The organism is Roseicyclus sp. (assembly GCF_018402035.1).
GTDB lineage: Bacteria > Pseudomonadota > Alphaproteobacteria > Rhodobacterales > Rhodobacteraceae > Roseicyclus.
The window spans coordinates 454,882-817,707 of the sequence record NZ_JAGYJN010000001.1; the positions used below are offsets into that span (position 1 = coordinate 454,882).

Consider the following 362,826-nt stretch of genomic DNA (forward strand, 5'->3'; position numbering starts at 1 on the left):
CTTCGCCGCCCCCAAAAGCATCGCCGTATGCCCGTCATGACCACAAGCATGCATCTTGCCCGGCGTTTTCGAGGCATAGTCAGCCCCCGTTTCCTCAAGGATCGGCAGCGCGTCCATATCGGCGCGCAATCCCACGACCGGCCCCGCGCCTTGGCCATTGATGATCGCCACAATCCCGCTTTGCGCGATGCCCGTGTGGATCTCATCCACCCCAATCTCCGCCAGCCGCGCGGCCACGAAAGCCGCCGTCTCAAAGCACTCAAAGGCCAGTTCGGGATGGGCGTGCAGATGCCTGCGCCATGCGGTCATCTCGGGCGCAAGCCCTGCGATACGATTGATAATGGGCATGGCTGGACTCCTTGGAACGCTTTAGGTCTAACGCAGAGCTGACCCAATCGCCATGGTTTCGCAATGGACGCTCTTTCCCGCCTTCCACCCATCGACCGACTGCGCGCCATCATGGCGCGGCTGCGCGACCCTGTGACGGGCTGCCCTTGGGATGTCGCACAGGATTTCGCCACCATCGCCCCCTACACCATCGAAGAGGCCTATGAGGTCGCCGATGCGATCGAGCGCCAAGCTTGGGATGAGTTGAAGGGCGAATTGGGCGATCTGTTGTTTCAATCCGTCTTTCACGCCCGTATGGCCGAAGAGGCGGGGCTGTTCGACCTCGACGATGTCGCAACCGCCATCGCCGACAAGATGATCGCGCGCCACCCCCATGTCTTCGGCGATGAAAGCAACGCCAAATCCGCCGATCAACAGGTTGCTGATTGGGAAAAGCTCAAGGCAGCCGAGCGCGCGGCCAAGGCCAAGGGCGGTGTGCTGGATGATGTTGCTTTGGGCCTGCCTGCCCTCATGCGCGCTGAAAAACTGCAAAAGCGCGCCGCGCGCGTGGGCTTTGACTGGCCCGATATCGCCATGGTCATCGACAAGATCGCCGAAGAGGCGCGCGAATTGGCCGAGGCGCGCGCAACCCTGCCGCAAGACAAGATCGCCGAGGAGATGGGCGATCTGTTGTTCGTCATGGCCAATCTCGCCCGCCATCTCAAGGTCGATCCCGAAGATGCGCTGCGCCGCGCCAATGCGAAATTCACCCGCCGTTTCGCCTTTATCGAGGCCGAACTCACCAAGCGGGGCAAGCGACCCGATGACAGCGATCTGGCCGAAATGGACGCGCTGTGGGACAGCGCCAAGCGCGAAGGGCTTTAGCGCACTTGCCCTTGCCCGTGAAACCGGGCATCGCGTGAGTATGCCCAAGGACACACAGGCAAGATGACACAGACCGCCACGGCCAGCCCCCCGGAACCAACCAACCAACCGCTGCGCGCGGCCTTGTGGATGATTGGGGCCATCGTGGCGTTTTCGGCGATGGCGGTGGCCGGGCGTGCGGCCTCGCTCGAGCTTGATACATTCGAGATGATGACCTACCGCTCGATGATCGGGGTCGTGATCGTGCTCGTGGTGGCGCGCGTTGCGGGCACTTTGGGCCAAGTGACACGCCGAAATATGGGCCTGCATCTGGCGCGCAACCTGTTTCATTTTACCGGCCAAAACCTGTGGTTTTACGCCATCACCGTGGCCCCCTTGGCCTTGGTCTTTGCGCTGGAATTCACCTCGCCGCTTTGGACCATGGCCTTTGCCGCGCTGTTTCTGGGCGAGCGGCTGACCCTGTGGAAGGTGATCGCAGGGCTTGTGGGGTTTTTGGGCGTGCTGGCCGTGGTGCAACCCGGCGTGCAACCCATCTCGGCGGGCATGATCACGGCAGCCATCGGCGCGGTGTTCTTCGCAGGCACCGCAATCCTGACCAAGCGGCTGACGCGGACCGAGACGATCACCTGCATCTTGTTTTGGCTGACCACGATGCAGCTGGTCATTGGCCTGATCGCCTGCCTATGGGACGGGGACATGGCCATCCCCTCGGCGGCAATGCTGCCTTGGATCGTGGTGATCGGGCTTGGCGGGCTGACCGCGCATTTTTGCCTGACCACCGCGCTGTCCATCGCGCCTGCCTCGGTTGTCATGCCGATGGATTTTGCCCGCCTGCCGGTGATCGCGGTGGTGGGCATCGTGCTTTACGCCGAGCCGTTAGAATGGGGTGTCTTGTTTGGGGCAGCGATGATTTTCGCGGCAAACTACATCAATATCCTGACCAGCCAGCGCAAAACGGCCTGACTTGGCCTGACTTGGCATGCTTGGGCGTATCGGGCCCTGTTTGGCCTGTGTAGCAAAACCGTCACATTCCCTTTCCTGCACTGAATAACACGGCGCCTTGACGTAGCGGCAGAATTTACCTTTCGCCCCTTTTTAATCTTTAGTTCGTTTTTATCATCTTTTGTTGTGTTTTTGGGGAGAGAGACATGAACCGCATCGCAGTCGCCTCGGCGGCATTCTTGGCATCGACCGCTGTCGCACAGGCTGACATTAGCCGCACAGATCAATCCATGCGCCTGATGTTCGAGAATGTTGGACCGAGCGGCAATTACGTCGAGCTTTCCTTCGGAAACGTGCGGCCCGAAGCAGGTGCCACGGGGATCGAGAACCCCCTGCGGGATTACCAGTTGCCCGGCTTTGGCTTCCTGCACCGCTTTGACGAGACACTTGCCATCGGTTTGATCTATGACACGCCCTATGGCGCGGCTGTCCGCTACGCGCCTGCACCCGGCATCTTCAACGGCGGTGGTGCGACAGTCGAAACCGATGCGCTGACCTTGATCGGTCGCTACAATTTCAATGCAAATGTAAGCGCACATGTCGGTATTCGCGCCTTGCGCAGCGAAGGCGTGATCAACACCTTCTTCGCAAATGACCCGAATGTGACGAATATCCCGTTGAACATGGCACCAGCCTTGCCAGGTAACCTGACCGGAAGCAGTGATACGGGCTATGGTTACCTGATCGGGGCGGCCTATGAGATCCCCGAGATCGCGTTGCGCATGGCCTTGACATATCACAGCCCGATCTCGCTGTCCTTCGCCGCGACAGAGGCGACCGCGGCAGCCTTTGCCGCGCCGGCCAGCCGCCCCTTCGAGCTTGAGTTCCCCGAGGCGGTCAATCTGGAATTTCAGTCGGGCGTTGCAGCAGATACGCTGGTCTTTGGTTCGGTGCGTTACCAGATGTGGAAGGGTTTCAACCTGACCGTTCCAAATTCTGTCGTGCCGGGTCAGACCAACGCGCGCTATGTGAACTTCACCTCTGACTCCACAACCTACAACATCGGGGTTGGCCGCCGCATCAATGAAAACTGGTCGGCGTCAGTGTCGTATACGCATCGTACCGCTGGCACCAAGCCCAGCGACACCTCGCTTGCGCCGACCACCGGCCTCGATAGCTTGGCACTTGGCGGTCAGTACACAAAAGACGCGATGACCATTTCGGGCGGTCTGACCTATGGCATTCCGGGCGATCAGAACGTGTTGAACCCCCGCGCACCGGGTGGCCAAGTCAGCTTTGACGACAACAGCGTCGTCGGTCTTGGCCTGCGGATCGGTTTCCGTTTCTAATCGGCTTGAAAGCACGAACCACCCCCGCGCCGACCCGCGCGGGGGTTTTCTTTTGGGAAATGGCACCCTTTACGCCCCGCGTCCCTTTCCTTATATCTTCACTCAGGAATTCCGCGGAAGGCACGATCCCATGTCAGAGCATGACCCGCTGCTTGAGGGCACACCGCTTATCAAGCCATCCAGCACCGAGCACCCGCTCTACGACCGCGTGGTCGAGGCGTGCCGCAGTGTCTATGACCCTGAAATCCCGGTGAATATCTTCGATCTTGGGCTGGTCTATACCATCGATATCAACCCCGAAAACGAAGTGCGCGTGACCATGACCTTGACCGCACCGGGTTGCCCCGTGGCGGGCGAGATGCCCGGTTGGGTCGCCGATGCGGTCGAACCGCTCGAAGGGGTCAAGCATGTCGATGTGGAACTGACATGGGATCCGCCTTGGGGCATGGATATGATGTCGGACGAGGCGCGGCTGGAACTGGGCTTTATGTGATGGCCCATCGCGCGCGCCCCCTTGAGCCAAAGCGCGACACCGCCTATCTTTCCCCTATCGCAGCAGCGACAAGGAGCTGACGCCATGTTCGGCATCCCCGGCAAACAAGCGATCTCGATCACACCGGCAGCGGCGGCGCAGATCCAGCGCCTGATGACCCGCGAGGGCCACCAAGGCCTGCGCATCGGCATCAAGAAAGGTGGCTGTGCGGGCATGGAATACACGATGGATTACGTCAGCGAGATCAACCCGCATGACGAGATCGTCGAGCAAGACGGCGCGCGGGTGATGATCGCGCCCACAGCCCAGATGTTCCTTTTCGGCACCGAGATCGATTATGAGACCAGCCTGCTTGAGGCGGGCTTCAAATTCCGCAATCCCAATGTGGCCGATGCCTGTGGTTGCGGCGAGTCGATCAAGTTCAAGGATGTGGCCGAGCTTGCGGGTGCACAAAACGTCACTGAGCGTTAATCGGCTCAAGCAAAGACCGCGCCCCGCGCCGCAGATCGCCAAGAAAGCCGTCAATGCCCCGTAAGATCGCCGCCGGAAACTGGAAGATGCATGGCGATGGCGCAAGCTTGGCCGAAATTGACGCGCTTCTGCAGGCGCATCCTGCCCCCGGCGTCGAGATTGTCATCTGCCCGCCCGCGACGCTGATCTATCGCATGGCCAACCATATCGGCGCGCGCCCGATTGCGGTGGGCGGTCAATTTTGCCACGCCGCCACAAAGGGCGCGCATACCGGCGATATCGCCGCCTCCATGCTGGTCGAGGCAGGGGCAACCCATGTCATCTTGGGCCATTCCGAGCGCCGCGCGGATCACGGCGAAAGCGATGCGATCATCCGCGCACAGGTCGCGACCGCGCTGGCAGCCGGGCTGAGCGTCATCCTCTGTGTGGGCGAGACCGAGGCCCAGTATAAGGCGGGCCAAACCCAAAGCATCGTCGCCACCCAGCTGGCCAATGCCCTGCCCCAGACCGATACGCCCGCGCGTCTCATCATCGCCTATGAGCCCGTTTGGGCCATCGGCACGGGGCTGGTGCCACAAGACCATGAAATCGCGGCGGTGCATGCAGCGATCCGAGAAATCTTATACAACAACTTTGGCGCAGAAGGCACGGCGATGTCGATCCTTTACGGCGGCTCGGTCAAGCCCGAGAATGCCGCCGCGATCTTTGCCATCGCAAATGTCGATGGCGCCTTGGTCGGCGGTGCCTCGCTGAGCGCGGCGGCTTTTTCGCCGATCATCAGCGCGCTTGCGCGTGCTTGACCTTAGGGGGCAGCCCGCAGGTAGCGGGTCAGCGTCAAGCGGATAAGCCCTTCATCCTCCTCACCGAATTGGCGCAGGGCCACGATGTAGCGCCCCGCTTGCACCGGCAAGGCATGCTGGGCATTCACGCTACCATTGGCGTCGTCATTGCCACCCACCCATGTACCGTCCGCATCAAAGACATCCAGCATCGGATCGCCATCGCCAACCGCATCGGCGGTGATCAAGATCAACCCCTCGGTCGGGCTGTCGAAAACGAACCATTGCGCTTGATCGCCCGGCACATGCCAATCCAGCGTCATGGTCGTGGACAATGGCCCCAAATCCTCGACCGGCCATGACCCATCAAGGGGCGGCGCCACTTCGGCGCTTGCATAGGCCAAAACGGCGGCCTCTTGCAGATCGCGGGATGAAACAGTCACCCGGATCGGCGAAGTGCGGTCGGACAAGGCCCGCATGCCGATGCAATACTCCCCCGCGGCCAAGGGGCGCAGAACATCAATCCGGCTGTTCAGGCCAACCGCATCGTCATTCTCGGCCAGAACCATGCCCGAAGCATCGAAAAGATAGATGTAAGGATCGGCCAACTCATTGGTGGCCCGGATCGACAGCGCTTGTGGCGCTGCAAGGCTGAAACGATAGTAAGGCACCGCATCGACGCTATTGGCCATGCTTACGCCTTTGGCGAGGTCCGCATCAATCGGCCCCGCGCCAAGCCTCACCGCAGGGGTTTCGGGCAGGCAGGGATCGATCCCCACAAAAGGCGCGCCACCCTGCCAATCGCCAAAACCGCCCGCTAACCCGGCGGTGAGTGCGGGCATATCAAGGCGGCTGACGCGCAGATCGGCACTGACCGCCGCGCCACCAAACCCCATCACGGCCAAGCAATAGCTTCCCGCCTCAAGCGCAAGTTCAGCGCGGCTCGACACCCCACCGCCGCTGTCATCATCAACGACAACAAGCCGCCCATCGGCATCGAACAACTCGATGATCGTGTCGCCACCTGCTGCCGTTGGCGCGGCCTCCACCCGTATATCCATCGCGGTGCCAAGCGAAAACAGCCCGACCGCGCGCGCGCCCGCCTGCGAGATAACCGCCAAATCCAAGGGCCCCTGCGCACTTGCGATATCCGCGCTTGCCTGCCCCTGCCCCATCCACTGCCCTGTATCGCCAAGCCCGGCACATAGGCCGCTTTGCGCCAACGCGGGCGCGCCAAAGACAAGACAGGATATCGCGGTGAGGGCATAGGCGGGTCGAAGATGGCACATAACAAACTCCAATTACCAAGGGACGCTGCCGCCCTTTATACCTTCATCGTAGCCGTAGCCGCCCGTGCAAGAAAGTCGAAATCCATCGCAAGGCTTGGCATGATCGCTTCACCCTCTGGTCAGCGCGGCCGCGTCGTCGCATATACTGGCACCCATGAGCATGGACCAAGGCGCGCGCGATATCACGATCCCCGCAGGGCCCGCGCGGTCAAGCGCCCGGCAGCTCGGCCCGCTGATCGGCGGCGCGCTGGCGCTGATCTGTCTGGCTGCGCTCTTTGCCTATCCACGGCTTGAACGCGCCTATGCCATTGCCATCGGCGACCGCGACCGCGCCACGCTGGACCTCGCGGTGCAAAACCTGCGCGGCGCGCTGGACAAGGCCGAGGTGCTGCCCGCGCTTTTGGCCGAACGCGCCAGCATCGCGCGGCTTTTGCGCGACCCCGACAATTCCGGGCTTTTGCCCTTCGTCAATGAACAACTCCGCCAGACGGCGTTGTCGCTGGATGTCTCGGATGTCTATGTGATGGACGCCACCGGGCTGACCATCGCGGCCTCATCTTATCGAACGGATCGCTCATTCGTCGGGCGCAACTTTGCCTATCGCCCCTATTTCACCGAGGCGATCGCGGGTGGGATCGGGCGGTTTCACGCCCTTGGCACCACATCGGGCGAGCGGGGCTATTTCTTTGCCGCCCCCGTGATTGACGGCACCGAGAAGACCGGCGTTGTTGCGGTCAAGATCACGCTCGATGATTTCGAAGCAACCTGGGCCGAAGGTGCCACGACGGTCATCGTGCAAGACATGGCCAATGTGATCTTTCTATCAGACAGGCAAAATTGGCATTTCCGCACTTTCGGCCCGATGCCCGAGGCGGCGCTGGAAAGCATCGTGACCACGCGCCAATACCCCGTCGCCGCCTTGCGCAACCTGCCCGCGCGCCGCGAGCGATTAGCCAATTCCGGTTACGAAACTGTGACCTTTGCCATGGCCGATGGGGGCAGCTCTTATATTATGCAAACCGGGCTGATCGCCGCCGCCGGATGGCGCGTGTCGATCCTGTCGCCGCTTGCGCCTGCACAGTTGCAAGCCGCCAATACGCTGACGATCGCGCTCTTGGTGGCGCTGTTTCTCTTGCTGATTGCCACTGCGATCTGGCAGCGGCGCATCCAACTCGAGGATCGGCTGGCCGCACGCGAAGATGCGCGCGCACGGCTCGAGGCGCGGGTGCGCGAACGCACTGCCGAGCTTGACGAGACCAATACGCTTTTGCGTGAACAGATCGAAGAGCGCGTGCGCGCCGAGGCGCAGCTGCGCCGCACACAGGCCGAACTGGTGCAGGCAGGCAAGCTTGCCGGTTTGGGCCAGATGTCGGCCGCACTCAGCCATGAGTTCAACCAACCCCTCGCCGCCGTCAAAGCCTATGCCGAGAATGCCGCCACCTTTCTCGACCGTGGCCGCGAGGGTGAGGCGCGCGAGAATATCCGCCTGATCTCGGCGATGACGGACCGGATGGCCGCGATCTCCAAGCATTTGCGCAATTTTGCCCGCCGCCCACAAGACAAGACCGGCCCTGTTCTGGTCCACGCGGTCGTCGACGATGCGCTGGCCTTGATGGCGCCACGCCTTGCGGCGGCAAAGGCGGTGCTGACCAACACACTGCCCGATCATGATCTTTGGGTGATCGGTGGGCGGGTCCGGCTGCAACAGGTGATCGTCAACCTGATTAGCAATGCGCTTGATGCGATGGAGGGGGTGGCGCGCCCCGTGATCGCCCTGTCCTTGGCGGTGACGGATGGGCGCGTCAAATTGATGGTGCGCGATATCGGCCCGGGGCTCAGCGATGAGGCGCTGGCGCAAGCTTTTGATCCCTTCTTCACCACCAAGCCACCCGGTCAAGGTTTGGGCCTTGGGCTGTCAATCTCCTATAATATCGTGCGCGATTTCAACGGGCGTTTGACGGCCGCCAACCATCCCGAGGGTGGCGCGCTTTTCACCGTTGAGCTTGACCTAAGCGCAGCGCCAGACAAGATCGCCGCCCAATGAGTGCCCAATGAGTGCCATGCCCCCCATCCTTTTCGTCGATGACGAAGCGCCGCTGCGCCATGCCGCTGCCCAAGCCTTGATGCTGGCCGACCATCAGGTGATCGCCTGCGCCGATGCGGCCAGCGCGCTGGCCCAGCTTGGGCGGGATTTCCCCGGCGTTTTGGTCACCGATATCCGCATGCCCGGCATGGATGGGCTGAGCTTGATGGCCGAGGCGCTCAAGATCGATGCCGAATTGCCCGTGATCTTGGTCACCGGACATGGCGATGTCGATCTGGCGGTCCAATCGATGCGCGACGGGGCTTATGATTTCCTTGAAAAACCCTATGCGCCCGCCCGGCTTGTCCAAGCGGTCGGGCGCGCCTTGGAAAAGCGGCGACTAACCTTGGAAAACCGCCGCCTGCGCGCCGTGGCGGGGCCTGATCTTGGGGGCGATCTTGTCGCCACGCGGCTTTTGGGGCGCTCGGCGGTGATGACGCGGCTGCGCGCCAGCTTGCGCGGCGTGGCCGCGACCGAGGCCGATGTGCTGATCGAGGGGGCCACCGGCACCGGCAAGACCATCATGGCACAGACCCTCCATGATATCAGCGCGCGCGCCACCCGCCCCTTTGTCGGGGTCAATTGCGCGGCCTTGCCCACCGCGCTGATCGAAAGCGAGCTTTTCGGCCATGAGGCAGGCGCATTCCCCGGTGCCACGCGCCCGCGCTATGGCAAATTCGAGCATGCGCGCGGCGGCACCTTGTTTCTTGATGAGATCGATAGCCTGCCCCTGACACTGCAAGGCAAGCTGTTGCATGCGATTGAGCATCGCGTGATCACGCGGCTTGGCTCAAACGACCCCATCGCGCTCGACCTGCGGATCGTTGCGTCCAGCAAGGGCGATCTGGTCGCCGCGGTGCGCGCGGGGCAGTTTCGGGGCGATCTGCTCTATCGGCTCAACGTCGTCACATTGCGCCTGCCGACCTTGGCCGAACGGCGCGACGATATCCCGATGCTGTTTTCCGCCCTTCTGACGGCAATCGCCACACGCGAAGGGCGCAGCCCGCCCGATGTGCCCGGTGCGCTGCTCTCGGCGCTGACCATGCGCGATTGGCCCGGCAATGTGCGCGAGTTGCGCAATGCCGCTGAACGGATGGCCCTTGGCCTTGACCCTGATTTCGCGCGCGCCGAGGCGCAGGGCGATGACAGCTTGGCCGCACAGGTCGCCGCCCATGAGCGCCGCGTGATCGCCGCCGCACTCGTGGCCAACGGCGGCAGTATCAAGGCGACCTATGCCGCACTCCGCCTGAGCCGGAAAGCGCTCTACGAAAAGATGCAGCGCCATGGACTAAGCCGTGATGATTTCCGCGTTGACGGGGCCACTATCGGCGACGCGCGGCCCGATGTGTCGAAAACGTAACATCGTAGCGCCGGATTGGGGTCGCTTTCGACCCACGACACATCGAAAACCCAAGGCTTTCTTGCAAGCCGGACATGCAGCCCTTGCATAGCGGGGATGCGCGCGCCACATCTGCGATCAGGCGGCCCGGCGGGGATCTGGGCGCTTGATCTATTCACAAGGGAGAGAAACATGACGTTCACCCGTCTCGCCGCCTTCGCGGCGACCACAGCACTCACCACTACGGCTGCTTTCGCAGGTGGCCATATCGACCGCACCGGCTGGCCGGCAAGCTTCACCGTCGGCACCGGCTCGCAGGGCGGCGCCTTCTTCGTTTACGGCTCGGGTTGGGCTGGTCTTGCTGCTGAGCAACTCGGCCTTTCGGGCAGCGGTGAAGTCACCGGCGGCCCGATGCAGAATATGGCGCTGGTGCATACCGGCGAATTGCCGCTCGGCATGACCACCATGGGCCCTGCCGCCGAGTCGCTTGCGGGCAACAACCCGATCGCGCCCGGCCTGCAAATGACCAATGCCTGCGCGATGTTCCCGATGTATCAGACGCCCTTCAGCGTCACGACGCTGGCCTCCTCGGGCATCACCTCGATCGCTGATATCCCGGCGGGCGCGCGTATCGGTTTCGGCCCCGCAGGCTCGACCTCGGATACCTACTTCCCGGCGATACTTGAAGGCCTTGGCTTGACCTTCGAGCGTCTGAACGGTGGTTGGGATGACCTTGGCGGCCAGCTTCAGGATGGCCTGCTCGATGTGATCGCCTTCGCCGCTGGCGTTCCGATCCCGACCGTTGCGCAACTGGAAGTGCAGACCGAGATCAACATCTTGGGCTTCACCGACGAACAGCGTGCGGCCATCACCGCAGCCTTCCCGGTGTCGAATTTCGACATCGCGCCTGAAACCTACACCACCCTGACCGAGCCCGCACCGGCTGTGGCCATGTGGAACTTCGCCATCGCAAATTGCGACCTGCCCGAAAGCTTCGTGCATGCCATCGTCGATGTCGTGATGTCGGACAATGCGCGTATGGTCGGCATCCACTCTGCCGCCCGTGAAACCCTGCCCGAGCATTGGGACAAGAACACCGCGATGATGTGGCACCCCGGTGCGGCCCGCTGGTTCACCGAAAACGCCGGTGCGACCATTCCCGCCGACAAGATCCACGGCATGTAATTTCCGCTAGTGACGAAAACCGGGGCCGCGCCTGTCAATCGGGCGCGGCCCCTCTCACAACAGACCGCATAATGGCGCAAGCACGGCCATGGGGGGACGACAGCCATGACAACCGAACAGACAACACGCTCAGCCGATGCAAATGATGACCAGACAGATGGTCCGATCAGCGTCGAGGGTGTCGATGACGACTTGGTCGAAGCAAACCGCAGGCTGTTTTCCGGATGGGCCTATATGGCGGTTGCGACTGTCGCGATCGTCTATGCCGCCTTTCACATGCTGGCCCTCAATGGCGTGTCGATCCGCAACCTGACCGGGCTGGATATTCCGTTTCTGCCAAGGTTTCCGATGGAAACCTGGAGCTTTCGGATTATCCACATCGCGGGCGCGCTGGGGCTTGGGTTTTTACTCTTTTCTGCCTATTCCTTCACCGACAAGACGACATCAGCCCGCGATACCCGGCTGATCAGCCTGCTGGCGCTATTGCTGGCTATCCCTGCGCTGATCGCAGGGGCGACGGCCATCGGCTTTGATCAAACCATCGCCTCGGGGACTTTGCCGCAAATGGGCGGGCGTACGACATGGGTCGCGTTCCCAGGGACCGAGATTTACAATACGGAACTTTATTGGTTCGGCATCCCGCTGTTGATTGCCACCTTTGGCGCGATCATGACGGGCTGGTTTGAGCGGCGTGCGCGCAGCAGTTTCACCGCCTCCGACATCGTGCTGGCGCTCTGTGGCGTGGTGGTTGCGATCTACTTGATCGCGATCTATGGCACGGCGGCGCGCAATTCCGTGGGCACGCCTTTTGTGCCGATCGGCGTGGCCTTTGCCGCGACCGCAGGATCAGCGCTGATCTTAGAGCTCACACGGCGCGTGGCGGGGATGGCGCTGGTCGTGATTACCGGCATCTTCCTGCTCTACACCTTTACTGCGCATCTTTTGCCCGGCCTTTTGGCCGTTGACCGCGCCTATAGCTGGCAGCGTTTCTTTGGGCATGTCTATTCGGATGCGGGCATCCTTGGACCGACGACGGCGGTATCCTCGACCTATATCATCTTGTTCATCATCTTCGCGGCCTTCTTGCAGGCGTCGAAGGTGGGCGAATATTTTGTCAATTTCGCCTTTGCCGCAGCGGGCCGCTCGCGCGGGGGGCCAGCCAAGGTGGCGATCTTTGGCTCGGGCCTGATGGGCATGATCAACGGCACAAGCGCTGGCAATGTGGTGGCGACAGGCTCGCTGACCATCCCGCTGATGAAAAAGGTAGGATACGACAAAAAGACATCCGGCGCGATCGAGGCGGCCGCTTCGACAGGTGGCCAGATCATGCCGCCGATCATGGGCGCTGGTGCCTTCATCATGGCCGAGGTGACCGGCATCCCCTATCAAGATATTGCCATCGCAGCCATCATCCCCGCCTTTCTCTACTTTGCCTCGGTGTATTTCATGGTGGATTTCGACGCCGCCAAACTGGGTATGCGCGGCATGCGCGAGGATGAGCTGCCGAAATTCAGCCGCATGATCCGGCAGGTCTATCTGTTCATCCCGATCATCATCCTGATCGCCGCCCTCTTTATGGGCTATTCAGTGATCCGCGCGGGCACATTGGCCACGGTGGCGGCTGCGATGGTCAGTTGGCTGACGCCTTACCGCATGAATATCCGCGCGATCCTCAAGGCGTTTGAACTGGCGGGCATCATGTCGATCCAGATCATCGCGGTTTGTGCTTGTGCGGGCATTATCGTGGCGGTGATTTCGCTGACCGGGGTGGGCGCGCGCTTTTCCAACGTGCTTTTGGACATGGCGGGGGTCAGCCAGCTTTTGGCGCTGTTCTTTGCGATGTGTATCGCGATCTTGTTGGGAATGGGCATGCCCACGACGGCCGCCTATGCGGTGGCGGCAGCAGTGGTTGCACCGGGCCTTGTGCAGCTTGGCATCCCGGTCCTGACTGCGCATTTCTTTGTCTTCTACTTCGCTGTCGTCTCGGCCATTACGCCACCCGTGGCCTTGGCCAGTTACGCGGCGGCTGGCATATCGGGCGCCAATCCGATGGAGACATCCGTCGCCTCATTCCGCATCGGCATCGCGGCTTTCATCGTGCCCTTCATGTTCTTCTACAATTCGGCACTTTTGATGGATGGCACGGTGGTTGAGATCATTCGCGCCACGATCACTGCGACCTTCGGGGTGTTCTTGCTCTCTGCCGGGGTTCAGGGCTGGTTCATGGGCGGGCGCTCGGTCTGGTACATCCGCTTGGGCTTGATCTTAGCTGCACTCTTCTTGATCGAAGGTGGCGTTTTGACTGATTTGATTGGTCTGGGTGCGGCATGCGGGCTTTTCTTGATCCAACGCCTCATCAAACCCCGCGAGAACGCCGCCATCCCGGTGCGCGGCGCAGACTAACAGGGCCAAACAACCGCGCCGCCCCGCAGATCGCTGGGCGGCGCAAGGTTGCACCTTCACCTTTCCAAAAATACGCCTGCAAGCCGCTGGCAAAGCACGTGATCGCCTGCCATCTTGTCACCCATGCAGCGGCTTTCCCAATCCCCGACCGATCCCGGCTTTGTCCAAGACCCCTACCCGTTTTATGCAAGGGCGCGGGCGGCGGGCGATCTGGTTTGGTGGGATGATTACGCCATGCCCATGGCCACCACCCACCGGGCGGTCAACACCATCCTGCGCGACCGCCGCTTTGGGCGCGCGCCGATTGCGCCGATAGAATTTCCTGCCCATCTCGCCCCCTTCTACGCGGTCGAGGCCCATTCGATGCTTGAGCTAGAGCCGCCACGCCATACGCGATTGCGGGGTCTGGTGCTGCGCGCCTTTACCTCGCGGCGGATTGCGGCCCTTGGCCCCGAGATTGCGGCGCTGGCCCATGATCTGGCCACGGCCCTGCCGCAGGGTGAGGCATGCGACCTGCTTGATGCTTACTGCCGCCCGATCCCGGTGATCATCATCGCCCGGCTGTTAGGCGTGCCCGAGGCGATGGCCCCCGCGCTGCTGCGCTGGTCAGGCGCGATGGTGCAGATGTATCAAGCAGGCCGCACAAAGCACCAAGAGGAGGAGGCCGCAACAGCGGCCGAAGACTTCGCCACCTTCCTGCGCGGCTATGTGGCCGCGCGGCGCAGCGAGCCGCGCGACGATCTGATCAGCGCGCTCATCGCAGCCGAGGATGATGGCACCACGCTTTCAACCGACGAGTTGATCTCGACCTGTATCTTGCTGCTCAACGCAGGCCATGAGGCGACGGTCCATAGCCTTGGCAACGGTGTTAAACTCTGCCTCGAGACGGGCGCGCGCCCCAACGCCGACCCCGCCCCCTTGGTCGAGGAGATCCTGCGCTACGATCCGCCGCTGCATATGTTCACGCGCTATGCCTATGCGGATATGACGCTTTTCGATCATGACATAAAGCGGGGCGACCAAGTCGGGCTTTTGCTGGCATCGGCCAATCGCTGTGGCGCGGCCTATGCGCAAGCGGATCACTTCCTGCCAAACCGCAGCGACGGGCCGGTCAACCAAGCCTTTGGCGCGGGGCTGCATTTTTGCGTCGGCGCGGCGCTGGCGCGGCTGGAACTCCAGATCGCCCTCCCGATCCTGTTCGACCGCCACCCGCAGCTTCGCCTCGCCGCGCCGCCGCAATACGCCGATATCTACCACTTCCACGGGCTCGCCGCGCTGCAGGTCACGGCCTAAGCAGGCTCAATCCTCGTCGTCTTCTTCCATCTGGGCGATCCGCGCGCCCGATTTCGAAGTGGTCACAACGCCAAGCGATTTCAGTTTCCGATGCAGCGCCGAGCGTTCCATACCCACGAAACTCGCCGTGCGGCTGATGTTGCCGCCGAAACGGTTGATCTGCGCCATGAGATATTGGCGTTCGAACAATTCGCGCGCCTCGCGCAGCGGCAAAGTGGTCAGGCGCGCCGACAGCCCCATCCCGTCATCGGCGGCACCCGCGCCCGCATCGCCCTGACCGGGCAGATCGGCGGCTTGAATCGGGCCGGTGTCATCGCCCAAGATCAGCACCCGCTCGATCATGTTGCGCAGTTGGCGCACATTGCCCGGCCAGCGCATGGTTTGCAAAAGCGTCACCGCATCATCGCCCAACTCACGCACGGCCAAGCCCTGTTCGCGGTTGAACTCGGCGATGAAATGACGGGCCAATTCCGGGATATCGTCGCGCCGATCCTCAAGGCTTGGCACCTCGATCGGGACGACGTTCAGCCGGTGGTACAGCTCTTCGCGGAACCGCCCCTCGGCGATCTCGGCCACAAGATCGCGCGAGGTGGAGGAGATGACGCGCAGATCGACCCGCACCTTGGCCGTGCCGCCCACCCGGCTGAAACTTTGATCGACCAATACGCGCAAGATCTTGGACTGGGTGCCAAGCGGCATATCGGCGACCTCGTCGAAATAGATCACCCCGCCATGGGCCTGTTCCAAAAGCCCCTGCTCGGTGCCGCGCTCGGCGCTTTCGCGACCGAAAAGCTTGACCTCCATCTCCTCGGGTTGGATCGCGGCGGATGAGGCGACGACAAAGGGCGCATCGGCGCGGTTGGAATTGGCATGCACATAGCGCGCGACCATTTCCTTGCCCGCACCCGGCCCGCCCGTCAGCATGACGCGCCCGTTGGATTTCGTTACCTTGTCGAGCTGCGATTTCAGTGCGCGAAAGGCCGCCCCACTGCCGACCATCTCGGCCGAAGGCCCATCTTGGCGGCGCAGCGAGGCATTCTCGCGCCTGAGCTTCGATGCCTCCATCGCGCGGCGGATAACGACCAAAAGCTGGTCGATATTGAAGGGTTTCTCGATGAAATCATAAGCGCCTTGCTTGATCGCGGCGACCGCGATCTCGATATTGCCATGACCCGAGATGATCACCACCGGCACTTCGGGGTTGTCGCGTTTGACATGGGACAGGATATCAATCCCATCCATGTTGCTGTCCTTGAGCCAGATATCGAGGATCATCAGCCCGGGGGCCGCGCGGTTCAATTCGGCCATGCATTCATCCGAATTCCCGGCCATGCGGGTGCTATAGCCCTCATCGCGCAGGATGTCGCAGATCAACTCGCGGATATCGCGTTCGTCATCAACGACCAGAATATCACTCATACCAAGTCTCCGTTGTGCAAGATGGGCAATGTGATGCGGGCCGCAGCGCCCACATGGGCATTGGGGCCAAAGGGTTCAGCATCGATCAGATCGAGCGTGCCGGCATGTTCCTCGACGATCTTCTTGACGATGGGCAGGCCAAGCCCCGTGCCTTTGTCGCGGGTCGTGACATAAGGTTCGAACAGCTTGGCGCGATCAGCAGGCAGGCCGATCCCGTTATCGGCAATCGTGATCACGGCCATGCCATCGGCCAGCGCAAGGCTGATGCGCAACTGCGGCTCATAGCCCTGTGGCGCGCCTTTTTCTTGAAGCGTTTCAATTGCTTCCCCGCCGTTCTTGATCAAGTTTGTAAGCGCTTGACCGATCATCGTGGCGTCAATCTCGGCCATCACTGGCGTCTCGGGGATATCGGTGACGAACCGCACGCCGGGCTGGCCCGCGCGCTGCAAAGTCACCGCCTCCCGCGTGAGGCGGGCCAGATCCTCGGCCTTGGTCTGGGGTTCGGGCATGCGGGCGAATTTTGAAAACTCATCGACGATCCGGCGCAGGTCGTTGGTCTGGCGCACGATGATCTCGGTCATTTCTTCAAGGCGCAGCTTATCCTCGCCCTCTAGATCGCGGGCATAGCGGCGCTTGATCCGCTCGGCTGACAATTGGATCGGCGTCAGCGGATTCTTGATCTCATGGGCGATGCGGCGCGCGACATCACCCCATGCCGCCATGCGCTGCGCGCTGACCAGCTGGGTGACATCGTCAAAGGCCACAACGTAACCCTCGAGCGCCTCATCGACATTGCGTCGGGTCGACATGCGCACAAGCAGGCTTTCTTGCTTGCCGCCGCGTGTCAATTTGATCTCTTCTTGCACGCTTTCGGCGGTGGATTTCTGTAACCGCTCGAAAAGGGCCGCAAACTCCGGCACCGCCGCCGAAAGGCTCAGCCCGTGATCGCGCTGATCGACCAGTTGCAACAGCCGGAGCGCCGAGCGGTTCATGAAATCGATCCGCCCCCCTTCGGTCAGGCCGATGACACCCGCTGTCACCGAGCTGAGCACCGAATCAAACAGCCGCCGCCGCGCCTCGGTCGCGTCGTTTTGCTCAACCATCGCGTCGCGCTGCCCTTTAAGTTGGCGGGTCATCTGGTTAAACAACTGGCCCAGCATCGCGATCTCATCATCGCCGCCATCGTCTGGCACGCGCACATCCAGATCGCCTTGGCCCACGCGCTGCGCGGCCCCCGCCAATTGGCCCACGGGGCGCGACAGGCGTTCGGCAAACCACAGGCCAAGCCAGATCGCGGCCAGCACCATGATGATCGCAAAGCCCAGATAAAGCAGGCCAAACTCGAACAGCACCCGGCCACGCTCGGATTCAAGCTGGCGGTAAAGCCGCACGGTCTGTTGGGTTTCATCCAGCAGCGCAAGAATTTCGCCATCCACCTCGCGGCTGACGTAAAGATAGCGGTCAGGATAAGCATCAAGGCGGTAGAGCGCGCGAAACTCGTTTTGTGTGCGATCCTCGATCAGCACCAACTCGCCACCTTCGGCGCGCGCGATATCGGCCGGATCGGGGCGTTCGAAATCAAACAGATAGCTCGATTCGCCCCGCGCGCGGATGTCGCCCAGCCCGTCGATGACAAAAGCCTCTTCCAAGCCGCGCTGGATGCGGCTTTGGCCTTGGCTCAAGACTTGACGCAGATCGCCATCGGTCTGCAAAAGCGCGGCGCGCCGGTTGAGGTTCAAGAAATTGGCCAGCGCCAGCGTGTCGGTCGCCAAATCATCGCGATGCTCTTGGCTATAGGCGACGGCTGCATCGACCGAATTGCCCAAGGCGCGCGAGACGCGGTCCGAAAACCACCCCTCTAGCCCCATGTTCACGGTGATCGTGGCAAACACGGCCACAAGGATCGTCGGCACCAGCGCCACGATGGTGAACACGCCCGTCAGCCGCAGATGCAACCGCGAGCCCGCCGAGCGCGCGCGCCGCGAGGCCAAGATCCGCGCCACCTCGCGCATCACCAGCGCTGCGACCAAAAGGATATAGATCAGATCGGCCAGCAAGATCAGCCGCAGACCCGGCGCATCGGCCAAATCCGACAAAGGCCCAAGCACAAGGAAGGTGAGGAACGCCAGCAATGGCCCAAGCAGCACCAAACCCAAGGTGGCCGCGCTTCGCACGTTCGGGTTGTTCTTGAACCGCCATAACCGGTCCATCACACCGCCGGCCTGCCTGTCCGCGGTCTTGTCCAAGTGCTACTCCCCCAACAGTGCGCAGCGCTTTTTGGGATGTCTCCCATCGGCCACGCGACTGTTGCGGTTTTACATCAACTTGCGGCGGCGAGTCACGCGGATATCAAGCTCGGTGATCTTTTTTCGCAAGGTATTGCGGTTGATGCCCAGCAGATCAGCACATTTTGCTTGGTTGCCGCCGGTGGCATCCAGCGCGATTTCGATCAGCGGTGCCTCGACCTCGCGCAAAATGCGGGTGTGAAGGCCGGGTGGCGGCAAAACACCGCCATGCAGATCGAAGTAGCGGCGCAGATGTTTGGCCACCGAGGCCGACAGCTTGTCGCCATCGCCCATGCCCATCAGCGGCTCGACCGCTGGTTGGTTGCCCAAAACGATCTCGACCTCGGTCTTGGTGATCTCTTCGGATTGGCTGGTGACGGTCAGCCGCTTGATGGTGTTTTCAAGCTGGCGCACATTGCCCGGCCATGAATAGGCGCGGACCAGCTCCATCGCATCGCCCGAAAACCGGCGTAGCGCCATGCCGTCGCGCTCAACCCGGGCAAGAAAATGTGCGGCCAGTAGCGGGATATCATCGACCCTTTCGCGCAAGGCAGGCACCGACAAGGTCACGCCGCCCAAGCGGTAGAACAGATCTTGGCGAAAGCGGCCCGCCTCCATCTTTTCCATCAGGTCGCGCTGCGATGTGGCCATCGCGCGGGGGGCCGCATCGCCGAACGCATCAAGCATGCGCACGATCTTAGCCTGTGCCTCTTCGGTCAGATCGCTGACCTCATCGAAAAGAATCGATCCACCACGTGCGCGCGACAAGACCGCCGATGGGCCATCCATCCCCTCCAGATCAGCGCCCGAGGCGACGACAAAAGGCAACGTGCGCCGGTCCGAGAAATCATGGATCGCGCGTGCGATCAGCGATTTTCCCGTGCCACTTTCACCGGTGATCAGCACTGGCAGATCGGTGTTCATCACGCGCGCGACCAGCCGGTAAAGCGCCTGCATCGCCGCCGTGCGACCCACCAGCGGCAGATCCTCGCGCGCCGACAGCATCGCGGGGCTTGGCCCCTCGTCCATCGCGCGGGTGGGTTTGGTGCGCCGCTTCAGATCAAGCGCGCGCGCCGCCCGTTTCATCAGATCGGGCAGATCGAAGGGCTTGGGCAGGTAATCATAGGCGTCCTTCTCGGTCGCTTGGATCGCCGTCATGATCGTGTTTTGCGCCGAGATGATAATCACCGGCAGGCCGGGCCGCTTTTCGGTGATTTGCGGCAAAGTCTCTAGCCCATTGCCATCAGGCATCATCACATCCGAGATGACCAGATCGCCTTTGCCCTCTTCGACCCAGCGCATCAGCGTCATCAGGCTGGAGGTGGCGTGCACCTTACAGCCCGCGCGCGTCAATGCCTGCGTGAGAACGGTACGGATGGTGCGATCATCATCGGCGACTAGTACGGTTCCGTCCATGGCTCAGTTCTCTTTGCTAAACGGGAAGATATGTGGCGCGTTTTGGGTCATTGGGCCTCTTTCGGCGCGATGGGCAGCGAGAGGCGAAACACCGTGCGCCCCGGCACGCTATCGACCGCGATCCAGCCGTCATGGTCCGAAATGATCTTGCTGACCAAGGCAAGGCCAAGGCCCGTGCCATTCTCACGGCCCGAGACGAAGGGTTCGAACAGATCCTCGGCGATATCGGGGGCGATGCCGGGGCCGTCATCGATCACCTCGATCTGCAAGGGCACGGCCGCACCTGACCCGTCGCGGCGGCGCACCTTGAGGCTGAGTTCATAAAATGTCCGCAGCCGGATGGTGCCGCCTGCGCGCCCCGCTTCGGCCGCGTTCTTGATCAGGTTCAAAAACACCTGCTGCAACTGGTCGGGATCGGCCCAAGTGGGCGGCAGCGAGGGGTCATACTCATCCTCGATCCGCATATGGGCGGCAAAGCCGATGGCGGCCGATTTGCGCGCCCGATCAAGGATGTCGTGGATATTGATCGCGCGCCTGTCGGGGGGGCGCACATTGCCGAATTCTTCGACTTGGCTCAAAAGCTTGAGGATGCGGCGGGTCTCTTCGACGATCAGATCGGTCAATTCGCGATCCTCGCCCGATGCATTCATCGCGATCAACTGCGCCGCCCCGGTAATGCCCGCCAGCGGGTTCTTGATCTCATGGGCGAGCATTTCTGCCATGCCGATGGCCGATTTCGCGGCTGTCTTGGACGACATCGCCCGGTCAAGCCGCCCGGCCAATTCGCGGTTCTCCAAGAGCACCAGCACATGATCAGGCTTGTCGGCCAAAGGCGCGACCTGCACATCGCAAGAGACGGGCTTGCGGCTGCCCGTGCCGACATCGACGGCATTGACGAACAAAGGGGCGCTGGCCTCGCGCACGCGGGCAAAGGCCTCTTCCAGCGGTGCATCGACAAAAATCTTGTCCCAGACGGGATAACCCTCAAGCGCCTTTTTCGACGCATTGAGAAAGAGTTCAGCGGCAGGGTTCACGTCGAGGATGCAATTGCCGGCATCACAAATCACCGCCGGGATCGGCAGCGAGGCCCAAAGGCTTGTGGTCACTTTCGTCATGCCGCCGCCCTTTCCGGCGCATGGGCCAAGGCGTCGGGCAAATGCGCCAGCACCATATCCGGGCTTTTGGCGGTCAGAACGGCGCGGCGCAGATCAGCAGGTGTCAGCGCTTCATCCATATACCAGCCCAGATGCTTGCGCGCGACGCGCAGGCCCAGATCGCGGCCATAAAAGCCCAAGATCGCGGTGTAATGCGCCCCGATCATCTCGCACAGCGCCGCCCCTTGCGGGATCTGCGGCGCGGGCGTGCCGTAAAGTGCGGCGGCGATCTGGGCCAAGACCCACGGGCGACCCTGCGCACCGCGCCCCACCATCACGCCTTGCGCACCTGATTGCGCCAGCGCAAGGCGCGCGCTTGGCGCATCGATGATATCGCCATTGGCGATGACGGGGATCGTGACCGCGTCGCTGACCGCGCGGATCGCGGCCCAATCGGCCTGACCCTTGTAGAACTGACAGCGCGTGCGCCCGTGAATGGTGATCATCTGCACCCCTGCGCTTTCGGCGCGCGCAGCGATTTGGGGCGCGTTTCGCATCGCATCATCCCAGCCGAGCCTTGTCTTGAGCGTGACCGGCACCTTGACCGCCCCCACCACCGCCGCGATCAAGGACAGCGCATGGTCAGGATCGCGCATCAGCGCCGAGCCGGAATAGCCATTCGTCACCTTCTTGGCCGGACAGCCCATGTTGATATCGATGATGGCGGCACCTTGCGCCTCGGCAATGCGGGCGGCCTCGGCCATCCAATGGGCCTCGCGGCCAGCGATCTGCACCGCGGTGCGGCCCGCGTCATAGCCAAGCTCGGCGCGCGCGCGCACCGAAGGCTTGGCCATCACCATCTCTGCGCTTGCCACCATCTCGGATACCACGAGGCCCGCCCCAAAGCGCGCCACAAGATCACGAAAGGGCCGGTCCGTGATGCCCGCCATCGGCGCCAGCAAGACCGGCGGCGTAAGGGGCACATTCGCCAATTGAAAAGTCACGTGCTCAATCCTTGTGCACTCAGCCTTTGGGGTTAGGCCGATCCCCCCCGAAATTCAAAAGAAACTCTTGTAACATAACGTGGGGCGCGACGCCTAGCTGAAGCGAATGATTAAATTTTCATCGTTTAGATTAATTTTTATGCATTTACTGTGTACCGTTGTGCCGCGCGCGTCCAGAGAATATCACCCAAGCATGGTTGATCGGCTCGCATACCCACGCCCAAAGATCGCCGCGCTGATCGTCGCGGCGGGCAAAGGTGTGCGCGCGGGCGGCGGGGTGGCCAAGCAATGGCGTAAGATCGGCACCAAAACCATCGCGCAGCACACGCTTGATGCCTTTGACGCGCATCCCTTGGTCGACATGATCATGCTGGTGGTGGCCCCTGACAGCGACCCGGCCCTTTGGCCGCGCACCACGCGCAGCGATCTGGCGATTGCCAAAGGGGGGGCCACGCGCGCCGCCTCGGTCCTTGCGGGCCTTCACGCGCTGGAGGGTCAGGCCGATCTGGTCTTGATCCATGATGTGGCCCGCCCCGGCATTCCCGCCCATGTGATCGACGCGGTCATCACGGCGCTGTCCCGCCATCAGGGTGCGGCCCCTGCCCTGCCTGTCACCGATGCGCTCTGGCGCGGTGATGATCTGGTCACAGGCACGGTTGATCGTGAGGGGCTTTGGCGGGCGCAAACACCGCAGGGCTTTCACCTGAACGCGATCTTGGCCGCGCACCGCGCCCATAGTGGCGAGGCCGCCGATGATGTCGCGGTCGCGCGCGCCGCCGGGATTGATGTCGCCATCGTGCCGGGTGACGCCGCGAATATGAAGATCACAGGCCCCGGCGATTTCGCCCGCGCGGCCAAGATATTGGAGACAGGCCAGATGGATATCCGCACCGGGAACGGCTTTGATGTGCATGCTTTTGGGCCGGGCGATCATGTCATGCTCTGCGGTGTGGCCATTCCGCATGAGCGCGGGCTATTGGGCCATTCCGATGCCGATGTGGGGCTTCATACCGTCACCGATGCGATCTATGGCGCGCTGGCCATGGGCGATATCGGCACGCATTTCCCCCCCTCTGACCCGCAGTGGAAGGGGGCGGAAAGCCATATCTTCCTGACCCATGCGGTGGATATGGCCGCAAGCCAAGGCTTCACCATCACCCATGCGGACCTGACCCTGATCTGCGAGCGACCCAAGATCGGCCCGCATGCAGCCGCCATGCGCGCACGCCTTTCGGAGCTTTTGCGCATCGAGATCACCCGCGTCTCGGTCAAGGCGACGACGACCGAGCAGCTTGGCTTTACCGGGCGCGAGGAAGGTATCGCCGCCATGGCAACCGTCACGCTGGTGCGGCCATGATGCGCACCATCGCCACGCTTGGCCCCATCGGCCATCTGCGCCCCGGCCCCGGCACATGGGGCAGTGCGGCGGCGATCTTGCTGGCATGGGCAATCCATGCGCTTGGCGGTTTCGGGCTCTTTTTCGCAGCCACGCTTGCGGTGACGGGTTTGGGCTGGTGGGCCGTGTCCGAGGCGACGCGCGGCCAAGCCGACAAAGACCCGTCTGAGATCGTGATCGACGAGGTGGCGGGCCAATGGATCGCGCTTTGGCCCGTCTCATTGGGTGCGCAGATGGCGGGAACGGATTTCTGGGCGCTGTGGCCGGGCATTGTGACGGCCTTTATCGCCTTTCGCCTGTTCGATATCCTCAAGCCCGGCCCGGTCGGTTGGGCGGATCGGCAAGAGGGTGCCTTTGGCGTCATGGCCGATGATGTGATCGCGGGTTGGCTGGCGGCGATGGTGGTGGCGGTCTTGGCCGTGATCGCGCATCTGCCGATGGGCGGGTCATGACCGCCGCCGATGTGCTTTCTGCGCTGCGCCATCGCGGTTGGCGTCTGGCCACGGCCGAAAGCTGCACCGGCGGGCTGATCGCCGCCGCGCTGACCGAGGTGGCCGGTGCATCGGATGTGTTTGACCGTGGTTTTGTGACCTATTCCAACGCGGCCAAGATCGACATGCTGGGCGTGCGGGCGGCCACGCTCGCCGCCCATGGCGCGGTCTCTGAGGCCGTCGCCGCTGAAATGGCCGCAGGTGCGCTTGCGCGCGCGGATGCCCAGATCGCGATGTCCGTGACCGGCATCGCTGGCCCCGGCGGGTCGGACCACAAGCCCGAGGGGCGGGTGTGTTTCGGGCTGGCCTATGGCGACGCGGTGCTGACCGAGACGCGCGAGTTCGGCGCATTGGGGCGCAGCAATGTGCGCGCGGCTGCGGTTACGCATGGCTTGGCGATGCTGATGGCTGCGTGTTTCGCGCGGCCGTGATCGGCGCTTCACGTTTCGCCCAAATCAGATGCAACTACACCCGTTGACCGCCTAACTTTCAGGCGCTTTATGAATTGCCCAGTTTCTTTGCACCCTTTCGCCCGGTTGCCGCTTTTTCTTGCAAGCAAGACGCGCTTTGCAGCGCGCGAACACAGGGACATCTTGCGGAAGGGACAATCCGAGATGAACGGAGCGGATACAGCATGGATCATCGTCGCCACGGCGCTGGTCCTATTCATGACATTGCCGGGGCTGGCACTGTTTTACGGCGGGCTGGTGCGGGCGCGCAACGTGCTGAGCGTGTTTCTACACTGCTACGCGATTGCCTGCGTGATGAGCATTCTTTGGCTGGCCTTGGGCTATTCCATCGCCTTTGGCCCCGGCGAAAGCGGGCTTTGGGGTGGGCTTGATCGCGCCTTCCTGAACGGGGTCACGACAGATAGCCTGTCGGGCAGCCTGCCCGAGGTGTTGTTTTTCGCCTTTCAGATGACCTTTGCCATCATCACGCCTGCGCTGATCGTGGGCGCATATGTGGAACGTGTGGGCTTTGGCTTTGTATTATTGTTCTCAGCGCTTTGGATGCTGATCTGCTACGCCCCTGTGGTGCATTGGATCTGGGGCGGCGGCATCTTGGCCGATGGCGGTATCTTGGGCGAGACCGGCGTGCGCGATTTCGCGGGCGGCATCGTGGTGCATGAAACCGCAGGTCTGGCCGCGCTCGTTTTGGCGGTTTTCCTTGGTGCCCGGCGCAACCAGACGACACCGCCGCATAACCCCGGCATGGTGATGATCGGGGCGGCGATGCTGTGGGTCGGCTGGTTCGGCTTTAACGGCGGCAGCCAGTTGGCCGCCGATGGCGGGGCCGCCATGGCGATCACGGTCACGCATATCTCGGCTGCTGCCGCATCGCTCAGCTGGGGTCTGTGGGAGCAGGTGAAATACGGCAAGGTCAGCCTTGTGGGCGTTGTCACCGGCACCATCGCGGGGCTTGCCTCGATCACGCCTGCCTCGGGCTTTGTCGGCCCGGTCGCGGCGCTGATCATCGGCGGGATCGCGGGCATCTTGTGCCAGGAAGCGGTGGGGCTGATCCGCAACAAGCTGCGCATTGATGACACGCTCGATGTCTTTGCCGTGCATGGCGTGGGCGGCATTTTCGGCACCATCATGATCGCCGTTTTCGGCCAAGGTGCATGGGTCGCGCAACTAGGCGGGCTGGCCATCGTGGGGCTTTACACGGTCATCGTCACCGTCGTTTTGATCAAGCTGGTCGGCGCCATCACACCGCTGCGCGTGGATGAAGAGACCGAGCAAGGCGGGCTTGATCTGGCCGTGCATGGCGAGCGGGCCTACGACATCTCGTCCTGAGGGCGACCCCATCGCGCGACATGATCGCCGCCCCACCTTTCGGTGTGGGCGGCGATCTTTTGACACCGCCTGCGCAACGCGATAGGGTTCGGCGTAAGATGGCGGCAGGTCATATCGCGAGCTGAGAACAGGCAAGTCAATGACCGAGTTACCCGAGTATTATTTCCGTGTGCGTGAAACCGGTGCCGTGGTGTTCCACATCTCGACCAATAACAAGCACCGCCGCATCGAGATGGACGAGATCGCCACCGTCAATATCCGCAACGGCAATATCCGCCCCCATGGTGAGCGGGTGCTCAACGCCGATGAAACTTCCATCATCACGGAATGGATCGCGGCGCGGCGCGCGGTGCTGGCAGAGCGCGATATCGACGATATCCACCGCGCGGTCGATTACCTCAACCTGACAACACAATGGGCGCAATCGCGCGCAACGGCTGCCGATCTTGAGGAGGTGACGGATCGCTTGCTCTTAGCGATGCATGATCTGCGCAGTGTCTTGGTGCGCAAAAAGACCGAGCGGATCATGAACGACGATGCCACCCCGATGATCGAAGAAAGCCAAGCCTGAGATGGCGGGACTATTGAACAAAGCCGATCTTTTGGCTGCAATGGCCGCCCATGTGCGCCATGTCGGTTTGGCCGGTGCCAGCCTGCGGCCCTTGGCGCGCGCGGCGGGCACCTCTGATCGGATGCTGATCTATCACTTTGGCAACAAGGCCAATCTGATCGAGGCGCTGCTTGCACGTTTGGCCGATGAGATGCTGGGGGCAATGAACGCGATCTTGCCCGACGCACCCGCGGCCAGTGAAGCGGATCTGATCGGCGAGATCATCGCGCTTTACCGCACGCCGACCTTTCAACCCTATCGTCGCATCTGGTTTGACATCTTGTCGGCCACGATGGGCGACAAACCCGTGCATGGCGCGGTGGCACATCGCATCTTGGTGGGTCAGGTGGCATGGATCGCCGCCCGACTGCCTGTTGGCACGCAAAACCCGACCGCGCAGGCCAAAGCGATGCTGGCCGTGATCCAAGGCGCGTTGGTGCTTGATCTGGTGGGGATGCACCGTGCCGCCAATCTTGGGATTGATCTGGCCTATCCGCCACGCTGAAACCGGCTGAGGATCGACATATTCTTGCGCGGTCCCTGCACCTGCCAGCTTTGGGTCCAAAGGGGCCATTGGCTGAAATCGTAACGCACATCATAAATATCGGGGTCGCAGTAATGGCGGTCCGACAGATGGTCGGGGCCAAGCCTGTGAAAGGGTCGCCCATCGTCGAAGAAAACGACAAGCCCTTCCCCGTCAGCCTGCCAAAGATAGCGGCGATGCGCCTGCATCGGGGGGGCATCGGCGTAGTGCAAAAGGCCGCTCTCTTCTTGGCGCAGGCCATCTGTCCTCAGGCCACCAGTGGCACTGGCCGACAAAGCGCCCCTCGCGCCCGCCCAGATGGTCGATGATCCGGCGTGTGAGCATCCACTGCCCGGCCAGATCGGCCAAAGTGATCATCCCATCCGTCATCTTGCGCCACAGCTTGCCTTGTTCCCGCACCTTATGCCGCCTATGAGAGCGCCACGCATGCAAGAAAGGCAAGGTCACGCCCATGATCCCCCGTTATTCCCGCCCCGAAATGGTCGCCCTCTGGGAGCCCGCCACCAAGTTCCGCATCTGGTTCGAGATCGAGGCCCATGCCTGTGACGCGATGGCAGAGCTGGGCGTGATCCCCAAGGCCAATGCCGAGGCTGTTTGGAAAGCACGCGATGTGGAATTCAACGTGGCGCGTATCGACGAGATCGAGGCGGTCACAAAGCATGATGTCATCGCCTTTCTGACCCATCTGGCCGAGATCGTGGGGGCCGATGAGGCGCGGTTTGTCCATCAGGGCATGACGTCTTCGGATGTGCTGGATACGACCTTCAATATCCAGCTTGCGCGGGCGAGCGATCTGCTCCTCGCTGATCTCGATCAGCTCCTCGCCGCCCTCAAGCGGCGCGCGATGGAACATAAGATGACCATGCGCATCGGGCGCAGCCATGGCATCCATGCCGAACCCGTGACCATGGGGCTGACCTTCGCCCGTTTCTATGCCGAGATGGCGCGCAATCGGAACCGTCTGGAAAAGGCCCGCTGGGAGATTGCCACAGGTGCGATTTCAGGCGCTGTCGGCACATTTGCCAATATCGATCCGCGCGTCGAGGCCCATGTTTGCGACAAGCTGGGCCTGCGCCCCGAGCCCATTTCAACGCAGGTGATCCCGCGCGACCGGCACGCGATGTTCTTTGCCACGCTGGGCGTCATCGCCAGTTCCATCGAGAATATCGCGATCGAGATCCGCCATATGCAGCGCACCGAGGTGTTGGAGGCCGAGGAGTTCTTTTCCGCCGGTCAAAAGGGCTCGTCCGCGATGCCGCATAAGCGCAACCCCGTTCTGACCGAGAACCTGACGGGGCTGGCGCGCATGGTGCGCGCGGCCGTGGTGCCCGCGATGGAGAATGTGGCGCTGTGGCATGAGCGCGATATCTCGCACAGTTCGGTTGAGCGAATGATCGGCCCTGATGCCACGATCACGCTCGATTTCGCGCTCGCGCGTCTGACAAGCGTGATCGACAAGCTGGTGATCTATCCCGACAACATGCTTGCCAATATGAACAAGTTCCGCGGGCTGGTGCATTCGCAGCGCGTGCTTTTGGCGCTGACGCAAGCCGGTGTCAGCCGCGAGGACAGCTATCGCCTTGTGCAGCGCAACGCGATGAAGGTCTGGGAGGAAGGCCGCGATTTCCAAACCGAGCTTTTGGCTGACCCGGAAGTGACCGCCGCACTCAGCCCCGCGCAGATCGCCGAGAAATTCGATCTGGCCTATCACACCAAGCATGTGGACACGATCTTTGCCCGGGTTTTCAGCGAAAACTGAACAAACGACGCCTTGCAGGGTCTTGTTTTCATGCAGCAATAAAAGAACTTTTGGCATTACGGCCAAGGTCATTGTTTTTCGACCGCGCCGTGCTACCATTTCAATTGCAACCATGACGACCAGACCGCAGCAGAAACGGGAGACGTGACATGCGTATCAAGACCCTCCTGGCCGCCTTTGTCCTGATGGCCGTGCCGGGCTTTGCCTATGCCGAATGTTCTTGGGGACGCGCTCATGAAGTGACCATGAGCTGTTCCGAAGGCACGACTTGGGATGCCGCGTCCCAAAGCTGCGTGACCTCAGCGACAAGCTGAGCGCAAACGCCGCCAGACCAGCAGCATCAGCGCGCGCCGGCTTTGCCCGGCGCGCGTTCTGCTTTGTAGGGTTTCACGAAAGCGTCACTTGCCACCCCGATCGCGCGACCCACTTTCCCCGTTCATCATTGCAAAAGAGGCGAGGGAACATGCGCGGGTTTTATGTCGGGGCTGTGATGCTTTTGGGCGTGGCCAATATGGCGGCCGCCGTGGGGATGGACGATGACGCGCCCCCGACGCCGACGCAGACAACGACCATCTGCCCCGATGGGCAGGTCTGGGATATCGATGCGGCCGAATGTGTGCCGATTGATGAGACGGGCCTTGTCACTGATCCGGCCAGCTTGATCGGTGTCGCACGCGAACTGGCCTATGCCGGGCGCCATAGCGATGCGCTGGCGCTTTTGGCACGCGCACCTGACCAAGATGACACGATGGTGCAAACATATTTGGGCTATTCGCTGCGCAGCATGGGCGACATGGCGCGCGGGCTTGATCATTACGGGCGCGCCTTGGCGCTTGATCCTGACAATCTCTTGGCGCGATCCTATCTGGGCATGGCGCATCTGACCCGCGGCAAACCCGAAGAGGCCGCCGTGCAACTGGCCGAGATCCGGGCGCGCGGCGGTGCGGGGCGTTGGCCAGAGCGCGCCTTGGCCGCGGCCATCGCGCAGGGCGCGACCACGGGCTATGATTATTGAGCAGGGCTTTGTGACCGCGGCAATTCGCAACAAATCCGCGACGTATCGCGCCCTTCCGTCAGCGCGCCGTTAACACCCCTACCTGATCCTCGCCCTTGGGTGTGTAACAAGGGAACGGGTGGGGTATGAGCCTGCATCATGATTGGGATATCGCGGCCGAGGCATCGATGCGGGTGGTCACCCCCCCTGCCCGGCTGAGTGCAAAGCAAAAGGCCGCCGTGATCGTGCGGTTGTTGTTGACGCAGAACCTTTCGCCGGGGATTGCGCGGTTGCACCCGCAACTTCAGGCCGATCTGGCCCGCACCATGGCACAGCTTGGCCCGGTCAACCGCGCAACCCTTGCGCAGGTGGTGCAAGACTTTACCGCCGAACTCGATGCGATGGCGCTGATCGCCCCACATGGGCTGTCGGCGGCGCTATCGCTGTTGGAGCCGCATCTCTCCCCGCAAGCGCGCGACGGCCTGCGCGCCGAGGCTGAGGCGGGTGATCAGACCGACCCTTGGGCGCGGCTAAACACGGTCGAGGTTGCGCGGCTGGCCCCGCTCCTGATGTCCGAAAGCGCCGAGGTGGGGGCGATCTTGCTGTCCAAGCTTGGCGTGGCCAAGGCGGCGGGGCTATTGGCCGAGCTGCCCGCCGACCGCGCCGAGATGATCGCCCATGCCATGGCGCTGACAGCCACGGTGACACCCGCCATGGTGGCGCGGATCGGTGATCACCTGCTTGGGCAATTGCGCGCAGCACCCCAAAGCTCGTTTCGTGCAAGCCCCGTTGACCGGGTCGGCGCGATCCTCAATGCCGTCAATGCAGGTCTGCGCGACACGCTTTTGGGCGGGCTGGAGATGCGCGATGCGCAATTCGCCACTGAGGTGCGGCGCGCGATCTTTACCTTTCAGCATATCCCCAAGCGGGTCGAACCCGCCGATGTGCCCAAGATCTTGCGCCGGGTCGATGGCAACACCGTCACGCGCGCCATCGCCGCAGGGATGGAATCGGCCAAGATCACGGTTGAATTCTTGCTGGAGAACATGTCGCGCCGCTTGGCCGAACAGATCCGTGGCGAGGCCGAGAATATGGGCAAGATCCGCCCTGATGAGGGTGAGGCCGCGATGGGGGCCATCGTCTTTGCCATCCGCAACCTCGAGGAAGAGGGGGAGATACGCCTGATCCCGCCCGAGGATTGAGGCGTTCAGCCTGCGTTTGACCCGTAAAGCGCCTGCGCGCGCGCCTCAAACGCGCGCACGATCCGCTGCATCGCCTCTTGAAAAAACAGCCCCGCCGCCCCTTGCAAGATCTTGTTGCGAAACTCGAAATCCACGGCAAAGCGCACATCGCAGCCCGGCCCACCATCGGCGGGGGGCGCGAATTCCCAATTCGAAATCATGTGCTTGAAGGGGCCATCGACATATTCGGTATCGATGCGGCGCGGCCCTTCCCACAAGGTGACGCGGCTTAAGAACCGCTCGCGGAACATTTTGAAACCAACGACCAGATCGGCCAGCATCACCGCGTGATCGCCCTCGGGCGTGACCGAGCGCACGCGCGCGGCACTGATCCAGGGGATGAATTGCGGGTAATGCGCGACATCGGCCACCAGCGCATACATCTGGTCAGGGCTATAGGGCAGCCTGCGGGTTTCGGAATGGGTCGGCATGTGCGCCTTTCGCCTTTCGCCTGAACCCTCCATGTCCTAAAATGGGCGCCGGAAATCAAGGGGTTCAGGCCGGGATGGCCGGGGGGCATTATGGCGCAGTCGTCAAGCGGGCCAAACACCACACCGCGCTATGAGGTGGTGCAGATGATTTCGGCCAAATCCATCGCCGCAAGGATCGAGGATCTGGCCCGCGAGATCGAGGCGGTGTTTTCCGGCACCGACAAGCTTGTTGTGGTGGGCTTGCTACGCGGCAGCTTCGTTTTCATCGCCGATCTGGTGCGCGAGCTGAACCTGCCCGTCGAGGTCGATTTTCTTGAAGCGTCAAGCTATGGCAATGCCATGCAATCAAGCCGCGAGGTGCGCATCCTCAAGGATCTGCGCGGCGAAATCGCAGGGCGCGATGTGCTGGTGGTCGAGGATATCGTCGATACGGGCCACACGCTTCATCATGTGATCAACCTGTTGAAATCAAAAGGGCCTGCGCGGATGAAGACCATCGCGCTCTTGGATAAGCCGACCCGGCGCGAGGTTGAGATCCGCGCCGATTGGACGGGCTTTGAGATCCCCGATGAATTCGTCGTGGGCTACGGCATCGACTATGCGCAGCGCAACCGCAACCTGCCCTATATCGGCAAGGTCCGGATGTTGGATGATCACGCCTGATGCCCCCATTCTTGATCCGGATGTTGCTCTGGGTGCGTAACCCGCCATCGCGCAATCAGCAGATCGCGATTGCCGTGATCTGCGGTATTGGTCTGTCGATGGCGGCAGTTGAGTATTTTCTCGGCTGGCCCGCATGGCTACGCGCCGAGCGGGTGCCGCATGGGCCACGGTTGATCCTGCCCTGACATATGCCGCCCTGTGCGGTTTTTCTGACCCGCCCCTGCGCTTGGTAACAAAAGCATCATTTGACCCTTGGGCCAATGAGCCTAGCCTATAGGGTGACGACCCGCTCCGTGAACCCTTGAGAGAGTATCGCATATGAACACCCGTAGCATGATCGCCGCCATCGCCGCCGTGGCTGGCATTGCCATCACCACCACCGCAACCTTTGCGCAAGATGTGCCCGCCGCCGTGGGCGCGCGTCAGGGCCAGTTCAAGCTTATGGCGCTGAATGTCGGCGTTTTGGGCAATATGGCACGCGGCAACACCGCCTATGACGCAACGCAAGCCTCGGCTGCGGCGGCCAATCTGGTTGCCATCTCGATGCTGGACCAATCCTTTCACTGGCCCGAAGGCACCGATGAGATGAGCATCGAGGGCACCCGCGCCCTGCCTGCGATCTGGGAAAACCTGCCCGATGTCGTGATGAAGTGGCAGGCCTTTGGCGCGGCCGCCACGGGTCTTGCAGCCGAGGCGGGCAATGGGCTTGACGCGATGCGCACGGCCCTTGGCCCGGTGGGCGGCACCTGTGGCGCGTGCCACGATGCCTACCGCGCGCCGCAGTAAGTCTTGGCGCGATCAGGGCGCGCGCTTTTGCGCCCTGATCCGCACCGCAAGATGCGCCTTATCCTGATCTCATTGGCCGCCATGGGCGCGATCGCCATTGGCGGGGCATGGCTTGCCACACAGCCCGCGACGCTATCACAAGGCGCATTGGCGGGGCTGACGGGCGATCCCGTGGCGGGTGAGGCCGTGTTTTGGGCGGCTGGCTGCGCCTCGTGCCATGCGGGTGCAGATGCGAGGGGTGAGGCACGGCTGATCTTGGCGGGTGGACAGCGCTTTGCCTCGGATTTCGGGACATTCGTCGCCCCCAATATCTCCATGCATCCCGAGCAGGGCATTGGGCGTTGGACGCAAGCTGAGTTCATCACCGCCCTACAGCATGGCACCAGCCCCGATGGGCGGCATTATTACCCGGCCTTTCCCTATACCGCTTATCGCTTGGCCAAGGCGCAAGATCTGGTCGATCTTTGGGCGTTCTGGCAAGGGCTCCCGTCATCTGACACCCCCAGCCTGCCGCATGAGATCGGCTTTCCCTTCAACATCCGGCGCGCGGTCGGCGCGTGGAACCTTTTGAACCTGCAAGATGATTTCGTAATCACCGGCGATCTGACCGAAGCGCAAGCGCGTGGCCGCTATCTGGCCGAGGCGCTCGCGCATTGCGCCGAATGTCACACGCCGCGCAACGCTTTGGGCGGGCTTGATCGGAACCGCATGGATGGCGGGGGCGCCCAACCCATCCGGCACGGGCGTGATACCGGCCCTGACGCCGGACAAGCTGACATGGTCGCAGGCCGAGATCGCGGCCTATCTCAACGACGGCTTCACCCCCGATTTCGACAGCGCGGGCGGGCATATGGTGTCGGTCATCGCCAACATGGCGATGCTGCCCGAGGCCGACAGGCTGGCCATCGCCGCCTATCTCAAGGCACTGCCGCCGGTGGTGGAGTAACCCCTACCCTCGCCCCAGCTTGGCCAGCCGCGCATCGCGCAGCCGCGCGAAATCATCGCCTGCGTGATAAGATGACCGGGTGAGCGGCGTGGCGGACACCATCAAGAAGCCCTTGCCATAGGCGGCTTTTTCATAGGCCGCAAATTCATCAGGATGCACGAAGCGGTCGATGGCGTGGTGTTTCGGCGTGGGTTGCAGATATTGCCCGATGGTCAGGAAATCGACATCGGCCGCGCGCATGTCATCCATCACTTGCAAGACGGATTGGCGATCCTCGCCCAAGCCCACCATGATGCCCGATTTGGTGAACATGCCCGGATCAAGCTCTTTCACGCGCTGCAACAGGCGCAAGGAGTGGAAATAGCGCGCGCCGGGGCGCACCTCGGGGTATAAGCCCGGCACGGTTTCAAGGTTGTGATTGAAGACATCGGGGCGTGCTTCGACCACGGTTTCCAGAACGCTTGGCGCGCATTTCAGGAAATCGGGGGTCAAGATCTCGATCGTGGTCTCGGGGGCGCGTTTGCGGATCGCGCGGATAGTCATCGCGAAATGCTCGGCCCCGCCATCATCCAGATCATCGCGGTCCACCGATGTGATCACCACATGGCTCAGCCCAAGCTTGGCCACCGCGTCACCCACACGCCCCGGCTCGAACAGGTCGAGCGCCTTGGGCTTGCCGGTGGCGACATTGCAAAAGGTGCAGCCGCGCGTGCAGATCTCGCCCATGATCATCATGGTGGCGTGGCCTTGGCTCCAGCATTCACCGACGTTGGGACAGCCCGCCTCTTCGCAGACTGTCACCAGCTTGTTCTCGCGGATGATCCGGCTTGTGTCCTGATAGCCCTTGCCGCTAGGGGCCTTGACCCTGATCCAATCGGGTTTCTTGGGCTGGGCATTGTCGGGACGATGCGCCTTTTCGGGGTGGCGCTGGTCGGGGATCTTCAGATCGCGCATTGGGTGGGCCTCGTTCCTCCGGATGGGGCTTGTTTACCCCATCCGGACCCTTTGCACATGACATTTTTCGACAAGCCGATTTGCGCCGGGCGCAAGTCATTCGCGCAGCGCCGGGACAAAGCCGTGGCGCTCCGCGTAATGGGCCAGCAAGCGTTGCAGGCCGATTTTCAGAACGATCTTGCCCGAGCGCGCCGACCAGCCAAGCCGTTTCTCGGCCGATTCGAGCCCTTCGAGAAAGCAACAGACGCGCAAGACAACATCGGCCAATCCCGGCCCCAGATCGTCAAGCGCGTCCGAGACGCGCGCGCGTGCGGCGCGCGGCCCCTCGGCCAGACCGCTATCGTTGAGAAAGCCGCCACGGTCGCCCCCGGTCAGGAAACGGTCCCAATTCTGGCCAACGCGCGGGCCCATCTGGGCGCGCTCGAAATCCTCGCGCAGCTTTTCGCCGGCCTGCACCAGCGCGGGGCTGAGGAATGGCTGCCCATCGGGGCCCTTGCGCCGCCCCAATATCGCAAGCGGTGATTCGGCAAGGTTGACGCGTAGCTTGCGGCTTTTGCCGCCTTCGGTCACGCGGGCCACGCCCCAAACCGCATGTTGGGCCTGAAAGGGGGTCGCGGCCTCGGCAAAGCCAAGGGCGGCTTGGCGGCGGCGACGATCCTCGTCAAGCAAGCGGCGCAGCGCGGCCTTGCCTGCGGCGGTGATGGTATAACGCGCGATGCGGCCCGCCTTGAGACAGGAAATCCAATCCTTCACCAAAAAGGCTTGTGCCACGCTGCGATCCACCACGGCGGTGCGGGTTTGTTCGCCATCCGGGCCGGGGCGCAGCACCACGGCACGATCAAGGTCTTGCGCCACGGCAAGCACGGCGTCGGTTTCACATAGACGCCGCAAGATGCGGCGCGCCTCGCGGGCGATGGTTCCTTCATCGCCTTGGGGCGATCTGAAAGGGGCGGTCATGGTCGTTGGCTCCTCTGCATGGGTCTGGGTCTGGTGCAGTTGCGCCACCTCTGCGCCAAGCAAACGCAGAGCTTCGTCGAAAAGCGGATCGTCTCGACGGTCTTCGATACGACGGATCCGGCGGCAAATCGTTGAGGGAGCCTCGCCCGTCACACGCGCGATCTCGCGCAGCGATTGACCGGCGGCGGTATGGGCAAGGTATTGGCGTGTGGGTTCAGATAGCCAATCAGCAAGATGCAGCACAGCGCAGCAGTGATCAGGCAAAATTCGGCCGGTTCCGGCAATCGCCGAAGTCATAACACACCCCTACTCGTTACAAGGCAACGTCGGAAGGATTTGGGCGAATTGATTACTGAATGGTTAAATTCTGTGGATAATCGCGAATTTGTTGCCAAATCGTAAACGGATAGCAGCCAGCGCGCGGTGGATAAGCCTGTGAGCAACACCATGCGCGCCGGGGTCAGCATGGTCTTTGGGTTTTTGCTCCCAAGGAGGCTGACACGTGACCGAATTGACCAAGACACTCGCCGCCATGCTGCGCCCGCGCCTGTTGATCACAGCGGCGCGCATGGCGGCGCTGACGCATGATGCGCAACGCCGCGCCAAGCGCCGCCCTGTTGCCGTCTTGCTGGCAGAAGAAGACAAGCTCAACACCGCGCGCCTTGGCGATGGCTTGGGCTATTCCCCCAGCCGCCATGTCGCGGTGATGAGCGCGCTGTTATGCGCGGCCCGCAATCAAGCAGGCGCGCGCTAGCCCTTACATGAAGGCGTCAGGCATCGAGGCTTTCTTTTGGGCCATATAGGCCTTGAGCGCTTCGTCGATGGCGGGATCAAGATAGGGCTGCTGGTAGTCGCCCAGCATCTTGTCAAGCTTGACGGCGGCCAGCGCCTCGGTCGAGCGGCCCCCCTCTTCGGACCATGTCTCGTAGGGTTTGTAGTCCAGCACGCCGGTACGCCAAAAGGCAGCCGCATAGTTTTCTTGCGTATGCGCGCAGCCCAAGTAATGCCCGCCCGGCCCCACCTCGCGGATGGCACCCATGGCTTGGGCATTCTCGTCATAGGCCACGCCTTCGGCCAGCTTGTGCAAAATGCCAAGCTGGTCGGCATCCATGACGAATTTCTCGGGGCTGGCGACAAGCCCGCCTTCAAGCCAGCCACAGGCATGCAGCATGAAATTCACACCCGACAAAAGCGCCGAGTTCAGCGAATTGGCGGTTTCATAAGCCGCCTGCGCATCGGGCAGCTTCGAGCCGGTGAACGACCCGCCCGAGCGATAGGGCAGGTTCAGACGCCGCGCGAGTTGGCCCGCGCCATAGGTGATCTGGCTGGCCTCAGGCGTGCCAAAGGTGGGCGCGCCGGAATTCATGTCGATCGAGGTGACGAAGGCCCCGAAAATCACCGGTGAGCCCGCGCGCACAAGCTGGCTATAAGCCACGCCTGCCAGCACTTCGGCCAGCACTTGCGTCAGCGTGCCCGTGACAGACACGGGCGCCATCGCACCGCCCACGATAAAGGGCGAGATGATGCTGGCTTGGCCTGCCGCGGCATAAACCTCGAGCGCGCCCATCATGGTGGCGTCAAAGGTCAAGGGCGAGTTGATATTGATCAGCGAGGTCATGACGCAGTTCTGATCAACGACATCAGACCCGAACAAAATGCGCGACATCTCGACCGAATCGGCCGCACGCACGGGTTCAGTGACCGAGCCCATATAGGGTTTGTCGCTCAGCGACATATGCGCATAAAGCATGTCGAGATGGCGCTTGTTGACCGGGATATCGGTCGGCTCGCAAATCGTGCCGCCCGAATGATGCAGCCATTTCGACATATAGCCCAGTTTCACGAACATCTCGAAATCGGCCATGGTGGCGTAGCGTCGACCACCCTCGCGGTCGCGCACAAAGGGGGGGCCATAGACCGGTGCTAAGACCAGCGTGTTGCCGCCAATCTCGACATTGCGCGCGGGGTTGCGCGCGATCTGGGTGAACCGCGACGGGGCTGTCGCGATCAATTTGCGCGCAAGCCCACGGGGGATATGCACCCGCTCGCCGCGCACATCGGCACCTGCCGCGCGCCAGCGATCAAGCGCTGCGGGGTTCTCGACGAAATTGACGCCGATCTCTTCTAGGATGGTTTCGGCATTATATTCGATGATCTCGATCGCCTCGGCGTTCAGGATCTCAAAATTGGGGATATTGCGCTCGATAAAGCGCGCGGTCTCGAAGCTGACCGCCGAACGCGAGGCGCGCCGCGCCGCGCCGCCACCACCGCGTACCCGCCGTGCCGCTGTCTGTTCTTCTACCGACATATCCCAAAGTCCCCCTCATGAGGTGATGATGCGCTCTCCTACCGCGATGCGCGCGCGGCGAGGGCGGATTGCGGCACCTCGCGCGGGAAAGCGACATGGGGGCTGCATCCCGCCCCCCGGTGGGCTTGCAAGGATCGCCGCCGGGGCATAATGCACTGCCCATGAGCACGCATGCCGCCCCCGCCCCGCACGACCATGACCGCCTGCTGATCATCGATTTCGGCAGCCAGGTGACGCAACTGATCGCCCGCCGCCTGCGCGAGCTCAAGGTCTATTGCGAAATCCACCCCTATCAAAACGTCACCGACGCCTTTCTGGACGATTTCGCGCCCAAGGCGGTGATCTTTTCGGGCGGCCCAGATAGCGTCACGCGCGATGGCTCACCGCGCCCGCCTGCCTCGGTCTATGCGCGCGGCCTGCCCATTTTGGGCATCTGCTATGGCCAGCAGGTGATGATGCAAGATCTGGGCGGCAAGGTTGAGGCAGGCGAACATGCCACCGCCGAGTTTGGCCGCGCCTTTGTCACGCCAGCGGGTGACACGGCGGATTTCCTCAAGGGCTGGTTTACGGACGGCGGGCGCGAGCAGGTCTGGATGAGCCATGGCGACCATGTCTCGGCCATTGCACCCGGTTTTGAGGTCTTTGGGACATCGCCCGGCGCGCCCTTTGCCATCACCGCCGATCTCGCGCGCCGCTTTTTCGCCGTGCAGTTCCACCCCGAGGTGCATCACACCCCCAATGGCGCAAAGCTTTACGAGAACTTCGTGCGTATGGCGGGGTTCAAGGGCGATTGGACCATGGGCGCCTACCGCGAAGAGGCGATTGCGCGCATCCGCGAACAGGTGGGCGATGCGCGTGTCATCTGTGGCCTGTCGGGCGGGGTCGATTCATCGGTCGCGGCCGTGTTGATTCATGAGGCGATTGGCGATCAGCTGACCTGCGTCTTTGTCGATCACGGGCTGTTGCGCCAAGACGAGGCCGAACAGGTCGTCACCATGTTCCGCGATCACTACAACATGCCGCTGATCCATGCCGAAGAAAGCGAACGGTTCTTGAGCGCGCTTGAGGGTGTTTCCGACCCAGAGGTCAAGCGTAAAACCATCGGTAAGCTTTTCATCGATGTGTTCCAGCATTACGCGGATGGAATCGAGGGGGCGGCGTTTTTGGCGCAAGGCACGCTTTACCCCGATGTCATCGAGTCCGTCAGCTTTTCGGGCGGGCCATCGGTTACGATCAAATCGCACCATAATGTCGGCGGCCTACCTGAAAAGATGGGGCTAAAGCTGGTCGAGCCGCTGCGCGAACTCTTCAAGGACGAGGTGCGCGCGCTTGGCCGTGAGCTTGGCCTGCCCGATCAATTCATTGGCCGCCACCCCTTCCCCGGCCCCGGCCTTGCCATCCGCTGCCCCGGCGAGATCACGCGCGAGAAACTCGATATCTTGCGCAAGGCTGATGCGGTGTTCATCGACCAGATCCGCCGCCACGGGCTATATGATGAGATCTGGCAAGCTTTCGTCGCGATCTTGCCCGTGCGCACGGTGGGCGTGATGGGCGATGGGCGGACCTATGATTTCGCCTGCGCGCTGCGCGCGGTCACATCGGTCGATGGGATGACTGCGGATTACTACCCGTTCAGCCATGAGTTCTTGGGCGAAACCGCCACGCGGATCATCAACGAGGTCAAGGGGATCAACCGCGTGACCTATGACATCACCTCGAAGCCCCCCGGGACGATCGAGTGGGAATAGCGCAAATCGGTCGATTGATCCGTGCGGGCCTGCTGCTATGGGCGGCGGGGCTTGTCGCGATCTTGCTTTGGACCTTTCTTTGGCCGATGGATCGCCCCCTGCCCCAAGGGGATGCGATTATCTGCTTGGGGGCTGGTGTCGATACCGCCGGGCGGATCGATCAGGCCAGCACCAAGCGCGCGGAGGCTTGCGCGGAACTGGCGCGTGCGGGTGCCGCGCCCATCGTGGTGTTCTCCGGCGGGCCAAGGCGGGCTGGCCTGCCCACGGCGGCGGTCGGCATGGCCGATGTCGCAAATGCGGCCGGCATGGGCGGGGCCTTGGTTCTACTGGAAGATGCCTCTTACTCGACGCTGCACAATGCGCTTTATAGCCTTGAGATGGTCGCGCCCACAGCGCGGTTGATCCTTGTGACCGAGGCGTTTCATCTGCCCCGCTCTTGGGCATCCTTCAGGGTAATGGGCGCAAGCGATCTGGTGCTTTACCCCTCTGAACGGCTGCGCCGCAGCGCGCGTGGCTATGGATGGGGGATGATCTTGCGCGAAAGCCTTGCGATCTGGTTCAACATCGCACGCTACAGCGCGTGGCGCATCGGCGGCGCTTTGGGTATCGACGCGACCACGCGTGCGACTTGGCTGCATTAAAGAAAAAACGCCTTAGCGGTAGGCGTGAAGCCGCCCCTCGGTGCTGACGACAAGCAGCGTGTCGCCCACAACGATGGGATGGGAAGCCGCACCGCCGCGCAGATCGAGCGTGCCGACCATCTCGCCGCTTTCGGGTGCAAACATCCGGATCAGCCCATCGCCCGAGGCGATGATCAGCCGCCCACCGGCCAAGATCGGGCCGTAATGGGTGAACACGGCCTTGCGGCGGCGTTCGCGATTGGCCTCGAACAGCGGCAATTCCGTGCCCCAGATCCGTGCGCCAGTGCCCGCATCAAGGCGGATCAGCTCATTGCGGTCCGAGACGAAAAAGACGCTGTCGCCCGCGGCCAGAACGGGAGAATAAGCCCCCTCTCGCGCCTGCCACAGCCGCGCGCCTGTGCGCGCATTCATCGCCACGACCCGCCCCGATTGGTTGCCCGCATAAACCGTGCCGCCCACGACCACGGGATCGGCGGTGATATCGTTCAGCGTGGCATAGGCCGTTCCCAGACGCCCACCCGCAACAAAGGAGGACCAGAGCGTCACGCCCGTCGCCGGAAAGCTCGCCACGATCTCGCCCGAAGGAAAAGGCAGAAAGACCCGGCCATCGGCCACGGCGGGGGCAGCGCCGCCCACCAGCACCGAGGGCGCATCGGTCGAGGGGATAGTCCACCGCAGCCGCCCATCAGCGGCGGAAATCGCCCAAGCCTCAGAGTTGCGGCCCACGACATAGATCACATCATCTGCGATGATCGGCGCGCCCAAGACGGTGCCAAGGCGTTGACGCCATTGGATCGCGCCGTTGCTGGCATCGACCGACAAGACCTCGCCATAAGGGGTGGTCACGACAAGCTGCCCGCCCGCCAACGCCAGACCACCGCCCGAGGCGTTCCCGCCACGGTCAAAATCGGGCACCAAGCTGATGGTCCAGAGCGCGCCACCCGTTGCCAAATCGGTGGCTTGCACCTGCCCGCCCGCGTCAATGGTGAAAACCGCGCTTGCATTGGCCACGGGATCGGTCGCGATGCGGTTGCGGCGCGTGTTGCCTTGCCCGATATCGGCGGTCCAAACCGCCACCGGCGAGGCCGACAATGCGGCATGGGGCAAGCGGTTGGCCGCGTCAAAGCCACGGCTGGGCCAAGCATCAAGACGGCTGGCCACGGGAAGCGTTATGGGACGGGACACATCGGCCATCGCGACATCAGAGGCGGCGGCGCGGCCATCTTCGCCCGGAACGCTTGCAGCCAAGGGGGTGCGCGTGTCGAAGCGTTCGCCCGGCAAGACCCGCTCACGCTCGCAGCCTGCGACGATCACCATCGCACAAAGACCAAGCGCCAAGCCGATTTTGCGTTCCATTCCCGCTTTGCCCTTCGGTCCGGTCATACCCCCGGCCTTCCTGTTATGCCGCCCTTGCGCGGCGGTCGTCACGGTTGCGCGCTGGGCGCGGTATCGATCAGGCTTGCGCCCGCCTCAATGGCCACAATCAACTGCGCGGCGCGTTCTTGCAAGCCCGGCGTCGCGGCGGCGTTGCGCGCGATTAGCTGAAGCCGCTCGACTGCTGCCGCTGTATCACCGCCGCGCAGATCGAGAAGTGCCAGCTGTTCCTCGGCCAACATTGCATAAGGTGCGCCGGGTGCAGCCAGCACATCAAAGATCATCCGTGCGGCGGTCGGCTCTGAGGGCGCCAGTAATTCAGCCTTGAGCACGGCCAGATCGCGGTAGCGCCGGGGTAAATTGCCCGCCTCGGCGGCGGCGCGCAGACCTGCGGCCACATCGGCTGCATCGGCGGCACCCGGCGCGGTTTCTGCGGCGGCCAAAAGGGCCAGCAAGATCTGTGCTTCAGCATTGTCGGCTGCGATGGCCGAGAGCGCGGCCACACGCGCGCGCGCATCACTACCATCAAGCGCCACCAACAGCGCATCGCCAAAGGCTTGCGCTTTGGCGCGCTCTTGCGCGCGGGAATACTCGAACCAAGCAGCCGTTGCGACGATGCCGATCACCACCAGAACCGCAAGCCAGCCCCAACGGCGAAACAGCGCGAAAAGCCGATCGCGGCGGACCTCTTCGGTCACCTCATCGATGAAACTGTCGGTATTCGACATTTGCCCCCGCGCCCCCGGTCACTGCACTGCGTGCTGCGTCTTAGCCCGACGGCCCCCATGGCCGCAAGACCTGCAGCGCCTTGGCCACAGCGGGATTTCTAAACAGTACGGTTCAGTCTTGCGCGGCGGTGCAGAAAAAACTAATCTGAACCGGTCGGTTTAGCGTATCTTAGCTAGTCGTCAAAACGCTTAGCCGCACCGCGATAGGCAGAGCCCGCGATACGGCCCACGGCAAAAAGGGTTAGCATGCGCATCTTTCCGATCATCACCGCGACACTTGTTTGTATCGCGATCTTCTTTGCCGTTTTTCAACGCGAGACTTTGGTGAACCTCGCCGCTCGCTTTGGCCCGCAAGACACCATCCCGACCGAGGACCAAGGTGGCGTCGTTGTGCAAGAGACAGCGCAAGCTGATGCAGCCGATACGCGGGTACATGTCTTGGTGCGCCGCTCGACCGCGCAGATTACCGAGAATGCCGTGCCTTTGCGTGGCCGGACCGAGGCGATGCGCGCCGTAACGGTGGCCGCCGAAACGGCGGGGCGGATCATCTCGACCCCGATCCGCGCCGGTGCCTATGTCGAAACGGGTACGGTCTTGTGCCAGATCGACCCCGGCACACGGCTGACCGCGCGCGAGGAGGCTTTGGCCGCCCTTGAATCCGCCCGCGCCCGCCTGCCCGAGGCCGAGGCGCAATTGGCCGGTGCGCGCGCGCAACTGACCGCAGCCGAGATCGACGCCAATGCCGCCTCACAACTCAGCGCATCCGGCTTTGCCTCTGAAACCCGCGCCGCAGGGGCCGAAGCCGTGCGCGAAGGCGCGCTGGCGGGTATCCAATCAGGCGAGGCAGGCGTGGCGCAAGCACGCTCGGGCATCCGCTCGGCCGAGGCGGCGGTGACGCGCGCGCAAGAAGAGATTGACCGGCTGACCATCATGGCCCCTTTCGCGGGTTATCTTGAGACCGACACCGCCGAATTGGGCAGCCTCCTGCAACCCGGTAGCCCCTGTGCAAGGATCATCCAGCTCGACCCGATCAAGCTGGTTGGGTTTGTCCCCGAAGCACAGGTTGACCGCGTGACGGTCGGTGCCATCGCCGGTGCGCGGCTGGCCTCGGGGCGCGACGCGATGGGTGAGGTGAGCTTTGTCAGCCGCTCGGCCGATGAGCGCACCCGCACCTTCCGTGTCGAGATCACGGTGCCAAACCCCGATGTGGCGATCCGCGATGGCCAGACCGCGGATATCTTGATCCGCTCGGCGGGTATTCCCGCGCATCTTTTGCCCGCCTCAGCGATGACGCTTGATGATAGCGGCACTTTGGGCGTGCGCACCGTGATCGATGGCGTGGTGCAATTCGTGCCTGTCCGCATGCTACGCGACACGGCCAATGGTGTGTGGCTGACGGGGCTTGCCGAAACGGCAGAGGTGATCGTTGTGGGCCAAGAATTCGTCACCGATGGTGTCGCGGTGCGTGTGAGTTATGACGAGGTGACGCAATGACAGGCTTGATCGATTGGGCCGCCAGCCGTGCGCGCATGGTCGTGGCCTTCGTGGTGCTCTCGCTGGTCGTGGGCACCGCCGCCTATGTGGGCCTTCCGAAAGAGGGTGAACCCGATATCGATATTCCGGGGCTTTTCGTCTCGGTTCCCTTTCCCGGCATTTCCGCCGAGGATAGCGAGCGTCTGCTCGTCCGCCCGATGGAGGCGGAGTTTCAAGATCTCGACGGTCTGACCACCATCACCGCCACCGCCGCCGAAGGCTTTGCCGGGATTTTCGTCGAGTTCGAGTTTGGCTGGGATAAATCGGCCACCATCGCCGATTTGCGCGACGCCATGGGCCGCGCGCAGGCGCAATTCCCCGCAGGTGCCGAAAGCTATTCCGTCAGCGAGATCAATTTCTCGGAGTTTCCGATCATCATCGTCGCCCTGTCAGGCGACGCGCCCGAGCGCACGCTGATCCGTCTGGCCACCGAGATGCAGACAGCGCTTGAGGCGCTGACGCCGGTGCTGGAAGCAGGTCTTGCCGGCACGCGCGACGAGATGCTCGAGGTCATCCTCGACCCGCTCGCGCTTGAGGCTTATGACGTCACCGCCGCCGATCTGATCGGGGCCGTGGTCAACAATAACCAACTCATCGCCGCAGGCGAGGTGACGACCGAAGGCGGGGCGATCTCGGTCAAGATCCCCGCAAGCTTCGATGGACCAGCCGATGTCTATAACCTGCCGATTACGGTCAATGGCGACCGCGTTGTCACCTTGGGCGAATTGGCCGAGATCAGACTAACCTATGAGGACCGCACCGGCACTGCACGTTTCAACGGCGAGCCGACCGTGGCCCTGCAAGTGGTCAAGCGCCAAGGCTTCAACATCATGGACACCGCCGCCCTTGTGCGCGCCACGGTCGATGATGTGCGCAGCACATGGCCCGAAGAGTTGCAACAATCGGTGCATGTTGACACCACGCTGGACCAATCGGTGACCGTGGCCGACATGGTGCGCCAACTCGAAGGGTCGGTCTTGACCGCCATCGCGCTGGTCATGGTGGTGGTCTTGGCCGCCCTTGGCACGCGGTCGGCCATGTTGGTGGGCTTTGCGATCCCCACATCCTTCATGCTGGCCTTCGTGCTCTTGGGCATCATGGGGGTGCCGATCTCGAACATCGTGATGTTCGGCCTGATCTTGGCCGTCGGCATGCTGGTCGATGGCGCGGTTGTGGTGGTGGAATATGCCGATAAGCGGCTGCAAGCCGGCGCGCGGCCCATGCAGGCCTATACGGATGCGGCCAAACGGATGTTCTGGCCGGTCGTGGCCTCGACCGCCACCACGCTCTGCGCCTTTTTGCCGATGCTCTTTTGGCCCGGCGTGCCGGGTGAATTCATGGGCATGCTGCCTGTGACGATGATCTTCGTGCTCTCGGCCTCGCTGATCGTGGCCTTGGTCTATCTGCCGGTTTTGGGCGGTGTGGCCGCTCGGTTCACGCGGCTCACTGACAGGGCAAGCGCCGTGACCCTGGCGCTGGTGCCGTGGTATGCCGCGCGTGTCGCGATCACGCTTGTGGTGGCTTACCTCATGTTCATGGCCGCGATGCAGATGATCAACCCCGGTGTGCTGATCGATATGCCCGCCGATGCCGCGCCAATGATCCGCATGGCACCGGGGGCAATCTTGTTCGTACTGGCAGCGACCGCCATGTCGGCGATGATGGGCACGCTTGCGCCCGCCACCCGCACCGCCCGTGTCGAAGCGGGCTATCGCCGCACGCCCTTTGGCCATGTGATCCATGCCATCGTCGGCAACCCGGTGATGCCGCTGGTCTCAATCGGGGCGGTCATCGGTTTTGTGATCTGGACCTTCGCCTATTTCGGCGAGAACAATAACGGCGTCGAGTTCTTCGTCGAAAGCGAGCCTGAGAACGCCATCGTCTATGTGCGCGCGCGCGGCAACCTGTCGGTCACCGAGAAAGACGCAATCGTGCGTCAGGTCGAGGCGCTGGTCATCGATACCGAGGGCGTGCGCGATGTCTTTGCCTTTGCGGGCGACGGCGGGTTGAACAACAACACCGGCGGTGTGGCGGCCCCCGTCGACACAATCGGCCAGATCCAGCTTGACCTCGAGCCTTGGGGCCAACGCCCCGATGGCGATCTGATCCTTGCCCGCCTGCAAGAGCGCCTTGACCAATTGCCCGGTATCGCGACCGAGATCTTTTCGCAATCGCGCGGGCCTGCCAGCGGCAAGCCGCTGCACCTGCGCCTGTCGGGCGATAATTGGGACGAGCTGCAAGCCGCAGCCCATATCGCGCGGGGCTATTTCAACACGCTGCCCGGCCTGACGCTGGTCGAAGATACCCTGCCCCTGCCCGGTATCGATTGGCAGATCGATGTCGATGTCGAGGCGGCGGGCCGTTTTGGCGCGGATGTGGCGACCGTAGGCGCGATGGTGCAGCTGGTCACGCGCGGGATCTTGCTTGATACGATGCGGGTGCCGACCTCGGATGAAGAGATCGAGATCCGCGTGCGCTTTCCCGAAGAGGCGCGCGTTCTCTCGACGCTCGACACCTTGCGCGTGCGCACCCGCGACGGGCTGGTGCCCTTGTCGAACTTCGTGCGCTACACCCCTGCCCCGCAACTGGCCGAGATCAACCGTATCGACCAAAGCCGCGTGTTGGATGTGAAAGCCGATGTGCTGACAGGGCTTTACCGCATTGAAGATGGCGATGGCACCGCGCTGGCCTATGCCTTTGACGCGGCCGATAGCACCAGCGCGGCAGCGCCCGATTTCAGCGCCACTGGCCGCGATTGGCAGATCTTTCAGCGCTTGGGCGAGCAAACCACCGATCAGCTTGCCAATGGGCTGACACTTGGGGCCTATCTGGCGGTGCCAATCAATGCCAATGAGCGCATTGCCGTGGTCAGCGCATGGTTGGCCGAACAATCCCCCCTGCCCCTTTCGGTCAGTTGGGAATGGGCCGGCGATCAAGAGGAACAGGCCGAAAGCCAAGCTTTCCTTGGCCAAGCCTTCGGTGCCGCACTTGGGCTGATGTTCATCATTTTGCTCGCGCAGTTCAACTCGGTCTATAACTCTGTGCTGGTGCTTTTGGCGGTGATCTTGTCCACCGCCGGTGTGCTGATCGGCATGTTGGTGATGGATCAATCCTTCTCCATCATCATGACCGGCACAGGCATCGTGGCGCTAGCGGGCATCGTGGTGAACAACAACATCGTCTTGATCGACACCTATCAAGAATACGCCCGCTACATGCCCCGGCTCGAGGCGATCACCCGCACGGTCGAGGCGCGTATCCGCCCTGTGCTATTGACCACCATCACCACCATGGCCGGTCTGACACCGATGATGTTCGGCATCAGCCTCGATTTCGGCAATGGCGGCTATACCGTCGATAGCCCCACGGCATTGTGGTGGAAACAACTGGCCACTGCCGTGGTCTTTGGGCTTGGGATCGCGACCGTGCTGACGCTGGTCTTTACCCCCTCGCTCTTGGCGTTGCGGATTTGGTTCTGGACGATCATGGGATGGGTCGCGCGCGCCTTGGCACGAATGGGCGCGGACAAGATGAGCCGCAGCGCACAGGATTGGGCGCTGAACCGCCAAGCGCGCAGGCTCCACAACCCGATGATCTTTTGGGATGAAGATCCGAGGGCGGAGATGGCCACCGTCGCAGACCCGCCAAGCGGCGAAGACCAAACCGACCCGCTTACCCCACCGCTGCGCGCCGCTGAATAAGCGAAGGGGGGGCAGATCCCCCCTTCGCTTTTCGTGAAATACGCACAAGACCAATAGGCACAAATGGCAAGGCTGGGCGCGATTTTTCGTACGAAAAATCGCATCCTTGCGCCGCGGCGCGTTACGCTGCGGCGTGTTTGCGCGCGCCCAGCATCGGGCCGAGGTAACGCCCCGTATGGCTCGCCGTGACCGTCGCCACCGTCTCGGGCGTGCCAACGGCCACGATCTCACCGCCGCCATCCCCCCCTTCGGGGCCGATATCGATGATCCAATCAGCGGTCTTGATCACATCAAGGTTGTGCTCGATCACCACCATGGAATTGCCCTGATCGACCAACTCATGCAGCACTTCGAGCAGCTTTTTCACATCCTCGAAATGCAGCCCCGTGGTCGGTTCATCCAAGATGTAAAGTGTGCGCCCCGTCGAACGCTTGGCCAATTCCTTGGACAGCTTGACGCGCTGCGCCTCACCGCCTGAAAGCGTCGTCGCTTGCTGGCCCACCTTGATATAGCCAAGGCCCACCCGCACCAGCGCATCCATTTTCTCGCGGATCGACGGCACGGCCTTGAAGAACTCTTGCGCGTCCTCAACGGTCATATCCAGCACATCGGCGATGGATTTGCCTTTGAACTGCACCTCCAGCGTTTCGCGGTTGTAGCGCTTGCCCTTGCAGGTCTCGCAGGTGACATAGACATCGGGCAGGAAATGCATCTCGATCTTGATCACCCCATCGCCTTGGCACGCCTCGCAGCGCCCGCCCTTGACGTTGAAGGAAAACCGCCCCGGCTTATAGCCGCGCGCCTTGGCCTCGGGCAGGCCCGCGAACCAATCGCGGATGGGTGTGAACGCGCCCGTGTAGGTCGCAGGATTGCTGCGCGGCGTGCGCCCGATGGGGCGTTGATCGATATCGATCACCTTATCGAGATATTCGAACCCCTTGATCGTCTCGCAAGGTGCGGGGGTCTCGCGCGCGCCGTTGAGCTTGACGGCAGCATTTTTGTAAAGCGTCTCGATGGTAAGCGTGGATTTGCCGCCCCCCGACACGCCGGTCACACAGACGAATTTGCCCAAGGGAAATTCAGCCGTCACATCGCGCAGGTTGTTGCCCGTGGCCTTGACCACGGTCAGCGCCTTGCCATTACCCTTGCGCCGCTCGGTAGGCACCGCGATCTCACGCGTGCCAGACAGGTATTGCCCGGTGATCGAGGCGGGATCGGCGATGATCTCCTCCGGGGTGCCTTGGGCCACGATCCGGCCCCCATGCACACCCGCCCCCGGACCGATGTCAAAGACGTAATCGGCCTCGCGGATGGCTTCTTCATCATGCTCGACGACGATCACCGTATTACCCTGATCGCGCAGGTTCTTGAGCGTGGTCAAAAGCCGATCATTATCGCGCTGGTGCAACCCGATGGAGGGTTCATCGAGCACGTATAGCACGCCCGTCAGACCCGAGCCGATCTGGCTGGCCAGCCGAATACGCTGACTTTCGCCGCCCGACAGCGTGCCCGCATTGCGCGCAAGTGTCAGGTAATCGAGACCCACATTGTTCAAGAACCCAAGCCGCTCTCGGATTTCCTTGAGGATGGCGCGCGCGATCTCGTTTTTCTGGACGCTCAGGCTGGCAGGCACCGCTTCGCACCAAGCAAAGGCCTCGCGGATCGACATCTGCACCACCTCGCCTGCATGCATGCCCGCGATCTTGACGGCCAGCGCCTCGGGGCGCAGGCGATAGCCGCCGCAAGCGCCACAGGGGCGGTTGTTGTGATACTGCTCGAATTCTTCGCGAATCCATGTGCTATCGGTCTCGCGGTAGCGGCGCTCCATATTGGGGATCACCCCCTCGAAGCTGCGCTTGACCTGATAGACGCGCCCCCCCTCATCATAACGAAAGGGGATCTCTTCCTCGCCCGAGCCGTGCAAGAACACCTGCTGCACGGCATCTGGAAGGTCTTTCCACGCCGCTTTCGCGTCAAAGCCGTAATGGCGCGCGATGGCTTGGATCGTCTGGGTGAAATAGGGCGACTTCCCCTTTCGCCACGGCGCGATGGCCCCGTTCTCAAGGCTGAGCGTGACATCGGGCACCATCAGGCGCTCGTCAAAGAACAGCTCCGCCCCCAAGCCGTCACAAACCGGACAGGCCCCGAATGGCGCGTTGAAGGAAAACAGCCGCGGCTCGATCTCGGGGATGGTGAAGCCCGAAACGGGGCAAGCAAAGTTTTCCGAAAATGTGATGCGCATCGGCTCTTCAGCCTCTCCCGAGGCCTGTTCGCCGGGCGATAAGGAGGCGGACGCCTCCGAAGAGCTGCGCGAAGCAATCTCTAGCACCGCGATGCCGTCGGCCAGATCAAGCGCCGTGCGGAAACTATCGGCAAGCCGCGCCTCGCTGCCCGCGCGCACCACGATCCGGTCCACCACAACATCGATATCATGGCGGAATTTCTTGTCGAGCGTGGGCGGCTCATCGAGCTCATAGAACTGGCCATCGACCTTGACCCGCTGAAAGCCCTGCTTGCGCAGCTCCATGAATTCCTTGCGGTATTCGCCTTTGCGGTCACGCACGATAGGGGCGAGCAGATAGGCGCGCGTCCCCTCCTCCAGCGCCATGACGCGATCAACCATATCTTGGACCTGCTGCGCCTCGATGGGCAGGCCGGTGGTCGGGCTATAGGGCGTGCCGGCGCGCGCAAAAAGCAGGCGCAGATAGTCATAGATCTCGGTCACCGTGCCCACGGTCGAGCGCGGGTTTTTCGATGTCGTCTTTTGCTCGATGGAAATCGCGGGCGACAGGCCCGAGATGTGATCGACATCGGGCTTTTGCATCATGTCGAGGAATTGGCGCGCATAGGCCGAAAGGCTTTCGACATAGCGCCGCTGCCCCTCGGCATAAATCGTGTCAAAGGCAAGCGACGACTTGCCCGATCCCGACAGCCCGGTGATCACCACCAGCTTGTCGCGCGGGATGTCGAGGTCGATATTCTTGAGGTTGTGCTCGCGCGCGCCGCGCACCTCGATCTGCTTCATCTCGGGCATGGTTGGGCCTGTCATTAACCGGTCAGTAAGAGATAGGCGAAGGTGCCCGAGTCTCCAATGAAAAAATAAGAACTTTTAGCGAACATTTACCAATATGGCAGCGCGATATGCGATTGCCGTGACGAGCGCCCCGAAAACCCCCACCGCAATCGCCAAGGGTAGGCTGGCCCCCGCCCCCAAGGCCGCCAAAACCGGGGTGCCGGCGAATGTGCCGATATTGCCAAGCTGGGCCAAGGCACCATTGGCCAGCGCGCGGGTATCCTCGGTCTGGTTCAACCATGGCACGGCGGCAAAGCTACCCCCCGCCACCAAACCCGAGATGAGCATCGCCAACACCGACAAGCCCGCCGCCCCAGCAGGCCATACCAAGCCCAGGGCAAAAACCAAAGCCATCAGGCCAAAGCCACAAGCCACCAAGGCACCCGGCGCGATGAACCGCGCCAAGACGCCCGCGCCCAATGATCCGACGATGCCGACGACCGGCAGGATCGGTGCCAGCCACAAAGCCCCCAGCGCCGTAGGGAGATAGGTGACAGCGGCCAGAAACAAGAAGGCGTAGATGCCATGGCCCAACGCGGGCGCAAAAAGCCGTGGGTTGGTGTAGATCACAAGGTGATCGGAAAGTTGCGGGGGCGCGCGGCGCGCCACGGCTGCGCGCGGCAGCATCCACCACAGCAACACGCCAAAAAGCGCACAAAGCGCGCCATGCACCGCATAGACGGGGGGTGCCTGATCACCAATGACAAGGGCGGCCAGCGCGAAACCAACGCCGAAAAACGTGGCCCAAAGCCCCATGACCAAGCCACGCGCACGCGGCGCGGCCAGCCCCGCCATCAGCGTGGGGATGGCCACAACCAGCACCAGATGCCCTGCCCCCTCGACAACGCGCAGTGCCATGAGGATGGGAAAGGGCGGCAAAAGCGCCTGCGCGCCACCCGCCAGCGCCGACAGGCCCAGCGCCGCCAAGATCGCACGGCGCGGCCCTATGCTGGCCGTCAGCCCGCCCGCCATGACGCCGAAAATGATCCCCATCACCGCCACGCCCGAAACGGCGAAAGCCACGGGCCAGCCGGGATAGGCCAAGGCCAAGGGGCCAAGGGTCAGCGAGATCTTGGCAAACTGCCCGGCAGCCAGCAGCCCCGCGCCGTAAAGCGCTGCGATCAGCGCCCAAGGCGTGCGGATCGGCAGATGGGGCGCGCTCTGGTTCATGGCGTCTGCTTGACCGGGCGCAAGGGCGCGGTCAAGCGCGACAGATCACAGGTGGATCACGCGGCCATAGGCATCAAGCACCGATTCATGCATCATTTCCGACAGCGTCGGATGCGGGAACACGGTTTCCATCAGATCGGCCTCGGTGGTTTCGAGCTTTTGACCGATGACATAGCCTTGGATCAACTCCGTCACCTCGGCCCCGATCATATGCGCGCCCAACAGCTCGCCTGTTTTGGCGTCGAAGACGGTCTTGATCATCCCCTCGGGCTCGCCCAGCGCGATGGCCTTGCCATTGCCGATGAAGGGGAAGCGGCCGACCTTGACCTGATAGCCCCGTTCCTTGGCCTTGGCCTCGGTCAGGCCGACGGAGGCCACCTGCGGATGGCAATAGGTGCAGCCTGCGATTTGTTCTGGTTTCACGGGGTGCGGATGGCCGCCCGCGATCAACTCGGCCACCATCACGCCCTCATGGCTGGCCTTATGCGCAAGCCACGGGCCGTTGGTGGCGTCACCAATAACATAAAGCCCCTCGACACCCGTGCGGCAATACTCGTCGGTAACGACAAAGCTGCGGTCGATCTTGACGCCCAGCGCCTCGAGGCCGAGGTTCTCGGTATTGGCCACGATCCCCACGGCGGAAATGACCGTGTCGAAATCATGTGTCTCGATCTTGCCATCCACCTCGATATGCGCGGTCACCTTGTCAGCGGTGCGGTCGAGTTTCTTGACCATGGCCTTGACCATGATCTTCATCCCCTGTTTCTCAAAGGACTTCTTGGCAAAGGCCGAGATCTCGGCATCTTCCACGGGCAAGATGCGGTCCATCACCTCGACCACGGTGGTATCAGCGCCCAGCGTGCTGTAGAAATTGGCAAATTCGATCCCGATCGCGCCTGAGCCGATCACCAGCAATTTCTTGGGCATATGCGGCGGCACAAGCGCATGCTTGTAGGTCCAGACGCGCTTGCCATCGGCCTCCAGCCCCGGCAATTCGCGCGCCCGTGCGCCGGTGGCAAGGATGATGTGCTTGGCGGTCAGATCTTCGGTGCCCTTGTCGGTCTTGACGCTGACGCGGCCCTTGGCGGGGATGGTGGCCACGCCCATGACGACGGTCACCTTGTTTTTCTTCATCAAATGGCCGACGCCGGAATTGAGCTGCTTGGCCACATTGCGCGAGCGTTTGACAACCGCGTCGAGGTCATAGCTGATATTCTCGGCTTTGAGCCCAAACTCAGCCGCGCGGTGCATCAGGTGGAACACCTCGGACGAGCGCAGCATCGCCTTGGTCGGGATACAGCCCCAGTTGAGGCAAATGCCCCCCATATGCTCGCGCTCGACGATGGCCACTTTTAGGCCCAACTGGCTGGCGCGGATCGCGGCCACATAGCCGCCGGGGCCTGCACCGATCACGATGACGTCGAATGTTTGAGATGCCACGGGTTACTCTCCTCCGGATTCCCATTTGTTCAACGTTAAACAAATTTTGCGCCGCGCGACAATCGGCGTTGGGTCGCAGGCCGGTTTGCACGCAGCGCAAAGCTCACCGGCACAGGGGCCGGCGAAAAACCCGGGTTTTTCGCGTGGGAAAACCCGGGTTTTCCCGCGCCTCGCCTCAAGCGTTCTGTAATTCTTGCACGATCGCGCCATAGCCGCCGGACGCGAGAAAGACGTCCTCCTGCGGGGTCGAGGTGCGGCCCAGCGCGGCATTGCGATAGGGAAAGCGGCCATAGCGGCGGATCACTTCGCGATGCGCGCGCGCATGCAGCAGGTTATCACCCGTGGCCATGCGCGCCTTGAACAAGCGCACACTGCGATCTTGGTCGGTCAGCATTTCGGAATGCATGAAAGGCAGGTAAAAGAATTGCCGCATCGGCTCGGCCACGCGCAGATCCCAGCCATGGTTGAGCGCGCTGGCCGCGATGCGCAGGGCGCGCGCGTCGGAGGCAAAGGCGCGCGGGCTGTCGCGGAACATGTTGCGCGGGAACTGGTCGGTCAGGACGATCAGCCCCAACGCCCCTTTTGGCCCCATCGCCCAGTGATCGCAGCCGCCTGCGCAGGCCAGATCCCATAGCGCGCCGAAACGGTCGCGGATCGTGCGGTCGAAAGGCGCATCTTGTCGATACCAGCTTTCCGGCCCGGCCTCTTGCCAGAAGGTGAGCACCTCTCCCGCCCTGTTCTGCACCGTTGTCCTCATCGGACAGATCCTTTCCTGACCGTCTTAGCTTTTCGTCGTCTCTGCGCGGCTTTCGGCCTCGCTGGCTTCTGTCGCCTCAACATAAAGCTCTTGCGCGGTCTCAACCGCAACAGGCGATGCGCCGGGCAAGATATTTGGATAGGAGACCGCCTCGTGATCCTTGTCGCCCGCATAGGCCGAGGGGCGGCGCGTCATGCGCCATAGCCCATAGGCCGAGGTCAGGAACAAAAACAGCGCCATGATCAGCCAATATCCCCCGGTTCCAAAATAGGACATGACCAGACCCGCCAGTGGCGGACCCGCGATTGCGCCCAAGCCATTGAGAAAGATCAACCCGCCCGAGGCCGATGGCATCTCTTCGGGAGAGAGGTAGTCATTGGTATAGGCAATCAAGAGCGCGTAAAGCGGTTGCGACAGCCCGCCGACCAAACCCGCCACCACCATCAGGAAAACAAAGCTCTCGGCAAAGGCATAGCCGCCGATACCCACGAAACCGGCCAAGGCGGCGCTGGCCACGATCATTACACGCCGGTCGATCCGATCCGAGAGCCACCCCATTGGGTATTGCATGACGATGGCACCAAGAAAGATCACCGACATAAAGAGCGAGATCTGCCCAAGGCTCAGGCCCATTTTGGTGGCATAGACAGACCCCATGCCAAACTGCATCGCATAGACCGCCCCCATCAACAGCATGCCCACCGTGCCAAAGGGCGAGGCGCGGTAAAGCGAGAGCAAGCTCATCGGGCGCGAGGCCTGAAAGGCGGGAGCGGGCTGCACCGACAAAAGGATCGGCGCAAAGCTGATCGACACAAGGATCGAGGGGATGATGAACAGCAAAAAGCCTGACGGGTCGCCCGCCGACAAGATGCCTTGGCCCGCGACCAGCCCAAACATCTGCACCAGCACATAGGTCGAAAGCGATTGCCCCCGTGTGGTATTCGTGGAGGCATCGTTGAGCCAGCTTTCAGCGGTCACATAGACCCCCGACAGGCTGAAGCCCAAGATCACGCGCAGCACCATCCAAGCATAGGGATCGGTCAGCACCGGGTAGCTGATCAGCGTGGCCGAAATCAGCGAGCCCAGCGCCGCAAAGACGCGCACATGACCCACCTTGGCGATAAAGACCGGTGCAAAGCGTGATCCGCCCAAGAAACCCACGAAATAGGCCGAGGCGATAAAGGACAGCTCAAAGGTCGAGAACCCCTCGATCGCGCCGCGCACACCCATCAACGAGCCCTGCAAGCCATTGCCGATCTGCAACAAGAACATACCCAGCAGCAGCGGCCATGACAGACGCAGAACACTGATCATTGAAACGGCCTTTCTTTTGGTCTCGCCGAAAGCTTGGCGACCGAATTGCCCCCCGGTCTGTCACATCTGCGACGGAATCAGGAGAGAGGCGTCACCATAGGAAAAGAAACGGTAGCTGTCCTTGATCGCATGGGCATAGATCTCGCGCACGCGGTCTTGACCCATCAAGGCCGAGACCAGCATCATCAGCGTCGATTTGGGCAGGTGGAAATTGGTCACCAACCCATCGGTGATTTTCCAGCGGTAGCCGGGATAGATAAAGATATCGGTCTTGCCCTCATAGGCGCGCATGGTGCCATCGGCATCGGCGACGGTCTCAATGAGCCGCAGGGCCGTGGTGCCGACGGGAATGATGCGCCCACCCGCCTTGCTGGTGGCGTTCATCTCGGCGGCGGCTTGTTCGCGCACCTCGCCCCATTCGGCATGCATGCGGTGGGTGGTGACGTCATCGACCGTCACGGGAAGAAAGGTTCCCGCCCCGACATGCAAGGTGACAAAGGTAAAATCGACCCCCGCCTGCCCCAAGGCCGCGACCAAGGCTTCGTCGAAATGGAGGCTGGCGGTGGGGGCCGCGACCGCGCCCGCGCGCTTGGCCCAGATCGTTTGATAATCCTCGCGGTCGCGTGCATCGGGCGCGCGCTTGCCCGCGATATAGGGTGGCAAGGGCATGGCCCCTGACGCGTTGAGCGCCGTGTCGAAATCATCGCCCGTCAGGTTGAACCGCAGCCGCAGCCCTTCATCCATCGCTGTAACTTCGGCGGATAGATCATTGGAAAAAATAATCCTTTCGCCAACAGCTAGCTTCCGCATCGGCTTGGCCAGCGCGCTCCATGTGCCATCGGCTTGCGGCTCCATCAGCGTGACTTCGATCTTGGCGGTGACTGCGCCTTGCGCGCTTTGGCGCGTGCGATGGCCGGTCAGCCGCGCCGGGATCACGCGGGTATCGTTCAGGATCAAACGATCACCAGCCCGCAAAATCTGGGGTAGATCATAGACATGGCGGTCATGGGTCACGGCCCCATCAGCATGCAGCAGACGCGCCGATGAACGTGGCCGCGCGGGCCGTGTCGCAATCAGCGCCTCGGGCAGGTCGAAATCGAAATCTTCAAGCTTCATGAGGGCCACATCAGTTCGGCGGCGGGCTGCGAAAAATCTCGCGGAACACACCGGGGGTAAGAATCGACAACGGGTTGACCGTGACCTGCGGGTCTTCGGCACTTCCCGTCAAGTTATAGGCGAAACCGAACAAGCCCTCGCGCCGCCCGCTTAGAATGGCCCCAAACAACCCGTTGACCGCGTTCAAAGGTGAGATCACCCCCGACATATCCAATTGCCGCGCGCGCAGATCATAGGTGCCATCGAGCGACAGCCCAATCGAGGGGCCGATCGCTACACCTTCGGTCAAGATCAACTGCGTGGGTGTGATGCGAAATCGCGCCTCGACATTGCCCAGGCCCATCCCCTCGGCACCAAGCTGTTCGATCAGCCCAACGACCGAGATGATATTGAGCAATTCGGCCATGACAGGCGCGTTGCGCAGCCTTGGGCCATCGATGCGCAATTGTCCGTCGTAATTTCCCTGCGTGCCAGAGGCTTGCAAGATCAGTTCCATCGCGCCGCCGCGCGCGGATTGAAAGATCCCCGCCGCGCGCAGCACTTGGCCGCCATCATCGGCATTGATGCGCACCGCAGGGCCCGCCGCCACGCTGACCAAGGTGCCAGTAACCGGGGCCTCACCGTTGACGCGGCCACGAAACTGCCCCGAAAGCCCGCCTTGGGTGGTCAGATCGGCGATCAGCGGGCTGATGGCGATGCCTTCGGTCACTTGCAGCCGGTCAAGCGTGGCGGTGATCGGCCCCCCCTCAAGGCGCGGGCCACCTTGCGCGATTTGCGGCGCACCGCGCAGATCGAGCGTGCCGCCGGTGATCTCGATGGCCGGTGCCTGCGCGCCCCCGCGCGGCACAAGCGCGCCTGTCACATCCAGCCATGATCCGAGCCGGAACCGATCCGCACGAAGCCGTTGAAAGCCGCCATCATCGTCCAAGGCGATCCGCCCCGAAAAATCGAGCCCATCAACCGCAATCGCCAAAAGCGTCACCGCCGGATCAGGGCCAAGCTGGACCTCGGCCACCAAGCTGCCGCTGCGATCACGCCCCTGTTGCCAGCCCAAGGGCGGCAAAGCCAGACGCGCGCCGGCCAGATCGGATGTGATACGCAAGCTGGGGGCCGCATCATCGGGCAGATCAAGGGTGATCTCGGCCACGGTTTCGCCTTGCAGCATCCAATCGGGCAGCGCGACGCCAAACCGCGCGAGGCTGTCGCGGCGCAAGCGTGTTTGCGCCACAACCTGCGAGCGGCGCGCGGCGTCAGGGCCAATATCGCGCATCCATTGGCCCGAGAGCGCGACACCATCAAGCTGCGCGTCCCCCGCAATACGCAGGGTTGCGTCATCCAAGGTGACGTCAAGCCGGTCCGCCGTCAGCCGCCGACCGGGTATCAGCTCATCTGCCACCACATGTGTTACCTGCCCCGTCACGCTAACTTGCGCCTGACCGCGCCCCTCTTGGGCTATCAGCCGGGTCGCAATGCGGGCATTGGCCATAACTTGCCCCGTGCCCAGCCGGTCGGGCGTCATCGCCCCCTCGGCCATCAGCCGCACGGGTGGCGCGCGCAAAAGCGTCAGCACATCGCCCAAAGCCCCCGCCAGCGCCAGATCGATCACCGCCTCGGGTCCGGGCTGGCGTGTATCGGCAATCTGCATCACCGACCCCGCAAATGAGACCGCGCCGCCGGTTTCGGCCACCATCTGCCCCGCATCAAGCCGCAGGGCCAATTGCGCATCCACAAGGCTGACATACCCCGCCGCACCCGTGATGGGTGGCATCTGTGGCAACACGCGAAGATTGGCCTGCGCAAAGCTCAGCCCAAGCGCGCTCCGCACGGGCGCGTCGGGCGTGGCGCGCAAGGAAAAGGTGATATTCGATAAGACGCCATCCGCGACATTGGTTTCCAACCAGCCCCGCGTCACCGGTGCATGGATGGGCGGCCAATAGGCCAGCACCTCGGCCGTGTCGGCCGCGGGCAGCGCCAGATCAAGCGCGATATCCAGCCCGCCCGCGACCGCAGCGATATGGCCGCTGCCGCGCAAGATATGCGCGCCATAGCCAACCACGGCTTGGCCAATCTCGATGTGCAATGCCGGTGCAAGGGCCAGCCGCAAATCGATTTGCGCGGTGTCGAGGGCAACGGGGCCCGCCATCCCTTCGACCGCCGCGATGGTGATATCGGACAGGGCAAACTGGCCGGTATAGCCGCGGCCATCGGGCAAAAGATCGGCATGGCCATTGCCCTGAAAGCGCAACAGCGATGCGGCAAGATCAAAGCGGTCAAAGGCGATGCGCGCGCGCGCCGCATCATAGCGCAACCCGATCTGAAGCGCGTCAAAAGCGATGGGCGCTGCATCATAGCTTGGGCGGAACTGGCCCGCGCCGATATCAAGGCGCACGGCAAGATCACCCACCGCGCCATCATCAGACAGCTGCCCCTCGAGCATGCCCGAGATCGGCGCGCGCATCAGATCAACCCAAGCCAGCGCCGGGCCGAATGTGGCGATATCGCGCGCGGCCAGACCATCGAAGGAAAAGACGGCGCTGGTGGTGCCGCTTTGCGCGCTGCGCGACAAGGCGATGTCGATGGTGGCATCGCGGCTGCCTTCGAGCGCGCCACCCATGCGCAAGGACAGCGCCCCATCCACCCGCTCAAGCCGCATGCGCGCATCGCTCACGCGCATCGTCTGGCCGGTCATCGCATCATCCATTACCAATTCCAGCCCGCGCCCATTGATCGCCTCGAGCCGGGAAAAAACCGGCGAGGCCAGCATGCGATCAAGCCGTGCCAAGCTATCGCCCAGACCGATCTCGCTGGCCATGCCGCCCGCCATCAAGGCCAGATCGATCTGGCCCGTCGCGTCGCGCGCAAGCCTGAGGCCCGCGCCCTGCAGATCGACCCGCACCGGGGCGACATCGCCTTGCAACAAAGCCTCACCCGAGAGGTTGACCACCAGCGCGGGAAAGGCCGCGCGGATCGCGCCATCGAGATCGGTCATGGTAAGATCGCGGATCGTCATATCGAGCCCGTCATCACCCGCCGCGCGGCTGATCTGGATACGCCCGATGGTAACGGTATTGGCCAACATCGCGGCATCGATGCGCGTCGTAATGCGCTCGGTCAGCGCGGCAGGCAAGGTGACAGGCCCGCTGGCCAAGCGTAGCCAAAGCGCGCCTGCCGCGACGATGGGCAAGATCACGACAAAGGCCAAAACAAGCATCATCGCCACAAGCCAGCGCCGCGCCCGTTTGGGCGTGGGTTTGACCTCTGCCTGCTCTGTCGCGATGCCCTGCCCGTCTTGTGTCATCGACCTCGTGCCCATGCGCCCTTTATCTTCGCCGCAAACCGCCTAGCTTGCAAATTGCCCGGCGTTACTGCGCCGATATGCCAGAACCACGCCCAAGACGAGAGGATTTCATGATCGAGATCGGCACCCAAGCCCCCGACTTCACCCTGCCGCGCGATGGCGGTGAGATGCTCAGCCTATCGGCGCTGCGGCCCAAGGCGGTTGTGCTCTATTTCTATCCCAAAGATGACACATCGGGCTGCACCCGCGAGGCGGTGGATTTCACAGAGCTTGGCCCCGATTTCGCCGCCGCCGGTGCGATGGTGGTGGGCGTGTCCAAGGATAGTGCCACAAAGCATGACAAGTTTATCGCCAAGCACGCGCTTGGCGTGGCGCTCGTCTCGGACGAAGACAGCGATCTGTGCGAACGCTATGGCGTTTGGGTCGAAAAATCCATGTATGGCAAAAGCTATATGGGGATCGAGCGGGCGACATTTCTGATCGACGGGGCGGGCGTGGTGCGCGCGGTCTGGCACAAGGTCAAGGTGCCCGGCCATGCGGCAGAGGTGCTGGCGGCGGTCAAGGCGCTATAGGCCGATGCCGGGGGCGCTTGACCTTGCGCCCCCTTGGCCCCACACCGCCGCCATGACCCAGATGCCCCCCCTTGCCCAGATGGCCGAGGCCGTGCTGCGCACCGCCGATGCCCGCGAAAAGACCGCCCTGTCGCGCCGCTTTGCCGCCCAGTGGCAGGCCGCGCGCGCCGCAGGGCATAAGGTTGAGATTGGGCAGGCCAGCCCGCCCGACCAGCCCTCCCGCCCCGCAACCCCCGAACTGCGCGACCCGCGCGAGGTGCCGCGGCGGCGCACCGGCACGCAGGCGGGCCGGATCGCGCTGTTGCATGCGGTGGCCCATATCGAGCTGAACGCCGTCGATCTCCATTGGGACATCATCGCGCGCTTTACCGCCACGCCGATGCCGATGGGGTTCTATGATGATTGGGTCAAAGCGGCTGACGAGGAATCAAAGCATTTCAACCTGATGGCCGATTGCCTTGAAGCAATGGGCAGCCATTATGGCGCGCTTGTTGCCCATGCGGGCATGTGGCGGGCGGCGTCCGACACGGTGGATGACCTGATGGGGCGGTTGGCCGTTGTTCCCATGGTGCTTGAGGCGCGCGGCCTTGACGTCACGCCGGGGATGATCGCGATTTTTGAGAATGCGCGCGATGACACGACAGCCGCGATGGCGGTGGACGCGCTGCGCATCATCTATGCCGAAGAGGTGCATCATGTGGCCTATGGCTCCAAATGGTTCCATTTCTTGTGCGGACGCCACGAGACCGACCCGAAAGAGGCATTTCACGCCCTTGTGCAGCGCTATTTCCACGGCGCACTCAAGCCGCCCTTCAACGAAGAAAAACGTGCCGAGGCAGGGATACCACCGGATTTCTACTGGCCCTTGGCGCAATGATGGCACGCAAGGCTGCCATGGATCGGCGGATTTTTGCTCAAACTGGATAATTTCCGGCTGAAATCCCCACCACACAGCATCCTGTGTTGAGGCAGGGCGGCGGGCTGTCTATGCCTTGGCGAGGTCATAGCTGTAGCGGTGCTTTTGCGCCGTTACACTAGACGAGGGAGAAATGGGGCAGCTACGTGATAGGACCGATGATCAATCGCCTCTCGGCGGCGCTGGAACGACGCCTGCCTGAGCAGCGTTTGTTCCTCAAATCCGATGATGGCACGCGCTTTATTCGGCTGCGCCCCATCACCCAAGGCACGATCCTACTCGGCCTAGCCGCGCTGTTGGGTTGGACGGTGATCATCACATCCGTCGTGTTGATCGACACCATCTCAGCGGGCAGTGCGCGCGAACAGTCTGAACGCGAAAGCATCGACTATCAAAACCGTCTCAACGCGCTGTCGCAGGAGGTGGAGTTGCGCACCGCCGAGGCATTGCAGGCCCAAGAGCGATTTTCCACGGCGATGGACCAAGTCGCGGTGATGCAGGTGCGCCTCCTCGATGCTGAAGAGCGCCGCCGCGAGCTGGAAACAGCGGTTGACGTCATCCAAGCCACGCTGCGTCGGACCATGGAAGACCGCGATACGGCGCGCGCGGCACTTACCGATTTGCGCGATGCGATGCAGGCCGAGACAGGCACAACCGAAACCGCGGCTGCGCGCGACGCCGATCTGCGCCGGGCCATCGCCGTACTGGCAGGCGCGCTTGATGCCACCGCGGGCCAGCGCGATGATGCAGCGGGCCTTGCAGGACAAGCCGCGCAAGAGATTGCACAGATGGAACACGCGCTTGCCTTGGCCCAAGAGCGGCAAGAACGTGTTTTCCGCCAGATCGAAGAGGCCGTGGCCATCTCGATGGAGCCGCTGGATCGTTTGCTCAGCTCCTCGGGCATCCCCCCTGATCGGCTGATCGGACAGATGCGCGCCACCTATTCCGGCCAAGGTGGCCCGCTCATGCCCATCGCGGTCTCGACCATGGGCGATGGTGAACCCGACCCCATCTCGCTGCGCGCCAATGAATTGCTCGAACAGCTTGACGCGTTGAACCTGCGCCGGATGGCGGCCGAACAGCTCCCGTTTTCTTTACCTGTCCAAGGCGCCTTTCGCCAAACATCGGGATTTGGCTATCGCCGTGATCCCTTCAACGGTGGTCGGCGGCTTCACGCCGGTGTCGATTTCGCCGGCGCGCGCGGCACCGATATCGTGGCAGGCGGTGATGGCACCGTCGTATTTGCTGGCCGCCACAGCGGTTATGGCCTGATGGTTGAGATCGACCACGGCTTTGGCATTGTCACGCGCTATGCCCATATGACACGTTTGACCGTGCGCGAGGGCGAAAGGGTCTCGCGCGGGGAACATATCGGTGATATGGGCTGCACTGGACGTTGCACCGGGACCCATCTCCATTACGAGGTGCGGCGCAATGGCGATCCGGTGAACCCTATGACCTTCATCACGGCAGGACGCGATGTTTTCTAAATCCAAGATCAACGAACCCGGAGCCAAACCCTCTGCCGCTGATAGTGGCGCTGAGGGTGGTGCTTCTGCCTCAACTTCCAGCCCCAAATCGGGAGCAGACATGTCTTCGACGCCCTCTTCTTCGCCGAAATCAAAACCCACCCCCTCGCTGCTCAGCTCTGACCTGACGGTTGTGGGCAATCTGCGCACCACGGGTGACATTCAGGTCGAGGGCACCGTGCAAGGTGACATCCGCGCCCATCTTCTGACCGTCGGCGAGACGGCCAATATCGAAGGCGAGATCGTGGCCGATGATATCGTCGTCACGGGCCGCGTTGTGGGTAAGGTGCGCGGCCTCAAGGTGCGCCTGACCTCGACCGCGCGTGTTGAGGGTGACATCATCCACAAGACCATCGCCATCGAAAGCGGCGCTCATTTCGAAGGCTCGGTGCAGCGCGCCGAAGATCCGCTGGCCCTAGGTGCAACACCGGCAGCGCCGCGCGCGGCTGCAACACCTGCCCCTGCCGTCCCGCGCCCTGCGGCGGCTGGCCCTGCCCCCACGCTCGGCGAAAATTCCTAAGACCACGCCCAATCCGCGTGCCAAATGATCAAAGCCGGGCCAATGCCCGGCTTTTTTCTTGCCCTCTTCAATCCAGCGGTGTCAGCGCCCGGCGATACATATGCCATGTGGCATGGCCCAAGACCGGCAAGACCACGAACAACCCCAACAGCCCCGGCAACATCGCCAAAAACACCATCCCCGCAATGGTTGCCGCCCATGCCAGCATCACCCAAGGGTTGCGCCGCACCACCGCGACCGAGGTCAGCATGGCGGTGACGAAATCCAATTCCTTATCCAATAGCAAAGGCAAAGAAACGGCTGTGAGGCAAAACAAGACATAGGCAAACACCGCCCCAAAGCCCGCGCCCACCGCCAGCATCAACAGCCCCTCAGGCTGCAACAGATAGGCATAAGAACTGGTCACATTCATCAAGGCCGATGGCCCCAGAAACAGCGCAAACAGCATATGGGCGAAGAATGACCAAAACAGGAAATAGACGATGATCACCCATGCCATGGAGGGCAATTGCCGCAAACGCTGACGCCAGATCACGCCGAAGATGTCGTTGCGCCGCCATTGGCTTTGGCCCGCCTCCAAGCGGCGCGATACCTCGTAGAGCCCAACCGCCAAAAACGGGCCCAAGAGCGGAAAACCAAGCGTGATGGGGATTGCCCACCAAATCTGATCAGTGACGAATAAAAACAGGTAAAGCAGCCAGCCGCCCGCCACATATATATGTGAGAAAAACAGCCCCATCATGGGCTTGCGGCGAAAATCATCCAGACCGGCGCGCAGCGCATAAGCGATATCGCCATAGCCCATATCGCGCAAAGCGGGCACCTTTGAGGGTGCAATAGGGGTCATCGCTGGATCACTTAGCTCGCTCATCGCCCCTCACCTTCCCGGAACGCGGATGCTTGCCGTTCCAAGTCTAGACTGCGCAAGCGCCCCGCGCCAAGCGAAACGCTTACAGCATGGGCGGGTTTTTGCCCGGCCAATCGGTCGCGTCGTGATAGGCGCGCCCCAGTGCCATCAGCATGGCATCAGCACCCGGCGCGCCGATCATCTGCACACCGGCGGGCAGACCGCCCGCACCGAACCCCGCAGGCAGCGCCAGCGCAGGCAGGCCAGCAAGGCTGGCGGGCACCACAACCTCCATCCAGCGGTGATAGCTATCCATCACCCGGTCGCCAATTGCCTCGGGCCAGCGCGTGTCGACCGCAAAGGGCCAAACTTGGGTCGATGGCAAGATCACCGCATCATATTGCGTAAACATCTCGCGCGCGGCCGCAAGCCATGCGGCACGGGTCTCGGCGGCCCATTCGACCTCGGCGACCTTGCGCGCAAATCCATGGGTAATTTCCCATTTCGCCTGCGCGGGCAAAAGCGCCTGATGTACCTCCTCGCGCCAATAGGGGCCAAGGTTCATGGCCACCGCGAATTGGCGCAAGATGCACCATGCCTCCCACAGCGCCTCGGGGGCAAAGGGCGGCGCGATGGGCGCGACATCCCAGCCCAAGCTTTCCATCACACCCAAGGCTGTCTCTGCCTGTGCCAAGATGCCGGGTTCCATGGCATAGGCCCCGCCCCAGTCGCCCAGCCAGCCGATGCGCGGGCGCGCAGGCATACGCCCCTCTCCCGCGCGGTGGGCACCATCCGACAAGATGGCAAGCATCCGCTCCAGATCGCCGATCTCGCGCGCCATCGGCCCATCGGTGGACAGGCGATGCTGAAACACGCTATCGCGCGGCTCGCCCGGGACCAGACCGGCGGTGGGACGGAAACCATAGACATTATTCCACGCCGCCGGATTGCGCAGACTGCCCATCATGTCCGATCCATCGGCCACGCACAGCATGCGCGCGGCCAGCGCCACCGCCGCCCCACCCGATGAGCCGCCCGCGGTCTTGCTTGGGTCATAAGGGTTGCGCGTCGCGCCATAGACTGGGTTCACGGTATGCGAGCCCAGCCCAAAAGCCGGCACATTGGTCTTGCCGATGATGATCGCGCCCGCCGCGCGCAGCCGCCGCGCCAAGCCGTCATCAACGCTTGGCACATGATCCTTCAAGATTGGCGAGCCCCAGGTCGAACGTATCCCCCGCACCCCCACCAGATCCTTCACCGCAACTGGAATACCATGCAGCCACCCCTCAGGCGGCATCGCCTCGGCCAGCCGCGCCTCGCCCATGAGCGTTTCGCGGTCGCGCAAGGCGACGATGGCATTCAATCCACCATTGACCGCATCGATCCGACCCAGCGTCTCGCGCATCAGATCAACAGGCGAGATTTCGCGCCGCGCGATCATCGCTTGCAATGCGCCCGCCCCCAAAGCCAACAGCTCAGCCATGACGCGCCACCCTTTCGCTTCTTCGTTTCATAAATATCCCCGCCGGAGGCATCTTACCCGCGCCACGGCCCGGATATTGGTCAACCAGACACAGCCATCGCCACCAAGCCCCATCGCCCGACCGCGTGGCCCCAACGGGGCCCGAGGGCGGGCGACGCCCCCTTACCCTTCGGCGCGCGCCTCGGCGCGGGATTTGCCCGAGACATCCATCGCCAGAACGCTGGCCATCAACCCGTCCAGCTTGCCATCCAAGACCCCGCCCGTGTCGCTGGTCTCGAACCCTGTGCGCAGGTCTTTCACCATCTGGTAGGGCTGCAACACATAAGAGCGGATCTGGTTGCCCCAGCCCGCTTCGCCCTTGGCCTCATGGGCGGCGTTAATCGCCGCATTACGGCGATCAAGCTCCATCTGGTAGAGCCGCGATTTCAGCGCCTTCATGGCGATATCGCGGTTTTGATGCTGCGACTTTTCGGAGCTCGTGGTCACGATCCCCGTGGGAAGGTGGGTGATGCGCACGGCCGAGTCGGTCGTATTCACATGCTGGCCGCCCGCGCCCGAAGAGCGATAGGTGTCGATGCGAATGTCGTTGGGGTTAATCTCGATCTCGATATTATCGTCGATCACGGGATAGACCCAAACGCTGGCGAAACTTGTCTCGCGCGTGCCCTTGCCAAAGGGCGAGATGCGCACAAGCCGATGCACGCCGCTTTCCGATTTCAGCCAACCATAGGCGTTTGGCCCCTTGATCTGAAAGACAACGGATTTGATCCCGGCCTCGGTGCCGGGGCTCATGTCTTGCTGATCGACCTCATAGCCACGGCTTTCGGCCCAGCGCACATACATCCGCGAGAGCATTTGCGCCCAATCGCAGGCCTCGGTGCCGCCGGCACCTGCATTGATCTCGAGGAAGGCATCATTGCCATCAGCCTCACCATCAAGCAGCGCTTCCAATTCCTTGGTCGCGGCCATTTCGACAAGTGCGCCCAGCGCCGCCTCGGCCTCGGTGACGATGTCTTGATCGCCCTCCGCCTCGCCCATTTCGATCAGTTCCAGATTGTCATTCAGGCCCCGCCGGATGCTGTCATGGGTGCCCATCCGGTCGACCAACATCTGGCGGTCGCGCATCAGCTTTTGCGCCTTGGCCGCATCATTCCACAAATTCGGGTCTTCGACGCGGGCGTTGAATTCCTCCAGCCGGTGCTGGGCGGTCTCGATCCCCAAGCGCTGACCAAGAAGGGTCAGGGATCTGCGGATCTTTTCGATATTCGCTTGCGTCTCAGCGCGCATCTGCTCGGCCTTTATGTCAATCGAAGCGCTGATATACCACCGGGCGGGTCCGCGACAAGGCCGTGGCCCCGCCCAATCTCAGTACAAGCCCCCGGAACTCAAGGTGCCAAAGCCCGATTGGGTCGGCACCCTTGCCGCATCGCCCGTGGATGTGGTGACGGTTTGCCCCTGATCGGCGGCATTATCGCCTGCTTCGCCCTCACCATAGCCATAAAGCGGCAGGTCCGAGCCCATCGCCCAGCCGCCATCGATAATCGCCTGCGCCCCAAAGAAGGGTTCTTCACCGGCGCGGAACAATTCATAGACAACATTGTCACCGGTGGCGCCCTCTGCCAAGCGCTGTCCCGTGAAGCGGTCGATGGGGAAAAATGCCCCGCCTTCGGGAACATCGAAGGGACCGCCGCCATATTCGGCGATGGCCTCAAGCATGAATTCGTTGAACACAGGGCCACACAGCCCCCCGCCCGAGGCACCCCGCCCCAAGGCGCTGGGTTGGTCAAAGCCGATATAGCACCCCGCCGCGATGGAAGAGGTGAAGCCCACGAACCAGACATCGCGCGCATCATTGGTGGTGCCAGTCTTGCCCGCCGCAGGCACGGGAAGATTGACGGTCGAGGCAGCCGTACCGCGATCCACCACCCCTTGCATCATCGAGGTCAGCTGATAGGCCGTGACCGGGTCGATCACGCGCTGACGGTTCGACATGATCGCGGGCGCAAGCCCCGCATCCAGTGCTGCGAATTGGCAATCAGGGCAAAGCCGCTGATCATGGCGATAGACCGTGTTGCCCCAGCGATCTTGGATACGGTCCACAAGCGTGGGCTCCACCCGTTCGCCGCCATTGGCAAACATGGCATAAGAGGCAACCATGCGCAGCAATGTCGTCTCTTGGCTGCCCAGCGCATTGGCCAAGAATGGCTGCATATCGTCATAGACGCCAAAGCGTTCGGCGTAGCGGGCGATGGTTTCCATGCCGACATCTTGGGCCAAGCGCACGGTCATCAAGTTGCGGCTCATCTCGATCCCGGTCCTGAGCGGCGATGGGCCGTAAAAGCGCTCCGAGGCGTTTTGCGGCCGCCAAATCCCCTCGGGGGTTTCCAACTCAATCGGGGCGTCGATGACGATGGTATTGGGGCTATAGCCGGAATCAAGTGCAGCCGCATAAACCAGCGTCTTGAAGGCCGATCCCGGCTGGCGGGTGGCCTGTGTCGCGCGGTTGAAGCTGGAATGTTGATAGGAAAAGCCGCCCTGCATCGCCAGAACACGGCCAGAATTCACATCCATCGCCATGAAACCGCCCTGCACCTCGGGCACTTGGCGCAGCGACCAGCGCGCGGCGCTGCTATCGCCCCCGCGCGGTGTGGCGCGCACATGGACCACATCACCCACTGCCAAAAGATCGTCAGGCCCGCGCGCTTGGCGCCCGCGATTACCCTCGGCATCGACGGGGCGCGCCCATGTGACATCCTCGGCGGGGATCAGATGGGTTTCGGGGTCATGATCCAGCCCTTCGATCCCGATACGCGCGTTTTGCCCATCAACCGCAAGCACCACCGCGACCAGCCAGCCCTCGATATCGCGCGCAACGGATGTTTCGGCCAAGGCTTGCCGCCACAAACCCTCATCGGCCAAAAGCGCGGGATCGATGCGCGCAGGCGCACCGCGCCACAAGCCAGTGCCACGGTCATAGCTTTCCAAGGCGCGGCGCAGGGCCGCCTCGGCTACGCGCTGTAGACTTTCATCCATCGTCGCGCGCACCGCATAGCCGCCCGACAAGAACTCGCTCTCGCCATATTGCGCCGAAAGCTGGCGACGGATCTCATCGGTGAAATAATTGCGCGGCGGCATCGCGGTGCGGAAGGGCGCGATATGGCCGCTCTGCACGGTTTCCAGCGGCGTGGCCTGCGCGCGCTCCATCTCGGCGCGGGTGATGTAGCCGTTCTCATTCATCTCGCGCAGCACATAGTTGCGCCGGCTGATCGCGCGGTCGTAATCGCGCACCGGGTGGAAATTCGACGGTGCCTGCGGCAACGCGGCCAGATAGGCGGCCTGTTCCAGTGTCAAAGCTTCGAGATTGGTGTTGAAATAGGTCTGGGCGGCTGCGGCCACGCCATAGGAATTCTGCCCGAGAAAAATCTCGTTGAGGTACAGCTCAAGGATGCGCTCCTTGCTGAGTGCTGTTTCGATCCGCGCGGCCAAGATGATCTCACGCACCTTACGCTCGATGGTGCGCGACCCGTCGAGAAGGAAGTTCTTCATCACCTGCTGGGTGATGGTCGAGGCCCCGCGCACATCGCGCCCGCGCGAACGGACAGCCTCGACAAAGGCGGCTGCAATGGCGCGCGGGTCATAGCCACCGTGCTGGTAGAAATTGCGATCTTCGGCAGAAACAAAGGCATAGGCGATCAGATCGGGAATTTCCTCGGCCGGGACAAACAAGCGCCGCTCGGCGGCGAATTCATCGACGATCATCCCCTCGCGCGAATAGATCCGGCTGATCGTGGGCGGCGCGTAATTGGCCAAGGCGTCATGGCCGGGCAGATCATGGGAATAGATGAACAGCACGCCGCCCACCGCCATGGCGATTGCGATCGCGCCAAGGGTCACGGCGCTGAAGATCGCGCCGAAAAAGCCAAAGATGAATCGGATCATGCGATCAGCCTGCCTGTCATCGCCACCATATAATCGGTGCGGGGGGTCAGGTCAAAACACATGGGTGCGAGAACGATATCTTGCGACCGGCTCATTGCCGCACCAAGGCCATGCGCGCGGCATCGGCCTCGGCCCAATCCGTGATCGCCGCGATGATCGCGCCTTGCATCACGGCGCGCCAATCGGGGTCGAGGATATTGCGCAGATCCGCCGCATCCGAGATGAAGCCGATCTCGAGAAGGACCGAAGGGATATCGGCCGCGCGCAGCACGGTAAAGCCTGCCTCGCCCATTGGGCGGGCATGCAGCCGCAGATCGGCCGCGCCGATTTGGCCTACAAGGGCCGCAGCAAGGGCCGTGCTGCGCGGCGCGGTGTCGATGCGCGCCAAATCCATCAGCACGCCTGCCACCACATCATCGGCCCCGTGAAGATCGATCCCGGCCAACAAATCGGCCCGGTCATGCTGTTCGGCCAAGGCCGCCGCCGCCGCATCCGAGGCGGTATCAGACAAGGTATAGACCGTGGCACCGCGCGCGCGCCCCTCGGCCAAGGCATCGGCATGGATCGAGATGAACAGATCCGCCCCCGCCGCGCGCGCCGTTGTCACCCGCGCGGGCAGCGGCACAAAGATATCGGCCTCGCGCGTCAGCACCACATCGACAAGGCCCGTCCGGCGCAGCGCATCACGCAATTCGCGCGAAAAGGTCAAAACCAGATCCGCCTCGGTATGCGCGCCGCGCACCGCACCGGGATCGACACCGCCATGTCCGGGATCAATCACCACCGTCACCCGCCCATCATCGGGCAAGCGTGCCGCTTGCTGCACGCCACCTCGCGTCTGCGCCTCGGGCGGGGCGGCGACAGCGGCTTGAAAGTTAGCAACCGAGACAGCGGCAAGGTCGAGTGTCACCTGCGCCTGACCCGTCAAGGGATCTGTTACCATTTCCACGCGTTGCGCCAGCATGGGGCGCGCCAGATCCAGCACCAGCCGCGACCAGCCCGCCATGCGCGCAGGCCCCGCATTTGCCCCGGCGATGGCATTGGGCCACGCAACCCCATGGGGCCAATCATCAAAGGCCACTTCGCGAAAATCGATCACGATCCGATCAGGCTCAGCGAGGTGAAAGACGCGATATGGGACAGGCTGGCTTAACCCGATGGATAGGCGCACGGCGTCGCTATTACCGCTGACCCGGCTTGCCTCGGGCAAAAGCCGGGCCAAGGCGGCCAAATCCGTCGCGCCGGTCTGCGCGCTTGCCGCCAGACCGGACAGAATAACCAGACATGCCGCGAAAAACGACCTCAAGACTGCTCGCATCACAGGGTTTCATCCCAGAATTTGTCAATTATCGAAAGTTTAGCAGACGGGCGCGCAACACCCAAGGCCGGATCGCACTGCCCTAACGCCGAGCGGCAAAGAAGGCGGACAAGCGCGCCACACCTTCGGTAATCTCATCGGTTCCGCGCGCATAAGACAGCCGCAAGAAACGCGCGCCGCGCGTCTTGTCGAAATCAAGCCCCGGTGTCACGGCAACGCCTGCCTCGGCCAGTATCTCGGCGGAAAGCGCAAGGCTGTCATCGGTATAGGCCGAAACATCGACATAGATGTAGAACGCCCCATCGGCAGGCGCGCTTTGCGTCAGCCCGGCGGCGGCAAGCCCTGCCAGCACGATGCGCCGGTTCTCGGCATAGACCGCGCGATGGGCGTCAAGTTCGGCCCGCCCCTCGGGGCTGAGGGCTGCAAGGGCTGCGATCTGGCTGGCATGGGCGGGGCAGATGAACATGTTCTGCGCCAAGCGTTCGACCACGCGCACATGATCAGGGGGCACCACCATCCAGCCAAGCCGCCAACCCGTCATCGAGAAATACTTGGAGAATGAGTTAATCACATAGACATCATCGGTCACTTCCAGCGCGCTGACCGCCCGCCCCTCATATTGCAGGCCGTGATAAATCTCGTCTGAGATCAGGGCGATATCATGCGCGGCGCAGCCTTCGGCCAGCGCGCCAAGGGCGTGTTTATCCAGCATCGTGCCGGTGGGATTGGCGGGGCTTGCCACGATCAACCCATCGAGATCAGCCGACAAATGCGCGGGCGTTGGCTGATAGCGCGTGTCGATCTCGGTCGTCAGGCCAACGGGTGTCAAGCTCATCGCGGTCAGGATTTGGCGATAGGAGGGGTAGCAGGGCTCGCCCAACCCCACCCGCGCACCTGCATCGAAAAGTGCCGAAAAGGCGAGGATAAAGCCCCCTGACGCCCCCGAGGTGAGCACCACACGGGCGGGATCTAGGTCAAGATCATACCATTCGCCATAAAGTGCCGCGATGGCCGCGCGCAAATCGGGCCTGCCCAAGGCGACGGTATAACCCAAGGGGCCTGCGTCCATCTCGGCGGCAAGCCTTTGGCGCGCGACCTTGGGCGCGCCGGTGCCGGGCTGGCCCACTTCCATATGGATGATATGGCGCCCGGCCGCTTCGGCGGCGCGCGCGGCCTCCATCACATCCATCACGATGAAGGGGTCAACGGCGCTACGGCGGGAAATGCGCATCTTGGGGCTCCGGGCTTGTGCGCCTGTCTTGAACCAGCCTGCGGCCCCCGCGTCAACGCATGCCCGCGCAAAGGGGGGTGCGGCCAAGCGCAGGTAGCGGGCTTGCGCAAATATGCTAAGCTCAACACGACATCTGCCCGACCAACGAAAGAAAGCCCAACGCCAGTGTTCAAACAATTTGCTGCCCTGACGCTCGCCATTGCCCTTGGCTTTGGCCATGCCGCACCCGCCGCCGCAACCGATCTCGACAATCTCAGCGCGGCCGAGCGCGCCGCCTTTCGTGCCGAGGTGCGCGCCTATCTGTTGGAAAACCCCCAAGTGCTGATGGAGGCCATCGCCGTTTTGGAGCAACAACAGGCCGAGGCCGAAGTGAACCGCGATAGCGTGGCGGTCGCCGCCAATGCCGATGCGCTGTTCGGCTCGGCCTTCGATGTCGTCGTCGGCAATCCCGAGGGCGATATCACCATCGTCGAGTTCATGGATTACCGCTGCAGCTTTTGCCGCCGCGCCCATCCGGAAGTCATGGATCTGATCAATTTCGATGGCAATATCCGGTTGATCATCAAGGAATTTCCGATCTTGGGCGAGCAATCGGTGTTGGCCGCGCGCTTTGCCATCGCGACGCGCGTCGCCCATGGCGATGCGGCCTATTTCGCGGTGCATGATGCGCTGATGAATATGCGCGGTGATATCAGCATCCCCGCCTTCGAGGCGCTGGCGGCGGCACTTGATCTGGATGGGGCGGCGATCATCGCGGCGATGAATGACCCGCTGGTGCAGGCCACGATCGATTACAATTATGCGCTTGGCCAAGAGCTTGCGATCACCGGCACACCAAGCTTTGTCTTCGGTGATCAAATGGTGCGCGGCTATGTGCCGCTTGATGGGATGCAACAGATCGTGGCGATGCTGCGCGAGAGCGCGAACTGACACAGGTCACCTGTCACTGACAAAGAAAAAGGGCGTCCCTTGGGGACGCCCTTTTTCGTGATCATCTCAGCCTTTCGACCACCAACCACGGCGGCGCGGCTTATCCGGCTCGGCGGGGGCCGGTGCGCTTGGGGCGAGCGCGGCCACGGGTTCTGCCTTGGCGGGTGCCGCCTCAGCGGGTGCCGGGGCGGGTTCTGGTTCTGGGGCCGGTGCCGGCTCTGCTGCGACGACGAGGGCGTCAGATGTCGGCAAAGCCTCTGCATTGGCTGCAGGCTTGGCGCGGCTACGGCTGCGCGGCTTCGCGGCGGGCTTGGCGGGGGCCTCTGCCACCGCTGCGGCGGGCGCTGGCTCGGCCTCAGCCTCAGCCTCAGCTTTGGCTTGCGCCTCAACGACCACCGGTTCTGCCTTGGCAGCGGCGGGCTTGCGGCTGCGCCGCTTTGGCTTTTCAGCGGCAACCTCGGCCACTGTTTCGGGTGCCACTGCAACCTCTGGCGCGGCTACGGGTGACATTTCGGCGGAAGTATCACCGTCGCCTTCGCCCTCATTCACAGCTTCGGCATCGGTCTCAAAGTCCATCTCGACACCGTTCTCGCCGATCTTCTTGCGCCGTCCACGGCCACCACGGCGGCGGCGGCGCTTTTTGCGCGGGTTGTCTTCGCCATTCTCCGCATCAGGGGCAGCGCTGACCGCGGGCTTGGTGGCGGGCGCTTCGCTTTCGTCATCCTCATCGATATCGACATCGACGATTGCCTCGTCCTCATCCTCGATATCGTCCATCAAGGTGGCGTCCATCGCAATCACGGGCGAAACAGCCGTGATCTTGCGCGTTGCGGTCTTGAAACGCTCGAATTTGAAATCGGGCGAGACCATCGCAGCATCGGCTTCGATCCGGATAGACATGCCGTAGCGCAACTCGATGGCGACCAGATAATCGCGCTTTTCGTTCATCAAATAGTTCACGATGTCGACAGGCGCGATCACCTTGACCTCTTTGGACCGGCCCTTGCCGCCCTCTTCCTCAAGCTGGCGCAAGATCGACAAGGCAAGGCTGTCATCAGAGCGGATAAGCCCCGTGCCATGGCAATGCTTACAGGGCTGGGTCGTGGCCTCGAGCATGCCGGGGCGCAAACGTTGGCGCGACATCTCGAGCAGGCCAAAGGTCGAGATGCGGCCCACCTGTATGCGCGCGCGGTCGGTCTTGAGCTTGTCTTTCAGCCGCTTCTCGACCGCCAGATTATTGCGCCGCTCGTCCATATCGATGAAGTCGATGACGATCAGACCGGCCAAATCGCGCAGGCGCACTTGGCGGGCAACCTCTTCGGCGGCCTCAAGATTGGTCTTGAGCGCTGTCTCTTCGATCGAGCCTTCCTTGGTGGCCCGGCCCGAGTTCACATCGATGGCCACCAGTGCCTCGGTGATGCCGATCACGATATAGCCGCCCGAGCGCAGCTGCACGGTCGGGTTGAACATATCGGCCAGATAGCCCTCGACCTTGTAGCGCGCGAAAAGCGGTGTGGGATCGGTATAGGCTTTCACGTTCTTGGCATGGGACGGCATGATCATTTTCATGAAGTCCTTGGCATGGCGATAGCCTGCCTCGCCTTCGACCAGCACCTCGTCGATCTCGCGGGTGTAAAGATCGCGGATCGTGCGGTGGATCAGATCACCCTCCTCATAGATCGGGGCGGGCGCGATGGATTTCAGCGTGAGTTCGCGGATCTGTTCCCACTGACGCTGAAGATATTCGTAATCGCGCTTGATCTCGGTCTTGGTGCGCTGAGAACCTGCGGTGCGGATGATCAGCCCCGCGCCCTGCGGCACATCGATTTCTTGGGCGATTTCCTTAAGCTTCTTGCGGTCGGCGATATTGGTGATCTTGCGCGAAATGCCACCGCCCCGCGCCGTGTTGGGCATGAGCACGCAGTAGCGACCTGCAAGGCTCAGATATGTCGTCAGCGCCGCACCCTTGTTGCCGCGCTCTTCCTTGACCACCTGCACCAGCATGATCTGGCGCACTTTCACAACCTCTTGGATTTTGTATCTGCGCGCGCGCGGTTTGCGCATCGGGCGGATATCTTCCTCGGCGTCGTCATCGGTGACGGTTTCGGGCGCTTGGCCCATATCGCCGTCATCATCATGGGCATGATCGCCCTCGTCATGGCCGTTGTCGCCATGATCGCCGTTGTCGTCGCCTTCGGTATCAAAATCGGCGTCGTTGTTGCTGTCTTGATCGGGCGCATCGCCCAGATCGACCACTTCCATGCCTTCGATGGGTGTGACGTCGGCAGTGGTGACCGCGTCGCCTGTCACGGCCTCGGCCTTGGTCTCGCCGGATTTACGGCGGCGCGGGCGGCGGGCGCGCTTGGGCTTTGCCTCTTCCTCGGCCTCATCGGCCATGGATTCGGCGTATTCGCGCTCCTCGCGCAACAGCGCTTCGCGATCGGCCACGGGGATCTGGTAGTAATCGGGATGGATTTCCGAGAAAGCAAGGAAACCATGCCGGTTTCCGCCGTAATCCACAAAGGCGGCTTGTAACGAGGGTTCGACCCGCGTGACCTTTGCCAGATAGATATTTCCCGCAAGTTGCCGCTTGTTTAGCGACTCGAAATCGAATTCTTCGACCTTGATTCCGTCAACCACGACAACCCGGGTTTCTTCCGGGTGGGTGGCATCGATGAGCATCTGCTTAGCCATGATATCCTTGCCCGCGACAGGCCACGCGCGCGCCCCGGCGGTGCAATGCACCGGACGGCGGGGGCGATGTCGCGATATATGTGATGGGCGATGCCGGGGGCCGTGGCGACGGCTGAGGTTGTGACCCCTGCCCGTCTTGCCATGTCTGTGCCCTGAGCGTGCATCGCGTCTGTCTCCGGTCGTGCCGATCATCGACGCGACCATTCATGCCCCGTTGCGGGGGCGGTTCAATGTGGGACGAACCGATCCGATTCGTGCCCGAGTGACCTGCTGTCCCTGTCGCGCTCGGGATCCGGCGCGGATGGGGGATGCAGAGAAACTGGTTCAAACGGCAAGATGCCGTCCTCGCACATTAAGGGGCGCGTGATGCAAAACGCAATGGCAATTCGTGCGGACAACAAAGCGCGCTTGGGCGTCAGACAGGCCCGCGATTTACAGGTAATCCGACCGGCTTAGCCCGTATTTGGCCATTTTCTCATTCAAGGTCCGGCGCGGCAGGCAAAGCTCATCCATCACATTTGCAATCGCACCGCGATGGCGGCGCATGGTGTTGTCGATCAGCATCCGCTCAAAGGCTTCGACATATTCCTTGAGCGGCTTGCCCTCGCCGATGGCTTGCGGTGCGATCTCGGCATTGTCGGCCATCAAGAGCGAGGCAATCGAGCCCGAGCCGCGACGCTGTTGCAAGATCGCGCGCTCGGCGATGTTGATCAATTGGCGCACATTGCCGGGCCATGGCGCTTGCAAAAGCTGGGCGGCTTCTTGGGCTGTGACCTGTGGTGCCTCGGTGCCGTATTCCTCGCCGAATTGTTCGCCGAACCGGGTGAAGAGCGTCAAGATATCCTCGCCGCGCTGACGCAGCGGCGGCAGGTCGATGCGCATGGCGGCCAGCCGGTAGAACAGATCCGGGCGCAGGCTGGCCTCGCAGTGTTCGGGCTCGGACGCGTTACAGATCGCCACGATGCGGGTTTCGGCGGGCACGCCTTGGGCGTTAATCACGGTCAACAGCCGCGCCTGAAGCGATTGCGGCAGGCTTTCGATATCTTCGAGCACCAAGGTGCCGCCGCGCGTTTGTTCGACCAAGGGTTTGTCTTGATCTTCACCCACGGGGCCGAACAGGCGCGCGGCCAAGGTCTCTTCGTCATGGGCTGCGCATGACAGCGCCACGAAACTGCGGCCTGCGCGCGGGCCAACCGCGTGCAGCGCATGGGCGACAAGGGTCTTGCCTGTGCCGGTCTCGCCCGTGATCAGCACATGACCATCGGCTTGGCCCAGATCGAGGATATCTTCGCGCAGCCGCTCCATCACGGCGCTGGTGCCGATCAGCTTACGCATCAGCACCGTGCCATCGCTGAGTTCGCGGCGCAGCGCGCGGTTATCGAGCGTCAGGCGGCGCTGTTGGCCCGCGCGCTTGGCCAGATCGGTCATCCGGTCGGGATTGAAGGGTTTTTCGAGGAAGTCATAAGCGCCGATCCGCATCGCCTCGACCGCCATGGGCACATCGCCATGGCCCGTGATCATGATCACCGGCAGACCGCTATCAATGCCCATCAAGCGCTTGAGAAAGGCCATGCCATCCATGCCCGGCATCTTGACGTCGCTGACCACGACACCCGGCCAATCAGCGCCAATCACCTTAAGCGCCTCTTCGGCCGAGGCGAAGGTTTCGGTCTCGAACCCCGAGAGCGCCAGCCATTGGCTGATCGATTGGCGCATATCTTGTTCGTCATCCACGATCGCGATTTTCATTTGCGCTTTCCTTTCCCGCTACTGTGCGGCCTTCGTCGTGCTAGCGGACAACGGCCGCAGACGGATCTCGAACACTGCGCCACCCGTTTCGCCATTGCGCGCGGTCAACCGACCGCCAAAATCGGTGATGATCCCCGACGAAATCGCCAACCCAAGCCCCACCCCCTCACCGGGTTTCTTGGTGGTATAGAACGGCTCGAACAAGGCATCGAGATCGTCAATCCCCTTGCCGCTGTCGCGCACGGTCAGAACTGCCTCTTCGCCCTCGGCGATCAACAGGTCCAACTCGCGTTTCTCGACATCCTTGAGTGCGTCAAGCGCGTTGCGCAGCAAGTTGATAATCACCTGTTCCAATCGCAGCCGGTCGGCCAAGACCATGACCGGGCGGCGCGGCAGGCTTTGGTTGATCTCGACCCGCGTGGTGCGCAATTGCGGCTCCATCATCGTGAGCGCCCCCTTGAGTGCGTCACGCAGATCGACGGGTTCCAACGCATCTCCGCCCTTTCTTGCATAGGATTTCAGCTGCCGCGTGATCGCACCCATCCGGTCGATCAGATCATCGATGCGCTGAAAACTCGAGGCGGCCTCCTCCACGCGCTTGCGTTGTAACAACAGGCGCGCACCAGCCAGATAGGTTTTCATCGCCGCAAGCGGCTGGTTCAACTCATGGCTGACCGCCGCCGACATCTCACCCAAGACGGCCAGTTTCTGGCTTTGCGCAAGGCTTTGCTCGGCCTCTTCCAGCGTGCGTTCGACGCGCTGGCGCTCGGCGATTTCCCGCTGGAGCCGCGCATTCAACCGGCGAAGCTCTGCCGATTCGCGTTGCAGTCGAAAGGTTTGCATCCGCGCGCGACGGCCAAAAACGTAAAACCCCCCCGCCAAGAGGAGCGCGAATCCCATGATCTGGAGCGAGAGAACCCCGTTCACCCGCTCGCGCACCGAGGTGAAGGTTGTATAGCTGACGATACGCCAGCCCCGAAACGGGATGCGACTTTCGAGCCGGATGATGTCGCCTTCGAAAAAGCCCGGTCTTACTTCGCCGAAAGCGAAATCGCCGGTGGCTTGGAGCGCGCGCTGAATGGCGGTTTGGACGGGTTGCAGCGCCAGCGCCTCGGCCTCGGTCCGGCCACGCCAGCGCGGTTCGGTCGACAAGATAATATCGCCCTCGCTATTCATCAAAAAGATCGCCTCGGTCGCACCCCGCCAGCGTTCGACAAGGCGCGAGAGGTCAACCTCGACCACGATGACCCCCAAAAGCCCGTTATCCATGCCCTGCATGGCGCGCGAAAAGGTAAAGTCGAAGCGCCCGGTTTCAGGCTCGTTGGAGGTGAATACCGTATCGGTCGAGCGGATGGCTTGGACGAAAAACGGATCATCGCTGCGGGTTTGGCCCAGTCGCTCGCGGTCGGTGGCGGCCACAACGCGCCCGTCCCCATCCAGCAGCATCAGGGAGGCCGCGCCGATTTCCTCCACATAAGAGATCAGCCGCGCGCTGGTTTCTTGAAAGCTGTCGGTCTCAAGCGAGCGGATCAGCATCGGATCGCGCGACAGCAACAGCGGCACGACGGAATGGCGCTGTAGCTCTGATTGTAAGCTGCCCGAATAGATCGCCAAGCGCAGTTCCGCCCGGTTGCGGGTCGTTTCGGTGAAGCGCTGTGTCAAAAAGCCGTTCGACACCCAAATGATCGCGGCTGCACCCAGCACGAAGACCACCAGAATCGCGCGCTGCGCCCAGCTTGGGCGGCGCGGCTGCGGGTCTTGCGCACCATGAGGATCGACGGTGATCATCGCACTATCGTAGGGGCGCGCGGCCCCGCACTCAAGCCATGCGCGCGCTTAGGCCGCGACCAAGGCTTGGGCGAGGCTTTGGAACATGACCGCACCATCGGCGCTGCCATGGGCAGGCTCCATCGCGCGTTCGGGATGCGGCATCAAGCCCAGCACCCGGCGATTGGCGCTCAGCACGCCCGCGATATCGTCGACCGCGCCATTGGGGTTGCCCAGATAGCGAAAGGCGACCCGATCCTCGGCGGTAAGCTGGGCCAGTGTTTCGGGATCGGCGACGTAGTTGCCATCATGATGCGCAATCGGAATGGTGATTTCGGCACCCTGCGCATAGCCGTTCGTGAACAGGCTATCGGTTGTCTCGACCCGCAGTTTTTGCGGGCGACAGACGAATTTCAGCCCGGCATTGCGCATCAAGGCACCGGGCAGGATGCGGGTCTCGCACAAGACCTGAAAGCCGTTGCAAATGCCCAAGACATAGCCACCGCGCGCCGCATGGGCGCCCACGGCCTGCATGATCGGCGATTGCGCGGCAATCGCCCCGCAGCGCAGGTAGTCGCCATAGGAAAACCCACCCGGCACGCCCACGATATCGATGCCCGCAGGCAAGGCCGCATCCTTGTGCCAGATCATCTGGGTCTCAAAGCCCGCCGCGCGAAAGGCCACGGCCAGATCGCGGTCGCAGTTGGAGCCGGGAAAAACCAGAACCGCCGCCTTCACGGATGCATCTCCACCCGGTAGCTTTCGATCACCGTATTGGCCAAGAGCTTCTCGCACATCGCGGTCACATCGGCCTGGGTCGTGCCTTGGGCCAGATCAAGCTCGATCACCTTGCCTTGGCGCACGCCTGCCACACCGTCAAAGCCAAGGCTGCCCAGCGCGGATTTCACCGCCTCGCCCTGCGGGTCGAGAACGCCCGATTTCAACATCACGGTCACGGTGGCCTTCATCTGACCCTTCCCTTCATCTTTCGCAAAATACGCAACCGCCGCATGCGCGGCGGGGCGTCAGTTGATCAGCGTGGGCTTGGTGACACCCGTCTCGCGCTGCGGCAAGACACCCAGACGGCGCGCCACCTCGGTATAGGCATCAGTCAAATTGCCCAGATCGCGACGGAACACATCCTTGTCGAGCTTTTGGCCCGTTTCCATGTCCCACAAGCGGCAGCTATCGGGGCTGATCTCATCGGCGATGATGAGCCGCATATAATCATTGTCCCAGATGCGGCCGATCTCGATCTTGAAATCCACCAGCTTGATGCCGACGCCCAGCATGAGCCCCGACAAGAAATCATTCACGCGCAGCGCAAGGCTGATCATGTCGTCCATGTCTTGTTGGCTGGCCCAGCCGAAGGCGATGATATGCTCTTCGCTGACCATCGGATCGCCTAGCGCGTCGTTCTTGAAATAGAACTCCACGATCGGACGGGGCAGCGGTGTGCCCTCTTCGATACCGAGCCGCTTGGAAATGGAACCGGCCGCGACATTGCGCACGACCACTTCGAGCGGGATGATCTCGACTGCGCGGATCAGCTGTTCGCGCATGTTGAGTCGGCGGATGAAATGCGTGGGCACGCCCACCGCGTTCAGCCCAGTCATAAAGAACTCGGACAGGCGGTTGTTGAGCACGCCCTTACCCTCGACGGTCGCACGCTTTTCGGCGTTGAACGCAGTGGCATCATCCTTGAAATACTGCACCAAAGTACCGGGCTCGGGGCCTTCATAGAGGATCTTGGCCTTGCCTTCGTAGACCTTTTTGCGACGTGCCATGCTGTCTCCGGGGTCGATGGGGCGCGGCGGGTTGCTCGCCTCGCATCTTTGAGGCGGCTATAGGGCAAAGCGCGCTGTGTCGCAAGCGACGCGCCGGATCGGCGCTTGCGGCCCCTGCACACCCCCCCTTAAGATCGTGTCCAACAGCTGTGCATCGTGATGGAGAGTAAAATGACCACCTTTGACGACCGCGAAAACGCCTTCGAAAACAAGTTCGCCCATGATCAAGAGATGCAGTTTCGCGCCGAGGCACGGCGCAACAAGCTGATGGGTCTGTGGGTGGCCGATATCTTGGGCAAAACGGGCGACGACGCCGAGGCCTATGCCAAAGAGGTTGTCAAATCCGATTTCGAGGAAGCCGGCCATGAGGACGTCATGCGCAAGCTGCTGGCCGATCTGGGCGACCGCGTTCCCGAGGCCGATCTGCGCGCCAAATACGACGCGCTTTTGGCCGTGGCCAAGTCGCAGTTGATGACTGAGATCTAAGCGCTTTTCCGCCTGCGATCATGCGGCCCTGCCAGAAGGCGGGGCCGATTTGCGTTTGATCATGAAAATGATTCATGATCGTCATGCATATTTTGCGCCTTGTTCATATCGTGGCGCGGGTCCATGTGGGCCACGCGCGCGATCTTGCCCAAGGAGTGACCCCAATGACCAACAAGCTTGCCGAGCTTTTGTCCCAACGTGACTGGCTGATGGCCGATGGCGCGACGGGGACGACCTTGTTCAACATGGGGCTGTCATCGGGCGACGCGCCGGAATTGTGGAACGAGGAACATCCCGACCGCATCGCCACGCTCTATCGCGGCGCGGTCGAGGCGGGATCGGATATTTTCCTCACCAATTCCTTTGGTGGCACGCGCTCGCGGCTCAAGCTGCACAATGCGCAAGATCGTTGCTACGCGCTCAACAAACTTGCCGCCGAGATCGGGCGCGAGGTGGCCGATGCCTCCGGTCGCACGGTGATTGTCGCAGGCTCGATGGGCCCGACGGGCGAAATCATGGCGCCGATGGGAAGCCTCACCCATGATTTGGCTGTCGAAATGTTTCATGAACAAGCCGAGGGACTCCGCGATGGCGGGGCCGATGTGCTGTGGGTGGAAACCATCAGCGCGCCGGAAGAATACGCCGCCGCCGCCGAAGGGTGTAAACGCGCAGGCATGGAATGGTGCGGCACGATGAGTTTCGACACGGCCGGGCGCACGATGATGGGCCTGACCTCGGCCGCGATGGCCGAGATGGTCGAGAAGCTGGCCCATGCGCCCTTGGCCTTTGGGGCCAATTGCGGGGTGGGTGCCTCGGATCTGTTGCGCACGGTTTTGGGCTTTCGCGCCGCAGGCACCGAGCGCCCGGTGATCGCCAAGGGCAATGCCGGCATCCCGAAATACCATGAAGGCCATATCCATTACGACGGCACGCCTGAGTTGATGGCCCATTACGCGGTGATGGCGCGCGATGCGGGGGCCACGATCATCGGCGGCTGCTGCGGCACCACGCCCGAGCATCTCCGCGCGATGCGCGCAGCCCTCGAGACCACACCGCGCGGGCCTGCCCCCAGCCTTGAGGCGATCACCGACGCGCTTGGTGGCTTTTCCTCGGGCTCGGACGGAACCGATGACAACGGCCCCAAGCGCGAGCGCAGCAACAAGCGGCGCGCGCGCGACTGAAGCCAGACCAAAAGCGGCGCGCATGGGCCGGGGCGTCGCCCCATGTCTGGGCGATGTCGCAATTCGACATTCCGACGCTGCGATTTGCACTAGGACAAGAACGTGACGCGCAAGGCGCGGGGCAGTGCCACAGGAGACGCACCCATGTCCGATGACAGTGATGACATCATCCTTTCCGAGCTCGCCGATGACGAGCTGGTCAGCCAGATGTATGACGACCTCTATGATGGCCTGAAGGAAGAGATCGAAGAATCGGTCAATATCCTGCTGGAACGTGGTTGGACGCCTTATGACATTCTGACCAAGGCCTTGGTCGGTGGCATGACCGTGGTGGGCAACGATTTCCGCGACGGGATCTTGTTCGTGCCCGAAGTGCTGATGGCCGCCAATGCGATGAAGGGCGGGATGGCGATTCTCAAGCCGCTTCTGGTTGAGACCGGCGCGCCGCGCATCGGCAAGATGGTGATCGGCACGGTTAAGGGCGACATCCACGATATCGGCAAGAACCTTGTCGGCATGATGATGGAAGGCGCAGGCTTTGAAGTGGTTGATCTCGGCATCAACAATGCCGTTGAAAATTACCTGAATGCGTTGGAATCCGAAGGGGCCGATATCCTTGGCATGTCCGCCCTTCTGACCACGACCATGCCCTATATGAAGGTCGTGATCGACACGATGAAGGATAAGGGCATTCGCGACGACTATATCATCTTGGTCGGTGGCGCGCCCTTGAACGAGGAATTCGGCCGCGCGATCGGTGCCGATGCCTATTGCCGCGATGCCGCCGTGGCGGTGGAAACGGCCAAGGAGTTCGTGCTGCGCCGCCATAACCAAATGGCCGCGCGCGCCTGATCTTGGGCGCGACCCCGCCAAAGTTTCACGGCCCGGTCCAGCAGACCGGGCCGTTTCTTTTTGCACGACCGCGCGCCCCCTTGCGCTTTGTCATGGGCCGGCGTTTGCTGCGCGCCATGACCGGCCTGATCACCCCGCCCTGCCCTATGCGTGCAAGATGATGCCATCGCGCGATATCGCCCTTGTGCTGGTGGTGATCCTTGCTTGGGGGTCGAATTTCACCGGCATGAAGCTGGCGCTGGAGGAATTGCCGCCGCTTTTGTTCGTGGGTTTGCGCTTTGCAATTCTCATCCCGCTCTTGTTCCTGTTTCCCCGCCCGGCAAGCTGGCCTGCGATCATCGCCGTGGGCGCGCTGATCAACATGGGGCAATTCGCGTTTCTTTTCAGCGGATTGACGGCAGGGACCAGCGCCGGGCTTGCCTCGCTCATCATTCAAAGCCAAGTGCCAATGACGATCATCATGGCATGGGCGGCCTTTGGTGAGCGGGTGACGCTGGTGCAAGGCTTGGGGATCGGGCTTGCGGTCTTGGGTCTTGCGCTCTTTGGGCTGATCTCGGGCGGCAATATTACGCTTCTGGGTCTGGGCCTGATCTTGTGCGGGGCGCTGTGCTGGGCGATTGGCAATCTGGTGCTGCGCCGCCTGCCCGGTGTGGACATGCTGGCGCTGTTTCTTTGGGCATGTCTCGTGCCACCGCTGCCAATGCTGGGGATGTCGGTCTTGATCGAAACCGACGCACCCTTTGCGACAATTGCCGCGCTCAGCCTGAAAGGTTGGTTGGCGGTGATCTATGTGGCGCTGATCTCGACCGTGGTGGGCTATTCGATCTGGGGCACGCTGATGTCGCGCCATCGCGCGGCACAGGTCACGCCCTTTGCGCTGATGATCCCGCTGGTGGGCATGGGCACGGCGGCCATTGTTTTGGGCGAACGCATCACCGGGGCCGAGGCGCTGGCGGGCGCCGTGGTTCTGGCGGGGCTTGTGCTTGCCGTTCTGGGGCCACGCTTTGTCGCGGCAAGGGCTTTGCGCCGTGGCCCACCTCAGGCATAACATCGGCATGACCATGATCGACGATGAAACCCTGCTTGAGACTGGCCTTGCCCCTGAGGGGCGGGGCCCTGTGCTGTTAATCGGCTGCGGGGCGTTGGCGCGCGAAATCTTGGACCTCAAATCTGCCAATGGATGGGATCATCTTGATCTGCACTGCCTGCCCGCGATCTTGCACAACCACCCCGAGCGGATCCCCGAAGCCGTTGAGACAGCCGTGACCGCGCGCAGTGCCGATTACGCGCAGGTCTTTGTGCTTTACGCCGATTGCGGCACGGGCGGGCTGTTGCAGGCCGTCTGCGAACGGCTGGGTGTTGGCATGCTGAAGGGGCCGCATTGCTACAGCTTTTTCGAGGGCAACACGGTCTTTGCCGCGCGTGACGAGATGACGGCCTTTTACCTGACCGATTTCTTGGTGCGCCAATTTGATGCTTTCGTCACCAAGCCCTTGGGCCTCGACCGCTTTCCGCAACTGCGCGACATGTATTTCGGAAACTACACCAAGCTGGTCTATCAGGCCCAGACGGATGATCCAGAACTTACAGAAAAAGCAAAGGCTTGCGCAGCGTTCTTGAAGCTTGACTTCGAGCGGCGCTTGACCGGCTACGGCGATCTGGAAGTGGCGATGTCGCAGCTTTGAGGGTGAGGAAATCTGCAGATTTCCCATGCGAAAAACCCGGGTTTTTCGCCGCCCTAGCCGGAAATCGCCTCGGCGGCGACGCTGCGGATCCGCTCTACCATTGCGCGCACCCCGTTCGAGCGCTGCGCCGACAGGTGATCGTTCAGCCCCAGCCGTGCCAGTTCTGCACCGGCATCAACGAGCAAGACCTCGGTCAAATGCAACCCATCGTAAAGCGCATGCAAGACCGCGATCAGCCCGCGCACGATCATCGCATCGCTTTCGCCTTGGAAATGGAACACCGCGCCTGCCCCCTGCCCCTCGATCTGCGGCAAGATCCATACCTGAGAGGCGCAGCCATCGACCTTGGTCGCGGGCACCTTGAAGGCATCATCAAGCGGGGCCATCGCGCGGCCCAGATCGATGACATGGCGATAACGCTCTTCCCAATCTTCGAGGAATTCAAAGGTTTCGGCGATCTCTTCGAAGGCGGCGCTTGCCATCTTTGCGCTCTCCTATTGGGTTATGCCTGCCCCCCTGACCTATGCAAGGCGCGCGCGAAGGTCCAGAGGCGGCTTTCCTTCACACCCATCCTGCGCTAGCACAGGGGCGTGACCGACCGACGGAGTGCCACATGCTGCGCGTGATCCTTGCCCTTGCCCTGCTGACAAGCCTTGCTGCCTGCGGCACGCGGCTTAACCCGTTCAACTGGTTCGGCGAGACCCGCGAAGAGCGTGTGCGCGCAGCAGAACCCGTATCTGAAAATCCGCTGGACCGTCGCTTTCTGGTGGCAGAGGTCGTGGGACTCGCCATTGACCCGACGCCGCAGGGCGCGATCCTGCGCGCCACAGGCCGCCCCCAAACCCAAGGCTATTGGGAGGCAGATCTGGTCGAGGTTGCCCGCGAAAATGGCGCCTTGATCTATGAATTTCGCCTATTTCCGCCGCCGTCACCCACACCATCCGGCACGCCGCAATCGCGCGAAGTCATCACCGGGCTGGAATTGTCGCATTTCGCCTTGCAGGGCATCCGCACGATCACCGTGGTGGGGGCCGAGAACCGGCAGACCGTCACCCGCCGGTAAGCCGCATTACACCTTGACGATCTTGACCCGGTCGCCCTTGGCGGAAAGCGCGATCTCACCGCGCACAAGGCGCAGCGCGTCATTGCCAAAAACTTCGCGCCGCCAGCCTGTTGCCCAGATCCCGTTGTGATCGCCGCAAGCGATATCGTCGAGGTCGGCGGAGGAGGCGATGAGCTTGGTGGCAACGCCCGCCTCTTCGGCCTTGGCCTTGAGCAAGACGCGCAACAAATCGGCCAGCGCGCTGTTGAGGTTCGAGCGGTCGCGCCCCTCGGGCATCTCGGGCTGACGCTCGGCTGGCATCTCGAGCCCAGCCACCACCGCCGCGACCAGACCTTCGGCAATCTCGCCCTTGCGCGCATCGCGCAGCAATAGCCGCGATTTCGACAGATCGGCCAAGCTGCGCGGCTTGGTCGAAGCAAGTTCGATCAGCGCGTCATCCTTGATCACCCGGCTTCGGGGGATGTTCTTTTGCTGGGCATAGCGCTCGCGGAAGGCGGCCAATTCCTTGGCGATGCCCAAGGTGCGCCCGGAACTCGTGCGCAGCTTCAGCCTTTGCCATGCGTCTTCAGGATCGACGATGTAACTCGAGGCATCGGTAAGCTGCGCCAATTCCTCTTCCAGCCATTGGGTGCGCCCGGTGCGCGCCAACTCGGCCCTGAGATATTCGTAGATCTGGCGCAGATGGGTCACATCGGCCAGCGCATAGGTCTTTTGCGCGTCACTCAAGGGGCGGCGTGACCAATCCGTAAAGCGCGAGGATTTGTCGAGATTGGCGCGCGCGATCTTGCGCACCAATGTCTCGTATCCCACCTGATCGCCAAAGCCACAGACCATCGCCGCGACCTGCGTGTCGAACAGCGGGCTTGGCACAACACCCCCCTCGACATGAAAGATTTCAAGGTCTTGGCGTGCGGCGTGGAACACCTTGATGACATTGGGATTGCGAAACAGCGCGTAAAGCGGATCGAGCGAGAGCCCCTCGGCCAGCGGGTCGACCAAGACGGCCTCGCCGTCGCCTTGCCCCGGCAACGCAAGCTGCACCAAGCAAAGCTGTGCAAAATAGGTCCGCTCGCGCAGGAATTCCGTATCGACGGTGACATAGGGCGCATGTTCAGCCTTGGAACAAAACGCCGCCAGCGCCTCGGTGGTTGTCAAGATCTCGGTCAATGCAGTGGTCTTTTTCGCCACCCGCCATGGCACGGGCCAAATCCGCATAGGCGAGGCGCGCGGGAAAGAAAAGGGGCCGCGTGCCACCGCCCTGCGCGCGTTTGGCCCTGCCGGCCCCGGTCCGACAGCGCCTAGGCTGCCTTAATCGGCGAAAAGCGCGCGGATATCGCGGGTCATTTGCCCGCGCAGTTGCGCCATCTCTCCGGGTGAGAGGCGGGCATCGAGCACATCGAAGACCCCGCTGATTGCGCCTGCGATATCCTCGGGCGGCTCGGGGCCGAAGATCGCCACGACACGGGCGATGAAGTCATCCTTGTCGCGGATCGCGGCAGGCATGCTTGAGGGGTTGTAGCCCTCGTAAAAAATGCCGCGCACAAAGATCGGCAATTGCGCCGACAGATGCGCGGCGCTGTCGGGGGTCAACTGATCGCGCAGCGCATGCAACACCGCGCGCAACAGGCGATAGGCGCGCTGCTTGTTGACCAGCCCCACACGGTAATCGACCTCGTTGATCCAGATATTGGCCTGTTGCACGGATTCGTCGATGATCTTTAACCCAAGCGCGCTCATCTGCCTTGCTCCTTCATGTCGGTGCGATCATGCCGCCGGGGACAGGAAATCATGGCCATCGCATGCGCGCCTTGATCTTGATCACTGGGCCATTGCGGGGCGTGTTAGCGCAAACCCGCGATGTTGACGCTAACGGTTACGCTAACATCCGGAATTGCGACGATTTTTCCTTGGCCAATGCGGCATGCTTGGGTATGCGAAGCAAAGACTTCGCGCGACAAACCATGAGGCTTGGCATGACGATCACCCTTGGGATCAACGGTTTCGGACGGATCGGGCGCTGTACGCTCGCCCATATCACGGAAGCCGCGCGCAACGATGTGCAGGTGGTCAAGATCAACGCCACCGGCCCGATTGAGACCACCGCCCATCTTCTGCGCTATGACAGCGTGCATGGCCGTTTTCCCGGCGAGGTGCGCGTGCAGGGCGACACCATGGATCTGGGCCGTGGCCCGATGAAGGTGTTTTCAACCTATGATCCGGCCGAATTGGATTGGGAAGGCTGCGATGTGGTGCTGGAATGCACCGGAAAGTTCAACAGCCGCGACGCCGCCGCCGTCCATCTGACGCGCGGGGCCAAGCGTGTGCTGGTCTCGGCACCCGCCAAGAATGCCGACAAGACCATCGTCTATGGTGTGAACCACCGCGAGCTTTTGGCCGAGCATCATGTCGTCTCGAACGGGTCTTGCACGACCAATTGCTTGGCCCCGATTGCCAAGGTTCTCAATGACGCGATTGGCATTGAGCGCGGGATTATGACAACGATCCACAGCTACACGGGCGACCAGCCCACGCTGGACCGCCGCCATGACGATCTTTATCGCGCGCGCGCTGCCGCGATGGCGATGATCCCCACCTCGACCGGGGCGGCCAAAGCTCTCAAAGAGGTGCTGCCCGAGTTGGAAGGCCGCCTTGACGGCACATCGCTGCGCGTGCCCACACCCAATGTTTCTTGTGTCGATCTGACCTTCGAGGCCGGGCGCAGCGTGACGGTGCAAGATGTGAACGAGATCATGCGCGAAGCCGCCGAGGGACATATGCGCAGCGTCTTGTCCTATGACACCGAGCCCAAGGTCTCGATCGATTTCAACCATACGACATTCTCAGCCATCTTCGCCCCCGATCAGACCAAGGTCGTGGGCGGGCGCACCGTGCGCGTCTTGGCGTGGTACGATAACGAATGGGGCTTTTCGGCGCGCATGGCCGATGTCTCGGCGGCGATGGGGCGTTTGCTGCACTGACCGCGCGGTGACGGCTGACCAAGACCCGCGCGCTGCTTGATCGGTGGCGCGCGGGTTTTCTTTTGCGCGCGCCCGTGCAAGGTTGCGCCCAGTGTAACGAGGGCGGTCATGACCAACGGTTTGGCGATTTTCTTTGCAATCTCTATCGCGGTGTTCTTGGCCATCGATGCCAGCCTCTTTGGCTGGGATGTATCACTCTCGCTGGCGCGGCGCTTTGCCGGTCTGCTCAACTGGATGGCCTTTTGGCGCTAACCCCTTCCCTTTTTTCCCGGTCTTGGTTAAAAGGTTTATGTTAGCGGTAACATTTCAACCTGTGCTGGCCTTTGGCGGCAGTGCCGCACCAGCCACCGAGACAGACGGGAGAGCGTGCCATGGCCGTAAAGGTCGCCATCAACGGGTTTGGTCGGATCGGGCGCAATGTGCTGCGCGCCATCATCGAAAGCGGACGCACCGATATCGAGGTGGTCGCGATCAATGATCTAGGCCCGGTCGAGACGAACGCCCATCTGTTGCGCTTTGACAGCGTGCATGGTCGCTTTCCGGCCACGGTGACGACAACGGCCAATTCCATTGATGTCGGGCGCGGCCCCATCGCGGTGACAGCAATCCGCAACCCGGCCGAGTTGCCTTGGGCGGGTATCGATATCGTGCTGGAATGTACCGGCATCTTCACCGACCGCGACCGCGCCGCGATCCATCTGGAAAACGGCGCAAAGCGGGTGCTTGTCTCGGCCCCATCGAAAGGTGCCGACAAGACCATCGTTTATGGTGTGAACCACAAGACGCTGACGCGCGATGATGTGATCGTCTCGAACGCATCATGCACGACCAATTGCTTGGCCCCCGTGGCCCATGTGCTGCATCAAGCCATCGGCATCACGCGCGGCTTCATGACCACGATCCACAGCTATACGGGCGACCAGCCGACACTCGATACAATGCACAGCGATCTTTACCGCGCGCGTGCCGCCGCACTGAGCATGATCCCCACCTCCACGGGTGCGGCCAAGGCGGTGGGGCTGGTGCTGCCGGAGCTCGACGGCAAGCTTGACGGTGTGGCGATCCGGGTGCCGACGCCCAATGTCTCGGTCGTCGATCTGACATTCGAGGCCGCGCGCGACACATCCACCGCTGAGATCAACGCCGCCATCCATGCCGCCGCCGCGCATGGCCCGCTCAAGGGCATCTTGGGCGCGACCGATGACAAGCTGGTCAGCCAAGATTTCAACCATGATCCCCATTCCTCGATCTTTGCCACCGACCAGACCAAGGTGATGGATGGCAATCTGTGCCGGGTGCTAAGTTGGTATGACAATGAATGGGGCTTTTCCAACCGCATGGCCGATACGGCGGTCGAGATGGGCAAGCATCTGTAACGGCGGGCGCGATGTGGGGATGGGCGCGAAATTTTGCCCCCGCCCCCGTGCCTGTGATTTTCTGCTTTCGTAAAATAGGCCCGCCAAAGCTGTCGAAGTCTCTGGCGTGTCACAAAACGCATGCTAAGACCGCGGCGCGAAAGCGATGACGGAGGGTAAGATGCGCTGGAAAACACTCGATGACATGGAGATGGGCGGCAAGACCGTGCTGGTCCGTGTCGATATCAATGTGCCGCTCCAAGATGGTCAGGTCAGCGACGATACCCGCATCAGGCGCATCGCGCCGACAATCCACGACATCTTGGCCAAGGGCGGCAAGCCCGTGCTGTTGGCCCATTTCGGTCGGCCAAAGGGCAAGCCCGTGGCCGAGATGTCGCTCCGCGTGACACTGCCCGCGCTCGAGGCTGCCTTGGGCCGCCCCGTCACCTTTGTCGAGACACCCAGCCGTGCCGGATTAGACGCCCTACCCGCCGATGCGGTGGTGCTGGTCGAAAACACCCGCTTCACCCCGATGGAGGAAGCCAACGATCCCCAGATGGCGCAGTTCCTTGCCAGCTTGGGCGATATCTATTGCAACGACGCCTTTTCGGCCGCGCACCGCGCCCATGCCTCGACCGAAGGGGTGGCGCGGCTGTTGCCCGCTTGCGCCGGGCGGCTGATGGCCGCCGAACTGGCCGCGCTTGAGGCGGCCTTGGGCCGCCCTGCCCGCCCCGTGGTGGCGGTTGTGGGCGGTGCCAAGATTTCCACCAAGCTTGATCTCTTGGCAAATCTAACCCGCAAGGTCGATCAGCTGATCATCGGCGGCGGCATGGCCAATACCTTTCTTGCCGCACAAGGGCATGGCGTAGGAAAATCGCTCTGCGAGCATGATCTGGCCGACACCGCGCGCGCGATCATGGCGGGTGCCGCTGCGGCGGGCTGTGAGATCATCTTGCCCAGCGATGTGGTGGTGGCTGAAGCCTTTGCCGCCCATGCCCCCCATCAGGTGATGGCAATCGACGCTGTGCCAGAGGGGGGGATGATCCTTGACGCTGGCCCCGAGACCGTGGCGCGGATCACCGCCGCATTTGCACAGGCCAAAACGCTGATCTGGAACGGCCCCTTGGGTGCCTTTGAGATTGCGCCTTTTGATGCTGCCACCGTCGCTGCCGCGCGCGCTGCGGCAAAGCTGACGCAATCGGGCAATCTGATTTCGGTCGCGGGTGGCGGGGATACGGTGGCCGCACTGAACCAAGCAGGCGTGGCTGATGATTTCAGCTATGTCTCGACGGCGGGTGGCGCATTCCTTGAATGGATGGAGGGCAAGACATTGCCCGGTGTCGCGGCACTTGAAATCACGGATTAAGCGACTGTTTGCGCCACCATGATGGACAGGCGCCAAGCGCTTTGGCATGGAGTGGAAATTGCCCAACGCCATAAGGAGTGCGCCAATGTCGCGTGATGCCATGACCCGCCAAATGCAGACCGGACAAGGGTTCATCGCGGCACTTGATCAATCGGGCGGCTCCACCCCTAAAGCGCTCAAGCTTTATGGCGTGCCAGAGGCGGCCTATGCCACCGAGGTTGAGATGTTCGACCTGATCCACGCCATGCGTGCGCGCATCGCCACCGCCCCGGCCTTTCGCGGTGACAAGGTCATCGGTGCGATCTTGTTCGAAATGACCATGGAGCGCGAGATCGCGGGCCAACCCGCCGCAAGCTATCTATGGGCGGAAAAGGGCGTTGTCCCCTTCCTCAAGATCGACAAGGGGCTAGAGGCTGCGGCCAATGGCGTGCAGATGCTCAAACCCATCCCCGGCCTTGACGCGCTGCTTGATCGCGCCGTGGCGCATGGGATTTTCGGCACCAAGGAACGCTCGGTCATTCTTGGGGCCGATGCAGGCGGCATTGCCGATATCGTGGCCCAACAGATCGATCTGGGCCTTAAGGTGCTGGCCAAGGGGCTGATCCCGATCCTAGAGCCCGAAGTTGATATCAACGCCCCCGACAAACCCGCCGCCGAAGAGATGCTTTTGGCCGCCCTGCTCAAGGGGCTTGATGCGGTGCCGGATGGCGCGCAGGTGATGCTCAAGCTGACCATCCCCAACCATCCTGGCCTTTACGCGCCCTTGATGGCGCATCCAAAGGTGATGCGCGTTGTGGCGCTATCGGGCGGCTATCACCGCGATGACGCCTGTGCGCGGCTGGCCCAAAACCCCGGCATGATCGCAAGCTTCTCGCGCGCCCTAACCGAGGGGTTATCGGCCGATCAATCCGATGCGGATTTCAACGCCACACTCGGCGCGGCCATCGACGCGATCCATGCAGCCTCGATAAGCTAGGCGCACGCTATACGGCGAAAAAACGAATCATTTTCGCGAAATGGGGGATTCCCTTTCGCGAATCATTGTGCGATTCTCCCCCTAACGCACCGGAACAGGTGCGGGGAAAAGGCAGCGCAGCACGGTCATGACACGTACGAAATCTCTTGGTGGTTTGATCCTGCCCGTCGTGCTGCTGTTTATCGGGGCGCATTTCACCTTTACTGCGGTGCAAGGCGACTATGGGCTTTTCCAGCGCGTCCAGATCGAGGCCGAGGCCGCACGGCTTGAGGTGCAGCTGGCCGCGATCAGCCAAGATGTCGCCCGGATCGAGCTTTTGACCCGCCGCCTGTCGGATGACTATCTCGATCTCGACTTGCTCGATCAGCAATTGCGCGATGTTTTGGGCTATATCCGCGCCGATGAGATCGTCTTGCCCTGATCTAAAGCGTGTCGCGTTCGCCTGTTGCGGTGAATGCGATAGAACGCGACACGCGCTAGGCTGTGACGCGCCCCTTTGCCTTTCCAAAAATTCGCAAAACAGACCAATCCGCCACGGGCATGGCGGCTGAGTAGCCTTGCATCTATTGCAACCCCCTGCGTCAGGATTGCCGGGTGCAATCTGTCATTGCCTATGATAGGGAACTGTTTAACGTTAAACTATCTTTGCGATCCGGGGGAGGATGACCCGCATGCCACCACGCAAAACCGCGGCAACAACCGAGGCGGCAAGGCCGAATATTTCGGCTGATGACCTCAAACGCTATTACCGCGATATGCTTTTGATCCGCCGCTTCGAGGAAAAGGCGGGCCAGCTTTATGGCATGGGCCTGATCGGCGGCTTTTGTCACCTCTATATCGGCCAAGAAGCGGTCGTCGTGGGCCTTGAGGCTGCGGCCTCCGAGGGGGACAAGCGCGTCACCTCCTACCGCGACCATGGCCATATGCTGGCCTGCGGCATGGACCCCAAGGGTGTGATGGCCGAGTTGACCGGCCGCATTGGGGGCTATTCCAAGGGCAAAGGCGGCTCGATGCATATGTTCTCCAAGGAAAAGCATTTCTACGGCGGGCATGGGATCGTGGGCGCGCAGGTGCCGATTGGGGCGGGTTTGGCATTTGCCGACAAGTATCTTGGCAATGACCGCGTGACCTTCGCCTATTTTGGCGATGGGGCCGCCAACCAGGGCCAGGTCTATGAGACCTACAATATGGCCCAGCTTTGGGATTTGCCCGTCATCTTCGTGATCGAGAATAACCATTATGCGATGGGCACCTCCGTCACCCGCGCCACCAAATCCCCCGCGCTGTGGAAGCGTGGCGAGGCTTATGGCATCGCGGGCGAAGAGGTGAACGGGATGGATGTGCTGGCCGTCAAGGGTGCAGGCGAGCGCGCGGTCGCGCACTGCCGCGCGGGCAAGGGCCCCTATATCCTCGAGGTGATGACCTATCGCTATCGCGGCCATTCCATGTCGGACCCCGCGAAATACCGCACCCGCGAAGAGGTGCAGGAGATGCGCGAAAAGCGCGACGCCATCGAACAAGTGCGCCAGATGTTGCTGACGGGCGGCCATGCCTCTGAGGACGATCTGAAAAAGATCGACAAGGAGATCAAGGATATCGTCAATGACGCCGCCGAATTCTCCAAGGAAAGCCCAGAGCCGCCGCTCGAAGAGCTTTGGACAGACATCTACGCCTGAGAGGACGACACAGATATGGCAACCGAGATTTTGATGCCCGCCCTCTCCCCCACGATGGAAGAAGGCACGCTGGCCAAATGGCTGGTGAAAGAAGGCGATACCGTGAAAGCGGGCGATATCATCGCCGAGATCGAAACCGACAAGGCGACGATGGAATTCGAAGCTGTCGATGAGGGTGTGATCGGCAAGATCCTGATCGCCGAAGGCACCGAAGGGGTGAAGGTCAACACCGCCATCGCCATCATCGGCGAGGCGGGCGAGGCGATGACAGCACCCGCTGCCCAAGCCGCCGAGGCGCCGCAGGCCGCCGAGAAGGTGCCCGCCGCTGTTGCGGCCGCACCTGCCGCGCCGGTGGTTGATCGCAGCCCCGATTGGCCCGCTGGCACGCCGATGAAAACCCAGACCGTGCGCGAAGCCTTGCGCGACGCCATGGCCGAGGAGATGCGCGCCGACCCCACCGTCTTTGTGATGGGTGAAGAGGTCGCGGAATACCAAGGCGCCTACAAGGTGACGCAAGGTCTGCTTGATGAGTTCGGGGCCAAGCGCGTCATCGACACGCCGATCACCGAACATGGCTTTGCCGGTATCGGCGTTGGCGCGGCATTCGGCGGGCTGAAGCCCATCGTCGAGTTCATGACCTTCAACTTCTCGATGCAGGCGATTGACCATGTGATCAATTCGGCCGCCAAGACGCTCTACATGTCGGGCGGCCAAATGGGCGCGCCGATGGTGTTTCGCGGCCCCAACGGGGCTGCTGCTCGCGTGGCCGCCCAACACAGCCAAGATTTCGCGGCATGGTATGCCCATATTCCGGGCCTGAAAGTGGTACAGCCCTACTCGGCGGCGGATGCCAAGGGCTTGCTCAAAACCGCGATCCGTGACCCGAACCCGGTCATCTTCCTTGAAAACGAGATCCTTTATGGCCGTTCCTTCGAGGTGCCCGATATTGCCGATTTCACCATCCCCTTCGGCAAGGCCCGCATCTGGCGTGAAGGCAGCGATGTCACCCTGATCAGCTGGGGCATCGGCATGACCTATACGCTTGAGGCGGCAGAGATCCTCGCCAAGGAAGGGATTAGCGCCGAGGTGATCGACCTGCGCACGCTGCGCCCGCTTGATTACGATACGGTGCTGGCCTCGGTGATGAAAACCAACCGCTGCGTGACCATCGAAGAGGGCTTTCCCGTCGCCTCTATCGGCAATCACTTGGGCGCATGGATCATGCAAAACGCCTTTGATTATCTCGATGCGCCGGTGATCAACTGCACGGGCAAGGATGTGCCGATGCCCTATGCAGCCAATCTTGAAAAGCTGGCACTCGTCACCACCGCCGAGGTGGTCGAAGCCGCACGCAAAGTCACCTATCGCTAAGGAGCGCGGATATGCCTACGGAAATCCTGATGCCCGCGCTCTCCCCCACGATGGAGGAGGGCACGCTGGCCAAATGGCTGGTGAAAGAGGGCGATAGCGTCAAATCCGGCGACATCATCGCCGAGATCGAGACCGACAAGGCGACGATGGAATTCGAAGCCGTCGATGAAGGTGTGATCGGTAAGCTTTTGGTCGCCGAAGGGACCGAAGGGGTAAAGGTCAACGCCCCCATAGCTGTGCTTTTGGCCGATGGCGAAACGGCCGGCGATATGGCCAGCGCAGCCCCCAAAGCGAAAGCTGCCCCTGCCCCGGTTGCCGCCGCCCCGGCACCGGTTGCCGCTGCTGCACCTGCCGCTTCTGCACCGAAAGCCGCCGATGGCGCACGGCTCTTTGCCACGCCCTTGGCGCGGCGCATCGCGGCCGAGAAAGGGCTCGATCTAGCCGGGATCAAAGGCTCTGGCCCGCATGGCCGGATCGTCAAGGCCGATGTCGCGGGGGCCACGGCCAGCGCCGCACCGCAAGCCGCCGCCACGACAGCGCAAGCCCCGGCCCCTGCCGCCAAGGCCGCATCCATGCCGACCGGCCCCGATGCCGCGCAAGTCATCCGCATGTATGAGGGCCGCACCTTTGAAGAGGTCAAGCTTGACGGTATGCGCAAGACGGTCGCCGCCCGACTGACCGAGGCCAAGCAGACGATCCCGCATTTCTACCTGCGCCGGGATATCCGGCTTGACGCGCTGATGTCTTTCCGTGGGCAACTCAACAAGCAGCTCGAGGCCCGTGGCGTAAAGCTGTCGGTCAACGACTTCATCATCAAGGCCTGCGCATTGGCACTGCAACAGGTGCCTGCCGCCAATGCCGTTTGGGCGGGCGACCGGATCTTGCGCCTGAAACCTTCGGATGTGGCCGTGGCCGTCGCCATCGATGGCGGGTTGTTCACGCCGGTTCTGAAAGATGCCGATCAAAAAAGCCTCTCGGCGCTGTCGTCCGAAATGAAGGATCTGGCTAAGCGCGCGCGCGACCGCAAACTGGCCCCGCATGAATATGTCGGCGGCACATTCGCGATCAGCAATCTGGGCATGTATGGGATCGATAATTTCGACGCGGTCATCAATCCGCCCCATGGCGCGATCTTGGCCGTGGGTGCGGGCGTCAAGAAACCCGTGGTGGGTGCCGATGGCGGGCTGAGCGTCGCGACCGTCATGTCGGTCACGCTTTCGGTCGATCACCGCGTGATCGACGGCGCACTTGGGGCAGAGCTGTTGCAAGCAATTGTTGACAATCTCGAGAATCCCATGGCTATGCTTGCATAAGCAAGTAATAGCGGTGCCGGGGAGGAGCGGCACCGCGAAAGCACGGGGCCGCGATCTGCGTATCGGCGGCCCCGTCGCCTGTCTGGGACAACCCGCCTTGCAAGATCTTCTATCAGAACTGCCTTAAGGCTGCAGCGCCTTCCACGTGCCGGGGGACAAGCCCTCGAGCGTGTGATCGCCCACCGACCAACGGATCAGCCGCAGAACCGGCAGGCCCACATGGGCGCACATGCGCCGCACTTGGCGATTGCGCCCCTCGGTAATGGTCAGTTGCAGCCAAGCCTCGGGCACATTCAGCCGAAACCGCACGGGTGGATCGCGCGGCCATAGCCAATCGGGGGCCGTGACCTCCGCGACCTTTGCAGGTCTTGTCGGCCCGTCCTTCAAGGTCACACCCTGACGGAGTGCGGCAAGCGCTTCGGGCGTTGGGGTGCCTTCGACCAGCACGAAGTATGTCTTGGGCGTGGCCGATCTCGGATCGGTTAGCCGTGCCTGCAAGATGCCATCATTGGTCAAGAGCAACAGCCCCTCGCTATCGCGGTCAAGCCGGCCCGCAGGGTAAAGCCCCGGCATGTCCAGATAGCGCTTCAGCCCCGGCCAATGCCCGTCATCGGTGAACTGGCTTAAGACATCCATCGGTTTGTTGAAACCGATCAGCCGCGTCTCGCTGCGCGGAAGCGCGGGTTTGGCGCGCGGGCGCGGGCGGCTCATGCTTGGCCGGCCTTCCATGTCGCAAGCCAACGTTTCGGGGCCATGTCTTCCCATGTGCGACGCAGCCGCGCCTCGGCCCAGCCCCGATCGATCCGGCCCGCTGCGACCAAGATCAGGGCATGATTGGCGTAATGGTCATGGTGCAAGAAGGCGGTGGGGTCGGCGGCTTGCAAGATCTCGCGCTCGGGGATGGCGCATTTGAACACTGCCGCATCAACATAGGGCGACCACCAACACCACATCTTGCCATGCGCTTTCAGGTTGGGATTGCCCCAGCTGACCGCGTCTTCGACCTGCGGCAGGTCCAGCGACAGGGCAAGCGCGCGCAACTCGGGCCATGTCGCGATACCGGCCATCAATGCGCCACCGCCCAGTTCGGCCCCTGCCCTGCATCGACGATGATCGGCACATCAAGATGCACGGCGGGCAAGGCCGCCCCCTCCATCACGTCGCGCGCGCGGGTGATGAGGGTGTCGACAGCAGCCTCATCCACCTCGAAGAGCAATTCGTCATGGACCTGCAACAGCATGCGCGCGGGCAGATCGCGGGTGGCATCCTCCATGCGGATCATCGCGCGGCGGATGATATCGGCGGCCGTGCCTTGAATGGGCGCGTTGATCGCGGCGCGCGCGGCAAAGCCCGCACCCGGCCCCTTGGCGTTGATCTCGGGCGTATGGATCTTGCGGCCGAACAGGGTTTGCACATAACCATTTGATTTCGCGAAGGCTTTGGTCGCGTCCATATAGGCGCGGATGCCGGGGAAACGCTCGAAATAGCGGTCGATAAAACCCTGCGCCTCGGCGCGCGGGATGCGCAGGTTGCGCGCCAGGCCAAAGCCCGAGATGCCGTAGATCACGCCGAAGTTGATCGCCTTGGCCTGACGGCGCACATCGGGCGTCATCTGGTCCAGCGGCACGCCGAACATCTCGGAGGCGGTGGCGGCGTGAATATCCTGCCCCTCGCGAAAGGCCTGTTTCAGCGCATCGATCCCTGCGATATGCGCCAAGATGCGCAATTCGATCTGGGAATAGTCCAAGGATACCAGAACCTTGCCCGTGTCAGCCACGAAGGCTTCGCGGATGCGGCGGCCATCTTCGGTGCGGACGGGGATATTTTGCAGGTTCGGATCGGTCGAGGCCAAACGCCCGGTATTGGCACCCGCGATGACGTAGGAGGTATGCACCCGCCCCGTGTCGCGGTTGATGTGTTCTTGCAAGGCGTCGGTATAGGTGGATTTCAGCTTTTGGATCTGGCGATAGTCCAGCACGCGGGCGGCAAAATCATGGGTGGCGGCGAGGTCTTCCAACACCTCGGCGGGTGTCGACCATTGGCCGGTCTTGGTCTTTTCGCCGCCCGCAAGCCCCATCTCTTCGAAGAGGATCTGGCCCACCTGCGCGGGGGATTGCACGTTGAAGGGGTGGCCCGCGAGGTCAAACAATTCCGCCTCAAGCCCGGCCATTTTCTGGGCAAAAGCGTTGGACATACGGCTGAGCACATCGCGGTCAACTTTGATACCCGTCATCTCCATCCGCGCGAGAACCGGCACCAGCGGGCGCTCCATCGTCTCGTAGACCGTGGTGACTTGGGCGCGGTGCAGTTGCGGCTTGAAGGTCTGCCACAGCCGCCATGTCACATCGGCATCCTCGGCGGCATAGGGGGCGGCTTGATCAAGCGGCACCCGGTCGAATGTGATCTGCGATTTGCCCGCGCCGATCAATTCCTTGATCGGGATCGGCGTGTGGCCAAGGTAGCGTTCCGATAGCGCATCCATCCCATGGCCGTGCAGCCCGGCGTTCAGCGCGTAGGACATCAGCATCGTGTCATCGATGGGCGCGACTGCGATCCCGTAACGGGCAAGGATCTTCACATCATATTTGGCGTTTTGCAGGATTTTCAGAACCGATGCATCCTCGAGCATCGGTTTGAGCAGGGCCAGCGCCGCATCAAGGCCCATCTGCCCCTCGGCCAGCGCGGTCGAGCCAAAAAGCCCCTCGCCGCCCTCGGCGCGGTGGGCCAGCGGGATATAGCAGGCCTCATTCGGGCCGGTAGCGAGCGAAATGCCGACCAGATCGGCGGTCATCTCATCAAGGCCGGTGGTTTCGGTGTCGATGGCGATGGCACCCGTGGCATGGGCCCGCGCGATCCATTGGGCCAGCGCAGCGGCATCGCCGACGATCTGATAGGTGCTGCGGTCGATGGGCGGCATGGCGGGGGCCGCGTCATGCGCCGGATCGGCCCCGCGCGGGTCGGTATCGATGATGGCGGGTGCGGCCACGCCGAAGCCATCTGCGATGCGCTTGGTCAGGGTGCGAAACTCCATCTTGGCAAGGAATTCGAGCAAGACCGCCGCCTCGGGTTCGCGCACTTCCAGATCGTCGAGGGTGACATCGATGGGTGTCTGGTCATCCAAGGTCACAAGCAGCTTGGACAGGCGGATCTGGTCGGCGAAATCGATCAAGGTCTGGCGGCGCTTGGGCTGTGGCACTTCATCTGCCCGTTCAAGAAGCGCCTCCAAACTCCCGAATTCATTTATAAGAAGTGCGGCGGTCTTGATCCCGATACCGGGCGCGCCGGGGATATTGTCGACACTGTCACCGGCCAAGGCCTGCACATCGACCACACGGTCGGGGCGGACGCCAAACTTGGCCTCGACCCCCTCGCTGTCGATGCGCAGATTCTTCATCGCGTCAAACATCTCCACCCCGCCGCCGACAAGCTGCATCAGATCCTTGTCAGAGGAAATGATCGTGCAGCGCCCCCCCGCCTCGCGGGCTTGGCGGGCAAGGGTGGCGATGATGTCGTCGGCCTCGTAATTCTCCAGCTCAAGACAGGCGATGTTGAAGGCGCGCGTGGCCTCCCGCGTCAGCGGGATCTGGGGGCGCAAATCCTCGGGCATGGCCTCGCGGTTGGCCTTGTAGAGGTCGTACATATCGTTGCGAAACGTATGGCTGCCCTTGTCGAACACCACGGCGGCATGGGTGGGCGCATCCGGGCCGGTATTGGCCTCGATCATGCGGTGGATCATGTTGCAAAAACCCGAGACCGCCCCGATGGGCAGCCCGTCGGATTTCCGCGTCAGCGGCGGCAGCGCATGATAGGCGCGGAAGATAAAGGCCGAGCCATCGACGAGATGCAGGTGATGTCCCTTGCCGAATCCCATAGGTGCCACTCCCCCGTTACGATGTGATGGGGCGTGTTTAGCGCGCGGGCGCGGCAGGCGCGACCCCGGTTTTCCCGATCAATCGGTCGATTTCAGGGTTTCGGCGACATCGGCATGGATGAATTTCTTGTCGCAATAGCCGCATTCGACCCAGCCGCGCTCGGGCGGGATCGACAGCCAGACCCGTGGATGGCCCAAGGCCCCCTCGCCGCCGTCACAGGCGACACGGGTGGTGGTGACGATCTCGGTCTCGGGCGGGGCGATGGGCATGGTCGGTGTCCTCGGCTGCGATCTACCTGTGCGATATGGCAGCAAGATCGCGCACGGGCAAGACCATCGCCCTGTCCCGTCACGCGCGTGTCAGGCCGGTTGCAGCATGCGCCCCAAGGGGCGGCCCGACAGAATATGCACATGGTAATGCGGCACCTCTTGGGCGGCGACGTCACCGGCATTGGAGATGGTGCGATAGCCCTGCCCGCCCTCGCCCGGCTGAAGCGCAAGCTTTGCGCAGATCTGGGCGATGGTGCGGTTGAAATCGACGATCTCGGCATCGGTGGCGGCAAGGCCGAAATGATCGGCGCAGACATAAGGCCCCTTGGGGATCACCAGCACATGCACGGGCGCTTGCGGGTAGATATCGGCAAAGGCCAGCGTGTGGTCAGTTTCCATCACGGTGTTGTTGGGAATTTCCCCGCGCAAGATGCGCGCAAAGATGTTCTGCGGGTCATAGGAATAGGCCATCTCGCTCCCCTGTCAGTCTGCGAACAGATATGGGGTTTCAGCCAGCTCTTGCGCGGTGTCTAGATCAATATTGAAAAACTCGGCCAAAACTTGGGCGTTTTCGGCTGGGCGGCGGTCTTGGCGCATGCGCCAATGGCGCGGAAACTCGGCGTCGCGGATGCGCACGGATTCATCGTCGAACTCATGGCGCAGCGTCGGTAACATGCGCCCGATCACATCGCTTGAGGTCTCGGCGGTGGCAAGCCCCACACGCATCGCATGCCCAACCAGATATTGGTCGTCAAAGACGCATTGCAGTTCGAGAATGCGCGCATTGGCCCGGTCGGTCATGAAATCTTGCATCAAGTCGACATTGGCCGGGTCCAGACAGATCACCAGCTGGTCGGTGCGGTAATAATCAAACAACATCCGCATCAGGGCGCGGCGGTGGCGATTGCGCTTTTCCAAGGTCCGTTCGATCCCGCCCAGATGCGGCACGGCACAGGTCGCCTCATCAAAGAGATACTCCATCCCCCGTAGCTCAAGCCGATGCGCGCTGGCATGCAGCAAACGCTTGGCCACATGCCATTTTTTGCACACGATCATGTAAAGATCGCGGTCCACGCCCAGCGTGCTTTCACGCTCCCAAAATCGGGTGCCATAGCGTTTGCCGATCCTGCCCCGCCCGGTCAGGAAAGCGTGAAGCTTTTCCCCCTCTTGGCTGGTCGCGAAATCGACACGGTCCGATTGCCATAGCGCGCCCAGCTGATCCTTGAGCAGCGCCGCCTCGGGGCTGATTTTGCGCGCAAAAAGATAGTCTTGGCTGATCAAGAGGTTGTATTGATCATTATAAAAGGTCACCGGCATGCCATAGTCGCTGAACAGTTTGAAGGTCAGCGTGCGGCTTTCAATCTCGCGCTCTGGCACAAGATGGCGGGCGAGTGTTTGAAAAAACGTCTCGTCCGGGATCCATGTGGTTGCGAAAAAGCGCACCACATCGGGGCGCTCGCGGCAAAACGCGAGCATCCGCTCAATCGTGCGTCGGCGCAGGCACCACCACTGGCTACCGATCTGCACCTCGATATCGGCGGGGATGCGGCGGGTCAGCTTGAACCGCTTTTGGAAGTTGTAGCTGCGATAAAAAAGCTGTTTTTGCGTGCGCTCGTTGAACCAATGGCGATAGATCAGGCGTTCTTCCTTGAGGCCCGTCTTGATCCAATCCGAGGTGAAGAAATTGAACGCCTCGATATAGTCGCGGTCGGTCGCATCGAGAAAGCGATGCGCATAGGCGGCGGATTTGACCGGCAAGCAATCGCCCGAAAGCATGTAGAAATGCGTGGCGGCGGGGAATGCAGCTTCGGCCGCTTCAACCGCGTTGAGCGTGGCGCGTACCAAGCTCCAACCGCCCCAGCCGCATTTGACCCGCTTCTTGGCAAAAACCACCCCGGGATTGTCGGCAAGCGCCTGTGTGATGGCGGCATAATCGGCGGGTTTTGCGCGGGCATCGAAATGGATGGCCACAAAATCACCTGTCGCGGTCAGCCGCTCGGCCTGTTTGATGATGGCGGGCGCATCTTTGTGACACAGCAAGATGAACGCGATTTTTGCCATGCCACAAACAACTCACCAGAAAATGTCCCTATTGGTTTCATAGCAGCAACGAACGGAAGTTGAAGAGATAGATCTTTTTACGCAATATAGGCCCACCCGCCCCGATGCTGGGGCGCAACAGAACAGAATCACGAGGGGCAGCACATGGGTTTCCCAGGAACCTGGATGACACAAAGCGAAAGCGTGATTTACCGGGTGGTCCCCAAATGCGCCTGTTCGACCATCGGCCAGATCATGTTCTATTCCGATCATGCGGAATATTTCGACGGTGACATCCATGATGCCACTTACGGCCTGCACAAATGGTCGATCGAGGCGAGCCAACCCGTGATCGAGGCGGCTGTGAAGGGGCAAAAATCTTTTACCTTCACCTGCGTGCGCAACCCCTATACCCGCGTCCTTTCGAGCTTTTTCGACAAGATCTGCGGCATTCAGCGCAACGGCAAACGCTATCGCGGCAACCTTGTGCCGCTGTTGATCCAGAAATACGGGATCGAGGTCGGTGGCGATGACGGCAAGGGCGAGTTCGACCAGATCGCCTCGTTCCGACGGTTCCTCCTGTTCGTGCGCGACACGATCCGCTGGCTTCGCCCGATGGAGCCTGACATCCATTGGTCGGCCATGTCGGGCCATGTCTCGACGCTGATTGCCAATGGTGGGCGCTACAACCAGATCTTTTGGACTGAAAAGTTCAACGAGGGCATGCAAAGCGTGCTCGACGGGATCGAGACACGCCACCCCGTCGATCTTTCACAGGTGCCGCGCTTCAACGAAAGCGAGGGGCATGGCCCCAAGCGGCTGCACCCGGTTGAGGATTACTTTGACGATCTCTCCATGCACCTCATGCGCGAGATTTATCACCGCGATTTCGCGCTGTTTCGCTATGATTTCGACAATCCCGCCAACAAGATGCCCACAGGCGAGATCGATCTGGACGAGGTGCATGCCAAGCTGGGTGATTAAGCGGACAAGGCGCTAGGCAAGCCCCGCCTCGGCAAAGACTTCGGACAGGGGGCGCTGGGGGCGCGGGCCGATATGGCGGATCACCTCGGCGGCGGCGGCAACACCCATGCGGCCCGCAGTTTCAAGGTCGCGGCCCATGGCCATGCCCGCCAAAAAGCCAGCGGCGAATTGATCGCCTGCGCCGGTTGCATCGACCGGGGTGATGCGGGTCACTGGCACCTCGACCCGCTCGGCCCCGCGCAGAATCTTCACCGGCTCGCCCGAATGGGTGCAAACGACCAGATCGCAGATCGCGGCCGCGCGGCCCAGCGCATCATCCAAATCGTCGGTCTGGTAAAGCGCCAGCCATTCCTCGTGGTTGCCGATGACGTAATCCATCTGGCCTTCGATCAGCGCCAGAAAATCGGCCCGGTGACGGTCGACGCAGAAGGGATCGGACAGCGTGATCCCCACCTTGCCGCCGCCTGCCCGGCAGTGATCGGCGGCGGCGTGAAAGGCTGATTTCCCCTCGGGCTTGTCGTAAAGATACCCCTCAAGAAATAGCCAGCGTGCGGCGGCGGCAACGGCTGCATCCACATCGCCCGCGTTGAAATCGGCCCCGGCACCCAGATAGGTATTCATCGAGCGTTCCCCATCGGGCGAGACAAAGATCATCGAGCGCGAGGTGGGCGCCTGCGCATCGCGCGCGGGTGGATTGGGAAAATCGGTGCCCTGCGCTGCCATGCCATCGGCATAAAAGCGGCCCAGCGCGTCATCCTTGACCTTGCCCAGAAAAGCGGTGCTTAGCCCCAGCGTGCCCGCACCCGCGATGGTATTGGCAACCGATCCGCCCGGCGTCTGCACCCGGTCTGACATCGCGGCGTAAAGCAGCTCGGCCCGCTCGCGGTCGATCAACTGCATGATGCCTTTCTCGATCCCCATATTGTCGAGGAAACTGTCATCGCCGTGGCTAATCACATCGACGATGGCATTGCCGATCCCGACAAGATCATAGGTTTTGGTCATAGGGTCTTTTCCTCGTATTGGCACAGGTCGCGGATGATACAATCGCCGCATCGGGGTTTGCGCGCGAGACAAATGTAGCGGCCATGCAAGATCATCCAGTGATGGGCGTGAAGCTGAAACTCAGCAGGCACATGGTCTTCGATGGCGCGCTCGACGGCATCGACATCTTTTCCCGGCGCAATCCCCGCGCGATTGCCCAGCCGGAAGATATGGGTATCGACGGCCTGCGCGGGGAAATGCCACCACATGTTCAGCACAACATTCGCGGTCTTGCGCCCCACACCGGGCAGCGATTGCAACGCGGCGCGGCTTGATGGCACCACGCCGCCATATTCCTCGACCAAGATACGGCTCATCTTGATTACATTCTTGGCCTTGTTGCGGAAAAGGCCGATGGTCTTGATATGTTGGATCAGCCCCTCTTCGCCCAAGGCGAGCATTTTCTCGGGGGTATCGGCGATCTGGAACAGATCCTTGGTGGCGCGGTTGACGCCCACATCGGTGGCCTGCGCGCTGAGCGCCACGGCCACGACCAGCGTGTAGGCGTTGGTGTGATGCAATTCGCCCTTGGGTTCCGGCGCGGCGGCTTGGAACCGCGCGAAGATCTCGCGCATGGTGGCATAGGGAAGCTGTTTGGCCATGCCGCCCTTTTGCCGATTGCGCGCGGTTGCGGCAAGCGCGATTTGGCGCAAGTTTCGGGTCGCGCGCGCAAGCTATGGCGCGCTATTGTCGCGTCATGGAACAAGATCACAGCTATCACTACAACGTCATCCGCCGGGCCATCGATGTGATCGATGCGGCCCCTGCCCCCCTCAGCCTTGAGGCGCTGGCGCAGGCCATGCAGATGAGCCCCGCACATTTCCAACGCCTTTTTTCCTCTTGGGTCGGGATCAGCCCCAAGCGCTATCAACAATATCTTGCGCTGGGGCATGCCAAACAGCTTTTGGCCGCGCGTTTCACCACGCTTGAAACCGCGCAAGAGGTGGGGCTGACCGGCACCGGGCGGCTGCATGATCTCTTCGTGACATGGGAGGCGATGGCACCGGGCGATTATGCGCGTGGCGGTGCCGGGCTGGTGATCCGACATGGCTGGTGCGACAGCCCCTTTGGCCCAATGCTCGCCATGGCGACCGAGCGCGGCCTTTGCGGTTTGGGATTTGCCGCTGAAACCGGGGCCGCCGCGACTTTGGCCGATCTCGTCGCACGTTGGCCTGATGCCACCCATCTTGCCGATGATGACGCGGTCGCACCCTTGGCGCAGGCAATTTTTGCAGGTCAGGCCAAGGCGCGGCTGCACCTGATCGGCGCACCCTTCCAGATCAAGGTATGGGAGGCGCTTTTGCGCATCCCCACGGGGCATGTCACCACCTATAGCGAGATTGCCGGAGCGGTCGGCAATCCGCGTGCCGTGCGCGCGGTCGGCACGGCGGTGGGGCGCAACCCGATTAGCTGGTTGATCCCCTGCCACCGCGCGCTCAGAAAATCGGGTGAATTGGGCGGTTATCATTGGGGTCTGCCGGTCAAGCGTGCCATGCTGGCATGGGAAGCGGCCAAGACCGAAGAACCCCGCCGCGCCGCGCGCTAGGCCATGGGCGGGTTTTCGCCATTTTCCGCATTTACAGCTATTTGTTGGACGCCAGCCTGATATACTTGTTCCAATGCGCGCCGGACAAAAACCGGGCCATGAGCAGTATGGAAGGGTAAGTTTATGAAAATGAATGCAAAGCTCACGATCCTTGCCACCGCCTCGGTGCTTGGTCTATCGGGCTGTGTCAGCAACACCCCCGCGCCGATGGGCGAGCGGACCCAAGCCGGTGCGATCATCGGCGGCATGGTCGGCGGGTTCTTGGGCGGCACGACCAATGACAGCAACCCCGGGCTTGGGGCCGTGGTGGGTGCTGCCGCCGGTGCCGTTGCGGGTGGCGCGATCGGTGCCGCACTTGACCGACAGGCACAAGATCTGCGCGGCTCGCTGGCCAATGACGATATCGTCATCCAAAACACCGGGGAGGAATTGATCGTCACCATGCCTGACGGCATCTTGTTCGATGTCGATAGCGCCGCGATCCGGGCCAGCCTGCAATCCGATATCCGGACGCTCGCACGCAATCTGCAAGCCTATCCCAACACCACAGTTGATGTGATCGGCCATACCGACAACACAGGCTCGGCCGGTTACAACCAAGATCTGTCGTCGCGCCGCGCGCAAGCGGTGGCAGGCGTGCTGTTGGAACAAGGCGTCTCGCCCTCCCGTGTGCGCGCCTATGGCCGTGGCGAGGATGCGCCGGTGGCCAGCAACCTGACGCCCGAGGGGCGGCAACTTAACCGCCGGGTCGAGGTGATCATCCGCCCGACTACCTAAGCCTGCACGCAATCGGCTGGACACCCCCCTTGCGCTGGTCATATTCTTTGACCAATCGCGAGGGGGGGCCATGCCATTTCAACGTATCGAGGCTGAAAAGCTTTCGCATTCGGTGGTCAAGCAGATCGAGCAGTTGATCTTGCGCGGCATCTTGCGGCCCGGCGAGCGTTTGCCGTCAGAGCGTGAATTAAGCGAACGCTTTGGCGTATCGCGGCCAAGCTTGCGCGATGCGGTGGCCGAATTGCAGGCGCGCGGGCTTTTGGCCACGCGCGCAGGTGCGGGCATCTATGTGGCCGATGTACTGGGTTCGGCCTTTTCGCCCGCGCTGATCCGGCTGATTTCCAGCCATGAAGAGGCGGTGTTCGACTACATCGCCTTTCGTCGCGATCTGGAATCCATCGCCGCCGAACGCGCCGCGACCCACGGCTCTGATATCGACCTACAGGTCATCGATGCGATTTTTCAAAAGATGGAAGCCGCCCACCGCAAGCGCAACCCCGCCGATGAGGCCGAGCTTGACGCCGAGTTCCACCTCGCAATTCTTGAGGCGAGCCATAATGTGATCTTGCTGCATATGATGCGCTCGATCTTCGATTTGCTCAAACAGGGCGTGTTTTTCAACCGCCAGATGATGTTCAAAAGCCGCACGACGCGCGATTTGCTGCTCAACCATCACCGCGCGATCAATGCAGCGCTCCAAGCGCGCGACCCCGACGCCGCGCGCGCCGCCATCGTCGAACATCTCAGCTATGTGGAAAGCCGGATGGGCGAATTGCGCCGTGCGGAAAAGAACGAGGAAGTCGCGCGGCTGCGCTATGCGCACGAAAAAGAGCGCGGCTAAAGTTCCAAGGCCATGTGGCGGTTGACATCCTTGTAGAGCAGGTAGCGAAACCGCCCCGGCCCGCCTGCGTAACAGGCTTGCGGGCAAAAGGCGCGCAGCCACATGAAATCGCCTGCCTCCACCTCGACCCAGTCGCGGTTCAGGCGATAGACGGCCTTGCCCTCGAGCACGAAAAGCCCGTGTTCCATCACATGCGTCTCGGCAAAGGGGATGCAGGCGCCGGGCTCAAAGGTGACGATGTTCACATGCATATCATGGCGTAGGTCGGTGGGTTCGACAAAACGCGTGGTGGCCCAGCGGCCATCCGTGCCGGGCATCGGCGTGGGCGCAACTGCCGCGTCCGAGGTAAAGAACGCCTCGGGCTGGGCGATGCCCGCTACGGGAACGTAGCGCTTGCGCACCCAATGCAGCGTTGCGGGCGCATCGCCGTGATTGGCGATGGTCCAACCGCACCCCGGCGGCAGATAGGCATAGCCGCCCAACCCCAGCTCATGTGCAACCCCGTCCAGATGCACCGTCACGGTGCCGCCAACGACGAATAGCACCCCTTGCGCGCCTGCGTCGGGTTCGGGTTGGTCCGCGCCGCCACCCGGCGCGATCTCGACGATCAGCTGCGCAAATGTCTCGGCAAAGCCCGTCATGGGGCGCGCCAAAACCCAAGCCCGCGTGCCATGCCAATGCGGCAGAAAGCTTGTCACGATATCGCGCATCACGCCCTTGGGGATGACGGCATAGGCTTCGGTAAAGACCGCGCGGTCGGTCATGATCTGCGTTTGCGGCGGATGGCCAGCAAGCGGGGTGGCATAGCTTGGGCGGGAATTGGGCGGCGTTGTCATGGTATTTGGTCCATTGATCGACACAAGCGCGTGCTAAGGCCCGCCAATGCTTGCCCAAGCGAGGCGGCGATGAAAAGACCAAATCGCCGCCTTTGGGCTTAGGTCGCCTCGCCGCCGTTGACCGCGATCATCTGGCCCGTGACAAAGCGCGCCTCGGGCGAGCATAGGAATGCCACGACAGCCGCCACATCATCCGGTTGGCCCATAACACCCGCAGGAATGGATTTGACCCGCGCGGGATCATCTTGCGTCAACGCCTCACTGCGAATCTGACCGGGCGAGACGATATTGGCCGTGACCCCATGCATCGCAAATTCTTGCGACAGCGCCTTGGTCAGACCCCAGACACCATGTTTTGCCGCCGAGATCGGCGCGCCCTCGAAATAGCCACGCATCGCTTTCATGCCGGCAAAATTGACGATCCGGCCCCATTTTTGGGCCACCATATGCGGCAGCACGGCGCGGCTTAGCCGAAAGGCCGCCGTCAGCGCGGTATCAACCACCCCGTCCCAATCGGCATCGGTGGTCTCCAAAAAGGGTTTGTGCGGGCGGATCGCGGCATTGTTCACAAGGATATCGATACCGCCAAAGCGCGCATGTGCGGCGTCGATCATGCGCGCGACATCATCGGGCTTGGCCACATCGCCCATCGCGACCAAGGCTTGCGCACCCGCAGTTGTGACAGCGGCGGCGGTTTTTTCGCATCCCGCCTGATCGCGCGCGCCATTGACCACGATGTTGCAGCCAAGCCCTGCCAATTGCAGCGCGATGGCGCGGCCAATATTCTTGCCTGACCCAGAAACAAAGGCGGTTTTTCCCAAAAGTGGCCGATCCGTCATTGTGCCAATATCCCCGTTCTTCATGCGTTTTTCGCTATGCGGCATGGCAAACTGCCAGCACGGCGTATTCTTTGCACCCGCTTTGCCCCTGAGATCGGGGTAGCGGGGCTTTGTCCGGCAATCAACAGAATATTGTTGACAATCTGCAAGACAAAGCTTGAACTGACCGCATGGAACTCGATCAAGACACCCGCAATCATGTTGCTTTACGGCGCCAGCGTCCGCTGGTGCTGGAGGTGCGCGATGAGCTTGAGCGGATGATTCTGCACGGCGAAATCGCGGCTGGTGAACGGATCAACGAATATGCGCTGGCCGAACAGCTTGGCGTTAGCCGCGCCCCCGTCCGCGAGGCGGCCCGCTCGCTTGAACGCGAAGGGCTGGTGACGACTGTCGCCAATGAAGGCGTCTATGTTCGCAAGCTGTCGATATCCGATGCCTTGCAGCTTTACGACCTCCGGGCGCTTTTGGCAGGCCATCTCTGCGCCGTTGTCGCCCAAAGAGGCACGGCCACGATCAAGGCCGCGCTGCAGGCCGATGTCGATCTGATGAACGAAATGATCGCACGAAACGACGAGCCAAGCTATTTCGAGCATAATCTAATGTTTCACGACCGGATCGCGGATGCAGCCGCCGACGAGGCGGGGCGCGCACGCGATCTTTACGTGGCCATGGGCAAAGAGGTGCGCCTGATGCGGCGGCGCGCGCTGCATGGTTTGCCGTCGCTCACCCATTCCAACGCCGAACATGGCGATATCGTCGCGGCCATCTTGGCGGGCGATGTCGAAGGGGCGCGCAAAACCGGCGCGCACCATCATGAAAACGGCAAGAAACGATTGCTGGACAGGATTTGACAAAGGGACACGCGGCTGTCTGTCCAGCCATTCGCACGGGCAATGTTCCAAGGAGGGGACGCCCGCACAATACGAACCGAAACCAAGGGAGACTGAGATGACACTTCACACCAATCAGATCGCGGGCCACATCAAGGCCGGCGTGCTGGGTTTGGCACTGGCAGCGCCGCTGGCGTTGGCGGGTGCGGCCCAAGCACAGACCTACCCCGATCCGGCGCAAACGCTGGACTGGACCATCGCCTTTGGTCCCGGCGGCGGCAACGACATCATGGCGCGCACCATCGTCGAAATCCTCAACACCTATGACTTTTATCCCGGCAATATCACCCTTGAGAACCGCGCTGGCGGTTCGGGTGCCGTTGGTTGGGGTCATCTGTTCGGTCAGGCGGGTTCGGGCTACGGCATCTCGACCACCTCGGGCAGCTTCGTGACCACCCCCTTGCAGGCTGATCTGCCCTGGGCGCCCACGGATTTCACCCCCGTGGCCCTTCTGGCAACCGATGACCTTGTGCTGGTTGTCTCCGGCACGTCGGACATTCAAGACATCGACCAATTCATCGAATTCGCCAAGGCCAATCCGGTCAATATCGGTGGCACCGGCACGGTGAACGTGGACTTCATCGTTCCTGCCCTTTTAGCGCAATCGGCTGGCTTTGAGTTTGAATATATCTCGTTCAACTCGATGGCCGATCAGACCACCGCGCTTTTGTCGGGCGCGATTGATGCGATGGCTGGCAACCCCGGCGAAATCCTCGGCCTGATCGCTTCGGGCGATCTGCGTCCCTTGGCCTATTCGGGTAATTCCACACCCGATGCCTTGGCTGGTGTGCCAACGATGGCGGAAGCAGGACATCCGATTGGCGTGTCGATGCCGCGCGGCCTGATCTTGCCGCCCGATGCACCGGCAGAGGCACAAACTTTCTGGATCGAAACCATGAAGAAAGTGGTCGAGACCCCGGAATGGGCCGCCTATATCGAGAACAACACGCTCACGCCGACCTTCTTGTTCGGTGAGGATTTCCGGAGCTTCTTGGGCGAAACCCAAAGTGGCTTTGAGGAAGTTCTGCGCTCGGTCGGCGCGATCCAGTAATCAAGACCCGCATTACGGGCCGGGCGCACCCTTGCGCCCGGCCCAATTTACTTGATCATCGGGGTGGACATGCGCATCGTTTTCCTACTCGCTCTGCTGAGCGGGGCCATATTTTACAGCTACATCGCCTTTTTCGACCTAACCTTTCTGACCCGCACGGGCCGGATTGGGCCGGGCTTTTTTCCCCGCCTTGTCGGGGGCGGCATGATCGTCATGACGCTTTGGGCGATTGTGGATGCGCTGCGCGACCGCCGCGCCATGGCAGCGGGCGGCGCACCGGGCGCTGATGACGCCCCCTCTGGGCTTTGGCGCGATGTCATTGTGCTGTTGCTGCTGGTCTTGGGCTATGGCGTGTTGTTGCGCCTGTTTGGCGGCTACATCTCGACCGTGGTCTATCTTGGGCTTGCGCTGTTTATCTTCAACCCGCAGCGGCACCTGCAAAACACAGCTGTCGCGATCATCTTTCCAAGCGCGGTCTATCTGGCATTTGATCGCTTACTGAACGCGAACATGCCCCCCGCCCTTTTCAATTTGCCGTTCTAAACGCGAAGGCCGTAACGCCGACCGTCTGAGGGAGCCAAGAATGGACATTTTTTCTGATCTCGTGCTGGGGCTATCAGTTGCCATCACGCCCATGAACATGCTGTATCTGTTGATCGGCGCGGTTGTGGGGATGATTGTCGGCGTGATCCCCGGCTTTGGCCCTTCGGCGGGTCTGGCGATCTTGTTGCCGCTGACCTTTGGCATGGACCCGGTGGGCGCCATTATGATGCTGGCCGCGATCTATTACGGGTCGATGTATGGCGGCACGATCACCTCCATCTTGCTCAACACACCGGGCGAAAGCGCCACGGTTGCATCGACCTTCGATGGCTATCCCTTGGCAAAGAAAGGCCGCGCTGGCCCGGCCTTGGTGATGCAGGCTGTCGCCTCCTTTGTGGGGGGGACGGTGGGTGTTTTGATGATCACCGTTCTGGCGCCGATGTTCAGCCAAGTCTCGCGCAGCTTTGGACCGCCAGAGTATTTCTTGCTGGCCATGATGGGGTTGATGACCTTGATCGTGATGATCGGCTCGAACTGGAAACTGGGCGTGATCTCGGCGTTGATCGGTCTGGCGCTTGGCACGGTCGGCGTCGATCTGGAGACCGGACAGGGCCGCTATACCTTTGGCTCGGCCGAGTTGATTGGCGGGATCTATTTCATCCCCATCGCGATTGGCCTGTTTGGTCTGGGTGAGCTGTTTTACGCTTTTTACACCGGCATGCACCGCGCGGGCGAAGGCACCTTGGTCGACTATCGCAAGGAAACGCGCTTTTGGCCCACGGCGCATGATTTCCTCTCGACCCGCTGGACGATGGTGCGCGGTTCGATCCTTGGCTTTGTCGTGGGTGTGATCCCCGGCGCGGGTGCGACCATCGCCTCGCTCATGGCCTACTCGGCCGAACGCTCGCTGTCGAAAACGCCCGAGAACTTCGGCAAGGGCGAAATGGCAGGGCTTGTGGCCCCTGAAACGGCCAACAACGCCGCCTCGTCGGGTGCGATGGTGCCGCTATTGACGCTTGGCATTCCCGGTTCTGCCTCGACGGCGGTTTTGCTTGCAGCCTTCATGCTGTGGGGATTGCGGCCCGGCCCGCTGTTCATGGAGCAAAACACCGAGTTGGCTTGGGGGCTGATCGCCTCGATGTATCTGGGCAACATCATTCTTTTGGCGATCAACATCTTTGCCATCCCGCTTTTCGTGCTGATCGTGAAAGTGCCTTATCGCCTGCTCGGCCCTTGCATCGTGGTCATCTGTGCGCTCGGCACCTTTACCGTGAACGCCAGCTTTATCGAGGTTTGGCTGATGTTGGCGGCATCCATCGTGGGCTTTTTCATGCGGATGTATGGGTTTTCGCCCGCCGCCTTGGTGCTGGCGCTGGTGTTGGGGCCGTTGGCCGAGCAAGCGCTGCGCCAAACCATGACCATCTCGCGCGGGTCGTTCGATATCTTCTTCGAGCGGACCGCCTCGCTCTCGATCATTGCGCTGACCATTGCGCTCTTGGTGCTTTTGCCACTGATGGGCCGCTATGGAGGGCGCGCAAAAACAAGCAGCAAGGCCAAAGGCTAGGCCATGCCGCGTCTGGATGAGATGGAGGCGCGGGCGCTCGTTGCCCGCGCCTTTCTTTTGGCCGGTGTCAGCGCGCCGGATTTAGCCGAGGATGCGGCGCATGCGCTGGTCTTGACCGAGATGATGGGTATCACCTCGCACGGGATGGGCCGGGTGGCTGCTTATGTCGGGCGCTTGGCGGCGGGTGGGATGAACGCAGGCGCGCAGATCAAGATCAGCGCCCCTGCCCCTGCGTTAAGGCTGATCGATGCCGATGCGGGCTTGGGCGCAGGCGTGGCCATGTCAGCGCTGCGCATCACGATGCAGGCCGCGCGCGAGACAGGTCTTGCCGGTAGCTTCATCCGCCGCGCCACCCATCTGGGCGCGCTCGCCCCGCTGTTATGGCTGGCCGCGGAGCAGGGTTTTGCCGCGATCATCACCACGAATACCGCGCCGATGATGGCACCGCCCGGTGGGCGTGCGGCGCGCGTGGGCAATGCACCCTTGGGTCTGGCCATTCCCGATGTGAACGGCGGCCATGTGATCTTGGATATGGCGCTGTCGGTGGCCGCGCGCTCGCGCGTGCGCGATGCTGCCATGCGCGACCACCCCATCCCCGAGACTTGGGCCACAGATGCCCAAGGCCAGCCCACCACCGATGCCAAGGCCGCGATGGGCGGGTTGATGCAAGCCATCGGCGGACCCAAGGGCGCGGCCCTTGCCGTCAGCCTCGATCTTTTGGCCGCAGGTCTTGCCGGGGCTGCGATGTTATCGGAAATTCCCGATACCCATCTCGACCCCGCCGCCCAGCCGGGTTTGGGGCAGATGATTTTGCTGATCGATGCGGGCCGGTTAGTTGGCCCACAAGATCTGAGCGCGCGGATCAAGGAGGCGGCCGCGATCCATGCAGCGACGCCGCCCTTGCAAGACGGCCCTGCCCCGCGCCTGCCCGGCACGCGCGCGATTGCAGCGCTGCACAAGGCAAGGGCGGAAGGGATCGACGTTTCCCCCAGCTTGCTGGACGAATTGAAGTATTTAGCGCGATAACGCGACCTGTTGAAATCAACCGCAAGGGCCAAACCTGAGGGCGGGAAAACCCGGGTTTTCCCACGCGAAAAACCCGGGTTTTTCGCCCTCCCACGCACTGCCGGTCAAAGGCGATATGGCGGCTTTTGCGGTGCGCACTATGCCCGGATCACCCGATGCCGACGCCATGAACGGGTGCATCGGGGATCATCCCCGATAACCCCTTGACCTTACCCCGGCATTTTCCACGTGGCCGTCGCATGTGCGGCCAGCTTGCCATCCGCGTCATAAAGATGGCTTTCCATGAAGGATATGGCGCGCCCACGCTTGGTAAAGCGCCCCTCGCAGGTGACAAGCCCGCCCGCGACCGGGCGCATGAACTGCACCTTCATCTCGATCGTGGCACCGGGGCCTGCGACCTTGGCCACCAAATGGCCCATGGAAATATCCATGGCCGAGGCCATGACACCGCCATGCAGCACACCTTGGGGGTTTTTGAGCATGTCCGTCACTGCGAAGGTCACGCGGCAGACATCTTTATCCAGATCGCCAGCCGCTTCAGGCAGATAGGTGAAAGACAGGCCAAGAAAGCGCGCATAAAAGAACCGCTCAAAGGCCTGTTCATGATCGTCGAGCGCGTGATCGAGGCGCTTGCGCGCCTCAACCACATCAATACGAGCGGCTCCCGATGCCATGCTCACGCGCCGATGAAGTTCGGCTTGCGCTTTTCCATGAAGGCGCGGCGGCCCTCGATGTAATCTTGGCTGTCGAAACAGGCCTTCACGCGCGCCTCGCAGCCCGCCAGATCGCGCGCGCTTTCGGGGGCGACGGTTTGGCCGACGATGAACTTCACCGACCCCACCGTCATCGGCGCGTTCTCCGCGATCATGCGCGCGGTCTCTTCAGCCACTTGGGCGACCTGATCATCGGGCACGACCCGGTTGACCAGACCCATCACGCGGGCCTCTTCGGCGTCGAAACGGCGGGCGGTATAGAAAATCTCTTTGGCGAATGACGGGCCGACCACATCGACCAAACGCTTGATGCCGTAATAACCATATCCCAGACCCAGCTTGGCCGCAGGCACCGCGAAATTGGCCCCCGCGCCGCAGATGCGCAGATCACAGCACAGCGCCAAGGCCATGCCGCCGCCAATGCAGAACCCGTCAATCTGGGCGATAGTGGGCTTGGGGAAAGCCTCGACCATGTCATAGACGCGCTTGGTGGTGGCGTTGTAATGGGCCACTGCCTCTTCGCTGGCGCGTTCGCTCTCGAATTTCGAGATGTCGGCACCCGAGACAAAGGCTTTGCCGCCTGCACCCGACAAGATCAGGATGCGTACGCTTGCATCGGCCTGAAAGCGGGTCACGGCAGCCTCGACCGCCTCCCACATCTCGAGCGAGACGGCGTTGCGCTTTTCGGGCTGGTTGAAAATGATGCGGGCGATATCGCCATGCTGCTCGGTCAGGATCTTGTCGGTCATATCTTGGGTGTCCCTTGGATCTCAGATTGCGCCGGAGGCTTTCATCGCGGCGATCTCTGCTTCGGAATAGCCGATCTCGGTCAGGATATCGGCGGTGTGCTGGCCGGCCAGCGGTGGCGGGGCGGCGATGGTGCTGGGGGTGCGGCTCATGATGATGGGTTGGCCCACCAACTCGGTCGCGCCGCGCTCTTGGCTGACAACCGGCTGGGCAAGGCCCAAATGGCGCACTTGCGGGTTGGAAAACACCTGACCGATATCGTTGATCTCACCGGCTGGCACACCGGCATCATTGAACTTGTCGATCCAAGCCGCCGTCGTATCGGTCAGCGTGATCGCCTCGATCTCGGCGTTGAGTGCGGCGCGATTTTGTGACCGGGCGGCGGCGTTGATGTAACGCGTATCTTCGATCCAATCGGCGCGGCCCATGCTTTCGCAGAATTTCTGCCAGATCTGGTTGCCGGTCACTGCGATATTCATATGGCCATCGCTGGTCTTGAACACGCCCGTGGGAATGGTGGTCGGGTGGTTATTGCCCGCCTGTTTCGGAATATCGCCATCCATCAAGAAGCGCGCGGCCTGAAAATCAAGCATGAAGACCTGCGCTTGCAAAAGCGATGTCTGCACCCATTGCCCATGGCCCGAGTGCTGACGCTCATAGAGTGCGATCAAGATGCCTTGCGCGGCGAAAAGCCCGGCGCAAAGATCGGCAATCGGGATGCCGACGCGCATCGGGCCGGTGCCTGGCTCGCCGGTGATGGACATAAGCCCGCCCATCCCTTGCGCGATCTGGTCAAAGCCGGGGCGGTCAGCCAGCGGCCCATCCTGCCCAAAGCCCGAGATGGAGGCATAGATCAACCGCGGATTGGTCATCGACAAGGTATTGTAATCGATGCCCAAACGCTTTTTCACGCCGGGGCGGAAATTCTCGACGATGATATCGGCCGTATCGGCCAGCCGCCTGAACGCCGCCACACCCGCCGGTGATTTCAGATCGATGGTAAGCGACCGCTTGTTGCGATGCAGGTTCTGGAAATCGGGGCCATGGCGCGGGCCGCCAAACTGCGCCTCGTCCACGGGTGCTTCGATCTTGATGACATCAGCCCCCCAGTCGGCCAATTGGCGCACGCAGGTCGGGCCGGAGCGGACACGCGTCAGATCAAGGACGCGCAACCCCTTGAGCGCTGCGCTGGCCACGGGTGCCGATGTGGCATTTTCGGCCTTGTTGTCAGCGTTTGCGCTGTGCTGGTTTACAGGCGATGTCATACGTCCTCCCCGTGGTGCAACCCCAGGTAATCATGTATGTGATGAGGCGGTGCTTGACAATAAAAATGTTAAATGTTGACAAAAACATCATCGGCGGTTGAGGTGGCAACATGGTGAAACCTATGAAGACAATTGGACTGCAACGCGCGACGCTTGCCGGCGAGGTGCGCGGCGAGATTGAGCGCATGATCGTCAGCGGCGATCTGGCGGCGGGTGAAAAGCTCAACGAGCTTTCGCTGTCCAATGCCATGGGCGTAAGCCGCGGCACCGTGCGCGAAGCGATCCGATCCTTGGCCGATAGTGGTCTGATCGATTTGATCGCCAATCGCGGCGCATTTGTCCATAAGACAACGCTGGCCGAGGCGCGCAATCTGTACGATCTGCGCGGCGCGATCTTTGCCATGGCCTGTGCGGCTGCGGCGCGGCGTCTGCGCGAAGGAATAGAGGCGCGGCTGATCACCCAGCTTGAGCGCAATCTTGAACAGATGCGCAATGCCTACGCCCATGGCGACACGGCCAAATACTACGCGCTGAATATCGAGTTTCACGACATGCTACTGGCCGCCTCGGGTAACCCCAAGGCCAAGGTGACTTATGACAATCTGGTGCGCGAGATGCACCAGTTTCGGCGGCGTGGCCTGTCGCTGGTCACCAATGTGGCCGAGTCGATTGCCGAGCATGAGGCGATCACGGCTGCCATCGCCTCGGGCGATGAAGATGCCGCACGGCGCGCGGCCTTTGATCACATCACCAGCGGCTTCGGCCGCTACATGACGCTGGCTGAACCGCAATCCAATAGCGACGCCTAAGGCGTTAACACGCAAGACCCAAGGATTTGGCATGACGAACCCGCTTTACGATGCACTTTTCGCCCCGCATGAGGGCAAAACCACCCCCTTCCTGCATTTGCCTGATGGTAGCACACTCAGCCATGGCGCGTTTCTGGATCTGACCGATCAGACCGCACATGCCTTGGTGGCCCTTGGGCTGGTGCCGGGTGACCGGGTGGCCGTGCATATCGAGAAATCACCCCAAGCGCTGGCGCTTTATGCGGCCTGCATCAAGGCAGGTGTCGTGTTCTTGCCGCTCAACACCGCCTATACGCCCAAGGAATTGGAATATTTCGTGGGCGACAGCGAAGCGGCCCTGTTCGTGTGCAACCCGACCGAGGCAGAGGCCATGGCCCCCATCGCGGCGGCGGCGGGTGCGCAGCTTCGCACGCTCGGCGGCGATGGCAGCGGCAGCTTGTCCGATCTCGTCGCAACCCAGCCCACAGGCTTTCGCGCCGCACCCCGCAAGGCCGATGATCTGGCGGCCCTGCTTTATACATCGGGCACCACCGGGCGCTCTAAGGGGGCGATGCTGACGCAAGAAAACCTCTTGTCGAACGCCCAATCACTGCTCGATTGCTGGCGCTTCAGCGCTAGGGATGTGCTTTTGCATGCGCTGCCGATTTTTCACAGCCATGGGCTATTCGTGGCCACCAATGTGATGCTGCTTGCGGGCGGCGCGATGATCTTCTTGCCGAAATTCGATCTGGAAACCGTGCTGGCGCGCTTGCCACAGGCCACGACCATGATGGGTGTGCCGACATTCTACACAAGGCTTCTTGATGACCCGCGCTTTGACCGTGATCTGGTGGGGCATATGCGGCTGTTCATCTCTGGCTCGGCCCCGCTTTTGGCCGAAACCCATCGCAGCTTTTTCGACCGTACGGGGCACCGCATCCTTGAACGCTACGGCATGACCGAAACCTCGATGAATACCTCGAACCCCTATGATGGCGACCGGCGCGCCGGCACCGTGGGCCACCCCCTTCCTGGTGTTGAGGTGCGCGTATGCGACCCCGAAACACAGGCCGAGCTGTCCACGGGTGAAATCGGTGTGCTACATGTGCGCGGCCCCAATGTGTTCAAAGGCTATTGGCGCATGCCCGAGAAAACCCGCGAGGAATTGCTGCCCGATGGCTGGTTCATCACCGGCGATCTGGCCCTGATCGACGCCGATGGCTATGTCACCATCGTCGGGCGCGGCAAGGATCTGATCATCTCGGGCGGCTATAATATCTACCCCAAGGAGATCGAGATTTTCCTCGATGGCCAACCCGGCGTAAAGGAAAGCGCCGTGGTGGGCGCGCCGCACCCTGATTTCGGTGAAACCGTCGTGGCGATCTTGGTCGCGCAATCCGAAGGGTCCATCGATCTTGATGCCATTGATGCTGCCGCACGCGCCGAGCTTGCAGGCTTCAAGCGCCCCAAAAAGATCGAGATCATCGACGCCCTGCCCCGCAACACCATGGGGAAAGTACAGAAAAACGAATTGCGCGCACGCTACGCCATGACGTTTCAGCCCAAAGCAGGCTGAAACGCGACGCGGCAGCCGAAAGCCAGCACGCAGCCCAAAAGACGCATAGTCAAACCACGCGCTCAAGTAACCTGATGGGCGGCAGCGCACCAAAAGAGCAAAATGGCGCACCTTGGCCGCAGAAGATGAGAACGGGAAAGTTGATTTGAAACCGTAGGTTGGCGTTAAAAAATAGCCGCCTTCGGCGGGGGGCTGTTGGGTATTTCTATCAATCTCTGTTTGATGGATTATCAAGCCGCGATTATTGGAAAATACGAAATTTGCGCCCTTCAAACTCTACCGCGTTCTCCTCAAAGCAGATGGTCGATGCGACATCAGGGGCATGAGAGTTAAACCTATGCTGACATCGCATGCGTTTGCCTCCGGCTACACTTGGAAAAACGTCGCTTTTTCAAAAATTGCCAAACACTATCCCCAACGCGATGATGATCGCACAGGCCACGGTTGGGCCCAGAACGGCAACCATGAAGATATCTCCGTATGCCTGACGGTGGGTCATGCCGCAGATACCCAGCAGCGTGATAACCGCGCCATTATGGGGCAAGGTGTCCAGCCCGCCCGTCGCCACCGAAACGACCCTGTGCAACAGCGCGGGGTCCACGCCCTGCGCTATCGCCCCTTGCATAAGCGAAGGCCCCAAAGCATCCAGCGCGATCGACATTCCCCCGGAGGCCGAGCCGGTGATCCCAGCCAGCGTCCCCGAGGCAAGAGCCGCCGAGATCACGACATGCCCCCCCGCCAAACCATCGAGGCTTTGGCGCAGCACCTCGAACCCCGGCAAGCTTGCGATGACAGCGCCGAATCCCACAAGGCTCGCCGTGTTGAACAGTGGCAAAAGCGCCGAGGTCGCGCCCGTGTTCAGCGTCTCTGCCAGCCGAGGCGGCCTGCTGAGGGATAGCGCAAGCACGAGCGCAACAGACAGCGCCGCGATCACCGACCACATACCGCCGACCCGCGACAGATCGGTTGCACCGTAAAGCGGAAGGGCAAGGTATCCAGTCTCGAGCGCGGGCAGGACTAGAACGCCCATCGCCAGCGTGACGATCCCCACCGACAAGATCGGCGTCAGCGCCACCCAGAGCGGCAGGGTACAATCGCCTGGCGGATTGTGCGGTGCGTCCGGCGGTGCATCCCCCACCAATGCCCGCGCGCGGTAGCGAAGCCATCCCAAACCAAGCGTCAGCATCACCGCCCCCGCGATAACCCCCAATCCGGGTGCTGCAAAGGGCGTGGTGCCGAAGGTCGCCATCGGGATCGCGTTCTGGATCGAGGGCGTACCCGGCAGTGCCGTCATTGTAAAAGTGAAAGCCCCAAGTGCAATGGTCGCCGGGATCAGCCGTGCGGGCAGCGCGGTCTGGGCGAAAAGAGCCCGCGCCAGCGGCCATGCAGCAAAGGCCACCACGAAAAGAGATACCCCGCCATAGGTCAGCATTGCACAGGCCAGCACCACCGCCAGCATGGCATTCGACGGCCCCACAGCCGTCGAAATGGCCCGCGCCAACCTCTCGGCCGCGCCGGATGCCTCCATTACCTTGCCAAACAACGCTCCCAGCAGGAACAGCGGAAAAAAGGCCACCACAAAGCCACCGGCCGCTTCCATGAAGATTTGGGTATAGGCCGCCAAGACCGGCATGCCGGAGATGAGCGCCGCAAGGGCCGCCAGAAGCGGGGCTAGCACCAGAACCGACAGCCCAGCCCAGGCCCCCACGATCAGCAGGGCAAGAGCAATCAAGATCAGAATGACGGACATTGAAACTCCCCTGCTGCGCCGCAGCGTGGACGCAGACGGGCAGCTTTTCAAGCCCGCATAGGGCAGCTTGGGCAAGCGTTGGTCAGGTCGATAAGGCCAAGTCCGCCGTGCTTTGGGCGCGCTTTGCACAAAGCGACCCTTCGCAGCAGCACATGACATCTGCGTTTGATCCGTGTTATTCGCCCGTCAGATGATCCGTTTTCGGATGCTCGACGAGATCTGTTCGAAAACCACCACGACCACCAGAATGACGAGGATGATCGCTGCGGCCTGATCGTAGCGGAACAGGCGCATTGCGGTAGACAACTCCACACCGATCCCGCCGGCCCCCACAAGTCCAAGCGTCACAGCCGAGCGGATCGCCTTCTCGACGCTGAACAGTGACGTCGCCGTCATAGATGCAAAGCTCTCGGGCAAGATGGCACCAAAGATCACCGACAAGCGGCCTGCACCCGTCGATGTCAACGCCTCGGACGGGCCTTTCTGAACCTCTTCGAACCGCTCGGAATAGAAGCGTGCGGCGAAACCGATCGTGTCCATGATGATCGCAAGAATACCTGCAAGCGGCCCAAGCCCGACGGTAACCACGAAAATCAATGCCCAGATCAGATCAGGGATCGTGCGCGATACGGAAATCACAAAGCGCGCCACGGTGCGAACCACCGCATTCGGTGCAGTATTGCGCGCTGCCAGCAGCGCCAGAGGAATTGAGAACAGGCATCCGAATGTGACGCCGACCACTGCGATGTTGAGCGTTTCCCACATAGCATCCGCGATGTTGGGCGCACGCGCGAAATCGGGCGGCACAGCCTGACCGATGAAGCGCACAAGATTGCTTGCGCCGCGCACCAAACGGTCAAAGGATATCTCGGATGCAACCACGCCTTGAATGAAGAAGGCTGCAAAGCCCACAACCAGCACCCATGTCAGGGCCGAGGGCGCGCGAAATCGGGGAGGTATGCGGGTGTTCTCAGTCATGCGGCGTCTTCCTCTCCCTTGGCGTCAACGCGGGTCATGCCGGTGTAAAGCGCGTTCAATTGCACAGGGTCGGTGTCCGCGATGGCGGCGTCGATGGCGACCTGTCCCGCTTTCATGCCGATGATGCGATCTGCGTATTCGCGGGCCAAATCCAATTGGTGCAATGTGCAAAGCATGCTCAGCCCCTCTTCGCGCACGATCTGCCAAAGGAGGTCCAGCACCTCACGCCCGGCTTTGGGGTCAAGGCTTGCGATAGGTTCGTCCGCGATCACAACCTTTGGGGCCTGCATCAGCATACGCGCGATGGCGACGCGTTGCTGCTGCCCCCCCGACAGCTGAGATGGCCGATGCTGTGCGCGGTCGGCCATGCCCACACGCTCAAGGCATGCCATAGCGCGCGCGCGTTCTTGGGCCGATGCGGTCATTCCGAGGCAAGATAACAGACCAAAACGATGCCGCCCCATTGCTCCAAGAAGCACATTCTGAAAGGCACTCAATTGCGGCACGAGGTTGAATTGCTGAAACACGTAGCCCATGCCACGCCGAATGCGGCGCAACTCCCCCCGAGAGGCGTCTGCAAGGCTGTCACCATGGATCAAGATACGGCCTGATTGCAGCTTCTCCAGCCCGTTCAGGCTACGCATCAAGGTAGATTTTCCGCAGCCATTGGCACCGAGCAGAACCACCCCCTGTCCGACAGGGATATCGAAGGTCACGCCGCGCAAGACCTCTAGCTGACCATAGCTAACGCGCAGTTCCGTACAACAAATCGCTGATGTCATCAGATACTCCGTGCCTCGGCAAGGCGTTCAAAATAAGCACGGACGGCCACCCCAAACGGGATGGCCGCCCGACATTAACAAAGATTATGGATCAATCGTCCAGCGCGATGCCTGCAACTTCATAGGCCATGCGCACCACATCATAGATCGCGGGATCGGTCTCAAAGGACATGTAGGCGTCGCGTTCGATGAACTTGTCGGCGTTGCGCTCGGTCGAGGTCAGGCTTTCCCACAAGACGTCCGCATGCTCGGCCAGTGTGGTGCGCAACGCGTCGCGGCATTCTTGCGGAAGGCTGGCGCGCATCACAACTGGGTCGCCGGGCAGGGTGTCGGTCTGAGCCAGCAGACGGTATTCCGTGTTCGGGTCTTGCTTGCGCACGGCATCCCAATCCTTGTTGCCGCCGCCCATTGCATCAACATCGCCATTGATCAGCACCTGAATGCGCGCATCGCCTGCCATGATGATCTCAACATCATTCTCGGGGTCGAGACCAGCTTCTGCCATCAGCATCATCGGGAAGATATGCCCCGAGGTAGAGCCGACATCCTTGAGGGCGACACGGCGACCGGCCAGATCGGCCAGCGTTTGGATATCGCTATCGGCCTTCACGACAAAGCTAGAGCCGTAGTGCGGGCGCACGATCGAGAACAGGATATCCATCTCAGCCAATTGCTGGAACAGCACGAACTCGGACGGCCCAGCGAAAACAAACTCAACCTCGTCAAACTGAAGCGCAGTGCCAGCAGCAGTGCGGTTGGACAACGAGTAAAGTGCGAGCTCAACCCCGGTCAGCCCCTCGAAGGTTTCAGCGAAGGGGCCGAAAGCCTCGGTCAGATCACCCATGCCTTCGATGCCGGTATCGGCCATGCGCAGCGGCGCGGGGCATGCATCTGCCACGGACTGGGCGGATGCGGAACCAGCAAAAAGAGCTGCAATCACGGCTGCCGATACAACAAAACGATTCGATACGGTCATAACTTGGGTCTCCTGTTTTCCAATTTCGAGAAGCCTATCAACAAGAAATGACGCGTATGTGACATGTGCTCGGCTTTGCTGAAGCTGCCTGACCTTCGGATGCAGCGCCGTCGTGATGACGCATCTTGTGAGGATGATGTGATCATCATGTCGGTGTCGGGCGATGTTCTAGACTGCGTCCGTCGCTTGCTACGCCAGAATTGTGCGCATTGCGCATGACGCGGCCGCCCACTTTGGGCAGCTTGTGACAGTTACAACACCCCTACTGCCGCTGAGAGCTGCTGTACTCACGCCAACGTCGCGTTGGGTGTTGCCCATATCGCTGCGCCATCCCAGCGTCGCGTGGAAGCGTATGTAAACGTCCTTATAGGCAAACGGGATCGACATGATGATTGTGATCGTCGATCGCAATTTTGGCCATCTCGCCGCGCATTCGGAACGACACATGCTGATCGCACAGGCCGCCTCTGCCCTCGCTTTGATCAAAAGTGGCACGGTTCTTGCTCAAATTTGGAAAGATGCGCTTGAGGTGCGGTTTGATGTTTCATCCATACAAAGCAAATATCGCCGCTGCAAATGTGGGTACAGGGCCATATTCTCGCATCTTGGATTGCACGCCAGCGGGTGTACCAGCGCAATCGCTGCGCAGACTTTCTGACCGTCGAGAATCTGGCGGCAAGGTTGCGAAACTGGCCTTCCAGAGGAGCGACAAACATTGCGCGGGGCCGGCGTGATCGAAATGCTGGGTGATAGGTTGTTTTGCACATGAAGCGTTGTGCTCATGTTTCAAGACGTATGGTTTTGGCTGGACTGCTGGCGGCACCTTCTGCGGCAGCATCTGCGCCGCTGATCGATCTCACCAAGGGAACGGGAATTTTTGCGTTAGACAATAATCAGGGCCGGCCGACCGGGTTCCAAAGCCTTTACACACAAGATCCGGCGATTTCTGCACAACCGCCCAACACGCTGGAACCTGCAAGTCCACTCAATCCATTCGAGACCGGACTTAGGCTGAACCTACGCAATGCAAACATCGATGAGCAGATGTCGTTGAGTGTTCCACCAACACTGCAACTGAGTGCACTAGATCGGCAACGATTAAACCACTTTCTGCGGGATTGGCGCGAAAATGAAACCGTTCAGATGGATGATCAGGTTTTGCAATATCTGTTTTTGATCTGTGCGGAACATAATATGCATGGCAGCGCGTTGGATGTCTTGATTGCCTCAGGATATCGCAGCACCAAGACCAACGAATTATTGCGTCAACGCAGTCGTGAAGTTGCCGTGAACTCGTGGCACACCCAAGGCAAAGCGATCGACTTTTATCTTCCGGGCGTTTCAAATCGTCAGCTTGGCGCAAAAGCCCGCGATATTTGTACGGGCGGTGTTGGTGTTTACAGCAATTTTGTCCACATCGACAGCGGAGCGCGTCGCCAATGGGGGGCATAGACAGCCTTGTTTAGCCAAGGCCTCTGTTTTCTCCTTCAGACCTGCTCGCAAGACCCCCCAATGCCATCTCTGCCGTGGTTCCCTTAGGCCATGGTAAGCCGCCAAGATGCACAGGGCTGACCTCCTACCCCTCTCATCTCTGCTACCAAAACCGCCAAACCAACGGGATAGCCCAGCACGGCAGAGCCACAGCCGGTACACGGTTCCCAAAATCCCCATCGCGGGTCAGGGTTATACACGTTATCCCTGCCCCCCTTGCCGTGCGCTCCGGGGGTATGCCTCAGGGGTCTTGAGGGGATGATACAGGGCCATAGCATTGGCGGGACAGGTTCTAGCAGGGGAATACCTGCAAGGATGTCATGCAGGATGGCTGACCAGATGACTGATCAAGAACATCCTACCTGCGCCAGTGTCAGCCGTGCCATATCTCATAAAATCATAGGGTTAGTATGATGATGGCGGATCAGGAGTGAGCCAAACACCCTTCGGGTGCGCCACTTTGACCACATTGAGACCAGTCTCACGGTCAGCATCTCGTTGATAACCCTTGGAAATTCCTGTCTCGCGTTCATGCGGGCTGCCAAATGGGTTGACCAGATTGGGTTTACCCACCCTGCTCAGACACCTTCACCATCCAGTCATGCAGGATTTCTAGGGGATACCCGCTACCATAGCCCTGCCCTACACCGGCTCTCGCCCATCCGCCGATCTGATCGGTGATATCGCTCGGACACTGCACGGCCCGTAGACGATCCCGCATCGAATGCCGGAAGCTGTGCATCGTGCAGCCATCCGGCACATATTCGCCCATCCATTTGTTCAGAGCAGCACTGGCTGAGTTCGCAGATGTGGTCCCTGCCCTGTTATAGCGTGGGAACAGGAACGCAGAGCCATCACCCTGCGCATAGGCCTGTCTGGCCCCCCAAAGTGCCTCTCCGACCAGAGGAACTAGCCGATCACTGCTTGCGGTCTTCAGCCCACGCCATGGATGTCGTTGAACTTTGAGATAGGGCATAGGACCGTCCAGATCGCATAGGTCCTCTCGCGCCAGACCTGCCACCTCTGCCAAGCGCATTCCGGTGTCAGAGACGATGGCAATCAGCCAGCGCATGTCGTCGTTCAGGTCACGGCAGGCCCGCTGCACCTTCTTGATATCTTGCACCGGGATGGGCTTCCGGATCACCACACCAGCCTGTCGGTCATGATAGACCCCACGGAAGGGGTTGGTGATGTTCAGGGCCAACTCCGACACGGCAAAGTTGAAGACGGCGTTCACGTTTGAGAAGGCACGGGTCACAGACGACCCAGCCAAGCCACGGACCACCAACCAATCGCGAAGGGCGAGTGCATCTTGTCGGGAATATGACGAGAGAGGACGATCTTGCGCTACTTGCGTGAGATAACCTGCTGCCCGCCGGATATCGACAGCAAACGTCTTGGGTCGCCCATTACCGCGCAGGCGCAGATAGAGGTCCACGGCATCAGACATCGTAGGACAATCATCAGGCTTTTCAGTAGCTTGGCCAACATCCCGACTGAGGCCCAGTGGAATAGTCTTTGGACGAGATTTGACAAAGGCCATGCCCGGTACGTCCATCTGCGCAAGACGTATCTGGGTCCAATAGGCATCAAGCTGCGCAGCAGCCACATCAGCAAGCGACTTAGCCCGTTGAGGTGACCGCGTTCGAAGCCCGTGAACAATTCTCGAGCAAGAATAGTGAGACCGCAGGTCGGAAGGAACACGCCGCGAGAAGTAGAAATAGCCACGACGAACGAAGGTGTAGGGAGGTGAATTGGTCAGCAATCTGGTCAACCCATTTGGCAGCCCGCATGGAAGCGAGACAGGAATTTCCAAGGGTTATCAACGAGATGCTGACCGTGAGACTGGTCTCAATGTGGTCAAAGTGGCGCACCCGAAGGGATTCGAACCCCTGGCCTCTGCCTTCGGAGGGCAGCGCTCTATCCAGCTGAGCTACGGGTGCATCTGGAGCGCGGTATAGCTGCCCGCCCCATCTGCCGCAACGGGAAATGCGGCAAGGTGGATCGGCTGCCCCTATTGGGCCAATTGCGTCTCGGCGGCGTGGGCGGCTTCGATCTCGGCGGCCTTCTTCTCAACCTGTTCGACGATATGCTCGACCATCTGGTCATTGGAGAGTTTATGGCTTTGCTTGCCTGCCAGATAGACCATGCCAGACCCGGCACCGCCGCCGGTAAAGCCCACATCGGTCATCAGCGCCTCACCCGGCCCGTTCACCACACAGCCGATGATCGAAAGGCTCATCGGCGTCTTGATATGCTCCAGCCGCTTTTCGAGCGCCTCGACCGTCTTGATCACATCGAAACCTTGCCGCGCACAGGATGGGCAAGAGATGATGTTGACGCCCCGATGGCGTAGGCCCAGCGACTTCAGGATCTCGAAGCCCACCTTGACCTCTTCGACCGGATCGGCCGACAGGCTGACGCGGATCGTGTCGCCGATCCCTGCCCAAAGCAAACTTCCCAGCCCGATTGCCGATTTGATCGTGCCCGACATCAGGCCACCAGCCTCGGTGATACCAAGATGGATGGGGGCGTCCGTCGCCTCGGCCAGACCTTGATAGGCGGCAGCGGCAAGGAAAACATCCGAGGCTTTGCAGGAAATCTTGAACTCGTGAAAGTCGTTGTCTTGCAAAATGCGGATATGATCGAGGCCGCTTTCGATCATCGCCTCGGGGCATGGCTCGCCATATTTGTCGAGCAGATGCTTTTCAAGGCTGCCGGCATTGACCCCGATACGGATCGAACAGCCATGATCGCGCGCGGCCTTGATGACCTCGCGCACGCGGGAGGCGTCGCCGATATTGCCGGGATTGATCCGCAAACAAGCAGCGCCTGCCTCGGCGGCCTCAATCGCGCGTTTGTAGTGGAAATGGATATCGGCCACGATTGGCACGGGGCTTTCGCGCACGATCTCATGAAGCGCGCGTGAACTGTCTTGATCGGGCACCGAGATGCGCACGATATCGGCACCTGCATCGGCGCAGCGCTGCACCTGATCAATCGTGGCCCTGACATCGGTTGTCAGCGTGTTGGTCATGGTCTGCACGCTGATCGGTGCATCACCGCCAACCGGCACGCGGCCGACATGGATCTGGCGGCTTTTGCGCCGTGCAATGGAACGCCACGGTCTGATCGGGTTATGTGACATGCGCGGACCTTTTCGCTCGTCCTTCAGGGCTTTGCGGGTAGGATAGCCATGTCAAGCGCAGTGGACAACGGGGCATGCGCGCGGCGTGACAGCGCGCGCTCAGTTATCGCCAGCCGCACCGATGACAAGTGCCGCAACCTCGGGCAGGTCGGGATCGATCACCGCGTTGGCCATGGCGTAGCTTGCGCTCACGGCATCTGCCGATAGGGCGATATCGCGCACCACCGTGGCACCCGTACCGGCTGGCCCAAGCGTCACACCATTCACCATGAAATAGACCGAGCCCGCGTTGCCCGAGCGCAGCACGGGCGGCGCATCACCGCCAAGCGCCACGGTATAGCTATCGCCACGGTTCAAGGTGCCTTCGAACAAGGTTTCCCCCGATGCGGCGCTAACCCTGATCCAAGAGGGGCGCACGGCGAAAACGACCAATTCATCGTCGCGCGCTTCGGTCACTTGCACGGCGCTTGCCGTTGCTTGCTCTTGGGCCAAGCTTGCAGCCGTCGCGGGGCGCTGCGGGGCTAGGCCCGCCGTCGCGACGCCGGGGCCGATGGCACCCACCTGATCAGGATCAAGCGTGGCCAAGGCACCGTCGCGCGGTGTCAGCACTGGCGCATCCAAAGCCTGTGGGCGGTGCATCCGGGGCGCATTGTCCATGGTGGGCAGGGTCACGCCGAAATCTTGTGCAACCTCGAAGTTGCCCGCGCGCGCGCCGGCAAGCGGATCAAGCTCGGCCAAAGGCATGGGTGCATCTTCGAGTGGGGCGATTTGAAGCCGCTGGATATCGTGCAGCACCGCCCAAGCGCCGTAGCCGATCCCCAGCACCAATGCGACCAGCACCGCAAACGAGCCCAAAGCGCCCGGTTCAATCCCCGCGAAAGGGCTTTGACGACTGGGGCCAAAACTGATCCGACCGCCAGAGATGACGTCGTTTGGATCAACAAGGCGGGGTATCTGTGTTGCGGATCGTTGCGCGGGTTTGCCATGTTGGGCCGCGCTGTCATGCACGCCGCTAAAGCCGCTCTCGGTGCAAAAACGCCGATAGCTCCACTCCGGATCAATCCCGAGATAGCGCGCATACGAGCGGACATAGCCCGCGATGAAACCCGGGCTTGAGAAAGCACCCACATCGCCATTTTCGATTGCGGCAATATAGGCCGCGCGGATCTTGAGTTCGCGTTCGACATCCAAAAGCGATTTGCCCATGGTGGCACGCTCACCGCGCAACAGATCGCCAAGGGGAACATCCGTGATGTCGTAGCCATCAAAGCCGCTGGCAGGGGCCGCAACGCTATAGGCGCTCTCCGCCATCTGGTCTTGATCCTGCCCCATCAACCGCTCACTTTTGTCGCGGCGCCCCCAGATCTCAAGATCTAGTGGGTTATTCGCCGCCTACCCCAACCAGCATACATCACTTCGGAGTGATTCCCCAGCACTTCCGATCACCTCTGTTGGGTTAACATGCTTACAGGCTGTGGAAAACAACCAGATATGGCTATCCGGCCATCTCGGCACGATTCAGCGCACAATGGCTCCAGAGCGCGTCCATCGCGCGCACGAGCGCATCCATGGCCTTTGGGTCATGCACTGGCGAGGGCGTAAAGCGCAGCCGCTCGGTGCCGCGTGGCACGGTGGGGTAGTTGATCGGCTGCACATAGATGCCAAATTCTGACAACAGCATGTCCGAGATTTTTTTGGTATGCACCGGGTCGCCCACGATGACCGGCACGATGTGGCTGCCATGGTCGATGATCGGAAGGCCCATGCCCTTGAGCCGCAGCTTGAGGACGGCAGCGCGTTCTTGATGCAGATCGCGCAAGCCCTGATCGGATTTCAGATGCCGCACACTGGCCGCAGCCCCCGCCGCAATCGCAGGCGGGATCGAGGTGGTGAAGATGAAGCCCGGCGCGTAACTGCGGATCGCGTCACACATTTTGGCACTGGCCGCGATATAGCCGCCCATCACGCCGTACGCCTTGCCGAGCGTGCCGTTGATGATGTCGATCCGGTCCATCAGACCCAGCTTTTCGGCCACGCCACCCCCGCGCGGACCGTATAGGCCCACGGCATGCACCTCGTCGAGATAGGTCAGCGCGCCGAATTCGCGGGCCAATTCCACGATCTCGGCGATGGGGCCGAAATCGCCATCCATCGAATAAACGCTCTCAAAGGCGATCAGCTTGGGTGCCGATGGATCGTCGGCGGCAAGTTTCGCGCGCAGATCGGCCAGGTCATTGTGCTTGAAGATCCGCTTGGCCCCGCCATTGCGGCGGATCCCCTCGATCATCGAGGCATGGTTGAGCGCGTCCGAATAGATGATCAGCCCCGGAAACAAGAGCGGCAGCGTGGAAAGCGTCGCATCATTGGCGATATAGGCGGAGGTAAAGACAAGCGCCCCCTCCTTGCAATGCAGATCGGCCAATTCAGCCTCAAGCTGTTTGTGATAGACAGTTGTGCCCGAGATGTTGCGCGTGCCGCCAGAGCCTGCACCCGTGGCCTCTAACGCCTCATGCATCGCAGAAAGCACGGCGGGATGCTGGCCCATGCCAAGATAGTCGTTGCCGCACCACACGGTGATATCTTGTTCGCTGCCATCGGGTTTTTTCCACACGGCATGGGGAAACTGGCCGCGACGGCGCTCGATATCGATAAAGGTGCGATAACGCCCCTCGGTATGAAGGCGGCCAATCGCGGTGTCGAGCGCGCTGTTATAATCCACTGGCTGTCTCTCCCCCTTCCGGCGCGCCCTGCGATGGGCCCGGCTGTCAAAGACGCTTGCTTCTGTCTTGTCCGGCGACATAGGCCGTGATGCCCATGAGGGCCAAGTTACAAAATGCCGCGCACCCAGCTTTGACCTAGATCAAACCGGCAAGGGCGTCGTGGCGCTGTCTGGACATTTGCGCGCGCCTTGTATCTGCTTGGCCCCGAGCAGCGCCCAAACCGGAGAAACCCCCATGTCGCTTGACGCCGTTTTGACCCGTATCGATGCCGATCTGGAGCCGGCGCTGGCGCGGTTGTTCGCGCTGTTGCGCATCCCCTCGATCTCGACCGATCCGGCCCATGCGGGCGATGTGCGCGCCGCTGCCGATTGGCTGCGCGATGATCTGGCCAGCATGGGCTTTGCCGCGGCGGTCCATGACACGCCGGGCCATCCGATGGTGGTGGGACAGATGGATGGGCCGGGGCCGCATGTGCTGTTTTACGGCCATTACGATGTGCAGCCTGTCGATCCGCTATCGCTTTGGGATCGCGCGCCCTTTGATCCGGCGCTGGACGAGACACCAAAGGGCCGCGTGATCCGCGCGCGCGGTGCCGCCGATGACAAGGGCCAGCTCATGACCTTTCTGGAGGCCTGCCGCGCGATCATCGCGGAAACCGGCCGCCTGCCCTGCAAGGTCACGGTGTTCTTGGAAGGCGAGGAGGAATCGGGGTCGCCATCGCTGGTGCCGTATCTCAAGGAACATGCCGATATGCTGCGCGCCGATCTGGCCTTGATCTGCGACACAGGCCTTTTCTCGGATGATGTGCCCGCCATCACCACGCAGTTGCGCGGCATGCTGGGCGAAGAGATCGTGATCACCGGCCCCCGGATCGATCTGCATTCGGGCATGTATGGCGGCATCGCGATGAACCCGATCCGGGTGCTGAGCCGCATCTTGGCGGGGCTGCATGACGATCAGGGCCGAGTGCAGGTGCCGGGCTTTTATGACGGGGTGGAGGAGTTGTCGCCGGAACTGGCCGCACAATGGGCGGGCTTGGGCTTTGATGACGCGGCCTTCCTGGGCGAGGTCGGGCTATCGCATCCGGCCGGCGAGGCCGGCCGCACGGGGCTGGAGATGATCTGGTCGCGCCCCACAGCCGAGGTGAACGGGATCACCGGCGGCTATACAGGGGCGGGCTTTAAGACGGTGCTGCCCGCGCAAGCCTCGGCCAAGGTGTCGTTCCGTCTGGTGGCGGGGCAAGATCCGCTCAAGCTGCGCGCCGCGTTCCGCGATTGGGTGCGCGCGCAAATGCCGCCCGATTGCAGCGTCACTTTTCACGCGCATGGCGCAAGCCCGGCCAGCCAGATGGATATCGGCCATCCCGCCTTTGAGATGGCGCGTCGTGCGCTCAGCCAAGAATGGCCCGGCGAGGCGGCCTTTATCGGCGGTGGCGGCTCGATCCCCGTGGCGGGGTATTTCAAAGAGATTTTGGGGATGGATTCGATCCTTGCCGGTTTCGGCAAGGATGATGACGCCATCCATAGCCCGAACGAGAAATACGACCTGACGAGTTTTCACCGCGGGACGCGCGCTTGGGCGCGTATTTTGACGGGGCTTGGAGCAAGCTAAGCGCGCGATGGGGGCTCTGCCCCCGCGCCATTGGCCCTTGGGCCAATGGCGCCCCCCCGGAGTATTTAGAAAGCAAAGATGGGCAGCTCAGGTAGACGCAGGCCCAGAGTGCGGCGCGCAGGTCCACGCCAAAACCGCGTCATCATCAGCCCGGCGGCAAAGGCCAGCCCCACCACAAGCCCCGCCCAAATCCCTTCACCGCCAAAGCCCATGGGAAAGCCCAAGAACCATGCGGCGGGCAGGCCCAACAGCCAGTAAGACACCAGCGCATAGATCATCGGCACGCGCGTATCTTGCACACCGCGCAGCAGGCCCAGCGCCATCACCTGCCCCGCATCGGCCAGTTGAAACAGCGCCGCAACCAAAAGCAGGCTGGCGCCCATGGCGATGATCTCGGGGCGCAGCGGGTCGGCGGGATCGAGAAACAGGCCGATGAGCGGCGCAGGGATAAGCAGGAAGGCCGCGATGGTGGCCGCAACCATGGCGCCCGACAAGATCAGCGCAGAAAACCCCGCCAGCCGCAGATTGGCGATATCGTCCACGCCCCAAGCCCGCCCGGCGCGCACGGTGGCCGCTTGGCTCAGCCCGATATGCACCATGAAGGTGGTCGAGCAAATCTGGATCGCGATCCCATGGGCGGCCAGCGCATTAGGGCCAAGCCAGCCCATCATCACCATCGTCGCCATGAACAGGCCCGATTCCGACAAAAGCGTCAGACCGATGGGCCAGCCGAGGCGAAAGACTTGGCCCATCGCCTCCCAATCTGGGTTCCAGAAGCGGGCAAAAAGCGTGTCTTGTCTCAGGTCTTTGTGCATGGCGGCATAGAGCGCAGGCACCACGAGGATCAGCAGATGCGTCAAAAGCGAGGCCAGCGCCGCACCGCGCACACCCATTTCCGGCGCGCCAAGATTGCCGAAGATCAGCACCCAGTTGGCGAAAGCATTGAAGGCCACACCGGCAAGTGTTGCCCAAAGCACGATGCGCGGATGATCAAGCGCCGAGAGATGACTGCGCAACACTGTCATCAATACGGCAGGCGCGATGCCCCATCCGGCGATCACCAGATAGGCCTCGGTCAATTCAGCAACCAGCGGGTCTTGACCCAAGGACAGCATGATCGGCCCGGAGAATAGGAAGAGCGGCATCGCAAGCGCCGAGAAGATCAGCCCGATCCATAGCCCCATCCGCGTGACGCGCCGCACCTGGCGGCGGTCGTCATTGGCCGCGGCGGCCGCCACAAGCGGCATCACCGCCAATCCAAAGCCCATGCCAAGGATCAAGACCACATGGAAATAGCTGCCACCAAGTGCCACGGCCCCCAGTTCCGCAACACCATACCAGCCCATCATCACCGTATCGGTAAGCGTGATGGCGATTTGGGCCAACATGCTGCCGATCAGCGGAAGGCCAAGGGAAAGCGTGGCGCGAAGATGGTGGGAGAGGGGTGACATGATCCCTGCCCTTAGCCTTGGGGATTGCAACCGGCAAGGGGGCAAGCGCCGCTCACAGCGCGGCCAGCGCGGTGCGCGCGGCAAGGATCGCGATAAACCCGCCCACCGCGATCTCGATCATCGGCTGGATACGGGCGAGGGCCGGGCTTTCGGCAAGGCCGGCCAGAACGCCGCGCCGCATCATCACCGCGCCAAGCGCCACGGCGATGGTCAGCGCCGCCGTTCCCAAGGCCATGGCCATTGTGGCCGCCACGCCGATGGCGAAAATTCCCATCTGCGCGGTCAAGATCAAGATAAAGAGCGCGCCGGTACAGGGCCGGATCGCAATGGCCCCGATCAAGAGTGCCATGTCGCGCCAGCCTGTTGCGGCGGCGATGTCTGCAGGATCAGGCAGATGGGCATGGCCGCAGGTGGTGCAGTGAGGGCCATGGTGGTGATCATGGTGATGGTGCCGCTGAGCGGCGCGCAGCCGCGCCAGCCCGCGCCAGACCAGCCATAGCCCGATCAGCGCAATCGCCCCAAAACTAAGCGGGGCCAGCAAACGGTCGGCCAGATCGGTCATTTGCGCACGGCCCAGTTGCCAGACCCAGACGCCTGCACCCACCAAAGCGACAGCGCTCAGCCCTTGGGCCAAGCTCGCGATCAAGGCCACGGTTGAAAGCCGCCATGCGCCCACGGCACGCGCCGCGCCATAGCCGCCGATCAAAAGCTTGCCATGCCCCGGCCCTGCGGCATGGAAAAAGCCGTAGCTGAAACAGACGATTAAGAAACCGGCCAGCGCCGCCCCCTCACCCGCGCGCAGCGCGCGCAGCCCGCCTGCCATGGTATCTTGCGCCCCACGTTGGCCCGAAAGCGCCCATTGCGTCAGTGCGCGATCCGCACCGCTGGCGTAAAGCACCGCCAACACCGCGATCAGTGCCAAGGTGATCAAACTGATCAGTCGGGGCATGCGATCACCGCACGATCGGCGAAATGCGCACCGACAGGGGGGAAATTATCCTCGGCCGCGACCGCGCCACCAATCTCTTGCAGTGCTGCCTCCAAAACAACATAGGCGGCGTCAAGATCGGCACGTTCCAGCGTAACGGTGCAGCCCGCCCTGTCATCAGCCGCGATGTCGAGGATCATCTCGAAGGCGATGTAGAATTCGGGGTCAAAGATCTGCGCCACGACCGGGGCCGAAGGCGTGGCCCCTTGAACGGCACGGCGATGGGTCGTCTCGATCTGACCATTGGGAAGCATGGAAAACGACACCGGCTCGGGCGCGCCAAGGGCCAAGGGATCGCCCGATTGGCTGAGGACCAACCCACCCGAGAACCCGCCGCCCCAATTCAGATCGAAGCCCAGCATCGCGGCCGTCTCATCAGGGTTCAAGATCATGTCGTGATCGGGGTCGAGGTCATAGTCGCTGGCAATCAGCAAGGAATAAAGCTCATCATAGCGCCATGTCACCTCGACTGCGGTGACAGCGCCCTTTGCGTCATGAAACAGGCGCAGCCCGGCATCGACAAAGATATGGGGATGGGCAGCAAGCGGCAGCGCCGCGCCGAAGCTCAGAAGAACAGCAAGCGAAAGACGAGATGTCACCATAAAGCTCAGATAGGAGAAAAGCGGCAGGTTGCACAGCCCCCGCCGCGCCGACCGGCCCGCCATCGCGCATCAGTGATCAACCTATTGTTCGCCATATCGGCGGCGTTGTTTCGCAAACATCGCGTAATCCGACATATTCATGCCGCGATTGCGCACTACTCAAACCGACGAGCGCGAAACGGGTGGTGCAATGCATTTTGACCTTAAATCCTTTTGGCATACTGAAAACGGAGCCATCACCGTTGACTGGACCGTGCTGGGTGCGGCTGTGGTTGGGTTGTCCTTGGCAACCGCCGCGGCGTTGACGGGCACGTTGGATATGGTGATCTCGCGCGTCGACCATGAGCTGCGCAGCCAACAACTCAGCGATGATTTCGTGCAATACACCCCCGCCCATTTCGAACAGCTGCTTTCACAAGCCGCGATCGATACAGAGACGGCACAATCCCTGTTTGCCATCGCAAACGGCATGATGAACCAAGATATCATCAATGCGCTGGCTCAGGGCCTTGAACGTATGGCGAACGGAACCCTCTCGAAGGGCGACCAAGCCATGCTCTATGCGATCGCCTCGGTCGCATATCAGCGCAACATTGTCGATGATCACATTCTCAAGGCTCATTTTGGGTTTTGAACCCGCGCTGATCGCGCCGGGCACCATGCCTCCCGTTCATGACCAGCCATAAAACGCGCAGCTTTTGCGCGACACAGCCCCCTTCCCCTTTCCCCAGCACCCTAAACCTGCCAGTATGCGCGCGAGCACATACAAGATAGAGCAGGAATATGCCCAACGATCTGTTGTCCGGCACCAATGACAGCCAAGGCTATGACGCCTCCTCCATCGAGGTGTTGGAGGGGTTGGAGCCCGTCCGCAAACGCCCCGGCATGTATATCGGCGGCACAGATGAGCGCGCGCTGCATCATCTGGTGGCCGAGGTCTTGGACAATGCGATGGACGAGGCGGTCGCAGGACATGCAAGCCGCATCGAGGTTGAGTTGGGGGCCGATTTCACCGTCACTGTGCGCGACAATGGGCGCGGCATCCCGGTCGATCCACACCCGAAATTCCCTGACAAATCCGCGCTCGAAGTGATCCTTTGCACGCTGCATGCAGGGGGCAAGTTTTCGGGCAAGGCCTATCAGACATCCGGCGGTCTGCACGGCGTGGGGGCATCGGTGGTCAATGCGCTGTCTGATCACATGCGGGTCGAAGTGGCGCGCAACCGTGAATTATTCGTGCAGGAGTTTTCGCGCGGGCTGCCCCAAGGGCCGGTGCGCCCGGCGGGTGCCGCCCCCAACCGGCGCGGCACCACGGTGATCTTTCACGCCGATGAGCAGATCTTTGGCTCTCATCGCTTCCGCCCTGCGCGGATGATGAAAATGGTCCGCTCCAAGGCCTATCTGTTTTCGGGCGTGGAAATCCGCTGGAAGACCGAGATCGACGATGGCGAGACGCCGCGTGAGGCCGTGTTCCATTTCCCCGGCGGCTTGGCCGATTACCTGCGCGAGACGATGGGGGGGGCTGTCACCTATTCCGACATGCCCTTTGCCGGAAAGGTCGAGTTCGGCGAGAAATTCGGCGCGGTCGGATCGGTGGAATGGGCGATCAACTGGACGCCTGCGCGCGACGGCTTCATCCAATCCTATTGCAACACCATCCCCACGCCCGAGGGCGGCACCCATGAAGCGGGGTTTTGGGCCGCGATCCTCAAGGGCGTGCGCGGCTACGGCGAATTGTCGGGCAACCGCAAGGCCGCCAATATCACCCGCGAAGATCTGATTTCAGGCGCGGGCGCGCTGGTGTCGTGCTTCATCGCGGAACCTGAATTCGTGGGCCAGACCAAAGACAGGCTGGCCACGACCGAGGCCGCGCGGATGGTCGAGGGGGCGGTGCGCGACCATTTCGACAATTGGCTGGCCGCAAATACGAAATCGGCGGGTGCGATCCTCGATTTCCTCGTGCTGCGGGCCGAGGAACGGCTGCGCCGCCGCGCCGAAAAGGAAACCGACCGCAAGACCGCGACGAAAAAGCTGCGCCTGCCCGGCAAGCTGGTCGATTGCTCGCAATCGGCGCGCGATGGCACGGAATTGTTCATCGTCGAGGGCGACAGCGCGGGCGGATCGGCCAAGATGGCGCGCGACCGCAAGACCCAAGCGCTGTTGCCGCTGCGGGGCAAGATCTTGAACGTGCTGGGTGCGGCATCGAACAAGATGAGCCAGAACGCCGAGATTTCCGATCTGTGCCAAGCGCTTGGCGTGGGGATGGGGACAAAGTTCAACATCGACGATCTGCGTTATGACAAGGTCATCATCATGACCGACGCCGATGTGGATGGCGCCCATATCGCGGCGCTGTTGATGACGTTCTTCTTTACCCAGATGCGGCCGATGATCGACCGGGGGCACCTCTACCTCGCCTGCCCGCCGCTGTTTCGCCTGACCCAAGGAGCCAAGCGCGTCTATTGTCTGGACGAGGCGGAAAAGGCGGGGTGGCTGACCAAGGGCATCGGCGGCAAGGGCAAGATCGACGTGTCGCGCTTCAAGGGCTTGGGCGAGATGGACGCCAAGGATCTGAAAGACACCACCATGGACCCCGCAACGCGCAAGCTGATCCGTGTGTCGGTGGACGAGGACGCGCCGGGCGAGACCGGCGATCTGGTCGAACGGCTGATGGGCAAGAAACCGGAACTGCGGTTCCAGTATATTCAGGAGAACGCGCGGTTTGTTGAGGATGTGGATGTTTGAGTGGGAGTAACGATTATGAGTAACGATAGACTGTTCTTTGTCGATCAAGCTTCATTACCAAACCTACCCGGTATGATGCTAAGGATTATTGAAGCCTTACGGGCTATTGGCGGTTCCGCACACATACGAGAACTGGACGGTCCTAGCGTTAGGGCGTACGGGATGAGCAACCTACCTATGTCGGATGACGATCCGTCGAATCGAGTTACATTACCATTGCAGCTCCTGAAGCGTGCCCTGACAGAGCGTGCGGGTATAGACGCCGTGCGGTTTCGACGCTAACGCCAGTCACACTACCCCACTGGCAAGAGCAACGAATGGGTCCCAGCGACGGTTAACTATCTGAGCGAGTCGAACCGAGGCAGAATGGGGCTAATCGACCGCGCGGCGCACATACCCATGCTTTACCGGATTGGTCCAACGTAGCGCAACGCAGCCTCTCGTTCTGCCTCATCGCGGATCAATCGTTCCCAGTACCGGCGTTGCCAGATACCTGCCTCCCCTTGATCCATTTTACGTGCTGCGGTTGCGCTGTCCGATGCTAACAGAATTCCCGTTTGATCCGCTCAACCGCGTCGGGAAATCGCTGTCACCTTCGGGCATTGTCCAGATCGCGTGCAGGTGGTCGGGCAAAACCACGATAGCATCGGGTCTCGACCGGCATAGTGCCGAGGACCAGCATAGGCCGCCCGCAATGCGGCAATATTTGTGACCAGCAAATCATCCTGCCTATTGGCAAGATTAATCAAAGAAATATGCGCCACCGGGTACACATGAAGACGGCGGTAACGCGACATGGGGCGAACCCACAACGAGGGTTAACGGATGGTTACCCTCCAACCAGACACCCCTTGCGCCCCCACCCACAATCGCCATCTTCTCCACAGGGGCCATTCGCGCCCCCTCACCGGACATCATCGCCCTGCCACCCGCAGGCAACCCTGATCGCCCCGCGAGCCTCTGCCCCGTGCGTGGCATCGTGCCCCGTGCGGACCATCATGCCGGAGCATCCCCATGTCCAAGGAAAAGAACAAAGGTAACAAGGAAACCAAGAAGCCGAAAAAGGAAAAGCCCAAGGTCTTGGCCACCGCCAATTCCAACGCGGGCAAGCCGCTTGATATCGGTGGCAACAAGAAGGGCAAATAGGCCCATAGCCTGCCCTGAGATCGGTCAGAATTCCGGCGGTCGGGCCACGCGCCCGGCCACCCCTGCTTGACCAAGGTCAAGGCGCATATCGCAGGCAAGCGCCATGCTCGGCCCATTCCCAGCCGGAGTGATGCCGATGCGCCCCCTGCCCCTTGCCCTGACCCTCGCCCTGCTTTGCCCGCCCGTCGTGGCGCAAGATATCGACGCAGGTGCCGTGCTTTACCGCGATTTCTGCGCCGCCTGTCACGGGGCCACGGCCAAGGGCGATGGCACCATGGCCGATCTCATGCGCAGCCCCCCAAGCGATCTGACGCAAGCTGGCGCAGGCGGGGGAATTCCCCATTCTATCAGTGGCCGAACAGATCGACGGCCGCCGCCCCCGCGCGGCGCATGGGGGCGACATGCCGCTATTCGGTCGCTGGTTCGAAGGGGTGGGTGCCGATGTCGCGATGGCGGGTGCCGATGGCCAGCCGATCTTGATGAGCCGCCCTGTCGCCGATCTGATCGCCTATCTGATCACGCTACAAGATTAGCCCGCGCTTTCGGCTTTCTCTTCCAGCGTCAGCCATTCTTCCTCGGCGGCGGCAAGCTTGGCTTGGCGCTCATCCAGCGCCTCGGTCGCCTTGCGGAACTTGACCGGCTCGCGCGCAAAAGGTGCGGGATCGGCCATCAGTTCCATCAGCTTGGCGATCTCGGCTTCCAGCCGCGCGATCTCAGCGGGCAGCGCCTTGAGGCGGTGGCTTTCGGTAAAGCTGAGGTTGGATTTCTGCGGGGCCGCGGGTTTTTGCGCTGCGGCCTCGGGGGCTTTGGGCTTGGCCGCTTTGGGCGCGTCTTTGGGCGGCTGCTGGCTGCTGGCGCGCTGGTTCAGCATATCCGACCAGCCACCCGCATAGGCCACGGCGCGGCCCTCTCCCTCGAGCAGGATGGTGGTGCCTGCGACACGGTCGATGAAATCGCGGTCGTGGCTGACCAACAGCACGGTGCCCGCGTAATCGCCCAAGAGATCTTGCAACAGATCCAGCGTCTCGATGTCGAGGTCATTGGTCGGTTCGTCCAACACCAAAAGGTTGGAATTGCGCGCCATGATCCGGGCCAGCAACAGACGCGCCTTTTCACCCCCCGAGAGCGAACGGACAGGCGCGCGCGCCTGTGCCTCGTCAAAGAGGAAATCCTTGAGATAGCCCACCACATGGCGTGGCTCACCCCGCACCAAGACCTGATCCGAGCGGCCACTGACGCGCGCGGCGGGGTCTTGGGTCAGGCTGTCCCAGAGCGTCTGTTCTGGGTCGAGCTGTGCGCGGGTCTGGTCGAACACCGCCATCTCGATCCCGGTGCCAAGGGTGACGGTCCCGGTATCGGGCGCGGTTTGACCTGTCAGGATATTGAGAAGCGTTGTCTTACCCGCGCCGTTGGGGCCGACAAAGGCCACGCGATCCCCGCGCAAGATGCGCAGATCGAAGGGCTGCAAGATCACCCTGTCGCCGAAGCTTTTGGAAATGCCCGTGGCCTCGATCACCCGCTTGCCCGAGGCTTGCCCCGCATCAAGCACCATCTCGGCGGCCCCTTGGCGGCGGATCATGCCCGCACGCTCGGCTCGCAGATCTTGCAGCGCACGCACACGGCCTTGGTTGCGCTTGCGCCGGGCGCTGATGCCCTCGACGGCCCAGCGTGCCTCGGCTTTGATCTTGCGATCAAGCTTATGGCGGGCCTGATCCTCTTCGTCCCAAGTCTTGTCGCGCCATGCCTCGAAATCGGCAAAACCGCGATCTTGGCGGCGCACGACCCCACGGTCGAGCCAAAGCGTGCCGCGCGCCAAGGCGGTCAAAAAAGCGCGGTCGTGGCTGATCAGCACGAAAGCGGTGCGCGCTTGCAAAAGTTCGCGCTCAAGCCAGCCGATCGCCTCGATGTCGAGGTGGTTCGTCGGCTCGTCCAGCAGCATCAATTCAGGTGCCTCAGCCAAAAGCCGGGCAAGTGCAGCGCGGCGACGCTCACCACCTGAGGCCCGGCCAGGTTCGGCGGCCAGCTTGAGCTTCAGCCCCTCGGCCACGGCCTCGACCCGCCATTCCTCACCCATGTCCAGATTGGCGGTGGCATAGTCGCCCAAGGTCGCAAATCCGGCGAAATCAGGTTCTTGCTCCATGTAGCCGACGCGCACGCCATCGGGGGTGATCACGCTGCCGGTGTCGGGCTGCACAAGGCGGGCCATCACCTTCATCAAGGTGGATTTGCCCGAGCCGTTGCGCCCGACAAGCGCAAGGCGGTCGCCCTCTTGCACCACAAGCGAGAGGTCGGAGAATACCGGGTTCCCACCGAAGGTCAGCGAGATATCGGTCAATTGCAAAAGGGGTGCGCGCGCCATGGCAGGCAGCTAGTCCTCGGCCGAAGTAAGGTCAAGCGCTCGTCCGGCGCCACCTGATCTTTCTTCACACGTCCAAGGCTAACCGCGCGCAGCAACGCCCCTGCGCGAGCGGCGCGCGATGCGAATTTTCGTACGAAAATTCGGGTGCCCCGCCCAACGAAAAGGCCGCCCGAGGGGGCGGCCTTTTGCAAATCGCGCGACAAGTATCCAATTAGCGCTTGGAGAACTGGAAGCTCTTGCGGGCCTTGGCGCGGCCGTACTTCTTGCGTTCCACAACGCGGCTGTCGCGGGTCAGGAAACCTGCCGCCTTCAGCGCACCGCGCAAGGAGGGCTCATAGAGTTGCAGCGCCTTGGAGATGCCGTGCTTGACCGCACCGGCCTGACCCGAGAGGCCACCGCCCTTGACGGTCGCCATCACGTCGAACTCGTTCTCGACGCCGGCCACGGTGAAGGGCTGGCGCAAGATCATCTGCAGCACGGGACGGGCGAAATAGGCCGACATGTCCTTGCCATTCACCACGACCTTGCCCGAGCCGGGCTTGATCCAGACGCGGGCGACCGCATCCTTGCGCTTGCCAGTGGCATAGGCACGACCCAGCGCATCGCGCACGGGTGTGCGTGGTGCATCGTCAAAGGAGAGCGCCGCGGGCGCGCTTGCATCAACTGCGCCTTTCAGCGCGTCGAGCGAAGAGAATGTCTCGGCCATGGTCATGCGCTCCGGGTGTTCTTGGGGTTCATCGACTTGACGTCGAGAACGGTGGGCTGTTGGGCATCATGGGGATGCTCGGCCCCTGCATAGACGCGCAGGTTGGTCATCTGCTGACGGCTCAGCTTGCCACCGGGCAGCATGCGCTTGACGGCCTGCATGACCACCCGTTCGGGGTGATCGCCTTCGAGGATCTGGCCGGTCGTGCGCGACTTGATCCCGCCGGGAAAGCCGGTGTGCCAATAGTTGTGATTGTTGCGCTTGTTGCCCGTCACCTGCACCTTTTCGGCATTGATGACGATGACATTGTCGCCCATGTCCATCGAGGGGGTGAAGGTCGGCTTGTGCTTGCCGCGCAGCCGCATGGCGATGATCGAAGCAAGCCGGCCCAGAACAACGCCCTCGGCGTCGATCAAGATCCACTGCTTGTCGATATCCGCCGGGGTGGCAGAAAAGGTTTTCATGTCCATCGGTCCTTTCGGGGGCGGGTGGGATCACCCGACCGCAATGACATCTGCGGCCTGAGACCGCGAAGTGATGGCGTGTTCTACCCGAATCTGCGCCATCGTCAATGGCCCGCTATCTTATTAAATACTTATAAAACAAATGTTTACGTTTGAGGTATTATTTTACCCCAAGAAATCTCGGTGCAATCGACTGTTTGTGGCATGCGCTGGTCACTCGGGGCGGCAAATCTCGTCGCGCAAAATCGCAAGGCCAGTGCGCCACAAAAGCCCCAGCACCACCGCCGAAAGTGCCACGAGAACGATCAAGCCAATCACCAGATGCGCGGTGCTGTCTTGGGCGCGCCCATAGACGAAGCTTGCCACTGTCAGCGCGGCAAGTGGAAAGCTGAGCGCCCACCAGCTTAGCGCAAAGGGCAGCCGCATCAGCTTGGGCACCTGCACCAAGACCAGAATGGCAAAGACATAGGCCCCGCTGAGAAGCATATGCGCAAAGGCATCAACCCCGCCCACCAGCCGCACATAAGAGACAAAGGCAACGGCGGGCGGCGCGATCAAGATGACCAAGGTGGGAAACAGTCGCGCGGGGATCGGCGCGTGAAAAATCAGGCGGTTGAAGACAAGCACCAGCAAGATCAGCCAAAAGATCATGCCAGCCGAGAAAAACAGCCAACTGATCTCGACCCAGCCGAGCGAGACACCGGCCAAGGGCACGATCACGTTCCCGACCGCCGGGATGAACCACGCCGGCGTCAGATGTCCAACCTCAAAGGCGCGGTGGCTGATCCAGCCTGAGATCACGGCGACCGTCAGCACGCCTTGGCCCGCCACCCCCACCAGCCAGATGGGCAGTGCCAGATCGGGGCGATAGCCATGGATCGCGGTCGCCATCAGCAAAAGCGAGATGGTGATGGTGGGAAAAAACGCCAGCCGCACGGGGTGATGCCATTCGGCACTGACCGCGGCAGGGTGGCGGATCAGCTTGAACAAGTAGACGGCCGATATGGCCACGAAACAGGCAAGCCCGAACCAAAGCACCGCGCGCGCGGCCATCTCGGCCATGGCAAAGCTGTCGGCGGCGGCATGGAGCGCCAAGGCCAAGCCGAAAAGCCCCATCAGCACCGCGAAAAATGTCACGGGGAAATGCGCCAAGCGGCTGAAGTCTTGCGCGGGATCTGGCGGGGTTTGGGTCATGATCGGCCTCGGTCCGGATTGTCACTGTCAATGATAACGCGCGCCCCGCACAGGCGACAGGGCGCAAAGGGCGCTGCGGCGATATCACCTTGTCAGCCCAAAGCGTTGCCGCCTGTCTTTGCCCAATGGTCGCATGCGATCCTTTCGCAGGCGGGCTTGATCGCTATAATGGGCGAAAGGCGTGCTGGGATCGCCGCAAATGAAAGGGGCAAGCCATGTCCGACGCGTTGGTGCTGCGTGCCGATCACGGGGCGGTCACATATCTGACGCTGAACCTGCCCGCGCGGCTGAATGCCTTGTCCGATGCGATGCTGGCCGCAATTTGCGCGCGCTTCGACGAGATGATGGATGCACCAAGCCAGCGGGTGATCGTGCTGCGCGGTGCGGGCAAGGCGTTTTGCGCGGGCCATGACCTGAACGAGATGCGCGACAAGCGCGCTGGCCCCGATCAGGGTGCGGATGCGCTGCATGATCTGTTCACCCGCTGCGGCGCGATGATGCAGATGATCCCCCGCCTGCCCCAACCCGTCATCGCCGAGGTGCATGGCATCGCCACGGCGGCGGGCTGTCAGCTGGTGGCCAGTTGCGATCTTGCCGTCGCCGCCGAAGATTGCCGCTTTGGCGTGAACGGGGTGAATATCGGGCTGTTTTGCTCGACGCCCATGGTGGCGCTCTCCCGCAATGTGGCGCGCAAGCAGGCGTTTGAGATGTTGGTGACGGGCGATTTCATCACCGCCGCGCGGGCGCGCGGTCTGGGTCTTGTTAACCGCGTGGTGCCGCCCGCTGATTTGGCAGACGCGACGAGGGCGCTGGCCGAACAGATCGCGGGCAAGCTGGGTGTCGCGGTACGGATCGGCAAGCGCGCCTTTTACGACCAACTCGGCCTGCCGCTCGATCAAGCCTATGCGATGACAGGGGCGGCCATGGTCGAGAATATGCGCGCCCCCGACACCGCCGAAGGGGTCGCTGCGTTCTTGGAAAAGCGCAAGCCCGATTGGCGGCAATAGCGCGCCTTGCGCCTAAAGCCCCGGCATGATCAGCACATTGCGCCTTGCCTGTCCGGCGTTGGTATCGGCAATGGCGTCATTGATCTGATCAAAAGCCCAGCGCCGCGAGATCAACTCATCAAGTTTGAGCCGCCCTTGGCCGTAAAGATCGACCATCCACGGGATATCGCGGGCCAAGACCACATCGCCCATCTTGGTGCCGCGCATCCCTTGGCCCATGAAGGCCATGATCACCGGCTCATAGCGCGCCTTGTCGCCGGAATGGGGCATGCCCACCGCATAGATCGTGCCGCCCCAGCCGATCAGGCGCGGGGCGACATCATAGGCGGGAATGGCCCCGACGCTGACAAAGACATGCTGCGCCAAGCGCCCGCCGGTCATGGCCGACAAGGCGCGCCACGGCTCGGGCGTGCTGGCAAGGATCGTGTCGGTCGCGCCAAAGGCGCGCGCATCATCAAGCTTGGCCGCTGAAAGATCCAACGCCACGATCCGCGCCGCCCCTGCAAGGCGCGCGCCCTGAATGACATTCAGCCCCACACCACCCGCGCCGATCACCACCACTGTCTCACCGGGCCGCACATTTGCGGTATTGACCACCGCCCCCACACCCGTCGGCACGCCACAGGCCAAAAGACAGGCCGCCTCGGGGGCGATGGCGTCGCCCAAGGGGGCGATCTGGGTCTGATCGACAATGAGTTTTTCAGCAAATGCGCCACATTCCATCGCCGCTTGCACCGGGGTGCCGTCGGCATCGGTCAACTTGGGCGCGCGCGCCTCATTGCCGACGCAATAGACGGGCTTGCCACCCGCGCAGCTTGGGCAGGTGCCGCAAGCGCGGATCAGCGTGACCAAGACCCGATCACCAAGGCGCAGATGGTCGACCCCTGCCCCCAAGCCGGTGACCCGCCCTGCTGCTTCATGGCCATAAACTGCCGGAAGCGTCCCACCCCAAGCCCCTTCGATGAAGGAGATATCGGAGTGGCAGATCGCGACGGCTTCGACCGACACCTCCACCTCGCCGGGGCCGGGATCGCGGAGTTGCAATGTCTCGATCACAAGCGGTTGGCCAAAGGCACGGCAGACAGCGGCGCGGATGGTCGATGGCATAATCAGTCCCCCGGTTTTGGATCGCCCCGCCATCCTTGCACAGACGCGGGCCACGGCAACCCCTCACCGCGCCGCGACAAAGACTTGCGCGCCGTGGAAGGGTGGCGCAAAACCGCACAAGGGCGCGCGGGAGGAAATGATGGATAGTCTCGATCTGGGCGATGTGGTGCTGCATTACGCCGACACAGGGCCGCGCGACGCGCCCGCGGTCGTCTTTGCCAATTCGCTTGGCACCGATTTCCGGCTTTGGGACGCCATCTTGCCGCATCTGCCCGCAGGGCTGCGCGTGATCCGCTACGACAAGCGCGGCCATGGGCTGTCGACCTGCCCGCCCGCGCCCTACACGATGGGCGCGCTGATCCATGATGCCGAGCGGTTGCTTGACGCCTTGGGCGTGCGCGATTGCGTCTTTGTGGGGCTATCTATTGGCGGGATGATCGCCCAAGGGCTGGCCGCCAAGCGGCTCGATCTGGTGCGCGCGGTGGTGCTTTCGAACACCGCCCCCAAGATCGGCACCCGCGCGATGTGGGAAGAGCGGATCGCCATGGTGGAAAGCCAAGGGCTGAGCGCCATGTCAGACACGATTATGACGCGCTGGTTTTCCAAGGAGTTCCGCGAAAGCCCAAAGGTCGCACCATGGAAGCGGATGGTCGAAACCACGCCACCCGCAGGCTATGCGGGCTGTTCTGCGGCGATTGCGGGCAGCGATTTCTACGCCAGCACCGCCAAGCTGCGCCTGCCCGCGCTGGTGATCGCAGGGTCCGAGGATGGATCGACCCCGCCCGATCTTGTGCAAGAATTGGCAGGGCTGATCCCCGGCGCGCATTACGCGCTGATCCGAGGCGCGGGCCATCTGCCCTGCGTCGAAAAACCCGCCGAATTCGCCTTGCATTTGAATGATTTCCTGCGCGCCATCGGCCATTTGGGTGCAAAGCCATGAGCGCCAGCCCCTTTGACAGCATGATCCACACGCGTCTCTTTGGCGATGCCGAGATCGCGCGGCTGTTTTCTGACACCGCCGAAATCCGCGCGATGATGCTGGTCTTGGGGGCGCTCGCCAAGGTACAGGGGCAAGCGGGGGTGATCCCCGAGGTCTCAGGCGCATTCTTGCACCGCGCCACGATGGAAATTCAGATCGACCCTGCGGGGCTTGCCCAAAGCGTGGGTGAGAATGGGGTCAGCGTGCCGGGGCTTGTGGCCGCGATGCGCAAAGCGCTGGAGGCACCCGAACATGCCGCCTATCTGCATTGGGGGGCAACCAGCCAAGATATCCAAGACAGCGCGCTGATGCTGCGCGCGCGTCAGGCGTTGGCGCTGATCGAGGCGCGGCTCAAGGCGGCGATCCTTGCGCTGGCCGATCTGGCCGAGGCGGAGGCCGAAACGCCGATGGCCGCGCGGACCTATGGTCAGGTGGCGGTGCCTTCGTCCTTTGGGGCGCTGGTGGCCGTCTGGGGCTGGCCCGTGATCGCGGCGTTGGAGCGGGTTCGCGCACTTGGCCCGAAACTCGCCGTCTCCCTCTCTGGCGCGGGCGGCACGGGCACGATGTTGGGCCCAGATCCCGCTATGATCCGCGCGGGGCTGGCCAAAGCACTTGGGCTGGCCGACCCAAAGCGTAGCTGGCATGCCGAGCGCGGGCTGATCACGGAACTAGCGCAATGCTGTCAGGCAGTGACGGCGGCCGCAGTCAAGCCGGGCGAGGATTTGTTGATCCTGACACGGTCCGATGTGGGTGAGGTTCGCCTATCGGGCGGCGGCGCGTCATCGACCATGCCGCAAAAGGAAAACCCTGTGGCCCCGAGCGTGCTTGTGGCGCTTGCCCGCTTTGGCGCGGCGCAGGCGGGCGCGCTGCAAGCCCCCGCCCACCGCGAGGCGCGCGATGGGGCGGCATGGTTCACCGAATGGCTGATGCTGCCGGGGCTGGTGATGGCGGCGGGCAAATCCGCGGCGGTGCTGGCCGAGACCATGGGCCAGATCACCCCCGACAAACCGGCGATGGCCGGGCGGCTGGCCGACCCCTTGGGCCTGATCCATGCCGAAGCCTTGAGCTTTGCCTTGGCAGGGATCATGCCCCGCCCCGACGCGCAGGCCGAGGTGAAGCGGCTGGCCCTTGCCGCCAAGGCCAGCGCTACCCCCCTCCCCGATCTGGTGGCGGCAGCTCATCGGGGGCTTGTCATGCCGCCCCTGTCCGGGCACGCGACCCTTGGCACGGCCCCCGATGAGGCGCGCGATTTTGCCAAGGCCGCGCGCGCGATCGCGGATGGACAAGGGTAAAGTGTCAATCTAGATTGACACTTGCCCTGCCCCACGAAAGACCATCATGGCCCCCCGGCGTCTGCCTGTCCTGTTCATCCTGATCACTGTCACCATCGATGCAATGGGGATCGGCCTGATTTTACCAGTCATGCCCGATCTGATCCGCGAGGTGCGCGGTGCCTCGCTTGCCGATGCAGCACTTTGGGGCGGCATGCTGTCGGCGGTCTATGCGGTGATGCAGTTCGGCTTTTCGCCCTTGATCGGCAATCTGTCCGACCGCTTCGGGCGGCGGCCCATCTTGCTCATCTCGATGGGGGTGCTGGCGCTTGATTACGTCGTCATGGCGGTGGCGGGCACGATCTGGCTGCTCTTTGCAGGCCGCGTCATAGCGGGGATCGCGGCGGCGACGCATTCGACAGCGCTGGCCTATATGGCCGATATCACCGACAGCAGCAAAAGGGCGCAGAATTTCGGCCTGATTTCAGCGGGTTTCGGGATGGGCTTCATCTTTGGGCCGGTCATTGGGGGGCTGTTGGGCGGGCTTGATCCGCGCGCGCCCTTTGTGGCCGCCGCCTGTCTTGCAGCGGCCAATTTCGCCTTTGGCTGGTTCGTTCTGCCCGAAAGCCTGCCGCGTGAGCGCCGCCGCGCCTTTGACTGGTCCCGCGCAAACCCAGCGGGCGCGCTGAAATCCATGCGCAAACTGCCCGGTGTGGGCGCGCTTTTGGCGGTGATGCTGGCCTATCAGATCGCCAATTTCACCTATCCGGCGGTCTGGGCCTATTACATCCAAGGGGCCTTTGGTTGGGACGCGCGGATGGTGGGGCTATCTTTGGCCGCCTACGGCGTGGCCATCGCGGTCGTCCAAGGCGGGCTGATCCGGGCCATCCTGCCCCGTCTGGGCGAGGGGCGCGCGGTGTTTTGGGGGCTGATCCTGAACACGGGCTGTTTGTTGGCCTATGGCGTGGCAACGCAAGGTTGGATGATCTGGATCTTGATCCCGATCTCGGCGGTGGGCGCGATTGTCGCCCCCGCGATGCAGGGCGTGATGAGCCGCGCGGCGGGCGAGCGACAACAGGGCGAATTGCAAGGCGTGCTCAGCTCGATCTCGGCGCTCTCGATGATCCTGTCGCCCCTGATGATGACGCAGGCGTTTTTCTGGTTCACGCGGGAGGAAGCCACACTCCGCCTGCCCGGCGCGCCGTTTTTACTGGGGGCGGTGCTGATGGCGGGGGCACTTGCGATCTACATGGGCACTCGCCCGCGCGCGGCGACAACGCCGGCGGCATAATCCTCCGGCTTGGGTTGCTGTGCTAGCCTGCGGCCAAGATCGCGGCATAAGCCCCCGGATCGGCATTGCCGCCTGAGAGCGTACAGATCACCGGACCATCGCCCAAGGCGTCCCCATGGAAAAGGGCGGCGGCCAGCGCCACGGCGCCGCCGGGTTCCACCACCAGCTTGAGGCGGGAGGCGGCAAGCCGCATCGCCTCGCGCACCTCGTCCTCGCTCACGACGATGCCGGGGCCGCAAAGCCGCTTGAGGATCGGAAAGGTCAAAACCCCCGGCATCGGCGTCAGGATCGCGTCGCAGAACCCGGCTTCGGGGCGGCCATGGCCGGTGCGCTCACCTGCGGCCAAGGACTTTGCAGTGTCATCAAACCCTTCAGGCTCGACGGGGCGCACGCGCAGGCCCGGCGCATGTGCCTCCAAGGCCAGCGCGATACCGGCGGTCAAGCCGCCGCCGCCGCAACAGGTGAGCACGGTACCTTGGGAAATACCAAGCGCCGCCGCTTGCGCCGCGATCTCAAGCCCGCAGGTGCCTTGGCCTGCGATGACCTGCACATCGTCGAAGGGTTTGATCAGCGTCATGCCGCGCTCGGCCTGAACCCTTGCGCCGATCTCTTCGCGCTTTTCGCCGCCTGCGCGGTCGTAAAGGATCACCTCGGCGCCTAGCGCGCGGGTATTCTCGATCTTCAGCGCGGGGGCGTCGCGCGGCATGATAATGATGGACGGCACGCCATGCAGGGCCGCAGCATAAGTCACGCCTTGGGCATGATTGCCCGAAGAAAAGGCCAGCACACCCTTGGCGCGTTCTTCAGGCGCAATTGCCGAGACCGCCGACCAGCCGCCGCGAAATTTGAAGCTGCCTGTGTGCTGCAAGACCTCGGCCTTGGCATGAACGGGGCGGCCCGCGATCTCGTCCAGGAAGGGCGAAGACAGCAAGGGCGTCTCGCGCACCACCCCCTTGGCGCGGGTTTGGGCAGCTTCGATCAGGGCGATATCGGTCATAAAGATTGCTCCAGCACGGTTTCGATCACGGCCAAGGCCGGGGGTTCATCCAAGAAAGGGACATGGCCACGATCAGCCAATTCGGCATAGGCCATGTCGGGGCGGCGCAGGCGCATTTCACCCGCCGTTTGCGCCGAAAGAATATTCGATCCTGCCCCCCGGATCAGGCCAAGGGGCGCGCCCGACAGCGCATCGAAAAGCGGCCACAGATCGGGGGCCACGGCATCTGGGGCAAAGGTTGGCGCCACTGCCTCGCGCAGCTTTGGGTCGTAGCGGTTCACCAACTGCCCACCCTCTTCGCGGTAGATGCGGCGGGCAAGGACCGCCCAATTCTCTGCAGGGACATCGCGGAATGCAGGCGCGTAATGGCGTGGGAGGGCGGCGGCCGCTTCCTCCAGCGTGCGAAACTTGGGCGGTTTGCCCAAGTAATCCATGATATAAGATAGCCCCTCTGGCATGATCTCGGGTCCGATATCGTTGAAGATCACACCCGCGATGCGATCCCGCGCGATGGCGGCCAGCACCAGCGCGACGAGACCACCGCGCGAGGTGCCAAGGATCGTAACCCGGTCAAGGTGAAGGTGGTCGAGGAGCGTCACCACATCGCCCGCTTCGACCGGCACCTGATAGCTGGCCGGATCGCCCCAATCGGATGCACCGCGCCCGCGAAAATCCATGCGGATCACCTGTGCGCGATGGGCGAATGCATCAAGGATCGGCTCGAAATCCTCCATGTTGCGCGTCAGCCCCGGCAGGCACAAAAGGGCCGTGCCCTGCCCTGTGACGTCATAGGCAAGCTTGAGCCCGTCGGTGCTGGTGATATACGCCATCTCAAAGCCCCAATTTTTCAGTCACGGCTGTCAAGTCGCGCCCGATGGCAGCAGGCCGGCCCGGCATGCGGTCAACCGGATCGCCCGCGCGGTTGATCCAGATGGTCTGGAACCCATAGGCCGCAGCCCCCGCGATATCCCAGCCATTGGACGAGACGAAAAGCACCTGATCGGGCGCGGTGCCAAAGCGCGCGCCGACCATGTCATAGACAGCTGGATGCGGTTTGAAGCGGCCCACATCCTCGACACTCAGAACATGGTCGAGCAGATCGCCGATCCCCGCCGAGGTGACAGCGGCCGCCAGCATATCGGGGCTGCCATTCGACAAGATCGCGCGCGCGATGCCCGCTTGTTTCACCGCGGCGAGCACACCCATCGCCTCGGGATAGGCGGGCAGATGGCGGTAAAGGTCCAAAAGCTGGGTGCGCAAAGCGGGGTCTTGGTGGCCCGAACGCTCTAGCGCCCAATCAAGCCCGTCTTGCGTGACCTGCCAGAAATCGCAATGCGCCCCCGTCAGCGTGCGTAGCCATGTGTATTGCAGCTGCTTTGCGCGCCAATCGGCGGCCACCTGTTGCCAGATGGCGGCAAAGCCCGCCTGCCCCGGCATCTCGGCCACCGCGCGGGCGGCGGCGTTGACATCGAAGAGCGTGCCATAGGCATCGAAGATACAGGTGTTGATCTGGCCCATGTGAACCCCCAATCGCTTGGGCGCGACACTGGCACGGCTTTTGGGCGGCGGCAATTGCAACCCGCGCGGGTTTCATCCCTGCCCCGCCTGCCCTAAGGTGGGCGCTGAGCCGCGGCCATGACCTCCATGCCGCAAGACCCGCTATAAGACACGAAGGCCAAGACAATGACCCAAGCCACCGCAGGCTGCACCGTCTCGATCCATTACACCGGCACACTCGATGACGGCAGCACATTCGACAGCTCCGAGGGGCGTGATCCTTTGACCTTCCAGATGGGCGAAGGGCAAATCATCCAAGGGCTGGAGGCCGCGTTGGAGGGCATGGCCGTGGGCGAGACAAAGACCGTGACCATCCCAGCCGAACAAGCCTATGGCCCGCGCCATGCAGAGGCGGTGCAAGAGGTGCCGCGCGAGATGATCCCCGATCACATCCCGCTTGATCTTGGCACATCGCTTCAGTTGCAGACGCCCAATGGGTCGATGATGCCGGTGACGGTCACGGCAGTCACCGACGAGGCCGTGACGCTTGACGCAAATCACCCGCTGGCGGGCCAAGCCCTGACCTTTGCGGTCGAGGTGGTCGAGATCGCCTGAAACGACACAAAGGCCGGGCGAAAGCCCGGCCTACAGCTTTGGGCCGCCTACATATTCTCGGGCTGCATCATGCCCAAGACATGGTAGCCGCCATCGACCGTGACGATCTCACCCGTGGTGCAAGCACCGTAATCGGAGGCAAGATAGACCGCCGTGCCACCGATCGCCTCGAGCGTGGCATTGGCGCGCAAGGGCGCGTTCGCCTCGGTCGTTTTGAAGGTCTTGCGCGCGCCGCCGATGGCCGCACCGGCAAGCGTCTTCATCGGGCCGGGGCTGATCGCGTTGACGCGGATCTGTTGCGGCCCAAGGTCATTGGCGAGGTAGCGGACCGAGGACTCCAGCGCCGCCTTGGCCACGCCCATCACGTTGTAAAACGGCGTGACGCGGTTTGATCCCTGATAGGTCAGGGTGATAAGGCTCCCGCCGTCGGGCATGAGTTCCGACGCGCGGCGGGCCACATCGATAAAGGAATAGCAGCTGATCGTGAGCGAGTTGCGGAAATTCTCGCGGCTGGTGTTGATGAAACGACCCGTCAACTCGTTCTTGTCGGAATAGGCGATGGCATGGACAAGGAAATCGATGCTGCCCCAGCGATCCTTTAGGGCGGCAAAGGCCGCATCAAGGGAGGCGTCATCCATCACATCGACGTCAACCAGAAAATCCGACCCGACCGAGGCCGCGAGCGGTTCGACCCGCTTGCCGAAGGCCTCACCCTGATAGGAAAAGGCCAGTTCTGCCCCTTCGGCCGCCAGCGCTGATGCGATGCCCCATGCGATCGAGCGGTCATTGGCCACCCCCATCACAAGCCCGCGCTTGCCCGTCATCAAATCTGCCATGATCGTTACCCGTGATAGCGGCTCAGCAGCATCGAGCCATTCGTGCCGCCAAAGCCAAAGGAATTGGTCATCACCGTATCAAGCCCTACGTTTTCGCGCAGGCTTGTGGCGATCTCGTCTGGCGAGAGCGCGGGATCGAGCGTTTCGACATTGATCGAGGGCGCGATGAAATCGCCCTTGAGCATCAAGAGGCAAAAGATCGCCTCAAGCGCGCCTGCCGCCCCTTGGGCATGACCGGTCATGGATTTGGTCGAGGAGATGGGTGGCGTCGTACCCTCGCCGAAGACGCGGCGCACGGCTTGTACTTCGCCCACATCGCCCACGGGGGTCGAGGTGCCATGCGCGTTGATGTAATCGACCTTTCGGCCTGCGGGCAGGGTTTGCAGCGCAAGGCGCATGGCGCGTTCGCCCCCCTCGCCGCTGGGGGCGACCATGTCATGGCCATCGGAAGTAGCGGCAAAGCCTGTGACTTCGGCCAAGATATTGGCCCCGCGTGCGAGTGCATGATCAAGCGCTTCCAGCACCACGATGCCGCCGCCGCCTGCGATGACAAACCCGTCGCGGCCCGCGTCGAAGGCGCGTGAGGCGCGGGTGGGCGTGTCGTTGTATTTCGACGACATCGCGCCCATCGCGTCGAAGAGGCACGAAAGCGTCCAGTCAAGCTCTTCCGCGCCGCCCGCGAACATCACATCTTGCTTGCCCAGCATGATCTGTTCCGCCGCAGCCCCAATACAATGCAGCGAGGTGGAGCAGGCCGAGGTGATGGAATAGTTGATGCCCTTGATCCGGTAGGCGGTGGCAAGGTTCGCGCTGATGGTCGAGGACATGCATTTCGGCACCGCGAAAGGGCCGATGCGCTTGGTCGCCCCTGTGGCCAGCACCGATTGATGCGCGGCGAACATGGCAGAGGTTGATGGCCCGCCCGAGCCCGCGATCAGGCCCGTGCGCTCATTGACGATCTGGTCTTCGGTCAGGCCCGATTGCGCGATGGCCTGTCCCATGGCGATATGGGCATAGGCCGCCCCCGGCCCCATGAAGCGCAAGCTCCGCTTGTCGATATGGTCGGACGGGTCGATCTTGAGCGTGCCCGCGATCTGGCTGCGAAAGCCATGCTCGACCATGTCGGGGTGGGTCTCGATCCCCGAGCGGCCAGCGCGCAAAGACGCCTCCACCTCGGCGGCGGTGTTTCCGATGGGCGAGACGATGCCCAGCCCTGTGACGACGACCCGTCTCATTGGCTGTCCTCCGGCTTGACGCGGCGCATTTCATCCCTCCATCTTTCCTTTGGGCTGTGTAGGATAGCCGAAGGGATGGGGCAAGGCGCTTTGCCCCAAGGGGGCGGAAAGACCGCAACGATATGATTAACGATCCTGCAGATTATTTCACCCGTGGCTGCGGGCGTTGCGCACGGTTCGACACGCCCGATTGCGCGACGCGCATCTGGGCCGAAGGGGTGGCAACGCTGCGGCGGCTTTGCCTTGCGGCGGGGCTGACGGAACATGCGAAATGGGGGCACCCCTGCTACATGGCGCATGGGCGCAACATCGCCATCATCGGGGCGTTCCGGGGGGATTTCCGGCTGAATTTCTTTGATGCAGCGCTCTTGGTCGATCCTGCCGGCGTGCTCGAACGCCAAGGCCAGAACGCCGACCATGCCGACAGCCTGCGCTTTACCGATAACGCGGGCCCGGCTGCAACGGCCGATCTGATCCAGACCTATCTGGCTGAGGCGATCGGATATGCGGCCCAAGGGATGAAGCCCGTGAAAGAGGTGAAAACCTTGGTCTTGCCGGAGGAATTGATCGAAGCCTTGGCGCGTGATCCTGAATTGTCGTCGGCCTTCGATGCGCTGACGCCGGGGCGGCAGCGCAGCTATGTGATCAACCTTGCGGGTGCAAAGACGGCGGCCACGCGTATGGCCCGCATCGCGCGGTTTCGCGACAAGATCATCGCTGGCAAAGGCGCAACCGAGCGATAAGCCTCAGCTTTCGCTGAGCGCCACCTTCATATCCTTGACGAGATAGATGGTTTCGCCATCGGCCTCGACCCGGCCATCGGCCACACCCATCGTCAAGCGGCGCGTTTGGATCGCCTTGGTGAAATCAACGAAATAGGTCAGGCGCTTACGGTCAGGGCGGACCATGCCGGTCAGCTTTACCTCGCCCACGCCCAGCGCATAGCCACGCCCCAGCCAGCCGCGCCAGCCAAGGTTGAAGCCCGTCAACTGCCAGAGCCCATCAAGGCCAAGGCAGCCGGGCATGATTGGGTTGCCGGGGAAATGGCAATCGAAGAACCACAGATCGGGGGTGATGTCGAATTCGGCCACCACATGACCCTTGCCATGTTCGCCCCCATCCCCGGAGATCGCGGTGATGCGGTCCATCATCAGCATGGGTGGCGCGGGAAGCTGGGCATTGCCCGGCCCGAACAATTCGCCACGCGAACACGCCAAGAGCGCGTCACGATCAAAGGATGTGGGATAATCTGCCATGTCCCCCCGCAGGTCGCTTGGCCGGCCCTTGCGCCGGTCTGACAGGTCTAGCACCGCGACTTGGCGCCGCGCAAGGGTAAGGGCTTGGTCGCTTTACGATTGAAACACCCAGCAAAAAGCTCCACTATACGCCTGTCTCGCTTAGGAAAGACCCGACCCATGACACCCGAAGCGCTGGAACGCGGCAAAGGCTGGCTTGCCCAAGCCGATCTGAGGCCGACACGCCAAAGGCTTGCACTCGCTGCCCTTCTCGTGGGCGACGGGCATGATCGCCATGTCACCGCCGAAGGTTTGCATGATGCGGTCTTGTCGACGGGTGATCGCGTGTCCTTGGCGACGGTTTATAACACACTCAAGGCGTTTTGCGATGCGGGCCTGATGCAAGAGGTCACGGTCGATGGCTCACGCAGCTATTTTGACACGCGCATGGATGAGCACCCACATTTCCATTTCGAAGATAGCGGGCGTTTGACTGATGCGCCCGCAGCCGAGTTGCAGATCCGCACACTGCCCGAAATTCCCGAAGGCTACGAAATCGCCAAGCTGGATGTCGTGATCCGCCTGCGCAAGAAAGCGTGACGCGGCGCGAAGATCGCAAAGGCCATCCAAGGGCATTTCATGGCCGTTTGCCTGTCTGGCAGGCATCGGGCAACCATGACATGATGATACCTGTAATGCGTAACGATGAACCGTGTTCGAGGGATAATGACGACCAAAAAGAATGTCTTGCTTGTCAGTTTTGACGATTGCATCGCCTTCCAGAACTATCGCGATGCATTTGGCGTTACGCTCCAGACCCCCAACCTCGACAAGATCATGGCGCAAGCGGCGGTGTTTCGCGCCGCCTATTGCCAAGTCCCGCTGTGTGGACCGTCGCGCACCAGTTTCATGACCGGGCGCATGCCGCATGAGTTGGGCGTGCTGAGCAATGCCGACGACGTCTTTGAAAGGGTCGATGCGCAAGAGATCTGGACCTACCGCTTGAAACAGGCGGGCTATTTCTGTTCCTCGGGCGGAAAAGTGCACCACGGCTACAAGCCGCTAAAGCGGCGGCACCACACCGTCATTTATTCCGATGCGCAAAAACACTTCACCGATGATATGTCGCTGCCCGCCGGGGCCGAGCGGCGGCGCTATGGCGGTATTCGCGGCGGCTGGGCCACGACGGAGGCGGCCTTTGACGACACCTATTATGACGCGCAGTCGGCAAACTCTGCCATCGCGTTTTTGCAGAACTATCAGGGGGATGGACCGTTTTACCGCGAGCTTGGCTTTTTCAGCCCGCATGGGCCGCGTTTCACGCCCGCCCGGTTCAAGGACATGTATGATGTCGATGCCTTCCGCCCGCCCGAAGCATGGGCGCAAGGCCATGATGAAAACACCTATACACGCGAAAACCTGGCGCTGACCCCGTGGCTTGAGGGCGATGATCTGACCGAATGGCGACTAAACGTCCGCAATTACTTCGCGGCCCTCAGCCATGGGGATTATCATCTGGGCCGCGTTTGGGATGCGTTGCAGGCCAGCGAACATGGGCAGAATACGATCGTCGTCATCCTGTCGGATCACGGCTTTTTGCTGGGTGCGCGAAAACGTTTCTATAAAACGACGCTTTGGGAACAATCGGTTGGCACGCCGCTGATCATCCGCGACCCCGACCAGCCGGAGGGCCGGGTGATCGATGATCCCGTTGGGCTGATCGATGTCGGCCCGACCATCTTGGATTATGCTGATCTGCCCGCGATCCCCGGCACGGCTGGCCGCTCGCTGCGCCCACAGATCGGCGGCGCAACGGTGACAGGGCGCGTTGTGCCGTCGTTTCGTCTTGGCAATGTCACCATCCGCAAGGGTGATTTCCGCATGATCCGCTACGAGGATGGCAGCACGCAGCTTTTCGACCTGAAAGCTGATCCATGGACGCTTTGGGATTTGGGGGCGAAGCGCCCGGCGCATCATGCGCTTTTGGCCGAGTTGCGCGATCATTCCGCGGCCTGCGGCTTGTCGCTGCCCGCCGATTGTTGAGGGTTGCGCGATGGATGACACCAAGAAACCCCTCGCCGTGGTGACCATGGTCTATGCCGATTACCCCTTTCTTGCGCGCTGGCATGGATATTACGCGCAACAGCTTGGGGCCGAGCATCTTTACATCTTAAGCCATGGCAACGACCCGCAACACCGCGAGATCGCCGCCGGGGCCAATGTGCTGAACGTGCCGCGCGAAGCCGGAATGGCAAAATTCGACCGCCGCCGTTGGAAAATGATGAGCCATCTGGCAAGCGGCTTGCTGGAATTCTATCACTGGGTGATTGTCGCCGATGTCGACGAAATCGTGATCGTTGACCCCGAGGCCGCGCCGAACCTTGTCAGCTATCTGGGCGTGCGCTTTGGCGATGTCGCCAGCGCGCCGCGCCATATCTCGCCCTTCGCGCTCAACATGATCCACATCCCCGAGCACGAACCCTTGGCCATCGAAGCGGGGGAGCCGATCCTTGGGCGCAGGCGTCATTTTCTGCCAAGCCGCGTCTACAGCAAGCCCTGCCTTGTGCGCGAACCGGTCGTTTTTGGGCCGGGCGGGCATCGCAACAATCTTGGGCCTCGCCATCTGGCCGAAGATCTTTACCTCGTGCATCTGAAATCGGCCGATCTCGGCTGGATGTCGGCGCGCGCAGAAGTGCAGGCTGCGTTGATTTCTCAAGCCGCGCTCTCGAACCCAGACTATCAAGGCGGACATGGCTGGACCGAAACCATGGCACATTATCACCAGATCCGCAGCACCCACCAGATCGGCGGCGAAGATGTGCGATTGCCCGAGATCCGTGCCGCGATGATGCGGCAAGTCGAGCGCTACAAGGATCAATTCATCTGGGGCCAAGTCACGGACTCGACGATCTACCAAATCCCCGCGCGATTTGCGGGGCTTGTTTAGGGACCGTATCTCTGGTCGGGGCCGACCGCGATGATACCGGCAACAACCAGCACAAATGCAAGATGGGCCGTTTCAGCCTAGCCAAAGGCGACCATAGCCTGTAACGGCTCTGCCAACCCTCGTTATTCCCCATAAAGGCCTTCCATGGACCTCCGCAATATTGCGATCATCGCGCATGTCGACCACGGCAAGACAACGCTCGTGGACAATCTACTCAAACAGTCCGGTGCCTTCCGCGACAACCAAGCTGTGGCCGAACGCGCCATGGACAGCAATGATCTGGAACGCGAACGCGGCATCACGATTTTCGCCAAACCCACATCGGTCGAATGGAAGGGCACGCGGATCAATATCGTCGACACCCCCGGCCACGCCGATTTCGGCGGCGAGGTCGAGCGTATCTTGTCGATGGTCGATGGTGTGGTGCTGTTGGTCGATGCCGCCGAAGGGCCGATGCCGCAAACGAAATTCGTGACCTCCAAGGCCTTGGCGCTGGGGCTGCGGCCCATCGTGGTGCTCAACAAGGTCGACAAGCCCGACGCCGAGCCTGATCGCGCGCTCGATGAGGTGTTTGACCTCTTCGCCGCCCTTGAGGCCGATGAGGATCAATTGGATTTCCCGCATATGTATGCCTCGGGGCGGGCAGGCTGGGCCGATCATACGCTCGACGGGTCGCGCAAGGATCTGCATGCGCTGTTCGATCTGATCGTGAACCATGTGCCGCGCCCGCGACAGATCGCGCGCCAGAACGAAGATTTTCGTATGTTGGCCACCACGCTGGGCGCCGACCCCTTTGTGGGTCGCTTGCTGACGGGCCGGGTGGAATCGGGTCGCCTCAAGGTCGGGCAGACGGTTCAGACCCTCTCGCGCTTGGGCGAAAAGATCGAGCAGTTCCGCGTGACGCGGATTCAGGCCTTTCGCGGGCTCAGCCAGCAAGACATCGAAGAGGCGTTGGCAGGCGACATCGTCAGCCTTGCGGGCATGACCAAATCAACCGTGGCCGACACGATCTGTGCGCTGGCCGTAGATGATCCGCTGCATGCCCAGCCCATCGATCCGCCAACCATCACCGTAACCTTTGGGATCAATGACAGCCCACTGGCTGGCCGCGATGGCAAAAAGGTGCAAAGCCGCGTGATCCGCGAGCGCCTGATGAAAGAGGCAGAAAGCAATGTCGCGATCAAGATCAGCGACACGCCCGGCGGTGAGGCTTTCGAGGTCGCGGGGCGCGGCGAATTGCAGATGGGCGTCTTGATCGAGAACATGCGCCGCGAGGGGTTCGAGCTGTCGATCTCTCGCCCGCAGGTGCTGTTTCGCGAGATCGACGGCCTCAAGCATGAGCCGGTTGAAGAGGTCACCATCGACGTCGATGACGAATATACCGGTGCTGTGATCGAGAAGATCACCGGGCCGCGTAAGGGTGAGTTGAAGGAAATGAAACCCGCCGGTGCGGGCAAGACCCGCATCATCGCGCTGGTGCCCTCGCGCGGACTGATCGGGTATCACGGCGAGTTTCTGACCGACACCCGCGGCACGGGTGTGTTGAACCGTGTCTTCCACGCATGGGAGCCCTTCAAAGGCCCGATCGAGGGGCGGCGCGCGGGCGTGCTGATCTCCATGGAGAACGGGGTGTCCGTGGCCTATGCTTTGTGGAACCTTGAAGAGCGCGGGCGCATGTTCATCGGCGCGCAGGAGCCGATCTATACCGGCATGATCATTGGCGAACATAGCCGCGACAATGATCTCGAAGTGAACCCGCTCAAGGGCAAAAAGCTGACCAACGTGCGTGCCTCCGGCACGGACGAGGCCGTACGCCTGACAACGCCGATCACCATGACGCTCGAACAGGCGATTGCCTATATCGATGATGACGAGCTGGTCGAAGTGACGCCAAACGCGATTCGGTTGCGCAAGCGCTATCTCGACCCGCATGAGCGCAAGCGCCAAACGCGCGCTGGCTGATATCTGCAAATCGAAAAAGCCCGCGTGACCAAGCGGTCACGCGGGCTTTTTCATGCCTCAAGCGCATCCTAAGCGCCCTAGCCCATCGCGGCGCTTGACCCTGCACCGGGAAGCAGATGATCCATCCGCATGGCTGGTTGATCACAACCCGCCTCACCCACGATCCGCGCGGGCACACCGGCCACCGTTTTGCACGGCGGCACTTCTTCCAGCACCACGGACCCCGCCGCGATGCGCGAGCAATGACCGATACGGATATTGCCCAAAACCTTGGCCCCTGCCCCGATCAGCACGCCGTCACCGATCTTGGGGTGACGATCCTCGGTCTCTTTGCCAGTGCCGCCCAGTGTGACGGAATGCAGCATCGAGACATTGTCGCCCACAACAGCCGTCTCGCCCACAACGATAGAATGGGCATGGTCGATCATGATGCCTTGGCCAATACGGGCAGCGGGGTGGATATCGACCCCGAACACCTCCGAGACGCGCATCTGCACGAAATAGGCGAAATCGCGGCGGCCCTGTTGCCATAGCCAATGGCCGACACGGTAAGCTTGCACGGCTTGAAAGCCTTTGAAAAACAACAATGGCTGGATATAGCGATGGCAGGCTGGATCGCGGTCGAACACGGCCATGATATCGGCGCGTGCGGCCACGCCAAGTGCCGCATCGGCGGCATAGGCCTCATCCGCGATCTCGCGCAAAAGCTGCTCGGACATCTCGCCCGAGGCAAGCTTTTGCGCCATGCGATAGGCCAAGGCTTTTTCCAAAGTCCCATGATGCAACACGCAGCCGTGGATCATGCCGCCCAAAAGCGGCTCATCGGCCACGGCCTGTGCGGCCTCTTCCCGGATACGGCTCCAGACGGGATCGACCCCGGCCAGTTTGGGTTGCAGCTTTGCCATGACCATGACCTCCGTTAACTCCAAGCAGTCATACGCCAAATAGGCGCGTCGGTCCATGAAGGAAGCAGCCAGCGCAAAAACCTAGACCGGTACAGGTAGGCTGAGATTGGCGTAGTGGATGACCAACCGCACTGTGCCGCCCGTGAGCCTCCCCATCTGAATTGGTCCACCGTTATGTTTAGGAGACGGAGGACAAGGAATGGCGAACAAGCGGCACAAGCCCGAGGAAATAGTTCAGAAGCTACGGCAGGTTGACGTGCTTGTCGGGCAAGGAGTGCAGCGCGTGGATGCGATCCGCGAAGTGCGCATAACCGAACAAACCTATTACCGCTGGCGCAAGCAGTATGGCGGTATGGGAACCGACCAACTGAAGGAACTCAAACGTCTCCAGAAGGAGAATGAGCGACTACGCAAAGCCGTATCGGATCTGACGCTGGACAAGCTCATTCTGAAGGAGGCTGCCCGGGGAAACTTCTGAGCCCCGTCCGCCGGCGCGCCTGCATTGATCTGATCCGAAGTCAGATGAAGGTATCGGAACGCCGGGTCTGCCGGGCACTGGGGCAGCATCGATCAACGCAAAGGTATCAGCCGCACGGCAGGGCAGATGAAGACCGGCTTGTAGCGGACATGATTGAATTGGCTAGGCAGTACGGCAGCTACGGCTATCGTCGCGTTGCGGCGTTGTTGAGAGACGCGGGCTGGCAGGTCAGTGATGGCCGTGTCGAGCGGCTGTGGAAACGGGAGGGGCTGAAAGTGCCGCCAAAACAACCGAAGAAGTCGAGGCTCTGGCTAAACGACGGGTCATGTATCCGGCTTCGGCCTGAGCATCGCAACCATGTCTGGAGCTATGACTTTGTCCATTGCCGTACCGATGATGGCAAGGCGTTCCGCACATTGAACATCCTCGATGAGTTCAGCCGGGAATGCCTGACAATCCGGGTGAAGCGCAGGCTGAACTCGACGGACGTCATCGACGCCCTGACTGATCTGTTCATCTTACGCGGACCGCCGGCATTTGTGCGAAGCGACAATGGCCCTGAGTTCGTTGCGAAGGATGTCAGGGGCTGGATCGAGGCAGTAGGCGCGCGAACAGCGTTTATCGAGCCGGGCAGCCCTTGGGAGAACGGTTATGTCGAGAGCTTCAACGCCCGGTTCAGAGATGAACTGCTGAACAGGGAGGTCTTCTACTCCCTGAGAGAAGCACAGATCGTCATCGAAAACTGGCGCAAACACTACAATACAAAACGCCCCCACAGCGCCTTGGGATACCGGCCTCCAGCACCGGAAACCATCGTGCCAATAGACCAGCGGCCAATTATGCACTAACAATCAAACCGGACCAGTCAGAGCAGGCTAGGCAGACCGCCTCCAACAGCTCAGCCCGCCCCTGCGCTTGGTTGGGGCGCGCCAAAAGCGACAGGATCGGGTGCACATCCATACGCTGCGCATCCTCGCGGCAGATCACGGGCAAGGCCGCCGCCGCCTCGGCGATCAAGCGCACGGCGCGAAAGCCCACGGGATTGCCCTGAAAGCCGTTGCGCGTCAGCGAAACCGTATCGCGCGGGCTCCAAGCCACGCGCCCAACGCTTCCCCAAACCGCCACGCGCGCGGCTGCCGATGCCTTTCTCTCAACCTGCGTTTCCTTGCCCTTATGAAATAATTTCAAACCCATGCACCGCACTCCTCAGGCAGAAAGAAAGACAGGGCAGCCCCAAGGTGCGCCCCGTGCCGACCCCGCGGGGCCATGGTTCATTCCAAAAATCGACCTCGGCTAGATCGCCCGGATCTGCGGGCTCAAGGCCCGCATGCCGGGTCGCAAAAGCCCATCGGTCAAAGCCCAGACCAAGGCGTCAAGTCGGTCAGGGCTGCCCCCACCCTCATAGCCACGCAGGGTCATCAGGCACATCTCGTCTTCCAGCATCGCCAACCCGCCCAGATGGCGCACCCGCCCCCTGCTCGTACAAAGCCGCGACAGGCTCGGCGCGCGCGGCCTTGCCGATGACCGCGCGCACAGGGCGCAAATTCACATGCGGATCGACCTGCCGCATGATCAGCCCGACCATATCGCCGCCCTGATTGACCTCGGCCACCATCCGCGTGGCCCCATGCCGATGATAGGCCGCCGCTGCAGCCTCGGCCCAAGCCATGGGGCTTGCGGCCTTGACGCTGGCATCTTCCAGCACGACCGCGCGCCATTCATGCGGACCACCAATCTCTTCGATTGCCACCGCCACGATCCCACAAGCATCCGAGCGGGCATGGCCCGTCACCGGCGGATCAACCGCGATGATCACCCGCGCGTCTTCGGGGGCGTGATCAACCCTAAGCCCGTCCAACATGGCCCGCGTCCACAGCGCATCCTGCGCATCTTCCAATAGCTCGCCATCCAACTCCTGCCGGCCAAGCCGTGACTTGCCATAGCGCGCACGCACTTCGCGCAGGAAACTGGGCGCAAGATTGGCCCGGTTGGCCTCGGTCGCGGCTTGCGTCACCACCGTGCTGTTGCGCTGCAACAGCGATTTCAGAACCGCCACATTGCGCGGCGTCGTCGTCACCACCTGCCGGGGATGATCGCCCAACCGCAAACCGAATTGCAGCATATCCCACGTCTCTTGCCCTTTCGGCCATTTCGCCAGCTCGTCGGCCCAGGCCGCGTCGAACTGCGGCCCGCGCAGCGCCTCAGGGTCATGCGCCGAATAAAGCCGCGCCTCCGCCCCGTTGGGCCATTCCAACCGCCGCTCACCGGCAATCCAGCGCGGCGCACGGTCAGGCGGCGAACAGGCAATGATCCCGCTCTCGCCCTTCACCATCACCGCCAAGGCCTGATCATAGGTTTCGCCCACCAAGGCCAGCCTGCGCGCCTGCCCCGGTGCCGCCGCCGTTGGCCCCTCGACCATGGCGCGCACCCATTCGGCACCCGCCCGCGTCTTGCCCGCACCGCGCCCACCCAAGATCACCCAGCTGGTCCATTCCCCATCGGGCGGCAACTGATGGGCCAAGGCCCAAAACTCGAACACATAGGGCAGCGCCGCCAAAGCCTCGTCACTCAACCCCTTCAGAAACGCATCCATCGTCGCGGGTGGCGCGCAAGCGAGCCAATCTGCGCCCGATCTCAGCACGGGCAGAATCGAGATCAAGCTGCCCTGTTCCACGTCGTGTATATCTCTGGCTTCCTGCATCACGCGCTTTCACCTCCACCTGAAGCGCAGTCTGAAAGGCGGCGGCAACTGCGCGCACATCCTTGACCACCTCGGTTGCATCGCCTTTGGGTGCCGCGCGTGCCGCGTCGAGCGCGCTCTCCAACAGCTCGACCGCGACCTCCAGCGCTTTATAGGCCCGCGCCACTGTCCGGTCGGCCTGGGCGAGATCCTCACTCTCGGTCATGTTGTCGATCATCGAAGAACCTCGCGTGGGAAACCCTCCCGGACACGAGCAGCACATGAGTTCGGATCAACGCACCTGTTTTGCACGTCAGGCACAAAAAACGGCCAGAGGATCAAACCCCGGACCGTTGCCCATGTATTCCAGCTTGCCAAAACAGATGCCACGGAGCGCACGGCGGGTCAATATGTTTTTTATTTACAAAGGGTTAACAGCGATTTCCGTATTAACACCTTGGTAATAAACGCCCCCGCCTCACTGGCCCGATGCGGCGCGCTCTGCTTCGATCTGCCGCCAGCGCGCGACATTTCTGTTATGTTCATCAAGGGTTTCGGCAAAGGCATGCCCCCCCGTCCCATCCGCCACGAAAAATATCAGATCGGTGTCCTCAGGGTTCACCGCCGCCTCGATTGCCGCGCGTCCGGGGTTGGCGATGGGCGTCGGTGGCAGCCCATCGATGACATATGTGTTCCATGGCGTCTCTGCGCGCAGTTCGCTGGCGCGAATTCCGCGCCCCAAAACACCGCGCCCTTCGGTGATTCCATAGATCACCGTCGGGTCCGTCTGAAGCCGCATGCCCCGGTTCAGACGATTGATAAACACACTCGACACCAGCCGCCGTTCCTCAGCCACGCTGGTTTCCTTCTCGATGATCGAGGCAAGGATCAACGCCTCCTCCGCACTGGCCAGCGGCAGACCATCTTGCCGATTGGCCCAAGCCGCCGCCAAGATCGCCGCTTGCGCCGCGACCATATCGTCGACAATCGCTTGCCGATCCTGCCCGCGCCGCACCTCAAAGGTATCGGGCGCCATCGCCCCTTCGGCCGGTATTTCTGCAATCTCGCCCGACAAGAAATCGGCGGCGCGCAAACCCTCGACGATCTGCCAACTGGTCAGCCCCTCGGGCACCGAAACACGATAGGCAATGGGCGATCCATCCGAGATCAAGCTGGAATAGACCTCTGGCACCCCATCCTCATAGGCGAAATCGGCCAGCGCCACGACCTCACCAGACCCCGGCACGCGTTCGCGCAGCCGCAACTCGCCGCTACCCTCAAGCCGCAACACATAAGTCGCCGTATAGCGATAGGTCGACGGCCCGCCCGTCGTCACGATCGCCAGCACCTCCTCCATCGAGGCACGTGGCGGGATCTCGTAATTGCCGAACCGCAGCTGACCGGCCATATCGGCGTAATCAGCACCCAACCGAAACAGCATCGCCGACGAGATTACCCCCGCCGCCTCCAACTGCTCCGACACACGCCTCAGCGTAGCACCGCGCGGCACTTCGAAAAACGCCGCTTCCGTCAACGGGCCTTGAGCACGAAATTCCCGCTGGCCCCACGCGATTGCCCCCGCCAAGGCGATCAAAACAATGATCAGGAAGCTCATACCATTGGCGGCGACACTCTTCCACATCAGCGCGTTACACCCGTCCCATGATCAAGCAGGCATTGGTCCCGCCAAAGCCGAAGGAGTTGGATTGCACGATGTTGATCTCGCCCTTCTGCGCGGCATTGGCGCAAAGGTTGATCGCGGTCTCCGCCGCTGGATTATCAAGGTTGATCGTCGGCGGTGCGATCTGATCACGAATGGCAAGCATCGAGAAAATCGCCTCAATCGCGCCAGCGGCACCCAGCAAATGGCCGGTGGCCGATTTCGTCGATGACATCATCACCTTGGCCGCGTGATCGCCCATCAGACGCTCAACCGCACCAAGCTCAATCGTGTCGGCCATGGTCGATGTGCCATGCGCATTCACATAGTCAATCGCCGAAGGTGCCAACCCCGCCCGCTTGAGCGCCGCGCGCATCGCGCGCTCCGCCCCTTCGTGATTGGGTGGCGGCGCGGTGATGTGATAGGCATCGCCTGACAGCCCATAGCCCAAGATCTCGGCATAGATCTTAGCGCCGCGCGCTTTTGCATGCTCGTATTCTTCCAACACGACCACACCCGCACCTTCGCCCATCACGAAACCATCACTATCGGCATCCCAAGGACGGCTGGCTTTCTCCGGCTCATGGCCGCGCTTGGTCGATAGCGCCTTGCAAGCGTTGAAACCCGCGATCCCGATGGCGCAAATCGGGCTTTCGGCACCGCCCGCCACCATCACATCGGCGTCACCCCATTGAATCAGCCTTGCCGCATCACCAATCGCATGCGCCCCCGTCGAACAGGCCGTCACGACCGCATGGTTCGGCCCCTTGAAACCATACCGGATCGACACCTGACCCGAGATCAGATTGATCAGCGCGCCCGGCACAAAGAATGGCGAAACCCGGCGCGGCCCTTTTTCTTGCAGCGTGATCGAGGTATCGGCAATCGACGAGAGCCCCCCGATCCCCGAGCCGATCAAAACGCCCGTGCGCTCTTGCCCATCGGTATCGCTGGGCATCCAACCCGAGTCTGTCACCGCCTGCACCGCAGCAGCAACACCATAAAGGATAAATTCATCGAACTTGCGCTGGTCCTTGGGCTCCATCCACTGCATCAGGGTTGAAGGTGCCATCGCTGCCATCACCGCGCGGCAATTCACAGGCATAGGTCGTTGCATGACCGGTGGTGTCAAAGCGCGTGATCGGCCCTGCACCCGATTTGCCCGCCAATAGGCGTTCCCAAGTCTGTTCAACACCGCAAGCCAGCGGCGTCACCAGCCCTAGCCCCGTCACAACCACTCGACGCATGCCCCTGAGCCCCTTTGTCCAACATCTCGACTGTGTATTCTGATACCGCGCCCAATGGTACGGGCGCAATCCCTCGCCACCCTATGACAGCACGGCCAATGCGAAACGGCCCTTGCATCGCTGCAAGGGCCGTTCGGATCATCCGATCAGAAATCGGCTTATTGTGCGCCTTCGATGAATTTCACCGCGTCGCCAAAAGTCTGGATCGTTTCGGCCGCATCATCGGGGATCTCGATGCCGAACTCTTCTTCGAAAGCCATGACCAGCTCGACTGTGTCGAGCGAGTCGGCACCCAGATCGTCGATGAACGAGGCGTTTTCAGTCACCTTGTCTTCCTCGACGCTCAGGTGCTCCACCACGATCTTCTTCACGCGCTCTGCGATGTCGCTCATCTTAATCCTCGTTCGTTACGGTGCCGCTTGTCTTCCGGCGCCTCGTTTGCACTGTGCCTCTCGGGCCGCTCATGGGGCGCCCGTACAGGCCACGCCCTTGCCTGTCGGAAACGCTCGCCTCCCCGACAAATCTGCGCCGCCTATAGCATAGTACAAAACGAAGGCAACTGCCTTAGCGTCATCGCGGCTTGATCCGTTACACCATCGCCATGCCGCCATTCACATGCAAAGTGGTCCCCGTCACGTAACCCGCCTCGGCACTGGCCAGATACAGCGCTGCCGCTGCGATCTCATCGGCATGGCCCATGCGCCCCGACGGGATCTGAGCCAAGATCTTGCCCTTTTGATCCTCGTTCAGCTTATCGGTCATCGCGGTTTCGATGAATCCGGGCGCGATGCAGTTCACCGTGATGCCCCGGCTGGCAACCTCATAGGCAAGGCTTTTCGACATGCCCACCATCCCCGCCTTCGAGGCGGCATAGTTCCCCTGCCCCGGATTACCCGTCGCGCCCACCACCGATGAGATATTCACGATGCGGCCCCAGCGCGCCTTCATCATGCCGCGCAACACCCCCCGGCACAGCCGCATGGTCGAGGTCAAGTTTACCTCGATCACCTCGGCCCATTCTTCATCCGACATCCGCATGAACAGGTTATCGCGCGTGATCCCCGCATTATTGACCAAGATATCGACAGCGCCCATCGCCTCAATTGCTTGCTTGGGCAAAGCCTCGACCTCGGCGGCATCGCCCAGATTACAGGTCAAGACATGCGTCCGCGCGCCTAACTCACTGGCCAGCGCCTCCAACGGGGCCAGCCGTGTGCCCGACAAGGTCACACTCGCCCCCGCACCATGCAAGCAACGGGCAATCGCCGCACCGATCCCGCCCGAGGCACCCGTTACCAATGCCGATTTTCCTGTCAGATCAAACATGTTTGCCCCTCTCCGCCCTTCAATTCGCTGTCAAAAGACCAAAGCGCGCTAGATCCGCGTCGGTCAGCAAGTATTCATCACGCGTCGCCCGCATCTGTCGCATGAAATCGGCAAATTGTGTGCCGCCCAACATGCTCGCGACCAAACGCTGACGATCGGCATCGGCGGCGATACTGCGATCCACGCTCACACCGTTGCGCTGCTGCAAGGCGTCGGATTGCAAGACCAGCGCGCCACCCGCGCGCCTGCGCTCTGCCCCGCCCAAGAAAAGCAAGATCGCGTCATTAACGACCGCTCCTTCGATCTGCGTGTGCAACCCCGCCGACCGGATCAGCCCGGCCATCTGCGCGGCCCAAACCACATCATCGGCCCCCGGCATATCACCCAAGGCAATTGCCGCGATCTGGGGGTTTTCTTCCATCATCCGCTGCAACTTGTCAGCCGCCGCCCCATTCACCGGCCCCGACAGATGCAACACCTGCCCCTCCAGCCGAAAGGCTGTGGCACCCGATCCGGCAAGCTGGATCAATGCCGCACCCCCCAAGACAAAGGCCAACACAACCGCAGCTATGATCGCAAGCCGCTTACCCATCGCGCAGGCTTTCGGCAGCGGCGCGCACCTCATCGGCGGTGCCGATACTGCGCGTTTCAACCTCGCGCGCAATCCGCTTGACCATCCCACTCAGCGCCTTGCCTGCGCCGATCTCCCATGTCTCGGTAACGCCGTTTTGGGCCATCCAGCCGATGCTTTCGCGCCAGCGAACCCGCCCCGTGACCTGTTCGATCAACCGCGCCCTGATCTCGGCCGGGTCACTGCCCGCGCAAGCCGTGATATTGCCCACCAAGGGCACTAATGGCGCGCGCAAATCTACTTCGGCCAAGGCTTCCGCCATCGCATCGGCCGCCGGTGCCATCAAGGCACAATGAAACGGTGCCGAGACCGGCAGCAACAAGGCGCGCTTGGCACCTTTTTCCTTCGCGATCTCGACCGCGCGCAGGACAGCCGCCTCATGGCCAGAGATGACCACTTGCGCCGGGTCATTGTCATTGGCCGCCGCGCAAACCTGATCTTGCGCCGCCTCTGCGGCAATCGCGGCCACGGCGTCGAAATCCAAGCCCAAGATCGCCGCCATCGCCCCTTGGCCTGCAGGCACCGCTGCCTGCATCGCCTCCCCGCGCAACCGCAAAAGCCGCGCTGCATCGCCAAGCTCCAAAGCACCCGCCGCCGCCAGTGCCGCATATTCCCCAAGGCTATGGCCCGCCACGAAAGCCGCCGCCGTGACCGTCACGCCCTCTGCCTCCAAAGCCGCCATCACCGCCATGGATGTCGCCATCAGCGCAGGTTGTGCATTGCGCGTCAGCGTCAACTGATCCTGCTCGCCCTCCCAGATCAGCGCCGAAAGCTTCTCTCCCAAGGCATCATCAACCGCGTCAAAAACCGCACGCGCTTGCGGATATGCCATGGCCAGATCGCGCCCCATGCCGATGGTTTGCGCCCCTTGGCCGGGAAAGAGAAAAGCTCGTGTCATGCGCGACCCCTCGTTTTGCTGGCCTCATGGGCTAGCGCAACCAAGACCAAGGCGCAACGCGCAGCTTGGGATTTTTGGCGTTCCGACGCCATGGCGCAAGATGCACCCTCGAGGACACTAAAAAAGACAGGCGGTTTATTGCGTCCAGCTCGTGTGGAAATAGGGTGCCTGTACCTCGTCGCGGACATTTTCACTATAAACGCTGAGCCCGGATTGCCCCAACTCCAGCGTCGCAATGGCCAAGCCAGTGGCCGCCGCGCAAACCACCACCCAATCAACCGTCACCGCCCCATCTTCGGCGCGAAGAAACGCCAGCATCAAGGGCTGCGTCTTTGATATCGATCTGCGCATTGCAACACACCCGCCAATCGACGGCTCCAAACAGAATCACTCGCCCCCGCTCTACCCGTCAGAATTGGTGAAATTAAGGCAATCGCCCAACCCGGCTTGCGCGGTGCGCCGCCACAAGGGCTTGCCAGCCCGGCTCACGCGGTGTAAGCGCGGCACATCTTCGCCACATGTCATATGAACGGCGTTCTCCCTCGTGGTCCGGGGGGCGGAGATGTGACACCCCGGCCTTTGAAAGACGCTCGCAACAGAACTGGAGTTTCCATGCCTCTCTATGAGCATGTGATGATTGCGCGCCAGGATCTCTCCGGCACGCAGGCTGAAGGGCTGGTTGAGCATTTCGGCACCGTCCTCAAGGACAATGGCGGCAATGTCGTCGAGACCGAATACTGGGGTCTCAAGACGATGGCCTACAAGATCAACAAGAACCGCAAGGGTCACTATGCCTATTTCCGCACCGATGCGCCCTCGGCCGCCGTGCAGGAAATGGAACGCCTGATGCGCCTGCATGAAGACGTGATGCGCGTCATGACCGTCAAGGTGGAAGCCCATGAAGAGGGTCCGTCGGCGCAGATGCAAAAGCGTGATGACCGTGATCGCGGCGACCGTGGTGATCGCGGCGACCGCGGTGATCGTGGTGATCGTGGTGATCGTGGCGACCGTGGTGATCGTGGCGACCGCGGTGATCGCGGCGACCGTCGCTGAGAGGAAGGAAAGAGATCATGGCATCTAAACCGTTTTTCCGTCGCCGTAAGTCCGACCCTTTCGAGGGCGAAGGCGCACCCAGCATCGATTACAAAGATGTGCGCCTGCTTCAGCGCTACATCTCCGAGCGTGGCAAGATCGTCCCGTCCCGCATCACCGCAGTCAGTGCAAAGAACCAGCGTAAGCTCGCGCAAGCGATCAAGCGCGCCCGGTTCCTCGCCCTGCTGCCCTACGCCGTCAAGTAAGGAGACAGACGATGCAAGTCATCCTACTCGAACGCGTGGCCAAGCTTGGCCAGATGGGCGAAGTCGTGACCGTCAAGGATGGTTACGCGCGCAACTATCTGTTGCCGCAGAAAAAAGCGATGCGGGCCAATGACGCCAACCGCGCCGCTTTCGAAGCGAAAAAAGCCCAACTCGAAGCCCGCAACCTCGAGACCCGTAAAGAAGCTGAACAGCTTGCCGCCCGTCTTGACGGCCAGCAGTTCATCATCATCCGCTCGGCATCTGACGCAGGCGCGCTTTACGGCTCCGTCACCACCCGTGACGCGGCAGATGCGGCAACCGCTTCTGGCGTGACGGTCGATCGCAATCAGGTGCAATTGCTGCGCCCGATCAAGGATCTGGGCCTGCACGCCGTCCGCGTCGTGCTGCACCCCGAAGTGACGCTCGAGATCGTGCTCAACGTCGCACGTTCCACCGAAGAGGCAGAGCTTCAGGCATCGGGCAAAACGATCCAAGAACTTGCCGCCGAGGAAGAAGCCGCCGCTGAATTCGAGATCGCCGAACTCTTCGACGATCTGGGTGGTGCGCAACTCGACGACGAGGGCGGATCGAGCAACGACAACTAAGCGAACGCCAAACAAAGATCTTAGGCCGTATCCCCTTGGGATGCGGCCTTTTTCGTCCCGGACAGCTGAAACAACACCTAACCCTAGCGCACGGCACAGCGCTCACAGTAGGGCATGCTGAGCGATGGTGCCGGATCTGGCCTGATAGAAAAGGCTAGCAAAAGAGAAAATCATTGCGTTCTTGCGGCAATGATGCAAGATAATGCCTCAAAGAAGGGCGTCACGCCTATAAAATAAGCAGTCTGGAAATTCGCTGGATACCCGAACATGCTGGAAAATCTAGCAGTCCGCATTTGGGAAAATACGCCAAAGCTATCAATCGTATTTTGGCTAGCCACTGCGCTAGGTTACCTCATTGGGGTAATGGCCATCGTGTCATTTCTTTCTTCTGACTACAGCCATCTTGATGCAATAGGTGCAGTGGGAGAGCGCGCAGCTTTTCACCTCAGCGTGGTGCGATTGATCTTTGTCAGCATAATACTGGTTGTTTTCCCAATACTACTCTTTACGTCCCTACGCCGCCTTTTCTATTTCATGGTAGGCATCACGGCTTGGGTGGTCATCATTTATATCGACGATGTTTTAGTGCTTTATGAGATCATGCAACGCCCTCAATCAGCTATGGTGAGTATTGTTTGTCACCCTAAGGCCATTTGCTGATAATTGGCCTCCTGTGGATGTGCTTTGAGTTGAACATGCGACTCAAAAACGGATCATGAACCGCATGAACAAGAAGCTAAATGATGAAGAATATCATGCATTTCTTCAGATGTTTGATGGGCAATCGGTACAAATTCGGCGCCTATCAACGCAGACAAAATCTTTTATATTTCTCATTCCATTTTGTGAACTTATACTCACTAAGCTTTATTTGTATATTTTTTCTCATGTCGCGGATGTTTGTCGACCTGATCGACAAAAGTATTTTCACCGATGGATATATCGCTGTACTGAATGCAAGAGCATATGCATCACTTTGGCTACTGGCGGGATTGAACATCGCTTATCTACTTTAGTTTCTATTTCCGCTTCTTCGTCGTGCTTATGCTGATGTATCTCTTGAATGCGACAATTGATCAGACCCTGCTTTTTTACATGCATTACAACTTTGAACAAACGCCAATCCTTTTGACCTTTTATTTCACAAGGCCGTTTCTTATTTTGGCATTACTCGTGACGCTTTTCAGATATAAAGAAGAAAAATAGGGCGATGTAGATCCGCCACTATCCATTGAAATCTTTTTCTACGATAAGTTAATGAGATAACCGGTGAGAAATTGCGTGGCCTGCTTCCTTTTCGAAACTTGCCACGCAAGACCTCCATTATTTCAACCGACTTCCAGTTGTTCTCGGCCCATCAGGCCACGCACACAAGATGTCAGTTGGCCCAAGTCTCCATTTCGACCGTAGCCTGGCAATTGCTGTTGCCATCATAGGTACCCATCCAAATATCCAACCGTCCGTTGAGCATCCCGGTATTATAAAGATCCAGCATCGGGTTCATGTTGCCATTGCTGTCATCATCGAAATACCAGCTTCCATCCGGGGTGCGGACGAGAAACACGGTATCGCAGGTCGATTGCCCCTGTATCTCCAACCTTGCGTAATCCTGCATCCCCGACAGGAAGAAAGTCAGGTTCGGCTGGGCCGCAAAAAAGCCCGAGGCAAAAATCGGCAGGCCGCACTGGCTCACATCTTGCGTACCGCCAGCGGCGACATAGAAATCGGTCGGGGTAAACAGGTTCGCCCCGGTGGTCGTAACAGGCACGCCTTGCAAGCCCGGATTGGGGCAGCCTTGCATCCCCATCGCAGGGGCGCTTGGTGCCATGCCGACCGCCGAGCGAAACACGACTGTACCTTGGCAAGCGGCGCCAGAAAAACTGCCAACCCAGATATCGACACGCCCATTCAACTGCGCGCCGTTCAAGACAATCTGCGGCTGCACCCCGTTGGGACCGTCATCATTGAAATGCCACTGCCCATAGGCATCGCGCATGATCATCGTGGGATCGCAATCCGATGCCGTCTCGGCGGTGAACTGGTAGCCATCCATTTGCGACATGTACAAGGTAAAGCTTGGCGCTTCATAGGCCATGCCATAACCAGTAATGCCGGGGCAGCCATCGATACTATGGTTGCCGCCGATCTGCGCGACATAGGCTTGCGGTGCCACGAGTTGCGGCCCTGTCACCGTCAAGGATGGCCCAACCAAATTGGGGTTCGGACAAATCGCAGCCGGAACAGGTGCAGGTACCGGTGCGGGTATCGGCACAGGCACAGGCACAGGGATCGGTGCTGGCATCGGCGCGGGCATCGGCAAGGGCGCAGGCATCGGTGCCTGCGCTTGCACGGGCTGTAGCGCAGATGGATCAACCGCACCCAGCGGCACAGCTGAAATGGGGCCGCGTGAAAACGGCGTGATCGGTGCAGCGACCGCCGCTTGCGCGATCTGCAACGTCGCTGGGCAACCGTCGTCGTTCAGGCTCCCGACCCAAACATCAACCGTCCCGTCCAAGGCTGCACCTGCGGCAAGCGTCAATCGCGGGTCCAGATTGCCATTGCCATCATCATTGAACCGCCAGCGCCCATCGGCACCATGAACCAGCAAGCTCGCGTCGCAATCCGAGGTCACGGCCAAAACAACATCATCTGTGGTTTGATCAGAAACGACAAAGGAATGATCGGGGGCTGCACCAAACCGACCAAATCCGAGTGCCGCCATATCGCAGCCTTGCAGCGCATGCGCGCCACCCGCGGTCAGTGCGCGTGTCTGCACCTGCGCCAATGATGTGCCGCATCATAACCCACCACCTCTGCCGATAGCCCAACATCGGGACAGGCCCAAGCAGCCGTTCCTGCGCTCAAAACACCGATCAAACCTAGTGCCACAACTCTCATTTGCCGTCCCTCTTGATCCCGCCCCATATCAGCACGGACATGGGGCCAATTCATTCACCGCTGACCGGGCTGTTTGGTCCACGACACGCCGCGCGGGCCACAAACGCCGATCACGCTTGACCCATCAAGATTACGCTGCCCTCTGAATTGACGCTAGGTGAATTCGTGGCGGCATCCGGTCCGCAACGAAAAAGGGCGACCCTGCGGCCGCCCTATTCCACCAATCCGATCAAAACCGGCGTGATTTATTCCACTTCCAGCGCGTCGACGGCTGCCTTCAGCTCATCCTTGGTCACGGTCTTTTCGCTGACATCGGCCAACTCGACGATGAAGTCGATGACCTTATCCTCGAACAGCGGCGCGCGGAGTTGCTGCTGAGCGGCCTGATTTTGCTGGATGAATTCAAAGAAGGCACGCTCCTGGCCGGGATACTGGCGGGCCTGCATCATGATGGCCTGCGTCATCTCGGCGTCCGAAACGGTCACCGCGTTCTTCTGGCCCAGCTCGGCCAACAGCAAGCCCAGCTTCACACGGCGCGCGGCCAGCTTCTGATGCTCATCGCTTGGCGTGATCTCGGGGTGATCATGGCCATGCACATCGGGGTTTTCTTCATGCCACAGCTGATGGGCGATTTGACCAGCCTCGGCCGCAACCAAGCTGGACGGCAGATCGACGGAAACCTGTGCATCAAGCTGATCAAGCAGCTTGCGCTTAAGAACCTGACGCGCAGCACCGGCATATTCGACGCCCATACGCTCGCTGATCTGGCCCTTCAGCGCCTCAAGGCTTTCGGCCCCGTATTTCTTGGCCAATTCGTCATCGACCGTTGCGGGAACGGGCTTTTTGACTTCTTTGACGGTGACGTCGAAGACGACATCCTTACCGGCAAGATGCGCGGCACCATATTCAGCCGGGAAAGTCACGTTGACGGATTTCTCGTCACCCGCCTTGGCACCAAGCAACTGCTCTTCGAAGCCGGGGATGAACGACCCTGATCCCAAGACCAGCGGGTAATCCTCGGCCGCGCCACCTTCAAAGGGCTCGCCATCAAGCTTGCCCACGAAATCGATCACGGCTTGATCGCCATCGGCGGCCTTGCCCTTCTTGGTTTCGAAATTCTGCGCGCTGGCGGCAAGATTGTTCAGCGCCTCGTCGATTTCCGCATCACCGGGCTTGGCGACCAGCTTTTCGATCTTGAGGGCCTTGAAATCGACCGCAGGGATCTCGGGCAGCTTTTCATACGAGAGCGAGACGATAATATCATCGCCCTCTTTCCAATTCTCGTTGGTCATCTTGACATCGGGCTGCATCGCCGGGCGATCGCCGCTTTGTTCCAGATGCTCTTGCATCGCGCCGTCGACAGCCTCTTGCATGGCTTCGCCCAAGATGCGCGGGCCAAACTGCTTTTTCAAAAGCGCCATAGGCACCTTGCCCTTACGAAAGCCCTTCATGGCGATCTCGGGCTGCGCTTCGACCAGCTTTTCGTTCACCTTCGCCTCAAGATCGGCACCGGTGATGGTGATCTGGTATTCGCGCTTGAGGCCCTCGGCCAAGGTCTCGGTGATTTGCATCGCATCCTCACGAAAGTCGGGGCCGGACCGGGCCGCAGCATGCAACCCAGGACAGCCCAATGGCGTCAAGAAATTTGCGCTCTTCTAGGGTTGGCAGCGGGGCACTGCAAGCCCAATCCGGCCCGCCCTGCCCTGTTTGCGCGCATCGGACACGGCACGCATAGCCAAGTCAGGTCGCTATCCGATGATGCTCGCCCGCCCAATACAATCATAGCGCGCAAAACCGGCCCGTTTCGCATCACGCGGGCTATAGATATTGCGCAGATCGGCCATATGCGGGCTTGCCATCTTCTTGGCCAGCTTCTTCAGGTCGAGCGCCCGAAACTCATTCCACTCGGTCAAGATGACGACCAGATCGGCATTCTGCGCCGCCTTGTAGGGATCATCGTGCCAGACCACGCCGGGCAACAGCCCCTCGCCCTCGCGCCGCCCTTGCGGATCGACCACCCGCACCTTGGCGCCACCGCCCACCAGCGCCGGCACAATGGTCAGGCTCGGGGCATCGCGCATATCGTCGGTGTTGGGCTTAAAGGTCACGCCAAGCACCGCGATGGTCTTGCCGTTGAACGAGCCGTCGCACAGATCTCGCAGCTTTTCGATCATACGGTGCTTGATCCCATCATTCACCCGGATCACCGTCTCCACGATGCTTTGGGGCACGGCATGTTCTTGACCAATCCGCGCAAGCGCTTGCGTGTCCTTTGGAAAACATGACCCGCCATAACCGGGGCCTGCATGCAGGAACTTGTTGCCGATGCGCCCGTCCAGCCCCATGCCCTTGGAGACTTCCTTCACATCCGCGCCCACCCGTTCACACAGCGCGGCGATCTCGTTGATGAAGGTGATCTTGGTCGCCAGAAACGCATTGGCCGCGTATTTGATCATCTCGGCCGATTCCAGATCGGTGGTGACAATCGGGAAATCGCGCAAGAACAACGGGCGGTAAATCTCGGCCAGCACCTCAGCCGCGCGCTCGGTCTGGACGCCGATCACAACCCGGTCAGGCTTCATGAAATCATCAATCGCCGCCCCCTCGCGTAGGAACTCGGGGTTCGAGGCGACGTCGAATTCCGCATCAGGCCGCGCCTTGGCCATGACCTGTTTGACCTTACGGTTGGTGCCCACCGGCACCGTCGATTTGGTCACGATCACTGCATAGCCGGTCAGCGCGCGCGCCACATCTTCGGCCGCCGCCATCACATAGCTCAGATCGGCATGCCCATCGCCGCGCCGCGTGGGCGTGCCGACCGCGATAAAGATCGCCTCCGCCCCATCAACCGCAGTCGCCAGATCGGTGGTGAAGGAAAGCCGCCCCGCCTCCACATTGCGCGCCATCAGCTGATCAAGCCCCGGCTCGAAAATCGGCACCTCGCCACGATTGAGTTTCTCGATCTTGCCCGGGTCTTTATCGACGCAGATCACATCATGCCCGAAATCCGAGAAACACACACCCGAGACAAGGCCAACATAGCCCGTGCCGATCATCGTAATACGCATGGAAAATACCCTGTCCTTGTCATGGCGCGCCGCCACTGCCCCGGTGTCGCCCAAAGGCGGCAAGGGATCAAGCAGGCGTACGCAATCAATTGCGCAATGTCACCCTTGCGCCAAACCCAGCTTGCGCGCGGATGACCTCTCTCTTGTTGTGCCGATATGACACCCCTGTGCGGCAAAGCTAAAAGTGGCGCGCTGCCACGCCATTGACCGCACGCAACACATCGCCGGGTTAAACCACAGGTCATGTGCGCCATCGCACGAGACCTTGATGCCATTGTGCGCTAGTTTCCAATCATCTTCAGGAGGAACACCCATGACCGATACGCAGCCGCGCAAGATCCAGACCCAAGGCGTGCATCACATCACCCTGATCGGTGCGGACCGCCAAAGCAGCATCGATTTTTGGGAAGGTGTGCTGGGCATGCCCTTCATCTTCGATCAACCAAATCTCGACGATCCCAAAGAGGGGCATCTGTATTTCGATCCGGGCGATGGGCGGCTGATCACTGTCTTCACCAATGAAAACCGCACCCCCGATGCCGCGCCGGTGCCCGAAGCGGTGGGCGGGCTGCATCACCTTGCCTTCAATGTCAGCCAAGCGACCTTTTCGCAAATCGCTCAACGCCTCGATGCGCGCGGCGTGCGACATTCGGGGCCTGTGGATCGCGGCTTTATGGATTCGCTCTATTTCCGCGATCCCTTGGGCCTCAGGATCGAGCTTGCATCTTATCGCTTCGCACCACCCGAAGGCATGCGCCACGCAGATGTGCTGCTCGAGGCCCACAAAATCCGCGTCGCGCGCGGCGACCACCATATCGACCGCACCCATCTTGCCGATGCCATCGAAACCCTCGTGACCCGCAGCCAAAACTCACTGTCTGAAGATCGCAGCGCCAAACACGGATACTAGGAGCAAAACGCTGAACGACATTCGCCGCTGACGCGGAATAAAGATCGGTTGCGCAGTCAAGACATATCCAGATTGGCCTTTCGCGGTAGGCGGCAGCTCAGTAACAGCAAGCCTATCGCGGCGACAAGTTCCGGCGCGCGATTGGCTGCCAAGCTACGGATTGGCTTAAGGCTGCGAAAGCAGGTCAAGCCAAAGCATTGCGGCAATCGCAAGGCCCAGCAAGGCTAGGGTTTCAATCACGACAATCGCCAGATGGCCCGCGCCCACAGCGGTCAATGACTTGAGCGAGGTCTTGATCCCCAGCGCAGCAATCGCCGTGATCAGGCAGGCGCGCGACACCGTATTCACCTGTGCGACCACATCTTGCGGCAAATCCACAAGGCTACCCAAGGCGACCAGCGCCAGAAACAGCGCCATGAACCACGGCACAAGGGCGATCTTGCCTTGGCCAGAATTCAGCCCCGTGGCGCGCAGCACCAAGACGATCGTAATAAGCACCAGCGGCAACATCGCCACGCGAAACAGCTTGGTGACGGTCGCGATCTCGCCCGCTTGGTCAGAGACCGAAAACCCTGCGCCGACCACCTGCGCCACATCATGGATCGTGGCGCCGATCAAAAAGCCTTGCTGCAAATCCGAGAAACTAAGCGCTTGGAACAGCAAAGGATAGATGACCATGGCGATGGTCGACAAAGCCGTGACCGCAATAACGGTGAAAAGCGTATTTCCCTCGGATTTGTCATTGGCCGGGATCACGGCGGCAATCGCAAGGGCCGCCGATGCGCCACAGATCGCCACAGCACCCCCGTCAGCAGCGCAAAACGCCATTTCCGACCAAAAAGCGGCGCGGCCAGAAAGCCCGTGGTGATGGTAAGCGCGATCAAGCCAATCAAGACACAGGCGCCCAGAACGCCGATCTGCGCCAGATCATCCAGCACGATCCGCATGCCCAATAACCCAACACCTAGCCGCAGAATGAACTTCGCGGCAAAATCAACGCCCGCGCGGCAAGTGCCATCTTGGTATAGAAAGTTGAAGGCCATGCCCAACAACAGCGCAAAAAGCATCGCTGGTGCGCCGTAATGAGAGGCAAGAAAAGCCGCCGCTGCCGCAATGGTGGCCGCCAACATCGCGCCGGGTAGAAACATCGCGGCTTTTGCATGCAGGCGGGCTAGCGACGGCATGGGTCTGCTTGGCGGCGAAAGCAGTGATGGGGCGCAAAACGCGGCATGGATGGCAAGATCCTTTTGTGACAGAGATTGGCCCGGCGTGAGGCTGGCAAAGCCGCATGGATTATCAGGCCGACATTATCCGACCTTGTTCATCCAGCCTGACGGCCTGCCCTGTTTGGGCCGCTTGCTGCGCGGCAAGACCCATCTGGACCGCCCACAGACCATCGTTCAGCCCAACCTCGACATGGCCCTGCCCCCGCACGACATTGGCAAAGCGATCATGTTGATAAAAGGTTGATCCGTTATGATCGCCCGCCGCCAACAAGGTGGGGTCAACCGGCACCTCGATCAAATGCGGCCCCTTTGGGCTGCGCGGGCTGACAATCAACTGCGGCACCGGCGGCGCGCCAAGATGTTCGGGCCAGAACCGGCCCGGACCCGGCACAAGGCACTCGATGCGCGCATCTGGCCCTACGGCGGTGATTTCTTCTTGATAGCGCGCACCCTCGGCGAACATGCACAATTCCAGCATCGCGCGTGCGCCCCGCGCGAAATCGACGATCACATAGGCATTGTCCCAGATATCAGAGGGTTGGCCATCATAGCGCTCGTCGCGGTGGTTCACATCTTGCCCGCCCGAGGCCATGATGCGCACCGGGTTATCTTGCAAGATCACCCGCATCAGGTCGAAGAAGTGGCAGCATTTTTCCACCAGCGTGCCGCCGGTCTTGCTGTTGAATCGGTTCCAATCCCCGACTTTCTCAAGAAAGGGAAAGCGATGCTCGCGGATTGTCAGCATCTTGATGCCGCCGGTCACCGCTTGCGCTTGTTCGATCAACGCGGCCACGGGGGGCATATAGCGATATTCCATCGCCACCCAGATCGGCGCCGGATAATCGAGCGTGGACAGCACGGCAAAATCGGCAGGGTCGGTGAAGACAGGCTTTTCAACCAAAATCGGCAAAGGGCGCGTGGCTGCGATCTCGCGGATTTGGGGCACATGTAGGTAATTTGGGCTGGCGATCAGCAGGGCATCCAAACCCGGACATGCCAAAAGCGCGGCGATGGAGGGCATGAATTGCGCATCCGGCACAAGTGCTGCAGCGCGCGCGCGCATTGCAGCATCAGGTTCGAAAATCGCGGCCACTTCGGCCCCGTCGATCAGCGCAAGGTTGCGCAGATGCTCTTGCCCCATCATGCCGCAACCGATGATGCCGTATCGTATCTTATCCAAGATCTTGTCCTTACTTCAGTCTGACGGTGTAGCGCACGCGGTCGGGGTCGTACCAAGTCCACGAGGCTTCGACGGGGGCATTCTCATAGCCATAGCTGACACGGGTGACCATCGGCAGCTGGGTGCCAGCGGCATGTGGAAAATCGCGTGGCACCCAATCGGGCAATGGCCCCAGCCCCACACGGTCCTCGGCACGCGCAATGCGCAGGTTCAGGTTTCTGGCATAGAAATAATACAGCGACTCAGAGAGTTCTTCGGCCGATAGGCGCACGGCATAACTTGCATCAAGCCAGATTTCTTCCGCTGCCGCGATCGTGCCCGACAAGAAACGCAAGCGGCGAATACGGTGGCCATGCGTATGTGGGCCGAAATAGGGGAGTGCCGGGTTCTTGGGCAAAAGGTCCACCGCCAGCACACGCGCCTGTGGCAGACCGCCACCCTCGACCAGTTCCAAGCGCAAGAATGCATAGACCGAACCGGTGTCTGCCTTGGTGCGGATATAGTTACCCGATCCCTGCACCCGCTCCAACAATCCCTTCTCCTGAAGCGAGGCGAGCGCCTTGCGCAATGTGCTTACCGCGATACCGAAACTTTCAGCCATATCGCGTTCAGGCGCGAGCCTTTCGCCATCCACAAGGCGGCCCGCCGCGATGTCGCGAATGATGAGTTCTGTGATCTGCATATGCAGCGGCAGAGCGCCGAGTTTATCCACAGCCCCCTCCCCTGGACAGCTAGGATCGCAAAATTGATATGCTATTGATTTACAAAAATCCGGGTGCTACGCAATTGCAAAAGCGACACGGAGAGCAAGATTTCAATGACCATCGTGCCAGTCACATCGGCCGATTTGAACGGCGCAGAGGTCAGCTGGTTCGCAGCGCTTTGCTCGGATGATTACCAATTTCTGGGCGTGCCGGACGGGCAGCTTCGCTCAAGTTGGGAGCATTGTTCCAGCATCGTCAAAACGGCCGAGCGCAACGGCTTTCGCAACATCTTATGTCCCTCAAGCTATCAGGTCGGCCAAGACACGCTGTCTTTCGTGGCGGGGTGCGCGCCGATCACCGACAAGATCAATTTCCTTGCCGCCATCCGCTGTGGCGAGATGCAGCCCGTGATGCTTGCGCGCACGGTGGCCACGCTTGATCACATGCTCAAGGGGCGGCTGACGCTGAATGTCATTTCCAGCGACTTCCCCGGCGAAGTGGCCGACAGCGCCTTTCGCTACAAGCGCAGCCACGAGGTGGTCGAAATCCTGCGACAGGCATGGACGCGCGACGAGATCGCATATGATGGCGACATCTATCAGATCAGCAAGCTAAGCGCCGATCCCGCCCGCCCCTATCAACAAAACGGCGGACCGCTTTTGTACTTCGGCGGCTATAGCCCCGATGCGCTCGAGCTGTGCGGCGCGCAATGCGACGTCTATCTCATGTGGCCCGAGCCGCGCGAAGTTCTAGCCCAACGCATGCGCGACGTGCATGCCCGCGCCGCCGCCCATGGCCGTACGCTCGATTACGGCCTTCGGGTGCATATGATCGTGCGCGATACCGAAGCCGAGGCCCGCGATTACGCGGAACACATCGCCAGCAAGCTTGACGATGAATATGGCAAACTCATCCGCGAGCGCGCCCATGACAGCATCAGCCTCGGCGTGGCCCATCAAGCGCGCGCACGCGAGCTGGCCGATAAATTCGGCTATGTCGAACCCAATCTTTGGACTGGCATCGGACGCGCGCGCTCTGGCTGTGGCGCAGCACTTGTGGGCTCTGTCGATCAGGTGCTCAGCAAGATCGAAGATTACCGCAAGATGGGTATCCGCGCCTTTATCTTCTCGGGCTATCCCCATCATGACGAGGCCGAGATTTTCGGGGCCAAGGTCATGCCGCATCTGCAAACCGTCTCGCTGCCCCATATCTATGGCCGCGTGCCAACGGATACCCCTGCAACACCTCTTGGAAATGGACCGCGCCGCTGATGGACCGCTCTGACCTGACCCCCGATCTGTCGCTGTCGCGCATTGTCTATGGCATGTGGCGGCTTGGCGATGACGCCGACACTTCGCCTGCCCATGTGCAAGCAAAGGTCGAAGCCTGCCTTGCGCAAGGTATCACCACCATGGATCAGGCCGATATCTATGGCGGCTATACCGCCGAAGACATCTTGGGTGACGCTTTGCGGGCCGCACCCGGGCTGCGCGACCAGATCGAGATCGTGACCAAATGCGATATCGTGGCCCCGGTTGGGCGTCACGCGGGCGCGCGCGTCAAATATTATGACACATCAAGCGCCCATATCACCGCCTCGGTCGAGGCCAGCCTAAAGGCGATGGCGACCGACTGGATCGACCTGTTGCTGATCCATCGGCCCGACCCGCTGATCAACCCCGATGAAACCGGTGCAGCACTGGACCGGCTGGTTGATTCTGGCAAAGTGCGCGCGGTGGGCGTGTCGAATTTCCGCCCTTGGGATACCGACCTGTTGCAATCGCGGATGGACGCGCCGCTGACCTGTAACCAGATCGAGTTGAGCTTGATGGCACATGAAGCCTTGGTGAATGGCGATCTCGCGCATTTGCACCAGCACAGGATTGCCCCCATGGCATGGAGCCCCTTGGCCGGCGGCAAAATGGCCGGGGCCGGCGCGCTGCGCGAAAAACTCGACGCGCTGGGGGCGGCGGCGGATACAGATTGGAGTGCCGTGGCCATCGCGTGGCTTTTGCATCATCCGGCGGGCATCTTGCCAGTTCTCGGCACCAACAACCTTGACCGCATCGCGCGTATTTCTGACGTGCTGCGCGTGCCGATGGACCGTCAAACATGGTACGAGCTTTACACGCTCGCCTTGGGGCGCGAGGTCGCATGATGGACGATGGCGGGCAAATGCACCCTGTCGAAATCATCCCCGGCCCAGACACGCAGCGTGCCTTGCGTGATGCCTTGGGCTGCTTTGCCACGGGCGTCACGCTCATCACCATCGAAAGCACGGATGGGCCGATGGGCTTTGCCGCCAATAGCTTTGCGGCCGTCTCGCTGGACCCGGCACTCGTGCTGTGGTCACCTGCCAAATCCTCGCGCCGCTTTGGCCATTACATCGCAGCCACCCATTACGCGATCCATGTGCTGTCGCGTGACGATTTTGGGCTGTTAGATCGTTTCGCCCGCGATGGCGCAGGTTTTGCGGGGCTGGCATTTTCGCGCAATGCCGAGGGGGTGCCGGTGCTGGATCAGGCCGTGGCACGGTTCGAATGTCGCCAACATGCCACGCATGACGGCGGCGATCACATGATCATTGTCGGTGAAGTTTTGCGCGCCACCCATCGCGGCGGCGCGGCCTTGGTGTTTCATCAGGGACAATACGGCGGCTTCAACCCACTGGGCTAGGCCAAAGACACGCCCTTTGGGAGAGGGGCGATAAAGGGAGGAGAGACACGCATGCAGGCGCTCATCGCCCTGTCCAAGCTTGTGGCATTGGTCAATGCCGGCGCGCTGACAATCGGCCGCTGGCTCGGGGCGTTTTGCATTCTGTTGATGGTCATCGTCATCCTGACACAGGTGTTTTTCCGCTATGTGATCGGCCTTGGCCTGCCATGGCCGGAAGAGGCTGCGCGCTTTTTGATGCTCTGGTCCGCAGGTTTGATGATCGGGACAGCCTACCGCCGCGGCGGGTTCGTGGCGATTGATCTTATGGTCGCCTTGTTGCCCCGCCTCTTGCGGCATCTTCTGACATTGACGCTTTTTGCCTTGGCGCTGATCGTGTTGTGGAAAGCATGGCAAATCGGTCTGCGCGAAGTGTCTGGGCTTGCCGGTCGCTTTGGCACCGACAGCCTGAATGTGCCGACCAGCTGGGATCTGTCGACATGGCACAAGGTGCCGAAATCTTGGCAGATGATGTCGATGCTTGTGGGCATTGGTGCGCTGGTCATGGTGACGTTTGAATTGATCCTGCGCGAAGTGATCGCGCTCTTTGGTCGTGCGGGCGATCTGCCGCCCATTTCCGATCAAGTCGTGCTGGGGTCAGAATGACATGCTGAGCTTTTTCCTCCCGGTCTTTCTGATCTTCCTCTTTCTTGGCCTGCCGGTGTTTTTCGCCCTGCTGGCTGCACCGGGCATCTTGCTTTGGGGCGCAGGGATGGAGCGCGACATCACGCTCCTGTATCGCAATGTCTATAACGGGATGGACAGCTTCCCGCTGATGGCGATCCCGTTCTTCATGCTGGCGGGCGAATTGATGAACCGTGGCGGCATCACCATGCGGCTGGTCGAGTTCAGCCAAGCGCTTGTCGGCCATCTGCGCGGCGGGCTTGCGCATGTGAATGTGCTGTCATCGATGCTGTTTGCGGGCATGTCGGGTTCGGCTGTGGCGGATGTGTCGGCGCTTGGGTCCATGCTGATCCCCGCGATGGAAAAGAACGGCTACAAAAAGCGCTTTGCGGCGGCGATCACGGCAGCAAGCTCGATCATTGGCCCGATCATCCCGCCCTCGGGCATCATGATCATCTATGCCTATGTCATGGGTGAAAGCGTGGCCGCGCTGTTTCTGGCGGGCATCATTCCGGGCATCATGATGGCGGTCGGCCTGATGATTGCCCTGTCACTGCTGGCTGACCGATACGAGCTTCCGGCCGCCACAAAGCGTGCAAGCTGGGGCCAACGCGGACAGGCAAGCCTGCGCGCCTTTTGGCCGCTGATGACCCCGGTGATCATTCTGGGCGGCATCCTTGGCGGCGTGATGACACCCACCGAAGCCGCGGCCGTGGCGGTGGGCTATGCTTTCATCGTGTCGCTGTTCATCATGCGCACGCTCAAGCTGTCGGATATCCCCGATGTGCTGATGCGCGCGGGCATTACCTCGGCGGTGGTGCTGCTTTTGGTCGGCGCTGCGATGGCCTTCAAGACCGTGGCCGCAATGGCGCGCACCCCGGAACAGATGGCCAGCATTATCTTGTCCCTTTCGGATAATGTGTTGATCTTGTTGTTCTTGATCAACCTGCTCTTGTTCCTTGTCGGCATGTTCTTGGATGCGGGCCCCGCGATTATCATCCTTGGGCCGATCCTTGGGCCGATCTTCATCGAACTGGGCGTCGATCCGGTGCATTTTGCCATCATCATGGCAGTCAACCTGACCGTCGGCCTTTTGACGCCGCCCATGGGGCTGGTGCTGTTTGTCACCTCATCCGTTTCCGGCCTCAGGCTGGAAACGTTGTCCAAGGCGATCTTGCCGTTTCTGGCGGTTCAGATCGTCGTAATTTTTCTACTCACCTACATCCCCGCACTGACGCTCACGATCCCGCGTCTGTTCGGGTTTGTTCAATGATCTTCATATCCAAAGGGAGGAAAACCAAGATGTTGAAGACAACCCTCAAGTCGATGTTGCTCGCGACAATGTTGGTCGCACCGGTGACAACGGCTTTCGCGCAAGAGATTATGCTGCGCGCAACCGCGACCTCGAACGATCAAGACGAGGATTATGACGGTCTCGTCGTATTCAAGAACTTTGTCGAAAACGCTTCGAACGGCGCGATCGGTGTCGAACTGTTCATCGGCACCCAGCTTTGCACCAAAGGCGATGAATGCTTGGCAGGCGTTGCAGACGGTTCAATCGACATTTTCGTGTCGACCTCGGGCGGTGCGGCCGGTCTTTTCCCCTATATTCAGGTGCTCGACCTGCCCTATCTGATGAGCGATGACCGCGTGGCCGAGCATGTTCTGTCCGGCCCCTTCGTTCACGAAATGCGCGAACTGATGCTGGAAGATAGCGACGGGCTCATCCGTTTGATGACGGTCGGCAACACCGGCGGCTGGCGCAGCTACGCAAACACCCAGCGCCGCATCGAAACGCCCGCCGATCTGGCAGGCCTGCGGATGCGGACCGTTCCCGCCGATCTGCCGCAGACATTGGCAACAGCGCTTGGCGCGGCCCCCACGCCGATTGCATGGCCCGAGTTGTTCACCTCGCTGCAAACCGGCGTCGTGGAAGGCACCGCAAACGGTATCACCGACATCATGAACATGCGGTTCACCGATGCCGGGCTGAAATACCTCACGCTCGACAACCACAGCTACATGGGCGCGTTCTGGTTCATGAATAACGAGCGCTTCCTTGGCATGTCCGATGAACATAAGCGCATCGTGATCGACGGCTTTGCAGCCCTGCAACAGGCCACATTCGCAAGCCCCAAGCGCAAGGAAATCGCCGCCTATGAGGCCTTCCGCGCCGCCGGCGGCGAGATCTATGTGCCCACCGAAGCGCAGCGCACCATGTTCATGGAAGCCGCGGCACCTGCCTTTGATTGGTTCCGCGCGAATGTCCGCCAAGGGCCCGAGGTTCTGGACAGCTTCAGCGCCCATGCCGCCGCTGCGGCAGAGGCCATCGAAGCCGCCCGCATCGCGGATATGAACTGATCGCGTCTGATCACACGATCGAAAAGCGCCACGCTCGTCGTGGCGCTTTTTTTTGCGCTGCGAGGATCATCTCGATCCACTGACCATGAATGCATCGTCGTGGTTATCAGCATGCCCCTCGCCAGAGCATGCGCCACACCGATCATCTTGAGCGCCCCTGCGTTCAAGCAAGAAGCCCAAGTCACGCATCTCGGTCAGACAAAGGTAGATTGCAGCAAACGGCGATAGTCCTCCCCGTTCAAAGACGCGGGGTTTGTCGGATGGCTGTGATCTGCCAAAGCACCCTGAATGACGACATCAAATTGATCCTCGCGCAGGCCCAATGTCTTGAGGCCCACGGGAATACCAAGGCGGCGGTTACGCGCATCAAGCGCGTCTTCCAATTCGCCCTGCCCCAGATCAAGGGCACGTTCGATCCGGGCAAATTTCTCGGGCGCGGCAGAACGGTTCATCCGCATCACCGCAGGCATCAAAATGGCGTTAAGTGTCCCATGGTGCAGATTGGGGATTTCAGCCCGCCCAAGGCATGCGACAGCGCATGAACCCCGCCCAGACCCTTTTGGAAGGTCAATCCGCCCTGCAAGGAGCCCATCATCAAGCCATGGCGCGCGGCAAGGTTCGCGCCGTCTTCAAAGGCAGGGATCACATTCGCCCAAATCCGCGCCGCCCCATCAAGCGCAATCGCTTCTGCCGGGGGATTGTCGCGTGGCGATAGATAAGTTTCCAGACAATGCGAGAGCGCATCCAGCGCTGTGGCGGCGGTCAGTGCGGGCGGCATGCCCAAGGTGAGCTCGGGGTCACAAATCGCGGCCTTGGGGATAAGATACGGGCTGACGATGCCCAATTTCCGGCCATCGGCCAAAGTGATCAGCGCGGCGCGCCCCACCTCGGACCCGGTGCCTGCTGTGGTCGGTATCGCAATCACCGGCGCAACAGCGGCCGTGATCAAGGGCAGCCCCCCTTCGATCAAGGCAAAGCGCGCCAGCGGTCCGCCATGGGTTGCCAAAAGCGCCACTGCTTTTGCCAAATCGATGGGCGAGCCCCCGCCCAGCGCCACGACACCGTCACATCCCGACGCCTTGTAAAGACCGACGGCTTGCAGCGTGGCCTCTTCCGTCGGGTTCGAGGGGACATCGAAAAACTGGGCCGTGTCTTTGGGCAAATAGGGCAAGATGCGATCCACCAGACCGGCCGCAAGCACCCCGCGATCAGAGACCAGCAAAGGCCGCTTCACCCCCAGCCGCTCAAGCCGTGCGGCCACTTGCGCAATCGCGCCTGCGGCAAACTCAATATCAGTCAGATAAGTGATGACGCTCATTCGTCCCGACCCTTCTCGCGTGGATTGTGACCTACTGAGCCATATTTTTGATCGCGATGCTTCCGGAATCGTCAGCTTGGCGGGCAAATCCGCCCAACCTGTCATGCGCTGCCATCGCAACGGATCGCTTTGTTGGGCCCATTCGGAAATCGATAGACGCGTCTTGGGCGTCATCGTATGCGAGGTGCATGACAAGCGCGCATGCCGAAACCCCATCGACCGACCGCATCTTGACCGGTGTGGTGCTGATGCTGGGGTTTTGCGTGACAGCCCCCTTGTTAGATGTGGCAGCCAAGCTTGCGTCAAGCAGCGTGCCGGTCGGCCAAATCACCGCCGCCCGCTTTCTCGTGCAATGCCTTTTGATGGCACCGATCATGTGGATCATGGGGCTGACCTTGCGGGTCGCGCGGGCGCAAATGCTGGCGCTGGTCTTGCGCGCCGTATTCTTGCTTGTCTCGACCTTTTGTTTCGTCGCGGCCATTCGCGTTATGCCGTTGGCCGATGCGCTGGCCATCGCCTTCATCGCCCCATTCATCGTGCTGTTGATTGGCAAATATTATCTGGGCGAAGATGTCGGCCCTCGCCGGGTTGGGGCGGCTATGGTGGGTTTTGTCGGTGTTCTCTTCGTGATTCAGCCGAGCTTTGCAGCCTTTGGCGCGCTGTCGCTGTTTCCCTTGGGCACGGCGGTGTCATTTGCGCTCTATATTCTTGTGACGCGCGGATTGTCCCGTCGGGTTCATCCCGTCACGCTGCAATTCCATACCGGCCTGCTCGCAAGCCTCATCTGCCTGCCGGTGCTGATGCTGGCCAATGGCACGGGCTCTATGATGCTCGACCCGGTTTGGCCGCAGGATATCGCATGGCTCTGGCTTTTTGGCGTCGGGTTTTTCGCAGCCCTGAGCCATATGATGATGACCTATGCGCTGTCGCTGGCACCCTCGGCCACATTGGCACCGATGCAATATCTTGAACTGCCGATGGCGACCTTGATGGGCTATCTGGTGTTCCAAGATTTCCCCAACACGCTGAGTTTGGCGGGCATCGCGATCATCATCGCAGCGGGGCTATACATGATCCACCGCGAACGGGTAACGGCGCGACGGTCACACATGCCAAACGTCCTCCCGCCGATCTAGAAACGATCACGGTCACAGACCGGTAAAACCTTCGCTCGCGGCGCAAACTGCGCCGATGGCACAGGTTGGGGCGGCATCTCCCCCGCATCTGTTGAGGTGCGGGTGCCGGCATCCCACCCCTTTTCACAGCACAATGCGCCCGGGCCGAGACGCAAGATCACGATACATGTCGGCCGGAATAAAAAGATTGCACAATGGTAAAGCGACATACTAGTATACCGGTATCAGAAGGAGCCTTGCTGCATGCGACAAACCTGGCGATGGTTTGGCCCGGAGGATCGGGTCACAGTGCGCGACGCGCTTCAGGCTGGCGCGCAGGGCATCGTGAGCGCATTGCATCACTTGCCGCCCGGCGCGCCCTGGCCCTTGGACGACATCGCCAAACGGCAAGCGCAGATCGCAACGGCATCAGGCGGGGCACTCGCGTGGGAGGTGGTCGAAAGCCTCCCGGTTTCAGAGGCGATCAAAACACAAGCCTCCGATTGGTCGGCGCATATCGACGCCTACAAGGTCTCGCTCACAGCATTGGCCGCCGCTGGCATCAGCACGGTATGCTACAACTTCATGCCTGTGCTGGACTGGACCCGCACGAGCTTGCGTGCCGAACTCCCCTCGGGCGCGACGACGATGCGGTTCGACCTCGCCGCTTTCGCCGCTTTTGATGTGCATATCCTCAAACGTCCCGGCGCAGCAGAGGCATATACACCCGAAATCCTCGACAAGGCCAAAGCGGCTGCAGCGGGCATGGATGATGCAGCAAGGCAGGCGCTTGAAAAAGCCGTGCTTGCTGGGCTTCCCGGATCAGCGGAAAGCTGGACACTCGAGGGGGTGCGCGCCGCGATTGATACCTATGCCGCCTTGTCGTCCGATGCGCTGCGGCAAAACCATATCGATTTCTTGTCCGAGGTTGTGCCTCTCGCTGAACAGCTTGGCATGAGGCTTTGCTGCCATCCCGACGATCCACCCTTCGCGTTGCTTGGCCTGCCACGTACCATGTCGACGCTTGCTGATTATCAAACGGTGCTCGCTGCCGTCGATCATCCAAGCTTTGGTGCAACTTTTTGCACCGGGTCATTCGGCGCAAGGCCAGACAATGACTGCGTGGCCATGGCCAAGGCATTAGCGCCACGAATTCATTTCGTGCATTTGCGCAATGTCGCGCGGGAAACATATCGCGTTCCATGCAGCTTCGTTGAATCCGAGCATCTGGCAGGCGATGTCGACATGGTCGGCGTGGTCGAGGTTTTGCTTGACGAAGAGGCGCGCCGCCGTGAGCAAGGTCGGGCGGATGACACCATCCCCATGCGCCCAGACCATGGGCAAGATATCCTCACAGATCTCATTGCAGGTGCGCAGCCGGGCTATCCTGCTGTCGGCAGGCTCAAGGGTCTTGCCGAGTTGCGTGGCGTGATGGCTGCCATTTCACACGGGCGTGCCAAGCGCGCCACAAAAGATCACGAGCAGACAAGAAACGGAAAACAGGATCAAACATTCCAGGGAGGAAACTATGAAAACATCCTATAAACTCTTGGCGGCAAGTTCTCTGTTCGCACTTGCGGCTGGGTCTGCCGCGGCGCAGACCGAACTGCGTATGATGTGGTATAATGACGGCATCGAAGGCGAAGTGATGCAGTCGCTCCTCGATGGCTTTCATCAAGCCCATCCCGACATCAACGTGACCCTCGACGTTGTTCCCTACCAGATGGTTTTGGAATCCTTGCCGATCCAGCTTGCGGCTGGCAATGGCCCTGACATCGCGCGGGTGACTGACCTTGGCGGCTTGTCCCAGTACTATCTGGATCTGCGTCCACATGTTCAGAACCCGGAATACTGGGAAACGAACTTTGGTCCCTTCCTGTCCTGGCTTGATCCCGATGGCGACGCGATCAACGGCTTCATGACGCAGCTGACCGTGACCGGCCCCTATGTGAACCGCACATTGTTTGAACAGGCCGGTATCGATATGCCCGGCGCGGGCGCAACATGGGACGATTGGGCAACCGCGGTAAATGCTGTGGCCAAAGCGTTGGATATCCCAATTCCCATGGCATGGGACCGCTCGGGTCACCGCGTTGCAGGCCCAGCAATCTCGCAAGGCGCGATGATGTTCGATGCCGAGGGCGCACCCGCTTTGGTGGACGATGGGCTGAAGCGCATGGCGCAGATGCTCTATGACTGGCACCAGGACGGCACCATGTCGAAAGAGCTTTGGGGCTCTGTTTCCGGCTCGACCTACCTTGGTGCGAACGAGGATTTCGCCAACGCCAACGTCGTGATGTATATGTCCGGCTCTTGGCAGATCCCGCAGTTTACCTCGACGATCGGCGATGCCTTTGATTGGTGGGCTGTCCCCGCGCCTTGTGGTGCCTCTGCCTGCACCGGCATGCCCGGCGGCGCTGCGCTTGTGGCCATCGGGGATACCGAGCATCCCAAAGAAGTTGGCATCTTGATGGACTATCTGGCGCAAGAAGAGGTCTTGGCCGAGTTCTATGGCCGCACCCTGTTCATTCCGGGTCACCTTGGCCTTGCAAGCAGCGGCATCGATTTTGCCACGGATGACCCCCGCGCGGCCCATGCCTTGTCAACCTTCGCCGCAGCGGTGCCGACGATTTCACCGACAGCCTTCCAACTGCAAGGCTACCCGTCCAACCGCGTGTTGTTCAACGCGCTCATCTCGCGCCTGAACGAAGCCATCGTGGGTGAATTGACCCTCGAGGATGCCTTTGCCCGGATGGAAGAAGACGTCGCGAACCAACTGGCCGAGAGCGGTCGCTGAACCTCACTCAACCAACGCATGATCGGTCCCGCAGCTTTGCGGGGCCGATTGCCTGAATGGATAGGACGCGCCATGGCCCGGGTTTATGACAAACCGCAAACAACTGGCGAAGCACTAACGCATGTAGCGGCCACACCGGTGCGTGTCCTGTTCCGGCTGCTTGACTACCCCATGTCCGCGATCCAACGCCTGCTTGGTATCGGCGGGATGCCTTGGTTATTTCTGCTGCCGAATTTGGTTTTCTTCGGCATGTTCGTCGTCATCCCTTTATTTCTCAATTTTGCCTATTCGCTGACCGGTGGGACGGCCCTGTTTCTCAGTGACCGCCCCTTTGTCGAGGGCGAGCAATATGGCTTTCTTTTCGATTGCGAGAATTACGCCGATCCGTTGAGTTGCCGCGAAGACCGCTTTTGGAAGGGCATATTCAATACGGCAATTTTCATCTTCTTTCAGGTCAGCTTCATGGTGCTGTTCTCGCTGATCACCGCGCTTGTCTTGAACCGCGAAATCCGCGGGCGCGGTTTTTGGCGCGCTGTCTTTTTCTTTCCCGTGCTGCTTTCGCCGGTCGTCGTCGCCCTGATCTGGAAATGGATCTTGCTGCGCGATGGGATCTTGAATGCCTTTTTGGTGTCCATCGGGCTTGAGCGCATCTTGTTCTTCGTCAGCCCCGATTGGGCGATGTTCTGGGCCGTTTTCGTGTCGATCTGGGCGCATATGGGCTTTTACATGCTGATTTTGCTGGCCGGCCTCCAAGCGATCCAGCCCGATCTTTACGAGGCCGCCGAAATGGATGGCACCAGCAAAGAGCGCGTTTTCTTCCGCATTACCCTGCCGCTTTTGTGGCCCAACATGCTCGTGGTGATCGTGCTGGCGCTGATCAAGGGCGTGCAGGTCTTTGACGAGGTCTATGTTTTGACAGGTGGCGGGCCGGGAACGGCGACGCAGTTCATCGTGCAATATATCTACAACACGGCCTTCACGAACCAGGTGCAGAACTTTGGCTTGGCGTCAGCGGCCTCGATGGTGCTTGGCGGCGTCTTGTTTGTCTTGACCTTGACGCAGTTGGCGGCAACCCGGAGGCGCGACAATGCCTGACACGGCACAATCCAGCCATGCGGTCTGGCATGTCCTGACCGCCCGTCGCGGACAAGGCAAGCTGCACTGGACCGATATCTTTACCTATCTCTACCTTGGCTTTGGCCTGTTCTTGATGTTTGCGCCTGTGGTCTGGCTGGTGCTTTCTTCGTTCAAGACGCCGGCGGGCCTGCAAGAGTTTCCACCGACACTGCTGCCGCTTGGGCAGGTGAGCGTCGCCGTCGAAGGACATGCAGAACCCCTCTTGCTCTTCGATGTCACAATGGAAGACGGCAGCGTGCGCCAGCTTGCGCAAATCCGCCGTGTCGGGATCACAGCGCAGATGATCGACCCGGCCAACCCGGAAGAACGCTTGCAGGTTCCAATCGCAACGCGCGAACCGGTGCGCGAATTTCGGATGGCGTTGGAGAACTACCGCGACCCGCTCGAGCGCTTCAATTTCATGCGCTACTTGTGGAATACGGTCGTCGTGACCTTCGCGGCAACCTTGGTGACGCTGCTGATCAACTCGATGGCGGCTTACGGGCTTTCGATTTACGAATTTCGTGGGCGCAATGCGATCATGCTGTTCGTGATCGGCACGCTCATGATCCCGATCACCGTGATCTTGGTGCCGGTGTACTTGGTGGTGACGAACCTTGGGATGATCAATTCGCTCTGGGCGGTCATTTTACCCGGCGCGGCGACACCCACGGGCGTTTTCTTGTTGCGCCAATACATGCTCACAATCCCGCGTGACCTGATCGAGGCGGCGCGGATGGACAAGGCCTCGGAATGGCAAATCTACTGGCGGGTGGTCATGCCGCTGGCGATGCCCGCCGTGGCGGTGCTTGCGATCTTTTCGATCATGTGGCGCTGGAACGAGTTCCTTTGGCCGCTCATCGTTCTGAACCGCTCCGAGGTCTATACGCTTCAGGTTGGCCTCAACTCCTTCCAGGGTGAGCTGGATGTGCAATGGCACTACATTCTGGCGATGACCGTCGTCACGCTGATCCCGGTCGTCATCGTTTTCGGTTTCCTGCAACGTTTCATAACAACCGGCATTGCCTCCTCAGGGATGAAATGATGACCAACGCTCCGTTAATTTTCATGGACCCGTTTCCTCGGAACGAGGCCATGGTCTACACGCCCGACTGCGCCGAGAAACTCTCCCAGATGGGACGCGTCGTTGCCCATTGGGGTAGCCGCGCACCCGATGATCTGGTCGAGGCGCATCTGGCCGACATGACCGTGCTGATCGGGCAAACCGCCATGCCAAAGGAACGGCTGGACCGGGCGCCCAACCTGCGCGCGATCTTGAACGTAAAGGCGAATTGGGAACCCAATATCGACTATGCCGAATGTCATGCGCGCGGCATCCATGTGCTGAGCGCCGCACCCGCCATGGCCCCTGCCGTGGCTGAATTCTGCATTGGTCAGTCCATCAGCTTGCTGCGCGGCTTGCACCGGGCCGACGGGCTGTTCCGCTCTGGCCAAGAGGCCTATGGCATCGGCGGCAACGGCAAGGCGGAAAGCCTCTATAATGCGACGGTCGCGCTGATTGGATACGGCAATCTTGGGCGCGCTTTAGCCCCCTTGCTCCGCCCCTTCGGTGTGCAATTGCTTGTGCATGACCCGTGGCTTTCTGATGGCTACCTTGCCAGCGAGGGTCTGGAACCCGTGTCGCTCGACGCGGCGCTGTCGCGGTCGGATGTGATCTATCTTTTGGCGGGTGTCACCTCGGAGAATGAGGGATTTCTTGACAAAAAGAAGCTGTCGTTGATCCGGCATGACGCCTGCGTCGTCTTGGCCTCGCGCGCCGAGATCGTGGACTTCGACGATTTCCTGGCACTGGCCGCCACTGGGGCCTTCCGCGCCGCAGTGGATGTTTTCCCAGAAGAGCCCGTGCCCGCAGGTCACGCTTGGCGCGAGACACCCAATGTCTTGTTCTCTGCGCATTTGGCGGGCGGGCTGCGCGCCTCTTATGCGCGTATCCGGGACATGATGCTGGATGATATCGGCCAGATCCTCAAAGGTCTGCCGCCCCTGCGCATGCAGAAGGCTGACCCACAACTCGCCAATAAGATGCGCAGCCGGTAATGAAAGACGAACAATGACCGAAATTCATCTCAAGAACGTGCACAAAGCCTATGGGGAGTTGGAGGTGATCCACGGGATCAACCTTCAGGTTCAAACCGGGGAGTTCTGCGTGTTCGTGGGGCCATCTGGCTGTGGAAAATCCACCCTTCTGCGCATCATCGCCGGGTTGGAAGGCATCACCTCCGGCACGGTCGAGATCGACGGTAGCGTCGTCAATGATGTCAGCGCCGCAGAGCGCGGCTTGGCGATGGTGTTCCAGTCATACGCGCTTTACCCGCATATGTCGGTTTATAAGAATATGGCCTTTGGGTTGGAAAACTCCAAAATGCCGCGCGCCCAGATCGATGAGCGCGTCAGGAATGCGGCTGAGCTGCTGCAAATCACCGACTATCTGGACAGAAAGCCAAAGGCATTGTCCGGCGGACAGCGTCAACGCGTCGCCATCGGGCGGGCCATCGTGCGCGATCCCAAGGCCTTTTTGTTTGACGAACCCTTGTCAAATCTTGACGCGGAATTGCGGGTCGTGATGCGCAAGGAACTGTCCGCGCTGCATGCCAAAATCGGCGGCACGATGATCTATGTGACCCATGATCAGGTCGAAGCGATGACGCTGGCCGACAAGATCGTGGTTTTGCAAAAGGGTATCGTGGAACAGGTTGGCGCGCCTTTGGAATTGTATAACCGCCCCTGCAACGCCTTCGTGGCGGGTTTCATCGGCTCACCCCGGATGAATATGTTCGAAGGCCACGCCGTGCGCGACGCAGCGGGCCTTGCGATCAGCATCGAGGGTCTGCGCCTTGATCTATCGGATCTGCCCAGCATCAAGGACGGCGACAAGCTCACCATCGGCATCAGGCCCGAGCATATTGCCGTCCACGCCGATGGATTGGGCGAGTTGACCACGACGGTGAAAGTGACAGAGCAGCTCGGTGGCGAGACCTACCTCTATTGCGATGCTCCGGGACTGCCGCAGATTACCGTCCACCAGCCCGGACAATTGCCCATCGTGAAGGGCCAAGCCCTGTCGCTCAGCTTTTCCCGCGCACAGATGCATGTCTTCGATGCAACCGGTAAAACGGTGGCAAATGGCCTGACGGTTTAGGGCGTCTTGCGGGAAATCGGTGGCTAGGCTTCACCGGTTCCAGCGACGCCGCGTTTGCAATGCAAACGCGGCGTTGGTTTGATTGAAAGCCATCAAACGCGGCGGGCTGCGCGAACAGCCAAGCGGGTCACGCCAAACGACCCTCAGCCATGGCTTGTGCCTTGAGTGACAACTCGCACACCTTGAAGACATGCGCTTGCGTCATTGCGGTTTCACTGCGGTCGCGCAGATCGGCCGCGAAACGGGCAAAGAAGGGCAGCGGCGCGCCCGATGCGTCGATCTTTTCACAGCGATCACCATTGACGAGGATCAGATGATCGGTGCCGGGGATGCCGACATCGACGTATTTACGCAGCTCGATATAGCCTTCGGTCCCAAGGATCGTCAGCCGCCCGTCGCCCCAGGTCGGCAAAGCATCGGGCGTGTACCAATCAACGCGGATATAGCCATGCCCATTGTCGCTGCGCAGAACGATCTCGCCGAAATCCTGAAGACCGTGATCATCGGGGCTGGCGTAATTGGCCACACTCGCATGCACGACTTCGGCGTCTGTTGAGCCGGTGAAGAACAGGAATTGGTCGATCTGATGGCTGCCGATATCGGTGAGGATGCCACCATATGCCTGCCGGTCAAAGAACCAGTCGGGCCTTGTGCTGCGATTAAGCCTGTGCGGCCCCATGCCAAGCGTCTGGATCACCCGGCCGATGGCCCCTTCCGCGACCAGCTCTGCGGCGCGGGTGGCGGCGGGCACCTCGAAACGTTCGGAAAAATCGATAGACCAAATGCGCCCGGTCTTTGCGACCGTTGCCTGGATCGCTGCAAGCTGGTCAAGCGTGGTGCAGCCCGGCTTATCGGTCAAAACATCTTTGCCAGCCTCCATCGCCGCAATGGCCCAAGCGGCCCGGTCAACGGGGATGCACGAGAGCAAGATAAGATCGATGGACGGATCATTCAGCAGCGCCTCGGCACTGTCTGCGCGTGCGACATCGGGGAAACGCGCGACAAAGCTGGCCTCGGTATTGGGGTGGCCGGCGGTCCACCATCCAGCGAACTCCGCGCCCACATCCATCATATTGGACGCCATCCCAAAGATATGGCGGTGATCAATGCCGATTGCGGCAAATCTAAGGGGGGTCATGCGCTTAACTCCGTGGCTCCGCCGCTGCGGGCGGATGTGATGATGGCGTCAATCAGGTCGTGGGCCGCGAGCGCGTCTTGGCCGGTGATGGCCGGCCGCCTACCGCTGGCAAGCGCAGACGCGAAATCTTCGATAACGCTTTGGTGCCATTCATGGGTAAAGGCCATTGGATCGGCCCCGCCCCCGGTTCCACCCGCCGCACCAAAGCTTTCTTCATGTCCGTCGCGCCACTGCACCACGAGCCGCCCAGACGCGAGGCCCAGACTGGCCTTTTCAAAGTGCAGTGTGATCGTTTCCGCCTTGCCCGGAAAACTCGCGGTGCTGGCCACCAAAGACCCGACCGCGCCATTGGCAAATTGCAGACCGGCGGTAACGAAATCCTCGGCTTCCATCCTGTGAAACCGGGTCGTTGCAGCCATCGCGCGGACAGACCGGACGGGGCCAGCCAGTGAAAGCGCCAAGTCGATGGTATGGATCGCTTGTGAAATCAGAACGCCGCCGCCATCGCGCGCATAGGTGCCGCGCCCGGGTTCGTCATAATAGCCCTGATCACGCCACCAAGGCACCGCAATCTCCACCAGACCAAGCGCGCCCAGATCGTTGTCGGCGATCATCTGCGCCGCCTTGCGAGACGCTTCGCGCATCCTGTGCTGGAACACGATCCCCAAGGTCACACCCGCCTCATGACACAGGCGGACCACCTCGCGCGCCTCGGTGGCGTTTCGCCCAACGGGCTTTTCCAGCAAGATATGCTTGCCTGCCGAGGCCAAGATGCTGACGATCTCGATACGCGCATTTGGCGGCGTCAAGACAATGGCAAAATCAATCTCAGGATCGGCGGTCACGGCCGCGAGGCTGTCATAGACGCGGATGTTCTCGCCGGTCTGCGCAGTATGCGCGTCCGCAAGCGCGCGGGCGCGATCCGGGCTTCTGGACTGGATCCCATGAACACGGACACCCTGCGCAGCGGCACAGGCCGACAGATGCGTCCGCGCCACCATTCCTGCACCGATCAGGACCGCCCGTTTTGGCAATGCATTTCCCATAACCGCGCCCTTTGACCGTCTGCGCTATGCCCTTAAAATGCGGGACATCTCCGTTGCGCTTTCATTACATACCGGTATACTGGCTACTGTCAACTCGGGATAGATCTTCAAATGAAACAGAAATTAGCGCTGCTTGACGCATCTTTCCGAGATGTGGCGCCCCTGAATATGGCCCGTCCGGCGGCAGAACAAATCTGCTCGGCGCTGCGGGCCGCGATCCTTAACATGCAGATCCGACCCGGTGCGCTGATTTCGGAAAACGAGGTTGGCCAAGTCTTTGGTGCCAGCCGCACGCCCGTGCGCGAAGCCTTTGCGCAATTGCGCGAAGACGGTCTGATCATGACCTGGCCAAGCCGGGGAACCTATGTCTCGAAGCTGTCCGAGCAGCAGATCATCGGCGCCCAATTCCTGCGTGAAGCCTTGGAAAGTGCTGTGGTCGAACGGCTCTGCACGCAAGGCTTGTCGCAGGACTCGCGCGAGAAAATTCTCGCGGTTCTCGAAAGCCAGCGCATCGCTGTCGCGGCTGGAGAGAAGCTGGAGTTCCAACAACTTGACGATCGTTTTCACCTTCTGCTCGCCGAAGCGACAGGCTTTGAGCGGATCGGAGGGCTGCTGTTGCGCGAAAAGTCGGCGCTGGATCGGTTACGTGTCTTGTCGCTCAACGACTCCGACCGCATGGGAGAGTTGTTGTCCGAGCATGAAGGCATCTTTAACGCCATCCAGAAAGGGGACAAGGACCAAGCCTTTGAGCGGATGCGCCAACATTTGCGCCGCGTGTTGGCAACGCTGTCGGACCTGGTCGCTGCGAACCGCGATTTCTTCGAAGAGGCGGAGGTCTGATCAATGACAGCCGGCGTAATCCTCCCGTCAAGCGCCGCCGCTTTATACGCGCGCATCGCCGATCTTCCCATCGTGTCGCCGCATGGGCATTGCGACCCTGCGTGGTGGGCAACAAATGCCGCTTTTCCCAACCCCGCCGCGCTGTTGATCCAGCCCGATCACTATGTCTTTCGCATGCTCTATTCGCGCGGGGTACCGCTTGCCGCCTTAGGGATCGGCCCCGGCGGCGAAGACCATGATCCGCGCGCAGTGTTCCAGCTTCTCGCGCAGCATTGGGATGCGTTTCTTGGGACGCCGAGCCAGCAATGGATGGCGTTCACCCTGACCCAAACACTTCAGATCGATACCCCCCTCTCGCCGCGCACGGCGCAGGTGCTCTATGATGAGATCGCGGCGAAATTGGCGACGGATGCATTTCGGCCCCGCGCATTGTTCGACCGTTTCGGGATCGAGGTGCTGGCCACGACCGATCCGGCAACAGACCTGCTGTCACATCATGCCGCCATCGCCGCATCTGCTTGGCAGGGTCGGATCATTCCGACCTTCCGCCCAGATGATGTCTTGAACCCAACGCGCCCCAAGCATGCGGCCGCTTTGGCGCAATTGGCGCAGATCACCGGCCGCGACGTCGCGCATTATGGCAGCTTTTTGGATGCGCTGCGTGATCGGCGCGCGGCCTTTCGCGCCTTGGGTGCCACCGCGACAGACCATGATGTGCCAGAGCTTGCGACATGCTGGCTTGATCGCGACCAGATCGAGGCGCTTCATGCGCAAGCCATGGCGGGCACATTGCGCAACGCTGAGGCCCGCGCCTATTACGGTCACATGCTGGTCGAGATGGCGCAGATGTCGGTTGACGATGGGCTGGTCATGCAGATCCATGCAGGCAGCCGCCGCAATACCAACGCGCCGCTATTTGCCAGCCATGGGCCAGACATGGGCGCAGACATCCCCGGTGTCATCGACTGGGTCGCTGGCATGGGGCCGCTGCTCAATCGCGTGGGCAACGCGCCAGAGCTCAAAGTGATCCTCTTCACACTCGACGAAAGCAGCTATGCCCGCGAACTTGCGCCAATGGTTGGCCATTGGCCCTGCCTTCGCCTTGGCCCACCTTGGTGGTTCCATGACAGTGTGAATGGCATCCGCCGTTACTTTGACCGGGTGGTGGAAACAGCGGGATATCACAATCTTTCGGGCTTCAATGATGATACCCGCGCTTTTCTGTCGATCCCGGCCCGGCATGACACATGGCGCCGCGCGGTTGCCCTACACCTTGCAGGGCAGGTCGATTGTGGCATCCTTGCGCAAGCGGATGCTGAGCGGCTCGCCCCCTTCTTGGCGCGCGATCTTGCGCTTGATGCCTATGGCTTGCACGAAAGCTGAGACATGCCCCGCATCCTGCACCTTGGCCTTGGCAATTTTCATCGCGCGCATCAGGCGTGGTATACCGCGATGGCGGGCGACTGGAGCGTGACAGGCGTCGTGATGGGCAATGCCGCGCTTTACGCAGCGCTGGTGGCGCAGGGCGGTGCCTATCACCTCGGCATTCGAGGGGCCGATGGGCTACATATTCAAAAGATCGCCGTCCATGACCGGTTGCTTCTTGCGCAGGCCGCGCCACAGGCGGTGGTTGCCGCAATCGCCGATCCCGAAGTGCATATCATCACCCTGACCGTCACCGAGAAAGGCTATGGCTTGGGGGCGGATGGGCGATTGGACCTTAAATCTCCCGCGATTGCGGCGGATCTGACACAAGATCCGCGCAGCGCGATTGGGCTTCTGGCCCATGGGCTTGCCCTGCGATCTACGCCGGTCACGGTCATCAGCTGCGACAATGTCTCGGGCAATGGTCACAAATTGCGCGCGGCAATCACCGACTTCGCCCGCGCAGCCGGGTTGCGGCTTTCCGTGGACATCCGTTTCCCCGACACGATGGTTGATCGGATCACGCCGGCGACCACTGACGCGATCCGGTCCGAGATCGAAGCCGCCAGCGGCGCAACCGATCCGGCCGCCGTACTGACCGAAGCCTTTTCTGAATGGATCATCGAAGATGATTTCGCAGGGCCCCGACCCGCGTGGGAGAACGCGGGGGTCGAAATCGTCCCTGATGTGGTGCCCTATGAAGTGCGCAAGCTGCGACTATTGAATGCCGCGCATTCCTATCTTGCCTATGCGGGCCTGCTTGCCGGCTATCGCTATGTCCATGAGGCAATCGCAGACACCGCATTACGTGCGGCGGTTGAACAGCTCTGGAACGAGGCGCAGGCAACCCTGCCTGACAATGTGCAGGCCTCAACCCCTGCTTATCGCGCGGCTTTGGTTGAACGCTTCGCGGTTGCCGAAATGCGCCATGAACTGGCGCAAATCGCCTGCGACGGCAGCCTTAAGCTGCGGGAACGGATCGTGCCATTGTTGACCGGCGCATCCGATGCGCCGCAAGCCCGCCGAGCCTTGGCGGCATGGATCGCCTTTGTCGTTTGGAAACGGGACCGGGGCGAAAGGTTGCAAGATCCAAACGCAAATCAGATCGCCGCGCTCTTGGCCGCAAACCTCGACACTTGGTCGCTGTGCAAATCACTCATGGGGTTGATCGGCCTGCCGGATGCGCCTTTGGAATGGCATGCGGCGCTCGTGTCCGATGTGGACAAGCTGATTGGGAACGGCCCTGTCGCCTAAACCAAGCGCTCTGGCACCGTACGAATGAGCAGCGTTCACCTCGGGCACCACCGCGGCTTTCGAGACATCAACAGGTGCAAACCTTAGCGCGGTAGCTTATTGCGATATCTCTGGTCGCGACGGGTTCGAAAGCGGCTCTCAGCCATGGGCCTTGGTTCGCAACAGCGCGACCGGCATGATCCCCCTATCCACGCGCGCCGGTGAAATTCAGCATCCAAGGCGTGCCAAAACGGTCAGTGAACATTGCAAAGCACTCGGCCCATGGCGTCTCACCGGGCGGCACGGGGATGTCGGTTGCCCCCTCCGCCAGCGCTGCAAAGATCCTCTCGAACGCGTCCGCCGAGGGCGTCTCGATCTGGACGCGGAAGCCCTGTGGCCGCTCATACATCTCTTCGGAATTGTCGGACGCCATCATCAGCGTATCGCCAAGCCGCATCGCAAGGTTCATCACCAAATCGTCGCCGCCGGGCATCCGGTCTTCCGGCGCTGCGTCCTTGTTCAAAAACACCCCCTCGATGGTGCCGCCCAGCGTCTTCGCGTAAAGGGTCATGGCCTCAAGGCAGTCGCCCTTGAAGAACAGATAGAGTTGTGGGGTCATCATGGGGCCTTTACCTTTCGCGTCACTTGGCCATCGCCACCCTTTCGGCCTTGGCCGATGAAAGGGTCAACGATGGCGTACTGCATTGATCATGTCCGATTTAAGTTGATATCAACATATCATGCCAGAATCCACGCGAAAGACACTCGATCGCGCGATTGTTGCAGATGTCGCGCAAACCTGCCTGTGCCTGCACACGCAGCGCGCGGCGCGTGCCTTGGCGCGGCTCTTTGACATGGCGCTGCGCCCCTTTGGGCTCAACAATGGGCAATTCTCGCTGTTGATGGCGCTGAACGCGCCCGAACCCCCAACCATTGGCCGTCTGGCAGAGTTCCTCGCGATGGACCGCACCTCGCTTACCGCGGCGCTCAAGCCGCTGGAGCGGCGCGGCCTTGTGCGGGTCGAGCCGGACAAGACCGACCGCCGCGCGCGGATCGTGCACATCACACAATCCGGCTTGGATGCCTTGACGGCGGCGCTGCCGGTATGGCGCGACACCCATGCACAGCTCGACGCGGCCTTGGGCGGGGATGCGCCGCAACGCCTGCGCGCCGATCTGGGCCATGTGCTTCGTGCCACGACGCTTGCAGGTGATGCGCGCACAGACAAACCGGCACCCTAGCCCTCGGGCGGCCTTAACGCGGAACCAGCGCGCGCATGCGAGCCCACCGAGCGTTGCACATTGCGCATAAAGGCGCGCGCCAATGTTGCGGCGCTGACACCCGCTGCCACCTTCGCTACGATGCGCGCAGGCTATCAGCTAAGTTGGCCTTGCAATTTATGCAACCTAGCAAGCCCCATATGCGGCGCGCTGCATAAATAGTGAGTGCCAGAGCGCCCCAATAAAGCAGCGGTGACTTGCGGCCATACGACTGTTGCAAAAAATTTCAGCAAACAACAAACAACAAAACGACATAAAATATCTTATGATAGAAGTTTTGACCCTAAATTTCGTTTATTAAATCTGATATTATATCCCATTGTGATACCAAAATACGCCGAAGCAGAGCTTCGCTGGGGATCACAATTGCTAGATGCAGCCGCTTTTTGCTACCAAAACTTCTGGAAATCGTCCAAAGAAAAAGCGAACATTGCACGCTAGGCTGTTCCCCTGCGGTTTCATTACCGCATATCAATTGGTGTATTTTGGGCAATCAACTTTTAAAGGCGGTCAGCCGATTGCGGGCGACGCTTCTCGAGATGGAGGCAGACCTCGGGTTAACGACTTTGACCGAGGCCGAAAAGACTGTGCTTGCCGCAGCCGTGCTTGCAGCCGACCACGATGGGATCTTCGAAATCAGCGTATTGCAAAGCCAGTCAATGGTTGCGCAGATGTCCCACAGTACCTTTTTTCGTGTGATCCGCACCCTCGGAGAGAAGGGGCTCATCTATCGCATGACGGACGAGAAGCGCTCCTTGTACCGTCTCAAGGCATAGCGTCCGACCACGGGTGCCATCACCGATCTGTTGCGCGGTCGCTGTCATGAAGCTGACAGACGCGCTGACGCATCTCTTGATCACCGTACTTTTGTCGCTGTGCTATGCGCTGTCTTTCGAGGCCGTCAAAACCCTCTCCAATCCTGTGCAAGCATTGCTGGGGCTTGCTAACCCACAGGCGAGCCTTTTGTTCTTCCCGCATGGCGTTCGCGTCGTTGCAGCCTACTTGTTCGGCTGGCGAAGCGTCGCCTACCTTTTTCCAGTAAAGCTTTGCTACGCGACATGGGTTTTCCCAGAGGCAGAGCTGGCAGCGCAAGCCGTGACCGCGCTGACCGCGCAGATAGGGTGCGTCCTGGCGTTTGTTTGCATGGCGAAACTCGGCATCATCGCGCGCGACTGGACCTGCGCAATGATGCCTTGGAAAAGCTTGCTTATATGCGGCTGCGCGGCTGCGGCATTCAACGCGCTCTTCGTTTTCCTACTTTCCAACTACAGCAGCTTCGCAACCGCCAAGCATTTTCTTGGTGATATCGCCGGCCTCGCCTCTGTCATGGTCATCTTCATGGCAGGCTTTCGCGCTTGGCGCCTTCGGGCTTGACCGAAAAACATATTACTGCCATTTCGATACCAAATCGGGGGTATCATGAGACAAAAATATCTCAAAATGCACTGTTTTTTATTATTTTTGTGATATTTGGATCTCTGGCTTCAACTATCAGTTATGTAGTTTTGATTCTATCTTCCCTGCAATATTGATGCGGATGTGACACCATGAAAGATGGCATTGCCAATGATCAGCCCTCAGCAATGGATGATGAGATTGATCTCAGCCATCTCGCCCGAACCATTTGGCGCGGGCGCGGTGTGATCATTGCCACGGTTTTGGCCTCGGTACTGCTTGTGTCAGCTTACGCAATCTTTGATCAATATAGAAAATCTTCGGTTAAATTTGTTCAATCTTTCGTTTCGCTCAGCGGGATCGTCGATCAGCAATACCCCAACGGATCATCATTCTCGCCATCTGACCTCGTGTCCGAGGAAGTGCTGTCCGAGGTGATCACCTCGCTTGATTTGCAGGGTGTCAGCGCAGATGCATTGCGGCGCGCTGTTACGGTCCAATTTGGCCACCCTGATACAAACCAAATTCGTATGGAGTGGCAGGCAACAATTCAAGCTGCTGTCGATCAAAATGCAAGCGCGGCTGAATTAACTGAGATTAACACCCGCTATTCGGACCGGCTTGCAAGATTGAATACCACCTCTGTGTCGATACAGGTGAACTTTGCGCTGTTAAACCTTGATAGCGGTGCGGCGATCATTATTGCTGAGGCTATTCCAGCCGCATGGCAAAAGGTATTTGTTGAAGTCTATAGCTTTACAGCACCGCCAGAACTTATTCCAGTCAGTGGTCTTTCCCCACCGCGCGATCTATCAACGACACGCAGCCTATTGGAAGCGCAGCAGTTTCTTGTCGCCGTGAAGCAGATTGCTACCGTCGCGAGCGATGATCCGCGGTTGTCATCGTTGCGCGCTAAAGGGGGTATTAATACCGCAGAGCTACAGTTCCAAATTGAACGGTTTAATTCATTCTATCTGAACCCGTTGTTGAGTGGTTCAGTGCAAAGCGACGATAGCTTTGCTGCCGTTCGGCTGCAGCAGTTGCGGCGTGAGCGCTCTCGGATCGCCTCCCTCCAAGACGCGACGAATGCTAGAATTGACCAGTTGGCCAGCCTGCGCGGCAGAGGTGCATCGGATAGCGGGTTTATGCCAAATGGGGGAGAGAGGAATAGCACGATGCTATCGCTTGATAATAGCGGATTGGCGTCTGTTATCGATCTTGCACAACAAGCTCAGCTCAACCAATATGTGATACTTCTGTTTGAGCGCACTTGGGAACTTACAGAGCAGCTTGCGGAGGTGGACTTTCAAATTGCGCAGCTCACGAGCGAGTCTTACTCGGGCCTAGATGTGACCGACGAAGCAGAGGTTGCTTTCGCCAACTTATCCCAGCAAATTGAAGCCTTGTTCTCTCGTCTTATGGATGAAGAAATCCAAGGGATAGGTGTTCTTTACGCCACCCAAGTCCCCCCGCAAGTGTACTCAAACTGGGAACAAACCTCGCAACGGTTTTCGCTGCTTTTTGCGCTGGCCATCGTTCTTGGGGTGATGCTGGGGTCGGCTACCGTTTTGATCAGAGGTTCAATCGCAAGATCTACCCAGTGAAAGATCACTCGTATCTGAATTGAGGCGATGGTGGTACACGACGGATCAGATGCGAGCAAAGCGGTTCAGCTCAATAAGTGCGCCCTTATTGCATCTGTTTTGTGCTGTGCGCTTTCGGTTGCGCCCTCTGCAACGCTCGCACAAAACGAAGCACAATCGCAACTCGATGGCGATCAAGAAAACTTACCAATAGAAATTCAATCACACATTCTTGAATTCTTTCGATCCCAAAATGTCGCGACATTCAAAGGCGCTGTGGTAGCACAGCAAGGGGCGTTGATGATCACCGCCGAAACGCTGATCTTGCACTTTTCTGGCTCTGCAGATGGACAGAGGTTGAACGAGATCTTCGGTGAAGGTGGCGTATCAATATCACAAGGTGAGGGCACCGCCAAAGGCGCGGCACTGCATTATCCGCTCGATAGTGGCTTTGCAACATTATCGGGCGATGTTGAAGTGCGTGAAGGGCCATCCACTTTCACGGGTGATCGAGCGACCTTTAACGTCGAAACAGGCAACAGCGTCCTTGAAGGATCGGTGAAGGCAATTTTTGTCCCGGATGCGCGCATCCCATAGCGGATCATGCGCGGCCCCTGTCAGAACCACTCCGCTGCCCGCCATGCCACAAAACCCACAGAAACCGCCCTTGCGCTTTTCCGATTGGGCGAGCCTCTGATAGGCTACGCGCAGAGGTGCAATCACCATGCCGCAGCCGCAAGATGACGATCCCGTCACCGCGATCCGCAATATTGGGCCCGCCATGGCGGCCGATATGGCGCGCGCGGGCATCACCACTGCCACCGCCTTGCGCGCGATGGGCGCGGATGCCGCCTATGGCGCGATGATCACGGCAGGAACACGGCCGCATTTCATCGGCTATTACGTGCTGCACATGGCGCTACAGGGCCGGCCGTGGAATGATTGCAAAGGGGCGGAAAAGGCCGCGCTGCGCGCAAGTTTCGATGCGCTCAAAGCCGCGCTCGCCGATCCGCTGAATGACAGCGCCTTTGAGCGGCACCTAGATGAAATCGGGACAGGACGCAGGCGTTAACCCGATAAAAAAAGGGGCCGCCCGGCTGGGCGACCCCGTGATCATGATCGCAACGATCAGCCTGATTTAGCCGACCAACTCAAGACCTGCGAAGAAATAGGCGATTTCTTCGGCTGCGGTTTCTGGCGCGTCCGAGCCGTGGACCGCATTCTCGCCCTTGGACAGCGCGAAATCCTTGCGAATGGTGCCCTCGGCCGCTTCGGCCGGATCGGTGGCGCCCATGACAGCGCGGTAGGCCGCGATGGCGTTCTCACCCTCGAGCACCTGCACGACGACAGGCGCGGAGGCCATGAATTCGCACAATTCGCCATAAAAGGGGCGCTCTTTATGGACAGCGTAGAAATGACCGGCCTGTGCCAGCGTCATGTGGATGCGCTTTTGCGCGATGATGCGCAGGCCCGCGGCCTCGATCTTGGCGTTGATTGCGCCGGTCAGGTTACGCTTGGTTGCATCGGGCTTGATGATCGAAAAAGTGCGCTGGATGGCCATGTGTTCGCTCCGTGGGGTTGGGATTTGGCGCGGCATTAGCATGGGGGGGGCGGGATGAAAAGCGGGGCGTTGACAGCACCCCCTCGCCCGGTCAGACAGCGCCCATGTTGCGCATTTCCGATATCTCCTACAGCGTCGCGGGCCGCCCCCTTTTGGAAGGGGCGAGCGTCACGATTCCGGCTGGCCATAAGGTGGGCATTGTTGGCCGAAACGGCACCGGCAAAACCACGCTCTTTCGCTTGATCCGGGGGGAATTGACCCTTGATGGCGGCAGTATCGACCTGCCCGCGCGCGCACGCATCGGCGGTGTAGCGCAAGAGGTGCCGGGCTCGGAGGTGTCGCTGATCGATACCGTGCTTGAGGCCGACACAGAGCGCGCATCGCTCTTGGCCGAGGCCGAGGGCGCCACAGGCACCCGCATGGCCGAAATCCAAACCCGGCTGCAAGATATCGACGCATGGTCTGCCGAGGGGCGCGCGGCCAGTATCCTCAAGGGCTTGGGCTTTACCGATGAGGAAAGCCGCATGCCCTGTTCGGCCTTTTCGGGTGGCTGGCGGATGCGGGTTGCACTGGCCGGCGTGCTCTTTGCGCAGCCTGATCTGCTGCTGTTGGACGAACCGACCAACTATCTCGATTTGGAAGGGGCGCTGTGGCTGGAAAGCTACCTGATGCGCTATCCCCATACTGTGCTGGTGATCAGCCATGACCGGGGGCTGTTGAACCGCGCAGTCGGCCATATCCTGCATCTCGAGGGGCGCAACCTGACGCTCTACACCGGCGGCTACGACATTTTCGCCCGCACCCGGGCCGAGGCACGCGCGGTGCAAACGGCGGCTGCCAAAAAGCAAGACCTCCAGCGCGCCCATCTGCAATCCTTTGTCGATCGCTTCAAGGCCAAGGCCAGCAAAGCCAAACAGGCGCAAAGCCGCGTCAAGATGCTGGAAAAGATGACACCGATCCGCATGCCCGAGGATGCGGCGCGCACGGTTTTCACCTTTCCCACGCCGGACGGGCTTTCGCCGCCCATTCTGGCGCTTGACGATGTGGCGGTGGGCTATGACGGCAAGCCGGTTTTGTCGCGGCTCTCGCTCAGGATCGACCAAGACGACCGGATCGCGCTTTTGGGCCGCAATGGTGAGGGGAAATCGACCCTTTCCAAGCTTTTGGCCGCCAAGCTTGCGCCGCTTGCGGGGCAACAGACCGCCTCCTCCAAGCTGCGGGTGGGGTATTTCGCGCAGCATCAGGTCGATGAGCTGCATCTTGACGAGACGCCGCTGCAACATATCCAGCGCGACCGCCCCGACACGCCACAGGCCAAGCTGAGGGCGGTTTTGGCAGGTTTCGGGCTGATGGCCGAACAAGCGGAAACGGTGGTGGCCAAGCTGTCGGGTGGGCAAAAGGCGCGGCTGTCGCTGTGTCTTGCTACGCTGCATGCGCCGCATCTGTTGATCTTGGACGAACCGACCAACCACCTTGATATCGAAAGCCGCGAGGCGCTGGTCGAGGCGCTGACCGCCTATTCGGGCGCGGTGATCTTGGTCAGCCACGACATGCATCTTTTGTCGCTGGTGGCCGACCGGCTTTGGTTGGTCAAAGATGGCCGCGTCACCCCCTATGAGGGCGATCTTGATAGCTATCGCTCCCTTCTTCTAAAGGGTGAAGAAAAGCCCGCAAAGCCACAGAAAGAAAAGGAAAAGGTGAAAACCTTTTCGCGCGACGAGATCAAGGAACTCCGCGCCCAGCTGCGCAAATGCGAGGCGCGGGTCGCCACCATCGAAGAGATGCGCGGCAAGCTTGCCACCAAACTCGCCGATCCCGCCCTTTACGAAGATGGGCGCATCGGTGAGCTTGAGGTTTGGCAAAAGAAATACGCCGAGCTGATGGAAGGGCTTCAGCGGGCCGAGGCGATGTGGGTGGCGGCCGCCGAAAAGCTGGAAACCGCCGAAAAGACATGAGTATTTTCGACTATATCCCTGCGTTTGTTGCGCTTTTCGTGGTGATCGACCCCATCGGGCTTGCGCCGCTGTTCGTGGCACTCACGCGCGGGCAAAGTGTGCGCCAACGCCGCTCGGTCGCTATTCGCGCCACGCTTGTGGCAGTGGGGATCTTGACGCTTTTCGGTCTGGCGGGTGAGGCGGTTTTGAATTTCTTGGGCATCTCGATGCCTGCCTTCCGCATGGCGGGTGGGATATTGCTGTTCCTGACCGCGCTCGACATGCTGTTTGAGCGCCGTAGCCAGCGCCGCCAGGGCCAAGCCGATGGCGCGCCTGCCGATGACCCATCGGTGTTTCCGCTCGCCATTCCGCTGATCGCGGGACCGGGTGCGATTGCAACCATGATCCTTTTGACCGGCGAGGGTGGCGGCGACACGACGCATATCTTGCTTGTGCATCTGGTGATGCTGGCCGTTCTGGCCGTGGTGTTCACGCTATTCTTGCTAGCGGCCCCGCTTGAGCGGCTTTTGGGGCCCACGGGGATCAATGTGGTCACACGGCTTTTGGGCATGCTTTTGGCGGCACTGTCTGTGCAATTCGTGATCGATGCGATGCGCGATCTGCAGGTGATCTAGGCCCGCCTGCACCCTATATTGATGCGCAAGCGACGAAAGGGCAGCGCGTGTCAGGCGATCAGATTGCATCCTTGATGTTTCTTGGCCTCTTGGGCGGCGCGATTGCGCTGTCTTATGTCGCGGCCAATCGTGGCAATCTAAGCCGCGTGGCGCGACAGGCGGCGCTGTGGGTGCTGATCTTCATGGGGGCCATCGCCGTAGTCGGGCTTTGGCCCTTGATCCAAGACACGTTGGTGCCGCGCCAAGCCGTGATGCAAGACGGGCGCGAGATTGTCGTGCCGATGTCGCCCGACGGGCATTACTATCTGACCTTGGAACTCAACGGCATGCCGGTGCGCTTTGTCGTGGACACGGGCGCCAGCGAAATCGTGCTGACGGCCGAGGATGCCGCGCGGATCGGGTTTGACCCCGCGACACTGGTCTATTCAGGCCGTGCGCAAACGGCCAATGGCATGGTCGAAACGGCACCCGTGCGGATTGCGACCATCGCCCTTGGCGGTGTCGTCGATGAAGGAGTACGCGCCGTGGTCAATCGCGGGGATCTGTTCGAAAGCCTGTTGGGGATGAGTTACCTGCGCCGCTTTGCCCGGTTGGAAATCGCCGGCGGGCAATTGCGGCTGGCGCGTTAGCTTTCCGCCTTCATTTCCCAACGCCCGGTTTCCTCGGACCAATATTTCGCTTTGACCCCCGCCTCGGTCAACGCCTTCCACTGCGCGCGCGCGGTTTGCAAAGCGGTGGTGTCATGACCATCGAACAAGATCATCGCGCGTTTCAGACCGGCCACCTCCTCGGGCGCGATGGGCGCACCCTCGACGGTGACGAGGCAGTCGGGCTGGTTGGCGGCAATCTGCGACAGGGTCAACAGAATGGGTTGATCGGCGTCATGCGCCCCGCCATCGCGGCCATGGGCCAAGAAGCTTTCATCAGGCCCGGCCCAAAGCGCGCGATCAAGCTGGTCGAGCAACGCATCACTTTGGGCGCGCAACGCCACGCGCCAACCCGCGGCGCGTGATTTCTCAAGCAACAGGCGCAGCGTCACCTCAAGCGGCGTTTGGGTCAGATGGTAGAAAAACACCTCGGCCAAATGGCTGTCCTCACCCCTCGAAATGGTCGCGGATCAAACGATCCAAGGCCATGACACCCCACCCCGTCGCACCCTTGGGCGCAAGCATCGTATCGGATTTCACGCTGGCTACACCCGCGATATCAAGGTGAATCCAAGGCATCTCGGGCTTGACGAAGCGCTGAAGGAATTGCGCCGCCGTGATCGCCCCGCCATCGCGCCCGCCGACATTCTTCATATCAGCAATGCGGCTTTTGAGCTTTTCGTCATAGGCCGCACCCAAGGGCATGCGCCATGCCCCCTCGCCCTCGGCCTGTGCGGCCTTGAGAAAGGCGTTGCACAGCGTGTCATTGTTCGAAAATACGCCTGCGTTCTCATGCCCCAGCGCGATGATGATCGCCCCCGTCAATGTGGCCAGATCGATCATGCCCGTGGGGCTAAAGCGGTCTTGAGCATACCACATCACATCAGCCAAGACCAAACGCCCCTCGGCATCGGTATTGATCACCTCGATCGTGTCACCCTTCATCGATGTCACCACATCGCCCGGCCGCTGCGCCGTGCCAGAGGGCATATTTTCGACCAGACCGATCAGGCCGACCACATGGGCGGGCGCGCGGCGACGGGCCAGCGCATGCATGACACCCGCCACGACACCGGCACCGCCCATATCCATGGTCATATCTTCCATGCCGCCCGGTGGCTTGAGGCTGATCCCGCCTGTGTCGAAAACCACGCCCTTACCAATCAGTGCCAGCGGCGCACCTTCTGCGCCTTTCCATTGCAGAACCGCGATCTTGGAAGGGCTTTCCGACCCCTGCCCCACACCCAAAAGCGCGCCCATGCCCATCTTGGTCAGATCCGCCTCTTCAAGGATCTCGACCTCAAGCCCAAGTGCGCGCATCCCCTCCAGCCGGGCGGCGAAATCGCGGGTGGTCAAGACATTGGCGGGTTCGTTGATTAGGTCACGGGTAAAAAACACCCCCTCGGCCACGGCAAATAGCGGTGCGGCGGCTGCGCGGGCTTCATCAGGTTTGGCCACCATGATGGTCGCATCTTGCGGCGGCTCTTTCTCGCCGGTCTTGTGGACGGTGAAATCATAGCCGCGCAGCGCAAGCCCAAGGGCCAGATCGGCGATGCGTGCCGTGCCACCCGCAACCACCAAGAGCGCCTCGGCCCCTTTGAACTTGGCCAAGGCTGCGCCTGCACGGCGCGCCTCCGCCACGCTGGGGCGGCGGGCGAGCTTGATCACCATCAGCCCGGTTGCCGCCAGACCAGCGGGCCAGTTCAGCGTCACATCTTCGCCGGGCTTAACCTTTTCCCACGCCGGACCTGCGACCAAACGGGCCAGCGCACCACGCGTCAGCCGGTCCAGCCGCCGCCCAGCAGGGTCGAGCTTGCCATCGGGGCTGACCAAAAGACCAAGCTTGCCTTGGGCATGCGACAGCGCTGCAAGATCGGTGTCGGCGAAAGAGATGGCAATCGGCGATGTCATGGCATGGTTCCTTTTGGGCAAGATCGGCGCGTCCCGGGGCCGGTTCACGCATCAACCTAGGGCGGGCTTTCGCCAATGGCCAGATCACCCTCGCGCGGGACGGCGGTTTAGCCTAAAAGAGGGCAAAGCCCGTCATTGGCGCGGCATTGAGGTGGAGGGGCGCTCTTTGGGGCGATATGATCGCTATATTCTGTCCCAGCTTGTCGTGCTGTTTGGCTTTTTCAGCCTCGTCTTGATCTCGGTCTATTGGATCAACGAGGCCGTAGACCTGTTCGATTCGCTGATTGCCGATGGCCAGAATTTGCGCGTCTTTCTGGAATTCACCGCGCTGACCTTGCCGCAGATCATGATGATGGTGCTGCCGGTCGCGGGGTTTGTGGCCACGCTTTACATCTTCAACCGGTTGATCGGCGAAAGCGAATTGGTGGTGCTACAGACCGCGGGGCTATCGGCGGTGCGGCTGTTGCGCCCGGTCTTGCTTTTTGGGCTGCTGCTTGGGCTTTTGATCGCAGTCTTGGGCAATGTCCTTGCACCTGCCGCGCGGGGGCAGTTCAACGACCGCAGCGCCGATGTGCAGGCCGATCTGACGGGGCGTTTCTTGCGCGAGGGGCAGTTTATCCACCCTGCCCCCGGCCTCAGCGTCTATGCACGCGAAATCACCGATCAGGGCGAGTTTCGCGATATGTTCCTACAAGATCGGATCGATCCGGCGGCAGAGACGACCTACACCGCGCCGCGCGCGCTGTTGCTCGAGGCGGACACCGGCCCACAGCTGGTGATGTTCGATGGTATGGCGCAGACCTATGACTTTGCCACCGGGCGGCTGACCACGGTGCTTTTTGATGATTTCACCTATGATCTGGGCGCGCTTGTCGCAGAGCAAGCAAGCGCCGGAACAGAATTGCGCGCGCTATCCACATGGGTCTTGATCGGCGCGGATGCTGAGCTTGCCGCCGCCTTGGGCCTGTCGCTGGCGCAGATGCGCTTTGTCGGCCATGACCGGATCGCGCGGGCGCTTTTCGTGATCTTCCCGCCCCTGATCGCGGCGGCCTGTTTGATGCTGGGTGGCTTTTCGCGCTTTGGGGTCTGGCCGCAGATCATGCTGGCCGTGATCTTGGTCATCCCCTTGCAAATGGTGTGGAACGCCGCCGAGGCGAATGCGATCCGCAATGTCGATTTGCAGCTTTTGGCCTATGCACAGCCGATTTTGGCGGCAGCCTTGGCCGGGGTCTTGACGCTTTTGGCGATGGCGCGCAAACGCAGACGCCGCGCGCCGATCGGGGCGGGTGCGGCATGATCTTGCATCTTTACATCGCGCGGCGATTCTTGCGCGCCTTGGGCATCGTGACGGCGGTTTTCATCGCTATTCTCTTGCCCATCGATCTGGCCGAACAATTGCGCCGGATTGGGCCAGAACTTGGCTTTGGGCCGGTCTTTGAACTGGCCATGCTGAACCTGCCCCGAACGCTCTATCAGTTGGTGCCGCTATTCGTGCTTCTGGCGACATTGCTGCTTTTTTTGGGGCTGGCGCGTAGTTCGGAATTGGTGGTGATCCGCGCCTCGGGCCGCTCGGCGCTGCGCGCGGTCGCCTCGCCGATGATCGTGGCGGCGGGCTTTGGCGCCATGGCCGTGGCGGTGCTGAACCCCATCGTGGCCACCACCTCGCAGCAATATGACATGAAAACCGCCCAGTATCGCGGTGCCGAGGAACGCACGGTTTCGATCACTGCCGAAGGGCTATGGCTACGCCAAGGCAGCGCGACCGAGCAGACCGTCATCCGCGCAGGCGCCACCAATGCCGATGGCACACATCTTTTCGATGTCAGCTTTTTCCAATTCGCCCCCGATGGCACGATCACGGGCCGCATCAACGCCGCCGAGGCGCGGCTGATGGACGGGGAATGGGCCTTGCGCGATGCGCGCCAATGGACCTTGGCAGGCACACCCAACCCAGAGGCGAGCGTGACGGTCACAGCGGAATATGCGCTGCCCTCCACGCTGACGCGCGACCAGATCCGCGATAGCTTTGGCAAGCCCGAAACCGTGCCGATCTATCAGCTTCCCGGCTTTATCGGGCAACTTAACCAAGCGGGATTCGCCGCATTGCAACATCGTGTCTGGTTGCAGATGGAGCTTTCCAGCCCGCTGATGCTGGCCGCGATGGTGCTGATCGCGGCGGGGTTGAGCATGCGCCATACCCGGTCGGGCAAAACCGGCATCTTGGTCTTGGCCGCGATCTTGCTTGGCTTTAGCCTGTTTTTCCTGCGCTCTTTTGCAGAGGTCTTGGGCGAGAACGGGCAATTGCCCGTCGCCATCGTGGCATGGACACCGCCGCTGGCCGCGATTTTGCTGGCCGTGGGGCTGATTTTGCATACCGAGGATGGCTAGGCCGATGCACAGCCATCCACACATGCGGTTGCCTTCGCGCAAGAGGCAGTCCAAAAGAAGGGGCAAAGCCGCGATGAACGCATTCCACGAGCATAACGGAACAAAGACGCGATGAACAAACGCCCGACATTCACGGTCCGCCGCGTTTTGCGCGCCCTGGCTTTGACTTTGCCCTTGGGCCTTGCGCTGGGTCAGCCCGCGCAAGCGCAATCACCCTTTTCAGCCGCAGCGCATGTCAATGACGCCATCGTCACCTATTACGAGATCGACCAGCGCGCGTTGTTCTTGGAGGTGATCCGCACCCCCGGCGATTTGCGCGCCGTGGCGCTCGAGTCCTTGGTCAATGAGCGCCTCCAAATGGCCGAGGCGCGCCGCCTCGAGGTTGTGGCCAGCGAGCAAGAGATTGCCACAGGCATCGCCGAGTTCGCCGCCCGCGCCGAGTTGAGCGCCGAGGACTTCATTGCTGCCATCGGCCAAGAAGGTGTCGCGCCCGAAACCTTCCGCGATTTCATGGCCAACAATATTTCATGGCGCAATGTGGTGCAGACGCGGTTTGGCGCCCGCGCCCGCGCCGCAACAAGCGATGCAGCCGTGGCCCGCGCGCTTGCCCATGATCCCCAGCTTGGCAGCGGCCAGATCTTGCTGGCCGAGGTGATCGTGCCGGTCACGCCCGAGAACCGCGAAACCCTGCGCGATGATCTGGCACAGTTGGCCGTTGATCTGAATTTCGAGATCGATCTGTTCACCGAGGCTGCACGCCGCTTTTCGGCCGCCCCCACGCGTGAACAGGGCGGTCTGACCGGATGGCGCGCGCTTGATAGCATCCCTGCACAGCTGCGCGAGGATATGGTGTTGCTGTCGGTGGGCGAGACTTATGGCCCAGTGGTCTTGGGCCCGGCAATCGGGATTTTCCAACTCCGTGGCCTGTCGCAAGGCAGCTTTCGCGCACCTGCCACCGCTTCGGTCGATTATGCGACGCTCAGCTTGCCCGCGCTTGGGTCCGAGGCGGGCCAAGCCGCACTCGCCGCGCTGCGCGCCGAGATCGATCAATGCAATGATCTCTACGCGCTACGCCCCGGTGCTTTTGTGCGCCAGGATCAACCGCTTTCGGCCATTCCCAATGATATCGCCATGGTGCTGTCGACCCTCGATACGGGCGAGATCGGCGTCACGACCGCCCCTGACGGCATGGTAACAGCGGTGATCTTGTGCGCGCGCACCATCACCCCGCCCGAGGGCGGGATCGAGGCGGTGCGCCAACGGCTATTCGCCGCCCAGCTTGAAGCCAATGCCGCCGCATTGCTGGAAGAGCTGCGCGCCGACGCCATCATTACCTTCGACTAAGATGACGCGCCCCGCCCCGATCGCTGTCAGCATCGGTGAGCCCGCCGGGATCGGCCCCGAGATCGCGGTCAAGGCTTGGCAACGCTTGGGCGCGCGCCTGCCGTTTTTTGTGATCGGTGATCTGACGCATCTGGCGGGTTTTGGTGCCCATCCCGTACCTATCGCGCGGCCCCAAGATGCCGCCCATGCCGCCCTCAGCGGCCTGCCGGTACTCTCCCACCCTTTTGCCGCGCCCGCCGTCGCGGGCCAACCCGCCCCCGAAAACGCCGCTGGCGTGATTGCGGCCATCGCGCGCGGTGTCGATCTGGTGATGCGTGGCGAGGCATCGGCGCTCACCACGCTGCCGATCCACAAAAAAGCGCTCAAAGATGGGGCCGGTTTCCGCTTTCCGGGTCATACCGAGTATCTGGCCCATCTGGCCGGTGTCGAGACCGTGGTGATGATGTTGGCCTGCCCCGCGCTGCGCGTCGTGCCCGCCACGATCCATATTCCGCTTTCCGAGGTGCCAGCGGCGCTGAATGCTGGGCTTTTGACCGATACGATCCGCATCACCGATGCAGCACTTCGCCGCGATTTCGGCATTGCGCGCCCCCGCATCGCCATCGCCGGGCTAAACCCGCATGCGGGTGAAGGTGGCACGATGGGCCGCGAAGAGGACGATTTGATCACCCCCGTCATTGCCGCGCTGCGCGCCGAGGGGCTGACCCTGTCAGGTCCACATTCGGCCGACACCATGTTTCACGCAGGCGCGCGTGCGCAGTATGACGCGGCCATCGCCATGTATCACGATCAAGCGCTGATCCCGATCAAGACCATCGATTTCGCGGGTGGGGTGAATGTGACGCTCGGGCTGCCCTTTATCCGCACATCACCCGATCACGGCACGGCCTTCGATATCGCGGGAACGGGTCGGGCCGATCCAACCAGCTTTATCGCGGCACTCGAAATGGCCGCACTCATGGCGCAGGCACGCGGCAACTAATGGCGTTGCAGTCTGCCAAGCGGGCGACGCAGCTACCCCTTGGCCTATGTCGCGCAGCGGCGGCAAAACGGGGTATAGGGCAAAAGATCAAGCCGCTTTTCGGTGATCTTGGCACCGCATTGCACGCAAATGCCGTAGTCGCCCCGATCCATCCGAACCAAGGCGGCGCGGATGCGCGCGATCTCGGCCTCGCCCGATTGGCCCAGTTTCTCAAGCACCTCGTCGCCCTCGCGTTCGGTGGCCAGCTCTTCCCAATCCTTGGATTGATGGCTGTCCAACTCGGCATCAAGCGCGCGCAGGCGCGCGTCCAACACCGCCAAGCGGCCTTCGAGTTCTGCGCGGCGCGCGGCCAAATCCTTCATCTGTGACTCCTTGGGCGCATGCCGCCCGCTCGCTTTCGGATAGGCCCAAACTATCGGCCTGCCCCGCCATCGGCCTTGATATGCATCAAGCTGGCCTTTTCCTTGCCCGCCGCTTCAGGCACACTGGCACCAAGCACAGCCAAGGAGCCCCAAGAATGGATCTGCGCCAGATCACCGACAGCTACAGCGTCGCCCCGCAACTTGCCCCGACCGACATGGCCGCCTTGGCCGAAGCGGGCTTTACCACCGTGATCTGTAACCGCCCCGATGGTGAAAACCCCGCCCCCCTTCAGGCCGCCGCGATGCAGGCCGCAGCCGAAGCCGCAGGGCTGCATTTCGTCTTCAACCCCGTGGTCGGCGGCCAGATGACCATGGATAATGTCGAAGAACAGCGCGACGCGATCGATGCCGCCGATGGTCCGGTGATTGCCTATTGTGCCTCGGGCAACCGCTCGACGCTTGTGTGGGCGCTTGGTCAGGCGGGCGATCTACCCACCGATGAGATCATCACCCGTGGCGAGGCTTGGGGCTATCAGCTTGCATGGCTGCGCCCCCAGCTGGAGGCGCTGGCCGCCCAGCGGGGCTAAGGCCCTTGGCACGGCTCACGCCGGTCGCACAGGGTATCTTGCTGATGCTGGGGGCGATCTTTTTGTTCTCGGCGATGGATGCGACCGCCAAGATGCTGATGGCGCGCTATGATCCGATCCAAGTGGTCTGGGCGCGCTACGCCGGCATGATGGCGGTGGTGGCCTTGGTCCTTGCCCCGCGCCTTGGCCCGCTTTTGCGCACGCGCCATATCGGGCTGCAACTGCTGCGCTCTGCCTTTCTTTTTGCCGCGACCTACACGTTCTTCACCGCGATCAGCCGGATGGATATCGCCGCCGCGACAGCGGTGATGCAGGTCCATCCGATGCTGTTGATGCTGGGGGCGGCAATCGTGCTGCGCGAGGGGTTGGGGCCAAGGCGTATCTTCGGCATCATGGCCGCGCTGATCGGCGCGCTGATCGTGATCCGCCCGGGATCAGAGGTTTTCACCTTGACCGCGCTCTTGCCACTTTTGGGCGGGCTGTTTTACGCCAGCTATGCGCTGACCACCCGGTTCTTGGGCCGCGATGAGCCGATCCTGACCTCGTTTCTCTATACCGCGATCATCGGCACAGTTGTGGCCAGCATGTTGAGCGTGCCGGTTTGGCAAACGCCCAGCGCGGACGATTGGGGGGTATTTCTCGCTTTGGGGGCCATCGGTGCCACCGGTCAGTTCTTGCTCATCCGCGCGCTGACCATTGCCGAGGCAGGCGCGGTCGCCCCTTTCAGCTATGCGGGCGTGATCTTTGCCACCTGCTGGGGCTATTTCGTCTTTGGCGAATTGCCCGATGCGCTAAGCTTGCTTGGCGCGCTTGTGATCGTGGGGGCCGGGGTTTATGTCTGGTACCGCGAAACCCGCACAAGTGCCGCAAAACCGGCCTGAGCCTCCGCGACAGGCTGACAACCCCGAAGGATCGCATGGCTAAACCCCGCCGCCTCTGGCTTGACTGGACGGTTGATCGCGCATTGCGCGGCCTGCTGTGGGTTGCGCTGCGCCTGCCCTATGCTTGGCGGGTGCCGCTGATGGGGGGCATGTTGCGCGCTTTGGGGGGCATCGCCGGTTACCGCGCGCGCGCCGATGAACAGTTGGCTTGGATTTTCCCGACACTGACGCCCGCGGCGCGGCGCAAGATCACCGCGGCGGTGCTTGATAACTTTGGGCGGGTGGTGATCGAGAATTACTCCACCGCCGACCAGCTTGCACGGGCTGAGCGCTGGGTGCCCCATGGGCCGGGGCTAGAAGCTTGCGAGGCCGCGCGCGCCGCGAACCGGCCAATCCTGTTCGTCTCGGGGCATTTTGGCAATTACCAAGCGGCCCGCGCGGCGATGAATGTGCGCGGCTACGCCATGGGCGGGCTTTACCGGCTGATGAACAACCCTTTTTCTAACGCCCGCTACATCGCCTCGGTCGAGGGGGTTGGCGGGGCGGCCTTTCCGCGCGACCGGCGCGGCTTGGCGGGCTTTGTCAAAACCCTGCGCGAGGGAGGGCAAGGGGCGATCTTGATCGACCAATATGTCGCCCAAGGCGCGCTTTTGGACTTTCTCGGCCAACTTGCGCCCACGGCACTCTCGGCTGCTGAAATGGCGCTGAAATATGATGCGCTTTTGGTGCCGATTTATGCCGAGCGGTTGGAGAACGGGCTCGATTTCGATGTCGTGATCGAGGCACCGATCCCCCATAGCGATGCGTCGCGCATGACCCAAGCGCTCAATGACAGCTTGGCCGCGCGGGTGCGCGCGCGCCCTGAGCAATGGCTGTGGATACATCGCCGCTGGAAACCGCACCGGGTGAAGGCCTATCACCTACCGCCCGAGGTCTAGCGACAGCTCCGCGCGCCGATTTGAGCCTTTGGCTCACTCAAGCCGTGCCGCAGCCAAGATCGGGCCATAACCCGCTTGCTGCACAATCACGACATGCGGGTTGTCTTGCTGTGGGATCACGCGAAAGCGCATCGGGGCTTGCCCATCCCACTCGCCTACCACCTGCCATGATGTGACGACATTGAAATGTTGGCTGACGGTGCCTGCCCTTTCGCCATGGGCGATATGCACCTCGTTCTGGGGGCTGTAGGTGATGACCTGCACCACCATGCGCGCAAAAGGCGGCGCGGTCAGGGTCGCTACCTCGACCGCAAAGCCATTATCATCAGCGGCAAAGGCGATGCTGACAGGATCGGGGGCGGCGCGATGGGCCTGCACCAGATCCGAAACCGCCATGGGCCGCACACCGACCACCCTGTCGCTGCCGCCAACGATCATCTGCGGCGTGTAAACAACGGTCGAGCCTGCCGCATGGCCATAGCCATGCTGGCGCGCGGTAAAGGCGGGTTGGGCGAATGTGTCTTGCCAGCCGATATAATCCCAATAATCGACATGCAGCGCCAGCGCGATGACATCGTCGCGGCGGGCCAATTCACCCAATAGCGCATCAGCAGGCGGACAGGCCGAGCAACCCTGCGAGGTGAACAGCTCGACCACCACTGGCCCACGGACCTCTTGCGCCGTAGCAGCCGTTACCGCCCAAAGCGCGATCAGACCCGCCGCCAATGTGCTTGCACGCCGCATCCCCATTGCCCTGTCCACTCCTGCCTCAGTTTCATCTGCTACACCTAGCCCCATATGCCAACACAGGCCAATCAAGCCTTTGCGACCGAGGTTACAAACCGCATCGTGCATCTCCGCGATCCCTGATGGATTGCACCGCGCGACACCGCAGACAAGAAAAAGGGGCGCACAAAGGCGCCCCTTTACTCGATTTTGGTAGCTTACTCCGCCGCGGCGGGGGCCTTGGCCAGATCGCGCAGGACGTAGTGCAGCACGCCGCCATGCTCGATATATTCGATCTCGACCGCCGTATCGATCCGGCACTTGATCGTGATCACCTTCACCGTGCCATCGCCATAGGTGATGGTGCAGGGCACTTCTTGCAGCGGTTGGATGGTGTCGAGCCCGTGGATCGCGACTGTCTCGTCGCCCTTAAGCCCCAGCGATTTGCGCGTGTCGCCGCCGGTGAACTCGAAGGGGATGACGCCCATGCCAACGAGGTTCGAGCGGTGAATACGCTCAAAGCTCTCGGCGATCACGGCTTTGATGCCCAACAGCGCCGTGCCCTTGGCCGCCCAGTCGCGGCTTGAGCCCGCGCCGTACTGCTCGCCTGCAAAGATCACCAGCGGGATGCCCGCCGCCTGATAGGCCATGGCCGCATCATAGATCGAGGTCTGCTGCCCATCGGGCCCAAGCGCATAGCCGCCCTCGACGCCATCGAGCACCTCGTTCTTGATGCGGATATTGGCGAAGGTGCCGCGCATCATGATCTGGTGGTTGCCGCGCCGCGCCCCGTAGGAGTTGAACTCACGCGGGGAAACCTGACGCTCGGTCAGGTACTTACCTGCGGGCGTGTTTTCCTTGAACGAGCCTGCCGGGCTGATGTGGTCGGTGGTGATCATGTCGCCCAGCATGGCCAGAACGCGGGCGCCCTCGATATTCGAGATCGTGCCGGGCTCTGCGCTCATGCCTTGGAAATAGGGCGGGTTCTGGATGTAGGTCGAGGCGGCAGGCCAGTCATAGACCTCCTGCTGCGGCACCTGCACGCCCTGCCATTTCTCGTCGCCTTTGAAGACATCGGCGTATTTCGACAAGAACGCCTCGCGCGTCACAGTGGCCTCAACGGTTTGGGCGACCTCGGCGGTGGTCGGCCAAATGTCGCGCAGATAGACATCGCGGCCATCGGGGGTCTGGGCGATGGGATCACGCGCCAGATCGATATCCATCGTGCCAGCGATGGCATAGGCCACCACAAGCGGCGGGCTTGCCAGATAGTTGGCGCGCACATCGGGGCTGATGCGGCCCTCGAAGTTGCGGTTGCCCGACAAGACGGCGGTGGCGACCAGATCGCCCTCGGCAATCGCCTTGGAAATCTCGGGCTGAAGCGGGCCAGAGTTGCCGATGCAGGTGGTGCAGCCATAGCCCACAAGGTTGAAACCGATGGCATCGAGATCGTCTTGCAGATCGGCTGCCTCCAGATAGGCGGAAACAACCTGCGATCCCGGTGCAAGCGAGGTCTTGACCCAAGGCTTGCGGGTCAGGCCCAGCGCGCGCGCCTTGCGCGCCACAAGGCCCGCGCCGATCATCACATAGGGGTTCGAGGTATTGGTGCAGGACGTAATCGCCGCGATCACCACCTTGCCCGATTCCATCGCGTAATCTTCACCATCGACCGGCACCTCTTTGCCCATCGGGCGCTTGAAGGTTTCGGCCATCTCGCGGGTGAAGGCGGTCTTGGCATCGGTCAACGCGACGTAATCTTGCGGCCGCTTGGGGCCAGAGATCGCGGGCACAATCGTGCCCATGTCGAGGCTGAGCGTATCGGTATAGATCGGCGCGTAATCGGCCCCGCGCCACATGCCGTTTTCCTTGGCATAGGCCTCGACCAGCGCCACAGTCGCCTCGTCGCGGCCAGTGTTGCGCAGGTAGCGCAGCGTTTCACTGTCGACCGGGAAAAAGCCACAGGTAGCACCATATTCAGGCGCCATATTGGCGATGGTCGCGCGGTCGGCCAGCGGCAGACGGTCAAGCCCCTCGCCGTAGAATTCCACGAATTTCTCGACCACGCCCTTTTTGCGCAGCATTTCCACGACCTTCAGCACCAGATCGGTGCCAGTGGTGCCTTCGACCATCGTGCCTGTCAGCTCGAAGCCGATGACCTCGGGGATGAGCATCGAGATGGGCTGGCCCAGCATCGCGGCCTCGGCCTCGATCCCGCCCGCGCCCCAGCCAAGAACGGCTGCGCCATTGACCATGGTGGTGTGGCTATCGGTGCCGACCAGCGTGTCAGGGTAGGCCACGATTTGGCCCGTCTGATCCTTGTCCGACCACACGGTCTTGGACAGGTATTCAAGGTTCACCTGATGGCAGATGCCGGTGCCGGGGGGGACGACGCGGAAATTGTCGAACGCCGACTGGCCCCATTTCAGGAAGGTATAGCGCTCCATGTTGCGCTCGTATTCGCGGTCCACATTCATCTGGAACGCGCGCGGATTGCCGAACTCGTCGATCATCACCGAATGGTCGATCACCAGATCGACGGGGTTGAGCGGGTTGATCTTTTGCGGGTCGCCACCAAGCGCCTTGATCCCGTCGCGCATCGCGGCCAGATCGACCACAGCCGGAACACCGGTGAAATCCTGCATCAACACGCGCGCGGGGCGATAGGCGATCTCGCGCGGGTTCTGGCCGCCGAGTTTTGCCCAATCAGCAAACGCCTTGATATCCTCGACATGCACGGTCTTCGAATCCTCGAACCGCAGCATGTTCTCCAGCACCACCTTCAGCGAGGCAGGCAGGCGCGAGAAATCGCCAAGCCCGGCCGCTTGCGCAGCGGGGATGGAATAATAGGCATAGCTCTTGTCACCGACTTGGAGCGTGCGCCGCGTTTTCGCGGTATCGTGGCCGACGGTAATGGGCATCAAAGCCTCCCTTCATCCGGTCATGTGGGGGTCGTCATCTCTGCATCGCGATTGCCACCCCGCCGCCTGTCTTTCAAGGTCAAACTGGGGGCTGCGACATTATTGTATGCGATTGCATACCGGATGTGAAGGGCCAAGCGCATGAAACGGATGGTGCGCCTGTCAAGGCGCACCGCCCGACCATTGCGCCGGCCTAAAGCTGCGCCATCACCGCGTCGGAAATCTCGAAATTGGCGGTGACGTTTTGCACATCATCGTCATCTTCCAGCGCATCGATCAGCTTCATCAGCTTTTGCGCATCTTCCAGACCCAGCTCGGTCGTCGTGCCCGGACGCCAGACCAGCTTGGTCGAAAGCGACTCGCCCAAAGCTGCCTCCAACGCGCCCGAGACTTCGGCCAGATCGGTATCTGCGCACCAAACAACGTGACCCTCGTCATCGCTTTCGGCATCTTCGGCACCGGCCTCGATCGCAGCCATCATCACGGTGTCGGCATCGCCCACGCTTGCGGGATAGATCACTTGGCCCTTGCGCTCGAACATGAAGGCCACGGAATTTGTCTCACCCAAATTCCCGCCATTCTTGCCAAAAAGCGAGCGCACGTTAGACGCGGTGCGGTTGCGGTTATCGGTCATCGCCTCGACAATCACGGCCACGCCGCCGGGGCCATACCCCTCATAGCGGATTTCATCGTAATTCTCGGCGTCGCCCCCCATGGATTTCTTGATCGCGCGGTCGATCACATCCTTGGGCACAGAGCTTGATTTCGCCTCTTTCACCGCAAGGCGCAGGCGCGGGTTCTTATCGGGGTCGGGATCGCCCATCTTGGCGGCCACGGTGATTTCCTTGGCGAGCTTGGAAAACAGCTTGGAGCGCGCGGCATCCTGCTTGCCCTTGCGGTGTTGGATATTCGCCCATTTGGAATGACCGGCCATGAGACCCTCGATTGTCTGACAGATTTGAGAACCCGCGCCTCTTAGCGCAGGTCTGGCCGCTTGGGCAATGGGCGGCAGGTCAGAGTTCAAGCCGCCCTTGCGCGGAACGGTCCTCTTCACGGGGGGCGCGGCGGAAGCTGTCGGCGCGGCGGGCGGGCAATTGCACGACACGCTCACGCAGGCGCATCGCATCCTCGATGGTCACGATCTGGAGGCGCGGAACAGGCGAGAACCCATCCATCGCGAATTGCCCGGCGGCGGCGGCCTCTGCGATCATGGTGGATTTGGGCGGGTTGAGGGTCAGCAACACGCCCAGATCGGCCTTTTCGCGTTCGATCACGCCGCGCAGATCGCGCACCATGCCGACCCCGATATTCTCGCCCGCCTTGACCGAGATGATGGCACGCCCCGTCTTGCCAAACCACAGATTGCCGTCGATCCCCTTATCGGCACCCTTTTTCGACAGGTTGCCGGGCTGGGCGTCGATCAGCGACAGCGCCCATTTTTCGAACTCGAAATAGTAATTGCCGTTGTCGCGGCCCCGGTTGGCCAGATCGCGGGCGGCGTGAATGTCTTGCGGCACGCCATGGGTGGTGAATTGCACATTCGGAAACGCATCGCGCAGGCGCTTTTCAATCAGCCCGATGGCCAGATGGGTAACATCGATGCCGATCCATTTCCGGCCCAGCTTTTCGGCGGCATGCACCGTGGTGCCACAGCCGCAAAACGGGTCAAGCACCACATCGCCGGGGTTGGAAGAGGCGTTGAGGATACGCTCGAGCAGCGCCACGGGTTTTTGGGTAGGGTAGCCGAGGCGTTCGGCAGAAGATGCATGAATTGGCGGCAAGTCGTCCCAAACATCTCCTACAACAACGCCCTCGCTCTCATCGAGGTAGATCTTCTTTCTAAGTCTGGCGTTCTCTTTGGCCGGAAAGAAAAGCCGATTTTCCTTATCAAGTTGCTCCATAACTTCGCGGGAAACTTTCCAACCATTGTGATGTGGCTTGTATGTGCGTCCATTGCTCGCGGTGAAATCGTAGGTCAGGTTCGGCCTGGGCGAAGGGCTGACCAAGTCGGATCGCCTAAAGCGCCTTCCATCCGCATCAAAATGGACAAAGTGTTCCTTGATGTAAGGATCGGAGTATGGCGTAAAAACTCGCTTGAAAATTGAGCGATCACTTTTGACATAGAAAAGGATTACGTCATGCACCGCTGAAAACTTCTGTGAGACGTCATTGTGCGCACTCGTTCGTTTCCAAATGACTTCATTGCGAAAGTTCCCCGCCCCAAAAATCGCATCCAGCATGATCTTCAAATAATGGCTCGCCGTGGGATCGCAGTGCAGATAGAGGCTCCCCGTAGGCTTCAGCACCCGGTGCAGTTCGATCAGCCGCACGGCCATCATGGCGAGATAGGCCATCATATCATTCTCGCCCAAAAACCCGCGCATCGCGCTGAGCATTTGGGCGGCGGCGGCATTGGGGCTGCGCCGCACCGCTTGATAGGCATCTTCGGCGGTATCGCCCCAATGCCATGTGTCGTTGAACGCCTCGATCTGGGCGGTGCTGCCTGAGCCGTCGGGGGATTTGAACAGCTGGTTATAGCCCGCGTTGGAATTGAACGGCGGATCAAGATAGATCAGATCGACATGATCACCGGGCAGATCGCGCAGCACATTGAGATTGTCGCCATAATACAGATGGTTCATCGCGCACCGCGCCCCTACTCGTTACCCTTGCGCGCAAAACCAAAGCGGCGCGCGATCCTTTTTACACCCCCCAAGGTTAAGCAGAGCTTTCCCTGCGGGCCAAGACGGAACTTGGCCCCTGCCCCCGCGTGCGCGACTTGGGCTTTCCCTGCACCGCCCTTTGGGCTACCGCTCAAGCCATGACATTGCGCGTCGTTGATCTTGCCTGTGCCCGTGGGCCGGCCCAAATCTTGGCGGGCGTGACCTTTGCGGTCGCGCCGGGCGAGGCGCTGATCCTGCGCGGTGCCAACGGGTCGGGAAAGACAACGCTTTTGCGCACGCTGGCCGGGCTGACCCCGCCCTTGGCGGGTGAGATCATCACAGCCCCCGATGCGATTGCCTATGCCGCCCATGCCGATGGGTTGAAATCACAGCTGAGCGTGGGGGAAAACCTTGCGTTTTGGGCGGGCGTCTTTGGCACAAAAGACACCAGCGCCGCGATTGACGCCTTTCATCTAGGCCCGCTTTTGGACCGCCGCGCGGGTGAGATGTCGGCAGGCCAAAAGCGGCGTCTGTCGCTGGCGCGGCTGTTGGTAACAGGGCGGCCGATCTGGTGCCTGGACGAGCCGACCGTCTCGCTTGACGCCGAAAACGTCGCGCGTTTCGCCGCCGCCGTGACCGCGCATCTGGGCATGGGCGGCAGCGCGATCATCGCCACCCATATCGATCTTGGCCTGCCTATGGCCCAAACGCTTGATATCACACAGTTCGTCGCCAAGCGCATCCGCGCCGATGACCCCTTTGCCGAGGCGATGGGATGATCGCGCTGCTCAAACGCGACCTGATGCTCGCGATCCGCGCAGGCGGCGGTTTCGGCCTGTCCTTGGCGTTTTTCCTGATCTTCACCACGCTGGTGCCCTTTGGCGTCGGGCCGCAGACCGGGGTGTTGGCAACCATCGCGCCGGGGATCTTGTGGCTGGGCGCGCTTTTGGCCTGTCTTTTGTCGCTGGACCGGATTTTTCAGCTTGATTGGGAGGATGGGACGCTTGACCTGATCGCCACCTCGCCTGTCCCGCTGGAGGGGTTGGCCGCGATCAAGGCGCTTGCGCATTGGTTGACCACCGGCCTGCCGCTGGTGGTGGCAGCCCCCGCGCTGGGGCTTTTGCTGAACCTGCCTGCGGCGGGGTATCTTTGGCTGATCGCCTCGCTGTTGCTTGGCACGCCTGCGCTGTCGGCCATCGGCACCTTTGGCGCGGCGCTAACCGTGGGGATCAAGCGGGGCGGGCTGTTGCTGTCGCTGCTCGTCTTGCCGCTCTACATGCCGACGCTGATTTTCGGCGCGCTCTGCGTGGTGCGCGGTGCAGCGGGCCAAGAGGCGCTGACACCGCTTTTGCTGGTCGCGGGGATCACGCTGGGCAGTTTGGCGATTTTGCCCTTTGCGGCGGCGGCCGCCCTCCGCGTCAATCTGCGCTAGGGGCGCGCGCCTCTGCCCCATTGTGAGCGCCAACAGCCCTGTCTAAGTTCCGCCCATGAATTCGATCTGGGAATACGCGAACCCGCGCAAATTCATGGCGACATCGGCCTTCCTGCTGCCTTGGGTAGCGGGGCTGGCAGCGATCTGTCTTGTCGTGGGTTTGGTCTGGGGCTTCTTTTTCACACCCGATGATTTCCGGCAGGGATCGACGGTCAAGATCATCTATATCCATGTGCCCGCCGCGATCATGGCGGTGAATGCATGGCTGATGATGCTGGTGACCTCGCTCATCTGGGTGATCCGGCGTCATCATGTGAGCGCCTTGGCCGCCAAGGCCGCAGCCCCCGTTGGCATGGTCTTTACCGTGATCGCGCTGGCCACGGGCGCGATCTGGGGCCAGCCGATGTGGGGGACATGGTGGGAATGGGATCCGCGCCTGACCTCGTTCTTGATCCTGTTTTTGTTCTACTTGGGCTACATGGCGCTGTGGGAGGCGATCGAGAACCCCGATAGCGCGGCCGATCTGACATCGGTCTTGTGCCTTGTCGGGTCGGTCTTTGCCGTCATCTCGCGCTATGCGCTTTTGTTCTGGAACCAAGGCCTGCACCAAGGGGCGACGCTATCGCTGGATAAAGAGCAAAATATCGCGAATGTGTTTTGGTATCCGCTGGTGATCGCGCTGTGTGGTTTTGGCTTTTTGTTTCTGGCGCTGGTGCTTTACCGCACCCAGACAGAAATCCGCGCCCGCCGCCTTAAGGCGCTGATCGCCCAGGAAAGAATGGGGTGAGTATGCCTGATTTAGGGAAATATGCGGTCTATGTGCTGTCATCTTATGCGGTGACGTTGGGCCTATTGGCCGCGATCATTCTGGCCTCGATCTGGCAGGCGCGGCGCGTGCGCGCGCGGCTGGAGGCGGTGGAAAGCCGCCGGGATCGCGGCGCATGAAATTCAACTGGCTGATGGTGCTGCCCTTTGCCCTGACTGCGGGGTTTTTCGGCATCGCGGGTTATCAGCTGATGAACAATCAAAACGCGCTGCAGCAAGGCGTGGATACCCAAGCCCTGCCGTCGGCCCAGCAAGGGCGGATCGCCCCCGATTTGGCCTTGCAACCCTTGGGTCAAACCCCGGTTTTGACGCGGGCGGATCTGGCGGGCAATGGGCTGGTGATGGTCAATTTCTTTGCCAGCTGGTGCCCGCCCTGCCGCGCCGAGCATCCGGTTCTGACAGCGCTGGCCGAGGCGGGCGTGCCGCTTTACGGGGTGAATTACCGCGACCGCATCGATCAAGCGCTTGGCTTTCTCGACGAGCTTGGCAATCCCTACGACCTGATCGGGCGCGACGAACAGGCGCGCAATGGGGCCGATTGGGGCGTTGTGGCCATGCCCGAGACCTTTTTCATCGATGATAGCGGCACGGTCGTGTTGCATTTCCGTGGCCCGGTGACCGAGCGCGCGCTGCGCGGCCAGATACGGCCCGCATTGGCGGCGGCGGGTCATGACCTGCCCCTATTGCCGGGCGAGGCGGAGAGCCAGACCAACTGAGGGATCGGCCACGCCTTCATCAGTAGATATAGCGGATCTGGTCAGACCAATAGCGTTCGATCCGCTTGAGCGAATGGCTGATGCGATCAAGCGAATCAAGGTTCAGCACACCGTTTTTCTCAAGCCCATCGGCATGGCGGGCGAAAAGCTTGCCCACGATATCGCGCACATTGCGCCCCTTTTCGGTCAGCCGCACCCTGACCGAGCGGCGGTCAATCTCGCAGCGTTGATGGTGCATATAACCCATCTCGACCAATTTCTTGAGATTATACGACACGTTGGACCCTTGGTAATAGCCGCGTGTCTTCAACTCACCGGCTGTCACCTCATTCTCGCCGATATTGAACAACAAAAGCGCCTGCACGGCGTTGATGTCGAGAATCCCAAGGCGTTCAAACTCATCCTTGATCACATCGAGCAGCAAGCGGTGCAACCGCTCTACCAGCGCCAATGAGTCAAGATAGCCGATCAAAAATCCCGATCGGGACGATGTCGCCAATGGCCTGTGCATACTCATCATGGGCTCCGCATCTTGTGCTTTGCCCCGGTTTGCACAGTGAATCGCCAAAATTGCGTTAACGGCCCGCCGAAATTTTCTGTGCCGCGATATCGGCGGCAAGCACGCCCAGAAACGGGCGCAACAGTGCGGGCGCTTCGGCCTGACCGCTGACCCAAGCGTAAAGATCTTGATCGGCCTCGGCCATCAGCGCCTCGAAGGCGTCGAGCGTGGCATCATCGGCTGTCTCGAGGTGGCGCGCGGCCCATCCCCCAAGGATCAAATCCATCTCTTTGATCCCCCGATGACCTGCGCGCATTTTCAGCCGCTTCAACCTGATCTCGCGTGTCTCCATCGCCTTCAAACCCCTTGGCTCAGCGCAAGGCGCAGCCGTTTCTCAAGCCGCCCCATGCGGTCGGCCAGCCGTGCCTGTTCCAGCCGTGTTTGGCGCAATTCGCCAAGCAATGCCACCAGATCATCGGGCAATTTCGTATGTTCTTCAGGGCCATCAAGCCCGTCACCTGTGCCGGTCAAAAGCCACATGAGCGACACACCCAGCATGCCCGCCAGCATTTGCAGCTTGTTGGCGCGCGGCTCGGCCTGATCATTTTCCCATGTGCGGATCGTTGAGAGTTTTACGCCCAAGCGTCGGGCCAGTTCGGATTGGCTTAAGCCGCTGGCCTCGCGTGCGCCGGTGATCCGGTCGCCCAATGTGGCCGTGTCGCCGTCATACCAGCCCGGCCCATGTTCTACGTCGGTTGTCATCTCTCTCCCCTTCCCGGCTTGATCGCGACTTGCGAGCACCCTAATGCTGTGGCGAGCAAATGACCACCCGGTGACCTGATACAAGGCCCGGCCCAACCCCGGAGCATGATAATGCCCTTCTTGTCCGACACGCTTGCGCGCGTGAAACCCTCGCCCACCATCGCCGTATCCAACCTTGCGGCGGAGCTGAAAGCCAAGGGGCAGGATGTCATCGGCCTTGGCGCGGGCGAGCCTGATTTCGACACGCCGCAAAACATCAAGGATGCGGCGATTGCAGCGATCAATGCGGGCAAGACCAAATACACCGCCGTTGACGGCATCCCCGAACTCAAGGCCGCGATTTGCGCCAAGTTCAAGCGCGACAACGGGCTGGATTACACGCCTGCACAGGTTAGCGTCGCGAGCGGTGGCAAGCAGATCTTATATAATGCGCTGATGGCCACGATGAACCCCGGCGAAGAGGTGATCATCCCCGCGCCCTATTGGGTCAGCTACCCCGATATGGTGCTGCTTGCGGGTGGCACGCCGGTCTTTGTCGAAGGGCCAAGCCAGAACGCCTACAAGATCATGCCCGCCGATCTTGAGGCGGCGATCACGCCGCAAACCAAATGGTTCATCTTCAACTCGCCCTCGAACCCGACGGGCGCGGGCTATACCGCCGATGAGCTGAAAGGGCTGACAGATGTGTTGATGCGCCATCCCCATGTCTGGGTCATGACCGACGATATGTATGAGCATCTGGCCTATGATGATTTCAAATTCGCCACCCCCGCACAGGTGGAGCCGGGGCTTTACGACCGCACGCTGACCTGTAACGGCGTGTCCAAGGCGCACGCCATGACCGGCTGGCGCATTGGCTATGCGGCGGGCCCCGTGGCCCTGATCAAGGCCATGAGCAAGGTGCAGTCGCAATCGACCTCGAACCCCTGCACCATCAGCCAATGGGCGGCGGTCGAGGCGCTCAATGGCCCGCAAGATTACATCGCCACCAACAACGCCATCTTCAAGCGCCGCCGCGATCTGGTGGTGGGCATGCTGAACGCGATCCCCGGCGTGACCTGCCCAGTGCCCGAGGGGGCGTTTTACGTCTATCCCGCGATCAATGGGCTGATCGGCAAGACAACCGCCGCAGGCACGCTGATCGACAATGATGAGACCTTTGCCAAGGCACTGCTCGAGGAAAAGGGCGTGGCCGTCGTCTTCGGCGGCGCCTTCGGCCTGAGCCCATGCTTCCGCATCAGCTATGCCACGGCGGATGAAACCCTGCGCGAGGCTTGCACGCGGATACAGGATTTCTGCGCCGCGCTGAGCTAATCTGATAACAGGTGGCGGGCGATCACGCCCGCCGCCTCAGATCCCCAGCTTTGCGCTGACGATCTCATTCACGGCTGCCGGATTGGCCTTGCCGCCCGTGGCTTTCATCACCTGACCCACGAACCAACCCGCAAGCTTGGGATTGGCCTTGGCCTTTTCCACCTGATCGGGGTTGGCGGCGATGATCTCGTCCACGGCGGCCTCAATCGCGCCGGTATCGGTCACTTGCTTCATGCCGCGCGCCGCGACGATCTGGGCCGGCTCACCGCCTTCGGTAAAGACGATCTCGAACAAATCCTTGGCGATCTTGCCCGAGATATCGCCCGATATGATCAGACGGATGATCGCGCCAAGCTGGGCGGGGCTGACCGGGCTATCGGTGATGGCTTGCTCTTGCTTTTTCAACCGCCCGAACAATTCGTTGATGACCCAGTTGGCGGCAAGCTTGCCATCGCCCGCCGCAGCCACCACTGCCTCGAAATAATGCGCCGCATCCAGATCGGCGGTCAGCACGCTGGCATCATACTCCGATAGGCCATAGGCGGCGATAAAGCGCGCTTTCTTGGCGTCGGGCAGTTCGGGCAAGGCGGCCTTGATCTCATCGACCCATGCCTGTTCGATCACCAGCGGCAAAAGATCAGGATCGGGGAAGTAGCGGTAATCATGCGCCTCTTCCTTGGAGCGCATCGAGCGCGTCTCGCCCTTGTCAGGATCATAAAGCCGTGTTTCTTGGGTGATCGCCCCGCCCGCCTCAAGGATGGCGATCTGGCGGCGCGCCTCGAACTCGATGGCGGCTTGGATGAACCGCATGGAGTTCATATTCTTGATCTCGCAGCGCGTGCCAAGATGGCCGAAATCGCCCGTTTCGCGGAATTTCTCATAGGCACCCGGCAGGCAGACCGAGACATTCACATCGGCGCGCAAATTGCCATTTTGCATATTGCCGTCGCAGGTGCCGAGATACAGCATGATCTGGCGCAGCTTCGCGACATAGGCCGCCGCCTCTTCGGGGCCGCGGATATCGGGGCGGCTGACAATCTCCATCAGCGCCACGCCCGTGCGGTTGAGATCGACGAAACTGAGCGCCGGGTCCATGTCATGGATCGACTTGCCCGCGTCTTGTTCCAGATGGATACGCTCGATCCGCACCATGCGCGCGGTCCCATCGCCCAGTTCCACCAATACCTCGCCCTCGCCCACGATGGGATGGTAGAGCTGGGAAATCTGGTAGCCCTGCGGCAGATCGGGATAGAAATAATTCTTGCGATCAAAGGCCGAGGTCAGATGGATCTCGGCCTTTAGCCCCAATCCGGTGCGCACGGCTTGGGCCACGCAATAATCATTGATCACCGGCAACATGCCCGGCATGCCCGCATCGACAAAGGCGACATTGGAATTCGGCTCGGCCCCGAAACGGGTCGAGGCCCCAGAGAACAGCTTGGCGTTGGACGAGACCTGCGCATGCACCTCCATGCCGATCACCAACTCCCAATCATGTTTCGCGCCAGCGATCACCTTGGGTTTCGGGGTCGCGTAGGTCAGGTCAAGCATGGGTGGCCTCCGTCCAGTAACGCCTAGCGTTTAGGTCAGCGGCGCGGGCGGGGCAAGGGGGCGGCAAGGCGCGCACGGGCTTTGTGTTTCGGCGAGATATTGCCCAAATCAGCTTGAAATTGATCCCCCTGTTGCCGGCATATGGTCCGCACGGGCACCAACGCGCGTCGGCAACAAGGCAAGAGGCTGTGCGCCAGATGTGGAAATCGCTGAAAACTGCCAGTGCGGTGGCGCTTACCTTGATGCTGCTTGCAAGCTGCATCGGGGGCGAGAGCTATAGCACGCGCGGCCTGAACGCGGACAGCTTTCCCATGCGCTGGGATCACGTACCGCAAGCCGATGCATGGGAGGTCGCGGGTCTTGCGGCCCTCGACAGCCATGCTGCAATTCTGCCCGACATCGTTCCAGCCGATATTGACCGCTGGTGCCCCGCCTATCCGGACGCAAATGAGGCGCAGCGCAGCGCCTTTTGGCTGGGGCTGATGTCATCGCTTGCACGCCATGAAAGCACATGGAACGAGGCGGCGGTGGGTGGCGGCGGGCGCTGGTTTGGCCTGATGCAGATCAGCCCGACGACCGCGCGCAACTTTGGCTGTCAGGCAAGCAGCGCTCAGGCGCTTCTCGATGGTGGGGCCAATGTCAGCTGTGCCTTGCGGATCTGGGCCGAGACCGTACCGCGTGACGGGGTAATCGCCGAAGGTCGCAAAGGCATCGCCGCCGATTGGGGGCCGTTTCATCCCAGCCAAGCGCATAAAGCTGAAGATATCCGCACATGGGTGCGTGCGCAGCCCTATTGCCAAGGCTGACACGATGCGCGATGGGCAGGCATGCGCGCTTGCAAGCCCGGTCCCATGCAGCAGATGACATCGCCCTTCCCCGATCTTGCGCGAACCGACCAAGCCAAAGGCCGGATCGCCGCCCTTGATCTGGCGCGCGCGGGCGCGTTGATCGCCATGGCGGTGTTTCACCTCGTCTTCGACCTCGCATTGTTTGGCTTCATCGCACAAAATACCCCGGCGCAACCGGGCTGGCGCTGGTTTGCCTATCTGACAGCGGGCAGCTTTTTGTTCCTTGCAGGCGTCAGCCTATGGCTTGCGCATGGCGATACGATCCGCTGGAAGGCGTTCTTGCGGCGATGGGTGATGCTCATCGCCGCCGCCTGCGCAATCACCATTGCGACCATGATCGCCATGCCCGATGCTTTCATCTTTTTCGGAATTTTGCATGCGATCGCTCTGGCAAGCCTTTTGGGGTTGGCCGCACGCCGCTTGCCGGCGCTGGCGCTCATCACGCTGGCAATTGCGGTGATCTGGTTGCCGCAGGCCATGCGCTTTGCGCTTTTCGACCCGACTTGGCTATGGTGGACGGGGCTACAGGCGACGGGCATCCGCTCGGTCGATTATGTGCCGCTATTCCCGTGGTTTGGGCCGTTTCTATTGGGGCTTGCCTGCGCCAAGCTGATGACCCGCGCGGGGCTATGGGATAGGCTGGCGCGCTGGCCTGCGCCAAGGGGCGCTTGGCCCCTGCTTTGGGCAGGGCGCAACAGCTTGGTCATTTACCTCATCCACCAGCCCATCTTGATCGCGCTGGTCTGGGGGGCGGCGCAATTGCGCCCCTGACCCCTTCAACCGACGTCAGCCCGGCCTGCCCGTTCAGCCCGCGCGCATCCGCCCCACCATCTCGGCCAGATCGCGGCTCAAGCCCGGCTGGGCCGCGATCCGGTCAAGAACAGCGAGGATCATCGCTTGGCGATCCACATCATAGCGCCGCCATGTCTCAAACGCGCTCGACATGCGCGCCGCCGTCTGCGGGTTGCGCGCATCAAGCTTGATCAACCAATCCGCGACAAAGCTGTAGCCCGCGCCCGATGGGTCATGAAACCCCGCCGGATTGGCCGCCGTCAGCCCACCGATCACCGCGCGAAAGCGGTTGGGATTGGTCCAGTCAAAAAGTGGATGTTCCGTCAAGCGCCGGGCCACGGCCACCGCATCACCCGGTGCGGCATGGCTGATTTGCGCCATGAACCATTTATCCATCACCAGACGGTCATCTTTCCAGCGGTCATGAAAGCGCCCTGCAATCTCCGCATCACCGATATCCAGCAGTGCGCCGAAAGCTGCGATCTCATCGGTCATGTTGTTGGCCGTATCATAGTGGGACTGCGCACGCGCAGACCCTTCCGAGAGCGTCAACAGATGCAGCGCCGCATTACGCAGCGCGCGCTGTGCCGCCTGCGCGGCATCGGGGCGATAGATTGGGCCGGGGTCCATCGCGTCGTAAAGCTGCGCCAAGACCGGGCCAAGTGCTTCGGCCATCGCAGTTTGCAGATTGCGGCGCGTGGTATGGATCACCACAGGGTCAGGCACGATCCCCGCGTCATGGGCGGCCTGCGCGATATCATCCTCAGATGGCAGGGCAAGGGCCAGGGCGCGAAAGGCGGGATCAAGGCTTTCATCCGCCAAAAGCCGCCCCATCGCTGCGAAGAGTTCGAGATCAGGGGCGCCACCCAAAACCATGCCAAGCACCGTCTCGCGCATCAGGTTGCGCCCTGCTTCCCAGCGGTTGAACGGGTCGGTGTCATGGGCCAAAAGCACCAGCCTATCGGCGCGCGACAAGGGTGCCTCCAAGATCACCGGGGCGGAGAACCCGCGCAGCAACGAAGGGATCACGCGCTCGGGCAGCGGTCGGCCTGCCTCTGCGGCCAATGCGGCCAGATCGAAGGGGATCACCACCATGGCCTGATCCAACACCACCAACGTCTCGGGCAAGAGCTCAGCACCTGTCTGATCCAAAAGGCCCAGCGCCACGGGGATCACCATGGGCGATTTCTGCGGCTGGTCCGGTGTGGCTGGCACCACTTGGCTGAGCGTCAGGTGCATCTGCCCATCGGCCATGACCCATGCCGCCGACAGGCGCGGTGTGCCTGCTTGGGAATACCACAGCTTGAATTGCGACAGATCGCGCCCCGTCACCTCGGAAAAGACCGCCAGCCAATCCTCGATCGTGCAGGCCTGCCCGTCGTGGCGGGCAAAATAAAGGTCCAGCGCCGCGCGATAGGCCTGTGCGCCGACAAGACGGTGCAGCATGCCGATCACCTCGGCCCCTTTTTCATAGACGGTCGCGGTGTAGAAATTATTGATCTCGGCATAGGCCTCGGGGCGGACATTATGGGCCAATGGCCCCGCATCCTCGCGGAACTGGCGCGCGCGCAGCTGCAGCACATCTGAAATCCGCTGCACTGGGGCCGAGCGTTCATCGGCGCTGAACTGCTGGTCGCGAAACACCGTCAGCCCCTCTTTCAAACAGAGCTGAAACCAATCGCGACAGGTCACACGGTTGCCTGTCCAATTGTGGAAATACTCATGCGCCACGATGCTTTCGATGAATTCGTAATCGCGGTCGGTCGCGGTCTCGGGGCTGGCCAGCACGAATTTCGCGTTGAAGATGTTAAGGCCCTTGTTCTCCATCGCGCCCATGTTGAAATCATCAACCGCCACAATGTTGAACACATCCAGATCATAGGCGCGCCCATAGACCGCCTCATCCCATGCCATCGACCGCTTGAGCGCATCCATCGCATAGGCGCATTTGCCCTCGTCACCCGGCCGCACCCAGATGTTGAGCGCAACGTCCCGCCCCTCTGTCGTGGTAAAGCGGTCGGCATGGGCCACCAGATCACCCGCCACCAGCGCGAATAGATAGGCGGGCTTGGGCCAAGGATCATGCCATTCGGCCCAGCCCGCGCCTTGGCCCACCGGGTTGCCGTTTGACAACAAGACCGGCAGATCGCTTTCGATCCGCACATCGAAAGGTGCCATCACATCGGGGCGGTCGGGGTAGAAGGTGATCTTGCGAAACCCCTCTGCCTCGCATTGGGTGCAGAACATGCCTTTTGACAGGTAAAGCCCCTCCAGCGCGGTATTGCCCTCGGGGTCGATGGCGACCTCCGCCTCCCAAGTGAAGGCATCGCCGGGCAGACGCGCAGCCGCCACCCGCAAACCCGCCTGCGTAACAAGGTAATCCCCCGCCCCAAGCGCCACCCCGTCGATAGCCGCCCCGATCAGGCGCAACCCTTCGCCATCGAGCACCAGATCGCCCCCCGCCCCGGCGGGATTGGCCCGAAACCGGATGCGTGAGATCACCCGCGTCCCCTTGGGTGCGAGGCGAAAGGTCAGATGCACATGATCGACCAGATAGGCAGGCGGGCGATAATCGGCCAAATGGATCTGTTGCGGGGTGCTGGGCTGCATCACGGCTCCTTGCGGCATGGCAAAGCCCCACGCTAGGCGCGTGGCCCGCTGCGTGCAAGCGCCCCCCCTTTGACGGATACGCTATCCCCGCTATCTGAGCCCTCATGGCGCAAGATGTTCTTGTTTGGTTCAAGCGCGATCTGCGGATCGCCGATAACCCCGTGCTGGCCCAAGCTGCCGCAAGGGGCGGGCGTGTTTTGCCGCTTTTCATCGCCGAGCCTGCGGCATGGGCGCAAGCCGATGCCAGCGCGCGGCAATGGGATTTCCTCGCTGAAAGCCTCGGCGCATTGCGTCAGGACTTGGCAGCACTTGGTGCGACGCTGATCCTGCGCATCGGCCCGGCGCAAGAGGTGTTGGAAAACCTGTGCCGCGAGACGGGTATCAAGCTGATCCTCAGCCACCAAGAAACCGGCAATGGCTGGAGTTTCGCCCGCGACCGCGCGGTGGCAGCTTGGGCGCGCAGCGCAGGCATCACATGGCAAAACATCCCACAGCCCGGCGTCATCCGTGGGCTTTCCAACCGCGACGGATGGGCCGCAAAGCGCGATGGTGCGATGCGCGCCCCGGTGCCGCCCGCGCCCCGCGCCTTGCGCGGCTTTGCGCTTGATCCCGGCCCCATCCCTGATGCACGCGCGCTTGGCCTTGCCCCAGATCCCTGCCCCGGTCGCCAACACGGGGGGCGCGCGGCGGGACAATCACTGCTCACCAGCTTCCTTGATGGTCGGGGAACAGATTATCGCCGCGCCATGTCATCGCCGCTGCAGGCCGCGACCGCCTGTTCGCGCCTCTCGCCGCATCTGGCATGGGGCACGCTGGGCGCCCGCGAGATCATCGCCCATCTTGCCCAGACCGCCCCCCACCCCATCGGCGCGGCCAATCTGCAAAGCTTTACCGCCCGCCTCGCGTGGCGCGACCATTTCATGCAAAAGCTCGAAGATCAGCCGGGGCTAGAGTTCACCTGCCTGCACTCAGCCTATGCCGATCTGCGCCCCAAAACACCCGACAAAGCCTTGCTGGCTGCGTGGGAAAAGGGCGAAACCGGCATCCCCTTTGTCGATGCTTGCATGCGCTCACTCATCGCGACGGGCTGGCTTAACTTTCGCATGCGCGCCATGCTTGTCTCTTTCGCCAGCTACCATCTCTGGCTCGATTGGCGGGCAACGGGCCAGATCCTCGCGCGCCGCTTCACCGATTACGAACCGGGCATCCATTGGCCACAGATGCAGATGCAATCGGGCACCACCGGCATGAACACGCCGCGCATCTACAACCCGGTGAAACAAGGCCATGACCAAGACCCAACAGGCAGCTTCACACGCCGCTGGTGCCCCGAACTGCGCGATCTGCCTGATACCCATCTGCACAGCCCTTGGACATGGCCCGGCGCAGACGCGCTTTTAGACAAAACCTATCCCGCGCCGATCATCGATATCGCCGCCGCCGCACGCCATGCTCGCACAGTGATCTGGCAGATGCGCCAGCGCCACGGCTTTCATGCCGAGGCCGCAACCCTCATCACCCGCCATGCCAGCCGCAAATCCAAAGATTTCGTCAATGACCGCGCCCCCAAACCGCGCCGCCGCCCGCAAACCGCGCCGGGTCAACTCAGCTTCGATCTTTAGCCCATCTTTGCTTTCCAAATACTCCGGGGGTACGGGGGCAGCGCCCCCGCTGGACCGCGTCCGACGACGCACTAACTCCACCCGCATGGCCCGTATGCGCAAGAAATCCGATCTGCCCCAGAAAACCTGCCTGACCTGCAATCGCCCTTTCGTGTGGCGTAAAAAGTGGGAAAAGGTCTGGGAGGACGTGCGCTATTGTTCGCATCGTTGCCGCGACACCCGCAGCACGAAGGCGCCGCCACAGGCATCCTAGCGGGCTTTCGCCAACCGCCCGGTTTCGGTGAAATTTTCTGACCAAACCCTGTTGCCGATCGGAAACTTTTTCCTTAATCCGAGCGGCAAGCTCCCGGTATGCTTTGGGATACCGGGCCAGACATCTGACCGAGGGGAAAGCGTGATGGCAAGCACTGTGAAACGTGAAAAACTGCAAGTGGCCACGACATTAGCAGATTTCATCGAAACGCGCGCCCTGCCCGGAACGGGCGTCGCAGCCGATCATTTCTGGGCCGGATTCTCGGCGCTGCTGCATGATCTGACGCCGCGCAACAAGGCGCTCTTGGACAAGCGCAAAGCCCTTCAAGACAAGATCGATGGCTGGCATATCGCCCATCGCGGCCAACCTCATGATGGCGAGGCCTATCAGGATTTCCTGCGCGACATCGGCTACCTCCTGCCCGAGGGCGAGGCTTTTTCCATCGACACCAGCAATGTCGACCCCGAGATCGCGACCGTCGCAGGGCCTCAGCTGGTCGTGCCGATCACCAATGCGCGCTTCGCGCTGAACGCCGCCAATGCCCGCTGGGGCAGCCTTTATGATGCGTTTTACGGCACCGACGCGATGGGCAGCCAGCCCAAGCCCGGCCCCTATGACCGGGGGCGCGGGGCGCGCGTCGTGGCGCGCGCGCGGGTTTTCCTCGATCAGGCCTTCCCGATCGAGGGCCATAGCCATGCCGATGCGCGTCGCTACTATGTTGATCGTGGCCAGCTGTTGATCGATGACAAGCCTTTGGAAAACCCTGCGAAATTCGCGGGCTTTGCCGGTCACCCCAAAGCGCCCGAGCGGGTCTTGCTGGTCAATAACGGGCTGCATGTCGAATTGGTCTTTGACCGCACCCATCCCATCGGGTCGCGCGATCAGGCGGGCTTGGCCGATGTCCGGATGGAGGCTGCGGTCAGCGCGATCATGGATTGCGAGGATTCGGTGGCCTGCGTCGATGCCGAGGACAAGGTGCAGGCCTATGGCAACTGGCTAGGGCTGATGCAGGGCGATCTGACCGAGAGTTTTGAGAAGGGCGGCCATAGCATGACCCGCGCGCTTGCGCCTGATCTGGATTACACCGCTCCCGATGGCAGCGCGCTGCACGTCAAAGGCCGCGCGCTGATGCTGGTCAGGAATGTGGGCCATCTGATGACCAACCCCGCGATCCATCTGGCCGATGGCAGCGAGGTCTATGAGGGTCTGATGGACGCCATGATCACCGTGCTGATCGCGATGCATGACCTGAAAAAGGATAGCGGCCTGCGCAACAGCCATGCGGGTTCGGTCTATGTGGTCAAACCCAAGATGCATGGCCCCGAAGAAGTGGGTTTCGCCGACGAGACCTTTACAAAGGTCGAGGAGGTGTTGGGCCTGCCGCGCTACACGGTCAAGCTGGGCGTCATGGACGAAGAGCGCCGCACATCCGTGAACCTCAAGGAATGTATCCGCGCAGCCAAGCACCGCGTGGCCTTCATCAACACCGGCTTTCTCGATCGCACCGGCGACGAAATCCACACCTCGATGGAGGCAGGCCCCTTTAGCCGCAAGGATTTCATCAAGCGCAAAAGCTGGATCGCGGCCTATGAGAACCAGAATGTCGATATCGGCCTCGAATGCGGCCTGCGCGGGCGCGCGCAGATCGGCAAAGGCATGTGGGCCAAGCCCGATGCCATGGCCGAGATGCTCGAAGTCAAGATCGAACATCCCCGCGCGGGTGCGAATTGCGCATGGGTTCCCTCGCCCACGGCGGCCACGCTGCATGCGCTGCATTACCATCAGGTCAATGTGTCCGCAGTGCAAGAAAAGCTGCTGGCCGGTGGGCGTCGCGCCTATGTCAGTGCGCTGCTCGACATTCCCATGGCCAGCTACCAGCGCTGGAGCGCGGCGCAGATCACCCGCGAGGTCGAGAATAACGCCCAAGGCATCTTGGGCTATGTGGTGCGCTGGATCGATGCGGGCGTTGGCTGTTCAAAAGTGCCAGATATCAACGACGTGGCCTTGATGGAGGATCGCGCGACCTGTCGCATCTCGGCCCAGCATATCGCCAATTGGCTGCATCACGGTGTGGTCAGCGAGATGCAGGTGATGGAGATCATGCGCCGCATGGCCGCCGTGGTTGACCGCCAGAACGTGGCCGATCCGACCTATGTGCCGATGGCACCCGGGTTCAACGGCATCGCCTTTGCCGCCGCCTGTGATCTGGTCTTCAAGGGCCGCGTGCAGCCATCGGGATACACCGAACCGGTGCTTCATGCACGCCGGTTGGAACTCAAGGCCGCCTAGCGCGCGGGCTGGCCTGCGGTTTTTTGCGGGTTTTTTCCGTAATCAAGCTATAACCTTCCTCCAAACAAGGGACTGCACGCTCAAGCGGGGCGCGCAGCGAAGGGAGGGAATATCATGCTTGCACGGATCTTGGTGCCCGTTGGTGGCGACGCCATGGGGAAATCAGCCTTGGCGCATGCCGCCGCACTCGCGCATCGGCACAAGGCGCATATCGTGGTCGCGCATTGCCGCGCGCGCCCCGAAGATATGGTGCCACATGGCATCCCCCTGCCCAGTTTCGCGCGCGACACGATCTTGTCACAAGCAGCCCAGCTTGCCGATCAAGAAGAAAACGCGCTGCGCGACGCGCTGCATATGATGGCAGGCACACTCGATCTGGCGGAAACCGACCAACCCGATGGCAGCAGTGCCAGCGTGCAATTCGTCGAAGAATTTGGCCGCACGCCCGATATTGTCAAACATAACGGGCGCTTGGCCGATCTGGTCATCGTCGAAAAGCCGCAGCGCGACCGCAATCTTGGCATCAGCGCGCTCAAGGCGGCGCTGTTTCAGACCGGACGCCCGGTGCTGATGTGCCCGCCCGGCGTCACAAGTGCGGCTGATTTCGGGGCCAAGGTCACGGTTGGCTGGAATGGCTCACTTGAGGCGGCGCGCGCTGTGGCTTTGACCCTTGATCTGGCAACACGCGCCGATCAGGTGATGATCCTTGCGGTTGGGCAAGGCGAGGCGCATGGTGCCTCGGCCGAGGAGTTGCAAGATTACTATCGGCTGCGCGGCATCGCGGCCCAGATTACCCATTTCGAGGCGCGCAATCCCGGCCTCGCCCTGCTCGAAAAATCCGAAGAATTGGGTGCCGGTCTGTTGATCATGGGGGCCTATGGTCAAAGTCATGAGCGCGAAACCCTCTTTGGTGGCAACACGCAGTCCGTTGTCGACAAAGCAAAATTACCGATTGTGATGGCCCATTGAAATTTAATTTCAAAGCGAAATAAAATAATTCTTGAAGTGTAACTTAAGTAATATAGTTACCTCCCCATCGACGCGACGCGCGGCCAACCGGCCCGCGTCGCAGTTCCGAACAAGGAGGATGTTTGATGTCGATGACGAAACGTGCACTTTTGCTGCTGTCCTGTGCCGGACTGCTTGCAACGACACCGATGGCGGCATTGGCACAAGAATGGGAGCCGCGCCGCCCGATCGATTTCGTGATCATGGCGGGCCCCGGCGGCGGCGCTGACCAGATTGCAAGGTTCATTCAATCGGTCGCCGAAAAGCATGACATGACCACGCGGCCCTTGGTGCCCAACAACAAGGGTGGCGGCTCGGGTGCCGAGGCGCTGATCCATGTCAGCGGTGCCTCCGATCCTGATCATACGATCCTTGTGACCCTGAATTCCTTTTTCACCACACCGCTGCGCCAAGCCAATCTTGGCATCGACATCCAGACCTTCACGCCTGTGGCGATGATGGGTGTCGATCCCTTCGCGTTGTGGGTCCATCGCGAGTCGGGCATCACCGATTTCGAAGGGTTCCTGACACAGGTTCGTGCGATGAATGGCGAATATGTCATGGGCGGAACGGGTGTCGGCCAAGAAGATTCAATCGTCATCGCCTTCATGTCAGCCGCTTACGGCCTTGATGTCAAATACATCCCCTATGATGGCGGTGGTGCGGTTGCCCGCGATCTGGCCGGCCAACAGATCATGGCGACCGTCAACAACCCCTCCGAGGCCAAGGGCTTTTACGAGGCGGGTGATTTCGTGCCGCTTCTGGCCTTCTCGGATGAGCGTATTCCAGCCTATCCGGATGTGCCCACCATTCGTGAGCTTGGGCAAGATTTCTCTTACTATAACCAGCGTGCCGTTGTCGGCGCACCGGGCATGTCCGAAGGCGCGGCCGCATACTACCAAGATCTGTTCACCAAGATCTATGAGACCGAGGAATGGCAGGGTTATCTTACATCCGAAAGCATGTCGCCTTTGTGGATGAACGCCGACGAACAGCGCGCCTATTGGGGCACGCAAGTTGAAAGTCACCGCGCACTGCTGGCAGAGCTCGACGGCTAAGGCGACGGGCAACCGCGCCCCTAACGACGAGAAGACAACATGCGCTACGGCGAAATACTAACTGCCGGGGTGTTGGCGCTCTTTTCCATCTATCTGATGGTCAAGAGCGCCGAATTGCCCATCGGCTTCATTCGCGGCCAAGGGCCGGGCGGTGGTGCCTGGCCCTTCTGGCTCTCGGGCATCATGCTGATTTGCTGCGCGATGATCGCGCTGAACTGGTGGCGGCGCACCAGCCCGCCCTCGCAATCGGATGAGCCTTTTCTTGACGGCCATGGCTGGCGCACCATCGGATTAGTGGGTGGCGGCCTGATCGGGTTTATCGTGCTGATCGAGATCATTTCGATGTACGGCGCGATTGCTGTTTTTCTGTTTTATTACCTTTGGTTCCTTGGAAGGCATTCGCTGAGGCTGAGCTTGATCCTTTCGTTGAGCACCCCGCTCCTGTTCTTCTTTTTCTTCGAAGGCATGATGCGGATCACCATGCCCACGGGCATGTCGTTCACCGACCCGGTGTTCGATTTCCTTTATGACATCATCTACTAGGCGCATCGCATCATGGAAATTCTAGGCCTTCTTGGGGATGGCATGCTGATTGCGCTGCAACCCCTGAACCTTTTGTTGATCTTTGCGGGTGTGACCGTCGGGCTGTTCATCGGCGCGATGCCGGGGCTTGGTTCGGTCAATGGCGTGGCGATCTTGTTGCCGATCACGTTTCTGGTGCCACCCAGCGGTGCAATCATCTTTCTGGCCGCGATCTATTACGGCGCGATGTATGGCGGTGCGATTTCTTCGGTGACGCTAGGTATACCCGGCGCGTCCACGGCGGTGGCCACGACCTTTGATGGGCGCCCCTTGGCCATGAAGGGGCGCGCAAGCCTTGCCTTGGTGACGGCGGCCATTGCCTCCTTCATCGGGGGGTCGGTCGCTAATATCATCTTTACCGGTTTCGCCCCCGTGCTGGCCAGCGTGGCGCTGTCCTTTGGCCCGCCCGAGATTTTTGCCCTGATGCTCTTGGCCTTTGCGACCTTTGTGGGCTTAGGTAGCGATGATATTCCAAAAACTATCTTCTCGATCTGTCTGGGCCTTGTGCTGGGCGCGATTGGTTTTGACCAGATTTCCGGCGCGCCGCGCCTTGTGCTGTTCGACATCAACGCCTTCTTGCAAGGGATCGGCTTTTTGGTGCTGGCCATCGGGGTTTACGGCATCGGCGAGATGCTTTGGACCATCGAACAGACCCGTGGCGAGGTTGAGAATAATACCCCCAAGATGACCGCGCGCGGCATGGCGTCCGACGCGGGCGAGGCCATACGCGAAGGGTGGAAAGGCACCGCCATCGGCTCTTTCTTGGGCTTTTTCGTCGGCATCCTGCCCGCCGCCGGGGCAACACCTGCCTCGCTCATGGCTTACGGCGTGGCCAAGATGACATCGCGCAAGCCCGAGCAATTCGGGCGCGGCAGTGTCGACGGGATTGCCGCACCCGAGGCGGCCAATAACTCGGCCTCGACCGGGTCGATGTTGCCGATGCTGACACTAGGGATACCCGGATCGCCCACAACCGCGATCTTGCTGGGTGGCATGGTGATCTGGGGGCTGGTGCCCGGCCCACGGCTTTTCGTGGACGAGTCAGAATTCGTCTGGGGCCTGATCGGGTCGTTCTATATCTCGAACATGGCGGCGCTCTTCATCAACCTCGCCTTCATCCCGGTCTTTATCTGGATGCTGCGGATGCCCTTTACCATTCTGGCACCGATGATTTTCGTGCTCTCGATCGTCGGCGGCTATGCCGCGACACGTGACATGTTCGATATCTGGCTGATCTTGATCTTTGGCTTTGGGGCCTTGGTGCTACGGCGCTTGGATTACCCACTGGCCCCCGCCGTGCTGGCCATCGTGCTTGGCCCCATCGCGGAGCCTACCTTGCGCCAATCGCTGCTGTTGTCCTCGGGCGATCCGATGATCTTTTTCACCCGGCCTGTTGCAGGGCCGATCACGATCATCGCGATCATCTTGATCTTGCTGCCCGCGCTCAAGCTTTTGCGGCGCAAAAAACCAGCGGCGGTCATCGGGGAATAGAGTTGTTAAATGGTGGCCGGGCAACCGGCCACCACGCGCGATCAGGCCGCGTTCAGCCCAAGGATGGCGCGCGCTTGTGCAGCGGTGGCAACAGGGCGCGCGTAGCGGTCGCAAAGCTCGACCACCCGCCGCACAAGGGCGGCGTTAGAGGGGGCCAATGTATCGCGGTCGATACGGATGTTATCCTCAAGGCCCGTGCGGCAATGCCCGCCCGATGCCACGCACCATTCATTCACCTCGATCTGATGACGCCCGATGCCCGCCGCGCACCATTGCGCGTCAGGGGCCAGTCGGCCCAGCGTTTCGACGAAAAAGTCGAAACTGCGCTTGTCAGCGGGCATGGCATTTTTCACACCCATCACGAATTGCACATAAAGCGGCCCCTTGAGGCGACCATCGGCCTGCATCTTTGCGGCTTGAAAAATATGACTAAGATCAAAGGCTTCTATCTCTGGCTTCACCTTGTACTTTAACATTTCAGAGGCCAGCCAATCCACCAGATCGGGGCTGTTCTCATAGACCCGCGTGGGGAAATTGTTCGACCCCACGGTGAGCGAGGCCATATCAGGTGCCAAGGACAACATGCCCCCCCGTTCGCGCCCAGCGCCAGACCGGCCACCGGTCGAGAACTGCAAGATCATGCCCGGGCAATGCTTTTCCAGCGCCTCTTTCAGCCGTGCGAACCGCTCTGGATCGGCGGTTGGGGTCTGATCCTCCATCCGCACATGGGCATGCACAATCGAGGCGCCCGCCTCATAGGCTTCATGGGTGCTTTCCACCTGTTCCGAGATCGTGGTGGGGACCGCTGGGTTGTCTTCCTTGCGCGGCACCGAGCCGGTGATCGCAACGCAGATGATGCAGGGGTTCGTCATGTTCTTGCCTCCCTCAAGCCAATGGGCAAGCTGTCGCTTGAACGCGCCGCAAGGTCAAGCGCGGCTGCGGGGTCAGAGAAAGCCGCGCACCAAAGCGGCGACATCAACCCGTGCGCCAAGCCGTGTCGCCAAAAGGTAAAGCCCCCCAATCTTGCGCTGCAAAAATAGGGTCTCAGCCGGTGGAAGATGCCATAATTCACGCTCGCCGCCGATCTCCATCCCCCGCGCGCGCAAACGGTCCGCGAAATCATTGCCGTCAAAATCGAAAGGCTCTGGCCCGCGCAGCACCCCAAAGCCCATCTCCGCCATATCAAGGATCGCGGCGTGATGGCGCGCGTCGAGATCAGGCTTGATAAAGCCGATCCGCGTCAAAGCGGCCAGAACACCGGCGCGGTCATCGGCCAGCCCCGCGCGCAAGAGGACGCGATAGGCCGCCGAAACCTCTGCTGAAATCTCGCGCGTGGCACCGAAGTCGAGCAGCACGATCTGCCCCGTTTCGGGGTTCCAGCGGTAATTGGCAAAATTCGGATCGGTCTGCATCACGCGAAAGCTGAACAACTCATGCAAGCATAGTTCGATCAGCGCGCTGACGGCTGCATCACGGATCGCGGGCGTTTCCTTGGCCAAGGCTTCGATTGGTTCAGACGGGACAAAGCGCATCGCCAAGGCGCTGGAGCGGCTGCGCAGCGCGTCGCGCGCGGGCACGATGAAGCGCTTGTCATCTGCCAAAAGGGCGCTGAAACGGTCAAGCGCCGCCCCCTCGCGGTCATAGTCGGCCTCTTCATGCAACTGCTGGCGCGCCTCGGCCAGAAGCGGCGCGATGTCCAACTCGCGTGGCCAAAGCCCTGACCAGCGGATCAGCGCCGCCACATTGTCCAGATCGCTATCAATCGCATCGCGCACACCGGGGTATTGCAGTTTCACCGCCAAGGCCCGCCCATCGGGCGTCAGCGCGCGATGCACCTGCCCGATCGAGGCGGCGGCTAGCGGCCTTGTGTCAAAGCTGCGGAAAAGCGTGCGGAAATCAGCGCCGTAGCTGTCGGTCAGTACTTGCTTCAACTGCGCGGGCGGCATGATGTGGGCACCTGCCCGCAGGCGGGCAAGGATCGCCTCCAACTCGGGCGACAAGAAGCCGCCCGTTTCCATCGACAAAAGCTGGCCCAGCTTCATCGCCGCACCGCGCATTTCTGACAGCCGCGCGGTCAGACGACCGATATTTCCGGGTGTCATGACCAGATCGGACAGGCGCGGCCGCTGCCCCTTGAGCAGCGCTGCCGCACCCGAAAGCGCGATCCCGCCCACCAGCCCGGTGGCAAGCCCACCCATATGTTGCGCACGCGCAAATCGGCCCGATGGCACGGCACGCATGGGAAGATCGGGGGTATCTGTCATCGGCCTGCCTTGTGCGGATTATCTGATTACTCAGATAGCGCAGCTTTGGCGCGGCTCAATCGGGGCGTGGCACCCTGTCGTTCTGGCGGCGGCGAAACCCGCCGGGTGGGCGGTCATCAGCCCGCCGCCGATGCATGACCGGCACGGCGATATTCGCCTCGATAGGGGGGCTGCCATGAAACGCAAACCGCCCACGCCCGGCGCGTTTTGCAGCGTAAAGTGCTGCATCGGCATCGGCCAAGAGTTGGTCAAGGCTGGGGCGCTGCCCATATGCGCGGACCGAAGCGATCCCGATGGAGGCAGAGATCGTGCACATCTGGCCCCGATAGCTGATCGGCACCTCGCATGCGCTGATCAAGCGCTTTGCGATCCGGCCCAGATCGTCGGGCGCGGCACAATCGCGGAACAAGACGATGAACTCATCGCCCCCCACGCGCGCGGCCATATCGCCCAGCCGCAAGTGTTGGCGGAGCACATCGCCGACACGTTCGAGCACCGCGTCACCGGCGGCATGGCCCAAGCTGTCATTGACCCGTTTGAACAGGTCGAGATCGATTTGCATCAGGCCAAAATCATCGCTGTAATCGGCTAAGGCGCGCGTAATCTCGCCGTCCATCGCGCGGCGATTGGCCAAGCCGGTCAAGGGATCGGTCATCGCCTGCGCCTGCGCCTCGGCGCGGGCATTTTGCAAACGTGCGGTCAAATGCTGTGACAGGGCGGTTGTGGCGCTATTGGCCTCGTGCAGATACAAAAGCTCGATGGTTTGATCACAGGGTGAGAAATCGCTGAGCGTCAGCCCAAAGGCCGTGACCGCCCGCGCAAACGACAGCCCCAGCGACAGATCAAGCATCACCCCCGCCCCATCAGGCAAGGCCACCGCCGCCCCGCGCAGCGGCAACTCCGGCGCATGGCGCAAGACCAGCCCAAGGCGCTGACCCGACATGGCGCGCAACCCCTCCACGCTGTCGACAGGGCCGGGATGGCGGATTGTGAAAAGCGCAAAGGCCGCTTGCCCATGCAGATCGCCCTGCCCCATCATCTTGGTCAAGGTGGGGCCAGCGCGCACCACCTGCGCATCCGCGCCAATCCACAGATGCATCGGCAAGAGCCGATCCAGCGCATCGCCAAATCGCTCAAACATCGGCGCGGCAGTCATGCGCAGACCTGCCCCAGCTCAAAACATCGGCCCTTGGAGTGGGTCGCATCGAAAAGCTGCACCTCCAGCCGCTCATGCCCGTCACCGGCGATGGGGCCGAGGCTGACAAAAGCCAAGGTGCCGTAATCATCTGCCATCGCGCGCAAGCACCCGGTCAAGATCGCGGATACACCCGGCAGGGACCACGCCGCGTCGATGACGAAACGCCCATCACCCGCGTGCGACACCGTCATGCGCGGCAGATCGAGTGCGGGCAAGACTAGCCGCCCGCGTTCATCCAGATCCTCCAGCGCATGCAAGAAATCTTCGAAACGCGCCCCCGAAAACCGCAAAAGCCGCCGCACAGGCTCCAGATGGGGGTCAGTCACCAGCCAGATGCCGAAATCCTCCAGCAAGGTGCCATGATCTTTGTGCAGCACATGAGAGGCGGCCTCGAAACAGGCCGATGTCATCGGGTCAGGATAACTCAGCATCGCCTCGAAATCATCGAAAGGCAGCCCGGCTTGGCTGCGCACCTCGGCCCAGACCGCGTCGCCATAGGTCGTTGTCAAAAAGCCCTGAAGGGCGCGGTTGACCATGCCATGCATCGCCGCTGCCTCGCGTATTGCCAAAGCGCCCATCGCGCCTTGGCCACAGGCTTAGGTGGCAAGGGTAAACGCAACCTTGCCCAATCGCGGCAAGAGCAAGGCAATTATCGCCGTTTCGCAGCGAAGGTTCAGAAATCGGTCGGCGCGCCACCCTCGGCTTTGCGACGGGCGACGAAATCGGCCAGCTCCTCGCGGATCGCGGCATCCATCGGCGGGGCCTCGAACTCATCCAAGATGCGTTTATAGACCCCATGGGCGCGCTCAGCACTCCAGAGCGAACCTGCCGCCTGCCATGCCTCGTAGTTGCGCCAATCCGATAGAAAGGGGCTATAGAACGCCTCTTGATAACGGTCTTGGGTGTGCTGACAGCCGAAATAATGCCCGCCTGCGCCCACCTCGGCGATGGCGTCGATGGCAAGATCCGCCTCGGTGGTGCCAAGGATCTGCGGCTCCATATAGCGTTGGAATTGCTGCAAGACTTCGCAATCCATCACGAACTTCTCGGGGGACGCGATCAGCCCGCCCTCAAGCCAGCCTGCCGCGTGATAGACCATGTTGGTGCCTGACTGCACGGCCGCCCAAAGCGAATTCATCGTCTCCCACATAGATTGGCCATCGGGCACATTGGCGGCACACACACCAGACGAGCGCAGCGGCAAATTATAGAACCGCGCCATCTGGCCCGTCATCTGGGTCGCACGGATATATTCCGGCGTGCCAAAGGCGGGCGCGCCCGATTTCATATCGACATTCGAGGTGAAAGTGCCAATCGCCACCGGGCAGCCCGGCGCGATCCATTGCAACAGCGCAATCGCCGCCAATGCCTCGACAATCGACAGCATCACAGCCCCCGACAGCGTCACGGGGGCCATCGCGCCCGCAAGCGTAAAGGGCGTCACGATCACCGGCTGGCCGCGCTTGGCGTGGCGCATGGCACCATCGAGCATCGGCCAGTCATGTTTCAGCGGGCTGACCGAATTGATATTGGTATACATGCGCGGTGTGGCGTCGAATTCAGCATGGGAAAGCCCAGCCGCGATGCGCACCATTTCCATCACATCCTCGACCCGCTCGGGGCCAAGCGAATAGGCATGCACCACCTTGTCGGTCAGCGTCAGCTTGTCGAACAGGCAATCGAGGTGGCGCACACCCGCATGCACATCGACAGGTTCCACCGGATAGCCGCCCGCGAAATGGATGCAGTTGAAATACTGCGTCAGCTTGATGAATTCGCGGTAGGTTTCCATGTCACCGGGGCGTTTGCCGCGCGCCAGATCCCAAGCATTGGGCGGCGAAGAGACATTGCCGAACACGATATGCCCGTCGCCGATGGTGATGATTTTCTCGGGGTTGCGCGGCGTCAGCGTGAAGGAGGGGGGTGCCTTGGCCACCATCTCTTCGACGAAATGGCGATCAAAGCGGACATTCTGCCCCTCGATCTTGCAGCCAGCAGCCTTGAGATGGGCAAGCGCCGTCTCGTTGAGAAACTCCACCCCGATATCGGACAAGACCCGCATCGCGCCATCATGGATGGCCTGCACCCCTTCGGGCGGCAAGGGCTCGGTCGGGCGGTCGATGTTGCGCGGCACACGCCATGGCATCTGGTCGATGGCATGGGCGGTGCTGCGGGCGGTATTGGCCGCGCGGCCACCGGCACGGCGGCGACGGGTGGTGGTGTCATCGGTCATTCGGTTTATCTTTCTGGGGCGGTCACTGACGGCTTGCGGCCCAAAAGACCGCAACAAGGTGCCAACAGATTGCCCGTCTCCGACATGTGCCGTCGCATTTTCGCAATCGGCAAAGCGGCGCGCGATTAGCCCAAGCTGGCCAGCCAGCCGGGCAGTTGCCCGATATCGCGCAACACCACATCGGCATGGGGTGCCAGATCATCCATCCCCGCAACACCTGTCAGCACGCCCACAACCCGCATGCCTGCAGCGCGCCCCGCATCGAGATCATGCAAGCTATCGCCCACCATCACGCAAGCCGCCGGGTCAAGATCCACGGCGCGCGCAAAGCCCAAGCACATGCCCGGATGCGGTTTGGCCCCATGACCCGAATCATATCCGGCGATATAGGCGAAAAGATCGGTGATCTCGGCCAGTTCCAACTGACGGCGGGCGGCGGCCTCGGCATCATTGGTGGCGACACCCAAGGTCAGACCGGCTTGCAAAAACTCCCCCAGCAAGGGGCGCAAAGGCACGGCCGGCACCATCGCGGCACTGCGCGCGGCTTGCGCCAGCCAAAGCTCGAGCGCGTCAAGATCACGGCCGGGCAGATGCGGGGCCAGTGCCTCGGCCTGATCGCGGGCGGTTCCGGCAATCACCAAGCTATGGGGAAAAAACACGCGGTTTGCGGCATCATAGCCCAAAACATCGGTCAGCCGCTCAAAGCTTGCGCCGTCATCGGCGACCAGTGTTGTGATCAAATCATACGCCCAACCACCCCAGCTTTGCTGGAAATCGAACAATGTACCATCCTTATCGAAAAGGAGACCTTTGATCATCGCGTGCCCTGCCCTTGTTGCCGCTGTGCCGCCCGCGCCACCCATAAAGCAAAAACAGGTGACAGCGCGTCGGTGACTGCTTATAGCGCGTCATCACGATGGACGGTACACGACAAAAATTTGGCCTTCATGACAGTGTCGGCCACCATATCTCCCGCACGGCGCGCATCGTCGAACGCCGGGTCGAGGGGAATTTGCGCCGTTTCGGCATGACCCGTGTGGAATGGTGCGTGCTTGTCGCCGTTGCCGAAGAAGGCAAGAAAAACCCTTCCGACATCGCGGATTTCGTGGGTATCGACCGCACCGCCACCTCGCGCGCACTGCGCCAGCTTGAGGCCAGCGGGCTGATCGAACGCAGCATGGGCCGCGACGACCGCCGCACCACCGAGGTGGGGATGACCGCAAAAGGGACTGCGCAATTCAATGCAGCCCTGCCGATGTGTCATGCGGCGACCCAGCATTTCCACGCCAAACTCAGCATCGATGAGCTTGATGTGCTGCTAGCGCTTTTGGCCAAGCTTGCGGCGGACGAGCTACCCTAGGCCCGGCCGCTAGGTCCACGCGGGAAGATCCCCACCGGGCAGGGCCGCGCGGATCTCCATGATCTGGGCGGGTGGCCAGCCTTGATCGGTGGCGCAATCGATCACCCAAACATCATCCATCATCACGAAATCCACCACCGAGGCGAGGAATTCGGCCTCACCCGCACGCGCGCGCAGGTCATCCTCGCTGGCACCCGTGGCCCCCAGAAAGACCGGCAGCAACGCCTCTTGCCCGGCCAACCAGCCCAGCATGCCCATCGCGCGAATTTCGGCTGTTTCTTGTTTCATCCCCAAGTTCCATGCTGAGGTTAAAGAGTTTGTTAACCATTCCCGCGCAAAACGTGCCTATAGTATGACCACTCCCGCACTCCGGGACAAAGCGTAAATATAAGTCGAGTATCTGGTGAGAGGCGCGCATGACAGGGCGAATTCTGGTCGTTGACGATGTGGCCACGAACCGCATCGTGATGAAGGTCAAGCTGGCCTCGGCCTGCTATGCCGTCGACCAAGCCGATTGCGGCGCGGCAGCACTTGTCGCGGCGCGCGCGACACAGCCCGATCTGATCTTGCTTGATGTCGTCATGCCCGACATGTCCGGCCTTGATGTCTGCGCGCAATTGAAATCCGATCCCGAGACGGCCGATATCCCCATCATCTTGATCACCGCTGTGGCCGATCGCGACAGCAAGATGGCCGGGCTTGAGGCGGGGGCCGATGATTTCTTGACCAAGCCGGTTGATGAGATGACGCTTTTGGCCCGCGTCCGCTCGCTCTTGCGGGCGCGCGACACGGCGCGCGAATTGCGCAAGCGCGGTGCCTCGGCACTGGGTTTTGCCGAGGCTGCGGCCCATTTCACCGCGCCGCAAAAACCGGGGCGCATCGCACTGATCGCGCCGGGGCCAAAGGGGGCGGTGCTTTGGAAAACCGCCCTTGATGACCGCTTGGGCGGCGAAGTGTCGGTGCTGCCGCGTGACGCGGCCCTGACCGGCTTTGGCAATGACGAGGGGGACGCGCCCGATGTTTTTGTCATCGCCGCCGATCTGACCCACCGCAACGAGGGTTTGCGGCTTTTGTCCGATCTGCGCTCGCGCCCCGGAACGCGCAACGCGGCCAGCGTGATGATCTTGCCCGAGGGTGACAGCGAACGCGCGGCCATCGCCCTCGATCTGGGCGCGCATGATATTCTTTATGACAGCTTTGACGCGCAAGAATTGGCGCTGCGCATCCGCACCCAGCTAGAGCGCAAGCGCCAAGCCGACCGGCTGCGCGCCTCGGTCGAAGCGGGGCTAGAGATGGCCGTGACCGATAGCCTGACGGGATTGCATAATCGCCGCTACGCGATGTTCGCGCTTGAGCGCATGATCGCGCAGACCGGGCGCGGCGTCGCGGTGATGCTGCTTGATATCGATCACTTCAAGCGGATCAACGACAGCTTCGGCCATCCTGTCGGGGACAGGGTGCTCAGCCTTGTGGCGCGGCGGTTGCGCGCGCAGTTGCGCAGCGGCGATTTGATCGCGCGCATCGGCGGGGAGGAGTTCTTGGTCGCCCTTCCCGAGAGCGACAGCGCGGTGGCCCTTGATTGCGCCGAAAGGTTGCGCGCGGCGATCGGCCAGACCGATTTCGTCATGCGCGGCGATACCCCGCCCTTGGCGGTCACGATCAGCATCGGGCTTGCGCTGTCGACGCCGGGTGGCCGGGACAGCGCGCAAAGCTTGATCGATCATGCCGATGCCGCCCTTTACGGGGCGAAATCGCATGGGCGCGACAAGGTCACATTGGCCCCGTTAAGCGCAGCCTAAGGCGATCACGCGCGGGCTTAGCGCGGGTCGCGGTGCCCACCCATGCGGCGCAACGCGCGCCTAAGGCGGTCGGCCATATCCGCACGCGCGGCCGGTGGCATCTGCGCGATCTGATCGAGCAAGGCATCATGGCTGACCTCTTGCAGCGTGACGGTCGCATCGCGCATCCGCGCAAGGGCCGCGGCGGCGGCGGCGCGGTCAAAGGGCTCGGCGCGCAGCGCTTGGCGCAAGCTCACCAATCCTTCGCCCAATGTGCGCCGCTCGGCGCGCAGCGTGGCGCGGTCCATGCGCGCGGCAAACCCCGCCCGATCCTCGCGCGAGAGGGCCATGGCGAAAGGCCCAAGCCCCAAGGCGCGCAGGCGCGGATCGTCGCGATCGCCCATTGGGCCAAAACCGATCATTGCACCGACGACAAGCCCGACAATGGCCAGATTGACCGCCAGCGAAAGCGCCAGCGCGATCTTGAGGCCGCGCCGCGGTTTCGATTGCTCAGACATCGCTACCCTCCTCCCACAACAGCCCGATCTCGGGCAGTGACCCAAGATCGCCTGTCCAAACCCCGATCTGCCCGCCCGACAGACCATCGACCAAATCCGGCGCGAAGATACCCAAAGCCAGACCCGCAACACCGGCCAATGTGACCCCCGACAGACCGGGCCAACCACCCAGCGCGGCGCGGATCTCGGCCAGCCAACCTGGGCCTTTGCGCGGTGGTGGCGGTGCGGCCTGCATCGTGGCTTGCACCCTTGCCGCATCGGCCAGCACGCGCGCAACAAGGGTATCGGGGACGGTCACCGCCGCCCGCGCGCTTTGCAAAAGCTGATCGAGTTGCTCTTCGTCACGCTCAACTGTCATAGCCCAAGGCCTCCTTTTTGTCGGAAAGCGCGGCACTCAGCGCGCGCTTGCCACGGGCGGTCAGGCTTTCCACGGCCTCCACGCCCAAATCCAGTATCATCGCGATCTCGGGGTTCGATAGCCCCTCGATATGGCGCAGCACCACGGCTTGGCGTTGCCGCTCGGGCAAAAGGGCCAAGGCCGCGTCCAAGGCCGCCATACGGTCGCCTGCGATCATCTGCGCCTCGACGCTCGGGCGCGTGTCGCTATGGCGGTCGGCCTCATCGGTCAGCGTGCTTTGCCCTGATTTGCGCAAACGGTCGGTGCACAGATTGGCCACCACGCGGTAAAGCCATGTCGCGGGCGCGGCTGGGCCATCTTGCGCCCAATCGGCGGCGGCGCGCCAAAGGCGCAACATCGCCTCTTGCGCGATATCCTCGGCCTCGGCCCGGTCGCCCAAGACACGCGCCGCATGGCTTAGGGCGCGTGGCAAAAGCCGCGCGGTCAAGACCCGTGCCGCCCCCGGATCGCCATTGGCGAACAGGACCATCAAAGCCCCATCACGCAGGGCCGCATATGTGGGCGCATCGTCGGACATGGGTCAACCTAACGCCGCTTGGCGCCAAGGGGAATGCGCGGCGCATCGGTTGCGCCGCGCCCCAATCACTTAGCCGCGCCAAAAGCCATGGCCGCCACGCCGCGCGCCATCCTCATCATCATGCCGCCCCATGCCGCCGCGCGCTTGTTCAAGCTCTTCAGTGCTGAGGCTGCCGTTCTCGTCGGCATCAAGACGCTTAAACATCCGCGCCATGCGCATCTCGCGCCGCCCCTCTTGCATCGATGCCAACTCATCCGTGCTGAGCATGCCATCGCCATTCTCATCGCCGCGCGTCAGCATGCGGTCGATATTGCCAGCTGCGCGGAGCGTGGCGGCGGCGATCAACTCATCACGGCTGAGATTGCCATCGCCATTGGTATCGGCATTGGCAAACATCGCGGCGGGGCCTGCTTGCATTTCTTCCAAGGTGATCGCGCCATCGCCGTTTTGATCCATCTGCGAGAAATCCATCGCGCCGCGCATCGGCTGATCGGCTGACGCGGGCAGCGCAAGTGCCAGCGGGATGAGAAGCGCCAAAGTGCCTGTCTTGAGCGTGAACATGTGCAAATCTCCTGTGTGCATCGTGTCTATGAAGCTTTCACGCGGGCGCGGCGCGTTTCCGTCGCAGATTTTTTGCGCCCCGCGACATGCGCGCACTGGACCTATCGGGCATCGCGCCGCATCTAAGGGGGATGCAAGACACACATACCGATCCCGCCCTGCGCCCCGAATTCCTACCCAGCCCGCCCGAGCGGCCCGCAATGCCTGCGATCTTCAAGGGCATGCGCGGGCGCTGCCCCAGCTGTGGCGAGGGTGCATTGTTCAAAGGCTACCTCAAGCTTGCGCCGCGTTGCGCACATTGCGACGAGGATCTGAGCCATGCGCGCGCCGATGATGGGCCGGCTTACCTGTCGATCCTGTTGACCGCCAAGGTGATGGGAACGCTGCAACTGTTCACCTATGACCTGTTCCGGCCCGAGCCTTGGGTTATGGCCGTCAGCTTTTCGCTGGGCGTGGTGGCAATGGCCTTGTTCTTGCTGCCGCGTTTCAAAGGGCTGATCGTGGGGGTGCAATGGGCCAAGCGGATGCACGGGTTTTGATCGACAAAAGCGCCATTCGCGATGCGGCCACGGTGATCGTGCTGCGCGATGCGGCAACGCGGCCGCGCGTCTTGATGGGCCAACGCGGCAAAGATGCAGCGTTCTTGCCGTCGAAATTCGTCTTTCCCGGCGGCGCGGTGGATGGGGTGGATCATACCATTCCCCTCGCCGCCCCGCCGCGCGCGGCTTGCGCGGCGGCGCTGGCGCATGATAGCGCGCTTGATCCGGCCGTGCTGATCGCGGCGGCAACGCGGGAATTATGGGAAGAAACCGGCCTGTTGGTCGGCGCACCCGATCCGCGCGCGCCCCAGATGCAAGCGCCGCAAGGCTGGCGCGGCTACATCGCGACTGGGCATTTGCCCGATGGGGCGAGCGCACGCTTCTTGTTTCGCGCGATCACGCCCCCCGGTCGCCCCCGCCGGTTCGATGCGCGGTTTTTCCTCGTCGACGCGACCGCGCTGCGCAACGACCCCGATGACCTCAGCCGGGCCGAAGATGAATTGGGCCATTTGCAATGGGTCGCACTCGACACCGTGCGCGGGCTCGATATGCCCTTCATCACCGAGGTGGTCTTGGCTGAATTGGCCGCTCAGCTTGACGGTCGCACCACCCAAGGCGTGCCGTTTTTCGACAATCGCGGTGATGTCAGCCGTTTTTGGCGGCTTTAGAGGGTGGCACAGCCTCAAAGCCCAAAGGCATAGGCCCCAAGCGACAGCCACAAAGGCATGATCGCAAAGGCCAAAAGCGTCTGCACCGTGATCATCGCGGCCATCAGCGGCGCATCACCCCCCAATTGCCGCGCCAGCGTATAGGCCGCAACACCCGTGGGCAGCGCGCCATAGATCAGCGCCACCTGCGCGGTCAGCGGTGGCAGATCAAGCACCAAGGCCAGCCCCAAGATCACGGCGGGAAAGAGCACCAGCTTGGCCATCGCCGCCAAACCCATCGGCCAAAGCTCGGCCTGAAGCCCGCGCAGCTTCAGGCTTGCACCAACGCATAGCAGCATGATCGGCAGCGCCGCTTGGCCCAAAACCGCGAGCGTCTCTTGCAGCACGGGGATCGGTGCAAGCGCGAGCTTGTTCACCACCCCCGCCGCCAAGATCGACAAGATCAGCGGATTGGTCGCAAGGCTGCGGGCCGCGCCCAACAGCACCGAGCCGCCCGGTCGCGGCATCAGCACCGCAAACAGACCCACCACGGTCAGATTGACCACCGGCACCAGAACCGCCGCGCCCAGCACGGCCAGTTGCAGCGCGGGATGACCATAGAGCGCCTCGGCCACCGCCAGCGCGATGAAGGTGTTGAACCGCCCCGCCCCTTGCAAGATCGATGTCGCTTGCGGGCCGGGAAAGCGCAGCAAGACCGCCGCCGCGGTGCCAGCGGCAACAGCGGCGAAAAACCCGCCGTAAAGCGTAGCGGCATAGGGGATCAGGTCAGGATCGGAAAGGTCAGCCTCGGAAATCCGCACAAAGAAAAGCGCGGGCATCAGCACGAAATAAACCAGCCGGTCATTCAGAAGCCAAAACTCCTCGGAGGGGATGCCACCGCGACGCAAGGCATAGCCCGTCACGATCAACAGAAAGATCGGCGCAATCGACAGCGCGATGGCGATCATCCCCATTCCCCCAGAAAGATCAGCAAAAGCGATACGACCAACAAGATCAGACCCGCAATCTCCTTGCCGCTTGAGCGTTCGCGCAACCAAAAGACCGAGAAAAGGAAGGTAAAGACCAACTCCACCTGCCCCAGCGCTTTGACATAGGCCGCCGTTTGCAAGGCAAAGGCCGTGAACCAACCAAGACTGCCCAGCATGGAAGTGAACCCCACCAGCGCCGAGACCCGCCATGCGACCAAGACACGCCCAATCTGGCCTGTCTCACGCCATGCCAGCCAGAGGCCCAAGGTCACACTCTGCACGCATGTGGCCGTGAGCAGGGCCACAGCGGCGCGCAACACCTCATCCCCGCCGATCAAGCTGAGCGTCGCACCCCGGTAGCACACGGCCGAGACCCCGAACAAAAGCCCCGACAACAGCCCAAAGCCAGATGCTGCATTGAAAATCCGCGCCTGCAGGGGCAAGGCGACATCCGTCTTGGGCGGATCGGACAGCAAGATCACGGCAACAAAGCCGATGCCGATGGCCATCACCGCAAAAGACGAGACCGCCTCGCCCAGCACGACCAAGCCGATCAGCGCGGTCAAGATGACCTCGGTCTTGCACAAGGTGACGCCGACCGCGAAATTGCGCCGCCCGAACAAGGCCACGACACAGGCCGTGGCCAACATCTGGGCGATGGCCCCGGTCACGGCATAGCCCCAAAAGGCGGTGCTGGGCGTAGGCAAGGCTTGGCCCGTCACCCAAAGCCAAATCCCCAGCGCCAAAGCCACGAAAGGCAGGGCAAAAGCGAACCGCGCCCATGTCGCGCCCATGGTCGAAAGCGTGGTGACCCGCAAATGCCGTTGCAGCAAGAACCGTAGGTTCTGCATGAAAGCGGCAAAGACGGTGGCGGCGATCCAAAACGGCATGCGCGCTCACATGCGCCCTAAGCCGTGCCGCTGCAAATCATTTTTGCTGGGCGGCAGGGGCGGGATAAAGCGGATGAGGGACCGGTTCCTTGGTTCGCAACAAGTGTCGCCCCGCAATCTCGGCGTAGTTTGCGTAAACATAGCCGCCATTGCGCGTCAGGTAGCGGTCGCGATTGGCGCGGTAATGCGCAGGCAAGCGGTACCATGGCAGGCGCGGATGCATGTGATGGACGACATGCAAATTATTGTTGAGAAACAGAAATGCCAGCGGACCACGATCTTCGATGATCGCGGTACGCGCCGATGCGCGCGCATGGGCCTGATGCTCCAGAAAGGTGCGGATCTTCAACAACCCAAGACCGCCATAGCAGGCGCAAAGATAGGCCCAGAGCGGCAAGGGCGCGACAAGAACCAGCCCAACAAGCAAACCCGTCACAGGGATGTGCCATAGCCAGCCATAAAGCACCGCTTTATCACCGCTTCGGATCGCGCGCAGGTCGCTTGCCATGAAAGCGATTTGACCAATCAGCGGGCCAAGGATCACGCGGCCCAAAAGCGTGTTATTTGCCATCAACACGCCCTGATACCAGCGGGGCAGCCGCGCCCAAACAACGGGGTCCAAATAGGCCGTCTCTGGATCGTCATAGGGATCAGTGAGATTTTCATCATAGTGATGGGCCAAATGCGTGTCACGAAAGCGCAAATAGGGCACGAACAGGTTGAACGAGGCGAACACCAAAGCCTCGCCCGGCCAACGCCACGCGAAAGGATGGCCATGCAGCACCTCATGTTGCAGCGAGGATTGCAGCGTGATCACCAAGATCAACAGGGGCACCGCCAGCCAAAGGCTGATCAAAGGCAGCCAGAATAAGCCAATGAGCAGCGCCAGATAGCTTGCCGCGATCAATGCCAGCGTCGGCCATTCGACCCGCATAGGCCCCTCGCTCCCTGAAACCGGGTTGCTCCGACACCAACAGGCGTATGCGATCTTGCAATCCGCGCGCAGTCGGGGTTTTCTCTCCACAAATGCAACATTGTTGAGTATTATAAACAATGCAGAATTTTTCTGACAAACGCCGGGTGGCCGCGACCTTTCGCGACCGGCTATCGGCGGCCCTGATGACATCGGGGATGAGCCGGGCCGCCTTGGCGCGCGCTGTGGGTGTGGATCGCTCGAGCGTCACCCAGATGTTGGCCGAGGGCGACACCCGCATGCCGGGGGGCCATGTGGTGGCCGCCTGCGCACAAGCGCTTGATGTCTCGGCTGATTGGCTGTTGGGGCTGAGCAACCGGCCCGAACAGGCAGGCGCGCTTTTGGACAGCTCGTTTTCGATCTCCGAGACCGGGCGCGCAACAGGGCTTGATGACCAGATCTTTGCGTGGCACCGCGAGGCGGAGGGCTACAAGATCCGCCATGTACCCGCGACACTGCCCGATATGCTCAAGACAAATGCGATGCTACGCTGGGAATATGCGCCCGTGACCCATCGCAGGCCCGATGCCGCCATCGATGCCGCCGCCGAACGGCTTGATTGGATGCGGCTTTCCGAAAGCGACTACGAGATCGCCATCGCGCTGCACGAGTTGGAAAGCTTCGCCCGCGCCGAGGGCTATTATAAGGGCCTGAGTGCCGATATCCGCCGCACGCAGCTTGATTGGCTGCTGGAGATTTACACACAATTCTATCCCAGCTTACGGATTTTCCTTTTCGATGCGCGCCAGCTTTGGTCAGCGCCAGTGACCGTCTTTGGCCCTAAGATGGCGGTCATCTACCTAGGTCAGCATTTCTTGGCCTTTCGCGATCGCGACCGGGTGCGCACGCTGAGCCAGCATTTCGATTGGCTGGTGCGCGGGGCGGCAATCTCTGCACGCGCGGTACCGGATCATTTGCGCGCGTTGCGCGCGGCTTTGGATGATTGACACGAGCACAAGCGCCGCCGCGTTGGGCCCCCAATGGGGCCCGCCTTGGCGCGGTGGTGGTTGCGACATCGCCGCTCCAAGACCAAGGCTGATGCGCGTGGCACGGGCGGGGGCCTCCGGCGGGAGTATTTGGAAAGCAAAGATGCGATAGCACGCCCTTCATCCCAACCCAGAGGCTATGAGGCAAAGGGCGCACCATCTTCGCTTGCGGTCATCAGCTCTCCAGCCTGTACCGCATCGCCACCTTACTCTGCGAAAGGTTAAGGAAGCCTAAAGGGCCCTCTTTGCTTCACAAATACTCCGGGGGGAGTCGCGGCACGCGACGGGGGGCTGGCCCCCCGCCGATGCTAGCCATCAGCCCCGAATGCCCGAAAAGCGCGCGGCCCATTCGGCGCGGGTATCGTCGTCGATCTTGGCAAACATCACTTCGGGCACCGTGAAGGCATGACCGGGGGCCAATGCGCCAAGCGCGGCTTCGGCACTGTCGGGCCAAGCGACATCCACCCCCATCGCGCCCGCCATGCTGGCCGCAGCATCGGGAATGAAGGGGGCGGAGAGGCCCGCGTAAAACGGGATCAGGTTCAGCGCAAAACGCGTCATCGCCGCGGCGCGGTCGGGGTCGTCCTTGAACACGGTCCAAGGCCCGGCCGCTTGCAGGTATTCATTGCCTGCCACCCAGATCGCGCGCAACTCGGCCGCGGCCTTGCGGATCTCGATGGCGTCCATATGGCCTTGGTAGCGGTCAAGCCGGGCTTGCAGATCGGCGATCAGCGCCGTTTCCTGCGGCCCATAGGCACCACCCGCAGGCACCGCTTCGCCGAATTTGGCGCGACAGAATTTGGTGATGCGGCTGACGAAATTGCCCAAGACATCGGCCAGATCCTTGTTCACATCTTGCTGAAAGGCTTCCCATGTGAACTCGCTGTCCGAGGTTTCGGGCGCGTGGCTGAGGAGCCACCACCGCCAGTAATCAGCGGGCAGGATCGACAAAGCCTGATCCATGAACACGCCGCGCCCCTGGGAGGTGCTGAACTGGCCGCCGTCGTAGTTCAAATAGTTGAAGGATTTGATGTAATCGACCAGCTTCCACGGCTCGCCCGAACCAAGGATCGTGGCGGGGAATGACAGGGTATGGAAGGGCACGTTGTCCTTGCCCATGAACTGGACATAGCGCACGTCCTGCGCCCCCTTGTCGGTACGCCACCAGCGTTCCCAATCCGCCCCCTTGCCCGCATCGACCCATTCGGCCGCACAGGCGATGTATTCGATGGGCGCGTCGAACCAGACGTAGAAAACCTTGCCTTCCATCCCCGGCCAAGGCTGGTCGCCCTTTTTGACCGGAATACCCCAATCCAGATCGCGGGTGATGCCGCGATCTTGTAACCCGTCACCGTCATTGAGCCATTTGCGGGCGATCGAGGTGGTCAGCACCGGCCAATCGGCCTTCGAGTCGATCCAAGCCGAAAGCTCATCGCGCATCGCGGATTGGCGCAGATACAGGTGCTTGGTCTCACGCACCTCCAGATCGGTGGAGCCTGAGATGGCGCTGCGCGGGTTGATCAGATCGGTTGGGTCAAGCTGCTTGGTGCAATTCTCGCACTGATCGCCGCGCGCCTTGTCATAGCCGCAATTGGGACATGTCCCCTCGATATAGCGGTCGGGCAGGAAGCGTTTATCGGCATGAGAATAGACCTGTTTCTCGCTCACCTCGCGGATTAGCCCCGCCTCGGCCAGCTTTCCGGCGAAATGCTGGGTCAGGCGGTGGTTCTGCGGGCTCGACGAGCGGCCAAAATGATCAAATGACAGCCGAAAGCCCTGCGCCAGTTCCGCCTGCACCGCCCACATTTCGGCACAATATTGATCGACGGGTTTGCCTGCCTTGGCGGCGGCCAGTTCGGCGGGTGTGCCATGTTCATCGGTGGCGCACAAAAACAGCACCTCGGCACCGCGCGCGCGCATGTAGCGGGCATAAAGATCGGCGGGCAACTGGCTTCCCACCAGATTACCCAAATGCTTGATCCCGTTGATATAGGGGATCGCCGATGTGATCAGAATGCGCGCCATCTTGGCCTCCGGTCTGGGGTTGGCAACCCTTTAGCGCCGCCGCGCGCCCGAGACCAGAGGGCAGGCGCTATTGCGCGGTATAGCCGCCATCCACCAGATGGTAAGAGCCGGTGATGAAGGACGCGTGATCGGACAACAGGTAGCAGACAAGCGAGGCAACCTCGTCTGGTTGGCCCATCCGGCCCAGCGCATGCTGACCGGCAAGCGCTTTTTGCGCGTCCGCATCAAGCCCTGAATCAACCAGCGGCGTATGGATGAAGCCCGGCCCCACGGCGTTCACGCGCACACCATCGCCGGCATGATCAAGGGCGGCCGTCTTGGTCATGCCCAAGACCGCATGTTTGGCCGCGACATAGGCCCCTGCCCCCGCAAAACCCACCGCGCCCAAGATCGACGCGATATTGACGATTGCACCGCCCCCCGCCGCGGTGATCGCGGGGATCGCGTAGCGCATGCCGTAGAAGACCCCGTTGAGATTGACGTCGATGACCTTGCGCCATTCTGCGATCTCATAGGTGCCCAAGGGCGCAATCGGCCCGCCGATGCCGGCATTATTGACCATGAGATTGAGCGCGCCTGTCTTTTCCTGCGCAAAAGCGACCAGCGCTGCGACCGCGTCGGGCTTGGTCACATCTGCCACGAAGGCAAGCGCGCCATGACCCATCGCATCGGCGGCGGCCTTGGTCTTGTCGTGGTCAAGATCGGCCAAAACGACGCGCGCGCCGCTTTTGGCGAGTTGCTTGGCAATGGCCAGACCGATGCCCGAGGCGCCACCGGTGACGATTGCGGTCTTGTCGTCAAAACGGATGTCCATTCCCACCCCCAATCTGTGATGACATTGATCGGGTCAGTATAATGGCGCGGCTGTGGCGCGCCTTGTCGGGGATCAAGACGGCTTAGCGCGGGCGGCGAAAAATGCGCCCGACCAGAAAGCTTGTGCGCGGAATCCAGACATAGGGGTTGCGCTGCGTCGCAGAGGGCCTGCGCCCCATGCGCACAAGGCCAAAGACCAGCAAACCCACATGGGCTGCGGCGATAAAGACGAACAAGGCCGATGGTCCGTAAAGCGCGATCAACCCCGAGGTCACAAGCGGCGAGGCGATGGCCCCCAGCGCATAGGCAAACATTAGCGCCGCCGAGAGCTCGACCCGCTGCCCGTCATCGGCCCAATCATGGGCATGGGCGGCCGAAATGGAATAAATTGGAAAGGTCGCGGCCCCAAAGATCAGCGCCGCGATGAAAATGCCCCAAACACCCAAACCCGACAGCGCCACGGTGATCACGCAGCTGCCAATTGAAAAGATCGAGAACCCCACCAGCACCCGCCGCCTGTCATAGCGATCAGCCAGCCAGCCTGCGGGCCATTGGGCAAATGCCCCGCCAAGCACATAGGCCGCAAGAAACAGGCCGATCTGATCGGCGCTCAGGCCCACTTGCGTGCCATATAGCGGGCCGATCATACGAAAGCTGGCCCCCGACACGCCCGAGACGACGACCCCCACCACCGCCAAGGGCGAGAGCGCCCATGCAAGGGCCGGACGCAGCCTTGGGGCCACGCCGGTTTCAGGCTGCGGCACCCGTGTCAGTGTCAGCGGCAAAAGTGCTGCACAGCACAACAGCGCCAACAGGTTGTAGGAGATATAATCAGCCGGTGCCAAAACCCCGATCATCAACTGCGCAATCAGCGAGCCGACCGTATCGACCATCCGGTAAGTGCCCATGGTGCGTCCGCGATTGGCATTGTCGGTCTTGGCTTGCAGCCATGCCTCGATCACGGTGGAGCAACCCGCCACGCAAAACCCCGAGGCCGCGCGCATCACCGCCCAAGCATAGGCATCGACCCACATCATATGCGCCAAAAGCCCGATGGCCCCCATCGCGGTAAAGGCGGCAAATGCGCGGGAATGGCCGACCTGCCCCATCACGCGCGGCGCCCACCAGCAGCCGATGAAAAACCCCGCGAAATGGGCCGAGCCCAAAAGGCCGATCTGCCCATTGGTGAAACCCAACGCGGCACCCGACAAAACGTCAAGCGGCCCAACGCCACCTGTTGAGAGCTGCAACAGCAGCACCGACAGGAACAGGGCAGCAAAGGAAATGATCAGGCGCATGGGATCACGGGCTTTGGTCTTGGATCTTGCCTAAGCGCGGCAGGCGCGCGGTGCAGCCATGTTTTGACCCGTTTCATGTCGCTTTCGCGCCCTTTGGTCATTCAGGCGGTTATCGCGGCGCGCGCGGCGATCACGGGGCGGCCCGTGGGGGGGCGTGTGACCCGCCATGCGCCGGGGGCGGCATCACGCGCGCGCAAGCGCTCTAACTGCCACGCCAGCCCCGCGGGCGGGTGGTCAGGTTCCAGCCGCCAGCGGCTTTCCACACCCGGCGCGCCCCCTGCCCCCGGTGTCAGCACCAGACCCAGCAGCGCGCGACCTTGCGCGCCTGCCTCGGCGGCCAGATGGAGCCGCCGGATCGCGGTCAGCCCCGGCGGCGCGGGCAGGTCGCAGATCGCCACCGCCACCACACCTGCGCGCAACACCTCCTCCATCGTCCAAAGCAGATCCTCGGCCCGCTCAGGGGCGATCATCAACAGCCGCCCGGGATCGATCTCATCGCGGATGCCCGCCATATGCAGCCGGTCGGGGTGCCATGCGGGCCTGATCCAGATCACCGGCCCCTGCGCCTCGGCGGCAAGCCAAAGCGCCAGGCGCCGCCGCGCTGCGCCACAGATCTCATGCGCGCGGGCACCGGCCAGCCGAAACTGCCCCAAAAGCGGCAGGCTGGGGCGTGCGCTGTGATGGCTTTGACGGGTGAGCATATGCAGATCCATGCGCGATAAGATACATGTTCATGAAATGTTCTCAATCCCCAACCTTGCACATCCCGCCCCGCCCCCTAGTGTCCGCCCGAACACGACATGAGGACAAAGACCAATGCGCAAAATCCCCCTCGGCATGACCGACACCATGATCACCGATTATTGCCTTGGCACAATGACATGGGGCACCCACACGCCCGAGGCCGAAGCGCATCGCCAGATGGATATGGCGCTTGATGCCGGTATCACCATCGTCGACACCGCCGAGATGTATCCGGTCAACCCGGTGACGCCGGAAACCGTGGGGCTGACCGAAACGGTGCTGGGCAACTGGAACGCTGCCAATCCGGGGCGGCGGGATGCATATGTGCTGGCCACCAAGATCACCGGCAAAAACGCGGCCTTTGTCCGCCAAGGGCAAGATATCACGCCCGAAACCTTTACCGCCGCACTCGACGCCTCGTTGGCGCGGCTCAAAACCGATATGATCGATATCTACCAGCTGCACTGGCCCAATCGCGGCAGCTATCACTTTCGCCAAAACTGGGGCTTCAACCCCGCCGCCCAAAACCGCGCGGCCACGCTGGAAAACATGCATGAGGTGCTGGAGGCCGCCCAAGAAGCGGTCAAAGCGGGCAAGATACGCCATTTCGCGCTGTCCAATGAAAGCGCATGGGGCACCGCGCAATGGCTGCAACTGGCCAAGGCCCATAGCCTGCCACGGGTGCAATCGATCCAGAATGAGTACTCGCTTTTGTGCCGGCACTACGACACCGATCTGGCCGAATTGGCGGTGAATGAGCAGGTCACACTTCTGGCCTATTCCCCTTTGGCAGCAGGGCTTTTGACCGGCAAATACCAAAACGGCGCTTTGCCCGACGGCAGCCGCATGGCGCTGAACGGCGATCTGGGCGGGCGCAAGACGCCCCGCGTGTTCGATGCCGTCGCCGCCTATCTGGAGCTTGCCACGGCCCATGGGCTTGATCCCATCCATATGGCGCTGGCCTTCAGCGTGCAGCGCCCCTTCCCCGTCTCGACGATCTTCGGGGCCACCACCTGCGACCAGCTGGCCCATATCCTCACAGGGTTGGATGTGACGCTGACGCACGACCAATTGGCCGAGATCGACAAGATCCACAAAGCCCATCCCATGCCCTTCTAGGGCTGTGGATCAGTTTGCAGCTATGTTCGAATAGGGAAATAAAGTTTCCCCTATTGGGGCAATATCTTGCGAAAAATGCCACTTTTGTGAAACACAACCACACCAACGCGGACCCGGCCACGGGTCCAAGGCGGTGCCCCGTTCAGCCGCGCAGCACCGCACCGGGGTTCAAAATGCCCTTGGGATCAAGTGCTGCCTTGATCGCGCGCATCGCCACAAGCTTGCCCGGATCGCCATAGCGCTCCAGATCATCGACCTTGAGCCGCCCAACCCCATGCTCGGCCGAGACCGAGCCGCCCAACGCATCGACCAGATCATGCACCGCGCGCTTGATCGCACTGCGCTGATTGTCATGATCGGCGCGGCTTTTACCGGGCATCGGGAAAACATTGTAGTGCAGATTGCCGTCGCCCATATGGCCGAAACAGTTCAGCCGAAACTCCCCCACCGCGCCGATGCGCGCGGGTGCCTCTGCGATGAAGCGCGGCACAAGCGCCACGGGCACCGAAATATCATGCGACGAGACCGCACCAATCCGGCGGTTCGCCTCGGGGATATTCTCGCGCAGCGCCCAGAATTCAGCGCGCTGCCCCTCGGATTGTGCGATCACCCCGTCGCTGACGAGCCCCGCCTCGAAAGCATCGGCAAAGAGCCCCTCCAGCGCCGCCTCGGGATCGCCACCCGCCCCCATGCCCAGATCGATCAGACACATCCAATCGGGGCGCGGATCAAAGGGTTGGCGCGTCTCGGGGCCCATCGCATCGAGAAACAGCAAGCCCTGCTGGCTGATCAATTCAAAGGCCGACAGCGCATCGCCCACGCGGGCCTGCGCCATCTTGAAAAGCGCCAGCGCCGCCTCGGGGGAAGGCACAACCATCATCGCGGCCCCTTGCCGCGCAGGCTTGGGAAACAACCGAAGCGATGCGGCCGTAATCACCCCCAGCGTGCCTTCCGAGCCGATCAGCAAATGGCGCAAATCATAGCCCATGTTGTTCTTGCGCAAAGGCGAGAGCGTGTTGATCACCGTGCCATCGGCCAACACCGCCTCGACCCCCAGCACCAGATCGCGCGCATTGCCGTAGCGCAGCACATTCACCCCGCCCGCATTGGTGGCCAATAGCCCGCCCAGCCGGGCCGATCCTTGGCTGGCCAGCGTCAATGGAAAGATCCAGCCCTGCGCCTCGGCGGTGGTGTGGATCTCTTGCAAGATCACGCCCGCCTCGACCGTCATCGTGCCGGCCTCGGCATCGAAGCTGCGGATGGCGCGCATCCGCTCGAGCGACAAGATCAGCGGCGCTGTGCCCTCTTCGGCCAATTGACCGCCCACCAGCCCCGTGCCGCCACCATAGGGAATAACCGGCGTGCCCGTCTCGCTGCACAGGCGCAAGATCGCGGCCACCTCTGCCGCGCTGCCGGGGGTTGCCACGCCAAGCGCCTTGCCCTGCCAACGCCCGCGCGGCTCTTCCAGATAAGACGCCCCCGCCATGCGGATCGCCGCCGGATCAATCAATGCGGCAAGGCGGGTCATGATATCGGTCATCGGCACTGTCCGTTCAATATTGTGGTGGTCTTACCCGGTCTCGGTCCGGCCCCGCCGATCATGGCGCAAATGGGCATATAGAACGTGATTGCGCCAGCGCCCGTTGATCTGAAGATAACTTTGCGCCACGCCCTCGTATTTGAAGCCGGTCTTTTCCAGAACCCCGCGCGATGCGGCATTCTCGGGCAAACAGGCCGCCTCGACCCGGCTCAGATCAAGCCCGCGAAAGGCGTAATGCACCATCACCTCGATCGCCTCGCGCATATAGCCTTGGCGGGCATGGGCCGCACCAATCCAATAGCCAAGCGTCGTGGCCTGCGCCGGACCACGGCGAATATTGTCGAGCGTAATCGCCCCCAACAGCGCATCATCAGACCGCCGCAAGATGAAAAGCGGCACGGCGCTGGCCTCGCTCATTGCGCGCTGCGCCCAATACACGCGGCCAGTAAAGCTTTTGCGGCTCAGGTGATCATGCGCCCAGCTCGGCTCCCATGGCGTGAGGAAATCCGCCGATGCGGCGCGCAGCGCTGTCCACGCCCGAAAATCGGCATGGCGCGGCAAGCGCAGCGTCAGCCGTTCCGTCTCCAGCTTTAATTGCCGCTTGCGCAACAGCATCAGGCGACAAGCCGCGTCATGACCGCGTCAAGGCGCGGCGCATCAGCGACAGGGCCATAAAGCGCCATCGCCGCCTGCCCCGAGGTAACAAGCCCCACCGCATGATCGCGCAAGCCCGCCAGCGTCACCGCCTCGATCTGGGCCACGGTTTCGGCCAAGGGCGGCACCCGGTCCCATACCGCCACCAACCGCGCCAAGCGTTCGGCGCGCGAGGACGGGCTTTCAAGTCCCATCAACAGCCCCGCCTTCATCTGCGCACGCGCGCGCGCCAGTTCGGCCTCTGTCATATCCTCGGCCGAGCGCTTCAATTCATCCAGCGTCAGGCCCACAAGCTCGGGCAATTCCTCACCCGAGGTGCCGGCATAGATCGTGAGCATGCCAGTATCGTCATAGCTGCCGACCTGCGCATAGATCGTGTAGCAAAGCCCGCGCTTTTCGCGGATTTCTTGAAACAGCCGCGAAGACATGCCGCCGCCCAAGGCGCTGGCATAGATCTGGGCCGTATAAAAATCATCCGAGCGATAGCCCGGTGCCTCGAGCGCGAGGGTGAAATGCGCCTGTTCCAGCGCCTTGACCTCGTGGCGCTCACCCCCTGCGAAACGGGCCGCGTCAGGCGCGCTCATCGGGCCGGGCCGCAGATGGCCGAATGCCGCCTCGGCCAGCCGCACGATCTGGTCGTGATCGACGGCACCCGCCGCCGACAAGATCAACTGTCCAGGTCCGTAATGGCTGGCGACAAAGCGGTCGAAATCGGCCCGCCCAAAGGCGCGCACCCTTTCCGCCGGGCCAAGGATTGTCCGCCCCAAGGCTTGGCCAGGGTAAGACACCTCTTGCAGCCAATCAAAGATGATATCGTCGGGCGTATCGGCGGCCTGACCGATCTCTTGCAAGATCACGCCGCGTTCCACCTCGATCTCGCGCGGATCGAAGATCGGGTTGAGCACGATATCCGCGATCAGATCGAGCGCGAGGGCCACATCATCCTTCAGCACCCGCGCGTAATAGGCCGTGACCTCGCGGCTTGTGTAGGCGTTGATATAGCCGCCCACATCCTCGATCTCTTCGGCAATCTGAAGGGCCGTGCGCCGCGTGGTGCCCTTGAAGGCCATATGTTCCAGGAAATGGGCGATGCCGTTTTGATCGGCCGCCTCGTGCCGCCCGCCCGCCGAGACCCAAAGGCCAAGGGCAGCAGATTCCAGCCCCGGCATATGTTCGGTGACGATACGCAGCCCGTTTGAAAGTGTATGAAGCTCAACGCTCACTTGGCCAATGCCTCGCGGATCAGGGTTTCAATCGCGGTCAAATCGTTGTCCACCCGCGTCATCCGCTCGGGCCGGTCGAACAGATCGGCCATGCGCGGGGGCAATGCGGGGCGAATATCCGTCGCAGCCTCGACCGCATCGGGGAATTTCGCGGGATGGGCGGTGGCCAGCGTCACCATCGGCGTTGTGCCCAAGAAATCTTGCGCCACATGCACGCCCACGGCGGAATGGGGGCAAAGCAATTCCCCCATCTCGGCGCGCGCGCGCGCAATCATCGCCGCCGTCTGCTCCTCGCCGGCGCGCCCGCTGGCGAAATCGCCGCGCAAGACTTCCAGCGCGCCTTGGCTGATATGAAAGCCACCTTGCTTCAATTCATCCATCAACTGCGCCACAGCCGCGCCATCGCGGCCATACGCGTCAAACAGCGCGCGCTCGAAGTTCGAGCTGACCTGAATATCCATCGAGGGGCTGATCGTGGGCGTCACACCATAGGTTGCATATTCGCCTGACGACAGCGCACGGTGCAAAATGTCGTTCTGGTTGGTCGCCACCACCAGCCGTTCAATGGGAAGGCCCATCTTCTTGGCCAGATACCCCGCAAAGACATCGCCGAAATTGCCGGTCGGCACGGTAAAGCTGACCTTGCGATGCGGCGCGCCAAGCGCCACGGCGGCGGTGAAATAATAGACCACCTGCGCCAGCACGCGGGCAAAGTTGATCGAGTTCACACCCGCCAGCCGCACCTCGTCGCGAAAGGTGAAATCGTTGAACATGTCCTTCAGCCGCGCCTGCGCATCGTCAAAAGTGCCGGTGATGGCCAAGGCATGGGCATTGGCCTCGGTCACCGTCGTCATCTGGCGGCGCTGCACATCCGACACGCGCCCATGCGGGTAAAGGATAAAGACATCGACATTGGACAGCCCGCGAAACGCCTCCATCGCGGCCGAGCCCGTGTCGCCACTGGTCGCACCCACGATGGTCACCCGCTTGCCCGAGCGCTTGAGCGCCGCTTGAAACAGCTGACCGATCAGCTGCATCGCGAAATCCTTGAACGCCAGCGTCGGCCCGTGAAACAGTTCCAGCAGGAAGTGATTATCCTGCAACTGCTTCAAGGGTGCGCGCGCGGCATGGCCGAACCCCGCATAGGCGCGCGCGATGATGTCGCCGAACTCCTGATCGGTGAAGCTGTCGCCGATAAAGGGGCGCATGACGCGAAAGGCCACATCCTCATAGGATAGACCCGCCATTGCCGCGATCTCAGCCGGCGAAAAACGCGGCAGCGTCGCAGGAACGTAAAGCCCCCCATCGCGGGCCAGCCCCGTCAGCATCGTCTCTTCAAAGCTGAGTTCAGGGGCCTGACCCCGGGTCGAGATGTAGCGCATGGCCGCCGTTGTCCTCATCCAAGTCCACGCCTGATACGCCAGAGCAGAAACACTGTCATCCCCAACCAGACAATGGCGAGCGAAAACCATGTGATGGCATAGCTCAGATGATCATTGGGGATATTGCCGACACCCACAGGCAAGGGCGTGATCGCAGCCTCGGGCGGGGTGAGCTCGCGCGCGATGACCAAGACGGGCTCCGCCTCAAGATGCGCGGCCAAAGCCGCCACATCGCGGGCAAACCACAGATTGCCCGCCAGATCATTCTCCGGCGTGAAACCATCACGCTCATCGGGCCAATGCAGATTGCCGATCACGCGCAGATCATCGGCGGTGGCCGCGGGCATGGTGGCGGCCACGGGGATGACACCACGATCGACCAGCACACGCCGCCCCGCGCCTGTCTCAAGGGCCGCGATGATCCGATAGCCCGCGCCAATCCCCTTTTGGCTCACCAAAACGCGCACGAATGTTGGATCAATCCGCCCTTCCAGCGCAACGGGTAGGTAGCGATCGCGCTCCGGGTCGGGGGTCACGGGCAAGGCGACAGGATCAGCCGCGATGCGCGCCGTGATCTCGGCCAAGATCGCCTCTTTCCACGCAAGGCGCTGCATCTGCCAAATGCCCAGCGTCAGCAAGATCGCCACGCCGCCCAGACCCAAAAGCCAAACCCCGATCACCCGTCCCATCACCGCTCTCCCAACGAAAAGGCCCACCCCAACGGCAGGCCCTTCATATTCTATTAAGGTTAACGCGCGCGCCCCCGCTTCTTCGTTTCATAAATATCCCGGGGGGAGGCACCCGGGCACCGGGTGACGGGGGGCAGCGCCCCCCGCCCGCTTGAGACGCTCAGCCAAGGACGACCGCTTGTCCCCAGATATAGACGGCAAAGAAAAGGAAGAGCCAGACCACATCGACAAAGTGCCAATACCAGGCTGCTGCCTCGAACCCGATATGGCGCTCGGCGGTGAAATGGCCCTTCAGCACGCGCAGCCAGCACACGAACAAGAAGATCGTGCCGATCACCACGTGAAGCCCATGAAAGCCGGTCGCAAGAAAGAAGGTGGCAAAGAACTTGTCGCCGCCAAAGCTCCAACCGTAATGCGCGATCAGCTCGTAATATTCAAAGGCCTGCAGCCCGGTGAAGATCACGCCCAGCACGACACCGATGATCAACCCGTTGGCAACATCCTTGCGCGGCCCACCATGCACCAGCGCATGATGCGACCAGGTCACGGCGCATCCCGACAAAAGCAGCACAAGCGTGTTGATCAGCGGCAAATGAAAGGGGTCGACCGCATAGATTTCGGGCGGAATATAGCTCGAGGCCTCATAGCTGTTCATCGGGTAGATGGCATGCTTGAAAAACGCCCAGAACCATGCTGCGAAGAACATGATCTCGGACATGATGAACATGATAAAGCCGTAGCGCAGCCCGATCTGCACAACCGGCGTATGATCGCCCGCATGGCTTTCGGCCACCACATCGGCCCACCAGCCGAACATGACATAAAGCGTGGCGACAAAGCCCATCAAGAACAGCCAAGGCGCGCCGTCATGCATCCAGTTCACAGCGCCAAACAGCATGGCAAATGCCGCTGCCGCCGCCATGAAGGGCCAGATCGATGGGTTGATGATGTGGTAGTCGTGGTTCTTGGTATGGGCCATGGGTCTCGTCCTCGGTCCGGGGTGTTCTTTAATTGGCCACGGGGGCGGGCACGCCCAACGCAGCATAATCTTCGGGCATGTCCGTCACATGGAAAGTGTAGGACAAGGTGATCGCAGGTGCGCCGCGCGCCTCTTCATCATCCAAAAGCGCGGGATCAACGAAGAAGCTGACGGGCATTTCCACCCGCTCACCGGGTTGCAAGACCTGCAACTCAAAGCAGAAACAGGCGATCTTCACGAAATAGCCGCCCGTCGAATAGGGCGTCACGTTGAAAGATGCGGTTCCGGCCACGGGTTTATCGGTGGGGTTATAGGCCTCGTAAAAGGCAAGCCCCGTCTCACCGATACGGATATCCATATGCGGCTGCACGGCGCGAAACTCCCACGGCATGTCATGGGCAAGGCTTGCGTCAAAGCGCACGCGGATCATCTGCTCTAGCACCACATCGCTGCCTTGTTCGGCCACTTGCGTGGTGCCACCAAAGCCCGTCACGCGGCAAAACCAATCATAAAACGGCACCGACGCCCAAGCCAGACCGCCCATCAAAACGATCACGCCCAAAAGCCGGGTGACGACTTTTTGATTGGCATTCATTGCTTGGTCTCCACCGGCGGCGTGATCGAGACGCGCGGGGTGTGGTCAAATGCCTCCATCGAGGCACCTTCGCGGATCTTGGCGACCGTCAGGCCAAAGACGATGGCCGCAAAGCCCACAAGGCTGAGCGCCACGCCGAGATTGCGCCCAAAGCGCCGCTTGTGCAGCTCATGTGTTTGCGTGATCGGCATCAAGCCATCCCCCAGCTGCGCAAGCCCGCATCGGCCAAAAGCGCGCCGAAATGCAGGAAAAGGTAGTAAAGCGAAAAGCGGAAGAAGCGCTTTTCGACGGCGTAAGCATCAGCTTCGGCCACGGCTTCTGCGCGGCGCCAGATATCCCAAGCGCCTTTCAGAAAGATCGCGTTCAAAACGATTGCTGCGGCCAGATAGACAGGCCCGGCTACGGCGGTGAACCCCAAGCCCAGCGCCACGGGCACCAACAAAACAGTGTAGATCAAGATTTGGCGGCGTGTCTCAGCGCGGCCATGGGTGACCGTCAGCATCGGCACCTTCGCCTCGTGGTAATCGGACTTCATGAACAGTGCCAGCGCCCAGAAATGCGGCGGCGTCCACATGAAGATCAGCCCGAACATCAAGATCGCCTCAAGACTGACTGATCCCGTGGCCGCGACCCAGCCCACCATCGGCGGGAAAGCCCCAGCCGCGCCACCGATCACGATGTTCTGCGGCGTCAAGCGCTTGAGCCAGATGGTGTAGACCACCGCGTAGAAAAAGATGGTAAAGGCCAAAAGCCCCGCCGCATACCAATTGGTCGCAAGGCCCAGCATCGCGACCGAGATCGCCGAAAGCCATAGCCCCAGCGACAAGGCCTCGCCGGCGCTGACCTTGCCCGCAGGGACAGGCCGCTTGGCCGTGCGCCGCATCACGCCATCGATATCGGCATCATACCACATGTTCAGCGCGCCCGAGGCACCCGCCCCCAGCGCGATGAACAAGATCGCCGTGAACCCCACCATCGGCGAGACCGCGACAGGTGCCACCAAAAGCCCGACAAGTGCAGTAAACACGACCAACGACATCACCCGCGGCTTGAGCAGCTGGATATAGTCGCCGAAACGGGCCTCGCCCTCGGCGGCTTGGATGGTGGTGTTGGTTGTTGCGTCGGTCATGGCCTGTGCCGTGTTCCCTGTCCTTAGGCCGGGCTGTTGCCCAGCAATCAAGCAGGCCGGGCCAAGGCCCGGCCAACCGGATTAATCAGCCGAAGCCAGTTCCAGAATGCGCGGTGCGCGCATGCCACCGGCGCTGGCGAAATCCTGCGCCTCGCCATTGATCCAAGCATCGTATTCCGCCTGCGTCACGGCAAAGACCGTGATCGGCATATAGGCATGGTTCACGCCGCACAGCTCCGAGCATTGGCCGAAATAGACGCCTTCTTGGCCTTCCTCGACCTCGAACCACATTTCGGCCAGACGACCCGGAACGCCGTCTTGCTTCACGCCAAAGGCGGGGATGGCCCAAGAATGGATCACGTCGGCGGCGGTGACCTGCACCACGACAACGGCACCTGTCGGCACGACCACGGCGGTGTCGGTGGCCAGCAGATATTCGTCACGGCTATAGCCATACTCGGCCAGCTCGTCTTCGCGCAGCATGAAGCTGTCATAGACAATGCCATGTTCGGGGTATTCATAGCCCCAATACCACTGGTAGCCCGTGGCTTTGACCACCACATCGGCCTCGGGAATGGATTGCTGCTTGAACAAGATCGGCAGCGAGAAGGCGCCGATCACCACCAGAATGATCAGCGGCACAACCGTCCAGGTAATCTCGATCTTGGTGTTGTGGGTAAAGCTTGCAGGGGTCGGGTTGGCCTTGGCGTTGTGGCGGATAATCGACCAGATCAGCAAGGCGGTCACGAACAGCACGATGGCCGTCATGATCACCAGCAAGAAAGTATCGAGAAATTGCACATCGCGTGCCAATTCGGTCACTGCGGGTTGAAAGCCAATTGCACCCGGTGTCGGCGCGCCGATGATCTCGAGACCATCGCGCATGCTGACGGTTTGGGCGGTCGCCATGCCCGCGATGATGGTTGCACCAATCGCGGCCCCGAGGCCGCTGAGCGTCTTGCGAATGGTCATGCCGGTCTGTCCTGTCTATCCCGACGTCCACAGCCATAAGTTGATCTGCGACGCGCCGTTGCGTTCTTTGTGGTGTGGACCATATAGCTGAGGACAAGCCAAGGCATTTGGTCGAAATGTCTCACCCCTGCTCGCATTTGACACAGGTCATTTTCAACGCAGCCCTTCAACGCCGGAGGCGACATGTCCCAACACCCCCCTTTCCGCCCATTCGAGACACTGATCGACGAGGCGGCGGCCCTTGCGATCTTGCGCGCCGCCACCGACGGGGCCGAGGATGGCGAGCTGTTTCTCGAACGCCGCCGCTCGGAGGTTTTGGTCTTCGATGACGGGCGTGTGCGCACCGCAAGCTATGACGCAGCCGAGGGGTTCGGCCTACGCGCGGTCAAGGGCGAGGTGGCCGGATATGCCCATTCCACCGAGATTTCCGAAGCATCATTGCGCCGCGCCAGTGAAACCACCCGGCTTGCCGTGGGTGCGGGCGGTGGCATCTTGGCCGATGCGCCGATGGGCACGAACCGCCACCTCTATACCGATGCCGACCCGATGGCGGGGGCAGAGTTTGGCGTAAAACTCTCCATGCTGGCCGAGATTGATGCCTATGCCCGCGCGCTTGATGCCCGTGTGGTGCAGGTCTCGGCCTCGCTTGCCGCCAGCCACCAAGAGGTCGAGATTTTGCGCCCCGAAGGCACAAGGGTGCGCGACGTGCGACCGATGGTCCGGCTGAATGTCTCGATCATCGCCGAGGAAAATGGCCGCCGCGAATCCGGCAGCGCGGGGGGCGGGGGACGAATCGGCCTGACCGGTTTGATGGAACGCGCCCATTGGGAGGGGCTGGTGCAAGAGGCGCTGCGCATCGCGGTGGTCAATCTGGGCGCGGTCGCGGCCCCTGCAGGGGTGATGGATGTCGTCCTCGGCCCCGGCTGGCCCGGTATCTTGCTGCACGAGGCCGTGGGCCACGGGCTTGAGGGGGATTTCAACCGCAAGAACCAATCGGCCTTTGCCGGGCTGATGGGCCAACGCATCGCCGCGCCCGGTGTCACCGTGCTTGACGATGGCACGATCCCCGACCGGCGCGGCTCGATCTCGGTCGATGACGAAGGCACGCCAAGCGCAAAGAACGTGCTGATCGATGACGGGATTTTGGTGGGCTATATGCAAGACCGTCAATCCGCACGCCTGATGGGGGTTGCCCCCACCGGCAATGGGCGGCGCGAAAGCTATGCCCATGCGCCGATGGCGCGGATGACCAACACCTATATGCTGGGCGGCGATGCCGAGCCTGCTGCGATCTTGGCCGATCTCAAGGATGGGATCTATGCCGTGGGCTTTGGCGGCGGTCAGGTCGATATCACCAATGGCAAATTTGTCTTTAGCTGTACCGAGGCTTATCGCGTGAAAAACGGCGTCATCGGTGCCGCGGTCAAAGGCGCAACGCTGATCGGGGATGGAGCCACCGCGCTGCAACAGATCCGCGCCATCGGCAATGACATGGCGCTTGATCCCGGCATGGGCAATTGCGGCAAGGCGGGCCAATGGGTGCCGGTCGGTGTGGGACAGCCGACGCTGATGATCGGCGGGCTGACCGTCGGCGGCTCTGCCGCCTGAGGGCGCGGTAACGGGGCGTTAACCATTTCGCGGCTAGACATGGCCCATGCCATACGAGACCGCGTTCGGATTTGACGAACCTGCCCCCATCTTCGTGCCGCCCCCTGTCGCCGATGTGGCGGATCAAATCGCGCGGCTGCGCCTGATCCGCTCGCGCCGAGTGGGACCGGCCACTTATCTGCGGCTGATGGATGCGCATGGCAGCGCGCAAGAGGCGCTCGGCGCGCTGCCCGCGATTGCGCAAGCGGCAGGCGTCGATAGCTACACCCCCTGCCCCGAACCCGTCGCGCTGGCCGAGATCAAGGCCGCCAAGCGTGCGGGCGCGCGGATGCTTTGCTTGGGCGACGCCGATTACCCCGCCGCACTGGCCGATGTGGCCGATGCGCCGCCCATCCTTTGGGCCAAAGGGTGCCGCGCGTTGATGGCGCGCCCGATGGTGGCGATGGTGGGTACCCGCAATGCCTCGGCGCTGGGGGCGCGGATGGCGCGGCGGCTGGCGGCCGATCTGGGCGCTGCGGGCTATGTCATCGTCTCGGGGCTGGCGCGCGGGATCGACGCGCTGGCCCATCACGCCAGCATGAGTAGCGGCACCATTGCCGTGCTGGCAGGCGGGCTTGATTGCATCTACCCCGCCGAGAATACCGATCTTGCCGCCGAGATTGCGCAAAACGGGCTGATGCTCAGCGAAATGCCCTTTGGCCTGCACCCGCAGGCGCGCCATTTCCCACGCCGCAACCGCATCGTGTCGGGGCTGGCGCGCGCGGTGATCGTGGTCGAGGCTGCGACGCGGTCAGGCTCGCTGATCACCGCGCGGATCGCGCTTGATCAGGGGCGCGAGGTGATGGCCGTGCCGGGCCACCCGATGGATGCGCGCGCAGGCGGCGGCAATCTCTTGATCCGCGACGGTGCCACCTTGGTGCGCGACGCCGCGGATGTGATCGCCGCATTGGGCCAAGACGCGGTTGGACAAGATCCGGCCGCGTCCCGCACCCGCCCACGCCCGTCGCTTAGCGATACTGCTAGGCCATCTCCCACCCCTCCACCCCGCCCCGATGGCGGGCTTGAGGGGGCGATCCTTGCCCTGATGGGCGGCGCGCCGGTGGCCGAGGATCAGCTGATCCGCGATCTCGGCCAACCGCCCCGCGCCGTGGCGCAAGCCTTGGCAATCCTTGAATTGGCAGGGCGCATCCAACGCGGTGGCGGCGGTCTTTTGACCCGGCTCTGAGGGGTCAAAGGCAGCCCCGCCACAAGACGCCCAAAAATCTCTCATTGAAAATGAGGGGGTTTTCAACGGCCCCTGACGCATTGACAAGGCGGCCACAACGCCCACATGGTCCGCCGCCATGAGGCGAAAACTCGGCCCCCAGCCGAAACAGGAAATCAGTGCATGCCCGTCGTCGTCGTCGAATCGCCCGCCAAGGCCAAGACCATCAACAGCTATCTTGGCAGCGATTACACTGTGTTGGCCTCTTATGGGCATGTGCGTGACCTGCCGTCCAAGGATGGCTCGGTCGACCCCGAACAGGGTTTCGCGATGGAGTGGGAGATTGCGACCGACTCGCGCAAACATGTCAAAGCCATCGCCGATGCGCTGAAAGATGACCCGGTCCTGATCCTCGCCACCGACCCCGACCGCGAGGGCGAGGCGATCAGCTGGCACCTGCAAGAGGCGCTGACCAGCCGCAAGGCGATCAAGCCCGGCACGCCGGTCAGCCGCGTGGTCTTTAATGCGATCACCAAATCCGCCGTGACCGAGGCGATGAAAAATCCCCGCCAAGTCGATATGGAACTGGTCGAGGCCTATCTGGCGCGCCGCGCACTTGATTATCTGGTGGGCTTCAACCTGTCGCCGGTGTTGTGGCGCAAACTGCCCGGCGCGAAATCAGCGGGCCGTGTGCAATCGGTGGCGCTGCGCATCATCACCGACCGCGAGATGGAGATCGAGGCCTTTCGCGGCCGCGAATATTGGTCGGTGCGCGGCGTGTTCGAGACACCGCGCGGCCAGCAGTTCGAGGCGCGCCTGACCCATCTGCGTGGTCGCAAGCTCGACAAGCACGACCTTGCCACCGCCGCCGAGGCCAGCCTTGCCGTGCAAGCGGTGCATTCGCGCCCCCTGTCGATCACGGATGTCGAGGCCAAGCCCGCCAATCGCAACCCCGCCCCGCCCTTCATGACCTCGACGCTCCAGCAAGAGGCAAGCCGCAAATACGGCATGGGCGCGCGCCAGACGATGAGTGCGGCCCAGCGCCTCTACGAGGCGGGCCATATCACCTATATGCGGACCGATGGCATCGACATGGCCCCCGAGGCGGTCCATGCCGCACGCGACGCGATCAAGGCGCGTTTTGGGGCCGAATATGTCCCCGTCGATCCGCGCATGTACAAAAACAAGGCTAAGAATGCGCAAGAGGCGCATGAATGTATCCGCCCCACCGATATGGAGAAAGCCCCGGGCGATCTGCGCCTGAGCGAAGATGACCAGCGCAAGCTTTACGAATTGATCTGGAAGCGCACCATCGCCAGCCAGATGGAGGCCGCCCGCCTTGAACGCACCACAGTGACCATCGCCAGCGCCGATGCACAGGTTGAATTGCGCGCGACGGGTCAGGTGATGTTGTTCGACGGTTTCCTCAAGGTCTATGAGGAAGGCCGCGACGATACCGAGGATGAAGAAAGCCGCCGCCTGCCGCAAATGGCGCGGGGCGAGGCGCTCAAGCCCGCCGCGCGCGCGCTGTCGGATGATTGGGCCAAGCTCACCGGCAAATCCGCCCCCCAATCCGGCATGGCCGAGGATGCCGCCGCCTTTTTGTCGGGTGACGGCGCGGTGCTGGGCCAGCAGCATTTCACCCAAGCCCCCCCGCGCTACACCGAGGCGACGCTGGTCAAGCGGATGGAGGAATTGGGGATTGGGCGGCCATCCACCTATGCCTCGATCCTCGATACGATCGTGGCGCGTGGCTATGTGCGCAAAGAGAAAAACCGCCTGATCCCCGAGGATAAGGGGCGGTTGGTGACCGCGTTTCTGGTCAATTACTTCGGCAAATATGTCGAGTTCGACTTTACCGCCGATCTGGAAAATCAACTCGACGAAGTCAGTGCAGGCGCGCGCGCCTATAAAAGCGTGCTTGATGCGTTTTGGCGCGATTTCTCGGCCTCGCTGGCCGAAACGGCCGAATTGCGCATCACCGATGTGCTGGAAAAGATCAACGAGGTGCTGGAGCCGCATCTTTTCCCGCCCAAGCCCGACGGGTCAGACCCGCGCGGCTGCCCGTCTTGCGGCACGGGGCGACTTTCCATGCGCACGGCACGCTCGGGCGGGGCCTTTATCGGTTGCGCGAACTACCCCGAGTGCCGCTATACCCGCCCCTTCGGCCCGCCGAACCCAGAGGCCGAAGACGGCACAGCGCTTGGCGGCGATGGCAAGATGCTGGGCGTCGATCCAGACACCTCATTGCCCGTCACTTTGCGTGACGGGCGCTTCGGCCCTTATGTGCAATTGGGCGAGGCGACGAGCGAAGAGCCCAAGCCCAAGCGCGCCTCGCTGCCCAAAGGCTGGGATGTGGCGGCAATGGACCTGCCCCGCGCGCTGCAATTGTTGAACCTGCCCCGCCTGATCGGCCCCCACCCCGAGGATGGCCAACCCGTCGAGGCCGCGATTGGCCGCTACGGCCCCTATGTCAGCTACAAGGCCAAGGATGCAGCCAAGCCTGCCTATGCCAACCTGCCCGAGGTGGACGAGGTCTGGACCATCGGCATGAACCGCGCGGTCGAGATCTTGGCCGCCAAAGCCGCCGGTCGCGGCGGGCGTGGTGCGTCGGCCGCAGCCCCGCTCAAGGAACTGGGCGAGCATCCCGAACATGGTGGCCCAATCCAAGTCATGTCCGGGCGCTACGGCCCCTATGTGAAATGGGACAAGATCAACGCCACCCTGCCCAAGGATCTCACCCCCGAGGCGCTGACGCTCGCAGAGGCGGTCGCGCTGATCGCCGAGAAAGCCGCCAAGGGTGGCAAAGGATCAAAAGCGGTCAAAGCCAAGACCGCCAAACCCAAAACGGCGGCCAAGCCCAAGAAGGCCGCCGCAAAGCCCAAGGCAAAACCGGCTGCGAAAAAGGACTGATCGCGCGGGAGGGGGCCGAAAAACTCGCGTTTTTCAGCGCGGCAAACCCGGGTTTTCCGCCCCCGCCCCTTGACCGGCCACGCATGCAACACGAGATCGGTCAGATGGACACAACGACGCCCCTTGCATTTCTCTTGAACCGCCGCTCGGTGCCTGTGCGCATGCTTAGCGCGCCCATTCCCGATGATACGATGCTGCGCCAGCTTTTGACCGCCGCTGCCCGCGTGCCTGATCATGGCAAGATCGTGCCGTTTCGCTTTCACATCCTGCGCAAACAAGCCATCGACCGCATGGCACGGCTGACGCGCGAGATTGGCACGGCACAGGGGCGCGACCCCGACAAGCTGGTCAAACAAGCCGCAGCTTTCGACGATGCGCTGCTGACGGTGGCGGTGCTCTTTGCGCCGCAAACGGACCGCCCCATCCCGCTGATCGAACAAGAACAGACGGCGGCGCTGGCCTGCCTCAGCCTTGTCAACGCGGCACAGGCCGCAGGTTTCGCTGGGCATTGGCTGACCGGGTGGATGGCGCGCGATGCCGATTTTCTCGATCAAGCCTTTGGCGTGACGGCACCACAGGCGGTGGCGGGTTTCGTACATCTGGGCACCCCCCAGCAAGAGCCGCCCCCCCGCCCGCGCCCCGATCTGGATGTGATCGCCACATGGGTCGACACATGATCGCATCGGCCGTGGCAAGCGCCATCGCGCAGCTGGGCGACCGTCGCTTTCTTGGTGTTTTGGCGATAGGCCTTGGGTTGACCATCGGCCTGCTTGTGGCCTTTTATCTCGGTTTTGTCGCGGTCTTGGGTTGGCTTTTGCCCGGAAGCTTCAGCCTGCCTTGGATCGGCGAGATCGATTTGACGGGTGCGGTGATCGGGTGGGTCGGCCTGCCGGTGTTTTTACTGTTGTCGGCGATCTTGATGATCCCCGTGGCCACCGCTTTCATGGGTATTTTCTTGGACAAGATCGCCGATGCCGTTGAGGATCGCTATTATCCCGGATTGCCCCCCGCGCGCCGGATCGGGCTGATCGAAGGGCTGGTGGATGCGGCACGTTTCTTGGGCGTGATGGTCGCCGTGAACCTTGTGGCGCTGATCGCCTATCTGCTCTTTGCCCCCATCGCGCCGTTGTTGTTTTGGGGGGTAAACGGCTACCTTTTGGGGCGCGAATATGGCCAGCTTGTCGCGCTGCGCCGGCGCGACGCGGCCGGTGCATCAGCGTTTCGCCGCACCAATGGGGGGCGGTTGTTTATCGCGGGCGTGGTGATGGCGGTGCCGCTGACCATCCCGGTAATCAACCTGCTCGTGCCGATTATCGGCGCGGCCAGCTTCACCCATCTTTATCACAAGATCAGCGCGACCCGCCCAAGCCAAAGCGGCTATATGGGTCGAAATCCGCAACCGTAACCGCGCCCGACAAGATGATCGCTGCGATCACCGCCCAGATCACAGCCGCCACCACGGATGTAATCACAAAGCGGCGCTTGATCTGGGGATCGACCGGGGCCGAGCCATGGGTGCCGGTCACACGCTCGCCCGTATCGCTTTGGCTGGTCACGCCCACCTGCAACACGATGAATAGCGTCATGAACCAGATGATCGCATAAAGCACGATGCCCGTGACAACGCCCATCAGACTTGCTCCAATTCGACAAGGGTGCCGGTGAAATCCTTAGGGTGCAGGAACAAGACAGGTTTGCCATGCGCGCCGATCTTGGGCTCGCCCGTGCCAAGCACACGCGCACCTGCCGCGGCCAAGCGGTCGCGCGCGGCCAAGATATCATCGACCTCGTAGCAGATGTGGTGAATGCCGCCTGCGGGGTTCTTTTCCAAAAACCCCTTGATCGGCGAGGCATCGCCCAAAGGGTAAAGAAGCTCGATCTTGGTATTGGGCAAGGTGATGAAGATCACGGTCACACCATGATCGGGTTCATCTTGCGGCGCGCCGACATCCGCGCCCAGCATATCGCGATACTGCGCCGCTGCCGCGTCAAGATCGGGCACGGCGATGGCGACATGGTTCAAGCGTCCGATCATGATCATCCTCCGATGCGTGTTTGGGCCAGATATGCCCTGCTGGCCCGCGCGCCGCCAAGCGGTCTGACGCCGCAGGGCGTTAAGGCTTGATCAACCTTGTGCGGCTCTACTCAGACCTGTGCCGAGTCGGGTGTAATGTGGGGTATGTCGCATGGATGACGCGTTGATCGAGATTGAATACCGGCCAAAGCCAACGGCGGAACGGCCCTTTCTGGGGCTGACCGTGCTTGTCGTCGAAGATAGCCGCTACGCTTCGGAGGCGGTGCGGCTGATGTGCCTGCGCTCGGGCGCGCGGATCAGGCGGGCTGATTGCATCGGTTCGGCCGAGCGGCATCTGCATGTCTACCGCCCCAGCATCGCCATCGTCGATCTGGGCCTGCCCGATGGGTCGGGGCTTGACCTGATCGCGCGGATGGACGCGATGCGCCCGCGTGTGCCGGTCGTGCTTGGCACATCAGGTGCCGACAGCGCGGTCGCACAGGCCGAGGTGATGCAGGCAGGCGGTGATGGGTTCTTGGAAAAGCCGATCACATCTTTGGCGCATTTCCAAAACGCGATCATGGCACATCTTCCGGCCGATATTTGCGCGCGTATGCCGCGCCCTGTCGATGGTGGCGCGATCACGCCCGATCAGATCGCCCTGCGCGAGGATTTGACCCATGCCATCGCCCTTTTGGCGCTGGAGGAACCGCCGGTGGACTATCTCAGGCGGTTCTTGTTCAGCCTTGCGATCAGCGCCGATGACAAGGCGCTTGCGGGGCAAGCCGCCCATATTGGCGCCTCTCTCGCCACGCCTGAGCGGCGCGCGCTCAGCGCCTTTCTTTCGCAGCGGGTGCAAGCGATGGCCGTGGTGATGTAGCGCGCGCCTCAGTCCCGCGGGATGACGCGCAGCCCTAGTTCCATCAGCTGATCGCTGAGCGGCTCAGACGGGGCGCCCATCATCAGATCCTCGGCCCGCTGGTTCATCGGGAACAAGATCACCTCGCGAATATTCGAGGTGTTCGCCAAGATCATCACCAACCGGTCGATCCCTGCCGCACAGCCGCCATGGGGCGGCGCGCCATATTGGAAAGCATTGACCATGCCGCCAAACCGCTTGCGCACCTCATCCGCGCCATAGCCCGCCAGTTCAAAGGCCTTGAACATAATCTCGGGCGTGTGGTTGCGGATCGCCCCCGAAATCACCTCGTAGCCGTTGCAGGCCAGATCATATTGATAGCCCAGCACCTTGAGCGGATCGCCCGACAGGGCCTCCATCCCGCCTTGCGGCATGGAAAACGGGTTGTGCGAAAAGTCGATCTTGCCCGTCGCCTCATCGCGCTCATACATCGGGAAATCGACGATCCAGGCGAAAGCAAAGCGGGACTGGTCGATCAGGCCCAATTCCTGCCCGATCTCGGTGCGCGCGCGGCCTGCGATGGCTTCGAACTCGGCCGGTTTGCCCGCCAAGAAGAAGGCCGCATCGCCCGAGCCAAGGCCCAATTGTTGGCGAACGGCCTCGGTCCGCTCGGGTCCGATATTCTTGGCCAAGGGGCCAGCGGCCTCAAGGCTACCATCCTCGGCATCGCGCCAGAAGATATAGCCCATGCCGGGCAAGCCCTGCCCCTGCGCCCAGGAATTCATCCGGTCGCAGAATTTGCGCGAGCCGCCCGTGGGCGCGGGAATGGCGCGCACCTGCGTGCCCTCTTGCTCAAGGATACGCGCGAAAATCGCGAAACCCGAGCCTGCGAAATGATCCGAGACCACCTGCATCTCGATCGGGTTGCGCAGATCGGGCTTATCGGTGCCGTATTTCAGCGCCGCATCGGCGTAAGAGATGCGCGGCCAGTTCTGATCGACGCTGCGGCCCTGCCCAAACTCGGTGAACAGGCCCGTCAACACCGGCTCGACGGTCTGGAAGACATCCTCTTGCTCGACAAAGGACATCTCGAGGTCGAGCTGGTAGAAATCGGTGGGCGAGCGGTCGGCACGCGGATCTTCATCGCGGAAACAGGGCGCGATCTGGAAATAGCGGTCAAAGCCCGAGACCATCAAAAGCTGTTTGAACTGCTGGGGCGCTTGCGGCAGGGCGTAGAATTTGCCGGGGTGCAGGCGCGAGGGCACCAGAAAATCGCGCGCCCCTTCGGGCGAAGAGGCGGTGATGATCGGCGTCTGGTATTCGCGGAAGCCCAGATCCCACATCCGCCGCCGCAAGGACGCCACCACATCCGAGCGCAGCTTCATATTGCTCTGCATCGCCTCGCGGCGCAGGTCGAGATAGCGGTATTTCAGCCGCGTTTCCTCGGGGTATTCTTGATCGCCGAAAACCTGCAACGGCAGATCGCCGGTCACACCACCCAAAACCGTGACATCGCGGATGAACACCTCGATCTCGCCCGTGGGGATCTTGGCGTTCACCAGCGCTGCATCGCGCGCCTTTACCACCCCGTCGATGCGGATGCAGTATTCCGCGCGCAGCTTTTCAACCTGTGCAAAGGCCGGGCTATCGGGATCGCAAAGCACCTGCGTGATGCCGTAATGGTCGCGCAGATCGATGAAGATCACCCCGCCATGGTCGCGCCGGCGGTGCACCCACCCCGACAGGCGAACGGTCTGACCGACTTCGGCGGCGGTCAGGGCGGCGCAGGTATGGCTGCGAAAAGCGTGCATCGTGGCGGTCCCCTTGGGGTAAATTGGGCTGTCTCGGACGTCGCGTCGATACACAGCGCCGCACCGGTGAAGTCAACCCCGGCAGGTATGCGCATGCAAGCGCTGCATGCGTATTTTGGAAAGAGGAAGGCGGCGCCTGCGCCCCGCCCAAAGCTTAGATCTGCTTTTCGGGCATATGCACCACCAGACCGTCCAGCGCATCTGTGACCTTAAGCTGGCAGGTCAGGCGCGAGCGCGCGGTATCGGGCTGATAGGCGAATTCCAGCATATCCTCTTCCATCGGATCGATGGCGGGGAGTTTGGCAACCCAAGCCGGATCAACATAGACATGACAGGTCGAACAGGCACAGGCACCGCCGCAATCGGCCTCGATGCCGGGGATATTGTTGTCGCGCGCACCTTCCATCACGGTCAGCCCATTGGGGACATCCACGACATGCTGGGTGCCGTTATGCTCGATATAGGTAATCTTTGCCATCTTATGCCTTTCTTCTGCCTTGGGCCGCGCGCGTGACCTGATCGCGCCCTAGGTAGTATGCCCTTTGACCGCTTTCCAGTCCGAATTGCCGGGCTTGCGGTAAGCTATAAATGTTCTATCTTTGTTCTCATGGAGCCACAGATTTCCCAGCCCGCATGGCCACGCCCGCCCGTGTGCCTGCCCCATCACATGCTGCATTTGCCGCCCGAAGGGGCGCGGGTGGCGGTGGCGGGTCTTGTCTTGGTGCGCCAACGCCCCGGCACGGCCAAGGGCGTGATCTTCATCACCCTCGAGGATGAGTTCGGGGTGTGCAATGTGATCGTCTGGCAGAAAATCTATCAACGCTTCCGCCGCGCGGTGATCGCGGGGCGGCTGTTGCGGGTGACAGGCCGAATGCAGCGCCAATCAGGCGTCACCCATGTGGTGGCCGAGGAGGTCGAGGATATCTCGGCGATGCTTGACGAATTGGTGCGGCTGCATGAACCGGCACGCGCCGCCGATCAGCCCTGAAAAAGCCAATGCTTTCACGAGCGCCGCAAACAGGCTATCTTTGGCGACAAGATAAAACCGCGCAGCGAGCAGTCACACCTATGCGCCTGACCATTCTTTGCCCGGGGCTTTTGGCCCTTGCCGCCTGCATGCCGGCAGGCCAACCGGATGCATTCGCCAACCCCTTGGTCGCGGGTGACGCAGCGGTCGAGGTCTTGCGCGGCGCAGGCCCGCCCAATGCCGACCCGATGGCCTGCTATGGGCGCAAATCGACCCCGGCGGTGATTGAAACCGTGACCGAACAGGTGATGGTGCAGCCGCCCCAAATCGGCACTGACGGCGTTGTGCGCGAACATGCGATTTTCGTGACCGAGACGCATCAGCGCATCGTCACCGAGCGGCGCGAGCTTTGGTTCGAGGTGCCTTGCGCATTGGAAGCGGGCGATCGCGATTTCATCGCCTCGCTGCAACGTGCGCTCAGCGCGCGCGGGCTTTATGCCGGGCCTGTGACGGGCGAGATGAACCGCCGCACAGCGCGCGCGGTCCGCGCGTTTCAAGCGCCGCAGGGCCTTGATAGCGAGATCTTGTCACTGGCCGCAGCCCAACAGCTTGGCTTGGCGCTGTGGAACCCACGGCTGGCGGCGGGTGGCGAAACGGGCTGAACGCGCGGGGGAAGGCCAAAAGAAAACCCCCGGACCAAGGCCCGGGGGTTTGCAGGCACAAGCGTGCTATTATCAGTCGGCCAAGCTCAGCGCGACAAAGCGGGGGTTGCCCGCGCGCCGGATCAGCAGCAGCACGGATTTCTGCCCATTCTCGGTCGCGGCCTGCACGCTGGCTTGAAAACTTGCCACATCGCTGACGGGTTGTTGGGCAACTTCGGTGATCACATCATCCACGGCCAAGCCTTTGGTCGCGGCGTCCGAGGCAGGATCGACCGCTTCGATCACCAGCCCCGCCATGCCCTGCGCAAGCCCAAGCTGGCCGCGTCTCTCATCGGTCAGCGGTGCCAGCGTCATGCCCAAGACTTGGGTAGGTGCTGGCGGCGTGACCTGCGCATCAGGGGTGGCCGCAGCCATACCTTCGGCGGTTTCACGACGGCCAAGGGTGATGGCCAAGATCTCGGCCGCGCCTTCGCGCACCACCTCGACCGGCACGGTCTGACCTTCGGCACGCTCACCGACGATGCGCACCAATTCGCGCGTGTCGTCGATGGCCTCTCCATCGAAGCTAAGGATGACATCGCCCACTTTCATGCCGCCTGCGCGGGCGGGGCCTTCGGGCACATCGGTGATCAAAGCGCCGCGCGCCTCGGCCAAGCCCAGCCCATCGGCCAGTTCGGGGGTGACATCTTGGATGCGCACACCCAGCCAACCGCGCCGTGTTTCGCCAAATTCGCGCAGCTGTGCGACAACATTGGTCACAACGGCCGAGGACATGGCAAAGCCGATCCCGATCGAGCCACCCGTGGGCGACAAGATCGCGGTGTTCACACCGATCACCTCGCCTGCCATATTGAACAGCGGGCCGCCGGAATTGCCGCGGTTGATCGCGGCATCGGTCTGGATGTAATCGTCATAGCTGCCCGACAGCGCGCGACCCGCGGCCGACACGATGCCGACCGAGACCGAAAAGCCCTGCCCCAAGGGGTTGCCCATGGCCATGACCCAGTCACCGACCCGCATCGCGGTGCTATCGCCGAAATCGACGAAGGGCAGCGGCGCATCGGCCGTGACCTTGAGCACGGCGATATCGGTATTGGGATCGGTGCCGACCAATTCCGCCTCAAGGGTAAAGCCCGCGCGAAACTCGATGGTGATCTCATCGGCGCCTTCGATGACATGGTTATTCGTCACGATGTAGCCATCGTCGGAGATCAAGAAGCCCGAGCCCAGCGCTTGGCTGCGGCGCGGTCCACGATCCGGGCTTTGCCGGTCGAGGAATTCATTAAAGAAATCCTCCAATGGTGAGCCCTCGGGCACAACCGGGGCCGGGCCTTGGCGGCTGGCCACGATGGATGAGGTGGTGATGTTGACCACCGCATCACCCACCTGATCGACAAGATCGGCAAATGTCGCGGGCGGCGCGGATTGCGCGCGTGCAGGTACGATGCCGATGAGCATGGTCATCACCAAGATCACGCTCATCAATGCCGCAATCGCCATGCGCGAGCGCGCAAGGGTGCTGTCATGTCGCGCGATGACCGCGCTGTCGCGGCGCGGTGTGCGCATAGGGGCTTGCAAGATCGTCACGTTTTCCTCCTGTCCAAGCCATGAGGCGCGCAAAACCCGCGCGCCCTCATCACATATTTGGGCCAAATTCGCCCGGATCAATCCCATCGGCGCGAATTGCGCGCGCGCCCCTGTCACATCGTCGTGACGCCGCACCGCTAAAGCCCCGCGCTGACCGCCCATGAGATCAGCACGACCCCAACCGTCATCGCCGACAACCCGATCAGGCGGCGCGTCTCGACCGGGATTTGGTTCATCAGCCGCAGCAGATCGTCCAGACGCGAAGGGGCCAGTGCGAACACCAGCCCCTCAAACACCAGCACCATGCCGAGCCCCAGCAAAAGCATCAGGCCCACAGCCCCGGCCCCTTACTGGAAGGGTGCCGGCACAGCCGAGCCGGAATTCCCCAGAAACTCGAAGAATTCGCTGTCGGGCGAGATCACCATGGTCGAATTCTGCCCCATCAGCGCCCGCTCATAGGCGGCCATCGAACGGTAGAATTCAAAGAAATCGGGATCTTGCCCAAAGGCTGCGGCAAAGATGCCGTTGCGCTGTGCATCGGCCTCACCGCGGGCGATATCGGCCTCGCGGCTTGCATCCGAGACAAGCTCGACCACGGTTCGGTCGGCTTGGGCGCGCACACGCTGCGCGGCTTCTTCACCGCGCGCGATTTCATCTGCGGCTTCGCGTTCACGCTCGGCGCGCATCCGTGCATAGGTCGCTTCAAGGTTTTGCACGGGCAGGTTGGTCTGCTTGAGCCGCACATCAAGGATGTCGATCCCCAAGGCCAGCGCGCTTGACCGCGCCCCGTCGCGGATCCGCTCGGCCAACATGGCGCGTCCCGGCGACAAGATCGTGTCCGATGTCACCTGATCAGCACCCAAGGTTTCGCGGATTTGCGCATTCAGGATCGACGACAGCCGATCCTCCGCCGCGCGCAGACCACCAACACCCACCGCTTGGCGGAATTGCACCACATCGGCGATCCGGTACCGCGCGAATGCATCGACCACAAGACGACGGTCATCGGATGGCGTGACTTCGATCGTGTCGGTATCGAGCGCGAGGATACGCGCATCGTAATAGACCACCTCTTGGATGAAGGGGATCTTGAAGTTCAGCCCCGGCTCTTCGACGACCTGACGGATTTGGCCGAATTGCAAGACCAAGGCCCGTTCACGTTCGTCGACCACGAAGATCGCGCTCAGCGCCAAGGAAATAAGCAAGACGACGGCGGGAATGAGATATGTCAAACGGCGCATCAGTTGCTGCTCCCCGTGATGGTGGCGGTTCCGGTGGTACTGCGGCGCAGGTCATTGAGCGGCAGATAGGGCACGACGCCCTGACCGCCCGCACCGCCGGGTGCATCAAGGATCACCAGATCCACATCGCCCAGCACCCGCTCCATGGTCTCAAGGTAAAGACGGCGGCGGGTGACATCGGGTGCGCCACGGTATTCGTCAAGAACGGCGAGGAAGCGGCTGGCTTCACCCTCGGCCTCGTTGACGACGCGCGCGCGGTAGCCTTCAGCTTGTTCAAGGATCTGGGCGGCTTCACCGCGTGCGCCTGCCAAAACCCGGTTGGCATAAGCATCGGCTTGGCGTTCGAGGCGGTCGCGCTCTTGCTCGGCGGCCTGCACTTCGCGGAAGGCATCGATCACCTCGGCGGGCGGGTCGGCCCGGTCAAGGTTCACACGCACGATGGTAATGCCCGCATCATAGCCGTTCAAAGTCGACTGAATACCCTCGCGCACACCATCGGCGATCAGGCCACGATCCCGGTTGAGGATCGGGGCAAGCTCGGTGCGCGCGATGATCTCGCGCATGGTCGATTCCGCCACGGCGCGCACGGTGGCCGCGCCATCACGCAAATTGAACAGGAATTTCGCCGGATCATTGATGTTCCAGACAACCTGAAAATCGATATCGACGATATTGGCGTCCGTCGTCAGCATCAGCCCGCTTGAGCCGCCAACGCGGTTGGAGACGATGTCGCCAACATCTTCGGTCCGTTCCGAGGTGACATTGACCACCTCGGCGGTGACGACCGGCCATGGCGCAAAGTTCAAACCGGGCGATCCGATGGACGAGAATTCACCCAAGAACAATTCAACCGACTGCTCTTCCGGGCGGACGGTGTAAAACGAATTATAAAGCCAAAGCCCCACAACCGCGACGAGCCCCAAGGCCCAGATCGTGCGCGGGCTGACCGGCAAATCGCCGCCACCCGTGCCGCCGCCGCCTGCGCGGCCACCGCGCCCGCCCATCAAAAGGCGAAGCTGTTCTTGCCCCTTGCGCACGATCTCGTCGAGTTCGGGGATCTGCTGATCGCCGCCACGCGGCGGACGCCCATTCGACCCGTTCCCTCCGCGATTGTCACCGCCACCAGAGCCACCACCGCCCCAGGGTCCGCCACTATTGCCAGCCATCGATTTTTGTTCCCCTCACAAATCAGATCGTCGTCAAACATGCATATGGGGGCTTGCGCCCCGACTTACACGCCAAGCTGGGGGTTTTTGCCCCAATATCAAGCCATGCGCACCGGCGTTTTCATCGTGACCAATTCTTCGGACATGGTCGGATGCACCGCAACCGTGCGGTCAAAGTCTTCTTTTGTAGCGCCCATCTTGATCGCAATGCCCGCAAGCTGGATCATTTCGCCCGCCTGTGGCGCGACGATATGACAGCCCAAAACCTTGCGCGTCGCCTGGCTGACCACCAGTTTCATCATCACCCGATCCGCGCGCCCGGCAAAAGCGGTCTGCATCGGGCGAAAGGATGTGGCGTAAATCTCCACCGGCTCTTGCGCGCGCGCGGCCTCCTCGGACAGGCCCACGGTGCCAAACTCGGGCTGGGTGAACACCGCCGAGGGGATCAGCGCGTGATCGACCGGCGTGGGATTGCCCTTGAACACGGTTTCGACAAACCCCATCGCCTCGCGGATCGCGACAGGGGTCAGCGTCACCCGGTTGGTCACATCACCGATGGCATAGATCGAGGGGATGTTGGTTTGCGAATATTCATCAACCACGATCTCGCCCTGTCGGCCCAGCGCCACGCCCAGATCATCAAGCCCCAGATCGCGTGTATTGGGCGTGCGGCCCGTGGCAAACAGAACCGCGTCAAAGGTGCTGTCCGATCCGTTCGACCCCTTGACCCTGATCGCGCCATCCGCTGCGGGGTTCATCTCAACAATATCGGTGCCAAGATGCAGATCGACACCTTTTTCGCCCATCATCTCGGCGATCAGCCCGCGCGCCTCATCGTCAAAGCCGCGCAAGATCTGCGCGCCGCGATAAAACTGCGTCACGGCCACACCCAGACCGTTCAGGATGCCCGCGAATTCACAGGCGATATAGCCGCCCCCAACGATCAAGATCGACCGCGGTAGCTGTTTCATCTGGAAAATATCATCCGACACCATCCCCAAATGTGCATTGGGCATATCGGGGCGGACCGGGCGCCCCCCTGTCGCGATCAAGATGTGCTTGGCGGTAACGTGCCGCCCATCGGCCAGTGCAACGGTATGGGGGTCGGCCAAAGCTGCGCGCAGATCGAAGATCTCAACGCCCGATCCGTTCAAGAGCTTGCGATAGACACCTTCCAGGCGGTCCAACTCGGCATCCAACTGCCCCGAAAACCGCGACCAATCAAATGCGCCCTCGGTCAAATCCCAGCCATAGGCGCGCGCATCAGCGAAACCTTCGCGATAGGCGCTGGCGAAAACCATCAGCTTTTTCGGCACGCAGCCCCGGATCACGCAGGTGCCGCCCATGCGGCTATCCTCGGCCAGACCGACCCGCGCACCGGTCGCGGCGGCCACCCGCGCGGCGCGCACACCGCCCGAGCCACCGCCAATCACGAAAAGATCATAGTCGAAATCGCTCATCTTGCCCTGCCACCCCTTGGGCGCATCGCGCCGCTCAATCTGCGTGAAAATGGCCCGCCTGTCGCCCCGCGACCGGCCCCGCCTATTCCGCCTTATCGACGAAAAGGTTCTCGGTATCGGCGATATCGATACGCTCATGGGCAACGGTGCCATTGTTGATATCACGCACCTCGACCGTGCCGTCGGGTTTGCCGATCACGATCACATCGCAGATATCAAGGAATAGCCCGTTTTCCACCACGCCCGGGATCTGGTTCAGCACAAGGCTAAGTTGCGTGGGGTTGGCGATGCGGCGCAGATGCAGGTCAAGAATATAGTTTCCCTCATCGGTCTTGAACGGCGTGGCACCGTTCAATCGCAAGCTGGCCGAGCGGCCCAAAACATCGACATTGGACAGCATTTCCTCGATCAGCGCCTTGGTCGTTTGCCACCCGAAAGGGATCACCTCCACCGGCAGCGGGAAAGCCCCAAGGCTATCGACCTGCTTGGAAGGATCGGCGATCACAATCATCTGGTCCGAGGCGGTCGCCACGATCTTTTCTTGCAACAGCGCGCCACCGCCACCTTTGATCAGGTTGAGATTGGCGTCATATTCATCGGCCCCGTCGATGGTCAGATCAAGCCAACGCACCTCGTCAAGCGTTTTGACCGTCAGCCCCACCTCGGCGGCAAGCTGTGCGGTGCGCGTCGAGGTTGCGACACCGGTGATCTTCATCCCGTCTTCGCGCACCAATTCGCCCAAGCAGCGCACCATCCATGCCGCCGTAGAGCCGGTGCCAAGGCCTACCCGCATCCCGTCTTCCACGAAATCCACAGCACGGCGCGCAGCCACATATTTGGCCTTATCGATGGGCGAAAGCTCGGCGGTCATGAGGTTAGATCACTCCTGAAAGGCTTGGATTGATGTTATTCATACCCAAGCAGCACCCGTGGCACGAGACCAAACTGACGCTTCACGCATTGCTTGTGCCACTGCCGCAAGATGGTCACGCGGCAAGATGACCAACATCCCCGGCGCATCGAAACGCAGATCAACCACACCGCCCCGCGTCATGTTCGAGGTGCCGATCTTGCGCGCCGGATGAAATGCAAGCCCGTCGATGGGCCAAACCAAGCCCGCGCTTTGCCCCGTGACATCACCGAGCGGAAACAGCGACAGCCGCGTCTGCGCAGGCAGATCAAGCACCAGACGCGGTGGCGCATGCACCACCAGATCATGCGCCCCCAAAACGATGCAACGCACATCGGCACGCATCGCAAGCCCATGATATACGGCCAATTCATGATCGACACGGTCGCCGGAAAAACCAAGCGCGATCACTATCGGCGCTTGGATGTGGCGCAGCGCCTTGTCGAAATCGGTGCTGTCTTGCTCGGCCAAGACATGAATACGCTCGGGCGGGATGGCCGCGCGCATCTCGGCGCTCAGGCTGTCCATATCGCCATAGACCGCCAAGGGCAGATGTCCCGCCGCAACCGCATGCCCTGCCCCGCCATCGGCTGCGACCAGATCGGGGGCAAAGGCCAGCGCCAGATCCAGATCGGCGCGCGCCACGGCCCCCCCGCCCAAGAGCGTCACCGCCCGCTTGGTGTGAAACAGTGGTGCATGGGGTGGCACATTATTGCCCATATTCGGAAGAATCTCCTTTGAAATGCCCAATTACGGTCGCCTTTGTGGGGAATCACTTTGGCACGATGAACGCAATGAGTAAAAAATACCGGCATAGCCCGGTCGAGCAGAGTACGAGCCCCATGAGTGACGCGAACAAGATCTTGACGGTGTCCTACGGCACCTTCTCATGTACCCTCGAAGGCTTTGAAAATCCATTCGAGGCGATGAAGGCAATCGCTGAATATTTCCGCGATCTGGCTGCCGAGGACCGCTATTTCGGTGCCGAGCCGCCGACCCCCGACACCGATATGCTGCAGCGCATCACCGAGGCCGCGATTCAGCGCCGGGTCGAGGCGCGGATCATGGAATCGGGCCTCTTGCTGCGCGCCCAGCCCGAGGCGTCCGAAACAATCGCCGAACCTGCCCCGGCCAAGATGCAACCGGACCAGCCTGCGCAAATCGCCGATGCGGATTTGGCCGATGAGCCCCCGGCATTGGCCGAAACAGCCCCAGAGGCAGCGGTCGCGGTAGCGCATGTCGAAGCTGCACCAGTACATGCCGCGCAAACAGAGCTAGAATTAGCGGCAGAGGCAAAGGCAGAGGCAAAAACCCGAGAGGCAGAAATTGCCCCAGCACCCGAGGTCGTGGACGCGCCCGAACCAGCCTGCATCGCCGACACGCAACCCGCGATCGAACAGGCCGCCCCCCTCCCCATCGAAGAAGCAATCATTCAAGCCGTCACAAACACCCCCGACGCGCCACACACCGCCGCGGATGACGCAGATTTGCAGGCCACGCTGGCCGCTTTGGCTGCTGATGCATTCCCCGAAATCGCCATTTCCGATGTGCCTGCACAAACTGTCGATGTCGCGGATCATCTCGCGGGGGGTGAGGAAACGCTGGCCGCTGTCGTCGCAGCCTTGGCCGAGGACGCGACACATGCGCCCGATCAAGCACCAACCACGCCCAGCCCAGCCGAAGAGACAGGCACGGCTGAAGCAGCGTTCTATGCAAGCGTTGCGCAAGATGGCGCGACACTCGACCATAGGTCGCTTTTTGATGATGTCTCCGCGATGGATGGGGCCGCTGTCGCCGACCGTCTGGCCCGTATTCGCCGCACCACCACCCATGAGGGTGATATAGGTGAAGTGGACGCCGCCGACACCGCGCTATCCGATGCGCAACAAGATACAGTGGCGGTGGACCTTGCGGATCAGCCCATGGCCCCCGCGCAAGATCTTGCCCCCGCCCCAATGCCTGCCAAGGTCGCAGGATTAGACACCTATGATGCTGATTTTGAGGATGATAACGCGCCGACCGATGATGATGCGGCCATTACCGCCGCCATCACAGCCGCCACGGCGCGCGAGATTGCCCCGGCACCTCAGACCGAAATCCTCAGCGACATCGGCGCGCCACAGGCGGCTGACCGCCTGTTTGCCGCCACCGAAAACCATATGAGCCACGCCGATACGACCCGCCGCAGGGCCAATATCTCCCATCTCAAGGCCGCCGTGGCCGCGCGCAGCGCCGAGCGCGAACTCGCCCCCGAGGCTGAGAATGCCGAAGACGACACTGTCGAATACCGCGAGGATTTGGCGCAAGTGATGCACCCGCGCCGTGTCCGCGTCGATGTCACCCGCCGCAGCGAGACACCCCGGCCTTCCCCGCTGATCTTGGTCTCTGAACAGCGCATCGACGATATCGCGCAGCTTGCCGCAGGTGAGCCTGTCCGCCCGCGCCGCGTCATCGCCGGCGAGACGGCCCACGCCGCCCCGCCTTTGGCTGAGCCTCCACGCAGCACCACCCAAACGCCCGGTGCGATCGGCAATAGCCTTGCGCAATTGGCCCAGCGCGCCAGCGTGATCATGCAGCTACGCCGCAGCGAGGATATCGCCATTGCCGATGCGCCTGCACCCGCCGATGCCGCCGCGCAAAGCGACCTTGCACCCGCGCAAGCGGTGTTTGGCCCCGAACATGCGGAACATTTCGCGCAAATTCTCGACAAAAGCGACGCGGTCGAAATTGACGAGGTGATCGAGCTGGCAGCGCGCTATGCCCAAGGTGTCTTTGGCACCGGCACCTTTGAGCGGACCCAGCTTTTCCGCATGATCGCCGATGCGACCGACCAATCCATCAGCCGCGAGGATATGCTGCACTGCTTTGGCGAAATGATGAACGATGCCCGCATCGAGCGTGTCGCGCGCGGCGCGTTTCGCCTGTCGCAAGCGCAGTAAGCGCGATTCACGAAAATGGCCCCGCGGCTTTGCAGCGCGGGGCCATTCTTTTACAAAAACCGTTCTATCACTCGTCGCGCGGCGCGTCGGGATCGGCCTGACCAACACCCTTGAAGACCGCCTTGAACGGCAAGACCCACAAGATGCCCAGCACGATGTAAATCGCGAATTCCAGCCAGATACCGGGCCGCTCAAACAGGCTCATCACCCACCACGCCACGGCGATATAGGCGGGCATGCCCACCAACAGGATCAAAAGCGACAACCGTCGCCGTGTCTTATATGTCAACGCCATGGGCCCTCGTCCGGTCAATCTGCAAAGGGATCGGTCACAAGGATCGTGTCGTCCCGTTCAGGTGAGGTAGACAGTAGCGCCACCGGGCATTCGATCAACTCTTCGATACGGCGCACATATTTCACCGCCTCACCCGGCAGATCGGCCCAGCTGCGCGCCCCTTCGGTCGAGGCGGCCCAACCGGGCATCTCTTCGTAGATGGGCGTGCAGCGCGCCTGTTGATCGGCGGCCGTGGGCAGGTAATCAAGCCGCTCCCCATCCAGATCATAGGCCACACAGATCTTTAGCGTCTCGAACCCGTCGAGCACATCAAGCTTGGTCAGCGCGATCCCCTTGACCCCCGAGGTGGCGCAGGTCTGGCGCACAAGGCAGGCATCAAACCAGCCGCAGCGCCGTTTGCGCCCCGTCACGGTGCCAAACTCGCGCCCACGCTCGCCCAAGCGCTGGCCATCAGCGTCTTTGAGTTCGGTCGGAAACGGCCCTTCGCCGACCCGGGTGGTATAGGCCTTCACGATGCCCAAGACGTAATTGATCGCCGTCGGTCCCAAGCCAACACCCGTCGCCGCCTGACCCGCGATCACATTGGACGAAGTGACAAAGGGATAGGTGCCAAAATCAATGTCAAGAAGCGCGCCTTGCGCCCCTTCAAACAAGATGCGCTTGCCCGCCTTGCGCTTGTCGTTCAGCACCTTCCAAACCGGGGCAGCATAGCGCAAGATCTCGGGCGCGATGGCGCGCAAACGGTCCAAGAGCGCGTCGCGGTCAACCTCGGCGATGCCAAGGCCCCGGCGCAGCGGGTTGTGATGCTGCAGCGCGCGATCAACCCGCGCCACCAGCGTCGCGTCATCGGCCAAATCGGCCACCCGCACCGACCTGCGGCCGACCTTATCCTCATAGGCGGGGCCGATGCCGCGCCCCGTCGTGCCGATCTTGGTGCCAGCGCTGGCGGCCTCTTCGCGGGCACGATCAAGCTCGCCATGGATCGGCAAGATCAGCGGCGTATTCTCCGCGATCATCAGCGTCTCGGGCGTGATCTCGACGCCCTGCTGGCGGATCGAGGCAATCTCATCGATCAGATGCCAAGGGTCGAGCACGACACCATTGCCGATGACGCTGAGCTTGCCGCCCCGCACCACGCCCGAGGGCAGCGCGTTGAGCTTGTAGACCTTGCCATCGATGACCAGCGTATGGCCCGCATTATGGCCACCTTGGAAGCGCGCGATGACATCGGCGCGTTCCGACAACCAATCAACGATCTTGCCTTTGCCTTCATCGCCCCACTGGGCCCCAACAACGACGACATTAGCCATGGCAGATCCTCCGATTGCGACCCGGGCGGGCTATAACGGTCCGAGGGGCGGGTTGGAAGCGGAAGATCATGCGAATCGCGCGAATTCCGCGCAGCGGCGCGACACGCCGCCGCAACACCGCCATGGGGCTATGCGCGCGCGTTAAAAGGCATACATCGGTGTACCGCATCACCAAGATATGCTTTGGAAATAAAAAAGTTTCAAATACAGGGGCGACTCGCGTTATGGTTGACTGACTTGGGCTTGCGGCGGCATGCCGCATCTCATAAGTAAGCCGAAATCCGAGCCAGGCCTCGCGAAGGACACCGCCAATGGAAAACATCATTCTCGTCGTCCATCTGATCCTCGCGATCTGTCTTATCGGCGTTGTGCTTTTGCAGCGGTCCGAAGGCGGCGGGCTTGGCCTTGGCGGCGGTGGTGGCGGTGTGATGAGTGGTCGGCAAGCGGCCACTGCACTCGGCAAGCTGACTTGGGCCTTTGCGATCGCCTTTCTGGCAACCTCGATCACCTTGACGATCATCGCGGCGCAAAACTCCGCCGGTTCATCGGTGCTTGACCGCATCGGCGGCGGCACGGCATCCGAAGCGGGCGACAGCCCCGCGCTTCCGCCCGCGTCCGATTTGCTGCCGCCAATCACCGGCGACGCGCCGCTTTTGCCGCCACGCGCGGATTGATCGGCAAATTTTCGTATATTTAGGGTCTTTCTCACGGCTGACCCAATATCATGTGTCGCATCCCTTGCGGGGATGTGGCGAATCCAGTTAAGATCAAATCCCGTGATACAGGGATAGGCAGGGCGCTGATGATGCGGCGCGCTCCGGCACGGGAAGGTTTGCTGACATGGCGCGATTCATTTTCATCACCGGCGGTGTGGTCTCCTCGCTTGGCAAGGGGTTGGCATCGGCGGCGTTGGGCGCGCTGTTGCAAGCACGCGGCTTTACGGTGCGGCTGCGCAAGCTTGACCCCTATCTCAACGTCGATCCCGGCACGATGTCGCCTTTTGAGCATGGCGAGGTGTTCGTCACAGACGATGGGGCGGAAACAGACCTCGATCTTGGCCATTATGAGCGTTTTACCGGCGTCGCCGCGCGGATGACGGATTCGGTATCATCAGGCCGGATTTATTCCACCGTTCTCGAGAAAGAACGCCGCGGTGATTACTTGGGAAAAACCATCCAAGTTATCCCCCATGTCACCAATGAGATCAAAGACTTCATCCGCATCGGCGAGGATGAGGTCGATTTCATGCTTTGCGAAATCGGCGGCACCGTCGGCGATATCGAGGGACTGCCGTTTTTCGAAGCGATCCGCCAATTCAGCCAAGACAAGCCGCGTGGACAATGCATTTTCATGCATCTGACGCTGTTGCCCTATATCAAGGCCAGCGGCGAGTTAAAGACCAAGCCCACCCAGCACTCGGTCAAAGAACTCCGCTCGATCGGCATTGCGCCCGATATCCTTGTGTGCCGGTCCGAAGGGCCGATCCCCGCCAAGGAACGCGAGAAACTGGCGCTGTTTTGTAATGTCCGCCCCGATGCCGTGATCGCCGCCCAAGATCTGGCCTCGATCTACGAAGCGCCCTTGGCCTATCACCGCGAGGGGATGGATCAGGCGGTGCTTGACGCCTTTCAAATCAGCCCAACCCCCAAGCCCGACCTCTCGGCTTGGGAGGATGTCGCCGACCGCATCGCCAACCCCGAGGGTGAAGTGCGCGTGGCCATCGTGGGCAAATACACCCAGCTTGAAGATGCCTATAAATCCATTGCCGAGGCGCTGACCCATGGCGGCATCGCCAACCGCGTCAAGGTTAAGGCTGAGTGGATCGATGCCGAGATTTTCGAGCGCGAAGATCCCGCCCCCTATCTTGAAGGCTTCGACGCGATCTTGGTGCCCGGCGGTTTCGGCGAGCGCGGCACCGAAGGCAAGATCAAAGCCGCCGAGTTTGCGCGGACCCGCAAAGTGCCTTACCTCGGTATTTGCCTTGGCATGCAGATGGCGGTGATCGAAGCCGCACGCAACCTCACCGATCTGCGCGATGCAGGTTCAGAAGAATTCGACCATGAAGCGGGGAAAAAGCGTTTCACGCCTGTGGTTTACCACCTCAAAGAATGGGTGCAGGGCAACGCATCGGTGACCCGCAAGCTGACCGATGCCAAGGGCGGCACGATGCGCCTTGGTGCCTATGATGCGGTGCTGAAAGCAGGCTCCAAGGTTGCAGGCGTCTATGGCGGGCTTAACATCGAAGAACGCCACCGCCACCGCTACGAGGTCGATATCAAATATCGCGAGGCGCTTGAGGCCAAGGGATTGTGCTTTTCGGGCATGTCGCCCGATGGCCGCCTGCCCGAGATCGTCGAGATCGAGGATCACCCGTGGTTCATCGGGGTGCAATTCCACCCCGAGCTGAAGTCTAAGCCACTCGCACCCCATCCGCTGTTTCGCGATTTCGTGCGCGCGGCCAAGGAAAACTCGCGACTGGTCTAGCCCGGCGGAAAACGCCCGTTTTCCGCACGGGAAATCTCCAGATTTCCGTTGCGTTTTCTTTCAGAAAACGCGCCCCATCCCTGTCACCTCGTCGCGGATGATCTCCGCAATCAGGCGCACATCGGCCTCCGAGAATGTCAGCGGCAAGCGCATGTCGATCAGCCCGGCAAGGATCGCATCGGTGCGCGGCAAGCGTTGGGGCGGCGCATAGCGCCAGCTATCATAGCGCGAGGTAAAGGCCACGGGCTCGGCCGCGCCGAACCATTTCAACTCTACCCCCCGCGCGGCGCAGGCAGCCAAAAGCGCGCGCATCGTATCGGCGGACCAGCCCGGCAAAAGGAACTGGAAAGACGAGCCAACGATGCTTTCTTGCGCCGGGCGTTCGATCAGGCGCAGCCCTGCGATATTGCGCAGACCCGCCTCCAACATCCGGTAAAGCGCGTTCCAGCGCGCGACCTGCTGGGGGAGTGCGGCAAGCTGTGGGCGCAAGATCGCGGCGCGCAGATGATCCATCCTGCCCGAGATATTGGGCGTCTCATACTTTACATTTTCGAACATTTCGACAGGGGGTGCAGCGGTGTGCTTGCCGTAAAGCATATAGGAACCCGACAAAACCACCGCGCGGGCCATGACCTCGGCATCATCGGTGACCAAAAGCCCCCCCTCGCCGGAATTGATATGCTTATAGGTCTGGGTCGAGTAGCAGCCGATCACCCCATGCCGCCCCGATGGCATGCCGCGCCATGCCGCCCCCATCGTATGGGCGCAATCCTCGATCACCTGCAGATCATGCGCGCGCGCCAACGCCATCAGCCGGTCCATGTCGCAGATATGGCCGCGCATATGGCTAAGGAGCAGCACCCTTGCCCCGCTCTCGCGCGCCTTTTGGGCCAGATCGTCAAGATCGATGGTCAGATCTTGCGTCGTCTCGACGAAAACCGGCACCGCCCCGACGCTTGCGATCGCCCCCGGCACGGGGGCCAGCGTCCAGCCATTGGACAAGATCTTATCGCCCACCTGCACACCGATGGCGCGCATCGCGCAGCTCATCGCATAGCCGCCCGAGGCCACGGCCAGCCCGTAGCGCGCGCCCGTAAAGGCCGCAAATTCGCGTTCGAGTGCTGCCACCTCGCCCTCGTCGCCGGGCAAAAGGTTATAGCGATGCAACCGCCCCGAGCGCATCACATCCAGCGCTGCGGCAATCGCCGCCTCGGGAATGGGTTCTTGCTGGGTGAAATTGCCGGTGAAAACAGGTTTTGTCATGGATCACAGAATTGAGTGCCAAACCCTCCGCGTCAATGCCCCGATCAGGCGATCAACCGATCAATAACGCTGTCCAACCCGTCATAATGATTGATCAGCGCCTCTGGCCCAAGATCGGCGACCGATTGGCCCAAGGGCCCGAATGTGACCAGGGCACAAGGCCGGCCCGCTGCGCGCGCCGTATCGCGGTCGGTCACTGTATCGCCGATCAGGCAAGATTGCCTCCGTGCACCGCCCGCGCGCGCCACCGCCTCGAAAAACGGGGCTGGGTCAGGCTTGCGGACGGGCAATGTGTCAGCCCCCACAAGGGCTGCGAATTCTGCCCTGACGCCCAGCCGGGTCAACAGCGTCTCGGCCAAGCCTTCGGGCTTGTTGGTGCAAATGCCCACCGCGATGCCGCGCGCCTTGAGCCGGGCCACCGCATCCATCGCGCCGGGGTAAAGCGTGGTGTGCCGGTCAATCGCGTCACCATAGGCCGACAACAAAAGCGGGTAGCCCGTAGCGATCATCGGCGCGGCCTGCGCCATCCCCATCCGGTCGGCCGCCAGTTGCAGCATCGCCCGCCCACCGCGCAGCGCGGTCGCATCATCGCGGCCCATCACCAATTGCGGCGCATGGCCCATTGCGCCCAAGGCCGCATTGGCCGCAGCGATCAGATCACCGGCGGTATCGGCCAATGTCCCATCCAGATCGAAGATGACACAGCGCATGAGGCCCCCCTTGGGCAAGTTTCCGCCCGTCGATGTAACAGGGCGTAGGCCAAAGTGAAGCGCCAATGCTTGCGCCGCGCCCCACCTTCGATAAAACAGCCACAAAACGAGGGGCACATCGCGTGAGCATTTCCGAAACAGGCGCACCAACACCCATCGCGGTGATCATATTGGCCGCGGGCCAAGGCACGCGGATGAATTCCGATTTGCCCAAACCACTGCACAAGCTGGGGGGCGTGCCGCTCATCGCGCATGCTTTGCATGCGGCCAGCACCCTTTCACCTGCCCGGATCGTCGTGGTCACCGGTCATGGTGCGGACGCGGTTGAGAAAACCGTCGCTGAGCTTGCCCCTTGGGCCGAATATGTGCGCCAAACCGAACAACTGGGCACCGGGCATGCCGTGCTGCAAGCCGCCCCCCTCTTGGCCGATTTCAGCGGCGATGTGATCGTGCTTTACGCCGATACCCCCTTCATTTCAGAGGAAACCCTTGCCGCGATGCAGGCCGCGCGCGCGCATCACGATATCGTCGTGCTGGGGTTCGAGGCAGCCGATCCCGGCCGCTATGGGCGGCTCATCATGGATGGCGAGCGGCTCTTGCGCATCGTCGAGGCCAAGGATGCGACCCAAGCCGAGCGCGCCGTCACCATCTGCAATTCCGGCCTGATGGCGGGTGATGCGGCCACGATGCTGGGGCTTTTGGCAAAGGTTGGCAACCACAATGCCGCCGGTGAATACTACCTGACCGACCTGCCCGGTCTTGCGGTGGCCGATGGGCTGTCGGCCACGGCCATCCTCTGCCCCGAGGCCGAGACGCTGGGCATCAATTCCCGTATCGAGCTTGCCCAAGCCGAGATTGCCTTTCAAACCGCCCGCCGCGCCGCGATGCTGGCAGATGGCGTCGCCATGCAAGCCCCCGAGACCGTGATCTTCGCCCAAGATACTTGGGTCGGACGCGATGCCGAGATCGAGCCTTATGTCGTCTTTGGCCCCGGTGTCACCGTGGAAAGCGGCGCACATATCCGCGCCTTTTCGCATCTCGAGGGGGCCCATGTCAGCGCGGGCGCCGTGATCGGCCCCTATGCCCGCCTGCGCCCCGGCGCGGAAATCGGCAATGACGCGCGCATCGGCAATTTCGTCGAGGTGAAAGAGGCCCAAATCGGCGAAGGGGCCAAGGTCAATCACCTCAGCTATATCGGCGATGCCGAAATCGGGGATGCCAGCAATATCGGCGCAGGCACCATCACCTGCAACTACGATGGCGTCATGAAACATCGCACGGTCATTGGGCGCGATGTCTTTGTCGGCTCCAACACCATGCTGGTGGCCCCGGTCAGCCTTGGCGACCGCGCCATGACCGCCTCGGGCTCGGTCATCACCGAGGATGTGGCCCCCGGCGCGCTGGCCTTGGCCCGCGCCAAACAGGTCAACAAGCCCGGTCTGGCAATCCGATTGATGGAACGTTTGCGCGCCATCAAGGCCAGCAAGAAAGGTTAAACCATGTGCGGTATCGTCGGCGTTCTGGGCAGCCATGAGGTCGCCCCCCTGATCCTCGAGGCGCTCAAGCGGCTGGAATATCGTGGCTATGACAGCGCGGGCATTGCCACGCTGCAAGATGGCCACCTCGACCGCCGCCGCGCCGTGGGCAAGCTCATCAACCTCTCCGACCGACTGGTGCATGAGCCGCTGCCGGGCAAGGCAGGCATCGGCCATACCCGCTGGGCCACCCATGGCGCACCGACCGAGGCGAACGCCCACCCCCACCAAAACGGCCCGGTCGCCGTGGTCCATAACGGCATCATCGAGAATTACCGCGAATTGCGGGCCGAACTTGCGGGCTCCAACTTCGAAAGCGAAACCGACACCGAAACCGTCGCCCATCTCTGCGCGCGTTTCATGGCGGGCGGCATGTCCCCGCGCGAAGCGGCCAAGGCCACCATCGCGCGGCTCGAGGGGGCTTTTGCGCTGTGTTTCTTGTTCGACGGGCATGATGATCTGCTGATCGCCGCGCGCCGCGGCTCGCCCTTGGCCATCGGCCATGGCGAGGCTGAGGGCGAGATGTATGTCGGGTCTGACGCCATCGCGCTGGCCCCCATGACCGACCAGATCACTTATCTCGACGAGGGCGATATCGCCTTCATCACCCGCGCAGGCGCTGAGATTTTCGATGAAACCGGCACCCCCGCCAGCCGCCCCAAAACCCGGATCGAGATCGGCGCCGCCGTGATCGACAAGGCGGGATATAAGCATTTCATGGCCAAGGAAATCCACGAACAGCCCCGCGTGTTAGCCGAGGCGCTGGCCCGCTACGCGCCGGGCGCGCTGCCGGTCTTTCCCGAAAGCCTTGATTTCACCCGCTTCGACCGGGTTGTGATGGTGGCCTGCGGCACGGGCTATTATTCCTGCCTGACCGCGAAATACTGGTTTGAACAGGTGGCGGGCATCCCCTGCGAGGTCGATGTCGCCTCCGAATTCCGCTACCGCGAGCCGCCCTTGGCCCCGCGCACGCTGGCCCTTGTCGTCAGCCAATCAGGCGAGACCGCCGATACGCTGGCAGCACTTCGCTACCTGCGCGGACGGGCCGCGATGGTGGCAAGCCTTGTCAATGTCGGCACCTCATCCATCGCGCGTGAAAGCGATGTGGCGCTGGCGATCTTGGCAGGTGTCGAGGTCTCGGTCGCCTCGACCAAGGCCTATACCAACCAACTGGCCGTGCTGGCGCTTTTGGCGCTGCATGCGGCAGGCCAGCGTGGCGTGCTGACCCCGGCCCAGATCGGTCAAGAACTCGACATGCTGCGCCATGTGCCCGAACAGATGAACCAAGCGCTGGCCTGCGAGCCCGAGATCGCCGCCATCGCAGCCGGTCTGGCCGAGGCGCGCTCGGCCCTGTTTCTTGGGCGCGGGGTGATGTATGCAACCGCCCTTGAAGCGGCACTAAAACTAAAAGAACTCAGCTACATACATGCCGAAGCTTATGCATCGGGTGAACTGAAACATGGCCCCATCGCGCTGATCGATCGCACCCTGCCCGTGCTGGTCTTTGCCCCCCATGACGCGCTCTTCGACAAGACCGTCTCGAACATGCAAGAGGTCATGGCCCGCGGCGGTCAGGTCACGCTGATCACCGATGCGGCCGGTGCCGCCATCGCAGCAGAGGGCACACAAGCCACCCTGACCCTGCCCGCCGCAGGCCGCCTTGCCGCGCCCTTGGTCTATGCCATCCCCGCCCAGCTTTTGGCCTATCACACCGCGATTGCCAAAGGCACCGATGTGGACCAGCCCCGCAACCTCGCCAAATCGGTGACCGTGGAATGAGCCGCCTTGGCCCTGCGACCCTGACCCTGCGCGGCCGTCATGTCACCTTGGTGCCGCTTGACCGCATGCATGCCGAACCCCTGTCCGAGGCCAGCGCCGCGGGCGATCTGCACAAGCTGTGGTATACCGCCATCCCCGCGCCTGCGGGCATGTTGGCCGAGATCGACCGCCGCCTACGCCTGCGCGATATCGGCGCGATGATCCCCTTTACCCAGCTTGACGCGCGGGGCATTCCCATCGGCATGACCAGCTATATGAATATCGACCACGCCACGCCACGCGTCGAGATCGGCTCGACCTGGATCGCGCCTACCGCCCAGCGCGGCCCGCTGAATACCGAGGCCAAGCGCCTGCTCTTGGGCCACGCTTTCGAGGTTTGGTCCTGCCTCGCGGTCGAGTTTCGCACCCACCGCCTGAACCAACAATCGCGCCGCGCCATCGAGCGGCTGGGCGCGCAGCTTGACGGGATCTTGCGCGCGCATATGACCATGCCCAATGGCACGATCCGCGACACGGCGGTCTATTCCATCACCGCGCAGGAATGGCCGGTCATCCGCGCCCATCTCGACGGGCTGATCGCGCGGCCAAGATGACAGCGGATGACGCCATCGCCGCGCTCCGCGCCCATGCCGACCCGGCCCGCGCCACAGACATGGCCGCCTATCACAAACAAAGCCGCGAGGTGCTGGGCCTGTCCAACGCGCTGACGGGCAGTTTGGCCGAGGAATGGCGCAAAGCCTTGGATCAACCCGGCCTTGTCACGCTTGCCCAAGGGCTTTGGGCAAGCGACATTTTCGAGGCGCGGATCGCGGCGGGTAAATTGTTCATCCAAGCCCGCATCCGCCCCGATGACCACGCCGCGTGGGATTGCATCACGGGCTTCGTGCCAGATTTCGACAGCTGGGCCATCGCCGATGCGGTGGCCCAAAGCGGTGCCAAACGGCTGATGCAAGACCCTCACCGCCTCGACATATTGGCGAATTGGACCCTATCCGATCACATGTGGACACGCCGCGCGGCACTGGTCTTTGCGCTGCCCTTCACCAAAGCCCGCCACCCGAACGCGACCGAGGCGGCGGCGCGCGCATCCATCCTTGGCTGGTGCGAAACGCTCGCCCCCGACCGCGATTGGTTCATCCAAAAAGCCATCGCATGGTGGCTGCGCGAGTTGTCCAAGCGCGACCCCGATGCCGTCACCGCGTGGCTGGCAACCCATGGCGCCACCCTCAAACCTTTCGCCCGCAAGGAGGCGGCCCGCCAGCTTGGCCGTTAACCCGCCAACAAGATTAACGCGCCCTCTTTGCTTTACAAATACGCATGCCGGCCCATCCTCCCACGCGGTGCGCATGCAACAGCCAGACGCCCGCGATGCATGCGCTGCTTGCACTCGCCCCGCGCTTTGCGTCACCTGTGCGCATGTTGCGCCGCCTCGCCCTTGCCCTGCTCTTCTGCCTCGCATCAACCGCTGCGTCGGCACAGGAATTCATCGCCGTGCCCGATTTGATCTCGGATGAGGATTTCTACCGCCTCGTCGCCTGCGCGGCACCGCCGGGTGGCACCTGCGCCAAGCCCTTCATCCGCTGGCCCGTGACCCGACGCGCGGATTTGCGCATTGGCATTGCAGATGTCGCGCCCAGCTTTCCCAGCTATAAGCTTGATCTGATCGACCGCGCCATCGACGCGGCCATCGCCGAGATCAATGCCACAGGGGCCGATGTGCATCTCACCCGTGTTTACGAAGGTGAGGTCGATATCCCGCTGTATCTTGTCCCGACACCGCAAGGCGCGCGGATCACCGGCACAAGCATCGCCGAGCTTGACGGCAGCGAAATGGCTATTGCCCGTGTGGCGCTGCGCTCACGCGGCGGCACGATCTTGTCAGCTGCCATCGCCATCAGCCAAGACATCCGTCGCCGCGAGATCGCCTCCGTCGTGCTCGAAGAGCTGGTCCAAGCCTTGGGCTTACCCACCGACATCTACAGCCCGGCCTATCGACCCTCGATCTTTTCCGAGATCGATAACGCCACGGTGTGGTTGCGCGGCCAAGATGCCGCCGCACTTCGCCGCCATTACCCGCGCCGCTGAGCGGCCCATCCAAGGACAGCCAGATGCCCAACCAAAAATCGATCCAAGACTATATCCGCACCATCCCCGATTTCCCGCATGCGGGGATCATGTTTCGCGATGTGACCACGCTCTTCCAAGATCCGCGCGGCTTTCGGCTTGCGGTTGACCAGCTTTTGGCCCCTTTCGTGGGCGAGCGTATCGACATCGTCGTCGGGCTCGAGGCGCGCGGCTTTATCCTTGGCGGCGCGGTGGCCCATCAACTCTCCAAGGGGTTCGTGCCCGTGCGCAAAAAGGGCAAACTGCCCGGCGTGACCATTTCGCAGGATTATACCCTCGAATACGGCCAAGCGACGGTCGAGATCCATGACGACGCGCTGACACCCGGTCAAAAGGTGCTGCTCGTCGATGATCTTCTGGCGACAGGCGGCACCGCCGAGGCCGGTATCCGGCTGGTCGAGCGCTTGGGCGCCGAGGTGGTGGGCTGCGCCTTTGTCATCGACCTGCCCGACTTGGGCGGGCGCGCACGACTTGCGGCGATGGGCGTGCCCGTCCACGCGCTATGCGCCTTTGACGGTCTGTGACGCGAGAACCCGCGCCCAAGCGATTGCCATTCCAACGCCAAGCCGTTAGCCAAGCAGCGTTGCGGGCGTGATGGAATGGTAGACATATCGGACTTAAAATCCGTGGGCCTTTGTGCCGTGGGGGTTCAAGTCCCCCCGCCCGCACCAATAGAAAGCCGACATTGCGGCCAAGCCCAACGAAAAACGCGCCCACAGCGGGGCGCGTTCTTGGGGTGCGCTTGCCGCTTGCGCGGCAACAGGGCGATCAGGCGGCTTCGGCCTCTGACTCAGCTTGGCTCCGACGCTCGCTCTCTTCACGGCTGAGTGCGACCGAGGTCCGCACGCCGCGTGATACGAAACACATCAAGCCCTGAACGACGCGCTCATTGGGATCGATACCCGCACAGCTCAGCACTTCACGGCCATCGCGCGACCGCGCCCAGCGGGCGATCTGCTCGGGGCCATTGCCATATTTCTTGTCATCAGCAATGGCGTCATCCAAAGCTGCAAGCACCACAGCGGCGAAAAGTTTCCGCGCGCGCTGGCCTTGTTCGAAGTTGAAGGCAGTGCCATCAACGAAATCTCTCATTTCGTCGTTCCTTGTTATTGCTCTTGCATTTCCGGCGTGAAGCCCCTTCTGCCTGAAAAGAATGCGATTCTGTGATGCCAAAATCGCATATGTGATATTCGCTCAGCGCATAGCTACGCGAGAAACCACAAATTTTTAAGCAGATGACGCCAGTCTCAGTTCAAACACATAGGGTCTGTTAAAAATCTATCAAGATTCTGCCATGTTTTTGACATAGTTCTTGGGTCGCGCCCCGGGGCGCGCGGTCTATCACTTGCGCCCAGCATCCCAGGGCGAAAACAGGCGGCGGCGTGCGCCACTGCGCGGAATCCGCGTCGTGCCAGCGCCAGCGGGCGGTATCGGCGCATGCGGGGTGCCGATCACACGGCGGACACGCGGGATGGCATGCGCGCCGCGCGGGGCAAGGACATAATCAACCGGCGCATGGGGTGGCTCGCCATGCCATGTCGCCCAGAACGCAGGCCCGCCCAGCCGCCGCCATAGCGGCAAGGCCAGCACCACACCCGCGATGAACCCGCCCGCATGCGCCCAATAGGCGACACCGCCGCCCGCCGCATCCATCGCCATGCCGTTGAACAATTGCAACGCAAACCACAGCCCCAGCATGACCCATGCCGGGATGGTAAAGACCTTGAACAAGATCACGATGATGATCAGCACATCGATGCGCGCGCGCGGGAACAGCAACAAATACCCCCCCATCACGCCCGCGATTGCCCCTGATGCGCCCACCATCGGCACGTTCGAGCCCGGCGCGGCAAGGATTTGCCCCAGCGCCGCGGCAACACCCGCAGCAATGTAGAACCCCAAGAACCGCAGATGCCCGAACAAATCCTCTAAATTATCGCCGAAGATGTACAAAAACAGCATGTTGCCCAGCAGATGCATCCAGCCGCCATGCAAGAACATGGAGGTGATAAGCGTATGCCCATCGATGCCCGAGACAACCTCGCGCGGGACCAGCGCCCAATCGTCGAAAAAGGCCATCAGCAACCGCTCGGACCCCGACAGCGACGGGTAATAGGAGAGAAAGACCACGATATTGATCGCGATCAGCGCCCAAGTCACATAGGGCGTGCGGTTGGACGGGTTATGATCGCGAATTGGAAACATCACCCCACCCTTGGGCGCGCGGCAGCGCCGGTCAAGGGGGGATGCACGGCCAAGACCTAGGTCAACTCGTCCAGCGCCAAGGCAAGCCGCACCTCGCGCCGTACCATCTTGCGCACACTGCGGGTGATGCGCATGCCCAGCTCGCTTTGCAGCTCTTGGCGCACAACCTCGGCAATGATCTCGCGCAGCGTTTCCTCGTCAAGGATCCCATCCTCGGTCTCGGGAAAGCTGAACGGTGCGGTGGCCGCACCGAAATCTTCGATACTGTCGTCCTCATCGGCCAGCGGGTCTCGCGTATCGTCTTTGGCGGCGTCCCTTGGCGCATCAACATCGATTTGCGCGGCAACATGATCTTGTGCTGCGTCATCATCGCCCTGCTGCGCTGGCGCGGCATCACGCCCCTCGCCCGGCACCCCATCTGCTTGCGCCCCATCATCTGGCGGCAGGTCATCCCCCGGCGCGTCATCATCCGCCGCGCTGTCTGGTTCCGGGGCGTCTTGCTCGGCCTGCCCGCGCGCTTGGGTCAATTCGCGCAAGGCCTGATCCGCGCCGGGATCGGGCCAATTGGCATCGCCCACCTCGGCCTCGAAATCGGCGCTGGCACTGGCACTTGCGCTTTGCAAATGGGTCAGCTTGGCACGGAATGTTGGGCGATCTTGGCCCATCCAAGGCGCGCCATGCAGCGCCCCTTCGGCGATCGCATCATCGACCGCTTCTTCGGCGCTTTCGGCAATTTCGCCCCAATCGGCCAAGCGATCCTCGAAATCCCAAGGCGTGTCATCTTCCGCCGCATCCGCATCATCCGCGATGGTGTCCGCGACGGGCAGCCAAGGATCATCAGGGTCGCTGACACGTAACGCCGGTGTCAAAAGCAGTTTCGGCGCGCTATCCGGCGGGCTGAGAGGGGCGGATTTGCCAGCCGGGCCCGAGACAAGCCGACGAATGGATGCCAAGACATCCTCAATCTCTTCAGCGGATTTCGCGGCTTCCGACATTACGACACACTCCTCGATACAACACGCTTGGCCCAAGCGACACACCGCGCCGGGCGGTGCAGGCAAGCCAGCGCTTTACCCCTCATGCTGGGGGCTTGCGTCGAAAGATAACCGCAAGCGCGCGTTCACACAACGCATAGCACGCATTGTAACGATTAAGCGGCAAGCTGCGGCAGTGCGATCACTCGCGCCCGATGGCCTTGAGCAGCGTATCGAGCCGATCCCCCTGCGGCGACATCACCCGCGGCCGCCCCCCCTGAAAGGCCGCGCCATAGGCCGCGACATCATATTCCGGCACGGGCAGGTCCAGCTTGGCCACACCCAACAGACCAGCCGCCCCCAAAATCCCATAGGCCGCCGCGTAAAGCCCAGATTGCGCCTCGATCCGGCTGATCCGCGCCTCAAGCAGGTCTTGCTCGGCATCAAGCACATCAAGCGTGGTACGCGCGCCCAATGACGCCTCTTCGCGAATGCCCTCAAAGGCAAGCTGGGCGGCATTGATCCGCTGGTCCGAGGCTTGCAGCTGCGCCGTGGCAATATCGAGACGCGCATAGGCATTGCCAAGCAGTTGCAGATTGATCTGCACCTGTCGGGTCAGGCTTGCGCGCACCGCCTCGGCCTGTGCAAGCGACTGCCGCTCCAGCGAACCAAGCTGGCCACCGCGATAGATCGGCTGGCTCAGCGTCAGGCTCAGGCTTGCGCCCTTCCCCTCAAACACAGGATTAGATGCAACGAATGTTTCGTTGCGCGACAATTCCATCGACAAATTCGGCAGCGTCGCACCACGCGCCTGCGCAACCGCGAACTCGGCGGCGGCAACCTCATGTTGCAAAGCACGGATCGCAGGGTGTTCTTGCCGGGCAAGACGCGCGGCCACCTCCTCGGAGGCGGGCAAGGTGGGCATCGCCCCCGGACCGGAAAGCGCCGCAGGGTAGCGCCCAACCGCAAGATTGAACAATTCGCGCGCAATGTCGCGCGTGCCTTGCGCGGCGGCCAGATTGGACCGCGCGGTCGCCAATAGCGCCTCGGCTTGCGCCACATCGGTGCGGGTCGCCTCGCCCACTTCGAAACGGTCGCGCGCGGCGCGCAATTGTTCGGTCACGACGCGCACATTGGCCTCGCGCACGGCGACGACCTGCTCTGCTTCCCAGACTTCAAGATAGGCGGTGACGGCATCACCCAACACCTGCGCCTCAAGCGCCACAAGCTGGGCGCGCGCAGCATTCAAGGTCTCTTCCGCACCGCTTAACGCATTGCGCCGCGACCCGCCCGCGTAAAGCGTGGCCTCGGCCACCAAACGCGCAGTGGTGGTGGTGGTATCGCCCACCAGATCGCGCGATGTGCTGGCCACAAATCCCAAGGTCGGCAAAAGCGCGGCGATGGCTTGGTTCACACCCTCATCGCGCACCCGCAGCAAGTAGCGGTTTTGCTCCAGCAGGGCCGAGTTGCGATAGGCATCGGCCATGGCACTGCGCAGCGTATCGGCACCCACGGGCAGCGCGGTCAGCATGAGCGCAAGCGCTACACCAAAACCGCGCGTCATTCGCTTATTCCAGCCCGCCATCACCATCACCCTTCGCTTGCCGAAACCCGCCCGGCACCTTGCCACTGAAATAGCCGTCAGAATACGAACCCCGGAACCCGTGCAAAGCCCGGCAAAACCGGGGCGGTTGCATTGAATTCCACCCGCCACGACATAGCGCCGTCGATCTTGCGGCCAAGACGCGCCTCGCCCAAGGCGCCTTGCATGAAAACGGCCATGATCCGCCCCCCCTCCTTGATCTGGTCGATCAAGGATTGCGGCACCTCTTGGACACCGCCAAAGGCCACGATCACATCATAGGGGCCGTTCTTCGCGCTGCCAGCGGTCAAGGGCGCATGTAAGACGGCCGCATTGTCGATCTCTTGCGCAGACAGCGCCGCCTCTGCATCGGCGGCCAAGCTCGCATCCTCTTCGACGGCAACGACCGCATCGACCAAGCTGGCCAAAAGGGCGGTGGTATAACCCAAGCCCGGCGCAATCTCGAGCACCAGCTCACCGGGCTGCAAATCAAGCGCCTGCAATATCTTGGCGATATTGCGCGCCTCCATCAACTGACGCGACCCCGTCAGGGTGATCGGCGCGCCCGCATAGGCCAAGTCGCGCATCGCATCGGGCACAAACGCCTCGCGCGGGATGGTCAACATCGCGTCAAGCACGGGAAAGCTGGTGACATCAGAGGGGCGCACCTGCGTGTCAACCATGGTGCGGCGGCGTTCGGCGTAGTCTGCCATGGGAACTGAACCAATCCGTCTAGTTTATCCGCGTTTCTCATCGCACAGCGCGCGGGGCTGCGCAACGACAGGATGGCGGGCTGCGACGTTTCTCACCGATCCGCACGCGCAACATCGCGCGTTTGCAACCTTGCGCGCCCTGCCCGCATCGGCTACCTCAGTGCGCACCACCCCGGCGGCGAGTTGGCGGAGAGGTTACGCAGCGGATTGCAAAAACAGTTGCACTCGCCCAAACCTCCCATTTAATTACTTAAAAACAAAGACTTAAGAGAAATTCACCCTTCAAAATCAGCTTACACAGTTGATACACAGTTTTCACACAAAATTGAGCAAAATCAGGGTGTTGAACACGGTAATTATGCCCCTGAAAAAGTCGCTACTCAGACTTTTAATGCGAACACAATGTGCAGGATAATTGCTGTTTCTCTGACGGCACTAACGCCTCGTCTCATGAATTGAGCTGTTGTCCTTTGGCAAGCATTAGCAAATCGCACTCACCCCCCGGCGCAGGCTGCATTTAAACAGGGCATTCCTGCTTCTCGTGTTGGCTTAATGAAACTGGCTACAGTCGCGTGCTTGAATTACACCAATCGCACACGCGGATTGCTAACATCACTGATAAACCTCATCATGCGAACCAACGTTGATCAAAATAATGTCGTTGTCCTGGATCATAAGTTCCAATGTAATGCGATAGCTCATATTGATTGAGACAGAACTTAGTCCACTCAGTTTACCAGTCAGCTTATGCAGTCTTAGCGATGGATGCTGAATGTCGAGCTCCATCAACTGAAGGGTCTTGAGATACTGATCTTTAAGGCGTGGGTGCTTCTTGATCCATTTGGCAGCCTTTTTGTTATAGCTGTCTGTAAAGACCAGCCTGTAACTCATTTCATCGTCTCAAGGCGTTTCAAGTGATCTGCAGGACTCTCTGTGATAAACCGCCCCTCTGCCAGATCTTTACGTGTCTCATGAATTGCGGCTTCTAGCTCACATGTACGCAAGTGAGAGTACTGCTCAAAGCTCATAACCACATACTTGTCTTTACCACGTACGGAGACAATCGCTTCAGTGCTGTCCGCTAAGGCTTGCTCGATCGCTGTAACGCCTCGGGTCTTCAATTCATTTGCCGGTATGTTAGGCATAGCGCACTTCCAATCGTGTTGATTATAGTACTGTCTAACATACTGAGCGCTATTGGGCAATGTTGTATTGGCCCTTAGAACATGGATTAGATGTCTTGCGTTAAAATATGGGCTTACGTGCAAAAACAACGTAACGCTCTGTAATCATGCATGTTTCAAAAACTTATCCACAGGTTCGCTAATCAAACACTGTGTTTGCAACAGTACTGTTTGCCCACTTTGCTCAAACAGTACTGTTTGGTCACTTGTAAATAAATGCCATGTTAACATGCAGTGTTTGCCTTCACATCAATAGCGAGAGTGAGCACAGCATTAGATTGTAATTCCATTAGTATCAGTGCGTTACGAACTGCGTTTCAAACTCTAAACGCTCTTCAGACCAGGACTTGGCAGCTAAGCCTTAACAACCCTAAGGTGTCGGGTTCTAATTGAGATGAAAGATCACGAGGCGCATTTCACCCTTTGGGTGTATTTCACACAGAAATACATGCGAGACCTGAAGGTTCAGTCGCGAGGGCTTTTCTCAATTAAATCAGACGTAAACTACCAGAAATTAGTGCTTTTATCTCAATTAACAAAGGATGGCCTCTTGCACATCCCGCAGTGTTAATGTAGCTACAAACATCACTTGAGGCGGGTTGGTAGAGTGGTTATGCAGCGGATTGCAAATCCGTGTACACCGGTTCGATTCCGGTACCCGCCTCCAACAAAATCAAGCACTTAGCCACTTTTTTCCTCACAATTTCCTCATACACAGTTGATACACAGTTTTCTGTGTATGTATCAGCGGAATCACCCTGTTAAACACAGTGATCGCACTTGCAGTGTTCGCCAGCAATTTCTGCTCGCACGGCACTTTTCTGCTGTTTGCCCGCAAAGATTTTGGAAACTCAACAACGCGTGCTGTAAAGTTTCGTTTTCCTTTGAGAGTTTTGATCATACAATTGGTTTATGAAGGAGACCAACAGAACCATTAAAGTCAGCGAACACATTCGACTGGATACAAGACCTGGCAGTGCAAAGTGGCAAGCACGGGTTAAACTGGCTGATGGCTCTTGGCATAGATTTTCAACCAAGACAGAAAGCATAGAACGCGCCACAGAAGTCGCGATGAAGTTTTTCTACACATCCGAAGATCGTCTCAAAAATAATCTGCCACAAAGCACGCGCAAGTTTCGTCGTGTTGCAGAATTTGCACGGGACAGGATGCAAGAAGAACTGCGTTCTGGCAGCGGACACATCGTCTACAAAGACTACATCACTGCTCTTGATAAGTATCTCATTCCGTTCTTCGGTTCATATGATGTAGCCAATATCAATGCCAAAGCTCTGGTGGACTTTGGCAAGTGGCGCACAGAACAGCTGGGACGCAAGGCACATCATAGTACCATCAACACGCATAACACGGCATTAAATCGAGTGCTGGATGAAGCGGAACAACGTGGTTGGATCACACATGCCATTCGGCCCAAGCCCATCAATGACGGTATCAAAACAGAAAGCCGTGGCAGTTTTACCAAAGAAGAATACAAAACCATCTATGAGGCCCTGAGATCGTTTCATAAGGCGTCTGACAATCCCAATACTCAGGCCACGCGTGAAGTGCTCAGGAACTACGTGCTGGTGCTGGCCAACACTGGGATGCGGCATGGGACTGAGGCTCTGAACCTCAAATGGAAAAACCTGCTATGGATCAAAGAAGAGGATCAGACCTATCTTGGGCTGTTTGTGGCAGGAAAGACGGGTCAGCGGCCACTAATTGCCAGAGATCGCGCTATAAGGCCCCTAGAGCGTCAATTGGCGCTCAATCCCAATCTCAGAGGCAAAACCCTGGATGAAGTGATTGAAAGCAAATGCGAAGATTATGTGTTTGTCACTCGCTATGGCGAACGGGCAGCGCGGCCCAACCTCTCCCGCAATTTTGAGACGCTGCTTAAATCTCTCAAAATTGTATATGGCGCCGATGGTAAAAAGCGAACGCTTTACAGCTGGCGGCATTTCTACGCCACTTTGGATCTGCAGCGCGGCATCAGCACCCACGCCCTCAGCAGGCAGATGGGCAACAGCACGGGCGTGTTGGACCGTTTTTACTCAAAGCTGTCGCCGTTCATGAACCCAGGTCTGCACTCAGGTCGTGATCAGCAAGAGCAGCGTAATGCAGCAAAGACCGTCACAGAGCCGCAGCAAGCGACAGCAAAAGCCGAGGGCGACCGAGAGCTGCAAGAAGCCCCAGTTGCCAATCTAACAGTGTCTGCACAAGCCGCAGCGGCCGTAGATCAAACTGCTGCTCCTAAAACATCAGCGCATGAGAAAGCGTTTGATCTGTTTGATGCTGGCAAGCTCTCAGAAAAAGCCCTGCTGATTGCTGTTGGGGCGGAGCGCAGTGGGTTTGAACTTGCAGAGGACCTGCGATTGCGCACGCTCACAGCTTTTGAAGACGGACGCCTGTCAGAGGATGCAATGATAAAACTGCTGAGTTAAAGCAGCTCCACCGCCTCTTTCATCTGATCCGCATTCACATCGATATACCGTTGTGTAGTCGAGATATGAGAATGCCCCGCAAGTGCAGCAAGCAAGCGCACACCTACTCCCTTGTTTGCCAATCTGGTAATATAGGTTCTGCGTCCCGAATGGCTTGAAGCATCTTTGAAGCCACAGTTTTTCAAAATGTCCAAAAACAGCTGACACATTGTGTTTGGCGAGAAGTGACCGCCTTTCTGACTTTCAAACAAAGGACGCTCTAAATTGCTAAAGTTTTTATCCAATCCGTAGTCCTCTAATGCTTTTGCGAGACGTTTGTTGATAAACACGCTGCGCCGCTGCCCACCCTTGGTTTGGTCGCTCTCAAGCGTAAACTGTTCACGTACACGACCTTCGGCGTCAAACACGTCGCCCAACTTGAGCGCTGCAATTTCTTTAGCGCGTAATCCCGCAAAAAAGCTTACCATGAAAATCGCCGTATCACGATTAGCGTGCCGTCTTGTGCGACAGTAGTGCAGCACCTTGCGAAACTGGGCTTCATTCAGTGTCTGTGCATGTCTCATGGTATAAAATCCTTAAATCTCATCTTATCGCTATAAACACTATAAAGTCTGAGGTTTGGGTTGGGCGACCGGTTTCTGCCCCTACGATTACTGTATTTTAAAAGGCCAATTCGGCCAAAATCTCATGTTTTGTTAGGATTAAATGCAAATCGTGAGATTTGATTTTGACGCAACTTAAGGCGCCGCTGCATACATCAATAAAATCAATGAGTTATCCGATAATCTCATGAAATGTATATAACATGAGGTTTTGAACGCTGTACTTCGGCTCAAACGGCACATCTGTTTGTAAGCTCAAAGAACTAGAGTTCAGTGCACGTTGGTAGGCATAAAATTGACACGACCTGTTCAACAGCATATTATAATCTCATATTTGGAGGGTACTATGAGCCGCGCAACATCTATCATACTGGGTGAACACTTTGACACGCTGATTGCTCAACAGATGCAATCAGGGCGCTACAGCACCGCAAGCGAAGTCGTGCGGGATGCACTGCGTCTCTTTGAACAACAACAAGTTGCGACGCAAAGATTGAGCGATGCAGTAGATAAAGGGTTCGCAAGCGGATTTACGGACGAAATTGATTGGAACGCTCTGGAAAAACGTGCTGAAAATACAAAAGCACGATGAAGCACGTCCAATACTCGAAAGAGTCCCTAAAGGATCTGGAAAATATAACTGATTACACCGCTCAAATGTGGGGCGCCAATCAGGCAAAGGTGTATCTCAAAGACATTCGGGACAAAGTACATCAAATTGCTAATGGCGAAGCAATTGTGCAGGTTCTGCACATTCCAAGGCCTGGAATGCTGAAGGTGCGTGTAAACCGACATATCGTTATTTTCGAGTCAACGGATGCTACAGTGAGAATAATCAGGATTTTACATGACTCGATGGATATTCCTCAGCATCTAACGAGAAACTGAAAGACTATAAAATACGCAGGAGGAGAACATTTTTCAGGGAGCAGTGCAATTGAACTTCTGCTGTTCTTTATGTACCGAGCATCCACCAGCCCTTTAACTTCTGAGTATTTTCCATGACCAAACTCCGCAAAGCAGTTTTCCCCGTCGCTGGTTTTGGCACAAGGTTTTTACCTGCGACCAAAGCCATGCCGAAAGAATTGCTGCCCATCGTGGACAAGCCTCTGATCCAATACGCCGCTGAAGAAGCCATTGCTGCGGGCATTGACACGCTGATCTTCGTAACCGGCCGCAACAAGCGCGCCATTGAGGATCATTTTGACAACAACCAAGAGCTCGAAATGGCTCTGCGCGCCAAAGGCAAAAATGAACAAGCCGACATGGTCAAAAACATACTGCCCGCGGGTGTGGAATGCATCTTTGTGCGTCAGCCGGAACAACTTGGTCTTGGCCACGCTGTGCTTTGTGCGGAACGTGCTGTAGGTAATGATCCGTTTGCCGTTTTGCTCGCAGATGACTTTCTCACATATGAAGGCGCAGGTGTGACTGCTGATCTTGCACGCGCATTTGCAACATCTGGCAAGACGCAACTCAGTGTAATGGAAGTCAACGGTCCTGATATTTCCAAGTATGGAGTTGTTGTGCCAAATGGCGCGCCAGGATCAGTGGCAGGTCTTGTTGAAAAACCCGATGCTGACAAAGCCCCTTCGAACCTTGCTAGCATTGGCCGCTATGTCCTGACCCCGGACATCTTTGATATCTTGCGCAATCAACCCGCAGGAGCTGGTGGAGAAATCCAACTGGCAGATGCCATCAACACACAAGCCGCTAAAGATGCAGTGGAAGCCGTCACGCTCAATGGACGCCGGTTTGATTGCGGCAGTGTACAAGGGTACTTGGATGCCATCATGCATGTGGCTGATCGTAGAACGCGCTGATCATTTAGTCAGAGCTGTTCCAACCCTATAGTGTTTGTCATCTATCAAGCTCAGCTTCGCCGAGCTGACTATCGCTGTTTGTTCATTCGCTTGCGCTCAATCACAAACACCTTCAGTCATGTATTTCCAACTTGATAAGCTCAAACAGCTTTTGTGATTTTGAATTTATATACTTGGGATCTCATCCAGATTGTGCAGTCATACCAAGGCTTACTGCAGCCTTGGTATGACGATGACCTCATCCGAGTTGCTACCGTCTGTCATGAGCGCAACCTTGTTAAAGGAAGCTGGGGTTACTCTGTCAGCTTTACGCGCCACCTTTTCAGCAACGCACCCTAGTGCATCCAAAGCCATGACAAACAGTGGATGCGGGCGTGGGGTTCTCATTTGAGCCTTGTATTCCCACTCCTGCCGTTTTTTTGCTTGGGCGCTCTACGACAAAAAGCGCCAGTTGTTTTATTAGCAGCTCGGCATAAACTGCTTGGCGTCCCTAACATCCACCGCCACAGCGTGACCTGTGTTCGGATCTTCCTGGGGCATCTTCCGATGCATAGAGCCTGTTACCGATGCGTGAGGCATGTCCAACTATTCCATCCTACACGTTTATTTATCACGAGACGCAGAAAACCGGCTCAAAAGCGGTTTAAACGCAAAATTGACGTTATAACGTTTTGATGCTATAGTGCTCGTGACAACTAGGAGACATCCTCATGGCTCAATTATCACAACGTTCAACCATTTATTTTGACCCGAACATGCACAAAGCACTTAGACTCAAGGCTGCGCAAGAGAACCGTTCTGTATCGGATATCGTTAATGAAGCTGTGAGCTTGCTTGCTGCAGAAGATGCAGAAGATATCGCTGAATATGATGCACGCAAAAATGAGCCGTCAATGGACTATTCGAGCTTTGTAAGTGAACTGAAGAATGACGGAATTATATAGCATCCGTTTCAAGTCGTCGGTCAAGAAAGACTTGCGATCCATCCCAAAGCAAGATGTGCTACGAATATTAAATGCTCTAGAGCATCTTGCTCAAGATCCGCGCCCGATAAATTCAAAACCATTAACAGGGCGTGACGGATGGAGAATTCGCGTGGGACAATATCGCGCCATCTATACCATCAATGAGCAGGAAATCATTATTGAGGTCGTAAAGATAGGGCATCGCAAAAACGTTTATAGATAAGCCTTATTCCAATTCCTCTACAAACAGATCACCATAACGCTTTTTAAATAAGCGCAGCGCTGGATCAAATGATCCACTGAGTTCACAAAGCGTAAAGACATGTGCATCTGCAATACTCTTGTTTTGCAGCGCATTGTCGAGAATACTGGGCAGTCGTTTTTGGATATTTTCCATTTGCTCATGGGTATAATGCTGTTGCGCGAGAAACCTCGCAAACTTGAGCCATGGCATAAGAGGGTCTAGGTCTTGTACAATTTGCGCATAAGAATGTCGCAACATCGTATCTGTCATGCCATCAACAGTGAAATTATCAAATCCCGTTGTTAAAAAACAGACTAAGAGACCATCGTATACCATCTCAAATTCTAGGTCTGAATGTCCTGTGAGCGCGTAATCAACTTGGTCCATGAGACTGCTTGAGAACTGCGCACGCAAGATGTTCTCAATCTGACTAGGTAGATGAATGCGCAGCCCAACACGCGACACATAATGGTCATATTCTTTGTGCTTTAAATATGCGGCTTCAATAGGAACGAGATCGCAATCAAATTGAAAATGCTGAGGCGTTGGTGCGACTTCATAGCCTAGAATTTGGCTCCCGCCTTCATTAGCTAAAGATGCAATCTGATTAGGATCTGTGTGGATACCAATTTCAGTATCACACAGACCTGCTAAGCATTGCACGATTTCTACAATGCAAGCCTCAAAAGCCTTTCTGTCTGAATTATGTTCCATCACTCGTTCAGCTTTGCTTCACAAAGACACCGAATAATATCGCGCTTTACCGGATACTGAAACTTGAAGAGCTTTTTGTAGAACGCCTGCGCTTCCCCATCCTTACGCCTGCCATACTCTGGTTGCTTTGCATATCTGAGCTCGCTTTTATACAGCTTCAGAAACTCTGCATGATATTCGTCGCGCAACTCATGCAGTAGGCTATAGTCTGGCTTTAGTTCTAAAAGTTGATCAATAAAGCACAGGTTTTGAGCCCATTCATGATAGCGGTTAGTAATACGATCGGGCAATGCGAGCATCAGCATGAGTGCACGTTTGCTACCCGTATCTTGCACTCCTTTTGGCAAAGTAAGTTTTTCATGTGGAAGTACGGGTGTGAAGCCGGCTTCAATTTGGCGCAATTTTACATGAATTAAATTGCTCTTTTGATTGCTGGGGAATTTATACCCCCAGAAGCGATTGTAATGTCTTCGCACGGCTGGGTGTCCAGGGGAAGGATTTCTAGAGTATCCGTCTAATAGGAAGTTGTGATGGAGACTCGACTCGAGAGCTAGATTTTCCTGCTCATTTTTGTGCATTAATAAACCGCGCACGCGATCAAAAACGTCAGTGTGTCGTAGTGCGCGAACCTTTACATCAAATCCACACTGATCGAGAAACCATAAGAAATCAGTTTGTTCAGGCGACATCTCCAGCTCGTAGAGACCTTTTTCGTCAAATAAATCTTTCATCAGAGAGCCCTCCTTGAAGAATGTGATGTGATTGGCGCCGGTGACTGTGCGGTGCGCCATCCGATCACGGTCTCCTCCAACAAATCGATCAAATCTCGAGCACTGCCTTCAAAACTTTGGAGCATGAGTGCAACGTCTTGAGTGGATGGCGACATGCCTTCGTCTTCTAGAATAGCTTTTGCACGAGGCACCCAGTCTTGGTTTGTTGGTGGGGTAAGATCTACAACGCGAAACCTGCTTAGGATGGCACCGAGTATCCGCGATTTGTGATTGGTCGTAGCAATGAAGCGGATGTAAGAGCGCTTTGCATCCATGAAGTCACGAAACAAGGGTTGCTGCGTGCGAAGATCTAGCGTGTCGATTTCGTTAATAACAACAAGAGCTTTGTCCGGGTTTCCAAAGAGCTGGAAATTAGCCTCTGCCATAATTTGTGACTGCAGGTCTTTTCCTGAACTTCCCCCATTAAATTCCCAGGTCATGTTCTGGATGTTTTTGGTTTTAAAGTAAGTCTGTGCAATCACACGCGCGGCTTCGGTTTTTCCAGCGCCTGGCGGTCCCACGAGTAATAGGGGCTTTGAGGGTATAGCAGTACAGTATTGCTTTATGATGCCTGCGTTCAGCGGATCAGCGATAACGAGATCGTTAAATGCGGATGGAAGGTGTTTAAGATCAAAGGACATGTTTGCCTCCATGAGAGAAAGGGAAAAGGGCAACTCGAAAGCCGCCCTTTCGTTTCGCCTTAGCCGTAATGCGGGGTCACAGCCCCGTTTGTGCGGAGTGCGCCACCGTTAACAGTTGCATTTGGCATCGAGCTCACAGTGATCATTTTGGAGGTAAATTCGCGGACATCGCGTGCACGCCGTTCTGCAAGATCACCGGCATCAACCTGCGCTTTGCTATCCTGAGCGCGCTGATCCAGATCTTTGCCGGAAGATACTAGGACTGCGTCAATGACACCTGCTTCGTTGCAACCGTAGACGATTGTACCTGTGCCATCATCGTGACAGCGCACAAGAGCAACCGCATAATCTTCTTCATAGTCTGTATTTGGTTGAATGAAGGTAGGAAGCTCAAATGTGCTGACCCCGACCTGGACATCTGCCAGGCCATCAAGCGCTAGCTTTTTATAATCATCCTTGCTCATTATGCTGGCTTTTTGTGCCTTAGGAACTCGGCGCACCTCTTCAATGCCGCCACATTCTTGCACATAGCTGGTGAAGCTTTGATCTGGACCTTTCATGTCGTGGGCGATCGCAATCACGCGGGCGTAAGAGTCCTCACGCCGACCTACTTTACCAAAGACATAGCGAATGACCTTCAGTGCTAAGCTGGTATTTGCCTGAGTTTTTAGATCCAAATCTGTAAGCAGTGAGGCAAAGGCACGACGCTTGCCTACTTCGGCCTTCAACTCAGAATAAAGTGCGTAGATTTGCTCCAAGATTGCATAGAGCTCAGTTGTGGCGGCACGCATTGTGCCTTCTTCCCAGACCACGCGCGCGGCGGACATTTGCTCGAGGCGTGTATGGATGTCGTGTTTGATTTGAGATTGAACTGACATTGGTTTTTCCTTTCAGAACATTTGATTGGAACCCCTGAAAACACAGGGGTGGTTGCAAACTCTGATGCTGGATGACGCTTCATGACACAAAGTTAAGGTGAACAGTCATTTGCGGGCATGTAGGCTCAAACAAGCACAGAATGAGACTCACGCTATCGACTTTGAACCTTGAAAAACTAAAACCATATACATCATGAAGGAGATGGTTTTATGGTCTACGACGCGACCATTGAGCTGCAATCGCCACTGAGCTTTATGACAGCTCCGCCAAATATAGACGATTTAAAAGGCACGAGATTCCGTGAGCCCAGAAATTCGCCCTATAAAGATGCACCTGCCTTCATGGCCTCGCTTTATTACTGGTGGTGGGCTTTCTTACGGCGCAACACCGCATACAAACGCACATGCCGCCAAAGTGGCAATGGAAGACTGGGGTGGCTTTATAATGATTTTGGGAATGTTTTTGGCAATGACTTCTTATCTTGGTGGCGAAGCCATCAATTGCTCTTTGCAGAACAGAATAAAGTAATGCCAGAAGAAGCAGGCATTGGCCTGAACTACTGGCTTGATCCTCGCAAACCCTTCAATCAGATCCACGAAGAGACTAAAGCGCTGCACTTACGCGCACATTCACTTTTAAAAAATAATGAATCTACGCGTGCTTCCTCAGCACGTTACCCAATCTATAAAAATGTCTCTTCACACACACTGCACAAAACACTGACACTCTGGGATCTGCACCTGTATTATCCCGATATGTCAAAATACGACTTAGGTGTAAAAGCGGGGCTTAAGCCTAATCTTATGCCTGAGACCAAATATGGTGAAAGGCGGACCAAACAGGCGATGCAGGTCAAAGCACACAATCACCGTGCGCGCACAAGCATTGCTAATCAGACCAGTCGATATCTACGCACAGCGCGGCAGTATATTGAGAATGTCGGCAAGGGTGAGTTTCCAAAATCTGTGGGCCGTTAAAACAAGTGCAAACAACCTTAGAGTGCATTTTATCCACAGGTTCGCTAATCAAACACTGTGTTTGCAACAGTACTGTTTGCCCATTTTGCTCAAACAGTACTGTTGGGTCACTTGTAAATAAATGCCATGTTAACATGCAGTGTTTGCCTACACATCAATAAGTAGAACATAGCACACCTTTAAGGTGTATTCCTCATAAAAACAGATGTTTAAGTGATAAATAACTGTGAGGCAGGTCCTCCTGCCCAACAGTTGAGGAATTTTAGATGTCACGACATATTTTAGAAACAGCGCGCCGCGAACTTATCTCTGCAGGACTTGTGCAGCATTCCACGGAGTTTTGCCGCGCTTGGCTTGGGAAAAGTGAATGTTACCTGCGAACTTTGCGCATTCAAAACATTGACCCAAGCGCAGACGCACTTTCAACCTTTGCGAGTAAATTACGCTATTATGCAGAACGTCTTGAGCAGACTGGAGAAAGCAACCATCTAGCCCTGGCACGCTTGCTAAGAAAACATCAAAAATTAAGCGAGGGCGCCCTAGACCAAAAAGCGCGTCATAAGTGGATGCAGCCCGAGAGGATGGGTCTATGACAGCGCTCGAAATGGGTCTTGCAGCTAAAAAATTTGCACTGCGGTTTTTTCTAGGGAAGTACTTATCAGTTCTGGGTGGTGATTTTGCGCCACCCCAGTATGTAAACCTAGGAGCTGCTCATGGATGATCGTGAAGAAATGCGCCGCCTCATTGACATGATCGAAAAGTCTGCAGGATCCAATACGATTGAGCAGGCAGTCGATGATCTAAAGACTTTTGCGAATACGGCCAGCTTCTTGGCAAACAAGCTCGATAGCAGGCTGAAGGCAGGCGAGGTGAAGAAGAAAAAGCCTGCAAAGTCTGGCAAGGGGATAGGGCTATCGAAACCAGCGCCACCTCCCATTCCAAAGTCCCGTAACACACCTGAACCGCAGGACTCTGTGAGTGGTATGCCTCAAGCTACCAGCACCAGTATCTCACAAGCCGACTATGACAAGGTGAAGCCCATGCGCCCAATGGGAGCGTTGAGCGCAAACGAGAGTTGATTTGTTACGCACTTAAGTGTCTGTTTTTAAGCAAAAAATGTGTATTATTTGCATAAAGATCGTCAGTTTTAGACTTGCCCAATCAAGAAGACGACAGGCATAGCGAGAATGGTTTTCAGCACATATGCTGTTATTCATCGCCCGAAGGCTCATCTGATGGGTCATCGTTGTCAGCATCTACATCGTCTGAGCCTGTATTTGGATCCCGTTCTTCTGCGCTAACGGCTTCGTCCATGCTCACGGTATTCACCACAAGCTCAAAGGTATCGAGAATATCAGGATGGTTCTGTGTGAGGTAGTTTTTCACGGTTGGTGTGGAGATCAGTTTGCTTAAATACCCGCGCGCGACGACTAAATTAAGGAGGTCTGAGCCGTAATTGGCCTCTGCATCTTTGTACTTGGTTTGCACCTGGCTCATTTCTTTTTCCAGTTTAACAATCTTTTCTAACGGATCTCCTTGAGGAATGTCTGGTTTGGCGGGCGCCGTGTCTGTGCGCTGTTCTGGCGGTGTTGCTTTTAACAGGGCCTCTGCGTGGGGTCCTGTTATTTTATCTGCCGCGATCATCAACTCGACGGCCTCCACTTGGCGCGCAGCTTTCATTTTGCGCAGGAAACGTGTGACCTCTGGGTTGAACTGTTGGTCTTGTAAGAGCTCAACGGCCTGGGGGCACACACCATGCAACAAGTTCACACGAGTGTTAATGGCTGAGAGATTGACATTAAACGCGCGTGCTAAGCGCTCTTTGCTGACACCTTTGTCGATTGCGCGACGCAACATATAGTGCTCCTGCACCGTAGACAGTCTATTTATGCGATGGTTGTAGGTGTAGGTCTCAAAATCTTTGGCGATAAGACAAGGGGCCTGATCTTCGCCCAATTCCTTGAGTGCGAGCACGCGTAGGTTCCCATCGAGTAGGAGGAAGGTTTCGTTTTGGTCATCTGTTGGGATTATAGAAAGCGGCTCAATCAATCCAATTTCTTTGATGGAAGAGAGGATCTGTTTGAATTTGCGCGTGGTCATCACACCGTCAGGTACTTTCTTGCTTGGCATAAGATGTTCGATAGGGATTTGATGGGTTTCTAAATTAAATCCAAGCGTGAGATTGAGAGGCGCCTTTGGAAAGCCGAATGCGTCCTCCTCTGGCAGTTCAGTTGCTGCTCCCGGGAAAATTTCTTGAATAGACATTGGTTCGTTCATGATACACCTCCGTTCAGTGTGTTAAGTTCAATCCGTTCTGCGAGATATTGAGGCAGTGTTTCTAAACCTTCTGCACGCAGCAGCGTCACAAAATTTGTGTCTGTAAAAAGTGTTCTGAGGCCTTGCTCTACGAGCAGCAGTTTTTGCTGGGCATGTTCAGCCTTCAAAACCATCTTGTGCTGCCGCTCTACTTCGCGCTGGTATGTCTTCACGAGCGAATGCGCAGAGTTTGGTAGTTTGGGTCGATTGTTAGCCTTTGGACCTTGGTCACGGCGTTTGGCGAGAAGCTGTTTTGCTTCATAAAGTTGTGTGGTTTTAAGCTCACCCGATTGATACGCTTCTTCCAGCATGTCGCCTAAATCATCGTCATCGGTTTTGGCGCGTGCGATTTGGATGGCGGCACTCAGTGGAAGGGTGCCATGTTGAACGGCTTCAATTAAACGCTCTTCGCCCTTTTCCAGGAGAAACACGATGTCGCGCACATATTTTTGCGACAAGCCCGTCTTTGCAACAATGTCGTCGATGCCAGTGTTTCTTGTAAGCAGCAGTTCAATGTCTGCGAGGATCTCCAGTGGTCGGTGCCCCTTGCGCGCAATGTTTTCTGCTAAGCTCATGATGAATGCATCTTCATCTGAGACATCCACAATCAGCGCTGGAATATGAGTTTCTCCTAATATGCGAAACGCATTTAGACGCCCTTCACCGCACACAAGCAGATACTTGGGTTCACTGTCTAAACCCTCACGCTCGGTGACTGTAATTGGTTTTTTAAGACCAATATCTTGGATGTTTTCGACAATCTCTTCAAAGACTTTGGCATTGCGGTCTCGGGAATTCAGGACCTCAATGCGCTCTATTGGAATGAGCGTCACCCGCTCTGGTGTGTCAGTGTTCATAGCAACTCCTATTGGAAATTTGGGTTAGGACATTTTGTGTATGATGATTTCGCTTCATGACGCCTGCCTCCAGATGTTGACCCGGCAGGCCATGCGATAGAAAAACTGCAGATCATCAAATCGAAAAGCTTCGAATTGAGTGGCGCTTCGTGCATCAATGGCGAGGTGGCTTCTCGGCAAATCCAACCAAGGCAACAGGTAATAATCGAGCGCGCCTTCATTGTAGTGATCTAGCCGCACCACCAGTGAGAGATCAGCCTTGAAGCGCTCAGGATCAAAGCGCACACGCCAACGAAACCTTCCGTCGCCTGATGTTTGGCACCGTGACAGGACCAAACTGACTGCAAGCTCGTTGTTGATATTCAAAAGCCCTGTGTCTGGCGCCTGCGTGACAGCCCCGCCTATGGTGTTAATCTGCGCAAGCGTGTCTTGCACTATCTCAGGATACATTGCCCGAAGGCGCGCATTTATTTCGGCGCGTTCGTGATCAAAATTCGTCTGATAGCCAATTAAAGCATAGGCCCGTCTTAAAGATCCAAAGCGCGTGCGGTACACATTTGCCGAAGGTAGCGCGTCGCTTTGATCAATAAGCACACCACTAATTTGACCATGATCCGCATAAAGACGTCGCAAGTGCTCCAATAGTTCTTCATCCGACATTTTGGCTGAGCGTGCGGTGATGATCTCTTGGGCCGTCATAAACATTTCGATAGGGACGATTGCTTCAAAGGCGCCTTCTTTGCGGATCCACATTTCTGGCGGGTTGTCCACGTGATGTCTTTTAAGTTTGAAACTTCGTCGATTGAAAACATTGTTGCCGATGTATTTTTCATTTGTGAGAACTGTCCGCACAGATGTTGTCGTCCAGGGACGCTCCAGATCTGTCGCGATCCCATGTTCATTCAGACGATCGGCGATTTCTCGAAAGCTCATGTCTTCGTCAATAAGCCAGCAAAACATGCGATTGACCCAAGCAATTTCTTCCTCGGGTCCCGGCATGAGGATTACGCGATCTGTTTGAAGGCTCTTGTGCTCTCCAGCCTTTAATTCGCCTTTGACCTCCCCGCGTTCATTAACCAAAACACGGCGCAATCCAAACCCAGCAGGCCCGCCTTGTCGAAACCCCAATTCAATCAGGCGACATTGACCGGCGAAAACTTTTGCAGACAGCTCCCGACTGTACTCACCAGCCATGGCGCGTTTGACGCCTTTGACGATTGTGGAAACTGGGGAGCCGTCATTTTCAAACTGCTCTGCACAATAGGCCACCTGGATACCAGCGCGACGGCAGATATATTCATAATAGGCACTTTCATCGGCATCTTGAAACCGCCCCCAGCGACTGACGTCATAGACAAGAATGACGTTAAAATCTGCAATGCCTGTTTCTACATCCGAAATAAGCCGTTGAAGTGCAGCCCGCCCACCAATGCTCAAGCCACTTTTGCCCTCGTCGGCATAGGTTTTGATAATCTCAATTCCACGCTTGTCTGCGTATTCTTGGATTTTATCCGCTTGGTTTTGTGTGGAGTATTGCTGGTGCTCAGTGCTCATCCGTACGTATTGGGCAGCTTTGAAAGCACCTTTTATATGCTGGGCTTCAGTATTCATGGCCCAGCAGAATTGTTAAAACACGTGCCGTGATATTTGGATCACTCGGATCTAATGAATGCATTTGAAAATCGAGATCGTAATACTCGATTTTCCAAAAGATGGTTTCGCCGCAAAATTCAAAGCTGCCGAAATCATGCTCACCATAAGGGTCATTGCGCTCTGTGAAAGCATCATAAGCTTGCACACGCGCGACAATGGCCTGCGTTTGATAAAGTGCCTGAACTCCCGGTGTCATGTAAACGCGACACCCTGAGAAAGACTTGCGCGCCGCATCATTAAGCGCTGCTATTTTTGTTGGATCATGTGCCGTCAGCATGTTGCGCCTCCGACGGATCTTTTCTGCGTTGTGCTAGTGTAGAGAGTGCGGTGTCTAACTCGCCTCCCTCAACGGCTTTGGCGAATAGATCTAGCACCGCAGCAACGTCATCTAGGCTATGAACAATGACAGCGTTGTTATCTGCATCAAGCGGGACAACGCGTGCGCCATATTTGAGTTGGACAACCCAGCCTTGCCCATCTTGAAAAAACCAAGGGCGCACAGCGTGTGTTTTCTCTACGCGCTGCCGGTTACCATTTGTATCCCGTGCCCAGCCTGGCTTTGTAACCCTATGCTCTTGCCCTTTTTGTGCGGCTGCTAAAACAAGTTTTTGCTGCTCAAGTGCTGTTAGGGTTTTACTACGCCGTTCTTCAACAGGATCCCGATTGGGCTGCGTGCGTCGATAGGACGTCAATGTAAGTTTAGACAGTGGTGCCATGATGCGCTCCTTATGTGTTTACATAAAAAGCGTATGGTCAGACGTGCACTTGGACGACCGAAAAGATCTCAATGAATTGAAAAGGCTAGGAAATTTGGGAAGCGATTATTTAGCGAGTTGCAATTGATCAGCACTGACCTGCATACGTGTTTTTTGTCCCATGAAATCCATAAGGACCCAAATACGCTGCTCAGGATCAATTGTATCCACCGTTGCAATGAAATTGGCAAAAGGTCCGGTGAGCATTTCTACACTGTCTCCCTCGTTCAGACTTTTGGGTGGGAGCAATGCACCAGATGCATCGCATCTGAGCATAAGACCAGAAATCAGCTGTAGAGGAAGCGGCTTTGGTTTGCCCTCAAAGCTCACAAGCTTTGATACCCCAATCGTGCTATTTATCGAGCGCCAAGGGGCCAATTCAGAGTTTATGCTGACAAACATGTATCCTGGGAAAAGAGGTTTTAGATCACTCACAAAGCGGGAGGCTTTTCTGCGGGTGATTTTCTGCATGGGTAAAAACGTTTCAAACCCTTGCCGTTGCAAGTTGCGCTCCGCCAGGCGATGGCTGTTTGGCTTGAACTGTATCAAATACCACTGATTCATTTTGACACCTATCGGACTTAACGCTCACTTTTGAACGAACATAACAGATTTGAAACATCTTGCAAACCTATCAATTGCCGTGCTGAAACTCCCTACCCTGGTCTAAATTGACGGTGACCCACGACCGTAGGAATGACATAAAGTATTGAAATTAAATACTTTGTTTACCCCCCCCGCAACCCTGCCGGGAGGAACGCACTTCGTCTCAACCTGATATTTTTTTGATTGTAGTCGGAGAAACTTTGGACTATTCGTCAAATCTGAACAGTCATGAACATCCTTGACCTACATTGCTGGAATCTAACACCTGAGCCTGCGCGCAACGCAAAGCTCGGTGCGGTAGCCGTTCTGGAGCGTCACTTTGGCTAGCCGACGCGAAGAACAGCAGGCGGAAATCCGTTTGAAGGTTATGCGGTTGATTTCACAAAACCCTGAAATGTCCACACGGCAGGTTGCGGATGAAGTTGGGATTTCAAACGGGTCCGCCTATTACGTTCTCACCGCGCTTGTTGAAAAAGGCTTTGTGAAGCTTGGAAATTTTAAGAAAAATCCGCGTAAGGGTCAGTATGCCCATTTGCTGACGCCGAAAGGGATCCGCGAGAAGTCTTTGCTGACCCACAGCTTCATTGAGCGAAAGCGCGAAGAGTTTGAGACTTTGAAGGCAGAAATCAAAGCCCTTGAAGAGGAGGCCGGCCTCGCAGGAGAGGCTATCCCCTCCCCGCGAAGAGACAAATCCACATGACTGACCTTAGCTGCTTCAAAGCCTACGACATTCGCGGTGAAATTGGCGTCAATATTGATGAGGGCGTCGCCTACCGCGTGGGTCGCGCCGTGGCCCAACATTTGGGCGCCACATCTGTTGTGATCGGATTTGATGCGCGCGAAACCAGCCCAGCCTTCGCGGCCGCCGCGTCACAAGGCGTGCGCGATGCTGGTTCGGATGTCGTTCATATTGGTATGGCTGGCACGGAGGAGATGTATTGGGCGGTGACTGAATTTGGCGCCTGCGCTGGCATTGAAGTAACCGCATCACACAATCCGATCCATTATAACGGCATGAAGATTGTCAAATCCCAGTCTCAGCCCCTTGAGGATTTGGGCGACTTTCAAGCCATCAAGGCGCTTGCAAGCTCTCAGGCGTGGTGTGATGTGACGGACGTTGGTCATGAGCTTGAGCGCTCAGATGCTGCGCGGCAGGCTTACGTGGGGCGCGTGTTAAGTTTTGTTGACCTCCCTGCCCTGCGGCCGCTCAAAATCGTTGTAAACTCTGGCAACGGCGCCGCGGGTCAAACCTTTGACGCCATTGCCAACCAGCTTTTGGCGCTTAGCGCACCGCTTGAGTTTGTGCGCGTGCACCACACAGCGGACGCCACGTTCCCAAATGGTATCCCCAATCCACTTCTGCCAAAAAATCACGCCGCGACGGCTGACGTGGTGAAGGCAGAGGAGGCTGACTTTGGCGTCGCTTTTGACGGCGATTTTGATCGCTGCTTTTTCTTTGATGAGACAGGTCAATTTGTTCCCGGCGAATATGTCGTGGGGCTCCTAGCATCCATTTTCTTAGAGAAAGAAGCCGGCGCCAAGATTGTCCACGACCCCAGAGTGATTTGGAACACCCAAGACATTGTCGCTCAAAAGGGCGGCATCGCCGTTCAGTCCAAAACGGGCCACGCCTTCATCAAGCAGACAATGCGCGCGCGCAGAGCGGTTTACGGCGGCGAGATGTCGGCGCACCATTATTTTCGCGACTTTGCTTATTGTGACAGCGGCATGATCCCGTGGCTTTTGATTGCTGAGCTCGTTTCCCGCTCGGGCCGCTCGCTGGGGGATTGGGTGAAAGATCGATATGCGGCCTTCCCAAGTTCGGGTGAAATCAACTTCACGGTGTCGGACGCGGGCAAGGCTATTGAGAATGTTTTGTCAGCCTACCGCGCTGATGCGCTCTCCTTAGATGAGACAGATGGCGTGAGCCTGGCCTTTGAGGATTGGCGCTTCAACCTGCGCCACTCGAACACGGAGCCGCTCGTGCGGTTGAATGTTGAGGGCAGGGGCAATGCGGACGCGCTTGCGGCACACGTGGGCGCGATCGCGGATTTGCTTGGCGGGACGCGTGCTTAGGGCGGCCGATAATGCAAGGTTACGGGTAGCTTGAAGTTTAAAATGCAGGTGATGGTGAGTGGCGTGGCAATTGACGAAAGGTACGCTTTACCGTACGTTAAGGCAAAAGGGGTACTGCCATGACAACAGTGAATGTAACAGAGGCGCGGGCCAATCTGTATAAATTGATTGATGATGCATCTGCGAGCCACGAGCCGGTGGTCATTACCGGTAAGCGTGGCAATGCAGTGCTACTGTCAGAAGACGATTGGAACGCGATCAACGAGACTTTGTATCTGCTCTCTGTGCCTGGCATGCGCGAGTCTATCATTGAAGGCATGCAGGAAAACCTCGATGAGACATCAGCAGAGTTAGAGTGGTGACTTGGACGCTTCGCTACACAAAGCAGGCCCAGAAAGATGCGAAAAAACTCGCCTCCTCTGGCCTCAAAGCCAAGGCGCAAACGCTTTTGGCGATACTCGAGAAAGACCCTTGGCAAAATCCGCCCCCCTTCGAAAAGCTCGTGGGCGATTTGAACGGGGCGTATTCAAGACGTATCAATATTCAACACCGTCTTGTCTATCAGGTTTTGGAAGCAGAAGAGGCCGTGAAAATATTACGGCTTTGGACGCATTATGGGTAACAACACATGACGCAGCTGCATCAGTCAAAGATTTTTGCAAACGGTTCAACGACACTGCCGAAGCCCGTGCGAGATGCGCTCGGCGTTAGGGCGGGTGATAGCGTTCGCTATGTTATTTCTGAGGATGGTGTGCAGGTGTTAAAAATGCCGCCGGAGAAATCTCAGGCGGATGATCTCACTTTGCGCGAGGCTCTGGACGCAGCCGAACATGTGATGGATAACAACCGCACGCTCCTGCGAGACCTGAATTGAATATCGATTGCCAAAATTTGGTTCAGCGGAAATCAAACAACACCAGCGCGTTATGCCTCCCCGACTGTTTAAGATTACGGGCAGGTGAGCGGGAGTTTTCCGACGCCGTTAAAAAGGGCGGCACTTAAGGTAAAAAGCTGCACCAAGGACGTTGTGCGCAAGACTTAACAAAAGTTGAAGATGACATTATTAAAAGTAACGCCGAGACCTGTTCGATCCTTGAAGAGGTTGATAAGCGCCGGGCAGGACACCGAGACCAGAGATTACAGTTGAGGCCAAAGAAAAAATGAAAAAAGCACTGATAACCGGCATCACTGGCCAGGATGGCTCTTACCTTGCGGAGTTCCTGCTTGAAAAGGGCTATGAAGTTCACGGGATCAAGCGCCGTGCTTCCTCGTTGAACACGCAGAGGGTGGATCACATTTACGAGGACCCACACGTAGCCAATGCGCGCTTCAAGCTGCACTACGGCGACTTGACTGACACGTCGAACCTTACACGGCTGATCCGCGACATTGAGCCAGATGAGATCTATAACTTGGGCGCGCAGTCCCACGTAGCGGTCTCTTTTGAGGCCCCTGAGTACACTGCTGATGTTGATGCCATTGGCACGCTGCGCATCCTCGAGGCAATTCGTTTCTTGGGCCTGGAGCAGAAGACCCGCTTCTATCAGGCCTCGACTTCCGAGCTGTTTGGCCTGGTGCAGGAGACACCGCAGCGCGAGACGACGCCGTTTTATCCCCGCTCACCTTACGCGGTGGCCAAAATGTACGCCTACTGGATCGCCGTGAATTACCGCGAGAGCTACGGGATGTATGCGTGCAACGGCATTCTGTTTAATCACGAGTCTCCGCGCCGTGGTGAAACTTTCGTGACACGTAAAATTACACGTGGGCTCTGCAATATTGCACTGGGCCTCGAGGACTGCCTTTACATGGGCAACATCGACAGCCTGCGCGACTGGGGCCACGCCAAGGACTACGTGCGCATGCAGTGGATGATGCTCCAGCAAGATGTCCCAGAGGATTTTGTCATTGCGACGGGTGTGCAGTACTCCGTCCGCGAATTTATCAAGTGGTCTGGCCGCGAGCTGGGCCTCACAATCGAGTTCAGCGGTGCCGGCGTTGAGGAAATTGGCACAGTCACCGCCATTGAGGGCGACCTGGCCCCCGCTCTCTCCGTAGGTGACGTCGTTATGCGGATCGATCCGCGGTACTTCCGGCCGGCAGAAGTTGAGACCTTGCTCGGTGACCCCACCAAGGCGAAAGTTAATCTTGGATGGGTGCCCGAGATTACCGCCCAGGAAATGTGCGCAGAGATGGTCGCGGAAGACCACAGGGCGGCGCGCCGCTCGAAACTTTTAAAAGAGCACGGGCTGGAACTTCCCGTCTCACTTGAGAACTAGGGCGACGACTTTGACTAAGTATTACATCGCAGGGCACCGCGGCATGGTGGGCGGCGCAATATTCCGGCAACTCCAGGCCGCTGGCGAGACAAATATCGTCACCCGCACCCACGCGGAACTGGATTTGACCAACCAGCTCGCCGTCCGGGACTTCATGCAGGCGGAGCGGCCCGACGTCGTGATCTTGGCCGCGGCAAAAGTTGGCGGCATCAACGCCAACAACACCTACCCCGCGGACTTTATTTACGAAAACCTGATGATTGAGTGCAATGTCATCCACGAGGCCTTCGGTGCCGGCGTCCAAAAGCTTCTCCAGTTGGGCTCGTCGTGCATCTACCCCAAGGCAGTACCGCAACCGATGCGCGAGGACGCCCTGCTAACTGGCACCCTTGAGCCGACCAATGAGCCCTACGCCGTTGCGAAAATTGCCGGCATCAAGCTCTGTGAGAGCTACAATAGGCAACACGGCGTGGACTACCGCTCGGTCATGCCGACTAATCTTTACGGGCCCGGAGATAACTTCCACCCAGACAACAGCCACGTGATGCCCGCCCTCATCCGCCGGTTCCACGAGGCGGCTCGGGATGGCCTCGCAGAAGTTGTCATCTGGGGGAGCGGCACCCCGCGGCGTGAGTTTTCGCACGTGGACGACATGGCCGCGGCCTCGCTCTTTGTGCTGAACCTGCCCAAGGACACATACGCAAAGAATACAGACCCGATGCTGAGCCACATTAACGTTGGCACTGGCGTGGATATTTCCATATTTGAGCTGGCCCAGCTTATTGCCAGGGTGACTGGGTTTACGGGAAAGATCAGCACTGACCCCACGAAACCTGACGGGACGATGCGCAAGCTTATGGACGTGGGGCGCCTGGCCCAAATGGGGTGGAGCGCGGGCATACAGCTCGAGCAGGGCCTGGCGGATACTTACGAGTGGTATCTCGCTAATATAGAGACAGTTCGAGCGTGAGGAAATAACTACGATGACAGAACTCATACATCCCGTCCTGCTCTGCGGCGGCTCCGGCACGCGGCTCTGGCCTCTATCTCGCAAGTCGCACCCGAAGCAGTTTGTGAAGCTTCTGGGCGAGGAGAGCCTCTTCCAGTCGTCGGCACGCCGACTCTCTGGCGCCGGCTTTGCCGCGCCATCTGTCGTGACTGGCTCTGATTTTCGCTTCATGGTGGTTGAGCAGCTTGCCGCCGTTGAGATTGCGCCACAAAATATTCTGATTGAGCCATCTGCGCGCAACACAGCCGCTGCAATCTGTGCCTCAGCTGTGGCACTTGATGCCCAAAATGGTAACAGCCTGATGCTCGTCGCCCCGTCGGACCACGTCATTCCCGACGCGGAACAGTTTAAGTCAACTGTTGAGGCGGCGGCAGAGACCGCTCTTGATGGGAAAATTGTAACCTTCGGCATTCGCCCCGACCGCGCCGAAACGGGCTACGGCTGGCTGGAGCTTACGGCGCAGCCCTCCGACGACTTCGCCCCCGTAGCGCAGCCACTGAAATCGTTTGTTGAAAAGCCCGACGCCGAAACTGCCGAGGCCCTATTGGGTAGCGGCATGCACTTATGGAATGCGGGTATTTTCCTCTTCTCGACATCAACCATTCTGAGTGCCTTTGCTGAGTTCGCACCGGAAACACTTTCTAAAGTGCGTGACGCATTTAGCGCCGCCGAGACTGATCTTGGTTTCACACGACTGGCTGCTGGGCCCTGGTCTGCCCTCGACGACATCTCAATCGACTACGCCGTCATGGAGCGCGCCCCAAACCTCTCCGTGATGCCCTACGACGGCTCATGGTCAGACTTGGGAGATTGGCAGGCCATTTGGCGTGAGGGAGAAGCTGACAGCGCCGGCGTAGTGATGAGCGGGCCGTCCACGGCCCTAGACTGTACGAACACCTTGCTGTATGCGACCAGTGAAACCCAACACCTTGTCGCAATGGGGCTCGAGGACATCATCGCAGTGTCGATGCCAGACGCCGTCCTCGTGGCGCACAAGGACCGCGCCCAAGACGTCAAGCTCGCCGTCGCAAATCTAAAGGCAAAGGGCGCGGCACAGGCGGAGACCCTGCCCCGCGACTACCGCCCCTGGGGCTGGTACGAAAGCATTGCGCTTGGGCCACGGTTTCAGGTGAAGCGGATAGTTGTAAATCCGGGCGCTGCGCTTTCACTTCAGTCCCACAACTACCGCTCCGAGCACTGGATTGTAGTCGCGGGCACCGCGAAGGTTACAATTGACGACGACGTCAAAACAGTGACCGAGGACCAATCGGTCTACATTCCCCTCGGCGCAGTGCACCGCATGGAAAACCCAGGCAAACTGCACCTCACTTTAATTGAAGTGCAAACGGGCAGCTACTTTGGTGAGGATGATATCATTAGGTACGATGACATCTACGCCCGCGGACAAGGTGCAAAGGGTTAATACATCTGATTGCTATGAGATCTGCTTCACAGGCATCGGAGCGTTTCAATATAGGTGATACAAACAGCCTAATTAAAACAACTATGGGATCTGACTTTCGGGTATCAGATATTAAGGTTGGATAGGATGTGTGTTTTCCAACAGCGCAACAAAGAAGAATTGAGACTTATTTTATGAAAATCGTTGTTGTAGGTCTAGGTTATGTAGGACTGTCGAATGCGGTGCTATTAGCTCAGCACAATGAAGTCATTGGCGTTGACATTTCGCAAGATCGCGTAGCTACTCTTAATGCACGGAAGTCACCAATAGTTGATGTGGAGCTTTCCAAATATCTGGCAAAAAAGGACTTAAACCTATCCGCGACCACGGATTTGAAAGGCTCGCTCCCTGGCGCTGATTATGTCATTGTGTCGACACCTACCAATTATGATGAAAAAACAAACTTTTTTGACACGTCCTCTGTTGAAAATGTGATTGCTCAGGTTGTTGATCTCGAACCTAGTGCCTGCGTGGTCGTGAAATCTACAATACCGGTTGGCTTTATCGAGAAAGTAAGAAAGCGTCTAAAAACGGATGGGGTGATCTTTTCGCCTGAATTTTTGCGTGAGGGCCAGGCGTTGTACGATAATTTATATCCTAGTCGTGTAATTGTAGGCGAGAAATCAGAGCGCGCAACTTTATTCGCCAATCTGCTCTTGGCCGGTGCAAAAAAATCTAATATAGATGTGTTGTTTACCGGTGCGTCCGAAGCCGAGGCAATTAAATTATTTGCCAATACCTATCTTGCAATGCGGGTCGCATTTTTTAATGAACTAGACAGTTACGCACTTGCCGGCAAAATGAATAGTCGCGAGATTATTGAAGGGGTATCGCTCGACCCACGTATTGGTAACCACTATAATAATCCTTCTTTTGGATATGGCGGGTATTGCTTGCCGAAAGATACTAAGCAGTTGCTAGCGAACTATGAGGCGGTACCTCAAAATATCATACGAGCGATAGTAGACGCAAATTCAACTCGCAAAGAATTCTTAGCAGATACGATTATCAGAACACAATCGAAGACCGTTGGAATCTACCGCCTTACTATGAAAAACGGGAGTGATAATTTCCGACAGAGTTCTGTTCAAGGTATAATCCGGCGGATTAAATCGAAAGGTATTGAAGTGATCATTTATGAACCAACACTAGATGATCCGTATTTTCTCAATTCACGCGTAGAACAAGATCTTGGGACGTTCATAGATAGCGTTGATCTTATTTTAGCAAACCGTCTTACGGCCGAGCTGATGACTGCATCCCAAAAAGTATTCACACGAGATTTGTTTCATACAAATTAAAATATGTTTGTACTATTGCTGGCCGTGGTACCAGCAATCTAACAGCAACCAAAGTGACGCTAAAGAGAAAGCTAAAATTGATTAAAACAATAATTCAACTTATGAATCTGTTTCTTCTTATGGATGAAAATTACATTAGAAAAGTTATTTTCATTTCCTCATTGAGTTCTGTAATGATGCTCCTCGAACTAGCAAGTTTGGGCTCTCTATACGCTTTTATAAATTCTGCCTTTGACCCTCAAGCCTTATTATTAGCACAACAGAATGTTAATATAATACTCAATCAAGATTTTAATGAAATTTTTATATTTTATACAATCTCAACAATATTGTGTGTTTTTGTTTCACTTTCTGCAATTGCCAAAATAGCTATACTAAACCAACAATTAAAATTTGCGCAAATTACTGGTGTGAACCTATCAAGCTTTCTTATAAACAGAATTTTTAATAATAAATTTTTGAAAATCAAGTCAACGAATTCAAATGAACTTGTTGCTCTCGTCACCACCAAAACGAACAGAATTGTGAACCAAGCCTTAAGTCCTTTATTACAAATGATTTCAGCTGCACTAATAATATTATCTGTGATTATCTTTTTAATCATTATAAATCCAATTTCGACAATTATGATTTTTGTCAGCCTAACAGCATTCTTTTATATAACAACAAAATTTACAAGGCCACGTTTACACCAAGCATCAATTGTCATGAACGCGAACCTAACGAAATCAATTGAGATTGCAAAAAATACGATTTCCAATATCAGAGAAATCATCTTGGAAGATAAAAAAGATGACGTCACAGAAGCTTTTTTTTCAAATGAAAAAGCATACAGATATCAGCAACGCCTTGTTCAATTATACGCTTTGGTTCCAAAGCATATCTTAGAAATGATTTTAATTCTATTAGCTGTAATATATCTTAGCATAAGCCATGATCCGCAAGATGGTATCCAAACCGACATAGGCTTCATAGCAATTTTGATTTACGCTGCGCAAAGGTCACTTCCATTGTTCCAACAGATTTACGCTGGCTTTACACAAATACAGTCAAATCAGCATATTATAAAAGATATGATCACTTACATACAAAACTGTGACAATATAAGTTATGGCTCAGACGCACTAGTATTCACAGAAACTATTACTTTTGAAAGTGTTGCGATCCAGCTCTCTGATCGATTTAAAATGAAAGAAATAAATCCCATAATTCACAAAGGAGATGTAATTGGTGTTATTGGTCCAACTGGGCATGGTAAAAGTACATTTATTGATTTGTTATGTGGCTTAATCCCCCCAGAAAAAGGACGTATTATCATTGATGGTGTGCCACTTACTGTAAAAAACATGAAAAATTGGCAGCATGGAATCGCGCTCGTTCCACAAGTCCCATATTTTGAAAAGCGCAAGCTAGGTGAAAACTTTTCAAGCAAGGGCCCTCATTCTAGTACCGAGCACATCCGTAAATCACTTGCATTAGCAGGGCTCACATCCATCTTTGATATCGAGCGTGATTATGATTTAGATATTGGTGAAAATGGCTCTCTTTTATCGGGCGGCCAACGACAAAGACTAGCAATAGCAAGAGCTATTCATAAAGAATCCGATTTGATTATCTTAGACGAAGCAACCTCTGCTCTGGATAGCATAACAGAGAAACAAGTCTTAACGGAAATTATTACCAATAAAAAACCACACGTTACAATTATCTTAATTACCCATAATCAACAAAACTTAAAATATTGCAATCGTGCGCTGAAAATCATGGATGGTGACATAGTTGAAATTGAGTTGTGAATATCAGGAATTTACTAACCTTTCTGCAAGTGTTATCTCCGGTCGAGGATTGGCCTCCAAGCAGCTAGCTCCAATAAAAGAATTAGACAAGTATGGATTTTTTCCAGGTAGCTTAAACCTAATAATAAATGAACCAACAAGATTTGAAGCAAACAAGTGTGCAATTGCAACCTTCGATGTGACTCATCGATATTTTTGGCAAGCAAGAATAGACGACATTGACGTATTTTTGTACAGATGGCGTGGGAGCCGCCTTCACACCGTGGAGATAATGGCGCCAGTCAATCTCAGAAGCCATTTCGGGTTGTACGATGGAGCTTCTGTTAAAATTGAAGTTTCGAAAAAGATTATCAGCCCAGTTCAAGTTCGTGACCGATTGCTTTACCAATTATTATGGTCAATGGGCCGACAGTCATGGCCCTATCAGAGTGAATTATACCAATCGTTCGTAAAATATCTTGAAGCAGCTGTAGGGACGCTACAAAGATGATACTAAATCCAGAGTGTTTATTGGTTTGCGGCAAGCCGAGAACCACTGATCTTGAACTAATCGCTAATATGAATACTTCTGTTCATAATAATGTATTATTTTGGTCTAATATTACGTCCAAGTCTGCTTTTGACAAGTTTGAACAACTGAATGTACTCTACAAATCAAATAATATTTACGACGATCCAGAATACACAATCGTACCACGGGAGGACAAGTATAAGGAATTTCTTACGTTTTTCCAATCAGAGTACTTCAGTGACGCGCTTCATGTATCTGATCGAGTATATCCACTCAACTTGAGTTATAATAACGCCTTAGCATGTGTATACGAAACATATACAAAAGTGGTGTGCTACTTAGAATATATTAAACCGAAAACGGTATTGTTAGATAATACACCACATGATTTGTACGCTCTGTGCATTTTTGCATATTGCAAATTGTCTAGCATTAAAGTCCAATTTATCAAAAGTGGGCAGCATATCGATGACTTTCTTACTTACCTTTGCTCAAATATATCTTTGGTAGATTATGATCAATGCTACTCACTATCATCGTGTGAAAACGTATCGGTCCAAATTATCAATAACTATAATGAACGTTTGGCTACCAACACACCAGATTATATGTACTCCAACGGCACTTACGTGCGCGAGAATATTGTAAAGAGAAAAATTCGTCAAAGCTTGCGTTTTTTGAAACTTAGAATATTTGCAAAATTTCTTGGGTCAAAATGGCCCTCTTTGTGGTCAAATAGAACTGAGTTTCAAAAGTTTCTAAACGATACCACACGCGAGAATATCTTCTATTTTCCATTACATTACCAACCGGAAGCAACTACTAAGCCCTTTGCTGGTATCTTCGCCAGTCAATTTATTGTTTTCAAAAGAATATTAGATAATCTGAGGGAAGGCGATTATATTGTCATCAAAGAACATCCGGCGATGTCTTTGTCGAACTTTTTAAATGTACGTAGATATCGAAGTCCGTTATACGAAAGATATGCCAGACATCCGCAAGTCAAATTCGCTCCGATATTTTATTCGAACGCAGAAATTTTGTTAAGATCTCAAAACGTTATATCTATAGCTGGCACAACCTTATTAGAGGCTTCAGGTGGTACACACATAATTACATCTTTAATTCCAAATAGATATGATGATCATCATCTTATTTCTGGCCTACCGTTGTACCAAAAGAATATTACCGACATTAGCGCTTATCAATCCGCTCAGTCTGAGCGCGATAAGGCATATCACAATAGCTTTACCCAATTTACGCCACCAGTGGCGCGCATAGACGTCGACGGTTGGCGTGAACGTGACAAAAAAGACCGAATGTGGCGGGTGTTGGCGCATCTTTTAGAACAAAGAATTTCTCAACACGATGGATTTTCCAATGTCTGAACTTCATGGCTTTGCTTTGTGGGACAGAGCGTCTCATCATTTTGATATGATGAGAGACTATCTCAACAACAGATTCGAGATACAGCACATATATAAAATTGAGTGGCCCATTGAATATGTGGCAACAAACTTCAATAGACTATACGGCAGAGATCTCCGGCTAAACGAGAGCCGTCACCTCCAAGTCGGGCAAGGTCCGTTTCATTACTTTATTGTTAAAGATAACCTCCCGAATTATCGATTTCATAAAAATGTTTCTGGTAAAGTAGAATTTGTTAATTGCAATATCATTGATGCTAAATACACTCTGCGTGACCGGACCGCTGACGAATTTAAATATTACGTACATTCTTCGAATAGTGTATCTGAATTTAATAAAGACGCAAAACTAATTTTAGGTAGTAACTTTATACTACCAAATTCAAAATCTTTACACATCATTGATAAAGCGTGTAATTTTCCGGGCGCTGATGGGTGGACATCTGTCGATGAGGCATTTGCATTTTGCTCTCAAATCCAGAAAATTGTACTTCTCCGTGGCGATAAGAACAATTTAGAAAATGAAACTGAAATTGATATATTATGCGAGGATCCATGGGTTGTTGCTGGCATACTTAATGCGAAGAAGATCTCTAGAGAAAATCATAAATATGACTTTTGCCTTCAGTTGAAAGACGGCCAAACCATCAAATTAGATATAAGATGCATATCGGATGACTATATTCCAAGCGTTTGGGCATCACATATATACAGAAATGCCATTGAAACATCGGGCTTGTCCATCATTGACACCCAAAACCAGTACTTTTTAAATCTATATCATGAGTTCCTTCATAAAACCGTTTCGAGGGACGAAAAATTAATCGAATTAATAGACCAGCGCAATAAGCTATTTTTCAAGCCGTTACCAAGTCAATCGACGCAGGAACTAGTTAGTGAACTTAGAGGATATCTAATAGATAGAAATTATTATGTAACACGACCAAAAGATGTTGATGTTGATTTTAATAGAAAGATATTAACAGAACTATTACCAGCAGTCACAATTGAAGCTTTAGATTTTAGGACAAGGGCAAGTCATAAACTGAAATTGGGACTATCGCAAATTATAAAAGATACCCTACGGGTCAGCATATTACAGCAATTTTGGCAACTATTCCGAGACACCAAACTTGGCCTAAAAATTAGAAAAATTAAGAATAGGTTTTTATAGGGTATGAAAAATATTGTTATCTATCCTTATTACGCAGATAATCCATACCAGAACATGATAGAGAGCAATATAGGTATAGATGATGTCAATTTTATAAATATCCAATTCAAAGACATAGCAAATATTATTTGCTATCTTATTGGGATAAAGCAAACGGATATAATTCACTTTCATTGGGTAAACAATGTTACTCAGACTAGAAATCCAATTGCATCAATCTTATTAACTTTTCTTTTCAGCATGGCGTTAATCTTTAACTATTTTTTTGTAAAAGCTATCGTTTGTTACACGATGCACAATCGGCGGTCACATTACAAGAAATTAGTTTTTTTAGACCGAATTTTTACCATATTCGTAGTATTCTTTAGTCAATACGTGATTGTACATGCCGAATTTCAGCGTAAATATGTGAATATAAAATTTCGCAAAAAGATGACCAATATCATAGTGATGAAACATGGAGTCTATGACCTGCCATGTTTGCAAACCTCAGAAAAAATTGTCAGCGCAGCTGATATACCTGTTTTTCTCTATTTTGGGCGGATCAGTGAGTATAAAAACTTGTTAGAGGTGGCAGGCATTATTGCACGTCAAAATTGTAAGCTGATTATACTAGGTAAATGTACCTCTGCCTCAATAACAACTGAACTTTCGACCCTTATGGATAAAAGCCCAAACCAAATCGAGTGGGAGAATAGAGAGTTTACCGAAGCTGACCTTATACTGAAATCACATAAAGCTGACTATATAGTGTTGCCTCAGCCGGAAGTGTTCACTTCTGGTAGCGCGATGTTGGCATTGAGTTTGGGTAAACCAATTTTAGCACACCAATCTGAGTTTTACACTGAGATATTTGGAAAATGTATAGTCCAGTACAATCAAGTAAAGTGCTTGGAGAGAATGGATACTTATCTAAGTGCACTCAACAAAACACGTGTTGATGATTTGAAATTACTGGAGGCTGAGTACAAGTGGTCACGAACGATTGTTCCGCTCAGGAACATCTACATGAATATACTTTGCTTGCAAGATTAAGAGAGTAAGTTGCGTATGAAGACATTAAGAATATACAGCGTTTTGCCGGCTCCATTGGAGTATCGTTATCATGAGTACCTCGCGGCAAAAGAGAATGGGATGCATTTTACATTATTTATTGGCGACGATGCGTCATCGATCAAAGCAACGAGGTCACGGTTTCAAAATGTATGGCAAGTGTATAACTGTCGAGTTTCCAAAATTTTGAGTTTTAAATATCAGAACCAGACTATTCCAAATTTTATATTTGGTTCGTATGATTTCTTTTTTATACAGGCGCACTTCAAATATATTGATTTTTGGATTATCTGTTTCATTAACTTGATATTAAGACGCAAATTGATAGTGCATGGCCAAGGTTTGTATAGATATAGGAAGCCTGGATTGCTTCGAATGTTAGCATATTTCATTGTCATCCGAAGTTGCTGTAAATATGTATGCTATAATGAATACTGTATGTTGGATTTGAAAGCCAAAATACCAAAAAAAATACGTCTGGATAAAGTTTTTTATGTGAATAATATAATAAGGGTTAAAAATCAGAATATACAGCTAAGACAAAATGTAGATATTCTATTCATCGGCAGACTAAGGGAGCAAACTCGAGCGAACGAATTCCTCAAAGTATTCAGTAGGTCAGATCAAACACGACAGTTTCACGTGATTGGAGACGGTCCACAGTTATTGGCTTTACAAGAACAATATGCATCAGATTCCCGGATTATTTTTTATGGAGGTTTAACGGATCATTTAGAAATCAATGCGATTGCTGAAAAATGTTCGTTTGGTGTTTATCCCGGCAACGCGGGGTTATCATTGGTGCATTATGCTGCTTTAGGATTAATTCCGATATTTCATAACAAATTGTGGGACCACATGGGCCCTGAGTGTGGTTACTTCCAAAACTATTTAGATGATGTGTCCTTTGATAAGGACAATTTAGAGTCGATATTACATAGAATAGAAGAGATTGAACGATCGGGGCGCACCTTGGAATTACGAAATAATATGTTGGAGCTTTATAACTCGATTACACTAGAAAGCTTTGGCGAAAAGTTTGGGTGTATGTTAAAGAAATGAAAATAGGTAAATATACCCTAATTTTATTACTTCTGACTTTCAGTCTGCTTACCAATGCCAAGATTGTCGCTCATTTTCGCATGGTTGACTTAGTAATTATTTTTTACATCGTAACTCACTCTCGTCATCTGTCCTTAAATCGTAAGGAGGTGGCGTTAATTTCTGCATTTTTAGTCGTCATCTCAGTGACATCATTTCTTAACTTTGATGGTAATCCACGCGTTCACGAGATTGTTTTCTATTATAAGTATCTCTTTTTTTTCCTCACATTGATTTTAATAAGGAATCTTACCAAAGCGCGGCGAACGTCGATCGATACGCCCATATGCATAAATAAAATATCGCCGATGTTATTTATTAGGTATTTAGGAGTTTATTATATTATATTTAATTTTCTTTTCTTCTTTAATAATTCTTTTCTCAGTGTGACTGGTGCTTCCAGAGTTTCCATTCCTTTTTCTTCTCTTGATGTGGGTACTTCAAATGCTCCAGCATACAGTATTATCTTATTTGCGATCGCTATCTACTTTGACAGGTATGGTAAATCCCAGCTTGATTCTATTATTTCTTTCGGTTTGATCATTTCCGCACTACTTGCAGGATCAAGATCGGGCGTGGTGATATTTGTCTTATATATCATATTTTACCGACGACCCGTATTTGATAAAAGAACTGTATCGGTGATTTTGATCTGCATAGTTGGAATAATTTTATATGGTGACAACATTAGTGGAGTATTTCTAGAATTAGTGTCTAGAACTTTTGAATTTAATTTGATGTCAGACACAAGTGCTCAAGATCGGTTATTCAAGCAATTTCTTGCGATAGAGATGACACTTGAAAAATCAGCAATGTTTTTTGGAATTGGCCATGAAAATACGTCAATCACTTGGTACGATGGAATGGTGGGTAACCTGTTGATAATTGGTGGCGCACCAGCAGTTCTCATTTTCTCGATGGTAATTTACGTGACCTGTAAATCGATTGACGATGGCCCCAAAATGTTCGTCATTCTATTTACTGCAGTGAGTTTAATATCAGAGTTCGTATTAACAAGTTATGTATGCGGTATTTTACTTCTGCTAACACTGTCTACCGAGGAAAATAATAATGCAGCTAAACCAATTTAAACTTCACCGGCCATTATTTTTTAGACTTAAACAGGGTGTTTGGCTTATTATATCGTTTTTATTTTTTACAACTTTTTTTCCATGGCCAAGCGAGATAAAAGTAATAATTTTGAGAGTTTTCGGAGCTCAGATAGGTCGTGGGGTGATCATACGTCCTAATGTTTATATAAAATTGCCCTGGAATTTAAGCATTGAAAGCGATGTTTGGATAGGCTACGGCGTCCATCTTGATAATGACGAGTTAATCACCATCGGCGGTGGGAGCTGTCTGAGCCAGTATACTAGGATTTTCACAGGATCCCACGACTTTAGAAGTACAGGGTTCGATTTCGTTGGTGAACAAGTTAAGATTGGGTCCAGGTGCTGGATCGCGGCTTGTTGCGTTGTTCTGCCTGGAGTGGTGATCGAAAGTGAAAATTTTTACAAGGCAGGTACCATTATCAAAAAAGGAGAGTTGAATGAAAATATCTCTCATCATGCTGACGAAGAATAGCAATTCTAATTTGCCGGCAACCTTAGCCTCACTGCACGATCAGACATATAAAAACTGGGAGCTGATCGTGCAGGATTGTTTGTCGGACGATGGAACAGCTGCATCATTTCTCAACGAAACCGATAAGAGAATTGAATTTATCTCCGAGAGAGATGAAGGATTATACGATGGCCTAAACAAGGCGATTAAGAGAGTTACGGGAGATATTGTGGGTGTCTTGCACTCCGATGATAAGCTGTACGATTGTAATACTTTGAAAACGGTAGCTAGTACTTTTGCTGATAATCTCACGGAAGTTGTTTATGGAAATGTGGAGTTTGTAAGACAGCTTGATGATCGTAATCCCGTTCGCATCTGGCGGGCGGGACACTATTCGCCCCAAAGGTTACGTTATGGTTGGATGCCACCGCACACATCTACTTTCATTAAAACGAGCCTCCTAGGTGAAGTCGGTGATTACCGTACCGATTATAAGATTGCAGGAGATTATGATTTTTTGGTCCGAGTTCTAAAATTGCCAAAACTCAAAATAAAATATATCAATCAGACTTTGTGTCGAATGAAATTGGGTGGTTTGAGTACAAAGAAATCGTTTGGACGCCTCACAAATGTTTTTCTCGAAGATTATCGTGTGGTTAAGGAAAATAAAATTGGTGGTTTGGGTACAGTAGTGTTTAAGAAGTTGAGGAAAATACACCAATCCACCCGATTTTTAACATTGTTCAGATGAATTGGGTAACAAAATATAATACCAAAACGCATTAGTGATTTTTTATAAAATTAACCTAATGGAACACTAAGGAAGTTATTAGTGCGTTTGAAACTTAAAAATCTGAGATTGGATTAATAAGACTATAATCGAGATAAGATTGTGGTCGCCTTAGCTCGATCACATAATAAATACTGCTAATATACAATTAGTGTGATTGAAAAACTATAGAAAAGGGAAATATCGTGTTCGATGGTCAAAAAATTCTACTAACAGGTGGCACTGGCTCGTTTGGCCACAAATTTGTTGAAATGGTTCTTAGCAAATATAAGCCAAATAAGATTATAATATTTTCCCGAGATGAAATGAAACAATGGGAAATGGCAAAGCTTTATCAAGGCGATTCCCGAGTAAGGTTTTTTATTGGTGATGTTCGAGATCGCGACCGTCTGTATCGTGCTTTTGATGGTGTTGATTATGTAGTTCATGCGGCTGCAACAAAAATTGTCCCGACAGCTGAATATAACCCATTTGAATGTGTTAAAACAAACGTTAATGGTGCTATGAACGTCATTGACGCCGCGATTGACAAGGGCGTCAAAGGCGTTGTTGCTCTGTCCACTGACAAGGCCAGTAGCCCAATCAACCTGTATGGTGCAACTAAGCTAACATCAGATAAACTATTTGTTGCAGCAAATGCCTATTCGAGTGAACATGGAACTAAATTTTCGGTTGTTCGATATGGGAATGTAATGGGATCCCGTGGCTCGGTTATTCCATTTTTTGAATCAATGAAGCACAAAGGTGTTTTGCCGATTACCGATGAACGCATGACACGTTTTATGATTACACTGGACCAAGGTGTAGAATTGGTTTGGCACGCGTTTGACGATATGGTTGGCGGAGAAATTTATGTAAAGAAAATCCCCTCTATGTCTGTGGTCGATTTGGCTCGTGCTTTGGCACCTGAATGTAAATTGGAATTTGTTGGCATTCGTCCAGGCGAGAAACTGCATGAGCAGATGATCGGAGAAGAGGATTCGCATTACACATTCGAATACCCCAAGCATTACAAGATTTTGCCCGTCATCAATGAGTGGTCGACATCGCCTGAGCGTATCAAGGATGGCGTCAAAGTTGCCGAAGGTTTTGTGTATCGCAGCGATAATAATACGGAATGGATGTCTGCGGGTGAATTGATGGAATGGGTCAACAGCAACCGTGACTATATAGGTAAGATTTAGCCATGATCCCATATGGTCGCCAAGATATCCAAGACAGTGACATCGCCGCAGTTCTTAAGGTTTTGCAGTCTGATTTTTTGACGCAAGGCCCTGCGGTTCCCAAGTTTGAACAGTCTGTTGCGCAGCACAGTGGTGCACGCCATGCTGTGGCTGTAAACAGCGCTACATCGGCGCTGCATATTGCGTTGATGGCTTTGGGCGTAGGGGCTGGAGATGTTGTGTGGACATCACCCAACACCTTTGTTGCGTCGTCGAATGCAGCGCTATATTGTGGTGCGGGGGTTGATTTTGTTGATATTGATCCGCTCACCTATAACATGTCAGTTACAGCTTTGGCTGAGAAATTGGCATTGGCTAACCAAAAGGGGCAATTGCCTAAGGTATTAATCCCTGTGCATTTGACTGGGCAGCCGTGTGATATGGCGGCTATCTATGATTTGTCCCAGCGTTATGGGGTTAAGGTGGTTGAGGATGCTTCCCACGCGATTGGGGGACGGTATCACGACCAACCAATTGGAAATTGCGCCTATAGTGATATTACCGTTTTTAGTTTTCACCCCGTAAAAATTGTCACCACTGCTGAAGGCGGTATGGCGCTAACCAATGATGATAGCTTGGCCGAAAAAATGGCCCTATATCGCAGCCATGGTATCACACGCGATCCTGCATTGATGACACATGCGTCGGATGGACCGTGGTATTATCAACAAATTGCACTCGGGTATAATTATCGCATGACTGATTTGCAGGCGGCCCTAGGGGTTAGCCAGATGCAGCGTTTGGATGATTATATCAAACGCCGTCATGACATCGCCGCGCGCTATAATAGGGAATTGTCAGATTTGCCGCTGACGCTGCCCGCACAGGCTGGATATGGGCATTCGGCCTATCATCTGTATGTTATTCGACTGGATCTGGATGCGATTGCACCGTTGACGCATGCGCAAGTGTTCCAATCGTTGCGGGATCGGGGTATTTTGGTGAACCTGCATTATATTCCCGTTCACATCCAACCCTATTATCAGGCGATGGGATTTAGGTGGGGGGATTATCCACAGGCTGAATCGTATTACAAAAATGCTATTTCCATTCCGATGTATCCAAGCATGTCGGATGAGGCGCAAACGCAAGTCATTCAAGCCCTCCATGAGATTTTGGAAAAATGAAGCTGGCTGTCATACCTGCCCGCGGTGGATCCAAGCGTATTCCGCGCAAGAATATTAAGTCGTTCGGTGGCAAGCCCATGATCGAATGGTCGATCCAAGCAGCGCATGATGCGGGTGTTTTTGACCGAATTGTTGTCAGTACGGATGATGCTGAAATTGCTGCGGTTGCGCGCGATTGCGGCGCTGATGTTCCGTTCGAACGACCTGTGGAGTTGTCTGATGACTATACTGGCACAATCCCGGTAGTAGCCCATGCAATCGACTGGCATCAGGCGCATGGATACGCTCCCAGCCAAGTGTGCTGTATCTACGCAACTGCACCGTTTATCCAAAGTGAGGATATTCGTCGTGGTGCGGAAAAATTGATCCAATCGGGGGCGGATTTTGCATTTTCTGTGACGTCTTTTGCCTTTCCCATTCAGCGTGCCATCAAGCTGGGCACTGATGGGCGCGTCGAAATGTTTGATCCCGTGCAATTTCAAACGCGTTCCCAAGATTTACCCGAGGCCTATCACGATGCCGGTCAGTTTTATTGGGGGACAAAGTCTGCATGGCAATCAGGAGCACTGATTTTTGGACCGGGATCTGTACCTGTTATTCTGCCACGCTATCGTGTCCAAGATATCGACACCCCTGAAGATTGGGAACAGGCCGAGGTACTCATGCGAGCTATAGCAGACCCGCAGGCATCCAAATGAACCAAACCACCAGTTCTATGCGTGTTGTAATCCGTGCGGATGCATCGTTGCAAATAGGAACGGGTCATGTGATGCGCTGTCTGACCTTGGCAGCGGGGTTGGCCGATCTTGGGGCACATGTCGATTTTATCTGTCGTGCTCATCAGGGAAATTTGATTGCGCTGATTGAACAACGGGGATTTGGCGTAATTACGTTACCATTCGCATCTGGGGACGACAGCGCATCGCCGGACCAGCCCGCACATGCCCACTGGTTGGGTTGCGATTGGCAAACAGATGCACTGCAATCCTGTGATGCTATTTTTGGCACTGTGGATTGGATTATCGTTGATCACTATGCGCTGGATCATCGATGGGAAACAGCGATGCGTGAAAAGTGCGCGCGTATAATGTGCATCGATGATTTAGCCGACAGACCGCACGATTGTGACCTACTGCTTGATCAGAGCTTGGGTCGATGCAATCAAGACTACGAACATCTGCTCCCAGAGCCGGCAAAACTGTTGCTTGGCCCAAAATATGCTCTGCTGCGCCCTGAATTTGCACAATGGCGTGATGCCAGCCTTGCACGTCGTAAAACCCCACAACTGCGCCATATTTTGGTGACAATGGGTGGCGTCGATGCTGACAATGTGACGGGCCGTGTTCTAGCCGCGCTACAGAGAGAGGAGACGACATCGCTTGATAAAATCACCGTTGTATTGGGCCCACATGCCCCATGGCGTGAACAGGTCACAAAGCAAGCAGCCGACATGCCTGTCCCCACCCAAGTTTTGTCGGGTGTGGACAATATGGCAGAGCTGATGACATCGTGTGATTTGGCCATCGGCGCAGGGGGTTCCACCACATGGGAACGCTGCGCGTTGGGAGTGCCAACGATTCAAATTGAGCTGGCGTTGAACCAAAACTTTATAAGTTCTTCTATCCAAGCTGCGGGTGTAGCGCTGCTAACGAGTATTGATGAATTTAGGTATAAAATATCCGCTTTATTGAACGATGTATCTACTTCCAATATTTTGGAAAATTTGTCTGCCCGATCTGCAGAAGTCACTGACGGCTCTGGTGTTGAGGCGACATTAGATGTTCTTGAATGGAGTTAGCGATGCGAATATCAATTATTTGCAGTAATGTTTTACACCCCATAATGCCTTATCTTGAGGCTTGGAAAAAAGAGCAACAAAGTTCCAGTTCCCGGGTGCAAATCGTTTCAGAAAGTGCTGATCTCAGTTCTGGAGACATATTGTTCGTGGTTTCATGCTCCGAAAAAATTACTCAACATGTGCGACATCGCTTTAGGCACGTTCTAGTTTTGCACGCTAGTGACCTGCCTAAAGGTCGAGGCTGGAGTCCCTATATCTGGGATATTCTAAGCGGAAAAAATGAAATTATATTGTCTTTGATCGAAGCAGAGGATCAAATCGATACGGGTAAAATATGGAAAAAGATACGCATACCAGTACCAAATCATTTTCTTTGGAATGAAATAAACCACGCTCTTTTTCAAGGAGAAATAGGTTTGATGAATTGGGCGGTTGAGCACAGCAAAACTGTCGTACCAATGGAGCAAGATCGGAATATACAACCAACGTACTGGCCGAAGCGTGCAGTGCAAGATAGCTGTTTGGATATCAACAAAACAATAGCAGAGCAGTTTGACCTTTTGCGCGTTTGTGACCCTCACAGATATCCAGTATTCTTTGAAATCAATGGCCAAAAGTACAAACTGATATTGGAAAAGTTCGATGAAAAAACAGATTAAGATTAATGACCGCTTAATCGGGTATGGTGTGTCCCCCTACATAATTGCTGAAATGTCTGCGAACCATAATGGTGATATAAATGCGGCATACTCAATAATTGAAGCGGCGAAATCATCAGGCGCTGACGCGGTGAAAATTCAAACCTATAGGCCTGATACAATTACGCTTAAATCGCAAAAAGAGGATTTTGTTGTTAAAGGTGGACTGTGGGATGGCCGCACTCTCTATGATCTGTATGAGGAGGCGCATACGCCATGGGATTGGCACAAACCGTTGTTTGACCACGCGCGCAGGGTTGGCATTACAATCTTCAGCTCGCCCTTTGATACCACCGCCATTGATTTGCTAGAGGATCTGGACGCACCTGCCTATAAAATTGCCTCCTTTGAGGCGATTGACCTGCCGCTGATCAGATATGCCGCCAGCACTGGAAAACCGATGATCATTTCGACTGGCATGGCGGATCAAACCGAAATCGCAGAGGCAGTTGATGCGGCTAAATCTGCGGGTTGTACGGATTTAGCGATATTGCATTGCGTCAGTGGTTATCCTGCGCCAGCCGAGGATTATAATCTGAAAACCATCCCAGATATGATTGATCGGTTCGGTTTGGCCACGGGCCTGTCGGATCACACGTTGGACAATACAACCGCAATTGCCAGTGTTGTTTTAGGGGCATCGATCATTGAAAAGCACTTCACCCTTGATCGCAATGGTGGCGGACCTGATGATAGCTTTTCCCTAGAACCGGCCGAAATGGCAGCCTTGTGCCGAGATACGAAAACAGCATGGGCTGCCTTGGGTCAAGTGGATTACGGTCGCAAATCAAGTGAACAGGGAAATGTGCAATTCCGCAGGTCGTTGTACTTTGTCCGGGATATGGCAGCTGGTGAAACCATCACCCCTGACTGTATCCGCAGTGTCCGACCAGGATATGGTTTGCCGCCTAAATATTTTGACAGCATTGTCGGGCAAACTATAATTGAGGATATTTCAAAGAATACACCCGTTAAAATGCGCGTAATTAAATGATATCCATTTAGGGTCTGTGGACATTCAGCGTGCAAAAATGATGGCAGCCGCGAGATGCCAGTTTGCGGCGTAGCTTGACGCTGTATTTTCGTATCGGGTTGCTATCGCTCTCAATTCCTTGATCTTTGCGAAGAAATTCTCGATCAAATGCCGCCATTTGTAGGCGTGTTTATCGTAATCGCGCAGGAATTTGCGGTTCGCTTTTGCTGGGAAGATGGCGGTGGCACCGCGCGCATCGAATTCTGTGAGAAGCCAATCGGCGCCGAACGCCTTGTCGGCCAACAGAGCATCGAATGCAACGCCATCGATGAGCGGCTCGACGCCCTTCATATCGTGAGCCTGACCTGGCAGGAGAACGAAGTTGGCCAGGTTTCCGAGCGCGTCGACCAAAGCAACGACCTTGGTGGTCAAAGCTCGGCGAAAGAGCAATCAAAAAAGGGGACGAAATAATCGGAGTAGCAGCAGGATTCCCGACGACTGTTAACCCGATAATTCAATTTGGAGCTGTGCCCGTATTTGTCGACATCGATATCGATACGCACAACATCGACGCCGAAAAGATTGAAGAAGCGATCACGTCAAAAACAAAAGCAATTATGCTGGCAAGCCTTTTGACCATGCCTTTTGTTTTTGCACCAATGGTGGCAGGTGTTTTGGTTTCAGGTGACCGTAGCAATGCAGCGATCGCTTTTGTCACGTTTGCGGTGATTTTTACCACAACATATAAAATAGGGATTTGGGTCGCCCCCAAACTTCGCCGTTCTGTCTGTCCAAAATCCGCGGATACATCAAAAACCGAGCAGCAACTAAAGGACCATTTGGCGCTGACGCATTTGAGAGATTCCATCAAATAATCACAGAATTCGCACGCAGCACCCTGCTCCCAACAAAAAAGATACCTCTCATGAACAGCCTCACCAAAAACACTTTGACTCAGTTGGCGTCGGTTGTCTGCATTGTTCTGATGTGCACGCCAACGGTCAAGGCGAATGGCGCAACATTTCAGCTGTCGCTTAGGGAGGGTGATGTGCTCAACAGTCGGCAAATATATGGAACCAGCAGTAAGGCTTCAATCCGCGGCAGCTACGCAAAGACGTTTGGTCGGCCTAACGTGGGGCTCAAACATGTCACAAACCATGCCGTCCCCATCATCGAAGGTGCGCGCCGCCGCGAGGATTGCACCAAACTGGTGTCGGGATCGCTGCGCGCAAAAACAGAATTGGGGCGGTCGCCCGATCGATCAAACCTGAAACAAATGATCACAGTCGCATGGCGCTGGCACCAGACAGGTAGCTACAAAGAATATAGTCCTATCATACCAAACGGGGGACGTTGCCAACTTGACCACGCTAATTACAAATATCGCCTCGAAACCTAAACATTTTAGAAAAAACCACCAGAATCACGACAGTTATTCAAGCAATATTTCAATGCAGATAAGGTCCTTGACGAATTCGCAGATTACCTTGAGGAATTTGCTTCCGAGTTTAATCCATAGGCGTTGACGTCAGACAGTGCCCTTTCTAATTTCCAGCGTGTCATCTTTGTGTGGTGAAAACTCTTCAGGCACAATCACCGTGTTCAACACACAATTCGTGCTTTGTTGCAGCACGCGGATTTACACATTTACATACACGCCTCACATTTAATAAAAATAATTTCTTAATAACAATAAGTTATATAGAAACATTCCATTGCAAATCCGTGTAGATCGGTTCGATTCCGATACTCGCCTCCACATTCTCCTTTCCTTCCCCGACACGCGGCGCGCATGCGAACGGGCGACCCTTCGGCCGCCCCTTGCCCATCAAGCCCTCGTGGTCTCAGGCGTTCGCGCCGCGCACCGCGGCGATGACGGCATCTGTCACCTCTTGCGTCGTGGCGGTGCCGCCCACATCCGGCGTCATGATGCCCGCCGCACAGACCTGTTCCACCGCTGCCATCAGGCGGGTGGCGGCCGCTGGTTCGCCCAGATGCTCCAGCATTTGCGCCGCTGTCCAAAAGCTTGCGACCGGGTTGGCGATGCCCTTGCCCGTGATGTCAAAGGCCGAGCCATGGATCGGCTCAAACATCGAGGGGTAACGCCGCTCGGGGTCGATATTGGCCGTGGGTGCCACGCCCAACGACCCGGCCAGCGCGCCCGCCAAATCAGACAAGATATCGGCATGCAGGTTCGTGGCGACGATCGTGTCAAGCGATTGCGGCTTCAGCACCATCCGCACGGTCATCGCATCAACCAGCATCTTGTCCCATGTGACATCGGGAAACTCGCGCGCCACCTCGGCTGCGATTTCGTCCCACATCACCATGCCGAACCGCTGGGCATTGGATTTCGTCACCACGGTCAACAGCTTGCGAGGCCGCTGTTGTGCCAAGGCAAAGGCATAGCGCATGATGCGCGTCACGCCCACACGGGTAAAGATCGACACCTCGGTCGCCACCTCTTCCGGTAGGCCCTTGTGCGCCCGCCCGCCATGGCCGGAATATTCCCCTTCCGAGTTTTCGCGCACGATCACCCAATCCAGATCACCGGGGCCGACACCGGCCAAAGGCGCCTTGATCCCCGGCAAGATGCGCGTGGGGCGCACATTGGCGTATTGGTCAAACCCCTGACAAATGGGCAGGCGCAGGCCCCACAGCGTGATGTGATCGGGCACATCGGGCGCACCCACCGCGCCGAAATAGATCGCGTCATAGGGTTTGAGCTGCTCCGGCCCATCGGCGGGCATCATCGCACCGTGGCGCTTATAGTAATCCGTGCCCCAGTCGAACTCGGTGACGTCGACTGCAAAACCGCCATCGCGGGCGGCGACGGCATCCAGCACGGCAAGGCCCGCGCGGATCACCTCGGGGCCGATCCCATCGGCGGGAATGGCGGCGATCTTATAGCTGTTCATGGCGCATCCTGTGATTTGGCTCAGCGCAGCGATACGCGCTTGCGCCCTGCGCGCTCAAGCTTTCTTGTATTATAT

The 362,826-nt window shown here is 59.9% G+C and carries 357 protein-coding genes, 3 tRNA genes and 5 pseudogenes (1 of these 365 only partly in view); 193 read left to right on the plus strand and 172 right to left on the minus strand.

Features of this window, described 5'->3' with window-relative positions; translation table 11 throughout:
• On the minus strand, positions 1–348 hold the 5' portion of the coding sequence (locus KG698_RS02185; RefSeq protein WP_213683909.1) for a M20 aminoacylase family protein. 819 nt of this gene lie to the left of the window's left edge; only the first 348 of its 1,167 coding nucleotides appear in the window; the start codon lies at positions 346–348; the stop codon falls past the left edge of the window.
• A 63-nt stretch (positions 349–411) separates the two neighbouring features.
• Here KG698_RS02185 and mazG point away from each other — a divergent pair, with 63 nt between their 5' ends.
• The 6 genes from mazG (at position 412) to tpiA (ending at position 5,267) form a co-directional block, all read left to right on the plus strand.
• The gene (gene mazG, locus KG698_RS02190; protein ID WP_213683910.1) at positions 412–1,212 is read left to right on the plus strand and encodes a nucleoside triphosphate pyrophosphohydrolase; all 801 of its coding nucleotides are present in this window, start codon (positions 412–414) and stop codon (positions 1,210–1,212) included.
• A 63-nt stretch (positions 1,213–1,275) separates the two neighbouring features.
• Positions 1,276–2,175: a DMT family transporter gene (locus KG698_RS02195; RefSeq protein WP_213683911.1), complete on the plus strand. Its 900-nt coding sequence runs from the start codon at positions 1,276–1,278 to the stop codon at positions 2,173–2,175.
• A 185-nt stretch (positions 2,176–2,360) separates the two neighbouring features.
• Positions 2,361–3,503, plus strand: coding sequence for an OmpP1/FadL family transporter (locus KG698_RS02200; RefSeq protein WP_213683912.1), 1,143 nt, complete (start codon positions 2,361–2,363; stop codon positions 3,501–3,503).
• 130 nt (positions 3,504–3,633) lie between these two features.
• Positions 3,634–3,996, plus strand: coding sequence for an SUF system Fe-S cluster assembly protein (locus KG698_RS02205; RefSeq protein ID WP_213683913.1), 363 nt, complete (start codon positions 3,634–3,636; stop codon positions 3,994–3,996).
• An 84-nt stretch (positions 3,997–4,080) separates the two neighbouring features.
• Positions 4,081–4,467 carry an iron-sulfur cluster assembly accessory protein gene (locus KG698_RS02210; protein WP_213683914.1) on the plus strand — a complete coding sequence of 129 codons (387 nt, stop codon included), beginning with the start codon at positions 4,081–4,083 and terminating at the stop codon, positions 4,465–4,467.
• 53 nt (positions 4,468–4,520) lie between these two features.
• Complete coding sequence (gene tpiA, locus KG698_RS02215) at positions 4,521–5,267, plus strand: triose-phosphate isomerase (protein ID WP_213683915.1); 747 nt, start codon at positions 4,521–4,523, stop codon at positions 5,265–5,267.
• A gap of 2 nt (positions 5,268–5,269) precedes the next feature.
• On the opposite strand, the gene KG698_RS02220 is transcribed toward tpiA, so the two are convergent.
• The gene (locus KG698_RS02220) at positions 5,270–6,535 is read right to left on the minus strand and encodes an ABC transporter substrate-binding protein (RefSeq protein ID WP_213683916.1); all 1,266 of its coding nucleotides are present in this window, start codon (positions 6,533–6,535) and stop codon (positions 5,270–5,272) included.
• A gap of 154 nt (positions 6,536–6,689) precedes the next feature.
• Here KG698_RS02220 and KG698_RS02225 point away from each other — a divergent pair, with 154 nt between their 5' ends.
• The 5 genes from KG698_RS02225 (at position 6,690) to KG698_RS02245 (ending at position 14,838) form a co-directional block, all read left to right on the plus strand.
• The gene (locus KG698_RS02225) at positions 6,690–8,579 is read left to right on the plus strand and encodes an ATP-binding protein (RefSeq protein ID WP_300982816.1); all 1,890 of its coding nucleotides are present in this window, start codon (positions 6,690–6,692) and stop codon (positions 8,577–8,579) included.
• 7 nt (positions 8,580–8,586) lie between these two features.
• Positions 8,587–9,978 carry a sigma-54 dependent transcriptional regulator gene (locus KG698_RS02230; RefSeq protein WP_213683917.1) on the plus strand — a complete coding sequence of 464 codons (1,392 nt, stop codon included), beginning with the start codon at positions 8,587–8,589 and terminating at the stop codon, positions 9,976–9,978.
• A 171-nt stretch (positions 9,979–10,149) separates the two neighbouring features.
• The gene (locus KG698_RS02235; protein ID WP_213683918.1) at positions 10,150–11,142 is read left to right on the plus strand and encodes a TAXI family TRAP transporter solute-binding subunit; all 993 of its coding nucleotides are present in this window, start codon (positions 10,150–10,152) and stop codon (positions 11,140–11,142) included.
• A 105-nt stretch (positions 11,143–11,247) separates the two neighbouring features.
• On the plus strand, positions 11,248–13,545 hold the full coding sequence (locus tag KG698_RS02240) for a TRAP transporter fused permease subunit (RefSeq protein ID WP_213683919.1): 2,298 nt from the start codon (positions 11,248–11,250) through the stop codon (positions 13,543–13,545).
• A gap of 123 nt (positions 13,546–13,668) precedes the next feature.
• A complete protein-coding gene (locus KG698_RS02245) occupies positions 13,669–14,838 on the plus strand; it encodes a cytochrome P450 (RefSeq protein ID WP_213683920.1) in 1,170 nt (389 codons plus the stop codon).
• Positions 14,839–14,844: 6 nt separating this feature from the next.
• On the opposite strand, the gene KG698_RS02250 is transcribed toward KG698_RS02245, so the two are convergent.
• The 5 genes from KG698_RS02250 to dusB form a co-directional block, all read right to left on the minus strand.
• A complete protein-coding gene (locus KG698_RS02250; protein WP_213683921.1) occupies positions 14,845–16,257 on the minus strand; it encodes a sigma-54 dependent transcriptional regulator in 1,413 nt (470 codons plus the stop codon).
• The gene (locus KG698_RS02255) at positions 16,254–18,467 is read right to left on the minus strand and encodes a PAS domain-containing sensor histidine kinase (RefSeq protein WP_213684285.1); all 2,214 of its coding nucleotides are present in this window, start codon (positions 18,465–18,467) and stop codon (positions 16,254–16,256) included. The genes KG698_RS02250 and KG698_RS02255 overlap by 4 nt, the downstream gene beginning before the upstream one ends.
• 105 nt (positions 18,468–18,572) lie before the next feature.
• Entirely contained in the window at positions 18,573–19,958 is a 1,386-nt protein-coding gene (locus KG698_RS02260) for a sigma-54 dependent transcriptional regulator (RefSeq protein ID WP_213683922.1), read from the minus strand.
• A 47-nt stretch (positions 19,959–20,005) separates the two neighbouring features.
• Complete coding sequence (locus KG698_RS02265; protein WP_213683923.1) at positions 20,006–21,073, minus strand: ATP-binding protein; 1,068 nt, start codon at positions 21,071–21,073, stop codon at positions 20,006–20,008.
• Positions 21,070–22,056, minus strand: coding sequence for a tRNA dihydrouridine synthase DusB (gene dusB / locus KG698_RS02270; protein ID WP_213683924.1), 987 nt, complete (start codon positions 22,054–22,056; stop codon positions 21,070–21,072). The genes KG698_RS02265 and dusB overlap by 4 nt, the downstream gene beginning before the upstream one ends.
• A 193-nt stretch (positions 22,057–22,249) precedes the next feature.
• Here dusB and KG698_RS02275 point away from each other — a divergent pair, with 193 nt between their 5' ends.
• The 6 genes from KG698_RS02275 (at position 22,250) to KG698_RS02300 (ending at position 26,854) form a co-directional block, all read left to right on the plus strand.
• Positions 22,250–23,413, plus strand: coding sequence for a bifunctional 2-C-methyl-D-erythritol 4-phosphate cytidylyltransferase/2-C-methyl-D-erythritol 2,4-cyclodiphosphate synthase (locus KG698_RS02275; RefSeq protein WP_213683925.1), 1,164 nt, complete (start codon positions 22,250–22,252; stop codon positions 23,411–23,413).
• A complete protein-coding gene (locus KG698_RS02280) occupies positions 23,410–23,904 on the plus strand; it encodes a phosphatidylglycerophosphatase A (protein ID WP_213683926.1) in 495 nt (164 codons plus the stop codon). The genes KG698_RS02275 and KG698_RS02280 overlap by 4 nt, the downstream gene beginning before the upstream one ends.
• The gene (locus KG698_RS02285; protein WP_213683927.1) at positions 23,901–24,374 is read left to right on the plus strand and encodes a CinA family protein; all 474 of its coding nucleotides are present in this window, start codon (positions 23,901–23,903) and stop codon (positions 24,372–24,374) included. Before KG698_RS02280 ends, KG698_RS02285 begins: the two co-directional genes overlap by 4 nt.
• A 183-nt stretch (positions 24,375–24,557) precedes the next feature.
• Positions 24,558–25,739 carry an ammonium transporter gene (locus tag KG698_RS02290; RefSeq protein WP_213683928.1) on the plus strand — a complete coding sequence of 394 codons (1,182 nt, stop codon included), beginning with the start codon at positions 24,558–24,560 and terminating at the stop codon, positions 25,737–25,739.
• A gap of 139 nt (positions 25,740–25,878) precedes the next feature.
• Positions 25,879–26,310, plus strand: a complete 432-nt coding sequence (locus KG698_RS02295) for a hypothetical protein (protein WP_213683929.1) — start codon at positions 25,879–25,881, stop codon at positions 26,308–26,310.
• 1 nt (position 26,311) lies between these two features.
• Positions 26,312–26,854, plus strand: a complete 543-nt coding sequence (locus KG698_RS02300; RefSeq protein ID WP_213683930.1) for a TetR/AcrR family transcriptional regulator — start codon at positions 26,312–26,314, stop codon at positions 26,852–26,854.
• On the opposite strand, the gene KG698_RS02305 is transcribed toward KG698_RS02300, so the two are convergent.
• On the minus strand, positions 26,839–27,168 hold the full coding sequence (locus KG698_RS02305; protein ID WP_213683931.1) for a DUF6314 family protein: 330 nt from the start codon (positions 27,166–27,168) through the stop codon (positions 26,839–26,841). The two genes, KG698_RS02300 and KG698_RS02305, sit on opposite strands and share 16 nt — an antisense overlap.
• Positions 27,169–27,344: 176 nt before the next feature.
• On the opposite strand from KG698_RS02305, the gene purB reads away from it, so the two are divergent.
• The 4 genes from purB (at position 27,345) to KG698_RS02325 (ending at position 30,848) form a co-directional block, all read left to right on the plus strand.
• A complete protein-coding gene (purB, locus tag KG698_RS02310) occupies positions 27,345–28,652 on the plus strand; it encodes an adenylosuccinate lyase (protein WP_213683932.1) in 1,308 nt (435 codons plus the stop codon).
• 149 nt (positions 28,653–28,801) lie between these two features.
• A complete protein-coding gene (locus KG698_RS02315; protein WP_300982818.1) occupies positions 28,802–28,966 on the plus strand; it encodes a carbohydrate-binding module family 14 protein in 165 nt (54 codons plus the stop codon).
• Between the two features lie 149 nt (positions 28,967–29,115).
• Positions 29,116–29,667, plus strand: coding sequence for a tetratricopeptide repeat protein (locus KG698_RS02320; protein WP_213683933.1), 552 nt, complete (start codon positions 29,116–29,118; stop codon positions 29,665–29,667).
• A 125-nt stretch (positions 29,668–29,792) separates the two neighbouring features.
• Positions 29,793–30,848, plus strand: a complete 1,056-nt coding sequence (locus KG698_RS02325; RefSeq protein ID WP_213683934.1) for a FliG C-terminal domain-containing protein — start codon at positions 29,793–29,795, stop codon at positions 30,846–30,848.
• Between the two features lie 5 nt (positions 30,849–30,853).
• Here the strand turns inward: KG698_RS02325 and KG698_RS02330 are convergent, their stop codons facing one another.
• On the minus strand, positions 30,854–31,318 hold the full coding sequence (locus KG698_RS02330) for a type II toxin-antitoxin system RatA family toxin (protein WP_213683935.1): 465 nt from the start codon (positions 31,316–31,318) through the stop codon (positions 30,854–30,856).
• A gap of 90 nt (positions 31,319–31,408) precedes the next feature.
• On the opposite strand from KG698_RS02330, the gene hpt reads away from it, so the two are divergent.
• From hpt to KG698_RS02350, 4 genes are all read left to right on the plus strand, one after another.
• Complete coding sequence (hpt, locus tag KG698_RS02335; RefSeq protein WP_213683936.1) at positions 31,409–31,981, plus strand: hypoxanthine phosphoribosyltransferase; 573 nt, start codon at positions 31,409–31,411, stop codon at positions 31,979–31,981.
• Positions 31,981–32,166 (plus strand): hypothetical protein, encoded by a 186-nt coding sequence (locus KG698_RS02340; protein WP_213683937.1) that lies wholly within the window; start codon positions 31,981–31,983, stop codon positions 32,164–32,166. Before hpt ends, KG698_RS02340 begins: the two co-directional genes overlap by 1 nt.
• 133 nt (positions 32,167–32,299) lie before the next feature.
• Positions 32,300–32,767, plus strand: coding sequence for a cytochrome c (locus KG698_RS02345; protein WP_300982819.1), 468 nt, complete (start codon positions 32,300–32,302; stop codon positions 32,765–32,767).
• A 51-nt stretch (positions 32,768–32,818) separates the two neighbouring features.
• Complete coding sequence (locus KG698_RS02350; RefSeq protein WP_367114019.1) at positions 32,819–33,796, plus strand: c-type cytochrome; 978 nt, start codon at positions 32,819–32,821, stop codon at positions 33,794–33,796.
• On the opposite strand, the gene lipA is transcribed toward KG698_RS02350, so the two are convergent.
• Together lipA and KG698_RS02360 are read right to left on the minus strand one after the other, a co-directional pair.
• The gene (gene lipA / locus KG698_RS02355; RefSeq protein WP_213683938.1) at positions 33,717–34,667 is read right to left on the minus strand and encodes a lipoyl synthase; all 951 of its coding nucleotides are present in this window, start codon (positions 34,665–34,667) and stop codon (positions 33,717–33,719) included. The two genes, KG698_RS02350 and lipA, sit on opposite strands and share 80 nt — an antisense overlap.
• 96 nt (positions 34,668–34,763) lie before the next feature.
• Entirely contained in the window at positions 34,764–35,921 is a 1,158-nt protein-coding gene (locus KG698_RS02360; protein ID WP_300982820.1) for a DUF6456 domain-containing protein, read from the minus strand.
• Between the two features lie 205 nt (positions 35,922–36,126).
• Here KG698_RS02360 and KG698_RS02365 point away from each other — a divergent pair, with 205 nt between their 5' ends.
• Positions 36,127–36,378: a DUF6477 family protein gene (locus KG698_RS02365; RefSeq protein ID WP_213683939.1), complete on the plus strand. Its 252-nt coding sequence runs from the start codon at positions 36,127–36,129 to the stop codon at positions 36,376–36,378.
• 3 nt (positions 36,379–36,381) lie between these two features.
• On the opposite strand, the gene KG698_RS02370 is transcribed toward KG698_RS02365, so the two are convergent.
• Entirely contained in the window at positions 36,382–37,932 is a 1,551-nt protein-coding gene (locus KG698_RS02370; protein ID WP_213683940.1) for a trimethylamine methyltransferase family protein, read from the minus strand.
• Positions 37,933–38,093: 161 nt separating this feature from the next.
• Here KG698_RS02370 and guaA point away from each other — a divergent pair, with 161 nt between their 5' ends.
• Both guaA and KG698_RS02380 read left to right on the plus strand, forming a co-directional pair.
• Positions 38,094–39,680, plus strand: coding sequence for a glutamine-hydrolyzing GMP synthase (gene guaA / locus KG698_RS02375; protein WP_213683941.1), 1,587 nt, complete (start codon positions 38,094–38,096; stop codon positions 39,678–39,680).
• The gene (locus KG698_RS02380) at positions 39,671–40,321 is read left to right on the plus strand and encodes an ElyC/SanA/YdcF family protein (RefSeq protein WP_213683942.1); all 651 of its coding nucleotides are present in this window, start codon (positions 39,671–39,673) and stop codon (positions 40,319–40,321) included. The genes guaA and KG698_RS02380 overlap by 10 nt, the downstream gene beginning before the upstream one ends.
• Positions 40,322–40,333: 12 nt before the next feature.
• On the opposite strand, the gene KG698_RS02385 is transcribed toward KG698_RS02380, so the two are convergent.
• On the minus strand, positions 40,334–41,677 hold the full coding sequence (locus KG698_RS02385; RefSeq protein WP_213683943.1) for a PQQ-binding-like beta-propeller repeat protein: 1,344 nt from the start codon (positions 41,675–41,677) through the stop codon (positions 40,334–40,336).
• 68 nt (positions 41,678–41,745) lie between these two features.
• The gene (locus tag KG698_RS02390) at positions 41,746–42,423 is read right to left on the minus strand and encodes a hypothetical protein (protein WP_213683944.1); all 678 of its coding nucleotides are present in this window, start codon (positions 42,421–42,423) and stop codon (positions 41,746–41,748) included.
• Positions 42,424–42,669: 246 nt separating this feature from the next.
• Between KG698_RS02390 and KG698_RS02395 the strand changes: the two genes are divergently transcribed.
• Positions 42,670–43,917: an efflux RND transporter periplasmic adaptor subunit gene (locus KG698_RS02395; RefSeq protein WP_213683945.1), complete on the plus strand. Its 1,248-nt coding sequence runs from the start codon at positions 42,670–42,672 to the stop codon at positions 43,915–43,917.
• Complete coding sequence (locus KG698_RS02400; RefSeq protein ID WP_213683946.1) at positions 43,914–47,657, plus strand: efflux RND transporter permease subunit; 3,744 nt, start codon at positions 43,914–43,916, stop codon at positions 47,655–47,657. Before KG698_RS02395 ends, KG698_RS02400 begins: the two co-directional genes overlap by 4 nt.
• Positions 47,658–47,778: 121 nt before the next feature.
• Here the strand turns inward: KG698_RS02400 and uvrA are convergent, their stop codons facing one another.
• The 7 genes from uvrA to KG698_RS02435 all read right to left on the minus strand — a co-directional run bounded on the left by uvrA (position 47,779) and on the right by KG698_RS02435 (position 59,825).
• Entirely contained in the window at positions 47,779–50,691 is a 2,913-nt protein-coding gene (gene uvrA / locus KG698_RS02405; RefSeq protein ID WP_213683947.1) for an excinuclease ABC subunit UvrA, read from the minus strand.
• A gap of 75 nt (positions 50,692–50,766) precedes the next feature.
• Complete coding sequence (locus tag KG698_RS02410) at positions 50,767–51,900, minus strand: MFS transporter (protein ID WP_213683948.1); 1,134 nt, start codon at positions 51,898–51,900, stop codon at positions 50,767–50,769.
• A gap of 45 nt (positions 51,901–51,945) precedes the next feature.
• Positions 51,946–53,340 carry a dihydrolipoyl dehydrogenase gene (lpdA, locus tag KG698_RS02415; RefSeq protein WP_213683949.1) on the minus strand — a complete coding sequence of 465 codons (1,395 nt, stop codon included), beginning with the start codon at positions 53,338–53,340 and terminating at the stop codon, positions 51,946–51,948.
• 175 nt (positions 53,341–53,515) lie between these two features.
• On the minus strand, positions 53,516–54,097 hold the full coding sequence (locus KG698_RS02420) for a DUF924 family protein (protein WP_213683950.1): 582 nt from the start codon (positions 54,095–54,097) through the stop codon (positions 53,516–53,518).
• Between the two features lie 24 nt (positions 54,098–54,121).
• Positions 54,122–55,411, minus strand: coding sequence for an MFS transporter (locus tag KG698_RS02425; RefSeq protein WP_213683951.1), 1,290 nt, complete (start codon positions 55,409–55,411; stop codon positions 54,122–54,124).
• Positions 55,412–55,471: 60 nt separating this feature from the next.
• Complete coding sequence (queA, locus tag KG698_RS02430; protein WP_213683952.1) at positions 55,472–56,527, minus strand: tRNA preQ1(34) S-adenosylmethionine ribosyltransferase-isomerase QueA; 1,056 nt, start codon at positions 56,525–56,527, stop codon at positions 55,472–55,474.
• Between the two features lie 10 nt (positions 56,528–56,537).
• Positions 56,538–59,825, minus strand: coding sequence for an AsmA-like C-terminal region-containing protein (locus tag KG698_RS02435; protein WP_213683953.1), 3,288 nt, complete (start codon positions 59,823–59,825; stop codon positions 56,538–56,540).
• A gap of 110 nt (positions 59,826–59,935) precedes the next feature.
• Here KG698_RS02435 and KG698_RS02440 point away from each other — a divergent pair, with 110 nt between their 5' ends.
• The 4 genes from KG698_RS02440 (at position 59,936) to KG698_RS02455 (ending at position 63,362) form a co-directional block, all read left to right on the plus strand.
• Entirely contained in the window at positions 59,936–60,397 is a 462-nt protein-coding gene (locus KG698_RS02440; RefSeq protein WP_213684289.1) for a peroxiredoxin, read from the plus strand.
• 61 nt (positions 60,398–60,458) lie between these two features.
• Positions 60,459–61,274 carry a ferritin-like domain-containing protein gene (locus KG698_RS02445; RefSeq protein WP_213684290.1) on the plus strand — a complete coding sequence of 272 codons (816 nt, stop codon included), beginning with the start codon at positions 60,459–60,461 and terminating at the stop codon, positions 61,272–61,274.
• Positions 61,275–61,471: 197 nt separating this feature from the next.
• The gene (locus tag KG698_RS02450; RefSeq protein ID WP_213683954.1) at positions 61,472–62,803 is read left to right on the plus strand and encodes a DUF5930 domain-containing protein; all 1,332 of its coding nucleotides are present in this window, start codon (positions 61,472–61,474) and stop codon (positions 62,801–62,803) included.
• Positions 62,793–63,362, plus strand: a complete 570-nt coding sequence (locus KG698_RS02455; protein WP_213683955.1) for a polymer-forming cytoskeletal protein — start codon at positions 62,793–62,795, stop codon at positions 63,360–63,362. Before KG698_RS02450 ends, KG698_RS02455 begins: the two co-directional genes overlap by 11 nt.
• A 67-nt stretch (positions 63,363–63,429) precedes the next feature.
• Here KG698_RS02455 and KG698_RS02460 read toward each other — a convergent pair whose 3' ends face one another.
• From KG698_RS02460 to KG698_RS02485, 6 genes are all read right to left on the minus strand, one after another.
• On the minus strand, positions 63,430–64,233 hold the full coding sequence (locus KG698_RS02460; protein WP_300982823.1) for a DUF2189 domain-containing protein: 804 nt from the start codon (positions 64,231–64,233) through the stop codon (positions 63,430–63,432).
• 79 nt (positions 64,234–64,312) lie between these two features.
• Positions 64,313–65,692 carry an amidase gene (locus tag KG698_RS02465; RefSeq protein WP_213683956.1) on the minus strand — a complete coding sequence of 460 codons (1,380 nt, stop codon included), beginning with the start codon at positions 65,690–65,692 and terminating at the stop codon, positions 64,313–64,315.
• A 162-nt stretch (positions 65,693–65,854) separates the two neighbouring features.
• Positions 65,855–66,979, minus strand: coding sequence for a peptide chain release factor 2 (prfB, locus tag KG698_RS02470; protein ID WP_213683957.1), 1,125 nt, complete (start codon positions 66,977–66,979; stop codon positions 65,855–65,857).
• A gap of 78 nt (positions 66,980–67,057) precedes the next feature.
• Positions 67,058–69,631, minus strand: coding sequence for a penicillin-binding protein 1A (locus tag KG698_RS02475; protein ID WP_213683958.1), 2,574 nt, complete (start codon positions 69,629–69,631; stop codon positions 67,058–67,060).
• Positions 69,632–69,722: 91 nt separating this feature from the next.
• Positions 69,723–70,949 (minus strand): N-acetylmuramoyl-L-alanine amidase, encoded by a 1,227-nt coding sequence (locus tag KG698_RS02480; RefSeq protein WP_213683959.1) that lies wholly within the window; start codon positions 70,947–70,949, stop codon positions 69,723–69,725.
• 82 nt (positions 70,950–71,031) lie between these two features.
• Entirely contained in the window at positions 71,032–72,180 is a 1,149-nt protein-coding gene (locus KG698_RS02485) for an aminotransferase class I/II-fold pyridoxal phosphate-dependent enzyme (protein WP_213683960.1), read from the minus strand.
• 165 nt (positions 72,181–72,345) lie between these two features.
• Here KG698_RS02485 and KG698_RS02490 point away from each other — a divergent pair, with 165 nt between their 5' ends.
• Complete coding sequence (locus tag KG698_RS02490; protein ID WP_367114020.1) at positions 72,346–73,110, plus strand: DsbA family protein; 765 nt, start codon at positions 72,346–72,348, stop codon at positions 73,108–73,110.
• A gap of 66 nt (positions 73,111–73,176) precedes the next feature.
• Here KG698_RS02490 and KG698_RS02495 read toward each other — a convergent pair whose 3' ends face one another.
• The 6 genes from KG698_RS02495 to purC all read right to left on the minus strand — a co-directional run bounded on the left by KG698_RS02495 (position 73,177) and on the right by purC (position 81,107).
• Positions 73,177–75,804, minus strand: a complete 2,628-nt coding sequence (locus KG698_RS02495) for a ribonuclease E/G (RefSeq protein ID WP_213683962.1) — start codon at positions 75,802–75,804, stop codon at positions 73,177–73,179.
• A 432-nt stretch (positions 75,805–76,236) separates the two neighbouring features.
• A complete protein-coding gene (locus tag KG698_RS02500) occupies positions 76,237–77,553 on the minus strand; it encodes a sigma-54 dependent transcriptional regulator (protein WP_213683963.1) in 1,317 nt (438 codons plus the stop codon).
• An 18-nt stretch (positions 77,554–77,571) separates the two neighbouring features.
• On the minus strand, positions 77,572–79,341 hold the full coding sequence (locus KG698_RS02505) for an ATP-binding protein (protein WP_213683964.1): 1,770 nt from the start codon (positions 79,339–79,341) through the stop codon (positions 77,572–77,574).
• 48 nt (positions 79,342–79,389) lie between these two features.
• Positions 79,390–80,058 (minus strand): phosphoribosylformylglycinamidine synthase subunit PurQ, encoded by a 669-nt coding sequence (gene purQ, locus KG698_RS02510; protein WP_213683965.1) that lies wholly within the window; start codon positions 80,056–80,058, stop codon positions 79,390–79,392.
• Complete coding sequence (purS, locus tag KG698_RS02515) at positions 80,055–80,288, minus strand: phosphoribosylformylglycinamidine synthase subunit PurS (protein WP_213683966.1); 234 nt, start codon at positions 80,286–80,288, stop codon at positions 80,055–80,057. The genes purQ and purS overlap by 4 nt, the downstream gene beginning before the upstream one ends.
• A 57-nt stretch (positions 80,289–80,345) precedes the next feature.
• Positions 80,346–81,107, minus strand: coding sequence for a phosphoribosylaminoimidazolesuccinocarboxamide synthase (gene purC, locus KG698_RS02520; protein ID WP_213683967.1), 762 nt, complete (start codon positions 81,105–81,107; stop codon positions 80,346–80,348).
• Positions 81,108–81,278: 171 nt separating this feature from the next.
• On the opposite strand from purC, the gene KG698_RS02525 reads away from it, so the two are divergent.
• The 5 genes from KG698_RS02525 (at position 81,279) to KG698_RS02545 (ending at position 85,311) form a co-directional block, all read left to right on the plus strand.
• A complete protein-coding gene (locus KG698_RS02525) occupies positions 81,279–81,593 on the plus strand; it encodes a DUF1476 domain-containing protein (RefSeq protein WP_213683968.1) in 315 nt (104 codons plus the stop codon).
• A gap of 164 nt (positions 81,594–81,757) precedes the next feature.
• Complete coding sequence (gene bmt, locus KG698_RS02530; RefSeq protein ID WP_213683969.1) at positions 81,758–82,774, plus strand: betaine--homocysteine S-methyltransferase; 1,017 nt, start codon at positions 81,758–81,760, stop codon at positions 82,772–82,774.
• A 144-nt stretch (positions 82,775–82,918) separates the two neighbouring features.
• The gene (locus KG698_RS02535) at positions 82,919–83,626 is read left to right on the plus strand and encodes a B12-binding domain-containing protein (protein WP_213683970.1); all 708 of its coding nucleotides are present in this window, start codon (positions 82,919–82,921) and stop codon (positions 83,624–83,626) included.
• Positions 83,627–83,783: 157 nt separating this feature from the next.
• Complete coding sequence (locus KG698_RS02540; protein ID WP_213683971.1) at positions 83,784–84,674, plus strand: EamA family transporter; 891 nt, start codon at positions 83,784–83,786, stop codon at positions 84,672–84,674.
• 13 nt (positions 84,675–84,687) lie between these two features.
• Complete coding sequence (locus KG698_RS02545; protein WP_213684292.1) at positions 84,688–85,311, plus strand: DUF1638 domain-containing protein; 624 nt, start codon at positions 84,688–84,690, stop codon at positions 85,309–85,311.
• Between the two features lie 53 nt (positions 85,312–85,364).
• Here KG698_RS02545 and KG698_RS02550 read toward each other — a convergent pair whose 3' ends face one another.
• Entirely contained in the window at positions 85,365–85,793 is a 429-nt protein-coding gene (locus KG698_RS02550; protein ID WP_213683972.1) for a SufE family protein, read from the minus strand.
• 131 nt (positions 85,794–85,924) lie between these two features.
• Here KG698_RS02550 and KG698_RS02555 point away from each other — a divergent pair, with 131 nt between their 5' ends.
• A complete protein-coding gene (locus KG698_RS02555) occupies positions 85,925–86,374 on the plus strand; it encodes a hypothetical protein (RefSeq protein WP_213683973.1) in 450 nt (149 codons plus the stop codon).
• 6 nt (positions 86,375–86,380) lie between these two features.
• On the opposite strand, the gene rnd is transcribed toward KG698_RS02555, so the two are convergent.
• Together rnd and KG698_RS02565 are read right to left on the minus strand one after the other, a co-directional pair.
• Positions 86,381–87,589, minus strand: coding sequence for a ribonuclease D (gene rnd, locus KG698_RS02560; RefSeq protein WP_213683974.1), 1,209 nt, complete (start codon positions 87,587–87,589; stop codon positions 86,381–86,383).
• Positions 87,590–87,682: 93 nt separating this feature from the next.
• On the minus strand, positions 87,683–88,111 hold the full coding sequence (locus KG698_RS02565; RefSeq protein ID WP_213683975.1) for a DUF2267 domain-containing protein: 429 nt from the start codon (positions 88,109–88,111) through the stop codon (positions 87,683–87,685).
• Positions 88,112–88,347: 236 nt separating this feature from the next.
• Here KG698_RS02565 and gap (KG698_RS02570) point away from each other — a divergent pair, with 236 nt between their 5' ends.
• The 9 genes from gap (KG698_RS02570) (at position 88,348) to KG698_RS02610 (ending at position 97,409) form a co-directional block, all read left to right on the plus strand.
• The gene (gene gap / locus KG698_RS02570; protein ID WP_213683976.1) at positions 88,348–89,352 is read left to right on the plus strand and encodes a type I glyceraldehyde-3-phosphate dehydrogenase; all 1,005 of its coding nucleotides are present in this window, start codon (positions 88,348–88,350) and stop codon (positions 89,350–89,352) included.
• Between the two features lie 108 nt (positions 89,353–89,460).
• Positions 89,461–89,604, plus strand: a complete 144-nt coding sequence (locus KG698_RS02575; protein WP_213683977.1) for a hypothetical protein — start codon at positions 89,461–89,463, stop codon at positions 89,602–89,604.
• A gap of 119 nt (positions 89,605–89,723) precedes the next feature.
• Positions 89,724–90,728 (plus strand): type I glyceraldehyde-3-phosphate dehydrogenase, encoded by a 1,005-nt coding sequence (gene gap, locus KG698_RS02580; RefSeq protein WP_213683978.1) that lies wholly within the window; start codon positions 89,724–89,726, stop codon positions 90,726–90,728.
• A gap of 160 nt (positions 90,729–90,888) precedes the next feature.
• Positions 90,889–92,073: a phosphoglycerate kinase gene (gene pgk, locus KG698_RS02585; protein ID WP_213683979.1), complete on the plus strand. Its 1,185-nt coding sequence runs from the start codon at positions 90,889–90,891 to the stop codon at positions 92,071–92,073.
• 85 nt (positions 92,074–92,158) lie between these two features.
• Entirely contained in the window at positions 92,159–93,049 is an 891-nt protein-coding gene (locus KG698_RS02590) for a fructose bisphosphate aldolase (protein WP_213683980.1), read from the plus strand.
• 127 nt (positions 93,050–93,176) lie between these two features.
• On the plus strand, positions 93,177–93,470 hold the full coding sequence (locus tag KG698_RS02595) for a septum formation initiator family protein (RefSeq protein ID WP_213683981.1): 294 nt from the start codon (positions 93,177–93,179) through the stop codon (positions 93,468–93,470).
• 250 nt (positions 93,471–93,720) lie between these two features.
• Positions 93,721–94,725: a pyruvate dehydrogenase (acetyl-transferring) E1 component subunit alpha gene (pdhA, locus tag KG698_RS02600; RefSeq protein WP_213683982.1), complete on the plus strand. Its 1,005-nt coding sequence runs from the start codon at positions 93,721–93,723 to the stop codon at positions 94,723–94,725.
• 15 nt (positions 94,726–94,740) lie between these two features.
• On the plus strand, positions 94,741–96,096 hold the full coding sequence (locus KG698_RS02605; protein WP_213683983.1) for a pyruvate dehydrogenase complex E1 component subunit beta: 1,356 nt from the start codon (positions 94,741–94,743) through the stop codon (positions 96,094–96,096).
• Between the two features lie 11 nt (positions 96,097–96,107).
• The gene (locus KG698_RS02610) at positions 96,108–97,409 is read left to right on the plus strand and encodes a pyruvate dehydrogenase complex dihydrolipoamide acetyltransferase (RefSeq protein ID WP_213683984.1); all 1,302 of its coding nucleotides are present in this window, start codon (positions 96,108–96,110) and stop codon (positions 97,407–97,409) included.
• A gap of 123 nt (positions 97,410–97,532) precedes the next feature.
• Here the strand turns inward: KG698_RS02610 and KG698_RS02615 are convergent, their stop codons facing one another.
• The 6 genes from KG698_RS02615 to KG698_RS02640 form a co-directional block, all read right to left on the minus strand.
• Positions 97,533–98,120: a pseudouridine synthase gene (locus KG698_RS02615; protein ID WP_213683985.1), complete on the minus strand. Its 588-nt coding sequence runs from the start codon at positions 98,118–98,120 to the stop codon at positions 97,533–97,535.
• Positions 98,117–98,476 (minus strand): MmcQ/YjbR family DNA-binding protein, encoded by a 360-nt coding sequence (locus tag KG698_RS02620; RefSeq protein ID WP_213683986.1) that lies wholly within the window; start codon positions 98,474–98,476, stop codon positions 98,117–98,119. The genes KG698_RS02615 and KG698_RS02620 overlap by 4 nt, the downstream gene beginning before the upstream one ends.
• Entirely contained in the window at positions 98,476–101,280 is a 2,805-nt protein-coding gene (gene polA, locus KG698_RS02625; RefSeq protein ID WP_213683987.1) for a DNA polymerase I, read from the minus strand. The genes KG698_RS02620 and polA overlap by 1 nt, the downstream gene beginning before the upstream one ends.
• A gap of 78 nt (positions 101,281–101,358) precedes the next feature.
• Positions 101,359–101,550 (minus strand): zinc-finger domain-containing protein, encoded by a 192-nt coding sequence (locus tag KG698_RS02630; RefSeq protein ID WP_213683988.1) that lies wholly within the window; start codon positions 101,548–101,550, stop codon positions 101,359–101,361.
• A gap of 90 nt (positions 101,551–101,640) precedes the next feature.
• A complete protein-coding gene (locus KG698_RS02635) occupies positions 101,641–102,021 on the minus strand; it encodes an HIT domain-containing protein (protein ID WP_213683989.1) in 381 nt (126 codons plus the stop codon).
• Positions 102,022–102,033: 12 nt separating this feature from the next.
• Positions 102,034–103,611 (minus strand): DUF5928 domain-containing protein, encoded by a 1,578-nt coding sequence (locus tag KG698_RS02640; protein ID WP_213683990.1) that lies wholly within the window; start codon positions 103,609–103,611, stop codon positions 102,034–102,036.
• A gap of 144 nt (positions 103,612–103,755) precedes the next feature.
• On the opposite strand from KG698_RS02640, the gene KG698_RS02645 reads away from it, so the two are divergent.
• On the plus strand, positions 103,756–104,574 hold the full coding sequence (locus tag KG698_RS02645; RefSeq protein WP_213683991.1) for a sulfotransferase family protein: 819 nt from the start codon (positions 103,756–103,758) through the stop codon (positions 104,572–104,574).
• A 12-nt stretch (positions 104,575–104,586) separates the two neighbouring features.
• Here the strand turns inward: KG698_RS02645 and KG698_RS02650 are convergent, their stop codons facing one another.
• Both KG698_RS02650 and nth read right to left on the minus strand, forming a co-directional pair.
• Entirely contained in the window at positions 104,587–105,579 is a 993-nt protein-coding gene (locus tag KG698_RS02650) for an adenosine kinase (protein WP_213683992.1), read from the minus strand.
• Positions 105,576–106,220 carry an endonuclease III gene (nth, locus tag KG698_RS02655; RefSeq protein WP_213683993.1) on the minus strand — a complete coding sequence of 215 codons (645 nt, stop codon included), beginning with the start codon at positions 106,218–106,220 and terminating at the stop codon, positions 105,576–105,578. The genes KG698_RS02650 and nth overlap by 4 nt, the downstream gene beginning before the upstream one ends.
• A 74-nt stretch (positions 106,221–106,294) precedes the next feature.
• Here nth and KG698_RS02660 point away from each other — a divergent pair, with 74 nt between their 5' ends.
• The 3 genes from KG698_RS02660 to KG698_RS02670 all read left to right on the plus strand — a co-directional run bounded on the left by KG698_RS02660 (position 106,295) and on the right by KG698_RS02670 (position 108,782).
• Complete coding sequence (locus tag KG698_RS02660; RefSeq protein ID WP_300982824.1) at positions 106,295–107,164, plus strand: bifunctional helix-turn-helix domain-containing protein/methylated-DNA--[protein]-cysteine S-methyltransferase; 870 nt, start codon at positions 106,295–106,297, stop codon at positions 107,162–107,164.
• A gap of 123 nt (positions 107,165–107,287) precedes the next feature.
• Entirely contained in the window at positions 107,288–107,941 is a 654-nt protein-coding gene (locus KG698_RS02665; protein ID WP_213683994.1) for an OmpA family protein, read from the plus strand.
• Between the two features lie 70 nt (positions 107,942–108,011).
• Complete coding sequence (locus tag KG698_RS02670) at positions 108,012–108,782, plus strand: FCD domain-containing protein (protein ID WP_213683995.1); 771 nt, start codon at positions 108,012–108,014, stop codon at positions 108,780–108,782.
• Here KG698_RS02670 and KG698_RS02675 read toward each other — a convergent pair.
• Entirely contained in the window at positions 108,779–109,618 is an 840-nt protein-coding gene (locus KG698_RS02675; RefSeq protein ID WP_213683996.1) for a bifunctional allantoicase/(S)-ureidoglycine aminohydrolase, read from the minus strand. The genes KG698_RS02670 and KG698_RS02675 overlap by 4 nt on opposite strands.
• A 98-nt stretch (positions 109,619–109,716) precedes the next feature.
• Positions 109,717–110,457: an SDR family oxidoreductase gene (locus KG698_RS02680; RefSeq protein WP_300982826.1), complete on the minus strand. Its 741-nt coding sequence runs from the start codon at positions 110,455–110,457 to the stop codon at positions 109,717–109,719.
• Positions 110,458–110,627: 170 nt separating this feature from the next.
• Here KG698_RS02680 and KG698_RS02685 point away from each other — a divergent pair, with 170 nt between their 5' ends.
• The 5 genes from KG698_RS02685 (at position 110,628) to KG698_RS02705 (ending at position 115,531) form a co-directional block, all read left to right on the plus strand.
• Positions 110,628–111,308 carry a GntR family transcriptional regulator gene (locus tag KG698_RS02685; protein ID WP_213683998.1) on the plus strand — a complete coding sequence of 227 codons (681 nt, stop codon included), beginning with the start codon at positions 110,628–110,630 and terminating at the stop codon, positions 111,306–111,308.
• 97 nt (positions 111,309–111,405) lie between these two features.
• On the plus strand, positions 111,406–112,398 hold the full coding sequence (locus tag KG698_RS02690; protein ID WP_213683999.1) for a tripartite tricarboxylate transporter substrate binding protein: 993 nt from the start codon (positions 111,406–111,408) through the stop codon (positions 112,396–112,398).
• A gap of 69 nt (positions 112,399–112,467) precedes the next feature.
• Complete coding sequence (locus tag KG698_RS02695; protein WP_213684000.1) at positions 112,468–112,941, plus strand: tripartite tricarboxylate transporter TctB family protein; 474 nt, start codon at positions 112,468–112,470, stop codon at positions 112,939–112,941.
• Between the two features lie 40 nt (positions 112,942–112,981).
• Positions 112,982–114,505 (plus strand): tripartite tricarboxylate transporter permease, encoded by a 1,524-nt coding sequence (locus tag KG698_RS02700; RefSeq protein ID WP_213684001.1) that lies wholly within the window; start codon positions 112,982–112,984, stop codon positions 114,503–114,505.
• Positions 114,506–114,508: 3 nt separating this feature from the next.
• A complete protein-coding gene (locus KG698_RS02705) occupies positions 114,509–115,531 on the plus strand; it encodes an Ldh family oxidoreductase (RefSeq protein WP_213684002.1) in 1,023 nt (340 codons plus the stop codon).
• 209 nt (positions 115,532–115,740) lie between these two features.
• On the opposite strand, the gene KG698_RS02710 is transcribed toward KG698_RS02705, so the two are convergent.
• The 3 genes from KG698_RS02710 to KG698_RS02720 are packed head-to-tail and all read right to left on the minus strand — an operon-like array spanning position 115,741 to position 118,256.
• On the minus strand, positions 115,741–116,205 hold the full coding sequence (locus KG698_RS02710; RefSeq protein ID WP_213684003.1) for a PaaI family thioesterase: 465 nt from the start codon (positions 116,203–116,205) through the stop codon (positions 115,741–115,743).
• Between the two features lie 2 nt (positions 116,206–116,207).
• On the minus strand, positions 116,208–116,993 hold the full coding sequence (locus tag KG698_RS02715; RefSeq protein WP_213684004.1) for an enoyl-CoA hydratase: 786 nt from the start codon (positions 116,991–116,993) through the stop codon (positions 116,208–116,210).
• 21 nt (positions 116,994–117,014) lie between these two features.
• Positions 117,015–118,256, minus strand: coding sequence for a CaiB/BaiF CoA-transferase family protein (locus KG698_RS02720; RefSeq protein ID WP_213684005.1), 1,242 nt, complete (start codon positions 118,254–118,256; stop codon positions 117,015–117,017).
• A gap of 122 nt (positions 118,257–118,378) precedes the next feature.
• Between KG698_RS02720 and KG698_RS02725 the strand changes: the two genes are divergently transcribed.
• Positions 118,379–119,065, plus strand: a complete 687-nt coding sequence (locus tag KG698_RS02725; protein WP_300982827.1) for a GntR family transcriptional regulator — start codon at positions 118,379–118,381, stop codon at positions 119,063–119,065.
• A 31-nt stretch (positions 119,066–119,096) separates the two neighbouring features.
• The gene (locus KG698_RS02730) at positions 119,097–120,620 is read left to right on the plus strand and encodes a malonyl-CoA synthase (protein ID WP_213684007.1); all 1,524 of its coding nucleotides are present in this window, start codon (positions 119,097–119,099) and stop codon (positions 120,618–120,620) included.
• A 391-nt stretch (positions 120,621–121,011) separates the two neighbouring features.
• Here the strand turns inward: KG698_RS02730 and KG698_RS02735 are convergent, their stop codons facing one another.
• The 4 genes from KG698_RS02735 to KG698_RS02750 all read right to left on the minus strand — a co-directional run bounded on the left by KG698_RS02735 (position 121,012) and on the right by KG698_RS02750 (position 125,106).
• On the minus strand, positions 121,012–122,370 hold the full coding sequence (locus KG698_RS02735) for a GntP family permease (RefSeq protein WP_213684008.1): 1,359 nt from the start codon (positions 122,368–122,370) through the stop codon (positions 121,012–121,014).
• Between the two features lie 186 nt (positions 122,371–122,556).
• Complete coding sequence (gene phnE / locus KG698_RS02740) at positions 122,557–123,348, minus strand: phosphonate ABC transporter, permease protein PhnE (protein ID WP_213684009.1); 792 nt, start codon at positions 123,346–123,348, stop codon at positions 122,557–122,559.
• Entirely contained in the window at positions 123,345–124,130 is a 786-nt protein-coding gene (locus KG698_RS02745; protein ID WP_213684010.1) for a phosphonate ABC transporter ATP-binding protein, read from the minus strand. Before KG698_RS02745 ends, phnE begins: the two co-directional genes overlap by 4 nt.
• A gap of 91 nt (positions 124,131–124,221) precedes the next feature.
• The gene (locus KG698_RS02750) at positions 124,222–125,106 is read right to left on the minus strand and encodes a phosphate/phosphite/phosphonate ABC transporter substrate-binding protein (protein WP_213684011.1); all 885 of its coding nucleotides are present in this window, start codon (positions 125,104–125,106) and stop codon (positions 124,222–124,224) included.
• Between the two features lie 385 nt (positions 125,107–125,491).
• Between KG698_RS02750 and KG698_RS02755 the strand changes: the two genes are divergently transcribed.
• Together KG698_RS02755 and KG698_RS02760 are read left to right on the plus strand one after the other, a co-directional pair.
• Positions 125,492–125,764, plus strand: a complete 273-nt coding sequence (locus tag KG698_RS02755) for a hypothetical protein (protein ID WP_213684012.1) — start codon at positions 125,492–125,494, stop codon at positions 125,762–125,764.
• 107 nt (positions 125,765–125,871) lie between these two features.
• Entirely contained in the window at positions 125,872–126,558 is a 687-nt protein-coding gene (locus KG698_RS02760) for a DUF882 domain-containing protein (RefSeq protein ID WP_213684013.1), read from the plus strand.
• A gap of 604 nt (positions 126,559–127,162) precedes the next feature.
• On the opposite strand, the gene KG698_RS02765 is transcribed toward KG698_RS02760, so the two are convergent.
• The 5 genes from KG698_RS02765 to hemA form a co-directional block, all read right to left on the minus strand.
• The gene (locus KG698_RS02765; RefSeq protein WP_300982829.1) at positions 127,163–128,413 is read right to left on the minus strand and encodes a DUF6538 domain-containing protein; all 1,251 of its coding nucleotides are present in this window, start codon (positions 128,411–128,413) and stop codon (positions 127,163–127,165) included.
• A gap of 50 nt (positions 128,414–128,463) precedes the next feature.
• A tRNA-Arg gene (locus tag KG698_RS02770) sits at positions 128,464–128,540 on the minus strand.
• Positions 128,541–128,611: 71 nt separating this feature from the next.
• Positions 128,612–129,745: a flavodoxin-dependent (E)-4-hydroxy-3-methylbut-2-enyl-diphosphate synthase gene (ispG, locus tag KG698_RS02775; protein WP_213684014.1), complete on the minus strand. Its 1,134-nt coding sequence runs from the start codon at positions 129,743–129,745 to the stop codon at positions 128,612–128,614.
• A gap of 99 nt (positions 129,746–129,844) precedes the next feature.
• Positions 129,845–131,077, minus strand: a complete 1,233-nt coding sequence (locus KG698_RS02780) for a RodZ domain-containing protein (protein ID WP_300982830.1) — start codon at positions 131,075–131,077, stop codon at positions 129,845–129,847.
• 163 nt (positions 131,078–131,240) lie between these two features.
• The gene (gene hemA, locus KG698_RS02785) at positions 131,241–132,464 is read right to left on the minus strand and encodes a 5-aminolevulinate synthase (protein ID WP_367114021.1); all 1,224 of its coding nucleotides are present in this window, start codon (positions 132,462–132,464) and stop codon (positions 131,241–131,243) included.
• A gap of 235 nt (positions 132,465–132,699) precedes the next feature.
• On the opposite strand from hemA, the gene KG698_RS02790 reads away from it, so the two are divergent.
• Positions 132,700–134,076: a M20/M25/M40 family metallo-hydrolase gene (locus KG698_RS02790; RefSeq protein WP_213684016.1), complete on the plus strand. Its 1,377-nt coding sequence runs from the start codon at positions 132,700–132,702 to the stop codon at positions 134,074–134,076.
• A gap of 65 nt (positions 134,077–134,141) precedes the next feature.
• Here the strand turns inward: KG698_RS02790 and KG698_RS02795 are convergent, their stop codons facing one another.
• The 3 genes from KG698_RS02795 to KG698_RS02805 are packed head-to-tail and all read right to left on the minus strand — an operon-like array spanning position 134,142 to position 137,180.
• Positions 134,142–135,527 (minus strand): MATE family efflux transporter, encoded by a 1,386-nt coding sequence (locus KG698_RS02795; protein ID WP_213684017.1) that lies wholly within the window; start codon positions 135,525–135,527, stop codon positions 134,142–134,144.
• Between the two features lie 52 nt (positions 135,528–135,579).
• A complete protein-coding gene (locus KG698_RS02800) occupies positions 135,580–136,476 on the minus strand; it encodes a hypothetical protein (RefSeq protein ID WP_213684018.1) in 897 nt (298 codons plus the stop codon).
• The gene (locus tag KG698_RS02805; RefSeq protein ID WP_213684019.1) at positions 136,464–137,180 is read right to left on the minus strand and encodes a DUF1007 family protein; all 717 of its coding nucleotides are present in this window, start codon (positions 137,178–137,180) and stop codon (positions 136,464–136,466) included. Before KG698_RS02805 ends, KG698_RS02800 begins: the two co-directional genes overlap by 13 nt.
• 76 nt (positions 137,181–137,256) lie before the next feature.
• Between KG698_RS02805 and KG698_RS02810 the strand changes: the two genes are divergently transcribed.
• The 3 genes from KG698_RS02810 (at position 137,257) to KG698_RS15385 (ending at position 141,008) form a co-directional block, all read left to right on the plus strand.
• A complete protein-coding gene (locus KG698_RS02810) occupies positions 137,257–137,751 on the plus strand; it encodes a hypothetical protein (RefSeq protein WP_213684020.1) in 495 nt (164 codons plus the stop codon).
• Between the two features lie 149 nt (positions 137,752–137,900).
• Complete coding sequence (gene parE / locus KG698_RS02815; protein ID WP_213684021.1) at positions 137,901–139,862, plus strand: DNA topoisomerase IV subunit B; 1,962 nt, start codon at positions 137,901–137,903, stop codon at positions 139,860–139,862.
• 1,014 nt (positions 139,863–140,876) lie between these two features.
• Positions 140,877–141,008 carry a hypothetical protein gene (locus KG698_RS15385; RefSeq protein WP_300982831.1) on the plus strand — a complete coding sequence of 44 codons (132 nt, stop codon included), beginning with the start codon at positions 140,877–140,879 and terminating at the stop codon, positions 141,006–141,008.
• Between the two features lie 76 nt (positions 141,009–141,084).
• Here the strand turns inward: KG698_RS15385 and KG698_RS02820 are convergent, their stop codons facing one another.
• Complete coding sequence (locus KG698_RS02820) at positions 141,085–141,351, minus strand: hypothetical protein (protein ID WP_213684022.1); 267 nt, start codon at positions 141,349–141,351, stop codon at positions 141,085–141,087.
• Between the two features lie 58 nt (positions 141,352–141,409).
• Here KG698_RS02820 and KG698_RS15390 point away from each other — a divergent pair, with 58 nt between their 5' ends.
• Positions 141,410–141,541: a hypothetical protein gene (locus KG698_RS15390; protein WP_300982832.1), complete on the plus strand. Its 132-nt coding sequence runs from the start codon at positions 141,410–141,412 to the stop codon at positions 141,539–141,541.
• Here KG698_RS15390 and KG698_RS02825 read toward each other — a convergent pair.
• The 4 genes from KG698_RS02825 to KG698_RS02840 form a co-directional block, all read right to left on the minus strand.
• The gene (locus tag KG698_RS02825; RefSeq protein ID WP_213684023.1) at positions 141,538–143,367 is read right to left on the minus strand and encodes an ABC-F family ATP-binding cassette domain-containing protein; all 1,830 of its coding nucleotides are present in this window, start codon (positions 143,365–143,367) and stop codon (positions 141,538–141,540) included. The genes KG698_RS15390 and KG698_RS02825 overlap by 4 nt on opposite strands.
• Positions 143,368–143,578: 211 nt before the next feature.
• Positions 143,579–144,073: a 30S ribosomal protein S9 gene (gene rpsI / locus KG698_RS02830; protein WP_213684024.1), complete on the minus strand. Its 495-nt coding sequence runs from the start codon at positions 144,071–144,073 to the stop codon at positions 143,579–143,581.
• A gap of 2 nt (positions 144,074–144,075) precedes the next feature.
• On the minus strand, positions 144,076–144,537 hold the full coding sequence (gene rplM, locus KG698_RS02835) for a 50S ribosomal protein L13 (RefSeq protein WP_213684025.1): 462 nt from the start codon (positions 144,535–144,537) through the stop codon (positions 144,076–144,078).
• A 213-nt stretch (positions 144,538–144,750) separates the two neighbouring features.
• Positions 144,751–145,731 (minus strand): SLAC1 anion channel family protein, encoded by a 981-nt coding sequence (locus KG698_RS02840; RefSeq protein WP_213684026.1) that lies wholly within the window; start codon positions 145,729–145,731, stop codon positions 144,751–144,753.
• Positions 145,732–145,946: 215 nt separating this feature from the next.
• Between KG698_RS02840 and KG698_RS02845 the strand changes: the two genes are divergently transcribed.
• The gene (locus KG698_RS02845; RefSeq protein ID WP_213684027.1) at positions 145,947–146,738 is read left to right on the plus strand and encodes an enoyl-CoA hydratase; all 792 of its coding nucleotides are present in this window, start codon (positions 145,947–145,949) and stop codon (positions 146,736–146,738) included.
• Positions 146,739–146,750: 12 nt separating this feature from the next.
• On the opposite strand, the gene KG698_RS02850 is transcribed toward KG698_RS02845, so the two are convergent.
• Positions 146,751–147,845, minus strand: a complete 1,095-nt coding sequence (locus KG698_RS02850) for an alcohol dehydrogenase catalytic domain-containing protein (protein ID WP_213684028.1) — start codon at positions 147,843–147,845, stop codon at positions 146,751–146,753.
• Between the two features lie 139 nt (positions 147,846–147,984).
• Between KG698_RS02850 and pcaD the strand changes: the two genes are divergently transcribed.
• The 3 genes from pcaD to KG698_RS02865 are packed head-to-tail and all read left to right on the plus strand — an operon-like array spanning position 147,985 to position 151,386.
• Positions 147,985–148,785 (plus strand): 3-oxoadipate enol-lactonase, encoded by an 801-nt coding sequence (gene pcaD, locus KG698_RS02855; protein ID WP_213684029.1) that lies wholly within the window; start codon positions 147,985–147,987, stop codon positions 148,783–148,785.
• Positions 148,782–150,116: a lyase family protein gene (locus tag KG698_RS02860; RefSeq protein WP_213684030.1), complete on the plus strand. Its 1,335-nt coding sequence runs from the start codon at positions 148,782–148,784 to the stop codon at positions 150,114–150,116. The genes pcaD and KG698_RS02860 overlap by 4 nt, the downstream gene beginning before the upstream one ends.
• Before the next feature lie 46 nt (positions 150,117–150,162).
• A complete protein-coding gene (locus KG698_RS02865) occupies positions 150,163–151,386 on the plus strand; it encodes a TCR/Tet family MFS transporter (RefSeq protein WP_213684031.1) in 1,224 nt (407 codons plus the stop codon).
• Positions 151,387–151,408: 22 nt separating this feature from the next.
• Here KG698_RS02865 and KG698_RS02870 read toward each other — a convergent pair whose 3' ends face one another.
• Genes KG698_RS02870 through KG698_RS02880 form a run of 3 tightly spaced genes read right to left on the minus strand, consistent with a single transcriptional unit; the run spans position 151,409 to position 153,901 of the window.
• Complete coding sequence (locus KG698_RS02870; protein ID WP_213684032.1) at positions 151,409–152,383, minus strand: threonine/serine dehydratase; 975 nt, start codon at positions 152,381–152,383, stop codon at positions 151,409–151,411.
• On the minus strand, positions 152,380–153,213 hold the full coding sequence (locus KG698_RS02875) for an alpha/beta hydrolase (RefSeq protein ID WP_213684033.1): 834 nt from the start codon (positions 153,211–153,213) through the stop codon (positions 152,380–152,382). Before KG698_RS02875 ends, KG698_RS02870 begins: the two co-directional genes overlap by 4 nt.
• Position 153,214: 1 nt before the next feature.
• Positions 153,215–153,901: a haloacid dehalogenase type II gene (locus tag KG698_RS02880; RefSeq protein WP_213684034.1), complete on the minus strand. Its 687-nt coding sequence runs from the start codon at positions 153,899–153,901 to the stop codon at positions 153,215–153,217.
• Positions 153,902–154,066: 165 nt separating this feature from the next.
• Between KG698_RS02880 and KG698_RS02885 the strand changes: the two genes are divergently transcribed.
• On the plus strand, positions 154,067–154,495 hold the full coding sequence (locus tag KG698_RS02885; RefSeq protein ID WP_213684035.1) for a peptidylprolyl isomerase: 429 nt from the start codon (positions 154,067–154,069) through the stop codon (positions 154,493–154,495).
• Positions 154,496–154,542: 47 nt separating this feature from the next.
• Here KG698_RS02885 and KG698_RS02890 read toward each other — a convergent pair whose 3' ends face one another.
• Together KG698_RS02890 and KG698_RS02895 are read right to left on the minus strand one after the other, a co-directional pair.
• Positions 154,543–155,331 carry an SDR family oxidoreductase gene (locus KG698_RS02890; protein ID WP_213684036.1) on the minus strand — a complete coding sequence of 263 codons (789 nt, stop codon included), beginning with the start codon at positions 155,329–155,331 and terminating at the stop codon, positions 154,543–154,545.
• A gap of 5 nt (positions 155,332–155,336) precedes the next feature.
• Complete coding sequence (locus KG698_RS02895) at positions 155,337–156,566, minus strand: beta-ketoacyl synthase N-terminal-like domain-containing protein (protein WP_213684037.1); 1,230 nt, start codon at positions 156,564–156,566, stop codon at positions 155,337–155,339.
• Between the two features lie 122 nt (positions 156,567–156,688).
• On the opposite strand from KG698_RS02895, the gene KG698_RS02900 reads away from it, so the two are divergent.
• Entirely contained in the window at positions 156,689–157,309 is a 621-nt protein-coding gene (locus tag KG698_RS02900; protein WP_213684038.1) for a YdeI family protein, read from the plus strand.
• A gap of 3 nt (positions 157,310–157,312) precedes the next feature.
• Here the strand turns inward: KG698_RS02900 and fabA are convergent, their stop codons facing one another.
• Complete coding sequence (fabA, locus tag KG698_RS02905; RefSeq protein ID WP_213684039.1) at positions 157,313–157,822, minus strand: bifunctional 3-hydroxydecanoyl-ACP dehydratase/trans-2-decenoyl-ACP isomerase; 510 nt, start codon at positions 157,820–157,822, stop codon at positions 157,313–157,315.
• A 159-nt stretch (positions 157,823–157,981) separates the two neighbouring features.
• On the opposite strand from fabA, the gene irrA reads away from it, so the two are divergent.
• From irrA to typA, 4 genes are all read left to right on the plus strand, one after another.
• Positions 157,982–158,401, plus strand: coding sequence for an iron response transcriptional regulator IrrA (gene irrA / locus KG698_RS02910; RefSeq protein ID WP_213684040.1), 420 nt, complete (start codon positions 157,982–157,984; stop codon positions 158,399–158,401).
• Positions 158,402–158,527: 126 nt separating this feature from the next.
• Positions 158,528–159,844: a sulfatase-like hydrolase/transferase gene (locus KG698_RS02915; RefSeq protein ID WP_213684041.1), complete on the plus strand. Its 1,317-nt coding sequence runs from the start codon at positions 158,528–158,530 to the stop codon at positions 159,842–159,844.
• Between the two features lie 10 nt (positions 159,845–159,854).
• A complete protein-coding gene (locus KG698_RS02920; RefSeq protein ID WP_213684042.1) occupies positions 159,855–160,748 on the plus strand; it encodes a glycosyltransferase family 2 protein in 894 nt (297 codons plus the stop codon).
• Positions 160,749–160,892: 144 nt separating this feature from the next.
• Positions 160,893–162,710 carry a translational GTPase TypA gene (gene typA / locus KG698_RS02925; RefSeq protein WP_213684043.1) on the plus strand — a complete coding sequence of 606 codons (1,818 nt, stop codon included), beginning with the start codon at positions 160,893–160,895 and terminating at the stop codon, positions 162,708–162,710.
• A gap of 77 nt (positions 162,711–162,787) precedes the next feature.
• Here typA and cysE read toward each other — a convergent pair whose 3' ends face one another.
• Positions 162,788–163,615 carry a serine O-acetyltransferase gene (cysE, locus tag KG698_RS02930; RefSeq protein WP_213684044.1) on the minus strand — a complete coding sequence of 276 codons (828 nt, stop codon included), beginning with the start codon at positions 163,613–163,615 and terminating at the stop codon, positions 162,788–162,790.
• Positions 163,616–163,814: 199 nt separating this feature from the next.
• Between cysE and KG698_RS02935 the strand changes: the two genes are divergently transcribed.
• A protein-coding gene (locus KG698_RS02935) for an IS3 family transposase (protein ID WP_213684045.1) occupies positions 163,815–164,941 on the plus strand; the annotation gives its coding sequence in 2 pieces (ribosomal slippage) (positions 163,815–164,079 and positions 164,079–164,941; 1,128 coding nt in all).
• A 34-nt stretch (positions 164,942–164,975) separates the two neighbouring features.
• Here the strand turns inward: KG698_RS02935 and KG698_RS02940 are convergent.
• The 11 genes and pseudogenes from KG698_RS02940 to KG698_RS15395 all read right to left on the minus strand — a co-directional run.
• Positions 164,976–165,287, minus strand: a pseudogene (locus KG698_RS02940) (phage portal protein); the annotation flags it as partial.
• Between the two features lie 99 nt (positions 165,288–165,386).
• A pseudogene (locus tag KG698_RS02945) lies at positions 165,387–166,686 on the minus strand (DNA-packaging protein).
• Positions 166,658–167,011 carry a hypothetical protein gene (locus tag KG698_RS02950; RefSeq protein WP_213684046.1) on the minus strand — a complete coding sequence of 118 codons (354 nt, stop codon included), beginning with the start codon at positions 167,009–167,011 and terminating at the stop codon, positions 166,658–166,660. The pseudogene KG698_RS02945 and the gene KG698_RS02950 overlap by 29 nt, the downstream one beginning before the upstream one ends.
• A gap of 240 nt (positions 167,012–167,251) precedes the next feature.
• Positions 167,252–168,415, minus strand: a complete 1,164-nt coding sequence (gene mltG / locus KG698_RS02955) for an endolytic transglycosylase MltG (RefSeq protein WP_213684047.1) — start codon at positions 168,413–168,415, stop codon at positions 167,252–167,254.
• Between the two features lie 7 nt (positions 168,416–168,422).
• Positions 168,423–169,680: pseudogene (gene fabF / locus KG698_RS02960) on the minus strand (beta-ketoacyl-ACP synthase II).
• A 158-nt stretch (positions 169,681–169,838) separates the two neighbouring features.
• Entirely contained in the window at positions 169,839–170,072 is a 234-nt protein-coding gene (locus KG698_RS02965) for an acyl carrier protein (RefSeq protein ID WP_168624685.1), read from the minus strand.
• A gap of 196 nt (positions 170,073–170,268) precedes the next feature.
• Positions 170,269–171,006: a 3-oxoacyl-[acyl-carrier-protein] reductase gene (fabG, locus tag KG698_RS02970; protein WP_213684048.1), complete on the minus strand. Its 738-nt coding sequence runs from the start codon at positions 171,004–171,006 to the stop codon at positions 170,269–170,271.
• Positions 171,007–171,025: 19 nt separating this feature from the next.
• Positions 171,026–171,598: a hypothetical protein gene (locus KG698_RS02975; RefSeq protein WP_213684049.1), complete on the minus strand. Its 573-nt coding sequence runs from the start codon at positions 171,596–171,598 to the stop codon at positions 171,026–171,028.
• Positions 171,591–172,535: an ACP S-malonyltransferase gene (fabD, locus tag KG698_RS02980; RefSeq protein ID WP_213684050.1), complete on the minus strand. Its 945-nt coding sequence runs from the start codon at positions 172,533–172,535 to the stop codon at positions 171,591–171,593. Before fabD ends, KG698_RS02975 begins: the two co-directional genes overlap by 8 nt.
• Positions 172,536–172,670: 135 nt before the next feature.
• Entirely contained in the window at positions 172,671–172,853 is a 183-nt protein-coding gene (locus KG698_RS02985; RefSeq protein ID WP_213684051.1) for a hypothetical protein, read from the minus strand.
• Between the two features lie 84 nt (positions 172,854–172,937).
• A complete protein-coding gene (locus KG698_RS15395) occupies positions 172,938–173,060 on the minus strand; it encodes a hypothetical protein (protein WP_300982834.1) in 123 nt (40 codons plus the stop codon).
• A gap of 87 nt (positions 173,061–173,147) precedes the next feature.
• Here KG698_RS15395 and rpsF point away from each other — a divergent pair, with 87 nt between their 5' ends.
• The 4 genes from rpsF (at position 173,148) to KG698_RS03005 (ending at position 175,098) form a co-directional block, all read left to right on the plus strand.
• Entirely contained in the window at positions 173,148–173,588 is a 441-nt protein-coding gene (gene rpsF / locus KG698_RS02990) for a 30S ribosomal protein S6 (RefSeq protein ID WP_213684052.1), read from the plus strand.
• Between the two features lie 17 nt (positions 173,589–173,605).
• Positions 173,606–173,833, plus strand: coding sequence for a 30S ribosomal protein S18 (gene rpsR / locus KG698_RS02995; RefSeq protein ID WP_213684053.1), 228 nt, complete (start codon positions 173,606–173,608; stop codon positions 173,831–173,833).
• Between the two features lie 11 nt (positions 173,834–173,844).
• Positions 173,845–174,438, plus strand: a complete 594-nt coding sequence (gene rplI / locus KG698_RS03000; protein ID WP_213684054.1) for a 50S ribosomal protein L9 — start codon at positions 173,845–173,847, stop codon at positions 174,436–174,438.
• A gap of 267 nt (positions 174,439–174,705) precedes the next feature.
• Positions 174,706–175,098 (plus strand): hypothetical protein, encoded by a 393-nt coding sequence (locus tag KG698_RS03005; protein ID WP_213684055.1) that lies wholly within the window; start codon positions 174,706–174,708, stop codon positions 175,096–175,098.
• A 718-nt stretch (positions 175,099–175,816) separates the two neighbouring features.
• Here the strand turns inward: KG698_RS03005 and KG698_RS03010 are convergent.
• From KG698_RS03010 to KG698_RS03020, 3 genes are all read right to left on the minus strand, one after another.
• A complete protein-coding gene (locus KG698_RS03010) occupies positions 175,817–177,214 on the minus strand; it encodes a hypothetical protein (protein ID WP_213684056.1) in 1,398 nt (465 codons plus the stop codon).
• Between the two features lie 367 nt (positions 177,215–177,581).
• Entirely contained in the window at positions 177,582–178,907 is a 1,326-nt protein-coding gene (tig, locus tag KG698_RS03015; RefSeq protein ID WP_213684057.1) for a trigger factor, read from the minus strand.
• Between the two features lie 177 nt (positions 178,908–179,084).
• Positions 179,085–180,404: a UDP-glucose/GDP-mannose dehydrogenase family protein gene (locus KG698_RS03020; protein ID WP_213684058.1), complete on the minus strand. Its 1,320-nt coding sequence runs from the start codon at positions 180,402–180,404 to the stop codon at positions 179,085–179,087.
• 313 nt (positions 180,405–180,717) lie between these two features.
• On the opposite strand from KG698_RS03020, the gene KG698_RS03025 reads away from it, so the two are divergent.
• Entirely contained in the window at positions 180,718–181,314 is a 597-nt protein-coding gene (locus tag KG698_RS03025) for a VOC family protein (RefSeq protein ID WP_213684059.1), read from the plus strand.
• 165 nt (positions 181,315–181,479) lie between these two features.
• Here KG698_RS03025 and KG698_RS03030 read toward each other — a convergent pair.
• The 3 genes and pseudogenes from KG698_RS03030 to KG698_RS03040 form a co-directional block, all read right to left on the minus strand.
• Positions 181,480–182,498 (minus strand): annotated as a pseudogene (locus KG698_RS03030) (YeiH family protein).
• A gap of 112 nt (positions 182,499–182,610) precedes the next feature.
• On the minus strand, positions 182,611–183,723 hold the full coding sequence (locus tag KG698_RS03035; RefSeq protein ID WP_213684296.1) for a Gfo/Idh/MocA family oxidoreductase: 1,113 nt from the start codon (positions 183,721–183,723) through the stop codon (positions 182,611–182,613).
• 7 nt (positions 183,724–183,730) lie between these two features.
• Positions 183,731–184,432 (minus strand): GntR family transcriptional regulator, encoded by a 702-nt coding sequence (locus tag KG698_RS03040; RefSeq protein WP_367114022.1) that lies wholly within the window; start codon positions 184,430–184,432, stop codon positions 183,731–183,733.
• Between the two features lie 105 nt (positions 184,433–184,537).
• On the opposite strand from KG698_RS03040, the gene KG698_RS03045 reads away from it, so the two are divergent.
• The 6 genes from KG698_RS03045 to dctP are packed head-to-tail and all read left to right on the plus strand — an operon-like array spanning position 184,538 to position 190,121.
• Positions 184,538–185,695 carry an LLM class flavin-dependent oxidoreductase gene (locus KG698_RS03045; protein WP_213684060.1) on the plus strand — a complete coding sequence of 386 codons (1,158 nt, stop codon included), beginning with the start codon at positions 184,538–184,540 and terminating at the stop codon, positions 185,693–185,695.
• On the plus strand, positions 185,695–186,582 hold the full coding sequence (locus KG698_RS03050; RefSeq protein WP_213684061.1) for an aldo/keto reductase family oxidoreductase: 888 nt from the start codon (positions 185,695–185,697) through the stop codon (positions 186,580–186,582). The genes KG698_RS03045 and KG698_RS03050 overlap by 1 nt, the downstream gene beginning before the upstream one ends.
• Complete coding sequence (locus KG698_RS03055; protein ID WP_300982838.1) at positions 186,579–187,100, plus strand: flavin reductase family protein; 522 nt, start codon at positions 186,579–186,581, stop codon at positions 187,098–187,100. Before KG698_RS03050 ends, KG698_RS03055 begins: the two co-directional genes overlap by 4 nt.
• Positions 187,101–187,151: 51 nt before the next feature.
• A complete protein-coding gene (locus tag KG698_RS03060; protein WP_213684062.1) occupies positions 187,152–187,742 on the plus strand; it encodes a TRAP transporter small permease in 591 nt (196 codons plus the stop codon).
• A gap of 1 nt (position 187,743) precedes the next feature.
• Positions 187,744–189,033, plus strand: coding sequence for a TRAP transporter large permease (locus tag KG698_RS03065; RefSeq protein WP_213684063.1), 1,290 nt, complete (start codon positions 187,744–187,746; stop codon positions 189,031–189,033).
• 29 nt (positions 189,034–189,062) lie between these two features.
• Positions 189,063–190,121: a TRAP transporter substrate-binding protein DctP gene (gene dctP / locus KG698_RS03070; protein WP_213684064.1), complete on the plus strand. Its 1,059-nt coding sequence runs from the start codon at positions 189,063–189,065 to the stop codon at positions 190,119–190,121.
• A 194-nt stretch (positions 190,122–190,315) separates the two neighbouring features.
• Here the strand turns inward: dctP and KG698_RS15405 are convergent, their stop codons facing one another.
• Together KG698_RS15405 and KG698_RS03075 are read right to left on the minus strand one after the other, a co-directional pair.
• Entirely contained in the window at positions 190,316–190,591 is a 276-nt protein-coding gene (locus tag KG698_RS15405; protein ID WP_300982839.1) for an iron-containing alcohol dehydrogenase, read from the minus strand.
• Positions 190,591–191,439, minus strand: a complete 849-nt coding sequence (locus tag KG698_RS03075) for an iron-containing alcohol dehydrogenase (protein WP_300982840.1) — start codon at positions 191,437–191,439, stop codon at positions 190,591–190,593. The genes KG698_RS15405 and KG698_RS03075 overlap by 1 nt, the downstream gene beginning before the upstream one ends.
• 188 nt (positions 191,440–191,627) lie before the next feature.
• On the opposite strand from KG698_RS03075, the gene KG698_RS03080 reads away from it, so the two are divergent.
• The 7 genes from KG698_RS03080 to KG698_RS03110 all read left to right on the plus strand — a co-directional run bounded on the left by KG698_RS03080 (position 191,628) and on the right by KG698_RS03110 (position 199,627).
• Positions 191,628–192,575 carry a DMT family transporter gene (locus tag KG698_RS03080; RefSeq protein ID WP_213684065.1) on the plus strand — a complete coding sequence of 316 codons (948 nt, stop codon included), beginning with the start codon at positions 191,628–191,630 and terminating at the stop codon, positions 192,573–192,575.
• Between the two features lie 243 nt (positions 192,576–192,818).
• Positions 192,819–194,099 (plus strand): mannonate dehydratase, encoded by a 1,281-nt coding sequence (gene uxuA, locus KG698_RS03085; RefSeq protein ID WP_213684066.1) that lies wholly within the window; start codon positions 192,819–192,821, stop codon positions 194,097–194,099.
• Complete coding sequence (locus KG698_RS03090) at positions 194,083–195,351, plus strand: ABC transporter substrate-binding protein (RefSeq protein WP_213684067.1); 1,269 nt, start codon at positions 194,083–194,085, stop codon at positions 195,349–195,351. Before uxuA ends, KG698_RS03090 begins: the two co-directional genes overlap by 17 nt.
• Before the next feature lie 72 nt (positions 195,352–195,423).
• Positions 195,424–196,446, plus strand: coding sequence for a sugar ABC transporter permease (locus tag KG698_RS03095; protein WP_213684068.1), 1,023 nt, complete (start codon positions 195,424–195,426; stop codon positions 196,444–196,446).
• The gene (locus KG698_RS03100; RefSeq protein ID WP_213684069.1) at positions 196,439–197,512 is read left to right on the plus strand and encodes a carbohydrate ABC transporter permease; all 1,074 of its coding nucleotides are present in this window, start codon (positions 196,439–196,441) and stop codon (positions 197,510–197,512) included. The genes KG698_RS03095 and KG698_RS03100 overlap by 8 nt, the downstream gene beginning before the upstream one ends.
• Positions 197,513–197,562: 50 nt before the next feature.
• A complete protein-coding gene (locus KG698_RS03105) occupies positions 197,563–198,525 on the plus strand; it encodes an NAD(P)-dependent oxidoreductase (protein ID WP_213684070.1) in 963 nt (320 codons plus the stop codon).
• A gap of 13 nt (positions 198,526–198,538) precedes the next feature.
• Complete coding sequence (locus KG698_RS03110; protein WP_213684071.1) at positions 198,539–199,627, plus strand: ABC transporter ATP-binding protein; 1,089 nt, start codon at positions 198,539–198,541, stop codon at positions 199,625–199,627.
• Positions 199,628–199,754: 127 nt separating this feature from the next.
• Here the strand turns inward: KG698_RS03110 and KG698_RS03115 are convergent, their stop codons facing one another.
• Positions 199,755–200,765, minus strand: a complete 1,011-nt coding sequence (locus tag KG698_RS03115) for a Gfo/Idh/MocA family oxidoreductase (RefSeq protein WP_213684072.1) — start codon at positions 200,763–200,765, stop codon at positions 199,755–199,757.
• Positions 200,762–201,811: a Gfo/Idh/MocA family oxidoreductase gene (locus tag KG698_RS03120; protein WP_213684073.1), complete on the minus strand. Its 1,050-nt coding sequence runs from the start codon at positions 201,809–201,811 to the stop codon at positions 200,762–200,764. Before KG698_RS03120 ends, KG698_RS03115 begins: the two co-directional genes overlap by 4 nt.
• Before the next feature lie 168 nt (positions 201,812–201,979).
• Between KG698_RS03120 and KG698_RS03125 the strand changes: the two genes are divergently transcribed.
• From KG698_RS03125 to KG698_RS03135, 3 genes are read left to right on the plus strand one after another with little or no spacing between them, the layout of a single operon-like run.
• The gene (locus tag KG698_RS03125) at positions 201,980–202,651 is read left to right on the plus strand and encodes a GntR family transcriptional regulator (protein WP_213684074.1); all 672 of its coding nucleotides are present in this window, start codon (positions 201,980–201,982) and stop codon (positions 202,649–202,651) included.
• 3 nt (positions 202,652–202,654) lie between these two features.
• On the plus strand, positions 202,655–204,034 hold the full coding sequence (gene uxaC / locus KG698_RS03130; protein WP_213684075.1) for a glucuronate isomerase: 1,380 nt from the start codon (positions 202,655–202,657) through the stop codon (positions 204,032–204,034).
• A gap of 3 nt (positions 204,035–204,037) precedes the next feature.
• Positions 204,038–205,330: a mannitol dehydrogenase family protein gene (locus KG698_RS03135; protein WP_213684076.1), complete on the plus strand. Its 1,293-nt coding sequence runs from the start codon at positions 204,038–204,040 to the stop codon at positions 205,328–205,330.
• 184 nt (positions 205,331–205,514) lie between these two features.
• Here the strand turns inward: KG698_RS03135 and KG698_RS03140 are convergent, their stop codons facing one another.
• On the minus strand, positions 205,515–205,931 hold the full coding sequence (locus KG698_RS03140; protein ID WP_213684077.1) for a VOC family protein: 417 nt from the start codon (positions 205,929–205,931) through the stop codon (positions 205,515–205,517).
• Between the two features lie 118 nt (positions 205,932–206,049).
• On the opposite strand from KG698_RS03140, the gene KG698_RS03145 reads away from it, so the two are divergent.
• From KG698_RS03145 to KG698_RS03175, 7 genes are all read left to right on the plus strand, one after another.
• Positions 206,050–206,550: a MarR family winged helix-turn-helix transcriptional regulator gene (locus KG698_RS03145; RefSeq protein ID WP_213684078.1), complete on the plus strand. Its 501-nt coding sequence runs from the start codon at positions 206,050–206,052 to the stop codon at positions 206,548–206,550.
• A 204-nt stretch (positions 206,551–206,754) separates the two neighbouring features.
• Positions 206,755–207,030, plus strand: coding sequence for a hypothetical protein (locus tag KG698_RS03150; RefSeq protein WP_213684079.1), 276 nt, complete (start codon positions 206,755–206,757; stop codon positions 207,028–207,030).
• A gap of 98 nt (positions 207,031–207,128) precedes the next feature.
• Positions 207,129–207,365 carry a hypothetical protein gene (locus tag KG698_RS03155; RefSeq protein WP_213684080.1) on the plus strand — a complete coding sequence of 79 codons (237 nt, stop codon included), beginning with the start codon at positions 207,129–207,131 and terminating at the stop codon, positions 207,363–207,365.
• Positions 207,366–207,411: 46 nt separating this feature from the next.
• Entirely contained in the window at positions 207,412–207,963 is a 552-nt protein-coding gene (locus KG698_RS03160; protein WP_213684081.1) for a hypothetical protein, read from the plus strand.
• A 173-nt stretch (positions 207,964–208,136) separates the two neighbouring features.
• Entirely contained in the window at positions 208,137–209,588 is a 1,452-nt protein-coding gene (locus tag KG698_RS03165; RefSeq protein ID WP_213684082.1) for a hypothetical protein, read from the plus strand.
• Between the two features lie 27 nt (positions 209,589–209,615).
• Positions 209,616–210,164, plus strand: coding sequence for an LptA/OstA family protein (locus KG698_RS03170; protein ID WP_213684083.1), 549 nt, complete (start codon positions 209,616–209,618; stop codon positions 210,162–210,164).
• A 127-nt stretch (positions 210,165–210,291) separates the two neighbouring features.
• Positions 210,292–210,639 carry a TfoX/Sxy family protein gene (locus tag KG698_RS03175; protein ID WP_213684084.1) on the plus strand — a complete coding sequence of 116 codons (348 nt, stop codon included), beginning with the start codon at positions 210,292–210,294 and terminating at the stop codon, positions 210,637–210,639.
• Between the two features lie 66 nt (positions 210,640–210,705).
• Here KG698_RS03175 and ndk read toward each other — a convergent pair whose 3' ends face one another.
• The gene (ndk, locus tag KG698_RS03180) at positions 210,706–211,128 is read right to left on the minus strand and encodes a nucleoside-diphosphate kinase (protein ID WP_213684085.1); all 423 of its coding nucleotides are present in this window, start codon (positions 211,126–211,128) and stop codon (positions 210,706–210,708) included.
• Positions 211,129–211,232: 104 nt separating this feature from the next.
• Between ndk and KG698_RS03185 the strand changes: the two genes are divergently transcribed.
• The 3 genes from KG698_RS03185 to KG698_RS03195 are packed head-to-tail and all read left to right on the plus strand — an operon-like array spanning position 211,233 to position 214,326.
• A complete protein-coding gene (locus tag KG698_RS03185) occupies positions 211,233–213,083 on the plus strand; it encodes an ABC-F family ATP-binding cassette domain-containing protein (protein WP_213684086.1) in 1,851 nt (616 codons plus the stop codon).
• Positions 213,080–213,697, plus strand: coding sequence for a MarC family protein (locus tag KG698_RS03190; protein WP_213684087.1), 618 nt, complete (start codon positions 213,080–213,082; stop codon positions 213,695–213,697). Before KG698_RS03185 ends, KG698_RS03190 begins: the two co-directional genes overlap by 4 nt.
• A gap of 47 nt (positions 213,698–213,744) precedes the next feature.
• Entirely contained in the window at positions 213,745–214,326 is a 582-nt protein-coding gene (locus tag KG698_RS03195) for a TIGR02281 family clan AA aspartic protease (RefSeq protein WP_367114023.1), read from the plus strand.
• On the opposite strand, the gene KG698_RS03200 is transcribed toward KG698_RS03195, so the two are convergent.
• Positions 214,323–214,781 carry a DNA polymerase III subunit chi gene (locus KG698_RS03200; RefSeq protein WP_213684088.1) on the minus strand — a complete coding sequence of 153 codons (459 nt, stop codon included), beginning with the start codon at positions 214,779–214,781 and terminating at the stop codon, positions 214,323–214,325. The two genes, KG698_RS03195 and KG698_RS03200, sit on opposite strands and share 4 nt — an antisense overlap.
• Positions 214,782–214,791: 10 nt before the next feature.
• On the minus strand, positions 214,792–216,255 hold the full coding sequence (locus tag KG698_RS03205; RefSeq protein ID WP_213684089.1) for a leucyl aminopeptidase: 1,464 nt from the start codon (positions 216,253–216,255) through the stop codon (positions 214,792–214,794).
• Between the two features lie 166 nt (positions 216,256–216,421).
• On the opposite strand from KG698_RS03205, the gene lptF reads away from it, so the two are divergent.
• From lptF to pdxA, 4 genes are all read left to right on the plus strand, one after another.
• The gene (gene lptF, locus KG698_RS03210) at positions 216,422–217,552 is read left to right on the plus strand and encodes an LPS export ABC transporter permease LptF (protein ID WP_213684090.1); all 1,131 of its coding nucleotides are present in this window, start codon (positions 216,422–216,424) and stop codon (positions 217,550–217,552) included.
• Positions 217,549–218,643, plus strand: a complete 1,095-nt coding sequence (lptG, locus tag KG698_RS03215) for an LPS export ABC transporter permease LptG (protein WP_213684091.1) — start codon at positions 217,549–217,551, stop codon at positions 218,641–218,643. Before lptF ends, lptG begins: the two co-directional genes overlap by 4 nt.
• 111 nt (positions 218,644–218,754) lie before the next feature.
• Positions 218,755–219,987 (plus strand): peptidylprolyl isomerase, encoded by a 1,233-nt coding sequence (locus KG698_RS03220; RefSeq protein WP_213684092.1) that lies wholly within the window; start codon positions 218,755–218,757, stop codon positions 219,985–219,987.
• A gap of 1 nt (position 219,988) precedes the next feature.
• Complete coding sequence (gene pdxA / locus KG698_RS03225) at positions 219,989–220,969, plus strand: 4-hydroxythreonine-4-phosphate dehydrogenase PdxA (protein ID WP_213684093.1); 981 nt, start codon at positions 219,989–219,991, stop codon at positions 220,967–220,969.
• Positions 220,970–221,013: 44 nt separating this feature from the next.
• Here pdxA and KG698_RS03230 read toward each other — a convergent pair whose 3' ends face one another.
• Positions 221,014–221,331: a TraR/DksA C4-type zinc finger protein gene (locus tag KG698_RS03230; RefSeq protein ID WP_213684094.1), complete on the minus strand. Its 318-nt coding sequence runs from the start codon at positions 221,329–221,331 to the stop codon at positions 221,014–221,016.
• A gap of 155 nt (positions 221,332–221,486) precedes the next feature.
• On the opposite strand from KG698_RS03230, the gene KG698_RS03235 reads away from it, so the two are divergent.
• From KG698_RS03235 to KG698_RS03245, 3 genes are read left to right on the plus strand one after another with little or no spacing between them, the layout of a single operon-like run.
• Positions 221,487–221,918, plus strand: a complete 432-nt coding sequence (locus KG698_RS03235; protein ID WP_213684095.1) for a TIGR01244 family sulfur transferase — start codon at positions 221,487–221,489, stop codon at positions 221,916–221,918.
• Between the two features lie 5 nt (positions 221,919–221,923).
• A complete protein-coding gene (locus tag KG698_RS03240; protein WP_213684096.1) occupies positions 221,924–222,799 on the plus strand; it encodes a DMT family transporter in 876 nt (291 codons plus the stop codon).
• 35 nt (positions 222,800–222,834) lie between these two features.
• Positions 222,835–223,737 carry a lauroyl acyltransferase gene (locus KG698_RS03245; protein ID WP_213684097.1) on the plus strand — a complete coding sequence of 301 codons (903 nt, stop codon included), beginning with the start codon at positions 222,835–222,837 and terminating at the stop codon, positions 223,735–223,737.
• A gap of 33 nt (positions 223,738–223,770) precedes the next feature.
• Here the strand turns inward: KG698_RS03245 and KG698_RS03250 are convergent, their stop codons facing one another.
• From KG698_RS03250 to KG698_RS03265, 4 genes are all read right to left on the minus strand, one after another.
• Positions 223,771–224,481, minus strand: coding sequence for a thioredoxin family protein (locus KG698_RS03250; RefSeq protein WP_213684098.1), 711 nt, complete (start codon positions 224,479–224,481; stop codon positions 223,771–223,773).
• A 200-nt stretch (positions 224,482–224,681) separates the two neighbouring features.
• Positions 224,682–227,381, minus strand: coding sequence for an aconitate hydratase AcnA (gene acnA, locus KG698_RS03255; protein ID WP_213684099.1), 2,700 nt, complete (start codon positions 227,379–227,381; stop codon positions 224,682–224,684).
• A gap of 193 nt (positions 227,382–227,574) precedes the next feature.
• Positions 227,575–228,315, minus strand: a complete 741-nt coding sequence (locus KG698_RS03260) for a YebC/PmpR family DNA-binding transcriptional regulator (protein ID WP_213684100.1) — start codon at positions 228,313–228,315, stop codon at positions 227,575–227,577.
• A 79-nt stretch (positions 228,316–228,394) separates the two neighbouring features.
• Positions 228,395–230,023 carry a DNA methyltransferase gene (locus tag KG698_RS03265; RefSeq protein WP_213684101.1) on the minus strand — a complete coding sequence of 543 codons (1,629 nt, stop codon included), beginning with the start codon at positions 230,021–230,023 and terminating at the stop codon, positions 228,395–228,397.
• 179 nt (positions 230,024–230,202) lie between these two features.
• Between KG698_RS03265 and ccmA the strand changes: the two genes are divergently transcribed.
• Genes ccmA through KG698_RS03290 form a run of 5 tightly spaced genes read left to right on the plus strand, consistent with a single transcriptional unit; the run spans position 230,203 to position 233,017 of the window.
• Positions 230,203–230,823: a heme ABC exporter ATP-binding protein CcmA gene (gene ccmA, locus KG698_RS03270; RefSeq protein ID WP_213684102.1), complete on the plus strand. Its 621-nt coding sequence runs from the start codon at positions 230,203–230,205 to the stop codon at positions 230,821–230,823.
• Positions 230,820–231,476 (plus strand): heme exporter protein CcmB, encoded by a 657-nt coding sequence (gene ccmB, locus KG698_RS03275; protein WP_213684103.1) that lies wholly within the window; start codon positions 230,820–230,822, stop codon positions 231,474–231,476. The genes ccmA and ccmB overlap by 4 nt, the downstream gene beginning before the upstream one ends.
• Before the next feature lie 55 nt (positions 231,477–231,531).
• Positions 231,532–232,263, plus strand: a complete 732-nt coding sequence (locus KG698_RS03280; protein ID WP_213684104.1) for a heme ABC transporter permease — start codon at positions 231,532–231,534, stop codon at positions 232,261–232,263.
• 2 nt (positions 232,264–232,265) lie between these two features.
• Positions 232,266–232,421 carry a heme exporter protein CcmD gene (ccmD, locus tag KG698_RS03285; RefSeq protein ID WP_213684105.1) on the plus strand — a complete coding sequence of 52 codons (156 nt, stop codon included), beginning with the start codon at positions 232,266–232,268 and terminating at the stop codon, positions 232,419–232,421.
• Positions 232,418–233,017 carry a DsbE family thiol:disulfide interchange protein gene (locus tag KG698_RS03290; RefSeq protein ID WP_213684106.1) on the plus strand — a complete coding sequence of 200 codons (600 nt, stop codon included), beginning with the start codon at positions 232,418–232,420 and terminating at the stop codon, positions 233,015–233,017. Before ccmD ends, KG698_RS03290 begins: the two co-directional genes overlap by 4 nt.
• Before the next feature lie 19 nt (positions 233,018–233,036).
• Here the strand turns inward: KG698_RS03290 and KG698_RS03295 are convergent, their stop codons facing one another.
• From KG698_RS03295 to KG698_RS03305, 3 genes are read right to left on the minus strand one after another with little or no spacing between them, the layout of a single operon-like run.
• On the minus strand, positions 233,037–233,534 hold the full coding sequence (locus KG698_RS03295) for a winged helix DNA-binding protein (protein WP_213684107.1): 498 nt from the start codon (positions 233,532–233,534) through the stop codon (positions 233,037–233,039).
• A 58-nt stretch (positions 233,535–233,592) separates the two neighbouring features.
• A complete protein-coding gene (locus KG698_RS03300; protein ID WP_213684108.1) occupies positions 233,593–233,868 on the minus strand; it encodes a succinate dehydrogenase assembly factor 2 in 276 nt (91 codons plus the stop codon).
• 5 nt (positions 233,869–233,873) lie between these two features.
• Complete coding sequence (locus tag KG698_RS03305; RefSeq protein ID WP_213684109.1) at positions 233,874–234,278, minus strand: helix-turn-helix transcriptional regulator; 405 nt, start codon at positions 234,276–234,278, stop codon at positions 233,874–233,876.
• Between the two features lie 111 nt (positions 234,279–234,389).
• On the opposite strand from KG698_RS03305, the gene KG698_RS03310 reads away from it, so the two are divergent.
• Entirely contained in the window at positions 234,390–235,592 is a 1,203-nt protein-coding gene (locus KG698_RS03310; protein WP_213684110.1) for a pyridoxal phosphate-dependent aminotransferase, read from the plus strand.
• Positions 235,593–235,628: 36 nt separating this feature from the next.
• Here the strand turns inward: KG698_RS03310 and gatB are convergent, their stop codons facing one another.
• Positions 235,629–237,143: an Asp-tRNA(Asn)/Glu-tRNA(Gln) amidotransferase subunit GatB gene (gene gatB, locus KG698_RS03315; protein ID WP_213684111.1), complete on the minus strand. Its 1,515-nt coding sequence runs from the start codon at positions 237,141–237,143 to the stop codon at positions 235,629–235,631.
• A gap of 197 nt (positions 237,144–237,340) precedes the next feature.
• Here gatB and KG698_RS03320 point away from each other — a divergent pair, with 197 nt between their 5' ends.
• Positions 237,341–237,949 (plus strand): transglycosylase SLT domain-containing protein, encoded by a 609-nt coding sequence (locus KG698_RS03320; protein WP_213684300.1) that lies wholly within the window; start codon positions 237,341–237,343, stop codon positions 237,947–237,949.
• A 45-nt stretch (positions 237,950–237,994) separates the two neighbouring features.
• Positions 237,995–238,762 (plus strand): DUF1624 domain-containing protein, encoded by a 768-nt coding sequence (locus KG698_RS03325; RefSeq protein ID WP_213684112.1) that lies wholly within the window; start codon positions 237,995–237,997, stop codon positions 238,760–238,762.
• A gap of 33 nt (positions 238,763–238,795) precedes the next feature.
• Here the strand turns inward: KG698_RS03325 and pepN are convergent, their stop codons facing one another.
• Positions 238,796–241,393, minus strand: a complete 2,598-nt coding sequence (gene pepN, locus KG698_RS03330) for an aminopeptidase N (RefSeq protein WP_213684113.1) — start codon at positions 241,391–241,393, stop codon at positions 238,796–238,798.
• A 104-nt stretch (positions 241,394–241,497) separates the two neighbouring features.
• Between pepN and KG698_RS03335 the strand changes: the two genes are divergently transcribed.
• The 7 genes from KG698_RS03335 (at position 241,498) to KG698_RS03365 (ending at position 249,696) form a co-directional block, all read left to right on the plus strand.
• Positions 241,498–243,015: a deoxyribodipyrimidine photo-lyase gene (locus KG698_RS03335; protein ID WP_213684114.1), complete on the plus strand. Its 1,518-nt coding sequence runs from the start codon at positions 241,498–241,500 to the stop codon at positions 243,013–243,015.
• An 85-nt stretch (positions 243,016–243,100) separates the two neighbouring features.
• On the plus strand, positions 243,101–243,268 hold the full coding sequence (locus KG698_RS03340) for a DUF2256 domain-containing protein (RefSeq protein ID WP_213684115.1): 168 nt from the start codon (positions 243,101–243,103) through the stop codon (positions 243,266–243,268).
• Positions 243,269–243,412: 144 nt separating this feature from the next.
• Entirely contained in the window at positions 243,413–245,557 is a 2,145-nt protein-coding gene (locus KG698_RS03345) for a malate synthase G (RefSeq protein ID WP_213684116.1), read from the plus strand.
• Positions 245,558–245,671: 114 nt separating this feature from the next.
• The gene (locus tag KG698_RS03350; RefSeq protein ID WP_213684117.1) at positions 245,672–246,526 is read left to right on the plus strand and encodes a universal stress protein; all 855 of its coding nucleotides are present in this window, start codon (positions 245,672–245,674) and stop codon (positions 246,524–246,526) included.
• Between the two features lie 125 nt (positions 246,527–246,651).
• On the plus strand, positions 246,652–247,623 hold the full coding sequence (locus KG698_RS03355; RefSeq protein WP_213684118.1) for a tripartite tricarboxylate transporter substrate binding protein: 972 nt from the start codon (positions 246,652–246,654) through the stop codon (positions 247,621–247,623).
• 39 nt (positions 247,624–247,662) lie between these two features.
• Positions 247,663–248,166 (plus strand): tripartite tricarboxylate transporter TctB family protein, encoded by a 504-nt coding sequence (locus KG698_RS03360; RefSeq protein ID WP_213684119.1) that lies wholly within the window; start codon positions 247,663–247,665, stop codon positions 248,164–248,166.
• Between the two features lie 12 nt (positions 248,167–248,178).
• A complete protein-coding gene (locus KG698_RS03365) occupies positions 248,179–249,696 on the plus strand; it encodes a tripartite tricarboxylate transporter permease (RefSeq protein ID WP_213684120.1) in 1,518 nt (505 codons plus the stop codon).
• Between the two features lie 41 nt (positions 249,697–249,737).
• Here the strand turns inward: KG698_RS03365 and KG698_RS03370 are convergent, their stop codons facing one another.
• From KG698_RS03370 to KG698_RS03395, 6 genes are all read right to left on the minus strand, one after another.
• Positions 249,738–250,568: a 3-keto-5-aminohexanoate cleavage protein gene (locus KG698_RS03370; RefSeq protein WP_213684121.1), complete on the minus strand. Its 831-nt coding sequence runs from the start codon at positions 250,566–250,568 to the stop codon at positions 249,738–249,740.
• A gap of 72 nt (positions 250,569–250,640) precedes the next feature.
• Positions 250,641–251,960 carry an AarF/ABC1/UbiB kinase family protein gene (locus KG698_RS03375; protein WP_213684122.1) on the minus strand — a complete coding sequence of 440 codons (1,320 nt, stop codon included), beginning with the start codon at positions 251,958–251,960 and terminating at the stop codon, positions 250,641–250,643.
• Positions 251,961–252,015: 55 nt separating this feature from the next.
• Positions 252,016–253,101 (minus strand): diguanylate cyclase, encoded by a 1,086-nt coding sequence (locus tag KG698_RS03380; RefSeq protein WP_213684123.1) that lies wholly within the window; start codon positions 253,099–253,101, stop codon positions 252,016–252,018.
• An 11-nt stretch (positions 253,102–253,112) separates the two neighbouring features.
• Positions 253,113–253,736 carry a heme NO-binding domain-containing protein gene (locus KG698_RS03385; protein ID WP_213684124.1) on the minus strand — a complete coding sequence of 208 codons (624 nt, stop codon included), beginning with the start codon at positions 253,734–253,736 and terminating at the stop codon, positions 253,113–253,115.
• Between the two features lie 95 nt (positions 253,737–253,831).
• Positions 253,832–255,391: a trimethylamine methyltransferase family protein gene (locus KG698_RS03390; protein WP_213684125.1), complete on the minus strand. Its 1,560-nt coding sequence runs from the start codon at positions 255,389–255,391 to the stop codon at positions 253,832–253,834.
• Between the two features lie 125 nt (positions 255,392–255,516).
• The gene (locus KG698_RS03395) at positions 255,517–256,209 is read right to left on the minus strand and encodes an HAD family hydrolase (RefSeq protein WP_213684126.1); all 693 of its coding nucleotides are present in this window, start codon (positions 256,207–256,209) and stop codon (positions 255,517–255,519) included.
• A gap of 98 nt (positions 256,210–256,307) precedes the next feature.
• Here KG698_RS03395 and KG698_RS03400 point away from each other — a divergent pair, with 98 nt between their 5' ends.
• Positions 256,308–256,751, plus strand: coding sequence for a MarR family transcriptional regulator (locus KG698_RS03400; RefSeq protein WP_213684127.1), 444 nt, complete (start codon positions 256,308–256,310; stop codon positions 256,749–256,751).
• A 9-nt stretch (positions 256,752–256,760) separates the two neighbouring features.
• On the opposite strand, the gene KG698_RS03405 is transcribed toward KG698_RS03400, so the two are convergent.
• On the minus strand, positions 256,761–257,039 hold the full coding sequence (locus tag KG698_RS03405; RefSeq protein WP_213684128.1) for a DUF3572 domain-containing protein: 279 nt from the start codon (positions 257,037–257,039) through the stop codon (positions 256,761–256,763).
• A 128-nt stretch (positions 257,040–257,167) separates the two neighbouring features.
• Between KG698_RS03405 and KG698_RS03410 the strand changes: the two genes are divergently transcribed.
• Complete coding sequence (locus KG698_RS03410) at positions 257,168–258,550, plus strand: diguanylate cyclase (RefSeq protein WP_213684129.1); 1,383 nt, start codon at positions 257,168–257,170, stop codon at positions 258,548–258,550.
• A 17-nt stretch (positions 258,551–258,567) separates the two neighbouring features.
• On the opposite strand, the gene KG698_RS03415 is transcribed toward KG698_RS03410, so the two are convergent.
• The 4 genes from KG698_RS03415 to KG698_RS03430 form a co-directional block, all read right to left on the minus strand.
• Entirely contained in the window at positions 258,568–259,047 is a 480-nt protein-coding gene (locus KG698_RS03415; protein ID WP_213684130.1) for a periplasmic heavy metal sensor, read from the minus strand.
• Entirely contained in the window at positions 259,040–259,405 is a 366-nt protein-coding gene (locus KG698_RS03420) for a hypothetical protein (RefSeq protein ID WP_213684131.1), read from the minus strand. Before KG698_RS03420 ends, KG698_RS03415 begins: the two co-directional genes overlap by 8 nt.
• Positions 259,395–259,982, minus strand: coding sequence for an RNA polymerase sigma factor (locus KG698_RS03425; RefSeq protein WP_213684132.1), 588 nt, complete (start codon positions 259,980–259,982; stop codon positions 259,395–259,397). The genes KG698_RS03420 and KG698_RS03425 overlap by 11 nt, the downstream gene beginning before the upstream one ends.
• A gap of 69 nt (positions 259,983–260,051) precedes the next feature.
• Entirely contained in the window at positions 260,052–260,543 is a 492-nt protein-coding gene (locus KG698_RS03430; RefSeq protein WP_213684133.1) for an EF-hand domain-containing protein, read from the minus strand.
• An 86-nt stretch (positions 260,544–260,629) separates the two neighbouring features.
• On the opposite strand from KG698_RS03430, the gene KG698_RS03435 reads away from it, so the two are divergent.
• A complete protein-coding gene (locus tag KG698_RS03435) occupies positions 260,630–261,082 on the plus strand; it encodes a DUF983 domain-containing protein (protein ID WP_367114024.1) in 453 nt (150 codons plus the stop codon).
• The gene (locus KG698_RS03440; RefSeq protein WP_213684134.1) at positions 261,055–261,750 is read left to right on the plus strand and encodes an NUDIX hydrolase; all 696 of its coding nucleotides are present in this window, start codon (positions 261,055–261,057) and stop codon (positions 261,748–261,750) included. The genes KG698_RS03435 and KG698_RS03440 overlap by 28 nt, the downstream gene beginning before the upstream one ends.
• A 14-nt stretch (positions 261,751–261,764) precedes the next feature.
• Here the strand turns inward: KG698_RS03440 and KG698_RS03445 are convergent, their stop codons facing one another.
• From KG698_RS03445 to KG698_RS03455, 3 genes are read right to left on the minus strand one after another with little or no spacing between them, the layout of a single operon-like run.
• Positions 261,765–262,703, minus strand: coding sequence for an AEC family transporter (locus KG698_RS03445; protein WP_300982844.1), 939 nt, complete (start codon positions 262,701–262,703; stop codon positions 261,765–261,767).
• The gene (locus KG698_RS03450) at positions 262,694–263,608 is read right to left on the minus strand and encodes a DMT family transporter (RefSeq protein ID WP_213684135.1); all 915 of its coding nucleotides are present in this window, start codon (positions 263,606–263,608) and stop codon (positions 262,694–262,696) included. The genes KG698_RS03445 and KG698_RS03450 overlap by 10 nt, the downstream gene beginning before the upstream one ends.
• Before the next feature lie 37 nt (positions 263,609–263,645).
• The gene (locus tag KG698_RS03455) at positions 263,646–264,542 is read right to left on the minus strand and encodes a fatty acid desaturase (RefSeq protein WP_213684136.1); all 897 of its coding nucleotides are present in this window, start codon (positions 264,540–264,542) and stop codon (positions 263,646–263,648) included.
• 119 nt (positions 264,543–264,661) lie between these two features.
• Between KG698_RS03455 and KG698_RS03460 the strand changes: the two genes are divergently transcribed.
• Positions 264,662–265,528 (plus strand): helix-turn-helix transcriptional regulator, encoded by an 867-nt coding sequence (locus tag KG698_RS03460; RefSeq protein WP_213684137.1) that lies wholly within the window; start codon positions 264,662–264,664, stop codon positions 265,526–265,528.
• Between the two features lie 354 nt (positions 265,529–265,882).
• On the opposite strand, the gene metG is transcribed toward KG698_RS03460, so the two are convergent.
• From metG to KG698_RS03480, 4 genes are all read right to left on the minus strand, one after another.
• On the minus strand, positions 265,883–267,592 hold the full coding sequence (gene metG / locus KG698_RS03465; RefSeq protein WP_213684138.1) for a methionine--tRNA ligase: 1,710 nt from the start codon (positions 267,590–267,592) through the stop codon (positions 265,883–265,885).
• A gap of 67 nt (positions 267,593–267,659) precedes the next feature.
• A complete protein-coding gene (locus tag KG698_RS03470; RefSeq protein WP_213684139.1) occupies positions 267,660–268,406 on the minus strand; it encodes an SDR family NAD(P)-dependent oxidoreductase in 747 nt (248 codons plus the stop codon).
• 82 nt (positions 268,407–268,488) lie between these two features.
• Positions 268,489–269,703 (minus strand): MFS transporter, encoded by a 1,215-nt coding sequence (locus KG698_RS03475; protein WP_213684140.1) that lies wholly within the window; start codon positions 269,701–269,703, stop codon positions 268,489–268,491.
• A 101-nt stretch (positions 269,704–269,804) separates the two neighbouring features.
• Positions 269,805–270,416: a hypothetical protein gene (locus KG698_RS03480; protein WP_213684141.1), complete on the minus strand. Its 612-nt coding sequence runs from the start codon at positions 270,414–270,416 to the stop codon at positions 269,805–269,807.
• Between the two features lie 103 nt (positions 270,417–270,519).
• On the opposite strand from KG698_RS03480, the gene KG698_RS03485 reads away from it, so the two are divergent.
• Positions 270,520–271,566 (plus strand): aldo/keto reductase, encoded by a 1,047-nt coding sequence (locus tag KG698_RS03485; protein WP_213684142.1) that lies wholly within the window; start codon positions 270,520–270,522, stop codon positions 271,564–271,566.
• Between the two features lie 142 nt (positions 271,567–271,708).
• Here KG698_RS03485 and KG698_RS03490 read toward each other — a convergent pair whose 3' ends face one another.
• The 10 genes from KG698_RS03490 to coxB form a co-directional block, all read right to left on the minus strand.
• Entirely contained in the window at positions 271,709–273,106 is a 1,398-nt protein-coding gene (locus KG698_RS03490) for an FAD-binding oxidoreductase (RefSeq protein WP_213684143.1), read from the minus strand.
• 30 nt (positions 273,107–273,136) lie between these two features.
• Positions 273,137–273,721 carry a GNAT family protein gene (locus tag KG698_RS03495; RefSeq protein WP_213684144.1) on the minus strand — a complete coding sequence of 195 codons (585 nt, stop codon included), beginning with the start codon at positions 273,719–273,721 and terminating at the stop codon, positions 273,137–273,139.
• Positions 273,721–274,983, minus strand: coding sequence for an insulinase family protein (locus KG698_RS03500; protein ID WP_213684145.1), 1,263 nt, complete (start codon positions 274,981–274,983; stop codon positions 273,721–273,723). The genes KG698_RS03495 and KG698_RS03500 overlap by 1 nt, the downstream gene beginning before the upstream one ends.
• The gene (gene thrC, locus KG698_RS03505; protein WP_213684303.1) at positions 274,980–276,365 is read right to left on the minus strand and encodes a threonine synthase; all 1,386 of its coding nucleotides are present in this window, start codon (positions 276,363–276,365) and stop codon (positions 274,980–274,982) included. Before thrC ends, KG698_RS03500 begins: the two co-directional genes overlap by 4 nt.
• Before the next feature lie 14 nt (positions 276,366–276,379).
• Positions 276,380–277,054: an SURF1 family protein gene (locus KG698_RS03510; RefSeq protein ID WP_213684146.1), complete on the minus strand. Its 675-nt coding sequence runs from the start codon at positions 277,052–277,054 to the stop codon at positions 276,380–276,382.
• Positions 277,055–277,214: 160 nt separating this feature from the next.
• Positions 277,215–278,033: a cytochrome c oxidase subunit 3 gene (locus KG698_RS03515; RefSeq protein ID WP_213684147.1), complete on the minus strand. Its 819-nt coding sequence runs from the start codon at positions 278,031–278,033 to the stop codon at positions 277,215–277,217.
• Between the two features lie 28 nt (positions 278,034–278,061).
• Positions 278,062–278,628 (minus strand): cytochrome c oxidase assembly protein, encoded by a 567-nt coding sequence (locus KG698_RS03520; protein WP_213684148.1) that lies wholly within the window; start codon positions 278,626–278,628, stop codon positions 278,062–278,064.
• Positions 278,625–278,819, minus strand: a complete 195-nt coding sequence (locus KG698_RS03525; RefSeq protein ID WP_213684149.1) for a hypothetical protein — start codon at positions 278,817–278,819, stop codon at positions 278,625–278,627. The genes KG698_RS03520 and KG698_RS03525 overlap by 4 nt, the downstream gene beginning before the upstream one ends.
• The gene (gene cyoE / locus KG698_RS03530; RefSeq protein ID WP_213684150.1) at positions 278,819–279,757 is read right to left on the minus strand and encodes a heme o synthase; all 939 of its coding nucleotides are present in this window, start codon (positions 279,755–279,757) and stop codon (positions 278,819–278,821) included. The genes KG698_RS03525 and cyoE overlap by 1 nt, the downstream gene beginning before the upstream one ends.
• Positions 279,758–279,838: 81 nt before the next feature.
• Positions 279,839–280,666 carry a cytochrome c oxidase subunit II gene (coxB, locus tag KG698_RS03535; RefSeq protein WP_300982877.1) on the minus strand — a complete coding sequence of 276 codons (828 nt, stop codon included), beginning with the start codon at positions 280,664–280,666 and terminating at the stop codon, positions 279,839–279,841.
• A gap of 246 nt (positions 280,667–280,912) precedes the next feature.
• Here coxB and tldD point away from each other — a divergent pair, with 246 nt between their 5' ends.
• From tldD to KG698_RS03560, 5 genes are all read left to right on the plus strand, one after another.
• Positions 280,913–282,337, plus strand: coding sequence for a metalloprotease TldD (tldD, locus tag KG698_RS03540; protein ID WP_213684152.1), 1,425 nt, complete (start codon positions 280,913–280,915; stop codon positions 282,335–282,337).
• 46 nt (positions 282,338–282,383) lie between these two features.
• Positions 282,384–283,562 (plus strand): DNA-processing protein DprA, encoded by a 1,179-nt coding sequence (gene dprA / locus KG698_RS03545; RefSeq protein WP_213684153.1) that lies wholly within the window; start codon positions 282,384–282,386, stop codon positions 283,560–283,562.
• Between the two features lie 162 nt (positions 283,563–283,724).
• Complete coding sequence (gene topA / locus KG698_RS03550) at positions 283,725–286,454, plus strand: type I DNA topoisomerase (protein WP_213684154.1); 2,730 nt, start codon at positions 283,725–283,727, stop codon at positions 286,452–286,454.
• A gap of 83 nt (positions 286,455–286,537) precedes the next feature.
• Entirely contained in the window at positions 286,538–287,131 is a 594-nt protein-coding gene (locus KG698_RS03555; RefSeq protein WP_213684155.1) for a nitroreductase, read from the plus strand.
• Positions 287,128–287,859: an EI24 domain-containing protein gene (locus KG698_RS03560; protein WP_213684156.1), complete on the plus strand. Its 732-nt coding sequence runs from the start codon at positions 287,128–287,130 to the stop codon at positions 287,857–287,859. The genes KG698_RS03555 and KG698_RS03560 overlap by 4 nt, the downstream gene beginning before the upstream one ends.
• Here KG698_RS03560 and KG698_RS03565 read toward each other — a convergent pair.
• Both KG698_RS03565 and mce read right to left on the minus strand, forming a co-directional pair.
• Complete coding sequence (locus KG698_RS03565) at positions 287,804–288,085, minus strand: DUF1467 family protein (protein WP_213684157.1); 282 nt, start codon at positions 288,083–288,085, stop codon at positions 287,804–287,806. The two genes, KG698_RS03560 and KG698_RS03565, sit on opposite strands and share 56 nt — an antisense overlap.
• Positions 288,085–288,489: a methylmalonyl-CoA epimerase gene (gene mce / locus KG698_RS03570; protein WP_213684158.1), complete on the minus strand. Its 405-nt coding sequence runs from the start codon at positions 288,487–288,489 to the stop codon at positions 288,085–288,087. The genes KG698_RS03565 and mce overlap by 1 nt, the downstream gene beginning before the upstream one ends.
• A gap of 151 nt (positions 288,490–288,640) precedes the next feature.
• Here mce and KG698_RS03575 point away from each other — a divergent pair, with 151 nt between their 5' ends.
• A complete protein-coding gene (locus tag KG698_RS03575) occupies positions 288,641–289,348 on the plus strand; it encodes a response regulator (RefSeq protein WP_213684159.1) in 708 nt (235 codons plus the stop codon).
• A gap of 8 nt (positions 289,349–289,356) precedes the next feature.
• Here the strand turns inward: KG698_RS03575 and aspS are convergent, their stop codons facing one another.
• The gene (gene aspS / locus KG698_RS03580) at positions 289,357–291,138 is read right to left on the minus strand and encodes an aspartate--tRNA ligase (protein WP_213684160.1); all 1,782 of its coding nucleotides are present in this window, start codon (positions 291,136–291,138) and stop codon (positions 289,357–289,359) included.
• A gap of 154 nt (positions 291,139–291,292) precedes the next feature.
• Complete coding sequence (locus KG698_RS03585) at positions 291,293–291,616, minus strand: 2Fe-2S iron-sulfur cluster-binding protein (RefSeq protein ID WP_213684161.1); 324 nt, start codon at positions 291,614–291,616, stop codon at positions 291,293–291,295.
• A 129-nt stretch (positions 291,617–291,745) separates the two neighbouring features.
• Between KG698_RS03585 and KG698_RS03590 the strand changes: the two genes are divergently transcribed.
• Together KG698_RS03590 and KG698_RS03595 are read left to right on the plus strand one after the other, a co-directional pair.
• On the plus strand, positions 291,746–292,126 hold the full coding sequence (locus tag KG698_RS03590; protein WP_213684162.1) for an OB-fold nucleic acid binding domain-containing protein: 381 nt from the start codon (positions 291,746–291,748) through the stop codon (positions 292,124–292,126).
• Between the two features lie 80 nt (positions 292,127–292,206).
• Complete coding sequence (locus KG698_RS03595) at positions 292,207–292,767, plus strand: peptidoglycan-binding domain-containing protein (protein WP_213684163.1); 561 nt, start codon at positions 292,207–292,209, stop codon at positions 292,765–292,767.
• 72 nt (positions 292,768–292,839) lie between these two features.
• Here KG698_RS03595 and KG698_RS03600 read toward each other — a convergent pair whose 3' ends face one another.
• From KG698_RS03600 to KG698_RS03630, 7 genes are all read right to left on the minus strand, one after another.
• Complete coding sequence (locus KG698_RS03600; protein ID WP_300982878.1) at positions 292,840–294,231, minus strand: Do family serine endopeptidase; 1,392 nt, start codon at positions 294,229–294,231, stop codon at positions 292,840–292,842.
• Between the two features lie 260 nt (positions 294,232–294,491).
• A complete protein-coding gene (locus KG698_RS03605; RefSeq protein WP_213684305.1) occupies positions 294,492–294,680 on the minus strand; it encodes a DUF2065 domain-containing protein in 189 nt (62 codons plus the stop codon).
• 21 nt (positions 294,681–294,701) lie between these two features.
• On the minus strand, positions 294,702–295,595 hold the full coding sequence (hflC, locus tag KG698_RS03610) for a protease modulator HflC (protein WP_213684164.1): 894 nt from the start codon (positions 295,593–295,595) through the stop codon (positions 294,702–294,704).
• Complete coding sequence (gene hflK, locus KG698_RS03615; RefSeq protein WP_213684165.1) at positions 295,595–296,761, minus strand: FtsH protease activity modulator HflK; 1,167 nt, start codon at positions 296,759–296,761, stop codon at positions 295,595–295,597. Before hflK ends, hflC begins: the two co-directional genes overlap by 1 nt.
• 98 nt (positions 296,762–296,859) lie before the next feature.
• Positions 296,860–298,221, minus strand: a complete 1,362-nt coding sequence (gene gor, locus KG698_RS03620; RefSeq protein ID WP_213684166.1) for a glutathione-disulfide reductase — start codon at positions 298,219–298,221, stop codon at positions 296,860–296,862.
• A gap of 82 nt (positions 298,222–298,303) precedes the next feature.
• Entirely contained in the window at positions 298,304–299,092 is a 789-nt protein-coding gene (gene rpiA / locus KG698_RS03625) for a ribose-5-phosphate isomerase RpiA (protein ID WP_213684167.1), read from the minus strand.
• 39 nt (positions 299,093–299,131) lie between these two features.
• Positions 299,132–299,881 carry a thiamine diphosphokinase gene (locus tag KG698_RS03630; RefSeq protein WP_300982846.1) on the minus strand — a complete coding sequence of 250 codons (750 nt, stop codon included), beginning with the start codon at positions 299,879–299,881 and terminating at the stop codon, positions 299,132–299,134.
• A gap of 92 nt (positions 299,882–299,973) precedes the next feature.
• Between KG698_RS03630 and KG698_RS03635 the strand changes: the two genes are divergently transcribed.
• Positions 299,974–302,070 (plus strand): hypothetical protein, encoded by a 2,097-nt coding sequence (locus tag KG698_RS03635; protein WP_213684168.1) that lies wholly within the window; start codon positions 299,974–299,976, stop codon positions 302,068–302,070.
• A 67-nt stretch (positions 302,071–302,137) separates the two neighbouring features.
• Here KG698_RS03635 and KG698_RS03640 read toward each other — a convergent pair whose 3' ends face one another.
• On the minus strand, positions 302,138–302,365 hold the full coding sequence (locus tag KG698_RS03640; RefSeq protein ID WP_213684169.1) for a DUF2842 domain-containing protein: 228 nt from the start codon (positions 302,363–302,365) through the stop codon (positions 302,138–302,140).
• 14 nt (positions 302,366–302,379) lie between these two features.
• A complete protein-coding gene (locus tag KG698_RS03645) occupies positions 302,380–303,675 on the minus strand; it encodes an adenylosuccinate synthase (RefSeq protein WP_213684170.1) in 1,296 nt (431 codons plus the stop codon).
• 311 nt (positions 303,676–303,986) lie between these two features.
• Here KG698_RS03645 and secG point away from each other — a divergent pair, with 311 nt between their 5' ends.
• Entirely contained in the window at positions 303,987–304,349 is a 363-nt protein-coding gene (gene secG, locus KG698_RS03650; protein ID WP_213684171.1) for a preprotein translocase subunit SecG, read from the plus strand.
• A gap of 166 nt (positions 304,350–304,515) precedes the next feature.
• Entirely contained in the window at positions 304,516–306,159 is a 1,644-nt protein-coding gene (locus KG698_RS03655) for a CTP synthase (protein ID WP_213684172.1), read from the plus strand.
• Between the two features lie 60 nt (positions 306,160–306,219).
• Here KG698_RS03655 and KG698_RS03660 read toward each other — a convergent pair whose 3' ends face one another.
• Positions 306,220–307,422, minus strand: a complete 1,203-nt coding sequence (locus KG698_RS03660; RefSeq protein WP_213684173.1) for a DegT/DnrJ/EryC1/StrS family aminotransferase — start codon at positions 307,420–307,422, stop codon at positions 306,220–306,222.
• A gap of 44 nt (positions 307,423–307,466) precedes the next feature.
• On the minus strand, positions 307,467–308,132 hold the full coding sequence (locus KG698_RS03665; protein ID WP_213684174.1) for an HAD-IA family hydrolase: 666 nt from the start codon (positions 308,130–308,132) through the stop codon (positions 307,467–307,469).
• A gap of 122 nt (positions 308,133–308,254) precedes the next feature.
• Here KG698_RS03665 and glmU point away from each other — a divergent pair, with 122 nt between their 5' ends.
• From glmU to KG698_RS03700, 7 genes are all read left to right on the plus strand, one after another.
• On the plus strand, positions 308,255–309,628 hold the full coding sequence (gene glmU, locus KG698_RS03670; protein ID WP_367114025.1) for a bifunctional UDP-N-acetylglucosamine diphosphorylase/glucosamine-1-phosphate N-acetyltransferase GlmU: 1,374 nt from the start codon (positions 308,255–308,257) through the stop codon (positions 309,626–309,628).
• Between the two features lie 3 nt (positions 309,629–309,631).
• A complete protein-coding gene (gene glmS / locus KG698_RS03675) occupies positions 309,632–311,446 on the plus strand; it encodes a glutamine--fructose-6-phosphate transaminase (isomerizing) (protein WP_213684176.1) in 1,815 nt (604 codons plus the stop codon).
• Positions 311,443–312,039: a GNAT family protein gene (locus tag KG698_RS03680; RefSeq protein ID WP_213684177.1), complete on the plus strand. Its 597-nt coding sequence runs from the start codon at positions 311,443–311,445 to the stop codon at positions 312,037–312,039. The genes glmS and KG698_RS03680 overlap by 4 nt, the downstream gene beginning before the upstream one ends.
• On the plus strand, positions 312,036–312,719 hold the full coding sequence (locus KG698_RS03685; RefSeq protein WP_213684178.1) for a DNA alkylation repair protein: 684 nt from the start codon (positions 312,036–312,038) through the stop codon (positions 312,717–312,719). Before KG698_RS03680 ends, KG698_RS03685 begins: the two co-directional genes overlap by 4 nt.
• Positions 312,720–312,862: 143 nt before the next feature.
• A complete protein-coding gene (locus KG698_RS03690; RefSeq protein WP_213684179.1) occupies positions 312,863–313,531 on the plus strand; it encodes a DUF2927 domain-containing protein in 669 nt (222 codons plus the stop codon).
• Between the two features lie 23 nt (positions 313,532–313,554).
• On the plus strand, positions 313,555–314,094 hold the full coding sequence (locus KG698_RS03695; protein ID WP_213684180.1) for an adenine phosphoribosyltransferase: 540 nt from the start codon (positions 313,555–313,557) through the stop codon (positions 314,092–314,094).
• 61 nt (positions 314,095–314,155) lie between these two features.
• Positions 314,156–314,241: transfer RNA gene (locus KG698_RS03700), tRNA-Leu, on the plus strand.
• Between the two features lie 97 nt (positions 314,242–314,338).
• Here KG698_RS03700 and KG698_RS03705 read toward each other — a convergent pair.
• The 7 genes from KG698_RS03705 to KG698_RS03735 form a co-directional block, all read right to left on the minus strand.
• Positions 314,339–314,662: a DUF6280 family protein gene (locus KG698_RS03705; RefSeq protein ID WP_213684181.1), complete on the minus strand. Its 324-nt coding sequence runs from the start codon at positions 314,660–314,662 to the stop codon at positions 314,339–314,341.
• 249 nt (positions 314,663–314,911) lie between these two features.
• Positions 314,912–315,775, minus strand: a complete 864-nt coding sequence (locus tag KG698_RS03710) for a rhomboid family intramembrane serine protease (RefSeq protein WP_213684182.1) — start codon at positions 315,773–315,775, stop codon at positions 314,912–314,914.
• Between the two features lie 56 nt (positions 315,776–315,831).
• Positions 315,832–316,770 carry a hypothetical protein gene (locus KG698_RS03715; protein WP_213684183.1) on the minus strand — a complete coding sequence of 313 codons (939 nt, stop codon included), beginning with the start codon at positions 316,768–316,770 and terminating at the stop codon, positions 315,832–315,834.
• Between the two features lie 181 nt (positions 316,771–316,951).
• Complete coding sequence (locus KG698_RS03720; protein WP_213684184.1) at positions 316,952–318,313, minus strand: TolC family outer membrane protein; 1,362 nt, start codon at positions 318,311–318,313, stop codon at positions 316,952–316,954.
• A 77-nt stretch (positions 318,314–318,390) separates the two neighbouring features.
• On the minus strand, positions 318,391–319,044 hold the full coding sequence (locus tag KG698_RS03725) for a protein-L-isoaspartate O-methyltransferase (RefSeq protein ID WP_213684185.1): 654 nt from the start codon (positions 319,042–319,044) through the stop codon (positions 318,391–318,393).
• Between the two features lie 612 nt (positions 319,045–319,656).
• Entirely contained in the window at positions 319,657–319,935 is a 279-nt protein-coding gene (locus KG698_RS03730; RefSeq protein ID WP_213684186.1) for a hypothetical protein, read from the minus strand.
• Entirely contained in the window at positions 319,932–320,189 is a 258-nt protein-coding gene (locus KG698_RS03735; RefSeq protein WP_213684187.1) for a hypothetical protein, read from the minus strand. Before KG698_RS03735 ends, KG698_RS03730 begins: the two co-directional genes overlap by 4 nt.
• A gap of 632 nt (positions 320,190–320,821) precedes the next feature.
• Here KG698_RS03735 and KG698_RS03740 point away from each other — a divergent pair.
• Both KG698_RS03740 and KG698_RS03745 read left to right on the plus strand, forming a co-directional pair.
• Positions 320,822–320,895, plus strand: a tRNA-Cys gene (locus KG698_RS03740).
• A gap of 245 nt (positions 320,896–321,140) precedes the next feature.
• On the plus strand, positions 321,141–322,670 hold the full coding sequence (locus tag KG698_RS03745) for a tyrosine-type recombinase/integrase (protein WP_213684188.1): 1,530 nt from the start codon (positions 321,141–321,143) through the stop codon (positions 322,668–322,670).
• Here KG698_RS03745 and KG698_RS03750 read toward each other — a convergent pair.
• Positions 322,667–323,233 carry a tyrosine-type recombinase/integrase gene (locus tag KG698_RS03750; RefSeq protein WP_213684189.1) on the minus strand — a complete coding sequence of 189 codons (567 nt, stop codon included), beginning with the start codon at positions 323,231–323,233 and terminating at the stop codon, positions 322,667–322,669. The genes KG698_RS03745 and KG698_RS03750 overlap by 4 nt on opposite strands.
• 385 nt (positions 323,234–323,618) lie before the next feature.
• Between KG698_RS03750 and KG698_RS03755 the strand changes: the two genes are divergently transcribed.
• From KG698_RS03755 to KG698_RS15765, 5 genes are all read left to right on the plus strand, one after another.
• On the plus strand, positions 323,619–323,864 hold the full coding sequence (locus KG698_RS03755; protein ID WP_213684190.1) for a type II toxin-antitoxin system ParD family antitoxin: 246 nt from the start codon (positions 323,619–323,621) through the stop codon (positions 323,862–323,864).
• Positions 323,861–324,160 (plus strand): type II toxin-antitoxin system RelE/ParE family toxin, encoded by a 300-nt coding sequence (locus KG698_RS15760; protein WP_213684191.1) that lies wholly within the window; start codon positions 323,861–323,863, stop codon positions 324,158–324,160. The genes KG698_RS03755 and KG698_RS15760 overlap by 4 nt, the downstream gene beginning before the upstream one ends.
• A 113-nt stretch (positions 324,161–324,273) precedes the next feature.
• Positions 324,274–325,095 (plus strand): UTP--glucose-1-phosphate uridylyltransferase GalU, encoded by an 822-nt coding sequence (gene galU, locus KG698_RS03765; RefSeq protein WP_213684192.1) that lies wholly within the window; start codon positions 324,274–324,276, stop codon positions 325,093–325,095.
• 710 nt (positions 325,096–325,805) lie between these two features.
• On the plus strand, positions 325,806–326,039 hold the full coding sequence (locus tag KG698_RS03770; protein ID WP_213684193.1) for a hypothetical protein: 234 nt from the start codon (positions 325,806–325,808) through the stop codon (positions 326,037–326,039).
• Positions 326,023–326,283 carry a type II toxin-antitoxin system mRNA interferase toxin, RelE/StbE family gene (locus KG698_RS15765; RefSeq protein WP_213684194.1) on the plus strand — a complete coding sequence of 87 codons (261 nt, stop codon included), beginning with the start codon at positions 326,023–326,025 and terminating at the stop codon, positions 326,281–326,283. Before KG698_RS03770 ends, KG698_RS15765 begins: the two co-directional genes overlap by 17 nt.
• Before the next feature lie 3 nt (positions 326,284–326,286).
• On the opposite strand, the gene KG698_RS03780 is transcribed toward KG698_RS15765, so the two are convergent.
• The 4 genes from KG698_RS03780 to KG698_RS03795 are packed head-to-tail and all read right to left on the minus strand — an operon-like array spanning position 326,287 to position 329,307.
• Positions 326,287–327,018 (minus strand): hypothetical protein, encoded by a 732-nt coding sequence (locus KG698_RS03780; protein WP_213684195.1) that lies wholly within the window; start codon positions 327,016–327,018, stop codon positions 326,287–326,289.
• On the minus strand, positions 327,018–327,749 hold the full coding sequence (locus KG698_RS03785) for a hypothetical protein (protein WP_213684196.1): 732 nt from the start codon (positions 327,747–327,749) through the stop codon (positions 327,018–327,020). The genes KG698_RS03780 and KG698_RS03785 overlap by 1 nt, the downstream gene beginning before the upstream one ends.
• Positions 327,749–328,429: an AAA family ATPase gene (locus KG698_RS03790; RefSeq protein WP_213684197.1), complete on the minus strand. Its 681-nt coding sequence runs from the start codon at positions 328,427–328,429 to the stop codon at positions 327,749–327,751. The genes KG698_RS03785 and KG698_RS03790 overlap by 1 nt, the downstream gene beginning before the upstream one ends.
• A 59-nt stretch (positions 328,430–328,488) precedes the next feature.
• On the minus strand, positions 328,489–329,307 hold the full coding sequence (locus KG698_RS03795) for a hypothetical protein (protein WP_213684198.1): 819 nt from the start codon (positions 329,305–329,307) through the stop codon (positions 328,489–328,491).
• Positions 329,308–329,517: 210 nt separating this feature from the next.
• Between KG698_RS03795 and KG698_RS03800 the strand changes: the two genes are divergently transcribed.
• The 4 genes from KG698_RS03800 (at position 329,518) to KG698_RS03810 (ending at position 331,364) form a co-directional block, all read left to right on the plus strand.
• Entirely contained in the window at positions 329,518–330,285 is a 768-nt protein-coding gene (locus KG698_RS03800; protein ID WP_213684199.1) for a hypothetical protein, read from the plus strand.
• Between the two features lie 266 nt (positions 330,286–330,551).
• Positions 330,552–330,878 carry a DUF6626 family protein gene (locus KG698_RS03805; protein ID WP_044050417.1) on the plus strand — a complete coding sequence of 109 codons (327 nt, stop codon included), beginning with the start codon at positions 330,552–330,554 and terminating at the stop codon, positions 330,876–330,878.
• Positions 330,875–331,006 (plus strand): hypothetical protein, encoded by a 132-nt coding sequence (locus tag KG698_RS15410; protein ID WP_300982849.1) that lies wholly within the window; start codon positions 330,875–330,877, stop codon positions 331,004–331,006. The genes KG698_RS03805 and KG698_RS15410 overlap by 4 nt, the downstream gene beginning before the upstream one ends.
• The gene (locus KG698_RS03810; protein ID WP_213684200.1) at positions 330,999–331,364 is read left to right on the plus strand and encodes a hypothetical protein; all 366 of its coding nucleotides are present in this window, start codon (positions 330,999–331,001) and stop codon (positions 331,362–331,364) included. The genes KG698_RS15410 and KG698_RS03810 overlap by 8 nt, the downstream gene beginning before the upstream one ends.
• 130 nt (positions 331,365–331,494) lie before the next feature.
• Here KG698_RS03810 and KG698_RS03815 read toward each other — a convergent pair whose 3' ends face one another.
• The 6 genes from KG698_RS03815 to KG698_RS03840 form a co-directional block, all read right to left on the minus strand.
• Positions 331,495–332,562 (minus strand): plasmid partitioning protein RepB C-terminal domain-containing protein, encoded by a 1,068-nt coding sequence (locus KG698_RS03815; protein ID WP_213684201.1) that lies wholly within the window; start codon positions 332,560–332,562, stop codon positions 331,495–331,497.
• A complete protein-coding gene (locus tag KG698_RS03820; RefSeq protein WP_213684202.1) occupies positions 332,559–333,458 on the minus strand; it encodes a ParB N-terminal domain-containing protein in 900 nt (299 codons plus the stop codon). Before KG698_RS03820 ends, KG698_RS03815 begins: the two co-directional genes overlap by 4 nt.
• A 54-nt stretch (positions 333,459–333,512) precedes the next feature.
• Positions 333,513–335,069: a recombinase family protein gene (locus KG698_RS03825; RefSeq protein ID WP_300982850.1), complete on the minus strand. Its 1,557-nt coding sequence runs from the start codon at positions 335,067–335,069 to the stop codon at positions 333,513–333,515.
• On the minus strand, positions 335,059–335,388 hold the full coding sequence (locus KG698_RS03830) for a DUF3768 domain-containing protein (RefSeq protein WP_213684203.1): 330 nt from the start codon (positions 335,386–335,388) through the stop codon (positions 335,059–335,061). Before KG698_RS03830 ends, KG698_RS03825 begins: the two co-directional genes overlap by 11 nt.
• Complete coding sequence (locus tag KG698_RS03835; protein WP_213684204.1) at positions 335,372–335,827, minus strand: hypothetical protein; 456 nt, start codon at positions 335,825–335,827, stop codon at positions 335,372–335,374. The genes KG698_RS03830 and KG698_RS03835 overlap by 17 nt, the downstream gene beginning before the upstream one ends.
• Before the next feature lie 105 nt (positions 335,828–335,932).
• Positions 335,933–336,430, minus strand: a complete 498-nt coding sequence (locus tag KG698_RS03840) for a transcription termination/antitermination protein NusG (protein ID WP_213684205.1) — start codon at positions 336,428–336,430, stop codon at positions 335,933–335,935.
• Positions 336,431–336,791: 361 nt separating this feature from the next.
• Between KG698_RS03840 and KG698_RS03845 the strand changes: the two genes are divergently transcribed.
• The 24 genes from KG698_RS03845 (at position 336,792) to pseI (ending at position 359,854) form a co-directional block, all read left to right on the plus strand.
• Positions 336,792–337,172, plus strand: a complete 381-nt coding sequence (locus tag KG698_RS03845) for a MarR family EPS-associated transcriptional regulator (protein ID WP_213684206.1) — start codon at positions 336,792–336,794, stop codon at positions 337,170–337,172.
• Positions 337,169–338,548, plus strand: a complete 1,380-nt coding sequence (locus KG698_RS03850; RefSeq protein WP_213684207.1) for a phosphomannomutase — start codon at positions 337,169–337,171, stop codon at positions 338,546–338,548. The genes KG698_RS03845 and KG698_RS03850 overlap by 4 nt, the downstream gene beginning before the upstream one ends.
• Positions 338,549–338,667: 119 nt before the next feature.
• Positions 338,668–338,910 (plus strand): type II toxin-antitoxin system Phd/YefM family antitoxin, encoded by a 243-nt coding sequence (locus tag KG698_RS03855; protein ID WP_213684208.1) that lies wholly within the window; start codon positions 338,668–338,670, stop codon positions 338,908–338,910.
• A complete protein-coding gene (locus KG698_RS03860; RefSeq protein ID WP_213684209.1) occupies positions 338,904–339,170 on the plus strand; it encodes a Txe/YoeB family addiction module toxin in 267 nt (88 codons plus the stop codon). The genes KG698_RS03855 and KG698_RS03860 overlap by 7 nt, the downstream gene beginning before the upstream one ends.
• A gap of 6 nt (positions 339,171–339,176) precedes the next feature.
• Positions 339,177–339,422, plus strand: a complete 246-nt coding sequence (locus KG698_RS03865; RefSeq protein WP_213684210.1) for a type II toxin-antitoxin system PrlF family antitoxin — start codon at positions 339,177–339,179, stop codon at positions 339,420–339,422.
• A 286-nt stretch (positions 339,423–339,708) separates the two neighbouring features.
• A complete protein-coding gene (gene gmd / locus KG698_RS03870; protein ID WP_213684211.1) occupies positions 339,709–340,827 on the plus strand; it encodes a GDP-mannose 4,6-dehydratase in 1,119 nt (372 codons plus the stop codon).
• Positions 340,828–340,837: 10 nt separating this feature from the next.
• Positions 340,838–341,797, plus strand: a complete 960-nt coding sequence (locus KG698_RS03875; protein WP_213684212.1) for a GDP-L-fucose synthase — start codon at positions 340,838–340,840, stop codon at positions 341,795–341,797.
• A 13-nt stretch (positions 341,798–341,810) separates the two neighbouring features.
• Complete coding sequence (locus KG698_RS03880) at positions 341,811–343,259, plus strand: mannose-1-phosphate guanylyltransferase/mannose-6-phosphate isomerase (protein ID WP_213684213.1); 1,449 nt, start codon at positions 341,811–341,813, stop codon at positions 343,257–343,259.
• 173 nt (positions 343,260–343,432) lie between these two features.
• Positions 343,433–344,599, plus strand: coding sequence for a nucleotide sugar dehydrogenase (locus KG698_RS03885; protein WP_213684214.1), 1,167 nt, complete (start codon positions 343,433–343,435; stop codon positions 344,597–344,599).
• Between the two features lie 101 nt (positions 344,600–344,700).
• Positions 344,701–346,395, plus strand: a complete 1,695-nt coding sequence (locus KG698_RS03890) for an ABC transporter ATP-binding protein (RefSeq protein ID WP_213684215.1) — start codon at positions 344,701–344,703, stop codon at positions 346,393–346,395.
• Positions 346,379–346,885 (plus strand): hypothetical protein, encoded by a 507-nt coding sequence (locus KG698_RS03895; RefSeq protein ID WP_213684216.1) that lies wholly within the window; start codon positions 346,379–346,381, stop codon positions 346,883–346,885. Before KG698_RS03890 ends, KG698_RS03895 begins: the two co-directional genes overlap by 17 nt.
• Complete coding sequence (locus KG698_RS03900) at positions 346,882–348,294, plus strand: hypothetical protein (protein ID WP_213684217.1); 1,413 nt, start codon at positions 346,882–346,884, stop codon at positions 348,292–348,294. Before KG698_RS03895 ends, KG698_RS03900 begins: the two co-directional genes overlap by 4 nt.
• Positions 348,287–349,507 (plus strand): hypothetical protein, encoded by a 1,221-nt coding sequence (locus KG698_RS03905; RefSeq protein WP_213684218.1) that lies wholly within the window; start codon positions 348,287–348,289, stop codon positions 349,505–349,507. The genes KG698_RS03900 and KG698_RS03905 overlap by 8 nt, the downstream gene beginning before the upstream one ends.
• A 3-nt stretch (positions 349,508–349,510) precedes the next feature.
• Positions 349,511–350,542 (plus strand): hypothetical protein, encoded by a 1,032-nt coding sequence (locus KG698_RS03910; RefSeq protein ID WP_213684219.1) that lies wholly within the window; start codon positions 349,511–349,513, stop codon positions 350,540–350,542.
• Between the two features lie 456 nt (positions 350,543–350,998).
• A complete protein-coding gene (locus tag KG698_RS03915; RefSeq protein ID WP_213684220.1) occupies positions 350,999–351,622 on the plus strand; it encodes a glycosyltransferase in 624 nt (207 codons plus the stop codon).
• Positions 351,619–352,752 (plus strand): hypothetical protein, encoded by a 1,134-nt coding sequence (locus tag KG698_RS03920; RefSeq protein WP_213684221.1) that lies wholly within the window; start codon positions 351,619–351,621, stop codon positions 352,750–352,752. Before KG698_RS03915 ends, KG698_RS03920 begins: the two co-directional genes overlap by 4 nt.
• The gene (locus tag KG698_RS03925) at positions 352,733–353,245 is read left to right on the plus strand and encodes a hypothetical protein (RefSeq protein ID WP_213684222.1); all 513 of its coding nucleotides are present in this window, start codon (positions 352,733–352,735) and stop codon (positions 353,243–353,245) included. The genes KG698_RS03920 and KG698_RS03925 overlap by 20 nt, the downstream gene beginning before the upstream one ends.
• Positions 353,211–353,975 carry a glycosyltransferase family 2 protein gene (locus KG698_RS03930; protein ID WP_213684223.1) on the plus strand — a complete coding sequence of 255 codons (765 nt, stop codon included), beginning with the start codon at positions 353,211–353,213 and terminating at the stop codon, positions 353,973–353,975. Before KG698_RS03925 ends, KG698_RS03930 begins: the two co-directional genes overlap by 35 nt.
• Before the next feature lie 224 nt (positions 353,976–354,199).
• Complete coding sequence (gene pseB, locus KG698_RS03935) at positions 354,200–355,198, plus strand: UDP-N-acetylglucosamine 4,6-dehydratase (inverting) (RefSeq protein ID WP_213684224.1); 999 nt, start codon at positions 354,200–354,202, stop codon at positions 355,196–355,198.
• Between the two features lie 2 nt (positions 355,199–355,200).
• Complete coding sequence (gene pseC, locus KG698_RS03940; protein WP_213684225.1) at positions 355,201–356,364, plus strand: UDP-4-amino-4,6-dideoxy-N-acetyl-beta-L-altrosamine transaminase; 1,164 nt, start codon at positions 355,201–355,203, stop codon at positions 356,362–356,364.
• On the plus strand, positions 356,361–357,062 hold the full coding sequence (gene pseF, locus KG698_RS03945) for a pseudaminic acid cytidylyltransferase (RefSeq protein ID WP_213684226.1): 702 nt from the start codon (positions 356,361–356,363) through the stop codon (positions 357,060–357,062). Before pseC ends, pseF begins: the two co-directional genes overlap by 4 nt.
• Positions 357,059–358,162: a UDP-2,4-diacetamido-2,4,6-trideoxy-beta-L-altropyranose hydrolase gene (pseG, locus tag KG698_RS03950; RefSeq protein WP_213684227.1), complete on the plus strand. Its 1,104-nt coding sequence runs from the start codon at positions 357,059–357,061 to the stop codon at positions 358,160–358,162. Before pseF ends, pseG begins: the two co-directional genes overlap by 4 nt.
• Before the next feature lie 44 nt (positions 358,163–358,206).
• Entirely contained in the window at positions 358,207–358,821 is a 615-nt protein-coding gene (locus KG698_RS03955; RefSeq protein ID WP_213684228.1) for a formyltransferase family protein, read from the plus strand.
• Entirely contained in the window at positions 358,805–359,854 is a 1,050-nt protein-coding gene (gene pseI / locus KG698_RS03960; RefSeq protein ID WP_213684229.1) for a pseudaminic acid synthase, read from the plus strand. Before KG698_RS03955 ends, pseI begins: the two co-directional genes overlap by 17 nt.
• A 24-nt stretch (positions 359,855–359,878) precedes the next feature.
• Here pseI and KG698_RS03965 read toward each other — a convergent pair whose 3' ends face one another.
• Positions 359,879–360,265 carry an IS5 family transposase gene (locus tag KG698_RS03965; protein WP_213684230.1) on the minus strand — a complete coding sequence of 129 codons (387 nt, stop codon included), beginning with the start codon at positions 360,263–360,265 and terminating at the stop codon, positions 359,879–359,881.
• A gap of 17 nt (positions 360,266–360,282) precedes the next feature.
• Here KG698_RS03965 and KG698_RS15415 point away from each other — a divergent pair, with 17 nt between their 5' ends.
• Together KG698_RS15415 and KG698_RS15420 are read left to right on the plus strand one after the other, a co-directional pair.
• The gene (locus KG698_RS15415; protein WP_367114028.1) at positions 360,283–360,708 is read left to right on the plus strand and encodes a DegT/DnrJ/EryC1/StrS family aminotransferase; all 426 of its coding nucleotides are present in this window, start codon (positions 360,283–360,285) and stop codon (positions 360,706–360,708) included.
• Between the two features lie 266 nt (positions 360,709–360,974).
• Positions 360,975–361,157, plus strand: a pseudogene (locus KG698_RS15420) (UDP-glucose 4-epimerase GalE); the annotation flags it as partial.
• Positions 361,158–361,677: 520 nt separating this feature from the next.
• Here the strand turns inward: KG698_RS15420 and KG698_RS03980 are convergent.
• A complete protein-coding gene (locus KG698_RS03980; protein ID WP_213684232.1) occupies positions 361,678–362,751 on the minus strand; it encodes a tartrate dehydrogenase in 1,074 nt (357 codons plus the stop codon).
• Positions 362,752–362,826 lie beyond the last annotated feature (75 nt).

What these genes read in the sequence shown, in the direction of transcription:
- mce (WP_213684158.1), bottom strand. Translation starts at nt 288,489, where the DNA reads ATGATCGGACGCTTGAACCATGTCGCCATCGCCGTGCCCGATCTTGAC.
- KG698_RS02555 (WP_213683973.1), top strand. Translation starts at nt 85,925, where the DNA reads ATGCTGCGCGTGATCCTTGCCCTTGCCCTGCTGACAAGCCTTGCTGCC.
- KG698_RS03020 (WP_213684058.1), bottom strand. Translation starts at nt 180,404, where the DNA reads ATGCGTATTACGATGATCGGCACGGGCTATGTTGGCCTTGTCTCGGGT.
- KG698_RS03920 (WP_213684221.1), top strand. Translation starts at nt 351,619, where the DNA reads ATGAAAATAGGTAAATATACCCTAATTTTATTACTTCTGACTTTCAGT.
- topA (WP_213684154.1), top strand. Translation starts at nt 283,725, where the DNA reads ATGCCCGTCGTCGTCGTCGAATCGCCCGCCAAGGCCAAGACCATCAAC.
- fabG (WP_213684048.1), bottom strand. Translation starts at nt 171,006, where the DNA reads ATGTTTGATCTGACAGGAAAATCGGCATTGGTAACGGGTGCCTCGGGC.
- KG698_RS03925 (WP_213684222.1), top strand. Translation starts at nt 352,733, where the DNA reads ATGCAGCTAAACCAATTTAAACTTCACCGGCCATTATTTTTTAGACTT.
- KG698_RS03135 (WP_213684076.1), top strand. Translation starts at nt 204,038, where the DNA reads ATGCCCCGCATCCTGCACCTTGGCCTTGGCAATTTTCATCGCGCGCAT.
- KG698_RS02920 (WP_213684042.1), top strand. Translation starts at nt 159,855, where the DNA reads ATGGATGACACCAAGAAACCCCTCGCCGTGGTGACCATGGTCTATGCC.
- KG698_RS02715 (WP_213684004.1), bottom strand. Translation starts at nt 116,993, where the DNA reads ATGACCGACAAGATCCTGACCGAGCAGCATGGCGATATCGCCCGCATC.
- cysE (WP_213684044.1), bottom strand. Translation starts at nt 163,615, where the DNA reads ATGGCAAAGCTGCAACCCAAACTGGCCGGGGTCGATCCCGTCTGGAGC.
- KG698_RS03855 (WP_213684208.1), top strand. Translation starts at nt 338,668, where the DNA reads ATGACAACAGTGAATGTAACAGAGGCGCGGGCCAATCTGTATAAATTG.
- KG698_RS03715 (WP_213684183.1), bottom strand. Translation starts at nt 316,770, where the DNA reads ATGTCGGAAGCCGCGAAATCCGCTGAAGAGATTGAGGATGTCTTGGCA.
- KG698_RS03065 (WP_213684063.1), top strand. Translation starts at nt 187,744, where the DNA reads ATGCTGAGCTTTTTCCTCCCGGTCTTTCTGATCTTCCTCTTTCTTGGC.
- KG698_RS02455 (WP_213683955.1), top strand. Translation starts at nt 62,793, where the DNA reads ATGTTTTCTAAATCCAAGATCAACGAACCCGGAGCCAAACCCTCTGCC.
- prfB (WP_213683957.1), bottom strand. Translation starts at nt 66,979, where the DNA reads ATGCGCGCTGAGACGCAAGCGAATATCGAAAAGATCCGCAGATCCCTG.
- KG698_RS02725 (WP_300982827.1), top strand. Translation starts at nt 118,379, where the DNA reads ATGAAGACAATTGGACTGCAACGCGCGACGCTTGCCGGCGAGGTGCGC.
- KG698_RS03055 (WP_300982838.1), top strand. Translation starts at nt 186,579, where the DNA reads ATGATGGACGATGGCGGGCAAATGCACCCTGTCGAAATCATCCCCGGC.
- KG698_RS02890 (WP_213684036.1), bottom strand. Translation starts at nt 155,331, where the DNA reads ATGGCAGATTTGATGACGGGCAAGCGCGGGCTTGTGATGGGGGTGGCC.
- rpiA (WP_213684167.1), bottom strand. Translation starts at nt 299,092, where the DNA reads ATGACCGCCGAGCTTTCGCCCATCGATAAGGCCAAATATGTGGCTGCG.
- KG698_RS02265 (WP_213683923.1), bottom strand. Translation starts at nt 21,073, where the DNA reads ATGACGAAAGTGACCACAAGCCTTTGGGCCTCGCTGCCGATCCCGGCG.
- KG698_RS02985 (WP_213684051.1), bottom strand. Translation starts at nt 172,853, where the DNA reads ATGCTGGCGTTTCTTCGCGCCGAAGATGGGGCGGTGACGGTTGATTGG.
- KG698_RS03830 (WP_213684203.1), bottom strand. Translation starts at nt 335,388, where the DNA reads ATGCTGACGGCACATGATCCAACAAAAATAGCAGCGCTTAATGATGCG.
- KG698_RS02620 (WP_213683986.1), bottom strand. Translation starts at nt 98,476, where the DNA reads ATGGCCGGTATCGCGACATGGCCCGAGTTGCGCGCGCTTGCCCTGTCG.
- KG698_RS02210 (WP_213683914.1), top strand. Translation starts at nt 4,081, where the DNA reads ATGTTCGGCATCCCCGGCAAACAAGCGATCTCGATCACACCGGCAGCG.
- KG698_RS03955 (WP_213684228.1), top strand. Translation starts at nt 358,207, where the DNA reads ATGCCTTATCTTGAGGCTTGGAAAAAAGAGCAACAAAGTTCCAGTTCC.
- KG698_RS03910 (WP_213684219.1), top strand. Translation starts at nt 349,511, where the DNA reads ATGAAAAATATTGTTATCTATCCTTATTACGCAGATAATCCATACCAG.
- KG698_RS03825 (WP_300982850.1), bottom strand. Translation starts at nt 335,069, where the DNA reads ATGAATACTGAAGCCCAGCATATAAAAGGTGCTTTCAAAGCTGCCCAA.
- bmt (WP_213683969.1), top strand. Translation starts at nt 81,758, where the DNA reads ATGACCAACAAGCTTGCCGAGCTTTTGTCCCAACGTGACTGGCTGATG.
- fabD (WP_213684050.1), bottom strand. Translation starts at nt 172,535, where the DNA reads ATGACACGAGCTTTTCTCTTTCCCGGCCAAGGGGCGCAAACCATCGGC.
- KG698_RS03310 (WP_213684110.1), top strand. Translation starts at nt 234,390, where the DNA reads ATGCCCTTCTTGTCCGACACGCTTGCGCGCGTGAAACCCTCGCCCACC.
- KG698_RS03170 (WP_213684083.1), top strand. Translation starts at nt 209,616, where the DNA reads ATGGTGGTACACGACGGATCAGATGCGAGCAAAGCGGTTCAGCTCAAT.
- KG698_RS03460 (WP_213684137.1), top strand. Translation starts at nt 264,662, where the DNA reads ATGCAGAATTTTTCTGACAAACGCCGGGTGGCCGCGACCTTTCGCGAC.
- KG698_RS02320 (WP_213683933.1), top strand. Translation starts at nt 29,116, where the DNA reads ATGCGCGGGTTTTATGTCGGGGCTGTGATGCTTTTGGGCGTGGCCAAT.
- KG698_RS02250 (WP_213683921.1), bottom strand. Translation starts at nt 16,257, where the DNA reads ATGAGTGATATTCTGGTCGTTGATGACGAACGCGATATCCGCGAGTTG.
- guaA (WP_213683941.1), top strand. Translation starts at nt 38,094, where the DNA reads ATGAGCACGCATGCCGCCCCCGCCCCGCACGACCATGACCGCCTGCTG.
- KG698_RS02610 (WP_213683984.1), top strand. Translation starts at nt 96,108, where the DNA reads ATGCCTACGGAAATCCTGATGCCCGCGCTCTCCCCCACGATGGAGGAG.
- KG698_RS02870 (WP_213684032.1), bottom strand. Translation starts at nt 152,383, where the DNA reads ATGACCGATATCGCCCTGATCGAAGCTGCCCAAACCCGCGCCAAGGGG.
- ccmD (WP_213684105.1), top strand. Translation starts at nt 232,266, where the DNA reads ATGCCTGATTTAGGGAAATATGCGGTCTATGTGCTGTCATCTTATGCG.
- KG698_RS15405 (WP_300982839.1), bottom strand. Translation starts at nt 190,591, where the DNA reads ATGCCTGCGGTGATGCGGATGAACCGTTCTGCCGCGCCCGAGAAATTT.
- KG698_RS03725 (WP_213684185.1), bottom strand. Translation starts at nt 319,044, where the DNA reads ATGGCAGACTACGCCGAACGCCGCCGCACCATGGTTGACACGCAGGTG.
- KG698_RS02950 (WP_213684046.1), bottom strand. Translation starts at nt 167,011, where the DNA reads ATGATCGACAACATGACCGAGAGTGAGGATCTCGCCCAGGCCGACCGG.
- uxuA (WP_213684066.1), top strand. Translation starts at nt 192,819, where the DNA reads ATGCGACAAACCTGGCGATGGTTTGGCCCGGAGGATCGGGTCACAGTG.
- KG698_RS02445 (WP_213684290.1), top strand. Translation starts at nt 60,459, where the DNA reads ATGCCCCCCCTTGCCCAGATGGCCGAGGCCGTGCTGCGCACCGCCGAT.
- KG698_RS02360 (WP_300982820.1), bottom strand. Translation starts at nt 35,921, where the DNA reads ATGACTTCGGCGATTGCCGGAACCGGCCGAATTTTGCCTGATCACTGC.
- KG698_RS03495 (WP_213684144.1), bottom strand. Translation starts at nt 273,721, where the DNA reads ATGCTGTTGCGCAAGCGGCAATTAAAGCTGGAGACGGAACGGCTGACG.
- KG698_RS02840 (WP_213684026.1), bottom strand. Translation starts at nt 145,731, where the DNA reads ATGACCCAAACCCCGCCAGATCCCGCGCAAGACTTCAGCCGCTTGGCG.
- KG698_RS15385 (WP_300982831.1), top strand. Translation starts at nt 140,877, where the DNA reads ATGTCCAAGGAAAAGAACAAAGGTAACAAGGAAACCAAGAAGCCGAAA.
- KG698_RS03410 (WP_213684129.1), top strand. Translation starts at nt 257,168, where the DNA reads ATGACAGGGCGAATTCTGGTCGTTGACGATGTGGCCACGAACCGCATC.
- KG698_RS02465 (WP_213683956.1), bottom strand. Translation starts at nt 65,692, where the DNA reads ATGGCTGAGCTGTTGGCTTTGGGGGCGGGCGCATTGCAAGCGATGATC.
- KG698_RS02790 (WP_213684016.1), top strand. Translation starts at nt 132,700, where the DNA reads ATGTCGCTTGACGCCGTTTTGACCCGTATCGATGCCGATCTGGAGCCG.
- KG698_RS03915 (WP_213684220.1), top strand. Translation starts at nt 350,999, where the DNA reads ATGTTGGATTTGAAAGCCAAAATACCAAAAAAAATACGTCTGGATAAA.
- KG698_RS03110 (WP_213684071.1), top strand. Translation starts at nt 198,539, where the DNA reads ATGACCGAAATTCATCTCAAGAACGTGCACAAAGCCTATGGGGAGTTG.
- KG698_RS02315 (WP_300982818.1), top strand. Translation starts at nt 28,802, where the DNA reads ATGCGTATCAAGACCCTCCTGGCCGCCTTTGTCCTGATGGCCGTGCCG.
- KG698_RS03260 (WP_213684100.1), bottom strand. Translation starts at nt 228,315, where the DNA reads ATGGCCGGTCATTCCAAATGGGCGAATATCCAACACCGCAAGGGCAAG.
- KG698_RS03730 (WP_213684186.1), bottom strand. Translation starts at nt 319,935, where the DNA reads ATGAGTTACAGGCTGGTCTTTACAGACAGCTATAACAAAAAGGCTGCC.
- pepN (WP_213684113.1), bottom strand. Translation starts at nt 241,393, where the DNA reads ATGCAGCCCAGCACCCCGCAACAGATCCATTTGGCCGATTATCGCCCG.
- KG698_RS03050 (WP_213684061.1), top strand. Translation starts at nt 185,695, where the DNA reads ATGGACCGCTCTGACCTGACCCCCGATCTGTCGCTGTCGCGCATTGTC.
- KG698_RS02825 (WP_213684023.1), bottom strand. Translation starts at nt 143,367, where the DNA reads ATGGCGCGCGCACCCCTTTTGCAATTGACCGATATCTCGCTGACCTTC.
- mltG (WP_213684047.1), bottom strand. Translation starts at nt 168,415, where the DNA reads ATGTGGAAGAGTGTCGCCGCCAATGGTATGAGCTTCCTGATCATTGTT.
- KG698_RS03390 (WP_213684125.1), bottom strand. Translation starts at nt 255,391, where the DNA reads ATGACCGATGACACCACCACCCGTCGCCGCCGTGCCGGTGGCCGCGCG.
- KG698_RS03060 (WP_213684062.1), top strand. Translation starts at nt 187,152, where the DNA reads ATGCAGGCGCTCATCGCCCTGTCCAAGCTTGTGGCATTGGTCAATGCC.
- KG698_RS02565 (WP_213683975.1), bottom strand. Translation starts at nt 88,111, where the DNA reads ATGAGCGCGCTTGGGTTAAAGATCATCGACGAATCCGTGCAACAGGCC.
- KG698_RS03455 (WP_213684136.1), bottom strand. Translation starts at nt 264,542, where the DNA reads ATGCGGGTCGAATGGCCGACGCTGGCATTGATCGCGGCAAGCTATCTG.
- KG698_RS03695 (WP_213684180.1), top strand. Translation starts at nt 313,555, where the DNA reads ATGCCCAACCAAAAATCGATCCAAGACTATATCCGCACCATCCCCGAT.
- KG698_RS02340 (WP_213683937.1), top strand. Translation starts at nt 31,981, where the DNA reads ATGCCCCCATTCTTGATCCGGATGTTGCTCTGGGTGCGTAACCCGCCA.
- metG (WP_213684138.1), bottom strand. Translation starts at nt 267,592, where the DNA reads ATGGCGCGCATTCTGATCACATCGGCGATCCCCTATATCAACGGGATC.
- KG698_RS02780 (WP_300982830.1), bottom strand. Translation starts at nt 131,077, where the DNA reads ATGGGGCAGGATCAAGACCAGATGGCGGAGAGCGCCTATAGCGTTGCG.
- KG698_RS02195 (WP_213683911.1), top strand. Translation starts at nt 1,276, where the DNA reads ATGACACAGACCGCCACGGCCAGCCCCCCGGAACCAACCAACCAACCG.
- KG698_RS03810 (WP_213684200.1), top strand. Translation starts at nt 330,999, where the DNA reads ATGGATGATCGTGAAGAAATGCGCCGCCTCATTGACATGATCGAAAAG.
- KG698_RS02615 (WP_213683985.1), bottom strand. Translation starts at nt 98,120, where the DNA reads ATGAGCCGCCCGCGCCCGCGCGCCAAACCCGCGCTTCCGCGCAGCGAG.
- KG698_RS03370 (WP_213684121.1), bottom strand. Translation starts at nt 250,568, where the DNA reads ATGACGAACCCCTGCATCATCTGCGTTGCGATCACCGGCTCGGTGCCG.
- KG698_RS03115 (WP_213684072.1), bottom strand. Translation starts at nt 200,765, where the DNA reads ATGACCCCCCTTAGATTTGCCGCAATCGGCATTGATCACCGCCATATC.
- KG698_RS03075 (WP_300982840.1), bottom strand. Translation starts at nt 191,439, where the DNA reads ATGAGCGTCATCACTTATCTGACTGATATTGAGTTTGCCGCAGGCGCG.
- KG698_RS03865 (WP_213684210.1), top strand. Translation starts at nt 339,177, where the DNA reads ATGACGCAGCTGCATCAGTCAAAGATTTTTGCAAACGGTTCAACGACA.
- KG698_RS02450 (WP_213683954.1), top strand. Translation starts at nt 61,472, where the DNA reads ATGATCAATCGCCTCTCGGCGGCGCTGGAACGACGCCTGCCTGAGCAG.
- KG698_RS02690 (WP_213683999.1), top strand. Translation starts at nt 111,406, where the DNA reads ATGACACTTCACACCAATCAGATCGCGGGCCACATCAAGGCCGGCGTG.
- KG698_RS03165 (WP_213684082.1), top strand. Translation starts at nt 208,137, where the DNA reads ATGAAAGATGGCATTGCCAATGATCAGCCCTCAGCAATGGATGATGAG.
- KG698_RS03555 (WP_213684155.1), top strand. Translation starts at nt 286,538, where the DNA reads ATGCAACACGAGATCGGTCAGATGGACACAACGACGCCCCTTGCATTT.
- KG698_RS02255 (WP_213684285.1), bottom strand. Translation starts at nt 18,467, where the DNA reads ATGGACCGGTTATGGCGGTTCAAGAACAACCCGAACGTGCGAAGCGCG.
- KG698_RS02860 (WP_213684030.1), top strand. Translation starts at nt 148,782, where the DNA reads ATGAGCGCCAGCCCCTTTGACAGCATGATCCACACGCGTCTCTTTGGC.
- polA (WP_213683987.1), bottom strand. Translation starts at nt 101,280, where the DNA reads ATGGGATTCGGCAAGGGACATCACCTGCATCTCGTCGATGGCTCGGCC.
- KG698_RS03690 (WP_213684179.1), top strand. Translation starts at nt 312,863, where the DNA reads ATGTTGCGCCGCCTCGCCCTTGCCCTGCTCTTCTGCCTCGCATCAACC.
- KG698_RS02695 (WP_213684000.1), top strand. Translation starts at nt 112,468, where the DNA reads ATGCGCATCGTTTTCCTACTCGCTCTGCTGAGCGGGGCCATATTTTAC.
- KG698_RS02350 (WP_367114019.1), top strand. Translation starts at nt 32,819, where the DNA reads ATGCGCCTTATCCTGATCTCATTGGCCGCCATGGGCGCGATCGCCATT.
- KG698_RS03300 (WP_213684108.1), bottom strand. Translation starts at nt 233,868, where the DNA reads ATGGAGACACGCGAGATCAGGTTGAAGCGGCTGAAAATGCGCGCAGGT.
- KG698_RS03835 (WP_213684204.1), bottom strand. Translation starts at nt 335,827, where the DNA reads ATGGCACCACTGTCTAAACTTACATTGACGTCCTATCGACGCACGCAG.
- gor (WP_213684166.1), bottom strand. Translation starts at nt 298,221, where the DNA reads ATGAGCGATTTCGACTATGATCTTTTCGTGATTGGCGGTGGCTCGGGC.
- KG698_RS15765 (WP_213684194.1), top strand. Translation starts at nt 326,023, where the DNA reads ATGACGGAATTATATAGCATCCGTTTCAAGTCGTCGGTCAAGAAAGAC.
- KG698_RS03720 (WP_213684184.1), bottom strand. Translation starts at nt 318,313, where the DNA reads ATGACGCGCGGTTTTGGTGTAGCGCTTGCGCTCATGCTGACCGCGCTG.
- KG698_RS02810 (WP_213684020.1), top strand. Translation starts at nt 137,257, where the DNA reads ATGCCGCGATTGCGCACTACTCAAACCGACGAGCGCGAAACGGGTGGT.
- KG698_RS03350 (WP_213684117.1), top strand. Translation starts at nt 245,672, where the DNA reads ATGCTTGCACGGATCTTGGTGCCCGTTGGTGGCGACGCCATGGGGAAA.
- KG698_RS03520 (WP_213684148.1), bottom strand. Translation starts at nt 278,628, where the DNA reads ATGAATGCCAATCAAAAAGTCGTCACCCGGCTTTTGGGCGTGATCGTT.
- KG698_RS03095 (WP_213684068.1), top strand. Translation starts at nt 195,424, where the DNA reads ATGGCCCGGGTTTATGACAAACCGCAAACAACTGGCGAAGCACTAACG.
- KG698_RS02965 (WP_168624685.1), bottom strand. Translation starts at nt 170,072, where the DNA reads ATGAGCGACATCGCAGAGCGCGTGAAGAAGATCGTGGTGGAGCACCTG.
- KG698_RS03635 (WP_213684168.1), top strand. Translation starts at nt 299,974, where the DNA reads ATGAGTGACGCGAACAAGATCTTGACGGTGTCCTACGGCACCTTCTCA.
- KG698_RS03880 (WP_213684213.1), top strand. Translation starts at nt 341,811, where the DNA reads ATGACAGAACTCATACATCCCGTCCTGCTCTGCGGCGGCTCCGGCACG.
- KG698_RS02480 (WP_213683959.1), bottom strand. Translation starts at nt 70,949, where the DNA reads ATGCGAGCAGTCTTGAGGTCGTTTTTCGCGGCATGTCTGGTTATTCTG.
- tpiA (WP_213683915.1), top strand. Translation starts at nt 4,521, where the DNA reads ATGCCCCGTAAGATCGCCGCCGGAAACTGGAAGATGCATGGCGATGGC.
- KG698_RS02290 (WP_213683928.1), top strand. Translation starts at nt 24,558, where the DNA reads ATGAACGGAGCGGATACAGCATGGATCATCGTCGCCACGGCGCTGGTC.
- coxB (WP_300982877.1), bottom strand. Translation starts at nt 280,666, where the DNA reads ATGGCGACCGCCCAAACCGTCAGCATGCGCGATGGTCTCGAGATCATC.
- KG698_RS03905 (WP_213684218.1), top strand. Translation starts at nt 348,287, where the DNA reads ATGTCTGAACTTCATGGCTTTGCTTTGTGGGACAGAGCGTCTCATCAT.
- KG698_RS02865 (WP_213684031.1), top strand. Translation starts at nt 150,163, where the DNA reads ATGGCCCCCCGGCGTCTGCCTGTCCTGTTCATCCTGATCACTGTCACC.
- KG698_RS03565 (WP_213684157.1), bottom strand. Translation starts at nt 288,085, where the DNA reads ATGGGCGTTGTCACGGGCATCGTGCTTTATGCGATCATCTGGTTCATG.
- KG698_RS03470 (WP_213684139.1), bottom strand. Translation starts at nt 268,406, where the DNA reads ATGGACATCCGTTTTGACGACAAGACCGCAATCGTCACCGGTGGCGCC.
- hflK (WP_213684165.1), bottom strand. Translation starts at nt 296,761, where the DNA reads ATGGCTGGCAATAGTGGCGGACCCTGGGGCGGTGGTGGCTCTGGTGGC.
- KG698_RS03160 (WP_213684081.1), top strand. Translation starts at nt 207,412, where the DNA reads ATGAAGCTGACAGACGCGCTGACGCATCTCTTGATCACCGTACTTTTG.
- KG698_RS03185 (WP_213684086.1), top strand. Translation starts at nt 211,233, where the DNA reads ATGTTGCGCATTTCCGATATCTCCTACAGCGTCGCGGGCCGCCCCCTT.
- gap (WP_213683978.1), top strand. Translation starts at nt 89,724, where the DNA reads ATGGCCGTAAAGGTCGCCATCAACGGGTTTGGTCGGATCGGGCGCAAT.
- KG698_RS02240 (WP_213683919.1), top strand. Translation starts at nt 11,248, where the DNA reads ATGACAACCGAACAGACAACACGCTCAGCCGATGCAAATGATGACCAG.
- rplM (WP_213684025.1), bottom strand. Translation starts at nt 144,537, where the DNA reads ATGAAAACCTTTTCTGCCACCCCGGCGGATATCGACAAGCAGTGGATC.
- KG698_RS02300 (WP_213683930.1), top strand. Translation starts at nt 26,312, where the DNA reads ATGGCGGGACTATTGAACAAAGCCGATCTTTTGGCTGCAATGGCCGCC.
- KG698_RS02630 (WP_213683988.1), bottom strand. Translation starts at nt 101,550, where the DNA reads ATGCCCATCGCCCCGCCCGAGACCGAGATCGTCACCACCACCCGTGTC.
- KG698_RS02440 (WP_213684289.1), top strand. Translation starts at nt 59,936, where the DNA reads ATGATCGAGATCGGCACCCAAGCCCCCGACTTCACCCTGCCGCGCGAT.
- purB (WP_213683932.1), top strand. Translation starts at nt 27,345, where the DNA reads ATGATCCCCCGTTATTCCCGCCCCGAAATGGTCGCCCTCTGGGAGCCC.
- KG698_RS03425 (WP_213684132.1), bottom strand. Translation starts at nt 259,982, where the DNA reads ATGTCCGACGATGCGCCCACATATGCGGCCCTGCGTGATGGGGCTTTG.
- KG698_RS02345 (WP_300982819.1), top strand. Translation starts at nt 32,300, where the DNA reads ATGAACACCCGTAGCATGATCGCCGCCATCGCCGCCGTGGCTGGCATT.
- KG698_RS02915 (WP_213684041.1), top strand. Translation starts at nt 158,528, where the DNA reads ATGACGACCAAAAAGAATGTCTTGCTTGTCAGTTTTGACGATTGCATC.
- KG698_RS03430 (WP_213684133.1), bottom strand. Translation starts at nt 260,543, where the DNA reads ATGTTCACGCTCAAGACAGGCACTTTGGCGCTTCTCATCCCGCTGGCA.
- KG698_RS03885 (WP_213684214.1), top strand. Translation starts at nt 343,433, where the DNA reads ATGAAAATCGTTGTTGTAGGTCTAGGTTATGTAGGACTGTCGAATGCG.
- KG698_RS03445 (WP_300982844.1), bottom strand. Translation starts at nt 262,703, where the DNA reads ATGGGGATGATCGCCATCGCGCTGTCGATTGCGCCGATCTTTCTGTTG.
- KG698_RS03405 (WP_213684128.1), bottom strand. Translation starts at nt 257,039, where the DNA reads ATGAAACAAGAAACAGCCGAAATTCGCGCGATGGGCATGCTGGGCTGG.
- KG698_RS03375 (WP_213684122.1), bottom strand. Translation starts at nt 251,960, where the DNA reads ATGACAGATACCCCCGATCTTCCCATGCGTGCCGTGCCATCGGGCCGA.
- KG698_RS02280 (WP_213683926.1), top strand. Translation starts at nt 23,410, where the DNA reads ATGATGCGCACCATCGCCACGCTTGGCCCCATCGGCCATCTGCGCCCC.
- ccmA (WP_213684102.1), top strand. Translation starts at nt 230,203, where the DNA reads ATGACATTGCGCGTCGTTGATCTTGCCTGTGCCCGTGGGCCGGCCCAA.
- KG698_RS02795 (WP_213684017.1), bottom strand. Translation starts at nt 135,527, where the DNA reads ATGTCACCCCTCTCCCACCATCTTCGCGCCACGCTTTCCCTTGGCCTT.
- KG698_RS03045 (WP_213684060.1), top strand. Translation starts at nt 184,538, where the DNA reads ATGACCATCGTGCCAGTCACATCGGCCGATTTGAACGGCGCAGAGGTC.
- KG698_RS02850 (WP_213684028.1), bottom strand. Translation starts at nt 147,845, where the DNA reads ATGCCATCGACCATCCGCGCCGCTGTCTGCCGTGCCTTTGGCCAACCG.
- ccmB (WP_213684103.1), top strand. Translation starts at nt 230,820, where the DNA reads ATGATCGCGCTGCTCAAACGCGACCTGATGCTCGCGATCCGCGCAGGC.
- purC (WP_213683967.1), bottom strand. Translation starts at nt 81,107, where the DNA reads ATGGCACGTCGCAAAAAGGTCTACGAAGGCAAGGCCAAGATCCTCTAT.
- KG698_RS02285 (WP_213683927.1), top strand. Translation starts at nt 23,901, where the DNA reads ATGACCGCCGCCGATGTGCTTTCTGCGCTGCGCCATCGCGGTTGGCGT.
- KG698_RS15760 (WP_213684191.1), top strand. Translation starts at nt 323,861, where the DNA reads ATGAAGCACGTCCAATACTCGAAAGAGTCCCTAAAGGATCTGGAAAAT.
- KG698_RS02590 (WP_213683980.1), top strand. Translation starts at nt 92,159, where the DNA reads ATGTCGCGTGATGCCATGACCCGCCAAATGCAGACCGGACAAGGGTTC.
- KG698_RS03345 (WP_213684116.1), top strand. Translation starts at nt 243,413, where the DNA reads ATGGCAAGCACTGTGAAACGTGAAAAACTGCAAGTGGCCACGACATTA.
- dprA (WP_213684153.1), top strand. Translation starts at nt 282,384, where the DNA reads ATGCCATACGAGACCGCGTTCGGATTTGACGAACCTGCCCCCATCTTC.
- KG698_RS02820 (WP_213684022.1), bottom strand. Translation starts at nt 141,351, where the DNA reads ATGGGGAATTCCCCCGCCTGCGCCAGCTTGCGTCAGATCGCTTGGGGG.
- KG698_RS02900 (WP_213684038.1), top strand. Translation starts at nt 156,689, where the DNA reads ATGATTAACGATCCTGCAGATTATTTCACCCGTGGCTGCGGGCGTTGC.
- KG698_RS03585 (WP_213684161.1), bottom strand. Translation starts at nt 291,616, where the DNA reads ATGGCAAAGATTACCTATATCGAGCATAACGGCACCCAGCATGTCGTG.
- KG698_RS02275 (WP_213683925.1), top strand. Translation starts at nt 22,250, where the DNA reads ATGGTTGATCGGCTCGCATACCCACGCCCAAAGATCGCCGCGCTGATC.
- KG698_RS02245 (WP_213683920.1), top strand. Translation starts at nt 13,669, where the DNA reads ATGCAGCGGCTTTCCCAATCCCCGACCGATCCCGGCTTTGTCCAAGAC.
- KG698_RS03590 (WP_213684162.1), top strand. Translation starts at nt 291,746, where the DNA reads ATGGAGCCACAGATTTCCCAGCCCGCATGGCCACGCCCGCCCGTGTGC.
- KG698_RS03490 (WP_213684143.1), bottom strand. Translation starts at nt 273,106, where the DNA reads ATGACCGATATCATGACCCGCCTTGCCGCATTGATTGATCCGGCGGCG.
- KG698_RS02805 (WP_213684019.1), bottom strand. Translation starts at nt 137,180, where the DNA reads ATGGCGGGCCGGTCGGCGCGGCGGGGGCTGTGCAACCTGCCGCTTTTC.
- KG698_RS15410 (WP_300982849.1), top strand. Translation starts at nt 330,875, where the DNA reads ATGACAGCGCTCGAAATGGGTCTTGCAGCTAAAAAATTTGCACTGCGG.
- KG698_RS03840 (WP_213684205.1), bottom strand. Translation starts at nt 336,430, where the DNA reads ATGAATCAGTGGTATTTGATACAGTTCAAGCCAAACAGCCATCGCCTG.
- KG698_RS02460 (WP_300982823.1), bottom strand. Translation starts at nt 64,233, where the DNA reads ATGAGCGAGCTAAGTGATCCAGCGATGACCCCTATTGCACCCTCAAAG.
- KG698_RS03640 (WP_213684169.1), bottom strand. Translation starts at nt 302,365, where the DNA reads ATGGCGTTGACATATAAGACACGGCGACGGTTGTCGCTTTTGATCCTG.
- secG (WP_213684171.1), top strand. Translation starts at nt 303,987, where the DNA reads ATGGAAAACATCATTCTCGTCGTCCATCTGATCCTCGCGATCTGTCTT.
- gmd (WP_213684211.1), top strand. Translation starts at nt 339,709, where the DNA reads ATGAAAAAAGCACTGATAACCGGCATCACTGGCCAGGATGGCTCTTAC.
- KG698_RS02420 (WP_213683950.1), bottom strand. Translation starts at nt 54,097, where the DNA reads ATGAGGACAACGGTGCAGAACAGGGCGGGAGAGGTGCTCACCTTCTGG.
- KG698_RS03750 (WP_213684189.1), bottom strand. Translation starts at nt 323,233, where the DNA reads ATGAGACATGCACAGACACTGAATGAAGCCCAGTTTCGCAAGGTGCTG.
- KG698_RS02385 (WP_213683943.1), bottom strand. Translation starts at nt 41,677, where the DNA reads ATGGAACGCAAAATCGGCTTGGCGCTTGGTCTTTGTGCGATGGTGATC.
- KG698_RS03450 (WP_213684135.1), bottom strand. Translation starts at nt 263,608, where the DNA reads ATGCCGTTTTGGATCGCCGCCACCGTCTTTGCCGCTTTCATGCAGAAC.
- KG698_RS03480 (WP_213684141.1), bottom strand. Translation starts at nt 270,416, where the DNA reads ATGGATCTGCATATGCTCACCCGTCAAAGCCATCACAGCGCACGCCCC.
- KG698_RS03595 (WP_213684163.1), top strand. Translation starts at nt 292,207, where the DNA reads ATGCGCCTGACCATTCTTTGCCCGGGGCTTTTGGCCCTTGCCGCCTGC.
- KG698_RS03600 (WP_300982878.1), bottom strand. Translation starts at nt 294,231, where the DNA reads ATGACCATGCTCATCGGCATCGTACCTGCACGCGCGCAATCCGCGCCG.
- galU (WP_213684192.1), top strand. Translation starts at nt 324,274, where the DNA reads ATGACCAAACTCCGCAAAGCAGTTTTCCCCGTCGCTGGTTTTGGCACA.
- KG698_RS03385 (WP_213684124.1), bottom strand. Translation starts at nt 253,736, where the DNA reads ATGGGCGCTTTGGCAATACGCGAGGCAGCGGCGATGCATGGCATGGTC.
- KG698_RS03790 (WP_213684197.1), bottom strand. Translation starts at nt 328,429, where the DNA reads ATGTCCTTTGATCTTAAACACCTTCCATCCGCATTTAACGATCTCGTT.
- KG698_RS03820 (WP_213684202.1), bottom strand. Translation starts at nt 333,458, where the DNA reads ATGAACACTGACACACCAGAGCGGGTGACGCTCATTCCAATAGAGCGC.
- KG698_RS03605 (WP_213684305.1), bottom strand. Translation starts at nt 294,680, where the DNA reads ATGCTTTTGCTGGGGCTCGGCATGGTGCTGGTGTTTGAGGGGCTGGTG.
- KG698_RS02750 (WP_213684011.1), bottom strand. Translation starts at nt 125,106, where the DNA reads ATGACCGTATCGAATCGTTTTGTTGTATCGGCAGCCGTGATTGCAGCT.
- KG698_RS03230 (WP_213684094.1), bottom strand. Translation starts at nt 221,331, where the DNA reads ATGAAGGATTTGGCCGCGCGCCGCGCAGAACTCGAAGGCCGCTTGGCG.
- lipA (WP_213683938.1), bottom strand. Translation starts at nt 34,667, where the DNA reads ATGCGCGATCTGAAGATCCCCGACCAGCGCCACCCCGAAAAGGCGCAT.
- aspS (WP_213684160.1), bottom strand. Translation starts at nt 291,138, where the DNA reads ATGCACGCTTTTCGCAGCCATACCTGCGCCGCCCTGACCGCCGCCGAA.
- KG698_RS02705 (WP_213684002.1), top strand. Translation starts at nt 114,509, where the DNA reads ATGCCGCGTCTGGATGAGATGGAGGCGCGGGCGCTCGTTGCCCGCGCC.
- KG698_RS02330 (WP_213683935.1), bottom strand. Translation starts at nt 31,318, where the DNA reads ATGCCGACCCATTCCGAAACCCGCAGGCTGCCCTATAGCCCTGACCAG.
- KG698_RS03265 (WP_213684101.1), bottom strand. Translation starts at nt 230,023, where the DNA reads ATGAACCATCTGTATTATGGCGACAATCTCAATGTGCTGCGCGATCTG.
- KG698_RS02635 (WP_213683989.1), bottom strand. Translation starts at nt 102,021, where the DNA reads ATGGCCTATTCCTATGACCCGCAGAACATCTTTGCGCGCATCTTGCGC.
- KG698_RS03175 (WP_213684084.1), top strand. Translation starts at nt 210,292, where the DNA reads ATGCCGCAGCCGCAAGATGACGATCCCGTCACCGCGATCCGCAATATT.
- KG698_RS02665 (WP_213683994.1), top strand. Translation starts at nt 107,288, where the DNA reads ATGAAAATGAATGCAAAGCTCACGATCCTTGCCACCGCCTCGGTGCTT.
- pdxA (WP_213684093.1), top strand. Translation starts at nt 219,989, where the DNA reads ATGACGCGCCCCGCCCCGATCGCTGTCAGCATCGGTGAGCCCGCCGGG.
- KG698_RS03250 (WP_213684098.1), bottom strand. Translation starts at nt 224,481, where the DNA reads ATGCGGCGTGCAAGCACATTGGCGGCGGGTCTGATCGCGCTTTGGGCG.
- KG698_RS03365 (WP_213684120.1), top strand. Translation starts at nt 248,179, where the DNA reads ATGGAAATTCTAGGCCTTCTTGGGGATGGCATGCTGATTGCGCTGCAA.
- KG698_RS02650 (WP_213683992.1), bottom strand. Translation starts at nt 105,579, where the DNA reads ATGACCAAAACCTATGATCTTGTCGGGATCGGCAATGCCATCGTCGAT.
- KG698_RS03745 (WP_213684188.1), top strand. Translation starts at nt 321,141, where the DNA reads ATGAAGGAGACCAACAGAACCATTAAAGTCAGCGAACACATTCGACTG.
- pseI (WP_213684229.1), top strand. Translation starts at nt 358,805, where the DNA reads ATGAAAAAACAGATTAAGATTAATGACCGCTTAATCGGGTATGGTGTG.
- KG698_RS02885 (WP_213684035.1), top strand. Translation starts at nt 154,067, where the DNA reads ATGACCCAAGCCACCGCAGGCTGCACCGTCTCGATCCATTACACCGGC.
- KG698_RS03680 (WP_213684177.1), top strand. Translation starts at nt 311,443, where the DNA reads ATGAGCCGCCTTGGCCCTGCGACCCTGACCCTGCGCGGCCGTCATGTC.
- KG698_RS02325 (WP_213683934.1), top strand. Translation starts at nt 29,793, where the DNA reads ATGAGCCTGCATCATGATTGGGATATCGCGGCCGAGGCATCGATGCGG.
- KG698_RS02675 (WP_213683996.1), bottom strand. Translation starts at nt 109,618, where the DNA reads ATGACAACGCCGCCCAATTCCCGCCCAAGCTATGCCACCCCGCTTGCT.
- KG698_RS02680 (WP_300982826.1), bottom strand. Translation starts at nt 110,457, where the DNA reads ATGACGGATCGGCCACTTTTGGGAAAAACCGCCTTTGTTTCTGGGTCA.
- KG698_RS03340 (WP_213684115.1), top strand. Translation starts at nt 243,101, where the DNA reads ATGGCCCGTATGCGCAAGAAATCCGATCTGCCCCAGAAAACCTGCCTG.
- KG698_RS03770 (WP_213684193.1), top strand. Translation starts at nt 325,806, where the DNA reads ATGGCTCAATTATCACAACGTTCAACCATTTATTTTGACCCGAACATG.
- KG698_RS02645 (WP_213683991.1), top strand. Translation starts at nt 103,756, where the DNA reads ATGGGTTTCCCAGGAACCTGGATGACACAAAGCGAAAGCGTGATTTAC.
- KG698_RS03120 (WP_213684073.1), bottom strand. Translation starts at nt 201,811, where the DNA reads ATGGGAAATGCATTGCCAAAACGGGCGGTCCTGATCGGTGCAGGAATG.
- KG698_RS03360 (WP_213684119.1), top strand. Translation starts at nt 247,663, where the DNA reads ATGCGCTACGGCGAAATACTAACTGCCGGGGTGTTGGCGCTCTTTTCC.
- KG698_RS02660 (WP_300982824.1), top strand. Translation starts at nt 106,295, where the DNA reads ATGGCGCGCTATTGTCGCGTCATGGAACAAGATCACAGCTATCACTAC.
- hflC (WP_213684164.1), bottom strand. Translation starts at nt 295,595, where the DNA reads ATGCGCCGTTTGACATATCTCATTCCCGCCGTCGTCTTGCTTATTTCC.
- gatB (WP_213684111.1), bottom strand. Translation starts at nt 237,143, where the DNA reads ATGCTTGACCTGACCTACGCGACCCCGAAACCCAAGGTGATCGCTGGC.
- KG698_RS02670 (WP_213683995.1), top strand. Translation starts at nt 108,012, where the DNA reads ATGCCATTTCAACGTATCGAGGCTGAAAAGCTTTCGCATTCGGTGGTC.
- KG698_RS03400 (WP_213684127.1), top strand. Translation starts at nt 256,308, where the DNA reads ATGGACGGTACACGACAAAAATTTGGCCTTCATGACAGTGTCGGCCAC.
- KG698_RS03025 (WP_213684059.1), top strand. Translation starts at nt 180,718, where the DNA reads ATGACCGATACGCAGCCGCGCAAGATCCAGACCCAAGGCGTGCATCAC.
- KG698_RS02390 (WP_213683944.1), bottom strand. Translation starts at nt 42,423, where the DNA reads ATGTCGAATACCGACAGTTTCATCGATGAGGTGACCGAAGAGGTCCGC.
- KG698_RS02745 (WP_213684010.1), bottom strand. Translation starts at nt 124,130, where the DNA reads ATGACATCAGCGATTTGTTGTACGGAACTGCGCGTTAGCTATGGTCAG.
- KG698_RS03155 (WP_213684080.1), top strand. Translation starts at nt 207,129, where the DNA reads ATGGAGGCAGACCTCGGGTTAACGACTTTGACCGAGGCCGAAAAGACT.
- KG698_RS03325 (WP_213684112.1), top strand. Translation starts at nt 237,995, where the DNA reads ATGCAGCAGATGACATCGCCCTTCCCCGATCTTGCGCGAACCGACCAA.
- irrA (WP_213684040.1), top strand. Translation starts at nt 157,982, where the DNA reads ATGACACCCGAAGCGCTGGAACGCGGCAAAGGCTGGCTTGCCCAAGCC.
- KG698_RS02685 (WP_213683998.1), top strand. Translation starts at nt 110,628, where the DNA reads ATGGAACTCGATCAAGACACCCGCAATCATGTTGCTTTACGGCGCCAG.
- KG698_RS03575 (WP_213684159.1), top strand. Translation starts at nt 288,641, where the DNA reads ATGGATGACGCGTTGATCGAGATTGAATACCGGCCAAAGCCAACGGCG.
- KG698_RS03245 (WP_213684097.1), top strand. Translation starts at nt 222,835, where the DNA reads ATGGCTAAACCCCGCCGCCTCTGGCTTGACTGGACGGTTGATCGCGCA.
- KG698_RS03660 (WP_213684173.1), bottom strand. Translation starts at nt 307,422, where the DNA reads ATGACAAAACCTGTTTTCACCGGCAATTTCACCCAGCAAGAACCCATT.
- KG698_RS03355 (WP_213684118.1), top strand. Translation starts at nt 246,652, where the DNA reads ATGTCGATGACGAAACGTGCACTTTTGCTGCTGTCCTGTGCCGGACTG.
- KG698_RS03205 (WP_213684089.1), bottom strand. Translation starts at nt 216,255, where the DNA reads ATGACATCGCCGATTGCCATCTCTTTCGCCGACACCGATCTTGCAGCG.
- KG698_RS02875 (WP_213684033.1), bottom strand. Translation starts at nt 153,213, where the DNA reads ATGGCGTATATCACCAGCACCGACGGGCTCAAGCTTGCCTATGACGTC.
- KG698_RS02435 (WP_213683953.1), bottom strand. Translation starts at nt 59,825, where the DNA reads ATGACACAAGACGGGCAGGGCATCGCGACAGAGCAGGCAGAGGTCAAA.
- KG698_RS03475 (WP_213684140.1), bottom strand. Translation starts at nt 269,703, where the DNA reads ATGCGCCTGATCATTTCCTTTGCTGCCCTGTTCCTGTCGGTGCTGCTG.
- pseC (WP_213684225.1), top strand. Translation starts at nt 355,201, where the DNA reads ATGATCCCATATGGTCGCCAAGATATCCAAGACAGTGACATCGCCGCA.
- glmS (WP_213684176.1), top strand. Translation starts at nt 309,632, where the DNA reads ATGTGCGGTATCGTCGGCGTTCTGGGCAGCCATGAGGTCGCCCCCCTG.
- KG698_RS02495 (WP_213683962.1), bottom strand. Translation starts at nt 75,804, where the DNA reads ATGGCTAAGCAGATGCTCATCGATGCCACCCACCCGGAAGAAACCCGG.
- KG698_RS02595 (WP_213683981.1), top strand. Translation starts at nt 93,177, where the DNA reads ATGACACGTACGAAATCTCTTGGTGGTTTGATCCTGCCCGTCGTGCTG.
- KG698_RS03645 (WP_213684170.1), bottom strand. Translation starts at nt 303,675, where the DNA reads ATGGCTAATGTCGTCGTTGTTGGGGCCCAGTGGGGCGATGAAGGCAAA.
- KG698_RS02700 (WP_213684001.1), top strand. Translation starts at nt 112,982, where the DNA reads ATGGACATTTTTTCTGATCTCGTGCTGGGGCTATCAGTTGCCATCACG.
- KG698_RS03415 (WP_213684130.1), bottom strand. Translation starts at nt 259,047, where the DNA reads ATGTCTGAGCAATCGAAACCGCGGCGCGGCCTCAAGATCGCGCTGGCG.
- fabA (WP_213684039.1), bottom strand. Translation starts at nt 157,822, where the DNA reads ATGGCAGATTATCCCACATCCTTTGATCGTGACGCGCTCTTGGCGTGT.
- KG698_RS02260 (WP_213683922.1), bottom strand. Translation starts at nt 19,958, where the DNA reads ATGGACGGAACCGTACTAGTCGCCGATGATGATCGCACCATCCGTACC.
- KG698_RS03295 (WP_213684107.1), bottom strand. Translation starts at nt 233,534, where the DNA reads ATGAGTATGCACAGGCCATTGGCGACATCGTCCCGATCGGGATTTTTG.
- KG698_RS03815 (WP_213684201.1), bottom strand. Translation starts at nt 332,562, where the DNA reads ATGAACGAACCAATGTCTATTCAAGAAATTTTCCCGGGAGCAGCAACT.
- KG698_RS02295 (WP_213683929.1), top strand. Translation starts at nt 25,879, where the DNA reads ATGACCGAGTTACCCGAGTATTATTTCCGTGTGCGTGAAACCGGTGCC.
- KG698_RS02485 (WP_213683960.1), bottom strand. Translation starts at nt 72,180, where the DNA reads ATGCGCATTTCCCGCCGTAGCGCCGTTGACCCCTTCATCGTGATGGAT.
- uxaC (WP_213684075.1), top strand. Translation starts at nt 202,655, where the DNA reads ATGACAGCCGGCGTAATCCTCCCGTCAAGCGCCGCCGCTTTATACGCG.
- KG698_RS02370 (WP_213683940.1), bottom strand. Translation starts at nt 37,932, where the DNA reads ATGTCGGTAGAAGAACAGACAGCGGCACGGCGGGTACGCGGTGGTGGC.
- pseF (WP_213684226.1), top strand. Translation starts at nt 356,361, where the DNA reads ATGAAGCTGGCTGTCATACCTGCCCGCGGTGGATCCAAGCGTATTCCG.
- KG698_RS03795 (WP_213684198.1), bottom strand. Translation starts at nt 329,307, where the DNA reads ATGTCAGTTCAATCTCAAATCAAACACGACATCCATACACGCCTCGAG.
- KG698_RS02540 (WP_213683971.1), top strand. Translation starts at nt 83,784, where the DNA reads ATGATGCCATCGCGCGATATCGCCCTTGTGCTGGTGGTGATCCTTGCT.
- KG698_RS03335 (WP_213684114.1), top strand. Translation starts at nt 241,498, where the DNA reads ATGGCGCAAGATGTTCTTGTTTGGTTCAAGCGCGATCTGCGGATCGCC.
- KG698_RS02735 (WP_213684008.1), bottom strand. Translation starts at nt 122,370, where the DNA reads ATGTCCGTCATTCTGATCTTGATTGCTCTTGCCCTGCTGATCGTGGGG.
- KG698_RS03220 (WP_213684092.1), top strand. Translation starts at nt 218,755, where the DNA reads ATGAACAAACGCCCGACATTCACGGTCCGCCGCGTTTTGCGCGCCCTG.
- rpsI (WP_213684024.1), bottom strand. Translation starts at nt 144,073, where the DNA reads ATGGCCGAGACATTCTCTTCGCTCGACGCGCTGAAAGGCGCAGTTGAT.
- KG698_RS03930 (WP_213684223.1), top strand. Translation starts at nt 353,211, where the DNA reads ATGAAAATATCTCTCATCATGCTGACGAAGAATAGCAATTCTAATTTG.
- KG698_RS15390 (WP_300982832.1), top strand. Translation starts at nt 141,410, where the DNA reads ATGCCGCTATTCGGTCGCTGGTTCGAAGGGGTGGGTGCCGATGTCGCG.
- KG698_RS03380 (WP_213684123.1), bottom strand. Translation starts at nt 253,101, where the DNA reads ATGTTTGAGCGATTTGGCGATGCGCTGGATCGGCTCTTGCCGATGCAT.
- KG698_RS02235 (WP_213683918.1), top strand. Translation starts at nt 10,150, where the DNA reads ATGACGTTCACCCGTCTCGCCGCCTTCGCGGCGACCACAGCACTCACC.
- KG698_RS03785 (WP_213684196.1), bottom strand. Translation starts at nt 327,749, where the DNA reads ATGAAAGATTTATTTGACGAAAAAGGTCTCTACGAGCTGGAGATGTCG.
- KG698_RS03420 (WP_213684131.1), bottom strand. Translation starts at nt 259,405, where the DNA reads ATGACAGTTGAGCGTGACGAAGAGCAACTCGATCAGCTTTTGCAAAGC.
- KG698_RS02225 (WP_300982816.1), top strand. Translation starts at nt 6,690, where the DNA reads ATGAGCATGGACCAAGGCGCGCGCGATATCACGATCCCCGCAGGGCCC.
- KG698_RS02550 (WP_213683972.1), bottom strand. Translation starts at nt 85,793, where the DNA reads ATGGCAAGCGCCGCCTTCGAAGAGATCGCCGAAACCTTTGAATTCCTC.
- KG698_RS03320 (WP_213684300.1), top strand. Translation starts at nt 237,341, where the DNA reads ATGTGGAAATCGCTGAAAACTGCCAGTGCGGTGGCGCTTACCTTGATG.
- KG698_RS03485 (WP_213684142.1), top strand. Translation starts at nt 270,520, where the DNA reads ATGCGCAAAATCCCCCTCGGCATGACCGACACCATGATCACCGATTAT.
- KG698_RS02710 (WP_213684003.1), bottom strand. Translation starts at nt 116,205, where the DNA reads ATGGCATCGGGAGCCGCTCGTATTGATGTGGTTGAGGCGCGCAAGCGC.
- KG698_RS02975 (WP_213684049.1), bottom strand. Translation starts at nt 171,598, where the DNA reads ATGGGTAAGCGGCTTGCGATCATAGCTGCGGTTGTGTTGGCCTTTGTC.
- thrC (WP_213684303.1), bottom strand. Translation starts at nt 276,365, where the DNA reads ATGCGCTACATCTCGACCCGGGGTCAGGCCCCTGAACTCAGCTTTGAA.
- KG698_RS03100 (WP_213684069.1), top strand. Translation starts at nt 196,439, where the DNA reads ATGCCTGACACGGCACAATCCAGCCATGCGGTCTGGCATGTCCTGACC.
- KG698_RS02410 (WP_213683948.1), bottom strand. Translation starts at nt 51,900, where the DNA reads ATGAACCAGAGCGCGCCCCATCTGCCGATCCGCACGCCTTGGGCGCTG.
- ispG (WP_213684014.1), bottom strand. Translation starts at nt 129,745, where the DNA reads ATGTCACATAACCCGATCAGACCGTGGCGTTCCATTGCACGGCGCAAA.
- dctP (WP_213684064.1), top strand. Translation starts at nt 189,063, where the DNA reads ATGTTGAAGACAACCCTCAAGTCGATGTTGCTCGCGACAATGTTGGTC.
- KG698_RS02605 (WP_213683983.1), top strand. Translation starts at nt 94,741, where the DNA reads ATGGCAACCGAGATTTTGATGCCCGCCCTCTCCCCCACGATGGAAGAA.
- gap (WP_213683976.1), top strand. Translation starts at nt 88,348, where the DNA reads ATGACGATCACCCTTGGGATCAACGGTTTCGGACGGATCGGGCGCTGT.
- KG698_RS03145 (WP_213684078.1), top strand. Translation starts at nt 206,050, where the DNA reads ATGCCAGAATCCACGCGAAAGACACTCGATCGCGCGATTGTTGCAGAT.
- tldD (WP_213684152.1), top strand. Translation starts at nt 280,913, where the DNA reads ATGTCCCAACACCCCCCTTTCCGCCCATTCGAGACACTGATCGACGAG.
- uvrA (WP_213683947.1), bottom strand. Translation starts at nt 50,691, where the DNA reads ATGCCCGAGATGAAGCAGATCGAGGTGCGCGGCGCGCGCGAGCACAAC.
- acnA (WP_213684099.1), bottom strand. Translation starts at nt 227,381, where the DNA reads ATGCCCATTACCGTCGGCCACGATACCGCGAAAACGCGGCGCACGCTC.
- KG698_RS03305 (WP_213684109.1), bottom strand. Translation starts at nt 234,278, where the DNA reads ATGACAACCGACGTAGAACATGGGCCGGGCTGGTATGACGGCGACACG.
- queA (WP_213683952.1), bottom strand. Translation starts at nt 56,527, where the DNA reads ATGAAGCTTGAAGATTTCGATTTCGACCTGCCCGAGGCGCTGATTGCG.
- KG698_RS03190 (WP_213684087.1), top strand. Translation starts at nt 213,080, where the DNA reads ATGAGTATTTTCGACTATATCCCTGCGTTTGTTGCGCTTTTCGTGGTG.
- KG698_RS03105 (WP_213684070.1), top strand. Translation starts at nt 197,563, where the DNA reads ATGGTCTACACGCCCGACTGCGCCGAGAAACTCTCCCAGATGGGACGC.
- KG698_RS15395 (WP_300982834.1), bottom strand. Translation starts at nt 173,060, where the DNA reads ATGACATGTGGCGAAGATGTGCCGCGCTTACACCGCGTGAGCCGGGCT.
- KG698_RS02200 (WP_213683912.1), top strand. Translation starts at nt 2,361, where the DNA reads ATGAACCGCATCGCAGTCGCCTCGGCGGCATTCTTGGCATCGACCGCT.
- KG698_RS03125 (WP_213684074.1), top strand. Translation starts at nt 201,980, where the DNA reads ATGGCCCGTCCGGCGGCAGAACAAATCTGCTCGGCGCTGCGGGCCGCG.
- KG698_RS03510 (WP_213684146.1), bottom strand. Translation starts at nt 277,054, where the DNA reads ATGGGACGGGTGATCGGGGTTTGGCTTTTGGGTCTGGGCGGCGTGGCG.
- KG698_RS03435 (WP_367114024.1), top strand. Translation starts at nt 260,630, where the DNA reads ATGCGCGCACTGGACCTATCGGGCATCGCGCCGCATCTAAGGGGGATG.
- KG698_RS02230 (WP_213683917.1), top strand. Translation starts at nt 8,587, where the DNA reads ATGAGTGCCATGCCCCCCATCCTTTTCGTCGATGACGAAGCGCCGCTG.
- KG698_RS02425 (WP_213683951.1), bottom strand. Translation starts at nt 55,411, where the DNA reads ATGATCAGTGTTCTGCGTCTGTCATGGCCGCTGCTGCTGGGTATGTTC.
- KG698_RS03655 (WP_213684172.1), top strand. Translation starts at nt 304,516, where the DNA reads ATGGCGCGATTCATTTTCATCACCGGCGGTGTGGTCTCCTCGCTTGGC.
- KG698_RS03685 (WP_213684178.1), top strand. Translation starts at nt 312,036, where the DNA reads ATGACAGCGGATGACGCCATCGCCGCGCTCCGCGCCCATGCCGACCCG.
- KG698_RS03280 (WP_213684104.1), top strand. Translation starts at nt 231,532, where the DNA reads ATGAATTCGATCTGGGAATACGCGAACCCGCGCAAATTCATGGCGACA.
- nth (WP_213683993.1), bottom strand. Translation starts at nt 106,220, where the DNA reads ATGGCCAAACAGCTTCCCTATGCCACCATGCGCGAGATCTTCGCGCGG.
- purS (WP_213683966.1), bottom strand. Translation starts at nt 80,288, where the DNA reads ATGAAGGCCACCGTGACCGTGATGTTGAAATCGGGCGTTCTCGACCCG.
- KG698_RS03560 (WP_213684156.1), top strand. Translation starts at nt 287,128, where the DNA reads ATGATCGCATCGGCCGTGGCAAGCGCCATCGCGCAGCTGGGCGACCGT.
- KG698_RS02475 (WP_213683958.1), bottom strand. Translation starts at nt 69,631, where the DNA reads ATGATCCGATTCATCTTTGGCTTTTTCGGCGCGATCTTCAGCGCCGTG.
- KG698_RS03235 (WP_213684095.1), top strand. Translation starts at nt 221,487, where the DNA reads ATGGATCTGCGCCAGATCACCGACAGCTACAGCGTCGCCCCGCAACTT.
- KG698_RS02720 (WP_213684005.1), bottom strand. Translation starts at nt 118,256, where the DNA reads ATGACATCGCCTGTAAACCAGCACAGCGCAAACGCTGACAACAAGGCC.
- hpt (WP_213683936.1), top strand. Translation starts at nt 31,409, where the DNA reads ATGGCGCAGTCGTCAAGCGGGCCAAACACCACACCGCGCTATGAGGTG.
- KG698_RS03705 (WP_213684181.1), bottom strand. Translation starts at nt 314,662, where the DNA reads ATGAGAGATTTCGTTGATGGCACTGCCTTCAACTTCGAACAAGGCCAG.
- rnd (WP_213683974.1), bottom strand. Translation starts at nt 87,589, where the DNA reads ATGCGGATTTGGCCCGTGCCATGGCGGGTGGCGAAAAAGACCACTGCA.
- pseG (WP_213684227.1), top strand. Translation starts at nt 357,059, where the DNA reads ATGAACCAAACCACCAGTTCTATGCGTGTTGTAATCCGTGCGGATGCA.
- KG698_RS03395 (WP_213684126.1), bottom strand. Translation starts at nt 256,209, where the DNA reads ATGATCAAAGGTCTCCTTTTCGATAAGGATGGTACATTGTTCGATTTC.
- phnE (WP_213684009.1), bottom strand. Translation starts at nt 123,348, where the DNA reads ATGACTGAGAACACCCGCATACCTCCCCGATTTCGCGCGCCCTCGGCC.
- KG698_RS02205 (WP_213683913.1), top strand. Translation starts at nt 3,634, where the DNA reads ATGTCAGAGCATGACCCGCTGCTTGAGGGCACACCGCTTATCAAGCCA.
- rpsF (WP_213684052.1), top strand. Translation starts at nt 173,148, where the DNA reads ATGCCTCTCTATGAGCATGTGATGATTGCGCGCCAGGATCTCTCCGGC.
- KG698_RS03090 (WP_213684067.1), top strand. Translation starts at nt 194,083, where the DNA reads ATGAAAACATCCTATAAACTCTTGGCGGCAAGTTCTCTGTTCGCACTT.
- KG698_RS03780 (WP_213684195.1), bottom strand. Translation starts at nt 327,018, where the DNA reads ATGGAACATAATTCAGACAGAAAGGCTTTTGAGGCTTGCATTGTAGAA.
- KG698_RS03080 (WP_213684065.1), top strand. Translation starts at nt 191,628, where the DNA reads ATGACAAGCGCGCATGCCGAAACCCCATCGACCGACCGCATCTTGACC.
- KG698_RS02895 (WP_213684037.1), bottom strand. Translation starts at nt 156,566, where the DNA reads ATGAGACGGGTCGTCGTCACAGGGCTGGGCATCGTCTCGCCCATCGGA.
- KG698_RS02525 (WP_213683968.1), top strand. Translation starts at nt 81,279, where the DNA reads ATGACCACCTTTGACGACCGCGAAAACGCCTTCGAAAACAAGTTCGCC.
- KG698_RS02755 (WP_213684012.1), top strand. Translation starts at nt 125,492, where the DNA reads ATGATGATTGTGATCGTCGATCGCAATTTTGGCCATCTCGCCGCGCAT.
- KG698_RS03290 (WP_213684106.1), top strand. Translation starts at nt 232,418, where the DNA reads ATGAAATTCAACTGGCTGATGGTGCTGCCCTTTGCCCTGACTGCGGGG.
- KG698_RS02500 (WP_213683963.1), bottom strand. Translation starts at nt 77,553, where the DNA reads ATGAAAATCGCGATCGTGGATGACGAACAAGATATGCGCCAATCGATC.
- KG698_RS03850 (WP_213684207.1), top strand. Translation starts at nt 337,169, where the DNA reads ATGACTGACCTTAGCTGCTTCAAAGCCTACGACATTCGCGGTGAAATT.
- KG698_RS03890 (WP_213684215.1), top strand. Translation starts at nt 344,701, where the DNA reads ATGAATCTGTTTCTTCTTATGGATGAAAATTACATTAGAAAAGTTATT.
- rpsR (WP_213684053.1), top strand. Translation starts at nt 173,606, where the DNA reads ATGGCATCTAAACCGTTTTTCCGTCGCCGTAAGTCCGACCCTTTCGAG.
- KG698_RS02400 (WP_213683946.1), top strand. Translation starts at nt 43,914, where the DNA reads ATGACAGGCTTGATCGATTGGGCCGCCAGCCGTGCGCGCATGGTCGTG.
- pdhA (WP_213683982.1), top strand. Translation starts at nt 93,721, where the DNA reads ATGCCACCACGCAAAACCGCGGCAACAACCGAGGCGGCAAGGCCGAAT.
- KG698_RS03005 (WP_213684055.1), top strand. Translation starts at nt 174,706, where the DNA reads ATGCTGGAAAATCTAGCAGTCCGCATTTGGGAAAATACGCCAAAGCTA.
- KG698_RS03735 (WP_213684187.1), bottom strand. Translation starts at nt 320,189, where the DNA reads ATGCCTAACATACCGGCAAATGAATTGAAGACCCGAGGCGTTACAGCG.
- pgk (WP_213683979.1), top strand. Translation starts at nt 90,889, where the DNA reads ATGCGCTGGAAAACACTCGATGACATGGAGATGGGCGGCAAGACCGTG.
- tig (WP_213684057.1), bottom strand. Translation starts at nt 178,907, where the DNA reads ATGCAAATCACCGAGACCTTGGCCGAGGGCCTCAAGCGCGAATACCAG.
- KG698_RS02845 (WP_213684027.1), top strand. Translation starts at nt 145,947, where the DNA reads ATGTCCGACGCGTTGGTGCTGCGTGCCGATCACGGGGCGGTCACATAT.
- parE (WP_213684021.1), top strand. Translation starts at nt 137,901, where the DNA reads ATGCCCAACGATCTGTTGTCCGGCACCAATGACAGCCAAGGCTATGAC.
- pcaD (WP_213684029.1), top strand. Translation starts at nt 147,985, where the DNA reads ATGGATAGTCTCGATCTGGGCGATGTGGTGCTGCATTACGCCGACACA.
- lptG (WP_213684091.1), top strand. Translation starts at nt 217,549, where the DNA reads ATGATCTTGCATCTTTACATCGCGCGGCGATTCTTGCGCGCCTTGGGC.
- KG698_RS02880 (WP_213684034.1), bottom strand. Translation starts at nt 153,901, where the DNA reads ATGGGCCAGATCAACACCTGTATCTTCGATGCCTATGGCACGCTCTTC.
- KG698_RS02760 (WP_213684013.1), top strand. Translation starts at nt 125,872, where the DNA reads ATGAAGCGTTGTGCTCATGTTTCAAGACGTATGGTTTTGGCTGGACTG.
- KG698_RS02575 (WP_213683977.1), top strand. Translation starts at nt 89,461, where the DNA reads ATGACCAACGGTTTGGCGATTTTCTTTGCAATCTCTATCGCGGTGTTC.
- KG698_RS03980 (WP_213684232.1), bottom strand. Translation starts at nt 362,751, where the DNA reads ATGAACAGCTATAAGATCGCCGCCATTCCCGCCGATGGGATCGGCCCC.
- KG698_RS02730 (WP_213684007.1), top strand. Translation starts at nt 119,097, where the DNA reads ATGACGAACCCGCTTTACGATGCACTTTTCGCCCCGCATGAGGGCAAA.
- KG698_RS03515 (WP_213684147.1), bottom strand. Translation starts at nt 278,033, where the DNA reads ATGGCCCATACCAAGAACCACGACTACCACATCATCAACCCATCGATC.
- mazG (WP_213683910.1), top strand. Translation starts at nt 412, where the DNA reads ATGGACGCTCTTTCCCGCCTTCCACCCATCGACCGACTGCGCGCCATC.
- KG698_RS03665 (WP_213684174.1), bottom strand. Translation starts at nt 308,132, where the DNA reads ATGCGCTGTGTCATCTTCGATCTGGATGGGACATTGGCCGATACCGCC.
- KG698_RS02545 (WP_213684292.1), top strand. Translation starts at nt 84,688, where the DNA reads ATGATCGACGATGAAACCCTGCTTGAGACTGGCCTTGCCCCTGAGGGG.
- KG698_RS03805 (WP_044050417.1), top strand. Translation starts at nt 330,552, where the DNA reads ATGTCACGACATATTTTAGAAACAGCGCGCCGCGAACTTATCTCTGCA.
- KG698_RS03140 (WP_213684077.1), bottom strand. Translation starts at nt 205,931, where the DNA reads ATGATGACCCCACAACTCTATCTGTTCTTCAAGGGCGACTGCCTTGAG.
- KG698_RS03900 (WP_213684217.1), top strand. Translation starts at nt 346,882, where the DNA reads ATGATACTAAATCCAGAGTGTTTATTGGTTTGCGGCAAGCCGAGAACC.
- KG698_RS02220 (WP_213683916.1), bottom strand. Translation starts at nt 6,535, where the DNA reads ATGTGCCATCTTCGACCCGCCTATGCCCTCACCGCGATATCCTGTCTT.
- KG698_RS02535 (WP_213683970.1), top strand. Translation starts at nt 82,919, where the DNA reads ATGTCCGATGACAGTGATGACATCATCCTTTCCGAGCTCGCCGATGAC.
- KG698_RS03710 (WP_213684182.1), bottom strand. Translation starts at nt 315,775, where the DNA reads ATGTTTCCAATTCGCGATCATAACCCGTCCAACCGCACGCCCTATGTG.
- KG698_RS02395 (WP_213683945.1), top strand. Translation starts at nt 42,670, where the DNA reads ATGCGCATCTTTCCGATCATCACCGCGACACTTGTTTGTATCGCGATC.
- KG698_RS03525 (WP_213684149.1), bottom strand. Translation starts at nt 278,819, where the DNA reads ATGCCGATCACGCAAACACATGAGCTGCACAAGCGGCGCTTTGGGCGC.
- rplI (WP_213684054.1), top strand. Translation starts at nt 173,845, where the DNA reads ATGCAAGTCATCCTACTCGAACGCGTGGCCAAGCTTGGCCAGATGGGC.
- cyoE (WP_213684150.1), bottom strand. Translation starts at nt 279,757, where the DNA reads ATGACCGACGCAACAACCAACACCACCATCCAAGCCGCCGAGGGCGAG.
- ndk (WP_213684085.1), bottom strand. Translation starts at nt 211,128, where the DNA reads ATGGCCATCCAGCGCACTTTTTCGATCATCAAGCCCGATGCAACCAAG.
- typA (WP_213684043.1), top strand. Translation starts at nt 160,893, where the DNA reads ATGGACCTCCGCAATATTGCGATCATCGCGCATGTCGACCACGGCAAG.
- KG698_RS03755 (WP_213684190.1), top strand. Translation starts at nt 323,619, where the DNA reads ATGAGCCGCGCAACATCTATCATACTGGGTGAACACTTTGACACGCTG.
- KG698_RS02800 (WP_213684018.1), bottom strand. Translation starts at nt 136,476, where the DNA reads ATGCCCCGACTGATCAGTTTGATCACCTTGGCACTGATCGCGGTGTTG.
- KG698_RS03440 (WP_213684134.1), top strand. Translation starts at nt 261,055, where the DNA reads ATGGGCCAAGCGGATGCACGGGTTTTGATCGACAAAAGCGCCATTCGC.
- KG698_RS02505 (WP_213683964.1), bottom strand. Translation starts at nt 79,341, where the DNA reads ATGATCACCGTCGATCCTCATGGTGCGCAAGACCCGCAGCCGCGCCGC.
- KG698_RS02640 (WP_213683990.1), bottom strand. Translation starts at nt 103,611, where the DNA reads ATGGCAAAAATCGCGTTCATCTTGCTGTGTCACAAAGATGCGCCCGCC.
- KG698_RS03800 (WP_213684199.1), top strand. Translation starts at nt 329,518, where the DNA reads ATGGTCTACGACGCGACCATTGAGCTGCAATCGCCACTGAGCTTTATG.